Raw genomic sequence first — 452,348 nt, 5'->3', positions numbered from 1 at the left:
CAGCCGCGCCGCCCGCACCCGCGGCAGGTCCGCGTGCACGTCGTCCTCGTGAAACCCCTCGAAGCTGGCGATCACCGCCCGCTCCTCGCACGTGTGCAGCCACTCGGCGCGCAGCTGCAGCTGCTCGGCCGTCCAGCTCGGGCAGTACGCCTTCATCTGCTCGCCCGTCATCCCCTGGCGCGCCTGCGCCATCGAGTCCACGTACCACGGCAGCTTCGACGGATACGCCCGCCGGCCCGGCCCCGACACCGGCGGATCCACCATCGCCAACCGCGCCAGCCCCGCCTCGCCCGTGCGCGCCGCACGGATCCCGATGCGCGCGCCCATCGAATGGCCCACCACGCTGTAGCGCGACAGCCCCAGCGCGCGCGCAAACGCCAGCAGGTCCTCGGCCTGCGCATCCAGGCCATAGTCCAGCTGCGGCCCCGACTGCGACAGCCCCCGCCCGCGCACATCCAGGATGTAGGTGTCGAACTGCTCGCCAAAACGCTCGCCCACGAACCCCCAGGTCACCGCCGGGCTGGTGATCCCCGGCACGATGATCACCGGATCGCGACCGGCCCGCTCGCCCCCATAGCGCAGGTAGTGCTGCCGGATCCCGTTGGCCTGCACGTTGCCGCCATACCGAAAATTGCTCATCGCTCGCTCCTCCCCCGGCTCAGTACGCGCCCGACAGCAGCGCGCCCGCACCGGGCACCACCGCCTCCAGACCCAGCGCCTTGAGCATCGCGTACGTCGTGGCCACCGCCGCCGTCACCACCGGCTTGCCCGTCTGCGCCTCCACCTTCGCAATCGCCCCCAGCGACGGCATCTGCACGCACGCCGACAGCACGATCACGTCCGCCTCGCGGTAATCCAGCCCCGCCACGATCTCCGGCAGCCGCCCCGCATCATGGCGTCCCACCTCCAGGTTGTCCGCAATCTCCAGCGCCCGGTAATCCACCACCTCGTAGCCCTCGTTCCCGATGTAGTCCACCACCAGCTCGGTCAGCGGCTTCATGTACGGCGCCACCACCGCGATCTTCTTCGCCCCCATCACCTTCAACCCATCGACCAGCGCCCCCGCGCTGGTGATCACCGGCGCCTCGCCCCCATTGGCCGCCGTGTGCGCCGTCAGCCGCGCCTGCGACTGGCGGTGATACCCCCGGCCCATCGCCATGATCGCCACCAGGCACGCATAGCCCAGCACGTCCACCCGCGCATCGCTCAGCTCCACCGCGCACCGATCCGACTCCGCGTCCATCGCCGCCAGCTCCTCCTTGACCACCTTCTTCATCCGCATCCGGCTCGAATGAAAGGTGAAACGCTCACCACGAATCTACTGGCGCGCCAGCAGCATCGCCGGAATCTCCGTCTCCATCGTCGTATTCGAACTCGGCACGATCTGGCCAATGCGGTAGGTCTTCTGCATCACTCGTTTCTCCAAGACAGGGGCGTCACAGTTTGAACAGGCGCGCGGCGTTGCCGTAGCAGACCAGCTCGCGCGTCGCCGCATCCAACGGCGCGGATTCGATGAACTCGACCGCCAGCGCGGTCGACTCGTACGGATAATCGATCGAGAACATCACGGCCTCGGCGCCCATCTCGGCGATCGCGCCGACCAGCGTCGGGTGGGAACAGACGCCCGAAGTCGTGATCAGGATATTGGAGCCGATGTACTCGGACGGCGCGCGCTGCAGCTTGACGCCATACGGGTAGGCGGCGAAACGGCTGTCGAAGCGCCAGCGCTGGAACGGCAGGCCTTCGCCCATGTGTCCCAGGATGATCTTCAGCTTCGGGAAACGGTCGAACACGCCGCCGAACAGCAGCCGCAGCGCGTGCGTGCCGGTTTCCACGCCCCAGCCCCAGGTCGCGCCGGCCAGTTCCGGATGGCCCTTGTAGGCATGCGGCAGCACGTAGGCGTCGAACGGATGCAGGTACAGCGGCACGTCCAGCTCCTGCATCTGCTCCCAGAATGCATCGTAGGCGGGGTTGTCGTAATACACGCCGTTGGTGTGGCCATTGACCAGCGAGCCCTTGAAGCCCAGCTCGCGCACCGCGCGCGTCAGTTCGGCGGCGGCGGTCTTGGGATCGTGCATGGGCAGGGCCGCGAATCCGCCGAAGCGGTCCGGATGCCGGGCAATGCGTTCGGCCAGGAAATCGTTGTTCTCGCGCGCGCGGCGCAAGGCCACGGCGGCGTCGGGCTCGCCCTGCACGCCCGGGCCTGTCTGCGACAGGATCGCATAGTCGATGCCGGCGGCGTCCATTTCGGCCAGGCGCCCCGCGCCGAAGTCGGTCAGGCGCGCGCCCAGTTCGGCGGCAAAGCCCGGATCGAGATGCTGTACGAATGCCTTGGAGTAATCGCCAAAGCCGACCGCCGTGAAATGCTCCTCGAAGGCGATCTTGCGCACTTTTGTCATACGTCTGCTCCCTGGATGGTGAGTCGGGTGAAGGCGCGGTTTCCAGGCCGTCCTTTTTAATCAGCATACTGACTATATGGAATCAAGTCCGCACCGCCAGGCTTTGCGATCGAGGCATGCGCGCCGTCTCGCGGGACGCGCCGAAACCCTTGCCATGCGGGACTTTACGCGCCCGGCCAGCGGCCCGCGGCATCCGGCCGCCCACGGCGGCACTTATATCAGTACACTGATTTTATAGTCAGCATACTGACAATTAAAAGAAAAATCTACGCCTCCTAGGGGCAACCCTGAGCCGGCCCCGCAACACCCGGGCCAGCGCCGCTCAGGCGCGATCGCCCGCCAGGTCCCCTGGCGTATCCACGTCCGCCGCCACGCCCGGGTCATCCACCTCGACCGCGGCGACGCGGTGGCGCCGCAGCAACTCCCGCGCGCCGACGTCGCCGCGCAGCGCCGCCAGCTCGCCCCACAGCGACCGCCCGAACGCCACCGGATGGCCGCGCCGCCCCTGGTGAACCGGCACCGTTATGCCATCGGCACACGCCGCCGCGCGCACGGCCGACAGCGTATCGCGCCGCACCCATGGCATATCGGCCAGCGCCACCAGGCAGACATCGGCCCGCTCCGGCATATCCGGAACCTGCCCGGCCAGCAGGAAGCGGGCCGCCGCCGCCAGGCTGGCACCCATGCCCTCGCGGGCCTGCTCGCTCTCCAGCACATGGCAGCCCTGCCCGCGCAGCAATGCGGCCAGGACGGCGCTTTCCGGCCTGACCACCGCCACCACGGCGTCGGTCGCCTCGCGCAAGGCCGCCGCGGCGCGCACCGCCACGGCCGTGCCGTCGGCCAGCCTGGCCAGGAGTTTGTCCTGCCCTCCGGAGGCGGCGGCGAACCGTCGGCCCTGGCCGCCCGCGAGCAAAATGCCCACGCAGGGCGCGGGCGGACCAGCCTGGGGAGAACCATGATCGACGCGTGGCATAGTATTCAGTATAGTGAGTAAATTCCAGGCGCAGGCCGGCGCGTTGCTGGCCGCGCCGCCCGTCCGCGAGTAGAGTAGCCCCATGAACGCCCTGGATCTGGATGTATTGCAGCACGCCCGCGACTGGCTTGCCAGCGGCCGGCGCGTGCACCTTGTCACCGTCGTGCAGACCTGGGGGTCGGCGCCGCGCCAGGCGGGCGCCATGCTGGCGGTGCGCGACGACGGCCAGGTCGTGGGTTCGGTGTCGGGCGGCTGCATCGAAGACGACCTGATCGCGCGGGCGCGCGCCGGCACCCTGCCCGAGCGCGCCGAACGCCTGACCTACGGCGTCACGCGCGACGAAGCCACCCGCTTCGGCCTGCCCTGCGGCGGCACGCTGCGCCTGGTGGCCGAGCCGCTGGCGCCGCGCGATGCCTGGCTGGACGAAGTGCTGCAGGCGATTGCCGAACACCGCCTGGTGCGCCGCACGATCGACCTGCACACCGGCGCGGCCGCGCTGGAAGCCGCCGCGCCGGCCGAAGGGCCGGATTTCGACGGCCGCATGTTCCGTGCCGTGTACGGCCCGCACTGGCGCCTGCTCATCATCGGCGCCAACCAGACCGCGCAGGTGCGGGCCGACATTGCCGCCACCCTGGATTTCCAGGTGATCGTGTGCGACCCGCGCGAGGAATTCCACGCAGCCTGGCATGCGCCGCACGCCACGCTGGTCACCACCATGCCGGATGACACCGTGCTGGAGATCGGCACCGACGAACGCACCGCCATCGTGGCGCTGACCCACGATCCCAAGCTGGACGACATGGTGCTGCTCGAGGCGTTGAAGTCGCGCGCGTTCTATGTGGGCGCGCTGGGATCGCGCGCCAACCAGGAAAAGCGGCGGGAAAGGCTGCGCCTGTTCGACCTGGGCGACGAGGACATCGCCCGGCTGCGCGGGCCGGTCGGGCTGCCCATCGCCAGCCGTACGCCAGCCGAGATCGCCGTGGCGGTGGCCGCCGAACTGGTCTGGGTGCGCAATACCCTGGGCGATCGCGAACCGTCCGGCGCGCCATTGCCGGCGGCGTTGGCGCCGGCGCGCTGAAGCCCGGCTACATGGCCTTGAGCGCCGTGCGGCTGTACTGATTGTTGGCGTCGACCAGCGTCGACAGCAGCTTCATGAAGATTTCGCGGTTGCGCGGCGACAGGGGCTCGAGCAGCCGTTGCTGCGCGCGCGCCATGCCGCCTTGCAGCAGCCCCATGATGCGCAGGCCTTCCTGCGTGATCACGGCCTGGCGCGAACGCTTGTCGTTGGGGTTGACGCGGCGCTCGACCAGCCCGCGCTCCTGCAGCCGCTTGATGACGTCGGCGGTGGTGGTGCGGTCCAGCCCCAGCTCCATGCCGATCGCGGTCTGGTCCAGCCAGGGGCTCAGCGACAGGGCCGTCAGCACGCCATACTGCACCGGCGTGACGTTCTGCGTCTTGCACTCTTCGTAGAACAGCGCGTAGTGGATCTGGTTCAGGCGCCGCACGAGGTACCCGGGACGCGACCACAGCACCTGCTTGGCAGGATCGAACACGGTACTGTCCGTCAGGGAGGACGTTGTGCGCTTCTTTCTCGTTGCTTGCTTGTCTGGTTCTGGCATGGGAGAGAAAGGCCTTACGCCAAATTTAGTGAGTACACTGAATAGTACGCCACCGCGCCGGCAGCGGCCGCGCGCGCCGCTATTTGCGCCAGAACAGCGGCGTGAACAGCACCAGCACCGTCAGCAATTCGAGACGCCCGATCAGCATCGCGAACGTGCATACCCAGGTCTGGAAATCATTCAGTACCGAGAAATTGCCCATCGGCCCCAGCGGCCCCAGCCCCGGTCCGGTATTGTTGATCATGGCCATGACGGCAGAAAAGGCCGTGATCAGGTCCAGCCCTGACAGCAGCAACAGGCTGCTCAGCACGCCCACCGACAGGCCGTACACCAGCATGAAGGCGAGCACCGACGCCATGACGCGCTGGTCCACCACGCGCGAGCCGATGCGCACCGGGCTGACCGCGTGGGGATGCAGCATGGTGACCAGCTCGTTGCGCGCCTGCTTGACCAGCAGGATGATGCGGATCATCTTGATGCCGCCGCCGGTCGAGCCGGCCGAGGTCACGAACGCCGACAGCAACAGCATGGTCAGCGGCGCGAACAGCGGCCAGGACGCGTAGTCCACATTGGCGTAGCCGGTCGTGGTGGCCACCGAAATGGTGTTGAACATGCCATAGCGCAACGCCTCCCAGGGGTCTCCGTATACGCCCTTGATATAGAGGAATACGGAGATCACCAGGCCCGCGCCCAGCATGATCGTGAGGTACGGAATGGTCTGCGGGCACACCACGTAGGCACGCCAGTTGCGCTGGCGCAGCGCGTTGAAGTGGGTGGCGAAGTTGATGCCCGAGATGGTCATGAATACGATGGCCACCAGCTCGACCGACAGCGAGTCGAAATGCGCGAAGCCATCGTCATAAGTCGAGAACCCCCCCAGCCCCATGGTCGTGGCCATATGGCACCAGGCGTCGAACCACGACAGGCCGACGGCCCGATAGGCCAGCAGGCATACCATGGAGAAACCGAAATACACGGCGTACAGCGCCTTGGCGGTGCTGGCGATGCGCGGCGTGAGCCGCTCGTCCTTCATGGGCCCGGGCGTCTCGGCCCGCACCACCTGGTGTCCGCCCACGCCCAGCAAGGGCAGGATGGCCACCGCCAGCACCAGGATGCCCATGCCGCCGATCCAGATCAGCGTGGCGCGCCACAGGTTGATCGAGGCCGGCAGGGCGTCGAGCCCGCTGAGCACCGTGGCGCCGGTGGTGGTCAGGCCGGACATGGCCTCGAAATAGGCATCGGTGAACGACAGCGGTATGCCCACGTCGTCGTAGTAGAGCAGCAGCGGGATGGCCGCCAGCGCGGGCAGCGCGGCCCATACGGTGGACACCAGCAGGAAACCGTCGCGCGCGTGCAGTTCGCTGCGGCCGCGGCGGGTCGCCAGCCAGGTGCCCGCGCCGATGCCCAGCGCCAGCAGGAAACCTTCGAGAAAGGCGGTGAAGCCGGCGTCCTGGCCGATGTAGGCGACCGCCAGCGGAATCACCATGGTGAGCGCGAACACCACCATGGTCAGGCCCAGCACGTAAAAGGTCGCCAGCAAACGCTTCATGAATACCGCTCGACGTCATGGCCCGGCGCCCGAGCGCGGCCGCGTGGTTCAGAAAAAGGAGGCCGACACCTGGAACAGTTTCTCGACGCGCGGCATCTGCCGGCGCGAGGGCACGAAAACGATGACATGGTCGTCCGACTGGATTTCGGTGTCGGCGTCGGGAACGATGATCTCGTCGCCACGCACCAGCACGCCGATGCTGGCGCCCTTGGGCAGCCCGATCTTGCCCACCGCGCGGCCGACCACCCGCGAGGTGGACCGATCGCCATGGGCGACAGCCTCCAGGGCCTCGGCCACGCCCTGGCGCAGCCGGTGCACCGCCACCACGTCGCCGCGCCGCACATGCCGCAGCAGCTCGCTCATGGTGGCCTGCGACGGCGAAACCGCCACGTCGATATGGCTGCCCTGCATGAGTTCGCCATACGCCTGCCGGTTGATCAGGGCGATGACCTTGCGCGCGCCCAGCCGCTTGGCCAGCAGCGAGGACATGATGTTGTCCTCGTCGTCGCTGGTCAGGGCCAGCCAGGTGTCCATGTCCTCGATATTCTCGCGCTCGAGCAGCGCTTCGTCGGTGCCATTGCCATGCAGCACCAGTACGTTGTCGGGCAGTTCGGCGGCCAGGTATTCGCAGCGCTTGGCATCGTGCTCGATGATGCGCACGCTGTAGCCTTCCTCGGCCAGCTGGCGCGCCAGCCGCAGGCCGATGTTGCCGCCGCCCGCGATCATGACCCGGTGCACGGTCTTCTCGGCCTCGCGCAGCTGGCGCACGGCGCGCCGCGCGTGCCGGGTGTCGACGGCCAGCACGACCTCGTCGCCCGGCGCCACCACCGTGCCCGTCCCGGCATGCAGCGGGCGTCCGTCGCGCAGCACGTCGACGATGCGGGCCGTGACGTCCGGCCAGACCTCGCGCAGTTCGTCGACCGGGTGATGCGCCATGGGGCTGCCGTGGCCCACCCGGACCGTGATGACGCTGACGCGCCCGCCGGCGAATTCGACCACCTGCAGCGCCTCGGGAAACTCGATCAGGCTGTGCAGGTAGGTGGTGACGCTGCGCTCGGGGCTGATGAGCGCGTCGATGGCGAAACCCTCGTCGCTCATCAGCTCGGGATGGTCGGCGAACTCGGGCATGCGGATGCGGGCGATGCGGCGCGGCACGTTGAAGACTTCGCGCGCGATCTTGCACGCCACCAGGTTGGCCGCGTCGGAAGCCGCACAGGCGATGAACAGGTCGGTGTCGTCGGCGCCGGCCGACTCCAGCACCGATACCTGGATGCCGTCGCCCTGCACCACGCGCAGGTCGAAGCGATCCTGCAGGTAGCGCAACTGGCCGACGTCGGTGTCGATGACCGTGATGTCGTTCTGCTCGGACACCAGGTTTTCGGCCACGCTGGTGCCAACGCGCCCCGCCCCCATGATGAGGATCTTCATGTGCCTCGCTTGCGCGCGGATTCGATGCCCAGCTGCTTGAGCTTGCGGTACAGGTGGGTGCGCTCCAGGCCGGTGCGTTCGGAGACGCGCGTCATGCTGTGATTCTCGCGCACCAGGTGGTATTCGAAGTAGATGCGCTCGAATTCGTCGCGCGCCTCGCGCAGCGGCTGGTCGAGCGAGATGCTGCCTAGCTGGCCGTTGGAGGCGGCCGGCGCCTCGACCGGAGCCTGGAATGGCTGCGGCGGGTCGAGCTCGTCCTCGAGCGCGACGGCCACCGGCGTCGCGGCGGCATGCGCCAGCGGCGGCGCGGCGCGCGGCGCGCGTCCGCGCGCCAGGCCGGCCTCGATGGTCTTGAGCAGGCGCTGCAGCGTAATGGGCTTTTCGAGAAAGTCCATGGCGCCGATGCGGGTCGCCTCGACGGCCGTGTCGATGGTGGCGTGGCCGCTCATCATGATGACCGGCATGTCCAGCAAGCCCTGCGACGCCCACTCCTTGAGCAGACTGACGCCGTCGGTATCTGGCATCCAGATGTCGAGCAGGACCAGGTCCGGGCGCATGCGCAAGCGCGCGGCGCGAGCCTGCGCCGCGTTCTCGGCCAGTTCGACCGTGTGCCCCTCGTCGTATAGGATCTCGGACAGCAGCTCGCGAATGCCAACTTCGTCGTCGACCACCAGAATTCTGGCCATAACCTCTCACCTATTGCGTAGCCGCATTATCCTTTTCTTGCGCGGTCGCGTCCATAGTATCGGACGGCAAAGCCAGGCGGGTCAACAATATGGAGATCCGCGCGCCCCCTTCCTTGCGATTGGCGAGATCGATGCGGCCGCCATGTTCTTCAATGATCTTGCGCACAATGGCTAATCCTAACCCAGTCCCGTGCGCCTTGGTCGTCACGTAGGGCTCGAAGGCGCGCTGCATGACCTGCGGCGGAAAGCCCGGCCCGGTATCGGCCACGGTGAAACGCACCGCGCGCTGCTGCGCGCCGTCGGGCTGCTCGCTTTGCACGATCTGCGTGGTGACCTTCACGCGCCCCTCGCCGCCCTGCTCAGCGACCGCGTCGCGGGCGTTGGACAGCAGGTTGTGGATGACCTGGCGCAGCTGGGTCGGGTCGCCCTCGATGTCCGGCAGGCCAGGCGCCAGCTCGACGTCCAGGTTGAGCACGCGCGCCGCGCCGCGGCCGCCGCCGTCGCCCGGATCCCACCCATACAGCGACAGCACGTCGGCCACCAGCGCATTGAGGTCGATACGCTGCATGACAGCCGGCGGCATGCGGGCGTACTCGCGGAAGTCGTCGACCATCTGCTTGAGCGAGCCCACCTGGTTGACGATGGTGTTGGTGGAGCGGATCAGCATCTGCGCGTCGGCCGGCTGCAGCCGGTCGGCCAGCTTCATGGCCAGGCGCTCGGCCGACAGCTGGATCGGCGTGAGCGGGTTCTTGATTTCGTGGGCCAGCCGGCGCGCCACCTCGCCCCAGGCCACGGTACGGTTGGCCGAAATGACCTCGGTGATGTCGTCGAACACCACCAGGTAGCCGTTGCCGCGGCCGTCCACGCGCAAGTGGGTGCCGCGCGCCAGCAGCGTCACCGGCTGCCCGCCGGTTTCGTCCAGCCCCGGGGTGATCTCGAACTGCTGCTGCCAGTGCAGGCGTTCCGAGCCCACCGCCGCGTGGGCCGCGAAGGCCTGGCGCACCACCTGGGCGAACTCCAGCATGCCATCCACGGTTTCCAGCGACCGGCCGATGACCGAGCGCAGGTCGGCCTGCAGAATGGTCTGGGCGCCCTGGTTGACCGTGGTGACGCGGAACCCTTCGTCGAAGGCGATCACCCCGGACGACAGGTTGGACAGCACGCTTTCCAGGTAGACGTTGGAGCGCTCCAGCTGGCGCCGGTTGCTTTCCACCATCTGGCGCGCCTCCTCGAGCTGGCGCGTCATGGCGTTGAACGAGCGGGTCAGTTGCCCGACTTCGTCGCGTTCGGGCGGCTCGGGCAGCGGCCGGAAATCGCCCACGCCCACCGCCTGGGTACCGCCGGCCAGCCGCAGCAGGGGCCGCACCAGCCGCTTGGACAGCGACAGCGCCACCGCGATGGCGGCGAACACCGCCAGCAGCAGGGCCAGGGTCAGGGTGATGCCGTACAGCTTGCGCAGGCCCAGCCGCGACAGCGCCAGCTCCTGGTAGTCGCGAAAGCCCTGCTGCACCCGGTTGGCGTTATGGGCGATCTGGTCTGGCACGGCATGCATCAATTGCAGCCAGCGCGGCTCGGCCGAGCCGCCCAGGATGCCGTCGAAGCGCGCCGGCGCCGACAGCGGGATCACCACGCGCAGGTGCAGGCCGCCCTCGGCGCCCGGAATCGCCGGGTCGTCGGCCTCGGCGGCCGAGTAGCCGCGCGCCAGCCGCAGCTGGTTCAGCAAGGTGGCGGGCAGGCTGGGCGGCAGCAGCTGCCCATAGGTATTGGTGGAGAAGGCCAGTATCCGCCCGCTGCCGGTGAATACGGTGGCCTCCTGCGCCCCGTTGGCCTCGCGCAGCCGCGTCAGCGCCAGCGGAATGTCGTTATCGGACATGTTGTTCAACTCGGCCGCCATGGCGCGGGCGCGCACATCCATGTCGGCCAGCTGCGAGTCGAGCGCGGCGCGGCCCAGATTCAGGCCCGACTCCAGCGCGCTGTCGACGCGGACGTTGAACCACGACTCGATCGAGCGCGACATGAACTGCACCGACAGGATGTAGATCAGCGCGCCCGGCACCACCCCGATCAGGGCGAAGGCCAGCGCAAAACGGGCCGTCAGGCGGGCGCCGAACTGGCGCCGGCGGATCTGGCGCGCCAGCCGCACGGTCAGCGCCACCACCCAGACGAACAGCGCGAAGGCGAAAATACCGTTGAGAATCAGCAGGGTGTCGTAATAGCGCGCAAAGCGTGACGCATTGCCGGTGGACCAGGCCAGCAGGCCCAGCAGGGCCAGGCCGCTGACGCCGCCGACCACCAGGGCAAGGCGTAGAAACATTCTCATGAGGGGTCCCGCGCGGGCTCGGCCAGGGCGAAGGAGAACTCCGCCCACGGCGTGGCCGGCGACCACGAGCTGCTGTTGAGGGCGTTGACCTGCAACGGCCGCGCCAGTTGGGAGGTATCCAGGCGCACGCGCAGCTGGCCGCCATAACGCACGCCGGGGTCGAACTCGGACGCATCGGCCACTTCCCAGTTGCGGATATGGCGCACCAGGTCCATGGCGTCGTCCAGCGAGGCGACCGGCAGCGAGAGTTCGCCCGCGCCGGCCCGCCACTGGCGGGTCAGCGCGTTGTAGGCGATGCGCCAGGTAATGCTTTTGTCGACCAGCGTGTGATCGAACCACCACCAGCGCGACCGGGTGATCTGCAGGTCGGCGGTGAAATAGAGCGGCACGCCACGCTGCGCCGCGTCACGCAGCTGGTCGTTGAGCTCGAAATGGATGTCGGCGCTCAGCTCCAGCTTGCCGTCGCGCACCAGCGGCTCGATGCGCTGGACGTGCGGATCGGCGGCATGGGCAAGCCCGCTCGTAATCGGCGAGAACGAGCCAAATACCAGCAACAACGCGACAAATAGGCGAAGAATCATCGACATACGGCAAATGCGCAGCAGCATGACCCTATTCTTGGCGATTCAGGTCCGCTTGGCAAACAAGGCATAGAAAAAACCGTCGTGTTGCGCCTGCGGTGTTGCATCGATGGCAACAGGCAGCAGTTGCCCGGGCGCGTCCAGGGGCGCGGCGTCGGCATGGCGGCGCGCGAAGGCCTCGGTCTGCTCGCGCCCTTCGGCTGGAAACACCGAGCAGGTCACGTAAAGCAGGCGCCCGCCCGGGGCGACCGTGCGCCACAGGGCGTCGGCGATGCGCGCCTGCAGGGCGGCGGTGCGCGGCACGTCCTCGGCGCGGCGCAGCCAGCGGATGTCCGGGTGGCGGCGCACGATGCCCGACGCAGTGCACGGCACGTCGGCCAGCACCGCATCGAAGGGCCGGCCGTCCCACCAGGCGTCCAGGTCGCTGGCGTCGGCGGCCGCCAGCCGCACCCGCGGCGTGCGCAGGCCCAGGCGTTCCAGGTTCTGGTCCACCCGCTCCAGGCGTTGCGCGTCCGCGTCCAGGGCCAGCAGGTCGATATCGGCCAGTTCCAGCAGGTGGGCGGTCTTGCCGCCCGGCGCGGCGCAGGCGTCCAGCACCCGCATGCCGTCGGCCGGCGCCAGCAACGGCGCGGCCAGTTGCGCGCCGGCATCCTGCACCGACCACCAGCCCGCGTCATAGCCCGGCAATTGCGGCACCGGGCGCGGCTCGGCCAGCACCAGGCCGGCATCGCCCACCGGCGCGGCGGCCACGCCGGCCTGCGCCAGCGCCTGGCGCACCTGCTCCACCGTGGCGCGGCGGCGGTTGACCCGCAGGGTCAGCGGCGCGGGCACATTGGCCCCGGCCAGGATGCCGCGCCATTGCTCCGGATAGGCGCGCTCCAGCAGCTCCACCCACCAGCTCGGGTGGTTCCAGCGCGCCGCGGGACGCTCGGCCACGCTGTCCTGCAAGGCTTCCCGCTCGCGCAGGAAGCGCCGCAGGCTGGCGTTGAGCAGGCCCTTGTAGGCGGCCAGCTTGCGCTGGCCGGCCGCCGCCGTCACCGCCTGGTCGACCACCGTATGCGGCGCATACTGCGGCGCGCCGGGCTGCGCCGCGGCGCCGGGCGCGGCGCGCAGCAGGCTCAGCGCCACCCGCAGGAGCGCGTCGAACAAGGGTCCGGGCGAGCGCCGCACCAGCGTTTCGGCCACGGCGTCGGCCCAGCCCAGCTGCCGCATGGCGTGGAAACTGATCGCCTGCACGGCCGGCCGCAGCGCCGGCGGCGTCTCGGCCAGCGCATCGGTCAGCGAGCGTCCCTTGCGCACCGCCTGCACGGCGGCGGCGGCGCCCAGCAGCACGGCCGACAGGGGCGGGGCCAGGACGGAGGAATCGACAGGGGAAGGCATATGAAACGTTTCTGACGGCAGGACCGATATGGTAGCCGGACACTGGACGCGACCGGCGGCCGGCGTCACACTGCACGCTTGCCCGGCCATGCCGCGCGGAGTCCGCCATGACGCTTGCCACCCTCGCCCTGTTTGTCCTCGCCTCCGGCCTGATCATCGTCACGCCCGGCCCGACCGTGCTGCTGGCGCTCAGCAACGGCTCGCGCCACGGGGTGCGGCGGGCCTGCTGGGGCATGGCCGGCGCGGTGCTGGCCGACCTGGTGCTGGTGGCCGCCGTCGCCGGCGGCCTGGGCATGCTGCTGGCGGCGTCCGAACCGGCCTTCCAGGCCCTCAAATGGATCGGCGCCGGCTATCTGGCCTATCTGGGCTGGCGGCTGCTGCGCAGCGACGCCGCCCTGGTGCTTCCCGCGCTGGCGGCGGGCGGCGGCGACAGCGGCGCCGGCGCGCTGTTCTCGCGCAGTTTCCTGGTCGCCCTGACCAACCCCAAGGCGCTGCTGTTCATGTCGGCTTTCCTGCCGCAGTTCATCGACCCGGCCGCGGCGCTGGCGCCGCAGTACGGCGCGCTGGCGCTGGTGCTGGCCGTGCTGAACCTGGCCGCCATGCTGGGCTATGCCGCGCTGGGCGCGCGCCTGGTCAGGGTATTGCGCACCGGCGGCCTGCGCTGGATCAACCGCCTGTGCGGCGGCATGCTGGTGCTGCTGGCGGGCACGGTGGCGCTGTACCGGCGCGCCGGCTGAGCCGCAACGCCCGGCGCGGCGCGCGCTTGGGCCGCGCCCGTCCCGTCAGGACAGGGCGAGAAAACCCGAGCCCAGCGCCGCCTGGGCCAGGCTGCCGGCCACGATGCGCGACGACGGCGACGATTCGGAAATCCGCAGGCCGCTGACGCGCGCGTGGAAATCGCCGAACTCGCCCCGCGCGAGCAATTCGTGGACGTTGGCCGTCGCATCGGGATCGATCAGCATCTCGACCCGCGTACGGTCAAAGCCGATGCCGGCCAGCGCGATCGTGCCCGTCAGGTTGGCGTTCTTGGGAAACCGGGCCACGGCCTCGCGCGCCGAGCCGGCAAACGCCAGCCCGCGCTCGGGCAGGGGCCCGCTCACATAGCGCTGCAGCGCCACCGGCGGCATGGTGCCCCGGTACAGGACTTCCGCCACGCCCACGTGCCGGGCGGCGGCCAGGCCGTCGATGCCCACCATGGCGCCGCTGGGGATGCGGATGCGCGCGCCGGCAGCGGCCGCGGCCTCGAGCAACGCGCCGCGCAGCGCGTCATCGGCCAGGGCGCCGACCGAGGCCGGCACCAGGTCCACCCCGGCGGCCAGGATGGCCTGGGCGTATTGCGCCAGCGCGGCCTGGCCCGCGCATTCGACCACCACCTCCGGCCGTTGCGCCAGCAACGCCTCCCAGCTGCCGTGGCAGGGCAGCGCGCCGCGTGCGCGTCCCGGGTCGCGCACCAAGCAGCCCACGATCTCCACTGGCCGGGGCTGGCGGGCCAGATGGCCGGCCATCGCATTGGCCAGCACGCCGCATCCCACGATGCCCACGCGCAACGGTGTATTCATAGTCGATTCCCCTCGCTGGATGGCCGCCGGCGCCGCGCCGCGGCCCATACGCAAAATTAGTATACGATAATATTCAATAGTATAATCTTAGCCACACAGACGGGCAGCCGCCCGCGCATGAACAGGAGTGGAAATGACCGCCAGAGTCGGTAGAGTTGATCATCCGGTCGTAGCCGTGCACGACCTGGACCAGACCAGCCAGCAATACAGGAAGCTGGGGTTCGTCGTGCCGCCCAGCGGCAAGCACCAGGAATGGGGCACCGAGAACCTGTGCATCATGTTCCCCGGCGACTACCTCGAAATCCGCGGCATCGGCGACCCGAACAAATTCCTGGCGGGCGTGGACAAATTCCTCGCCAAGGGCGAAGGCCTCTACAGCGTGGCGTTCAACGCGGCATCGGCCCAGGAAAGCTACCAGGCCGGTCTCGCGGCCGGCCTGGAGATCGAACCGCCGCGCCACCTGAACCGCAAGCTGGTGCTGGAAGACCGTACGCTGGACCTGCACTTCGAGACGGTCATGCTGGGGCACGACCTGTATCCCGGCCTGACGCACGCCAATCTGTGCCAGCACCTCACGGCCGACACGCTGCGCCAGCCCGGCTGGACCGATCACCCCAACGGCGTGGTGGCGTTCGGGCGCCTGGTGGGCGTGGTGTCCGATTTCGACGCGGCCGCGGCCGCCTACACCCGGCTGATCGGGGCCGAGAACGTCACGCGCGGGGACGACCATATCCTGCTCGACTTCGGCGCAGGCGCCGACATCGAGCTGATCGGCCCGGCCGAGGCGCAACGCCGCGGCGATGCCCAGCCCCAGCTCGGCGACGCCTACCTGGCCTCGGCCACCTTGCTGGTCAAGGATGCGGCCACCACGGCCGCGCTGTTCGAAGCCGGCGGCGTGCGCTTTACCCGCCAGCCCGGCGGCGAGCTGAAGGTCGACCCCGCCGACGCCAGCGGCGCGCACCTGTATTTCAAGCAGGCCTGAAACCGCATCCGGCGCCCGGTCCAGGCCGGGCGCTAGGTGTGATGTCTCAATAGGTTGTTCATCCAGGCCGGACCTGGGATGCTGTGGTTACCACGCCATCGCAACTCAGGGCAGGACACTGGATGAACAACCATAAGCATGCGCGATTGACCCGCCTAGGTCGAGCCCTTCTTGTTAACAGGGTGATGCAACAGAACTGGACGATGAGGCAGGCCAGCCAGGCGGCAGGGGTGAGCCTGCGCACCGGTTACAAGTGGCTTGCCCGCTTCCGAAGCGAAGGTCTGGACGGCCTGCTTGACCGCAGTTCTCGCCCGCACCGCAGCCCGAAGGCCTGTGCGCCCGAGCAGGTTGAGCACTTCGCCCAGCAGCGCCGCCAGCGTCTGCCGCTGTGGCGCATCGCGCGTGAAGCCGGCCGCAGCCTGGCCACCGTGGCGCGGTATATGGAACGCATCGGCCTGAGTCGACTCGCCTCGCTGGAGCCGCCGGCGCCGGTGCGCCGCTATGAACGCGCCAGCCCAGGCGAGCTGCTGCACATCGACACCAAGCGGCTGGGCCGCATCCGGGGCGTGGGCCATCGCATCACCGGCGATCGGGCCCAGAACCGCAACCGCGGCATTGGCTGGGACGCTGTGCACCTGGCCATCGATGACTTCTCGCGCGTGTCCTTTGCTCGCATCCTCGACGATGAGGGCGGCGATCAGTGCGCTGAGTTCCTGCACCAAGCCACCGCCTACTACGCCAGTCTGGGCGTGCGCATCGACCGCGTGATGACCGACAACGGCAGCGGCTACGTCTCCAGGACCTTTCGGGCGGTGTGCGTGGAGCTGGGAATCCGTCACATCCGCACCCGCCCCTACACCCCCAAGACCAACGGCAAGGCCGAGCGCCTCGTGCAGACCTGCTTACGGGAGTGGGCATACGCCAGGCCCTACACGAGCTCAGCCGAACGACAGGCTGCCTTGCAGCCCTTCATTGACCGCTACAACTGGTGTCGGCCACACTCCGCTCTCGGACATCAGCCACCCATCACGCGTATCCCAGATGTGAATAACCTATTGAGAATCGACAGCTAGGCCTTGCGGAAATACGCCTGGACTTCGCGCTGGGTGTGCTCGATGTGCTTGCGCAGCAGCGCCACGGCGCGCGCGGCATTGCCTTCCTCGCAGGCCGCGAGGATCTTCAGGTGCTCCTGGTGCGAGCGGTCATGGCCCGCGGCCTCGGTCACGCGCAGCCGCATCAGCTTGCCCATGTGGTCGCGCACCGACCGGATCATGGCCAGCAGGCGCGGCCGGTTGGCCGGCGCATACAGGCAATCGTGGAATTGCGCGTTCAGCTCGCTCCATTCGGACGCGTTCTCGTGCCTGCTGTAGGCATCGAGCAGGCGGCGCGCCTGCGCCAGATCGGACGGCGCCATGTTGGGCACCGCCAGCTCCAGCGCCCGGCATTCGATGGCCAGGCGCAGGTCCAGCATCTCGACATAATCGGCCGCGGTCAGTACCGCCACCGTCGCCCCGGCGTTGGGCGTGAAGACCACCAGGCCCTCCGACTGCAGGCGCACCAGGGCTTCGCGGACCGGAATCTTGCTGATGCCCAGATCGGCCGCCACCTCGTCCTGGCGGATCGGCGCGCCCTCGGCCAGGCTGCCTTCGAGAATGCGCTTGCGCAGCTCGCCATACGCGCGCTCGGTGGCTGTACCGGCGACTTTTCTCTGAGCGGTTTCGGGCATGGGGGCAACCAGGTTCATGACGAAAGGGATTCTAACAACAGCCCGCCTGGCCGGCGGCGGCCCCGGCCGCCATCGGCCAGGCGCCGCCGACCTGTCGATCGCTCAATTCCCGCTCAGGCTGGCATTGCCGATCAACGTCTTCTGGGCAGCCAGGTCGGACTGCACGAAAGCCGTGAACTCGTCCACCGTATTGGCCTGGAACGCATCGGCGCCCAGGTCCGTCATGCGGGCCTGGACGCGCGCATCGGCCATCACCTTGTTGACCGCCTGGTTCAGCCCGGCCACCGCCTGCGCGGGCGTGCCCGCCGCGACGAACAACCCCAGCCAGGTGCCGTGCGAATAGCCCGGCACGCCGGCCTGCGCCACCGTAGGCACGTCCGGCAGGGCGCCGATACGCTTGTCGCCCGACACCGCCAGGGCATGGAAACGGCCGCCGTTGACATGCGGAATGGCAGACGCCGCGCCGGAGAACATCGACTCCACGTGTCCGGCCATGACATCGGTTTCGGCCAGGCTGCTGCCCTTGTACGGCACGTGCAGCATCTGCACCTGGGCCTGGCGCATCAGCAACGCCATGGACAGATGGTTGCTCGATCCGACGCCACCCGAGCCATAGGTCAGCTTGCCGTCGGCCTTGCGCGCGCCGTCGAGCAGCTCGGCCAGCGAACGGTACTTGCTGTTGGCCGAGACCACCAGCACGTTGAGCAGGCTGGTCACGCGCGCCACCGGCGCGAAATCCTGGATGGAATACGAGAGCTCGGGCGAGATCAGCGTGTTGGTGATCAGGCCGGGCGGCGACAGCAGCACCGTGGCGCCGTCCTTGGCCGAGCGCGCCACCGCGGTGGCGCCGATCGCGCCGTTGGCGCCGGCCCGGTTCTCGACGATGACCGATCGATTGAGCGACTGTCCCAGTTGCTCGGCCAGGATCCGCGCGATCACGTCGGTGTAGCCGCCCGCGGAAAAGCCCACGATCAGCCGGATCGGCCGCTTGTCCGCGCCGGATTCGTCGGCATGCACCGTTCCGCCGGCCAGCAGGCAGCCGGCCAGCGCCGCCGCCAGCAGCGTGCGGCGCCTGTTTTCCCTTGCATATCCTTTCATTTTTATTACCCCCGGTACTGCGTTGAAGAAGTGTCATGCGCAGGGCCGCGCGTGCGCGCGGCTGCCCCGACTACATCGCCAGCCTGTCCTGCAGGCGCTTGTAGCGGGTCGCGGCGGCGACCCCCAGATGACGGAACCCGTGCAGGCGCACCGACCGCAGATCGCTCACCGGCACCGACAGCGATTCGGCCGGCGCGCCCAGTACCCGCTCGGCCAGCTCGATGCCCAGCGCGGTCGAAATGGCGATGCCGCGGCCGTTGCACCCCAGCGAAACGTGCATGCCCGCGGCGGGCTCGTGCACGTGCGGCAGGTGATCGGTGGTGACCGCGAAGTAGCCGCTCCAGTGGTACTCCCAATCCAGCTTGCCCAGGTGCGCGAACAGCTCCGCGCCCGCGCGATGCAGGAACGGCACGATGCGTGCGTGCTCCAGGCCCGCGGTCGCGCCAGCGCCCCCCATCACCAGGCGGCCGTCCGGAGACAGCCGGAAGGAGGTCAGCAGCTGGCGCGTATCGCTGGATACGTGCCCCTGCGGCAGGATCTCGCGGCGCATCGCCTCGGGCAGCACGCGCGTGGTGACCTGCGCCGTGCGTACCGGCACGATGGACGTGCGCAGGCCGGGCACCAGCCGGTCGGCATAGCCGCCGGTGGCCACGATCACGCTGGGCGCCCTGGCCTCGCCGGCCTGGCAGCGCGCCAGCCATTGCCCGGCTTCGCGGCGCAACGCCTCGGCACGCGCGCCGCCGAAGATCGTCGCGCCCAGCGACAGGGCCACGCGCGCCAGGCCACGCGCGTAGGCCAGGGGCTGCACATGGCCGCCACGCGGATCCAGCCAGCCCAGCCGATAGCGCGGCGTGCCCAGCAGGCGCGCCAGTTCGTCGGCCTGCAACAGGCGCGTGGCCACGCCACGTTCGCCCCAGGCCTGGCAACGGCGCTCGACCGCGCGCAGGCCGCTGCCGGTGAACGCGGGCTGGATCCAGCCCTTGTTGCCGGCGGCGCAATCGATGCCGAATTCGTCGATCAGCCTGAATACGACGCCCGGCGCCTCGCTGCCGAAGCGCACCAGCCGGCGGCCGGCCTCGCCCGGGTAGAGCGTCTCGATTACCTCGGGGTCCTGCTTCAGGCCGGCGATCACCTGCCCGTTGTTGCGCCCGGACGCCCCCCAGCCGGGCTCGGCCGCATCCAGCACGATCACCCGCCTGCCTTCGCGGCACAGGCGTATGGCGGCCGACAGGCCGGTGAACCCGGCGCCGATGATCAGCACGTCGGCAACATGGCGCCCGTCCAGGGACGGGAGCGCCGGCGCCGCCGGCGCGGTGGCCGCCCACAATGAATCGGGCAACCGCAAGGGTTCGCCCAGCAGTCGGTCGGGATTCATCGCGCCTGCGCCCCCGCCACCGCGCCGCAAGGGCGGGTTTGCCGTAGCGCGGTGCGCCGGGCGGTCCATCCGTATTTCGTCTTGCTGTCAGCCATGATGCCCGAGTGGTCCGTGCGCAGCGCCTTACGCAACGCGCAGCGCCCTGTATCCGTATCTCTATACATACGCATACGTGAATCTTATATCGTATACGAATATCGACGCTGCTGGTGAAATCCCTAGGCCGGTACGATATCATGATATGTATATTATTTAATATAATCGTATACGAATATAGCGGCCGGGCGGCCTTGCCCGGCGGCCCTTCATGGATCCTGCACATGCCCACCGTACGCGTCGAACTCTCCCCCGGCCGCAGCGCCGAACAAAAAACCCGCTATATGCAGGAAGTCACGCGCCTGACGGTGGAGATCCTCAAGTGCCCGGTCGAAAGCGTGGATGTCATCTTCATCGAAATCCCGCCGACCGAATGGGCCCACGGCGGAAAGTTCTACGCTCAGCCCCCGGCTTGAGCATCGGCGCGGCCCGCCCCGGGATGCCGCGGCCGCGGCCGCGCCGCGCCACGGTAAAATCGACGGTTTTCGACCGTGGCGCAGGCGCGCCCATCGAGGTTTTCCCATGTCTTCCCCCAAAGTCGGCTTCGTCAGCCTCGGCTGTCCCAAGGCCCTGGTCGATTCCGAACGCATCCTGACCCAGCTTCGCACCGAAGGCTACGAGGTCACGCCCGAATACAACGACGCCGATGTCGTGGTGGTCAACACCTGTGGCTTCATCGACAGCGCCAAGGCCGAATCGCTCGAAGCGATCGGCGAGGCCATCGCCGAGAACGGCAAGGTCATCGTGACCGGCTGCATGGGCGTGGAAGAATCCGTCATCCGGCAGGTGCACCCCAGCGTGCTGGCCGTGACCGGACCGCAGCAGTACGAGGAAGTGGTGCGCGCGGTGCACGGCGTGGCGCCGCCCCGCCAGGACCACAACCCATACCTGGACCTGGTCCCGCCGCAAGGCGTCAAGCTGACGCCGCGCCATTATGCCTACCTGAAGATTTCCGAAGGCTGCAACCATCGCTGCAGCTTCTGCATCATTCCGTCCATGCGCGGCGACCTGGTGAGCCGGCCGGTGGGCGACGTGCTCAGCGAGGCCGAGCGGCTGGTGCGGGCCGGCGTCAAGGAACTGCTGGTCATCTCGCAGGACACCAGCGCCTATGGCGTGGACATCAAGTACCGCAGCGGCTTCTGGAATGGGCGGCCGGTCAAGACGCGCATGACCGAGCTGTGCGCCGCGCTGTCCGAGCTCGGCGTGTGGACCCGCCTGCATTACGTCTATCCGTATCCGCACGTGGACGAAGTAATCGGCCTGATGGCCGACGGCAAGGTGCTGCCCTATCTGGACATCCCGTTCCAGCATGCCAGCCCGCGCATTCTGCGCGCCATGAAGCGCCCGGCGTTCGAGGACAAGACGCTGGCGCGCATCAAGCGCTGGCGCGAAGAGTGCCCCGACCTGACGCTGCGCTCGACCTTCATCGTGGGCTTTCCGGGCGAGACCGAGGAAGACTTCCAGTACCTGCTGGACTGGATGAGCGAAGCCCAGCTCGACCGCGTCGGCTGTTTCCAGTACTCGCCGGTCGAAGGCGCGCCGGCCAACACGCTCGACAATCCCGTGCCGGACGAGGTCAAGCAGGAGCGCTGGGAGCGCTTCATGGAACACCAGCAAGCCATCTCCACCGCGCGCCTGAGCACGCGGGTAGGCCGGGAGATCGACGTGCTGATCGACAGCGTGGACGAAGAAGGCGCGGTCGGCCGCTCCAGCGCCGACGCGCCGGAGATCGACGGCTGCGTCTACGTCGACAGCGAGCAGCCGCTGAAGGCCGGCGACATGGTGCGGGTGCGCGTCACCGACTCCGACGAGTACGACCTCTGGGGCGAGCGGATCGCCTGATCGAAAGCACAGGTGCCTGTCCCTGTCGGGACAGGCACCGAATCAACACGGTGCCTCCTTCATGGCGGGATCACAGAAGGTCCGACAGGTCGTCGGCGTGCTCCTCTTCCATGGCGAGGATGTCCTCCAGCAGCCGGCGCGTGGTCGGATCGGCCTCGCCGACATAGTCGACCATCTGGCGATAGCTGTCGATGGCGATGCGTTCGGCGATGAGGTTCTCCTTGATCATGTCCTTGAGATCCTTGCCTTCCACATATTCGGCGTGGCTGCGTTCGAGCAGGCCGACCGGCGAGAGATCGGGCTCGCCGCCGAGCTGCACGATGCGTTCGGCCAGACGGTCGGCGTGCCCCTGTTCCTCGGCGGCATGCTCGGCGAATTCGGCGGCGACCGGCTCGGCGCTCAAGCCGCGCGCCATGAAGGCGTGGCGCTTGTAGCGCAGCCAACAGACCACTTCGGTGGCCAGGGCTTCGTTGAGCAGGCGCAGCACGGTCGCGCGGTCGGCGCGGTATCCCTCGGTCACGGCGCCGGACTCGATGTCGCGGCGGGCCTTGGCCCGGATGGCCTTCACATCGACGGCGAACGCGCGGTGTGGCTGGGTGGCTGACTGTTCCATATCGCTGACTCCCAAAATAGAAGACAAAACGACGCTGTATGTTCAAGCGCCCCTCTCGATCCAGTGTACAGACCTGGGCGCGCCGCGCTGTGTCAAGACATTGCCCATGGCCGTCCGCGGCAGACCTCGTCCCAGTTTGCGTAAACTAGGGCCTGGCCCGCGCTCGCGATGCAACTGGTAACGAGCGCATGGACTCTTGAACGAGTTATGAAAATTCAGAACATCTGTGTGTACTGCGGCTCGAACAGCGGCCGCCAACCCGAGTACATCGAGCACGCGCAAGGCTTCGCACGCGAGCTGGTCAAGCGCGGCCTGGGACTGGTGTACGGCGGCGCCAGCGTCGGCATCATGGGCGCGGTGGCCGATACCGTGATGGCCGAAGGCGGCCGGGTCATCGGCATCATTCCCGAGGCGCTGATGAAGAAGGAGCTGGCGCACCGCGGCCTGACCGAACTGCATGTGGTGCAGTCGATGCACGAGCGCAAGACGCTGATGGCGCAGAAGGCCGACGGTTTCGTCGCCCTGCCCGGCGGCGCGGGCACGCTGGAAGAGATCTTCGAAATCTGGACCTGGGCGCAATTGGGCATGCACCAGAAGCCATGCGGCCTGCTCAATATCGCCGGCTATTACGACCTGCTGGGTCAGTTCCTGAATCACACGGTAGATGAAGCCTTCATGCGCCCGCAACATCGCGCCATGCTCGCCATCGACCACGACCCGGCAGCCCTGTTGGACCACTTCGCCAGCTACGTCGCGCCCACGGTTTCCAAGTGGATCGCGCCGGACGAACACTGACCCGCGATGACCCACGCCATGCCGACCCAACCCGCCGCTCCACGCACCACGGCCTGCCTGCTGCGCGACTACTTCCGCGCCAAGGACGAAAACCGGCCGTTGTACATGGCCCGCGCCTTCGCGCCCGACGCCGTGCTGAAAATGGCGCTGCGCACACAGGCCATCGCCTTTCCGCCCGAGTCGCACGGATTGGCGGCCATCGCCGACACGCTGTCGCGCAAGTTCGGCCAGACCTACGACAACGTCTACACCTTCTACCTGGCGCATCCGGGCGAGCACGCCGTGCTGCCCGAGTTCTCGTGCGACTGGATGGTGGGCATGACGGACAAGGCCAGCGGCGAGGTCCGCGTCGGGTGCGGCAGCTATGACTGGGTGTTCCAGGCCGAGCCGCACCTGGTCAAGCGGCTGACCATCACCATCGAATCGATGCTGACGCTGCCCGCCGATACGGCCGGCCCCGTGTTCGGCTGGCTGACCGCGCTGCCCTACCCGTGGACCGACGCGCAGCGCGTGGTGGCCAGCGCGCCGCCCATCGAGAGCCTGGCGCCGATCATGTACTGGCTGCGCCGCGACGTGCGCCGCGCCGATCCCACCGGCGGCATGGCATGAAATACCGGCTGGCCGCGTTCGATTTCGATGGCACGCTGGCCGATACCCTGCCCTGGTTCGAATCCGTCATGGACGGGGTGGCCGACAAGTACGGCTTCCGCAAGGCCAGCGCCGCCGACAAGGCGCAACTGCGCCACCGCAGCACGCGCGAGATCATGGCGTTCCTGGAAGTGCCGGTCTGGAAGCTGCCGGCCATCATGGCCCATGTGCGCCAGCTGATGCGCGAGATCGATCCGGCGGTGCGCATGTTCGCCGGCGTGCCGGCCGCGCTCGCGCAACTGAAGGCGGCCGGCCTGCGCCTGGCCGTGTGCAGCTCGAACTCGCTCGACAACGTGCGCCGCGTGCTGGGCCCGCAGACCGGCGCGCTGATCGACGACTACGAATGCGGCGCCGACCTGTTCGGCAAGCCCGCCAAGCTGGCGCGCCTGATGGCCCGCCATGGCGTGGAGCGGACCCGCTGCATCCTGATCGGCGACGAAATGCGCGACATCGACGCCGCGCGCAAGGCCGGCGTGATGGCGGGCTCGGTGGCCTGGGGCTACAACCACGTCGACGCGCTGCGCGCCCGTGCTCCCGACGAAATCTTCGAGCAGGTGACCGATCTGGCCGCCGTGCTCGCGCCCGGCTTTCCCTCCTTCCCACCGACGCCATGAGCTCCGATCCCACGTATCGCATCACCGACCTCGACACCCTGCAGGCCCGGTACGGCACGCCGGCCCCGAACTCGCTGACCAAGGAAGTCGATTACCTGCACCCCCATTACCGCGCCTTCGTCGAAGCGGCGCCGTTCGTGGTGCTGGCCACCAGCGGCCCGCAGGGGCTGGACGCCTCGCCGCGCGGCGACGGCCCGGGTTTCGTCGTCATCGAGGACGACCGCACGCTGCTGCTGCCGGATCGACGCGGCAACAACCGCATCGACAGCCTGCGCAACATCGTGGCCGATCCGCGCGTGGCGCTGCTGTTCCTGGTGCCGGGGGTGGGCGAGACGCTGCGCGTGAACGGGCAGGCCGAGATCAGCGTCGAACCGGCGCTGCTGGCGCGCTTCGCGGTCGACGGCAAGCCGCCGCGCAGCGTGCTGCGCGTGCGCGTGGAAACGGTGTTCTTCCAGTGTTCGCGCGCCATCGTGCGGTCGGCGCTGTGGAACCCCGACGCCCGCGTGGACCGCGCCAGCCTGCCCAGCGCCGGCCAGATCCTGGGCGCGCTGAGCGCCGGGACGCTCGACGGCGAACGCTACGACCGCGAGCTGCCCGAGCGCGTGCGCGCGACGCTGTACTAGCAGGCTGGCGGCGGCGGCCGCCTCAGGGCTGCCAGCCGCGCACGAAGACGTCCACCGGCTGGCGCTTGCCGCCGGCCTTCTGCAATTCCAGCAGACGCAACACACCCTGCCCGGTGGCGATATCGATGCCTTGCGCATCGGCGCGCAACACGGCCCCGGGCGGGCCGCCGGCAGCCTGCTCCAGCGCCTGGGCGCGCCACACCTTGACCGGATCGTCCAGGCCGGGCAGGCGGATGGTCGCGCCCGGCACGGGGTTGAAAGCGCGCACACGGCGCGCCAGCACAGCGGCCGGCAGGCTGCAGTCGAGCGCCGCCTCGGCCTTGTCCAGCTTGGCCGCGTAGGTCACGCCGGCGTCGGGCTGGCGGCGCGGCGCCAGCCCGCCCTGGCCCAGCGCGGCCAGCGCGTCGACGATGGCCTGCCCGCCGGCAAGGGCCAGTTCGTCGTGCAATTGCGCGGCGGTCTGCTGCGCGCCGATGGGCACGGCGCGCTCCAGCAGCATGTCGCCGGTGTCCAGTCCCGCGTCCATCTGCATGATGGTCACGCCGGTCTCGGCGTCGCCCGCCTCGATGGCGCGCTGGATGGGCGCCGCGCCACGCCAGCGCGGCAGCAGGCTGGCGTGGATGTTCAGGCAGCCCAGGCGCGGCAGGTCCAGCGTCCATTGCGGCAGGATCAGGCCGTAGGCGGCCACCACCATGACATCCGGCGCCACGCGCTCCAGCTGCGCGCGCGCGGCGGCCGCCTCGTCCGGATAGCGGCCGTCGAGCCGCAGGCTGCGCGGCTGGGCGACCCCGATGCCGGCGGCCAGGGCCGCCTGCTTGACCGGACTGGGCGTCAATTTCAGGCCGCGGCCAGCCGGCCGGTCGGGCTGGGTCAGCACCAGCGGCACGTCGTGGCCGGCGGCAAGCAGCGCATCGAGCGCGATACGGGCGAATTCGGGAGTGCCGGCGAAAACAAGGCGCATGGGACGGTCGGAAACGGGTCAGGGCGCGGCGCGCGCGCCGCGGACATCAAGAACGGGCGCGCCGCCTAGGCGCGCTCGGCCTCGCGCTCGGCCTTCTTGAGCTTGGTCTTGATGCGGTTCTGCTTGAGGTTGGACAGGTATTCGACGAACACCTTGCCATCGAGATGGTCGATTTCGTGCTGCACGCACACGGCCAGCAGGCCGTCGGCCTCGAACTCGTAGGGCTGGCCTTGCTGGTCCAGCGCCTTGCAGCGGATGCGCGCGGCGCGCTCGACCTCGTCGTAGATGCCGGGCACCGACAGACAGCCTTCCTCGTAGGTCTGGCGTTCGTCGCTCTTCCAGGTGATCTCGGGGTTGATCAGCACGCGCAGGTCGTTGCCCTCTTCCGAGACGTCGATCACCACGACGCGCTCGTGCACGTCGACCTGGGTGGCCGCCAGCCCGACGCCCGGCGCATCGTACATGGTGTCGGCCATGTCGCGAACCAGCTGCCGGATGCGGTCGTCCACTACCGCGACCGGCTTGGCCGTCTTGTGCAGGCGCGGGTCGGGATAACGAAGGATGGAAAGCAAAGCCATGAGGGATCAAGCGCCAAAGTCTATGTATGCAGACTCATATCATAATTCATTAGACACTTGATTTCTAATAGGTTTCTCCTAAGTCCGGGATATGCCGGGCTTCAGGTCACCGCGGCGCGCTCGCGGTATTGGGGACGGTCCCAGGCGCGGGTGTCCAGCACCTCCCTGAGGATCTCGACGGCATCCCAGATATCGGCGTGGCTCAGGTACAGGGGCGTGAGCCCGAAGCGCAGCAGCTCAGGTTCGCGGTAATCGCCGATGACCCCGCGCGCGATCAGCGCCTGCATCACCGCGTAGCCCTGCGGATGCAGGAAGCTGACATGGCTGCCGCGGCGCGCACGCTCGCGCGGCGTCGCCAGGGTCAGGGGATGATCGGCGCAGCGGCTTTCCACCAGCGCGATGAACAGGTCGCCCAGCGCCAGGGACTTGGCGCGCACCTGCGCGATATCGGCCCGCAGGGCGATATCCAGGCCGCATTCGGCGGTGGCCAGCGAGACAATCGGCTGGGTGCCGCACAGATAGCGGCGTATGCCTTGCGCGGGCACGTAGGTGTCGGCCATTTCGAACGGCTGGCGGTGCCCCCACCAGCCCGACAGTGGCTGCCAGAAGTCGTCGCGATGGCGCGGCGCGACCCAGATGAAGGCCGGCGAGCCCGGGCCGCCATTGAGGTACTTGTAGGTGCAGCCCACGGCAAAGTCCGCGCCATCGGCATCCAGCGCCACGGGCACGGCGCCGGCCGCGTGCGCCAGGTCCCAGATGATGAGCGCGCCGCGCGCATGCGCCTGCCGCGAGACGGCGGCCATATCGTGCATGGCGCCGGTGCGGTAGTTCACGTGCGAGAGCAGCACCACGGCGACGTCGTCGTCCAGCGCCTGCTCCAGCGACAGCCCGGCGTCGACCAGGCGCAGTTCGTAGCCCTGCCGCAGCAGGTCTATCATGCCCTGGATCATGTACAGGTCGGTCGGGAAGTTGTCGCGCTCGGACACGATCACCTTGCGCTGCGGCGCGGCGCGCTGCGCCAGCCGCAAGGCGGCGGCCAGCGCCTTGAAAATGTTCAGCGAGGTGCTGTCGGTCATGACGACCTCGTCCTGTCCGGCGCCGATCAGCCCGGCCAGCTTGTTGCCCAGCCGCGCCGGCAGCTCGAACCAGCCTGCGGTGTTCCAGCTGCGGATCAGGCCCTGCCCCCATTCCTGGCCGATGACCTGCGCGGCGCGCGCCGCCGCCCCCCTGGGCAGCGCGCCCAGCGAATTGCCGTCCAGGTAGATCAGGCCGGCAGGCAGTTCGAACTCGTCCTTGAAGGCGGCCAGCGGATCGCGGCGGTCGGCCTCCAGGCAGGCCTGGCGCGTCGTCATTGCTTCTTCCCGATACTTGAAATATCAAATATGGTAGCAGCGGGCGGCCCGGGTTTGATTGCAAAATCACCATGACAGCGAGGCCGATTTGCACGAATATGCGAACCAATTCGAACAGCACGAAATAAAATTGCCCATGCAACTGGACGCCATCGATCGCCGCATCCTCGACATCCTGCAAACCGAAGGCCGCCTGAGCAACCAGGACCTGGCCGACCGGGTCGCGCTGTCGCCGTCGGCCTGTCTGCGGCGCGTGCGCGCCCTGGAAGACGGCGGCGTCATACAGGGCTACCGGGCGGTACTGGACCCGCGCTGCCTGGGCCTGGACTTCGAGGCCATCGTGCACGTATCGCTGGATCAATCCCAGGCTGGCTGGCACGAGGCCTTCGTCGCGCGCCTGGCCGGGCTGCAGGAAGTGCGCCAGGCCAGCATCGTGACCGGCTCGTCGAACTATGTGCTGCAGGTGCGCACGCGCGACCTGGCGGCGTTCTCGGCCTTCGTGGTGGACAAGCTCAACGGCATCGCCGGCGTGCGCGAGATCCACTCGCACATCGTCATGCGCAAGGTGAAGGATTGCGGCGGCGTGTTGCCCGTGGACCCGGCCGGCCTGGCCGGGCCATAGCGGCTCGGCAGCAGCCGAGCGTGGCGGCAAAGTCGCGCATCCGTCCGCGCACGCCGCGCCCGCATGCGACACTACGGCCGTCCGATTTCTTTCTCACGCCATGCCGCTCACGCACACCCGCGCCGAACTCTCCGCCTGGCTGCGCCTGTCGCAGGAACCCGGCGTCGGTCCCGCCGCCGCCTATGCGCTGCTGGCCGCGCTGGGCATGCCCGAGCAGATCTACGCCCAAGGCAGCGCCACGCTGGCGCGCCACGTGCCGCAGGACGTCGCGCGCCAGCTGCGCGCGCCGCTGTCCGACGAGGCCGCGGCGCTGATCGAACAAACGCTGCAATGGGCCGAGCAACCCGGCCACCACATCCTGACCCTGGCCGACCCCGCCTATCCGCAACAGCTGCTGACCATCGCCGACCCGCCCATCCTGCTGTACGTCAACGGCGACCCCGCCTGCCTGCGCCGGCCCGCCATGGCGGTGGTGGGCGCGCGCAACGCCACGCCCGGCGGGCAGGACAACGCACGCGCCTTCGCGCGCCACCTGGCCGGCCAGGGCTGGTGCATCGTCAGCGGCCTGGCCCTGGGCATCGACGCGGCGGCCCATGAAGGCGCGCTGCTGGCCGGCGCGCAGGGCGCCGGCACGGTGGCCGTGATGGGCACCGGCATCGACCGCATCTACCCCGCCGCGCACCGCGACCTGGCGCATCGCATCGTCCAGCACGGCGCGCTGGTCAGCGAACTGCCCCTGGGCACGGGCGCCCAGCGCCACCATTTTCCGCGCCGCAACCGCCTGGTGGCGGGCCTGGCGCGCGGCGTCCTGGTGGTCGAGGCGGCGCGCCAGAGCGGCTCGCTCATCACCGCGCGGCTGGCCGGCGAAAACGGCCGCGAAGTGTTCGCCATCCCCGGCTCCATCCACTCGCCCCTGTCGCGCGGCTGCCATGCCCTGATCCGCCAGGGCGCCAAGCTGGTCGAAACCGCGCAGGACATCGCCGACGAGCTGGGCGGCGCGGGCCCGGCCGCCTCGGCGCGGACCGCCCCGCCGGACCGGCCGGCGCCGCCCCACCCCCTGCTCGATGCGCTGGGCTTCGATCCCCTGCACCTGGATGCGCTGCAAGCCCGCACCGGCATGGACGCCGCCAGCCTGAACGCCCAGCTGCTGGAGCTGGAACTCGATGGCCGCGTCGCGCGCGTCGAGGGCGGCCGGTTCCAGCGCCTGCGCTAAGGCCGCTGCCAGCAAGCGGGGCGGCGCCCGCCGCGCGGAACGTACTAATATTGTTCGTTGATCGCGAATCACGGCCGCCCGCGCGGGCGGCCGACCCATCCACAGGAACAGCCATGTCCCAGCCCAGCCGCGTCAAGATCGTCGAAGTCTCGCCCCGCGACGGCTTGCAGAACGAGAAGGAATTCATCGCCACCGACATCAAGGTGGAACTGGTCGACCGCCTGAGCGCAGCCGGCTTCCAGAATGTCGAAGCCGCGTCGTTCGTATCGCCCAAGTGGGTGCCGCAAATGGCCGACGGCGCCGAGGTGATGGCGCGCATCGCGCGCCGGCCGGGCACGATTTATTCGGTGCTGACGCCCAACATGAAAGGGCTGGAAGGCGCCCTGGCCGCCCGCGCCGACGAAATCGTGATTTTCGGCGCGGCCAGCGAGGCGTTTTCGCAGAAGAACATCAACTGCTCGATCGCCGAATCCATCGCGCGCTTCGAGCCGGTGGCCGCCGCCGCCAGGCAGGCCGGCGTGCGGGTGCGCGGCAGCATCAGCTGCGCGCTGGGCTGTCCCTACCAGGGCGAGGTGCCGATCGAGGCCGTGGTGGATGTGGCCCGGCGCTTCCTGGCGCTGGGCTGCGACGAAATCGACGTCGCCGACACCATAGGCGTGGGCACGCCGCGCCGGGTGCGCGAGGTCATGGACGCCGTCACGCGCGTGGTCGACCCGGCGCGCGTCTCGGGCCATTTCCACGACACCTACGGCCAGGCGCTGGCCAATATCCTGGCGGCCCTGGAGACCGGCATCGCCATCTTCCACGCCTCGGCATCGGGCCTGGGCGGATGCCCCTACGCCAAGGGCGCGACCGGCAACGTCGCCACCGAGGACGTGCTATACATGCTGCGCGGCCTGGATATCGAGACGGGCATCGATTTCGACGCCGTGGTCGATATCGGCCAGTGGATTTCGGGCCACCTGCAGCGCAAGGGCTCCAGCCGCGCCGGCAACGCCGTGGCGGCCAAGCGCGCGGCCTGAGCCAGGAACCAGCCCGCGTAGAATGCACGACCCGCAGGAGCTCCCGCGCCAGGCCCCGCGCCGGGGCCCCGCGGCAACGACGCCAGGGCGCCCATACGCCCTCCTCATGCTACGCGGCCTCGCCGCATCGCCCGTTCCATTCATGAACAATCTATTCGCCGCACCGACCCCGGAAGAACACGCCGCCTTGCTGCAGGAAATCGGCCCTTTGCCGCTGTCCGGCCAGGCCTGGCCCGATTGGGTGCGCATCCTGGCCTGGATCGTGCTGGCCGTGATCGGCGTGCAGATCGTGACGACCGCCATCGGCCTGCCTCCCGGCCAGGTCAACCCCGTACTGGCCGGCACCATCATCCTGTGCTTCCTCGGCCTGGCGCTGGTGTCGTGGCACATGCAGATTTCGGTCACCCGCATCGACGAATCGGGCCTGCGGCAGACCTGGATCACCCGCCGCGAAGTCGCCTGGCAGGACATCCAGTTCGCCAAGTTCGTGCCCTTGCTGTTTTCCAAGCGGCTGGTCGTCTTCACGCGCCACGGCCGCCCCATCGTGTTCCAGGGCGGCACCCGCGACCTGCAGGTCGCGTTCGCCAAGATTTCGCTGCTGTACCGCCGCAAGCGCTGAGACGGCGGCCCGCCACGGGCCGCCGGGCGCTGCGTCAGCGAATCGGCAGTGCGTACATCAGGCCGCCCTGGATCCATTGCGCGTTCAGGCCGCGCTGGATCTTCAACGGGCTGCCCTGGCCGACGTTGCGCTCGAAGCTCTCGCCGTAGTTGCCGACCTGCTTGATGATGTTGTAGGCCCACTTTTCATCCAGGCCCAGGTTGGCGCCGGCGCCCGGCGTCACGCCCAGGATGCGGCGCACGTTGGGGTTTTCGCTCTTGAGCTGCTCGTCCACGTTGGCCGTGGTCACGCCGTACTCCTCGGCCTCGATCATGGCCGACAGCGACCAGCGCACGATATTGAGCCACGCGTCGTCGCCCTGGCGCACGAAAGGCCCCAGGGGCTCTTTCGAAATGATCTCCGGCAGCACGACGTAGTCATCGGGCTTCTCGAGCCGCGAAATGCGGATCGACGCCAGTCCCGACGCATCCGTGCTGAACACGTCGCAGCGCCCCGAGGCAAAGGCATTGACCACTTCGTTGAAGGTTTCGATCACCACCGGCTTGTAGCTGACCTGGTTGGCGCGCGCCCAGTCGGCCAGCGTGTTCTCGTTGGACGTGCCCGTCTGCAGACAGATGGTGGCGCCGTTGAGCTCCTTCGCGCTCTTGACGCCCAGCGACTTGGGCACCATGAAGCCCTGGCCGTCGTAGAAGTTGATGCCGGCGTGGATGATGCCCAGCGCGGTGTCGCGTTGCTGCGTCACCGTCGTGTTGCGGGTCAGCACGTCCACTTCGCCCGATTGCAGGGCGGTGAAGCGCTGCTGCGAGTTCAGCGGCACGACCTTGATCTTGCTGGCGTCGCCGAACACCGCCGCGGCGACGGCACGGCACAGGTCGACGTCCAGGCCGCGCCAGGTGCCTTGCTTGTCGGGCGCCGAGAACCCGGCGAAACCGGTTGTGGTGCCGCACACGACCGTGCCGCGTTTTTTCACCACATCCAGCGTGGCGCCCTGCGCGCCGGCCACCATGCCGGCCAAGAGCGCGGCCGCGGCCAATCCTTGTGCGATCTTCATGTTCCTGCCCTCCGTTGCGTTGCGGCGCTCCCGGCGCCGACCAAACCCGCAAGATTACCCAGCCCGCCAGGCACCGGCAAATAACCGGGCGTTCGAACCATATGCCGGCGGCCTCAGGCCGCCAGCGAAATCGACACCGGCGCGTTGGCCTCGCAGGCCTGCAGCGCGCGGCCCAGGCGCACGATGCCCTGCGCGATCTGCGCCTCGTTCATGGTGGCGAACGACATGCGCAAGGCATTGACATCGGCCTGGGCCGGGTCGGCGTAGAACGCCTTGCCCGGCACATAGACGACTTCGTGTTCGATAGCGTAGGGCAGCAGGCGCGTCGCGTCGATAGCGCCGTTCAGGCGCGCCCAGAAGAACATGCCTCCCTCGGGCTTGCGAAACACGACCCGCTCGCCCAGCTCGCGCTCCAGCGCCGCGGCCATGGCGTCGCAGCGCGCGCCGTAGGCGGCGCGAATGCGCGGCACATGTTGCGCATAGCGGCCGTCGGCCAGGTACTGGGCCACCATTTCCTGGGTCCAGGCCGAGCAGGCCATATCGTCGGCCGCCTTGGCCCCGACCACGCGGCGGCGCACCTCGGCCGGCGCCACCACCCAGCCGATGCGCAACGCCGGCGCCATGGTCTTGGACATGCTGGAGATATACACGGCCCAATGGCGCGCCTGCCCCTCGGCCAGCGCCGCGATGGGCGGCACCGTCTCGCCGGCGAAGCGCAGTTCGCCATAAGGGTCGTCCTCGACGATCAGGAACCGATGCCTGACCGCCAGCTCCAGCAGCCTGAGGCGGCGTTCGCGGCTGATGGTGGCCCCGCATGGATTGGAAAACGAGGCCACGACGCAGACCATCTTGGGACGCACCCGCGCGGCCAGCGCATCAAGCGCATCGAGATCGATGCCGCTCGGCCCGGACGGCACGGTATGCACCGCGGCGCCGGTGTAGCGCAGCGCCTGTACCGAATTGGGAAAGGCCGGCGTCTCGATGACCGCGGCGTCGCCCGGCTGCAGCATCACCCGGGCAAGCAGCGCCAGCGCCTGCTGCGACCCGCCCGTGATCGCCAGTTCGGTGTCGGCGTCGCAGTGCAGGCCGCGCGCCGCGCTCAGGCGCGCCAGCTCGTGCCGCAGGCTGGCCTGTCCGTCGATGTTCGAGTACTGCAGGCAGGCGCCCAGGCGTTCGAGCACCTGGCGCGAAGCCGCGGCCAGCCCCTCGACATCGAACAGCTCCTGGGCCGGGTAGCCTCCCGCCAGCGAAATGGTGCCCGGCCGCATGGCATAGGGCATGAGCGAGCGGATCGGCGAGGCGGGCGGATGCTGGAAAGGCGCGGCAAACGCGTAATCGGGCGCGGCGAGGGGCATGGGAGGCGAACGCGAAAAGAGTACGGCAGGCGGCGGGGCGCGCTGGAACGTTGAAATCTGAACAGATGCCCGACGATTCTAAGAGGGGGACACAGCAGGGTCAACGCGCGCCGGCCCGGATGCGGCATCGGCGCAACCCGTTCGGCGCGGCCCCGCGGCGCCGGCCGCGGCCAGGCCCTAAACTATGGGTGCTATGGGTGACATGGCCGCGCAACGCCGCGGCGCATACGAGAGATACCGCATGACAGAAGTAGATTCGATGCCGCACCGGCTGGCTGCCATCCAGGCCCGCATCAAGGCCGCCTGTGAACGCAGCGCACGTCCGCCCGAAAGCGTGGCGCTGCTGCCGGTAAGCAAGACCTTTCCCGTCGAGGCAATCCGGCACGCCGCGGCGCTGGGCCTGCGGCGTTTCGGCGAGAACAAGACCCAGGAAATCCGCCACAAGGCGCCGGAGCTGGCCGACCTGGACCTGCAGTGGGTCATGATCGGACACCTGCAGACCAACAAGGCCAAGGACGTGGCGCGCGATGTCGCCGAAGTCCAGTCGCTGGACCGGCTGGAACTGGCCGACGCGCTGCAGCGCCGCCTGGAAATGGAGGCGCGCTCGCTCGACGTGCTGGTACAGGTGAAGACCTCGCCCGAACTCAGCAAATATGGACTGGCGCCCGAACTGCTGCCTGGCTTCCTGCGCACCCTGGTCAGCGACTTCCCGGCCTTGCGCGTGCAGGGCCTGATGACCATGGCCGTCAACGACGAGGATCCGCAGGCCGTGCGCGCGTGCTTCCGCCTGTTGCGCGAACTGCGCGACCGCGCGCGCGACAGCGTGCCCGGCGTGGCGCTGGACCGCCTGTCCATGGGCATGAGCGGCGACTTCGAAATCGCCATCGAGGAAGGCTCCACCGAAATCCGCATCGGCAGCGCCCTGTTCGGCGCGCGCCCGGCCAGCGCGCCATAGGGGTGCCTGTCCCGGCGGGGACAGGCACCCTTGCCGCAGGTGTCGCTCCCCATGCGGAGACAGGCGCCGAAGGCACTGCGCGAGGCATAATAGCTCCCGTAACAATGGCGCGCCGTCCGGCGCGCCCATTCCCATATCCCGCACTCGAGGAGACAACATGCACAAGCATGCAAAGCGCCTGCTGGCGCTGGCCGCGCTGACCTTTGCCGCCGGCGCCGCGGCACAGAACTGGCCCAGCCAGCCGCTGCGCTGGATCGTGCCCTACCCGGCCGGCGGGGGCACCGACGTGGTGGCCCGCACCGTCGCCGGCAGCCTGGAAAAGCCGCTGGGCCAGACCATCGTGGTCGAGAACCGCCCCGGCGCGGCCACCATCATCGGCGCCACCGCCATTGCGCAAGCCGATCCGGCCGGCTATGTCGTCGGCACGGCCGACTCCGGCACGCTGGCCTTCAACCCCTCGCTGTACGCCAAGCTGTCGTACGACCCGGCCAAGTTCACGTATATCGGCGGCATCGCCCGGTTCCCGCTGATGCTGGCGGTGAACGTGAACTCGCCGTACAAATCGGTGGAAGACGTGCTGCAGGCGGCCCGCAAGGAGCCCGCCAAGCTGACCGCCGCCTCGGCCGGCGCCGGTTCGCCGCACCATCTGGCGCTGGAGCTTTTCAAGCAGCGCGCCAACGTGGACGTACTGCACGTGCCCTACAAGGGCGCCGCGCCGGCCATCCAGGACTTGCTGGGCGGGCAGGTGGACATGATGTTCATCGATCTGGCCGCGGGCCTGCCCAATATCAAGGCTGGCAAGCTGCGCGTGCTGGGCACGGCCACGCCCGAGCGCCTGGCCGTGCTGCCGGACGCGCCCACCATGGCCGAACAGGGCGTGGCCGATTTCACCGCCTACGCCTGGCAGGGGCTGGTCGGGCCGGCCGGCATGCCCGAGGCAGCCGTCAAGAAGCTGGGCGGCGAACTCGAGCAAAGCCTGAAATCGCCCGCCGTGTCACAAAAGCTGCTGGACATGGGCGTCATGCCCATGCCGATGACGCCGCAGGACTTCAAGGCCTACGCCGAGAAGGAGCGCGCCGCCTGGGCCGATGTCATCAAGAAGGCGAATATCCGCCTGGAATGAACGGTACGCGGGGCGGACGGCCTGCGGGCCGCCGCCCCGTACCGCATCAGTGCTTCATGTGGCCGTGATCGTGGCCGGCCATGCCGGGGTTGTGGCCCAAGGGCTTGACCTTGAACTTCACCGCCACCTCGCCGGCCTGCTCGAACTTCAGCGTGGCCGGCACTTCGCCGCCTTCGGCGAAGGGCGCCTTCAGCTTCAGGAACATGACGTGATAGCCGCCCGGCGCCAGCCTGGCCTTGCCGTCGGCCGGCACGGCCACGCCGTCGACCTGGCGCATCTGCGCCACGCCGTTCTCGGTGACGACGTTGTGCAATTCGACCCGCTCAGCGGCCGGCGAGCTGACCGAGACCAGGCGGTCGGCAGCCTTGGCGTCGTTCTCGATCTCCATATAGCCCGCGCCGTTGGCCTGGCCGGGAGCCGAGGCGCGCACCCAGAGGTCATCGACCTCGACCTGACCCACCTTGAAATCGGCCGCCCAGGCGGTGGTGGCCACACTCAGCCCCAATACTGCGCCCACGCCCCATTTGCGGATGTTCATTGCTTGTCCTCCTGATACGCGTTCGCCGCGCTGCGGCGAACCGGGTTAGCGCCACGCGAGGTGGCCACATCGATGCCGCCGACCGTGGCCGGCGCCTAGCGCCGCCGCACCAGGGCGCGGGCGGCCGCCAGGACCGCGTCGGTCAAGGCTTCCATCGCCTGCGAGTTTACCCGCCAATGCTGCCAGTACAGCGGCACGTCCTCCCAGGCGCGGGCGCGCAGCGGCACCAGCTGCCCGGCATCGAGCTCGGCCTGCACCAGCGGCAGCGGGTTCATGGTCCAGCCCAGCCCGCCCAGCGTGGCCTGCACAAAGGCCCGCGACGACGGCAGCCACCACACCGGCGGCTCCCAGGCGGCGCGGCCGATGATGCGGTGCGCGTAGCGCGCCTGCAGGGCGTCCTTGCGGTTGAACACCAGCACCGGCGCGCTGGCCAGCGTGCGGGCGCTAACGCCCTGGGCGAAGTAGCGCTGGTGAAACGTCGGCGTGCAGCAGGCCACGTAGCGCATGCTGCCCAGGGCATGGATGCGGCAGCCCTGCACCGGATCGGCCAGGGTCGTCACCGCGCCCAGCACCGCGCCCTTGCGCAACAGGGCGGCGGTATGGTCCTGGTCCTCCGATTGCAGGTCCAGCGTGGCGCGCGAGCGCGCCGCGAACCGCACGGCCGCGTCGACGAACCAGGTCTCCAGGCTGTCGTGGTTGACCGCCACCGGAATGCTGGCATGCGGCACTTCGTCCTCGGCCACGCCCAGGCGGTTCAGCGCGTCGTGCTCCAGAAGCGCGGCCTGCTCGGCCAGCTGCACCAGCACCTGGCCGTCGTCGGTGGCCCGCGCTGGAACCGTGCGCTGCACCAGCAGGCGTCCCATGCGGTCCTCCAGCGCCTTGACCCGCTGCGAAACGGCCGAGGGAGTGACGGACAGCGCGGCCGCGGCGCGCTCGAAACTGCCTTCGCGCACCACCGCGGCCAGCGCGCGCAGATTGCCGTGATCGAGTTTCATGAAATTAGAAATACTTAATATGGTTAAAGGAAATTAGCTGTATTTCAGCATCACGGCAAGCGAGAATGGCATTCGGCGGCCCGATGCAGGCCGCCGGTTCGCACCACAATAAAAACCGCTGTCGCCGCCATGTTCACTTTGTCCGTACCCGCCTATGTCACCGCCTGGGCCAGTGGCGCCGCCACCGGCCTGGGGCTGTTTGCCGTCGTCGGCGCGCAAAGCGCCTTCATCCTGCGCCAGGGGCTGATGCGCGCGCACCTGCTGAGCATCCTGGCCGTGTGCGCCCTGATCGACGCTGTCTTCATCTTCGGCAGCGTCTGGGGGCTGCAGACGCTCACAGGCTGGTTCCCCTGGCTGACCCAGGCCATCCTGTGGTTCGGCGTGGCCTTCCTGGCCTGGTATGCGCTGCAATCCGCGCGCCGCGCGCTGCGCTCGGACGGCGGGCTGGAAGTCGCCCGCCAGGCCATTCCCTCGCGCGGCGCCGCGCTGCTGGGCGCGATCGGCTTCTCCTTGCTCAATCCTCACTTCTGGCTGGACATGATGGTGGTGGGGTCGCTGGCGCACGGCTTCGCCGATGCCCGGCTGGCGTTCGCCGCCGGCGCGCTGACCGCCAGCGTGGTCTGGCTGGCGGTCCTGGGAGTGGGGTCGCGCCTGTTCGCGCCGCTGTTTTCCAGCCCGCGCGCCTGGCGCGTGCTCGACGGCCTGATCGCCGCCGTCATGGCCCTGCTGGCGGCTCGCCTGGCCTTGGGCGGGCTGGCCGGCTAGGCCGGCTCAGCCGGCGTCGTCCAGGGCACCGGCGGTATCGGTGTCCGCGCCGTAGCCTTTCAGGCCATCGAGGTCCAGCACCCGCACGGCGCCATATTCCACCTGCAGCAGCCCGGCCTCTTCCAGCTTGCGCAAGGCCTGGTTGGCGCGCTGGCGCGACACCCGGGCCAGGTAGCCGACCTCCTCCTGGGTGATGGTCAGCCGCATGCCCATGCCGGGATACAGCAGCAGATTGAACAGCTCGGCCAGGCAACGCGCCACGCGCGCATCCGGATCCAGCAGGCGGTCGTATTCCGCCTTGCCGATGAACTGCGCGACCCGCTCGTTCAGCTGGTGCAGCAGGTAGCGATTGAAGGGAATGCTGGTATCCAGCAGCCAGTCGAACGTGCCCGCCGGCAGGCGCGCCACCACCGAATCGCGCAGCGCCACCACGTCGTACTTGCGCACCTCGCGCTTGAGCAGCGAGCCTTCGCCGATCCACCCGCCGGCGGGCACGCCGGTCAGCGACGCGACCTTGCCCTCGGCATTGCCCACCGACACCTTCACCAGGCCGGACAGCACGCCGATCCAGACCTGTGCGAGTTCGCCTTTCCGCTCTATGATCGTGCCAGCCTGTACTTGCTGCACCGCGATGTCGCGCTCGACGCGCAGCTTCTGGGCGGCGTCGAGTACGCGGAACCACGCCGCGGCCAGGTACAGGGAATCGGCTAGCTGCATCGGGAATACCCTAAAAATCCCTTGAATGTCGCGATGGTGACAGTTGGTGGCAACCCAACCTTATACCTTAAGTCCTGCCGTAAATCTAAAACGAACTGGTCTGGCGCCTCAATAGCGGCCGCTGCATGCCGCCATCATCCCGGGCGCCCGAACCGGAGGAGACATCGTGGCGCAATCATTGCCCGCATCGGCAACGGTGCCGGCGGCCGCGCAGACTTTCCCTGCGCTGCTGCTCGAACACGCCAGCGTACGCGGGTCGCGGCCCGCGATCCGCGAAAAAGACCTGGGTATCTGGCAAACCCTTACGTGGTCCGAAGTCGCCGCTAGCGTGCGCCTGACCGCGCACGGCCTGGCCGCGCTGGGTATCGGTCCGGGCATGCACGTGGCCGTCATCGGCGAGAACCGTCCACGCCTGTACATCGCGATGATGGCCACGCAGGCGCTGGGCGCGATTCCCGTGCCGCTCTACCAGGACGCCGTCGCCCAGGAAATGGTCTACGTGCTGCAGGACGCCGAAGTCAGCGTGGTCGTGGTCGAAGACCAGGAACAGGCCGACAAGATGCTCGAGGTACGCGAGCAGTGCCCGGCGCTGGCGCATGTGGTCTACGACGACCCGCGCGGCATGCGCCACTACAGCGATCCGCTGCTGCGGTCGTTCGAGCAGCTGGAAGACACCGGCCGCGCGCATGCCGCCAGCCACCCCGGCTTTTTCGAGCAGGCGGTCGCGGCGGTGCGCCCGCACGACGCCGGCGCCATGTTCTACACCTCGGGCACCACGGGCAAGCCCAAGGGCGTCGTGCTCACGCACCACGCGCTGATCGACCGCGCGCGCGCCGTCGCCGAGATGGAGAACCTGACCGACCAGGAGGACGTGCTGGCCTATCTGCCGCCGGCCTGGATCGGCCAGAACATGTTCTCCTACACGCAGTTGCTGGTGTCGGGCTTCACCGTCAACCATCCCGAATCGCCCGAGACGGTGTCGATCGACATGCGCGATATCGGCCCCACCTATTATTTCGCTCCGCCGCGCGTGCTGGAAGGCCTGCTGACCCATGTCATGATCCGCATGGAAGACGCCGGCTACATCAAGCGCAAGCTGTTCCACGCCTGCATGAACCTGGCGCGGCGCGTCGGCACCCGCATCCTCGACGGCCAGCCGGTCGGCCTGTGGGACCGCCTGCGCTACCGCCTGGGCGACGCGCTGATCTACGGACCGCTGCGCAACGCGCTGGGCATGAGCCGCGTACGCGTGGCCTACACGGCGGGCGAGGCCATCGGCCCGGACCTGTTCGTGTTCTACCGCTCGATCGGCATCAACCTGAAGCAACTCTATGGCTCGACCGAGACCTCGGTGTTCGTGTGCGTGCAGCCCGACGGCCACGTGCGCGACGACACGGTGGGCCCGCCGGTCGAGGGCGTGGACATCCGGGTCGCGGACAACGGCGAGATCCTGGTCAAGAGCCCGGGCCTGTTCAAGGAGTACTACCGCAACCCCGAGGCCACCGCCGAAGCGCGCGACGACGACGGCTGGTTCCACACGGGCGATGCCGGCTACCTGGACAGCGACGGCCAGCTCAAGATCATCGACCGCGCCAAGGACGTGGGCAAGCTGGCCGACGGCAGCCTGTTCGCGCCCAAGTACATCGAGAACAAGCTGAAGTTCTTCCCCTACATCAAGGAGGCGGTGGCCTTCGGCAACGGGCGCGACGACGTGTGCGCCTTCATCAACATCGACCTCGAGGCGGTGGGCAACTGGGCCGAGCGTCGCGGGCTGCCGTACGCGGGCTATACCGACCTGGCCGGCAAGGACGAGGTCTACGCCTTGCTGCAGGACTGCGTGGAGAAGGTCAACGCCGACCTGGCGGGCGACGCGCGCCTGGCGGCCTCGCAGGTCGGCCGCTTCCTGATCCTGCGCAAGGAGCTGGACCCCGACGACGACGAACTGACCCGCACCCGCAAGGTGCGACGCGCCTTCATCGGCCAGAAGTACGGCGTGCTAGTCGATGCGCTATACGGCGGCAAGGATACGCAGTTCATCGAAACCGAGGTGAAGTTCGAGGACGGCCGCGTGGGCCGCATCTCGGCCGACCTGAAGATCCGCGCCGCGCGCACTTTTCCCGCCATCACCGCCAAGGCCGCCTGAACCATGAGCAACCAGACCCGCGCGCAGCGCATTGGCGACGTCATGCTGGACATGCAGAACATCTCGTTGTCGTTCGGCGGGGTCAAGGCGCTGACGGACATCTCGTTCAATGTGCGCGAGCACGAAATCCGCGCCATCATCGGCCCCAACGGCGCGGGCAAGAGTTCGATGCTCAACGTCATCAACGGCGTCTACACGCCGCAGAACGGCGCCATCATGCTGCGCGGCGAGCACTTCTCGCGGATGAGCCCGCGCCGCGCGGCCGAGATGGGCATCGCCCGCACCTTCCAGAACCTGGCCCTGTTCAAGGGCATGAGCGTGCTGGACAACATCATGACCGGCCGCAACCTGCGCATGAAGTCCGGCCTGCTGGCGCAGGCGCTGCGGCTGGGGCCGGCCGAGCGCGAGGAGATCGCCCACCGCGAGTACGTCGAGAACATCATCGACTTCCTGGAAATCCAGGCCTATCGCAAGGTGCCGGTCGGACGCCTGCCGTACGGCCTGCAAAAGCGGGTCGACCTGGGCCGCGCGCTGGCCATGGAACCGCGCCTGCTGCTGCTGGACGAACCCATGGCGGGCATGAACATCGAGGAAAAGCAGGACATGAGCCGCTTCATCCTCGATGTCAACGACGAGTTCGGCACCACCATCGTGCTGATCGAACACGACATGGGCGTGGTGATGGATATCTCGGACCGCGTCGTCGTCCTCGACTACGGCAAGAAGATCGGCGACGGCTCGCCCGACGAGGTCCGCTCCAACGAAGACGTCATCCGCGCCTATCTCGGCGTGGCGCACTGAGGCGACAGACATGGGATTCTTCCTCGAAACATTGTTCGGCGGCCTGATGAGCGGCATGCTGTACGCGCTGATCGGCCTGGGCTTCGTGCTGATCTTCAAGGCCTCGGGCGTGTTCAACTTCGCCCAGGGCGCCATGGTGCTGGTGGCCGCGCTGTCGATGGCGCGGTTCTCCGAATGGATTCCGCAGTGGCTGGGCTTCGAGAACATGCTGCTGGCCAACGTGCTGGCCTTCATCGTCAGCGCGCTGGTCATGTTCGTGCTGGCGGTCGCGGTCGAGCGCTTCGTGCTGCGCCACCTGGTCAACCAGGAAGCCACCACGCTGCTGATGGCCACGCTGGGCATCAGCTACTTTCTCGACGGCCTGGGGCAGATCGCCTTCGGCAGCTCGGTCTACTCGATCAACGTCGGCATGCCCAAGGATCCGGCCATCATCCTCGAAACGATGTTCGAGGGCGGCCTGCTGATCAACCTGGAAGGCCTGACCGCCGCCGTGGTGGCGGCCCTGCTGGTGGCCGCGCTGGCGCTGTTCTTCCAGTACACCTCGACCGGCCGCGCCCTGCGCGCGGTGGCCGACGACCACCAGGCGGCCCAGTCCATCGGCATCCCGCTCAACCGCATCTGGGTCATTGTCTGGAGCGTGGCGGGCCTGGTCGCGCTGGTGGCCGGCATCATCTGGGGTTCGAAGTTCGGCGTGCAGTTCACCCTGTCGACCGCCGCGCTGCGCGCGCTGCCGGTGGTGATCCTGGGCGGGCTGACCTCGGTGCCCGGCGCCATCCTGGGCGGCCTGATCATCGGGGTGGGCGAGAAGATGTCGGAGGTGTACCTGGGGTCGCTCGTGGGCGGCGGCATCGAAATCTGGTTCGCCTATGTGTTGGCGCTGGTGTTCCTGCTGTTCCGTCCGCAAGGGCTGTTCGGCGAGAAGATCATCGACCGGGTCTGAGGAAAAATTCATGTTCTATCGCGAAAACGGCCAGTTCAAGACCAGCTATCGCGCCGACCAGCAGATCTTTCCGATCCGCCAGGACCGCATCTTCATCGCCCTGCTGATGGCGGTGATATTCGTCGTCGTTCCCCTGACCGCCAGCGACTATCTGCTGCGCGCCATCCTGATCCCGTTCCTGCTCCTGGCGCTGGCGGCGGTGGGGCTGAACATCCTGGTGGGCTACTGCGGCCAGATCTCGCTGGGCACCGGCGCCTTCATGGCGGTGGGCGCCTACGCGGCCTGGAACTTCGGCGTGCGCTTTCCCGGCATGCCGCTGGTGGCGCAGATCCTGCTGGGCGGCTGCTTCGCCACGCTGGTGGGCGTCATCTTCGGCATTCCCAGCCTGCGCATCCGCGGCCTGTACTTGGCGGTGGCCACGCTGGCCGCGCAGTTCTTCGTCGACTGGGCGTTCCTGCGCATTCCATTCTTCACCAACTATTCGTCCTCGGGCAGCGTATCGGTGCCGCCCATGACGTTCTTCGGCCTGCCGGTGCAATCGGCGCTGGAGAAGTACCTGCTGGTGCTGGGCTTCGTGGTCGTGTTCACACTGCTGGCCAAGAACCTGGTGCGCGGCGCCATCGGCCGCCAGTGGATGGCGATCCGCGACATGGACGTCGCCGCGGCAGTGATCGGCATCCGGCCCATGTACGCCAAGCTGTCGGCGTTCGCGGTCAGCTCGTTCATCGTGGGCGTGGCCGGCGCGCTGTGGGGCTACGTCCACCTCGGCTCGTGGGAGCCGCTGGCCTTCGACCTGGCGCGGTCGTTCCAGCTGCTGTTCATGGTCATCATCGGCGGCCTGGGCTCGATCCTGGGCAGCTTCTTCGGCGCCGCCTTCATCGTGCTGGTGCCGGTGGCCCTGACCAATGTCCCGCACCTGCTGGGTCTGTCGCTGTCGGTCGACACGGCCGCGCACATCGAGCACATGGTGTTCGGCGCGTTGATCGTGTTCTTCCTCATCGCCGAGCCGCACGGATTGGCGCGGCTGTGGAGCATCGCCAAGGAGAAGCTGCGCATCTGGCCGTTCCCGCATTGAATCTGGTTCAGCGTGCGGCCCGGCGGCAAAAGCGCCGGACCGCGCTTCCCGAATACCCGGCTAAAGACCGGGCCAACCCCGGTGTTCAGACAAGGCACCACGCAGGAGGTAATTGGAGATGAAGCGTCTTAACCTGAGATTGACGGCGGCCGTGATCGCCGCAGCCGGCGCGCTGGGCGCCATCGCCGCGCCCGCCATGGCGGCCGAGGAACAATTCGTGCCGCTGCTGGTGTACCGCACCGGGTCGTTCGCCCCGCTGGGCATTCCATGGGCCGACGGCAAGCTGGATTACCTGAAGCTGATCAACGAGCGCGACGGCGGCATCAACGGCGTGAAGATCACGTACGAAGAGTGCGAGACCGCGCCACCGACCGCGGCGTGGAATGCTACGAGCGCCTGAAGACGCGCGGCACCGGCGCCTCGGGCTTCGATACCCAATCCACCGGCATCACCTTCGCGGTCAGCGACAAGGCCATGGTGGACAAGGTGCCGGTTGAGACCATGGGCTACGGGCTGTCGCAATCGGTCGACGGCAGCGTCTTCCAGTGGAACTTCCCGCTGCTGGGCACCTACTGGACCGCCGCCGACGTGATGGTCCAGGACATCGCCAAGAAAGAAGGCGGCATGGACAAGCTCAAGGGAAAGAAGATCGCCCTGGTCTACCACGACTCGCCCTATGGCAAGGAGCCGATCCCACTGCTGCAGAAGCGCGCCGCCAAGGAAGGCTTCGAACTGCTGCTCTATCCGGTCACCGCTCCCGGCGTCGAGCAGAAATCGACCTGGCTGCAGGTCCGCCAGCAGCGCCCCAATTACGTGCTGCTGTGGAGCGCCGGCATCATGACGCCGACCGCCATCCGCGAAGCCCAGGCCAGCGGCTATGCACGCGACAAGATCTACGCCATCTGGTGGGCCGGTTCGGAAGGCGACGTCAAGGACCTGGGCGACGTGGCCAAGGGCTACAACGCCGTCACCATCCACAATAGCGCGGCCACCGGCAAGGTCTACGAGGACCTGAAAAAGTACGTCTACGACAAGGGCCAGGGCTCGGACAAGTCCGGCAACACGACCCTGGGCACCATCGCCCACACGCGCGGCATGATGATCTCCATGCTGCAGGTCGAGGCGATCCGCGCCGCCCAGGAAAAGTACGGCAAGGGCAAGGCGCTCACGCCGGAGCAGGTGCGCTGGGGCTTCGAGAACCTGAACCTGACGCAGGAACGCCTCGACCAGCTCGGCTTCGGCGAGATCATGCGTCCGGTCAAGACCTCGTGCGCCAACCACATGGGCGACGACTGGGCGCGCATCGTGCAATGGGACGGCAGCAAGTTCAAGGTGGTGTCCGATTGGTACCAGTCGGACAAGTCCGTCCTCGACCCCATGGTCAAGGAAGCCGCGGCGAAGTACGCCAAGGAGAAGAACGTCACCCCGCGCAACTGCGCAGGCTGATGTGAACTGGCCGCCGGCGCCCGTGCGCCGGCGGCCGCCAGACCCCAAGCAGGAACCTGCCATGACCGCTGCCAACAACGCCCCCGCCGACAAAGTGCTGCTCGATGTGAACGGCATCGAGGTGATCTACAACCATGTCATCCTGGTGCTGAAGGGGGTTTCCCTGCGCGTGCCCGAAGGGCGCATCGTCGCGCTGCTGGGCGCCAACGGCGCGGGCAAGACCACCACGCTGCGCGCGGTGTCCAACCTGCTCAAGGGCGAACGCGGCGACGTCACCAAGGGCTACATCCAGTACCGCGATGAACGCATCGAACGGCTCTCTCCGGCCGAGCTGGTCAAGCGCGGCGTGGTCCAGGTCATGGAAGGCCGCCACTGCTTCGCCCACCTGACCATCGAGGAAAACCTGCTGACCGGCGCCTACACGCGCAAGCTGGGCCGCGGCGACATCGACGCGGCGCTGGAACGCGTCTACCAATATTTTCCGCGTCTCAAGCAGCGCCGCACCAGCCAGGCGGGCTACACCTCGGGCGGCGAACAGCAGATGACGGCCATCGGCCGCGCATTGATGGCCAGCCCCACCATGATCCTGCTCGACGAGCCGTCCATGGGGCTGGCGCCGCAGATCGTCGAGGAGATCTTCGAGATCGTGCGCGACCTCAACCAGCGCGAACGCGTCAGCTTCCTGCTGGCCGAACAGAACACCAACATCGCGCTGCGCTATGCCGACTACGGCTACATCCTGGAAAACGGCCGCGTGATGATGGACGGCGCCGCCGCCGAGCTGGCGCAGAACGAGGATGTCAAGGAGTTCTACCTGGGCATATCCAGCGGCGAGCGCAAGAGCTTTCGCGAACAGAAATTCTACCGGCGCCGCAAGCGCTGGCTGGCGTAATCCCCGCCCGGCCATGCGAGCGCCGGGCCGCAACAACCGCTGTCCCGCACACGAGAGGGTGCGCACCCATGTCCGAGTTTTTCGACGTACTGGAAACCCGCCAACCGGCGCAACGCGAGCGCGACCTGATGCAGGCGTTGCCAGCCGCCATCGAGCGCGCCATGGCCCGGGCGCCGGCCATCGCCGGGCAATTGCGCGGCATCGACCCGCGCAGCGTGGACAATCGCGCCGCGCTGGCCGCCCTGCCGGTGCTGCGCAAGCACGAACTGCTGGAGCGCCAGCAGCACAGCCGCGACGGCGCCGGCCCGGCGGGCCCGGCCAAGGCCTTCGGCGGCTTCTCGACCGTGGGCTGGGGCCAGGCGCTGCGCGTGTTCGCCTCGCCCGGCCCGATCTACGAGCCCGAAGGCAACCGCGCCGACTACTGGCGTTTCGCGCGCGCTCTCTACGCGGCCGGCTTTCGCGCCGGCGAGCTGGCCTACAACTGTTTTTCCTACCATTTCACGCCGGCCGGCTCGATGATGGAAACCGCCGCCCATGCCGTGGGCTGCACCGTATTTCCCGGCGGCACGGGCCAGACCGAACAGCAGGTGCGCGCCATCCACGACCTCGCGCCCAGCGGCTATACCGGCACGCCCAGCTTCCTCAAACTGATTCTTGAAAAGGCGGACGAACTCGGCATCCGGCTGGATTCGCTGCGCCGCGCGCTGGTATCGGGCGAGGCGTTCCCGCCCTCCTTGCGCGACTGGCTGGCCGCGCGCGGCATCGAAGGCTACCAGGCCTACGGCAGCGCCGACCTGGGCATGATCGCCTTCGAGACGCCCGCGCGCGAAGGCCTGGTGGTGGGCGAAGACATCATCCTGGAAATCGTGCGTCCCGGCACCGGCGAGCCCGTGCCCGATGGCGAAGTGGGCGAAGTCGTGGTCACGACGCTGAACCCCGACTATCCCCTGGTGCGCTTCGGCACCGGCGACCTGTCGGCCATCATGCCCGGCCAGTCGCCCTGCGGACACACCAACATCCGCATACGCGGCTGGCTGGGCCGCGCCGACCAGACCACCAAGGTGCGCGGCATGTTCGTGCATCCCTCGCAAGTGGCCGACGTGCTGCGCCGCCATCCGGAAATCGTGCGCGCGCGGCTGGTCGTCAGCGGCGCCACCGGCGCCGACCACATGGTGCTGCACGTGCAGGCGCGCGAGCGCTCGCCGGAACTGGCCGGCCGCATCGCCGATTCGGTGCGCGAAGTCACCAAGCTGCGCGCCGACGTGCAATGGGCCGATGAGGGCGCGCTGCCCAACGACGGCAAGGTCATCGACGACGTACGCTCATACGAATGAGCCGCCGCGCGGCGGCTAGGCGCCGCGGCGCTGCAGCGCCCCATGCAGCGCCATGCCGGCCGCCATGGCCGCCACGAACAGCCAGGCCTGGCCGTAGCCCGCGCCGGCATTGAGCAGCGCCGGCCCCGGACACAGTCCGGCCAGCCCCCAGCCCACGCCGAACAGCGCGCTGCCGCCCAGCAGGCGCCGGTCGATGCCCTTGGCCGCCGGCCATTGCATGGGCTCGCCGTCGAAGGCGCGCCTGGCGGCGCGCCAGCACGAACGCGGGCGCGGCCACGCCGATGGCGCCCGCCATGACCAGGCCCAGCGACGGATCCCAGGCGCCGGCCAGGTCCAGGAAACCCAGCACCTTGGCCGGGTCGGCCATGCCCGAAACCAGCAGGCCCAGGCCGAAGATCAATCCGGCGGCAAAGCTGTAGGCGTTGCCCATCTCAGGCTCCCATGAGGTGCCGCAGCACGAACACCGTGGCAAAGCCCGTGGCCATGAAGGCCAGCACCGCCACCAGCGAACGCCGCGATCCGCGCGCCAGCCCGCATACCCCGTGGCCGCTGGTGCAGCCCGAGCCATAGCGCGTGCCCACCCCGACCAGCAACCCGGCCAGGACCAGCTGCAACGCGCCTGCCTCGATACGCACGGCCGGCATGGGTTCGAACACCCGATACAGCCACGGCGCGGCCAGCAGCCCGGCCAGGAACCACATCCGCCATGCCGCGCCCGCGCGCGGCGGCAGCAGCCCGGCCAGGATGCCGCTGATGCCCGCGATGCGCCCCGCGCCCAGCATCAGCCAGGCCGCCGCCGCGCCGATCAGCATGCCGCCGCCCAGCGATGACCATGGCGTGAACGCCGCCCAATCGATCGTCATGATTGCTCCCTCGAGGCCTTGCCGCAGTACAGCGACGACAAGGTCTTCATCACCTGGCCGACCTCGAAGCTGGCCAGCTGGTAGTACACATATTTGCCGGCGCGGCGCGTGTCCACCAACCCCTCGTCGCGCAGCACGCCCAGTTGCTGCGACAGCGTGGGCTGGCGGATGCCGGTCAGCGTTTCGAGCTCGCCCACGTTGCGCTCGGCCGCCACCAGCTGGCACAACAGCAGCAGGCGGTCCTCGTTGGCCAGGGCCTTGAGCAGTGCGCAGGCCTGCGCCGCGGAGGCGCGCAGCGCGGATATCTCGCAATCGGTCAGCGTATCGTCCATGGGATGTCAGGAATGCAGGGTCTCGATCATTATATTGAAAAATATAATATCAAATAATAAGATGATGCCTGATACCCTTCCACCGCTGTTTCGGGAGCGCCGCATGTCCGCACATATCCAGCCCTTCTTCGACCCCGCCACCGCCACCTTCAGCTACGTGCTCTACGAGGCGCCGGGCGGCGCGTGCGCGGTCATCGATCCGGTGCTGGACTTCGACCCGAAATCGGGCCGCACCACGACCGCGTCGGCCGACCGCATCGCCGATTTCGTGCGCCAGTATGCGTTGCGCACGCAATGGCTGCTGGAAACCCACGCCCACGCCGACCACCTGTCGGCGGCCGCCTACCTGCAGCGCCAGCTGGGCGGCGTCATCGGCATCGGCGGCCATATCCGCGACGTGCAAGTGGTGTTCAGCAAGCTGTACAACCTCGACGGTTTCGCCTGCGACGGATCGCAATTCGGCCACCTGTTCGAACCCGACGAGACCTTCGCCATCGGCGCGCTGCGCGTGCGCGCCCTGCACGTGCCCGGCCACACGCCGGCCGACCTGGCCTACCTGATCGACGACGGCGACAGCCTGTCGGCCTTCGTGGGCGACACGCTGTTCATGCCCGACGTGGGCACGGCCCGGTGCGACTTCCCCGGCGGCGACGCCCGCACCCTGTACCACTCGATCCGCACCCTGCTGGCGCTGCCGCCGGACACCCGGTTGTATATGTGCCACGACTACCCGCCGGCCGGCCGCGCGGCGGCCTGGCAGACAACGGTGGCGGCGCAGCGCGCCGGCAACATCCATGTGCGCGACGGCATCTCCGAAAGCGAATTCGTCGCCATGCGCACCGCCCGCGACGCTACCCTAGACATGCCCACGCTCATCCTGCCGGCGCTGCAGGTCAACATCCGCGCCGGCGAACTGCCGGCGCCCGAGGCCAACGGCACGCGCTACCTGAGGATCCCCCTGGACGCGCTGTAGCCGCGCCGCCGGCTTGCGTAACGGCGGGATATCCCGCACCATCGGACGGTCGCCATCCACGCACTGCGCCATGTTCATCGAAGCGGAAGCCGATCCCAGCCTGTCGAAAGCGCAGTACAAGGCGCGCGAAGCGCGCCTGCGCACGGCCCTGCTCAAGGCCCAGTACGAACGCCTGCAGCGCGCCGAGCAGTCGCTGCTGATCGTAGTGACCGGCATCGACGGCGCCGGCAAGGGCGACACGATCAACATGCTCAACGAATGGATGGACCCGCGCCACATCCACACGATGGCGTTCGGCCTGCCCGACGCCGAGGAGCTCGCGCGGCCGCCCATGTGGCGCTACTGGAACGAGTTGCCGGCCAAGGGCCGCACCGGCATCGTGTTCGGCTCGTGGTACGTGCCGCTGCTGCTGGAGGCCGTGCGCAAGAAACCCGACACCGCCCGGCTGGAGGCGCATGCCGCGCAGATCCGCCGCTTCGAGGCCATGCTGGCCGCCGAAGGGGTGCAGATCGTCAAGCTGTGGTACCACCTGTCGGCCCAGGCACAGGCCGAGCGCACCGAGCGGCTGCTGGCCAACCCCGAGACGGCCTGGCAGGTCACGCCCGCCGACCGCAAGGTGCGGAAAAAATACGGCCGCCTGCGCAACGCCGGGCAGGTGGCCATGGCCTATACCGATGCCGCGCACGCGCCATGGCGGGTCATTCCCAGCGCCGACGACGAGATGCGCGCGGTGCGCACCGCCGAAGCGGTGCTGGCCGCCATGCGCCGGCGCGCCACGCCGCGCAGCGTGCGCGCCTTCGGCGCGCCCAGCCCGGCGGTGCACCTGGTCGACCGCCTGGGCGCACTGGACTACGACGCGAAGGAAGACAAGGACGACTACGAAGCCGAACTGGGCCTGCTGCAGGGCCGGCTGGCGCGCGCCGTGCGCCGCGACGATTTCCGCGAGCGCTCGCTGGTACTGGTGTTCGAAGGCCAGGACGCCGCCGGCAAGGGCGGGGCCATCCGCCGCGTCACGCGCGCGCTCGACGCCCGTCAATACGACATCACGCCGGTGGCGGCGCCGGCGCGCCACGAACTGGCGCGCCCCTACCTGTGGCGCTTCTGGCGGCGCATTCCCCGGCAGGGCCGCATCGCGATCTTCGATCGCTCGTGGTACGGCCGGGTGCTGGTCGAGCGGGTGGAGAACATCACCGCGCCGACCGACTGGCGGCGCGCCTATGGCGAAATCCTCGACTTCGAGCGCCAGCTGGTCGGGCACGGCGCCATCGTGCTGAAATTCTGGCTGGCCATCACCCCCGCCGTGCAGCTCGAACGCTTCCGCGAACGCGAGAAATCGCCCTACAAGAATTTCAAGATCACGCCCGACGACTGGCGCAACCGCAAGCAATGGCAGGCCTACGCCGACGCCGCCAACGAAATGCTGTGCCGCACCGACATGCGCGAGGCGCCCTGGCACCTGGTGTCGTCCAACGACAAGCGCTATGCGCGGCTGCAGGTGCTACGCCACATCGTCGAGACCCTCGAAGACCAACTCTGATTTCCTCCAACCCCTTCTAGCCGACGCTTGCCATGACCCCTACCGAGATCCGCCCCCTGTCCGCCGCCGACCACGAAGCCTGGCTGCCCCTCTGGAAAGGCTACCAGGAGTTCTACAAGGTGCAGCTTGCCGACGCCGCCACCGCGCAGACGTGGCAGCGCTTCCTGGACCCCGCCGAGCCCATGCACGCCGCGCTGGCCTGGCGCGACGGCAAGGCCATCGGCATGGTGCACTGGATTTTCCACCGCTCGTGCTGGACCACCGGCGACTACTGTTATCTGCAGGACCTATTCGTCGCCCCCGACGTGCGCAGCAGCGGCGCCGGCCGGGCGCTGATCGAACACGTCTACGCCGACGCGCGGGCCCAGGGCGCGGCGCGCGTGTACTGGCTGACGCACGAGACCAACACCGACGCCATGCACCTGTACGACCACATCGCCGACCGCTCGGGCTTCCTGCAGTACCGCAAGGTGCTGGCTTGAGCACGCGCCACCCCGATTGTCCGCTGTGCCAGCAGGACGGCGGCGCGCTGCTGTGGCGCGGATCGCACCTGCGCGTGATCGAGGTCGACGACCCCGACTACCCGGGTTTCACCCGCGTGGTCTGGAACGCCCACATCGCCGAAATGACCAGCCTGTCGACGCACGGGCGCGAACTGCTGATGCGCGCGGTATGGGCGGTGGAACAGGCCCAGCGCGACGTGCTGCATCCGGACAAGGTCAACCTGGCGGCGCTGGGCAACGTGGTGCCGCACCTGCATTGGCACGTGATCCCGCGCTGGCGCGACGACCGCCATTTCCCCGACGCCATCTGGGCCGCGCCGCGCGTCGCCCCGGGCGCGGAGCCGCAAGCCTGGCGCGCCGCACGCGCGGACACCGCGGCCTTGCTGCCCCGCTACCGCAATCGGGTGGTCGAAGCCATGAACGCGCTGCTCTGGCACTGAACGGCCCGCTCAGCGCCAGGCTGGCCGGCCGCGCTGCGCCAGCCAGCGGCAATAGGCGGCCTCCACGCGGGCGGCCTGCCGCTCGGGCGAGAAGTCGCGCTCGTCCCTGACCATGCGGCTGCCGGCCCGCCCCATCGCGCGGCGCAACGCCGGATCGACCAGCAGGCGCTCCAGCGCCTGGGCCAGCGCCGCCGGGTCGGACGGCGGCACCAGCAAGCCGGTCGCGCCATGGCGCACGACTTCGGGCACGCCGCCCACGTTGCCGGCGATCACCGGCAGGCCCGCGGCGGCGGCCTCGACCATGGCCAACCCCAGGGCCTCGCTGCGGGTCGGCAGGGCGAACACATCGAAAGCCGCCAGCACATTGGGGATGTCGTCGCGATGCCCCGTCAGGTGCACGCGCGCGCCCAGCCCCAGGCGCTGCGCGCGCTCGCGCAGCAGGGCGCCGATGCCGCCCGGCTCGCCGACCAGCACCAGGTGCGCAGCGGCATGCCGGCCTGCGAGTGCCACAAACGCATCGAGCAGATCGTCCAGCCCCTTGTCCGCCCGCATGACGGCGACGCAGCCAATGACCTGCGCCGCCGCCGCAATGCCGAGTTCGGCGCGCAGGCTGGAGGCCGGCGGCGCCGGGGCCAGCGTCGCCGGGGACGCGATGGCCTCGACGTGCGCGGCGCGGGCGCCCGCGCGCAGGATCTGGCCGCGCACATGGTCGCTGACCGCGATGACGCGGTGCGGCAGCCAGGTATACGTATAGAGCGACCCCACCGGCTTGGCCAGGTGGCGGGTGCGCACGATCAGCGGCGCACCGGCCATCCGCCCCGCCCAGGCAGCCAGCACCGTATCGCGGCGGCTATGCGTGTTGACGACATCGAAGCGCCCGCGCACCAGCTCGCGCAGGCGCCAGACCGCGCGCACCCCGGCCGCCACGCCGTCCATGGCCAGCTCGTGCACGGGAAAGCCCGCCGCGCGCAGCCGCCGCGCCAGCGGCGCGCCCGGCTGGCAGGCCGCCTCCAGATGATGGCCGCGCGCGCGCATGGCCAGCATTTCCCGGTAGATGCTGGTTTCCTGGCCGCCGGCGCCGGTCGCCGCCTCCGTGTGCAGGATGCGCAAGGCCGGTACGGCCGGTTCAGAGCGCTGCGTCATGGAGGGTGTTCCAGTGCAAACCCTGCTGGTGCAGCCAGGCCGCGAGATAGCGCAGCTCGGCCGCCGTCAGGGCGCGCGCTCGCGGTCCGGCATGGGCCGGCTCGGCAGCCCGCAGGGCGTCGCCCTGCCAGATCCGCAGCACGCCGTGCCAGACGCTCACCCGCGCCTGCCCGCGGGCCAGCCGGCGCAACGCCAGCGACGGACGCAACAGGCGCAATTGGTAGCCGCCCCTGCCGGGCGCACGCAGATGCGGCCCGGTATCGACCAGCCGTGGCGCCGCCGCCCCATCCGGCCAAAAGAAAAGCGCCCGGATGGGCGCCAATGTGCCTGCCATGCATGATCTCCGTGCCCGGCCGCCCGGCCTGTCGGGCGGCGACCATGGACAGCTTAGGCAACGCCCCCGCGCCCCTGGACGCCGCAGCCCTGATTCCGCATATTCGTACGCATCTTGCAGGCAAAATCTGGCGAACACTCGGAAACGTTCAGCTTAAATTCAGCTTTCTGACAAAACCATTGCCGAGAACAGTGCCCACGACTCCTACCCGCGCTCCATCCCTCCTGCAGGCTTTCCTGCGCTCCGAAGCCCTGGGCGGCTATGTGCTGATGATCGCCGCCGTCCTGGCCCTGATCGTGGCCAATTCGCCGCTGGCGCCAGCCTATTTCCAGTTGCTGGGCACCAAGCTGGGCTATGCATCGGAAGCCTTCACCCTCAAGGAGTCGGTGCTGCACTGGATCAACGACGGCCTGATGGCGGTGTTCTTCCTGCTGGTCGGCCTGGAAATCAAGCGCGAGATGCTCGACGGCCAGTTGCGGGGCGTGTCGCGCATCGTGCTGCCCGGCGTGGCGGCGGCCGGCGGCATGCTGATGCCGGCCCTCGTCTATCTCCTGGTCAACCAGGGCGACCCGGCGGGGCTGCGCGGCTGGGCCATCCCGGCGGCCACCGATATCGCCTTCGCGCTCGGCATCCTGGCGCTGCTGGGCAGCCGCGTTCCCACGTCGCTGAAGATCTTCCTGACCGCCCTGGCCATTCTCGATGACCTGGGCGCCATCGCCATCATCGCGGTGTTCTATACCGCCGAGCTCAATACCTCCGCGCTAGCCGCGGCCGGCGGCTTGCTGGCGGCGCTGTGCGTGCTGAACCGCCTGCGCGTGCTGCGCCTGGCGCCCTATCTGCTGGTGGGCGCGCTGCTGTGGTATTTCGTCCTGAAATCCGGCGTGCACGCCACGCTGGCCGGGGTGGCGCTGGCGCTGGCCATTCCGCTGCGCCGCCAGGATCCGCGCCAGCCGGGCGCCGAGCATTCGCCCCTGCATGCGCTGGAGCACGCCCTGCACCGTCCCGTGGCCCTGCTGATCGTTCCTGTTTTCGGATTCGCCAACGCCGGCGTATCGTTCGACGGCATGGGCATCGACAGCCTGACCGCGCCCATCCCGCTGGGCATCGCACTGGGCCTGTTCCTGGGCAAGCAGCTGGGCGTGTTCGGCTTTGCCTGGCTGGCCATCCGGACCGGGCTGGCCAGCATGCCGCGCCATGCCTCGTTCGCGCAGCTCTATGGCGTCGCGCTGCTGTGCGGCATCGGTTTCACCATGAGCCTGTTCATCGGCGCGCTGGCCTTCGACGACGCGGCCACCATCGACGCCACCAAGATCGGCGTGCTGACCGGCTCGCTGGTGTCGGCCGTGCTGGGCTACGCGCTGCTGCGCGTGCTGCCGCCGGCCGACTGAGCCCGCCTCAGCCGGCCGGCTCCAGCAATTGGCGCGCCTTCTCGCGCGCCTGCGCCAGCGTGGCCACCGCGCAGAACGGCAGGCCGAAGGCGCGGGTCATTTTCTCGGCCTGCGCCTGGGTGCGCGCCAGCCCGGACGGGTCGGGCTTGACCGCGATGAACCCCTTGCAGCACTCGCGCAGGCGCGCCATGTTGCCGGTCTGCCACTGGACCATGGCCTTGCGATCGTCATGGGCGATCTCGACATCCAGGTCGGGCACGATCATCACGAACTGCGCGGCATTGCCGGCCAGCCGCTCCATCTCGGCGATCCAACGGGCGGCAAAGCCGGGCTCGCCGGCGCGATGGCGCGCCACCACCAGCGGAAACCCGGTCACGTCGTGATAGCGGAAGTCTGCCTGATTCATTCGAACACTCCTTTCGGGCCGGACACCAGCGCGCTGCATGTCCGGCAACGCCCGTACAGGCCCAGGTTGTAGGTTTCCAGCACGAAGCCGTGGCGGCGCGCCACCCGCGCCGCCTGGCGGGCAATCGCCGGATCGGCGGATTCGACCACCCGGCCGCAGCGGGTGCAGACCAGGTGGTCATGGCGGCCCTTGCCGGCCAGTTCGAACAGGCTGCCGTGCGGATCGAGTTGCAGCCGGCTGAGTACGCCGGCCTGGGCAAGCTGGCCGAGCACCCGGTAGACGGTAGCCAGGCCAAGGGGCGTGCGCTCGGCAGCCAGCGTGCGATACACCTCGGCCGCGCTCAAGTGGCGGTCCGGATGGCGGTTGAACACCTCCAGCACCTGCAGGCGCGGCAGGGTGGCCTTGATGCCGGCGCTGCGCAGATCCTTGCCCACCATGCCAATCATCCTCGTCTGAAAGGGCCAAGCCCCAATGATGAGAATGATGTACATTTAGATTGAGCTTGGCTTGCGAAAACCCGTCAACCTGTTTCTCAAACCTGCCAATCCATGCTTGAGCAAGGCCCCCCCACCGTCAATCCGGCCCATCTGCTGACCGCCTTCAGCATCGAGCGGGCGCGCCAGGCGCGCGGGATTTCGGTGCCCGCGCACAGCCACGCCGAAGGCATGCTGGTCCTGGTGCAGACCGGCCTGGCGCTGGTGCAGGGCAACACGGAAATGCTGACCATGGCGCCTGGCAACATCGGCTGGGTGCCGCCGGGCATCATGCACGAGGCGCACTGGTTCGGCCACGCCCGCGGCACCTTCCTCTATGTGCGCGCCGACGCGTGCGCGCGGCTGCCGGGACACACCAGCGCCTGGCCGCTGCGGCCGCTGGTCGACGCGCTGATCGACCGCCTGGCCGGGCCGGCCGGCGCGGCGCTGTCGCCCGCCTACGGCGAGCGGTTGTTCGACATCCTGCTGACCGAACTGGGCCTGTGCGAGCAGAGCGCCCACACCCTGCCGATGCCCCGCGAACGCCGCCTGCGCGAACTGGCCGTGCGGCTGCTGGCCAGCCCCGATGACGGCAGCAGCATCGAGGCATGGGCCGAACGCCTGAACATGTCGGCCCGCACGCTGATGCGGCGCTTTCGCGGCGAAACCGGCATTACGCTGGGCCAATGGCGGCAGAAGGTACGGCTGCTGCGCGCGCTGGAATTGCTGGCCGGCGGCAAGCCGGTCACCGACGTGGCGCTGGCCGTCGGCTACGACAGCCCAAGCGCCTTCATCGGCAGTTTTCGCGCCACTTACGGCGTCACGCCCAGCCAATACTTCGCGCGCAACGCCTGACCCGGCTACGTATGCGGCGCGCCGCAGCAGCCCGGCGCCGCATCGGGCGGCGCTTGCCCGCCGGACGCCTCGTAGCGCCCGGTGGCCGCCACCTGGCCGGCGGCGCCATAACGATCGTGATGGCGCACCCAGTCCGTCAGGTCGTGGCGCGGCCCGGTCTCGTTGCGCCCCTTGGGCGTGAGATCGAGCAGCATGTAGGCGCCCAGCACCTCCTCCGCCCCACGGCCATAGGCCGAATAGGTGTGGAAAACCTCGCCGACCGCATCGCGGTAGAACACGCTCAGGCCCGACAGCTCGTCGATCGGCAGCTCGGTCTCGGCATAGTTGTACTGCCCGCGCCCGCGCGCCATGTCCTGCGGCGTGAACGACACGTGGTAATCGAAGTTGAAATCGTCGCCATACGACGACACCCACTCGAAACCCCAGCCCATGCGGCGCTTGAATGCCTCGATCTCGGCCAGCGGCGCGCGCGACACCGCCACATAGCCGACGTCATGGTGCCGCAAATGCAGCAAGGCGCCTTCGACATGATCCACCTCGAACGAACAGCCAACGCAGCCCTCGCCCCATCCCGGGCCCAGCATGAAATGCTTGACGATCAGCTGGCTGCGTCCGTCGAACAGATCGGCCAGGGTGCGCCGGCCGCGCGCGGTCTCGAACGCGTACGGCTTGTCCACCCGCACCCACGGCAAGGCGCGCCGCTGCGCGGCCAGTTCATCGCGCAGCCGCGTCTGCGCCTTCTCGCGCTCCAGCAGCGCGCGGCGCCGCTCGAGCCAGGCCTGCCGCGATACCACTTCATGACCTTCCATCGATGTCTGCATAGCCGCCTCCTTGCGACCGGTCCGCAACCCGTCATTGCGGTATAACTCTCGAAGTCCTGAATTACAACTAACAAATTGCAAATCAGGACTTAACTGAAGGAAGTACGGCAACGGCCATAATGCAGGCTTTGCCGGCCAGCCCGGCGCGAGAGACTTCCATGCTGGGAATACTGGCCGCCCTGACCGACGAAATCCGGGCGCTGCTCGACGAAATGGGGCCGGGCGCCGTCACGCGGCGCATCGGCATGCGCGACTACCATGTGGGCGAATTGCGCGGCCAACCCTGCGTGCTGGTGCTCACCCGCGTGGGCAAGGTGACCGCGGCCGCCACCACGGCCACGCTGCTGCGCGAGTTTCCCGTCGACGCCGTGGTATTCACCGGCCTGGCCGGCGGGCTGCACGACTCGGTGCGCGTGGGCGATATCGTCATCGGCACGGCCCTCATCCAGCACGACCTGGACGCCCGCCCGCTCTTTCCCCAATACGAGGTGCCGCTGCTGGAGCGTTCGCATTTCGCCACCGATGCCGGCCTGACCGAACGGCTGCATCGATGCGCCACGGGATTCCTGGCCGGCCATGCGGCGGGCCGCGCGGTGCCGCCCAGCGTGCATCGCGGCCTGATCGCCACCGGCGACTGCTTCGTCAACCGTGCCGATACGCTGCGCGGCCTGAAGGCGGCGCTGCCCGACGCGCTGTGCGTCGAAATGGAAGGCGCCGCGGTGGCGCAGGTCTGCCATGAATTCGGCGTGCCCTGCGCCGTCATGCGCACCGTCTCGGACCGCGCCGACGGCAGCGCCATGGTGGACTTCCAGGGCTTTCTGCGCGAAGTGGCCAGCGTCTATTCGGCCGGCGTGCTGCGCGGGTTCCTCGATATGCCGCGCGGGGCGCGGGATTGAACGGCGCCTGTCCCAGCGGGGACAGGCGCTACCTGCGTTGCACGGGGTATGCTTGGACGCTTTACCAACCCTCCCCCCTACCGCCGCAATGACCGATTTTCCGTTCGACGCCGTGCTGTTCGATTGTGATGGCGTACTGGTCGACTCCGAACCCATCACCAACCGCGTGCTGTGCCAGATGCTGGGCGAGCTGGGCTGGGAACTCAGTCCGGAAGAAACGATGCGGATCTTCACCGGCAAGGCGGTACGCGACGAGCTGCCCCTGATCGAAGCGCGTACCGGCACGCGCCTGACGGACGAATGGTTCCGGGAGTTCCGCCAGCGCCGCAACGATGCGCTGGACCGCGAACTGGTCGAGATCCCCGGCGCGCCGCAGGCCGTGCGCGCCTTGCACGCCGCCCTGGATGGCCGCGTTGCCGTGGCCTCGGGCGCGGACCGCCTCAAGGTGGAAATGCAGCTGGCCAAGGTTGGACTGGCCGACTGTTTCACTGGCCGCGTGTTCAGCGGCCAGGAACTGCCGCGCAGCAAACCGTTTCCCGACGTCTACCTCACGGCGGCGCAGGCGCTGGACGTGGCGCCATCGCGCTGCGCGATCGTCGAGGATTCCGTCATCGGCGCCACCGCCGGCGTGGCCGCGGGCGCGACCGTGTTCGGCTACAGCCCGCCCGGCCAGGCAGGCCACAGCGACGCGCAGGCCTTGCTCGCGACCGGCGTGGCCCATGTGCTGACCGACATGGCCGAACTGCCATCCGTGCTGGCCGCCTGGCGCGCCGCCGGCTAGCCGGAACGCCAACCGGCCTGTGCCACAATCGCGTCCATGCCGAACGACAACCGCCTCGCCCCCGCCGCGCTCGCCGCCCAGGCCGCCGCCCTGCCCGCCGCCTGGCGCCACGTCCTGGAACAACCCGCCGTGGCGCGCGCCTTCGCATCCGTTCTCGGACACGTCGAACAACGCCTGGCCGAGGGCGCCGTGGTCTACCCGGCCACGCCCTTTCGCGCCCTGGACCAGCTCGCCCCGGCGGACGTGCGCGTCGTGATCCTGGGCCAGGACCCTTACCACGGGCCCGGCCAGGCCCAGGGCCTGGCCTTTTCGGTGCCGGACGACTGCAAGTGCCCACCCAGCCTGCGCAACATCTTCAACGAGATCGCGGTGGACTATCCGCGCCCGACGCGCCATGACCTGTCGGCCTGGACGCGCCAGGGCGTGCTGCTGCTCAATACCTCGCTGACGGTGGAAGACGGCCAGCCCGGCTCGCATGCCAAGCGCGGCTGGGAAACCGTCACCGACGCCCTGATCGCCGAGGTGGCACGCGACCCGTCCCCCAAAGTCTTCCTGCTATGGGGCGCGCATGCGCAAGCCAAGCAGGCGCTGGTGCCGGCCGACGCCGGGCACCTGGTGCTAGCGGCCAACCACCCGTCGCCCCTGTCGGCGCGCCGCCCCCCGGTGCCCTTTGTCGGTTGCGGCCATTTCCGCCAGACCAATGCGTGGCTGCAACAACGCGGCCAGAAACCGGTAGATTGGTCGGGTGAGCAAAATAATGCTTCCCGTCAAGGGGAATTCGCGTTATGATCCCTGCACTGCACAAACCAGATTCGGCATACACGCGCTTTTGATGCGCATTCGACGCAGTCTTTCCGGCACGGCTACACGCTGCCGGCCCATGCCGAAGCTCATCGCTTCCTGACCTCTTTCCTTTCGCCCCGCGCTTGAAGTTGCAAGCGCAATCCGCGCACGGTTGATTCGGTCGGCACGATGCTCCATCAACCGCTGCCCGGACCGACACCTTTTCCCTTGTTCGGCCTGGCGCATGCATATGCGCCGCTATATGCGGCAAGGAAAAGCTATGTCTTTCGAAGACTTGGGCTTGGCGCCCACTATTCTCTCGGCCCTGAGCGAGGCCGGTTTCACCGAACCCACTTCGGTGCAGGCCGCTGCCATTCCCCAGGCCATGGCCGGCGCCGACCTGATGGTCTCTTCGCAAACCGGTAGCGGCAAGACCGCCGCGTTCATGCTGCCGGCGCTCAACCGCATCGCCCACCAGCCCGGCAACAAGGGCGTCGGCGTGCAAGTGCTGGTGCTGACCCCGACGCGCGAACTGGCGCTGCAGGTCGCCGACGCCACGGCGTCGTATGGCCGCAACCTGCCCGGCCTGCGCACCGCCACCGTGGTGGGCGGCATGCCCTATGGCGCGCAGCTCAAGGCGCTGTCGCGCCGCGTCGACGTGCTGGTGGCCACCCCGGGCCGCCTGATCGACCACCTGAAAGCCGGCCGCGTCAAACTGAATACCGTGCACACCCTGGTGCTGGACGAAGCCGACCGCATGCTGGACATGGGCTTCATCGAAGATATCGAAACCATCATCGAGCGCCTGCCGAAAGAGCGCCAGACCCTGCTGTTCTCGGCCACCCTGGACGGCAGCGTGGCGCGCCTGGCCGAGCGCATGATGCGCGAGCCGCAGCGCATCGAAATCGCCGGCCATCGCCAGAAGCACGCCAACATCACGCAAAGCCTGCTGTACGCCGACGACGCCGCGCACAAGATGCGCCTGCTGGACCACGTGCTGCGCGACGCGCGCCTGGACCAGGCCATCGTGTTCACGGCCACCAAGCGTGGCGCCGACGACCTGGCAGACCGCCTGGCCGACCAGGGCTTTGCCGCCGCGGCGCTGCATGGCGACATGAACCAGCGCCAGCGCACCCGTACGCTGGGCCAGCTTCAGCGCGGCCAGCTGCGCGTGCTGGTGGCGACCGACGTGGCCGCGCGCGGCATCGACGTGCAAGGCATCAGCCACGCCGTCAACTTCGACCTGCCCCTGCAGGCCGAGGATTACGTGCACCGCATCGGCCGCACCGGCCGTGCCGGCCGCGACGGCCAGGCCTTCACGCTGGCCACGCACGCCGAACGCCACAAAGTGCGCCGCATCGAGCACTACATCGGCCAGTCGATCAACGCCGAAGTCATCGCCGGCCTGGAGCCGCAGCGCACCCCGCGCCCGAACACGGGCGGCCCGCGCCGCGGCGGCAAGCCGATGGGCGGCAAGCGTCCCGGCGGCTACGGCGCGCCGCGCGAGTTCGGCGATCGGCCCCAGCGCCCATATGGCGACCGTCCGCAACGCGACTTCGGCGATCGGCCCCAACGCGACGCCAGCGACCGCCCGCAGCGCAGCTTCGGCGATCGGCCCCAGCGCCCTTACGGCGACCGTCCGCAACGCGATTTCGGCGACCGTCCCCAGCGCCCCTACGGCGACCGTCCGCAGCGCGACTTCGGCGATCGTCCTCAGCGCAGCTTTGGTGATCGCCCCCAGCGCGACATCGGTGACCGTCCGCAACGCGACTTCGGCGACCGCCCGCAGCGCAGCTTCGGCGACCGTCCCCAGCGCGAAGGCGGCTGGCATGGCGCCCCGCGTGAAGGCCGTTCGTTCGACAAGCGCCCCGGCGGCCCCGCCAAGCGCTTTGCCAAGCCGGCCGCGCCCCGCCGCGGCTAAGGCCTGAACCAACCGGACCATGCGGCGCGGGCCTGCCCGCGCCGCTGCGCTCCACCGGGCGTTTTCCCTTCATGGGAAAATAGCAGCCATGCAACGCCCTGCTTCCTCTTCGCTTCCCCCTCTCGACCCTGCCGCCAGCGCGCATAGCGCGAGCGTGGCCCGGCACCTGCGTGCGGCCATCGCCGCTGCCGGCGGCTGGCTGCCGTTCTCGCAATGGATGTCGGCCGCGCTGTACGCGCCCGGGCTGGGTTATTACACCGCGGGCGCCACCAAGCTGGCCTCGCCCGCCGATGCGCAAGGCCCGGCCCTGCCGGCCGGCGACTTCGTCACCGCCCCCGAACTGACTCCGCTGTTCGCCGCCACCGTGGCGCGCCAGATCGCGCAGGTCCTGCGCGCAACCGACACCGCCAGCGTGCTCGAATTCGGCGCGGGCACCGGCGCGCTGGCCGAAGGCGTGCTGCGCGCGCTCGCTGGCCTGGACTGCCCGGCGCGCTACCTGATCGTGGAAGTCTCGGCCGATCTGCGGCAACGACAGCAGTCCCGCCTGGCGCCATTCGGCGATCGGGTGCAATGGCTGGACCAGCTGCCCGATGCATTCGCCGGCTGCGTGCTCGGCAACGAAGTGCTCGACGCCATGCCGGCCACGCTGTTTCGCTGGAGCGAGACCGGCGTGGTGCAAGAGCGTGGCGTCACCGTGGACGCCAACGGCGAATTCGCCTGGCAGGATCGCGACGCCGACGCCCCCCTCGCGCAAGCCGTGGCGCAACGCATGCCGCCGCTGCCCGGCTACGTATCGGAAATCAACCTGCAAGCCGAGGCCTGGGTCCGCAGCATGGGCCTGTGGCTGCAACGCGGCGCGGCGCTGCTGCTGGACTACGGATTTCCGCGCAGCGAGTACTACCATCCGCAACGCGCCGGCGGCACGCTGATGTGCCACCTTCGCCACCATGCCCACGCGGACCCATTCGCCGCGCCCGGCCTGCAGGACATCACCAGCCACGTCGATTTCACTGCCATGGCCGATGCCGCGCTGGCCGGCGGCCTGCAGGTGCTGGGCTACCTGTCGCAGGCGCGCTTCCTGGTAAACGCCGGCCTGCTCGACGCGCTTTCGCAGCTGGATCCGGCCGATGCGCGCGCCTACGCGCAAGCCGTGGCGCCGGTGCAGAAACTGCTGTCCGAAGCGGAAATGGGCGAACTGTTCAAGGTGCTGGCCGTGGGCCGCGACATGCCCGAACCCTTGCTGGGCTTTGCCCGCGGCGACCGGCGCGGCACCCTGTAGCGCCGGCGCAATCCCTACGCGCCGCCCAGCGCCTGCAAGCGCGCCTGGCGCAGCGCCGGCTTGATGCGCGCCGGATCGCCGGCGCATTGCCGCGCGATCGCGCCGGCGTCGATGGCGCGCACGGCCTGCACGCGCGCGCGCCAGGCGGACAGGTCCACCGGCGCCACGATCGCCGCCGCCTGCAGCAGCGCGTCGAAACGCTCGGGCTTGCGCAAGGCGTCGCAGCGCTCGATCAGGTCCAGTTGCGCGGCGGTCGACGCGCTGGCGGCCAGCGCGTCGACCGCCAGCGGCAGCAGGCGAGCCTGATCCATGCATTCGACCGGCGCGCGCAGCCGGCGGCCCAGCGCGTCGCGCTCGGGCGTATGGCGGCACAGCAAGGCATAGCGGCCGGCCAGCGGCAGGCCCGCGGCCGCGGCGCGATCGATCTCGGCGCGCACCGCCGCGTCGTCGTGCAATTCGGGCATCACGCGCGCCAGCGCGCCGGCCCGGGCCAGCACATCCAGCATGCGCGACGGCGCCTGCGCCATCAACCCGCGCGACACTTCTTTCCAGACCCGCTCGGGCACCAGCGCATCGGCCTCGCCGGCCTCGACCATGCGGCGGCACAGCTGCATGGTTTCCGGCGCGATGCTGAAGTCGCCAAAGCGCGCGGCAAAACGGCCCAGACGCAGGATGCGCACCGGGTCCTCGGCGAAGGCCTCGCCCACGTGGCGCAGCACGCGGGCCCGTACATCGGCCACGCCATCGAGCGGGTCGACCAGTTCGCCCTGCGGCGTGCGGGCGATCGCATTGACCGTCAGGTCGCGCCGCTGCAGGTCCTGCTCCAGCGTAACGTCGGCGCCGGTGTAGAAGGTGAACCCCTTGTAGCCGCGTCCCGACTTGCGTTCGGTGCGCGCCAGCGCGTATTCCTCTTTCGTGCGAGGATGCAGGAACACGGGGAAATCGCCGCCCACCGGGATGAAGCCGCGCCGCGCCATGTCCTCGGGCGTGGCGCCCACCACGACCCAGTCGCGATCGCCGGCCGGCAGGCCAAGCAGGCCGTCGCGCACCGCGCCGCCGACGATGTAGACCTGCAGTCCGGCAACGCCCGGATCGTCGGTCCTGCTCATCGCTGGTTGGTGGCCAGGGCCGCCTGCGGCGGCACGATGCTGCCCAGGCGCTCTTTCAGCGATTGCGGTTGTCCGCTGAACATGGCGGCGTAGTACACGGCGTTGGACATGACGTTCTTGACGTACAGGCGCGTCTCGTTGAACGGAATGGTTTCGGCGAAGATGGCGCCTTCGACCGGGTGGCCGAACGAGGCGCGCCAATTGCGCGGACGGCCCGGCCCGGCGTTGTAGCCGGCGCTGGCCAATACCTGGGAACCATCCAGCCCCTGCAGCACGATGTTCAGGTACTGCGTGCCGAGCTCGGTATTGACGTCGAAATCGTTGACCGAGCCAGGCCGGAAATCGCTCATGCCGATCTTGCCCGCCACCCATTTGGCGGTGGCCGGCATCAGCTGCATCAAGCCGGACGCGCCCGCGTGCGAGCGCGCATCCATGATGAAGCGCGATTCCTGGCGGATCAGGCCATACACCCAGGCCGGGTCCAGGTCGATGGCGCGCGCCTTGGCGCTGACCCGGCCTTCGAAGGGCGCGATGAAGCGCTGGCTGAAATCGAACTGCTCGGCGGTGCGCTCGGAGGTATTGACCACGCGGTCGTAGATGCCCTCGGCGCGCGCCAGCTCGGCGGCGGCGAACAGCTGGCGGTCGGACATGCCGCGCAGCGAGAAATTCCACTCCGGCACGGCTTCGGCGCGCCAGCCCAGGCGGAACAGGTAGATCGCGCGGCGCAGGCCGGGATGCGCGCGGGCCTCGGCGATCTCGGCATCGGTGACCGGCGCGGGCGCCGGCGGCACGGTGATGCGGCGGCCCAGTTCCTCGGCGGCCAGCTGGCCATAGAAATTGAACTGGTCGGCGATGCTGGCATAGGCCTGGCTGGCCTGCTGGTCGCGGCCCAGCGCGGCCTGGCCGCGGGCCTTCCAGTACACCCACACGGGCTCGGCCTGCTGCGACGGCGGCATGCCCTCGATGGCCTCGATGACCCATTTCCAGTCGATGCGCGGCTGGCGCAAGGCCGAGCGCACTTTCCAGGCATGGCTGTACTCGGTCATGCGCACCGCGCCCGCTTCGCGGTACCACTCGTAGGCGCGCGGATCCTGGTTGAGCACCGCCACCAGCGCGTACTGGCTGCGCACCCAGGCCAGGTTCTGCCTGGGCAGGTGGCGCGACCATTCGCGCCGCAGGTACGAGTCCGCCACGCTCACATCCGGCTTGTTCAGGCGGGCCAGGGCCAGCGTGACCAGCTCCTTCTCGTTGCGCCCGACCGGCGACTTGTCCTGGCGGACCAGCCACTTCATCGGGTTTTTCATCATCTGGTCGTAGCTCTTCTGGTCTTTCGGCTCGAAGATGTATTGCGCCAGCTTGCGCGCATCGGACAGCTTGCCGGCCTCGATGGCGTCGCGCAGCTGCGGCTGGATCTCGTCCCAGCCCAGCACCCCGTCGGCCACCAGTTGGTCGTACAGGGCCCAACAGGCCGTGCCCGGCGCGAACGCCGCCACGGCCTCGGCGGCGCTGGCGCGCTGCCCGGTCATGTGGCGCGCGTCGAGCCCGGCGCAGGCGATCTGCGCATTGCCCTGCTTGACCGGCCCCAGGCGGCGCACGGTTTCGAAGTCTCCGGCGCGCGCCGCCGCCTGGATCCAGTCGCCGCGCAGGCGGTCCTCCAGGTAGCTGCCGGCATGCGCGGCCAGGAACCGCTGCAGTTCCGCGTCCGGCCGGCGGCCGCCGGGCGGACTCCAGAGCTGGTAGCGCAGCAGCCAGTACTCCGGGTACATGCCCAGCGGATCCGTCCTGGCTTGCGGCGCCAGCGCGCCGAGCACGGACCACTGCTTGCGCTGGGACGCTTCGCGCGCGGCCACCACGGCCTGCTGGGCGGGAGTCTGCGGCGCCGGCGGCAAGCCGGCCAGCACCGCCGGCGGCACCGCGATGGGCCGCCTGGCCTGTTCGGCATCGGGCGCGGCCTGCATCGACACCGCGGCAGGCGCGGTGCTGGCCGCGGCGCGTTGCTGCGCGTCCACCGGCGCACAAGCCGCCGTGAAAAGCGCCAGCACCGGCAGCCAGCCACGCATGCCGTCGGCCGCGTCACGGAGCGCCAATTTCTGATACCGTCTTGCTTCAAGCACTCGTTTCATCGCCAGGCCCGCATGCACACTCAAAATACCGCCAAGAATACCGCAGCCGCGCTGCGCGCGCGATTGCGGCAGTCCCGGGCCGAGCTGACCAGCAGCCAGCGCAGCCGCGGGGCGCTGTTGATGCGCGGACGTCTGTTCACCTGGCTCAACCTGGCCTGCGAACAGGCCGCCGCCCAGGGCCGCCCCCTTTCCCGCGTGGCCGCCTTCTGGCCCATGGAAGACGAACCCGACCTGCTGCCCCTGCTGGAGCAATGGGTCGAATCCGGCATCGCCGTCTGCCTGCCCGCCGTCCAGGAGCGCGACGCCCCGCTGGTGTTTCGGGACTGGACGCCCGACAGCGCCATGCGCACCGGCGCGTATGGCATCCAGGAGCCCGCAGCCGGCCCGGCGGTGGTGCCGGACGTGGTGCTGGTGCCGACGCTGGGCTACACCCTGGACGCCGCTCGCCTGGGTTACGGCGGCGGCTACTACGACCGCACGCTGGCCGCCTGGCAGGCCGCCGACGCGTCGCCGACCACCATCGGCATCGCCTGGTCGGAAGGGCTGCTGCCGGATGACTACCAGGCTGCCGCGCACGACATCGCCCTGGACGCCATTCTCACGCCCGACGGCTGGGTGCCGGGCGCTCCCCTGGTGGCCAGCGGCGCCGCGGCCGGCCACCGCAGCGCCGGCAGCCGTTTCCTGCTGCGCTGAACACGCCAACCCGGGCGGCCCGTCCTCCCGGGGTTTTCCCTAGGGTCGATGTACCCCCGTCTCCGACGCCGGCCGCGGCCAGGGTCGGGGCCAGGCCGGCGGAAATATCGCAATTCATTGATTCATAAGCAGTTCTTGGCCGGCCATGGCGCAAAACAGCCCCTGCGGCGGCGCGCCACGCGCGCCACATAAATCAAACGAATATGGCGAATAAATAAATAGAATTTTTCTTATGTGCAGTGGTGGCCGTATAACAACGGCGGCCACCGGGCAATCGTGCCGGCCATCCGCCAGTCATACGAGAGAAACATGCAGGGGAATCACCAAACGGCCACCCATCAGCCGGTGCGCGCGTCCATCGCCGCATTCGTCGGCACCATGATCGAGTGGTACGACTTCTATATCTACGCCACGGCAGCCGCCCTGGTATTCGGCAAACTGTTCTTCCCATCGGTCGACGGCTTCTACGGCACCCTGGCCGCGTTCGGCACCTTCGCCGTGGGCTTCCTGGCGCGTCCGCTGGGCGGCGCGGTATTCGGCCATATCGGCGACCGCATCGGCCGCAAGAAGTCGCTGGTCATCACGCTGCTGCTGATGGGCACGGTCACGGTGCTGATCGGCCTGCTGCCCACCTACGCCTCCATCGGCATCTGGGCCCCGATCCTGCTGGTGGCGCTGCGCTTCATCCAGGGGATTGCCGTGGGCGGCGAGTGGGGCGGCGCCGTCCTGATGGCCGGCGAGCATTCGCCCGACCGCAGCAAGCGCACCTTCTTCGCCTCGTTCGCGCAGCTGGGCAGCCCGGCCGGCCTGATCCTGTCGATGCTGATGTTCAAGCTGGTGACCTCGCTGGACGACGCCGCCTTCATGGACTGGGGCTGGCGCGTGCCGTTCCTGTTCAGCGCCGCGCTGCTGGTGGTGGGCTTCGCGATCCGCCTGAGCGTGAACGAGTCGCCCGACTTCCTGGCCGAGCAGGCCGAGAAGGCGCGCCTGAAAGACGCCGCCGCGAAGCAGGCCGCCGACAAGGCGCCCATCGTGGAAGTGCTGCGCGGCGCCTCCGGCCTGCTGGCCCTGGCCGTGGGCGCCAACGTGCTGGGCATCGCCGGCTTCTACTTCACCAACACGTTCATGCTGGCCTACACCACGCAGTACGTGGGGCTGAGCCGCGGCGTCATCCTCGACTGCCTGCTGGTGGTGTCGGTGATGCAATTCATCATCACGCCGCTGTCGGCCTACATCGCCACCCGCATCGGCAGCCGGCGCTTCCTGCTGATCACCTCGTTCCTGTCGATCTTCACGCCGTACGTGATGTTCAACATGGTCGACCAGGGCACGTTGACCAGCCTGACGCTGGGCGTGGGCCTGGCCGTGGTCTGCCTGGGCGCCTACTATGCGGTGATTGCCGGCTACGTGAGCGACAGCTTCCCCACCCGCATCCGCTATACCGGCATTTCCATGGCCTACCAATTGTCGGGCGCCATCTTCGGCGGCCTGACGCCCATCCTGGGCACCATCCTGGCCGAGAAATTCCAGGGCCACTGGTGGCCGCTGGCCCTGCTGTTCAGCGGCATCTCGCTGCTGTCGATGATTTCGGTAATCTTCCTGGCCAACCATCGCACCGATGCGGTGACGGCCCCGTTGCGGAGCGCATGACATGAAAGCCTTCTACCATCCCGACCAGAAGCTGCACCACCCGCAAACCTATTTCTCGCGCGGCAAGATGCGCACGCCCCAGGAAGTGCCGGCGCGCCTGGACGCCCTGGCCGAGGCCGCGCGCAAGCTGAAGTTCGACGTGCGCGAACCGGCCGACGCCGGGGCCGGCGCGATCGGCGCGGTCCATTCGCTGGACTACCTGCGCTTTCTGCGGGAGGCGCATGCACGCTGGAAACAGTTGCCCGATGACTGGGGCGACGAAGTGGTGTCGAACGTCTTCGTGCGCGAGCCCAACGCCCTGCGCGGCGTGCTGGCGCAGGCGGCCCGCTACCTGGCCGACGGCAGCTGCCCGGTCGGCCCGCATACCTGGCAGTCGGCCTACTGGGCGGCGCAATGCGCCATCTCCGGCGCGCAGACCCTGCTCGACGGCGAGCGCCATGCCTACGCGCTGTGCCGCCCGCCCGGCCACCATGCGCGGCGCGACGCCGCCGGCGGCTTCTGCTATCTCAACAACGCCGCCATCGCCGCGCAGATGCTCACGCAGCGCTACAAGCGCGTGGCCATCCTCGATACCGACATGCACCATGGCCAGGGTATCCAGGAAATCTTCTACGAGCGCAGCGACGTGCTGTACGTGTCCATCCATGGCGATCCGGAGAACTTCTATCCGGTGGTGGCAGGCTTCGAGAACGAGCGCGGCGCGGGCGAAGGCTATGGCTACAACGTCAACCTGCCCATGCCGCACGGCTCGCCCGAGCCGGTGTTCTTCGACCGCCTGCAGCAGGCGCAGCAGGGCCATCGAACTGTTCCAGCCCGACGCCCTGGTGCTGTCGCTGGGCTTCGATATGTTCGAGAAAGACCCGCAAGCCATGGTGGCGGTCAGCGCCAATGGCTTCGAGCGCCTGGGCCAGGCGATCGGCGCCTTCAAGCTGCCGACGCTGATCGTGCAGGAAGGCGGCTACTATATCGAGGGCCTGGAGGACAACGCCGAGCGCTTCTTCGCGGGCCTGGCCAAGGCCTGAGGTCCCGCCTGTCGATCCGGAAAAGGCGGCCGCGGCCGCCTTTTTTCATGCCTGCCCCAAACCATGTCCGCCAGCCCTGCTCCCAAGAAATCCGCCGCGGCGCTCGCTCCCGAGCGCCTGGACTGGAACCTGTTGCGCACCTTCATGTTCGTGGTGCAGGAACGCGGCGTCGGCCGCGCCGCGACCGCGCTGCACCTCAGCCAGCCCGCCGTCAGCCAGGCGCTCAAGCGACTGGAGCAGGCGGTGGGCGGGGTGCTGCTCTACCGCCGCAGCGGCGAGTTCCGCCTCACCAACCTGGGCGAGGAAATCTATCGCCTGGCGCGCGAGATGTACGGCATGGTGGCGCGCGTCGAGGAAGCCGCCACCCAGGACGAGGACGATATCGCGGGCACCTTGCGGCTGCTGGTGATGAGCAAGATCCAGAGCACGGCCTACGACGATTTCCTGGCGCACTTCCACCGCCGCTATCCCAAGGTGGAGTTCTACGTCGACGTCATGCAAAGCGCCGCCATTCTCGACGCGCTGGCCAAGCGGGTGCCGGCGCTGGGACTGTGCCTGTGCCGCAAGGCCATCGACACGCTGGAACGGCGCCTGTTCCTGCGCCATCGCTACGTGGTGGTGTGCGGCCGCCACCATCCCTTCTTCTCGCGCCGCAACGTGCGCGTCGAGGACCTGATGGACCAGAACTTCGTCTGCTTCGCCAGCGACCAGCTGGGCGACACGCTCTCGCCGCTGACGATCTTCCGCGACCAGCAGGGCTTCACCGGCCGTATCGTGGGCACCTCGCCCTATCTCGAGGAAATCCGCCGCATGGTCGTGGCCGGCGTGGGGCTCAGCTTCCTGCCCGAACACCTGATCCGCCAGGACGTGCTGGCCGGCGAACTGCGCCGCCTGCCGCCCGAGCACAACGTGGCCGAGATCGAGGTATTCCTGGCCTGGCACCGGCAGCGCAAGCTGAGCGCCGCCGAACAGGCCTTTCTGGCCGCGTTCGAGCGCTTCCTGCACCGCACCCCGCTGGAGATGCGGGCGTGCTGAGCCCGTCCTCTCAGGGCAATCCCCATCGGCCAGCGCCAAGCGCGCCCAAGGGCGCGCCGGGCGCTAGGCGTTGAGCGCCTTCCAGATGCCGAGCGTGGCTTCGGCGTGGTTGAGCGTGTAGAAATGCACGCCGGGCGCGCCGTTTTCCAGCAGGGTCTGGCACAGCTCGGACACGACGTCCAGGCCGAAGGCGCGGATCGAGGCCTTGTCGTCCCCGTATTCGGCCAGGCGCAGGCGGATCCAGCGCGGGATTTCGGCCCCGCACATCTCCGAGAAACGCACCAGCTGGGTGTGGTTGGTGATGGGCATGATGCCCGGCACGATGGGTATGGCCACACCCTTGGCCTGCGCGCGCTCGACGAAATCGAAATACGCGTCGGGGTTGAAGAAGTACTGCGTGATGGCCGCGTCGGCGCCAGCCTGCACCTTGTTGACGAAATGCGCCAGATCGGCCGACGGACTTTCGGCTTGCGGATGCATCTCGGGGTAGGCGGCCACCTCGATATGGAACCAGTCGCCGGTTTCCTGGCGGATGAAGGCCACCAGATCGCTGGCGTAGCGCAGTTCGCCCGCGTCGCCGCCCATGCCCGAAGGCAGGTCGCCCCGCAGCGCGACAAGCCGACGCACGCCCTGCTCGCGGTAGGCCGCCAGGATGTCGCGCAGCTGGTCGCGCGTGGCGCCGATGCAGGACAGGTGCGGCGCCGCGTCGCAGCCGAGATTGCGCAGCGTGCGCACGGTGTCGGCCGTACCGGCGCGCGTGGAACCGCCCGCGCCGAAGGTGACGCTGACGTAGCGCGGCTGGATCGCCAGCATCTGCTTGGCCGCGCGCACCAGGCGCTCCTGGGCGGCGATGTCGCGCGGCGGGAAAAACTCCAGGCTGAAAGCGGGAGCAGTGGATTGGGTCATCAGGGGATCAGTTTGGTCAGCAGGCCGGCGATGATGCTGTACAGGATCGCTCCCGCCACGGCCCACCAGAACCCGTTGACCTGGAAGCCGCGCAGCACGGAGCCGGCGAACCAGAACAACAGGGCGTTGAGAATGATCAGAAACAGGCCGAGCGTGACTATGGTGATGGGCAGCGTCAGCAGGACCAGCACCGGCTTGACCAGCATGTTCAGCAAGCCGAGCACCAGCGCCGCCACCAGCGCGGAGCCGAAGCTGGCCACCGTGATGCCGGGCAGCAGATAGGCCACCGCCAGCAGCGCGACCGCATTGAGGATCCAGACCAGAATCAGAGCCATGTTCGATCTCCTTGGTATGAGACGGGCAGCGCCACGATGGCGCGGCCCCGCCCCTATTGTGCTACATCAATCAATAGCGATAGTGGCCCGGCTTGAAGGGCCCTTCGACCGGCACGCCGATGTAGTCGGCCTGCTGTTTGCTCAGCGTCGACAGCTTGGCGCCCAGTTTCTTCAGATGCAGGCGCGCCACCTTCTCGTCCAGGTGCTTGGGCAGCACGTAGACCTGGCCCGTGGTGTAGGCCTCGTTGCGCGTGAACAGCTCGATCTGCGCGATGGTCTGGTTGGCGAACGACGAAGACATCACGAAGGACGGGTGGCCGGTGGCGCAACCCAGGTTCACCAGGCGGCCCTTGGCCAGCAGGATGATGCGCTTGCCGTCGGGGAAGATCACGTGATCGACCTGCGGCTTGATCTCTTCCCACTGGCAGTTTTCCAGCCCGGCGACGTCGATCTCGTTGTCGAAGTGGCCGATGTTGCACACGATGGCCTGGTCCTTCATGGCTTCCATGTGCTGGCGCGTGATGACGTGGTAGTTGCCGGTGGCGGTCACGAAGATATCGGCGTGCGCGGCGGCCTCTTCCATGGTGACGACCTTGAAGCCTTCCATCGCGGCCTGCAGGGCGCAGATCGGATCGATCTCGGTCACCCACACTTGCGCGCGCAGCGCGGCCAGCGCCTGGGCGCAGCCCTTGCCCACGTCGCCATAGCCGGCCACCACCGCGATCTTGCCGGCCACCATCACGTCGGTGGCGCGCTTGATGCCGTCGACCAGCGACTCGCGGCAACCGTACAGGTTGTCGAACTTCGACTTGGTGACCGAGTCATTGACGTTGATGGCGGCGAAGGCCAGCTCGCCCTTTTGCGACATCTGGTACAGGCGATGCACGCCGGTGGTGGTTTCCTCGGTCACGCCCTTGATCTGGGCCAGGCGGGTCGAATACCACTTCGGATCGCGCGCCAGGGTTTCCTTGATGGCCGCGAACAGCACGCGCTCTTCCTCGCTGCCGGGCTTGGCCAGCACCGAGATGTCCTGCTCGGCGCGCGCGCCCAGGTGCAGCAGCAGGGTGGCATCGCCGCCGTCGTCCAGGATCATGTTGGCGTGGCGGCCTTCGGGCCATTCGAAGATCTTGTGGGTGTACTGCCAGTACTCCTCGAGGGTTTCGCCCTTGATGGCGAACACCGGCGTGCCGGTGGCGGCAATGGCCGCGGCGGCGTGGTCCTGGGTCGAGAAGATATTGCACGAGGCCCAGCGCACTTCGGCGCCCAGCGCCACCAGCGTTTCGATCAGCACGCCGGTCTGGATCGTCATGTGCAGGCTGCCGGCAATGCGCGCGCCCTTGAGCGGCTGGCTGGCGGCGTACTCGTCGCGAATCGCCATCAGGCCGGGCATCTCGGTCTCGGCAATGGCCAGCTCGCGGCGGCCCCAGCCGGCCAGCGCCATATCGGCGACGATATAGTCGGCAACGGATTTATCGGTTACAGCATTCATGGTGTGGCTCCACGTGAAAGTCGAACGGCGCGCAATGAAGCCGGACAACGCGTAGCGCCATGATCCGCACGGCGCGTACTCGCCTTTCCCGCTTCATGCGACAAAGGTGAGCGCCGTTGCTGCGGCGCCGCGCGATGCGCGGCGCGTGAACAAGGATTTCCTGAGCCTGGCGACCGGCATGCCGTGGACACGGCCCGGGTCGTCGCAGCGCTCCTCAGGGATAGGCGGCATTGTACCGGCTCGCCGTGGCCCCGCAAACGGTGACGCATGCAAGGCGCGTCATATGCGCTGGGCGGCCGGCGGCAAGGCCAGCGGCGCCTCGACCAGCGGCGTGAACGCCGCCAGCAGGTCGCGCGCCACCGCGTCCCAGGTACGCGTCAGCGCGTGCGCCCGCACCTCGTCGCGATCCAGCGCCAGCGCGGCGCGGCAGGCCTGCGCCAGGTCGTCGTCGAGAAAGCCGGTGGCGCCCTGCTGCACCACGGCCAGCGGCGCTTCGCTGCGAAAGGCCGCCACCGGCGTGCCGCAAGCCATGGCCTCCAGCATCACCAGGCCGAACGTGTCGGTCAGGCTGGGAAAGACGAACACATCGGCGGCGTTGTAGTAGGCCACCAGGCGGTCATCGGCCTGCGGGCCGGCGAAATGCGCGGCCGGGAACTTCCTGCGCAGGCGGGCTTCGTCGGGGCCGCCGCCCACGATCACCTTGCTGCCCGGCAGCGCCAGCGACAGGAAGGCATCCAGGTTCTTCTCGCGCGCCACGCGGCCCACGCAGAGAAACAGCGGGCGCGGCAGTTCGGGCAGGAAATCGCGCGGCCCGGGCGCGAAGCGGCGCGCGTCGACCCCCCGCGACCATACCTGCAGATTGCCCAGGCCGCGCCGCGCCACGATGTCGCGCACGGTGGGCGTAGGTACCAGGACCCGCTGCGACGGCCGGTGGAACCAGCGCAGGTAGCGCCACGGCAGGCCGGCCGGAATGCCCATGCGCGCCTGCAGGTAGTCGGGAAACATCGTGTGGAACGAAGTGGTGAAGCGCCAGCCGCGGCGCAGCGCCATGCGGCGCGCGGCCAGGCCCAGCGGCCCTTCCGTGGCGATGTGCAGCGCATCGGGCACGACATCGCCCAGCACGCGGCGCAACTGGCGCCCCGGCTGCAGGCACAGGCGCAGGTCCGGCTCGGACGGCGCCGGCACGGTACGGCTGCCCTGCGGGCTGACCACGATCAACTCGTGCCCCCAATCCTGCAGCAGGCCTTGCATGGTGGTCCAGGTACGGACCACGCCGTTGACTTGCGGATGCCAGGCATCCGTGACGAGGACGATGCGCATGGTGCGGGACGGCAGGTGGACAATGCCGCGATTTAGCCCGCGCGATGTGACATGGCCAAGACAGGCCGCCGTGCGCCCCTCAGTTATTGCGGCGCGGATACCCCTGGGCCTGGATGCGTACCCAGACCTCGCGCTTTTCCTCTTCGCTCATGAACACCCAGTTGGCGACTTCCATCGCCGTGCGGCCGCAGCCGCGGCAGATATCGTCGAACAGGGTGGAGCAGACCGCCACGCAGGGCGAGTCGGTAGCGGTGAAAACCCGCGCCGGCCGGTCGGGCGTCTCGTCGGACTCGACCCGTGGCGCGACGGGAAAAGAAGCATCGGTCATGGGCAACAGCTTAGCATCGGGACCCCGTCCCGGTTCCGATATCCCTGCCGCCGGCGCGGCCAAGCGAAACGCCCCGCCAGGCGGGGCGTTTCGCGACACGGGAGAACGGCTCAGGCGCCTTGCTTGAGCGCGGCGGCCTTGTCGGTGGCTTCCCAGGAGAACTCCGGCTCCGAGCGGCCGAAGTGCCCGTAGGCAGCGGTCTTGGTGTAGATGGGGCGCAGCAGGTCCAGCATGTTGACGATGCCCTTGGGGCGCAGGTCGAAGTGCTCGCGCACCAGCTTGGCGATCTGCTCGTCGGGAATCACGCCGGTGCCTTCGGTGTACACCGTGATGTTGATCGGCTCGGCCACGCCGATGGCGTAGCTGACCTGCACCTGGCACTGGCGCGCCAGGCCCGCGGCCACCACGTTCTTGGCCACGTAGCGGGCGGCGTAGGCGGCCGAGCGGTCGACCTTGGACGGATCCTTGCCCGAGAACGCGCCGCCGCCGTGCGGGCACGCGCCGCCGTAGGTGTCGACGATGATCTTGCGGCCGGTCAGGCCGCAATCGCCCTGCGGGCCGCCGATGACGAAGCGGCCGGTGGGGTTGACCAGGAATTTGGTCTTCGGCGTGATCAGGCCCTCGGGAAAGCTGGGCTTGATGATGTCCTCGATCACCGCCTCGCGAATCGAGGCCTGCGAAATCTCGGGCGAGTGCTGGGTGGACAGGACCACGGTGTCGACCTCGGCCGGGCGGCCGTCGACGTAGCGGAACGTCACCTGCGACTTGGCGTCGGGACGCAGCCAGGGCAGGCGGCCGTCCTTGCGCAATTCGCTCTGGCGCTGCACCAGGCGGTGCGCATACCAGATCGGCGCCGGCATCAGGTCGGGGGTCTCGTCGCATGCATAGCCGAACATCAGGCCCTGGTCGCCGGCGCCCTGGTTCAGATAGTCTTCCGAACTGCGGTCCACGCCCTGGGCGATATCGGGCGACTGCTTGTCGTAGGCGACCAGCACCGCGCAACCCTTGTAGTCGATGCCGTACTCGGTGTTGTCATAGCCGATGTGGCGGATCGTGTCGCGGGCGACCTGGATGTAGTCGACGTTGGCGGTGGTGGTGATCTCGCCGGCCAGCACCACCAGGCCGGTGTTGCACAGCGTTTCGGCGGCTACGCGGGCGTTGGGGTCCTGCGTAAAGATGGCGTCGAGGATCGCGTCCGAAATCTGGTCGGCGACCTTGTCGGGATGCCCTTCAGAGACGGATTCGGAGGTGAACAGAAAATCGTTGTTGGCCACAGATACTTCCTCACGTACCGGCCTGAAGCCGGCGCATAGGTTACGAGGCGCGCTGCACCCCGGGATCGCTATGTACGGAAGATCTGGGCGCGACGCTTTAGCGGATTTTGCGCGGACTTGGCGCACCAGCGCCACCCCCGCTGTCGCCCCGCAAGTTGTCGGTTAACTCGGCGACCCGAGCATTTTAGGCGAAAATGCGCACTTTATGCTTGGCGAGTCCTTCTATACAAATAGCGGACACTCCAGGCCAACGCCCAACGTACCGCCCTTTCATTCGCATCGATGCTCGTCACCCTGTTACGTATGGCCGCGGCCCTGCCGCTGCCGTTCCTGCATGCGGCCGGCCGGCTGCTGGGACGGCTGGCGTATGCCTTTCCCGGCAAATACCGCGACCGCCTGCGGGCCAATGCCGCCCAGGCCGGCTATCCCCAGCCCGCCTTCGCCCGGCGCGCCGCCGGCGAAATCGGGGCCATGATCCTGGAAATGCCCAAGGTGTGGTTTCGCAACGAACAAAGCCTGGGAAAAGTGGTGTCGGATGACTACGCCATCGTCGAGGCGGCGCGCGCCGAGGGGCGCGGCATCCTGTTCCTGACGCCGCACCTGGGCTGCTTCGAAATCACCGCGCGCTACCTGGCGCGCCAGATGCCCATGACGGTGATGTTCCGCCCGCCGCGCAAGGCCGCGCTGGCGCCGGTACTGGAGACGGCGCGCAACACCTCGGCGGTCAACGCCGTGCCCGCCACCATGCAGGGCGTGCGCGAATTCGTGCGCACCTTGCGGCGCGGCGAGTCGGTGGGCATGCTGCCCGACCAGGCGCCGGGCGTGGGCGACGGCGTCTGGGCGCCGTTCTTCGGCCGCATGGCCTACACCATGACGCTGCCCGGCAAGCTGGCGAGCCAGACCGGCGTGGCCGTCATCCTGACCGCCGGCGAACGCCTGCCGGGCGGGCGCGACTGGCGCATCCACTATGCCCGCGTGCCCGAGCCGCTGCCCGACGGCCCGCAGGAGCAGGCCGCCCTGATCAACAGCGCCATGGAGTCGCTGATCCGGCGCTTCCCCGAGCAATACCTGTGGGGATACAACCGCTACAAAGTCCCGCGCGGCGCGCCGCCGGCGCCCGACAGCGCGCGGCAGGAACCCGAACAATGAGCCAATTCAAGACCCGCGCGCTGACCGCCATGCTGCGCGGCTTCGCACGCATGCGCCCGGCCACGCGCCAACGGGCCGGCGCCCTGGTGGGCTGGCTGAGCTACCGGCTGGCGCGCTCGCGCGTGCGCATCGTGCGGCGCAACCTGGAGCTGTGCTTTCCCGGCCAGCCCGAAGCCGTGCGCGAACGCTGGACGCGCGAGCATTTCCGCGCCCTGGGCCAGTCCATCGTCGACCGCGGCGTGCTGTGGTACGGCTCGCCCGAGGCCGTGCGCGAGATGGTCACCCAGACCGGCGCCGAACGCATCAATGCCCTGATCGCGGCAGGCCGCCCCGTCATCCTGCTCGCGCCCCATTTCGTGGCGCTGGACGCGGCGGCCACGCGCCTGACCATGGAGGTGCCCAGCGGCGCCACCATGTACACGCCGCAAAGCGATCCCGCGGTCGACGCCATCGTCCGGGCCGGCCGGGCGCGCTTCAACGAAGTATTCCTGGTCAGCCGCAAGGACGGCGTACGCGACCTGGTGCGCCACCTGCGCGAACCGCGGCCGGTCTACTACCTGCCCGACATGGATTTCGGACGCGCCGGATCGGTCTTCGTGCCTTTTTTCGGTGTGCCCGCCGCGACCCTGCTGGCCACCGCCCAGTTGGCGCGCAAATGGAATGCCGCGGTGCTGCCGATTCTCGACTTCTGGGATCCGCGCACCGGGCGCTATCACGTGGAAGTCCTGCCGGAACTGCCCGACTTCCCGGGCGACGGTTCGCTGGAAGACGCCACGGCGCGCCTGAACCGCGAGCTGGAGTCCTGGGTGCTGCGCTGCCCCAGCCAGTATTACTGGGTACACCGCCGCTTCAAGACGCGCCCGCTGGGCGAGCCCAAGCTGTACTGAAACGGCGGCCATCCCGGGCGTCCAGGGGCTTTCCGCGTCGGAATGGGTGATAATCCATGCATGATGTGGAACTTCACCAAAATGCACGGCGCGGGCAACGACTTCGTCGTGCTCGATGGCGTCCGTCAAGACATAGCGATGACGCCCGAGCGCGCCCGCGCGCTGGCCGACCGCCATTTCGGCATCGGCGCCGACCAGATCCTGCTGGTCGAACCCGCCACGCAGGCCGACGCCGATTTCCGCTACCGCATTTTCAACGCCGACGGCAGCGAAGTCGAACACTGCGGCAACGGCGCGCGCTGTTTCGTGCGTTTCGTGCACGAGCAAGGCCTGTCGGCGCGCAATCCGCTGCGCGCCGAGATCGTGACCGGCGTCATCGTGCTGGACGAGGGCGAAGACGAGCAGGTCACGGTCGACATGGGCAGCACCCGCTTCGACCCGCCGTCCCTGCCGTTCGACTCCACCGGCCTGAGCGCCCAGACGCAGGGCCAGGATACGGTCTGGAACCTGGAGATCGACGCGCCGGCCGGCCTGCCGCGCAGCGTGGCGATCTCGACCGTGGCCATTTCCAACCCGCACGCCGTGCAGGTGGTCGACGATGTCGACGCCGCGCCGGTCGGTGTGATCGGCCCGCTGGTCGAATCGCACCCGCGCTTCGCGCGCCGCGTCAACGTCGGCTTCATGCAGGTCGTCGACCGCCACCAGATCCGTCTGCGCGTCTACGAACGCGGCGCCGGCGAAACGCTGGCCTGCGGCACCGGCGCCTGTGCGGCCGTCGCCGCGGGCGTGCGGCGCGGCCTGCTCGATTCGCCGGTGCGCGTACACACGCGCGGCGGCATGCTTACCGTGGACTGGAACGGCGAGCGCCTGCGCATGACCGGTCCGGCCATTTCCGTTTTCAGCGGCCAGGTCGATATCGACCGCCTGGTGTTCACCAGCGGCCTGCACCGTTAGCCAGCGAGTACGAGATCAGCGTCCCCATGACTGCGCACACCCCTACCGAACCCCTGAACGCCCACGCTGTTGCCGAATTCCTGCAACACAACCCCGACTTCTTCATCGAACACGCCGACGTGTTCGCCACGCTGCAGATTCCCAACCCGCACGGCTCGCGCGCCATTTCGTTGGGCGAGCGCCAGATCCAGACGCTGCGCGAACGCACCCGCGAACTCGAATGGCGCCTGAGTGAACTGATCCGCAACGCCAACAGCAACGAAACCATCGGCGACCACCTGTCGCAGTGGTGCTGCCGCATGCTGGCCGAGGCCGATGCGCAGCACGTCCCGGGAGAAATCGCCCTGGGCCTGGCCGAGCAGTTCGACCTCAACCACGTGGCGCTACGCCTGTGGCGCCTGGAAGGCCTGCCGGAAAGCGGCTACGGCGAACCCGTCTCCGACGATGTGCGCACGTTCGCCGACAGCCTGAAGACGCCTTATTGCGGCACCGACACCGAATTCGAAGCGGTGAGCTGGCTGGACGCCAAGCCCAAGTCGCTGGCGCTGGTGGCGCTGCGTCCGGACGCCGAGGCGCCGACCTTCGGCCTGCTCGTATTGGGTTCGGACGATGCCGCGCGCTTTGCCCCCGACATGGGCACCGCCTTCCTGGAGGCCATCGGCAAGCTGGCCTCGGCCGCGCTGCGGCGCCTGGGTACGCCACCGCTGGCCGCCGCCTGACTCTTGCGCACCGCATGAGCGCCGCCCCCGCCGCCAGCCCCCTGCCCCAGCCCATGGCGGACTGGCTGCGGCACCTGCAGGCGCACCGCCGCTATTCGGCGCACACGCTGGACGGCTATACGCGCGACTTGCGGCAACTGGCGCAACTGGCCGCCGCGGCCGGGCTGCCGCTGGAGCGCGTGGCCAACGGCCATATCCGCCACTTCGTCGCCCGCCTGCATGCGCAAGGCCTGGGCCCGCGCAGCCTGGCGCGCGCGCTGGCGGCGTGGCGCGGCTTCTATCAATGGTGGGCCCCGGCCGCCGGCCTGCCCGGCAATCCGGCCACCGGCGTGCGCGCCCCCAAGGCGCCGCGCGGCCTGCCCAAGGCGCTCTCGGTCGAACAGACCCAGGTGCTGCTGGACCACGCCCCCGCGCGCCTGGCCACCGAGCCGGCCGCGCTGCGCGACCACGCCATGTTCGAGCTGCTGTATTCCAGCGGCCTGCGGCTGGCCGAACTGGTCAGCCTGGACCTGCGCTACGAGCGCACGCCCGAGTACGAATCCCGCAGCTGGCTCAACCGCGACGACGCCGAGGTCATCGTCGTCGGCAAGGGCGGCAAGCGGCGCTCGGTGCCGGTCGGGCAGAGCGCGCTGGCCGCGCTGGACAAATGGTTGCAGGCGCGCCCGCAACTGGCTGCCGCCGGCGCCGGTGCGCAGGATGCGGCGGCGCTGTTCGTCGGTACCCGCGGCCGGCGCATCGCGCCGCGCGTGGTGCAGCTGCAGCTGGCGCGCCTGGCCCAGGCGGCCGGACTGCCGGCGCATGTGCATCCCCACGTGCTGCGCCACAACTTCGCCAGCCACGTCCTGCAATCGGCCCAGGACTTGCGCGCGGTCCAGGAAATGCTGGGCCATGCCAACATATCGACCACCCAGGTCTACACGCGGCTGGATTTCCAGCACCTGGCGCGCGCCTACGACCAGGCGCACCCGCGCGCCGACCGCAAGACCTCGCGCTGAACCCGGCTGTGGTCAGTACGTCAGCCGCACACCCAGCAACACGCTGCGCCCGGGCAGCGGCGCCACGGTCGAAATGAACGACGCATGGTTGAACGCCAGCTTGTTCAGCAGGTTGTTGCCGCGCAGGTAGATCTCGTAGGCGGTGCGGTCCAGCTTGCCGCGATAGCGGATGGTGGCGTTGACCATGTCGTAGCCCGGCGTGGACGACTCGTAGGCCGCAATATCGTCCTGGCGATAGACATGGAAGTACTCGACGCCCCCCGCCCAGTTCTGCCATTGCGCATCGGCGCGCACGCCCAGGCGCGCGGCCGGGATACGCGGCAGGTTGCCGCCGCCGCCCGTGAGCCGTCCGCGGACATAATCGCCAAACACGGCCGCCGAGAACACCTTGCCGAAGCGGTGCCGGATTTCGCCCTCGACGCCGGTGAACTCGGCGTCGCGCTGCGTGTACTCGATGAGGCGGAAGTCTTCGTAGCGGTCCAGCGTATTGGCGTAGATATAGTTCTTCACCCGGTTGTGAAAGGCGCTGACGCTGAAGGTGGTGTCGCCGCTGTGCTTGCGCAGCGTCAGGTCGACGTTGCGCGAGGTTTCCCGATCCAGTCCGGGGTCGCCGATCTCGTAGGTGTTGGTGGCCAGGTGCACGCCGTCGGCATACAGCTCCTGGGCCGAGGGCAGACGCTGCGAGCGCGACACCGACAGGGCCAGCGAGTACTGCGGTGCGAAGTCCCAGATGGCGGCCGCCGACAGCGACGTGCCGGCGGTACGGGACGCCGGCGCGCCGCCCTGCGGCGAGACGCGCTGCCAGTCCTGGCGCGCGCCCAGTTCGACGCGCCAGTCGGCCCAGCGATACTCTTCCAGAAGGAACAGCCCATGGGCGCGCGTCTTGCTGCGCGGCAGGAACGCCTCTTCGCCCGTGGCGCGGAAGTCGCTGTACGACGTCTGCACGCCTACCACGCCATGCCAGCCGTACAGCGGCCGGTGCGTCAGCTCCAGGCGTGCGTCATAGCCGCGATTCTGGAAGCGCGTGCCCAGCTGCCCGCCTTCGATCTCGTCATGGCGATAATCGGTCAGCCCGCCGCGAAAGCGGATTTTCTCGAACCCGGCGAACGGGTCGGTGTATTCGGCGCGCAGGTCGGTACGGTTGCTGCGCAGCTTCACATACGGCACGTCGCCCGCGCCGTGCTCGTGCCCATGATCGTGTTCCGCCTCGCCCTCCTCGTGCTCGTCGTGGCCGTGGTCGTCATGACCGCCGCAGTGCAGGTGCGAACCGTGCGGATGGCAGCCCTCGTACTCGTGGTTGTGGCCGGGCAGGCCGTACTTGCTTTCGAGATGGGTGAATGCCACGCCGACGTAGCCGCGCGGCGTGATCCATGACATGCCGACCGTGCCCTGGCCCGATTCGCTGTACGAGCCGGCCAGCTTGCCGTCGGGCCAGTCGGGCACGCGATAGTCGCTGCTGCGGCGCTTCAGGCCCTCGACCCGGACCGCGAAATTGCCGCTGCCGGCGGTGATGCCAATGGCGCCGGCGCGCTCCTTCGTGCCGGTGGCGCCGCGCAGTTCAGCCTCGGCCTCGATGCCCTGCTGCGGCACGGCGGTGGGGATCTTGCGATCCAGCACATTCACCACCCCGCCGATCGCGCCGCCGCCATAAAGCAGCGTGGCCGGCCCGCGCAGGACCTCGATCTTGTCGGCCAGCAGCGGCTCGGTGGTGACGGCATGGTCCGGCGAAATGGCCGAGGCGTCCATCAGCTCGGACCCATCGGACAGCACCTTGACGCGCGGCGCCGTCTGGCCGCGGATGACCGGCCGGCTCGCCCCGCCGCCGAACGTATCGGCATGCACGCCCGGCAGCCCATCGAGCGTATCGCCCAGGGTTCCCTGGCGGCGCAGCAGCAGTTGATCGCCTTCCAGCACCGCCGCTGGCGCCGTCATGCTGTCGAGATCGCCGGCCAGCGGGCTGGCCGAAACCGTGATCGGCGCCAGCGTGGCCGCCTCGGGGGTACCGTCCGCGCTTGCCTGCGCGTGCGCGCCTTGCCAAGCCAATGCCAGCGCCAGGGCGGCGCTCAGCGGATGCCGTTCGAATCGCATGTTCCCTTCCCTACAAAACGATGTGCCATTCTCATTAAATGAAACGATATAACATACCAATTAAATCCGGCACCCGGGCGTGCAAAATTCGTCCCGGTGCCGCCGGCCTTAGCGCAAGGCCACCAATTGCCCTCCCAGCAACGACAGCCCGAGCAGCAGCACCGCCACGGCCGCCAAGGCCTCGATGGCCTGGCGCAGCATCGCGGCGCGGCGGGTCGACAGGCGCGCGCCCAGCCGGGTCGCGGCATCGCGCGCGCCCGCCGCCAGCGCCACCAGCATGGCCACCGTCAAGCCCGTGCCCAGCCCCATGGCCAGGGTGGCCACCACGCCCGCCAGGAAAAAGCCCTGCGCCAGCGCGAACACCAGCACGATCAGCGCACCGCTGCACGGCCGCAACCCCACCGCCAGAATCGCGGCCCACGCCTTGCGGGCGCTCAGCGGACCGGCCGCCTGCCGCGCCGACGGCGCGTGCGCGTGCCCGCAAGCGCAGCCTGGCGCGTGGTGATGCGCGTGATGGTCATGGCCGTGGCCACCCTTGCTCCCCCACCACGGCCGCAACGCCTTCTGCCAGACCAGCCACGCGCCCAGCAGGCTTACCACGGCGTACGCGGCGGTTTCCAGCCATTGCGTCGCACGGTTCATCGCCGCGGCCGTGGCCCCCAGGGCCACCGCCAGCACCGTAACCAGCGCCACGGCCACCAGCGCCTGCGCCAGCGCCGACAACAGGGCGAGCCAGGCGCCGTTGCGCGCCGTCTGGCGATTGGCCAGCACGTACGACGCAATCACCGCCTTGCCGTGGCCGGGACCCAGCGCATGGAAGACGCCATACGCGAACGACAGGCCGATCAGCATCCAGGCCGCGCCGCCCTCGGCCTGCCAGGCCCGCACCGCGCCGGTCAACTGCCGGTAGAAATGCGCCTGCCACATCGCGACCTGCCCGAACCAGCCGGCCAGCCAGCCGGGCGCGCCCGTGGCCTCGGGCACCCCGAACGGATGCCCCCCTTGCGCGGCGGCCGGCAGCGCCGCCAGGCAACCCAATACCAGCACGACCAGCGCGCCTGCTCGAACTACGGACATGTCACCTCGATACGATGCGTCAAACCCTTGGTGATGGCGAACAGCTCTTCCGGCAACGCCTCGGGGTCGGCGGGGATGGCCGCCAGTTGCTGCATGGTGGCCCAATCCAGCGGACGCGGCGGCCGGTAAGCCTGGCTGCATCCGGCGGGCGCGCCGTGCAACGCGGTCGCGCCCGCCTCGTCGAAGGCATAGGCCACGAAATAAGTGGGATCGTAGATATCGACCGCCGTCGCCCCGCGCGCTGGCGCCGGCGCCGCCAACGGCAGCGTGAAGGCCAGCGTCAGCCGGCCATCCTCGAAGCTGACGGCGGCATCGCGCGGCGGACCGAACGGCAGGGTGCGCGCGCCCTGGGTGACCCGCGTGAAATAGTGCGACACCGGCTCGCCCAGCGCCTTCATCCAGTCCTCGGCCATGGTCCGCAGCACGTCGGGCGGCAGCCCGCCGCCGGGCTTGCTGGACAGGCCCTGGGTGGCGTAGGCGCCGAACATGTCGTCGAAGCGCCATACCTGGCGCACCGCCGCGATGCGGCCGGCGGCATCGAACTCCACCACGGCCCGGGCGTCGATCCACATATGCGGATGCGCACCGGCGCCGGCCGCCCACAGCGCGCCCAGCGCCGTCAGGGCCGCAAGGCGGCGGCGAGTTGCTGCGCGTTCCATTCGAACATTCCCAGGTAGGTACCGGCCGGCTTGCCGGGCTGGGCCAGCGCATCGGAATACAGGGTGCCCCCCAGCCGGGCCTGCGTTTCGCGCACCAGCTGCTGCGCCAGCCGCGGGTTGGCGATGTTTTCGACGAATACCGCCGGCACGCGTTCGCGGCGCACCTGCTCGATGATGCGCGCCATGTCGGCGGCCGACGGCTCGGCGTCGGTGGACACGCCAGCCAGCGCAACGAAGCGCACGCCGTAGGCCTGGCCGAAGTAGCCGAAGGCGTCGTGCGAACTGACGACCTTGCGGCGCGCCGGCTCGATGGCCTCGAAAAGCTGCCGCACGCGCTGGTCCAGCGCCTCGATGCGCGCCACGTAGGCATCGGCGCGCTGCCGGTAGGCCTGCGCATGCGCGGGGTCGGCCTCGGCAAAGGCGCGCGCGATATTGCGCGCATAAGTCGCGCCATTGGCCAGGTCCTGCCACGCGTGCGGGTCAAGGTCGCCATGATGATGATGGCCATGATCATGATCATGATCGTGATCGCCATGCTCCTCGTGGGCGTCATCGAGCCGGCGCGGCTCGATGCCCTCGGAGGCCACGACGGTGCGGCCCGCGAAGCCGGCGGCCTTCTGCAGGCGCGGCAGCCAGGCTTCGAAATCCAGTCCATTGACCACCAGTACCTGCGCGGCAGCCAGCTTGCGGGCGTCGGCCGGGGTCGGCTCGTATTCGTGCGCGTCGCCATCGGGGCCTACCAGGCTCTGCACGGCCACGTCCGGACCTCCCACCTGGGCGGCGATATCGGCGAGGATGGAAAAGCTGGCGACGACCTGCAAGGGCTGGGCCGCGGCGACGAGCGGGGCCAGCAGGACAGCGGCCGCCAACGCCAGGATGCGCGATTTCATGGAAGATCTCCTTCGGGTTGCCATGGCCGCGCGCGGCGCGCGCGCCGGGCCGCGACCAGCAGCCCGCCGTGCGGCCCGCACGCGACCGAAAACAGGTAGAACGCGCCGGCGGCCAGGATGATGGCGGGCGAGGCCGGCACATTGGCGTGGAACGAAACCAGCAGGCCGACGGCGCTGGCCGCGCAGGCCGAAACGGCGGCCAGGGCGATCTGCCCGGGCGCCGACCCGGCCCAGAACCGGGCGGCGGCGGCCGGCAGCATCATCAGGCCCACCACCATCAGCGTGCCCAATACCTGGAACCCGGCCACCAGGTTCAGCACCACCAGGCCCATGAACAGCATGTGCACCCAGGCCCCGCGCCCGCCGGCCGCGCGCAGGAAACCCGGATCCAGGCACTCGGCCACCAGCAGCCGGTACGCCAGCGCCAGGATGCACAGGGTGGCGCTGGCCACGGCCGTCACCAGCAGCAAGGCCGCGTCGTCCAGGCCCAGCACCGTACCGAACAGCACGTGCAGCAAATCCATGTTGGAGCCACGCAGCGAAACCAGCAGTACACCCAGCCCCAGCGATATCAAATAGAAGGACGCGAAACTGGCGTCCTCCCGCAGCGGCGTCAGGCGCGCCACCAGGCCCGCCAGCAAGGCCACGGCCAGCCCGGTGACGAGGCCGCCGATCATCATCGCGCCTAGCGACAGGCCCGACAGCAGGTAGCCGGCGGCCACGCCGGGCAGGATGGCATGCGCCATCGCATCGCCCATCAGGCTCATGCGGCGCAGCACCAGGAACACGCCCAGCGGCGCCGCGCCCGCCGACAGCGCCACCGCGCCGGCCAGGGCGCGGCGCATGAAGCCATAGTCGGCGAACGGGCCGGCCAGCCATTCAGCCAGTGTCATGCCGCCTCCCGCATGGCCAGCCCGCGGGCACGCGCCAGGTTGGCATCGCCCAGCGCCTGGCCGGTCTCGCCCCAGGCCACCTGCCGCCCCGCCAACAGCAGGGTGCGCGGGAAATGCCGCCGCACCATGTCGAGGTCGTGCAGCACGGCGATGACGGTGCGGCCTTCGGCATGCTGCTCGCGCAGCAAGTCCAGCAGGACGTCCGTGGTCGCCGCGTCGATCGCGCTGAAAGGCTCGTCCAGCAGCAACAGGGGCGCGTCCTGCAACAGCAGGCGCGCGAACAGCGCCCGCTGCATCTGGCCGCCCGACAGGGCGCCGAGCGACTGTCCAGCCAGATCCTGCAGGCCGACGCGGCGCAGCGCGGCGTGCACGCGCGCCGTCTCGGCGGCATCGAAACGCCGCCACGCGCCGACGCGGCCCCAGGCGCCCAGGGCCACCATGTCGGCAACCGTGATGGGAAAGCCGCGCTCCAGTTCGCTGGCCTGCGGCAGCCAGGCCAGCCGGCGCCGCAGGTCCGCCTCGCACTCGAGCGCGCCGGCCAACGGCCGCAAGACGCCCGCCAGCCCCTTGAGCAAGGTCGACTTGCCCGCCCCGTTGGGGCCGACGATGGCGGTCATGGAGCCCCGGGAAAACTCGCCGGTCAGGCCGTGCACGGCCGGGCGGCCGTGCCAGCCGAAGGCCGCGCCCCGCAAGGCGATGCACGGCGCGGTCATGGCCATGCCCCCAGGGCCCAGAGGGTCAGGCCCCAGAGCCCGGCGGCGGCCAGCGCCGCGGCCGCCAGCCGCGCGCCGGCCCCGGCGCGCAGCACCGAATGCGGCGGACGCGGCCCACGGCGCAGCGGGGTGTAGAAGCGGGAAAAACGGAACAGGGACACGGGCAGGGCGCAGTGGGTTCGGGCCGGGCGGCGCAAAAGTCATTATGTTATATCATAACAATCAATGCGGCACGCCATGGCGCGGCCGATTGCGCGGCACGCCGTTGGCGGATTTCTGATACCTTCAAACGCATTGCGGCCCGAATTGGCCACTTACTACGCCTTTTGACCGTTATGTCCGCCTCTCGCCCTACCCGCGCCGATACCGTCGGCGCCCAGCTCGATCTGGCCGAATCCCTCTGTACGCAGCGCGGCCGGCGGCTGACGCCCATCCGCCGCAAAGTGCTGGAGCTGCTGCTGGTCCATGGCCGCAGCCTCAAGGCGTACGAGCTGCTCGAGGCGATGCGCGCCGAACATCCCGGCGCGGCGCCGCCCACGGTCTATCGCGCGCTCGATTTCCTGATGGACGAAGGCCTGATCCACCGCCTGGACGCGGTCAACGCATGGAGCGCCTGCCACGACGCGGCCGGCGAACCGCACGACCTGCTGGTGGTATGTACCGGGTGCGGCGCGGTGGCCGAAATCAGCGATCCCGACATGAGCCGGCAATTGGCCGAGCGCGTGGCCCGCACCGGCTTCGCACTGGCGACGCACGAAACCGAAATCCGCGCCCTGTGCCCGCAGTGCCAGCAGAACCGCCCGGCGCAGGCGCACGGCCACACGCATTCGCATCACTGAAAACACGGCGCCGACAAGTAACAATTCCCGCCGTCGCTCCGCCCCCTCTTGAAGATGGAAATCCCGCCCCCATCTTCTTTCATTGCATCGATAAGCGATGCCCGCGCAGCGGCGCGCCAGGCCTGATTTTCGGCCCTCGCGCCAGGGTTGCTCCGGGGTTTGCCCCTGGCCCCCGTCTGTGCTGTAATCCTGCGTCCGGCCGCGAATGGCGGCCCCTCGCAGCCCCAACATCCGAGCCGCGGCCTGCGCGACTCGACCTTTGCTTTCGCTTCGCCCATGAACACCGCGCGCAGTCTGGACAAAATGGTTCCCGTCACGATCCTCACCGGCTTTCTCGGCGCGGGCAAGACCACCCTGCTCAAGCGCATCCTGACCGAATACCACGGCCGGCGCGTGGCGGTGATCGAAAACGAATTCGGGCCCGAGAGCATCGACAACGACCTGCTGGTGCAGGATCGCGACGAAGAAATCATCGAGCTGTCCAACGGCTGTGTCTGCTGCACCGTGCGCGGCGACCTGATGCGCACGCTGTCGGACCTGCGCGCCAGGCGCGAAGCGGGCGAACTGTCGTTCGAGCGCGTCATCATCGAGACCACCGGCATGGCCAACCCCGGCCCGGTGTGCCAGACCTTCTTCATGGACGACGATATCGCCGAGTACTACCGCCTGGACGCGGTGGTGACGGTGGTCGACGCCAAGCATGGCATGGCGACCCTGGACGCCCAGGACGAAGCCCAGAAGCAGGTGGGCTTCGCCGACCGCATCCTGGTTTCCAAGAAAGACCTGGTCAACGACGTCGACTACGCAGCGCTGCACCAGCGCCTGGTGCGCATCAACCCGCGCGCGCCCATCACGCCGGTGCATTTCGGCGAAGCCGACCTCAAGTCCATCATCGACATCAGCGGCTTCAACCTGAACTCGATCCTGGACATCGACCCGGCCTTCCTGGCCGACGAGCACCCCGACGCCGCCCACGACCATCATGACCACGACCATGGCCACAGCCATGAGCACGATCATGATCACGAAGGCGAGTGCGGGGCCCATTGCAACCATCACCACCATCATCACCACGCCCACCACGATGACGAAATCGGCGCGTTCGTGTTTCGCTCGAACAAGCCCTTCGATCCAGCCCGGCTGGAAGAATTCCTGGGCGGCGTGGTGCAGGTCTATGGTCCCGACCTGCTGCGCTACAAGGGCATCCTGTACATGAAGGGCATCAACCGCCGCATGTTGTTCCAGGGTGTGCACATGATGATGGGCGCCGAACCCGGCAAAGCATGGACCGCGGCCGAAAAGCCATCCACCAAGATGGTGTTCATCGGCCGCAAGCTGCCCCAGGAGATTTTCACCCGGGGTCTTGAGCAGTGCCTGGTCGGATAACGCACCTCTGATCGAAGCGTATGCGAAACCCAGAGTAAAAAACCGTACTGCGAGGACAAGCTAGCGCAAGTACAACGGTTATACGGCCAGCCAGGCGCGAATATTCGGGCCGCGCCCGGATCGATTCATAGTGGAGTGTTTACATGGCTACGAAGGCAGCAACGAAAAAATCAAGCAAGTCGACGAGCGATACGGCGATTGATCTGCCCAGCGAACAGGAATTGCTGGCCATGCCCGAGGCCGACTACATGAACGATCGCCAATTGGCGTTCTTCAAGGAACGGCTCAAACAACTCGAACAGGACATCCTGGCCAACGCGGGCGAAACCACCGAACACCTGCGCGAAACGCAGTTCGTCCCGGATCCGGCCGACCGCGCCACCATCGAGGAAGAGCATGCGCTGGAACTGCGCACGCGCGACCGCGAGCGCAAGCTGCTGAAGAAGGTGCAGCAGGCGATCGCACGCATCGACAGCGGCGAATACGGCTGGTGCGAGGAAACCGGCGAACCCATCGGCGTTCCGCGCCTGCTGGCACGCCCCACGGCCACCCTGTCGCTGGAAGCGCAGGAACGCCGTGAAATGCGCCAGAAGCTGTACGGCGACTGAGGCTCCAAACCCGTCCCGTATTCTTCGGTCACCAGCCGAACGCATTACCAGGGCTATGCTCCACGGCATAGCCCTTTTGTTTTCGGACCAGGCCGGCTTGAAATCGGTCTCGCCACCCCCATCTGAACCGTTCAAAGGAAGGAACGAATGGAACAATTTCACGCCACCACCATCGTGTGCGTACGGCGCGGCAACCATGTCGCGCTGGGCGGCGATGGCCAGGTCACGCTGGGCAATATCGTCATCAAGGGTACGGCCCGCAAGATCCGCCGCCTGTACCACGACAAAGTGCTGGCCGGTTTCGCCGGCGCCACCGCCGATGCCTTCACGCTGCAGGAACGTTTCGAAGCCAAGCTGGAAAAACACCAGGGCCACCTGATGCGCGCCGCCGTCGAACTGACGCGCGACTGGCGCACCGACCGCGTGCTGCGCCGCCTGGAAGCCATGCTGATCGTGGCCGACACCGAACATACGCTGGTGCTCACCGGCAACGGCGACGTGCTGGAACCCGAACACGGGCTGGCGGCCATCGGCTCGGGCGGGGCATACGCCCAATCGGCCGCGCTGGCGCTGCTGCGCAATACCGAACTGCCGCCCGAAGCCATCGTCAAGCAGTCGCTGGAGATCGCCGGCGACCTGTGCATCTACACGAACCAGAATCACGTGATCGAAACGCTAGGCGCGTAGCTGTCACGAAGGACCGACCCCATGTCCGCAAATCACATGACCCCCGACGAGATCGTCGCCGAACTCGACAAATTCATCATTGGCCAGAATCGCGCCAAGCGCGCGGTCGCGGTGGCGCTGCGCAACCGCTGGCGGCGCCAGCAGGTCGCCGAGCCGCTGCGCCATGAGATCCACCCCAAGAACATCCTGATGATCGGGCCGACCGGGGTGGGCAAGACCGAAATCGCCCGCCGCCTGGCCAAGCTGGCCAATGCGCCGTTCATCAAGATCGAAGCGACCAAGTTCACCGAGGTGGGCTATGTGGGCCGCGACGTCGACACCATCATCCGCGACCTGACCGAGTACTCGATCAAGCAGACACGCGAGCTGGAAATGCGCCGCGTGCGCAGCCATGCCGAAGACGCGGCCGAAGACCGCATCCTCGACGCGCTGGTGCCGCCGCCGCGCGCGGCGCCTCCGGCGAGCCCGAGCGCGGCGAGGACAACAGCGCGCGCCAGACTTTCCGCAAACGCCTGCGCGAGGGCAAGATCGACGACCTGGAGATCGAGATCGAGATCGCCCAGCCCATGCCGCAGATGGACGTCATGACGCCGCCCGGCATGGAAGAAATGGCCGAGCAGTTGCGCGGCATGTTCGCCGGCCTGGCGCGCGACAAGAAGAAATCCAAGAAGATCAAGGTCAGGGAAGCCTTCAAGCTGATCGTCGAGGAAGAAGCCGCCAAGCGCGTCAACGAAGACGATCTGCGCGCGGCCGCGATCACCAACGTCGAACAGAACGGCATCGTGTTCCTGGACGAAATCGACAAGATCGCCGCACGCCAGGAGACGGGCGGCGCCGACGTGTCGCGCCAGGGCGTGCAGCGCGATCTGCTGCCGCTGGTCGAAGGCACCACGGTCAATACCCGCTACGGCATGGTGCGTACCGACCATATTCTGTTCATCGCCTCGGGCGCCTTCCATCTGGCCCGCCCCTCGGACCTCATCCCTGAACTGCAGGGACGCTTCCCCATCCGGGTCGAACTGGATTCGCTGAGCGCCGAAGACTTCGTCAGCATCCTGTCCGAGACGGACGCTTCGCTGATCAAGCAATACACCGCCCTGCTCGGCACCGAGGATGTGAAGCTGGAATTCACCGACGACGGCATCCGCCGGCTGGCCGAACTGGCATTCTCGGTCAACGAGCGCACCGAGAACATTGGCGCGCGACGCCTGTACACGGTGATGGAAAAACTGCTGGAAGAGCTGTCGTTCGATGCCAGCGCCAACTCGGGCGAAGTGATCACCATCGACGCCGCCTACGTCGACCTGCAACTGGCCGAGACGGCCGGCAGCCAGGACCTGGCCCGCTACGTGCTGTAGCGCGGCCGCCGCGGCGCCCGCCTGGGCGCCGCGGCCTTTCCCTTACTTGGATATGGCCGTGACGACGTAGCGGCCGTCCTTGCGCGTGGCAGTAAAGCGCACTTTGTCGCCCGGCTTGATGCCGGCCAGCAGCGCAGGATCTATCTGACAGACCAGCGTCATGGCCGGCAGGTCCAGCGCGCTGATCGCGTCGTGCTTGATCGACACCTTGTCGGCGGCGGCATCGACGCGCCGCACCTCGCCGGTCGCGTCGGCCTGCTGCGCAAATGCCAGCGGAGTGGCCAGCGATACCACGGCCATGGCCGTGGCAACGGCCATCCGGGACGAGTATTTGCGGGAAAAAGCCATGTATTCCTCCAAAGTCGCGCGGGGCCGCGATTGCCGGCCCTGCACGCGCATCATCGCCAGGATACCGCGCCGACGCGGGCACGCCAGGGGCAAATCGCAACAATCCTGACATTTCTGCGCGGCCCAGGCCCATGCGAGGCGGCGCGCTTACCGATCGACGCATGCTGTGCCAGTCGGTTCCCGGCACGTAAGCATACGCGCCGCTTGCCAGCGGCTTCCCATGATTCCGGCCATGCAGGCCGTGATCGCCTGGAAGTCCAACACCCTCCAATGGGCCGCCGCACGCCCGCCGCCGGTGGAACTGGACGCCGCGGCCCTGCCGGGTTGAATCCGGCGCTTCCGTGCCCTGTGTCCGCCGCCCCAGCGGCGGGCACGATGCTAGGATAGCGGCCTGACATTTTCCACCTCCAGGATTTCCCGCCATGGCCAACCGCTTGTCCGTAATTGCCACCCGTACCGGAGACGACGGCAGCACCGGCCTGGGCGACGGCTCGCGTGTCGGCAAGGACACCGCCCGCATCGCGGCGCTGGGCGATGTCGACGAGCTCAACAGCGTGCTCGGCCTGCTGCGGGCCGAAACCCTGCCCGCCGAGATGGACGCCGACCTGTCGACCATCCAGCACGACCTGTTCGACATGGGCGCCGAGCTGTGCATCCCGGGCCACATCGCGCTGGCCGACGAGCAGGTCGCCCACCTGGATGCGCGGCTGTCGCACTACAACGCCGGCCTGGCGCCGCTGCGCGAGTTCATCCTGCCCGGCGGCTCGCGCGCCGCGGCGCTGTGCCATCTGGGCCGCACCGTGGCCCGCCGCGCCGAGCGCAGCGTGGTGGCGCTGGCGCGCGCCGAAGTGGTCAACGCGCCGGTCCGCCAGTACCTCAACCGCCTGTCCGACCTGCTGTTCGTCCTGGCGCGCCACGTCAACCAGGCGCAGGGCGCACGCGACGTGTACTGGGCCAGCCGCCACGCCCGGCCGGCCGACTAGCCCCACGGCCGGCATGCCGGCCGTAAAATCGGCGCATGAGCATTCTCGTCACCGGCGGCGCCGGCTTCATCGGTTCGAATTTCGTGCTGGGCTGGCTGGCCAGCGGCGATGAGCCGGTGATCAACCTGGACCTGCTGACCTACGCCGGCAACGCGGCCAACCTGGCCGCACTGCGCGATGACCCGCGCCATCTGCTGGTGCATGGCGACATCGCCGACGCGCCGCTGGTGCGCCGGCTGCTGCGCGAACACCGGCCCCGCGCCATCGTCAATTTCGCCGCCGAATCGCATGTCGACCGCGCCATCCGGGCCCCCGACGCCTTCGTGCAGACCAACGTCGTGGGCACTTTCGCCCTGCTGGAGGCCGCGCGCGCCTATTGCGCCGAACAGGACGACGCTGCGGCGGCGGCCTTCCGCTTCCTGCATGTGTCCACCGACGAGGTGTACGGATCGCTGGCGCCCCAGGCCGCCCCCTTCACCGAAACCCATCCCTACCAGCCGAACAACCCCTATTCGGCCAGCAAGGCGGCCAGCGACCACATGGTGCGCTCGTACCGCCACACCTACGGGCTGCCCGCCATCACCACGCACTGCTGCAACAATTATGGCCCGCGCCAGTTCCCCGAGAAGCTGATCCCGCTGGTGATCCACCATGCGCTGGCCGGCCGCGCGCTGCCCCTGTATGGCGACGGCATGCACGTGCGCGACTGGCTCTACGTGGCCGACCATTGCGCGGCCCTGGAATGCGTGCTGCGCGACGGCCAGCCGGGACGGACCTACAACATCGGCGCGCATTGCGAGCGCACCAACCTGGAAGTCGTGCACGCGGTCTGTGCCCTGCTGGACCAATGGCGCGCCCGCCCGGACGGCCAACCGCATGCCAGCGGCATCGCCTTCATTCCCGAACGGCCCGGCCACGACAGGCGCTACGCGATCGACGCCGGCAAGATACAGCGCGAACTCGGCTGGCGGGCCGCGACCTCGTTCGAGGCTGGCCTGCGCGAGACGGTACGCTGGTACCTGAACCATCCGCAGTGGGTGGCGGACATCGCCAGCGGCGCATACCGCCACTGGCTCGATACGCATTACGACACATGAATATCCTGCTACTGGGCCGCACCGGACAGATCGGCGACGCGTTGCTGGCTCACCCGCTGGCATGGGCGCGGCTGGCCGCGCTGGAGCGCCGCCAGGCCGACCTGCGCGACCTGGGCCGGCTGGCCGCCGTGCTCGATGCCTACGCGCCGCGCATACTGATCAATGCCGCCGCCTATACCGAAGTCGACCGTGCCGAGGCCGAGCCGGAGCTGGCGCTGCGCATCAATGCCCAGGCGGTGGCGGTCATGGCAGACTACGCGCGCCGCAACAACGCCTTGCTGGTTCACTATTCCACCGACTACGTATTCGACGGCAAGCGCGCCCGCGCCTACCGGGAAACCGACGCCGCACATCCGCTGAACGCCTACGGCCGCTCCAAGCTGGCTGGCGAGCAAGCCATCGCGGCCAGCGGCTGCCCGCACCTGATACTGCGCACCAGCTGGGTCTACGCCAGCCATGGCGCCAATTTCGTCAAGACCATCCTGCGCCTGGCGCGCACCCGCGCCGAGCTGTCCGTGGTCGCCGACCAGCACGGCGCCCCGACCTGGGCGGGCCGTATCGCCGCCGTCACCTGGCAGGCGATCGATGCGCACCGGCGCCGCCGCCTGCCCGACGGCCTGTGGCACCTGAGCGCGGGCGGCCATGTCAGCTGGCACGGGCTGGCCTGCCACATCGTGGCGCGGGCCCGGCGCGCCGGGCTGGCGCTGAGCCTGGACCCGGCGCACATCCGGCCCGTCACGACGGCGCAATATCCGCTGCCGGCGCCACGCCCGGCCAATTCGCGGCTGGACTGCGGCGCGCTGCGCGATGCCCTGGAGCCCGAGCTGCCCGACTGGCAAGTCGACCTGGATGCGGTCGTGGATGCCCTGGCCGCGCGGGCGCATACCCTGTAGCGCCGCGCCCGGCGCCAGGATTACAGTAAACCCGCCAGGCAAGAATTCGGAGGCGTCATGAAACTCACCCCCTTGGCCATCGCGGACGTCGTGCTGATCGAACCCCAAGTGTTCGGCGACGAGCGCGGCTGCTTCTTCGAGAGCTTCAACCAGGACCGCCTGGACGCGCAACTGGGGCGCCGCATCCGCTTCGTGCAGGACAATCACTCATGCTCGCGCGCGGGGGTGCTGCGCGGCCTGCACTACCAGATCCTGCATCCGCAGGCCAAGCTGGTGCGCGTGGTGGCGGGCGAAGCCTATGACGTGGCGGTGGACCTGCGCCGCGGCTCGCCCACCTTCGGGCGCTGGACCGGCGCCTACCTGTCGGCGCGCAACCGGCACCAGCTGTGGATTCCGGAAGGGTTTGCGCACGGCTTCCTGGCGTTGTCCGACGATACCGAGTGCCTGTACAAGGCCACCGACTACTACGCGCCCGAACATGAGCGCTGCGTGCGCTGGGACGACCCGCAACTCAAGGTGGACTGGCCGCTGCAGGGCCAAGCGCCCATCCTGTCGGTGAAAGACCGCCAGGGCGTGGCGCTGGCGCGGGCCGATACCTATGCGTAGCGGCCCGCGCGTGTTCAGTTGACGCCGGCGGCGTGCGCCTGCTGGTCGGCGTGGTACGACGAGCGCACCATGGCGCCCACGGCCGCATGCGTAAAGCCCATGGCGTAGGCCTCGCGCTCGAACATCGCGAAGGTGTCCGGATGCACGTAGCGCAGCACCGGCAGATGGTGCTCCGACGGCTGGAGATACTGGCCGATGGTCAGCATGTCGACGTTGTGCTCGCGCATGTCCCGCATGACCTGCAGGATTTCCTCGTCCGTCTCGCCCAGGCCCAGCATCAGGCCCGACTTGGTGGGCACCTCGGGGTGCAGCTTCTTGAACTCGACCAGCAGCTTGAGCGAATGCGCGTAGTCCGAGCCCGGGCGTGCCTGCTTGTACAAGCGCGGCACGGTTTCCAGGTTGTGGTTCATGACGTCCGGCGGGCCGCTGTTGAGGATGTGCAGCGCACGGTCCAGGCGGCCGCGGAAGTCGGGCACCAGCACTTCGATGCGGGTATCGGGCGAATACTCGCGCACCTTGGCGATGCATTCGACGAAGTGGGCGGCGCCACCGTCGCGCAGGTCGTCGCGGTCGACCGAGGTGATGACCACGTAGGACAGCTTGAGCGCGGCGATGGTGCGCGCCAGGTTTTCGGGCTCTTGCGTGTCCAGCGGATCGGGACGGCCGTGGCCCACATCACAGAACGGGCAACGGCGCGTGCACTTGTCGCCCATGATCATGAAGGTGGCCGTGCCCTTGCCGAAGCATTCGCCGATGTTCGGGCAGGATGCCTCTTCGCACACCGTATGCAGGTTGTGCTCGCGCAGGATGCGCTTGATGTCGTAGAAGCGCGACCCCGGGGCGGCGGCGCGCACGCGGATCCATTCCGGCTTCTTCAGCTTCTCGGCCGCGACCACCTTGATCGGAATGCGCGCGGTCTTGGCCTGCGATTTCTGCTTCTGGGTGGGATCGTAGGCGGCCGGCGCGGCGGCCTGCGAGTCGTTCGAGGGAACGGGGGACTCGACGAGCGTGGACATTGAGCACCTTCACAACCGGAACGCCAGGCGCGGTCCGGTTCGAGACAAAAAAGCCATTCTACTATCCCGGCACGCCCGCCAGCGCCGCGGCGCGCTGCTGCACCGCATGGCCATGGGCGCGCGCCAGCTGCGCGGCCAGCAATTCGCCGGCCCGCTCCACGCTGGTGCGCACGCCGCAGGCAGCCAGATCGACCGTGCGCAGGCCTTCGTAGCCACAGGGGTTGATACCGAGAAACGGCGACAGATCCATATCGATGTTCAGCGCCAGTCCATGATAGGCGTAGCCATTGCGCACCTTCACGCCCAGGGCGGCGATCTTGGCCAGTTCGCCGCCGGGCTGGGGCACATAGATGCCGGGCGCGCCCGGCTTGCGACAGGCCTGCTCCAGGCCCAGCTCGCGCAGCGTGGCCAGGGTCGCCTGTTCGAGCATGTCGACGTACTCGCGCACGTACAGCCCGGCGCGGCGCAGGTCGAACAAGGTGTAGGCGAGTACCTGGCCCGGGCCGTGATAGGTGACCTGGCCGCCGCGGTCGCAGTGCACGACCGGGATGAGCCCGGGATTGAGCAGGTGTTCGGGCCGCCCGGCCTGGCCCAGGGTATAGACCGGGGCATGCTCGCACAGCCAGATTTCATCGGCGGTGCCGGGACCGCGCGCGGCGGTGAACGCCTTCATGGCGTCCCAGACCGAACCGTAGTCGGCCGGGCGCGCAAGCCACTTGATCATGACAGGGCTACAGGACGATCGACACCATGGGGTGGCCGTGCAGGGCGCGGTACAGCGAATCGAGCTGTTCGCGCGAGGTCGCACGCACCGTGAAGGTCAGCCCCATGTAGTTGCCGCCCTTGCTGGGCCGCATCTCGACCGATGCCGGATCGAAAGCCGGGTCGAACTGCAGCACGACTTCAGTGAGGGTCTGGGCGAATTCCGGATGCTGCTTGCCCATTACCTTGATGGGGAAGTCGCTCGGATACTCGATCAGGGACTCTTCCGGGGGAATATTGTGCATCTGCGTCTGCCTGGGTGGCGGCGTCGCGAGGGACGCGAAACGCGGGCGGCGCCAGGGCCGCCCGCCTGCCGGCCGCTACAGGGCGGCGATACGCGCATCATAACCCGCGCGCAACTGCTCATAAACGGGGCCGGGCTTGCCCGCGCCCACCGCCTTGCCGTCCAGGCGCACGATGGGCAGCACTTCCTTGGTGGCCGAGGTCAGCATCAATTCGTCGGCGGCGAGCACTTCCTCGCGCGAGATCCGCCGTGCCTCGAACGGCAGGCCGGCCGCCTCGGCCAGCTCGCCCATCAGGCCGTAGCGGATGCCTTCCAGGATCAGGTTGTTCTTGGGCGGGGCCAGCAGCTTGCCGCCGGAAACCATCCAGATATTGGTCGACGAGCCCTCGGTCAGCCAGCCATCGCGAAACTGCACCACTTCATCCACGCCGGCGTCCACCGCCTGCTGCTTGGCCAGCACGTTGCCCAGCAGCGAAACCGACTTGATCTCGCAATGCAGCCAGCGCTCGTCGTCGATGGCAATCGCGCTCAGGCCCTGGGTGCGCTGCGCGGCCCCCGGCGGACTGAAGGCCGCGGCCATGCCGAACACCGTGGGCGTGATCGGCTCGGTGGGAAAGGCGTGATCGCGCTTGCAGACGCCGCGCGTGACCTGCAGGTAGATGATGCAGGTGGGCTGGGCCGAGCGGGCGATCAACCCGGCGATCACCGACTCCCATCCCGCGCGGTCCATCGGCGCGGCGATGCGCAGCGCCGCCAGGCTGCGATCCAGGCGATTCAGGTGTTCGGTCATGCGGAACACCTTGCCGTCATAGACCGGCACGACTTCATAGATACCATCGCCGAAGATGAAACCGCGGTCGAGCACGGAAATCTTGGCTTCGTCGAGGCGCGTGAATTCGCCGTTGAGATATACCTGGCTGTCGCCCGGCATGCCCGGAATCATGGGGAGCTCCTTGGAGAGGATAGGGGCGGGCATGGCAGCCCGCCGGTGCCGCCGCGCCGCCTGCGGCGCGGCTTTCATCGTTACTGGAACCAGCGCTTCACGGTGTCGGCCATGCGGCCGAAGAAGCCGGCGCGCTCGACGTCTTCCTGGACCACCAGCGGTTCGACGCGCAAGGTCTTGCCATCGAGCGTGAGCTGCAGCGTGCCGACCTGCTGTCCCTTGGTCAGCGGCGCCACCAGCGGGTCGGTGCGCTGCGCGACCGGCTTGATCTCGGCCGCCTTGCCGCGCGGCACCGCCAGCCACACCGGGTTGGGCGGACCCAGCTTGACGTTCTCGACCTTGCCTTCCCAGACCCGCGCGTCCAGCCCGGGCTGGCTCTGGTCGTACAGCTTGACCGTATCGAAGTTCTGGAAGCTCCAGTTGAGCAGCTTGAGGCTTTCCTCGGCGCGCGTGGCTTCGCTGTCGGCGCCCACCAGCACGGTCAGGATACGGCGGTCGCCGCGCATGGCGGTCGAAACCAGGCAGTAGCCGGCCGAATCGGTGTGCCCCGTCTTCATGCCGTCGACCGACGGATCGGCCCACAACAGGCGGTTGCGGTTGGGCTGGGTGATCTTGTTGTACGTGTAGCTTTTCTGCTTGTAGTAGTGGTAGTAGTCCGGGTAATCCGAGAGCAGGTGCACCGCCAGCGTGGCCAGGTCGCGCGCCGTGGTGACGTGCTGCGGATCGGGCAGGCCGGTGGAGTTCATGAAGTGCGTATTGCGCATGCCCAGGCGCTGCGCCTCCTGGTTCATCAGGGCCGCAAAGGCGCTTTCGCTGCCGCCGACGGCTTCGGCCAGCGCGACCGATGCGTCATTGCCCGACTGGACGATCATGCCCTGGTTCAGTTCGTCGACCGTCACCGGCTTGCGCGGCTCGATGAACATGCGCGAACCGCCGGTGCGCCATGCGTGCTCGGAGACCGGGACCTGCTGCTCCAGGGTCAGGCGCTTTTCCTGCAGCGCGTTGAACACCACATAGGCAGTCATGATCTTGGTCAGCGAGGCCGGCTCGACCTTCATGTCGGCGTTGGAGGCTGCCAGCACCTGGCCGCTGTTGACATCCACGGTGATCCACGCCTTGGCGGCGATGGTCGGCACCGGCACGGCCGCCAGGTCTCCCACGGCGCCTACCGCGCCGCCCGCCGCGGGCGCGGCGGCGGCGACAGGCGTGGCGGGCGCCGCCTGCTGCTGGGCCCCGGCCGGCGCCGCAGCGGCCAGCATGGCAGCCAGCACGGCGCTGGCCAATACGCGACGGGAAAGAACGACGGGGGCAATAGCAGTATCAGGCAAGGTCTTCATCGGCTAGGAGTTCAGGTAGGGCCCGCCAGGGCAGGTAGAGGCCCACAATTATAGGCAGCGTATCCGACACGTCCCTGACGAGAACGTTCCGTTGCGCTTACAAACATGCAACGTGATGCAACGCGGGCCGGGTCAATCCAGCGCAATGCGAAGGCGGTCCTGCACCAGTTGCCGCAACACCAGCAGCTTGCCGTGGAAAAAGTGCGAGGCCCCCGGCACGACCACCACCGGCAGGGAGCGCGGCCTCGCCCATTCCAGGGCTTCGGCCAGCGGCACCACGTCGTCCGCTTCGCCATGCACCAGCAAGGTATCGGCCGGCACCTCGGTGGCCGAACGCTCGAAACGGTTGACCGCCGGCCCCATCAGCATCAGCGCGCGCGGCAGCGACGGATCGCCGGCCGCGGCCAGGGCCGCATAGGTCTGCGCGGCGACCGCGGTGCCGAACGAGAAGCCGCCCAGCACCCATGGCGACGCGGCGAACTCCGGGTAGCGTTCGCGCACCTGCGCCACCAGCGCCAGCATGTCCTCGGTCTCGCCGATCGACTTGTCGAACTCGCCGGCCGACTCGCCCACGCCGCGGAAATTCGGCCGCACCGCGGCCAGCCCGTGCTGCACGCAGGCGCGCGCCACGGTGGTGACCACCTTGTTGTCGCGCGCGCCGCCTTGCAGCGAGTGCGGGTGCAACACCAGCGCCCAGCCGCGCGGCGCATGGGCGGGCCAATCGATGGCGCAGTCGATGTTGCCGGCGGCGCCAGTGAATACTTGGGTTTCGGTACGTGCGGACATGACGGAACTAAGTGGAACAAAAGGCCATGTTAACTGCCGGCGCGCACGCCGGCGGCCGCGACGCGGCCGGCCAGCCAGCCGGCCAGCTCGTCGGCCGCGGCATCGGTGGCCTGGCGCAAGGCCTGCACGCCGCCGGCGGCATCCTGGGTGGCGGCCGGCGCTTCGCGCGCGATCCGCACCTGGCCGACCACCTGGCGATCCTGCAGCAACACGGCCTGCATCGCCACATGGCCGACGCTGGCCTGCCCGTCGGCGGCGAAGACTTGCTCGAAACGCGTCAGCGTGACCTGCACCTGCGCCAGGCCCGCGCCCATGCCGGCGCCCAGCACCGGCCCCTGGTGCGACAGGCGCTCGACCAGGCGCTGGCGCACCAGCTCGGCCGGCGCGCTCGCCCAGCGCGAGCGTGCGTAGGCATGCGGGCTGGCGCTGTCGCCCACCCGCCAGATCACGCCGGTATCGGACAGATACGGCACCGCCTCGAACGCCAGCACAATCGGCTGACGCGCCGGCAAGGCGGGCGTGGCCGCCACGTCGGCGCCCAGGTCGAACAGCGCCGGCGGCGCGGCCATGCGGCCGGCGCCGCAGCCGGCCAGCAGCAGGGCCGACAACACGATGATGGCCTTCTTCATATCCATTTACCTCCCGAATCCGGCAAAACCCGGCTCGCCCGGCCCGGGCACGGTGGGCGGCGGGCCGAACAGCAACGATTGGGGCGTATCGCCCACGCGCCGCAATGTCGTCGTGGCGCTGCGGGCCGCCGAATCGATGCTGCTGGCCATACCGGAGACCGCCGGCAGGGTCTGCGCATCGAGGCGGGCGGCCGCCCAGGCAATATCGCGCATGCTGCGCGTGGCCATGGCCAGCGGCCCATCGGGCGCATCCAGCCGCGCCAGCGCCTGCCGGGCCGCCTGCGCCAGGCCGGCGATCTCCTGGGCCGCCTGGCCGGTGTTGCGCGACATCGCCTGCAGCGAATCGACCAGCGGCGGCACCTGCGCCAGCGCCGGCCGCAGCTCGGTCGCCGCCTGGCGCAGGTCGGTGGTGATGGCGGCGATGTTCTGCAGCGTGGCCGTCGTGGCCTGCACATTCTCATTGCTGAGCAGGCGCTCGAGCCGCGCGGACACCTGCTCGACGTTGTGCAGGATCTCGCCGCCGCGCTGCTCGAAGCGCTGGAAAAACCCCGGCCGCAGCGGGATGGTGGCCGGCATGGCGGCGCTGGACGCCAGCCGGCGGGTCGAGGTGCCGTCGTCGCGCAGCTCGATATTGCCCAGCCCCGTCACGCCCTGCACGCCCAGCTCGGCCCAGGTGGACTCGGTAATCGGGGTATCGGGCGCCACGCCGATGCTGATGCGCACCTGGGCCGGCTTGTCGGGGTTGAAGCCCAGCGACTGCACCTTGCCCACCGGCACGCCCTGGTAGCGCACGGTGGACTGGGCCGACAGCCCGCTGACCGAGGTAGCCGAGACGATGACATAAGGCTTGAGGGCGGCGCGATCGCGCCCGACCCATATGGCCACCAGCGCGGCGGCAACCAGCAACGCCAGCGTGAACAGCCCCGCCAGCAGGGCATGACTACGGTTTTCCATTGCCCGTTTCCTTAGGTGCAAGATCTCCCAGCGCGCGGCGGCCGCGCTCGCCCAGAAAGAAACTGCGGATGAAAGGATGATCGACCTTGAGCACTTCCCGCACGGTATCGCAGACGATCACACGCTTGTCGGCCAACACGGCCACGCGCGTGGCCAGCGCCAGCAAGGTATCGAGATCGTGGGTCACCATGACCACCGTGAATCCCAGCTGGCGATGCAGGCTGCGCACCAGGTCGACGAATTCGTCCGAGCGCAGGGGGTCCAGGCCCGCCGTCGGCTCGTCGAGAAACAGCAGTTCGGGGTCGAGCGACAGGGCGCGCGCCAGCGCCACCCGCTTGACCATGCCGCCGGACAGGTCGGCCGGCCGCTTGTCGGCGTCCTTGGACGTCAGGCCCACCATCGCCAGCCGGCACATCACCACGTCGCACACCAGGTCTTCCGGCACGGTGCGCAGCTCGCGCAGCGGCAGGGCCACATTGTCGAACACCGACAGCGACGAAAACAGCGAGCCGGCCTGGAACAACATGCCCCAGCGGTGCGACAGGCGCCGCCGCTCGGCCGGCTCAAGCTCCTGGACCCGGCGGCCCAGCACCTCGATGGTGCCGGCGGCCGGCCGCTCCAGGCCGATGATCTGGCGCAGCAACACCGTCTTGCCCGTGCCCGAGCCGCCCACCAGCGCCAGGATCTCGCCCGGGTAGACCGACAGGTCCAGATTGTCGTGCACGACATGGTCGCCGAACGCCGTGCGCAAGCCGCGTACCGCGATGACCGGCGCCACGGCCAGGTCGGTCGCGCTGAACAGGTTTTGCTGTGCCACGCTGCCCATCAGATGCCTATCGAGCTGAAAATGACGGCGTACAGGGCGTCGACCAGGATGACGCCCGTGATCGAGGTCACCACCGACGTGGTGGTGCCGCGCCCCAGGCTTTCGGTATTGGGCTGGATGCACAGGCCGAAATGGCAGGCCACCAGCGCGATCAGGATGCCGAACGACACGCCCTTGAACATGCCGATCCAGTAATTGGTCAGCGAAATGGCGTCCGGCAGCGAGGTCAGGAACCATTGCGCCGAAACGCCCAGCTGCATCTGCGCCGCCAGCATCCCGCCCAGCAGGGCCATGGCATCGGTCCAGACCACCAGCAGCGGCATGGTGATCGCCAGGGCGATCACGCGCGGCAGGATCAGGCGCTGGCCATGCGAAATGCCCATCACCAGCATGGCGTCCAGTTCCTGCGTCACCCGCATCACGCCGATCTGGGCCGTGATGGCCGAGCCGGATCGACCCGCCACCAGGATGGCCGCCAGCACCGGCCCCAGCTCGCGCACGATGGAAACGCCCAGCAAACGGACGATGAAGCGGTCGGCGCCGAACATCTGCAGCTGCTGCGCCGACAGATAGGACAGCACGACGCCGATCAGGAAACCGACCAGGGCGGTAATGCCCAGCGCCTGCGCGCCGGTGCGGTAGACCTGCGCCGAAATCTCGCGCCACGGCCCGCGCGACGGGCGGCGCAGGAAGGCGCCCAGGTCCAGCACCAGTTGGCCGAACATGATGATCAATGCGCGGCCATTGCGGCCGGCGTCGAATACGGCGTCGCCGATCGCGCGCAGCCAGCCCCAGCGGTCCGCCGGCGCCGGCGCGGGAAGCGCCTCGCCGCGGTTGCGCTGCAGCGTCTGGAACACCTCGCGCTGTCCGTCGGACCAGCGCACCCGCTCGGGCAACTGTTGCCCCCAGGCGCCCCACAGCAGGTGGGCCCCGATGGTGTCCAGCCGCTCGACCCCGCGCAAGTCCCAGCGCTGGTCGGGGTCGACGCGGGCCAGCGCGGCGCGGCGGCGCTCCACTTCGCCCGGAGCAGCCAGCGCCTGCATGGACCAGTCGCCCGACACATGGCAGACGCCATGGTCCAGCGTCAACGGCAATGTGGCGGCGCCGGCGGTACTCGGCAAACTAGGCATAGGCAATCGCGGAAATGCACGGATACACAGAAATTCGAACGATCGTAACGAATGATATACGTCCCGCCCCCGCAATGGGTGCCATTACAATCGCGCCCATGTCAGCCGAAGTCCGTTCCCTCTCGCTGCCCGAGCCCGCTGCGCTGGCCCGGGCCATCGCCGCTCGCCTGCCTGCATTCCGGGATATCTCCTGGGTCGGAAGCACCGGCTCGACCAACGCCGACCTGCTGGCGCGCGCACGCGCCGGCGGCGGGGCGCGGCCCTGCCTGCTCGGCGCGCACCTGCAGGAAAGCGGACGCGGCCGCGCCGGCCGCCCCTGGCAAAACCGGGTGGGCGCGGCCCTGATGTTCTCGTGCGCCTTCGACGTGGACCTGCCGCCGTCGCAACTGCCCGCGCTGTCGCCGCTGGCCGGCATGGCTGCCTGCGAAGCGCTGCGCCAACTGGTCGGCCAACCCGCCGGCCTGCTGGTGAAGTGGCCCAACGACGTACAGTGGCACGACGCGAAGCTGGCCGGCGTGCTGGTCGAATCGGTCCGCAACCCGGCCGGCACGGGCCATGCCGTCGTCATCGGCATGGGCCTGAACCTGCATGGCGGCGATGCGCTGTCGCAGGCGCTGCAGCGTTCCGTGGCCGACTGGAATGACGTCGCCGGCCCCGGCGAAAAAGGTCCGGACGCGGCGGCCGACCTGGTCGCCACCGTGGCGCGGGCCTGGCAAGGCGCCGCGCATACGCTGCAGCAGGAGGGCTTTGGCGCCTTCGGCGCGCGCTTCGCCCGGGTCGATGCCCTGGCCGGGCGCCCGGTCAACGTGATCGATCGCGGCGAAATCCTCTACACCGGCGCGGCCAGCGGCGTGGACGATCATGGCCGCTTGCTGGTGCAGGCTGCCGATGGAATGCGGCCCGTCTCCGTCGGCGAAATTTCGATCCGGCCCCAAGCATGATTATCCTCATCGACTCCGGCAACAGCCGCCTCAAAGTCGGCTGGTTTGACCCGGATGCGCCGCAGGCGGCGCGCGAGCCCGCCCCCGTCGCCTTCGACAATCTCGACCTGGACGCGCTGGGCCGCTGGCTGGCCGCCTTGCCCAGGCGCCCGCAACGGGCGCTGGGCGTGAACGTCGCCGGGCTTGCCCGCGGCCAAGCCATTGCCGCCACGCTGCGCGCGGGCGGTTGCGACATCCGGTGGCTGCGGGCCCAGCCCCTGGTCATGGGGCTGCGCAACGGCTATCGCAATCCCGACCAACTGGGCGCCGACCGCTGGGCGTGCATGGTGGGCGTGCTGGCGCGCCAGCCGTCCGTGCACCCGCCGCTGCTGGTGGCCAGTTTCGGCACGGCCACCACGCTGGACACCATCGGGCCCGACAATGTCTTTCCCGGCGGGCTGATCCTGCCCGGCCCCGCCATGATGCGCGGCGCGCTGGCCCACGGCACCGCCCACCTGCCCCTGGCCGACGGCCTGGTGGCCGACTACCCCATCGACACCCATCAGGCCATCGCCAGCGGCATCGCCGCCGCCCAGGCCGGCGCGATCGTGCGGCAATGGCTGGCCGGCCGCCAACGCTACGGCCAGGCGCCGGAGATCTATGTCGCCGGCGGCGGGTGGCCCGAAGTGCGGCAGGAAGCCGAGCGCCTGCTGGCGGTCACCGGCGCCGCCTTCGGCGCCACGCCGCGGCCCACCTACCTCGACAGCCCCGTGCTCGACGGCCTGGCGGCGCTCGCCGCGCACGGCGCGCCAACGGCCTGCCCCCCCACACCCGGCGGATTTCCCATGCGCATCCTGTTCCTCCTGATCGTCGCGGCCAACCTGTGGGTCTATGCGCTGGGCCAGGGCTGGCTGGGCCTGCGTCCCGCCGACGAAGGGCGCGACGCCGCTCGCCTGAACCAGGAAATGAAGGCCGACCAGGTCAAGGTGCTGCGGCCCTGACCGGTTCGAGCCCCTCCCGCCCCCATTGAGGGCTCTCCAACAGCGCCAGGCCTGGCGCTCGCCAGAACTCGGCCGCAGCCCCTGTCTATAATTCTTCGAGAAATTTCCCTATCGCACGGTGATTGGACGGAGTATTTCCTGATCCAACGGGCAGGGGACGGGCAAAATCAATGAAAATCAAGCAGCTGGTTACCCAAACCCTACTGGTCTGTACCGTATCGGCGGTGACCAGTACGGCCGTTATCTATCTGTCGAAGAAAATCGATGCCCGCCGCCAGACCGCTGCCCAGATCGTCGACGCCAGGGAGCGCGCGCTGCTGCACGAATTTGCCAGCAAGGTCACGAATTTCGAGGAATTTCGCTTCGGATACGGACCAGGCCGCCTCTCCTCTCCCTGTCTGGACAAGGCGGTCGAACAAATCCGCGACGCCGGCGGCGACGTACGCGGCGCGTTTGCCGAGTGCAAATCCAGTTTTGCCGCCAAACTCCCGGTCGCGCGCAAAGGCATGAGCGAAGGAGATCTGCTGGCCGCGTTCATCGCCGTCGTCGTCAACCGGCTGGCGCCATACGGTTCGTCCACGGCCTCCACGCCAGCGGAAATCCTGGCCGCCAAGACGCTGAACTGTTCCCAGCACAGCATCATGACCGCCGCGCTGATAGCCCGGTACGTTCCCGACGCCGAAGTCATCGAGAAGGTCGGCCTCGATGGCGGACATATCGGCAATCATGCCTTGGTGTACTACCAAAGCAAGACGGCCCGGATGGTCCTCGACGGCACGTCCGCGATGATCACGTTCGCCAGCATCGACGACATCCTGGCCGGCAAGCTGGTCAGTACTTACGATATCTACGACTTCTTCCAATCGACCGACGAAAGCCTGGAAATCTTCCGCCGGAATGTCCGCGGCGCGTACCGGCTGGGAGCCGTACGGCCCGAACACGTGATTTACCGGGAATCGGTCCCCCTGATGGCCAAGCCGGCGCCATTGCAGGCGAATCCGTCATAGCGCCACAAGGCCGCGCTACGCCAGGTCACCGCGGCGCCAGCCAATCCTCCAGCGCGTCCAGCGTGCGCCGCGTGGCGCCGGCATGCGCGGCGGTCCAGGCGCGCGCGGCCTCGCTCATGGCCTGCCGGCGTGCCGGCTCGGCCAGCAGCTGCAGCGCCCAATCGAGCGCGGTGCGCGCGTCGGGCGCACGCAGCGCCGCCCCCGCCGCAATGGCGTCCCGGGCGGCATCCTTGAAATTGAACGTATGCGGGCCGACGATGACCGGCGTGCCGGCCGCGCAGGCTTCGATCAGGTTCTGCCCGCCCAGCCTGGCGAAGCTGCCCCCCACGATGGCAACATCGGCGGCCGCGTAGTAGAACGGCATCTCGCCCAGGGTATCGCCCAGCAGTACGTCGATATGCGGTCCGGGCTCGCCCGAGCCGGCCGAGCGCCGCGCATAGGCCAGGCCGGCCGCCTGCAACTGGGCGGCCGCCTCGTCGAAACGCTGGGGATGGCGAGGAATCAGCAGGATCAGCGGCCGCGGCGTGGCGGCGCGATGCGCCTGCACGGCGCCGATCGCCTCGATGAACATGGCATCCTCGCCCTCGCGCGTGCTCGCCAGCGCAATCACGGGCCGGCCCGTCGCCCCGGCCCAGGCGTGTCCGACCCGCAATTGCGCCTCGGGCAGCGCCACGTCGAACTTCAGGCTGCCGGTCACCGTGTAGGCATTCGCACCAGCCTGGCACAGGCGCGCGCCATCCTCGTCGGTCTGCGCCAGCACCCGCCCCAGGCCCGCCAGGGCCTCACGCAGCGCCTGGCCCAGCCAGCCGGCCTGGCGCAGCGACGAAGCGGAAAAGCGCGCGCTGACCAGCGCCATCGGCACCCCCTGCGCGCGCGCCGCCGCCAGCAGATTGGGCCAGACTTCCCGCTCTATCAGCAAACCGCAGCGGGGCGCATGGCGCGCCAGGAAGCGCCGCGTCGCGCCAGGAAAATCGTAGGGCAGCCAGGCTTGCTGCAATTGCCCGCGTCCGATCGCCGCGCCGAACAGGCGCTCGCCCTCGGCCCGGCCGGTGGCGGTGGTATGGGTCAACAGGACGGGCAGGCCACGCTCCAGCAGGGCCTGGACCAGCGGCTGCGCCGCGCGCGTCTCGCCCAGGCTGACCGCATGCACCCAGACCGGCGCGGCCAGCGGCGCGGGCGCGCGCGCGCCGGCGCGACCGAAGCGGGCCGGCGCGAACAACTCCCACTGGCCGCCCGCGCGCCGCGCGCGGCGCCACATCCATAGCCAGATCAACGGCGCCAGGCCCCGCAACGCCAGGGTATAGACGCCGCGGCCCATGTCAGGCCGCCGCCAGGGCCTGCTCGACCGAGGCCAGCACGGCCTCGCGCGATGGCGAGGCGCCACGGTCGCCCAGGCTGGCCGTATAGCTGGGCCCCACCAGCGGCGTACGCACCGGCGTCGAGGCACGATAGATGCCGATGGTCGGACGGCCCAGCGCCGCCGACAGATGCGTCAGGCCGCTGTCCAGCCCCACCATCAGGCGGGCGCCGGCCAGCACCTGCGCCACCGACGTCAAATCCATGCGCGGCAGCACTTCCACGCCCTCCATGCCGGCAACCAGCACGCGGGCGCGCTCGGCCTCCTGCTCGTTGCCGGCCAGCAGGCGCAGGGCGCAGCCGGCATCCTGCAGCCGCCGGAATACGGCGCGCCAATCGTCCTCGGGCCACAGTTTGTCGTCGCGGCTGGCCGACGGCATGATCACCGCATAACCCCGGTCGGCCGCCAGGTGCAGCATGCGGCGGCCCGGATCGGCCGGCGCATCGTCGGCCTGCGCGGCCCGGCCGAATGCCTGCAATCCGAAGTCGGGCGATCCCGCGTAGTTGTAGCCAAAGGTCAACGCGGCCAGCTTGCGCTGGCGCACCACGGCCGGCTGCCAGAACTCCACCCGGTGCCGGACGTTGTAAAACAGCGACGCCAACGGTTCGCGCGCGGAGCGCCAGTCCAGGCCGTGGCGCACCCCGCGGGTCTGCCGCACCAGCCAGGCCGATTTCAGCAGCCCCTGCATATCCAGCACGACATCGTAGGACACCGAGCGCAGGCGCTCGGCCAGCGCGCGGCGTTCCTGGCGCACCGGCTCGGACCACCAGGCCTTGCGCCAGCGCCGGTGTGCCACCTTGATCACCTCATTGACCGCCGGATGCCATCTCGGGATATCGGCAAAAGCCTCTTCCGCAACCCAGTCAATCTGGGTATCGGGAACGTATCGGGCGATATCGGAAATAGCAGGCAGCATATGCACCAAATCGCCAAGCGACGAGGTGCGAACGATGAGAATACGATTTGGCATCAATAACCAACGAGATTTGTCAGGAAAATCCCTACGGGATTCGCGGTATTATTGCCGCTTATTTTCGCCCGCTGCTGTCCGGGGCGGCATAAGAAGAATTTCGGCAATTTACCTCAATCCCTCGGCGTTCATGAGCTCACTTCCCATCACCGATCGAAAAATCCGTTTCGGCTTAGTTGGTTGCGGCCGCATTTCCAAGAACCATATCGGCGCGATCGCGCAGCACGGCGACCGCGCCGAGCTGGTCGAAATCTGCGATACCAACCCCGAGGCGCTGCAGGCTGCCGAGGCGGCCACCGGGGCGCGGCCGTTCTCCTCGCTCAGCGACATGCTGGCGCAAGGCAATGCCGACGCGCTGGTGCTGGCCACCCCGTCCGGCCTGCACCCCTGGCAAGCCATCGAAGTGGCCCAGGCCGGTCGCCACGTGGTCAGCGAGAAGCCCATGGCTACCCGCTGGGAAGACGGCAAGCGCATGGTCAAGGCCTGTGACGAAGCCGGGGTGCGCCTGTTCGTGGTCAAGCAGAACCGCCGCAACGCCACCCTGCAACTGGTCAAGAAGGCCATCGAGCAGGGCCGCTTCGGCCGTATCTACATGGTGACGGTCAACGTCTTCTGGACCCGGCCGCAGGAGTATTACGACGCCGCCCGCTGGCGCGGCAAGTGGGAATGGGACGGCGGCGCATTCATGAACCAGGCCAGCCACTACGTGGACCTGCTGGACTGGCTGGTCGGCCCGGTCGAAAGCGTCTACGCCTACACGGCCACGCTGGCGCGCCGCATCGAAGCCGAGGACACCGGCGTGGCGGCGCTGCGCTGGCGCCACGGCGCGATGGGCTCGATCAACGTCACCATGCTGACCTATCCGCAGAACCTGGAAGGCTCCATCACCATTCTCGGTGAAAAGGGGACGGTTCGCGTGGGCGGCGTTGCGGTCAACCGCATCGACGAATGGAAGTTTGCCGAACCGCATCCGGATGACGACAAGATCCGCGAAGCCAATTACGAAACCACGTCGGTCTACGGTTTCGGGCACCCGCTGTACTACGACAATGTCATCAATTGCCTGCGCGGCGACTGCGAACCCGAAACCGACGGCCGCGAAGGCCTGCAATCGCTGGCCCTGCTGACCGCCATCTACCGCTCCGCGCGCGACGGCGTGCGCATCCCCCTGCCGCTGGACTGACGCATGACCACCATCCATCCGACCGCCATTGTCGATGAAGGCGCCCGCATCGGCGCCAACAGCCGCATCTGGCACTGGGTCCACATCTGCGGCGGCGCCGAGATCGGCGCAGGCTGCTCGCTGGGGCAGAACGTCTTCGTCGGCAACCGTGTGCGGATCGGCGACCGCGTGAAAATCCAGAACAACGTGTCGGTGTACGACAACGTTTTCCTGGAGGACGACGTGTTCTGCGGTCCGAGCATGGTGTTCACCAACGTCTACAACCCGCGCGCGGCCATCGAACGCAAGAACGAATACCGCGACACGCTGGTGCGCCAGGGCGCCACGCTGGGCGCCAACTGCACCATCGTCTGCGGCGCGACAGTGGGCCGCTACGCCTTTGTCGGCGCCGGCGCGGTCGTCAACAAGGACGTCCCCGATTTCGCACTGGTGGTCGGTGTGCCGGCGCGCCAGATCGGCTGGATGAGCCGCCACGGCGAACAGCTCGACCTGCCCCTGGCCGGCAACGGCCAGGCGCGCTGCCCCCATACGGGCGACCTTTATATCCTGGAAAACGGCGTCTGCCGACTGGGCGAGTGAGACATGCAATTCATTGACCTGAAAACCCAATACCAAGCGCTGCGCGACACCATCAACCCGCGCATCCAGGCCGTGCTGGACCACGGCCAGTTCATCATGGGCCCGGAAGTCAAGGAACTGGAGGCCGCCTTGTGCGCCTACACCGGCGCCAAGCACTGCATCACCGTGGCCTCGGGCACCGAGGCGCTGCTGATCTCGCTGATGGCGCTGGGCGTGAAGGCCGGCGACGAAGTCATCACCACCTCGTTCACCTTCGTGGCCACCGCTGAAGTCATCGCGCTGCTGGGCGCCAAGCCCGTGTTCGTCGACGTCGAACCGGATACCTGCAACATCAAGGTGTCCGAGATCGAAGCGAAGATCACCCCGCGCACCAAGGCCATCATCCCGGTGTCGCTGTACGGCCAATGCGGCGACATGGACGAAGTCAACGCCGTCGCGGCCAGGCACGGCCTGCCGGTCATCGAAGACGCCGCGCAGAGCTTCGGCGCCACCTACAAGGGCCGCAAGAGCTGCAACCTGTCGACCATCGGCTGCACCAGCTTCTTCCCGAGCAAGCCGCTGGGCTGCTACGGCGACGGCGGCGCGCTGTTCACCAACGACGACGAGCTGGCGCAAGCCATGCGCGAAATCCGCGTGCACGGCCAATCGGGCCGCTACTACCACACCCGCATCGGCGTGGGCGGCCGCATGGACACGCTGCAATGCGCCGTGGTGCTGGGCAAGCTGGAGCGTTTCGATTGGGAAATCGCCCAACGCATCAAGATCGGCGCGCGCTACCAGCAACTGCTGGCCGATTTGCCCGGCGGCGCATGTACCGTAACCGTGCGCCCCGACCGCGACAGCGTCTGGGCCCAGTTCACCGTCATGGTGCCCAACCGCGAAGCCGTCATCGCCCAGCTGAAGGAGGCCGGCATTCCCACCGCCGTGCACTATCCGCGCCCCATCCACGCGCAGCCGGCCTATGAGCAATACGCCGAGGGCGCCGGCGCCACGCCGGTTTCCGACGACCTGGCCGCGCGCGTCATGAGCCTGCCGATGCACCCGGATCTGGACGAAGCCACCCAGGACAAGATCGTCGCCGCGTTGCGCCAGGCCCTGAACTGATTTCGTCATGCCGAAGAAGATACTGACCGTACTGGGCGCTCGCCCGCAATTCATCAAGGCGAGCGTCGTCTCCGCCGCCATTGCCCAGCACCCGGAACTGACGGAAGTCGTGGTCCACACGGGCCAGCATTTCGACGCCAACATGTCCGACGTCTTCTTCGACGAACTGGGCATGCAGACGCCCACCCACCAGCTCGACATCCACGGCGGCGGCCACGGCGACATGACCGGCCGCATGCTGGTCGCGCTCGAACAGGTGATGCAGGCGGAAAAGCCGGACGTGGTGCTGGTCTACGGCGACACCAATTCGACCCTGGCCGGCGCGCTGGCGGCGGTCAAGCTGCATATTCCGGTCGCCCACGTGGAGGCCGGCCTGCGTTCGTTCAACCTGCGCATGCCCGAGGAAGTGAACCGCATCCTGACCGACCGCATTTCGCGCTGGCTGTTCACGCCTACCGACAGCGCCACGCGCCACCTGGCCGCCGAAGGCCAGTCGGGCGAGAAGGTCGTGCAGGTCGGCGATGTCATGTACGACGTCGCGCTGCACCACGGCGCGCGGGTCACCGCCGAAGGCCGGGCCCTGGCGGCCCATGGCCTGAAGCCGGGCGGCTATGTGCTGGCCACGATCCATCGCGCGGAAAATACCGACGACGCGCAACGCCTGACGACCATCGTGCGCGCGCTGCAGGCGTTGGCCGCCGAGCGCCAGGTCGTCTGGCCGCTGCACCCGCGCACGCGGGGCATCCTGGCCCGCCTGGGACTGCTCGACGAGCTGGCGTCCACCGTCACCTTGCTCGAACCGGTCGGCTACCTGGACATGGTGCAGCTGGAGAAATACGCCGCCCTCATCGCCACCGACTCCGGCGGCGTGCAGAAGGAAGCGTTTTTCCATCGCATCCCCTGCGTCACGCTGCGCGACGAAACCGAATGGACCGAGCTGGTCGACGCCGGCTGGAATCGCCTGGCGCCGCCGGTGTCCAGCGCCGTTGTCGCGCAAGCCGTCCAGGACGCGTTGCGCGAACAGCCGCGCGACGTGCAGCCCTACGGCGACGGCCAGGCCGCACGGCGCATCGTGGACGCCCTGGCCGCCCACTGATCCACCGTAGTACACGCACCGCCATGAACATCCTGCTGATCAACCATTACGCAGGCTCGCCCCGCTATGGCATGGAGTTCCGGCCGTATTACTTCGGCCGCGAATGGATCGGGCATGGGCATCAGGTAAAAGTGGCGGCCAGCACGATCTCGCACATCCGGGCGCGCGCCCCCCAGGCAGGCGGCCGGCTGACGCGCGAGAACGTCGATGGCATCGAGTATCTCTGGTATGCCACGTTGCCGTACCAAGGCAACGGCGCGCGCCGCCTGCTCAATATGCTGCAGTTCAGCGCGCGCCTGTATGGGCTGCGCCGCGACCTTGGCGGCTGGCGGCCGGATATCGTCATTGCCTCGTCCACGCATCCCTACGACGTCCTGCCCGCGGCACGCCTGGCCCGCCAGACCGGCGCCCGCCTGGTGTTCGAAGTGCACGACCTGTGGCCGCTGACGCCCAGGCTGCTGGGCGGCTTCAAGGCCTGGCATCCGATGATCGCGTCGATGCAATACGCGGAAGACTACGCGTACCGGCACGCCGACCTGACCGTTTCCATGCTGCCATGCGCCCTGCCCTACATGCGCGAGCGCGGGCTGGACCCGCGGCGGTATGCGCACGTGCCCAACGGCGTGCCGGTAACGGAATACAGTTCGCCCGACTTCGATAACCCCGACTATCTGCGGGTACGCGCGCAGATCCGCCAATTGCGCGAACAATGCGATTTCGTGCTTGCCTACGCCGGCACGCACGGCCACGCCAATGCGCTGGACATGCTGTTGCAGGCGATGGCGCGGCTGCGCGACCAACCCATCGGCCTCTTGCTGCTGGGCGATGGCCCCGACAAACCGGAGCTCAAGCGCCTGGCCGGCCAGCTCGGCCTGCGCCACATCGCCTTCGCCGATCCGGTGCCTCGCCCCGCCGTGCAGGCCGTGATGGCCGACATCGACGCGGCCTATATCGGCCTGAGGCGCAGCCCGCTGTTCCAGTTCGGCGTCAGCCCCAACAAGCTGTTCGACTACATGCTGTCGGCCTGCCCGGTAGTGCAATCGATCGAAAGCGGCAACGATATCGTGGCCGACGCCCGTTGCGGCGTGTCCGTGCCGGCGGAAGATCCGGCCGCCCTGGCCGCGGCCCTGCACGGCCTGCGCGCCCTGCCCGCCGCCGAGCGCCAGGCCATGGGCCGGCGCGGCCGTGACTACGTACTCGCCCGCCACGACTACCCGGTGCTGGCGCAGCAATTCCTCGACGCCGTGCAATCTGTCACGCCACGGCGCGCAGCCTCGCGCTAATCTGCGAGAATTGGCCGGTGCCGCCGGCGGCGCGCCTCTCACTTCTACAGCGATCCAGCACCATGAGCGACTTCCTGCCCTTTGCCCTGCCCGATATCGGCGAGGCCGAAATCCAAGCGGTCACCGAATCCATGCGTTCGGGCTGGCTGACCACCGGCCCCAACGCCCGCGAGTTCGAACGCGAATTCGCGGCCTACATGGGCGCCGACGTGGAGGCCGTGGCCGTCAATTCGGCCACCGCCGGCCTGCACCTGGCCCTGGAAGCCATAGGGGTCGGCCCGGGCGACGAAGTCATCACCACCACCCACACATTCACCGCCAGCGCCGAAGTCGCCCGCTACCTGGGCGCCGAACCGGTCCTGGTCGATATCGACCCGGCCACGCTGTGCATCTCGCCCGCCGCCATCGAACGCGCCATCACGCCGCGCACCCGCGCAATCGTGCCGGTGCACTACGGCGGCCTGTCCTGCGACATGGACAGCATCCTGGAGATCGCCCGCAAGCACGGCCTGAAAGTCATCGAGGACGCCGCCCACGCGCTGCCCGCCTCCTGGCAAGGCCGGCGTATCGGCAGCCTGGAAAGCGACCTGACCGTCTACAGCTTTTACGCCACCAAGACGCTGGCCACCGGCGAAGGGGGCATGGTGGTCACGCGCGACCCCGCCCTCGCCAAGCGCTGCCGTGTCATGCGGCTGCATGGCATCGACCGCGACGCCTTCGATCGCTTCACCTCGAAGAAGCCGGCGTGGTACTACGAAATCGTCGCCCCCGGCTTCAAGTACAACATGACCGACACGGCCGCCGCGATGGGCCGCGTCCAGTTGCAACGCGTGCAGCAAATGCGCGACCGGCGCGCACAGATCGCCGCGGCCTATGACCAGGCCTTCGCCGATCTGCCGCTGACACTGCCCCCCAGCCCTGGCCGCACGCCGGGCGTCGAACGCGCGGCCCACCGCGACGACGACGAGCATTCCTGGCACCTGTACGCCATCCGCATCCATCCGCAGGCGCCGCTCAAGCGCGACGACTTCATCGTGCGCATGACCGAGAACGGCATCGGCTGCAGCGTGCACTACGTGCCGTTGCACCTGCAGCCCTATTGGCGCGACCGATATGGCCTGACGCCTGACATGTACCCCCATTCCCAGGCCGCATTCGAAGGCATGGCCAGCCTGCCGATCTACTCGCGCATGACCGATGCCGATGTACAGCGCGTCATCGCATCGGTACGGCAACTGCTGCACCCATGATCAAACGGCTGTTTGACGTCGTTTGCTCGGGGCTGGGGCTGCTGGCGCTACTGCCGCTGCTCGCCCTGATCGCCATCGCCATCAAGCTGGACAGCCCGGGACCGGTGTTTTTCCGCCAGGAACGCGTCGGCAAGGGCGGCGTGCCATTTCGCATCCACAAGCTGCGCAGCATGAGCGTGCGGCAGGACCCGCAGGCGGGGCAGATCACGGTGGGCGCCGACCCTCGCATAACCCGTGTCGGGAAATGGATCCGCAAGTGGAAACTGGACGAGCTGGTCCAATTGATCGACGTCTTTACCGGCAGCATGAGCCTGGTCGGCCCGCGCCCCGAAGTGCCCCGCTATGTGGTCCTGTATCCGGACGCGTTGCGCAACCTGATCCTTTCGGTGCGCCCCGGAATCACCGATCCCGCGTCGATACGCTTTCGCAACGAAAACGAGATCCTGGGACAATCGAGCGACCCCGAACGTACATACCGCGAAATCATTCTTCCGGAAAAATTGCGTATCCAGGCCGAATATGTCCAAACACGGACATTTTTGGGTGACCTGAAAATCATTGCCCATACCCTGCTGGCCGTTGCCAGATAATCGGAAACTATTTGATACTCTTACTCCACGGGTAAGACACGCCGCTCATTGGAGATTGTGTTAATTTGACTCGCACTCAATGGCGCGCCCCGGCAGTGTCGCGCCTTTGCGCACCAATGCCGCGGCTTTCCCGCCATCCGACTGTCCCCAGGATGCGCCCGGTCGCGCGCATCCGCGATGGTTCGATGATTTATCTTGCTAAGTAACGTACCCTCTCGCCAGTCGCCAGACTTCGCGCAACGCACGCCTGCCAGGGTAGCCTTGCTGGGACCGGCACGTAGCATCCATACCATCCGCTGGGCAAACGGATTGGCCCTGCGCGGCCTGCAGGTACACCTGCTTTCGCTGGAAACGCCCGATCTCTCGCTGTACGACGAGCGCATCGTCCAGTATCGACTTCCCTGGCGCGCTCCGCTGGGTTACTTCCTGGCCGCGCCTCGCCTGCGGGCACTGCTCAAACGCATCGACCCGGATCTGCTCAACGTTCACTATGCGACCGGCTACGGCCTGTTGGCGCGCCGCGCCCGTTTCTCCCCCGTCCTGCTGTCAGCGTGGGGCAGCGACATTTACGAGTTTCCGAACTCCAGTACCTGGCACAAGGCATTGCTGCAGCGCAATCTCGACCATGCGACGGCCCTGGCGGCCACCAGCCACGCCATGCAGCGCGAAATGCGCGGCCTGACGCGGCGCCCGATCTTCGTTACGCCGTTCGGCATCGACGAAGCGCTGTCCCAACCGGCCCAATCCGTCCAGGCGCCGGCCGCGGACGGCCCCATCGTCATAGGCACGGTCAAGGCGCTGGAAACCCACTACGGCATCGACACGCTGATCCAGGCCTTTGCGCTGCTCAGGCAGGCCCTGGCAGCCAGCCAGCCCGGGATGGCCGAGCGCCTGGTGTTGCGCATCTATGGCGCGGGAAGCCAGCTCCAGCGCCTGCGCGCGCAGGCCCAGGCCGCCCATATCGCGAACCAGGTGGAATTCAAGGGACGCATCCCGCACGCCGAGGTGCCCGAAGCCTTGCGCGCCCTGGACGTGTACGTGGCCTTGAGCCGCATGGACAGCTTCGGCGTCGCCATCCTGGAAGCCTGCTCGTGCGCCCTGCCGGTCGTGGTGTCCAATGCCGATGGCCCGGCCGAGGTCGTGGTCGACGGCAAGACGGGCTACATCGTGGCGCGTGAAGACGCCCATGCCGCGGCCGACAGGCTGCAGGAGCTGGTCCTGAACCCGGAGTTGCGTCAACGCCTGGGTGCCGCCGGGCGGGCCCGCGTGCTCAGCGAATACACCTGGAGCAAAAGCCTGGATATGATGCTGGACGCCTACACCGAAACAGCCAGGCTTTATCGTGCGACCCAGCCCGCCTCCGTATGATGACCCTGCTACCCCTGCTGGTCATCGCCAGCTATTCGATCATCCATCTGCTCGAGTATCTGAGCTACTACGCGCGCGTCGCGGGGCGCATGGCGGGCAAGCCCGTCACCGGCTATGCCATCCAGAACGCCACCACCACGGTCACCCGCTTCTTCTACCTGGCCCTGATGCCGCTGCTGGGCTTCCTGGTCGACAAGCAGGTCCCGACCTCGCTCTATCTCCAGATGGGGCTGGCAGCCATGTTTGGCGCGGCGCTGCTGTCCCTGCTGGGTTACTGGCTGCGCTACTCCTGGATCGCGCTGCTCACCAATGCCGTGCGCAAGCGCGCGGGGCAGCCGCCACTGCGCGTTGAAGAAATCCGGACCGCCCTGGAGGCGCCGGCCAGCCTGCCGAAAAAACGCATCGCCCTGCTGGCCGCAATCGTTTTCCTTTGCTATTGCCTGGGCGTATTACTTTCATACTTTTTCGCGCTGGTGTTTCACGAGTATCGAAGTACGATTTCGCAACTGTCAGGATTGATCAACGGCGTTGCGACCGTCCTGCTCACATTTGTCCTGGAGCCCCGCATTGCCGGCATCGTGGACGCGCGTCCGACCCACGACGTCTATCATGCGATCCAGGCCATGCTGAATGGCCGGTTGATCGCAATCGGTTTGCTGGCGCCCGCTCTTTTCTTCGAAGTTTGCATTGGCTTTGTCTAGCGCGCCGACCCGAGCCCTGGCTTGGCCGAACATATCCACGCCACTGGCCTTGTGCGCCGTCGCACTGGGTTTTTCCGGCTCTTCCATCTATGTGCTGGACCCGCTGCGGCCCTTTCATTTCGGCGCCGCGCTGATCCTGGCTCTGATCGCGCTGGACCGGCAATGGCGCCGTGCTGTCCTGGATAGTGCCCTGACCCGCTGGCTGGCAGCGACCGCGGCGGTCCTGCTGATCCAGTTGCTGTGGGTAGAGCATACGGACCGTTATCTGCGTTTTCTGGCCTTCCTGCTGACAGGCGTCTGCTACACCGTGCTGGCCGACGCGCTGGTCCGCCGCCGCGTGGATTTTGCCGAAGGCTTGTACCCCATTGTCCTCTACTGGCTGATCACAGCCGCCATGCCGATCTACGACGCCTGGACCGGCTCGGGCCGCTTCCGGATGAGCTACCCCCTGACCGGCGGCGTCTGGTACAACATCAATGACATGGCCACGGCCCTGGTCTTCGCCAATCTCATCTGGCTCCTGATCAAGCGCAAGCTGTCGTTCCCCCTGTACCTCACCTGTTGGTTCTATGCCCTGGCCATGAACCGCCGCACCATCTTGCTGGCCGCAAGCGTGCTGGGGCTGCTGTATCTGCTGGGCTACGCGCGGCGCCTGAAGCACGGCAACCGGGCGCTGCTGGCCGGCGCGCTGCTTGCGACCTCGGCCGCCGCCCTGGTGCTGCATCATGGCAACTTCCAGTTCGGCACCCTCCCGTCCCTGGCGCCCCGGGCCCAGGTCGGGGCTGGCGCCGTACTGACGCCGGCATCCACCGCGGCCGCCGACGAGACCATCCAATCCGCGCAGGCCGGCGAGGATATGCCTCCCGTGGACGAGATCGGAGTGATTGCCAATAACGGCGACCACTCGACCGCTTATCGGGTCCAGCTATTGCTGGACATGTATGCGCAGATCCGCGACATGCCCTGGTGGCAATGGGCATTCGGCCTGGGGCTGGGACAATTGAACCTGATGTGGCCGGCGACGGACGCCCAATGGGCATCGCCGCATTTCTTTTGGCTCGAAATGTTCTTTCATCTGGGCTTGCTGTGGGTGGCATTCCTCGGCTGGCTGTTGGTGCGCTCGGACAGTACCGGACGCATCTGCCTGATAACCGCGGCGATCGCCGGCATGGCCCCGAGTTCCATGATTTATCTGCAGCCCTTCTGGTTTCTGGTCGGCGTATGCGTGGCCGTCTTGCCACAGAAAAATGGCGCCCCGTCCCGTCCAGCCGCATTTCCGCAGCACGCCAGTCAGTAAAATCCGCAAACTGCTTGCCTACCCTTTTTCGCATCGTCCGTCGCAGTCATGACTCTCCCCTATGCCATCCGGCGCCTCTTCGTCGACTTGCCGCGACCGTTCAAGCAGATGCTGGCGATCGTGCTGGATGCCGTAATCCTGCTGGGCGCTTTCCACCTGGCGCTATGGCTGCGTTTCGAGCTGTTCTTCCTGACCGACCAGTATCTGTTCCTGTCCCTGCTGGCCTGCGCGGGCGGCATTGCGGCCCTGGCGGCGTTCGGCGTCTACCTCTATATCCTGCGCTACATGAGCGAGCGGGTGCTGGCCGCCATCCTGGGGGGAATAGTGGTATCGGTCATGGTCGTGACCGCCGGGAACACCTTCCTGCAGCTGGCTACCATCTCGCGCGGCGTACTGGTCCTGTATGCCGCGCTCGCCCTGGTGGGCCTGATCGGCGTACGGCTGATTGCCCGCAAACTGCTGTTCCCCGCCGACCATCACATGGCCGATCCGCGCACGCCGGTGCTGATCTACGGCGCGGGCGGGGCCGGGTCGCAACTGGCCATGGCGCTGCGCGCGGGGCCGCATTACCGTCCCGTCGCCATGCTCGACGACGACAAGCGTAAACACCGCCTGGTCGTCAACGGCCTGCGGGTCTACCCGCCCGAGCAACTGCCCAAGCTGATCGACCGCCACAACATCCGGCAGCTGCTGATCGCGATGCCTTCGGCGCCGCCCAAGCAGATCCGCAGCATCGTCGAAGCCGCCGAACCATACCGCCTGCGCATCCGACTGGTGCCGAGCATGCGCGAACTCATCGACCCCACCAATGGCGTGCGCCTGCGTGACGTGCAGGTGGAGGATCTGCTCGGACGCGATCCGGTCGCGCCCATCGATACGCTGTTGGGCCGCTGCGTCACCGACCGGGTCGTCATGGTCACGGGCGCCGGCGGCTCCATTGGTTCCGAACTGTGCCGCCAGATCCTGGCCTTGCGCCCCCGCAAGCTGGTGCTCTTCGAGATCGCCGAACCGGCGCTCTACGCCATCGAGCAGGATCTGCGCCAGCGCATCGGCGAGCGCAACATCGAAATTGCCGGCGTGCTGGGGTCGGTGCGCGACGCCGCCCACTGCCTGGCCCAGTTGCAGGAGCACGGCGTACAGACCATTTATCACGCCGCCGCGTACAAGCACGTGCCCATCGTCGAGCACAATGTCTCCGAGGGCATACGCACCAATGCCTTCGGCACGCTCAACATGGCCGAGACCGCCATCCAGGCGGGCGTGCTCGATTTCGTCCTGATCTCCACCGACAAGGCCGTGCGCCCCACCAATGTCATGGGCGCCTCCAAGCGCCTGGCCGAGCTGATCCTGCAGGCGCACGCGCAGATCCAGGACAAGACCCGCTTCTCGATGGTGCGCTTTGGCAACGTGCTGGGCAGCTCCGGCAGCGTCGTTCCGCTGTTCCGGCGCCAGATCCTCGAAGGCGGGCCGATCACGCTCACGCATCCCGAGATCACGCGCTACTTCATGACCATACCCGAAGCCGCGCAACTGGTACTGCAGGCCGGTGCCATGGGCGAATCCGGCTCGGTCTTCGTGCTGGACATGGGCGAACCGGTATTGATCCGCGAACTGGCCGAGCGCATGGTGCGCCTGTACGGACTGACGGTAAAGAACTCGGACCAGCCGGATGGCGATATCGAAATTCGCATCACGGGACTGCGGCCCGGGGAAAAACTGTACGAAGAACTGCTGATCGGGGAAGACTCCCGTGAAACCCTGCATCCCCGCATCATGCGCGCCACGGAATACAGCCTTCCGTACGAAACCCTCATGGAGCAATTGCGCATGCTCGATCGTTCGCTGCAAATGTGCAGCCCGCGGCAAGCGGCGGAATTGCTGGGCCAGATCGTACGGGAATATGCGTCGGTGACGTACGCCTAGCCAGCCCGCGCAAGGTTCTAGAACTCGCCGATCAGGTCGGCCAGCGTCCGGTGGTTGGCGCTGGTATTGAAATAGGCCAGTTGGGTTTCGCGGGCCGCCTCGCGCATCGCCTGGTAGCGCGACGGATCATCCAGCAGGCTCAGCATCTCGCGCGCAACGGCATTCACATCGGGTTGCTCGGGCAACGTCATGCCGCCCCCATGGCGCAGCATTTCAGGTATGCCCCCCACGCCCGTGGCCATGACGGGAATGCCGAACGCCATCGCCTCCATGATCGAAACCGGCTGCCCCTCGGACTGGCTCAGATTCACGAAGAAGCTGACCGGCCGGGTGGCGTACCAGCGGCGGATATGCTCGTTGGGGGCCTCGCCGGCAAACTGCACCGACAGATTGGGGGGGCCTGCAAAATCCACGGGCAAGCCCGCCTCTTCGCGCCGGCAGCCGAAATGCATCCAGACCACCTTGACTGAAGGCCGAGCGCAGGCCACCGCCGCCGCCAACTGGCCGATCAAGGGCAGGCGTTTGTTCGGCGTGGGGTACGAGCAGGACACCAGCACGATGCGGTCCGCTTCCGGGCCGGGGTTCTCGTCCGATTCGTGCGCGACGCCCAGCGGAGAAACCACCGTGCGACCCACCGAGGCCGGGTAGCGCTGCTCCAGATAGGCACGCGCCTCCTCGGACAGCACCACGACCCGGTCCAGCCGCGGCAGCGTCATTTCACGATAGGGAATATATCCCTCGTTATTGGGACGGTCCTCGTACAAGTCGTAGCCATGCGCGCGGGTCAGCCGCCGCGCGTGCGTTCCCGGCATCAGCGATATGCCGGTCGACTCCCCTTTGAACCAGTATGTGTACAGCACGTCGTAGTCGCGCAATGCCGACTGCATGCGCAGCGTGTTGGTCGCCCGCACGCTTTCCTTGAAGAAATGCCCCAGATAACGCAGCCGGCCGCGTCCCAGGCACTGCCAGGCTTCGCGCCAGAAATAACCGCGAAACATCATCCACAAAACGGTAGCGGGCAATTGCCAAGGGCGGTACAGATGCGCAAGCTGGCGTTCCACCGCGACCCCGTCGGGCAAATCCGGATCGACCTCGGTCACCTCGCGCACGGGGACGAGCGTCACCTGGTGGCCATACGCCAGCAGCGCCTTGAGTTCGGGCAGGATGAACGACCGCTCCCGCGCGTAGATGTCGGGGTACCCATTGGTAATCAGCGCAATGCGTCTAACCGGCATGCTGGCGGACTCGCTCAAAGAAATCTAACCGCGCGCACTCCTTGCCCGAGAAACCAAGCCGGGACTCGATGTCCCCGCGATCGGGCAATCTGCCTCGCCATTGCGTCACGAAATTGCGGATGTTCTCAATATTCCGATCAATATTGTCTTCGGCATTACCTATATTCAACCAATAGGCAGCGCCGTCGAGATCCGGATCATCATAACCGCCCACGACCGGAATTCCATACGCCAGGTATTCACGCGTCTTCAACGGCGCGGCCTGCGCCATGCCCTTGCGGTGCAAGGCCAGGGTGCCCAGCGCCACATCGGTGGCGGCATAGCGGGCCGCCAGGTCGGCATCGAACAATGCGCCATGGCAATATAGATTGGGCGGGCCCGCCAGTTTCAAACCGGGTACCACCACGTCGAAATCATATTCAGGCATGAGCGCCGCCATGCGCGCCACCTTGTCCGCACCCAACCACGGCTGCCCGAGAGAACCGACCAACAGAAGCCGCGCGCGCGCATTATCCGGCGCAGCGCGCGGCACCGCCTTCGCAAAGTCGTAGCCATTACCGATGACAATACCTTCGGCCTGCGTCGCCGGCACCGTGGCGAGCAACTCTGGCGTGACCGCGACAATACCCCGGGCCTGCCGCGGGAAATACCTGGACGAGGTAATTTCCAGCAAATATTTGAGTTTCGAGCTGGAACGATATTCGTTCCTTGCGATGGAGTTGTATTCGATTATCAGCGGCGCGGCCCGCAACGCGCGCAGTGCCCCCGGCCACCACAGCATTTGCCGGGCGTAAATCACGTCAGGCCGCCAGGCCTCGAGGGCGGCGCCTATACGCGCGCCGGACAACATTGCCGCCACCATGGGGCCGCCAGGACGGCGCTGGCAAAGAAACTCGACCTCATTGAGGGCCGGGAAAGCCGGCGCACGCAGCACGAAATTCCGCACCTGATTTCCAGCCGCTCGCCAGAAATTCCCCTGGGCAAGTATTTTTTTACCAACGCCCGTCCGGGTGTCCGGCAATTCGAAGGTTAGATACGCAATTCTCATGTCACCGAGCCAGAAAAGCCCGGCCATGATAGCATTGCTCACTCAATCTACAGGCCTGTTTCCCACTCCATGGCCGCAATCTTCCTTTCGACGTCCTGAAATTATGTGCGGTGTATTGGGCGCATGGTGGCGACACCACGACGAACACGAAGACGCGCGCTTTGCCGCCGGACTACGGAAGCTGGCCCACAGAGGGCCCGACGATCGCGGCAGCGAGCACTTCGCCGCGCCGCACGGACGCTTGTCGCTGGGACATACCCGGTTGGCGGTCATCGACCTGAGCGCGGCCGGCCACCAGCCCATGCATGCCGACGCCGATCGCCTGGCCGTCGTGTTCAACGGTGAAATCTACAATTACCGGGAACTGCGATCCGAACTGCGGCAAATCGACGCGATCTTCCGCGGCGACAGCGATACGGAGGTATTGCTGGCTGCCTGGCAGCATTGGGGCGTCGCCGCGCTGCGCCGCTTCAAGGGCATGTTCGCCTTCGCGCTGTACGATCGCCGGCAACAGACGCTGACCCTGGCGCGGGATGCCTTCGGCATCAAGCCGATGTACTACCATGCGGCCCCGGAACGCCTGCTGTTCGGCTCGGAATTGCCGGCCGTCCAGGCCCTGCTGCCGCACCCTCCGCGCCTGAACTGGCAGCGCGCCTATGATTACCTGGCCTACGGGCAGTACGACCAGCCGCCAGACACCTTCATTGCCGGCATCCGGCAGCTGCCGGCCGGCCACCTGTTGACGCTGGACCTGCGCACGGGCCGGGCGGGCGAGCCTATGGCATGGGATGACCCGGCATCGCAGGAATGCCGGCCCATCGGGTTCCAGGAGGCGGCCGAGGAACTGCGCGCCCGCTTCCTGGACAACGTCCGCCTGCACCTGCGCAGCGACGTCCCGATCGGCGCCGCCCTGTCCGGCGGCATCGATTCCTCGGCCATCGTATGCGCCATGCGCTGGCTGGAACCCGACCTGCCCATCCAGACATTCAGTTTCATCTCCGACGATGCGCACCGCTCGGAAGAGCGCTGGGTCGACCTGGTGAACCAACATTGCGGCGCCACCGGCCACAAGATACATATCGCCCCGCACGAACTCCTGGACGACCTGGACGACCTCATCCGCGTGCAGGGCGAACCCGTGGGCAGCACCAGCATCTACGCCCAGTACCGGGTTTTCAAGCTGGCACGCGAACATGGCGTCGTCGTGACCCTGGATGGCCAAGGCGCGGACGAACTGCTGGGCGGCTACGGCGGATACCCGACCGAGCGCCTCGCCAGCCTGCTTGAAACCAGCCGCCTTGGCGCCGCCGCCAGGCTGCTGAGGCAGCAAGGCCGCGGCGCGCCCGCCCGGCTGTTGCAGGCCGCCGCGCTGGCCGCCGGCGGCCGCCACCTGGCCAACCTGCGGCATGCCACGGGCCGGCAGCACGCCCCTGCCTGGCTGGATGCGCAGGTCTTGCGCGACCAGGGCGTGACCATGCGCGAGCCCGCCCATGCCTGGGCGGCCGCCACGCCCCTGCGCGGACGCCGCCTCGTCAACGAACTGGCGCACGCGCTGTATCACCGCGGCCTGGGCGCCCTGTTGCGGCACGGCGACAGGAACTCCATGCGGTTCTCCGTCGAAAGCCGCGTGCCCTTCCTGACCCAGGATCTTGCGGAGTTCGCCCTGAGCCTTCCGGAACGCTACCTCGTCTCCGACTCGGGTCAAACCAAGCACATTTTTCGCAAGGCCATGCGTGGGATTGTTCCGGATTTGATCCTGGATAGGGATGATAAAATCGGCTTCGCGACCCCTGAGCAACAGTGGATGCAGGCTACAGCGCCTCAGATGCGTCAATGGCTGGTGGACGCCGCGGACATTCCATTTCTGCGCAACGCCGAAGTCACCGCGCAGTTCGACGCCATGATCGCCGGCGCGACGCCGTTTTCCTGGCAGGCGTGGCGCTGGGTGAATTTCCAGCGGTGGATGCAGCACGCGACGGTTCTGCCATAACGCATACACGACTCCACAGCGACGGGCGCGCCGACCGGCGGTCGGTACTTTCACATCGATACGGACGACCAGCACGTGGCAGCGCTCAGGCCTGCACACACCGACAAGGCAGAGGATTTCGCTGTCGAATCCATGCATGAGTTCGCCGAACGCAGCGAAATAGGAAGAGGCATGAAACTGCCAGAACTTACCCAATCGAGCCGATCGGCCATTGTTGTAGCGACAATTGTCGCCTCAGGACTGCTGTTATTGGGTCTACTGACCGCACCGGCCTTGGAGGCGCAAGACAACCGTTCGAACCAGGATTCTGCAAGGGCGAGCAGCCGTGCCATAAAAACACTGGCTGTCGATACGGCAAAGCTGAGCTGTTTGACGCCAGCACTGATCCAGCAAATCAAATCCGACCTTCCCAACATCGCCGATGCCTACAATGAGTGCCGTGCAGAAATCACCGAGCGCACCAAGGATATGCAGCTCGATGACTTGGGCCATCGGGTGGTTTTTGCCACGATCGCTACAAACGCCTCGGCACCTTTTGGCAGCTTCTCCGCCTATAAGCTACCCGACCTGCTGGCCGCGCCTTCCCTGACATCGGACAATTATCTGTTGTTGCTGGGAAACTACCTTGATGCGCTACACGTGACCCCCAAGCGCAGTCAGATGCGCATGCTTGGTTTTGACGGCGGGGCCACCGGCAATTATGCGCAAGGCATGATCACCATTTCAGGGACCAGTCTGCTGCTAGACCCCACCATTGGCATGGTGGTCAAAATCGGCTTCGATGATTTGCTAAGCAGCCGACGCGCTGCGGCGCGGAATTTCGTGATTGCCTATATGCACGACGACCCGGGCATCACTGCCGTCATGAAGAGAATTTCCAATTCTGTCTATAATGGCCTGTATAAGCCATCCGACTTACTGTATTATTTTTTTAGCCCTGAATATTTCATGGCGTTCAACGGCATTATTCCTGCCGGCCAGCTAAAGAACGTTCACCCGCCGCTCTTGCGCTTCCCTACTCCCGGTGCGACATCCCTGGCAAGAACACAAGCCCAGAACCAGCAGGCAGCCCCAAAGCCGGCGGCGACGGAAAATTGAGCAACTCACATTGACCGTCATGCTTGCATTCTTCTTGCATGCGCAAGCGTAGCTGGGAATGAAGCAAGCGTATATTTTAGCCTCCGAGAGCCAACGTTACCGCTCTCCATACTGTTTTCGCCATGATTCGCAAGAGCTACATCATCGGTTTGCTGTTGACACTGCTACTCGGCTCCGGTCTTGGCGGCTATGCTCTCCAACGCGCCACATCTGCAACGCCCGCTGCAACCAATGCGACTGCAAAGCCAGCCGCCGAACCTGCCACCCGCGAAGTTGAAAAATCCAACGAAAGTCCGCCCCCTGCCGGACTTGCTACGCCTTCAGGATACGACGGCGGTCAGCTCCCTTGTATGCAGAAAGAATCAATGGAGCGCTACGCTTGCCTGGTCAGGACGGCAGGCGAAGGCGCGGCGAACGTTACTCCAGGGGGCAAAGGGGAGGCGGCCGGTGCATCTCCCTTGACGCAGATGTTCATGGTGACCGAAGCGATGAACCTCATTCGCACGTTAGCCAGTAGTGCGCGCTACAGCTGGAATCAAAGCACGCTAGGAGCGGGCTTCATAAAGCCCAATATGGCGCAACAGGAAATTTGCCTGGATGGTGGCTTTGGAATTTGCGGTAACCATCAATACCTGTTTCTTGAACTCATGCACCGATTGGGCTTGGAGGCCAGGTCAGTAGGTTTCTGGTACATAGATCCCAATGCCAATAGCCGAGCCAGCCACGCAGCTGCAGAGGTGTTGGTCGACAAGAAATGGCGCTATGTGGATATCACCTGGGGATCGCTATGGCTCGCGCAGCGGAATGACCTACTGTCAGCCATGTCATTGGACGAAGTCCTGGCCGGGAAAGGCCACCGCTTTACTGGAACGACGGATGTCTGGTATATCGCACAACGGATGGCCAAGTACGATCCATTCATTTACCTAAAGGGGCGTGACCTGCAGGTCACGCGCGACGGTGGCGGCCTGCTCCAAATAAAACTGGCTGACCAAGCGGAGAAGTTTGCGCACATGCCCAATTATGTTGGCACCGTGCCGGAACGCGCCACGATGGAAATGCAGATTTCATCGAACCACAAGCACACCGAACTGCAGGTGAACATTTCCGGCATGGCGGGTTGTAAACAGTCGCGCCTGCAGATAGGCGATGAGGAGTTCGATATTCGCCCCGGCACCATACTAACCAATACGTTCCAGCAACAGGATCGCATTTCGGTCCAAGGCTCAGATCCACACTGTTATGTTGTGCTTTCGTCGATTGAGCCAATACGGTCGGCAAAGCGCGCCAGCGCCCCGAACTAGATCGACCGCGACGAGGGCCCCATGACATCTGCTCTATGTGGGGAGACAGGCCGCAGTGCTATGCAGCCCCCCCCCCCGGATCTGGGGTGATCGGCACAACGTTGCGACAACGGCAGTTTAGCCGCCCCGCTATCTTCAACAGGCATGGGACGGACTTCTCGGCCAACGGATCGTCCGCCCTCCAGCCGTCTTGCACCAGCCCGCGGGCACATGCCCCGACCCACGCCCTGCTTGAACGCAAAGCTGACTGCTTGTTCCCGCACCCATTTCTGCACGGCATGATCCCGTGTCGTATCAGGCAACCATGCTGACTTGATCAGGGTCGGGAACAGGCCGGGCCGGGGAACTTCCAGTCCGCCGTCTTATTTGCCGTACGTGGCCAACGCCGAATCGTGTTTCCGCATGATCTGCTCGATCACGGCCAGATTGGCCTTGGTCCACTCAATCGTCTTGCGCAGCCCATCGTCGATCGATACGTCGGCAGAAAACCCCAGCTCGCGGCGCGCCTTCTCCGGGCTGCCGAAACGCTTGCCCGAGTTGTCCCACGGGCGCTTCGGCAGGCGGTCCAGCTCCGTATTGTTCCCGGTGATCTCGTTGATCTTGGTAGCCAGATCAGCAATGCTGGTTTCCTTGCCACTGGCGATGTTATAGACACCGCCCGGCGTGCCATCCGCCGCGCAGGCGATCAGGCCGTTGGCCACGTCCTCGACGAAAATGAAGTCGCGCGTGGCCACGCCGCCATTCTCCAGCGGCAAGGGCATCCCCTTGAGCGCCTTGTAGATGAAGGTCGGCGTGACGTTGCGCCACACCGTGGCGGGCGTGCCGCGCCAGCGGCCCGCGCCCAGGATTTCCCCCGGACCGTACACGTTCTGGAAGCGCGCGCGCACCGTCGGCAGCTGATGTTGCTTGTGATAATAGACGGAGTAGAACTCGCCGAATATCTTCGACATCGAATACGGGCTGTCGTTATTGTGCAGCGACACGATGTCGGTTTCTTCGGTTGCCTTGGCGTCGTCGAAGGTCTTCTCCGCGATCGAGCAACCCGCGGCGGAATACACCACTTTCTTCAAGCGCTTGAAATGCTTCAAGCGCTCATACAGCTTCAGGGTCGTCAGCGTGTTGTTCTCATGATCGGCGAGCGGATCATGGATGGAGCTCTGATTGCCGTGATAAGTCGCGAGGTGGAACACGTAGTCGTATTCATCCTGCAGCGACGCCAGCAAGGCGTCGTCCGTGATGGACGTCTCGGAGAAGCGCACGGCGGGGTGATCCGGCACATTGATCTTCTCGGCCGACAGCAAATTGTCGACGACATGCACCTGGTTCACGCCCAGCTCGAGCAGGCGTTTGACCAGATTGCTTCCAACGAAGCCGGCGCCGCCGACGACCATGACGTTGGTATTGGCTAATTTCGATGCATTCATGATTACTGGCAACTCTTCAGGTCTTGGGCGCGGACAGGTGGCTGAAAATGTCCGTCACACCATATTTGTCGTACCAGGCCAGTTGCCCGGTAATCGTGTCCTTGAAATCGACCTTGGCCTTCCAGCCGAATTCCGTCTCGGTCTTCGAGGGATCCAGGACCACGCTGGGCACATCGTCCGCCCCCGGAGCAACGACAGGCACGGGTTCGGCCAACGTGGCGCCAACATAGTCGAGCACGACGTCAAACACCTCTTTGATCGAATGCCCTTCGCCGGTCGACACGTTGAAGACCCCGGTCGGCCGTCCTTCCTGCAGACTCAGGTCGGCAATCGCCAGGAAATCCGACATATCGAGGAAGTCGCGCACCGTATCGCTGCAGAAACACTTCTGCCCCGCCTTCAGGCGCTTGTAGAAGGTCGGGATCGGGCCAATGGCAAGACGCGGCCCGGTGACGTTGGCCAGGCGCAGCGACACCACGGGCACGTCGCTCATCATCAGGAACGCTTCACCCGCCGTCTTGGAAATGCCGTAGCTGGTAAAGGGGGCCGTCGGGCTGTCGATCGGAATCGGTACCGTCGCCGGGCGTCCGTAGCACAGCGCGGTCTGGAAATTCAACAGGCGCTTCACGCCGGCCTTCGATGCCGCCTTGGCCACGTTGATCGAGCCCTGCACATTGGTCGCGGCGTCCTCGGCCCAGTCGTCGGGATCCTTGTACGCGGCCGCGCTGTGCACGACATGCGTCGGCTTGAACGAATCGAACGCGCGTTCGAGCAAGCCGGCGTCCGTGACCGAGCCTTCGATGACGCTCAATCCGGCCACGGGTGGCAGAACCTCCCGCTTGCCGGTCGCGAAGTTGTCGATGACCAGGATTTCGTGGCCCTGCGGCAACCAGTGCTCGATCAGGTTCGAGCCCAGGCAACCCGCGCCTCCGGTGATCAGAATACGCATGGGATCACTTGTTCTCGTTGATCTTCAAATGGGTGTAGCCACCCGAAACACCATACTCGCGAAAATACGCCACGGCAGCGGCGACGGTCTCTTTGAGCGGCGTGAACTCGATCTTGCCGAAGTCCTGGATGGTGCGCGACGGATCCAGCAGGATCGACGGCGCATCGTCCGGCCCCAGCTCGCGGATCTCGGGTTCCGGATAGGACGGCAGAGCCATGGCCTCGACGACGGCGTCGTACAGTTCCTTGATGGCGACGTCGGTGCCCGACGAGAAATGATAGGCGCCGTGCCCGACGCCGTCGACGGCACGCACCGTCGCGCGGGCCAGGTCCTTGACGAAGACGAAATCACGGCGGGCCTTGGTCACGAAGCACTTCTTGCCTTCGGACAGGCGCTGGAAGAAGATCGGCAGCGGGCCGCTGACGTTGCGCGGACCGACCACGTTGGCCAGGCGGAAAGTCACGAAATCCAGGCCCGAATACTCCAGATAATCCTCGTTCGCCGACTTGGAGATCGCATAGCTGCTGTTGGCCGGGTTGCGCGGATGATCCAGGCGCACCGGCTGCTGGATCGGCTTGACGCCGTAGCACAGGGCGGTCTGGAAATACACGAAGCGGCCGACATTGTTCTTCTTCGCCGCTTGAACGACGTTCGAACCGCCGACGCAATTGGTCAGCGTATCGTTGTACCAATCGTCGGGATCCTTGTACGACGCGGCGGTATGCACGACCGCGTCAGGCTGCAGGTCGCCGATCAGCTGGTTGACCAGGGCGTGGTCGGCAATCGACCCTTCGACGAACGTGAGATTGGGATGGTCCTTGAGGTGCTCGCGACGGCCGGTGGCGAAATTATCGATCCCAACCACCTTGTCGCCACGCTCGAGCAGGAGCTCCGCGATGTGCGAGCCGATCTGGCCGCAAATACCCGTAATAAATACTTTCTTCATGACTGTGCCTCAATGCTTGATTTGTTGCCTAGATTGTTTGCCTGTGTACATCATGGAACTGCTGTTGCCAAAGTTCCAGGCTCAGGAATGCCCAGATATTGCGACTGAACAGCCCCTCTTGCTCCATCATTTTCTCGATATCGAAACCGGGGGCCAAATAGGCGCGGCTGCGCGCATTCTGGCTCCGGAACGTGTCAAGAATGAACTCGCGCGCTTTGCCGCCTTTGCGCATCCAGACTTGCAGCGGAACGGGGAATCCCATCTTGTCCTTGCGCTCACGGATCGCCTGGGGAAGCATATCCTGGAAAGCGACGCGCAGCAGGCGCTTCAATTCGCCGTTCTGGAATTTCACATTGGCGGGCACCGTCGCGACCAATTCGATCAGCTTGTGATCAAGGAACGGCACGCGCGACTCGATGCCGTGCGCCATGCTCATCCGGTCTTCTACCTGCAGCAAGGCTGGCAGCAGCGTCTTGAAATCGAAATGGGTGATCGAATCGAAGTATGATTCCTTGCCGACATTCTTGCCCCAGAATATCTGCTTGAAATCATCGAACGAGGATGCGATACCCTCGAACATCCCCCAGTTGACGACGTTTCCGAAGGTATTGGAGCGGTTGATCAGACGATAATAGCGCTTGTCCCGTGAATCAAAAATCCCCTCAGCCATGAACTCCTGAATCAGGGGCTTGTAATTGCGCAGCGTACGGAGATTTGGAATGATGGATTCATAGGTGACGATGTAATTGCCGTCGTGCATGGTGCCGTCCAAGGCACCCTTGATGCATTGTTCCCAGTATGCGATCAGATACCGGGCGTAACCCCCGAACATCTCGTCGCTGCCCTGTCCGCCCAATACCACCTTGACATGATCCTTGGCCAGGCGCGACACAGCGTATTGGGGGAACGAACCAGGCCCGGCCACCGGCTGGTCAAGGTGATAAATTACCTTCGCGATATCGTTGACGAAATCGTCTTCGGTGATATCCACCTGATGCAACAGGATATCGTGCTCGTCCGCCAGGGCCTGCGCATAACGAGACTCGTCGAAGGCGTCGCCCAGAGCGAATTTCCCCGTAAATCCCTGGAAACGGGAGCTCCTACGCCCATGACGCGCCATCGCCGCGACCAGGCTCGAATCGACACCACCACTGATATAGGCGCCAACCTCGACGTCGCTGCGCATGTGCATATCGACCGAATGCTGCAGCTTCTCTCGCACCTGTTCGACGAAATACTTTTCGGTATGATCCCAGTCGAGATCGTATTGCACTTCCCAGTATTGCCGCTGTTTCAGTTCCAGGTCGCGCCCAACATAGCCGCAGTGTGCCGGTTTGAGCTGGCGCACACCAGCAAATAGCGTCTTCTCACCCAGGCAGAACTGAAAGGCAAAATAGTCATGCAGCGCATTGGCATCAGTCTCGACGCGATTCAGGAACGGCGTCAGCGCTTTGACCTCCGATCCAAAATAGAACCCGCCCTGGACACAGGCATAGTAGAAAGGTTTGATACCGAAGCGATCGCGCGCCACGAACATCTCACCGCGCTTCGCATCCCAGATCGCGAAGGCGAACATACCCTCCAGACGATCCACGCAGCGTTCGCCCCACTTCTCGTACGCACGCAGAATGACTTCAGTATCCGAGGTCGTCTCGAAACTGTCCTCACCAAGCTCTCGACGCAATTCTATATAGTTATAGATTTCGCCGTTATACGTTATGACGTTACCCGAATTGCCGCGCATGGGTTGCGCGCCCGACACCAGGTCGATAATGGACAGACGCACATGTGCCAAGCCCAATCGCCCCTGCGGGTCTATCCATGTGCCATGCCCGTCGGGGCCTCGATGCTGCTGGCGTGCTATACCTACTTGAAGCTGTTGTTCGATCGCACTGACCGACTTCCCCTGGTGCCAAAGAGCGCCGAATATTCCGCACATATATTGTCAATAAGGCTGATTGTCTGAAAATAGCTTGCTAGCCCTTTCAGGCCACGGCAGGCACGAGTGTAGCAAGTCGTCCGATCCTGTAAGGCAGCGGCTAGCCGCGAAACCTGGCGATCAATTTCAACAGCATTGGCTTCAACGCCGACTTGGCCGGCGTCGGTAGCATCCCCCACAAGCGGGACAGGGTGCGCTTCCAGACCGGGCGAGGATCGACACCAGCGCCAACCCCGTCCCCAATACCGGCCACATTGATACTGAACGACTCATGCTTTCCTGGCAGGGCCGACAGAGATGCCAACGCAGTGTACAGCGGCGCGCTTACCGCCTCCCAGTGGAAATGCTGCCGGAAGTATCGCCGGCCACACTCGCCCTCGCGCTGTCTCAATTGGGCGTCGACAGCGTAATGGTCGACGACGCGCACCAGTTCGTCACCGTGCGCAAAATCCACAACGCTTCCACATCCCGCCAGGGAAATCTCCTGCGCCACGAATTCCAACCTATTGGCCAATATGGGCAAGCCCGCCGCCATATACTGCGACAGCTTGTTTGGACTGCAATATTTGCTGTTCAACGTAGTCGGCTCGTACGGCACCAGCCCGACATCCGCCTGCGCCGCTGCCGCGACCAATGCGTTTTCGGCAACAGCCTCGGGAAAGAATATCCGGGTACCCAGCAAGCCAGTCCGCTCGGCCAACCGCTCCAGTTCGCGCTTATAGGGCCGGTCCGGTCCGCGCAATTGCAGGATCGCACTCGGATGGGTACGGCCCCACGCCTCGATGAGCAACGCCAGTCCCCTGCCGGGCATGAAGTTCCCCTGAAACAGAAACACGCACTCGTCCCTTGGTGCATGCTGCGGCGCCGGCTCCGTGGCGGCCTGGAGTGGCTCGCAGTTGGGCACCGCCTCGAAGGAATGGCCATAAAAATTCGACATGTGCGCGGCCAGTTGAGGCGACACCGAAATCGACTTGTCCACTTCCGACAGCAGGCGACGCTCGAGGCGCTGCCACAATGCAACCTCCCAAGGCGCCGTGGCAGGTCCCAGTGAAGTAGGCCAGAACTCGTGCGCGTCGTACAGGACCGGGATCCCATACAGCCGCTTGAGCACGACAGCGGCGATCAAGGAGTCGAAATCCGCAGCGACTATTGCCGAGTATCCGGACGCATTCATTGCGGCAGCAACAAGCGCCTGGCTCGTACGGCGCAAATAACTGCACATCCAGTTGAACTCATAGGCCCGCTCAGCGGTCACACCGCCGTCCACCAGCACGTTCAACTGGGCTTGCGACATCTGCTCCAGCATCCGCAAGCGGCAAAGGACATCCAATCCGGCCCCCTGCTCATCCTGCATCAATGCCAACCGCTCCCAGTCGGCGCCAGTGCCCCTGGGCTGCGTGATTTCCAACCCGCCCTGCGCGCGTTGGCGGACAAGGGGAGCGGCGATATCGTCCGCCATCCCCATCACATGCACACGAATGCCGGCAGGCGCGAAATCGGCAACCCAGCCTATCCGTGGGTCGGCGGCGGGCAGATGCGCGCACAGCAACAACACGTTGTCGCGCCCGTCAGCCGGCACGCGCCGAGTAGGCGCCGCGCGGTTCGGCTTGCGCTCCAACGCCTCGGCCACAGCCTGATCCAACTCCCCGATGAAATGCTTCATCGAATAGATCGGATTGGCGATGATTTCGTCATAGACACGATCGACGATTTCACCCCGCAGCCGTGGATCGAGCACATACTCGCACACCTGCTGGAAATTACCGAGATCCTTGCGCAGCGGCACGAAATGCTTCCAGGGCTGGAAAATGTCGGAATAGCGGCCTTCGTACATGACCTGCAATGTACGGGCAGCGCCCGCCTCGAAGTGGCGCGGCGATATCTGGTTGTAGTAGACGTTTCCTTCGTAGGGCTCCAGCTGCTGCAGAACCCATTCACTGTACTTGTGTTCGTCCGTGAAATCGCTGCGACGCTGCTCCAACTCGCCGCACAATTTCTCGACCGCACCATCGAAGTCGAAGATGCTGGCTCCTGATTCAACACCCAGCGTGCTCTTCGATCTAGCGAGGAAGCGAAACCAGTCTTCGCCCATGAGCCGGTCTTCCCAGCGACTCGAAATATCCGTTTTCAGGCCGGTGCCTTGCGCGGCATGCAAGACCTCGTCGCCGATCCGGCGCTTGTCGTATGCCAGCCGGCCAAAATACAGCGGCTGCAACGAGCCACGATAAGAAATATCGATGTCGCGTTCAACTCCAGTCGTCGTCCGGGCACGCAGCTTCGGCGTCACGTATCCGGTATACATCTGCCGAAAAACGACCCGGTCGCCAACCACGTCGGGAGGATATACCTTGGCACGTTCCTGCGCGTCCACACAGGTGAATACCAGATCGAAAGCGCGGCTGCCGATGAACTCGGCCACCGCAAGGGTGCGATATTGCTCATCCTGCTTGAAGATTATCTTCACCCCCTCATACTGACTCAATGCCGGAACAAATTGGCGATCTATCGACTCGAGGTTGGCAGGATTGTAGGAAATCGTGTTGTGAATAATGACGCCATCATAGGCCGCCAGACGATATCCTTCACCGCGCGTCAGGGCGGAGGCGGCGCCAAAGAGATTCAGGATATCGACGTGGAAGGCCGAATACGCCTTGACGTACCCGATGTTGTCGAGAACGGTTTCGATCCCATTTGGATCGTAGTAGCAGACGAGCAGCAAACGTTCCACGCGTCTCATCGAGCCATCCTCCCGCGTGGCGCGCCATCGAGTTCACCCTGGCCTTCGCACATGCTCAGCGCCCCATCAAGCGGGTTTTAGCGGCACGTACGCCACGTACGACCTGGCGACGGAAGGCCGCCGGCATCGGGATGCGATGCCATACCCTCCTTGCCAATGCAATGCTGCGACGGTAAGCCGCCCCGGCATATCGCCGCGGCTGTGCGCGTAAATATGCGCGCCGGGCCGCCTTGCGTTCGGCAAGCATGATTTGCGCCCAATTCCCCATGGCGGTGGACATATGTCCAGCCAGTTGCTCGCGCTGCAGGGTACCTGACAGAATGGAAGTGGACAGGCACCAGCCGGACGTGCCGGACGGCATGATCACATGGGCAGCGCCGTGCCGATCTGTAGCCAGTACCGGCGCCGCATAAATGCGCGCGCGCGGCCCGCACAGCCACCGTTGCTCGATATCCGCGTCCACCCCTTCCACGAAGCTGCGGTACGAGTATCTCCCGCTGGCAACGATGTCCTCATAGGCCCGCTCCGTCATCCTTTCCAGGAAATCCAGGTCCTGCAGACGCGCAAAGACTTCATCGATATTGGCGTAGTCCTGGCTCAGCGCAATATAGTGCACGCCGGGCGTCAGCGCGCCAGAGTATTCCCCTTCGAACAGCACCAATGCCGTTCGCAAACGAATCGCCTCGAATATCTTGGGCGAAATCTGGTTCATGCGGATATTCCGTTCCAGCGGCTCGAGCAACTCGTTATAGAGTTCCGCGAATGGCAGCTCGGGATTCTGCGCGAGACGCCGTTCTATCTCGCTGCGCACATTGCCATCAAAATCAAAGACGTTGGATCCGCTTTCCGTACCCAGCGTTGCGCGCGCCGAACCCAGGAAGCGATACCAGTCCGTACCGTAGATCCGCTTTGTATCGTCGACCTCGATATCGACCGGCAACCCGCGCTCTTGCGCCAGTGCCTTCACGTCCACACCTATCCGATACTTTTGCCATCCCAGGCTGCCATAGAAATATGGCAACATTCGGCCGCGATATGCCACCAGGATCTCGCGCTCACGCAGAGGAAGCAGGTACTGACCCAGCGATGGATCCTCGGGCACGTAGCCGGTCAGGGTAGACAGGAACTCGGTCCAGTGGAAGTCGCTGGCAGGGTAGACATATTCGCGGCCTGCCGGCGGCACGCAGGTATAGACAATGTCGAAAGCCAGGCGCTTGATCCAAGCCTTCGCCGTATTGGTCGTATCGTATTCATCCTGGATGAAGAGGACCTTCAGCCCGGTGAAGCGCCGGATTCGCAGCGCCATGGGCTCGGGCAAATAGTCCTTCAACGACAAACGAACGGCATAATGCATGATGACCACGTCGAAAACCGACAGGTCGATCTCCGCCGCCAGGCGCCGATCCTGCTCGGGCGACTGTCGAGTCACCGGGAGATAAAATATGTTGTGGCGGGAATACTTCTGAAAAGCACCAAGGTGCTCTTCGACGGTTCCAATATGCGTCCAACGATCGTCGTACAACACCAGAACGTTCAGGCGGTGATCGAGAGGCCGCCGCAACAATGCCAGGTAGGCGTCCTCCACCATTGCGCCAAGCGCCGCGCCATGGCTTGCCGCATCCAGCAACGAGGAGCCGGGCTTGTGATCGGCACCGGCCTCCGCCCGCCCTTCCGCCAACGAACTATGCAGCGCCGCCACCCACGCCTGCGCCTGCAACTGGCACTCACCCTCGGCCCTATCCAGGACTGGCAGCCCGGCCGCTTCATATAGGGCCTGTGCAGCCCTCCGACGCGACGTCCAACGAGCGTCCATGTTGAAAGGCAGGATGCCAGCCATGGCATCCGCACACTGGGCACCCAAATCCGCAGCGCTCGGCGTTGGCGTATGTGACACATTGCCATGCGCAGCCAATCCCCGCCAGGCCGGCAGTTGATCATCGGCGGCGCCGCAAAAAACGAATTTCCAGTCGGGTAGCAGATGCACCAATTGATGCAAGAGTTCATAGTCGAGCGCTTCGTCGATCGGGCCATGATAAAGAACCGATCTCGACGGTACTGCCTCTTGCGGTACGCTCAGATATTGACCGAAATTCGACCCGTAGGCATCCGCCAATACCTCGATACGACCCGCATACTCCCCATACCGGCGATAGGTGGCCGCTACGTGCTCATCGGTCGCGACAAGCAGATGCACATAACGGGGCATGGCCTGGCGGAACAAGGTCGCCGCCTCACGAAGCGCGACCGTCGCGCCAGCACCTACCGCAACGCCTCCTCCGCTCGCGCGGTAGACCGTCATCGCGTTGGGCCAGCAATCCAACAGCTCCAGATAAGCGCGACAATCTTCCAGCCAGAACAAGGGGCGCCGGATAGAGTGCTCATGCAAGGCTTCAGTCAACCGATCGACCGCTTCGTGCGTCGGCTGAGCAGTCATGGCAACGACCTCTATGCCGCCAGACATTCGTAGCGGCCCGGTTGGCGTAACCGAGCCTGGTTCCACGACCACCACCGGCAACTGCCCGGCGAAATGCCGCGCTCTGACGTACCGCGGATCCAGCGGGTCCTCCCGCCAGGGCTGATCCGTAAGGATGATGACCGCATCGAAATGCCGGGCCAGACCAGATGCGCTGGCCTCCGTATATCTGGCTACCGTCACAACGCCCCCTCGAAATTGCCCTTTACGCGACGGAATGCCTTCATGCCGCTATAGAAAATAACCAACGAAATCCCGAACACATAGGCCAATCCCCACGCAGACGGGCTGGCATGATGAATCAACGGCTGCCGATAACCTTCAACGATGATATAGAGCGGATTGAACTCGGATACCCGGCGCACCACTTGCGGCATCATGTCCAGTGCGTAGAAGACTGGTGTCGCAAACATCAGGACCGTCAGCACGCTGGGCAACACGAAACTGATATCCCGCACGAAAACGGTGATCGCCGACAACCACAGTGCAATGGCCGCGATGAAGAAAAACTGCAACAGGATAACCAGTGGAATCCAGGCAACATGCCAACTCGGCATCGAGCCATCCGCGACCAGCAAAATCGTCAGAAACACGAGGCTGACCGTCAATGGCACGACACCCGTCGCCACGGCCGCCAACGGCAGAATTTCCGTCTTGAAAGCGAGATTCTTGACCAAGCCGGATGCTGAAACGACGGACATGGTTCCTGCCATCAGTGCCTCGGACAAGGCGATCCAGGGACCGTAACCGCTGATCAGCCAAGTCACATACGCCAGTGTTGTATCCGCGCCCGGCAGTTTCGCCTTGTAGACGAAACCAAATACAAAGGTGAAGATGCCAAGCATGCACAGCGGATTGGCGATCGCCCATACGCTGCCCAACCTCGAACCGAGGTACTTGTCGCGCACGTTAAGCACAAAGAAGTTGTATATCAGGCCGATATCGCGCCGTTCCAGACCAAATATTCTCATGACCAGCTAGGATAAAAGTGATGCAGTCGCTTCCGACGGATATAGCAACATGGGCACACCACCGGTAGGCGGTTGCCGTACAAAAACCTCGAAAATCATGCTGCGAGACGCCACAAGCGCCTGGCCAAGCTCGGCGGCGATCTCCAGCCGATATACCCCCTGCCCCAGTACGAGTGGCCGCATGGCGAACTGAACGCGCGCCACGCCTGCCTCCGTGTACTTATCCAGCGCAATGCGCCGTTGCGTGACGACCAGTCCGTCCAGGCGCGTCACCGACATGACGAGCTGGGCCTCTTCACAGCCAGTGGGGACCTGGATTTTAGTACGTATCAACGCATCCTCCCCGGCCTCGAGAAGCACCCTTTGGGTCGCCGTATCGCCTTGCAGCACGTACAGTGCATCGACGTCCCAGCCGTCCAGCGAGAACCGGGTGCTGGCCTCGTCCCGGAACCGCTCCAGCAGCTTGGCTTCGTCCTCGCTTCGCACCGCGTCGATATAGGCCTTGCATACCTGGTCGGGCAGGCCATCCATGACGATTTTCCCCTGATCAATCCAGAGGCAGCGATTGCACATCGACTGAATGGAAGCCATCGAGTGAGACACCAGGATGACGATCCGCCCCTTGGCGCAAATCTCCTGGATCTTGCGGGTCGCCTTGGCGGAAAACTTGGCATCGCCCGCAGACAGTGCCTCATCGATAATCAGGATCTCCGGCTCCAGGCACGAAATCATCGCAAATGCCAGGCGCGATTTCATCCCGGTGGAATACGTCCGCACCGGCATGTCGATGAACTCACCCAACTCCGCGAATTCGATGATTTCATCGATTACCGCGTCGATTTCCACACGACTCTTACCCTGCACCTCGCCGTCGATGTAGATATTCTCGCGCCCGCTGGCATGCTCGCGCAGCCCCAACCCCAAGGTCATGATGGCGGTTACCCTGCCATGCACGTCTATCTTGCCCGCCGTCGGGGCCGACAATCCGGCGACCATATGCAACAGCGTGGACTTCCCTGCGCCATTGCGGCCTACGATACCAAGCCGTTCTCCGTTGCGGATCGTCAGGCTGATGCCATCGACAGCAATCTTCTCGCCAGGCCCCGTATTCGCCGAGGATTGGGCGGATACCAGGGCATCGGAGAGGCCAGATTTCCCGATGGCGTAATGCTTGCGTACATCCGATACCTGGATCCAAAGGTCGGAGTCAGTCATCGATCCACCCGCTTATTTCCATTGGCAAGATCGTTGTTCCTTGTTCCAGCGTGCCGGAAACTTCGAGCACGTATCCATTCCCAGTAGTCCAGCCCCGTGCGTCGCAAATTACAGCTTCATCCTCTGCTCGAGTTTTTTCTTTTATCAGACCCACGGTCAGCGAGTACTCGCCCGGCGCGAGGGGCAACGCCGGAACCTTCAGTTGCACCCGCCGACGGCCATTGCCGCTTCCGATCGGCCGTTGCCCCAGCAGCATAATGTCCCAGCCGATACCGATACGCATCAGTTCCACTGAATAGGTAAAAACCAGCGGAATATCCTCTTCCGACTCGATATCAAACTCGAACACGGCGTCTTCGCCCGCCACTGCATGCCAAGTCGCCCTGTCGCTGTCGCAGAATCGCGCCAAGGCACCATCCGGCACGGGCAAGTCCAGATACTTGACGACGGCGGCGTCGGTTCGGCCTGACGCCACGATGGAGCCGCGCTCAAGAATGTGGGACTGCTGACACAGCTTAAGGGTCGATACCCAGTCATGGGTAACTAATATTCCCGATGCACCATTGAGCAGTAGATTGCGCATGCGGATCCAGCACTTGGCCTGGAAATGCTCGTCTCCGACCGACAGCAACTCGTCGATCAGATAGATTTCGTGTCGCATGGCGGTTGCCGTTGAAAAATACAAACGCGCAGCCATACCCGCCGAATAAGTCAGGATCTTGCGGTCGAAATCGGCGCCCAGCTCTGAAAACTCCGCGATGTCGGCCAGCAAGTCGCCGCGATCCTTGCGCGGCGCTCCCATTACCGTCAGATAGCGCGTGGCATACTCGCGGCCCGACAACTCTCGGTTGCCGAATCCGCCCATCTCGAACAGGCCGCATACCTGGCCACGCACGTCGACAGTGCCGCTGGTGGGTTGATATACACCGCCCAGTACCCGCAGCAGCGTGCTCTTCCCAGCGCCGTTGCGACCAAGAATGCCCACGATCTTCCCGCGGGGAACCTCCAGCGACACGTCCCTGAGCGCAGCAAACACCTCGCCCCGTACAGGCAGAGCACAGAACATGCGCCAGATGTTCTGCTCACCGCTGATAACAAAGGACTTGCTCACACCGTGGCAACTGAGCGCTATTTCCTCATCGCGACGGATAGCGATGCTCATGGCGCCCTCGACGCGTCGTAACCCTGGTCGCGCAACAACCGGCGGTAGACCCTGTCCATGCGTCGCCCCGCCGCATCGGTGGAATGCCACTTCAACGCAAAGGCACGGCTGCGTCGCCCGATCTCGGCACGCTTTTCCGGATTCTCGATGAGGTCCTTGACTACATCGTAGACCGTCTCAGGCGTCGCGTTGACGACCGGCAATTCGTCTACATACTCCGGAATCTCGGCGCGCATGCTTTCCAGCCACTCCGGCCGCAAGAAACAGACTAAAGGCTTGCCAAGCATCAAGGCTTCACGTCCGTTGGCTCCAAAAAAACCAAATGACAACATATCAAGAAAGATATCGGCCTGGACTTGATAAAAACGAACGTCACGGTTGGGCACGTCTGTCACCGAAAGCAATTCAATCGGGTAGCCTTCACTTCGCAAACGATCGATCAACGGCAGATACACGTGCGTGGATTTTATGTTAACCCCACTGTCATCGGTTCGATCCTTAAGGTTGCCTACCGCATGATATAGACAGATCGTCCCCTGTGGATATTCTTTCTTGAAACGTACCGGCACTTCCAAATCCGGATGCAGAAGATCAGGATCTATGCAGTAAAACTCCGGCTCCTCATGAACCCGCGGATCATCGTTGTAGTCTGCATGGTTCCCCCCAATTAGACACTGATAGTCCGCCATCTGATTTCGATACTTCCCCCAACTCAAATTCTTTTCATCGCTACAAACATCAGGTCGGGTACGCCATACACAAATGGAACACACCGACGCCGGCGGCCATTGACTGAATGTCGTCTGCGATACACCGTCGAGGCACCCGCTATTTGAATAAACAATCTTCTTGCCCAGATATCTGAGCGCTTCAATTTCGAAGTTACGATGAAATTTCTCGGATATGGACAACTGAAACGGAAAACCAAAAACCATTCCGCCAATATTTGAAAAATGGAATATATCGTATTTCCACAGCGCTTTCAGATAGAAATCCAGCTGCTCCTGATAGCCTTCTTCACCATGTTTGGTAAAACGAAAGTCCTCGCCATGATAGTAAATCTGGGAACCTTCATGCATATCCCAGTTGAGCACATCAGCACGCCAGCCCAGCCTCCGCAACGCATGCGAGCAATTCCATGCGTGATAGTACGACTGCCCTACGTAGAGTACCGCTTTGCGCGGCAGGAATTTTCGCCGAAATCGAAAGAGCGGCCCAAATACGTATTTCACCAGAAATACATAGTTCTTCTTGAAGAAATCTTTCTCAATAAAATTCTTTACAAACTCAAGCACAGCACGCTCACTTACGGTTCAATAATTCAATTACGCCACGACGGCCGCAGTGCATGAGAGCGTCCACGATTGATAGGCCTGGCTGAAAAGGAGCATCATTCGCTTGCGTATAGATTGGGTGACAAAAATTCTGGTATATCAATTGAATCCCGTGCCGCGGAAACTTTTCGTCCTCTTGATATCCTTGAGCACCCCCGCCACACAAATAACGAACGGCACCAACTGCTTTCGTGATATCAATCAAGAGATCAGTGGCGTTATTCTGCAAATTGAACTGCGAACTACGAACCAGTTTACTACTTTCGATTTCAAGATAATCACATAAAGCGGCAATGGCATGCGAGTTGTAATCCGACAGGAAGTCGCTGTCATTCATGATTATCGGCTCGATAAACGGATAGACCTCTCTGAAGTATGCTGCCCTCCCATAGCTTGCCGTGATAGTGCTACACAGTTTTTCGCGCCATTCCCGCTCGACCGGGCTGAAACGTATTTCGCGAATCTGACGCACACCGCTATACGACCTGTCCACCGGAGCAGTTACCCACTTGGGGCCCTGGCCGATCATCATCTGCACTCGATTGGTCCAGTTTCCACCTGTTTTCTGATACTGGACATCGTCAAGCAGCACGAATATGTCGGCGCGGACGATTTTGTCAAAATAGCCGAGCCATGGAAAGAAGTTCGGCTGATGTATTGCGCAAATGCGCGCATCGCTCCGGCTCATCGCACCTCCTCCAGCCAGGCACACAGCCGGCGCCGCAGTGCGGGGATGTCCCGAAGCGCTACATACTCCCGGACATGCAAGCGCTCTCCGCCCGCATGCTCCACATAGCCTCCTCCAAGCGGATCTACCTGAGCGCGCACCCAATTGAACAGCTCCCGGTCGCTCATTCCGTACGGGTCCAGGCGTGGCGATTCCGCCGTCAGGCGGCTGTTCTTCGTTGCCTCCCGCTGCGCCTGGGGCGTGCGCGGCAATCTGCCGTCAAGCAAGGCCGCCATATTCCGCTCGATGAGTCGACCCGTTGCTTGACGCAACCGCTTCGACAGCGTGACCCAGGTATCGGCATCGCTGATTCCGATCCGCTCCTGAGCGACGATATCCCCCGTGTCCAGGCCGTCGTCCAGATAATGCAGCGTGACGCCGGTTTCGGCTTCATCATGGATCAGGGCCCATTGCACCGGGTTGGGCCCACGGTTACGCGGCAGCAGCGCAGCATGAATATTCAGCGCGTCGTAGTCGACCAGGCTCAGAACGTCCGGCCGCAGAATCATCGAGTATGAGTGCACGAGGATGCGGGTGGGCGCCGTCTGCGCAAGTTGCTGTACGAAACCGGCATAGGTCGGAGCATCATGTCGCGGCTGGATCAGCAAGGAGCATCCCATTTCGTCCGCCAGCGCGCTCAGGGACTCTATATATTGCGGACGGATGCCGGCGGCGACCAGGGCGCATACGGGCGCCAGGGTGCCGATGGCTGGCCACAGCTCGGCCGCGCCCACGTTGTCGACGAACAAAGCCAGCCTTGGCTTCGAAACCTGCGTCGTCATCTGTATTTACTCCCTGAACTGCCTAGGCGAGCCGAGCACGCATGCTCTTTATATGGTTCACCGGCTGGTCCCAGTGACCCGCCGAGTCGGCGATTCGCGCCAGACGACACAATCCGCCGCCCCCGCAAGCCACATCGACGCTGCCGTCCGGGTTCCGGCCAGCCACCTGGCCCGGCACCGCCAGGTATGCTCCGCCGTCTATCCACTGGGCCTCATCGACGCGATAGGCATTGGACTCGAAATAAAAGAACGCACCGGCATAAGGATGACCGCTGGCATTGATGTGACGCACAACATCGATGGCAGGCTTGGTCCAATCGATACGTCCGTCCGACGGCTGGCGCGGATAGCATCGCAATGCCGGCCTGCCATCGTCGCATTGGCGATACAGCACATAGCTCGGATCATGCCGCAGCCTTTCCAGCGCCGCGACGAACAACGGCGGCGTCGCCTGCTCCATCCACTGCGCCACCGTACCGATCGTGGTGTGATGATCCACATCCAGCATCGCCTTAGCGATCACATCGCCACTGTCCAGTTCGTCAGCCACCATGTAGTGCACGCATAGACCTATTGCGGGTTCGCCCTGGATCAACGCCCATGCCTGGCAGGCATTGCCGCGATACCTGGGCAAATCGCCACCGTGTGCGTTGAGAATTCCGCGTGGGAAGCTATCGATCGCAGCATGACCGATGACCGTGGGGAAGTTGTAGCTCACGGCGATCTCCGCCCCCAGGCCTGCCAATGCCGCCACCATTTCCGGCCCATAGCGATTCGACACATGACACGGTACGCCCTTGCGCGCAGCAAGCGACCGAAAATCATCGACATCGGCCCGGTATTCGGGCGCGGGGGCTGCCGTCAACACGCCTGCCAGTTCGTGTCCGGCATCGACCAGCATCTCGATCGTGCGCAGCAGGATTTCATGCCGGCCAATGGCAACGAACTTCATCGGGCACCCACCAATATTTTTTCCAGGAACGTACGCACGCCTTGCCCGCCATGCCTCATGGCCGGCAAGGCTGCGCTGTCCCGATGCACCGGCCGGCTGGCCTCGTAGCGCTCCAGTGTTTCAGTATTGAGATAGACGTGAATCGGGTGGAAGTCCAGGACATTCAAGCCATCAGGGTCATACCAATAGAACGCGTCCCCCTCCAGCGGCCAGCCCGCGAGACAGGCAATATCATCCTCCCAGCAATGGGGGACCCGCACGGTCGTTCCGTCCCAATGTCGCCAAGGCCTCAAGGGAATGCCTGCATCCCAGGGAATCAGGGCGTTGCATTCGTGGCCCAGACCGCGATCGGCGAACAACGCCAAAAGGCGCGTGCTTTGCGTCAGCGAATGGGATCGCACGGAACGACAGCCTGGCGCGAGCGCCAACGCGGCATCCAGCACTTGCTCCGCGCTCTGCGCGGAACCGGCGGACAGCAGGTTGTTGAAATTGGGATGTATCCCCAGCTCGAACCCTGGATGACGCTCGATACGTTCAAGCAGCGCCGTCTGGTGCGTCGCGAACCATGTCGCCGGCACACCAGCCCGCTCGATCAGTTCGAGAGTGTCGAGCAAGACAAAATCCTCGGCCCAGTCGATATCGAACGAAAGAAACACCTTCCCGCGCCATGTTTCGGGAGACCCAGGGTCGATGTCGGAGATCCGTGCGAACTTCATGTGGACTTTCCGATGTTGTCGCGGCCGAAGCAGGCCAGGTCCTCATCGTACTTGCGCATGGTCGCTGCCGCACGCCCCTCGGCGCACCTGGCGATGCGGTCGCGTGGACTCATCGGCTCATCTACCCACCAACCGGGATGCGTCAGGACTTGCAGGCTGTGATCGGCCGCCTGTTCCAGTACATCGGCGAGTCGCCGATGGCGCCAGTAGCCATTGGAATCGGAACAATAGCCCACCTGGTCCCTGAAGAATTCCGAATAGGTATTGAGCAAGCCTGCATAGCGGACCTCGCGCTGCTGCAGCATCCATGCATCGGGATTGTGAAACGAGAAAACGTCGATTCGCTGGCCGAAAACACGTTCGAGCAACCTGGCCTCCATGGCCAGCATGTCCTCTAGTTGCGCAACCGACGAGATGCCGTAATAGCCGCAATCGAAATGCAAACCGATGCGATGCCCCAGGGCGAGGATCCGCTCCACCTTCCGGGAAACGTCGCGCTCCAGCAGGTTGTAGAAATCGCTGTGCAGCAACAGGAAGTAAGTACTGGAGACCTGCTCCTGCGCCTCTATTTCCGCAAGCGCGCTGGCGGCATGTACGGAGAAATCCAGGTCATGGCGCCACAGTACGAAACGCTCTTGCGGATCGAACGTATCGTAGGACCGGAAAACATAGGAAGCTCGCGCCGTGCGCAGCAAGCTGCGGTACGCCTCACGGGTGAAATCGCTGTAGTGGTATTTCAGGGCGCTATCCGTTTCCACCGCCGCTCCTTCCCGAGTGCCTGTCATGACTGAGACCGAAACCGCCGATGCGACGATCGCCGCAGCGCGACCATGACGCTCTGGCCGCCATCATCCTCGGCTTCCTCGATCTCGATTGCGCCCTTTCCGGTTGCCACGACCACTTGGCCGCCAGGCAAGCACAGGATCTGGCCCGGCGCGCCGTACACGGCCGCAGCCCGGTACTCGCCGGCTCGCCAGATCCGTACCAGGCGTCCATCCAACCAAGTGGACGCACCCGGATAGGGGCGACTGACCGCCCGCACCAGCCGCGCTATCCCGGCAGCCGGCGCAGCCCAGTCGATGACGCCATCTTCGGGCGAACGCTGGGCACCATAACTGGCAACACCATCCTGTACAGCGGGGACAAGCGAACCGTCCAAAATGCCGCTTATGCAACGCTCGACCAGGACGACACTCGCCGCATTGCAACGTGCCACCAACTCGCCGATATAGTCGTTCGGTCCGACGTCAATGGCTTCCTGACCATAGACCGGCCCATCGTCAACACCATCTCCCAACGCAAACAGGGTCACTGCCGTTCGCTCGAATCCCGCCAGGATCGCCCAGTTCAACGGCGCACCACCACGCAGTTCCGGCAAGCGCGAAGCGTGCAGGCCCACTGCCCCCAGGCGAAACAGGTCGCGCAGGCGGCTCGGCAACATGTGATACCAGCCGGCGACCACGCAGAGATCAGCCGGATTGTTCCGGAAATGCTCCACCGACTTGTCGACGCCAGCATATTCGATTGCCGGGATCGCGTGCGCCACGCACCACTGAGCCACGTCGGCCTGGCGCGAAATGGCGACGGGCTTGTCGCTATACGAGATCTCGAACGGCCTGGGAACATGCGTGATCGATGCAATCGCGTGACCTGCGCGCAGGATGGCCTCCGCTACGGCGACCGTAATGTCGGTGCTCCCGAACAACGCTATTCGTCCCATACCTTGACTCCTACCCGCTCACCAGATCGGCTTCGTTCGAATACGCCAGGCGCTGGACGACCAGATTGCGTTGATTTCCAGGATTGTGGCATTCGCTATAACTCACGGTGCTGTACTCGGGAAAATCCGCAATCAGAATGTCTGCCGCATCCATGCATCTACGCTCAGCAAAGACCAGATGAGCAGACGGCGATTCCGTATGCCGCCAAGATGTTCATTGACGAGTTCACGCACCGTCGCCGCATCCATGATTTCATACAGAGGGGAATGGCCATCAAGCAATTTGCGCCTGACGAACTCCAGGCTTTCCCCCTTGAACCAGCTGGCGTCCGGCGCCGAAAACCCCTGCTTCTCCGCCTTGGAAATGTCGGCCGGCAAGCGATGATTCATGACCTCGCGCAGGATGGTCTTGCCGTCCCGGTTCTTTTCAAAAAACTTCCTTACCTTGTTGCCGGTTTCGTTCTCGTTGATCTTGACGACTTCGGCCAGATTGTTCAGCTTCAGGCGAATCGGACATCGCATCGCGAACTCCACCAAGTCGTTGTCAAGGAAGGGCACGCGCGTTTCCAGGCCGTGCGCCATGCTCAGCTTGTCTTCGACGACCAGCAGGCCATGCAGGAAGGTTTTCGCCTCGAAATACAGCGAATGATTGATGTAATCCTCGGGCCGATACAGCTGGTCAGCATGGTGCCGGAACACATTGCGAAAAATATCGCGCGTCCATACATGTTCGACTTCGCCGGCAATCGGAGCGAACACACGCTTCAATTCACTGTTTGGCAGCAACCGCTGCCAAAAGTTGTAGTATTTGTCGACGTAATGCTCGAAATCGTCATTAACGACTGCGCGATAGTAGCGCCAGGGATAGCCTGCGAAAAGCTCATCTCCGCCCGCGCCGGACAGCACTACCTTGACGAATCTGGATGCCAGCTTGGCGGCGAAGAAATTGGGATAACTTTGACCGACCCGCGGCTCTTCCAGATGGCAGGCGACATGCGGCAGGATACGCTCCATATCGCCGGCCTTCAGGACCATTTCATAATGCTCCGTCTTGAAGCAATATGACATGTACTCGGCTTTGCTGCGCTCGTCGAAGCCCAGTTCGATACCAGAGGCGGAGTTCAGGTCAAAGCCACAGGTAAAGGTCTTTATGTAGGGATGTTCAGCGGCCGCCACGGCGGCAATGGAGCCCGAATCCATGCCGCCGCTCAGGTAGCTCCCAAGCTCGACATCCGTGACGAGCTGCCGCTTCACGGCCTGGACAAACAGCCGATCCAACTCCTCGCGATATTCCTGGTCTGTGGCGGCGACGTCCGGCTCCCGGAAACAAAAATCCCAATACTGGGTGAGGGAAATCGACGCGCAACGATCCGGCTCTACGATCGCGTAATGGCCGGCTGGCAATATCTGAATATCCTCCAACAACACCTTGCTGGTAAAGATATTCTGGAACGTAAAATATTCAAGCAGCGCGGCCTTGTCCAGCTTGCGGCGAAATCCCGGCAAAGCCAGTATGGCTTTTTGCTCTGAACCGAACGCCAGCGTCCCACCCTGCTCGGCGTAATACAGTGGTTTGATCCCGTAGCGATCGCGCGCCAGTATCAACCGCCGCTCATGGCAATCCCACAGCGCAAACGCGAACATGCCATTGAAGCGCTTCAGCGCTTTCAAGCCCCAGGCAATGACGGCATACAGCAGGACTTCGCTGTCGGTACGCGACTTGAACCGATATCCTGCGGTTTCAAGCTCGGCCCGCAACTCGCGAAAGTTGTAGATCTCGCCGTTGTAGCTCAGTACATAGCGCGAATCGGCCGAAATCATGGGCTGATGGCCGGCCGGCGAAAGGTCAATGATCGCCAGTCTCCGGTGGCCGAGGCCGACATTGCCGTCAATCCAATGGCCTTCTCCATCCGGCCCGCGATGCGCGATGGCATCGGTCATGCCCTGCAGTACCGCGGGGTCGACCGCGGCACCGTCTAGATGGATCAAACCGGCAACGCCACACATAGTTATCCAATCGTCAGAGCGTTCAAATGCTTCATCGTGTCCGAAGACGGCCCCGGCGCCCTGACGGTATGGACCGCGTCTTCAGCGGCAGCCGGTGAAAATGCCGTACCCACCAGGGAATCAGCCGCCGAATGCCCGAATCGCCGCCACCACATAACGATAGTCATCCTCCGTCATGCGGTTGTGCAGGGGGATTGCCATTGTGCAATCGTTGCAATCCCGCGCGGCGGGAAAATCCTCGGGGCGATAGCCGTATTGTTCCCGGTAGTAGCCCAGCATGTGCACCGCGTGGGTGCCCGGCCGCGTCGCGATGCCCTGCTCCTGCAGTCGTTGCATCATGTCGTTGCGCGGCATGGGCGCATGCGCCGGATCCACCCACGTCACGAACGACTGCCAACCATGTCGCGCGCCGGCCGGCTCCGCCGGCAGGCGCAGCCACTTCAGATCACCCAGTTGTTCTCGATAGAACTGCGCCCAGCGGGCGCGCTCGTCGATGAAACCGTCCAGCTTGGCGAGTTGGACCTGGCCCACAGCCCCCTGGAGATCGGTCATCCGGTAGTTGTAGCCCAGCAGATCGAAATCCGCCAGGATCCACGGGCGCGGGCCGTGGTGCCGCTGCTCTTCGGAAATGCTGGCGCCATGATTGCGCATCTGGTTCATACGCTCGGCCAGCTCGGGGTCATTCGTGGTGACCATGCCCCCCTCGCCGGTCGTGACCGATTTGCGCGGGTGGAACGAGAAGACCCCCACCTCTCCCAGGCTGCCGGCCGGCCGGCCATTCCAGCTGGCGCCAGCGGCACAGGCGGCATCTTCGACGATGGCCACCGACGCCGGCAACGCCGCCCGCAAGGCGTCGATGTCGGCGCACAGGCCGAACAGGTGCACCGCAATCACCGCACGCGTGCGTGGAGTGACCTTGCCCGCCACCTGGGCGATGTCGATGTTGAAGGTTTCCCGGTCGACGTCTACCAACACCGGCGTGCCGCCGCAATACAGTATCGCGTTGGCCGTGGCGACCCAGGTGAACGAGGGCACGATGACCTCGTCGCCTGGCCCGATGCCCAATCCGGCCAACGCCAGATGCAGGCCCGTCGTGCAAGAGGTCACGGCCAGCGCATGGGCGACCTCGTGCCGTTGCGCGAATGCCTTCTCGAAAGCCGCCACCTTGGGGCCCTGCGTCAGCCACCCGCTCATCAGGGGTTCGCGTACCGCCTGCCACTCCTCTTCGCCCGTCATGGGCAAAGAGATTGCAATGCTGCGTTTCGCCGCGGCGCCGCTCACGACTGCGCTCCATTCTTGGCACGCCAGTCGATCAGTTTCTGCAGCCCTTCGGTCAAGGCATACTGGTACGTGAAGCCCAGGTCGCGGCTGGCCTTGACGGGGCAACCGATGCGGTTCTGTACCATGCGGCGCGCATCGTCTTCGCTATAGGGACGATACTGGACCTGCAAGCCGGAATCCTTCATGTCGAGAATTGTGTCGCACAGTTCCTTGATCGACGTCTGTACGCCGGTGCCGACGTTATAGAACTGGTCGGTCGCCTCGGACGTCAGTGCCAGCACGTTGCAGCGAGCAACGTCTTCGACGTAGACGAAATCATAGGCCTGGGTGCCGTCGCCATTGATAACCGGCGCCTCGTTGGCGTCGATCTTGTTGAGCATGATGGGAATCACGCCGGTGTATGCCGCTGTCTGATCCTGGTGCGGACCATACACGTTCATGTAGCGCAACCCCACATAGCTCAGGCCATAGCGGTCGTGAAAGGCGTGGCACATGGCCTCGCCGGCGATCTTGCTGGCGCCATAGAAATTGCGGTTGTTGAACGGATGCTCCTCGGTCATCGGCACCTCCACCGCGTCGCCGTAGACGGAGGCGGAGGACGAGTACACCAGTCGCTTCACGTTGTTGCGCACACACGCTTCGAGCACATTGAAGGTGCCCTCGATGTTGACGTGGAATGCCGTGCGCGGGAAATCCTTGCAGTGCAGCAACCACATCGCGGCCAGGTGGACGACGCCGTCCATGCCTTGCATCGCGTCGTTGAGCAAATCGATATCGCGGATGTCGCCGCCATTGGGGTAAATGCGGCAGCGAGGGTCGCTGAGATATTCGTCGATATTGCTCTGCTTGCCGCGCGCAAAGTTGTCATAAATAACGACTTCCGCCACCGGATGCTTGAGCAGTTCTGCCACGACGAAGCTGCCGATAAACCCGGCCCCGCCAATGACCAGGATTTTTGCGCCCTCGAGCTTCATATAGATATGCCTTTGATTGCCAAAGAAGAATCGTAGATTTTACCCACACCCCTGATTTGCCCTTTGGCGCCACGCACTTAAGTTTCTCCATCCGTAAGCGGTCGCCGGACGTTCAAGGCCGGCGGATTGTATACAGCAACGTTTTATTACCTGATAACAATACTCAATACATACTTAATGGCGTTTCCGGCGCTGGCCGCCCTGTCCGGAACGCGTGACAACACTCTGCAACGAGCAGACAATATCCTTACAAAGCCGGATAAGGAGACTGCCATGCGCATTGCCGATGCCCAATGGATTCCTTCCACCCCGCACCAGACCTGGGATGCGTTGCAGGACCCGGACGTATTGCAAAAATGCCTGCCAGGCTGCATCAAGGTGGAGCGGCGCACGCCCACCGAGTACGAACTGGTGGTGCGCGCCAAGGTGGCCGGCCTGGAGACTGATTACCAGGGCGAGATCCTGCTTTGCGATCTGGATCCTCCCCATTCCTGTACCGTTGCCTTTGAAGGCAAGGGGCTGGCCAGCGGCCTGGCTATCGGTACCGCCCAGGTCAACCTGAGCCCCAAGGACGACGGGACGCGCCTGAGCTATACGGTGGCGGCCATGGCCGGCGGCAAGCTGGCCGAGCTGGGCGAATCGACCATCATGAAGGCCGGCAACAAGATCGTGGAGAAGTTCTTCGCCGCGTTCATCGACCATATGGCCGGCCAGCCCCGCCTGGCGCCGCCACCGCCGCCGCCGGAGCCCGAACCGCGCGGCCTGACCAATTCGCGCTGGTCCTGGGCGGTTGCGCTGTGCGTGGTGCTGGTGATTCTGGGATACCACACCTTCTTCAAATAGGTAGCAAGAATCGGTGTTTTCCCTAGGTTGGCGGTGCTATGCTTGAGAGCATGAGCGCACCGCCTACCCAAGACCCAGAAATTACGACGACAACTCAAGAATCCCTCCATTCTCGGCGCGATTTGTTACGAGCGATGGCGGGCGTGTCCGCCACCGTGGTGCTGGTGGCGTTCGACTCGACCATTGTCACGACCACGCTGCCACGCGTGGCGGCCGCGCTCAACGGGATGGCGTTGTACGCGTGGGTCGGCACGGCCTATCTGCTGGCGACCGCCGCCTCGATCCTGATTTTCGGCCGGCTGGGCGATATGTACGGCCGCAAACCCCTGATGCTGGTGTCGGTGTCGCTGGTGGCGCTGGGCTCGATCGCCTGCGGCCTGGCGCAGAGCATGCCGCAGCTGATCGCGTTCCGGACCCTGCAGGGCATAGGCGGGGGCATGATGATCGCGACGGCATTCGCCGCCCCGGCGGACCTGTTTCCCGACGCCGGCCAGCGGGTGCGCTGGATGGCGCTGGTGTCGGCGACGTTCGCGATGGCCAGCGGGATAGGCCCCGTGCTGGGCGGCGCGGCCACCCAGGCGCTGGGCTGGCGCGCTATTTCCCCCGCATCCGGCCGGCGCAGACGGCCAGCCGCCGCATCGACTGGGTGGGCGGCCTGTTGCTGATCGTGGTGGTGGGCGCACCGCTGGCGGCCATCGAACTGGCTTTCGCGCCTGGCGATGGCGCCCATCCGCGCGTGGCGCTGGCGGTAGCCGGAATCGCCGCGGTGGCGCTGCTGGTGCCTATCGAGCGCCGCGTACGTTCCCCTATTTTCCCCCTGCGCGTGCTGGCCGGCCTCGAACCCCGGCTGCTGAACCTGGCCGCGGTGGCGGTGGGCGCGACGATGTTCATCCTGATTTTCTACAGTCCGCTGCTGCTGCAGCACGAGCTGGATTACTCGCCGAGCGAGGCGGGACTGCTGCTGACGCCGCTGGTGGCGGCGATTTCGTTCGGCAGCATCATCAATGGCCGCCTGTTTCCCAGGCAGACCGAGCCGCAGCGCCTGATGGTGTTCGGCAGCTGCCTGCTGGCGGCCGGTTCCGCCATGATGCTGGCCGTGAGCGCCGGGACGTCGGCCTGGTGGATCGTGGCGGCATTCTTCGTCAATGGCACGGCGCTGGGATTCCTGCTGCCGAACCTGACGCTGTTCATGCAGATGCTCAGCGAACGGCGTGACGTGGGGGTGGCCTCGGCGCTGGTGCAGACCACCCGCGCCATGGGCAGCGCGGCCGGCACGGCTTTGGTGGGTATCGCGATTTCGCACAGCTCGGTGCTCGATGGGGTGCGTGCCGGCCTGATTCTCTGTGTGCTGCTGTCGCTGTTTAGCGCCGTGGTGGCGCACCGCGTGAAAATGAAGAACGTCGCGGCCACGCCCGCCGCCTGACCTGGAACTGAGCTCATGCCGCGTCGTGATCTGGTGGACTTGCTGGCGCTGGCCGCCGTATGGGGCGGATCGTTCCTGTTCATGCGCGTGGCGGTGCCGGAGTTCGGACCCGCCGCCCTGATGGAGCTGCGCGTGGGGCTGGCCGCGCTGTTCCTGCTGCCGCTGGTCCTGTGGCGCGGCAAGCCGGCGTTGATCGCGCGGCACTGGAAGGCGATATTGGTGGTGGGCACGTTGAATTCGGCGCTGCCCTTCCTGCTGTATGCCTATGCGGCCCAGTCGCTGGGCGCGGGCTTTCTGTCGGTGGCCAATGCGGTCACGCCGGTGTGGGGCGCGGTGATCGGCTGGCTGTGGCTGGGGGACCGCCTGCCGCGCATGCGCGCCCTGGGCCTGCTGATCAGCATGTCAGGCATTGTCGTACTGGTATGGGACAAGCTGGATTTCCATGACGGTGGCACGGGGCCGGCCGTGCTGGCCGCCATCAGTGCGCCGGTGTTCTACGGCATGGCGGCCAACTGGACCAAGCGCTATCTCGGCCACGTGGACGCGCTGACCAATGCAACGGGCAGCATGGTAGCCGCCTCGCTGGTACTGGCGCCCCTGGCGATCATCCACTGGCCCGAACAGGCGGTGTCGTTCGAGGCGTGGCGCGCCACGGTGCTGCTGGCGATCGTCTGCACCGGCGCGGCCTATATCGTGTTCTTCCGCCTGATCGCCCGTGTCGGCCCGACGGCCGCGGTCAGCGTGACATTCCTGGTGCCGGTGTTCGGCGTGCTGTGGGGCGTGTGGTTCCTGGACGAAGCGGTGACGCCGCGCATCCTGGCCGGCGCCGGCGTGATCCTGGCCGGCACCGCGCTGGCGCTGGGCCTGGTGGGCGCCCGGCGCGCCGCGGCGGCCAATTAGTCAGTACCGCCCCGCGCGCCCGGTCAACGCCACGCCGATGCGCAGCATGGTGTAGGCCGCGACGTCGATACATCGCCGCAGCCAGCCGCGCCGCTGGTAGTCCAGGGGCCGGATGAACTGGCCGCCCAGGGCGATGGCGCGCTCCAGGCGTTCCTGCAGGTCCCAGGCGAAGGGCTGGTCGTCGACGACCACGTTCGCTTCGCGGGCCAGCAGCAGGCTGAAGGGGTCGAGATTGGACGAGCCGACGGTAGCCATGTTGTCGATGACGGCGACCTTGGCGTGCAGGTAGCCCGGCATGTATTCGTAGATCTCGATGCCGCCGCGCAGCAGCCGGTCGTACAGCGCGCGCGTGGCGAAGTACTGCATGCGGTATTCGGGCTTGCCCTGCAGCAGCAGCCGCACGCGCACGCCACGCGCGGCGGCCTGCATGAGGCTCTTGCGGAATTGATGCCCGGGGAAGAAATAGGCGTTGGCGATCAGGATGTCGCGGCGCGCATGCTGGATGCCATAAAGGTAGGCTTGCTCGAAGGTCTGCCGAAAGCGCAGGTTGTCGCGCAGCAGCAATGCCGCGCGCAGCTTGCCGGCCGGCGAGGCGTCGGCGTGCACCGGCTTGAACAGGCGCATGCGGTGCCAGTCCCCTGGGTGGCGGTGCAGGCGGGCCCAGTTCAACCGTACCCACAACAGGTCCTGGGCATAGAGTATGTGCGGCACCAGGGGGCCCTGCACCGCTACGGCGAAGTCGAAGCGCGGCGCGGGGATGTCGTCGCCGGGGTCGAGGTCGTCGTAGTCGTCGACGATATTGATGCCGCCGACGAACGCCAGTTCGGCGTCGACCACGGCCACCTTGCGGTGCAGGCGGCGCAAGCGGCTGCGCGAGAACGCCAGGTGGCCCAGCCAGCGGGGCTCGGGCCGGAAGATGCGGCACTGGCCGCCGGCCTGGGTGATGCGCAGGCGTATCGCCTCGGCCGTGCCGGCGCTGCCGAAACCGTCGAGCACCACGCGCACCTTGACGCCGCGGCGGGCAGCGCTCTCCAGGCATTCGAGCACCTGCCGCCCGGTGCGGTCGAGCAGGAAGATGTAGGTCTCCAGATGCACCGACAGGCGCGCCGCGTCGATGGCCTCGCATAGCGCGGGAAAGAAATCGCCGCCGTTTTGCAGCAGGCGGATGGCATTGCCATCGGTCCAGTGCAACCTGACGATCTGGCCCTTCACGGCAATTCGAGCTCGGCCAGCAGCGGCGAATGATCCGACAGGCGCGCCCACTCGCGCCCGCGCAGGACGCGGGCGCTGCGCACCGCGAAGCCGCGTTGGTAGATGCGATCCAGGCGGAACCACGGGAACACCGCCGGGAAAGTCCGCGGCGGCGGCAGGGGACAATAGGCGCCGCCCATGCCCAGCTGGTTGTTGCGTTCGAGCACCGCCACGCTGTTGGGCACGCCGCGCAGTACGTTGCCCAAGCGCCTGACCGAGTCGCGCAGACGCGGCAGGTCGCCGCCGTGCGAGCGCGGCGCGTGCGAAAACACTTCGTACAGGCCCAGCTGCTGCACGAACATCGGCGCCAGGCGGTCGCCCCAATCGTTGAAGTCGCCCGCGATCAGCAGCGGCGCGCCGTCCGGGACCGATTGCCGGATGCGGTCGGTCAGGGCCTGGATCTGGCGGCCACGACTGCCGGCGAACAAGCCCAGGTGCACGACGAAGCAGTGCACCTCGGTGCCGCCGACGTCGATGCGCGCGTGCAGCAGGCCGCGTTGCTCCAGACGATGGTCGGAGATGTCCTGGTTCTCGTGATCGAGGATGTCAAAGCGCGACAGCAAGGCATTGCCGTGATCGGTGCCGGTACGGATGGCATTGCGGCCATAGGCCGCCTGCAGGCGCAGTGCGGCGGCCAGCGATTCGTGCTGGGCGTGCAGGACCGAGGATACCTCGTTGCGTCCCTGGACCTCCTGCAGGAAGACCAGGTCCGGACGCAGGCCATACAGGCCCAGGCGCAGATCGTTGAGGGACTCGCGCCGGCCCAGGGCCGAGCGGCCTTTGTGGATGTTGTAGCTGACTACGCGAATAAGCGACATAGGAGGTATGGCGCGTTATCGAAACGGGCAAAGCCACGCCGTTGCCCGGCCTGCCCGATTCCGGCCGCTGGCGGCGCCGCCGCCCATGGCGTCGGCGCTTCGCCAGCTTACTTCATTTCACTTCGACGTTGCGCAAGCGGATATGCAGCTCGCGCAATTGCTTCTCGTCGACTTCCGACGGCGCGCCGGTCAACAGGCACTGCGCACGCTGGGTCTTGGGGAAGGCGATCACGTCGCGGATGGATTCGGCGCCGGCCATCATGGTGATGATGCGGTCCAGGCCGAACGCGATGCCGCCATGCGGCGGCGCGCCATACTGCAGCGCGTCCAGCAGGAAACCGAACTTCTCGCGCGCCTCCTCGGCGTCGATCTTGAGAGCGCGGAATACCTTGCTCTGCACTTCCTCGCGGTGGATACGCACCGAGCCGCCGCCGATTTCCCAGCCGTTGAGCACCATGTCGTAGGCCTTGGCGACGGCCTTGCCCGGATCGCTTTCGAGGAAGTCCTCGTGACCGTCCTTCGGGCTGGTGAATGGGTGGTGCGCGGCGGTATAGCGGTTTTCCTCCTCGTCGTACTCGAACATGGGGAAGTCGACGACCCACAACGGCTTCCAGCCGCCGCTGAACAGGCCGGCCTTCTTGCCGAATTCGCTGTGGCCGATCTTCACGCGCAGCGCGCCGATGGCGTCGTTGACCACCTTGGCGCGATCCGCGCCGAAGAAGATGATGTCGCCGTTCTGCGCGCCGGTGCGCTTGACCAGTTCGGCCAGCGCGGCATCGTGCAGGTTCTTGACGATGGGCGACTGCAGGCCCTCGCGGCCCTTGGCCACGTCGTTGACCTTGATGTAGGCCAGGCCCTTGGCGCCGTAGATGCCGACGAATTGCGTGTAGGCGTCGATCTCGCTGCGCGACATCTCGCCGCCGCCCTGCACGCGCAGCGCCACGACGCGGCTGCCCGCGGTGGTGGCGGCCGAGGCGAACACCTTGAAATCCACGTCGCGCATGACGTCGGTCATGTCGGTGAATTCCAGGTTGACGCGCAGGTCGGGCTTGTCCGAGCCATAGCGCTGCATGGCCTCCGTCCAGCTCATGATGGGGAACGGCGTGGGCAGGTCCACGTCCTGCACCACCTTGAATACATGGCGGATCATGCCTTCGAAGATTTCACGGATCTCGACTTCGTTCAGGAACGAAGTCTCGCAATCGATCTGGGTGAATTCGGGCTGGCGGTCGGCGCGCAGGTCTTCGTCGCGGAAGCACTTGGTGATCTGGTAGTAACGGTCGAAACCCGAGACCATCAGCATCTGCTTGAACAGCTGCGGCGATTGCGGCAAGGCAAAGAAATAGCCGGCGTTGACCCGCGACGGCACCAGGTAGTCGCGCGCGCCTTCGGGCGTGCTCTTGGTCAGCATCGGCGTTTCGATGTCGATGAAGCCGAGCTGGTCGAGGTATTTGCGCACTTCGATCGAGACGCGGTAGCGCAGCATCAGGTTGTGCTGCATCTGCGGGCGGCGCAGGTCCAGCACGCGATGGGTCAGCCGGGTGGTTTCCGACAGATTGTCGTCATCCAGCTGGAACGGCGGCGTCACCGACGCGTTGAGGATCTCGACCTGCTGGCACAGCACTTCGACCTCGCCCGAGGCCAGTTCGGCGTTGGCCGTGCCTTCGGGGCGCAGGCGCACCAGGCCGGTGATGCTGATGCAGAACTCGTTGCGCAGGCGCTCGGCCGTGCCGAAGGCCTCGGCGTTGTCGGGGTCGAACACGATTTGCGCCAGGCCCGTGCGATCGCGCAGGTCGATGAAGATGACCCCGCCGTGGTCGCGGCGGCGGTTCACCCAGCCGTACAGGGTGACAGTCTGGCCGAGATGGTCACGGCAAACCTGGCCGGTGTAGCAGGTACGCATGCGGGATAACTCCGTGTATAGGCTGTGTAAGCGTAAAAGGTTACGGTTCGGCGCCCGGCGCCAGGGGCGCACCAGGCGTCGTGGGCGGGGATACGGGCCGGCGATCCGCCGGCGCCACGACCCCCATGGAAACGATGTACTTCAGGGCCGCGTCGACGCTCATCTGCAGATCGATGACCTGGTCGCGCGGCATCATCAGGAAAAAGCCGGACGTCGGGTTGGGCGTGGTGGGCACGTAGACGCTGAGGTGTTCGCCGGGAAGGTACGAGGCCACCTCGCCGCTGGGCGTGCCGGTCAGGAAGGCGATGGTCCACGAGCCGGCGCGCGGGTACTGGATCAGCACGGCCTGGCGAAACGCCCGGCCATTGGGCGCCAGCACGGTATCGCTGACCTGCTTGACCGAGTTGTAGATCGAGCGCACCAGCGGAATGCGCCCCAGGATGCGCTCCCAGTGCTCCAGCAGGCTGCGCCCGAGCAGGTTGGCGGCAAACACGCCCGTCAGCAGCACCACGGTGATGACGAGGACGAAGCGGAACCCGGGGATATCCACGCCAAACAACGACTGCGATGACAAGAAGCCGGGAACGAACCCCTCCAGCGTCGCGACGAGCAGGCCCAGCACCCATACCGTGATGGCCAGGGGCACCCAGATCAGCAAGCCGGTGATGAAGTACTTCTTGAACACGCGCATGACGCTGTGCCGCAATCAGGTGGAGGTGGCTGCCGGCGCCGCGGGTGCGGGCGTGGCGGGCGCGCTGCCGGCATCGCCGCCGCTGGCTGCCGGCGCGGCGGATTGGCCAGCGGCCGGTTTGCCCGCTCCGTTGTTGTTGCGAAAATCGGTGACGTACCAGCCCGAGCCCTTGAGCTGGAAGCCGGCGGCCGTCACCTGCTTGGAATACGTGCTTTGGCCGCAGGCGGGACAGTCCGCCAGCGGCGCATCGGAGATCTTTTGCAGCACGTCCTCGGCATGGCCGCACGCGCTGCATTTCATTTATATGCATAAATGGGCATTTAACGAAAACTCCCAGGCGAACCGGCGCGTGGAATTCCACCTCTGTGCCTGGCCGGGAAGGTCCGGGCGGCACGGCGGCTGGGCCGGCGAAATACGGGAAAGTCTTGAATTTTAGCGGTTTTTCAAGGAAAGGCCGCCGGGCCGCCTGGCGGCGGCGCGGCCCTGCCCTGTCTCATACCGGCAACATGAACATGGCAGCGGCCACCAGCGTCGGTACCAGCGCCGCGATGAACAGACGCCCGGACGATATGCTGCCGTCCGGGAAGTACTTCCCGAGGATGGCGAAACCGGCCGGATTGGGCGCGTTGGCGATCACCGTCAGGCCGCCGCCGGTGACCGCGCCGGCCACGAGCATGTAGCGCCAGGCCTCGCTGGTTCCTTCGACCAACGAGCCCAGGTAAGTCAGCGCGGCATTGTCGGTGATGGCCGTCAGCGCGGTCGCGCCCCAGAACAGCACCGTGGGTTCCAGCCCGCCCAGCAGATCCTGCAACCACCATTTTTGCAAGCCGCCCAGCACGACCAGGCCGGCCAGGAAGAAACCGACCATCAGGCCTTCCCTGATCATCAGCCGGCTCTGATGCCGCTGGTAGGCGTGCGCGAAACCGATGAACATCATCAGCATGCCCAGGAACACAGCGGGATGATGCGCGGTGAGGACGATCCCCACCAGGAAGGCCAGATGCATCAGCGTCACCGGCGCCGGCACGGGCGGCCGCTTCTCGGCCGCGTCGTCGGACGCATTGACGCCGGCGCCGGTGCCCACCGCGCCCTCCAGCAGGGCCTGGCGGCACAGCATGGTCAGCACGGCGGCGTTCAGGCAGACCGCGACGGCGGCGCGCCAGCCGAAATGGGTCGCCATGTAGGCAGTATCCCAGCCGAAGGTCGCGGCCACCATCAGCACCGGAGGCGCCGCGTAGGAGGTCAGCACGCCGCCGATGGACACGTTGACGAACAGCACGCCCAGCGTCATGTACTTGAAGCCGGCGCGGCCGCTGCAGCGGAAGTAGCCGTCGCGCAGCAGGATGGCGGCCAGCGTCATGGCCGCCGGCTCGGTGATGAACGAGCCGCCCAGCGGCACGATCGACATGACGATGAAGAAGGTGGCCAGCTCGCGCCGTACCGGCACCATGGCAGCCAGCAGCCGCACCAGGCTGCCCACCAGCTCCAGGATGGGCCGGCTGGACGCCACCACCATGATCGCGAAGACGAACAGCGGCTCGGTGAAGTTGCGCGTATCCATGTACTGGACTGCGCGATCGGTGCCGGCCATCAGCGCCATACAGGCGATCAGTACGAACGCCCATACGCCAAAGACGGCCTCGACCTCGGAAAGCAGGTGCCATACGCCGGCATGCGGCCCGTTGCGGTGAGCCAGACGGGCAAAGAAGGGAACGGAAAACGTGTGTAGTACCGCCACGCTGAACAACAGCGTGGCCACGATTTCAATAGCGTGGGGCATGGGGCTCTGTCGAAGGCGCTGCGCGGGGCGCCAGGCCTCGGCATGCTGCACGTGTTAAACAAGTGTCGGAATATAACGCAGCCACGCGCCGCGGCGAACCCGTGAATACACCCGATGCGGCGGCCTTCATGTTTGCCGGCGGGCTTCGCGCAGCAGCTGGGCGCCTTTTTCCGCGATCATGATGGTCGGCGAGTTGGTATTGCCCGAGGTGATGGTCGGCATGATGGATGCGTCGATCACCCGCAGGCCCTGCAGGCCATGCACGCGCAACGCGGCATCCACCACCGCCTGCGCGTCGTCGCCCATTCTGCAGGTTCCCACTGGATGGAAAATGGTCGTGCCGATCTCGCCGGCCAGCCGCTGCAGGTCTTCCTCGCTCTGCCATTGCGCGCCGGGCTTGTACTCTTGCGGCTGGTAGCGCGCCAGCGCGGGCTGAGCCACGATGCGCCGGGTCAGGCGGATGCTGTCGGCGGCGACTTTGCGGTCGGCCTCGGTGGAAAGATAGTTGCAGAGGATCTCGGGATGCTCGCCCGGATCGGGCGAGACGATACGCACGTGGCCCCGGCTGGTCGGACGCAGATTGCACACCGACGCGGTGAAGGCGGGAAAATCATGCAACGGGTCGCCGAACTTCTCCAGCGACAGTGGCTGGACGTGGTACTCGAGATTGGCGCGCGACTGCTCGGGGCCCGAGCGGGCGAACGCACCCAGCTGCGACGGCGCCATGCTGAGCGGGCCGCGCCGCTGCACGGCGTATTGCAGGCCCATCCATGCCTTGCCCCACAGGGTTCCCGCCACCCCGTTCAAGGTGCGAGCGCCCTGCACCCGGTAGATCAGGCGCAGCTGCAGGTGGTCCTGCAGGTTTGCGCCCACGCCGGGCAGGTCATGCAGCACGGGCACCCCGCGCGCCTGCAGCAGCGCCGCCGGCCCCACGCCGGATACCTGCAGCAACTGCGCCGACCCGATGGCGCCGGCGGCCAGTACCACCTCGCCGCGCGCCTGGGCATACTGTTCGCCGCCGCCCTCGGCCAGGAAGCGCACCCCTACCGCGCGGCGGTTCTGGAACACCACGCGCGCCACCCGCGCGCCGGTCAGGACCTTCAGGTTGCCGCGGTCCATGGCCGGCCGCAGAAAACCCTTGGCGGTGTTCCAGCGCACGCCGCTGCGCTGGTTGACCTCGAAATAGTCGCAACCCTCGTTGTCGCCCTGGTTGAAGTCGTCGATCGAGGCGATGCCGGCCTGCGCGGCCGCCGCACGGAACGCGTCGAGCAACTTCCACGACAGGCGCTGCCGCTCGACCCGCCATTCGCCCCCCGCGCCATGAAACGCGCTGGCGCCGCCATGGTGGTCCTCGCTGGCCTTGAACAGCGGCAGCACGTCGTCCCACCCCCAGCCCGGGTTGCCCTGCGCCGCCCAGCCGTCGTAGTCGGCGCGCTGGCCGCGCATGTAGATCATGCCGTTGATGGAGGAGCTGCCGCCCAGCACGCGGCCGCGCGGGTAGCCCAGGCTGTGCCCGTTCAGGCCCGGATCGGCCTGGGTGCGATAGCACCAGTCGGTGCGCGGGTTGCCGATGCAATACAGGTAGCCGACCGGGATGTGGATCCAGTGCCAGGAATCGGCGCCGCCGGCTTCCAGCAACAGCACGCGCACGGATGGATCGGCCGACAGGCGCTTGGCCAGCACGCAGCCGGCCGAGCCGGCGCCCACGATGATGTAGTCGAACTCCATGCCGGTATCGACGGCGGTGGCGCACATGGATTTGTCTCCTTGAGGCCGCATTCGGTGTGCGGCGCTGCGCCGTATTGTGGTCCGGCATGGCACCCTTGCCAAGCGCGCCGCGCCGCAATTCCCAACTACCGGCAAGATGTCGCGGTCCATGCGTCCAGCCCGCCGCGGCGCCCCTCGTCCATGCAATGCGGAGCGCTTCCCTGGCGGGCGACCGAACCGAAAGCGTCCATGCGCGGAAAAAAATGGAACCTTTCGTGATGACAGGAACTCCATTAAATTCAGGTTTCTGTCAGCAACGCGCCAGCGGGTCCGCTGCACGGAGGATTCGGCGGGCGCCCCTACCCGGGAGAATCCCATGCGCACCCTCGTCGCCCCCACGCATGCACCAAAAAGGCGCATGCTGCTTGCCTTGCTTGCCACGCCCGCGCTGGCGTTGGCCCAGCCGGCCTGGACCCAGCAACCGCCACCGGTAAAGCTGGATGTGCCCTATGTGCCCACCCCCGACGACGCGGTGGCGCGGATGCTGGAGATGGCCGATGTGACAGCGCAGGACACGGTCATCGACCTCGGATCGGGTGATGGGCGCATCGCCATCGCCGCGGTGCGCGACCGGGGCGCGCGCAGCGCCATGGGCGTGGACATCGACCCCGAGCGCATCGCCGAAGCGCGCGCCAACGCCAGGAAGGCCGGGCTGGCCGACCGCGTGACGTTCGTGCAGCAGGACTTGTTCGACACCGACATCTCCAAGGCCACGGTGCTGACGATGTACCTGCTGCCGGACGTGAACCTGAAACTGCGCCCGCGCATACTCAATTCGCTGGCGCCGGGAACCCGTGTGGTTTCGCACGCCTTCACAATGGGCGAATGGGACAGCGATCGCTACGAGCTGGTCGATGGCCGCTCCCTGTATCTGTGGGTCGTACCCGCGCACGCGGCGGGAGACTGGCAGGTCGAAGACCCGGCCGGCCCCTTTACCCTCAGCGTGCGGCAGGATTTCCAGAAAGTGACCGCCAGCGCGCAGCGCCAGGGCGAGCGGCTGGGCGTGGCCGAGGCCGCCCTGCGCGGCACCGACCTGCGCTTCACGGTGGACGCCGGGTCCGGGCCGCGCACCTACGTGGGCCGCATACAGGGAGACCGTATGACAGCCGTGCAAGCCCCGGGCAACGAATCCGGCTGGCGCGCCACGCGTCGCGCGCCATGACGCGCGCCGCCGAGAGCGGCATGGCCCAGGCCCGCGGCCTGTCGGTGCTGGACGCGGTAGCCGTGCTGGTGGGCGTGGTCATCGGCATCGGTATCTTCGGCTTCCCGCCGCTGGTTGCCCAGCATGCGCAGTCCGAGAGCGTCTACCTGGCGCTCTGGCTGGGCGGCGCGGCGGTCATGCTGATGGGAGCCCTGTGCTATGCCGAGCTGGGCTCGGCCTATCCCGGCGCCGGCGGCGAATACCTCTACCTGCGCCACGCGTGGGGGCCGCGCGTAGCCTTGCTGTTCGCGTGGGCGCGCTGCACGGTCATCCAGACCGGCGCGATCGCCGTGGTGGCGTTCATCTATGGCGAATACGCCCAGGAGCTGGCGCCGCTGGGCACGCACGGCGTGGCCCTGCACGCCGCCATCGCCGTCATTGCCCTGACGCTGCTCAATATCATGGGCACCCAGCCCAGCAAGCGCATACAGCTCGTCTTCACCGTCCTGACGCTGGCAGCGCTGGCGGCAGTGGTGGCCACCGGCCTGTCCGCGCCCCCCGCCCCGCCGGCGCCGGTCGAGCCGCTGGCCGGCAGCACGCTGGGCCTGCTGGGCATGGGGCTGGTGTTCGTGCTGCTGACCTATGGCGGCTGGAACGAAGCCGCCTACCTCAGCGGCGAACTGCGCGAGGCCCGGCGCAACATGGCCAAGGTGCTGCTGATCGGCACCGCCGTGGTCGCCGGCGCCTATCTGCTGACCAATCTGGCGCTGCTGCAGATCTTCGGCCTGCAAGGCCTGCGCGAGACGCGGGCGGTGGCCGCCACGCTGATGGCGCTGGCCGCGGGTCCGTATGCGGCGATCGTGCTGAGCCTGCTGGTCTGCGTCACGGCGCTGTCGACCATCAACGGCACCATCCTGACGGGCGCGCGCGTCTATAGCGCGCTGGGGCAGGACGTACCGCGCCTGCGGCCGCTGGCCGGCTGGAGCATGCGCGGCCAGACCCCGACCTCGGCGCTGCTGGCGCAAGGCGCCATCACGCTGGTGCTGCTGGGCTATGGCGCCTACGCGCACGATGGCGTGCAGACGCTGGTGGCCTACACGGCGCCGGTGTTCTGGCTGTTCATGCTGCTGGTGGCCGCCTCGGTCTGGCGGCTGCGCCGCCTCGACCCGCACCGGCCGCGGCCATTTCGCGTGCCGCTCTACCCGCTGCCGCCGCTGCTGCTGGGCCTGACCTGTGCCGGACTGGTCTGGTCCAGCGCCCGTTATGCGGGCGTCGGCGCCCTGCTGGGCCTGGCCGTGCTGGCGGCGGGCTTGCCCGCGCTGCGGCTGCTGCGCGCGGCGCCGCGGTCCGCGTGACGAACGCTATGCCTGCTCGGCCTGCTGCTGCTTCATCTGCATCAGCAGGCTGTGCAGCATCTCGGTGGACAGGCCATGCAGCACCAGCCGGTAGCCCGCGCGCAACGTCGACATCGGCACCAGCGGGTGCTTGTTGTTGACCAGTATCAGGTGCTGCGGCGCGCCCAGCAGCTGCGCGGCATAAATGCCGATCGTCTCGTCGAGCTGCAGCGAATTCGCGGCGCGCCAGAAATCGTTGTCGGTCAGCATGAGCTGATACAACGGCGTGAACAGCTCGATGGCGCTTTGCAGGTCCAGGAAATTGCGTCGCCGTTGCGGCATGTCCTCCAGCCGCAGGCCTGGGTCGCGGATCATCGAATAATCGACCTGCTCGGGCGCGTGCATGGTCTGGCCGGCATCGCGCAGCGCCTGGTTCAGGCGGATCACGAAATTGAACAGATTGAGGTCATGCTTGACGAACAGTTCGTCGCGCAGGTCGGCGATGCGGGCTGGCTCCAGCGGCGTGGTCTCGACCTGCACCGGCGCATTGCGCGCGATGAACGCCAGGATTTGCGCCCCCAGGTGGAAATGCCGCAGGATGAGCCAGTTGGCCTGCGGCGAGACGAAGTGCTCCAGCCCCCACGCCAGGATGCGATGCAACAGGCGCGAATGCGACCAGCGGCGCGGCAGGAAGGTCTTGACCACCTGGATCAGGATGATGAAGGCGCGCGCCAGCGGCCGCAGGAAGGGCAGCAGGTACTGGCGCGAAGCGCTGCTGGAGTCGGCCAGCCAGGCCTGCTTGACCGGATCGGGCAGCAGCGTGCTGCGATCCAGGTACAGCGCGCGCCAGGGGTCGGGGTCGGCCGGATCGTGCGGCTGGCTCAGGCAATCGGGTTCGGGGCGGCTCATGCGGTGCGCTCCTCCATGACATGCTGGAATTGCATCAGGTATAGCGCGGCGGTGCGGCGCGCGGTGTCGACGATCTGCTGGCGGGCGCGGCCGCTGTCGTCGCAATCGAGCGCCAGCTCCACGGCCAGCAGCCAGCGCGCCAGGTGATTCTCGTCGTTGTGGCCGTGGTACTCGAGAAAGCGAAACGCATCGGGCGGCAATGCCAGGGCAGCCTTCAGCAACGGCAGCAGCGCCGGCACGATGCGCTGCCCGGTGCCTTCTATGACGTAGATGGCGCCCAGCAGGCCGATGGGGTCGCGCGTGGCGGCCAGCGCATGCAGATAGGCATTGAGCGCCTCGCCGCCGGAATTGCGGCGCAGGGCGTCGATGTCCTCGACGGCGCCGCCGGCGTTGCGGTAGTCCTGGAACAGGATCTTGAAATCGTCCTGTTCTTCGCCGGCGTGCGTGCCGATCAGCGCGGCCAGCGGCTGGTAGGTCTCCGAGAGCGAGGCGGCCGCTTCGCGCATCCACTTGCTGCCCTCGCGCACCTGCGGCACCCAGTTTTCCATCCAGTTCAGGTAATCGGACGCCGCGAAGCGCCCCTGGCGCAGGTGCCGGATCACCGGCGTGCGCCACACGCGCGAACGATAGTCGTGCCAGATGGCGGCCAGCTCGCCCAGCAGCGGCTCCAGCCCCTGCGGCGCATGGGCCGGGTCGTGCGGCGGCGCGATGAAATCGGCCTCGCCGGCCGGCGCGGCGGCCGGCACGGCGCGCGCGCGCGCCGGCTGCGCGGTCTCGTCGGGCCCTTCGGCCTGCAGCAGCATGTAGGCGGCCATGAAGCGGCCCGATTCGGGGATATAGCAGAAGATCTGTTCGCCAGGCTGCACGGTACGCGTCTGCAGGAACTCCGCCAGCATGATGAGAATGGAAGCCGCGCCGGTGTTGCCGCGCCACGCCAGGTTGCTGAACCAGCGCTCGCGCGCGATGGCCAGGCCGGCCTTGTCCATCAGGCCCTCGACCACCGGGATGAACTTCTCGGACGAGTAATGGCACAGGAAATGGCTGACCTGGCGCGGATCGACCCAGCCGTCATGCACCAGCTTGGCGTATTCGTGGATGCCGATATCGAACAGGTGCGGCAGCAGGCGGATATCCTGGCGCAGCAGCAGCGCGCCGGCCGCCTCGGCCTCGGACCACGAGCCATAGTCCAGATGCGCCTGCCCGCCGGCGGACTGTCCCAGTTGCATGCACACCGGATAGTCGCCCGAGAACGAGCGCTGGTGTATCCATTTGAGGCGCAGCCGCACGCCGTTGGCGGCGCCGGCCAACGGCTGGGACGCATCGCCCAGCAGCATGGCGCCCGCGCCATCGGACAGCATCCAGCGCAGGAAATGCGCGTCGAAGTCGGCGTCGTAGCCCGGCGCCGCGAAGCGCGAACGCTTGAACAGGCGCGAAGGCAGCTCGCTGGCCACCGCCAGCGCGCGCCGGTGCGCGCCCAGCTCGATACCCTGCGCAGCCGCCTGGATGGCGCCCACGCCGGCCGCGCAGATGCCGTGCACGGACAGGGTCTCGAGCGGCGCGGCGGACAGTTCGCCCTGGATCATGTTGGCGAATCCGGGCATGAGCGTATCGCCGCCCGACGAGCCGCTGGCCAGCAGCGAGACCTGCGACAGGTCGGCGTCGCCGCGCGCCAGGCAGGCCTGGATGGCCTGCGCGGCCAGCTGCGCATTGCTCCAGCGCGTGCGGCCCTCCGGGTCGATCGCGTAGTAGCGCTGCCTGATGCCGTTCTCGGCCAGGATGCGGTTCTTGATGCGGCCGGAAATACGGTTCAGCGGCGCGATGTACTGGTCCATCGCATCGTTATCGACCGGCTCGCCGGGCAGGAAATAACCGGCGCTGTGCAGATAGACGCGATCAAAGGCAACGGGCATGACGGATTCTGGTGTGTGGCAAAGGAAATGGGCGGCTAGGGCCGCATCAGCGTATGCGTGCGGCAGCGCCGCGAGAACAGTCCGAGCACGAACACGCGCGCCATGTACCGCGCCAGCCCGCGCTCGTTCAGGTGGGATGGCACGCGGTCACGGTAATGCTGCCAGTGCAGCGCGCGCAACTCGGACCAATGCGCGCGCGGGTTTTCATGGTGGGCCGTGTGCAGGCCAATGTTGAACAGCAACGGGTTGACCCAGCCCTCGAAATTGCGTGCGTAGCTCAGCGCCGCGTGACGCCCCGGCCCCCCGTCGGCGTGGGCGTGCTGCAGGTAGTTGGTGGCCAGCAGCCAATGCAGGCCATGCAGCTGCGGCACGATCACCAGCCAGAAGGCCTTGCCCGGGTCGAGCGCCAGCAGTCCGCCCCACAGCCCCAGCCATGCCGCATATTGGCGCAAGCAATAGCGCCACACGCCCGGCCGGCGGGATCGCAGCCGGCGCAGCGAGGCAAGAAACAGCGGATACAGCACGACGACGGCCTGCAAGGGGTGCAGCAGGTAGCCGGCCAGATGATTGGTGTCGCCGCCGAAACGATAGGTGCGCGCGACATCCCGCGGACCGTGCTTGTAACGGTGGTGGTTGGCATTGTGCGCGGCATGAAAGACAAAGGTCGGATGGCCCTGCAGCAGGGTCAGCCAGAAGTCCGTCAGGCGGTTGAGCCAGCGCGGGCGCCACATGCGCCGGTGCGCATGGTTGTGGTGGATGACGCCCACCCCCAGGGTCAGGAACAGCATCGGCGCGTACAGCGCCCAATGCCAGCCGTGCACCCATTGCCAGGCGGCCAGCGCCGGCAGCGCGGCCAGATACAGAATGCTCTGCCAGTCGCGCCGGTGGCGCAGCCATTCAGCGGGCCGAACCAACCGCGCCCCGCTTGCGATAAGCGGCCAGTTGGCCCTGCGCGGCGTCGGCGCCCAGGCGCGTGCCGAACAGTCTGTCCATGAAGGTGAACTGGAAACCGAAGTTGCCCTGGTAGCAGGCATGGTGCAGGTGATGCCTGCGGCTGGCCGCGAACCAGTGCGCGTACGAAACACCGGGGAAGAAATCGTAGTTGGCGTGGCCCACGCAATTGAAGAACAGGCTGAACAGCGGCACCGACAGCAGCGACCAGAAGCTGAAATCATGTACCACCATGGGCAGCAGGATGACGTTGCCCAGCATCAGCGCTTCGATCGGATGGAAGCTGTAGGTCGAGAACGGCGTGGTCACCACCGAGCGGTGGTGCGGCAGGTGAAAGCGCCTCAGCAACCGGGTATGCAGCAGGCGGTGGTTGATCCAGAAATGCACGTCGTTCCAGATCACCAGCACGAGGATTTCGGCGACGATGCGCCATGGGCCGGCGTCGTCGTCGAGCCGCGCCCAGCCCAGTTGCACCAGGCCCCACGGAAACACCATGCCAAGGCCGAAAATCAGGACGGACAGGCCGGACTGGAGGAATTCGCGCCGCCACTGCCCGGGACCCAGCGGCCGCGGATCGAGCGGCCGGCCCACGCCCAGGGCGGGCAGCACGCGTCGGGTCAGCAGCCATGTGGCCGCGCCGAACAACAGGTAGATGCCACCGAAGAAAACCAGGCCATACCCCATGACCTGCCAGACGGATAAGGCCGCGAATGCTTGCCCCATGGCGATGCTTGTTATTGTGGGAATGCCGGATCATAAGCAATTGCCGGGCGGGGCAGCGGAAAAAATATTGCAAAACGATTCAAAGCATTCTGAATCTATTCCTGCGCGGACAGGCAGGCCCGGGCCGGTGCATCGGCCCGGGCCTGCGTCATCCAGAGGCGCGCCGTCACAAGGTGGAGATCACCTTGATGTAAAGACGCGCCACGCCGCCAAACCGCGTATCCGTGAATTCGATCCAGAACTTGTAGTCGTTCGAACGCTCTACTTCGGTAAGTTCCTTACGCAGCTTGGCCTTGGCCGAGTCCGGCACGTAGAAATGCAAGGCCCGCGCATCGCCGCCCACCCCGGGCGCGTTGCCCCACTTCAGTGTGATGGCCTCGCGCACCAGCCGGCCGGCACGGTCCTCGGTCTTGTAGGGCTTGAGCGCAACGCGCAGCTCGGCCGTGGGAATCTGCTGGTTCGTGATGCGCAGCAGCGGCTCATTGTCCGTACCGCCTCGCGTGGTCAACGGCACGAAGTACCTCGACTGGCTGAAGTCCTTCGCCGACAATTGGCGCGGCTGCCAGGCGTCGGTGTAGGCGTAGGTCTTCAGCGGCGACCGGTTTGCGCTCGCGTCGGTGGCCTGTGCGGTCACGGCGCCGCTGCCCACGTCGCCCGCCGACGTCGCGCGATAGCCGCCCTTGGAATCCGCGGTGACCGTATCCGAAGCGCCGCCCGGGAACACGACATGGACCCGCGCGCCGGCCTCGGTAACCCCCGACACCGTAATGCGGCCATTGCCGGGGTCGGTAGTCACCATGGCGATCGTCAACGACGGCGGCACCGTGTCGGCAACCGTATTGCTGAACTGCCGGCTCACGGACGGGCTGGCGTTGCCCGCGGCGTCGGTCGCGATGACGGAAATATTGCCGCGTGCCGTCACATCGCGCGCCGAATGCACCGTATACGCCCCCGAACGGTCCGCGGTGGCCCGCGCCACCTGCCCGTCGGGGAAGGTAACGCTGACCGTGGCGCCAGGCTCGGTCGCGCCCGACACCGTCGCCACGCCGGTCCCCGCCTGCTCGGTCACCGCGCGTATCGTCACGGCCGGCGCCGTCTTGTCGACCTGGTCGGTGAACTCGGCGCTGGCGGCGGCGCGATTGCCCGCGGCATCGCTGGCCGACACGGCAATCCTTCCGGATCGCGCCACATCGGCCGGAGACGCCAGTTGATAACGGCCCTGCCCATCGGCGCGCGCCTGCGCCGTCTGGCCATCCGGGAAGGTCGCGCTGACCATCAGATTGGGCTCGGTCTTGCCCGACACGTTCACAACGCCCGTCCGGGCTTGCTCCACCGCCGCCTCGATCGTCAGCGGCGGAGCGGTCCGGTCGACCGCGTCCTGATAGGGCACGTCCCGGGGCGCACTCGCGTTGCCATGCGCATCGGTCGCGATCACCCGCACCGTGCCGCTTCGCAGCACATCGCCCGGCGACACCGCGCGGTACCGGCCCGCCGAATCGGCGGTCACGGTCTGCAGCGACTCGCCGGGGATCGCCACCTGCACGCGCGCGCCCGGCTCGGTGACGCCGGTGACGGTCACCCGCCCGGAGTCCGAGGCCACGCTCAAGACCGGCGTATCGAGAACCGGCGGCGTCCGATCGACCGTGTCCGCGTAGGCGGCGCGCACCGGCGCCGCCGCATTGCCCGCCGCGTCGGTCGCGACAACCGTCACGTTGCCGCCGATCATGTCGGCGCGCGAGGTCGCCGTGTAGGTGCCGTCGGCCTTGGCGGTAACGGTGACCGTCTCGCCATCGGGAAACGTCACCCGCACCGACGCGCCAGGCTCGGTGCGGCCGCTGACCGTCAAGCGCCCACTGTCGGCCGCCTCGCTCAACGCAAGCGTGGGCGCGGCCGGCGCGGTCCTGTCCACGGCATCGGCAAACACCGTCCGCGCCGGCGCGCTCTGGTTGCCCGACGCGTCGGCCGCAACCACCGTGATCTCGCCCGCCACCATATCGGCGGCGGACGTCACGCTATAGGCGCCGTCCGAGCCCGCCGTCACCGTCTGCGCTTCGCCATTCGGAAAGACCACCCGCACCGCAGCGCCCGGCTCGGCCTGCCCGGTGACGGTCGCGCGGCCGCTGGCCGCGTCCTCGCGCACCGTCAGCGACGGCGACGCCGGCGCCGTCTTGTCGACCTGATCCTGGTACCGCAAATGCGCCGGCGCACTCGCGTTGCCGTGCGCATCGGTCGCCGTCACCCGCACCGTGCCGCTTTGCAGCACGTCGCCCGCCGACACGACGCTGTACCGACCCGCCGCGTCGGCGGTCACGATGCGCGGCGCCTCGCCGGGAATTTCCACCTGTACTCGGGCGCCCGGTTCGGTCATGCCGGTCACGCTTACCCGCCCCGTATCGGCGGCGGTGCTCACACTGGGCGTTCCCAGCGTGGGCGCGGTCCGGTCCACGCTGTCGATGTAGCGCTGGCGGGTCGGCGCGCCGGTGTTGCCCGCCCGGTCGGCGGCCACCGCCGTGATCGCGCCGTCCGGCATATCTGCGGCGGATGTCGCGCTGTAAGCGCCGGACGTGTCGGCGACCACGGTAACGCGTGTCTGGTCCGGCCACGTGATTTCGACGATCGCGCCCGGTTCGGCCTTGCCCGACGCGGTCACCCGCCCCGTGGCCGTGTCGGTGGCCAGCTGTAGCGTGGGTGCGCGCGGCGCCGTCTTGTCGACCTGGTCGGTGAACTCGGCGCTGGCGGCGGCGCGATTGCCCGCGGCATCGCTGGCCGACACGGCAATCCTTCCGGATCGCGCCACGTCGGCCGGAGACGCCAGCTGATAACGGCCCTGCCCATCGGCGCGCGCCTGCGCCGTCTGGCCATCCGGGAAGGTCACGCTGACCATCAGATTGGGCTCGGTCTTGCCCGACACGTTCACAACGCCCGTCCGGGCCTGCTCCACCGCCGCGTCGATCGTCAGCGGCGGAGCGGTCCGGTCGACCGCGTCCTGATAGGGCACGTCCCGGGGCGCACTCGCGTTGCCATGCGCATCGGTCGCGATCACCCGCACCGTGCCGCTTCGCAGCACATCGCCCGGCGACACCACGCGGTACCGGCCCGCCGAATCGGCGGTCACGGTCTGCAGCGACTCGCCGGGGATCGCCACCTGCACGCGCGCGCCCGGCTCGGTGACGCCGGTGACGGTCACCCGCCCGGAGTCCGAGGCCACGTTCAAGACCGGCGTATCGAGAACCGGCGGCGTCCGATCGACCGTGTCCGCGTAGGCGGCGCGCACCGGCGCCGCCGCATTGCCCGCCGTGTCGGTCGCGACAACCGTCACGTTGCCGCCGATCATGTCGGCGCGCGAGGTCACCGTGTAGGTGCCGTCGGCCTTGGCGGTAACGGTGACCGTCTCGCCATCGGGAAACGTCACCCGCACCGACGCGCCAGGCTCGGTGCGGCCGCTGACCGTCAAGCGCCCACTGTCGGCCGCCTCGCTCAACGCAAGCGTGGGCGCGGCCGGCGCGGTCCTGTCCACGGCATCGGCAAACACCGTCCGCGCCGGCGCGCTCTGGTTGCCCGACGCGTCGGCCGCAACCACCGTGATCTCGCCCGCCACCATATCGGCGGCGGACGTCACGCTATAGGCGCCGTCCGAGCCCGCCGTCACCGTCTGCGCTTCGCCATTCGGAAAGACCACCCGCACCGCAGCGCCCGGCTCGGCCTGCCCGGTGACGGTCGCGCGGCCGCTGGCCGCGTCCTCGCGCACCGTCAGCGACGGCGACGCCGGCGCCGTCTTGTCGACCTGATCCTGGTACCGCAAATGCGCCGGCGCACTCGCGTTGCCGTGCGCATCGGTCGCCGTCACCCGCACCGTGCCGCTTTGCAGCACGTCGCCCGCCGACACGACGCTGTACCGACCCGCCGCGTCGGCGGTCACGATGCGCGGCGCCTCGCCGGGAATTTCCACCTGTACTCGGGCGCCCGGTTCGGTCATGCCGGTCACGCTTACCCGCCCCGTATCGGCGGCGGTGCTCACACTGGGCGTTCCCAGCGTGGGCGCGGTCCGGTCCACGCTGTCGATGTAGCGCTGGCGGGTCGGCGCGCCGGTGTTGCCCGCCCGGTCGGCGGCCACCGCCGTGATCGCGCCGTCCGGCATATCTGCGGCGGATGTCGCGCTGTAAGCGCCGGACGTGTCGGCGACCACGGTAACGCGTGTCTGGTCCGGCCACGTGATTTCGACGATCGCGCCCGGTTCGGCCTTGCCCGACGCGGTCACCCGCCCCGTGGCCGTGTCGGTGGCCAGCTGTAGCGTGGGTGCGCGCGGCGCCGTCTTGTCGACCTGGTCGGTGAACTCGGCGCTGGCGGCGGCGCGATTGCCCGCGGCATCGCTGGCCGACACGGCAATCCTTCCGGATCGCGCCACATCGGCCGGAGACGCCAGTTGATAACGGCCCTGCCCATCGGCGCGCGCCTGCGCCGTCTGGCCATCCGGGAAGGTCGCGCTGACCATCAGATTGGGCTCGGTCTTGCCCGACACGTTCACAACGCCCGTCCGGGCTTGCTCCACCGCCGCCTCGATCGTCAGCGGCGGAGCGGTCCGGTCGACCGCGTCCTGATAGGGCACGTCCCGGGGCGCACTCGCGTTGCCATGCGCATCGGTCGCGATCACCCGCACCGTGCCGCTTCGCAGCACATCGCCCGGCGACACCGCGCGGTACCGGCCCGCCGAATCGGCGGTCACGGTCTGCAGCGACTCGCCGGGGATCGCCACCTGCACGCGCGCGCCCGGCTCGGTGACGCCGGTGACGGTCACCCGCCCGGAGTCCGAGGCCACGCTCAAGACCGGCGTATCGAGAACCGGCGGCGTCCGATCGACCGTGTCCGCGTAGGCGGCGCGCACCGGCGCCGCCGCATTGCCCGCCGCGTCGGTCGCGACAACCGTCACGTTGCCGCCGATCATGTCGGCGCGCGAGGTCGCCGTGTAGGTGCCGTCGGCCTTGGCGGTAACGGTGACCGTCTCGCCATCGGGAAACGTCACCCGCACCGACGCGCCAGGCTCGGTGCGGCCGCTGACCGTCAAGCGCCCACTGTCGGCCGCCTCGCTCAACGCAAGCGTGGGCGCGGCCGGCGCGGTCCTGTCCACGGCATCGGCAAACACCGTCCGCGCCGGCGCGCTCTGGTTGCCCGACGCGTCGGCCGCAACCACCGTGATCTCGCCCGCCACCATATCGGCGGCGGACGTCACGCTATAGGCGCCGTCCGAGCCCGCCGTCACCGTCTGCGCTTCGCCATTCGGAAAGACCACCCGCACCGCAGCGCCCGGCTCGGCCTGCCCGGTGACGGTCGCGCGGCCGCTGGCCGCATCCTCGCGCACCGTCAGCGACGGCGACGCCGGCGCCGTCTTGTCCAGCGTATCGGTGTACATCACCTGCTGCGCAGGCGTCCGGTTGCCGTCCGCATCGCCCGCGCTCACCACGATCGGCCCGGACACCATGTCGGTATCGGACGTGGCGGCATAGCCGCCATCATTCTGCGCCCGCACCGTCTTGCTGCTGCCATCGGGGAATTGCACCGTCACCAGCGCGCCGGCTTCGGTCCGGCCCATCACGGTGACCCGCCCGGTCTGCGCATCGGTGGCGTGACGCACCGTCGGCGTCATCGGCGCGGTTCGGTCGACGGGATCGGCATAGTGCGCCCGGACCGGCGCGGCGCGATTGCCGGCCTGATCGGCCACCACCACCACGACATCGCCCTGCGCCGCGTCGCCGGCGGACGTAACGCGAAAGCCGCCATCCGCATCGAGCCGGACGGTCTGCGTCGTGCCGTCGGGCCAGGTGACCGTCACGCTGCCGCCCGGCTCGGCCTGGCCGCTGACGGTCAAGCGTCCCGTCGCGACATCGGTATCGAGCGCGATCTGGACCGGCTCCGGCGCCGTCCTGTCGACCGTGTCCTGATAGGCCTGCTGCGCCTGAGTACTGTTGCCGGCCGCGTCGGCGGCCTGCACCACGATCACGCCGGCCGGCAAGTCGCCATCCGAGCGCACGCGGTAAGCGCCGTTGGCGTCGGCGCGCACCGTTTTGCGGCCGCCGCCGGGAAACCGGATCGTGACCTGCGCGTCCGGTTCGCTGCGACCCGTGACCGTGACGCGTCCGGTAGCCTCATCCGTGGCCACCCCTGCAATGCTCAGGACCGGGGCGGTCTTGTCGACCGTATCGGTATAGGCATAGGTAACCTCCTGGCTGGTATCGCCGTAACGGTCGGTGGCACGCGCCCGTATCAGTCCGCTCGTCATATCGCCGGCCGAGCTTGCCTCGAAGCCGCCCGCCGCATTGGCGCGCACGCTCGTCGCCGTCCCGTCGGGCAGCCAGAGCTGCACGTCGGCCAAGGGCTCGGTGACGCCGTACACGGTAATGCGCCCGGTGGCCGGGTCGGTGCGAACCTCGGCAATGCGCAGCGCCAGGACGATTTTCTTGCGCCGCGTATCGAGCACGATGCGGTTCTCGCGCCGGACGAAATCCTGCAGGCGTGCGCCCCTGTCGAATGGCGGGGCCGTGTCCTGCGCGCCGCGGCGCAATTGCCGCGACAAGGGCTCGCCCAGATTCAGCCGCACGCCCAGCTGGACGCTAGTCTGTCGTTCGCCCGATTGCAGGCGCGCCTGCTCGACACCTACACCGATCAAGGGCACCGGCCGATACTCGATGCCGTACTTGAAGCCGCTGGGATTGCGGCGATAGCGGCCGTCGTCGAAGTAATCCACCTGCGCTCCCCGCCAGCGGAAATACTGGGCGTTGAGAGCCAACCCCTGCACCGCTTCGGGACGCGCCGTAAAGCCGACATCCCAGCCCGCCGCGGGACGTTCCTCGCGCCGTTCGGCGCGCTTGGCGGCCTTCCAGCCAGACAGCGGCGCATAGACGTTGCCATAAAGGGTGAACTGCGCCGCGACGGCTTCGGCGCCCAGCGAGCCGCGCAGATGCCGCTTGCCCACTTCGTAATCGAGAAAGGCGTTGCCGCCGAGGATCAACGACGACCCAGCGGCGCTGCGCGCGACCACGCCCGCGTTGACGGTTGGACGATGATTCTGGTTATGCCCTCCCAGTTGCAGCAGCAGCGCGCGGTCCTGGTCGAGATGCAAGGCATCGATGGTGCGCACGTCCACGGCGACATCGCGCCCAGAAAAATCGTAGCTTACGTTGCCCTCCAAGCGCCGCAGCCATGGCAATCCGGTTTCATTGGCCCACTGCACCCCTTGCTGGACCAGCACATTGGCCTGCGCCTGCGCCTGGCTGCGCAGGAACTGGCCGTCCAGGCTTGCGCGCCCATCCTGGCGCGCGCCCCCGGCCTCGCGCGCTTGCGCCAGCGCCTGAATCGTCTGGGCCACCCGCGTTTCGACCGCCCCGGGCTGCGCAACAGCGTTGGAAGCCGCGTCGGCGACCTGGGTGGCGGAGAACGTCGGCGCGCCTTGTCCATATGCCACCGGTGCGGCCGCCTGCATTGCCAGCACGGCGCTCATGCCCGCCGCTCCGGCGCGATGGCGCCTGTACCAGTGGCGGCGCCCCCTTGCCGGAAGATGCGCCCGCGTCAGTTTTGGGATCAAGTTCATGTCCATACGCCGTTCTCGCGTCGAGGCATGCCAAGCGCAGGCGCAAAACGTCCCTGCCGGTGCGCAAGCGCTACCGGGTGCGTGGCAATATCAGAAGGAATTCAACGGTCGGGGGCTGCACGCTGAGCGGCGTGCTTGCGGCGTGCGAAAACGGTACCGCGCCTAACCGAACCGAATCTCGGTGCAAGAATCTTCCTACGTGCGGCGAAACGTGAGTAGCAGGACGTGCGTATTGTCGTGTAGGAAATTTCCCTTTTCGCGCGACCTGTCCCGCACGGGTGCGGTGCGATGGGGTATGAAACCCCTGCGACGGCGGCCATGCGGCCGCCGCCTTCAAGCGAGGTATGCGCCCGCTACGCGCCAGGCGCGAAGGCCCGGTCGAGCACGTCGAGTTCGGCCTGCAGCCGCCTGGTCAAGGCCTCCGCGGCCGGTAGCATCGGCGCGCGCATCTCGTTGCGCAAGCGCCCCTGGCTGGCCAGCAGCGCCTTCAGCGGCGCCGGATTGGGTTCGGCGAACAACAGCCGGATCACGGGCGCCAGCGCCAGGAACAGGCGCTGCGCCTGGCCCAGTTGCTGCGCGCGCACCGCGCGGTGCATCGCCACGAACAGGTCCGGCCGTACATGGGCGGCGGCAGCGATCATGCCGGTGCCGCCCAGGCACAGCGTGCCCAGCCCCTGCAGGTCTTCGCCCGCCAGGACCGCCACGCCGCCGTGGGCGATCAAGGCCAGCGTCTTGTCCACCGAGCCGCCGCAATCCTTGACGGCGGCGATGTTCGGATGCTCGGCCAGCGCCAGCAAGGTGGCGGTGTCCAGCTGTGCGCCGGTGCGATACGGAATGTCGTACAGGATGAGCGGCGCGGCCGAGGCGTCGGCCAGTGCGCAGAAATAGGCTTGCGCGCCAGCCTGGCTGGGCCGTACGTAATACGGCGCGGGCGCCAGTACGCCGGCCAGCGGCCGCTCGCCCAGCCGCGCCAGGCGCCGCAGGACATGGCCCTGGTGATTGCCGGCCAGGCCCATGGCCACGGGCAGCGCGCCAGCCTCCTCCAGCACGGCGTCGAGCACCGCGAGCTGTTCGGCCTCGTCCAGCGCGGCTGCCTCCCCGGTGCTGCCACAGGCAACCAAGCCATCGACGCCGGCGGCTTTGTAGTCGCGCACCAGCCTGCGCAAGGCAGGCAGGTCGACGGCGCCGTCGGCGAACGGCGTCACGAGCGGAATCCAGATATCCTGGAACGGAGATTGAGCGGGATATTGCATGGGCACTCCTGAGGTGCAAGGTTGACCGTTGTCGACCGTTCAGGTGTGCGTGGATCAGGGAGGGGCTGCGCGCATGGCCGCGCGCCGCCGGGCTTGCCGCTGTTCCGTCGCCCATCTGACGGAACAGCAAGCTCCGGTCAGATGAGCGGCTGTTTTTTGGCTTTCAGCACCACGCACGCCGATGCCGCACCGAAGGTACAGGCAATGGCAACGCGGACGCGGGGCTGGAACATGGGCAATATGTGAATCAACAGTAGGCGCAATCTACCCAGCGCCGGCCAGGCTTGTCAATCGGCGGACCCCAGGCTGTGCAGGAAAACCTCGCACAAGGCTTCCATGCCGGCGCGGTCCTCGTCGTCGAAACGGCCGGGCAGCGGACTGTCGACGTCCCAGACGCCCAGCAGGCTCCCCTTGTGCAGCAGCGGCACCACGATCTCCGCGCGCGATGCGGCATCGCAGGCGATGTGGCCGGGGAAAGCATGGACGTCCGGCACGACCTGGGTGCGCCGCTGGCTGGCGGCAGCGCCGCACACGCCGCGCGACAGGGCAATGCGCACGCAGGCCGGCTTGCCCTGGAACGGTCCCAGCACCAGTTCCTGGCCATCATGGAAATAAAAGCCCGCCCAATTGATGTCCGGCAGCGCCTGGTACACCAGGGCGCTGAAGTTGGCGGCGTTGGCGATGCGGTCGTGCTCGCCGGCCAGCAAGGCGCGCGCCTGCGCGGCCAGTTCGGCATAGAAGACGGGCTTGGATACGGTGGAGATAGGGGTGGCGTCAAACATGTGTGTATTTGTAACTGTACTGGCGGGAATCGAACCAACTGATTTTAGAAGGCCACAATAGGGGCCGGGGCGACAGCGCGGCGTTGTGGGACAATCAGCTTTTGCAGCATGTTTCTTACCCTATTTCAAGACCATTCCATGGACAAGCCTTTCGAACCCGAGTGTTCCTTTTCGGAACGCGCCAAGCAGCTCACCAGCTCCGCTATCCGTGAAATCCTCAAGGTCACTGAACGACCCGAAGTCATTTCGTTCGCCGGCGGCCTGCCGGCGCCCGGCGGCTTTCCGGTAGAAGTGGTACAGGCTGCATTCGACAAGGTCTTGGCCACCAATGGCCGCGCCGCCCTGCAATACGGCCCCACCGAAGGTTATGCGCCCCTGCGCCAATGGGTGGCCGACGACCTGAATGCCGTGGGCGCCAACGTCACGGCCGACCAGATCCTCATCGTGTCGGGCTCGCAGCAGGCGCTCGACCTGCTGGGCAAGGTGCTGATCGACAAGGACAGCCCCATCCTGGTCGAGGATCCCAGCTACCTGGGCGCGCTGCAGTCGTTCAGCCTGTACCAGCCGAAGTACGTGCCGATCCCCACCGACGACGGCGGCCTGGTCCCCGAGGCGATCACGGCCGAACTGGCCGAGGGCGCGCGCTTCCTGTACGCGCTGCCGAACTTCCAGAATCCCACCGGCCGCACGCTCAACCTGGAGCGCCGCAAGGCCCTGGTGCGACAGGCCGCACAGTTCGGCGTACCCATCATCGAGGACGATCCCTACGGCGAGCTACGCTACGCCGGGGAACCGCAACCCGGCCTGCTGGCCCTGGCCGGCGAATGCGGCGCCACCGTCATCCGGCTGGGCACGTTCTCCAAGGTGCTGGCGCCCGGCCTGCGCCTGGGCTACATCGCCGCGCCGCGCAACATCATCAACAAGCTGGTGCAGGCCAAGCAGGCCACCGACCTGCACACGCCCACGCTCACGCAGATGGCGGTCTACGAAGTCGTCAAGACCGGCTTCCTGGCCGAGCACCTGCCGCGCGTGCGCGAGATCTACCGCGTGCAGGGCCGCTGCATGCTCGAAGCCATCGAGCGCGAATTCCCTGCATCGGTCAGCTGGACCAAGCCCGAGGGCGGCATGTTCATCTGGGTCACGCTGCCCGAGCACATCGACAGCACCAAGCTGCTGGCGCAGGCGGTCGAGCAGAACGTGGCCTTCGTGCCGGGCGGCCCCTTCTACGCAGGCACGCCGCGGCAGAATACGCTGCGCCTGAGCTTCGCCACGGTGCCGGAAGCCAAGATCCGCGAAGGCATCGCCATCCTGGGCAAACTGCTCAAGGCAGCGATCTGACCTGAGTCACCGTCCCGGGACGGCCGGCGCAAGCCGGCCGTTTTGTTTATGCTTGCAGTTTCACCATCCGTCCGTTTCGTCAGCCCGTGAGCGCATCGCAGCAACAATCCGTCGACCTCAACGACATCGTGTTTACCGATTGGGTGGAGCGCTGGCTGCCCAGGCCATGGCGCCCCTATGCGCGCCTGTGCCGGCTGGACCGCCCCATCGGCACATGGCTGACGCTGCTGCCGTGCATCGCCGCGCTGGTGCAGGCCGCCGGCGGCCTGCCCGACCTGCGCCGGCTCCTGATCTTCTCGCTGGGCGCCCTGCTCATGCGCGGCATCGGCTGCACCGTCAACGACATGTGGGACCGCGACATCGACAAGCACGTCGAGCGCACGCGCTTCCGGCCGCTGACCAGCGGCCAGCTCAGCATGCGCCAGGCGGTGGCGTTCCTGATCGGCCAGTTGCTGGTCTGCGCCTCGCTGCTGTTCTTCATCAACGACATGAGCCGCTGGCTGGCCGTGGCCGTGCTGCCCTTCGTGTTCATCTATCCGTTCTGCAAGCGCGTCACCTACTGGCCGCAGGTCGTGCTGGGCATCTGCTTCAACTGGGGCATGCTGATGGCCTGGTCCGACACGCAGGACCACCTGCCGCTGGCGGCCATCGCCATGTGGCTGGGGGCCGTGCTGTGGCAGGTCGGCTACGACAGCATCTACGCCTATGTGGACGTGCGCGATGACCGCAGCCTGGGCCTGCATTCCACCGCCACGCGCTTCGGCGAGCAGGGCAAGCTGTGGATCGGCGGCTTCTATGCCGCCACGCTGGCGCTATGGACCTGGGGCGGCTACGCCATGGGCCTGGGCTGGGGTTATTTCGCCGGTATCGGCGCCGTGGCCATTCACCTGGCCTGGCAGCTGCGCGAGTTCGACCTGCAGCGTCCCGAGCGCAACTTCAAGCTGTTCCGCGCCAACCTCTGGACCGGCGTGCTGCTGATCGCGGCGGCGCTGGCCGGCACCCTGCCGTACTGACCCTTCCCTCGCGGTACCTGGCCCGCCCGGCCCTCCCCGGGCGGCGCGCTCGCGCCCGCAAGACGCGTTCCCAATTCCCCACTGGTGGGATCTTGCGGGCAAATCCTGAGAATTAGCGGCTCCAGTGGAATAATGTTTTCCAGGAATCAGGGTTTATCCGGAGTGTCCTGAAGCGCAGAATGCAGTCATCGGGATGCAACAAACGACTGACGACGGATAGGCCGCCTCAGGTCACTCCCGCAGATCAGACGGATGGAGGAATACCATGAAGACCCTTGCTACCGCAGTAATGCTTTCGATGACCATGGCCACCGGCGCGCAGGCCGCCGACCTCGGCGCCGAACCCACCCGCGCCCAGGTGCAGGCCGAGCTGGTCCAGGCCAAGGCCAACGGCCAATACACGTTTGGCGAGCAGGACTACCCCGCCGCCATCACGCAGGGCAGCGCGCTGTCGGCCGCCGAAGTCCGCGACGACCTGGCGCAGGCCAAGGCCGCCGGCGAAGTCACCTTCGGCAACCTCGACTACCCGCCCCAGGCTTCGAACGTCAACAGCAGCATGACGCGCGCCCAGGTGCAGGCCGACCTGGCCCAGGCCAAGAACGATGGCGTGGTGACCTTCGGCAACCTGGACTACCCGCCGCAACACGGCTGATCCCCCCGGCGCCCCCCCTCGCCGCAGCCGTAAGTGCCGGCGCCCGCCCTGTACAGAGGGACGGGCGCCGTTTTTTTTGCCTCTGCCATGCAGGCGTCGGAACGGTGGAAAATTTCGACGATTTGATTGATTATTTCCATCAAAACGACGTTTTCACCGCTACATATCGACAGCAGCGCTCGTTAGCATGGTTGCATGCCCGCAACCCTCGCCCGGGAGCCCGCCATGGTACGACCGCCCTACCCCATCGCCATCCTCGGCGCCGGCAAGATCGGCGCCGCCATCGCCTTGCTGCTGCAACGCGGTGGCGACTACGACATCCTGGTTGCGGACCAGGACCCGGCGCGCCTGCAGGCGGTCGCCAGGCTGGGGTGCCGGACGGCGCAGGTACGCGATGACGATGCGCTGCAACAGGCCGTCTCGGGCCGCTACGCGGTACTCAACGCCTTGCCGTTTCATCGCGCCCGCGCCGCCGCGGCCGCATGCGTACGCGCCGGGGCGCATTATTTCGACCTGACCGAAGACGTCGCCAGCACCCACGCGATCCGCGAACTGGCCGCCTCGGCCGGCACGATGCTGATGCCGCAATGCGGGCTGGCGCCGGGCTTCATCGGCGTGGTGGGCAGCGACCTGTCCCGGCGCTTCGACCGCTTGCTCGATCTGCGCATGCGCGTGGGCGCGCTGCCGCGCTTTCCTTCCAATGCGCTGCGCTACAACCTGACCTGGAGCACCGAGGGCCTGATCAACGAATACTGCAATGCCTGCGAGGCGATCGTCGACGGCGCGCTGGTTGCCGTGCCGCCCATGGAGGGCTACGAAACCTTCACGCTCGACGGCATCGAGTACGAGGCGTTCAACACCTCCGGCGGGCTGGGCACGTTGCCGCAGACGCTGCTGGGCAAGGCGCGCAACGTCGACTACAAGTCGATCCGCTATCCCGGACACTGCGCCATCATGAAGCTGCTGCTCAATGACCTGCGGCTGCGCGAACGGCGCGACCTGCTGCAGGAAATCCTGGAAAGCGCCATCCCCTCGACCGACCAGGACGTGATCGTGATCCTGGCCTCGGCCAGCGGCTATCGCCAGCAGCGGCTGGTGCAGGAATCGTTCTCGGCGCGCATCTACGGCGCCACGGTGGACGGCCAGACGCTCAGCGCGATCCAGCTCTCCACCGCGGCCGACGTCTGCACCATGCTTGACCTGGCGGTCCACGGCCACTTGCCGCAACGTGGCTTCATCGGCCAGGAACAAGTACCCCTGGCAGCCCTGCTGGAGAACCGTTACGGCCGCATCTACGCCGGCCAGCCGCTGCCGGCGCGGGAGGCGCCGCAGGCGTTGTTGCCCGGGTCCTAGACCCAACCCTCCAGGCGCAACGTCGCGCGCACCAGGCGCTGCTCTTCCTGTTCGATCTCGGCCAGGCTCTGGCGCACGCTGTCCACATGGGCGCGGGCGGCCTGGTGCGCCTGCTCGGGCTCGCGCGCCAGCACGGCAAGGAACAGGCGCTCGTGCTGCTGGTCGATGTGGCGCTTGTGCGGCTCGCGGTGGTAGAGATTGTTGACGCAGGCGAACACCGAACCCAGCAGCAGATCCGTCAGGGATTGCAGCGTATGCACCAGCACCGCATTGTGCGAGGCCTGGCAGATGGCCAGGTGGAAAGCGTGGTCCAGGTGCGCATGGGTGGCGCTGTCGGTCTCGCGGCCGTGCGCGGCAAGCATTTCGTCATAGCGGCGGCGGATCATGATGAAGTCGGCGTCCGTGCCGCGGATCGCCGCCAGCCGGGCTGATTCGCTTTCGAGCAGCGCGCGCACCTCCAGCAGGTCGTACAACGTGCGCGGCTGCGAATTGAACAGGTGCACCAGCGGGCCCGCATCCACCTGCGAGATCTGCGCCACGTACGAACCCTTGCCCTGGGCGGTATGGATGATCTGGCGCGCCCACAGCACCCTGAGCCCTTCGCGCAGCGCCGTGCGCGATACACCCAGCTTTTCGGTCAGCCGGCGCTCGGACGGCAGGGCCTGACCAGCCTTGAGCACGCCATCGAGGATCAGCCGCTCGATACGCTCGGCCACGACTTCGGCGATCTGTTTGCGCGCCCCGTCGACGCCTGGTTCCATGACTTGCCCCACTGGTATGACCACGATATCCGCTGCTACTGACTCTACTCGAACCGGCATTCTATGTGATTGAAAACCAGATATAAATATTTATCTCGTCGCCATGTGCATTCGCACAAACTAGTATGACCAGTACTTATTGCTATGGACAAGACCGGCTCGCCCGGCCGATGATGATGGTTCCGATTTCCCAATCCCGGCCGGGCCCCTGGCTCCGGCCCTTTTTCACGACGCGAGACCCGCATGACTGAACGCATCCCGCATCATGGCCTGCAAGTGGCGGCCTCCCTGCACCGTTTCATCGAAGACGAGGCGTTGTCCGGCAGCGGCCTGGCGCCCGACGAGTTCTGGGCCGGCTTCGCCGCCCTGGTGCGCGACCTCGCGCCGCGCAACCGCGAACTGCTGGCCGAGCGCGACCGCCTGCAGGGCGAAATCGACGCCTGGCACCGCGCCCATCCCGGCCCCGTGCGCGACAGCGCCGGGTATCAGGCGCTGCTCGAACGCATCGGCTACCTGCAGCCCCAGCCAGCACAGGTGACCGCCAGTACCCGCGACGTGGACAGCGAGATCGCCAGCCAGGCCGGCCCGCAGCTGGTGGTTCCCGTCTCCAACGCGCGCTATGCGCTGAACGCGGCCAACGCCCGCTGGGGCAGCCTGTACGACGCGCTCTATGGCACCGACGCGATCCCGCCGGTGGCCGGCGATGACGGCAAGGGCTACAACCCGGCGCGCGGCGAAGCCGTGATCGCCCGCGCGCGCGCCTTCCTGGACGAGGCGGCGCCGCTGGCCCAGGGTTCGCACGCCGACGCCACCGCCTACGCCATCGAGGGTGGCAAGCTGGCGGTCACGCTGGGCGCCGGCCAGCGCACGGGCCTGCGCAACCCCGCGCAACTGGCCGGCTATCAGGGCGACGCCTCGCAACCGGCCGCCGTGCTGCTGGCCAACAACGGCCTGCACTTCGAAATCCAGATCGACCGCCAGCACCAGATCGGCGCCACCGATGCCGCCGGCGTCAAGGACGTGCTGCTCGAGGCCGCCCTGACCACCATCATGGATTGCGAAGACTCCGTGGCGGCCGTCGATGCCGACGACAAGGTACTGATCTACCGCAACTGGCTCGGGCTCATGAAGGGCGACCTGAGCGAATCGGTCACCAAGGGCGGCAAGACCTTCACCCGCCGCCTGAACGCCGACCGCCAGTACCACAAGCCCGACGGCGGCACCCTGACGCTGCACGGCCGCTCGTTGATGTTCGTGCGCAACGTCGGCCACCTGATGACCAACCCGGCCATCCTCGACGAGCAGGGCAATGAAGTGCCGGAAGGCATCCTCGATGCGGTGATCACCAGCCTGGCCGCCCTGCCCGACCGCGCCAACCGGCTCAACTCGCGCACCGGCTCGATCTACATCGTCAAGCCCAAGATGCACGGACCGGCCGAGGCCGCCTTCGCCAACGAGTTGTTCGACCGCGTCGAGGACCTGCTCAAGCTGCCGCGCCACACCATCAAGATGGGCATCATGGACGAAGAGCGGCGCACCAGCGTCAACCTGAAGGCCTGCATCGCGGCCGCGGCGGCGCGCGTGGCTTTCATCAACACCGGGTTCCTGGACCGCACCGGCGACGAAATGCATACCGGCATGGAAGCCGGCCCGATGCTGCGCAAGGGCGATATGAAATCCAGCGCCTGGATCACCGCCTACGAGCGCAACAACGTGCTGGTCGGGCTGGACTGCGGCCTGCGCGGGCGCGCCCAGATCGGCAAGGGCATGTGGGCCATGCCCGACATGATGGCGGCCATGCTCGAACAGAAGATCGGCCACCCCAAGGCGGGCGCCAACACGGCCTGGGTGCCCTCGCCCACGGCCGCGACCCTGCACGCCATGCACTATCACCAGGTCGACGTCGCGGCCGTGCAGCAGGCACTGGAGCAGACCCGCTACGACAGCGTGCGCGACGAGCTGCTGGCCGGCCTGCTGACCGTCCCGGTAGGCGATCCGGCCGCCTGGTCGGCCGATGACATCCAGCGCGAGCTCGACAACAACGCCCAGGGCATCCTGGGCTACGTGGTGCGCTGGATCGACCAGGGCGTGGGATGCTCGAAGGTGCCCGACATCAACAACGTCGGCCTCATGGAAGACCGCGCCACCCTGCGCATCTCCAGCCAGCACATCGCCAACTGGCTGCGCCACGGCATCGTCGACCGCGCACAGGTCAACGCCACGTTCGAACGCATGGCCAAGGTCGTCGACCAGCAAAACGCCGGCGATCCCAACTACCTGCCCATGGCCGGCCACTTCGACACCTCGTTCGCCTACCGCGCGGCGTGCGCGTTGGTCTTCGAGGGCCTGACCCAGCCCAACGGCTACACCGAGCCCCTGCTGCACGAGTACCGGCAAGCCTTCAAGGCGGCCCAGCGCTGACGCCGCCAGGCGCCCGCCTGCCGGCGGGCGCCTGCTTGCCGGGCCGCCATTTTTCGCACGATCGTGCTAAATTGGCTGGCATGAGCATCCCCAAGAGCGAACTCACCTTTGCGGCCATCGTGGACGCGGCGCTGGACATGGCCGCGGCGCAGGGCATGGAAAGCCTGACGCTTGGCGAAGTCGCCAAGCGGCTGGGTATCAGCAAGAGCGGCGTGTTCTCGCGGGTCGGCTCGCGCGAGGCGCTGCTGCACGCCGTCCTGCAGGAGTACGACCGGCGCTTCCTGGGCGCGGTGTTCGCGCCCGCCATGGCCGCGCCGCGCGGCCTGCCGCGCCTGGATGCCATGGTCGGCCACTGGATCGAACGCGCCGCCAATGTCGAAGCGCTGACCGGCTGCATCTACGTGGCCGGCGCCTTCGAGTACGACGATGTCGACAACCCGATGCGCGGGCGCGTGCAAGCCAATGTGCGCGGCTGGCGCGCCGCGCTGGGGCGTACCGTGCGGCAAGCGATCGACGAAGGCCATTTGCGCCCAGACACCGATCCGGAACAACTGGTGTTCGAGATCTACAGCCTGATGGTCGGCCTGATGCATGACGCGCGCTTCCTGCGCGACCCGCGAGCGCATGAGCGCGTACGGCAAGCCTACGCGCGCCTGATCGCCACTTACCGCAACACCTGAACGCAGTCATGGCCCGGCGCCGGGCGCCGGTTTTTTTCGATCAAATTCGCACGATCGTGCGAAAAGAGGGAATCATGAAAATGATCGCAATCGGCGCCGGCGTCATGTTGCTGGCGGGGCTGGTGCGAGCCTGCCAGGGCTGGCGCCGCCTGCTGCGCCAGCTGCCCGACCGCAACGAGGACATGACGCTGTTCTGACGCCGCGACGAGGTGTGCCTGCCCCCGAACGGGAACTGACATCCGCGACAGGGTGTGCCTGTCCCCGCTGGGACAGGCACACTGCGCTACGCCATGAACGCTAGCCTGCCAGGACGGTATCTGCCCCCCCGGCAGGTTACTTTTCCAGCCCTGCCTTGCGGGCCTGGTAGGCGATCGTGCTCAGCGCGCCGATGCGGCGCAGCGGCTCGGGAGGCAGCCAGTTCGGTTTCTCGAAACTGGCCAGGTCATCCAGCATGGCGCTGCGATGCCCCGCCACCTGTTCTCCCAGCAGCTTGCCGTAGATCGTGCCCTTGATGACACCGGCGCCATTGCAGCCGACCGACGCATACAGGCCGGGCTGGATGGCGCCCACGAACGATGCGCCGTTGCCCGTCAGGCCGGTCGATCCGCTCCAGACGTATTCGAAATCGTGCGCGGCCAGGTCCGGGTAGCGGCGTACGAACGAATCGCGCAACAGCTGTTCCATGCGCTCCAGCGGTTGCTCGGCCTCGTACGAATAGGCGCTGCGCACCATGAAGCGGCCGCCGCTGATGCGCCGCAAGGTCGTGCCCAGGCGATTGGCCGGAATCACGCCCCACTGGTCGCGCTCGCCCAGCAGCGCCTGCTGCGCGGGGCTGAGCACCGGCGTGACGCCCGCGTACGTGAAGATGGTGACCAGCCGGCTGCGCAGGAAGCCCAGCCTGCGGGCAAAGGCATTGTTGGCCAGGATCACGTTGTCGGCGGTGAACTCGCCGCCGCGCGTACGCACCTTGTACGGCCCGCTGCCGTCGATGGACAGCACGGGGTTGTCCTCCATCAGCCAGACGTTCTCCGGCAGGCTGTCGGCCAGCCCCCGTATCAGCGCGGCCGGCTGCACGAAGACGTTGTTCATGGAGTGATACCCGAACCGGTAATAGCGCGTGCCCAACTGCGCCTGCAGGGCATCGCGGTCCAGCTCGGAGAACGCCACGCCCCATTGGCCGTACTGTTGCAGCGCGCCGCGCAGGCTCTGCTCGCCGTCGGCGGTGGCCGCGGCGTGATACTTGCCGGCCAGATCCCAGCCACAGTCGAAGCCGCCCTGCCCGGAAAGCTGCGCCAGCCAGTCCAGTCCCGACTGGAGCATGGCGATCTGCTTGCGCGCCACTTCCAGCGGACTGTGATGCCCGCTCATGCGGGTGTTGTGCGGCAGGTTGATCAGGAAGCCCGAGTTGCGGCCCGCCGAGCCCTCCCCGGCGACGGTGGCGTCCACCACCAGCACCTGGTCCTGCGGCTGCAGCTCGGCCAGGCGGCGCGCCGCCGCCAGCCCGGTGTAGCCGGCGCCGATGACCAGGCTCTTGAAATGCCGTCGCGCCGGCGCCGCGGTGCGCGGGGTGCGCTTGGGCAGCATGGCGTTCCAGCCGGAACCACTTTGATACTGAGGGAAAGTCCGCGATGACCCTGATGGGGAAGACATGATGAGTTCGATGTTGCGGTTGAGGAATTACTGGTCGGCGCGCGCCTGCAGGCTGCGCATCACTTCGTTCTGCACGATGTCCCAGATCTGCGACTTCAGTTCGATGTAGCGCGGCGAAAGCTGTACATCGGCATTGCGCGGATACGGCAAGTCGTTGGGCATGTCGCAGGCCACGCGGCCCGGGCGCGCGCTCATGATGACCATGCGGCTCGACAGCAGCAGCGCCTCGTCGATCGAGTGGGTGATGAAGACGATGGTCTTGCCGCTTTGCTCGTAGATGCGCGTCAGCTCTTCCTGCAGCACCTGGCGCGTCATGGCGTCGAGCGCGGCGAACGGTTCATCGAGCAGGATCACGTCCGGATCGTTGGCCAGCACGCGCGCGATCGACACGCGCTGGCGCATGCCGCCCGACAACGCCTTGGGATAGGCGTTCTCGAATCCCTTCAGGCCGACCATCTCGATGAACTGCTGCGCGGTTTCGCGTCGGGTGGCCGCCGCCACGCCCTTCATCTTCAGGCCGAACGCGACGTTCTCGGCCACGGTCAGCCAGGGAAACAGCGCGTACTGCTGGAACACCATGCCGCAGTGCGGATCGACGTCGACCACTTCGCGGCCATTGACCACGATGCGTCCGGCGGTGGGACGCTCGAACCCCGTGATCAGGTTGAGCAGCGTCGATTTCCCGCAACCTGAAGCGCCCAGCACGACCAGGAATTCGCCGCGCGGAATCTTCAGGTCCACGCCCTGCAGCGCCTGGAACGACCCGAACGACTTGGAAATACCTTCGATGGAAATCATGGGATCGTTTACCGCGACCATGCCAGCACCCTGTTTTCAATGATTCGGAACACTACGTCGGTAACCAGCACGGTCACGCTGATCAGCGCCATGCCCAGCACCACCGTATCGGTCTGGAAGAACTCCTTGCCGTTCATGATGAGAAAGCCCAGGCCTTCCTTGGCGGCCACCAGCTCGGCGGAGATCACGCAGGTCCACGACAGGCCGAGGATCACCTTGAAGCCGCTGAAGATCTGCGGCAGGCTGGCCGGCAGGATGACCGAGCGCATGACCTGCGGGCCGCTGGCGCCGAGGTTGCGCGCGGCGCGGATCAGCAGCGGATCGATATTGCGCGTGGCTTCGATCACATACAGCAGCGCCGGCGCGAACGTGCCCATGAACACGATGCTGTACTTCTGCGTTTCGGTGATGCCGAACCACAGCAGCGAGAGGGGAATCCAGCTCATCGAGGGCAAGGGACGCAGAAACGACAGGATGGGATCGAAAGCCGCCCGCGCGCGTTGCGACGTGCCCAGGAAAATCCCCAGCGGTATGGCCAGCGCGGTAGCGGCGGCAAAGCCCACCATGACGCGCCGCGCGGACGCCACGATGTGGTCCAGCAGCGAGCCCTGCTCCCACATATTGCCCATGCGCGCGAACACGTCCGAGGGCGGCGGCAGGAACAGCGCATCCACCCATTGCAGGCGGCACACGGCTTCCCAGAACAACAACAGCACGATCACGGACACGCTGCTGATCAGCAGCAGATCCGGACGGCGCTGGCGATTTTGTGCATTCATCGTTCAAATCCAGGCAAAGAACCGGCGGGCAGCCTCGCCCGCCGGCAGGACAATCGTGTCGGCTTACAGGTACGCCGCGTCGACCCACTCGCGCACCGGCGGCGCCTTGTCGATCTGGTCGTAGCGCACCATCATTTCGGCCAGCTTCTGCAGGCCGTCGATGTACTTGCTGCCCGGCGCCAGCAGCGCGCCCTGCTCGGCGGCCGTGTACCAGTCGGCGCCCTTGACCATCTCCAGCTGATCGGCCGCCGACAGCTTGGTCAGCTCGGTCAGCGCCGCCACCGTGGCGTCGGGCTGCGTCTTGAGCTGCTCATTGGCGCGGAAGTACGCTTTCAGGAAGCGCTTGACGGCCTCGGGGTTCTTGTCCAGGAAGGCGCGCCGCGCCACCAGCACGTCGGGGCCCGGGGTTACGCCATACTCCTTGTAGAGCGAGAAGCTGGTGTCATCGACCAGCACCTTGGCGTCCGGCATGGCGCGGATGGCGTTGAACTGGGGAGTCCAGGCCGCGGCCGCGTCGATCTGGCCGGACTGGAATGCCGCCGGCAGTTCCGGTGCCGGCACGTTGAGCACCGTCACGTCCTTGCCTGCCTTCAGGCCTGCCTGGTCCAGCAGGTTGAGGACCAGCAGGTGGGCGCTGGAAGCGAACGTCACGCCGACCTTCTTGCCCTTGAGGTCCTCCAGGCGCGCGACCTGGCTGCGCACGATCAGGCCCTCGACGCGGCCGAAGTTCTCGGGCACGCCGATGATGGCGAAGTGGCACGAGCCGCGCGACATTACGGCCAGCGCGGCCGGCGCGGCGGTCACCGCCATGTCGATGTTGCCCGACAGCAGGGCGCTGACGCGCGCCGAGGTGGTGCCGAACGACTCCCAGCCCACTTCCAGGTTCTCGGCCTTGAAATAGCCGGCCTGGATCGCCAGCCAGGCCGGGTAGTGGCCCAGCCAGGCCGAGCCGCCATAGCGCACGGCTTCGGCCTTCGCGGCCCAACTGCGGCCGGCTACCGGCAGCGCCAGGGCGGCGGCGCTGATCGCCATGCCCTTGATGAATTGTCGGCGAGTCTCCTGCATGCTCAATCTCCTTGTAGTAGGTGTTTCAACAAAGCCGCATCTGCCGCCCCAGCCAGGGCAGCTGCGTCGTCACTTGCGGGAAAATTTCGGTCTCCAGCGCCTGGCGGCTGAGCTGCCAGAACATGTCGGCCATCTCCTGGTACTCCTCGAGGCGCGACACCTGGTGCAGCGTGCGGGCCAGGCTGGGCCCGGGCAGCGGCAGCACGACGACCTGGTCCAGCCAGGAACGCCCCTGCAGCAGGCACAGCGGCGTCATCAGCGCCCAGCCCAGGTTGGCGGCAATCATGGCCATCACCACGTCGCTGGTGTCGATTTCCAGGAACGGCGGCGCGGTCACGCCGCAACGCCGCAGATGGCGTTCGATCATGGCGCCGAAATGCGACCGGCCGCTGAAGCGGATGAACGGCGCGGCCTGCGCCATCTGGCGCAGGTCCAGCGGCGCGAACTCGTCGGCGCGCACCGCCGGCGCCACCACCACGAACGGCTCGTTGAGGATAGGCCGGCGCACCAAGCCATCGACATCCTCGAGCGCATCCGTCGTAACGATGATGTCGACCTGCCGGTTCAGCAACGCCTGGGCGTGGCCGTAGGCCAGCCCCGACCAGACCAGCACCTGGCTGGCGCTTTGCGTCAGCCGCTTGACGATGGCCGGGCCGGTGGTCGCGGCGAACGAATCGATCATCCCGATGCGGATCGCCGGGCGGTTCATCAAGTCGGCTTCGCGCACCTGCGCGATCAGGCGGTCGATATCGTCGACGATCTGGCGCGACTGGCGCTGCAGCGCGACGCCGGCAGGCGTGAGCCGATAGGGGCGGCGGGTACGGTCGAGCACCCGCATGCCCAGGATGCTTTCGATCTGGGTAACCGTCTGCGATACGGCAGATTGCGTGATGTTCAACGCCTGCGCCGCGGCCGACAGGCTGTCGGCCGCTGCCACCGCGGCAAAAATGCGCAGCATGCGTACATCGAGGCTGGAATCGTTCTTGAGCGCGCCCATACTGTCTCCTGTAAGCAATACTAAGAAAACGGAGATTTTTAGGCGAAAACTAAGAACTTGTTAAGCAATTCTTATAGTAAGTATTAGCGTGCAGGCGGCAAGCGGCCGGCCTTGCGGCCAGACGCGCCCCGCTGCGGGGCCACTTGCATGGGATTGTCCCTAGCGCGGCGGCCTGGCGCCGTCGCCGGGCAAGGGCTGCCCGGCCTGGCGCGCCAACCGGTCGCCCAGCCGCGCCAGCTTGCGCACCATGTCCTCGTACTTGCGCAGCAGGCGCCGGCGATTCAACGTCTTGCTCCATGCGTACAGCGGCAGCAGCTGCTTGGGCCCGAAGCCGTCGACCAGGAACAGGCCATCCTGTCCGGTCGCGTTGCGGCCGACCACGATATTGCGGGCGCTGACGTCGTTGAAGATCACATGCGCCTCGATCAACGCCAGGAAAAACGCCCGCAACTGCTCGCGCAGCTGCGGCCCGAACCCCTGGGTCGACACGACCTGCACCAAGGTGGGCGCGGCCTTGCCCTCGGCATCGACGATCTTCTCCACCACCAGGCCCAGTCCCGCAGAGGTCAGCGCCAGGCCGGCAATCCGCGCCAGCAGCGTATTGCCGTCGGCCTGGCGCAACTGCACCGTCGTCGAGATGTACTCGACCAGTTCGGTGATGAACACGCGGTGCGCATCCTCGCGGTGGAATTTCTTGTGCCAGGGACGGCGCCGCCCCGGCTCATTGATGCGCGCGCGATTGACGATCTTGATCAGCAGCGCGGCGTTGCCCGGATGGTGGTAGACGTCGCGTTCGCTGCCGGTGGCAAGCAGCGTCGCGCCCAGCAAGTCGACTACGGCGAACGGCGGCCAGTCCGTGGCCGCCGGCACGACATCCATCACCGGCAGGACGGCAGGCATGCGGTCGCGCGGCGTCTGCGGCGCGATATCCTGCGGCAGCGCCTGCACGGCGGCCAGGCGGGAAGTTGGTATGGACATGTGCGATCAGGATTGCCGCGCCGATCGGGATGCAGCGGTGGGCGCATCGCGCCGCTCGGCGAGCCACTTACGATAAACCAGCTCGGTACGTTCGGCCAGGCGGGCCAGCGAGAACTTGCCTTCGTCGCGCACCATGCGCTCGCCGGCGCCGCCCATGCGCGCGCGCAAGGATGCATCGTCGATCAGGCTGCGCAGCGCCCCCTGCAGGGCAGCCGCGTCGTCGGGAGGAACCAGCAGCCCCGTCTCGCCGTTGCGCAACATCTCGCTGACGCCGCCGACATCCACGCCGACCACCGGCAAGCCGCACGCCGCGGCCTCGACAAAGACCGTGCCCGACGCCTCCTTGCGCGTGGGCAGCGCGAATATGTCGCTGCCTGCCAGCACGTTGGGCACGTCATCGCGAAAGCCCAGCATGTGAATGCGCTCGCCCAATCCGAGCTCGGCGATCAGCGCCTGCAATTGCTCGAACAGCGGCGAACCATTGCCCACCAGCACCAGATGCACCTGCGGACGGCTGGCCATCAACGGACGCAGCGCCTCGATCAGTTCGCGATGCCCCTTGGTGGCCCGCATGATCGCCACGCACGCCACCACCACGGCGTCGGCCGGCAAGCCCAGCTCGTCGCGCAGCGTCGAGCGCAGGCCCGGCGGGGGCAGGTTGATGGGCGAGTAGATGGTTTCGATATGCGCGGGCGACACGCCACGCTCGATCAGGTAGCGGCGCACATGATCGCTGACCGTGCTGACGCGGTGCGGTATCCACGTGTACGACAGCATCGAGTTGACGCGATTGCTCAGATGGCGCGTGCGCACCACCAGCGGCGTGCCCGCCAGGCGCGCGCCGGCGCCCGCCAGCAGGGTATCGATGCGGCTGTGCGTATTGAGCACGTCGAAGCCGCCCTCGCGCAGGATGCGCCGCACGCGCGGCACGCCGCGCACGAAATTGCGCAAGCCGCCCATGGGCACGGTGTGCACGCGGATGCCTGCGTCGCGTGCGCGCTCTATCAACCTGGCCTGGGGCCGGCAAATGAGTTCGACATGATGGCCGCGCTCGCGCATGGCCAGGGCTTCTTTGAGGATCCGCTGCTCTTGCCCGCCAAAGCCTATCGCGGCCTCAGCGTGCGCGAAGCGCAGTGGGTGCGGTTGGGACATTCTGAGAGTAGCAGTGTGAATGTAGTACATAGACACACTGCCAGCAGGAAAGATCCCGGCAACCTTAACGTGCTACCTACGCATCGCGCAAATCACATAACGACGCATTCAGAGAGGTTTTTTATTATCGCCGGCGGCCCGCTGCATGCGGCTCAATCGAGCAGCTGGATATGCATGGCCTTCACCGCCGCGCCATAGCGCTCGTAGTCCTGGCGCCACGCCTGCTCCAGCTGCTGCGGCGTGCCGCCCAGCCCGATAAGTCCCTGGGCAGCCAGCTTCTCCCTGACCTGCGGCGACTGTATTGCGCTGGCGATACCGGCGGCGATCTTCTCGCGCAACGCCAGGGGCGTGCGTGCGTCGGCGGCGACCGCCAGCACCTTCACCCGGCCGCTCTTGACGAAAGGCAGCACGGCCGGCAACTGCGCGAACATCATGTCGATCTGCCCACCCGCCACGTCGGTCAGCGCCGCCGGCACGCTGTTGTAAGGAATGTGCTGCAAGGACAGGCCCGCTCGCATGGCAAACATTTCGGCCGCGATATGGGCCTGGCTTCCGACCCCCGGCGACGAATAGGTCAGGTATCCGGGCTTGGCGGCGGCGCGCGCCACCAGGGCCTGCACGTCGCCGACTTCCAACGCATTGGAGACCAGCAGGACATTGGGCACCGCCCCGACCTGGCTGACCGGCGCCAGGTCCTTGCGCACATCGAACGGCCGCTTCCTGTACAAGTGCGGATTGACCGCCAGGTCGGACACCGGCACCGACACCAGCGTGTAGCCATCGGGCTCGGCCTGCACGGTGGCCATGATGCCTATCGTGCCCACGCCGCCGGGCTTGTTCTCGACGATGACGGGCTGCTTCCAGATGGCCGACAGTTTCTCGGCCATGATGTGGGCCAGCACATCGGCGGCGCCGCCCGCCCCATAGGGCACGATCAGCCGCACCGGCCGCTGCGGATAGGCCGCGACCGCGTCGCCCGCCTGGGCTGCGCCACACGTTACCGCCAGCGCCAGCGCGGCGCCCCACTGCATCAGCTTCTTCATTTCATTCCCCTTGTTGTCTTGACCGGCCCGGCGGGCCGCTACATGCAGTCCGGGCAGAACAACGGCGGGCACATGGCCTGCGCCGTGCGCCGCAACGGATCCCAATCCTGCAGGTCGCGCCAGACGTTGTCGGCAAACTGCTGCGCCTCGGCGCGCAGCGCGCCCAGGTCCACGCCGACAATACGCCCCTGCTCCATGCGTACCTGCCCGTTGGTCACCACCAGCTCCACGTCATCGCCCACGCCGCACTCGACCAGGCTGCGGATGGGGTCCCAGATCGGCCCATAGCGCAGCACGTCCTGGCGGCCCACGTTGATGGCGATCACATCGGCGCGCGCGCCCGGCTCCAGCCGGCCGATATCCGTGCGTCCCAGCGAGCGCGCGCCCCCCAGGGTCGCGGCCTCGAACACTTCGGCCGCGCTCGCCGCGGTCAGGTCATGGCTCATGACCTTGCCGTGATAGGACGCGGTCCGCATGTTCATGACCATGTCGCGCGGATAGGTGTCGCTGCCTATGGTCAGGTTGACGCCCGCCTCGCGATACTTCTTCCACGAGTCGAGCACGCGCGCGCGGCGCACGATGTTGATCGGGCAATGCGAGATGGAGACGCGATGCTCGCCCATCAGGGCCAGGTCGCGTCCGCCCGAATAGTTCAGGCGCGGGCTATCGGAAATCAGATTGGCGTGGCCGATGTTCAGCCGCGGCCCCAGCATGCCGACGCTGTGCAGCAATTCGATCGGCGTCATGCGATGCTCGCGCACCGTTTCGTAGAACTCGATGACGTTGTAGCCCGCATGCGTGGCCATCGGCACGCCCAGTTCCTGCGCGGCCTGCACGGTACGGCGCAGGATGTCGACGCTGCAGTTCTCGACCTCGCGCGGCACCAGGATGCCGTTGACCAGGTCGTTGCCGGCCGCCTGGACGCGCTTGATGAACGCAACCGCCTCCTCGAACAGATGATCGCCGCCGTCCGGATACGGAACGCGCCGCAGGCGGCCCTGGTCGTCGGCGGCCCATCGCCCGCTGTCGTAGCCGGCCCCCAGATAGCCGCGCACGCCCAGCCGCTCGCATTCGCGCCACAACGCTTCCTGCACCATCACGTGGCCGCCCAGTTCGACGAACGTCGTCACGCCATTGCGCAGCAGTTCGGCCACGGTGAACGCGGCATGCAGGGCAATGCCGGGATCGACCGCGGCCTCCTCGCGGCTCAGGTAGTTGGGATAACCCTTGATCCGCGTCCCGTCGCGCGCGATCGTGACGTCCATGTACGGCTGGCCGAACAGGTCCGGGCGTCCGCCATCGGCCAGCAGCTTGTGCAAGGCGCGATGGCCGGAATGCACATGGGTGTCGATGAACCCGGGCGCCACCAGGCAGCCGCGCGCATCGATCACGCGGTCGGCCACGCCGTCGAACTCCGTACCCACGTGCACGATGCGCTCGCCTTCGTAGACGACGCTGGCGTCGCGCAGCATGCGGTGGTTGCCGTCGGCGAACCCGAGCACCCATTCGCCCTTTATCTGTGTCAGCATCCGATACTCCCCTTGTTGACCATTGCCGCCCGTCGGGCAATTGATCAGTATGCTGATTAGTATCGGAAACCCTGTCAACGCACGGCGCGTGGCCTGCACCGGATCGGGGCGCCGCGACAAGTGCGTGCATCACCCGGCCATTTCCACGGATAATGGCGCCAAACCAGGGTTTGGGGCGCGCCGCGCAGGCGCGGCGAGCGGCCCGGCCCGGGCTTATTCCGGTTTCGAATAGTGCATTATTCGGCCCCCCGCGCGGGGCCCTACGCCGACGAGCCAGCCATGATCGCCAAGCATCTGGACCTGAATCTGCTGATGATCTTCGACGCGATCCTCGCCGAGGGCCACGTCACGCGCGCGGCGGAACGCCTGGCGATGAGCCAGTCGGCCGTCAGCAAGGGCCTGGCCCAGCTCAGGCAGGCGTTCGGCGACCCGCTGTTCCTGCGCGCCAGCCGCGGCGTGGTGCCCACGCACAGGGCGCTGGAGATCGCCGACCAGGTGCGCCAGGCCATCGCAGCGCTCAACAGCCTGGCCGGCCCCGTGACCGAATTCGACGCGCGCAGCGCGCACGCGCATTTCAATATCGGCGCCACCGACTACGTGTCGTTCGTCCTGTTGCCGGGGTTGATGCGCCGCCTGCAGGAGACCGCGCCGCACGTCTCGCTAACGCTGCATGACATGGAATCCATGATGCCGGAGGAAATGCTGCTGGCCGGCAAGGTCGACCTCGTCATCTCCAGCGTCGCCAGCGTCAACTTCCCCATCTACCGCCAGGAGCTGTTCCGCGATCACTACGTGTGCCTGTGCCGCGCCGGCCATCCCGCGCTGGCCGACCCGGTGCCGATCGAGCAATTCGTCTCCAGCCGCCACCTGGCCATGCCGCGCCAGAACGGCGCGCGCGAGCGCGTATTGCAGGACACCCTGCAACGCCTGGGCGTCACGCGCGACGTGGCGGTGCAGGTGCCCCATATGCTGGCCATCCCCGCCACGCTCACCGCCACCGACCTGGTGGCGACCATGGCCTGCCGGGTGGCGCGCGAATTCGCCGCGCGACATCCCTTGCAGGTCCTGGCCCACCCGCTGCCCCTGCCTGATTTCCCGGTATCCCAGCTCTGGCACGACCGCACCCGCCGCAGCCCCTCGCACCAATGGCTGCGCGACACCGTCTACGACCTGGCCCGCGTCAACGCCTGTCCCGCGCCCCAAGACGGCGCGCCGGGCTAGAACTCGCCTTCCGCCAGCTCGTAGCTGACGCTGAAAAAACGCGAATCCAGCCAGTTGGTGGTGAACTGCACGGGCTCGCCGGCATGCGAGAAAACGTACTGCACCCGCACCAGCGGCGCGGTGCCCAGCGCCTCGGCAACCGCCGTGCGCTGGGCGCGGGCATGCGACTCGGCGCCGATATTGATGCGCGCATGGTCGACCTTGAAGCCGATTTTCTGCTCGACGATGGGATAGACGAACAACGGCCCATTGCGCGCCGCGGCGTCGAAATCCTGCAGGCTCAGGCGCTGCCCGATATGCGCGGGAAAGTAGATATCGCTGAAACCGATGTTCTGCGCCTGGTCCGCGTGCACCAATTGCAGGCGATACAGCTGCGCCCCCGGCGCCTGGCCCAGCGTGGCGGCGGCTTCGTCGTGCCGCGCCGGCCCGAAGCCGGTGACGCGCGTCTGGTGGATGACCGCCGGGCTGAGGATATCGGACAGGCGGCGCAGATGGCGCTCGACCGGCACCACCGGACTGCGGCTGATGACGCGCGCCGGCTTGGCGCGCTGCTTGCGGATATAGCCGCGCTTTTCCAGCAGGTCCAGCGCCTGCCGCACGGTAAAGCGGCTGGCCGAATAGTGCGCCGATATCAGCCGTTCTATCGGGAGGTCTTTGCCGACCGCGGCCGTATCCGCCTCGATCGACCGGACCAGGCCCTGGTAGATGGTCCAGTACAGCAGGTTGGGCGTATCGGCTGAAGCGGCTGCCTCCACCTCGGGCAGGGACAACACATCAACGGAAGCAGACATAGGCGGTTATCTGGAGTGGCTCAGGGCCGGGGCCGGTGAAGTCGAAAGCCTGATTATTGCGCAGCCGCCAGGGACGCGGCCACCGGACTGAGCACGCGCGAGACATCCTGCACGAAATCCTGGGCCTGGCTCGCCGGCATCGGCGCGAACGGCACCAACCCCAGCTGCACGACGCGCTCGCGAAAAGCGCGATCGGCCAGCACGTCCTGCAGCGCCTGGCTCAAGCGCGCAACCACCTCCGGCGGGGTGCTGGCGCGCACATCGATGGCATTCCAACCGTCGAACAATACCTCTTCGAAGGTCCGATAGCCCAGTTCGCCCAGCGTCGGCACCGCCGACATCGCCTCGATGCGGCCCCGGCCGATGACCGCGACCGGCACCACCTTGCGATCGTCGATGTGCTGCCGCAGCGCGGTGTAGCTGTCCACCACCACGTCGACGCGGCCCGCCAGCAGATCGACGTGCATGGGCGCGCTGCCGCGATACTGGATTTCGTTCACCTTGCCGCCCAGCGCCTGCATCAGCACGTGCTCGGTCAGGTGCGGCGCGGTGCCGATGCCCGGCACGGCCCATGCCGTCTTGCCCGGATTGGCCGCGATGTAAGCCTTGAGCCGCGCGAAGTCGGGCAGCCCGGCCGCCACCGAGGTCACCATCACCGTCGGTACGCGCGACACCAGCGCCACCGCCGTGAAATCCCTGATGGGATCATAGGCCAGCGCCGGCTGCAGGGCGCGCGCCACCGTCTTGCTGGAAATCGCCAGCAGCAGCGTATGACCGTCGGCCGGCTTGTCCAGCACATACGACGAGCCCACGATGCCGCCCCCGCCGCCCTTGTTCTCGATCACGATGGACTGCCCCAGGCGCTTGCCCAGGGCATCGGCCAGCACGCGCGCAATCGCGTCGGTCGACCCGCCCGGCGGCGAAGGCACGACCAGGGTCACCGGGCGGCTGGGGTAGTCGGCCAGCGCCGGCGCCGCCCCCAGGGCCAGCCCCAACGCGGCGGCACAGGCCTGGCGGACGACGGCGCCGGCGATACGGGGCCAGCGAACCATCGATGCAAGCGTCTTCATAGCGGTCTCCTGCGCGGTCGCGGCGCTGCTATCGCCGCGGCGACGATTCGGCGTGGTACTGCTGCGCGCGGGCCGCGCAGCCGGCCTTGATGAAGCCCTGGTCGGAGCCTACCCACAGGATCCGCGCGCCCAGCGACTGCAGCATCAACGAGTCTTCCAGTGTCGGTACAAAGGCGCCAACCGGAATGCCGCAGCGCTCGCCCAGGTCGATCAGCCCCTTGATGCAATCGAGCAGGCGCGCGTTGCGGTAGTCGGGCACGCAATCCATCCCCATGGCGATGGAAAGGTCGCTCGCGCCCACGTAGATCGCGCCCAGCCCCTCCGTACGCATGATCTGCTCGGCCTGGCGCACGCCCTCCTCGTTCTCTATCATCGCGATGGGCAGCAGGCGGTCGCGGGTCTGCGCGTAATAATCCTGGATGCTCTGGCGCTGTATGACCTGGCCCAGGTACGGACCGAAACTGCGGTCTCCCAGCGGCGCGTAGTAGCAGGCGGAAATGAACTGCCGGCAAGCCTCGGCGCTGTTGATCATGGGCGCCACCACGGCATCCACGCCGCCATCGAGCACCTTGGTGATCGCCGCCGGATCATTGGCCGCCACGCGCACCACCGGCGCGCATCCCTGGGCGCGCACCGCGCGCGCCAGGTCGTTGACTTCGTGCAGCCCGATGGCGGAATGCTGCAGATCTATCATCACCGCGTCGAATCCCGCGCTGGCCACCATCTCGGCCGCATAGGTATCCGGCAGGCTGTTGCCGATCATGGTGATTGCCTGTCCCTGGCGCAGGCGCGCTTTCAAGGTCGTCATGGCTGGCTCCTGTCGCGGTCAGCGGATAAGCGAATCGATCGCGGCCCGGCCCAGCCCGACACGCTCGTAATGCGCGCGAGCCTGCTCCAGGCGCAGCAAGACATCGGTAATGCCGGTGACGTCGCCGCGTTCGTCCAGCAACAGGAAGCCCCCTTCGTTGACGGTGAACAGCTCCACGGTTTCCTCGCCGATCACCTCGAAGGTGTGGCTGTCGCCCGGCACTTCCAGCAGGTACGAGCCGGGCCGGTGCTCCCAGTCACGCTCGCGATAATGCCAGCGCCCCCGCAGCGTACAGCCGACCACCCGCCCCAGATGGTAGTGCGTCGGCAGCTGCGCGCCCGGCGCCACGCGAAAGACGCTGTGCCACGCGCCGTTGCGCACATCGAATGCCATCGGGTAGAACCAGGCGCCGGGCGCCAGCGGCACCCAGCAGCGCTCATCGTCGCGGTCCAGCGCCCGGATCAGCTCCGGCGCCTCGTTGCGGGCCGCCAGCCCCGTGCCTCCCGCTATGCCATGCCCCATCGTGTTCTCCTCCAAGTGGTTCGTCTCTTGTTATATCCGGATATCCGGATATCTGGATATAGACTAATCCGCGTCATCCGCGCCGGTCAATGCCGGGTAAACCCGGGCGGCCCGCCAGGCGGCCCGCCCGCCGCTCCTAGAATTTCAGACTGGCAGTCAGGCCATAGGTCCGCGGGTCGCCCGCCTTCACGTAGTCGGACGACTGGTACAGCCAGTAGCGCTTGTTGGCCACGTTGTTGATGCCGGCGGTGAAGGTCGCCTCGTAGCCGTGGATCTGCGTGTCGTAGGTGGCGCCGATATTGACGATGGCGTAGTCGTCCACCTGCACCCGGTTGCTGGCGCCCAGCATCGTGTTGCCGGTGTACTTCACATCGGCGCGCAGCTTCAGCCCCGGCACCTGCGGCACCGAGTACGCCAGTTGCGCGGCCGCCACGAACTTCGGCGCTCCCGCCACGCGGTTGCCGGTGAAATCCGAGCCTTTCTTGTATTCCGAATCCAGCAACATCAGGCTGCCTCCCACGTTCCAGTCGCGGGCGATACGCGTGGAGGCGCCCAGCTCCAACCCCTGATAGAGCGTCTTGCCGTCCTGCACCAGCTCGTTGGCGGCATTCGCGTATTCCGCCTTCTTCTCGATGCGAAACAGCGCCGCCGTGGCGGCCCAGCCGTCCTGTTCGGTCTTGATGCCCAGCTCGTACTGCTTGCTCTTCAACGGATCGAGCAATGCGCCGAAGTTGGCGTACGTGGCGCCCACCGACGAGCCCGGCTCCAAGGATTCGATGTAGCTGGCATAGGCCATGGTGCGCGGCGTCAGCTTGTACATCAGGGCAAAGGTCGGCGTCAGCACGCCGTTCTTGTCGTAGCGCGATGTTCGCGCGCCCGTGGCATCGAATCCTTGCTGCGCATAATTCGTATAGCGCAGCCCGCCCAGCACCGACCAGCCGCCGGTCAGGTCGACCGTGTCGCTGGCGAACAGCGCCTTCTGCGTGATCTCGGCCGCGCGGTACAGGTGCAGCTGGCCTTCGCTGTAGTACGTGTTGGTATTGCGCGCGCGCAGGTTGCCCGTGCCCTGCAATTGATAGACCCCGTTGGCGCTGTAGTCGTTCTTCTGCTTCTGCCACGACGCGCCGGCCACCACGTGGTGCTTCAAGGGACCGGTAGCGAACTTGCCCTCCAGCATGGCCTGCCACTGGTTGTAGCCATAGGCCTCGCCATAGTCCGAGCGGTAATCGTCATAGTCGCCCGCCTGGTCGCGCAGGAACAGCACCGACTCGTTGCGGCGGGTACGCGTGGAGCTGTAGCTGTAATTGGTGCTCAGCGTCCATTCGTCCGCCAATTGGTACTTCAAGCCGGTCGAGTAATAGCGGAACGCATTGTCCGCATACGGTCCCTGCCCGACCAGCCTGTCATTGTCGTTGCGCACCGGCGATGGCAACTCGCTGCCGGCCATGGTGCCCGCATAGATCGTGGGCTCCTGCCCGATGGCCTTGCGGTCCTGGTAGATGGACTGGAAGTCCCAGGTCAACCGGTCGCTCAGGCGCGCATCCAGCGCCAGCGACACCGAATCGCGGTACAGCGATCCACCGTTGTAGGTATTGCCCTCCTCGTGCGTGGCATTCAGCCGATAGCCAAACGCGCCGCTCTCGCCCACCCTGCCGCCCAGGTCCACGTGCTCGCGCAGCAGCCCCTTGGACACGTAGCCCAGCTCGACGCTGCGCACCGCTTCGTCGGTCGGCTTCTTGGTGACATAGTTGACCAGGCCGCCCGGCGAGCCGAAACCGTACATGAAGCCCGACGCCCCCTTGAGCAGGTCGATCTGCTCGAAGTGCTCGAACGGCAGCGTCGTGACGTAGCTCAGGAACGGCCGGCCATCGATGCGGTACGAATTCTGCCAATCCAGCGGCAGGCCGCGCACCGTCAGGTAGCTGGCCCACGCGCCATAGGACGCGCTGTTGTCCGTCACCGAGGCATCCAGCGCGAACACGTCTCCCAGCTTGTTGACCTGGCGCTCCTCCATGTCGCGGGCAGTCACCACCGTGGTGGAAAAAGGCGTCTCCAGCTGGGTGCGCCGTCCCAGCGCGCCGGTATCGACCGGCGCCTCCAGATGCTCCAGCGTGTCGTCCACCGGCGCGGCGTTGACCGTGACGGCCGGCATTTGCGCCACGCCTTGCGTATCCGGGACACCCGCCGCAGCGGACTGGGCGCGCGCGCCGGCGGCAACGGCGCCCAGGGCAAGCATGAAGAGCGCGGGCACGAAGGCGGGCTGCGCCTGCCGGCGCGCAGGGCGCGTACGGCGGGAAGTAGGACGAGGCACGAAATTTCCCCAGTATGGCCAAGAAAAACTCGTATTTTATTATGAATGCGACTTGTTCGCAATATTATTATTGATTACACAGATCTCCGGATGCCCCGTCGCGCCCTGCTCCAGGCGAAAAAAAGGTTCATCGCGCAATAGCGTGGAGGGGTTTGGCAAGTTTTCGTATTCTTGACGGCAGGTATTTGCCATCAGGAGTGCAGGGAGATGCTGGATCGCAAGTTGCTGGAGTCGCTGGGAGGCTGGCAGGGCTATGGCGTCGAACGCGTGGAATGGCCCGAAGACCCAGGGCGCACGCTGTCGATCTATTTGAAGCCAACGGCCAAGGTGATGCTGTGCGAGCAGTGCGGCGCGCGGTGTCGCCAGGTGCATGAGACCACGGTTCGACGGGTGCGAGATCTGCCGTTATTCGAGTATCGGGTCGTTCTGCACGTGCCGCGCCGACGCTTGTGGTGTGAGCAATGCGGCGGCCCGCGCCTGGAGCGGCTTGCCTGGCTGGGGCGATATCAACGGGTGACGGATCGGCTGGCGCAGGCCTGCAGCCAATTGCTGCAATCGAGCAACGTGCAGGCGGTGGCGAGGTTCTTCGAACTGGGTTGGCATACCGTCAAGACGCTGGACAAGGCTCGGCTGCGTGCGTCGGTGCGCGAACCGGATTGGTCCAAGATCGAGTATTTGGCGATGGACGAGTTTGCCCTGCACAAAGGGCATCGCTACGCGACAGTGGTGGTCGATCCGATCGGCAGGCAGGTGCTGTGGATTGGCCCAGGACGCTCACGCGAGACGGCCCGGGCGTTCTTCGAACAATTGCCGCCTGGGGCCGCCCAACGCATCAAGGCCGTTGCCATCGACATGACCACCGCCTACGAGTTGGAGATCCAGGCCCACAGCCCACAGGCGGAGATCGTCTATGACTTGTTCCATGTCGTGGCCAAGTATGGACGAGAGGTCATTGATCGGGTGCGCGTGGATCAGGCCAATCAACTACGCCAGGATCGTCCCGCACGCAGGATCATCAAATCGAGTCGCTGGCTGCTGCTGCGCAACCGTGACAACCTGGATCGGCAGCAGGCCGTCCGGCTCGACGAATTGCTGCAAGCCAACCAGCCGCTGCTGACGGTCTATGTCCTGCGTGACGAACTCAAACGGCTCTGGTTCTACCAAAGACCTGCCTGGGCAAGACAAGCCTGGAACCACTGGTACGAGCAGGCCGAGCAAAGCGGAATAGCCGCCTTGAACACCTTCGCTCAGCGCTTGAAAGGCTATCTGCACGGCATCCTGGCCAGATGCCGACATCCCCTGAACACCAGCATTGTCGAGGGCATCAACAACACTATCAAGGTCATCAAGCGGCGCGCTTACGGCTACCGCGACCAGGAATACTTCTTCCTCAAAATCCGTGCCGCCTTCCCCGGCAATGCGCGATGAACCAAAAAAAACCCTGCCTGGGCAGGGTTTTCGCATCCAGCGATTGGCTGCAAGCGCCTCAGAACGGAATATCGTCGTCCATGTCGGCCAGGTTGGCGGCCGGCGCGGCCTGCGGCGCGGGGCGCTGCGGGGCGGCCGCCGGGCGCTGGGCCGGGGCGCGCTGCTGGCGCGGTGCGTCGTCGTAGCCACCGCCGTAACCGCCGCCGCTATCGCGCCCGCCCAGCATCTGCATCTGGTCGGCCACGATTTCGGTGCTGTAGCGGTCGGCGCCGGTGTCCTTGTCTTGCCATTTGCGGGTCTTCAGGCGGCCCTCGATGTAGACCGAACGCCCCTTCTTCAGGTATTCGCCCGCGATTTCGGCCAGGCGGTTGTACATGACCACGCGGTGCCATTCGGTTTCCTCGCGGCGCTCGCCGCTGGCCTTGTCCTTCCATTGCGAGGTCGTGGCGATCGACACGTTGCAGATGGCCGCCCCATCCGGGCTGTAACGCACTTCCGGGTCGCGACCCAGATTGCCGACGAGAATGACTTTGTTGACGGATGCCATGCCGATGCCCCTCTGTTGCCCGCCCGCGCCGCCGCGTGGAACGTCGCGGCGCCGGCTGCGCATACGAAACTGTGTTTAAGACCGGCTTCATGAAACACGCCGGTCGGTGACCGGCGCATACTGGGTGAAGCCCTGTGATGACCGACATTATCGACGATAACGCATGGCCGCGCCAACCGCCGGCGGCGCAGAATTATCCACCACGCTGTAACATTTTCCGGGGCCGAACGGATCAGCGCAGCGGCCGCAGCGCCCAGGTCACGGCCAGCCACAGGGCCGCCAGCGCGGCGGCGGCGATGTACACGGCGTCGGCCCCGCCGCTGGCCGCCAGCCAGCCGCCCAGCGCGCCGCCGGCGAACAGGCCGGCGGCCTGCGCGGTGTTGTAGAAGCCCAGGGCCAGGCCCTTGTACTGCGCCGGCGCAACGCGCGACACCAGCGAAGGCTGCAGGGCTTCGAGGATGTTGAAGGCCACGAAGAAACCGGTCAGCGCCAGGGCCAGGGCGTAGAAACCGTGAGCGGCCAGCGGCAGCAAGGCGCAGACCACGATCAGGCCCGCCACGGCGGCGCGCAGCGCCGCCCGGTGGGCGCGCCGCTTCTCGGCCACGAACACGGCGGGCACCATCAGCACGAAGGAAACCAGGATGACCGGCAGGTAGACGCGCCACAGGTCGCGCGCGTCCAGCCCGCCCAGGCGCGCCAGCAGCGACGGCGTAACCACGAACAGGGCGACCTGGATCAGGTGCAGCACGAACACGCCGAAATTGAGCCGCAGCAGGTCGGCGTGCAGCAGGACGGCGCGGGCACTGGCGCCCTGCATGGTGCGCGCCTCGGTGCGCGGCACTACCGGCACCATCCAGCGGGCCACCGCCAGGCTGGCCAGGCCCAGGCAGGCAATGGTCCAGAACAGTCCCGACAGCCCCCACCACCCCACCAGCACCGGCGCGGCAACCAGCGACACGGCGAACGACAGGCCGATCAAGCCGCCCACCATGGCCATGGCCCGGGTGCGCACCTCGTCGCGGGTGGCGTCGGCCAGCCAGGCCGTGACGGCCGCCGAAATGGCGCCCGCGCCCTGGATGGCGCGGCCCAGCGTGATCCAGTAGACATCGTCGGCCAGCGCGCAGACCACGCTGCCGATGATGAACAGCACCAGGCCGGCGACCACCACCGGACGGCGCCCCCAGCGATCGGAAGCCAGGCCGAAAGGGATCTGCATGAAGGCCTGGGTCAGGCCGTACATGCCCAGCGCCAGGCCGACGCGCGCAGGGTCGTTGCCGCCGGGCAGGTCGCGCGCAGCCACCGCGAAGACCGGCAGCAGCAGAAACAGGCCCAGCATCCGGCATGCGAACAGGCCGGCCAAGGCCACGCTGGCGCGGCGCTCGGAGCGGGTCAGTTGCAGTTTCTGGTCGGCCGGCATGCAGGCATAGGAAATGAGAAGGGTGACGGAAACGGCCTGGGGCCGGGCGCGCCGGCCGCCCCTCGCGCATGCCGGACAGACTATGGACCAGCGAACGGGGGACGATTCGGCGCGCTATAGTACCAAGTTGGCCTTTGAAACTGCTTAAACGCCCAATGGACGCGATTCGCATTCGGGGTGCGCGCACCCACAATCTCAAGAACGTCTCGCTGGACCTGCCGCGCCACCAGTTGGTCGTGGTGACGGGCCTGTCCGGTTCGGGCAAGTCGTCGCTGGCGTTCGACACGCTGTATGCGGAAGGCCAGCGTCGCTACGTGGAAAGCCTGTCGGCATACGCGCGCCAGTTCCTCCAGCTGATGGACAAGCCCGATGTCGACCTGATCGAAGGCCTGTCGCCGGCGATCTCCATCGAGCAGAAGTCGGCGGGCCACAATCCGCGCTCGACCGTGGGCACCATCACCGAGATCCACGACTACCTGCGCCTGCTGTACGCACGGGTGGGCACGCCCTACTGCCCCGACCACGGGCTGCCGCTGCAGGCGCAAAGCGTCGGCCAGATGGTCGACGCCGTGCTGGCCTGGCCGGCCGAGGCGCGCCTGGCCGTGCTGGCGCCCATTGCGCGGGCCCGCAAGGGCAGCTTCGAGGACGAACTGGCCAGCCTGCAGGCGCAGGGCTTCGTGCGACTGCGGGTCGATGGCCAGCTGCAGGAAATCGAGCAGCTGCCCGCGCTGAAGAAAACCGAGAAACACGACCTGGACGTGGTCATCGACCGCCTGCGCATCCGCCCCGAAAGCCAGCAGCGCCTGGCCGAGAGTTTCGAGACCGCGCTGCAGCTGGCCGAAGGCCGCGCCATCGCGCTGGACATGGACAGCGGCCGCGAACAGGTGTTCTCCAGCCGTTACGCCTGCCCGATCTGCAGCCACAGCCTGGCCGAGCTGGAGCCGCGGCTGTTCAGCTTCAACAATCCCATGGGCGCCTGTCCCGGTTGCGACGGCATCGGCCAGGTAGGCTTTTTCGACCCCAAGCGCGTGGTGGCCTTCCCGGAGCTGAGCCTGGCCGCCGGCGCGATCCGCGGCTGGGACCGCCGCAACTCCTTCACCCACTCCCTGCTGACCAGCCTGGCCACCCATTACGAATTCGACATCGATACCCCGTTCGAGGAGCTGCCGGCCGAAGTGCGCGAGAAGGTACTGCACGGCTCGGGCGAGGAAGAGATCGCCTTCTTCTATGTCAATGAAAAGGGCCGCAGCACGGTCAAGCGCCACCCGTTCGAAGGCGTGATCCCGAACCTGGAGCGCCGCTGGCGCGAAACCGACTCGGCCACGGTGCGCGAGGAGCTGGGCAAGTACCGCAACATCAAGACCTGCCCGGACTGCGGCGGCTCGCGCCTGCGTCCCGAGGCGCGCAACGTGCTGATCGGCAGCGAGCCGCGCGAGGGCGAACGCCATGGCCAGGCGATCTTCGAGGTCGAGAGCATGCCGCTGTCGGTGTGCCTGGACTGGTTCCGCCAGCTGCAGCTGACCGGCGCCAAGCAGGAGATCGCGCAGCGCATCGTGCGCGAGATCGAGGCCCGTCTCAGCTTCCTGAACAATGTCGGCCTGAACTACCTGTCGCTGGATCGCAGCGCCGATACGATCTCGGGCGGCGAAGCCCAGCGCATCCGGCTGGCCAGCCAGATCGGCTCGGGCCTGACCGGCGTCATGTATGTGCTGGACGAGCCATCCATCGGCCTGCACCAGCGCGACAACGACCGGCTGATCGGCACCCTGCAGCACCTGCGCGACCTGGGCAACAGCGTCATCGTGGTCGAGCACGACGAGGACATGATCCGCTGCGCCGATTGGGTGGTCGACATGGGCCCGGGCGCCGGCGAGCACGGCGGCCAGGTGGTGGCGCAGGGCACGCCGGAGGCGGTGCAGACCGACCAGCAATCGCTCACCGGCCAGTACCTGAGCGGCGCGCGCGCCATCGAGATCCCGGCGCGCCGGCCGGTCGCCGACGACCAGCCCTGGCTGCACCTGTCCGGGGCCACCGGCAACAACCTCAAATCGGTCGATCTGCGCATCCCGGCGGCGCGCCTGGTGTGCGTCACCGGCGTCTCGGGCTCGGGCAAATCCACCCTGGTCAACGATACGCTGGCGGTGGCGCTGGCGCGCCAGCTCAACCATGCGCAAGGCGAGCCGGCGCCCTATGCCGGCCTGGCCGGGCTGGAGCACTTCGACAAGACCATCAGCGTGGACCAAAGCCCGATCGGACGCACGCCGCGCAGCAACCCCGCCACGTACACCGGGCTGTTCACGCCCATCCGGGAACTGTTCGCCGGCGTGCCCGAAGCGCGCGCGCGCGGCTACGACCCGGGCCGTTTCAGCTTCAACGTCAAGGGCGGACGCTGCGAAGCCTGCCAGGGCGATGGCGTGGTCAAGGTCGAGATGCATTTCCTGCCGGACATGTACGTGCCGTGCGACGTCTGCCACGGCAAGCGCTACAACCGCGAGACGCTGGAAATCCGCTACCGCGGCCGCAACATCAGCGAAGTACTGGACCTGACGGTCGAACAGGCGCTGGAATATTTCGAATCGGTGCCCGCCATTGCGCGCAAGCTGCACACGCTGATCGATGTGGGCCTGTCGTACATCCGGCTGGGGCAAAGCGCTACCACGCTGTCCGGCGGCGAGGCGCAACGGGTCAAGCTGTCGCTGGAACTGTCGCGCCGCAGCACGGGCCGCACCCTGTACATCCTGGACGAGCCGACCACCGGCCTGCACTTCCATGACATCGAGCTCTTGCTCAAGGTCCTCAACCAACTGGTCGACAGCGGCAATACGGTACTGATCATCGAGCACAACCTCGACGTCATCAAGACCGCCGACTGGCTGGTGGATATGGGGCCGGAAGGCGGCGACGGCGGCGGACGCGTGGTCGCGCAGGGCACGCCCGAGCAGGTGGCGGCCAGCCCCGACAGCCACACCGGCCACTACCTGGGGCGGGTATTGCGCAACGGCAAACGGCGCTAGACTAGGGCGGCACGGACGCGAACCGCCCGCCCCCCTATCTTGCCGCCAGGCCGCCATGTATACCCTGCTGATCGCCAACAAGAACTACTCGTCCTGGTCCCTGCGCGCCTGGCTGGCGCTGCGCCAGGCCGGCATTCCGTTTGAAGAGCAGAAGCTGGGCCTGCTGACCGAGGCCTTCACGCAACGGCTGCAAGCCATAACGCCGGCCGGCCTGGTGCCGGTGTTGCTCGACGGCGATTTCGCGGTCTGGGATTCACTGGCCATCTGCGAGTACGTGGCCGAACGCCATCCCGACGCGCAGCTGTGGCCGGCCGACCGGCGCGCGCGCGCGCCCGCGCGCGGTCGCTCGCGGCGCAGATGCACAGCGGGTTTAGCGCCTTGCGCCAGACCATGCCCATGAATATCGAGGCCCGGCTGCCGGGCATCGACCTGAGCGCGGCGCAGGCCGATATTTCGCGTGTGCAGGCCATCTGGCACGACACGCGCGCCGAATTCGGCCAGTCGGGCCCGTTCCTGTTCGGTCGTTTCTCGATTGCCGACGCGTTCTACGCCCCCGTGGTCTCGCGCTTCCAGACCTACGGCGTGGCCGCCGCCGGCGCGGTGCGCGACTACATGGAGGCCGTGCAGGCCCTGCCGGCCATGCAGGCCTGGACCCGCGACGCGCTGGCCGAAGCCACCTTCGTCGCCGACGACGAACCGTACCGCACGCACCGCTGAGCCGCGCTACGCGGACGAAAAAATCCGCCGGCCCCGTTGCCGTCAGCAGATGCCCCTGGACTGCCGCGGAGCCGGCGAATAAAAGCACGGCGAAGTGCTGGCCCTATCCTAGCCCGGCGAGCCCTCGGCCCGCACCCCCCATTTGGGGTAGGCCGCATGGGCGAGGCAGCCCCTCAGCCCATTTCGAACAGCCGCCGATGCTCGCGGATCGCGTAGCGATCGGTCATGCCGGCGATGTAATCCGAGATGGCGCGCGCCTGGTCCTGCGGCTGCTCGCGCCGGTAGTCCGGCGGCAACAGGCGCGGATCGCCCAGGAAGGCCTGGAACAGCTCACGCACGATGCGCTGGACCTTGGTGGTCATGCGCACCACGCGGTAGTGGCGGTACAGGTTGTCGAACAGGAATTTCTTCAGCTCGTCGGCCTCGCGCCGCACCGCCGCCGAGAACCCCGCCAGCGGCGGCGCCCGGCGCACGTCGTCGGCGCTGGCCGGCGCATGGTCGCGGATGCGCGCCAGCGAGGTAGCGGTCAGGTCGACGATGAGCGTATTGATCATGCGCCGGATCGTCTCCGAGGTAGCGCGGCGCGGCGCCAATTGGGGATAACGGCGCGCCACCTCGGCGTAGTGGCGCGCGAAAATGCCCACCTCCTGCAGCTGCTCCAGGGTGATCAGCCCGGAGCGCAGCCCGTCGTCGACGTCATGATTGTTGTAGGCCACCTCGTCGGCCAGATTGGCCAGCTGGGCCTCCAGCGACGGCTGGGTGCGGTCGAGAAAGCGCTCGCCCACCGCCCCCAGCTGGCGCGCATGCGTGGCCGAGCAATGCTTCAGGATGCCTTCGCGGGTCTCGAAGCACAGGTTCAGGCCGTTGAACTCGGCGTAGCGCTCTTCCAGTTCGTCGACCACGCGCAGGCTCTGCAGATTGTGCTCGAAGCCGCCCGCCTGCGGCGCCAGCTCGCGCATGCAGGCGTTGAGCTCGTCCTGCCCGGCATGGCCGAACGGCGTGTGCCCCAGATCATGCGCCAGCGCGATGGCCTCGGTGAGATCCTCCGAAACCCGCAGGCTGCGCGCCAGCGTGCGCGCGATCTGGGCCACTTCCAGGCTGTGGGTCAGGCGGGTGCGGAACAGGTCGCCTTCGTGGTTGACGAAGACCTGGGTCTTGTATTCCAGGCGCCGGAACGCATTGGAATGGATGATGCGATCCCGGTCGCGCTGGAACTCGGTGCGGTTCTCTGGCGGCGGCTCGCTGTGCCTGCGCCCGCGCGTTTTTGACGGGTCGGATGCATAAGAAGCCAATTCGTTCATAAGCACTACCGTCCCGTCCTTGTTCATCGCGTGGTTCGTTCCAGCGCGGTCCGCACGTCCGCCTCCGGCGCCGCCCGGCTCAAGGCCTGGCCTATGCGCGGCATCAGCACGAAACGGATCTCGCCGCCTTCGGTCTTCTTGTCCACCTGCATCAGCGCCAGCCAGCGCTCGGCGCCCAGGTCCGGCGCCACCGTGGGGCAGCCGATCTCGCGCACCAGATCGCGCACCCGCTGCACATCGGCGGCGGGAAAGCCCGCTGCCAGGGTGGACAGCTCGGCCGCCTGCACCATGCCGCAGCCCACGGCCTCGCCGTGCAGCCACTCGCCGTAACCCAGGCCGGACTCGATCGCATGGCCGAAGGTATGCCCCAGGTTGAGAATGGCGCGCAGGCCGGACTCGCGCTCATCCTGCCCCACCACCTGCGCCTTGAGCTCGCACGAGCGCCGGATCGCATAGGCCAGCGCCCTGGGCTCCAGCGCGCGCAAGGCGCCGACGTTGTCCTCGCACCACTGCCAGAAACCGGCATCCAGGATCAGGCCGTACTTGATCACCTCGGCCAGTCCCGCGGACACTTCCCGCGCCGGCAGCGTGCCCAGCACCTCGGTATCGATCTCCACCGCCACCGGCTGGTAGAAGGCGCCGATCATGTTCTTGCCCAGCGGGTGGTTGACCGCGGTCTTGCCGCCCACCGACGAATCCACCTGCGCCAGCAAGGTGGTCGGCACCTGCACGAAGCGGATCCCGCGCATGTATACGGCGGCCGCGAAACCCGTCATGTCGCCGATCACCCCTCCGCCCAGCGCCACCAGCACGGCGCGCCGGTCCAGGCGGTTTTCCAGCAGGGCGTCGAAAATCAGGTTCAGGGTCTGCCAATCCTTGTGCGCCTCGCCATCGGGCAACTCGATGCGCAGCACCCGCTTGCCGGTGCGCGCCAGGGCCGCCTCGACGCGCGCGCCGTACAGGCCCGCCACGGTCGGGTTGGTGACCACGGCGATGGCCGTCGCGTCGGCCGGAATCGACGCGTCCAGCGCATCCAGGCGTCCGGGGCCGATATGGATGGGATAACTGCCACCGGGCGTGGCGACCTCGACAACGTCCATTATTTCTTCTCGTAGGCTTGCAGCTTGGGCAGCAGGGACTTCACCAGCGTGGCGATGGGCATGCTGCCGGTATCGATGACCAGATCGGCCACCTCGTTATACAGCGGTTCGCGCGCCACCATCAGCTCGCGCAGGGTAGCGCGCGGATCGGCGGTGGCCAGCAAGGGGCGGTTGCGATCGCGGCTGGTGCGCCGGAACAGCTCTTCCACGCTGGCGCGCAGGTAGATCACGATGCCGCGCTCGCGCAGGGCCTGCCGGTTCTCCGCGGCCAGCACCGCGCCCCCGCCGGTGGCAAGAATTATCTGCCGGCGTTGGGTACACTCTTGCAATGCGGCAGCTTCCCGCCGGCGAAACCCGGCTTCGCCTTCGATTTCGAAGATGACCGGAACCCGCACGCCGCAACGCGCCTCCAACTCATGGTCGAGATCGATGAATTCGCGCCTCAGCGCACGCGCCAGGCCTCGCCCTATGGTGGTCTTGCCGGCGCCCATCATCCCCACCAGAAAGATCGGCAGGTCGTGCGGCAGGAACGCCGCCGGCTCGTCACCGGCGCAGGCTACAGGGTGGGCGGCCTCCTGGTCGCCCGGTTGCGGGTCGTTGGCGGACGCCGCGCATAAATTAGCGGAAGCATTCATGCCGGCATTATCCCATCGCTGTCAGTTGCCCGCTTACCACACTGAACGATTCTGTTACAGAAACTGCCATGGCCCCAATTGGGACAATGGGAGATAACCGTACAATCGCCGCGATGAGCAAGCGCCAGAATTCAACCAAGCAGGACAAGCCCGCCAAGAGCGGTTCAGCGATTTTGCGGTTCTTCCTGAAGGCCGGCATCTTCTTTGGCGGCCTGGCCCTGTGCGGCGTACTGCTGGCCGGCATGGCCCTGGCGCTGGCCTGGCCCAACCTGCCCGATCTGCACGCCATGACCGACTATCGGCCGCGCGTGCCGCTGCGCGTCTATACGGCCGACCGGGTGCTGATCGGCGAATTCGGCGAAGAGCGCCGCAACGTGCTGCGCTTCAACGAAATCCCCGATGTCATGAAGTCGGCGGTGCTGGCCGCCGAGGACGATCGTTTCTACCAGCACGGCGGGATCGACTGGATGGGCGTCATCCGCGCCGGCCTGACCAACCTGATCAGCATGTCGAAGTCGCAAGGCGCGAGCACCATCACCATGCAGGTGGCGCGCAACTTCTACCTGTCGTCCGAGAAGACCTATTCGCGCAAGTTCTACGAACTGCTGCTCACCTTCAAGATCGAATCGCAGCTCACCAAGGACCAGATCCTCGAGCTGTACATGAACCAGATCTACCTGGGCCATCGCGCCTACGGCTTCGCCGCCGCCTCGCGCACCTATTTCGGCAAGCCGCTGTCGCAGGTCACGCCGTCCGAGGCCGCCATGCTGGCCGGCATTCCCAAGGCGCCGTCGCGCTTCAACCCGATTTCCAACCGCCCGCGCGCCGAACTGCGCCAGCGCTATGTGCTGGGCCGCATGTATTCGCTGGGCTACCTGACCGAGCCCGAATACAAGGAAGCGATGGCGCAGCCCATCGTGATCAAGTCGGCCGAAGGCACGCCGGCCGGCGGCTACGCCATCCATGGCGAATACGTCGCCGAACTGGCGCGCCAGCTGCTCTACAACGTGTACCAGGACAACCTGTATTCGCGCGGCATCAACATCTACACCACCGTCCAGTCGAAGGACCAGGAATCGGCCTATCGCGCGGTGCGCGACGGCGTGCTCGAATACACGCGGCGCGCACCCTACCCCGGCCCCGAGGAACAGCTGGACATGCCGGCCGGCGTCGAGAACGACCCGCAGGCGCTGGACGAATTCCTCGATGGCGTGTTCGACAAGTTCTCCGACAGCGGCGACCTGCTGACCGCCGTCGTGCTGTCGGCCAGCCCCACCGAGATCAAGCTGGTGCGCAGCTCGCGCGAAGTCATCTCCATCACCGACAAGAAGGCGCTGGGCGTGGTGGCGCGGGCGCTGACGGACAAGGCCAAGCCCGAGATGCGCCTGAAGCGCGGCTCGGTCGTCTACATCCACAAATACAACGACAACTGGGAAGTCATCAACATGCCGGCGGTGCAGGCCGCGTTCGTGGCGCTGTCGCCGCAGGACGGCGCCATCCGCGCCATGGTCGGCGGCTTCGACTTCTACCGCGGCAACTTCAACCGCGTGACGCAGGCATGGCGCCAGCCCGGCTCGAACATCAAGCCGTTCATCTATGCCGCCTCGCTCGAGCGCGGCCTGACGCCGGCCACCCAGATCTCCGACCAGCCGTTCGAACTGTCCGCGGCGCAGACCGGCTCCAAGGCCTGGCATCCGAAGAACTACGGCAACCAGTACGAGCCCATGCTGACCATGCGCCAGGGCCTGTACAAGTCGAAGAACATGGTGTCCATCCGCATCCTGCAGGCCATCGGGCCGCAGTACGCCCAGGACTACCTCACCCGCTTCGGTTTCGACAAGGCGCGCCAGCCCGCCGTGCTGCCGCTGGCGCTGGGCGCCGGCTCGGTCACGCCCTTGCAGCTGGCCGGCGCCTATGCGGTGTTCGCCAACGGCGGCTACCGCATCACGCCCTACCTGATCGATCGCGTCACCGACAGCTCCGGCAAGGTCCTGATGCAATCGCGTCCGGTCATCGCCGGCGATGCGGCCGCGCGCGCCATCGACGCGCGCACCGCCTTCGTCATGGACGATATGCTGCGTGGCGTGGCCACCAGCGGCACCGCCGCCCGCGCCCGCGCCACGCTCAAGCGCAGCGACGTCGCCGGCAAGACCGGCACCACCAACGAATCGGTCGACGCCTGGTTCTCGGGCTATACGCCCAGCCTGGTGGCCACCGCATGGCTGGGCTTCGACCAGCCCAAATCGCTGGGCTCGCGCGAGACCGGCGGCGGCGTGGCCATGCCGATCTGGCTCGACTACATGAAGGATGCGCTCAAGGGCGTGCCCGAAGAGAAGCAGCGGCCGCGTCCCGATGGCCTGCTGGTGGAGAACGGCGAGCTCTATTTCAGCGAGTTCCCGCCCGGCCAGGCGGTGGCGCGCCTGGGCTTGCCCCAGGCCGGCGACGCGCTGGGCGACTTCCTGAACGGGCTGACCGGCGGCAACGACAATTCGATCCGCGTGGCGCCCGGTGTGGGCACGCAAGGGTCGCAGCCCTGGAGCCAGAACATCCCGTTCTGACCCGTTGGCGGCCGGGCCGGGACGCAAGCGTCCCGGCCCGGCTTACACTGATGCAGTCAGAGGCGCACCGAAACCGGCACGCCGGCGGCCTCGGAACAGATCTGCGACAAGGCATCGGGCAGGCGCGGACCCCCACGGGTATCGTTCCAGTGCTGGCCATCGTAGCGATAGTGGAAACCACCGCTGCGCGCGGCGACCCACAGCTCCTGCATGGCGGCCTGCGCATTGACGACGACCTGGGTGCCGTCTTCGAACACCAGCGTCAGCACATTGCCGCTGCGGGTGGCTTCGATATCGACATCCAGGCCTGCGGCCCAATCGTCCGCCTGGCTTTCGATACTGTCGAGCACCTGGTCGACCAACGCAAGAAATTCGGTTTCCGTCATAATCCAACCTGCAACAATTATGGAGTTCCCTGTGTTCCATTCGGCACATAACCGTCTGGCTCTACGCATTGTAGCCACGCTGGCCCTCGGCGGGCTGCTTGCCGCCTGCGGCTACAAGGGTCCCCTGTATCTGCCGCCGCCCGAGCCCGGCCAGCCCGCGCCCACGGGGCAGCAAACGCCGCCCCCCTCCATCCCCCCTGCTCCGTCCCTGCCATGACCGCCGTTTCCGTCCAGCCCGACCTGGCTGGCTCGCCCCATTTCCGCTACCAGAACGGCGTGCTGCACGCCGAAGACGTGCCGCTCGACAGCCTGGCCGCCCAGTTGGGCACGCCGCTGTACGTCTATTCCCGCGCCGCGCTGCGCTCGGCCTGGGAGACCTATCGTGACGCCATCGGCGAGCGCCCGGTGCTGGTGTGCTTCGGCATGAAGGCCAACTCCAACCTGGCCGTGCTGAAGGAATTCGCACGCCTGGGCGCCGGCTTCGACATCGTGTCCGGCGGCGAGCTGGCGCGCGTGCTGGCCGTGGGCGGCGACCCCGCCAAGGTCGTGTTCTCCGGCGTGGGCAAGCAGGCCTGGGAAATGCGCGCCGCGCTCGAAGCCGACGTGAAGTGCTTCAACGTCGAGTCCGAGGCCGAACTCGAGCGCCTGTCCGACGTCGCCGTCTCCATGGGCCGGCGCGCGCGCGTATCGCTGCGCGTCAACCCCGACGTCGACGCCCAGACCCATCCCTACATCTCGACGGGCCTGAAGGAAAACAAGTTCGGCATCGCCATCGAGTCCGCGCCGGCGGCATACCGGCTGGCGGCTCGCCTGCCCGGCGTCGAAGTGGTTGGCGTCGATTGCCATATCGGCTCGCAGCTCACCGACATCAGCCCGTACTTCGACGCACTGGAAAAGCTGCTGGACCTGATCGAGCAGCTGGCCGAGAACGGCATCGCCATCAAGCACCTGGACCTCGGCGGCGGCCTGGGCATCCGCTACACGGACGAAATCCCGCCCTCGCCCAAGGCCTTGCTCGACCGGGTGTTCGAGCGCATCAACGCGCGCGGCCTGGGGCACCTGCATATCGTGCTGGAACCCGGCCGCTCGCTGGTCGGCAATGCCGGCGTGCTGCTGACCACGGTGCAATACCTCAAGCACGCCGAGGCGCGCAACTTCGCCATTGTCGACGCGGCCATGAACGACCTGCTGCGCCCGGCCCTGTACGAGGCCTACCACGGCGTGCAGCCGGTCACGCCGCGGGCCGACAAGCGGATCGAGTACGACGTCGTCGGGCCGGTCTGCGAAAGCGCCGACTGGCTGGCGCGCGGCCGCGCCCTGGCGATCCAGGCCGGCGACGTGCTGGCGGTGGAGTCGGCCGGCGCCTACAGCATGGTCATGGCCAGCAACTACAACACCCGGGTGCGCGCGGCCGAAGTCATGGTCGACGGCAACCGCCACTACATCGTGCGCCAGCGCGAAACGCTGGAGTCGCTGTACCAGGGCGAGTCCACGCTGCCCTGACGCACCCGCAAGGCCTGCCAAAGACAATGCCCCGCATCTGCGGGGCATTGTCTTTGAAGGGCGGCGCGGCTCAGAGCTCGCCGTACGAGTGCAGGCCCGACAGGAACATGTTCACGCCCAGGAAGGCGAAACCGGTGATCAGCAGGCCCACCAGGGACCAATACGCCGCCATGGTGCCGCGCAGGCCCTTGATCAGGCGCATATGGAGCCAGGCGGCGTAGTTCAGCCACACGATCAGCGCCCAGGTTTCCTTGGGGTCCCACTGCCAGTAGGCGCCCCAGGCGTCGGCGGCCCACAGCGCCCCCAGCACGGTTGCCACGGTGAAGAACGCGAACCCGATCGCGATGGCCCGATACATGATGTCGTCGAGCACTTCGAGCGACGGCAATGCCTGCGCGATGCGCGCGCGGGCCAGCAGAATGCCGCCCACGATCACCACGCCCGCGCCGCAATAGATCATCCAGGTGGCGGACAGGCCCTCGGTGCGGAAGACGATGGGCTCGACGCACAGGGCCACGCCCAGCACGAACAGCGGCGCCAGCTTCAGCCACGACGTGGTCTGGCCATGCTGCTTGACGAGGTAGGCGAAGCCCACCATGGCCGCCAGCGAGAACGTGCCGTAGCCGATGAAGTTGGCAGGCACGTGCAGCTTCATCCACCAGCTCTTGAGCGCCGGCACCAAGGGCTGGATCTGGCCGGCGTCGCGCGTGAACGAGTACCACAGCAGGAAGATCGTGGCCGACGTGATGACCAGCAGGACGAACCCGCCCAGCGCCCGCGTGGCGTACTTGCGCTCGTAGTAAAGGTAGAAAAGCGCCGTGATCAGCGCGAACAGCACGAACACTTCATACAGGTTGCTGACCGGGATATGGCCCAGGTCGGGCCCCATCAGGTGGCCTTCGCGCCAGCGCACCAGCAGGCCGGTCGTGCCGGCGAAGACCGCGCCCCACGTCAGTGCCGTGCCCAGCCAGGCTGCCGTCGGGCTCAGGATCCCGATCCAGTAGCACAGCATCGCCAGCACGAACAGCGCGCTCATCCACAGAATGGCCGATTGCGACGACAGCAGGTATTTGAGGAAGAACACCTGCTCGGCGCGCGCCAGGTCGTTCTGGTACAGCAGGAGCGCCAGCCCGGCGGCCAGCGCACAGGCGATCATCAGGTGGCGCAGCGGCCGCCACAGCCACCCCAGCCAGGCCAGCGCCGGCACGGTGCCACAGAGGATCAGCTTCTCGTAGTAATCCATGGCGCCGCTGAAGCGGGTCAGGGCAAAGCCCGCCCCCGCCGCCAGCAGCAGGAAGAACGCGATATCGGTCCAGTCGGGCCGGCCGCGCTGCGCGCGCCCGTCGCCCGTCGGGGAAAAACCGCTCGTCCAGGCCGCGGCGGAATTGCTGGTGGTGGAAGACATGAAAACCCCTTACGGCTTGCTCTGTCGCAATAATGCCTCGCGCAGGCGATCGAACTCTTGATTGAAGTCCAGTGTACGCTTCTGCGAGGTCATGGCTGCCTCGATGCTGCTGCCGGCGCCATCGGCGGCGGGCTTGACCCACACCCATACCCGCCTGTCGCGAATATAGAACATGGCGAAAATGCCCAGGATAAGCAGTACGCAGCCCAGATACACGGCATTCTTGCCGGGCGTGCGGGCCACCTGGAAAACGCTGCCCTGGCGCTCCTGGAAGTCGGTCAGGCTGAACATGACCGGCGCCGGATAGAACGCCAGGTCCGACAGCGCCGCCACCGCCACGCGCGACCATTGCGCCGCCTCGTCGGCCTGCGGGCCGCTTTGCGGCAGTGCCGGCAGGCCGGCCCGGGCGCGGGCGATATCGCGCAGCTCCGCCACGCTGGCGCCCACCAGGCGCACCACGATGCCCGCGGCGCGCTCCAGGTCGTCGGGCGCCGTATTGGCCTGCAGGAAGTCCGCAATGGCCTGCAGGCCGCCTTCGGCGAAGGTGGCCAGGGCCCGCTGCGCCGCGGTCTCCAGGGGCTGGCGATCGGTGCCGCTGGGCGCGTTGCGCTCGGCGAAGCGACGGGCCGCCTCCTGGCGCGCCGCCGGATCGGCCAGCGCCGCGCGCAGGCGCATGAATTCGGCCAGCGAACCCTGGTCATCGGCCGGAATGCGCAGGTACTGGAAATCGTCGGCCGGGTTGTTGCGCACCGCGCTCAGGAATACCGGCACGCCGTCGAGCACGACCGGCAGCATGTAATTCTGGAACTCGTGCGCCTGGCCCGCGTCGTCGATCAGCTTGTAGTCGATGCGCGGCCCCACATTGCGCAGGTTTTCGTTCTTCTTGCCCGCGGCGCTGCCGGCCACCGACGCCACGTGCTCGCGCAGGCTGAGATTCTGCGCGCCCGGCTGCCCGCCCGAGAAATCCTCGACGTTGATCACGCGCAGAGCGGTGAACTCGATTTTCATGCTTTTGGGCTGGTCGCCGATACGTGCGCCGATCTCCGACGTCTGGCCCACCACGCCGTCCACCTTGAACGGCGTATCGCCCGCGCCCACCAGCGGATAGCCGGTCAGGCTGACCGAACTGCCGCCGTCATCGAAACTGCTCTGATAGACGGTCACGCCCTTGTAGCGCAGCGGCTCATTGACCTCGATGGTCTGATCGAACATCTCGCCGGTCTCCGGGTCCGTGACCTCGACCAGGCTGAGGAAGCGGCTGGGCATGCCGGTAGAGTAGTAATCGACCGTGAACTTCTTCAGCCGCAGCGAGAACGGCAGCGGCTGCACCAGCGACCGGTCGTTGACCGCGATGGTGGCCAGGCTCGCGTTGCTGCCCTCCGGAACCCAGAGATTGGCCCGGTAGCTGGGATTGTTGACCGACAGCAGGGCGCTGTCCGGAATGTCCGCGCGCGCCATTTCGCCGTTGATGGCGATCGGCTGCTTGCCGTCGAACAATACCTGCAGCCGCACCGGCGCCTCGCTGTCGAGCAGGCCGCCGATGCAGATGATGACCATCGCCGAGTGCGCGAAGATGTAGCCCAGGCGGTTGGCGCTGCCTTTCTTGGCCGCCAGCATGATGCCGTCGCCATCGCGGCGCTCGCGCACGGCGTAGCCGAACTGGCCCAGCAGGCCGGTCACGCCCTGTGCCGTCTCGCTGACCGGCTGCGCCACCTCGGTCTGGAGGCGGTGCGGGAAGGCCCGCAGGCTGCTGGCGCGCACGTGCTCGCGGAACGAGCGCGCCTCCCGCAGCATCTTGGGGGTATTGCGGATCAGGCACACCGAGGTGGACACCACCAGGAACGTCATGATCAGCAGGAACCACCAGCTGTTGTAGACGTGCCAGATGGAGAACTTGTCGAACACCTCGAACCAGAACGGCCCGAACTGGTCCACGTACACATTGCTGGGACGGTTCTGGGCCAGTACCGTCCCCACGATGCTGGCGATGCAGATGAACATCAGCAGGCTGACGGCGAAACGCATCGAGCCCAGCAGTTCGAAGACGTCGCCAGCCAGGCTGCGCAAGGTATGGCGGGAGGAGGGGGCTGTGGAAGTGGCGTTCATGAAAAAAGGGGGCCGCGCAATCGGCTTCCCCCCTCATAGACAACGGGCTCGGCAAACTTGTTCCGGCGCCCGGTTAAATTCTGGCTCGGCACCTGGCCGCGCCCGTCTCGGGCCCGGTCAGCGCAAGCCCGCGGCGTAATCGGCGACAGCCTTGATATCGGCGTCGGACATACGGTCCGCGATGTCGTGCATGGGCACGCTATTGCCACGCTCGCCGCTGCGGAACAGCTTGAGCTGTTCTTCGATGTACGACGAAAACTGTCCCGACAGGCGGGGATACTGGCCCGGAATGCCCGCGCCGGTGGCGCCGTGACAGGCCGCACAGGCCGGCACGTTGCGATCGGCCAGACCGCCGCGCCAGATCTTCTGGCCCAATTCGACCAGGTTTTCGTGGCCAGCGGTAGCCGGCTCCTTGAGCGGCGGCTGCGACAGATACAGGGCGACGTTCTGCATGTCCTGCGCCGTCAGGGGCTGGGCCATGGCGGTCATGGGCGTGGGATTGCCTCCCGGCCCCATGCGCAGCGGCAGCTTCTCGCCTTCCTTGACCTTGAATTCCGTCAGCTGCTTGACCAGGTATTCGTGCGGCTGGGCCGCCAGGTTCGGGTTGGCCGGTATGGTGCTGCTGCCTGCCGCGCCGTGACAGGACGCACAGGCGATGACGCCACGCGACGCATCGCCCTGATCGTACAGCTGGGCGCCCTTGGCGGCGTCCGGCTTGGCCGGGCCCGCAGCGCCATCGGCGGCGAAACTCATGGAGTGAACCGATGCACCCAGCACCAGTCCGCTTGCTACCAACATCCGGGACAGCACACGCTTCATGAAATCCTCGACGATCGGACTCGATCAAGGCGCCTAAAGCGCCCTCCCATGCCTGCCCGCGCGGCTGCGAGAGTGGACGAAAACGTCTCCGCCCCATCCAGCCCTGGCATCGACGCCGGCCAGCGTCCTCGAACGCAAAAAAGCCAGCCCCGCGCGCGGAGACTAATGTTGCAAACGCCGGATTATACAATAGGGATCGAAACCAACCGTATCGGACTCCACCGTGTCCCTCCTACATCGCGCCTCTTTTTACATTTCGGCAGCCCGTCTGGACCAGTTGCCGCCTGCCGGCGCGCCCGAAGTCTGCTTCGTCGGCCGCTCCAACGCCGGCAAATCCTCGGCCATCAACGTGCTGTGCAACCAGCGGCGCCTGGCGTTTTCGAGCAAGACGCCCGGCCGCACGCGGCTGATCAACATGTTCGGCCTGCCCGATCCCCTCGCACCCGGCGAACAGCTGGGCTTCCTGGTCGACCTGCCCGGCTATGGCTATGCCTCGGTCGCCCATCGCGAGAAGGAAAAATGGGCCGACATCCTGGGCGGCTATTTGCGCGACCGGGCATCGCTGGCCGGCATCGTCCTGCTCATCGACATTCGCCGCGGCGTCACCGACCTCGATCGCCGCCTGACCAATTTCATCGCGCCCACCGGCAGGCCAGTGCTGGCCTTGCTGACCAAGGCAGACAAGCTGCCATACGGGCAACGCATGCGCACGGTATTCGCCGTGCGCAAGGACCTGGCCGATATCGGCGCCCTGCATATGGTGCCGTTTTCATCGACCGAACGCATCGGCCTCGAAGAGGCCGGCGCCCACATCGAGAACTGGATCTCTCCCAAGGTAGTGCCATGAAACCGCAGATCATTTCCGCCGCATTCCCGGTATCCCGCCCCCGCCGCCTGCGCCGCGACGATTTCACGCGCCGCCTGGTACGCGAGAACACGCTCACCGCCAACGATCTGATTTACCCGGTCTTCGTGACCGAAGGCAAAGGCATACAGCAGGCCGTGCCCTCGCTGCCCGGCGTGGTGCGCTACTCGCTCGACACGCTGCTGCCCGTGGCCGAGCAATGCGTCAAGCTGGGCATCCCGGTGCTGTCGCTGTTTCCGGCCATCGAGCCGGCCCTCAAGACGCCCGACGGCATCGAGGCGGCCAATCCCGAAGGCCTGATCCCGCGCGTGGTGGGCGAGCTGAAAAAGCGCTTTCCCGAACTCGGCGTGCTCACCGACGTCGCCCTCGACCCGTATACCAGCCACGGGCAGGATGGCGTGATCGACCCCGCCGGCTACGTGCTGAACGAGCCCACCGTCGAAATCCTCATCAAGCAGGCCCTGGTGCAGGCCGCCGCCGGTGTGGACATCGTCGCGCCCAGCGACATGATGGACGGCCGCATCGGCGCGATACGCCAGGCGCTGGAAGACCAGCAGCATATCCACACCCGCATCATGGCCTATTCGGCCAAGTACGCCAGCGCCTTCTACGGCCCGTTCCGCGACGCGGTCGGCTCGGCCAGCAACCTGGGCAAGTCCGACAAAATGGCTTACCAGATGGACCCGGGCAACATCGACGAAGCGCTGCGCGAAGTCGCCGCCGACCTGCAGGAAGGCGCGGACATGGTGATGGTCAAGCCCGGCATGCCCTACCTGGACGTGGTGCGCCGGGTCAAGGACGCGTTCCGCGTGCCGACCTTCGCCTACCAGGTCAGCGGCGAATACGCCATGATCAAGGCCGCCGCCGCCAATGGCTGGCTCGACCACGACAAGGTCATGATGGAGGCCTTGCTCGGCTTCAAGCGTGCCGGCGCCGACGGCGTGCTGACCTACTTCGCCCTCGAGGCCGCCACGCTGCTGCAGCAGCAGCGCTAGGCTCGCCTGGCCCGGGCCGGCCGCGCATCCGCCTGCCCCGCCGCCGGGGCGGGCGCGGTGCGCAGGCCCAGCCAGGTACCCGACAGCACGCAGGCCAGTCCGGCGAAGTGCAGCGCCGTAATGCGTTCGCCCAGGAACACCGCGGCGGCCAGCAGCCCGAAGATGGGCAGCCAGTTCACGAACATGGCGGCCCGGCTCATGCCCAGGCGGGCAATGCCGGCATTCCACAGCAGATTGGACACCCCCGACGCAATGACGCTGGAAAACAGCACCACCAGCCATGGCCAGGGCTCGAGCGTCCACGACGACGCCAGGTAGGTAGCGGGCGAGAACGCCGCATGGGCGCTGAGCGTGACCGCGCCTACCAGGTACATGTACCAGAGGATGGTCAGGGGATCGAGGGCGCGGGATACGCGCTGGATGATCAGGCCGCCGATGACGAACACGATCACCGCGCACAGGGCCAGCACGTCGCCCCGGCCAACGCTGGCCAGCACGCCGTCGCCGCCGGCCACCACCAGGGCCACGCCGCCCAGCCCCAGCGCCGCGCCCCCGATGCGCGAGGCGGTCAGGCGCTCGCGGTAGAAAAAAGCCGCCAGCACCACCGAGAACAAGGGGCTGGTCGCCATGATCAACGTCGCATTGGCTGCCGGCGTCAGGCGCAGGGCGTTCACCAGCAGGATCTGGTGCGCGTACACCACCAGCAGCCCGGCGCAGGCCAGCCAGCCGAACTGCCGCAACGAAAGGCGCGGCACGCCATGCAGGCGCCACAGCAGGATCGCCGACACCGCCACGAAGGCCACCACGATGCGCACCGCGGCCACTACCTGCACGTCCATGTGGAACGTCAGGTATTTCACGGCGACGAGATTGACGCCCCAGGCGGCCATGACCAGCAGCAACTGCAGATACACACGGCCGACATTGGCCGGGGACGCGATGGCGGTGGACACGTAATGGGATGAAGGGTGGGAGGCTACCGGATCCCGCCGGCGCGGCTGGTATGGGCAACATCGTACCAGCCTCTCGCCCACGCCATCGCCTCGGGCGCGCCCGAGGCGATACGAAGCAACGTCAGGAGCCTGCTTGCGCCGGGCCCGGCGCGCCGGACCTGTCCGCCACCTGCTCCAGCACGCCGGCAAAGCGCCGCGCGTCCTGGAAACCCACGACCCGGATGTCTTCGATCAGCTTGCCGCCGGGTTCGAAGAACATGATGCCTGGCGGGCCGAACAGGCGGAAGCGCTTGAGCAAGGCGCGGTCATCGGCATTGTTCTTGGTGACGTCAGCCTGCACCAGCAGCATCTGCGACATGCGTGCGGCCACCGTGGGATCGCTGAAGGTGAAGTGCTCCATCTCGCGGCACGACACGCACCAGTCGGCATAGAAATCCAGCATGACGGGCTGCGTGCTCCGGGCCAGCAAGGCATCGAGTTCGGCGTTGCTGCGCACGCGCACGAAACGCGTCTTGTCCACGGCCGCCGGCCCGGCGGCGGCAACGGCCCCGCCCGCCGGCGCGCGCGCCGCCAGGTGCGACAGCGGCGCCAGCACATCGCGTCCGCCGCTCAGGGCGCCGATCAGCCAGGCCGCGCCGGCCAGCGCCAGCAGCAGGCCCAGCCCCTTGGCGAACATGCGCGGCGCGCCCGAACCCGCCGGCAGCGCATCGAAGGCGCGCAACATCACCGCGCCCACCACCGCCAGGAACGACCAGCCCAGCATCTGCACCCAGGTGGGCACCACCGGGATCAGCATCCACCAAGCCGTGCCCAGCAAAAGCATCCCGAACACCCGCTTGACGCTTTCCATCCAGGGGCCGGTACGGGGCAACAGCGTGCCCGCCGACGCGCCCACCAGCAGCAGCGGAATGCCCATGCCCCAGGCCATCGCGAACAGGGCCGCGCCGCCCAGGATCACGTCCCCGGTCTGCGAGATGTACAGCAACGCGCCCGCCAGCGGCGCGGCCACGCAAGGGCCGACGATCAATGCCGACAGCGCCCCCATGACCAGGGCGCCCGTTACACGGCCACCCGGGATCCGGTTGGAACGCTCGCTCAGGCGGGCCTGCAGGCCCGCCGGCATCTGGAAGGTGAAGGCGCCGAACATCGCCAGCGCCAGGACGGCCAGCAGGATGGCGAACAGCGACAGGATCCACGGCGTCTGCAGCCACGCCGCCAGGCCAGCGCCGCTCAGGCCGGCCGCCACGCCCAGCGCGGTATAGACGACCGACATGCCGAACACATAGGCGGCGGCCAGCCCCAGGCCGCGCCAGCGGCTTGGGCGCTGCGCCTGCGCGCCGCCCAGCACGATGGACGAGAGGATCGGCACCATCGGCAATACGCAGGGCGTAAACGCCAGCAGCATGCCCAGCAGCAGGAACACGCCGGCCGTCTTCAGCCACCCGCCGCCGCCGATGAAGTCCGCAAGCCGCGTATCGCCGGCTTCCAGCAAGCTGTCGAACGTGCCGCCGCCTTGCGGCGCGGACGCCGTACCCGCCGCGAGCGCATAGCCACCCGCCACGGGCGTCAGCTGCACCGTATTGTCCATCGGCGGGTAGCACAGGCCGGCGTCGGCGCAGCCCTGGCTGGTGACTGTCAGGGTGAACGGCTGCCCGTTGCCCTGCGACAACGGCACGCGCACCGCCACGGTACCGTAAAAGACCTCCATATCCTTATCAAAGGTAGGGTCATACTTCACCTTGCCCTGTGGATAGGCCGCCTCGCCCAGCGTCACCGCCTGCGCCGGGCTGGCCGACAGGCCGAAACGCTCGCGGTACATGTAGTACTCGGGCGCGATCCGGTAATTCAGGACCAGCGTAGCCGGGTCGGCCATGGCGGCGCTGAACACGAAAGCCTGCTCGGGCGGCAGGAAGTCGTCTTCGGTCAGGGCGGCTGCGGGGCGGGCGAACAACACCAGCGCCAGGGCCAGCATCCACGCCAGCCAGCGTCCCGCGGCCGCGGCGCGGCCTGTTGCGCTCGCGCCGTGCCCGGTGGCCGACGCGTGTCCGTACTGCATCATTCCTTCCTCTCTATTGCGAGTCGACGCCGCTGCTTTGCTCGCGTACCCAGTCCAGATAGGACGCGATACCGCCGATGACCGGCAAAACGATGATTTCCGGCACTTCGTAGGGGTGCAGTTGTGCCAGCGTCTGCACCACCGCCTGGTGCCGGGCGTATGTGGTCTTGATCCACAGAGGAATCTCGTCGGCGCCCTCTACCTCGCCTTTCCACCTGTACACAGACAGGACCGGGGCGCCAAGGTTCACACAGGCGGCCAGGCCGTCCTCGACCAGCACATGGGCCATGCGCTTGGCCAGCAGCATGTCTGGCGCATTGCTGATCACCAGCACGACGTCGTCATCTCGCAACATGGCGGCTCCTGGGAATGGGCATTGAGGGATACTGTGGGTATTTTATCGATAACGATCGGCGGGTATGTTCCTGCGCCGCGCCCGACCAACAAGGAGACTGCCAGACATGTCGCACGATTGCCTGTTCTGCCGCATTTCCCGCGAGGAGATCCCGGCCCACGTCATCCACCAGGACAGCCGCCTGCTCGCGTTCCTGGACATCCATCCCGTGCGGCCGGGCCATGTTCTGATCATTCCCCGCCAGCACTACCCGTATTTCGAGGACATGCCTGCCGATCTCGCCGGACATATCCTGAATCTGGGCCAGCGTCTGGCCCGCCACATGAAGCGCCTGTATTCGGTCGAACGGGTCGGTTTCGCCTTCACCGGCATCCACGTGGCGCATGCCCATGCCCACCTGATTCCGATGCACCATCCGCAGGACGTCACGTCCACTCAGTACATCGAACAGAAAGACCTGACCTTCGTCATGCCGCCGCAGTCACCGCCCGAACAGCTCGCGTCGGTGGCGCAGGATCTGCGCGCCGCCTTGACCAAGGCCTGAAGGCCCCTCGCCCTGCCGCAATCGGCGCCGTTGGCCGCCGCGGCCGGGCCGGCGCAAGACCTGCGCGCGCCGCAAAAAGCAAGGGCGGGTCCGAAGACCCGCCCTTGCCGCTTTCCGCGCTGCCGGATTCACTCGGCGTCGCTGTCCGCTTCGGATACATCCACTTCCGGACGGTCAACCAGCTCCATGAAAGCCATGGGCGCGTTGTCGCCTTGACGGAAGCCCATCTTCAGCACGCGGGTATAGCCGCCGTTGCGGTTCGCGTAGCGCGGACCGATTTCGGCGAACAGCTTGACCACCGCGTCGCGATCGCGCAGACGGGCAAACGCCAGACGCTTGTTCGCGAGGGTGGGCTCCTTGCCCAGCGTGATCAGGGGTTCGATGACGCGGCGCAGTTCTTTCGCCTTCGGCAGCGTGGTCTTGATCGCTTCGTGCGTGATCAGCGAAACGGCCATGTTGCGGAACATGGCAAGACGGTGACTGCTGGTGCGGTTGAGCTTACGCAAGCCATTACCGTGACGCATGATATTTCCTTTGAATCTAAGGACGGCGTTTCCGCCATCGGGTTATCCGGCTCTTCTATCGGTCTGTGACAGGCCGCGGTCCGGTGGAAAAAGTATGCACCTTCCGATGCATGAAAACATCGCGGCGGGCGCATGGCGCGCCCACCGCGCTTGACTGCTTACGGGCGCTCGAGGCCCAGCGGGGGCCAGTTTTCCAGCTTCATGCCAAGGGTCAGGCCGCGTGCGGCCAGCACTTCCTTGATCTCGTTGAGCGACTTGCGGCCCAGGTTCGGGGTCTTGAGCAGTTCGTTCTCGGTACGCTGGATCAGGTCGCCGATGTAGTAGATGTTCTCGGCCTTCAGGCAGTTGGCCGAACGCACCGTCAGTTCCAGATCGTCGACCGGGCGCAGCAGCACCGGATCGATCTGCGGCGTACCGCGCACCGGCGGCTCGTACGCATCGCCCGCGCCTTCCAGCGCCGCGAACACCGAGATCTGGTCCATCAGGATGCGGGCAGCCTGGCGCACCGCTTCCTCGGGCGAGATCACGCCGTTGGTTTCGATGTCCAGCACCAGCTTGTCCAGGTCGGTACGCTGCTCGACGCGAGCGCTTTCGACGGCATAGCTGACACGGCGCACGGGGCTGAACGAAGCGTCCAGCACGATGCGGCCGATCGTGTGCGTGCGATCTTCCGACAGCGCGCGCACGTTGCCCGGCACATAGCCGCGGCCCTTCTCGACCTTGACCTGCATTTCGATCTTGCCGGCGTCGGTCAGATTGCAGATCAGGTGATCCGGATTGATGATCTCGACGTCGTGCGGCAGCTCGATATCGCTGGCCACCACGGCGCCGGCGCCATTCTTGCGCAGCACCAGGGTCACTTCGTCGCGGTTGTGCAGCTTGAACACCACGCCCTTGAGGTTCAGCAGGATGTCGACGACATCTTCGCGAACACCGGCAATGGTCGAATATTCGTGCACCACGCCGGTCATCTGCACTTCGGTCGGCGCGTAGCCGGTCATCGACGACAGCAGGATGCGGCGCAGGGCGTTGCCCAGCGTATGGCCGTAGCCGCGCTCGAACGGCTCCATCACGATCTTGGCGTGATGCGCCCCGACCGGTTCGACTTCGATGGAACGCGGCTTCAGAAAACCTTGAGTGGACATGTACTGTTTTCCTTTTCAATACCCTCGGCTCGTTACACCGATAAGGCTGATGGAATTAAGTGAAACTACGCATAAACCGCGGCCCGAAAGCGGCCGCCGTTTCTACCGCAAAGCCCGCCCCGCCAAAATGGCGAAAGCGGGCTGGCGCGGGTGAGGCAAACGGTTCGCACAGCCACCACAGCACCGCCATCCCGAGGGCGGCGGCGCGCGGCGATCAACGCGAGTACAGTTCGACGACCATCGACTCGTTGACGTCGCGGGCGACGTCAGCGCGATCGGGGGCCGACTTGAACGTACCGGTCATCTTGCTGGCGTCGACTTCCACCCACTGGGGCAGGCCGATGCTGGCAGCCAGATCCAGCGATTCGCGGATGCGGCCTTGCTTCTTGGCCTTCTCGCGAATCGAGATCACGTCGCCGGCCTTGACCAGCATCGACGCGATGTCGGCGGTGTGGCCGTTCAGCTCGATGGCGCGGTGGCTCACCAGCTGACGGGCTTCCGCGCGCGTCGAGCCGAAGCCCATGCGGTAGACGACGTTGTCCAGGCGCGATTCGAGCAGCTGGATCAGCGTTTCGCCGGTGTTGCCACGACGGCGCTCGGCTTCAACGAAGTACTTGCGGAACTGCTTTTCCAGAACGCCGTACATGCGCTTGAGCTTCTGCTTCTCGCGCAGCTGCAGACCGTAGTCCGAAGTACGGGCACCCGAGGTGCGGCCATGCTGGCCCGGCTTGGAATCCAGCTTGCACTTGGAATCCAGCGAGCGGCGCGCGCTCTTCAGGAACAGGTCGGTACCCTCGCGGCGCGAGAGCTTGCATTTGGGTCCAATATAACGTGCCATGTGGATTCCCTTTAGATACGACGACGCTTCGGCGGACGGCAGCCGTTGTGCGGAACGGGCGTGATGTCGGCGATGCTCGAAATCTTGATGCCCAGCGCATTGAGCGCGCGCACCGACGATTCGCGGCCGGGGCCGGGGCCCTTGATACGCACTTCGAGGGTCTTGATGCCATATTCCATGGCAACGCGACCAGCCGTCTCAGCGGCGACCTGCGCGGCGAACGGCGTCGACTTGCGCGAGCCCTTGAAGCCTGCGCCACCCGACGTCGCCCACGACAGGGCATTGCCCTGGCGGTCGGTGATGGTGATGATGGTGTTGTTGAACGAAGCGTGAACGTGCGCGATGCCGTCCGAGACGTTCTTCTTGACCTTTTTGCGTACGCGCGAAGCGCCGCTGGTGGAAGCTTTCGCCATAATCTAGATCCTCGATTATTTCTTCAGGGACGCAGCAGCACGACGCGGGCCCTTGCGGGTGCGGGCGTTGGTGCGGGTGCGCTGGCCGCGCACGGGCAGGCCACGCTTGTGGCGCATGCCGCGGTAGGTTCCCAGGTCGATCAAACGCTTGATCGAGAGCTGAACTTCACGACGCAGGTCGCCTTCAACCGCGAACACGCCAATGTGTTCACGGATGCGCTCCAGCTCGGCGTCGGTCAGATCCTTGACCTTTTTGGTAACGGGCACACCAGCAGCTTCGCAGATCTTGCGGGCGCGCGTACGACCGATGCCAAAAATGGCGGTCAGGCCGATCTCGGCGTGCTGTTGCGGCGGAATGTTAATGCCAGCAATACGGGCCATGACTGTTCCTTGAATAAATCCGTTGCGTACCGCTATCTGGGTTAGCCTTGACGCTGCTTGTGACGCGGGTCGGTGCAGATGACACGCACCACGCCGTGACGTTTGATAACTTTGCAGTTGCGGCAGATCCGCTTAACCGATGCCATTACTTTCATGGTTGACTCCTAATTTTCCGTAATCCGGTCCGCTTCACTTGGAGCGGAAAACAATTCTGGCTCGCGTGAGGTCATAGGGCGTGAGCTCCACTGTGACCTTGTCGCCGGGCAGAATCCGGATGTAATGCATACGCATCTTGCCGGAAATATGGCCCAACACCACGTGGCCGTTTTCGAGCTTGACGCGGAAGGTCGCGTTGGGGAGGTTCTCAAGAACCTCTCCTTGCATCTGGATGACGTCGTCCTTAGACATTCTCTTTGCTTACCGCATCGGCAAACCCGAGCCCTTGAAGTTCGCCTTCTTGAGCAGCGAGTCGTATTGGTGAGACATCATGTAGGCCTGTACTTGCGCCATGAAATCCATCGTCACCACGACAATAATCAACAGGGACGTACCACCGAAGTAGAACGGCACATTCCAACGCATCACCAGGAATTCCGGCAGCAAGCACACCAGCGTGATGTAAATCGCACCAGCCAGCGTCAAGCGCATCAGAATCTTGTCAATGTAACGCGCGGTCTGCTCGCCCGGACGGATGCCCGGAACGAAAGCGCCGCTCTTCTTCAGGTTGTCTGCAGTTTCGCGGCTGTTGAACACCAGGGCCGTGTAGAAAAAGCAGAAGAAAATGATCGCGACCGAATACAGCGTGATGTACAGCGGTTGACGAGGCTCGAGCGCGGCAGCAAGGTCATGCAGCCAGGCCATGCGTTCACCGCTCGAGAACCAGCTGGTGATCGTGGCCGGGAACAGAATGATCGACGACGCGAAGATCGGCGGAATCACCCCGGCCATGTTCAGCTTGAGCGGCAGATGCGAGCTCTGGCCCCCATACACCTTGTTGCCCACCTGGCACTTGGCATAGTTCACCGTGATCTTGCGCTGTCCGCGTTCCACGAACACCACGAAGGCGGTAACCAGCACGACCAGGGCCACGATGAACAGCGCCGACAGCACCGACATCGAGTTCGTCCGCACCAGGTCCAGCAGCCCCGCCAGCGCCGAGGGCAAGCCCGCGACGATACCGGCGAAGATCAGGATCGAGATGCCATTGCCCAGCCCGCGCTCGGTGATCTGCTCGCCCAGCCACATGACGAACATGGTGCCGGTAACCAACGTGACCACTGTCGTGAAGCGGAACAACATGCCCGGATCGATGACCAGCCCCGGCTGGGACTCCAGCGCCACCGAAATGCCCACCGCCTGCACCAGCGCCAGCACGACCGTGCCGTAGCGGGTGTACTGGGTAATCTTCCGACGGCCGGCCTCGCCCTCTTTCTTGAGCGCTTCCAGCGACGGCACCACCACCGACATCAACTGCATGATGATGGATGCCGAAATGTACGGCATGATCCCCAGGGCGAAGATGGAAAAACGCGACAGCGCTCCACCCGAGAACATGTTGAACAGGCCCAGGATCCCACCCTCGTGCTGGCGGAACAGGTCCGCCAACGCGTCCGGGTTGATGCCCGGCACGGGGATGTGGGTACCGAGGCGGTAAACCACCAAGGCGAGCACCAGGAACACGAGACGGCGTTTCAGATCGCCGTACCGTGCACCGGTTTTGCCCAGAGCCTGCGCTTTAGCCACTCGTCACCTCGCGTTCAAGCAAGCGAGCCGCCCGCGGCTTCGATGGCGGCGCGAGCGCCGGCCGTCGCGGTAATGCCGCGAAGCACCACCTTGCGCGAGAGTTCACCCGACTTGATGACCTTGGCGTAACGCACGCTTTGGCCAACCACACCGGCTGCCTTGAGCGCCTGGACGTCGATTTCCTCGGCTTCCATCAATTGCAGCTCGGACGGGCGCACTTCAGCGTACAGGTGCTGACCCAGCGGCGTGAAGCCGCGCTTGGGCAAGCGACGCTGCAACGGCATCTGGCCGCCTTCGAAGCCAACCTTGTGGAAGCCGCCCGAACGCGACTTCTGGCCCTTGTGGCCACGGCCGGCGGTCTTGCCCAGGCCCGAGCCGATGCCACGGCCGACGCGGCGCTTGGCGTGCTTGCTGCCCTCGGCGGGCTTCAGCGTATTGAGTTGAATATCCGACATCGTGATTCCTTAGGCTTCCGAGACGGAGACGAGGTAACCCACCTTGTGGATCATCCCGCGCACCTCGGGCGTGTCGACCAGCACGCGGCTGCTGTTGATACGGCGCAGGCCCAGGCCGCGAATGGTGTCGCGGTGGGATTGCTTGGTGCCGATCACGGAGCGCACGAGCGTAACTTTGATCTGCTTCTGAGCCATGATTTACCCCAGGATCTCTTCGACGGACTTGCCGCGCTTGGCAGCAACTTCCGCCGGGGTCAGGGAAGCACGCAGACCATTCAACGTGGCGCGAACCAGGTTGTAGGGGTTGCTCGAGCCCAGGCTCTTGGCAACCACGTTACGCACACCCATCACTTCGAAAATAGCGCGCATCGGACCGCCGGCAATCACGCCGGTACCTTCAGCGGCCGGCGAAATCAGCACCGTCGAGGCGCCGTGCTTGCCCACCACGGTATGGTGCAGCGTGCCGTTCTTCAGGGCGACCTTGAACATGCCGCGGCGGGCCTGTTCCATTGCCTTCTGAACCGACACCGGCACTTCACGCGCCTTGCCCTTGCCCATGCCGATACGGCCATCGCCATCGCCCACCACGGACAACGCGGCAAAGCTCATGGTGCGACCACCCTTGACCACTTTGCTCACGCGGTTGACCGCGATCATCTTCTCGCGCAGACCGTCGTCGTTCTCTTTTTCCGCGGCGTGCTTGCCTTGTACTTTAGTAGCCATTTGACAGATCCTCGCTTAGAACTTCAGGCCGGCTTCGCGCGCGGCTTCGGCCAACGCTTTCACGCGGCCATGGTAACGAAAACCCGAGCGATCGAAGGCAACCAGCTCGATGCCGGCGGCCTTGGCCTTCTCGGCAACACGCTTGCCCACCAGCGCGGCGGCGGTGGCGTTGCCACCCTTGCCAGCGCCGCCCAGCTGCGCGCGAACTTCGGCTTCCAGCGTCGAGGCGCTGACCAGCACGCGATCGCCTTCCGGCGAAATGATGTTGGCGTAGATGTGCAGGTTCGAGCGGAAAACCGACAGGCGATGCACTCGCAGCTGCGCAATCTTCCGGCGGGTCGGAACCGCACGACGCAAACGGGAAACTTTTTTGTCCATGATTCGTCCTTGCGTGCGCCGTTATTTCTTCTTGGTTTCTTTGATGACGACGCGTTCGTCCGCGTAGCGCACACCCTTGCCCTTATAGGGCTCAGGTTCACGGTACTTGCGAATTTCAGCGGCCACCTGACCGACGACTTGCTTGTTCGGGCCCTTGATGACGATTTCCGTCTGGGTGGGGCATTCGGCCTTGACGCCGGCGGGCAGCTGGTGCACGACATCGTGCGAAAAACCCAGCTGCAGCTTGACCGCGTCGCCTTGAATCTGGGCGCGGTAACCCACGCCGACCAGGTTCAGCTTGCGTTCGAAGCCCTTGCTCACGCCGGTCACCATGTTGGCGACCAGGGCGCGCAAGGTGCCCGACATCGCGTTGGCATGGCGGCTGTCGTTGGCAACGACAAAGGTCAGCTTGCCGTCTTCCTGGGCGACGTTGACGTCGCCAGTCAGCGATTGCACCAAGGTGCCCAGCGGGCCCTTGACGGTAATCTGGTCCGGCTGGATGCTGGCTTCAACACCCTTGGGCAGTTCTACCGGGTATTTAGCGATACGTGACATTCGACTCTCCTTAGGCCACGTAGCACAGGACTTCGCCGCCCACGCCATTGGCGCGAGCCTTGCGGTCGGTCATCACGCCGCGCGAGGTCGAAACGATAGCCACGCCCAGGCCGTTCATGACCTGAGGAATGCTGGTGCGGCCCTTGTAGATACGCAGACCGGGGCGCGAGACGCGTTCGATGCGCTCGATGACCGGACGGCCGGCGTAGTACTTCAGGGTGATCTCGAGCTCAGGCTTGGCCTGGGTGCCCTTGACCGAATAGCCATCGATGTAGCCTTCGTCTTTCAGCACGGTGGCAATGGCCACTTTCAGCTTCGAGGCGGGCATGGTCACCGTGGTTTTGTCAACTTGCTGCGCATTGCGAATGCGAGTCAGCATATCGGCGATGGGATCGCTCATGCTCATATTCGTTCTCCTACCAGCTGGCCTTGGTCATGCCGGGAACTTCGCCCTTCATCGCCATTTCACGCAATTTGTGGCGGGTCAGGCCGAACTTGCGGAACACGCCGCGCGGACGACCGGTAACCACGCAACGATTGCGTTGGCGAGTGGGGTTGGCATTGCGCGGCAGCTGTTGCAGCTTGAGCCGAGCTTGGTAACGTTCTTCGTCGGTCTTCGACTGGTCGTCGATGATCGCCTTCAATTCGGCGCGCTTGGCGGCATACTTGTCAGCCAGCTTGGCGCGCTTGATATCACGATTGATGAGGGAGAGTTTAGCCACGTCATCAGCCCCTTAGTTACGGAACGGGAAGCTGAAGGCCGTCAACAGCGCCTTGGCTTCGTCGTCAGTCTTGGCGGTGGTGGTGATGCTGATGTTCAGCCCACGCAGCGCGTCGATCTTGTCGTATTCGATTTCGGGGAAGATGATTTGCTCTTTCACCCCGATGTTGTAGTTGCCACGGCCGTCGAACGCACGACCCGAGATGCCGCGGAAGTCACGCACGCGCGGCAGCGCGACCGCAACCAGGCGATCCAGGAATTCGTACATGCGCTGACCACGCAGCGTGACCATGCAACCGATCGGATAGTTTTCGCGGATCTTGAACCCGGCAATAGCCTTGCGGGTCTTGGTCACCACGGGCTTCTGGCCGGAGATCTTGGTCAGGTCGGAAACAGCGTGCTCGATGACCTTCTTGTCGGCGACCGCTTCCGAGACACCCATGTTCAGGGTGATCTTGGTGATGCGGGGCACTTCCATCACGCACTTGTAGCCGAACTTGGCCTGCAGGTCGGCAACGACCTTGCTCTTGTAAAACTCTTGCAAACGAGACATGTCTGTCGCCCCTTACGCCTTGGCGCCGACCACGGCGCCATTGGAACGGAACACGCGAACCTTGCGACCGTCCACTTCCTGCACGCCGACGCGGTCGCCCTTGCCGGTGGCCGGGTTGAACAGCGCCACGTTCGAAACGTGGATGGGCATGGTCTTTTCGACGATGCCGCCAGGATTGTTGGCCATCGGGTTGGCCTTGACGTGCTTCTTCACGACGTTCACGCCTTCGACCAGCACATGGTCGGCGTCAACGCGGGCCAGCACGGTGCCGCGACGCTTCTTGTCGCGGCCGGTCAGGACGATGACTTCGTCGCCTTTACGGATGTTGTTCATCGCGGGCTCCTTACAGCACTTCCGGGGCCAGCGACACGATCTTCATGAACCGCTCGGTACGCAGTTCACGCGTAACGGGTCCGAAGATGCGGGTGCCGATCGGCTCCAGCTTGGCATTGAGCAACACGGCGGCATTGCCACCGAAACGGATCAGCGAACCGTCTTTGCGGCGCACGCCCTTGGCGGTACGCACCACCACAGCGTTGTAGATTTCGCCTTTCTTGACGCGTCCGCGCGGAGCCGCATCTTTGACGCTCACCTTGATGATGTCGCCGATACCGGCATAACGGCGCTTGGAGCCACCGAGCACCTTGATGCACATGACAGCACGCGCACCAGTGTTGTCGGCCACGTCCAGCGTGGTCTGCATTTGGATCATGATTTTTCCTGTTCCAACTTAACTGAAAACACGCCCTTCCCAGGTTCGCATTTCCTGCCAGTTTTGGTCCCGTCAGGTCCGTGCGCAGCCTGCTGGCAACGAACGACCCTGGGTTGAAATCCTGCGGAAATTTCCCTCTTGCCAGCTGATCTGGCCGCCGAACCAGGAGCCTGCAAACACCGGTTGCCCGATACCCTGCCCGCTCCGCGCTTCTGCCGCCTGCCTGTCGCTTGGCCCTGCCTGGCTATGCCAGGCCCGAAGGCTCATTCCACCCAGGTCGTTTCGTTTAACCCAAGCCTAGAACCCCGGAAAGTCCAACCAAAACCGGCCCAATCGAACCAACAATTTGGGAAAGCTGGTAATTCTACCCCGCCAAACGAATCTATGCAAGGCCCTTGCACATTTGCCCCGCACTGTCGGCTCAATCCAACGCCCACGGCCGCGGCAGGCGGCGCACTGATGTGGCCCTGTTTTGGTCCATGGCACCGGCGCTCCCAGGCATCTGCGGCACGATCAGGGCCAGATGCAGGCGCAGCACGCCATTGTACGGGCCACGCTGCAAGGGGATGCGCGTGCCGGGTTCGAGAATGGAGACGAGAACGCCGTGGGCAATCCGGAAATGCGCAGCAGGGCCTGCGCGGTCCGGGGACAGCGTGCCAGGTTGCAGGCCGAGCGCATCCCATACCCCACGAACACGAAGGTCTTCCACTGATGGTCGTTGGTGATCATGCCCACGTCCGGCGAGATTTCGTGAAATGCGGGCAACCGCTCGCGCGCGCCGGCATCATTGGCTCCCTGGTCCCGGCTCCTAGTGGCCCCCCCCCGCGACGAGGCAAGCTGGTTTAGACCGGCAAAAAACACCACCACCCCATAAATTCGCGAGGACTGACAAGCATGTATGAACAGTTGGCACTGTATATCGATGGCGAGTTCCTGACGGGCGACGGCAGGCGCACGCAGGACGTCGTCAATCCGGCCACGCTCGAGGTGCTTGGCCAGTTGCCGCACGCCTCCGAAGCCGACCTGGACCGCGCCCTGGCCGCCGCGCAACGCGCCTTCGAAACCTGGAAGCGCACCTCGCCCATGGAACGCGCGGCCATCCTGCGCAAGGTCGGCCAGCTCTCGCGCGACCGCGCCCAGGAAATCGGCCGCAACATGACGCTGGACCAGGGCAAGCCCTTGGCCGAAGCAGTGGGCGAAGTGGCTTCCTGCTCCGAGCACGCCGACTGGCATGCCGAAGAATGCCGCCGCATCTACGGCCGCGTGATCCCGCCGCGCAATCCGGATGTCCGCCAGTTCGTGGTGCGCGAGCCCATCGGCGTATGCGCCGCGTTCACGCCCTGGAACTTCCCGTACAACCAGGCCATCCGCAAGATCGCCGCCGCGCTGGGCGCCGGCTGCACGGTGGTGCTCAAGGGGCCGGAAGATTCCCCCAGCGCCGTAATGGCGATCGCCCGCATGTTCCACGAAGCCGGCCTGCCCAAGGGCTGCCTGAACATCGTCTGGGGCGAACCGGCCAAGATCTCCGACTACCTGATCCGCTCGCCCATCGTGCGCAAGGTGTCGTTCACGGGTTCCGTGCCTGTCGGCAAGCAACTGGCCGCCCTGGCCGGCGCGCACATGAAGCGCGTCACCATGGAGCTCGGCGGCCATTCGCCGGTGCTGGTGTTCGACGATGCCGACGTCGACCGGGCCGCCGAAATGCTGGAGCGCTTCAAGGTCCGCAACGCCGGCCAGGTATGCGTGTCGCCCACCCGCTTCTATGTGCAGAACGGCGCCTACGAGCAGTTCCTGGCCCGCTTTACCGAGGTGCTCAAGAACATCAAGGTCGGCGACGGCCTGGAGAAAGGCACCGACATGGGTCCGCTGGCGCACGAACGCCGCGTTCCCGCCATGAGCACCTTCGTCGACGATGCGCTCAAGCACGGCGGCAAGGTGGTGCTTGGCGGCGACGCGCCGGACCGCAAGGGCTACTTCTTCAGCCCGACCGTGGTCACCGAGCTGCCCGACAACGCCATGCTGATGACCGAAGAGCCCTTCGGCCCGCTGGCGCCTGTGGTGCGCTTCACCGACACCGACGAAGTGCTGCGACGCGCCAACAGCCTGCCGTTCGGCCTGTCTTCGTATGTGTTCACCAACTCGCTGAAGACGGCAACCAAGGTCTCCAATGCCCTGGAGGCCGGCATGGTCAACATCAATCACTTCGGCAGCGCGCTGGCCGAGACGCCCTTCGGCGGCATCAAGGACAGCGGCATCGGCAGCGAAGGCGGCCTGGAAACCTTCGACGGCTACCTGGTCACGAAGTACATCACGCACATCTGATCCCGGCTTCCGGGCTCAGGCCAACCCCGCCGCGATCCGGCGGGGTTTTTCATGGCCGGCCAGCCGGCGCAACCGGGGAAAAGACCATGTCCTGCCAACATCTGCCTGCATCGCACTACGCGCGGTGCGCCGGACGCGAGCTGCACTATGTCGAATGGGGCCGCCGCGATGCGCCACCGCTGGTCATGTAGCACGGGCTGGCGCGCACCGGCCGTGACTTCGACGACCTGGCACAGGCCCTGGCCGACCGGTACCGCATCATCTGCCCCGATACGATAGGCCGGGGCCTGTCGCAATGGAGCCCCCGGCCGGCGCAGGAGTACTGCCTGGATTTCTATGCCACGCTGGCGTGCGAGCTGCTCGACCGGCTGGGCCTGTCCGGGGTGCGCTGGATCGGCACTTCGATGGGAGGCGCCATCGGCATGCACGGCGCCGCCACCGCGCTGCGCGGACGCATCACGCACCTGGTGCTCAACGATATCGGCCCCACGCTTCCCGCGCCGGCCATCGAGCGCATCCTGGCCTACGCGGGCGCACCGCCCGCGTTCGACACCGTCGGTGAACTGGAAGCATGGCTGTGTTCGGCCTATCGGCCCTACGGGTGGTTAAGCGATGCGCAATGGCGCCGCATGGCGGAAACCTCGATACGCCGCTTGCCCGACGGACGGGTCACCACGCACTACGATCCGGCCATCGTCGGCCAGTTTCGCCATCACCCCACCGACTACGAGCGCTGGTCCGAATACGACTCGCTGCGCATACCCGTATTGCTGCTGCGCGGCGCCGACTCCGACCTGCTGTTGCCGGAGGTCGCGCACGCCATGACGCAGCGCGGGCCACGCGCCCGGCGTATCGATTTTCCTGACTGCGGCCACGCCCCGGCGCTCAACGTCACGGCGCAGATACAGGCGATCGCCGATTTTCTCGCGGCACCCGCCGCGCTCGCCTGACGCGCATCAGCGTTCTGGCGTATGGCGAGGAGCCTGCCCCGGCGGGGACAGGCTCCCGGCCGCCCCATTTGCCGCGGCAATGCTCGATGAACAAAAAACGGCAAGAGCCAGGCTCTTGCCGTTTCATGCCGGAGCGGCTCGCCGCTCCGGTATCCTGCGTGCAACTTAGATGACGCGCGCCGCTTCGACCAGACGCACCACACGCCACGCTTTGGAGCGCGAGATGGGGCGGCCTTCCGCGATTTCGACGGTATCGCCTTCGTTGTATTGGTTCGACTCGTCATGCGCCTTGTACTTGGCCGAACGCATGATGATCTTGCCAAAGATGGGGTGCTTGACGCGGCGTTCGACCAGAACGACGACCGTCTTGTCCATCTTGTTGCTGACAACCTTGCCGACCAGCGTACGCTGGCGCTTGGCAACCTGAGTGTTTTGAGTTTCGCTCATATTATTTCCCTGCCTTCTCGGTCAGCAAGGTACGCACGCGCGCGATGTCGCGGCGCACGTTGCGCAGCTGGCTGGTATTGGCAAGCTGCTGCGTGGCCTTCTGCATACGCAGACCGAATTGTGCCTTCAGCAGGCTCTCGAGCTCTTTGCCGAGCTCGGCGGCGTCTTTGGAACGGAGTTCGCTGGCTTTCATTTAGTACTCCTTAAGCACCGATATGACGCGCGACGAACGTGGTCGAGATCGGCAGCTTGGCAGCGGCCAGGCGGAACGCCTCGCGCGCCAGTTCTTCACTGACCCCTTCCATTTCGTAGAGCACCTTGCCCGGCTGGATCTCGGCGACCCAGTACTCGGGGTTGCCCTTGCCGTTACCCATACGGACTTCGGCCGGCTTTTGCGAGATCGGCTTGTCCGGGAAAATACGGATCCAGATACGGCCGCCACGCTTGATGTGACGGTTGATGGCGCGACGAGCGGCTTCGATCTGACGCGCGGTCAGGCGGCCACGGCCGGTGGCCTTCAGGCCGAACTCGCCGAACGAAACGTGCGTGCCGCGCGAAGCCAGGCCCGTGTTACGGCCTTTCTGCTCTTTGCGGTACTTCCTGCGAGAGGGTTGCAGCATGGTTATTCTCCTTCAGGCGCCGGAGCCGCGTCCGCCTTGCGGGGACCACGGCCACGACCACCCGGACGACCGGTACGGGCACCGTCCGGACGATCGCCACGCGGGGCGCGGCGCGGACGACGCTCTTCTTCACGCGGGGTGGCGGCTTCGGGAGGCAGCTCGCCATTGGCCAGCATATCGCCCTTGTAGACCCACACCTTGATGCCAATCACACCATAGGTGGTGTGGGCTTCCGAGGTGCCGTAGTCGATGTTCGCCTTCAGCGTGTGAAGCGGTACACGGCCTTCGCGGTACCATTCGGTGCGCGCGATTTCGATGCCGTTCAGACGGCCCGAGCTCATGATCTTGATGCCTTGAGCACCCAGGCGCATGGCGTTCTGCATGGCGCGCTTCATCGCGCGGCGGAACATGATGCGCTTTTCGAGCTGCTGCGAGATCGAGTCGGCGATCAGCTGGGCGTCGGTTTCCGGCTTGCGGATTTCCTCGATGTTGACGTGCACGGGCACGCCCATCAGACGCTGCAGATCGGCCTTCAGGTTCTCGATGTCCTCGCCGCGCTTGCCGATCACCACACCCGGACGGGCCGAGTAAACGGTGATGCGGGCGTTCTTGGCGGGACGCTCGATGATGACGCGACCGACGGAAGCGCTCTTCAGCTTCTTCTTCAGGTACTCGCGAACGCGGATGTCTTCGGCCAGCATGGTGCCGAAAGCCTTGTCGTCGGCGAACCAACGCGAGGTCCAATTACGGGTGACCGCGAGACGGAACCCAGTGGGGTGAATTTTCTGACCCATCGTGACTCCTTAAGCTCCGACCTTGACCGTGATATGGCAGGTCTGCTTCTCGATACGGTTACCGCGGCCCTTGGCGCGAGCCGAGAAACGCTTCATCGATTGAGCCTTGTCCACAAAAATGGTGGTGACCTTCAACTCGTCGATATCGGCGCCGTCGTTGTGCTCGGCGTTGGCGATAGCCGACTCGACAGCCTTCTTCAGGATGACGGCGGCCTTCTTGGGCGAGAAGGTGAGGATGTTCAGGGCTTGAGCCACCGACTTGCCGCGGATCAGGTCCGCAACCAGACGGGTCTTCTGAGCCGAGATGTGAACACCACGGATAATGGCAGTAGTTTCCATCGCTTACCTCTTCGACTTCTTGTCCGCGGCGTGACCCTTGAACGTACGGGTCAGCGCGAACTCGCCCAGCTTGTGACCGACCATGTTCTCGTTGATGTAAACGGGAACGTGCTGGCGGCCGTTGTGGACGGCAATCGTCAGGCCGATGAATTCCGGCAGGACCGTGGAACGACGCGACCAGGTTTTGATCGGCTTCTTGTCTTTGCCCGCGACAGCCGCATCCACCTTTTTGATCAGGTGCGCGTCGACAAACGGGCCTTTCTTGATCGAACGTGACATAGTGTTCGCCTCTTACTTGCGCTTGCGCCGTTGGACGATCATATTGTTCGTCCGCTTGTTGCGGCGGGTCTTGAAACCCTTCGCCGGAGTACCCCACGGGCTCACCGGTTCGCGAGCTTCGCCGGTACGGCCTTCACCACCACCGTGCGGGTGATCGATCGGGTTCATGGCAACGCCACGAACCGTCGGACGAACACCACGCCAGCGCATGGCGCCGGCCTTGCCAATCTGGCGCAGGCTATGTTCTTCGTTGCCGACTTCGCCAATGGTGGCGCGGCATTGGATGTGCACGCGGCGCACTTCGCCGGAGCGCAGGCGCACCTGGGCGTACGTGCCTTCACGGGCCATCAGGACGGCGGAAGCGCCGGCCGAACGGGCCATCTGGGCACCCTTGCCAGGGATCATTTCGATGCAGTGGATCGTCGTGCCCACCGGAATGTTGCGGATCGGCAGGGTGTTGCCGGCGCGGATCGGGGCTTCGATGCCCGAGATCAGCGTGGCGCCCACTTCCAGGCCGCGCGGCGCGATGATGTAGCGACGCTCGCCGTCGGCATAGCACAGCAGTGCGATATGCGCGGTACGGTTGGGGTCGTATTCCAGGCGCTCGACCTTGGCCGGGATGCCATCCTTGTTGCGACGGAAGTCGACAACGCGGTAGTGCTGCTTGTGACCGCCGCCACGATGGCGAACCGTGATGTGGCCGTTGTTGTTACGGCCCGAACCACGGGTCTTCTTCTCGAGCAGCGCAGCGTGAGGCGCACCCTTGTGCAGCTTCGGGCTGACGACCTTCACCATGCCACGGCGGCCAGCCGAGGTCGGTTTGACTTTAACGAGGGCCATTTACTTCACCTCCGCAAAGTCGATTTCCTGGCCGTCCTTGAGCGCGACGTAGGCCTTGCGCTCATTGCGGCGGCGACCAACGAAGCGGCCAAAGCGCTTGACTTTGCCCTTACGGTTGAGGACCTGCACGGATTCGACCTGCACCTTGAACAGCAGTTCGACGGCAGCCTTGATTTCCGGCTTGGTAGCGTCAGCCACGACACGGAAAGCGACTTGCTGATTTTTCTCGGCAACGAAGGTGGCCTTTTCGGTCACGATCGGCGCCAGAATGACTTGCATCAAGCGTTCGGCATTCATCCCAGCATCTCCTCGAGTTGCGCGATGGCCGGCTTGGTGATCAGCACTTTCTTGTAGTGGATCAGCGACAACGGATCGGCATAGCGGGGCTCAACCACGGCAACGTGCGGCAGGTTGCGGGTGGCGAGATAAACATTCTCATCGACGTTGTCGGTGATGATCAGGACCGAATCCAGGCCCAGGCTCTTCAGCTTGGCGGCAGCCAGCTTGGTCTTGGGCGATTCGAGCGTGAACGTATCGACGACGGCGACGCGGTCTTCACGGGCCAACTGCGACAGAATCGAGCGGATCCCGGCGCGGTACATCTTCTTGTTGACCTTCTGGCTGAAGTTTTCTTCAGGCGAGTTCGGGAACGCGCGACCACCCCCACGCCACAGCGGCGACGAGGTCATACCGGCGCGAGCGCGGCCGGTACCCTTCTGGCGCCAGGGCTTCTTGGTGGAGTGCTTGACTTCGGCGCGGTCCTTCTGAGCGCGGTTGCCGCTGCGGGCATTGGCCTGGAAGGCCACCACGATCTGGTGAACCAGCGCTTCGTTGAAGTCGCGACCGAAGATGGTGTCGGGTGCGCTGAACGTAGCGGCCTGACCTTGGTCATTCAGGAGCTTGAGATCCATTTACTTACGCCCCCTTCTTGGCCGGCGCCTTGACAGCCGGACGCACGATGACATCACCGCCGGCGTGGCCCGGGACAGCGCCCTTGACCATCAGCAGGCCGCGTTCGGCATCGACGCGAACCACGTCGAGGTTTTGAACGGTGCGGGTGACATCACCCATATGGCCGGACATGCGCTTGCCGGGGAAAATGCGACCCGGGTCCTGTGCCTGGCCGATCGAGCCAGGAACGCGGTGCGAGCGCGAGTTACCGTGCGAGGCGCGCTGCGAACCGAAGTTGTGGCGCTTGATCGTACCGGCGAAACCCTTACCGATGCTCGTGCCCGTCACGTCAACCTGCTGGCCGGCTTCGAACACGGATTCCACGGCGATGACCGCACCAGCCGCGAATTCGGCGGCGCGAGCGGGGTCGAGGCGGAATTCCTTCAGGATGCTACCGGCTTCCGCGCCAGCCTTGGCGTAGTGACCGGCTTGCGGCTTGACCACGCGCGTGGCGCGGCGGGTGCCATAAGTCACTTGGATGGCGGCGTAGCCGTCGGATTCCAGGGACTTGACTTGGGTCACACGGTTGTTCGACACGTCCAGCACCGTCACAGGGATGGACTCGCCATCCTCCGTGAAAATACGGGTCATGCCGACCTTGCGACCCACCAGACCCAGCCGATGGGCGGCGGGCGTGGGCGTCGAATTCGACATTGTTTTCTCCATTCCCGACTGCGATTGGTCGGGGCTAATCAGGCGCAGGGTAACGGCCAGCGCCCTACAGGACTAAGTAAACGCCGCATCAAACCCCGGCTGGCCGACAAGCCAGCTGGCGGCCTATTGCGCGCGCCCATAGTTTCTCTCGCCACAAAATGGCAAGTCTCGCATATTAGCATGCTTTTTCCTGGCAACACAAGCACTTAGCCAAACAGGCCCGTGCCGCAGGCAAACTGTGGCGCCGACGCCGCGACGGAGCTGTCGCGCCAAAGCAAAATGGCCGCACTCCCGGGGGAATGCGGCCATTTTTCACGAGCTGCGCCACAGGGGCGCCAACCCGCACACGTCTTACTGCAACGCGATCTCGACGTCGACGCCAGCCGGCAGGTCCAGACGCATCAGCGCGTCAACGGTCTTGTCGGTGGGATCCACGATGTCCATCAAGCGCTGATGGGTATGGATCTCGAACTGGTCGCGCGACGTCTTGTTGACGTGGGGCGAACGCAGCACGTCGTAACGACGGATACGCGTGGGCAGCGGAACCGGACCGCGCACGACAGCGCCGGTACGCTTGGCGGTGTCGACAATCTCCGCTGCGGACTGATCGATCAGCTTGTAATCGAAAGCCTTCAGACGGATGCGGATCTTTTGGTTTTTCATGGCGTTTCCTAAAGAACGAAAAGCGAAGGCGGCGACTACCGCCCTCGCTGGTTGGGTACTGCTTTACTTGATGATCTTAGCGACGACGCCGGCGCCGACGGTACGACCGCCTTCACGGATGGCGAAACGCAGACCTTCTTCCATGGCGATCGGGGCCAGCAGCTTGACGGTCATCGACACGTTGTCGCCCGGCAGCACCATTTCTTTGTCCGCCGGCAGGTCGATCGTGCCGGTCACGTCCGTCGTGCGGAAGTAGAACTGCGGACGATAGCCGTTGAAGAACGGCGTGTGACGGCCGCCCTCTTCCTTGGACAGAATGTACACCTCGGCCGTGAAGTCCGTGTGCGGGTTGATCGAACCCGGCTTGGCCAGCACCTGGCCACGCTCGACGTCTTCACGCTTGGTGCCGCGCAGCAAGATACCCACGTTGTCGCCCGCCTGGCCCTGGTCCAGCAGCTTGCGGAACATCTCCACGCCCGTGCAGGTCGTCTTCACCGTCGGCTTGATACCCACGATTTCGATTTCCTCGCCAACCTTCACCACGCCGCGCTCGATACGGCCAGTCACCACCGTGCCACGGCCCGAGATCGAGAACACGTCTTCCACCGGCATCAGGAACGCACCGTCGACCGCGCGCTCCGGCGTCGGAATGTACGTGTCCAGCGCTTGCGCCAGCGACAGAATCGCCTGCTCGCCCAGTTCGCCCTTGTCGCCTTCCAGCGCCAGCTTGGCCGAACCCTTCACGATCGGCGTGTCATCGCCCGGGAAATCGTACTTGCTCAGCAGTTCGCGGACTTCCATCTCCACCAGCTCGAGCAGCTCCGCGTCATCAACCATGTCCGCCTTGTTCAGGAACACGATGATGTACGGCACGCCAACCTGGCGCGACAGCAAAATGTGCTCGCGCGTCTGCGGCATCGGGCCGTCTGCGGCCGACACCACCAGGATCGCGCCGTCCATCTGCGCAGCACCCGTGATCATGTTCTTCACGTAGTCAGCGTGACCCGGGCAATCAACGTGCGCGTAGTGACGCGTCTCCGTCTCGTACTCAACGTGCGAGGTGTTGATCGTGATCCCACGCGCCTTCTCTTCCGGCGCCGCGTCAATCTGGTCGTAGCCGCGAGCCTCGCCGCCGAACTTGTTCGACAGCACCGTCGTGATCGCCGCCGTCAACGTCGTTTTGCCGTGGTCAACGTGACCAATCGTACCCACGTTCACGTGCGGCTTGGTACGTTCAAACTTGCCTTTTGCCATGATTTCTATCCTTTGACTTTCAAGGAAACTTGGTTGTTGTGCCGCGCTTCCAACCTGAAAGCGCGGCGACGGTTACTTACTTGCCCCGAGCGGCGATGACTTCGTCAGCGACGTTCTTGGGCGCTTCGGCGTAATGCTTGAATTCCATCGTGTAGGTGGCGCGACCTTGCGTGAGCGAACGCAGGTTGGTGGCGTACCCGAACATCTCGGCCAGGGGAACCTCGGCCTTGATGGTCTTGCCGCCGCCGACAATGTCGTCCATGCCCTGCACCATACCGCGGCGGGACGACAGGTCGCCCATCACGGTACCGGCGTAGTCTTCCGGCGTTTCCACTTCCACAGCCATCATCGGCTCCAGCAGGACCGGGCTGGCGCGACGCATGCCTTCCTTGAAGGCCATCGAAGCAGCCATCTTGAACGCGTTTTCGTTCGAGTCCACATCGTGGTACGAACCGAAGAACAGCGTCGCCTTCACGTCCACGACCGGGTAGCCGGCCAGGATGCCTGCGGGCAGCGTTTCCTGGATGCCCTTGTCGACCGCCGGGATGTACTCGCGCGGCACCACGCCGCCCTTGATGGCGTCCACGAATTCGTAGCCGCCGCCCGGGGGCAGGGGTTCCAGCTTGAGCACCACGTGGCCGTACTGGCCGCGGCCGCCCGACTGCTTGACGAACTTGCCTTCCACTTCGTCGCAGTTCTTGCGGATGGTTTCGCGGTAGGCCACCTGCGGCTTGCCGACGTTGGCTTCCACGCCGAATTCACGACGCATGCGATCGACCAGGATTTCCAGGTGCAGTTCGCCCATACCGGAAATGATGGTCTGGCCGGATTCTTCGTCGCTGCGCACGCGGAACGACGGATCTTCCTGCGCCAGGCGCGACAGCGCCAGGCCCATCTTTTCCTGGTCGGCCTTCGACTTGGGTTCGACGGCCTGCGAAATCACGGGCTCGGGGAACTCCATGCGCTCGAGCAGGATGTGCGAATCGATATCGCACAGCGTCTCGCCGGTGGTGACGTCCTTCAGGCCCACCACGGCGGCGATGTCGCCGGCCAGCACTTCCTTGATCTCTTCGCGGTTGTTCGCATGCATCTGCAGCAAACGACCGATACGCTCTTTCTTGCCCTTGATGGGGTTGTAGACGGTATCGCCCGACTTCAGCACGCCCGAATACACGCGCACGAAGGTCAGCTGACCCACGAACGGATCGCTCATCAGCTTGAACGCCAGCGCGGAGAACTTCTCGGCATCGTCGGCGCTGCGCTTGATGGGATTGCCATCGTCGTCCTGGCCGTCGACCGGGGGAATGTCCGCCGGCGAAGGCAGATAGTCGATCACGGCGTCGAGCATGCGCTGCACGCCCTTGTTCTTGAACGCGGTGCCGCACAGCATCGGCTGGATTTCACCAGCGATGGTGCGCTGGCGCAGCGCGACGTTGATGTCGTCTTCGTCCAGCGAACCGGTCTCGAGGTACTTGTTCATCAGTTCCTCGGACGACTCGGCGGCGGCTTCCACCAGCTTCTCGCGCCACTCGTTGGCCGTGCCTTCCAGCTCGGCCGGAATGTCGCCGTATTCGAACTTGGTGCCCTGGCTGGCCTCGTCCCAGATGATCGCTTTCATCTTGACCAGGTCGACCACGCCGGTGAACGAGTCTTCGGCGCCGATCGGGATCACGATGGGCACGGGGTTGGCGCGCAGGCGCGTCTTCAGCTGGTCATAGACCTTGAAGAAGTTGGCGCCGGTGCGGTCCATCTTGTTGACGAAGGCCAGGCGGGGCACGCCATACTTGTTGGCCTGGCGCCACACGGTTTCGGACTGCGGCTGCACGCCGCCCACCGCGCAGTACACCATGCAGGCACCGTCCAGGACGCGCATGGAACGCTCCACCTCGATGGTGAAGTCCACGTGTCCCGGGGTGTCGATGATGTTGATGCGGTATTCGGGATAGTTGCCGGCCATGCCACGCCAAAACGCCGTCGTAGCAGCCGACGTAATGGTGATGCCACGCTCTTGCTCTTGCTCCATCCAGTCCATGGTGGCCGAGCCGTCATGGGTTTCGCCAAGTTTGTGGTTGACGCCGGTGTAGAACAGGATGCGTTCGGTGGTGGTGGTTTTCCCTGCATCGATGTGCGCAGAGATACCAATGTTGCGATAGCGCTCGATCGGGGTTTTGCGGGCCATGGTAGGTAGTCCTTAATTTACCAGCGGAAATGGCTGAAGGCCTTGTTGGCCTCGGCCATCTTGTGCGTGTCTTCGCGTTTCTTCATCGCGGCGCCACGACCTTCGGAGGCGTCGATGAGTTCTCCAGCCAAACGCAGATCCATCGATTTCTCGCCACGCTTCTTGGCGGCTTCACGGAGCCAACGCATAGCCAGGGCCAGGCGGCGCACGGGGCGCACTTCAACCGGCACCTGATAGTTGGCACCGCCCACGCGGCGGCTCTTCACTTCGACGATCGGCTTGATGTTGTTGATGGCCAGGTTGAAGACTTCGATGGCATCCTTGCCGGTCTTGACCTGAACTTGCTCGAGGGCACCGTAGATGATGCGCTCGGCGACTGCCTTCTTGCCGTCCAGCATCACAACGTTCATGAATTTGGCGAGTTCGACGCTGCCGAACTTGGGATCGGGCAGAATCTCGCGCTTGGGTACTTCGCGACGACGGGGCATTTTTGCTTCCTTGTGTCTGTTCAGTTGAACCGCGTCTCGTGACACGGCCATGGCCGCCTAGAAGGACGACCCCTTACATGCTGCGCTGGCTTCGCAATGTGAAGGACGCAGCTGCACTTTCCGGGCCGCGGACATCCGCAACCTGGGGTACTGCATATAGAGCTTAGGCCTTCTTCGGACGCTTGGCGCCGTACTTCGAACGAGCCTGTTTGCGATCCTTGACGCCTTGCAGGTCGAGGGAGCCGCGCACGATGTGATAACGCACACCGGGCAAGTCCTTGACACGACCGCCACGCACCAGAACCACCGAGTGCTCCTGCAGGTTGTGGCCTTCACCGCCGATGTACGAAATGACTTCGTAACCGTTGGTCAGACGCACCTTGGCAACCTTACGCAGCGCGGAGTTCGGCTTCTTGGGGGTGGTGGTGTAGACGCGAGTGCAAACGCCGCGACGCTGCGGGCAGTTCTCGAGCGCGGGGCTCTTGCTCTTGATGATGCTGACTTCGCGCGGCTTGCGCACGAGCTGGCTAATGGTAGGCATGACCTTTGAAATCCCTTTTACGTACCACTGGTAAGTACTTACGTACTCGCACCCTCCCAGCATTCGGCGGCCAGTCTGGCCCCAAGCGAGGGGGAGGCAGTTCACGCAAAACCGCCTCAAACGTTCGTTTACGTAAAAGAGCGGGTCTTGCAGACAAATAATGCGTACAACACTGCGTGGCCAGGCCGGCGGTGCCTTACAACGATCGATGCATCCAGGATAGAGGGCTCGTGACGCACCCCGGCCCGAAATACCTGCAACATGCTTCCGGGAGCTGGCGCAAGCCTTTGCCGACCCTCATGGGTTGGCTGGCTTCAGACCAATCGGTGTATGGGCATTACCGGCTTGAACCTGCCATGCCGAAATTGCACGCAGATAAAGCAGTAAGCCCTTCAGCTTAACTTAGTTATCCATGCCTGTCAAAGGCAAGCAGTCGAATTTTGCATTGCCGCAAGGTGGCGGCAACGTATGTGGCCCAGGCGCGACGCGCGGCATCGTGGGAAACCCCTGCTGCCGGTCGGACGCTGCGCCGGGCTTCAGGATGTTATGATTTTCTATACCCTAGGGGGGTATGCTATGTCACACCTGTCAGACCACAAAGACGAACTTCTCAAACGTACCCAGCGGATCGCTGGCCAGGTGCAGGCCATCCAGCGCTCGCTGGAAACCGAGGCCGATTGCGAAAGCATCCTGCACCTGGTGGCCGCCACCCGCGGCGCGCTCAACGGCCTGCTCGACGAAATCCTCGAGGCCCATGCCCGTGAACACGTGGCGCACCCTGACCTGACGCCGGATGCACGCAGCAAAGGCCTGGAGGCGCTGGTCAGCGCCATCCGCCGCTATTCGAAGTAAAGATCATGGACAGCCTGCCCCCTTCCCCGCCCGGCCGGCACGGCCATTCGTTCCTGGGCCCCGCGCACGACGAAAATGCCAAGAGGACACGCTGGGTCGTCCTGTTGACGCTGGCCATGATGGTCGGCGAAATCGTCGCCGGCTACCTCACGGGCTCGATGGCATTGTTGGCGGACGGCTTTCACATGGCAACGCACGCGGGCGCCCTGGGAATTGCCGCCATTGCCTATGCCTACGCGAAGCGCAACGCCGACAACCGGGCTTTCAGCTTCGGCACCGGCAAAGTGGGAGAACTTGCCGGTTTTGCATCCGCGCTCATGCTGGCCATGGTGTCGCTGGCCATCGGGGTCGAATCGGCCATCAGGCTGGTGCAGCCGACCGACGTGGCGTTCGGCGAAGCCACGCTCATCGCCGTGGTCGGCCTGGGCGTCAATCTCGTGAGCGCGCTGCTTCTGGGCGGCGGTCATGCCGGCCATGTCCACGCCGAGCACCATCATCCCGGGCATGCCCGCCACCCGCATGGGCATGACAACAACCTGAGGTCCGCGTATGTCCATGTTCTCGCGGATGCGCTGACTTCCGTCCTGGCCATCGTCGCGCTGCTGGCAGGCCGCTATCTCGGCTGGATCTGGCTCGACCCCGTGATCGGAATGGTCGGAGCCGTCGTTATTGCGCGCTGGGCCTGGACCTTGATGCGCGACACGGGCGCCATCCTGCTGGACAAGGCGGACCGGCACCTGGAAGCGGAGGTCCGTGGCGCGATCGAAACCGCGGGCGACGCCACGATCGCCGACCTTCATATCTGGCAGATCGGCCCGCAAGCCCATGCCGCAATCGTGAGCGTCGTGGCTGCCCGGGGAGTCACGGCCAGCCAGATACGGGAACGCGTGTCGTCGATCCACGAAGTCAGGCACCTGACGGTGGAGCTGGTGCCGGCATAGCGGCCGGCCTGGCACGAGGCCCTTCAGCGCTAGGAGTTGGCGAACAGGTAGCCGCTGCCGTAGACCGTTCGGATGGGAAGCACCAGGCCCGCCAGCTCGGCCTTGCGGCGCAGCCGGCTGACGATGACGTCGATGCTGCGCTCGCCGGTGGAACGCACCGCCGGACCGTCGACAGCCAGCTCGCTGGCCAGTTCGGCGCGGCCGATGGCGCGGCCGGCCGCGCCCAGCAGCAGGCGGACGATCTGCCGCTCGTTGGCCGACAGCGACAGCTCTTCCCCGCCGGGGGCCACGAGCGTCCAGTCCTGGTCGCGCAGCTCCCAGCCCTCGTCGGTACCGCGTTGCGCGACGGCCTCTTCGTCTTCCTGCCAAGCGGGCAGGCGCCGCGCCAGGGCAAGCAGCACGCATGCCAGCTCGCGCTCGTCGGCCGGCAGGGGCACGCAGGCATCCGCACCGCTTTGCAGGCAGCGCAGACGGGCGTCCAGGGTCAGATTGCCGCCAATGACGATGATGCCCAGCTCCGGCGAGCCACGCAGGCGCGCCACCAGGGCGTAGCCCAGCTCGCCCAGCTCGGAAAGGTCCATCACGACCGCGTCGTAGGTATCCTCACTCAACAGCCCAAACAGCTCCAGGGGCGTGGAACAGCCCTTGGCCGAGATCCCGGCCAGCAGCATTGCGGCAATGATGCGGTCGCGATCGGCGTCGTCGGGCGTCATGATCAACGTGCTCAATTGCTTCATAACGAATCCCTGCCAGTCCGCGGGTTCGCGGCCGGCTTTCAGGCGCTCAAAAGGGAAAGCGCGCGCCTGTACGCATTTGAGACAGTGTGGCGCGGTGTTGCGCAACAGAGCCAGTCAACATTTGTCAACTTTGCAATGTTTGACACTTATGCTCATTGGGGACGATGTAACAAGAGCCCCGGGTTATCATGCGTTTGGTTAGGGTTCCATACACTTTTGGATGACGCCTACGCCAATGTGCGAACAGTAAGTTTCTGGGACGCCAGATGCGCTCGCGACGAATTGGCGAACGCGCGGTTCGCCGCACCGGATCCCGACCTTGTCCGTAACCTGCTCGCAGACTGCCGTGCGAGCATCGCTCCGTGTCACAACGAATGAAAATTGCGTCGCTCGAAGACGATCTGGACCAGGCGCAGCATATCCAGCAGGTGCTCTCCGCGGCCGGATACACATGTACCAGCTATCCGCGCAGCCTCGACCTGCTGGCGGCGCTGCGCGTCCAGGCGTTCGACCTCATCCTGCTCGACTGGCAGTTGCCCGACATGAATGGCGACGAAGTCGTGCGCCGGCTGCGCACGAGCTACGGTTTTGCCGTGCCTATCATTTTCCTGACCAGCCGGGACCAGGAAAGCGACCTGGTGCAAGGCCTGCAGGCAGGCGCCGACGACTACATCGTAAAGCCCATGCGACCCGCCGAATTGCTGGCGCGCGTGGCGGCCCTGTTGCGCCGCAGCCAGGACGCCCTGCCCGACTATCTGCCGTTCTCGGTCGCCGGCTATCGCATCGATCCCAACGAGCGCTCCATCGCCCTCGACGGGCAGGTCGTACCGTTGCCGCCCAAGGAATTCGAACTCGCGCAGTTGTTTTTTCGCAACATCGGGCGCCTGCTCTCGCGCGATGTGCTTGCGGAAAGCGTGTGGAACCGGGAGATCCCGGCGACCTCGCGCACCCTTGATACGCATTTGTCGAATATTCGCCAGAAGTTGCAGTTGCGCCCCCAGAATGGGGTGCGCTTGTCTTCGTCCTATGCCCTGGGCTATCGGCTGGAATTGGTCAGCGACCCGCAGCCGCAGGCCGACGACGCCAAAGACGACTAATCCAAGGAGAGAAGTTCATGATTCGGCCGTTCGCGCTAGCGTTCATGCTGGTGTGCGCCCTTGTGGCCAGCGCCGCGGTACAAGCCCAGCCCGCGGGTAGCCTGGGAGAGAATTTTCTTTACCGAGTGCGTTCTGGCGACACGCTTATAGCGTTAGCAAGCACTTACACCGGCAATGAATCCAACTGGTCGGTCCTGCAGACGCTGAACCGGGTGGACGACCCCCAGCGCCTGCCGATCGCCCTCGAGCTGCGCATTCCGCTGGCCATGATCCCGGTGCAGGCGGCAGGCGCCGAGGTGGTCCACGTCAGCGGCAGCGCCACCGCCGACGGCCAGGCCCTGCGGGTCGGCATGCAGATCGTCGAGGGCAGCACCATCAGGACCGCGTCCGGCAGCTTCGTTACCCTGAAACTGTCCGACGGCAGCCAGGTGACGATTCCCGAGAACGGCACGGTGGCCGCCAACCGCCTGCGCCAATTCCAGCGCGTGCCGCTTACCGATTCGATCTTCCAGGTACAGCAAGGCGAGCTCGAATCGCGCGTGGCCCCGGGCGGCCAGGGCGTTGGCCGCTTCGAGATCCGTACGCCGGTGGCGGTCACCGGCGTGCGCGGCACCCGCTTTCGCGTCAAGAGCAGCCCGCAGGGTGCCAGCAGCGAAGTCCTGGAAGGCAGCGTACGCCTGCAGCCGCACGCCCCTGACGCCGCGCCGGCCACGCCGGTAGCGGTGTCCTCGGGCTACGGCGCCAATGTCGGCAGCGACGGCGCGTTCTCGGGCGTGCAGGCCCTGCTGCCCGCCCCCCAACTGCAAGCCCCGGCGCGCGCCGCCTCGGGCGGCTGGACGGTGCCGTTTGCGCCCGTATCCGGCGCTTCCGCCTATATAGTGAGGGTTTCGCGCGACGCGGAGGGCATGCACGTGGTGACGTCCGGCCGGTTCGATACCAACGATGTACGGTTCCGCGCGCCCGGCGCCGGAACCTACTACGTGGCGGTTCGCGCCGTGGATGCCTCCGGTTTGAACGGGCGCGAAGCCGTGCAGCCTTTCGAAGGCGCCAACGTGCTGTCCACGCCCTATGGCCTGTCCGTAGCCACCGGCACCGGCGATCTGGTGCTGCTCAGCGAATTCTAAGGTGCGCCGCCGCCGCCCCCTGCCCGACTCCCCCGCCCGGCGCTGGCTGGCGGCGCGCACCGGCATCATGCTGACGATGGTGCTGGTGACGGTTGCGGGACTGCTGGGCGCCCTGGGCGGCATGGGCCGCATCGACCTGACGCTGTACGACCGAGCCGTATCGCTGTCCGGCCGGCCAGCCAGCCCGGAAATCCTGATCGTCATGATCGACGACGACAGTATCGCCACGCTGGGGCGCTGGCCCTGGAGCAGGACGGTGCACGCGGCCCTGCTGGACAAGCTGGGCGAGGCCCGCGCGGTGGGCCTGGATATCATCTTTGCCGAACCCGACCGCGCCGAACCCGCGGTCGACGCCCAACTGGCCGAGGCCATCCGCCGCAACGGCAAGGTGGTGCTGCCGGTGGTGCTCAACCGCCTGCCGCGCGCGACGGGCCACGAGCCGCCGCTCGAGTCGCTGGCGCAGGCCGCCGCCGCACTGGGCTTCATCAATGTCGAGCTCAATACCGACGGCGTGCTGCGGCGCTCGATCTGGACAGCCCAGGTCGGCACCGCGCTATGGCCGCATTTCTCGCTGTCGCTGATGAGCGTGGGCGGCGAGGCGCAACAGGCCCTGCAGTTTGCCACCGCGCAACTGGCGGCCGGCCAGACCCGCATCCCATACGCCGGCCCCCCCGGCCATTTGCGCACGGTGTCGTATATCAGCGTGCTGCAGGGCAACGGGCCTGACCGATGCGTTCCCCACGCCCGTCTCGCACCAGGCCAATGGCATGGCGGGCGTGGAGATCATCGGCAACATGCTGCAGGCGGCGCGCCAGAATATTTCCTATACCGTCGCCAGCCCCTGGCATAACGCCTTGGCCGCTGCGCTGCCCGTCCTGCTGCTGTGCCTGGGCCTGCGGGTGCTCTCGCCCAAGGCGGCGCTGGTGCTCAACGGCGCCATATTGCTGGCCGTATTGCCGGCCACCTATCTGGCCCTGCGCTTTGGCCAGGTGTGGTTTCCGCCGACGGCCACGATGCTGGTGCTGGCGCTGTGCTATCCGATCTGGAGCTGGCGCAGCCAGGAAGCCGTGCTGCGCTACATGGACAATGAACTCAAGCGGCTGCAGCGCGAGTATCCGCCGGTGCTCAACGAAGGCCGTACCCACACGCTGCTGGTCAACCGTTCGCTGGAAGACCGCCTGGGCAAATTGCGCGAAGCGCTGGCGCGCGTGCGCAACCTGCGGCGCTTCCTGACCGATGGCCTGGACGGCATGCCCGACGCGACGCTGGTGTTCGACCCGCGCGGCCGGCTGCAGTTTCGCAACCGCGCGGCGATCCAGTATTTTCGCAGCCTGGGGTTGCGCGCGCCGCGCCATGGCCAGCTGGCCGCCGATCTGTTCCAGCGCGCCATCACCGACGAACGCAACCGCCAGACCTTGACCGAGGCCCTGCGGCATACGCCGCCCGATGCGCAGGATTCGCCATGGAACGTGGACATGGAGGTCCGTGACCAGGCCGGACGCGACCTGATCCTGAAGTGCGCGCCCATTCGCACCGACGAAGGCGCTTTCGCCGGCACCGTGGCCACCCTGACGGATATCACCGTCATACGACAGGCCGAGCGCAAGCGTGAAGAGACGCTGCACTTCATTTCGCACGACATGCGCGCGCCGCAGAATTCGATACTTGCCCTGGTGGCCATGAACCAGGACTCGCTCAATGGCGTGCAGCAGAGCGACGCGCTCGCCCGCATCGCCATGCTGGCCAACCACACATTGCGGCTGGTCGACGATTTCGTCCACCTGACACGCGCGGAATCGATGAAGATCGCACCGACGGAGCTGGATCTGAGCGAGTTGCTGCGCGAGGCGACCGACGATTTCTGGGCGCCGGCGCGCGCGCGCGGCATCCGCATCGAGATCGCCGAACCCCTGCCCATCGCCCTGGTGCGCGGCGACGACACCTTGCTGCAGCGGGCCCTGAGCAACCTGCTGGACAACGCCATCAAATTCAGTCCGTCCGATGGCCGTATCCGCTGCACGGTCGTGCGTGACGCCGATGACTGGGTCGCATCGATCCAGGACGACGGACCTGGCATCGCTCCCCAGGACCAGCTGCAGATTTTCCAGCCCTTTACGCGCGTCAACACCGCCGGCTCGAACGAAGTGGGCGGCGCTGGCCTGGGGCTTGCATTCGTGCGCACCGTCGCCGAACGGCTGGGCGGCCGGGCCGAGGTCATCAGCCCGCCATCGGGCACAGGGCCCGCCGGCTCTACCTTCGTGCTGCGCCTGCCGGCCAGCCCACCCCCTGGCTGAGAGCCATCCGGACGCTCACTGGAACACGTGCGTGATGCGAGCCGGCTGGCCCGCCTTGACCTCGAGCGTGGCCCGATACGGCGGCAGGTCGGCATTGCGCACGACGACCGAGTAGCGTCCCGGCGCCAGGCGCAATTCCTTCATGGGCGGGCTGACACCACGCCGCACGCCATTGATCCAGATCTCGCCCCACGGCTGCACGTTGATGCGTACCGTCACGCGGGCAGCGGCCGGTGCCGGCGTCGCGGCGGCCTCGGACTCGGCCTGCGCGTCTGTTGCAGCGCCCTCCGGCGCAACATCGGGCGCGGGAGCGGCGTCCGGACCAGCCTGCGCCTGCGCCGGCGGCGCAGATGTATCGGCGCTGCCGGCGTCGCCGCCCTGCGGCGGCGCGGCGCCGGCGGCCGGCCGCTCAGCCTCGCGGGAGTCTGATGGCGTGGCAGTGGCGCCGGGCGTCGTCACGCGTTCGGAACTCGTGATCACGCCGCTGGGCGTGCCGGTCAGGCGCTGCCACCAATAGACAGCCACGCCCAGCGCCGCCAACGCCAGCAAGATCGCGAACAGAATGCTGCGCACCGCCGGACGCTGCCGTACCGGCTCTTCGTCGCGCACCTCGTCGCGTGGCGGCGGTTCGCTGGGCAGGGGCGCCATGGCCTCGGCGGGCGGCTCCGGCTCGGGGAACTTGAGCGAGTCGACAAAGGCCTCGAGCGTGTGCGGCCGCGCCTGCGGCCGCACGGCCAGGCCGGCATCGATGGCGCGCAGGAAATCGTTGTCATACTTGGGCAGATCGCGCTGCGCGAGCGGCTGATAGCCGTCGTTGACCGAGCGCTCCGGCGCCGCAGGCGGGCGGCGGCCGGTAATGAGCGAATGCGCCACGGCGCTCAATGCGTAGATGTCGGTCCAAGGACCGCGCGGCCAGGCAGGATCCTCCACATAAAGCTCAAATGGCGCGTATCCCGGCGCGGGCAGCGCGGCTTCGCCCTGGGCCGCCCCATTGAGCGCCAGCAGATGCGCGCGCCCGCTTTCATCCAGCCCCACCGAATCGACGGTGATGTCGCCGCAGATATGTCCCTGCTCATGCACGCTGGCCAGCTGCGGCACCAGCTCGCCCAGCAGGCGCTTGATGCGGGCTTGCGGCACGCCTCCGGCAGCGGTGGCCGCAATAGCGCTCAACGGGCGATGCGCGAGAGGCGCGGCGCCTGCAAAAGGACTGCGGGGATGCTGGGAAGCGGCGGAAAGAGGCATAGTTCTATAACAAAAGCAAAAAACGGCAGCGATAACCGGATATTGTGCTTGTGATGCTGAAAGCGCGGCTATCCTTACGTTTCGACAAACATGTTGTCGTCTCGACGCACTTCGTAGGGCACACCCATCCTTGCGGGCCGCCTTATGGATATTATCCAGGCTACTTGGCCGGATTTTACGAATATGCCCGCGGCGCAAGGATATACCAACTTCGAACCCCGTTTCCTGCCCTCGTCCATCATGCCCATAATCCTCCGCCCTTTCCTGTCCAGTCTTTCCCTGGCCGTGCTCGCGCTAAGCGGCTGCGCCAACCTGTCCCAGCCCGCTGCCGAGGCCCCCACCACCCCCGCCGCGCTGCAGGCCCTGGCCGAAGTGCGTACGGAATATGGCGCAGGCCATTATGGCGAGGTCATCCGCCGCGTCGCGCGCTCCGATGAACTGGCGGCCGCGCCGAAAGCAGTGCGTATCGAAGCGTTCAAGCTGCAGGCATTCAGCTACTGCGTGAGCAATTACACCCAGCTGTGCGAAGACGCATTCGTGCGCATACTGCACCTGGACTCCAGTTTCACGCTGGCGCCCAACGAAGCCGGACATCCCGCCTGGGGCCCGGTCTTTCGGGCCGCGCAATCGAAAGCCGGCACCTGACCGCAATCGCAGCAGCGTCAAGCAAAAGGCCGCTGATATGCATCAGCGGCCTTTTTTTGGCTGTCGGGCCACGCCCCTCGCGGGGCGCGCCTTCCAGTCAGTACGGCATCACTCGGCCGAGTCGTCCGACGGCGTATCGGCGGCCGGAGCCTCCGGTTCGCCGCCGACCGTAACCGGCGCATCCTCGAACGGGTTGGCCAGCTGCCGGGCGGCTTCGCGCTCGGCGGCTTCCAGCGCTTCCTTGTCCTTGCGGGCAATGTGATACGCCAGGCCAGTACCAGCCGGGATGAGACGGCCGACGATCACGTTTTCCTTCAGCCCGCGCAGGTCGTCGCGCTTGCCCATGATCGCCGCTTCGGTCAGCACGCGGGTCGTTTCCTGGAACGACGCCGCCGAGATGAACGAATCGGTCGACAGCGAGGCCTTGGTAATACCCAGCAGCACGTTGTCGTACGAAGCCGGACGCTTGTCCTCGGCGACCACGCGATCGTTCTCGTTGAGCAGTTCCGAACGCTCGACCTGCTCGCCCGGGATGAACTCGGTGTCACCCGGATCGACGATGTTCACGCGGCGCAGCATCTGGCGGACGATCACTTCAATGTGCTTGTCGTTGATCTTCACGCCCTGCAGACGGTAGACGTCCTGCACTTCGTCGACGATGTAGGTCGCCAGCTTCTCGATGCCCTGCAGGCGCAGGATGTCGTGCGGATCGGCCGGGCCGTCGACGATCATTTCGCCCTTGTTCACCACCTGGCCGTCGTGCACCAGAACCTGCTTTTCCTTCAGGATCAGGAACTCGTGGCTGACGCCTTCCAGGTCGGTGATGACCAGGCGCTGCTTGCCCTTGGTGTCCTTGCCGAACGATACCGTACCCGTGACTTCGGCCAGCATGCCGGCATCCTTGGGCGAACGGGCTTCGAACAGCTCGGCCACGCGCGGCAGACCGCCGGTGATGTCGCGGGTCTTCTGCGATTCCTGCGGAATACGCGCCAGGACCTCGCCCACGGCAACCTGCTGGCCGTCGCGCACGGTGATCAGCGCACCCACCGGGAACGAGATGTTCACCGAGTGATCGGTGCCGGCGATCTTGACGTCTTCACCGTTCTCGTTGACCAGCTTGATCTGCGGACGCATGACGATCTTGCCGCCGCGCGTCTTGGGCGTGATCACGACCAGCGTCGACAGGCCGGTGACTTCGTCGACCTGCTTGGCAACGGTAACGCCTTCTTCGATGTTCTCGAAGCGCACCGCGCCGCTGTACTCGGACACGATCGGACGGGTCAGCGGATCCCAGCTGGCCAGACGGGTGCCGGCCTTGACCGCTTCGCCGTCGCCAACCAGGACGGTGGCGCCATAAGGGATCTTGTGGCGCTCGCGCTCGCGGCCGTTGTCGTCGAAGATGGCCAGTTCGCCGGAACGCGAAATCGCCACACGCTCGCCCTTGGCGTTGGTGACATAGCGCATCGTGCTGGCGAAGCCGACCGTGCCGTTGGACTTGGTTTCCACGGCGCTGGCCAGGGCCGAACGCGAGGCGGCGCCACCGATGTGGAACGTCCGCATGGTGAGCTGCGTGCCCGGTTCGCCGATCGATTGCGCGGCGATGACGCCGACGGCCTCGCCCACGTTGACGTGCGAACCGCGGCCCAGATCGCGGCCATAGCAATGCGCGCACAGGCCGTGACGCGTTTCGCACGTCAGCGGCGTGCGGACCTTGACTTCGTCCACGCCCAGGCGGTCGATCAGGTCGACCAGGTCTTCGTCGAGCAGGGTGCCAGCCGCGATGGCCGTTTCCTGCGTGTCGGGGTTGACGACGTCGATCGCGGCCACGCGGCCGAGAATACGGTCGCGCAGCGGTTCGATGACTTCACCGCCCTCGACCAGGGCCTTCATCGCGTAGCCATGGCTGGTGCCGCAATCGTCTTCGGTGATCACCAGATCCTGGGTCACGTCGACCAGGCGGCGCGTCAGGTAGCCCGAGTTCGCGGTCTTCAGCGCGGTATCGGCCAAGCCCTTGCGCGCGCCGTGCGTCGAGATGAAGTACTGCAGTACGTTCAGGCCTTCGCGGAAGTTGGCGGTAATCGGGGTCTCGATGATCGAGCCGTCCGGCTTGGCCATCAGGCCGCGCATGCCGGCCAGCTGGCGAATCTGGGCGGCCGAACCACGGGCGCCCGAGTCGGCCATCATGTAGATCGAGTTGAACGATTCCTGGCGCACTTCCTCGCCATGACGGTTGACGACCGGCTCGGTGGCCAGTTGCTCCATCATCGCCTTGCCGACCTTGTCGCCGGCCTTGCCCCAGATATCGACCACGTTGTTGTAGCGCTCTTGCGAGGTCACCAGACCCGACGAGTATTGCTTGTCGATTTCCTTGACCTCGCGGCTGGCCTCGGCCAGGATGCCTTCCTTGGCCTTCGGGATCAGCATGTCTTCCATGGCGATCGAGATGCCGCCGCGCGTGGCCAGGCGGAAGCCCGACTGCATCAGCTTGTCGGCAAAAATCACCGTGTCGCGCAGGCCGCAACGGCGGAACGACTGGTTGATCAGGCGCGAGATCTCTTTCTTCTTCAGGGCCTTGTTCAGCACCGTGAAGGGCAGGCCCTTGGGCAGGATCTCGGACAGCAGCGCACGGCCGACCGTCGTTTCATGGCGGTGCTTGACCGGCTGCCACTCGCCCTGCTCGTCGCGCTCGTACTCGGTCAGGCGTACGGTGATGCGGGTCTGCAGTTCGACTTCGCCGTTGTCATAGGCGCGCTGCACTTCCGACACGTCGGCAAAGAAAATGCCTTCGCCCTTGCCGTTGATGCGTTCGCGGGTCGTGTAGTACAGGCCCAGCACGATATCCTGCGACGGCACGATGGACGGCTCGCCGTTAGCCGGGAACAATACGTTGTTCGAGGCCAGCATCAGCGTACGCGCTTCGAGCTGCGCTTCGAGCGACAGCGGCACGTGCACGGCCATCTGGTCGCCGTCGAAGTCGGCGTTGAAGGCGGCGCAGACCAGCGGGTGCAGCTGGATGGCCTTGCCTTCGATCAGCACCGGCTCGAACGCCTGGATGCCCAGGCGGTGCAGCGTCGGCGCACGGTTGAGCATGACCGGGTGCTCGCGGATCACCTCTTCGAGGATGTCCCACACCACCGGTTCCTGGCTCTCGACCAGCTTCTTGGCAGCCTTGATGGTCGTGGCCAGGCCCATCATCTCCAGGCGATTGAAGATGAACGGCTTGAACAGCTCGAGCGCCATCAGCTTGGGCAGGCCGCACTGGTGCAGCTTGAGCTGCGGGCCCACCACGATGACCGAACGGCCCGAGTAGTCGACGCGCTTGCCCAGCAGGTTCTGGCGGAAACGACCGCTCTTGCCCTTGATCATGTCGGCCAGCGACTTGAGCTGGCGCTTGTTGGCGCCGGTCATGGCCTTGCCGCGGCGGCCGTTGTCGAGCAGCGAGTCGACGGCTTCCTGCAGCATGCGCTTTTCGTTGCGCAGAATGATCTCGGGCGCCTTCAGTTCGAGCAGGCGCTTGAGGCGGTTGTTGCGGTTGATGACGCGGCGGTACAGGTCGTTCAGGTCGGAGGTCGCGAAGCGGCCGCCGTCCAGCGGCACCAGCGGACGCAGGTCCGGCGGCAGCACGGGCAGCACTTCCATGACCATCCATTCGGCCTTGATGCCGGACTTCTGGAAGCCTTCCAGCACCTTCAGGCGCTTGGAGATCTTCTTGATCTTGGCTTCCGAGCTGGTGGCCTTGAGCTCGCCGCGCAGCGTCTCGACTTCGCGATCGATGTCGATGGTGCGCAGCAGTTCGCGCACGGCCTCGGCGCCCATCAGGGCACGGAAGTCGTCGCCGTACTCTTCGGTCTTGGCCAGGAAGTCGTCATCGGACATAATCTGGCCGCGCTTGAGCGGCGTCATGCCGGGCTCGATCACGCACCAGGCTTCGAAGTACAGCACGCGCTCGATGTCGCGCAGCGTCATGTCGAGCACCATGCCCAGGCGCGACGGCAGGCTCTTGAGGAACCAGATGTGCGCAACCGGGCTGGCCAGTTCGATATGGCCCATGCGCTCGCGGCGCACCTTGGCGACGGTGACTTCCACGCCGCACTTTTCGCAGATCACGCCACGATGCTTCAGGCGCTTGTACTTGCCACACAAGCATTCGTAGTCCTTGATGGGACCGAAGATCTTGGCGCAGAACAGGCCGTCACGCTCGGGCTTGAACGTACGGTAGTTGATCGTCTCGGGCTTGCGAACTTCGCCGAAAGACCACGAACGGATCTTCTCGGGTGAGGCGATGCCGATCTTGATGGCATCGAACTGCTCGTCTTGCGAGACTTGCTTGAAGAGGTCGAGTAGCGCTTTCATCAGTTACGCTCCAAATCCATGTCCAGGGCCAGCGAGCGAATTTCCTTGACCAGCACGTTGAACGATTCCGGCATGCCGGCATCGATGACGTGGTCGCCCTTGACGATGTTTTCGTAAACCTTCGTGCGGCCGGTGATGTCGTCGGACTTCACCGTCAGCATTTCCTGCAGGGTGTAGGAGGCACCGTAGGCTTCCAGCGCCCACACTTCCATTTCCCCGAAACGCTGGCCGCCGAACTGCGCCTTGCCGCCCAACGGCTGCTGGGTAACCAGCGAGTACGGGCCGGTGGAACGCGCGTGCATCTTGTCGTCCACCAAGTGGTGCAGTTTCAGGTAGTGCATGTAGCCGATCGTGACCGGACGCTCGAACTGCTCGCCGGTACGGCCGTCATACAGCCATGCCTGCGAACGCGACGCCGTCAGGCGCATGCGCGCGGCGACGTCGTCGGGATAGGCCAGTTCCAGCATCTTGCCGATTTCTTCTTCGGTCGCACCGTCGAACACCGGCGTGGCAAACGGCACACCCTTCTTCAGGTTGTTGGCCAGTTCCAGCACTTCCTCGTCGGTCAGGCTGTCGATATGCGCGCTGCTGCCCGTGGTGTTGTACACCTTCTCCAGGTAGCCGCGTACGCTCTTGGCCTGCGCCGTGCGCTCGTCGCGCAGCATGTCGGCGATGCGGTAGCCCACGCCCTTGGCGGCCCAGCCCAGATGGACTTCCAGCACCTGGCCGACGTTCATCCGCGAGGGCACGCCCAGCGGGTTCAGAACGATGTCGGCGGGAGTGCCGTCGGCCATGTGGGGCATGTCCTCGACTGGCGTAATGCGCGAAACCACGCCCTTGTTGCCGTGACGGCCGGCCATCTTGTCGCCCGGCTGCAGGCGGCGCTTGACGGCCAGGTAGACCTTGATCATCTTCAGCACGCCCGGCGGCAGTTCGTCGCCCTGCGTCAGCTTCTTGCGCTTCTCTTCGAAGGCCAGGTCGAACTGGTGGCGCTTCTGCTCGAGCGATTCCTTGGCCTGCTCCAGCACGACAGCGTGCTGTTCGTCGGCCAGGCGGATGTCGAACCACTGCCAGCGATCCAGGTCGGCCAGGTAGGCCTTGGTCAAGGTGGCGCCCTTGGCCAGCTTGCGCGGGCCGCCATTGACGGCCTTGCCGACCAGCATCTTCTCGATACGGTCGAACTGGTCGTTTTCGACGATGCGCAGCTGGTCGTTGAGGTCCTGGCGATAACGGCGCAGTTCATCGTCGATGATGGACTGGGCGCGCTTGTCGCGCACGATGCCTTCGCGCGTGAACACCTGGACGTCGATCACCGTGCCGGTCATGCCCGAGGACACGCGCAGCGAGGTGTCCTTAACGTCGGACGCCTTTTCGCCGAAGATGGCGCGCAGCAGCTTTTCTTCCGGCGTGAGCTGGGTTTCGCCCTTCGGCGTTACCTTGCCCACCAGCACGTCGTCGGCGCTGACTTCCGCGCCAATGTAGACGATGCCGGAGTCATCCAGGCGGTTGAGCTGCGTTTCAGCCAGGTTGCTGATGTCGCGCGTGATTTCCTCGGGTCCCAGCTTCGTATCGCGAGCGACCACGGTCAGCTCTTCGATGTGGATCGAGGTGTAGCGATCGTCGGCCACGACGCGTTCGGAGATCAGGATCGAGTCTTCGAAGTTGTAGCCGTTCCAGGGCATGAACGCGATCAGCATGTTCTGGCCCAGCGCGAGTTCACCGAGGTCGGTGGACGCGCCGTCGGCCAGCACGTCACCCTTGGCGACCTTGTCGCCGCGGGCCACGATGGGACGCTGGTTGATGTTCGTGTTCTGGTTGGAACGCGTGTACTTGATCAGGTTGTAGATGTCCACGCCCACTTCGCCAGCGACGTTCTCTTCGTCGTTGACGCGGATCACGACGCGGTCGGCGTCGACGTGGTCAACCACGCCGCCACGCAGCGCCTGCACGGTCGTGCCCGAGTCGACCGCAACGGTGCGCTCGACGCCGGTGCCGACCAGCGGCTTTTCCGGACGCAGGCAAGGCACGGCCTGGCGCTGCATGTTGGCGCCCATCAGTGCACGGTTGGCGTCGTCGTGCTCGAGGAACGGGATCAGCGACGCCGCGACCGACACGATCTGCGACGGCGCCACGTCCATGTAGTGCACGTTGCCCGGCGCGGTCAGCATGGTTTCGCCCGCTTCGCGGCAAGCCACCAGGTCGTCGACGAAACGGCCTTCGTCATCGAGCGCGGCGTTGGCCTGCGCGATCACGTAGTGGCTTTCCTCGATGGCCGACAGGTAGTCGATCTGGTCGCTGACCTTGCCGTCGATGATCTTGCGATACGGGGTTTCCAGGAAGCCGTACTCGTTCAGGCGCGCGTACAGCGCCATCGAGTTGATCAGGCCGATGTTCGGGCCTTCCGGCGTTTCGATCGGGCAGACGCGGCCGTAGTGGGTCGGGTGCACGTCGCGCACTTCAAAGCCGGCGCGTTCGCGCGTCAGGCCGCCCGGGCCCAGTGCGGAAACGCGACGCTTGTGCGTGATTTCCGACAGCGGGTTGGTCTGGTCCATGAACTGCGACAGCTGGCTCGAACCGAAGAACTCCTTGATGGCGGCCGAGATCGGCTTGGAGTTGATCAGGTCGTGCGGCATCAGGTTTTCGGTCTCGGCCTGGCCCAGACGCTCCTTGACGGCGCGCTCGACACGCACCAGGCCAGCGCGGAACTGGTTCTCGGCCAGTTCGCCGACACAACGCACGCGGCGGTTGCCCAGGTGATCGATGTCATCGATCTGGCCACGGCCGTTGCGCAGCTCGACCAGCACCTTGATGGTTTCGAGGATGTCCTCGTTGGTCAGCGTCATCGGACCGGTGCTGTCGTCGCCGCGACCCAGGCGGCTGTTGACCTTCATGCGGCCCACGCGCGACAGGTCGTACGTCTCTTCGCTGTAGAACAGACGCTGGAACAGCGCTTCCACCGCTTCTTCGGCGGGCGGTTCGCCAGGACGCATCATGCGGTAGATCGCCACGCGCGCGGCCATCTGGTCGGCGGTTTCGTCGGCGCGCAGCGTCTGCGAAATGTAGGGACCGCGATCCAGGTCGTTGGTGTACAGCGTCTGGATGTCGCGCACGTTGGCGGCGCGCATCGCGTTGAGCACGCTTTCGGTGATCTCGTCGTTGGCATGCGCCACGACTTCGCCGGTGTCGGGATCGACGATGTTCTTGGCCAGCACGCGGCCGTACAGGAAATCCTCGGGCACCGACACGCGCTGGATGCCGCCGGCAGCCAGGTCGCGCAGGTGCTTGGCGTTGATACGCTTGTCCTTCTCGACGATCACCTTGCCGTCGCGGTCGGCGATGTCAAAGCGCGCCATCTCGCCCTTCCAGCGTTCGGCGACGAATTCCATCATGCCGCCTTCGCTCTTGAGTTCGAAGTTGTCGAAATCGAAGAAGTGCGCGAGGATCGATTCGGGCGTCATGCCGATGGCCTTCAGCAGGATCGTCACCGGCATCTTGCGGCGACGGTCCACGCGGAAGAACAGCACGTCCTTGGGATCGAATTCGAAGTCCAGCCACGAGCCGCGGTAGGGAATCACGCGGGCCGAAAACAGCAGCTTGCCCGAGCTGTGCGTCTTGCCGCGGTCGTGCTCGAAGAACACGCCCGGCGAACGATGCAGCTGCGAGACGATGACGCGCTCGGTGCCGTTGATGACGAACGAGCCGGTGCCGGTCATGAGCGGAATTTCGCCCATGTAGACTTCCTGCTCCTTGACTTCCTTGATGGTCGGCTTGCTGACTTCGCGGTCCAGCAGCACCAGGCGCACCTTGGCGCGCAGCGGCGACGCATAGGTCAGGCCGCGCTGCTGACATTCCTTGACATCAAACACCGGCTCGCCCAGCGCATAGCTGACGAACTCCAAGCGCGCCATTCCGTTATGGCTGACAATCGGAAAAATCGACGAGAACGCCGCCTGCAGACCTTCATTGACGCGATCCGAGGTCGCGGTGTCGGCTTGCAGGAAAGTTAGGTAGGATTGAAGCTGTGTCGCCAACAGGAAGGGAACGTTTTGAACGTCCTCACGTTTGGCAAAGCTTTTGCGGATGCGCTTTTTTTCGGTGTACGAGTAAGGCATGAGCACTCCGACTCGAGGTTGCATGGACCGTAAACCACGGCCCCAGGTGATACGACTCCAGGAAACCCTGCTGAACTCGACCCATCAGTAGGGGTTTCCTGGAAACGCAAAAACCCGGGGACGGCTAAGAGCGCTGTCCCCGGGCGTCGACGCGAGGTCTTACTTGACTTCGACCTTGGCGCCAGCTTCTTCCAGCTTCTTCTTGGCGGCTTCGGCGTCAGCCTTGGGCAACGCTTCCTTGACGGGCTTCGGAGCGCCGTCAACCAGGTCCTTGGCTTCCTTCAGACCCAGACCGGTCAGCTCGCGCACGGCCTTGATGACGCTGACCTTGTTCGCGCCGGCTTCCAGCAGCACAACGGTGAACTCGGTCTGCTCTTCAGCAGCAGCGGCGCCAGCGCCACCAGCGGCCGGGGCGGCCACGGCCACGGCGGCGGCAGCAGCCGACACGCCAAACTTTTCTTCCATTTCCTTGATCAGCTCGGACAGCTCGAGCACGGACATGCCAGCGATGGCGTCAAGGATTTCAGCTTTGCTAAGTGCCATTTTGTTTAGAACTCCAAAATTGGGTAATGCCAGGGTTGGGTGTCGCTTTGTCGTTCAGCGAATTCCGGACGCGGAGCCTGATCAGGCCGCCGCTTTCTGATCGCGCACGGCAGCGAGGCCGCGGGCGAACTTGGTCGGAACTTCGTTGAGCGTACGCACGAATTGCGCGATCGGGGCTTGCATGGTGCCCAGCAGTTTCGAGAGCAACTCCTCGCGGGAGGGCATCGTGGCCAGGGCCTTGACGCCATCCTGGGTCAGCAGGCTGTTGGGCAGCGAGCCCGCCTTGATGACCAGCTTGTCGTTGCTTTTTGCGAAACCAGCGAGAACCTTGGCCGCGGCGACCGGATCAGCGCTGATACCATAGATCAGCGGACCGGTGAGTTGCTCGGACAGCGGCTCGAAAGCCGTGCCAGCAACCGCACGACGGACCAGCGTGTTCTTCAGAACACGCAGGTAAACGCCCGATTCACGCGCAGTTTTGCGCAGTACGGTGACAGAGGCGACGTCCAGACCACGGTACTCGGCGATAACAATCGATTGCGCCTTGGCCACTTGTGCCGAGACTTCCTCGATTACCACCGCTTTCTCTTGGCGATTGAGACTCACGGTTTGAACACTCCATCAAAAGACGCTTGGGGCGCTAGCCTTGCGCGTCAACCGAATGCGGCGCCTGGTTGAGTTCTTCGGGTAAAGAAATCTTCCTGGGGACGCCGTCTACGCTGGATCCGAACTGAACCAGCTTCGGGATTAAGCATTCGCCAAACAACCGGCTAGCGCTCCAGCGGTCTTTGACAGCTGCATCCGGACAAGTCCGGATGCGGCCCAAAGTTCTATGTGCCAGCGGCCTGTTAGTTGGCCGACAGCGAAGCAATTTCCACGCGAGCACCGCCGCCCATCGTGGACGAAACGGCCAGCTTGCGCAGGTAAATACCCTTGGCAGCGGCGGGACGAGCCTTTTGCAGGGCGTCGACCAGGGCGGCCAGGTTGTTTTGCAGTTGTTCCACGCCGAACGAGGCGCGGCCGATGGTGGCGTGAATGATGCCAGCCTTGTCGGTACGGTATTGGATCTGACCGGCCTTGGCGTTCTTCACGGCGGTGGCCACGTCGGGCGTCACGGTACCGACCTTGGGGTTCGGCATCAGGCCACGGGGACCCAGCACCTGGCCCAGGGCACCCACGACACGCATCGTGTCGGGCGAGGCGATGACCACGTCGAAGTCCATCTGGCCAGCCTTGATCTGCTCGGCCAGGTCGTCCAGGCCGACGATGTCGGCGCCGGCGGCACGGGCGGCGTCAGCCTTTTCGCCTTGGGCGAACACGGCAACGCGAACCGTCTTGCCGGTACCGGCGGGCAGCACGACCGAACCACGGACCAGTTGGTCCGACTTCTTGGGGTCGATGCCCAGCTGGACGGCCACATCGATGGATTCATCGAACTTGGCGGTGGCGGTTTCCTTGACCAGATTCAGGGCTTCGCCGACCGGGTACAGCTTGGTACGGTCGATTTTCTGCGCAATGGCGGCGGCGCGCTTGGACAATTTAGCCATGATTAAACCCCCTCAACCGTGATGCCCATGCTGCGGGCGCTGCCAGCGATCGTACGGACGGCGGCGTCCAGATCGGCCGCGGTCAGGTCGGGCTGCTTGGTCTTGGCGATTTCTTCAGCCTGGGCGCGCGTCAGCGTGCCGACCTTGTCGGTATGCGGCTTGGCCGAACCCTTTTGCACGCCGGACGCCTTCTTGATGAGGACCGTCGCGGGCGGGGTCTTCATGATGAAGGTGAAGCTCTTGTCCGCGAAGGCGGTGATCACCACCGGAATCGGCAGACCGGGCTCCATGCCCTGGGTCTTGGCGTTGAACGCCTTGCAGAATTCCATGATGTTCAGGCCGCGCTGACCCAGCGCCGGGCCAATCGGGGGGGAGGGGTTTGCCTTACCAGCCGGCACTTGCAGCTTGATAAAGCCGACGATCTTCTTCGCCATGCTTTGCTCCTTGCGGGTTATAGCGCCCTGCGGCTATGCGCAGAGCTCCCCGGGGTTTGAAAATCAGGTCTTTTCGACCTGGCTGAAATCGAGTTCGACGGGCGTCGCGCGACCAAAAATGGTGACCGACACACGCACCTTGCTCTTTTCGTAGTTGACTTCTTCGACGTTGCCGTTGAAGTCAGCAAGCGGACCTTCCTTGACGCGCACCATCTCGCCCACTTCGAACAGAATCTTGGGCCGGGGCTTTTCGACACCCTCTTCCATCTGGTTGAGGATTTTCTCGACTTCCCGTTCGGAAATCGGCGTCGGACGGTTGCCCAAACCACCCAGGAAACCAGTGACACGATTGGTGTTCTTCACCAAATGCCACGTTTCGTCGGTCAGATCCATTTCGACCAGGACATAACCGGGGAAAATGCGGCGTTCGGTGATCGACTTCTGTCCGCCCTTGACCTCGACGACTTCTTCGGAGGGAACAAGAATGCGGCCAAAAGACGTCTGCAGCTCCGCGCGCTCGATGCGCTCGTTCAGAGCCTTTTGTACGCTTTTCTCCATGCCGGAATACACATGGACGACATACCAACGTTTACTCATGCGCCGTCCTTATTTCCAGCCCAGCAACAGGCCGTAGAGAACCCACTCGATGCCTTTATCGAGCACCCACATCAGAAGACCCATCACCGCGACGAAGGCGAAGACGATACCGGTCATCTGGATCGTCTCTTTGCGCGTGGGCCACGAGACTCGCTTGACTTCGTTGTACGACTCGCCGGCAAAGCTGAGGGTACGGCGGCCGGGTTCGCTGAACCACGCAAGCAACGCCGCGACGACCAGGCCGCCGACAAACACGCCGATACGCGCCACCATGGGCTGCGCGTCGAGCATGGAAAACCCAACGATGCCAGCAATAACGACGAGAACCGCCAACCCGAGCTTGATCCGGTCAGCGGTACTGGTAACGGTTTCTATGCTGGTATTAGACATTTTGCGACACGAGCCCGCCGTGAATGCGCAACTCGCGATACTCTCCGGCGGGTGGCAGGGGCAGTAGGAATCGAACCTACAACCTTCGGTTTTGGAGACCGACGCTCTGCCAATTGAGCTATACCCCTAAAACTTTCAAGCTACGCGTGGCACCTTGCGGAACCATACATAGTACTACTTTTCCAGCAAACATGGATAGAGGGCCATCCGGCCCCTCTATCCATGGGAAAACCGCGCCTTACTTGATGATCTTAGCGACGACGCCGGCGCCGACGGTACGACCGCCTTCACGGATGGCGAAACGCAGACCTTCTTCCATGGCGATCGGGGCCAGCAGCTTGACGGTCATCGACACGTTGTCGCCCGGCAGCACCATTTCCTTGTCCGCCGGCAGGTCGATCGTGCCGGTCACGTCCGTCGTGCGGAAGTAGAACTGCGGACGATAGCCGTTGAAGAACGGCGTGTGACGGCCGCCCTCTTCCTTGGACAGAATGTACACCTCGGCCGTGAAGTCCGTGTGCGGGTTGATCGAACCCGGCTTGGCCAGCACCTGGCCACGCTCGACGTCTTCACGCTTGGTGCCGCGCAGCAAGATACCCACGTTGTCGCCCGCCTGGCCCTGGTCCAGCAGCTTGCGGAACATCTCCACGCCCGTGCAGGTCGTCTTCACCGTCGGCTTGATACCCACGATTTCGATTTCCTCGCCAACCTTCACCACGCCGCGCTCGATACGGCCAGTCACCACCGTGCCACGGCCCGAGATCGAGAACACGTCTTCCACCGGCATCAGGAACGCACCGTCGACCGCGCGCTCCGGCGTCGGAATGTACGTGTCCAGCGCTTGCGCCAGCGACAGAATCGCCTGCTCGCCCAGTTCGCCCTTGTCGCCTTCCAGCGCCAGCTTGGCCGAACCCTTCACGATCGGCGTGTCATCGCCCGGGAAATCGTACTTGCTCAGCAGTTCGCGGACTTCCATCTCCACCAGCTCGAGCAGCTCCGCGTCATCAACCATGTCCGCCTTGTTCAGGAACACGATGATGTACGGCACGCCAACCTGGCGCGACAGCAAAATGTGCTCGCGCGTCTGCGGCATCGGGCCGTCTGCGGCCGACACCACCAGGATCGCGCCGTCCATCTGCGCAGCACCCGTGATCATGTTCTTCACGTAGTCAGCGTGACCCGGGCAATCAACGTGCGCGTAGTGACGCGTCTCCGTCTCGTACTCAACGTGCGAGGTGTTGATCGTGATCCCACGCGCCTTCTCTTCCGGCGCCGCGTCAATCTGGTCGTAGCCGCGAGCCTCGCCGCCGAACTTGTTCGACAGCACCGTCGTGATCGCCGCCGTCAACGTCGTTTTGCCGTGGTCAACGTGACCAATCGTACCCACGTTCACGTGCGGCTTGGTACGTTCAAACTTGCCTTTTGCCATGGCTGACTCCTGACCTGGATTGAAGCTTCTGACTTGAAGAAGAACTTAGAATTCGATGGTGCCCATGACGCGGATCGAACGCGTGACCTCTCCCTTACCAAGGGAGTGCTCTACCACTGAGCCACATGGGCAAATCTTGGAGCGGGTGAAGGGAATCGAACCCTCGTCGTAAGCTTGGAAGGCTTCTGCTCTACCATTGAGCTACACCCGCAGGCCACCCTTTCACCTTGCATCTCCTCCATATTCCCGCAGCGGCAAGCCAGGACACCTGGCCTTACGTTGCAAAATCCAGGCCGAACCGCACCTGGATTTCGTCTTGCTGAGCCTGGAACTGGTACGGGCGCGCTGCTCTCGCAAAGCGCCGATCCTGGCGTCATACTGGACCGGAACATGGGTCTCTGGTGGAGGAGGTTGGATTCGAACCAACGTAGGCGCAAGGCCAACAGATTTACAGTCTGCCCCCTTTAACCACTCGGGCACTCCTCCAGCGGAGAATTTGAGATTATGAACACATTCAAATTGAATGTCAAATTAAGGTGTTGAAACGGGATCGGCGGCCCAGCCGCCGACAGGGGCGCCAACGCGCCGCCCGGTTTCAGCGGCTGTCGACCAACGCCTGCAGGCGCGCGGTATCGCGGGTCTGGCACAGGCCCAGGGTAAGCAGCACGCGGGCCTTCTGGGGGCTGAGGTCGCCGGCGGCAATGAAGCCGCAGGCGTCGTCGTCGATCTCGATATTGCGCCCCACCCTGCCCGAGCCGGTGCGCGACGCCCGCACCACCGCAACGCCCCGCGCGCAGGCCCGCTGCAGGGCCTGCAGGGCCGCGTCGGTGGCGTTGCCGTCGCCCACGCCGGCCAGCACGATGCCCTGGGCTCGCCCGGCCATGAAATCGATGAGCTCGCCGTCGAGATCGACACAGGCATGCACGATGTCGACCCGCGGCCAGGCCTGCTGCGGCAGTTCGTCCGGCCTGAGCAGCGCGTCGGCGGCCTGGCGCTCGGCGCGGGCGTGAAACACCGGCCGGCCGCCCTGCATGACGCCGGCCCGGCCTGCATTGGGCGAAGCGAACGCGGCGATGCCAGAGGCGGCCGTTTTCTGCACATGACGGGCCAGATGGATATCCTCGTTCATCACGACCAGCGGCCCGCGGCCGCGTGCGGCCGGATGGCAGGCCAACGCCACCGCGTTGTATAGATTGACCGGCCCGTCGGCGCTCAACGCGGTGGCCGGGCGCATGGCGCCCAGCAGCACCACCGGTTTATCCACAGGCAATACCAGGCTGAGGAAATAAGCGGTCTCTTCCAGCGTATCGGTGCCATGGGTAATGACGATGCCGTCGGTCGCCGGATCGTCGCACAGCGCGGCGGCGCGCAGCGCGAGCTGCCGCCAGACGGCATGGCTCATGTTCTGGCTGCCGACGTTGGCGATCTGCTCGGCGCCGATGCGCGCCAGGCCGGCCAGTTGAGGCACGGCCGCCAGCAACTGCCCGACGCCGTACGAGCCGGCGCGGTAAGCGCCGCTGGCCGCGTCGGTTTGCGCGCCGGCAATGGTGCCGCCGGTCGCCAGGACAGCAATCCGCGGCAGCCGGGCCTCAGGCATCCACTACCCCGGACAGGCCCTGGCGCTCCAGCAGCGAGTTCAGATGTTCCCAGCCATGGAAATCGATCACGATCTGGCCTTTTTCACGCGCCCCGACCTTCAGCGCAACGCGCGTGCCGAGATGATCCGACAGCGCTTCCTCGAGCCGCGTGACATCGCGCGAAGCGCCATTGCCCTTCTTGCGCGGCGCGGCGTCGACATCCTTTTGCGCCCGCGCGACCAGCTTCTCGGCCTCGCGTACCGACAGGCGCTTGGCGATGACCTGGTTGGCCAACTGGATCTGCGTGGCGGCATCGACCGCCAGCAAGGCGCGGGCATGGCCCATGTCGACATCGCCCGCCAGCAGCATGGTCTGCACCGGCGCGGCCAGGTTGAGCAGGCGCAGCAGGTTGCTGGTGGCCGAACGCGAGCGGCCGATGGCCTGGGCGGCCTGCTCGTGCGTCAGGCCGAACTCGTCGAGCAGGCGGCGAACGCCGTGCGCCTCTTCGAGCGGATTGAGGTCTTCGCGCTGGATGTTCTCGATCAGCGCCATGACCGCGGCGTTCTCGTCGGCGACTTCGCGCACCAGCACCGGCACTTCTTTCAGGCCGGCCAGTTGCGCCGCGCGAAAGCGCCGTTCGCCGGCGATGATTTCGTACTGGCCGGGCGCGTCGGCGCCCAGCGCACGCACCAGGATGGGCTGCATGATGCCCTGGGTGCGGATGGACTCGGCCAGTTCGTTGAGCGCGCCTTCGTCCATGCGCGTGCGCGGCTGATATTTGCCGGCGCGCATCTTGGACACAGGCAGGGTCGCCGGCGGTCCCTCCGGCGCGGCCGCGGGGGCCTTGCCGATGTTGTCGATGGCGGGCACGTCCGCGCCCAGCAAGGCATCCAGTCCTCGACCCAAGCCCTTGGGCTTCTTGGTAGCCATAGCGAATAAATCCTCTTCCCTTCAGCAGTTGACCGTTGACCGCTCAAACGGGCGTTGCTTCGGACATTGAACGATACCAATACGTGTAGCGATCCACGAAGCCGAAACGCGCATACAAGGCTCGGGCGGCCGTGTTCTGCGGCTCGACCTGCAGGTACGCCTGGCGCGCGCCGGCGTGGCTGGCCTGCTCCAGCAAATACTTCAGCACCGCCGCGCCGCAACCCTGGCGGCGCCGCTGCGGCGCGGTAACGATATCGAACAGCCCGACCAGCTCGGCATCGAATGCCGCCAGCCCTGCCGCGATACATTCGCCGCTGGCGTCGCGCACCAGCAGCGGCAAGTTTTCCAGCGGCGCCGCCTGCAGGCGCGCCGCGTGTTCGGCCGTGGCCGCATCGTCGTGGCCACGCAGGCGCCCTGCTTCCTGTGCGAACCGCCCGGGGGTTGTCCGTTCGAACACCAGCCCGGACGGCGCTTGCGCCGTGAACGGCACGACGGGCGCCGCCATGACGCAGGTACGGTCGAACGCGACGAACCCGCGCTCATGCAGCTGTGCATCCAGGGAAAAATCGGGGCCGATGGAGGTCAACCGCACGATCAGCGGCACCCCGTGGCCCGCATACCATCGGGTACAGTACGCCAGCCGCTCATCGAGCGGACGTGTGGATAACCCGAGTACATTGACGCAGCGCGCGCGCTTGGCCCGCGAAGGCGCCCAACGCACCAGCCATCCTTCGTAGAGCATCTGCTCGCGAACCGTGGTGGCATTGAGCGCCGCCTCTTCCAGGCGCGCCAGCTCCCCTCCCGCTGCGGGAGCGGGGTGGGCGGCCAGAACAGCAAGCACAGCTGGCATCGAGGTTCAATCCAGCTCTTTGACGCGTTCTATCATTTCCGCGCCAAATGCAATATAGGCCTGCGCGCCGCGCGACGCGCGGTCATACACCACGCCCGGCATGCCATAGCTGGGCGCCTCGGCCAACCGCACATTGCGTGGCACCACCGTGGTGAAGACCTTGTCGCCGAAGTGGGATTCGAGCTGGGCCGACACCTGCTGCTGCAAGGTCATGCGCGGGTCGAACATCACGCGCAACAAACCGATGACACGGAGTTCGTTGTTGATATTGCGATGCACGCGCTTGATGGTGTTTACCAGGTCGGACAGGCCTTCGAGCGCAAAGTACTCGCACTGCATCGGAATGATGACGCCGTGCGCGGCAGCCAGCCCGTTAAGGGTAAGCAGCGACAGCGTGGGCGGGCAATCGATCAGCACGAAATCGTATTCGCCGGCGATCTTGTCGATGGCGGCCTTGAGCTGGCGCTCGCGCTCGTCCATCTGCACCAGGTCGATCTCGGCGCCGGACAGTTCGCGGTTGGCCGGCAATACGTCGTAGCCGCCGGACTCCGAACGCACGCGCGTCTGTTCGATACCGGCCTCGCCGATGAGCACCTGGTACAGGTTGGATTCGAGCGTACTCTTGTCGATGCCGCTGCCCATGGTGGCGTTGCCCTGCGGATCGAGATCGACCAGCAGCACCCGCTGCTTGTGCGTAGCCAGGCCAGCCGCAAGGTTGATGGCGGTGGTGGTCTTGCCGACGCCGCCCTTCTGGTTGGCGATGCAGAACACGCGGGCGGACTTGCTGGGCGGTATGTTTTTCATATGTTTCCTTGACTGCGTCGCATCCATATCAGGCAGCGTTGCGCGTCGAGTGCCGGCACCACCAACGGTTCGATCCGTTCGACCGTCCAGTGGCCGTGTTGCTGTAACGCCTGGATTTCGTCATCGGGCACCTTGCCCTTCATGGCGACGAGGGTACCACCCTCGCGCACGTGGCGGCCGGCCAGCTTCGCGAAGTCCTGTAACGAAGCGAACGCACGCGATATCACCACGTCGCATTGCGCCGGTTCGAGCTGTTCGATACGGGTATGCGCGGCCTGCAGATTGGGCAGTCCGAGCGCGCCGGCCATCTGCCGCACGAATGCGGTTTTCTTCTCGACTGCGTCCACGCATGTGACGTCCCAATGGGCGCGCATGATGGCCAGCACCACGCCGGGCAGGCCGCCGCCGGAGCCGACGTCGAACAGCTTGACGCGCGCGCCGGACCCGGCGGCGGGCAGGCCACGCTCCAGCGGCGCCACGACCGACAGACTGTCGAACAGGTGCTGCACGAGCATCTGCCCCGGGTCCCGGATGGCAGTCAGGTTGTACGTGCGGTTCCAGCGCTGCATTTGCTCGATATAGCGCAGCAGCTTCTGCTGCTGGCCGGCGTCGGCCGGCAATCGCAGCGCATCGCAGGCCTGGGCCAGCCGCTGCGCGGGGCCGCCGGGGATATCGGGAACGGCGCTCATGCCGCTTGCTTGCGCGAGCCGTAATGCAGGCGCTTGAGATGGATCAGCAACAGGGAAATGGCAGCCGGCGTCACCCCGGAGACGCGCGCGGCCTGCCCTATGGTCTCGGGCCGATGCGTCTTCAGCTTCTGGCGTACCTCGAACGACAGGCTGGTGACGGCGTCGTAATCGATATCCGCAGGGATGGGCTGCTGCTCGTGCGAGAGGTGTTTCTGCACTTCGTCTTGCTGGCGCGCGATATAGCCGGCGTACTTGACCTGGGTTTCGACCTGCTCGGCCAGCACGTCATCCTCGAGCACGCCAGGACCAGCCAGCAACTCGCCCTCGTCGGTACGGGCCTGCATCAACGCCTCGTAGGAAACATTGGGACGTTTCAACAGATCTGATAGTGAGTACTCACGCTCAATTGCCTTGCCCAGCAGGGCTTCGGCGGCATGCGCCGGCAGGACGCGCGGGTTCACCCACGTGGATTTGAGCCGTTCGACTTCCTGGGCCACGGCATCGCGTTTGCGGCTGAAAGCATCCCAGCGCACGTCGTCCACCAGCCCGAGCCGGCGGCCGATTTCGGTCAGGCGCAGATCGGCGTTGTCTTCGCGCAGGCTGAGCCGATATTCGGCACGGGACGTGAACATCCGATAAGGCTCGGTCACGCCGCGCGTAACCAGGTCATCGACCAGGACGCCGAGATAGGCTTCATCGCGACGCGGCACCCAAGGTTCTTTCCCCTGGGCCTGCAAGGCGGCATTGGCGCCGGCCAGCAGGCCTTGGGCCGCCGCCTCTTCATAGCCGGTCGTGCCGTTGATCTGGCCGGCGAAGAACAGCCCGGAAATCGCCTTGGTCTCCAGCGTGGACTTCAGGGCGCGCGGGTCGAAGTAATCGTACTCGATGGCATAGCCCGGGCGCAGGATGTGCGCGTTCTCGAGTCCGGGCAGGGAGTGGATCAACTCGTACTGCACATCGAAAGGCAGGCTGGTGGAAACACCGTTCGGATAGATCTCATGGGTATTCAGGCCTTCCGGTTCCAGGAATACCTGGTGCGATGCCTTGTCCGCAAAACGATGGATCTTGTCCTCGATGGATGGGCAGTAACGAGGCCCCACTCCTTCGATGACCCCACTGTACATGGGCGAACGGTCCAGACCGCCACGGATGATTTCGTGCGTGCGGGCATTGGTATGCGTGATCCAGCAAGGCAGCTGGCGCGGGTGCATGGAGGCCTTGCCCAGGAACGAGAACACCGGCACGGGATCAAGATCACCGGGCTGCTCTTCCAACACACTGTAGTTGATGCTGCGTCCGTCGATGCGCGGCGGCGTGCCGGTCTTCAGGCGGCCTTGCGGAAGTTGCAGCTCCTTGAGCCGCTGGCCCAGGGAATTGGCGGGGGGATCCCCTGCCCGCCCTCCGGAATAGTTCTGCAGCCCCACGTGAATCAAACCGTTGAGGAAGGTCCCAGCCGTCAGCACCACGGTACGGGCACGAAAACGCAACCCGATCTGCGTAACGGCGCCCACCACCTGGTCGCCCTGCACCATCAGATCGTCCACCGCCTGCTGGAACAGCCAGAGGTTGGGCTGGTTCTCGAGCCGTGCACGCATGGCGTTTCGGTACAGCACCCGGTCGGCTTGGACACGCGTGGCACGTACCGCTGGCCCCTTGGAGCTGTTGAGAATACGGAATTGGATACCTGCCTCGTCGGTGGCGATAGCCATCGCGCCGCCCAACGCATCGACTTCCTTGACCAAATGACCCTTGCCTATCCCCCCGATGGAAGGATTGCAGGACATTTGGCCCAGGGTCTCGATATTGTGGGTAAGCAGCAATGTCTGTGCGCCGGCGCGGGCTGCAGCCAGGGCTGCCTCCGTACCGGCGTGACCGCCACCAACGACGATCACATCAAATTCGCGGGGAAAATCCATGATGGGGAGAGATGAAAGAGCGTTCCGTGGCCATTATAGTGGCACCTCGTTGGGCGTTTCACGTGAAACATCGTAAGCCCTGTAATCCGTACGATCTATGCGGCTTATGCGCCACGGCCTCTGCCCAAAACGCCAGGCCTAGCAATGTTTCACGTGAAACATGCGGCGCCTGTTCCGACCCTCAATAATGCGATTACATGTTCCACGTGAAACAATACTCCTTGATTCGGCATTGAGGCAGACTCACTCAAGCCGTCAGCGTGATGTTTCACGTGAAACAACGGCAACATGAACTGTCTGCCACGCGGTTCCGGGCAGCCAAAAACAACGAAGTTTTTACCCCTACCCTACCCCTAGGCCAAAACAAGCGCAGTTTTGTCGTCAAACGACCATGTCGGAATGATCAGAAGCAAGCCGGCTTTCCCGGCTGCCACGATTTGGATAATCCCGATCAGGTCAGTACCGCACTCCTCCGTACACTGCGCTCGCCAACGCCTGTCCCTTCTCCGCTGCACGCGCACGGCCGGCTACGCCCAACATTCGATCTCCAGGCTCGATCCGCATCCCGTTTCGTGTGCCGGCAGAATATCCGGGCTGCGCGGGCCCCCGCGCACGGGACAAGATCTCGAAACGCAGGGCCAATGGGATGGCTCGTCCAGGAAATCTCGCGGGCGTCGTCAACACGCCGCATGCCCGTTGCTGGGCTCAAGGATTTCTCCGACTTGCGGAATGTCCTGGACTCGTTGAGCGGGCGGCCCGGCAAATCCGATATACGCGCAAGCGGCATGCCCACCACGAAGCATGTAATCAAAGCAGGTGGCTACGGGCCATGGCATCGAATGGCAATTTTCGTTTCACGTGAAACATCGCGACTCAATACTGCCAGCACCGGGAAGCCGAAATATAAGACCGGTGTCTCGTTCTGGTCCGTCGAGCCGCATCGATCACGCAGGGAAAACGTTACCATCCAACGGCTTAATACTTTCGGCTAGGACCCGCCTGAGACTGGCAACACCAAGGCAACATTCATACGTGGACGCGGAAATTTGTGCGGTCTGCATCACCATCTTATCCACCGCCCCCTGTGGACAACCCGATCGCCCGGCGGGACATCGGGATACGCGTGCCGTTGCCGCATCAATGCCCTCCGTCGAATCCGCCCGTGTTGGTTGATGACCGCCTCGAGACTGGCGTCGATGCCGGCACTGGCGAAGAACAACCATGGCGCCGGTACACAACCGTGCTGAATTGGGGATCAATCCCCAGAAGTATCCACAGATTTTTCGATCAGGAATCCTCCTGGAATATGTCTCGATACGGGCAAGAAAATTGGGGATATCTTTGTGAACAAATCGGGCCCGACCCGTAATGGAGGTGGGCCCGAGGTCGCCAAACCGTGACGTCCGGATCTGCGCCGGAAACCCCAGCATGCATATCTGATCGCGTAACACCGTGGATTTACAGGAGATTTTCCCTGGCAAGCGTAGATCAACGAAAGAAGCTGCCCGGGGCGACTCGCACCATCGTCCCACCCGTGGCGCGAAATAACGATGTCATTCGCTGTGTAAAACTCCAGCACCATGTCCGGCGTCGGCGCGCGCAAACCTGTCCGACCCAGGTGCCGGGTGGAGGCTTATCCACAAAGTTATCCAAGCCCGTAGTGATGTTAGTAAGCACTAACTGTATGCCGTGCGGCGATGGCAGAAGCAACAACGCCCCAGAAGCTATGTTCCTGGGGCGTTGTAACCAGGCACTTGGGCCTGGTATGCGGGAAAAACGGGATTTCCCGATTCAGAGCGGGCGAATTTCGGCCGCTTGAGGTCCTTTCGGACCATCCTTCACTTCGAACTCGACTTCCTGACCTTCGTTCAGGCTGCGATAACCGCGGCCTTGAATCGCCGAGAAATGTGCGAATACGTCAGTACCGCCGCTGTCCGGAGTGATGAATCCATAACCCTTGTCGGCGTTGAACCACTTGACCTTGCCCTTTTGAGCCATTTTTTATAGCGTCCTGATATCGAAAAAAAGAAATGCAAGTGAATCAAGGACGCTGACCAACTGACCAACCGGCGGGCACACGCACCCGCTTCAACGTTGCGTTTGTGGCTTGCCATCTACAACAGTAACCGGGTTTGCGCACTGCTTGAATCAACTGCAGGATCAGCATACTCATCGCCTCCGAGGCGAACAAATAGTTGTTTACCCCTATGTGGCTTTTTTTTCACTTGTCTCACAAGTAACCGAGGCCGCCATGGCGACCGCGTAAAAGACCGCGGCCACCGGTCCATCGGCAAGCCCCGCACGCGGGCGCCGGCGGGGCGCCGAAGAACGCGATGAGTTAGTGGGATACTTACGAGAAACGCATTCCCATTGCTTGTCCACATTCCTACCATTGCCATGATCCGATCCAAGCTGCCCGATGTCGGCACCACGATTTTCACTGTCATGAGCCGGCTCGCCATCGAGCACAAGGCCATCAACCTGGGCCAGGGCTTCCCGGATTTCGATCCCGACCCCGAACTGTGCGCCCTGGTCGGCAAGGCCATGGCTGCCGGGCACAACCAGTATCCCTACATGCCTGGCGTGGCGCCATTGCGCGAGGCTATCGCCGCCAAGGTCAAGACCCTCTACGGCCATGCCTACGACCCGGAAACCGAAATCACCGTAACCAGCGGCGCCACGGAAGCGTTGATGGCCACCGTATTGGCGGCCGTAGGCCCTGGCGACGAAGTCGTGGTGATCGAACCCTGCTACGACTCGTACCTGCCGGCGATACGCCTGGCCGGCGGCACCGCCGTGCCCGTGCCCTTGCGCGCCCCCACCCGCGACGATCCGTACTACCGCATCGACTGGCAGCGCGTACGCGACGCCATCGGCGCGCGCACGCGGCTGCTCATGCTGAATTTCCCGCACAACCCGACCGGCGCAGTGCTCGACGAAAGCGACCTGGACGCCCTGGAATCCATCGTGCGCGAAACGGGCGTGCTGTTGTTGTCCGATGAGGTGTACGAACACATCGTGTTCGACGGCAAGCCGCACGCCAGCCTGTCGCGCCGCCCTTTGCTGGCCGAACATGCGTTTGTCATCGCGTCATTTGGCAAGACGTATCACACCACTGGCTGGAAAGTCGGCTATTGCTGCGCGCCGCGCCAGCTCAGCGCCGAGCTGCGCAAGGTCCACCAGTTCATGGTGTTCACCGTGTCCTCGCCGATGCAATTCGCGTTGGCCGAGTACATGGCCAACCCCAAGCCCTACCTGGACCTGCCTGCGTTCTACCAGGCCAAGCGGGATCGCCTCGCGGCCGGCCTGGCCAACACGCGTTTTCGCCCCCTGCCCAGCCCCGGCACATTCTTCATGCTGGCCGACTACAGCGAGATCACCAAGCACGCCGAAGCCGATTTCGCGCGCCATCTCACCATCGACCATGGCGTAACCGTGATCCCGGTATCGGCGTTCTACCAGAATCCCGCCGCGCCCGAATCCAACCACCATCTGGTGCGCTTTTGTTTCGCCAAGCAGGACGCTACGCTGGACGCCGCCATCGAGCGTCTGGCCCACGTCTGAACGCGCCAGGACGCCGCTTGCGCCCAAGAAAAATGCCGCGGTGCGAACCGCGGCATTTTTCAATCGGCCGATCGACTACGACTGAGCGGCTTGCCTGCGGCGCGCGCTCAGGCGGCGCATCAATTGCGGAACGATCACCACTACGGCAGCCGCGATCCACAGGCCTATCGATACCGGGCTCGAATACAGCACCACGGGATCGCCATTGGTGATGGACAGCGCCCGGCGCAGGTTCTGCTCCATCATGTCGCCCAGCACCACGCCCAGCACCAGCGGCGCCATCGGTACGCCGAACTTGCGCAGGAAGTAGCCCAGCGCGCCAATGGCCACCACCATCAGCAGGTCGAACGTGCCGGCATTGATCGCATAGACGCCGATGTAGCTGATGCACAGGATGCCGGGCACCATCATCCACGCCGGCACGGCCAGCACCTTCGAGAACACTCGCACCATCGGCACGTTCATGATGAACAGCAGGACGTTGGCGATGAACAGCGAGGCAATCAGGCCCCACACCAGTTCGGGCTTGCTGTCGAACAGCACCGGACCGGGCGTGATGTTGTAGAGCGTCAACGCGCCCATCATCACGGCGGTGGTGCCCGAGCCTGGCACGCCCAGCGTCAGCATGGGCACGAAAGAACCGATTGCCGACGCGGTGGCGGCCGATTCGGGCGCCACCAGGCCGCGCATATCGCCCTTGCCGAACTTGGCGTCGGGATCCTTGCTCTCGATGATGCGCTTTTCCTGCGAATAGGCAACGGCCGCCGCCACGCTGGCGCCAGCTCCGGGCAGCACGCCCACGCCGAAGCCCACCAGCGAACTGCGCACCACGCTCCACCACGTGAACGACAATTCTTTAAGGTTGAACAGTTTCCGGCCGCTCGGCTTGACCTCGATACTGTGTCCGGCCACGACCTTCTCCAGCATCTCCAGCATCTCGCTGACGGCGAACAGCGCGATCACCACGACAACGAAATCTATGCCGTCGGACAGGTGCACCGAATCAAAGATATAGCGGTATACGCCCGAGTTCGAATCGACCCCGACCACCGAAATGCCCAACCCTATCATCGCCGCCAGCACGCCCTTGACGGGTTGCTTGCCGAGCAGGCTGGTCAGGCAGCAAAAGGCGAACACCATCAGCACGAAGTATTCGGCCGGCCCGAAGGCAAGCGCCCATTTGGCCAGCAGCGGCGCCAGCAGGATGATGCCGGTCACCGACACGATGGCGCCGAAAAAGGCGGACCACGCCGACAGCGACAACGCCACGTTGGCCAGGCCCTGGCGCGCCAGCGGATAACCATCCAGCGTGGTCATGATGGCGCTGGCCTCGCCCGGCACGTTGAGCAGGATCGAGGTGATGCGGCCGCCATATTCGGCGCCCACGTACACCGCCGCAAGCAGGATGAGCGCCGTTTCGGGCGGCAGGTTCATCGCGAATGCGATCGGGATCAGCATGGCCACGCCGTTGATCGGGCCAAGCCCGGGCAACACGCCCACCATGGTTCCGAAGAACGAACCGATGGCCGCGACCAGTACGTTGGTCAGCGAGAAGGCAACGCCGAAACCGATGGCAAGATGATCGAGAATGCCGCTCATAGCAGACCCTCCAGCAACCCGGCCGGCAACACCACGTCCAGGACTTTGTCGAACAACAGGAAGAACAGCACGCCCATGATCAGGCCGCCGATGGCGCACTTGATCCAGTTGCCGCCGAACAGGCGGCCGACCGCGACGGTCATCAGCGCCGTGGCGATGACAAACCCCAGCCACTGGAACAGGAACGCATAGGCGGCCGCATACGCGACCATCAGGGCGATGCGCGCGTTGGCGCCGGCGGAGTTGGTCTCGACCTGGTGGCCGCCCTTGTAGGCCAGGCGCAGGCCGCACAGGCCGATGATGAGTGCGACAAGCATCGGAAATGCGCGCGGCCCTACAGGTTCGTAGGCAAACGGCGCTTCGATGTCCCAGCCCGCCCATGTCATGAAGGCGGCCAGGATCAGGGCGAATACGCCCAACATTCGATCATTCATGATCCCGTATCCAATTCGAGAACACGGCGCGGACCGCCCCGATTGCGTGCGCACCGTTGGGAAGATGCGCGGCGGCGGCGCATGCCGCCGGCCGCGCGATCGGTTTACTTCTTGATGAGGCCGAAGCTGTCGGCCAGCTCGGCGTAGTTCTTGACCTGCTGCTTGACGTAGTCGTCCAGGTCCTTGCCGGTCTTGCTGAACGGGAACAGCCCCTGCTGTTCACGCAGCTTGGCGTATTCGGGCGAAGTCATCGTCTTGTCGAACGCGTCGACCCAAAACTGGTAGTCCTTGTCGGAGACCTTGGGACCGACGTAGAAACCGCGGATGATCGGCCATACGATGTCGTAGCCCTGCTCCTTGGCCGTCGGCACGTTGTTCAGCTTGCCCGGCAGGCGCTCGCTGTTGAAGACCGCCAGCACACGGATCGGCGCGCCGCCTTCGAGCATGGTGAAAGCCTCGGCGGCGTCGCCCATGTAGGCCTGGATGTGGCCGCCGCGCAGCGCGGTCACCGCCTCGCCGCCACCTTCGAACGCGACGAAACGCATTTTCTTGAAATCAACGCCGGCCGCCTTGGCCGTCAGCGCCGCTTTCATCCAGTCCTGGCTGCCCACGGTGCCGCCGGCGCCCAGCACGATCTTGGTGGGATCCTGCTTGAAGGCCTCCATCAGGCCCTTGAGGTCGGTATAGGGCGAATCGTTGCGGACCACGGCCACGCCATAATCGGCGCCGATACCGGCCAGCCAACGCACGTCGTCGACCGAATACTTGCCGAACTTGCCTTGCGCCAGATTGAGCAGCGAACCACCGGAAAAGGCAACGATGGTGCCGGCCTCGCCCGGGTGCTGGGCCACGATGTTGTTGTAGGCCACGGCGCCAATGCCACCAGGCATGTAGACGATGCGCATGGGCGCCTTGAGCGCGCCCGATTGCTTCAGGCCTTCGGTAGCCAGCCGGCAGGTCAGGTCGAAGCCGCCGCCGGGCTGGGCCGGGGCAATGCACTCGGGCCGACGCGGCTCGTCGCTGGCCGCATGGGCGGCGTTGCCAATGAACAGGGCGCACAGGCCAGCCAGGGCGGCAGCAGTCGCGCGGAATTTCGCCAGGGTATGCATCGATGCGGTCTCCGAGATCGTTGTTGGCATGTCGTGCGGACATGGATGGCCATGGAACGATCGCGCAGATCGCAGGCCAACGGATGAGCACCGTACCCAACTCTGCCTTTCCGGAACCTTTCAGATCACCACAATTTCGTGCGGCAGCGCAGCATTTCCCTTGAAACCTAGGGAAAACACCAGTGCCGCGCGCAAACCCGGCTGCGGCTGGCGGTTTTCCAGCACCAGCTGGCCGCCGTGGATTTCGATGATGGTCCGCACAATGGCCAGCCCCAGGCCCGCCCCCGACTTGTTCTTGCCGGCTGCGCCCCGGCGGAACCGTACGCTGGCGCGCGCAATGTCCTCGGCCGACATGCCGGGCCCGTTGTCTTCCACTACCAGCCAGGCATGGCCACCCTCGGCATGGACCTTGACCGTGACTTCGCTGCCGCGCGCCGTATACCGGATGGCGTTGTCGACCAGGTTGCTCAGCGCCTCGCGCAACAGCCACTCGACAGCCTGTACCCGGACCGGCGCGGCCTGCACATCCAGCCCCAGGTCCAGTTGCCTGGCCCGGGCAGCCGGCAACAAGGCCCGGATGACGCCGTCGGCCAGCTCGGCCAGGTCGACCGTTTCCAGCGGCAGGCCGCCCTCGGCCAGCGAGGCGTCCTTGGCGCGCGCCAGCGCGAGCATCTGGTTGGTGGTGCGTACCGCCCTGTCCAGGCCGTCCTGCATCGCCAGGAGGGCTGTACGGACCTCCTGGGGGTCTGTTTCACGCAAGGCATAGGCCGTCTGGGTCCGCAATACCGACAGCGGCGTGCGCAATTGATGCGACGCGTCGTCGAGGAACTGCCGCTGCACCCTCGCCAAGGCCGTAAATCGGGCCATGTGGAGGTTTACGGCGTGGATGAGGGGCTGGACCTCCCCTGGCATCTCCGACGCGCTCACGGGGCTTAGATCGTCCGCAGAACGGCTTGCAACTTCCTCGCGCAACCGTTCGAGCGGCCGCAGCGCCATGAAAACGCTCCAGATGACCACCAACACGCTGATCATCACCACCGCGAGGTCGCGTTCCACCGAGCGCACCAGCGCCCGATGCAGGAAGTCCTGCCGGGTCTCCAGGCTTTCGGCGACCTGGACGATTATACGTCCCCCTTTATCGTTGTAAAGCGGCGGATCCATCGGCCGCGCCAGCGCCGCCACCCGTACCGGCTGGCCCAGGTACTCAGCGTAGAAAAACTGCGGCTGGCCGGAGACCAGCGGCTGCGGCGGCAGCGGCAACTGGGGGTTGCCGATCTCGGCCAGGCCGTCTTCGGTCGCCACCCGGTAGTAGACGTTGCCGTTGGCGGTCAGTTCGAAGAACTCCAGCATCAGGTAGGGCTGTTCGAGCGACAGTCCCCCGCTGGCTGTGGATATGTTGTGGTCGATGGATCGCAGCGCTCCGGAAAGCGAGCGGTCGTAGGCGATGTCGACCTGGTTGCGCAGTTGCTGGTTGGACAGCCACAAGGCTCCGGTCATGACGAAAACCAGCGCGGGAATCAGCCACCACAGCAACACCGTCTTCAGCGTGCGATGGCGGGTTTTTTCCTGCCTACGGGTTGTCAACAGCGTTCTCCAGGCAATAGCCCATGCCGCGCATGGTGACGATCTGTACGCCGGTGTCGGCCAGCTTCTTGCGCAGCCGATGGACCAGGACCTCGATGGCCTCCAGGTTGACATCGCTGTCGCTGGACTGGATGCGATCGAGGATCTGTTGCTTGTTCAACGGTTCGCCGCTGCGCTGGATCAGGGCGCGCAGCACCGCATGTTCCCGGGGCGAAAGCGCCAGCGGCTGCCCTTTGACGGTGAATCGCTGTGACGCGGTATCCAGTGCCAGGTCGCCCAGCGTCAGGCGGGGATGTTCCCGTCCGCGGCTGCGGCGGATCAGTGCGGTCAGGCGGGCTTCGAGCTCCTCCAGCACGAAAGGCTTGGGCAGGAAGTCGTCGGCGCCCTGGTGCAGGGTACCCACTCTTTCGGCCAGCGAATCGCGCGCGGTCAGGACTAGGACTGGCGTACGGTCGTCGCGGGCGCGGATGCGGGTCAACAGGGTATGGCCGTCCATGCCGGGCAGGCCGAGGTCCAGGATGATGGCATCGAACTCTTCCACGGCCAGGCGGCGTTCGGCCAGCAGGCCGTCATCGGCCCATTCGACCACGAACCCGGCATGGCGGGCAAGGCTGCGCGATAGCCAGCGGGCGAGTTCGGCTTCGTCTTCGATCAACAGAATGCGCATGGCTGGATTTTGCAGCGCGAACGGCTGGTGGCTGGCATGTTTGATGTTTTTCCTTATAGTGTTCTTTATATAAAGACTAATGATTAATAAGGGCTGTGGATAACTACCTTAACCCTGAAAAGGGATTTTATTTCATACGCTTGCGAAGCTTTTAGGCTGTGCACTAGGTCTGTTTGGCTGGAGAGCCGAAGTTGGACAACATTTCGGACCATGGCCGAAAAGCAAGCTTGTTCAACCCGGGTCCACATACTGTGCACAAGCTTGCCTCCCAGTGGTTATCCACAGGGCGCCATGGCCTGGATCCGGGGGATGTCCGGCCCGAAATACGGTTTCCCAACCCCGTTTTCCAGCCTGCTGGCAGGTCCGTACAGCGTAAATCAGCGGCGCGGCAAGCGCGCGCGGGCCTCGCCCGATGATGGCGTCTCCTGGACGCCGTGATCAAAAATTGAGCAGGAAATCCGGTCTCGGACGGCGCCTTCCATGCTTCGGCCAGGCATGAAGCAAGCGGGAGCTGGCCAACCCATACTGCGGTTCGCGCGACATCAACCCGAGGCAGCATGACCCGACACTCGACCCCCTTCGCCGGACGCCAGGTGCTGGCGGCAAGTTTCGTCATGGCCATCTACGGCTGGGGAATGGGCTTCTATGGGCCGCCAGTATTCCTGCATGCCGTCGTCGAACGCACCGGCTGGCCGCTGCAATGGGTGGCGGGCATGGTCACGCTGCACTTCGTGGCGGGGGCGCTGGCCGTGGCCAACCTGCGGCGGCTGTACCGCCTTGCCGGCATTCCCATGGTCACGTTCTGCGGGGCGCTGGGAAGCGCGCTGGGCACATTCGGCTGGGCCGTGGCGGCCACGCCGTGGCAATTGGCCATTGCCGCGTTGGTGAGCGGCGCCAGCTGGGCGGCGCTGGGGGCTGCGGCGATCAACGCCCTGATCGAACCGTGGTTCGTGGTCCGGCGGCCCGCCGCGCTGGGCATGGCGTACAACGGCGCGAGCGTAGGCGGCATTGTCTTCTCCCCATTGTGGGCGCTGCTGATCCAGGCCTGGGGGTTCGCCTGGGCCGCGGGCGTGGTGGGCGCGTCCATGGTGCTGGTGATCGCCGTGCTGGCCAGCCTGGTCTTTACGCGCACGCCGGCCAATACGGGGCAGGCGCCGGACGGCGAGGCGGTCGCGCCCCGCCCGGCCGCAAACCCGGCGCCGCCCGCCAGGCCTGCGGGCCGCCTGCGCGAGGATCGGCGCTTCGTCACCCTGGCCGCGGCCATGTCGCTGGGTCTGTTCGCCCAGATGGGCCTGGTCGCGCACCTGTACTCGCTGCTCGTTCCTACCTTGGGTCCGGGCACGGCCGGGCTGGCAATGGGCGCGGCAACCGGCTGCGCGATAGCAGGCCGCACGATCGTGGGCCGCATCGCCGGCGCGGGGTCCGATCGCCGCCTGCTGGCGTCGCATGCCTATGCCATCCAGGCGCTGGGGGCCTTGCTTCTGCTGGCGGCCGGCGACACGCCGGCCCTGGTCTGGCTGGGCCTGCTGCTGTTCGGCTCGGGTATCGGCAACGCCACCTCGCTGCCGCCGCTGATCGCGCAAAACGAGTTCGATCCGGCCAGCGTGCGGCGCGTGGTGCCGCTCATCGTCGCCTTGTCGCAAGCCGCCTACGCGTTCGCACCGGCGGTCTTCGGGATGTTGCGCGGCGTCTCGGACGCGGCGTCGGCGCCATGGCTGTTCGTGGCCGCGGCGGCGCTGCAGGCCGCGGCCATCGCCTGCCTGTTGGCCGGGCGGGCTACTTGCCGATGCAGAAACTCGAAAAGATCTCGCCCAGCAAGTCGTCGCTGGTGAATTTGCCGGTGATGCCGGTCAGGGCTTCGTGCGCCAGGCGCAGCTCTTCGGCGAACAGGTCCAGCACGCGGTCGTCCTCGCGGGCGTGTTCGGTGGCGATCTCGAGATGCTGCGCGGCCTGTTGCAGCGCATGCAGATGGCGTTCGCGCGCCAGCCATGGCGATTCGGCGCCGGGGTTCCAGCCGGCCAGTTGCAGCAGGCGCTGGCGCAATGCGTCCAGGCCGATGCCGCCGCGCGCGGAGATGGCCAGGCTGTCGGGCTGGCCCTGGAACGCCGCGTCGAGCAGATCGACTTTGTTGAAGACGTTTAGCACCGGCGTGCGCGCGGGCAGGCGCCTGACGATTTGCGCGTCGAGGTGATCGGGCGGCTGGGTGACGTCCTGCAGGTGCAGGATGAGGTCGGCGCGCTCGATCTCTTTCCAGGTGCGTTCGATGCCTATGCTTTCGACGGCGTCGTCGGTGTCGCGCAAGCCGGCGGTGTCGACGATGTGCAGCGGTACGCCATCGATGTGGATCTCCTGCACGACCTTGTCGCGCGTGGTGCCCGCGATGGGCGTGACGATGGCGATGTCGTCGCCGGCCAGGGCGTTGAGCAGGCTGGATTTGCCCACATTGGGTTTGCCGGCCAGCACGACGTGCAGGCCTTCGCGCAGGATCACGCCCTGGCGCGCCTGGGCAATGAGCGTGTCGAGGTCGTGCGTGAGCGCCTGCAGCGTGGGCCGCGCCTGGTATTTCTCGAGGAAGTCGATTTCTTCTTCGGGAAAGTCCAGGGTGGCTTCCACCAGCATGCGCAGGTGGATGATGCGGTCGGACAGGTCGTTGACGCGCTGCGAGAACTCGCCCGACAGCGACGCCATGGCGCCGCGCGCGGCGGCTTCCGAGGAGGCGTCGATGAGGTCGGCCACGGCCTCGGCCTGAGCCAGGTCGAGGCGCTCGTTGAGAAAGGCGCGGCGGGTGAACTCGCCGGGTTCGGCCGGACGCAGTCCGAGGTCGTGGCCCGCCTGCAGGCAGCGCGCCAGGATGCGGCGCAGCACGGCGGGGCCGCCATGTCCCTGCAGCTCCAGTACGTCTTCGCCGGTATAGGAGTGCGGAGCACGGAAGTAGATGGCGAGCCCTTCGTCGATCACCTCGCCGTCGGCGGCGCGAAACGGCAGGTAGTGCGCGTGGCGCGGCGTCAGCGGACGCCCGAACAGCCGTTGTGCAAGTTCGGCGAGATCGGGCCCGGATATGCGCACCACGCCGATGCCCCCGCGGCCGGGGGCCGTGGCGATTGCAGCAATGGGGGCGTACAGGGACATGGCAAGCATCTGTGTAAAGGTAAGGACAATAAGGGAATATAACTGTTGCGCCGCCCGATGTTTGCTGGTTAACGTGGGCCGTTGGTCCTGAACCCGAACATCCATGGGAGAGCAAGATGATTTCTCGGCTTTCACGTGTAGTGACCTGCGGCTCGGTAATCGTGGCGTTGGCGTTGGGCGGGGCAAGCGCCGCGCTGGCCCGCGATCTGGTGGTGGCGTTGAAGACGGAGCCCAGTTCGATGGATCCGCAGTACCACGCGCTGACTCCCAATACCCAGATTTCCCAGACCATCTTCGATCCCATCGTGCGCGTGGACGAGCAGCTCAAGCCGCAGCCCACGCTGGCCGAGTCGTGGACCGTCGATGGCAAGGTGTGGATGTTCAAGCTGCGCCCGGATGTGAAGTTCTCCGATGGCACGCCGTTCACGGCGGAGGACGTGGTCTTCACCTATGACCGCATTCCCAAGGTTCCCAACAGTCCGTCGCCGTTCACGCTGTACCTGGGGGCGGTGGCCAAGACCGAGGCGGTCGATCCGCTGACGGTGCGTATCACCACCAAGGATGTGACGCCCCTGCTGCTGGTGAACCTGGCGCAATTGCCCATCATGTCGAAGAAGGCCGCTTCGGGCCCGGCGCCGGAAGGCAAGACAACGACGGAGCTCAACAGCGGCAATGGACTGATCGGCACCGGACCGTACAAGTTCGTGTCGTGGAAGCGCGGCGCCGAATTCGTGCTGGCGCGCAACGAAAACTATTGGGGCAAGCCGCCCGCCTGGGACAAGGTGACCTACCGGCCCATGACCAATGCGGCGGCGCGCGTGGCGGCCTTGCTGGCCGGGGACGTCGACATGATCGAGGATCCGCCCACCGATGACCTGCCCAAGTTGAAGGCCGACAAGAAACTGTACGTCGAGGAAACGCCGTCGGTGCGCGTGGTGTATCTGGCGCTGGACCAGTATGCCGAGCCCAGTCCGGGCGTACAGGGCACGGACAAGAATCCGATGAAGGACAAGCGGGTGCGCGAAGCGTTGTCGCTGGCCTTGAACCGCGACGCGATCGTCGATCGCGTGATGGGCGGCGTGGCCAAACCGGCCGGCAATCTGCTGCCTTATCCGATGTTCGGTTCTTCCAAGGAGCATTCGCAGGCGCCCAAGGCCGATGTGGAAAAGGCCAAGGCCTTGTTGAAGGAAGCAGGCTATCCCAATGGCTTTTCCATCACGCTGGGTTCGCCGTCCGGCCGCTATGTCAACGACGCCAAGGTGGCGCAGGCCATCGCGTCGATGTGGACGCGTATCGGCGTGAAGACCAGCGTGGATTCGATGGCGCCGCCGGTGTTCTTCAAGAACCGCGACAGCTATGCGTTCAGCGCCTATCTGGCGGGCTGGTCGGTGACCAGCGGCGAGATGTCCAACGCCCTGACCTCGCTGCTGGTTACGCGCAACCCCGAGGCTGGCCTGGGTACCACGAACCGCAGCCGCTATTCGAACCCGGCGATGGACGAGCTGGTCAAGCAGGCTTCATCGACCATGGATGACGCCAAACGCGCCGAGTTGCTGCAAAAGGCCAGCAATCTGGCCATGGACGACTACGCCATGCTGCCTGTGCATTTCGAGCTGTCGGTGTGGGCCATGAAGAACGACATCCGCTATACCGGGCGTCCCGACCAGACCACGCTGGTGCAGTACGCCACGGTGAAGAAATAGGCGAGACGCGGAGCCGCGCGTGCTGGCAACCATCATACGCAGGCTGCTGCAGACAGTCGTGGTCATGCTGGTGATGTCGGCGCTGGTGTTTGCCGGCATCTACATGGTGGGCGACCCCGTGTCGATGCTGGCCAGCCCGGAAGCCACCGAAGCGCAGCGCTCGGCCATCCGCGTGTCGCTGGGGCTGGACCAGCCCCTGTGGAAGCAGTACCTGATCTTCATGGGCCAGGCGGTGCGCGGCGACTTCGGCAACAGCTTCCTGACCGGCGAACCGGCCATGCGGCTCATCCTGGAACGCATGCCGGCCACGCTGGAGCTGGCTTGCGTGGCCATGCTGCTGTCGGTGCTGATCGGCGTGCCGCTGGGCATACGCGCGGGCCTCAAGCCCAAGGCGCCGGCCTCGCGCGTCATCATGACGGGTTCGGTGCTGGGGTTTTCGCTGCCGAATTTCTGGGTCGGCCTGATGCTGATCATGATATTCGCGGTGACACTGGGCTGGTTGCCGGCCAGCGGACGAGGCCAGACCGTCAGCGTGGCAGGCCTGTCGCTCAGCGTCCTGACGCTGGATGGCTGGGCCAGCCTGATTCTGCCGGCGGCCACCATTGCGCTGGCGAAATGCGCCATGATCATCCGCGTGACGCGCGCGGCCACGCGCGAGAGCCTGCCGCAGGATTACATCAAGTTCGCGCGCGCCAAGGGCCTGCCGGAAAAGCGTGTGCTGGGCGTGCATTTGCTGAAGAACATCCTGATTCCCATCGTGACGGTCGCCGGCCTGGAGTTCGGCCAGGTGGTGGCGTTCGCGGTGGTGACGGAAACCGTTTTCTCGTGGCCGGGCATGGGCAAGCTGCTGATCGATTCCATCATCAACCTGGATCGCCCCGTGGTGGTGGCTTACCTGCTGCTGATCGTGTTCTTCCTGGTCATGCTCAATCTCGTCGTGGACATCATCTATACGGTGCTGGATCCGCGCGTACGCCTGGATAGCCGCCAATGACCGTGCCTGTCCAACTTTCCCCCGTCCCGGCGCCAGTTGGCGAAGAGGCGCCGCTGCGGCGCTTCCTGAGCGATTTCTGCGCCAGCAAGCTGGCACTGCTGGGCCTGGCGCTGTTGCTGGTCGTGGTGGGGGCGGCGGTGTTCGCGCCGTGGATCGCGCCGCAGAATCCCTACGATATCGGCGGGCTGGATATCCTCGATTCGAAACTGCCGCCAGGCAGCGAGGCCGGCGACGGCAGCATGCGCTACTGGCTGGGTACCGATGGCCTGGCGCGCGATGTGCTGTCGGCCATCATCTATGGCATGCGCACCAGCCTGATCGTTGGCACGGTGTCGGTGCTGGCGGCGTTCGCCATCGGCGCCACCGTGGGCCTGATCGCGGCGTACTTCGGCGGCCGCATCGACGCGCTGCTGATGCGCATCGTGGATATCCAGCTTTCGTTCCCGGCCATTCTGGTGGCGCTGATCCTGCTGGCCATCCTGGGCAAGGGCGTGGACAAGGTGATCATTGCGCTGGTGGTGGTGCAATGGGCCTATTTCGCGCGCGCCGCGCGCGGCGCCGCGCTGGTCGAACGCGGCAAGGAATGCGTCGAGGCGGCGCGCTGCCTGTCGCTGGGCTGGGGGCGCGTGTTGCTGCGCCATGTGCTGCCCAATTGCATGCCGCCTCTCATCGTCATCGCCACGATCGACCTGGCGCATGCGATCGCGCTGGAGGCCACGCTGTCGTTCCTGGGCGTCGGCGTGCCGGTGACCGAGCCGTCGCTGGGCATGCTGATCGCCAACGGTTTCGAATACCTGCTGTCCGGCCATTACTGGATCTCGTTCTTTCCGGGTATCGCGCTGGCGATTGCCATCATCGCCATCAACCTGGTGGGCGACCATCTGCGCGATGTCCTGAATCCTCGCAATGCGGGCTGAGGCCCGCCACGAACAAGAGCCCACGCATGCAAGCAAGCCTGTCCAGCCCGCCCGAATCGGCCACCCGGCCGGTATTGGAGGTCAAGGGCCTGAAAACGCAGTTCGCCACGCGCGCCGGCGTGGTCAAGGCTGTGGACGGAGTGGACATGTATTTGCGCCACGGCGAGATACTGGGCCTGGTGGGCGAGTCGGGTTCGGGCAAGAGCATCACCGGATTCTCGCTGATCGGCTTGCTGGACGAGCCAGGACGGGTGGTGGAAGGCGAGATCAGGTTCGACGGAGAGGACCTGCGCCAGGCGGCGCCGGCACGCTGGCGCGCGCTGCGTGGCGATGCCATGGCCATGATCTTCCAGGACCCGATGATGACGCTCAATCCGGTACTGCGGGTGGATACGCAGATGGTCGAGACGGTGCTGGCGCACCGGCGCGTCAGCCGTGGCGAAGCCTACCAGCGCGCCCTGCAAGTGTTGACCATGGTCGGGATACCCGCGCCGCGCGAGCGCCTGCGCGCCTATCCGCACCAGCTGTCGGGCGGCATGCGCCAGCGGGTGGCGATCGCCATTGCTTTGCTCAATTCGCCGCGCCTGATCATCGCCGACGAACCAACCACCGCCCTGGATGTGACCATACAGGGCCAGATCCTCTACGAGATGCGCAAGCTGTGCGAGGAAACCGGCACGGCCTTGATATGGATCACGCATGACCTGGCCGTGGTGGCCGGACTGGCCGATCGCGTGGCGGTGATGTATGCCGGGCGCATTGTCGAGACGGGCAGCGCCGCCGATGTGATCGAGCACGCGATGCATCCGTACACGCACGGCCTGATCGCGTCGATTCCCACGCCGGATACGCGCGGCAAGCCGCTGGACCAGATACCGGGAATGACCCCATCGCTGTTGAACCTGCCCGCCGGCTGTGCGTTTCGCACGCGCTGTCCGCGTGCTTCGCAGGCCTGCCTGCAGGCGCCGGAACCGGTCGAGGTGCGTCCGGCGCACTGGGTACGTTGCTGGCACGCGGGAGAGGCATGATGGACGCGCCGGTGCTTGCCTTGCGGAACCTGGAGATGCGCTTCGTGCAATCGGTCGATCTTGCCGGACGCATCGCCAACCTGTTTGGCGCCGGGTTGCGCACGCAGGTGGTGCACGCGGTGGCGGACGTCGATCTGGATGTGGCCCCCGGCGAGGTCCTGGGCATTGTCGGCGAGTCCGGCTGCGGAAAATCCACGCTGGGCCGCATGGCCGCCGGCATCCTGCGGCCTTCCGGCGGCACGATCGCATGGCGCGGCGCGCCGGTGGCGCAGATGGGGGCCTCGCAGCGCCGCGTCTACGAGCTGGGTGTGCAGATGATCTTCCAGGATTCGTATGCGTCGCTCAATCCGCGCATGCGCGTGAGGGACATCATCGGGGAGGCGCCCGTGGCCCATGGCATGGTGCTTTCCCGCGACAAGGCCGAATACGTGGCCGGCCTGATGCGCCAGGTGGGCCTGGACCCGGCCTATGCGCAGCGCTATCCGCACCAGTTCTCGGGCGGACAGCGCCAGCGCATCGGTATCGCCCGCGCATTGGCGCTCAAGCCCGCGGTCATCGTCTGCGACGAGGCCGTGGCGGCGCTGGATGTTTCCATCCAGGCACAGGTGATCAACCTGTTCGCGCAACTGCGCCAAGATCTGGGGCTGACGTATCTGTTCATCAGCCACAACCTGAGCGTGGTCAGCCATATATCGGACCGGGTGGCCATCATGTACCTGGGGCGTGTCGTCGAGCTGGCGCCGACCATCCAGGTGTTCGAGCATGCCAACCATCCGTACACGCAGGCCTTGCTGGCCGAGTTGCCCACGCTGCGGGTGCAACGGCGCCAGTACCGGCCCATCAAGGGTGAACTGCCGTCGCCGCTGGCGCCGCCGCCTGGCTGTGCGTTCCATCCGCGCTGCCCGCATGCCATGCCGCGCTGCAGCGTGGAACGGCCCTTGCTGCGCGAGATCGCGCCGGGCCATACCAGCGCCTGCCACCTCAATGACATTGCCGCGGCGCAGCAGGCCTGAGCGCGCCGCGCGCTGTGCTAAAAGAAACGGAAACGTCCAACTGTCCGGATCCTTGCCATGAAGACCATCGAAGCCATCGAACGCGCGCACGCCGACCTCACCGCGTTGCGCCGCGATATCCATGCCCACCCCGAGTTGGCGTTCAACGAGACGCGCACGTCTGCCCTGGTGTCGGAAAAATTGCGCGAATGGGGGCTGGAGGTGCATACGGGGCTGGGCAAGACCGGCGTGGTCGGCGTGCTGCGCGCGGGTTCGGGCGGCAAGCGCATCGGGCTGCGCGCGGACATGGACGCCTTGCCGATGCCCGAGCACAACCGCTTCGCGCATCGCTCCACCATCGAGGGCCGCATGCACGGTTGCGGCCATGACGGCCACACGGCCATGCTGCTGGGCGCGGCGCAGTACCTGGCCGCGCATCGCGATTTCGACGGCACGGTGCATTTCATCTTCCAGCCGGCCGAGGAAGGCGGCAACGCCGGGGCCCGCGCCATGATGGAGGGCGGCCTGTTCGATCGCTTTCCGTGCGACGCCGTGTTCGGCATGCACAACATGCCCGGCATGCCGGCCAACACATTCGGCTTCCGCGCCGGGCCGGCCATGGCGTCGAGCAATCGCTGGGACATCGTCATCAACGGCGTGGGAGGCCATGCCGCGCAGCCGCATCGCTCCATCGATCCTATCGTGATCGCGGCCGAAATGGTGCAGTCCCTGCAGACCGTCATTTCGCGCAGCAAGGATCCGCTGGATTCCGCGGTACTGTCGATCACGCAGATCCATGCCGGCGACGCCTACAACGTGATTCCCGGCAGCGCGGTGTTGCGCGGTACGGTACGTACCTATACGGTGGCGGCGCTCGACCGCATCGAGGAAGACATGCGGCGCATCGCCACGACGCTGCCGCAGGTGTATGGCGCAACCGGCGACCTGGATTTCGTGCGCGCCTATCCGCCGCTGGTGAACTGGGAGGCGGAGACCGCTTTCGCCGCGCAGGTGGCCGAGCAGTCCTTCGGCAGCGGCCAGGTGGACCGCGATATTCCGCCGTTCATGGGCGCCGAGGATTTTTCCTTCTTCCTGGAAAAGGTGCCGGGCTGCTATCTGTTCCTGGGCAACGGCGATGGCGATCATCGGCTGGAAACCTACCACGGCATGGGGCCGTGCCAGCTGCATAACTCCAACTACGACTTCAACGATGCACTGTTGCCGGTGGGCGCCAGCTACTGGGTCAAGCTGGTGCAGGCCTATCTGCCGAGCGCCTGATGCGGCGGGTTATATGCATATGGCCGGCAATGGCATATGACACCAGGCTTTGTGCAAAGGCCGATTAAATCGTTGGTATAGGGCTTGCGCGTTTTCATAATGGATCGCTCCTGAACAAGGAGCGGTTCCATGTCCCATGCCAACGCACTGCGCCAGCCTTCCATCGCTTTCCCTCCCGACGTGCTCGCGCACGGCCCGTCCCAGGACTTCACGGTCCGGCCGTTGAACGACGCGCTGGGCGCGGAGATCGTCGGCATCGACCTGGCGCGTGCGCTGAGTGTCGCCGATTTTGCCCGCGTGCGCCGTGCGCACCTGGATCATCACCTGGTGGTGTTTCGCGACCAGCGCATCACGCCCCGGCAGCACATCGATTTCAGCCGCCGCTTCGGCCGCCTGATGATCCATGTGCTGCATCAGTTCCACCTTGCGCATAACCCGGAAATCCTGGTGGTGTCCAACATCGTCGAGAACGGCGCGCCGGTCGGCCTGGGCGACGCCGGCAAATACTGGCATTCGGATATCTCGTATAAGCCGCTGCCCAGCCTGGGTTCGCTGCTGCATGCGCAGGAACTGCCCGCCATCGGCGGCGATACGCTGTTTGCCAATATGCATCGCGCCTACGAAACGCTGCCGCGCGCATTGCGCGAGGCGGTCGATGGCCGGCGCGCGGTGCATTCCTATCTGGCCAAGTACGGCCAGCTGCAGAAGGAAGGAAACTGGCGCCCGACGTTGAGCGCGGCCCAGCTGGCGCAGGTGCAGGAGGTGGCGCACCCGGTCGTGCGCACGCATCCGGAAACCGGCCGGCGCGCGCTGTTCGTCAGCGAGGGCTTCACGACGCGCATCGAAGGCGTGGCTGCGGACGAGAGCCGGCAGATCCTGGACGAGCTGTTCGCGCACAGCACCCGCTCCGAGCACATCTATCGCCATCAGTGGCGCGACCACGATCTGGTGTTCTGGGATAACCGTTCGCTGATCCACCTGGCCGCCGGTTGTCCGCCCGAGCTGCGTCGCAAGCTGTACCGCACCACGATCGAAGGCGACGCGCCGTTCTGACGCGCGTCTGCCGCACCCACCCGACATCAGCCAGGAATTCCTCATGCGATCCCACGAAACCGTTCGCCAACGCCTTGCCCGCTATGTATCCGCGTCCTTGCTTGGAGCCTTCATCGCCGTCCTGGCGCTGGCCTCGCCCACGCCTGCGCTGGCCGAGGGCCGCATCCGCATCGCCGAACAATACGGCATCGTTTATCTGCTGCTCAATGTGGCGCGCGACCAGCAACTGATAGAAAAGCACGGCAGGCAGGCCGGCGTGGACATCGATGTGCAATGGACGCGCCTGTCGGGCGGCGCTGCCGTCAACGACGCCCTGCTTTCGGGCGCCATCGATATCGCCGGCGCCGGCGTGGGGCCGCTGTTGACGATCTGGGACCGTACCCTGGGACGCCAGAACGTGCGAGGCGTGGCGTCGCTGGGCAACTTTCCCTATTACCTGGTCAGCAACAACCCGCGTGTGAAGACGATTGCCGACTTCACCGACAAGGACCGCATCGCGCTGCCCGCCGTTGGCGTTTCGGTGCAGGCACGCGTGTTGCAGCTTGCGTCGGCCAAGCTGTGGGGCGACGAACACTACAACAGGCTGGATGCCATTTCGGTGGCCTTACCGCATCCGGATGCCGCCGCGGCGATCATCTCCGGCGGCACCGAGATCACCGGCCATTTCGGCAATCCGCCGTTCCAGGAGCAAGAGCTGGCCGGCAATGCCAATGCGCGCATCGTGCTGAAATCCTATGACGTGCTGGGCGGGCCGGGCTCATCGACGGTGTTGTTCGCCACCGAGAAATTCCGCCGCGAAAATCCCAAGACCTATGCGGCGTTCCAGGCCGCATTGCAGGAGGCCGCGCAGTTCGCAAGCGCACACCCCGAACAGGCGGCCGACATCTACATCAGGCTGGCCGGCGCCAAGATCGACCGCGACTTCCTGATCCGCATCATCAGCAATCCCGAGGTGCAGTTCAAGGTGGCGCCACAGAACACGTATGCGCTGGCGGTATTCATGCACAAGGTGGGCGCGATCAAGAACAAGCCGCAAAGCTGGCGCGATTACTTCTTCGACGACGCGGCCACCGCGCAGGGAAGCTAAGATGGGCGCGCATCGTTTCGATTCCTCGGCCGAACCGCTGCTGCGCGCCGACGGCGTGACGCTGGAGTACAAGACGCCACGGCGCCGCGTGCGCGCCACGCATCGCGTCAGCTTCGACGTGCTGCCGGCCGATCGCTTCATCCTGTTGGGGCCGTCGGGCTGCGGAAAATCCACCCTGCTCAAGGCCGCGGCCGGTTTTCTGGCGCCAAGCGAGGGACAGTTCCTGCTCGACGGACGGCCGATAGACGCGCCGGGACCGGACCGGGTGGTGGTGTTCCAGGAGTTCGACCAGCTGCCGCCCTGGAAGACGGTGCGGGAAAACGTGGCGTTCGGCCTGGTGGCGGCGCGCCGCCTGCCGCGTGCGCAGGCGCTGGAGCGCGCCACGCACTATCTGGAGAAGGTCGGCCTGGGCGCGTTCGCCGATGCCTATCCGCATACCTTGTCGGGCGGCATGAAGCAGCGGGTGGCGATCGCGCGGGCCCTGGCGATGCAGCCGCGCATTCTGCTGATGGACGAGCCATTCGCCGCGCTCGACGCCTTGACGCGCCGGCGCATGCAGGAAGAGCTGCTGGGCTTGTGGGAGGACGCATCGTTCACGCTGCTGTTCGTCACCCATTCGATCGAAGAAGCGCTGGTGCTGGGCAACCGCATCCTGTTGCTGTCGCCGCATCCAGGGCGCGTGCGGGCGGAATTGAACGCGCAGCAGTTCGGACTGCACAGCATGGGTTCGGCCGCCTTCCAGGCTGCTGCCGCCCGCATCCACGGCCTGCTGTTCGACGTCGAGCCGCAAGCCGTGCCGCAACGGGCCGCCGCATGACGAACGCTACCCTGCCCTTGGCCATTGCGCGGCCCGAATACGAACAATCGTTGGCGCCCTTGCCGGCCGATATCGCGATACAGGCACCGTTGCCATGGCACGAACGCCTGCTGGGCCATGCGTGGCTGCGCAAAGTGCTGATCCTGCTCTTGCTGGCCCTGGCATGGGAAGCCATGGCGCGCTATACCGACAACGATCTGCTGTTGCCAGGCGCATGGCAGACTGCCCGGGCATTCTTCCAGGAGCTGGGCTCCGGACAATTGCCGGCGCGCGCCGCGCTCTCGTTTTCCGTGCTGTTCAAGGGCTATGCGGCCGGCGTGGCGCTGGCCTTCGTATTGACCACGCTGGCGGTATCGACGCGCTTTGGCCGCGATCTGCTCTCCACGCTGACGGCGATGTTCAATCCGCTGCCGGCCATTGCCTTGCTGCCGCTGGCCATGCTGTGGTTCGGCCTGGGCCAGGGCAGCCTGGTTTTCGTATTGATTCATTCCGTGCTGTGGGCAATGGCTGTGAATATGTACTCGGGCTTCCTGACGGTGTCGGAAACCCTGCGCATGGCGGGGCGCAACTACGGACTGACGGGCTTGCGCTATGTGCTGGGGATCCTGGTGCCGGCCGCGCTGCCTTCGATCCTGTCGGGCCTGCGCATTGCCTGGGCCTTTGCCTGGCGCACGTTGATCGCCGCCGAGCTGGTGTTCGGCGCGTCCAGCGGCAAAGGCGGGCTGGGCTGGTACATCTTCCAGAATCGCAACGAGTTATACACAGATCGCGTTTTCGCCGGCCTGGCCGCCGTGGTGCTGATCGGCCTGGCTGTGGAAAACCTGGTGTTCGACACGCTGGAGCGCGTGACGGTGCGCCGCTGGGGCATGCAGCGCTGAATGCCGCCGGCGGCCGGCCCGTTGCGGGCGCGGCCGCCTTGTGTCGCGGCGTCTACGCGGTTTACTTCAGGCCCAGGGCCTTGGCCACGCCCGCGGCATAGGCCGGGTCGGCACGGCGGAAGTGCTCGAGCTGGCGGCGCTGGATTTCCTCGGGCACGCCGGCCATGTGGCGGCCGATGTTGCCGAACAGCTGCTGTTTCTGGTCGTCGTTCATGAGACGGAACAGCGCGCCCGGCTGCGAGTAGTAGTCCTCGTCGACCCGATGGTTCCAGCGGTCGGCGGCCTGTCCGTCCAGCGCCAGCGGCGGTTCGGCTGCGTGCTTGGCTTCGCGCCATTCGCCGAAACTGTTGGGTTCGTAGTTCAGCGTGGCGCCGCCATTGCCGTCGACCCGGCCCATCCCGTCGCGATGGAAGCTGTGGAACGGGCAGCGCGGCGCATTGACGGGAATCTGATGGTGGTTGATGCCCAGGCGGTAGCGATGGGTGTCGCCGTACGAGAACAGGCGACCCTGCAGCATCTTGTCGGGCGAAAAGCCGATGCCCGGCACCACATTGGCCGGCGTGAACGCGGCCTGTTCGACTTCGGCGAAATAGTTCTCGGGGTTCTTGTTCAGTTCCAGCACGCCCACTTCGATCAAGGGGTAGTCGGCATGCGGCCACACCTTGGTCAGGTCGAACGGGTTGATGTGATAGGTGGCGGCCTCGGCTTCGGGCATTACCTGCACCTTGAGCGTCCAGCGCGGGAACTGGCCCTGCTCGATGTTCTGGAACAGGTCGCGCTGCGCGCTTTCGCGATCGCGGCCGACCAGCTCGGCGGCTTCGCCGTCCGTATAACAGGCGATGCCTTGCTGCGACTTGAAGTGGAACTTGACGTAGAAACGCTCGCCGGCGTCGTTGACGAAGCTGTAGGTATGCGAGCCGAAGCCGTGCTGCTGGCGATAGTTCTGCGGCAGTCCGCGATCGCTCATCAGGATGGTGACCTGGTGCAGCGATTCCGGGTTGAGCGACCAGAAGTCCCAGGCGGCGGTGGCGTTGCGCAGGTTGGTCTTGGGGTCGCGCTTCTGGGTATGGATGAAGTCGGGGAACTTGAGCGGATCGCGAATGAAGAACACGGGCGTGTTGTTGCCGACCAGGTCCCAGTTGCCTTCGTCGGTATAGAACTTGATGGCGAAGCCACGCACGTCACGTTCGGCGTCGGCCGCGCCGCGCTCGCCGGCCACGGTCGAAAAGCGCAGGAACAACGGCGTCTGCTTGCCGACTTCGGCGAAGATCCTGGCGCGCGTGTAGCGGGAAATGTCATGCGTGACCGTGAAGGTGCCATAGGCGCCCGAGCCTTTGGCGTGCACCACGCGCTCGGGAATGCGTTCACGGTCGAAGTGGGCCAGTTTCTCCAGGAACCAGACGTCCTGCAGCAGGGCGGGGCCGCGCGGCCCCGCCGTCATGGTGTTGTTGTTGTCGGCAACCGGCGCACCGGCGGCGGTAGTGAGGGTCTTGTTGGTCATTGCGTTCATCCTTCTCGGGGTACGGCACGCTAGGCCACGACGCGAACCCGCGGGTTCGCCCTGAAAACGCGCGCCACACGGTGGCGGCACGGCGCTTGCTCATCATAGGTGAGCTGACCGCCGTTAGGAAATTGATTACTTGATCCAGCGCAATAAATAAAAGCTAACTACGAGGGACGGTCCCCCTTCTTGCAACGCAACCGTCACATTCCCAGGACGAAAAAAAACGGCGCCCCGCAGGGCGCCGTTTCGTGGCTGGCTCGATCAGCGGTTGGCCGCTGCCGCGGCCTGGCGCTCCAGGTTGCGGGTGATGGTCCATTGCTGGGCGATCGACAGCGTGTTGTTGACACACCAGTACAGCACCAGGCCGGCCGGGAAGAAGAACATCATCCCGCCGAACACCAGCGGCATGATCATCATGACCTTGGCCTGCACGGGATCGGGCGGCGTGGGGTTGAGCTTGATCTGCAGGAACATGGTGGCCATCATGATGGCCGGCAGGATGAAGAACGGATCGCGCACGGAAAGGTCGTGCACCCAGAGGATCCACGGCGCGCCGCGCATCTCGACGCTGGCCAGCAGCACCCAGTACAGCGCGATGAACACCGGAATCTGCACCACCATGGGCAGGCAGCCGCCCAGCGGGTTGATCTTCTCGGTGCGGTACATCTCCATCATCGCCTGGTTCAGCTTCTGGCGATCGTCACCGTACTTCTCTTTCAGGGCCTGCAGGCGCGGGGCGACCTGCTTCATGCGGGCCATCGAGCGATAGCTTGCCGCGGCCAGCGGGAAGAACACCGCCTTGATGATGACCGTCAGGGCGACGATGGTCCAGCCCCAGTTGCCGAGCAGGCCGTGCAGCCAGGTCATGAGGGTGAACAGGGGCTTGGCGATGATGGTCAGCCAGCCGTAGTCGACCACCAGTTCCAGGCCCGGCGCAACCGCGGCCATGGCCTTCTGGTCCTGCGGGCCGACCCACAGGTGCGCGTCGACGTTGGCGCTGGAACCCGGGGCGATCGTGCCCACGGCTTCGATGGTGCGGGCCGCGTACAGGTTCTGCTGCACCTGCAGCAGTTCGTTGGTGCGCTGCTTGCCCTGGGCCGGGATCCAGGCCGTGGCGAAGTAGTGCTGCACGATGCCGATCCAGCCGTTGTCGGCCTGCTTGATGTACGTGCCCTTCTTCTTCTCGATGTCCGAGAAGGTGACCTTTTGGAACTTGTCCTGCTCGGAGTACACCGCGACGCCGGTGAACGTGTGATAGAAGCTGGAGGTGCCGGCCGGGTCGGTGCCGTCGCGCTCGAGCTGCAGATACAGGGCCGGACTGAGCGGCGCGCCGCCGGTATTGGCCATGGCGTGGCGCACGTCCACGTCGTAGCGGCCGCGATGCAGCGTGTATGTCTTGGTGACCTTCAGGCCGCCGGATTCCGCCTCGAACACCACATCCAGCGTGTCGCCGGTCAGCGAGCGCTCGCTGGACACCAGATGGAACGGCGTCTGGTGGGTGGGGAAGGATTCGCCTTGCGGCGCGCCGACCACGCCGGTCTGGGCCACATAGACCAGGTCGGCGGAGCGGTCCATCAGCACCGTGGGCTTGTCGCTCTGGCTGCTCGACGGGTACTTCAGCAGCTCGGCGCGGATCAGTTGCGCGCCGTTGGAGTCGAAAGTCAGGCGCAGCACGTCGGTGGTGATTACCACCTGCTCGGATTTGGCGGCCGCGGGCGCCGCAGCGCCCGGCACCGATGCCGCGGCGGGGGCGGCGGCCGGCGAGCTCGGGATCGACGCGGTGGACGAAGCCGCCGTGCCGTTCGCATCGGCCTTGGGCTGCTGCGTGGCGGCCGCTTCGGGGGCCGGCCCGCCAAAAAGCGACGGCTTGCCGTTATGGATTTGCCAGTTGTTCCAGAGGAGCAACAGCGAAAAAGAGAAAATCATCCAGAGGACGGTTCGTCGGATATCCATGGTGCCTGAGGAGTTGTAAGCGGTCCAGCAAAGCCCACGAGTGTAGCGTCAATCGGGTTCGGTGCGGTGGCGATGCGCGCAGCAGGCCTGCGCGCCGGCGCCGTGGCCGGGTGGTACGGGGTCGTATCCGCCCGGCGACCACGGGTGGCAGCGGCCGATACGGCGCGCCGCCAACCATAGACCGCGCCATGCGCCATGACGTTCAATGGCTTCGATGGCGTAGGCTGAGCAAGTCGGGGTGAAGCGGCACTGCCGGCCCACCCAGGGGCTGAGGAAGTACCGGTAAAACCGGATCGGGGCGATAAGCAGTCTCCTGATCATCGCGCTATCCGTGTGAAGTGAGCATCTACTTCGGCGCGCGCCGAGCGTTTCAGGGCCGTGAGGCTTGCCGGTGTCAGCTTGCTGTGCAGCCGCACCACGTAATCCTGGGCCGGCAGGGCAAGCCGGCGAGCCCGGAACGCTTCGCGGATGACCCGCTTCAAGGTATTGCGCGTCACGGCGCGGGCGGCAAAACGCTTGGCGATCACCAGGCCCAGGCGCGCGCGCGCCGGCTGGTCATCAGCAGGGGCACAGGGCGAGGCGCTGACAATAAAGAAAGCCCCTCGGGCCAGTCGCCGGCCTTTGAGGGCGGCGGCAAACTCGGAGGGGCGATGCAATCGCGCCTCCGCAGGGAGCGTGGCGCGCGGCATGGGTGACGTGACGGAGACTGGCGACGGGGCCGGCGGCGATGCTCCTGTTACAGGCAATCCGCCGATTCCGGGCAATCGTCCGTTGTCCGCCTGGATTAGACGGCCAGACGCTTGCGGCCCTTGGCGCGGCGGGCATTCAGAATGGCGCGGCCGGCACGGGTCTTCATGCGCACGCGAAAGCCGTGGGTGCGTTTGCGGCGGGTAACGGAAGGTTGGTAGGTGCGTTTCATGGACGATCCACAAAAAGAACAAAAGTCAGAAGGGACCTGCCCGACGGGGTTCCTGGCCAAGATCCGCGGCGGGTATCTGGATGGCTGCCTGCTGGCGCGCATGCTTGGGCAGCGCGGCAGGCAATCCAACAGACGGGGCCGAGGCGGCCGCACGGTTGGCGCCACTGGCTCGCCCCAGAGCATACACAATGAGGCGGCTTGCAAGTAGCGGCCAAGGCGTGGGCCTGGCTTCTCTTGGCTTCTTCTGGAACCTTCTGACAGACAGAATTCGGAAAAGCCCATCATTTCAGCAAGTTTTCTCTGTCTTGTCAAACAGTTAGGGGGGACCGAGCATTGCCGCGGTTTCCCGGCCTGTGGATAACCTACCCCCAGGCAGGGTAGAATCGAGGTTTGAACAAGAGCGACATGAAAGAATTCTGGCAGACCTGCGTCAGTCGTCTTGAGCAGGAACTCCCCCCCCAACAAATCAGCGCGTGGATCCGACCGCTGGTCCCGCTTGCGTATGACGAAGCGCAAGCGGTTCTGCGCGTGGCCGCGCCCAACCGCTTCAAGCTGGATTGGGTGCGGAAGAACTTTTCCCATCAGATCGAGGCGCTGGCCGCCGAGTGGTACCAGCGCCCGGTGCAGGTGACGTTCGAGCTGCCCGGCACCAGCTCCGCGCCACGCATACCGATGGCCGTGCCGCGCCCGGTGGCGGTCTCGGTGCCGGCCGTCGTTGCTGCGGTGCAGCAAGCATCGGAGCCTGCTCCGCCGGCGCCGGCAAGCGCCGACGCCGCGAACATCGTTTACGAGCGGTCGCGCCTGAACACGGATCTCACCTTCGAGAATTTCGTGACCGGCAAGGCCAACCAGCTGGCGCGCGCCGCGGCGCTGCAGGTGGCGGAGAATCCCGGCACGTCCTACAACCCGCTGTTCCTGTACGGCGGCGTGGGGCTGGGCAAGACCCACCTGATCCACGCCATCGGCAATGCCATGGTGGCCGCGGGGACCGGCGTGCGGGTGCGCTACGTGCATGCGGACCAATACGTCTCTGACGTGGTCAAGGCCTACCAGCGCAAGGCGTTCGACGATTTCAAGCGCTACTACCATTCGCTCGATCTGCTGCTGATCGACGATATCCAGTTCTTTTCCGGCAAGAATCGCACGCAGGAGGAGTTCTTCTATGCGTTCGAGGCGATGGTGGCGCAGCGCAAGCAGATCATCATCACCAGCGATACGTACCCGAAGGAGCTCTCGGGTATCGACAGCCGGTTGATTTCGCGGTTCGACTCCGGGCTGACCGTGGCCATCGAGCCGCCCGAACTCGAGATGCGCGTGGCGATCCTGCTGCGCAAGGCCGAGTCCGAAGGCGTGCCGATGCCCGAGGAAGTGGCGTTCTTCATCGCCAAGCACCTGCGCAGCAACGTACGCGAGCTGGAAGGCGCCTTGCGCAAGGTGCTGGCCTACGCGCGTTTCCATGGCCGCGACGTGCTGACGGTGGATGTCTGCAAGGAGGCCCTGAAGGACCTGCTTTCGGTGTCCAACGGCCAGATCACGGTCGAGAACATCCAGAAGACGGTTGCCGATTTCTACAAGATCAAGGTGGCCGACATGTACTCGAAACGCCGGCCGGCCAATATCGCCCTGCCGCGCCAGGTGGCGATGTACCTGGCCAAGGAGTTGACTCAGAAGAGCTTGCCGGAGATCGGCGACCTGTTCGGTGGACGAGACCACACCACCGTCCTGCACGCTGTGCGCAAGATCTCCGATGCCCGCGCCAAACAAGCCGAGCTTAACCATACCCTGCACGTGTTGGAACAAACTCTAAAAGGATGACCATGCAACTCGTACAAACCACACGCGATGCATTGCTGAAACCGCTGTCGACTGTGGCGGGCATCGTCGAAAGACGCCATACCCTGCCCATCCTGGCGAACATCCTGATGCGCAAAGAGGGCAACAAGGTGGCTTTCATCGCCACCGACCTCGAGGTCCAGATCACCACGCATGCCGACTTCGGCGTCGGCCCGGAGAACGAGTCCACCACGGTGGCGGCGCGCAAGCTGCTCGACATCCTGAAGGCCCTGCCGGACACCGGCGAGGTCAAGCTGGGCCTGGCCAGCAACAAGCTGTCGGTGCAGTCGGCCAAGAGCCGCTTCGCATTGCAGACGCTGGCGGCCAGCGAGTTCCCGACCGTGGCCCAGCCCGAACAGTGGGACGTGTCGTTGAGCATGCCGCAGCGCATGCTGCGCCACCTGTTCAACATGGTGCACTTCGCCATGGCCCAGCAGGATATCCGCTACTACCTCAATGGCATGCTGCTGGTGTTCGAGCCGGGCCGTGTGCGCGCCGTGGCCACCGACGGCCACCGCCTGGCGCACTGCGCCACCGAGGCCGACGGCATCGCCGAGCGCCATGAGGTCATCGTGCCGCGCAAGACGGTGCTGGAAATGCAGCGCCTGCTCGAGGACTCCGACGAGCCGGTGGCGCTGGACGTGGCGCCGGGCCAGATCCGTTTCCGTTTCGGCGACGTCGAGCTGGTGTCCAAGCTGGTCGAAGGCAAGTTTCCGGATTTCACGCGCGTGATTCCCACCAACTACACGCGCCAGTTCTCGGTCAGCCGCGAAGCCCTGCAAGGCAGCCTGCAGCGCGCCGCCATCCTGACCACCGACAAGTTCAAGGGCGTGCGCCTGCAGCTGGCGCAGCACCAGATGAAGATTTCGTCCTCCAACGCCGAGCAGGAAGAGGCGCAGGAAGAAATCGATATCGACTACAGCTTCGAGCCGCTGGACGTGGGCTTCAACGTCAGCTACCTGCTGGACGTGCTGAGCAACATCAAGGCCGAGAACGTGCAGTGGTCCGTCATGCCCGACGCCAACGCGTCGGCGCTCATCACCCTGTCCGACGACGAGCAGTTCAAATACGTCGTCATGCCCATGCGGATCTGATCCGCGACACAGATGGGTTTGTGCCGTTTGCGCGCGCTTGCGCGCGCGAACGGTGTGGCCGTGAGGCTGTTTTTTAAGGCGTTAAAGAATCGACATGTCAGATCAACAGAACACCACTCCCGAGAACACCGGCTATGGCGCCGATTCGATCAAGATGCTCAAGGGGCTGGAGGCCGTGCGCAAGCGCCCAGGCATGTACATCGGCGATACCTCCGATGGCACGGGCTTGCACCACATGGTGTTCGAAGTGGTCGACAACGCGATCGACGAGGCGCTGGCGGGCCATTGCGACGACATCGTCGTCACCATCCATACCGACAACTCGATCTCCGTCACCGACAACGGCCGCGGCATCCCGACCGACATCCACAAGGATGACGAGTTCGGCCGCAGCGCCGCCGAAATCGTGATGACCGAGCTGCACGCGGGCGGCAAGTTCGACCAGAACTCGTACAAGGTGTCGGGCGGCCTGCACGGCGTGGGCGTATCCTGCGTGAACGCCCTGTCCGAGTGGCTGCGCCTGACGATCCGCCGCAACGGCCAGGTGCATCAGATGGAATTCCGCCAGGGGCAGCGCGTCGCGCCCCTGACGGCGACCGGCCCGACCGACAAGCGCGGCACGGAAGTGCGTTTCCTGGCCGATCCGGCCATCTTCACCAACATCGAGTACCACTACGAGATTCTCTCGAAGCGCCTGCGCGAGCTGTCGTTCCTGAACAATGGCGTGAAGGTCCGCCTGGTCGACCAGCGCCAGGGCAAGGAGGAGAACTTTGCGTTCTCCGGCGGCGTGAAAGGGTTTGTCGAGTACATCAACCGCAGCAAGTCGGTGCTGCATCCCAACGTGTTCGCGGTCAGCGCCGAATCGTCGGCCGGCGGCGTGCTGGTGGGCGTGGAAGTGGCCATGCAGTGGAACGACAGCTACAGCGAAAGCGTGCTGTGTTTCACCAACAACATTCCGCAGCGCGACGGCGGCACGCACCTGACGGGCCTGCGCGCGGCCATGACGCGCGTGCTCAACAAGTACATCGCCGACAACGAGCTGGCCAAGAAGGCCAAGGTCGAGACTACCGGCGACGACATGCGCGAAGGCCTGGCCTGCGTGCTGTCGGTGAAGGTGCCCGAGCCCAAGTTCAGCAGCCAGACCAAGGACAAGCTGGTCTCCAGCGAAGTGCGTCCGGCCGTCGAGGACGCGGTGGCGCGCACGCTGGAAACCTGGCTGCTGGAGCACCCCAACGACGCCAAGGCGCTGTGCGGCAAGATCGTCGAGGCCGCGCGTGCGCGCGAGGCGGCGCGCAAGGCGCGCGAGATGACGCGCCGCAAGAGCGTGCTGGAAGGCGCCGGCCTGCCCGGCAAGCTGGCCGACTGTCAGGAAAAGGACCCGGCGCTGTGCGAGCTGTACATCGTCGAGGGCGATTCGGCAGGCGGTTCGGCCAAGCAGGGCCGCGACCGCAAGTTCCAGGCCATCCTGCCCCTGCGCGGCAAGGTGCTCAACGTCGAGAAGGCGCGTTTTGACCGCCTCATCGCCAGCGAGCAGATCGCCACGCTGATCACGGCCCTGGGCACCAGCATCGGCCCCGATTTCAATATCGACAAGCTGCGCTACCACCGCCTGATCATCATGACCGACGCGGACGTGGACGGCGCGCACATCCGCACGCTGCTGCTGACGCTGCTGTATCGCCAGATGCCCGAGCTGGTGGCGCGCGGCCACGTCTATATCGCGCAGCCGCCGCTGTACAAGGTCAAGGTCGGCCGCGACGAGCGCTACCTGAAGGATGACCAGGAAGAAGCGCAATTCATGCTGCAACTGGCGCTCAAGGACGCCGAGCTGATTCCCAGCCAGGGCGCCGCCCCGATCCGTGGCGAGGCGCTCAACGAACTGGCGCGCCAGTACGTGCTGGCCGACGCGGTCATTTCCCGCCTGTCGCGCGTGTTCGACGTGGCCGCGCTGTCGGCGCTGGCCGAAGGCGTCGAGATCGACCTCGAGGACGCCGAACGCACCAAGGCATCGGCGCAGCGCCTGTCCGACGCGTTGCACGCGGCCAGCCCCGCCAATGGCGTGGAAGTGGTGGCCGAGTACGACGACGTGGCCGAAAAGCACCGCCTGGCGGTGCGCCGCATGCACCACGGCAACGTGCGTGTCAGCGTGCTGGATGCGGACTTCGTGCGCGACGCCGACTACGCGGTGCTGGCCAAGTCGGCCAAGACGTTCCTGGGCCTGGTCGGCGCCGGCGCCATCGTGGCGCGTGGCGAAGGCGACAAGCGCAAGGAACAGTTCGTGTCCGATTTCCGCGAGGCCATGCAATGGTTGCGCGGCGAAGCCGAGCGCGGCCTGAGCAAGCAGCGCTACAAGGGCCTGGGCGAAATGAACCCGGAGCAGTTGTGGGAAACCACGATGGACCCGAAGGTGCGCCGCCTGCTGCGGGTGCAGATCGAAGATGCCATCGCGGCGGACGAGGTCTTCACCACGCTGATGGGCGACGACGTCGAGCCGCGCCGCGCGTTCATCGAAACGCATGCGCTGTCGGCGGGCAACATCGACGCCTGACGCGCTTCTTGCCGTCGTACGCAAAGAGGCTGCCGTGAGGCAGCCTCTTTTGCTTGGGGGCGTGGCAGGTGCGGCCGCAGCGGACGTTGGCCGATACGCGTGCGCGGCCGCGCGCTTCAGGCGCCGCAGATGGCGTAGGCGGCCTTGAGCATCTGCGGCACGATTTCCGCTACCAGGCGCGCGCGCGGATATTCGTCGGCCGCCGCCGTGACGCTGATGGCCGCCAGCGGCTGGCGCCGTTCGTCGCGCAGCAGGGTGGCCACGCCCATCTGGTTGAGCAGCACCTGGTCCTGCGTGATGGCGTAGCCGTCCTCGCGGGCCTGGCGGATCTCGGCCAGCAGCGCCTGGGGGTCGGTCTGCGTGCGCGGCGTGTAGGGCTGCGGCGCGGCGCGTGCCAGCAGGTCGCGCACGCTGGCATCGTCGCGCTGCGACAGCAGCATGCGGCCCGCGCTGTTGCTCCAGGCCGGTATGCGCCGGCCCGGCAACATCTCCACCAGCGTCAACTGGCGGCTCGGCAGCCGCAGCAGGTAGATCATGTCGTCGCCGCTCAGCACGCTCATGTTGACCGCCAGCCCGCAATGCTCGCGCAAGGCGACCAGATGCGGCGCGGCCAGCGATACCAGGTGGTCGCTGCGCAGGAAGTAATAGCTCAGTTCCACCACCTTGGGACCGAGCCGATAGCGGCGCGATTGCGGATCCTTGGCCAGGTAGCCCAGCGCTTCCCAGGTGTGGGTAAAGCGCTGCGCGGCGCTTTTGCCCATGCCGGTGAGCTGCACGATGTCGGTGAGGCTGAGCGAGTCGCGCGCGGCATCGAAAGCCTCCAGCACGCGCATGCCTTTTTCCACGGAAGCGACATACAGGGGGTGGTCGGCACGCTCGGCAAGCAAAGCGGCGGCGGCAGCGGGCATGGGCGTTTCCAGAGGCGCGGCTACTTGTTTACCCGCATTGTGCACAGGCAGGCAGCCGCCGTATAAATACGTATATTCAGTACTTTGTATTGTATAGCAATACTTGAGCGGAGCAAACCATGGGCTGGGAATCGATTTGCGCAATGACCGCGCTGCAACTGCGGGCCGAACTGGCGGCCGGCCATCTGAGCGCGCGCGAGATCCTGCAGGCGCATCTAGAGGCCATCGAACATTGGAACCCCACGGTCAACGCCATTGTCACGCTGGATGTCGAAGGCGCGCGGCGAGCCGCTGGGGTTGCTGCACGGCCTGCCCGTGGCGCACAAGGACAGTTTCCTGACCGCCGGCATGCGGACGACCCATGGTTCGCCCGTATTCGCCGATTTCGTGCCCGAGCGCAGCAGCCTGGTGGTGACGCGCCAGCAGGCCGCCGGCGCCATTACGCTGGGCAAGACCAACCTGCCGGAGTTCGGCGCCGGTTCGCAAACTTTCAACGCGGTGTTCGGCCCCACCCGCAACCCCTATGACCCGGCCATGACGGCCGGCGGCAGCAGCGGCGGCGCGGCCGCCGCGCTGGCGTGCCGCATGGTGCCCCTGGCCGATGGCACCGATATGGGCGGGTCGCTGCGCAATCCGGCCAGCTTCTGCAATGTGGTGGGCCTGCGTCCTTCGCCGGGCCGGGTGCCGATGTGGCCGACGGCCGCGCCGTACAACACCCTGAGCGTGGCTGGTCCGATGGCGCGCACCGTGGCCGACGCCGCCCTTATGCTGGCGGCGCTGGCCGGCCCCGACACGCGCGTGGCGTACGCACCGGACTGGGGCGGCCTGCCGGTCGATCCGGCCGTCGGCCGCGTGCTGCAGGCGCAACTGCCGCGCTGGGAAGAGCTGGGTTGCCGGGTCGACCAGGCATGTCCGGACTTCGGCCAGGCGGATTCGTCGTTCCATGCCTTGCGCGGCCTGGCCTTTGCCATCAATCAAGGCGAGACCGTGCGGCGGCATCGCGACCGCGTCAAGGACACCGTGATCTGGAACACGGAACTGGGCCTGAACCAGAGCGGCGCCGTGCTGGCGCAGGCCGAGCGCGACCGCGCGCAGCTGTTCGAGCGCATGCACGACTTCATGCAGCAGTACGAATTCCTGATCGGGCCGGTCAGCCAGGTGCCGCCTTTCTCCGCCGACCAGGCGTACATCCAGCGCATCGGCGACGTGGAGATGCGCAACTACATCGACTGGATGCGTTCGGGCTACTACCTGTCGTTGACCGGTCATCCGGCGATTTCGGTGCCCTGCGGGTTCACCGAGACGGGCCTGCCGATTGGGATACAGATCGTGGGCCGCTATCGCGACGAACGCGGCGTACTGCAACTGGCGCACGCGTTCGAGCAACTGACCCAGTGCTGGCGCCAGGCGCCGGCGCTGCGCGCGCCGGCCGCCTGAGGCCGCGCAATTTTTTCATTCGGAAAGGGAAGCAGCAGATGTTCAAAGCAAGCCTGAAAGCGCTGGCGCTGTGCGCGCTGGCCGTATTGCCCATGGCCGCGCCGGCGGCGCAAGCGGACTGGCCGGCCAAGCCGGTGACCCTGGTGGTGCCGTTCCCGCCGGGCGGCTCGACCGACGTGATCGGCCGTTACTTCGGCGCACGCCTGGGCGAGCTGCTGGGCCAGTCCATCGTGGTGGAGAACCGGCCGGGCGCCAACACGGGCATCGGCGCGACCGCGGTGGCGCGCGCGCCGGCCGACGGCTATACCTTCATGATCAGCGGCGCGCCGACGTACACGACCAATTCCCTGCTGTACGCCAACCTGAACTACGACCCGATCAAGAGCTACGAGTATGTCGCCATCGCGGCGAGCGCGCCGTTCGTGATCCTGACCAACCCGCAGACCGGCATCGCCACGGTGCAGGACATCGTGCGCAAGTCGGCCAGCCAGCCGCTCAGCTTCGGTTCGTTCGGCACGGCCTCCACGCCGCACCTGGCCGGCGAGTATCTGGCGCAGCACGGCGGCGCCAAGCTGCTGCACGTGCCGTACCGGGGCAGCGCGCCGGCCATGACCGATTTGATCGGCAACCAGATCCCGCTTTCGATCGACACGCTGGTGGCGGCCTTGCCGCAGATCCGCGCCGGCAAGGTGCGCGCGGTGGCGCTGACCAGCAGCGCGCGCTCGCCCTTGCTGCCCGAACTGCCCACCGTCGCCGAAAGCGGCGTGGCGCCTTATGACTTCCAGACCTGGTTTGGCATCGTCGCGCCGCATGGCACGCCGCAGGCGGTGGTACAACGCATGGCGCAGGCGCTGCAGACCATGCTGGCCGAGCCGGGTACCCAGGCCAGGATGCGCGAGCTGGGCTTCGAGCCGGAATATGTGGACGCGGCGGGCTTTCGCGCCCGCGTCGAGCAGGAAATGGCCCGCAATGCGGGCGTGATCAAGGCGGCCGGCATTCGCATCGAATAGCCGTGGCGTGGCGCTACAGCTGCGCGAAGTGCTTGTAGCGCTTTTCTTCGAAGCTGCGCTCGCTGGCCAGCTCGCGCACTTGCGCGGCCGGCGGCCCGCGACGCAGCCATTCCAGCATGTGGTCGACCTGGTCGGCGGTGCCCTGCACCACCGCCTCGACCGTGCCGTCGGGCAGGTTCTGCACCCATCCGGTCACACCCAGCATGTGGGCCCGGCGCACGGCGGCGTGGCGGTAGCCCACGCCTTGCACCTTGCCTTTGACGATGACGTGTACGGTTTCCATGTGGGCGTCAGACATGTCGGATCCTTGTGCTTCGTATAACGGCCGCGCCGTGGCGCGATACGTGGATTATCGGATGAATCCTGCAGGCGTGCGCGAGGGGCGGCGTATACTGGCTCTCGCCGCGCGAAGGCCGGCCATCGCCGTGCCGCTTTCCTGACCTTCATCGACCATGACCCAGAACCTTTCTACGATCACCTGCATCGAAGATCTGCGCGTCATCGCGCAAAAGCGCGTGCCGCGCATGTTCTACGACTACGCCGATTCAGGCGCCTGGACGGAAAGCACCTATCGCGCCAACGAAAGCGACTTCCAGCGCATCAAGCTGCGCCAGCGCGTCGCCGTCGATATGGAAGGCCGTTCGCTGCGCACCACCATGGCGGGCAGCGACGCCGTGATGCCGGTGGCCATCGCGCCCACCGGCCTGACCGGCATGCAGCACGCCGACGGCGAGATCCTGGCCGCGCGCGCCGCCGCCGAGTTCGGCGTGCCGTTCACCTTGTCGACCATGAGCATCTGCTCGATCGAGGACGTCGCCCAGGGCAGCGGCAAGCCCTTCTGGTTCCAGCTCTACGTCATGCGCGACCGCGAGTTCGTCGGCGACCTGATCGATCGGGCCAAGGCGGCGGGGTGCTCGGCGCTGGTGCTGACGCTGGACCTGCAGATCCTCGGCCAGCGCCACAAGGACATCAAGAACGGCTTGTCCGCGCCGCCCAAGCCGACGCTGCGCAACCTGATCGACCTGGCGTTCAAGCCGCGCTGGTGCCTGGGCATGCTGGGCACGCGGCGACGCACCTTCGGCAACATCGTCGGCCACGCCAAGGGCGTGACCGACCTGTCGTCGCTGTCGTCCTGGACGGCCGAGCAGTTCGACCCGCGCCTGAGCTGGGACGATGTCGAATGGATCAAGCGGCGCTGGGGCGGCAAGCTGATCCTCAAGGGCATCCTGGATGCCGAGGACGCCCGTCTCGCGGCCGAGAGCGGTGCCGACGCCCTGATCGTCAGCAACCATGGCGGCCGCCAGCTCGATGGCGCGATTTCCTCCATCAACGCCCTGCCGGCCATCGCGGAGGCGGTCGGCTCGCGTATCGAAGTGTGGATGGACGGCGGCATCCGCTCCGGCCAGGATGTGCTCAAGGCGGTGGCGCTGGGCGCGCGCGGCACCATGATCGGGCGGGCATTCCTCTATGGCCTGGGCGCCTACGGCCAGGCCGGCGTGACGCGGGCGCTCGAGATCCTCTACAAGGAAATGGACGTCACCATGGCGCTGTGCGGCCACAAGCACATCAGCCAGATAGACCGCGGCATCCTGATGCCGGGTACCTATCCGCAGTAAGCCGGCCGGCGCGGGCGCTTCGCCGTCCGCGCAAAACCGCAAAATCTGCAAAGCGGGCCTGGCTACATTGCGTTCACTGGAGATCGCATGAAGCCCAAGACCCGTCTTTACTACGCCGAGCGCCTCGAGCCCGTGCTGGCCTGGCTGGCGGCGCGCCCTGATGCCGACGCCGACCTGCACCGGCTGGCCGAGCTGGCCTGCCTGTCGCCCTATCACTTCCACCGCGTATACCGCGCCCTGATGGGCGAGACCGTGCACGCCACCGTGCAACGGATGCGGCTGGCGCGGGCATCGGTGGCGCTGGCGCAGGGCAAGGGTTCGCTGCGGCAGGTGGCGGATCGGGCCGGCTATGCATCGGAAGCCGCGTTCAGCCGGGCGTTCAGCGCGCAGTACGGCCTGCCGCCCGGCCGCTATCGTGCGAAACGCTCCAGCCCTTTCAACCCCGAGGAGCTGCGCATGTACCCCCTGACGATGGAAGACTTTCCCGGCCTGTCCCTGGCCACCCTGGCGCACCAGGGCGACTACCAGGAGATAGGCAATACGTTCGACCGCCTGGCGCTGCTGGCTGCCACCCAGGACCTGGTGCGTGACGGCATGCAGCCGCCGCCACGCTACATCGGCGTGTACTACGATGATCCCGCCCAGGTGGCGCGCGACGCGTTGCGCTCGCGCGCCGGTGTATCGCTGCCGCCGGGCACGGCGGCGCCGGCGCCGTTCGAACCGCTGGATACCCCGGCGATGCGTTGCGCCGTACTCGAGTACACCGGTCCGTACAGCGAGATCGAGGCGCCCTACAACTGGCTGTTCTCGCAATGGCTGCCGGCCAGCGGCCAGGAGCCGGGCGATTTTCCCATGTTCGAGGAATACCTCAACGATCCCAAGACGACGCCCGCGGCCCAGCTGAAGACGCGCATCTATCTGCCCCTGGCCTAGCGTTGCAGGCCCGCCCGGGCCGGCCCGGTTACTATGGCCGTAGTCCGGACCGGGCGCGATGCGCCCGGTCCGGAAGGCTGTGGGAACCTATTCGTGATTCTGCTGGAAAAGACTTTCGACCGTACCCTGGATGCGTGGTTGCACACCTACCACGACCCGGCCTGGCGCGGTGCGACGGTGCACGGCTGGCTGTTCGAAGGACCGCAGGCGCGCCGTGCCGCCGAAGCGCGGCTGGCGCAGGCCGGCGTGCGGGCGCGGTTTCGCAGCGCGTACAAGCCGCTGCTGCACTATTTCCTGGAAGAGGCGGACCGCGAGGGGCTGGTGGCCGTGCACGTGCGCTACCCGGTGCATCCGCTGGCGCAGCCCAACCGCTTCACGCTGGAGGCCTATCCGCTGGCGGCGCTGCTGGCGGGCGTGGACCTGCGGTTCGAGGCGGGTTCCGATGCCCTGCACTACGATGTGACGCTGCGCTATGCCGATGGACGCGAGCACTACGAATGCGTCCATGCGCCCAACCAGCCGGCGCCCGGCGCCGATGGCGTGGACGGGCTCTCGCCGTGCGGCTGGCTGCGCGTGTGCGATGCCGCGGGCGAGCCGCGGCTGGACGCGGCGCAGAACACCGAGTTCCAGGCTGCGTTGCGCACCATCGTCGACACGGTCCGCGCGCATGCCTGGGGCATGCGCGAGCCGTACTTCGAGCGCCTGGAGATCCGGGTGGATATTCCGGGCATGGAATTCGACCCGGGTGTCGATGAAGAGCTCCTCAGCACGTACGAGGCCATGCACGAGGATATCTACTTCTCGCTGCTGGAGTTTTTCCAGGGTTACGCCAACCGGCCGTCCGGCGATCGCGGCCTGCAGCCCGGGCAGATCATTCCGCTGGTACGGCGCACCGATGGCCTGGCGCGCGTGCGCATGTCGATCGAGCCGTTCGAGCCGCTCGAACCGGTCGGGCCGGCCGCGCTTGCCGGGCCGTTGGCGCAGACGACGGCGCCGCTGGACGCGGGCCAGATCGCCGGCCAGATGGCGCAGCTGGGTGGCGTGCCTTTCCAGGCGGTATCGCGCCAGGGCCGCCCCGTGCTGGGCGCCTATGTCGCGGGGCCGGGGCCGGCCGTGTTCATTTCGGGGGCGCAGCATGCCAACGAAAGCTCGGGCGTGGTCGGGGCGCTGCGCGCGGCGCAAGCGCTGGTCGCGGGCGGCCAGGCACATTTCGCCCTGATCGCCGCCGAGAACCCCGACGGCTACGCGCTGCACGCACGCCTGCGCGCCGAGCACCCGCGCCACATGCATCATGCGTCGCGCTACAGCGCGCTGGGCGACGACATTGCCTATCGCGAACGCGCGCCGTTCTTCGAGCGCGAGGGACGCCATCAGGCGCGCGCCATCAGCGGCGCGCAGCTGCACATCAATCTGCATGGCTATCCGGCGCATGAGTGGACTCGGCCGCTGTCGGGCTACCTGCCGCGCCACTTCGAGCTGTGGACCATCCCCAGGGGGTTCTTCCTGGTGCTGCGGCACCACCCCGGCCGCGCCGTGCAGGCCCGCCTGCTGATGGAGGGCGTGACGGCGCGGTTGGCGCAACGCCTGCCGGCGCTGGTCGAATTCAATGCACGCCAGCTGGCGCTGTTTCGCGTTCACGCACAGGACCCGGGCCTTGCGCTCATGAACGGAATCGGAGTGCAGATTGCCGAATCGACCCAGGAAGACCTGCCCCTGACCCTGATCTCCGAGTTCCCGGACCAGACTGTCTACGGCGAGCGCTATGTGTTCGCCCACACGGTGCAGATGGAAACCGTGCTGGCCGCTACCGAACTGTACCGGGCCGGCGTATAGCCGCGTCCAAGGATCGCTTGATGAACATACGCGAACGCAATTACGGCGACGATTTCGTGCTCGCCGACATATGGCTGCGCTCGGTGCGCGCCACCCATACGTTCCTGAGCGAGGCGCAGATCCAGGCCATGTATCCGCAGGTGCTCAAGAGCTACCTGCCGTCGGTGCGGGTGTGGGTGTGCGAGGATGGCCAGGGCGGCATCGCCGGCTTCATGGGCATGAGCGGCAACAAGATCGAAATGCTGTTCGTCGACGCCGACAAGCGCGGGCGCGGCGCCGGCCGCCGCCTGCTGAACTTCGCGCGGTCGCTGCACGACAGCCTGCGCGTCGATGTGAACGAGCAGAACGCGCAGGCCGTGGGGTTTTACCTGCACTCCGGTTTCGTGGAAACCGGCCGCTCGGACACCGATGACGCCGGGCAGCCCTTTCCCATCATCCATATGCGGCTGGACGGCTAGAGGGCGCGAGACACGCTGTTGCGCGGATGGGCCGGGGGCGCGGTGGCCGCGTCGCGCCGACGGCACTAGAATTCCTTATCGATGATTTCCGGCGGCGCCCGGTCAACGCGGCGCGCGCTTCGCATGCAAGATATCCACACCCTGCTGTTGCAGTATGGCGACTGGCTGGTGTTTGCCAATGTATTGATCGAACAGGCAGGCCTGCCGATTCCGGCCTATCCGCTGCTGATCGCCGCCGGCGCGCTGTCTGGCGGCCTCGGCGCGTGGTTGCTGGCCTGGCTGGCCGCCACCCTGGCCTGCGTGCTGGCCGACAGTGCCTGGTATCTGGCCGGGCGGCGCTATGGCGGCCGCTTGCTGGGCATGGTGTGCAAGGTTTCGCTGTCGCAGGACTCGTGCATCCGCCAGACCCAGCGGCTGTACCTGCGGGTGGGCGTGCGCGCCTTGCTGGTATCCAAGTTCCTGCCCGGCGCGGGAGCGCTGTCCACGGTGATGGCGGGCCTGACCGGTACGCCCTACCGGCGTTTCGTTGCCTATGACCTGGCCGGTTCGCTGCTGTGGACGGGCTCGGGGCTGCTGCTGGGCGCGCTGTTCCACGAGCTGGTGGGCGACGTGCTGGACCTGCTGGATCGCTACGGCGGGATGGGGCTGGCCCTGCTGGGCGCGCTGCTGGCGCTCTATATCGTGGTGCTGGGCTTGCGCCGCTGGGTGCTGGTGCGCAGCCTGCGCGTCATTCCGCGCATCACCATCGACGAGCTGGTGCGCTGGCGCGCCGATGGCCGCACCCCCGTGGTGGTCGATGTACGGCCCGAGGCGCAGCGCGACGAACAGCGCATTCCGGGCGCCATCGCCATGGACCTGCGCGCGCCGCTGCAGGACCTGCAGTTCGACCCGGAGGCAGGCGACATCGTGGTCTATTGCGCCTGCCCCAACGAAGTGTCGGCGGCCCAGTTGGCCAAGAAGCTGCGCGCCGCCGGCTATCGCAACACCTTCGCATTGCGCGGCGGGTACGAGGCCTGGCGGCGCCACGCGGGGAACTGCCCTGGCGACGAACAGGCCGGGTCATAATCGAAGTTTCGCGCGCGCAAGGCGCGCCGCAATTCGGAGACAGAGCATGCGCATTCTGGTGTTGGGCGCCGGCGGTACCGGTGGATATTTCGGCGGGCGGGCCGCGCAGGCCGGGGCGGACGTGACGTTCCTGGTTCGCGAGGCGCGCGCGGCCCGGCTGCGCGAGCAGGGCCTGCGGATCAAGAGCCCGCGCGGCGATGCGACGCTTGCGCCGCGCCTGGTCACGGCGGCCACGCCGTCCGACGGCTACGACGTGGTGGTGCTGAGCTGCAAGGCCTATGACCTGGACAGCGCCATCGAGGCCATCCGGCCTGCCATGGGTGAGCACACGGCAGTGCTGCCCATCATGAACGGGGTCTTGCAGTATGACGTGCTGGAGCGCGAATTCGGCGCGCATCGCGTGCTTGGCGGGCTGTGCCAGATCAACGCCTCGCTGGGCCCCGAGGGCGAAATCGTGCACATGGGCCAGAATGCCAGCCTGGTGTTCGGCGAACGCGCCGGCCAGGCCGACAGCGCGCGCTGCGTGGCGCTGCGGCAGGCGCTGGCCGACGCGGCGTTCGACTGCCGGCTGAGCGAGGACATCCACCAGGACGTCTGGGAGAAGTTCGTCTTCCTGACCTCGCTGGCTGCCGCCACCTGCCTGATGCGCGCCACCGTGGGCCAGATCTGTTCGACCGGCGACGGAGTCGACTTCATGCGCGCGCTGCTGCGCGAGTCGCAGCAGGTCGCGGCGGCATCCGGCCATCCGGTGCGGCCCGCCGCCGATGCGTCGGCGCTCAAGGTGCTGACCGACCCGGCCCAGCCCATGACGGCGTCGATGTTCCGCGACCTGCGCCAGGGCCGGCCCGTGGAAGCCGACCATATCGTGGGCGACATGGCGCGCCGCGGCAGCCTGCTGGGCGTGGATACGCCCAACCTGCGGGTGGCCTGCATCCATCTGCAGGCGTATCAGGCGCAACGCGCCATTGATGCGTAGATTGCAATAGTCTGTCCGGCCACAGGGGATAGGCGGCCGGCGGCGGCGGGACTAGCATGAAAGCTCCAGGGCAAGGCGCAAACGGTGCGCCGCCCGCTTGCGGAGCAAACAACATGAAGATCGCCCTCATAGGCATTACCGGCCGCGTCGGCTCGCGGCTGGCCGACGAACTCCTGCGGCGCGGCCACCACGTGACCGGCATTGCCCGCGATCCGGCCTCGGTACGGCCGCAGCCGAACCTGACGGCCAGGCAGGGCGACGCTGCCGTGCCCGAGGACCTGGCGCCCATCCTGGCCGGCCATGACGCCGTGATCAGCGCCGCGCGCTTCGTGTCGCTGGACGCCAAGCCGCTGCTGGCGGCGATCCGCCAGGCCGGCGTGCCGCGCCTGCTGGTGGTGGGCGGGGCCGGCAGCCTGCAGGTGGCGCCGGGCGTGGCGTTGATCGATACGCCGGAGTTTCCCGACGCATACAAGCCCGAGGCCCGCGCGGGCGTGGTGTTCCTGGACACGCTGCGGCGCGAACAGGAGGTGGAATGGACCTTCCTGTCGCCTTCGGCGCTGTTCGAGCCTGGCGAGCGCACGGGCGAGTTTCGCCTCGGCGCAGATCTGTTGCTGGCCGACGACGAGGGCAAGAGCTGGATTTTGATGGAAGACTACGCGATTGCGCTGGTCGACGAGCTGGAGACGCCGCGCCATGCGCGCCGCCGGTTCACGGTCGGTTATTGAGCCAGCGGCGCCGGGCGTGGCGGACCATGCCCGGCCGGGGCCTTTCTCGGTAAACTGGATGTTCGTTTACCCCCGGCCCATGATGCGAAAAACACTTCATACCCTTGCCCTGAGCATGGCGACCGTGGCGTGCCTGATGTCGGCCGCGCCCGCCTACTCGCAGTCCACCCAGGAAAACAAGGACCTGGTGCTGGCATTTTTTCGCATGATGTTCCAGGACCGCAACGTCGAGGAGGCGGCGCGCCGCTACCTGAGCCCCGCCTACGTGCAGCACAATCCGTACATGGCCGACGGCGTGTCGCCGCTGGTCGATTTCTTCCTGCCGTATTTCGAGCAGAACCCCGAGGCCAGCGTCGAGATCAAGCGCGTCATCGCCGAAGGCGAGCTGGTCGTGGTCCACAATCTGTGGAAGGAATCCCCGGGCGACCGCGGCCAGGCCGTCGTCGACATCTTTCGCGTGCAAAACGGCAAGATCGTGGAGCATTGGGATGTCAGCCAGGAGATCCCCGAGAACCCGGCCAACAAGAACGGCATGTTCTGAGCGGCCATGACGATGGCCTCGCGCGGGCGAGGCCGCGGCGGACAGGGGAGACCGATCATGCGGCGCGTATACCTGGCAGGCTTCGATGTGTTTCGCGCCGATGCGCTGGCGCACGGCGAACGGCTCAAGGCGCTGTGCCGCGAGTACGGCTTCGAAGGCTGCTATCCGCTGGACAACCAGGCGCCCGGGAGCCTGGCCGGCCGTGCGCTGGCCGAATGGATCCTGCGGCAGAACCTGGCGCTGATCGACCGGGCGGACCTGGTCATGGCGAACCTGAATCCGTTTCGTGGCCACGAGCCGGACTCCGGCACCGCGTTCGAGGTGGGCTACGCGGTGGCGCTGGGCAAACCGGTATGGGCCTATACGGCACAGGCGGCCAGCCTGGTCGAGCAGCTTGGCGCAAGACGCGCGCCGCACGACCCGTCGCGTCACGTGGACGCGCAGGGCTACACGGTCGAGGACTTCGGCCTGAATCTCAATCTGATGCTGGCGTGCACCGCCCGCGTGGTGGCCGGCGACGCTGTGCAGTGCCTGGCCGCCATGGCGGCGCAGGCACGTGCGTCGACGTCTTGACGGCTCGCGCGCCTCAGGCGGCGACGGCCAGTTCGGCCGGCGCGCCGGTGGCGCCACGCGCTTGCAGATGCGCCGCCAGTTCGTCGATGGCCAGGGCGACCAGGCCTTCTTTGGCGGCGTAGCGCTCGAGCGACGCGCCGCGCATCATCGTGCCGTCGGCATTCATCAGTTCGCACAGCACGCCGGCCGGGCGCAGGCCCGCCAGGGCCGCCAGGTCCACCGAGCCTTCGGTGTGGCCGCGCCGCGTCAGCACACCGCCTGGCTGCGCGCGCAGCGGGAATACGTGTCCGGGGCTGACCACGTCGCCGCTGCGCGCGCCCGGCGCGATGGCGGCGCGGATGGTGGTGACGCGATCGACCGCCGACACGCCGGTGGTCACGCCTTCGCGTGCCTCGATGGACACCGTAAAGGCCGTCGAGTACCGGCTGCGGTTGCTGTCGACCATGGGCGGCAGCTCCAGGCGGTCGAGGGTTTCGCCCGGCAGGCACAGGCACACGATGCCGCTGCCGTCGCGGATCAGTTGCGCCATGACGGGCACGGTCAGCTTGTCGGCCGCGACGATCAGGTCGGCTTCGTTCTCGCGATCGAAATCGTCCATCAGGATGACGGGGCGGCCGATGCGCAGGTGCTGCAGGGCGCGCTCCAGGCGCGTGGCGAACGGCTGGGCGAACAGGGGGGAAACAGGGGTGGGAACGACGTTGGACATTGAAACGCTCTCGCAAAAAAGGAAATGGCGAAAAACGTTTCAGGGCTAAATCGACAGCCAAACGCAATACCGCGCAGGCGCGTAAGCGCCCGTCTGGCGGGAAAGTGCCGGCACATCTTCTCTCATCCGGACTATGACCGTCGGCCCTGGCATCTCACCAGGTCTGCTGACCCCTGCGCTGTTGCCAACGCAGGGCGCTCGCGGGCTCGCCACATTGCGTGGCATACCGCCGGTGGGGAATTGCACCCCGCCCTGAAGACGTACTGCTTGGGGACGGACGGTGCTTTGCGGCGCCGCCGGCCCTGTACCGCATTGCTGCGGCCGGCCCATTGTACGCCGATTGCGATGCGGCGCCCGACAGACCCTGTCGGCCTTAGGCCTTTTCGGCGCTCCTGGCCTTGGTCTTTTTCTTCTCGGGCAGGGCCAGCATGGTGCCGCGGCACGGCGTCGTGCCGCACAGGCAGCGGTAGCCTTCTTTCAGCTTCCTGGTGATCCTGCCGTCGAGCACCAGGCCATAGTCGTAGAACAGCTCTTCGCCGCGCGCGATATCGCGCAGCGCCACGATATAGACGCGCTTGCCGTGGCGGTCTTCCTGCGCTTCGCAGTTGGGGTCGCACGAGTGGTTGATCCAGCGCGCGTCGTTGCCTTCGTCGCCGCCGTCGATGACGCGGCCGGAACTCAGCGAGAAGAAGAAGGTATGGAACGGATCGTCCGGATTGGTGGGGTGCCGGCGATCGGCTTCTGCGGCGCTGATGCGCTTGCCGCCGTATTCGATGATGCGGGTGCCGGCCGGGATCTTGCGCGTCGCGAAGACGCCGTTGCCGTGCAGCCTGGAGCGGCGCACGGAGTGCCAGGGTTTGATGATCTCGGTCATAGGATGCAAAAGGCGTGGGCGGGCAAGCGGGCCATTATATCGACGGCGCCGCGCGCTTCACAGGCTATAGTTGTGGTTGCCGAAGTTCCGTTGTAGCCAGATTGTCATGATTGTCCGTCCGCGCCCTACCGCCTGGGGCCTGCTGTTCATTTTGCGCGGCTCCGTCATTCCGCACATTGCCGCCAAGGTTGCCGTCATCGTTGCGTTGTCCTGTGTCGTTGCGTGGCTGCACGCGCGCCAGTGGTTCGCGCCCGGCCACCTCAATGCCGTGCCCTTTTCGCTGTTCGGCCTGGCCCTGTCGGTGTTCCTGGGTTTTCGCAACAACGTCTGCTACGACCGCTGGTGGGAGGCCCGCAAGCAATGGGCCGAATTGAGCGCGCAGTGCCGCAGCCTCGCGCGCGAGACTGCGGCCGTGTTGTCCGGCGCGGCCGACGCGCCGCGCCAGGCGCGTATCGTGCGCCGCCTGATCGGCTTCAATCATGCGCTGGTCGCGCGCCTGCGCGGCGGCGATCCCTTGACCGCCGCGCGCCCCTGGCTGCCGGACGACGAAAGCATGGCGCTGGCCGGCCACCGCAACGTGCCCGATGCCATCCTGCGCGCCGTGACCGGCGACCTGCACGAAGGCGGGCCGCAGCGCCGCTATGGCGAGGTGGTGTACCAGGGGTTGCAGCAACGCGTGCTGGCCTGCGCGCAAGTGCAGGCGGCCTGCGAGCGCATCAAGACCACGCCCACGCCGTTCGCGTATTCGCTGCTGCTGCATCGGACGGCCTGGCTGTTCTGCCTGCTGCTGCCGTTCGGTCTGGTGGGCACGCTGGGGCCGCTGACACCGTTGGCGGTGGCGTTCGTCGCCTACACGTTCTTCGGCCTGGATGCCTTGGGCGATGAGCTGGAGGAGCCGTTCGGCCTGGCCGAGAACGACCTGCCGCTGGCCGCGCTGGCGCGCGATCTCGAAATCGACCTGCTCGAGGGCCTGGGTGCCCATCCCCTGCCCGCGCCCTTGTTGCCGCGCGGCTATGTGCTGACCTGAACGGCCAGGCGCGGCGTCATGCCTGCTCGGGCGGCGGCGTGAGCGGCAGCCGGGTTTCCTTCAGGCTGCGCAGCACGAAGCAGGACTTGCTGTGCCGGATGCCCGGAATGCGATAGAGACGTTCGCGCAGCAGCCGCTCGTAATCGCGCGTATCGCGTACCGCGATGCGTATGTAGTAATCGTAATCGCCCGAGACCAGGAAGGCTTCCAGCACTTCGGGGATCTGCGCCAGCGCGCGCCCGAACTCGTAGAGCGTTTCCTCGCTGTGGCTTTCCAGCGTGACATGCACGATGACGGTATCGGTAAAGCCGATGCTGGCGGGGTCGATGTCGACCGTATAGCCGCGTATGATGCCGGCGCCTTCCATGCGCTTGATGCGATTCCAGCACGGGGTGGACGACAAGCCGACCGCCGCGCCGATATCGTTGAGGCTGGCGCGCGCGTTGTCCTGCAGGGCCTTCAAAATCGCCAGATCGAACTTGTCCAGTTTCATTTTCTAAATCGGATGATAAACATGGGCTAATTTGCTGCGATTTGGGGTATTTGTTGGAAAAGAAGATAAATATTCTTCCTAGAACCCCATAAGATGGTCAGCATGAACGACCGTCTGCATACCTCCACGCTTTCCGCCCTTCAGCAAGCCGAACACGCGGCCGCCGTCAATGGCGCGAAGATTCTCCTGCACACCCTGATCGAGCGTGGCGTCGACACGGTGTTCGGCTATCCGGGCGGCGCCGTGTTGCCGCTATACGACGCTTTGTACGCCGAGCCGCGCTTGCGGCATGTGCTGGTGCGCCATGAACAGGCCGCGGTGCACGCGGCGGAAGGCTACGCGCGCACCACCGGCAGGCCGGGCGTGGTGTTCGTCACCTCGGGGCCGGGCATGGCCAACACCACTTCGGGTTTGCTGGACGCCATGTGCGATTCGGTGCCGGTGCTGTGCATCAGCGGCCAGGTCTCGACCGCGGCGATCGGCACCGACGCGTTCCAGGAATGCGACGCCATCGGCATTTCGCGGTCGGTCACCAAGTGGAATACGCAGATTCGCGCGGTCCAGGACGTGGCCGAGGTGGTGGGCCGCGCCTTCGACCTGACGCGCCAGGGACGTCCCGGTCCGGTGCTGGTGGATTTTCCGAAAGACATCCAGCTGGCCAGCCCGGCGGACGCGCTGCAGGGCGAGGCCGATCCGGCGCGCAGGCAGTTGGCGGCGCTGCGCGCACGGCGCCAGGGCGGCAAGGCCGCCACACGGGTGCCGCAGGGTGCGGTACGGCGCGCCGCGGCGCTGCTGGCGCAGGCGCGCCGGCCGGTTTTCTACGGCGGCGGCGGTCTGGTCAATTCGGGGCCACAGGCTTGCGCCGCGTTCACCGAGCTGGTGCGCCAGAGCGGCGCGCCCTGCACGCTGACCCTGATGGGACTGGGCGCGTTTCCCGCCTCGGATCCGCAGTTCGTGGGCATGCTGGGCATGCACGGCACTCTGGAGGCCAACCTGGCCATGCACAACGCCGATCTGGTCGTGTGCATCGGCGCGCGCTTCGACGATCGCATTACCGGCAAGCTGTCCGAGTTCTGTCCGCATGCGCGCAAGATCCACATCGACATCGATCCGGCGTCGATCAACAAGGTCGTGCGCGTGGACGTCGCCCTGGTGGGCGACTGCCTGCCGCTGGTGCAGGCGCTGCGCGACGAACTGGCGGCAAGCCCGCTGCCGGCGCAGCGGCTGGGGCCCTGGTGGCAGCGTATCGACACCTGGCGCGCCCGGGACTGCCTGGCGTACACGCCGGCGGCCGACGAGATCCTGCCGCAGCATCTCATGCACCGCCTGGGCGCGGCGCTGGACGGACGCGACGCCATCGTGTCGACCGATGTGGGCCAGCACCAGATGTGGGCCGCGCAGTACCTGCGCTTCGACCGTCCCAACCGCTGGCTGACCTCGGGCGGCGCGGGCACCATGGGCTACGGCGTGCCGGCGGCGATCGGCGCGCAGATCGCGCATCCCGGCAAGACCGTGGTGTGCGTCAGCGGCGACGCGTCGGTGCTGATGAACATCCAGGAGTTGTCCACCGCCATGCAGCATGACGTGCCGGTCAAGATCGTGCTGTGCAACAACGGCTACATGGGCATGGTGCGCCAGTGGCAGGAGTTGATCCATGGCGGGCGCTACAGCCACAGCTACAACGCGTCGCTACCGGATTTCGTGGCGCTGGCGCGCGCCTTCGGCTGGGGCGCGGCGCGCGTGGAGCGGCCGCAGGACCTGGACGCCGCGCTGGCGGCCTGCCTCGAACACCCTGGTCCCTACTTCCTCGACGTGGCGGTGGCCGAGCAGGAGAACTGCTTTCCCATGATGCCGGCCGGCCATGGCCACCATCGCATGATGCTGGCCGAAGGCCAGTGGTACGAGGAGCCGCCCTTGCCGGAGTCTCCGGGCCCGCAGGCATGATCCCGGGCGCCTGTCCCCCACGGGGACAGATACCGTCTTGGCGGGCAGCTAGCGTAGATGGCGTATGACGGGGTGCCTGTCCCGGCGGGGACAGGCACCCGGAGTCTCGCGGGGACAGGCGCCCCGGCAGGTCGGCGCGCGCCTACACGCAGCGGCCGCCATCCACCTCCAGGCAGGCGCCGGTGATGAAGGCGGCTTCGTCGCTGGCCAGGTACAGGCAGGCGTTGGCGATGTCCTGCGGCGTGGAGAAGCGGCCCAGCGGGATGGTGGCGAGAAAGCGCTTGCGGTTCTCGGGCGTGTCGGGCACGCCCATGAAGTCCGCCAGCAGGCCGGTGGCGCCGATCACGGGGTTGACGCAATTGACGCGGATGTTGTCCGGCCCCAGCTCGGCGGCCATCGATTTGCTGGTGGTGACCACCGCGCCCTTGCTGCCGTTGTACCAGGTGAGCCCCGGACGCGGACGTATCGCGGCCGTGGAGGCGATATTGATGAACGAGCCGCCGCCATGGGCGCGGAAGTGCGGCACCATGTGCCTGGCGGTCAGGTAGATGCTCTTGACGTTGATCGCGTAGATGCGGTCGAACTCGTCTTCCTCGACCTCCAGCATGGGCCGGTTGCGGTGCGTGGTGCCGGCGTTGTTGACGACGATGTCCAGGCCGCCGAATGCCTTCAGCGTGGCGGCCAGCAGGTTGGCCACCGCGGCGTTGTCCGAGACGTCGGCGCGCACGAAGACGGCCTGGCCGCCGGCTGCGTTGATCGCCGCCGCCACGCGCTGGCCGCCGGCTTCGTTGATATCGGCGACCACCACCTTGGCGCCTTCGCGCGCGAAGGTCGCGGCGATGCCTTCGCCAAAGCCCGAGCCCGCGCCGGTGACGATGGCCGTTTTGCCATTCAATCGCATCCTGTGTCTCCTCGTTGTCGGTATGGGTCAGTCGTGCTTGATCGAGATGGTCTTGAGCACCGTGAAGCCGTAGAGCGCCTCGAAGCCCTTCTCGCGTCCATGGCCGCTGGCCTTCACGCCGCCGAAGGGCAGTTCGATGCCGCCGCCCGCGCCGTAGTTGTTGATGAAGACCTGGCCGCTGCGCACTTTGCGCGCGATGCGCAGCTGGCGGCCGCCGTCGCGGGTCCATACGCTGGCCGCCAGGCCATACTCGGTGGCGTTGGCGATGCGCACCGCGTCGGCCTCGTCGTCGAACGGAATGGCCGCCAGCACGGGACCGAAGACTTCTTCCTGCGCCAGCGGGTGGTCCACCGGCACGTCGCGCAGCAGCGTGGGCGCCTGGTAGTAGCCCTCGGCCGGCGCCTCGGGGACGATGCGGCCTTGCGCCACCGTGGCGATGCCATCGCCGCGCGCCAGGTCCAGGAAGCCGCGCACGCGCTCCTGCTGGGTTTTGCGGATCAGCGGGCCGCAATCCAGGTCGCTTTGCGCGGGGCCGGCGCGCAGGGCCGCGAAGGCCGCGCCCAGGCGCTCCAGCACGCGCTCGTAGGCGCCGCGCTCGACCAGCAGGCGGCTGCCGGCCGAGCAGGTCTGGCCGGCGTTCTGCACGATGGCGTTGACGGCCACCGGCACCAGGGCGTCGAGATCGGCGTCGGCGAAGACGATCTGCGGCGATTTGCCGCCCAGCTCCAGCGTGACCGGGACATGGCGCTCGGCCGCAGTCTGGGTGACCAGCACGCCCACGCGCGGCGAGCCGGTGAACGAGATGTGGTCGATGCCCGGGTGGCGCGTCAGGGCGTCGCCGGCCTCATGGCCATAGCCGGTGACGATATTGAGCGCGCCAGCGGGAAAGCCGGTTTCGGCGGCCAGTTCGGCCACGCGCAGCAGCGACAGGCAGGCATCCTCGGCGGGCTTGACCACGCAGGCGTTGCCGGCCGCCAGCGCGGCCCCGACGCTGCGGCCGAAGATCTGCAGGGGGTAGTTCCAGGGCACCACGTGGCCGGTGACGCCGTGCGGCTCGCGCAGCGTCAGTACGGTGTAGCCCTGCTGGTAGGGGATGGTCTCGCCGTGCAGCTTGTCGGCCGCGCCGCCGTAGTATTCGAAATAGCGGGCGATGGCGAGGACGTCGGCGCGGGCCTGCTTGAGCGGCTTGCCGCAATCGCGCGATTCCAGCGCGGTCAGTTCATCGCGGTGCTCCAGCACCTTGAGCGAGAGCGCCAGCATGAGCCGGCCGCGCTCGGCGGCGCTGAGGCGGCCCCAGGCGCCCTCGTAGGCGCGCCGCGCGGCCTGCACCGCGAGGTCGATGTCGGCGGCGTTGCCGCGCGCGATGCTGTCGAACTCCTGTCCGGTGGACGGGTCGATGACCGGAATGCGTTCGCCCGACGATCCGGGTACGGAGGCGTTGTCGATAAAGTGCTGCTTCATGCTGTACCACCTCTGAAGAATGTTGGGGAAGTCCTGCACGGAAGCGGTGCGCAGCCTCGCGGGTCGGACAGGATCAGAACTGGACCGACAGCCCTCCGTCGACCACCAGCACGTGACCGTTGACATACGAGGCCGCCGGCGATGCCAGGAAGACGGCCGCGCCGGCGATCTCTTCGGGATCGCCCCAGCGGCCGGTAGGGTTGCGCGCCGCCATGGCCGCGCCTGCCTGCGGATCGTTGGCCATCGCCGCGTTGGTCTCGGTGGCGAACGCGCCGGGCGCGATGGCGTTGCTGGTGATGCCGTGGCGGCCGAACTCCACGGCCAGGGCGCGCATCATGCCGGTCAGGCCCTGCTTGGCGGCCGGATAGACGGCGTCGTTGGCGCGCGCCAGTTCGCCCGCCACCGAGGTGATCGCGATGAGGCGGCCATAGCGCTGGCGCACCATGTGTTGGGCCGCCAGCCGCGCCAGCAGGATGCCGGCGACCAGGTTGGTGTCCATCATGGCGCGGATTTCGGCCGGGCTGGTCTCGGCCAGCGGCTTGCGGTTGCGAGCCCCGACATTGTTGACCAGGATGTCGAGCCGGCCGTGTTCGGCGTCGATGCGTGCGAAGGCCTGCTCCGTGGCCTGCTCGTCGGATACGTCGAACGGCAGCGCGCTGGCGCGCAGGCCCTGCTGGCACAGGTCCGACACGGCGGCCTCGACGGCGTGCGCGTCGCGGCCGTTGAGCAGTACATGGGCGCCGCTGCCGGCCAGTGCCTGCGCGATGCGCAGCCCCAGGCCGCGCGCCGAGCCGGTGACCAGGGCCACCTGGCCGGACAGGGCGAAGCGTTGCAGATACGGTAGGGAGATCATGTCTACGGACGGTCAGTCACGGAATTCCGGGGCCCAGTGCAATAGTCTACGCTCGAGCCACGTTACACAGTACACCAGGACGATACCGACGACGGAGAGCAGCGTTACGGCCGCGAACATGTCGGTGGCGTTCAGCGTGGCCAGCGCGGTGATCATCAGGTAGCCCATGCCGGTGGTCGAGCCGACGAATTCGGCCAGCACCACGCCGATGAGCGCGAAGCTGATGGCGTTGGGCAGCGCCGCGAAGGTCCAGGCCGCGGCGGTCGGGATGCGCACGCGCCACAGGATCTGGCGCGGCGAGCCGCCCAGGGTGCGGCAGAAGTCCACCAGCTCGCGTTCGACGCTGCGGCCGCCCTTGTAGGTATTGAAGAACACCAGGAAAAACACCACGAACCACGAAGTCACGACCTTGGAGGCCATGCCCAGCCCGAAGAACATCGTGATCAGCGGAACGAAGGCGATGCGCGGCATCGAATTGAAGGCCACGATGAACGGGTTGAACACATCGGCCAGCATGCGGCTGCGCGACAGCGCCAGGCCGACCACGAAGCCGCTGCCCACGCCAACCGCCAGGCCGAGCAGCGTGGCCTGCAGCGTCAGCCACAGGTGCGGCCAGACCGATCGCGGTCCGGGTTGCATCCATTGCCACAGGCGCTGCGCCACGCGCGAGGGCTGGCTGATGAAGAAGGGATCGAAGATCGTGTTCTGCACGAACCAGGGAACGCGCGTCAGGCCTTCCCAGGCGCCCAGGATGAGCGCCAGGATGAGCAGCTGCCATGCCGTGACGCGCAGGCGGCGCCGCGCGCCGTGTTCGCGGTCTTGCCGCAGGCCATCGCGCAGCGCGTCCGGGAGCGGGGAGTCGGAGGACATCGGCGGGCTCAGGCGGCGTTGCGGAACTGCTGGCCCAGGACGGCCCACAGGCTGCGCATATGCGCGGTGAACTGCGGCGTGTCGCGCAGCGTGAAGACGTCGCGCGGGTGGGCGATGGCGATGCGCTCGTCGAGCAGCACGCGGCTGGGCGGGCCCGACAGGACGACGACCCGGTCGGCCAGCGTGATCGCCTCGTCCAGGTCGTGCGTGACCATGACGATGGTCTGGCCCAGCTTGCGCCAGATCTCGCCCAGCTCGCGATGCAGATGGGTCTTGGTGTGGGTGTCGAGCGCGCCGAAGGGTTCGTCCAGCAACAGGATGCGCGGCTCGACGGCCAGGCTCATCAGCAGCGCCACGCGGCGGCGCATGCCGCCGGACAACTGGTGCGGATAGGCGTTGGCAAAACCGCTCAGGTGTCCCAGTTCCAGCAGTTCGTCCACGCGCCGGGCGATGCGCGCGCTGTCCACGCCCTGGAACCGCAGGCCCAGCGCCACGTTCTTGCGCACATTGAACCAGGGCAGCAGGGTGTCTTTCTGGAAGATGTAGCCCAGCGCCGGCGGAACCTGGCCGGCCACCGGCGCGCCGGCGACGCGGACCGTGCCGGTGGTGGGCGGCAGGAAGCCCGCGATCATGTTCAGCAGCGTGCTCTTGCCGCAGCCGGACGGGCCGACGATGGCGACGAACTCGCCGTCGTCGATGCGCAGGCTGACCTCGCCTACGGCGTGTACGGTGGCATTGCGGGCCTGGTAGACCTTGCCGACGTGCTCGAGCTCGATCATCACAGGCCCCGGGCCTTGCGCACGAATCGCATGTCCACGCAGGCGCTGTACGGCACCTTCTTCAGCTCCTCGTTGGAGAACTGGCGGCCGTCGCCCATGATGGCGGTCATGCGCGCGTAGGCATCCTCGGTGATGATGTTGTCGCGCAGGAAGACCGTTTGCTGGTACAGCCCAATGGTCTTCTCGATGGCCGGCCGCGCGTAGGCGTTGAGGTAGTCGTCGTAGATCAGATCGGTGACGGCGGCGGCGCTGTTGGCGCTGATGAAATCCTGCGCCTTGACCAGGGCGCCGACGAAGGCCTGCACCACTTCCGGGCGTTTCTGGATGGTGTCCTGCAGCGTCAGCGCGGCGATGCCGGGCACGTCGCCACCCATGAACTCCTGCCACGAGGCTTCCGTGGTGGCGTCGAAGATGGGCATGCCCCAGCCTTCCTGGACGGCCTGTTCCATCATCGACAGCGTCGCCATCGAGGCGGATACCGAACCGGTCTTCAGCGCGCCCAGCATGGTGGCCAGGTCGCCCAGCGGGCGGATATCGACCTTGTCGGCCACGCCGGCCTTCTGCATCAGGTACAGCGCCATCAGCCAGGTGCTCGATTGCGGCTGCGTCGCGCCCACGCGCTTGCCGGCCAGGTCGGCAAGCGTGCGGATCTTGCCGCTTTCGTAGTCGGCCCGGCGCACGATGATGTTGGCGTAGGTCAGCTTGCGGTCGAACCCGAATACCAGGGCGGCCGGCTTGCCGGCCAGCGTCAGCGCCGGCGCGGCGGTGGCCGCGGTGGCGCCGAACACGATCTGCCCGGCGGCCAGCAATTGGTTGGTGCGCGGACCGCTTTGCGAGTTCAGGTATTCCACCTCCAGCCCGTCCGCGGCGAAATAGCCCTGCTTCAGCGCCACGTATCCCGCGGCGAAGAACGGATCGATGCTGCCCTGGCCGTAGGCAACGCGGCCCAGCGCCGGCTGCGCCCAGGACAGGCGCGAGCCCGCCAGGCCCACGGCCATCAGGGCGCCGCTGCCGGCCAGGAAGCGCCGCCGCGTGGCGCCGCGGGGGGAACGGAGTGCAGTCATGTCATCCTCGAATGGGGGAGGCGGTTTTGCCAGTGGATTGCGGCAACGATAACGCAACTGGCCGCGTCGGTCGCGTGGACCGCGCGGCGCGGGTACGGGCAGGATGCGGCGCGTCATCGCGCGGGGTGCGCGATGACGCGGGGCCGTGCGCTCAGGCAGCCGATTTCTTGGCGGTCTTCCTGGCGGCGGTCTTGGTGGCCGCCTTCTTGGGGGCGGCTTTCTTGACGGCCTTCTTGGCCGCGGTCTTGGCAGGCGCCTTGGCCGCCGTCTTGGTGGCGGTCTTGCCTGCCGCCTTCTTGGCCGCCGCGCCGGGGCGGCCAGGCTTGTCGCCGCGCGGCTCGAATTCGAAGCCTACCTTGCCGTCGGGTTGGCGCACCAGGAAGGCCTTGAACTTGCGGTTGGTCCGGCTGGAGACGAAGCCGTCGAGCAAGTCGGTGCGGCCGGCGGTCAACAGCTTTTCCATCTGCTCGCGCGAGATCTCCTGTTGCAGGATCACCTTGCCCGAGCGGAAGTCGCAGCTTTTCTGCGGGCCGACCGATTTCTCGCACACGTAGCTCATGCCGTGCTCGAAGACGCGCGCGCTGCATTTCGGGCAGGCGCCCACGGACGTGTGGCCGGAGAAGTCGACGGCTTCGTTGTCTTCCTCGTCGTTCTGGCCGAAGTCGAACTCCAGCTTGTACTCGCCGCTGATGCGCAGGATGGCGGCGAACGGGCGGCCCATCTTGCTGATGAACCCCTGCAGCGGGCCGATCTCGCGCTTGGCCAGCAATTCTTCGACCTCGGGCAGTTCGAAGGTGCGCCCGCCCGGATGCTTGCCGATCGAGAAATCGCACTGGGTGCAGGCGAAGCGGCGATAGTTTTCCTTGACCACGCCGCCGCACTTGGGACAAGGCGTTTGCAGCGTGGCGTAATCGCCCGGCACGGTGTCGCGTTCGTACTCCTTGGCGCGCTTGACGATGACCTGGGTCATCTGGGCAATCTCGCGCATGAAGGCAGCGCGGTCCAGCGCGCCCTGCTCGATCTGCTTGAGCTTGTGCTCCCACTCGCCGGTGAGTTCGGGCGAGGTGAGTTCGGAGACGTCCAGCCCCGAAAGCAGCGTCATCAGCTGGCGCGCCTTGGCCGTGGGGACCAGGTCGCGCCCGTCGCGGCGCAGGTACGCCTCGTTGAGCAGGCCTTCGATGATGGCCGCGCGGGTGGCCGGCGTACCCAGGCCGCGCTCGGACATGGCCTCGCGCAGCTCTTCGTCGTCGACCAGCTTGCCGGCGCCTTCCATCGCCGACAGCAGCGTGGCTTCGTTGTAGCGCGCCGGCGGCTTGGTCGCCAGGCCGACCGCTTCGACGTCCTCGGCGCGCACGGTCTCGCCGTCGGCCACCGGCACCAGGTTGGCGTCCTCGCCCTGGGCCTCCTTGCCGTAGACGGCCAGCCAGCCGGGGGTGACCAGCACTTTGCCCTCGGTCTTGAAACGGTGGCCCTGCACTTCGGTCAGGCGCGTGGTGACGCGGTACTCGGCGGCCGGGAAGAACACCGCCAGGAAGCGCTTGAGCACCAGGTCGTACAGCTTGCCTTCGGCTTCGCTCAGGTCGCGCGGCACCTGCAGCGTGGGGATGATGGCGAAGTGATCGGACACCTTCTTGTTGTCGAAGATGCGCCGGTTGGGCTTGACCCAGTTTTGCGCGAGTACCGTATCGGCATGGCGCGACAGCGCGCCGACGGCGTTGGAGTCGCCCTGCGCCAGGACCTGCATGGTCTGGCGCACGGTGTTGATGTAGTCCTCGGGCAGATAGCGCGAATCGGTACGCGGGTAGGTCAGCGCCTTGTGCCGCTCGTACAGCGTCTGCGCCAGCGCCAGGGTGGTCTTGGCCGAGAAGCCGAAGCGGCCGTTGGCCTCGCGCTGCAGCGAGGTGAGGTCGTACAGCGCCGGCGACATCTGCGTCGAGGGCTTGGATTCCTCGGTGACGCTGCCGCTCTGGGCGCGGCAGGCCGCCACCACGCTTTGCGCGGCGGCCAGCGACCACAGGCGCGACTCGCGCTTTTCCGGATCGCGCTCGTCTTTCTTGAATGCGGGGTCGATCCAGCGGCCTTCGTACAGGCCGGCGGCCGCCACGAAGGTGGCGTGCACTTCCCAGTAGTCGCGCGAGACGAACGAACGGATGCGGTTTTCGCGTTCATTGACGATGGCCAGCGTGGGCGTCTGCACCCGGCCGACCGGCGTCTTGAAAAAGCCGCCGTCCTTGCTGTTGAAGGCGGTCATGGCGCGCGTGCCGTTGATCCCCACCAGCCAGTCGGCCTCGGCGCGCGAGCGCGCGGCGGCCTCCAGCGGCTTGAGCTGTTCGTCGTCGCGCAGGTTGGCGAAGGCGTCGCGGATCGCCTGCTGCGTCATCGATTGCAGCCACAGGCGCTGGATCGGCTTTTTCACGCCGGCGAACTGGACGATGTAGCGGAAGATCAGTTCGCCTTCGCGCCCGGCGTCGCAGGCGTTGATGATGGCGTCGACATCCTTGCGCTTGGCCAGCCGTACCAGCAGCTTGAGGCGCTCGGCCGATTTCTTGTCGGTCGGTCCCAGTTCGAAGGCGGGCGGGATCACCGGCAGGTGCGTGAAGCTCCATTTGCCCTTGACCGGGTCGTTGGGCGCCACCAGACTGAGCAAATGTCCGATACTGGAAGCCAGCACGTAACGATCGCTTTCAAAATAGTCGCCCTCGCGCGCAAAGCCTCCCAAGGCGCGTGATATATCCAGGGCCACCGAGGGTTTCTCGGCAATAATCAACGTTTTGTTCATGTGTATCCAGTGGCGGCAGTCCCGCCGCAGTTAGCGCGGATGATAAGAGCGGAGAATCGGGGCATGCAAGTCGATACTCACCAACAGGCGGGTTCGGAGCTGTACGCATGGCGTCAGTTCCTGGGGCGCGCGACCCTGTGGCTCGGGGTCGTGCTGCTGGGCAGCGCGGTGGTTTGCTGGGTGGCGGCCAACTGGCCGGCCATGACCAAGATCCAGCGATTCGCGGGGGCGCAGGGCTTGCTGGCGCTGTCGGCCGTGATCGCCGCCTGGGTGGCCTGGCGCCTGCGAGAGGCCGCCGGGGTACGCCGCCATGGCGTCGGCGCATTGCTGGTGCTGGCAGGCCTGTTCCTGGGGGCGTTGCTGGCCTTGCTGGGTCAAACTTACCAGACTGGCGCCGATACCTGGGAACTGTTCGCCTGGTGGGCGCTGTTGCTGCTGCCATGGGCGCTGGCCGGCGCCAGCCAGGCACTCTGGCTGCTTTGGGCGCTGATACTCAATGTAGCCGTGGCGCTCTGGCTAGGTGAGCGCTTACTATCATGGTGGTGGTCGCTGTCCGGGGCGGGATTTCCCGCGCTGGTGCTGGCGGCGCTGAACCTGGCCATGCTGGCCTGCTGGGAATGGGTGGCGCATCACCGCCACGTCAGCACGCGGGTCGGCCCGCGCGTACTGGCGCTGCTGGCGCAAGGCGTGCTGGTGGCGGCCCTGCTGTTCGATTTCGGCGCCCTGGCCGACCTGGCCTCGGCCACCGGAATCGCCTGGATCGCCACGACGCTGGGCATGGGTTTCTACTATCAGCAGGTGCGGCGCGACCTGGTCATCCTGGCCTTGCTGGCGGCGGCCATGATCTGCGTATCGCTGCGGGTGGTCGGCGCCTGGCTGCTGGAACTGGAGCCGGGCGTGTGGGCGGCGCTGCCGCTGGCCGGGCTGCTGATGGCCGAGGCGGTCTGGGCGGTGCGTTGGCTGCGCCGGCTGGGCGAGCAGTCCACCCGGGCCGCGGTCGACGCCGAGCCCGCGGGCGCCTCGGCCGGCAATGCGCTCGACCCGACCGAAGCCGGCGCTCCGGTGCTGGAGCTGGCGCCGGAGGACGCCCGCGGCGCGGCCGAGACGCCCTGGTACGTGCATGGCCTGCTGGGACTGAGCGCCTGGCTGGCCACCTGGCTGCTGCTGCTGTTCGTGGCCGCGTCGGGCATCGTCGCCAGCAAGGAAGGGGCGCTGGTGGCCGGCCTGGGCCTGTGTATCGTGGCGGTGGCGGTGCTGCGCACCGACTCGGGCCCGTTCTGGCGCCAGTGCGCCACGGCGATGGGCTTTGCGGGCCAGATCCTGGTGATGGTGGGGCTATGGGACAGCGCCTCGTTCGCCAGCGCGTGCTTCTTCATTCTGGCCCTGGGCGCGGTGGTCTATGCCCTCACGCCGGATCTCCTGCTGCGCTTTCTGAGCGGCTGGATGATCGCCCTGGCCGGCGCCGGGCTGATCTGGTGCGGGCTCACCCCCGGCATGGGCGACAAGCAACTGCTGGGCCTGCTGCTGGAGTTCGACGCGCTGCGCGCCGCATTCGTATGGCTGCCCGTGGCCGTGGTCGGCGCCTGGGGCGCGGCGGTCGCGTTCAGCCTGGGCCATCGATGGTCGCGCATCCGGCCGCAGCAGCTCGACCCGCTGGGCTGGGCGCTGGCGCTGGCGGTGCAATCGATGGTGTGGCTGGCGGGCGGCGTGACGGCCATGCAGTTGCGGGCCCTCTGGGCGCTGCACCCCTCCACCGCCGTGTTGACGGTCGCCGGCGCCCTGCTGCCCGTGGCGGTCGCGCTGTCGGTGCTGTGGCCGCGCCGCCGCCAGCTGACCGCCGGCATGCTCTGGGGCGTTCCGCTGGCCTTGCTGGTACTGGCGCTGTTCTGGTTGCCCAGCCCGGGCGTGGCCTTCGCGCTGGCCTGGCTGCTGCTGGGTTTCGGCCTGCACAAGCCGCGCCTGACCATGCTGGGCGTGATCAGCCTGCTGGCCTACCTGATGATCTACTACTACCAGTTGCAGATCCCGCTGCTGGACAAGGCGTTGTGGCTGGCCGGCGGCGCCCTGCTGCTGTTCCTGTGCCGGCTGCTGGTGTGGCTGGTGCCGCAATGGATGCGCACTGCTGCCCCGGCGACGCGCGCGCCCATGGGGCCGCCGTCGCGCGCCCTGCGCTGGCGGGTGGCCCTGGTGCTGGCCGGGCTGGCCGTGACCCTGGCCGTCGTCAACGGCAACATCTGGCAGCGCGAAGCCTTGCTGGCCAAGGGCCGGGTGGCGATCCTGGAGCTGGCCCCGGTCGATCCGCGTTCGCTCATGCAGGGCGACTACATGGCGCTGCGATTTGCCGCGGGCGAGGATATCGAACGCTGGCGCAACGACAGGCCGGCCGATGGGCAGGACGCCGCCGCGTTCGCCCACATCGATGGCTACGTCGTACTGGCTCCCGACGAGCGCGGCGTGGCGCGCCCGGTGCGCATCCAGGAGCAGGCCGCGCCGCGCGACGGCAATGAGATCGTGCTGCGTTATCGCCTGCGCGCCAGTGGCGTGCGCCTGGTGACCAACGCCTATTTCTTTCCGGAAGGCGAGCAGCAGCGCTACCAGCGCGCGCGCTACGGCGAGATGCGCGTGGACGACGGCGGGACCGGCCTGCTGGTGCGCATGCTGGGCGAGGATCTCAATCCGCTTTAGGGCTGGCTGGCACGGCGGCGTGGCGCATGCCGAAACGTTGCGCCCATTGCGCGGCGGCCGCCTGCAGGAATGCCTCGGGCGTGGCTGCCGCCAGGGGCGCGAAGCCCAGGCCGCTCCAGGCTTGCTGCAGCATGCGCAGCGGCTGGCTGCAATCGAGCGCCGGCGCGCCATTCTGCTTCGATAGTTTCAGGCCCGTGGCCGGGTCGACGATCAGAGGCACATGCATGACGCGCGGCGGGGCCAGGCCCAGCAATCGTCCCAGCACGCGCTGGCGTGCGGTCGAGCCCAGCAGGTCGGCGCCGCGCACCACGTCGGTGACGCCCTGGTCGGCATCGTCCACCACCACCGCCAATTGGTAGGCCCACAGGCCGTCGGCGCGGCGCAGGGCGAAATCGCCGACCGCGGCCGCCACGTCCTGTTGCTGTGGCCCCAGCCAGCGATCGACGAAGGTCTCGACGCCGGGCGGCACGCGCACCCGCCAGGCACGCGCCTGGCGGCTCGCGGGCAGGCCCTCGCGGCACGTGCCGGGATACGGGCGTTCGCCATCGACGTCAGCCGTGCCGCGCAGCGCCGAGTCGGCGATCTCGCGCCGCGTGCAGCCGCAGCCGTAGATCAGGCCGCGCGCGGCCAGGGCGTCGAATGCCTGCTGGTAAGCCGCGCCGCGCCGCGACTGCCACATGATCTCGCCGTCCCAATGCAAGTGCAGGGCCCGCAGCTGATCCATGATGACGCCGGCCGCGCCAGGCACGGTGCGCGGCGTGTCGACGTCCTCGATGCGCAGGCGCCACAGGCCATGATGGGCGCGGGCGTCCAGCCAGCTGGCCAGCGCCGCGACCAGCGAGCCGGCATGCAGCGGCCCGCTGGGGCTGGGGGCGAAGCGGCCGATGTAATTCACGCGGTTCCGGAAATCAATGCGATGGCGCGCCAGCACGGGCCGGCGCGCCATGTCTGGCGCGGCCGCATCAATGCAGCCGGCGGGAGCCTTCGTCGTCGAGCAATTCTTCGAGGACCAGGTTGTCGATCTCGGCTTCCTGGCTCCAGAGCACCATCAGGGCGATGATTTTGATCTTGGACAGGGAGATCGGCGTTTCGGGCGAAGCCAGCGCGCGGTCGATGACGATTTCGCGCAGCGGCGCCGGCAGTACGCCGGCCGATTCGAGGAAGGTGATGAAGCCGATCGACTCGGTACCCAACTGCTGGTATTCGGCGTCGGTGTAGATGCGGATGCCGGTGGCCGGCGCGTGGGCAAGCTCGACGCAGCGTTCGGTGGTTTCGGCCAGTCCGTACAGCCAGCCCAGCGCGTCGTCGATGTCTTCATGCTCGAAGCCGGCGGCGGCCAGCCGCTTTGCCAGCACGTCGGCGGCAGGACAGGCTTGCGGCGTGTAGTAATTCTCGAACAGATAAACCAGGATATCGAACATATGGCGCTTCAAGGTGCCCGTTGCACAGTCGGCCCGCAAATCGGCAGACCAGCAAACGTGATTTTACTTTACGCTGAATTGTCACCCTGGGCAACTCGCCGCCCGCACGACACCTTAAGGACGAGTTGCGGTGCATTTCGGCGCCGTACGCGCCAGACCGCTGCAAGTTGGCCGCAACTGCGCGCGGCTCTGTAAAAGGGGACGGTGCGCTGCGCGCGGTCTTCACGTTTTCACTGATGTTGCGCGAGGAGCACGCCGCAAGCCGCGCGCAGGCATTCCTAGAAGCGCTGGGCGATGCTCAGCTTGATGTTGCGGCCCGTGCCCGATACCGCTTCGCCCAGGTAGGGATGGATAAGGCCGGTTGAAGAGGTTGTCGGCGGCCAGGCGCACGTCCAGGCCTTTGACATGCCGGGGTTGCCAGCTTGCGAACAGGCCGTGCAGCGCGTAGCCGGCGGTCTTGGGCAAGGCCCAGTAGCCGGCCAGCGGGTCGCCGTCGGTCGGCGAGCGGTCCTGGCGGCGCACGAATTCGCCGCGCCATCCCAGGACCATGTCCAGGCGCGGCAGTTTCACGCCCAGCATCGCGCGCGCCGAGACCGGCGGGATCTCGGCGATCCAGGTGCGCGGTCCCCATGGATCGCGCGGCGAGGCGTCGCGGTGCCCGCGCATGGCCGAAAGCGACAGGCTGGCGAACATCGCCGGGCTGTCGTAGTAAGTCTCCAGTTCCAGCCCTTCGATGGTGTAGCCGGGCAGGTTGCGGTAGTTGGACAAGGGCTTGGGGCAGTCCGAGGCGGCGCCGCCCTCGGCCTGCCCGCGGCATGCCACGCCACGGCGCTGGAAGATCTCGTGCTTGCCGCGATTGCGAAACAGTGTGGTCCGTATCTGCACGCTGTCGCCGCGCGCCGCGATATCGTTGAAATCCAGTACGGCGCCGGCGCGCAGGCCCACGATGCGCTCGGGCCGCAGCGCCCGGCTGCTGCCCGACACATTGGACTTCGCATATTGCACTTCGTACTGCTCGTCGATGACGGGTGCGCGCCAGGTGCGGCTGGCGTCGGCGAACAGCGCCACGCTTCGCGCCGCCTTCCAGACCACGCCCAGGTGCGGGGTCCAGCCCGCGTACGAGACGCGGCGGTAGTCATGCCCGGCCACGGGGGCGGGGTTGTTGTAGCGGGGCGTGTCGTTCGGCCTGCCGGTATTGGCGACATGGTTGTACCGCACGCCGGGCGTGACGGTAAGGCCGCCGACGGTGACGGCGTCCTGCAGGTACAGGCTGCGCACGGTCTGCGTGCCCGAAGGCATGTAGTGCGGCTGGAAGTACCCGTGGTTGTAATCGGGCTTGCCGCGGCCGGGCGGGTAGTACATGAGCGTGTCGCGGCGATGCCGGTGCCAGCGCAGGCCCGCCAGCAGGACATGCTCGGCCGTGCCCAGGGCCACGTGGCTTTCGTTGCTGAGATCGAACCGGTCGTCGCGGTAGTCGACCCAGCTCTTGTTGCCCAGCGTGCCGAGAAAGGCCGACTGCGACGCCCGGGACGAGCGCCGGTCGCGCTGCCGGGTGTCCGAGCGGGCATAGGCCAGCGTGAGGTTCACCCAGGGATGGGCCGATGGGGCGATGTTCCATTTCGCGCTGTAGTTCTGGTCGAGCTGGTCGCGATGGACCAGCTTGCGCCGCCATGCTTCGGTCAGGCCGTAGCGGTCGATATCGGCCTGCGAAGGTGCGGGAAGATCGTCGCGCTTGGCCGCGAAGGGTTGCCAACCCGCCGCATTCGAACGCATGGCCGACAGGGTGATGGTCTGGGCGTCGTCCGGATAGAGGTTGACCTTGGCGAGCAGCGAGCGCTGGTTGTTGCGCGAGTATGCGAAGCGGGTGCCGTCGGGGCGGCGCAGGTCGCCGCCGTCGCGGCGGTTGGCATACAGCAGGCCGTCGGCCCCGTCGGCGCGGGTGCGGCCGTACAGCGCCACGCTGTAGATGTCCTGGCCGTCGTTCGAATGGCGGCCGTACTTGGCCAGCGCGCCGAAGCGCGCGCCCGGCGGCAACAGGTCGGCCGCATCCTTGGTATCGATCTTGACGGTGCCGCCGAACCCGCCATTGCCGTCGACCAGGTTGTGCGGCCCCTTGTCGACCTCGATGCGCCGGATCAGTTCGGGTTCGATGAAGACCGAGCCCTGGCGGTACTTCTCGAAACCCTTGGGCGCGCCATCGAGGACGATTTTCACGTCTTCGGTATCGCCCATGCCCCAGATGTTCAGGCTTTGCCCGCCGGGGCGCGGCGAGCCGGCCATCGAGATGCCCGGCAGCTGATCGACCAGGGAGGCGAAGTTGTCGGCCTGCGCGCGCTCGATCTCCGGCAGGCGCAGCACGGACCGGGCCGCCGCGACGCTGTCGCCTATGACCTCTTGCGCGGGCAGGGTGACGACGGTTTGTGCCGGCGCGGGCGCGCCGTATGCGCCGGCAGCGCAACCAAGCGACAGGCCGGCAAGCGCGAGCGGTGCGCGCCAAGGTGCGGGGGGACGCGGGGAAGACATGACAGGAATCGCAGGCAGGTGGAAATCCGCTCGATTCTAGGCATGGATAATAATGGTTCTCAGTACACAAGTCCTCGATGCGGCGTTGCGCGGTCCGCATTTGTGGCAGGAAAGCGCGCGGCCGCGTCCAGAATGCACAACCCACCTTGCGGTGGGTTGTGCATTGCGTCGGCGCCCGGAGGGACGCGGCCTGGGGTCAGGCTGCCTTGGCGCCGTTCTCCAGCTTGAGCTGCGCGAGCTGGCGCAGGAATACCGGAATGCAGATGGCCAGGCCGACCAGCCCGCTGGTCAGGCCGGGCAGGATGGTCAACAGGGCGCCCAGCGTGCACACCCAGCGCTCCCAGCTTTTCATCTCGACCAGCATGTAGCGCGAGAAGGCGGCCGACAGCAGCACCAGGCCGACCATGCAGCCCACCAGGGTGGTGAAGAAGTCGTACCAGGTGAAGCCCTGCACCGAGATCAGCAGCGATGGCGAGAACACGAACACGAAGGGCACGATCAGCTTGGTGATGCCCAGGCGGAATGCCGTGTTGCCGGTCTTGAACGGATCGCTGCCCGCCATGCCCGCCGCCGCGTAGGCCGCCAGCGCCACAGGCGGCGTGATGTCGGCCAGGATGCCGAAATAGAACACGAAGAAGTGCGCCGCGATCGGTTGCACGCCCAGTTGCACCAGCGTGGGGGCGGCCACGGCCACCATGATGATGTAGTTGGCCGTGGTGGGAATGCCGCAGCCCATCAGGATGCACACGATGCCGGTCATGACCAGCGCGGCGATCAGCGTCAGGGTCTGCGTGTTGGCGACCACGTCGGGGATGATCGTGCCGACGCCGCCCGCGATGGCCTGGGCGGCCGAGATCACGATGTACGAGATCTTGAAGCCTACACCGGTCAGCGTGACCACACCGATCACCAGGCCCACGGTGCCCGCTGCCGCACCCACCGCCAGCGCGTACTTGGCGCCGGTCTCGAAGGCTTCGTAGAGGTCGCGCAGGCGCAGCCGCTGCATGGGGTTGAGCAGGCCCACCACGATGCAGCCCGTGATGCCGGCAAACGCCGCCAGGTACGGCGTGCGGCCGCTGGCCAGCACGCCGATCAGCATGATCAGGGGCAGCAGCGTCGGCCAGCGCTTCTTGAACGAAGCCTTGAGGGCCGGCATTTCTTCCTCGGTCAGGCCGCGCAGGCCCTCGCGCTTGGCCTCGAAATGCACCTGCATGAACATGCCGAAGAAGTACAGGAAGGCCGGGAAGATGCCCGCGATGGCGATCTGCTGGTACGGGATGCCCAGGAATTCGATCATCAGGAAGGCGGCCGCGCCCATGATGGGCGGCGTGATCTGTCCGCCCGTGCTGGAGGCCGCCTCCACGCCGGCGGCGAAATGGCGCGGATAGCCGATGCGGATCATCGCAGGGATGGTGAGCGAGCCGACCGTCACCGCGTTGGCCACCGACGAGCCCGACAGCATGCCGAACATGGCCGAGCCGAATACCGAGACCTTGGCCGGGCCGCCCGCGTAGCGGCCGGCAATGGTGGAGGCCACGTCCAGGAACAGCTGGCCCAGGCCGATGCGGGTGGCCAGCACGCCGAATAGCACGAAGTGGAACACGTAGGTCGCCACCACGCCCACCGCCACGCCATAGATGCCCTGGCTGGTGAGGTACATGTGGTTGACGATCTGCGGCCAGTTGTTGCCGGCATGCTGCAGCAGGCCCGGGAAGTAGGGGCCGAAGGCCGCATAGGCCAGGAACACCATGGCGATGATGGGCAGGGGCCAGCCCATGGCGCGGCGCGTGCCTTCAAGCAGGCCGACGATCAGGATGGTGCCCATGGCCACGTCCATCGGCAGCGGATTGCCGACGCGGAACGCCAGGTCTTCGAAGATGTACGGGATGTACAGGACGCTGAGCGCCAGCACGATGGCGATGGCCCAGTCGTACAGCGGCACGCCGCCCGGGCGCAGCAGCGTCGATTTCGGCTCGCGCTGGTAGTGCGCCTTGCTGAAGCCGAACACCAGGAAGATGAGGCTGAGCACGAAGGCCAGGTGCACGCCGCGGTGCGTGGCTTCGCGCAGCAGGCCGAAACCGGCCGTGTAGTAGTGGAAGATGGACAGCGTGACCAGCAGGATCGATACGATCCAGGTGGCTGTTTTATCCAGCGGCCGGAAACGGATTTCCGAGTCGTACTTTTCCGTTAGCTGCTGGGTTTTATCGTGATCTATTTGCATAAGCTGCAACTTCTATAGGGTATTGCGCGACCAGGGCTGCCCTGAGGCAGCCCTGGCGGAAAGGCAGCGCGATTGGCGCATTGGAGTCGGGACGCGTGATGCAGGCACGGCGCGTCCAGTTCATTACTTCAGCAGGCCGACTTCTTTGTAGTACTTCTCGGCGCCCGCGTGGAAGGGGATGCCGGCGCCCTTGACGGCGTTTTCCTTGGTGATCAGCTTGCCCTTGGCATGGCCATTGTCCAGCGTCTTGCGGGTGGCGTCGCTGTAGAGCGCCTTGACGATGTCATAGACGGTCTGCTCGGGCAGCTTGGCCGAGGTGACCAGTTGCGCGTTGACCGAGATGGTCTTGACCTCGCCCACGTTCTGGTAGGTGTTGGCGGCGATGGTGTCGGGCGTGAAGAACTCCTGCTGGCTGCGCAGCTTGTCGATTTCCGGGCCGACGATGGGCACCAGCTCGATGCCGGCGCCGCTGGAGGCCAGTTCGGAAATCGCGCCGGCCGGCGCGCCGCCCACGAAGAAGAACGCGTCCAGGCCGCCATCCTTCAACTTGTCGCCGGCCTGGTTGGGCTTGAGGTATTCGGCCTTGATGTCCTTGTCGGTCATGCCGAAGGCGCCGAGGATCAGGCGCACGTCGACCAGCGTGCCCGAGCCGGGTTCGTCCATCGAGACGCGCTTGCCGCGCAGGTCGGCCACCGTCTTGATGCCGGAGCCCTTGCGCGCCACCAGGTGAATGCTTTCGGGATACAGCGTGGCGATCAGGCGCAGGTCCTGGGCCTTGGGCTTGCCGTCGAAGGTGCCGGTGCCGCTGTAAGCCCAATAGGCCACGTCGGATTGCGTGAAGCCCGCTTCGAGCGAGCCGCCCAGGATGCCGTTGATGTTGGCAACCGAACCGTTGGACGCGACGGCGGTGGCGATCAGCTTGCCGGGCTGGGAGATCGAGTTGGCGATCATGCCGCCGACGGGATAGTACGTGCCGGCGGTGCCGCCGGTGCCGATACGGAAGAACTGTTGCGCGTTGGCCGAGGTAGCGGCGCCGGCGACAGCCAAGGCGAGGGTCAGGGTTTTGATCCAGCTTTTCATAGACATGAGGGCTTCTCCAGTGAAAAAGGGCGAGCCTTGCGGTACAACCCTTTATAGGTTCGGGATTTTGTCATGCACAAAAGCGTTAGCCAATATCCGGAGGGGTATCGTTTACCTGGGGGTAAACCCGGCCTCGGGTTATGGCTACCCCTGCCCAGGTTATGACTTGCCGTGCGCGGCGCAGCCGTCGAAACGAATACGAACAAGGAAACTCGCTGTGAATGCTTCCGTGGCTCCAATACTGCCGCCGGCCGCCCGCGCCGGGCAGGCCCTGCGCGATGTCGATACGCCCAGCCTGGCGCTGGATCTTGCGGCGTTCGAGCGCAATCTGCGCGTCATGCAGGATTGGGCCGAGCGCCATGGCGTGGCGCTGCGGCCCCACGCCAAGGCGCACAAGTGCCCGGAGGTGGCCTTGCGCCAGCTTGCGCTGGGCGCGCGCGGCATCTGCTGCCAGAAGGTGAGCGAGGCGCTGCCGTTCGTCGCGGCTGGCGTGCGCGATATCCACATCAGCAACGAGGTGGTCGGCCTCGCGAAGCTGGCCTTGCTGGGCGAGCTGGCGCGCCAGGCCGACATCAGCGTATGCGTGGACCATCCCGACAACCTGGAGGCGCTGGCGCAAGCCATGGAGCGCGCGGGGGCGCGGATGACGGTGCTGGTCGAGGTGGACGTGGGCCAGGGACGCTGCGGGGTGACCGACCCGCAGGTGGTGCTGGCGCTGGCGCGGCGCGCCGACGCGGCGGCGGGCTTGCGCTTTGGCGGCCTGCAGGCGTATCACGGCTCGGTGCAGCACATGCGTACGCAGGCCGATCGCGCCGCGGTCTGTGCCGAGGTGGCGCGCGCCGCGGCGGCGCATGCCGGCCGACGCCCTGCGCGCCGCCGGCCTCGCGTGTCCGACCATCACGGGCTCGGGCACGGGCAGCGCGCAGTTCGATGCCGCCAGCGGCGTATTCACGGAGTTGCAGGCGGGCTCATACCCGTTCATGGACGCCGACTATGGCGACAACGAATGGGCCGAGACGCTGCGCTTCGAACCAAGCCTGTATGTATTGAGCACGGTGATGAGCACGCCGGCTGCCGGCCGCGTCGTGCTCGATGCGGGGCTGAAGTCCAGCACCGCGGAATGCGGCCCGCCGCGGGTGGCGGGCCGTGCCGGCCTGACTTATCTCGCCGCCAACGACGAGCACGGCGTGGCGCGGGTGGAGCCCGGCGCGTCCGCGCCGGCGCTGGGCGAGATGGTGCGGCTGGTGCCGTCGCACGTGGATCCAACCTTCAATCTGCACGACAGCCTGGTGGTGTTTCGTGACGATGTCGTGGTCGACCTCTGGCCGATCGCCGCACGCGGCCTGAGCCGTTAGGCACAGGCCGCGCCGCTTCCGGTCAGTCGACCTGCGCGCCCGAGCGGCGTACCGCGTCGCCCCATTTCTGGACTTCGGCGGCGATGAACTGGCTGGTCGCCTGCGGGGTGGTCGGCATGGGTTCGGCGCCGCGCTCGCGCAGGAACCTGGCGAGTTCGGCGCTGCCCAGCGCCTGGCCGATATGGCGGCTGAGCAGCTCGGTGACGGCCGGCGGCGTGCCCGCCGGGGCCAGCACGGCGGCCCATCCGATGGCTTCGAAGCCCGGATAGCCCGATTCGGCCACCGTCGGCACGTCGGGCAGCTGCGCCAGCCGGCTGGCGGTGGTGACCGCCAGCGGCACGGCCTTGCCGGTCTTGATGTGCGGCAGGCCGGCGGTGACCGAATCCACCATCAACGGCACCTGGTGGCCCAGGAAATCGGCCTGCGCCGGGCCGCTGCCCTTGTACGGGATATGGCGGATGTCGATGTCCGCGGCGGCCTTGAACATCTCGGCCGACAGGTGCTGGGTGCCGCCGATGCCGGCGCTGGCGTAGGCCAGTTCGCCGGGATGCGCGCGGGCTTGCGTCACCAGTTTCTGCAGGCTGTCGATGCCCGAGGCGGGCGTGGCCAGGAATACCAGCGGCACGGAGAACACGCCCGAGACTGGCGCGAAGTCCTTGGTGAGGCTGTAGTTGATGTTCTTGTACAGCGTCTGGTTGACCGCTGCGGCGCTGCCGGCAACGACCAGGGTGTAGCCATCCGGGGTGGCGCGGGCGGCCTCGCCCATGCCGATATTGCTGCCGGCGCCGGCGCGGTTCTCGACCACGATGGGCTGTTTGAGGTCGGCGCCCAGTTTCTCGGCCAGCGCGCGGGCGAAGATGTCGGTGGCCTGGCCGGGCGGGAACGGCACGAGCATGCGGATCGGACGCTCGGGATAGTCGGCGTGGGCGGCGAAGCTGGCGGCGGCCAGGGCAAGACCGGCGCACAGGCCGGCGAAAACGCGATTCATGTTGACTGCTCGAAAGACGGTTGAACGGGGCGGGCGCAAGGGTCGGAGCCCGCCGGCCGGCATGCGGGGCGGGCCTTTTGGGCCGTCCCGAAGCCGAGGAAGGGGTTGCCGTCACGATAGCATTGTCCGGTCGGTGCTAAATTTCGGGTTTCGCCCTCCCTTCTTCCCTGTTTTTTCTTACCAGCAGGAACCGCCATGGAATTCAGCCAGTTCAAAGTCAACGCCCTCATGGAGATCACCGCCTGCCCGGACCTGGTGTTCGTGCGAGGTCAGGGTTCCTGGCTGGAGGACCATGCCGGCAAGCGATATCTCGATTTCGTGCAAGGCTGGGCCGTCAACACGCTGGGCCATTGCGCGCCCGAGATGAAGCGCGCGCTGGCCGAGCAGGCCGACAAGCTGATGAACCCGTCGCCGGCGTTCTACAACCTGCCGTCGATCGAACTGGCGCAGCGCCTGACCTCGGCATCGTGTTTCGACCGCGTGTTCTTCGCCAACAGCGGCGCGGAGGCCAACGAAGGCGCCATCAAGCTGGCGCGCAAATGGGGGCGCGTGAACCGTAACGGTGCCTACAAGATCATCACCATGAACCACGGTTTCCATGGCCGCACGCTGGCCACCATGTCGGCCTCGGGCAAGCCGGGCTGGGACACGATGTTCGCGCCGCAGGTGGAGGGCTTTCCCAAGGCCGAGATCAATGATCTCGACTCGGTGCGCGCCCTGATCGACGCGCAGACGGTGGCCGTGATGCTCGAGCCCGTGCAGGGCGAGGCCGGCGTGATTCCGGCCACGCGCGAGTTCATGCAGGGCCTGCGCAAGCTGGCCGACGAGCACGGCATCCTGTTCATCGTCGACGAAGTGCAGACCGGCATGGGCCGCACCGGCTCGCTGTTCGCGTACCAGCAATTCGACGTGATCCCCGACATCATGACGCTGGCCAAGGGCATCGGCGGCGGCATTCCGCTGGCCGCCCTGCTGGCGCGCGAGGAGGTCTGCGTGTTCGCGCACGGCGACCAGGGCGGCACCTACAACGGCAACCCCTTGTGCGCGGCGGTCGGCGTGGCGGTGTTCGACACCATCACCGCGCCGGGCTTCATGGAGGCGGCGCAGGCGCGCACGCGCCAGTTGTCCGAAGGCCTGCTGGCGCTGTCGGCCAAGCGCGGCCTGCGCGGCGAGCGCGGCATGGGTCTGCTGCGCGCCCTGGTGCTGGACCGCGACGACGCCCCGGCCATCGTCGAGGCCGCGCGCATGCTGGCGCCGGAGGGCCTGCTGCTGAACGCGCCGCGCGGCAATCTGCTGCGCTTCATGCCGGCGCTGAACGTGACCGAAGCCGACATGGCCCGCATGCTCGAGCAGCTCGACGGCGTGATCGCCGCCGTGCGCAAGTAAGGACGGGACCGGCATGGCGATGCAGGACTTCCGTCCCGGCGTCTACCGCCACTACAAGGGCGATCATTACCTGGCCCTGGGGCTGGCGCGCGCCGACGAAACGGACGAGGTGGTGGTGGTGTACACCCGGCTGTACGCGCGCGCCGGCCTGCCGATGAGCACGCGCCTGCTGCGCATCTGGAACGAGACCGTGGACACCGGCGCCGGCCCGCAGCCGCGCTTTGCCTACGTGGGCCACGTCACGCCGGAGCAAGGCTGACCCGACGCCGGGCCGCGCCCGGCGTCATTCACTTCACTTCACTTCGATCAGCGCGGCGCCTTCGCCGACCTGGTCGCCCACGGCATAGAACAGGCCGGCGACTTCGCCGGCGGCCGGCGCCGTGATGGTGTGCTCCATTTTCATGGCCTCCATCACCAGCAGCGCCTGGCCCTTCTCGACCTTATCGCCCACGGCGACCGCGATCGAGATGATCTTGCCGGGCATGGGTGCGGTCAGGCCGCCGCCATGGCCCTCGGCATCGTCCTGGGCATGCGCCAGGGCATCGTACAGGTCCAGGATATGGGTGGCGCCGTCGTGGAACACATAGGCCTTGCCGGCATGCAGGACCACGGTGCCGGCGCTTTCCCGGCCATCCAGCGTGATGCGCAGGCCGTAGCTGAGCTGGGGGTTGGCGCTGGGCTGGGCACGCCAGGAGAAGGCCTGGCCGGCCGCGGGCGCGGCGCCGATGCGCCATTGCCCGCCCTCGCGCGTGATCTCGATGTCGCGCCGTTCGCCGTTGTCGACCCAGCACAGGGTCTGCCGGTAGCGGCCGCCCAGCCGCCAGCCGTCGCGCGCGTCCCAGGGGTCGGCCGCCTTGCCGACCTCGCCTTGCGGCTGGGCCAGGCCCTGGCGCACCAGCACGGCGGCGCTGGCCAGGGCCAGCACGTCGGCGCCGGCCGGTTGCGGTTCGGGCAGCAGCGTGGCGCGGCGGCGTTCGATCAGGCCGGTATCGAGGTCGGCCGTGGCGAAGGCCTCGTCGCGCATCAGGCGGCCCAGGAAGGCGGCGTTTGTCTGCACGCCGACGGCCTGGGTGTGCGCCAGCGCCTGGATCATGCGCGCGCGCGCCTGCTCGCGGTCGGCGCCATGGACGATCAGCTTGGCGATCATGGGGTCGTAATAGGGCGTGATCGTGTCGCCCATGCGCACGCCGCCGTCGACGCGCACCTCGCCGTTGGCGAAGGCCGTGTGCGCGGGCAGGCCCAGGTAGGCCAGCGTGCCGATCGACGGCAGGAAGCCCTTTTCCGGGTTCTCGGCGTAGATGCGCGCCTCGATGGCGTGGCCGTCCAGGCGCAGTTCGTCCTGGGCGGCCGGCAGCGGCTGGCCGGCGGCCACGCGCAATTGCCATTCGACCAGGTCATGGCCGGTGATCATTTCGGTGACCGGGTGCTCCACCTGCAGCCGTGTATTCATTTCCATGAAGTAGAAGCGGCCGTCGGGTTCGGCGATGAACTCGACGGTGCCCGCGCCTACGTAGCCCACCGCGCGCGCCGCCGCCACCGCCGCCTCGCCCATGGCGCGGCGGCGTTCCGGCGTCATGCCCGGCGCGGGCGCTTCCTCGATGACTTTCTGGTGGCGCCGCTGCACGGAACAGTCGCGTTCGAACAGGTAGACGCAATTGCCGTGGCTGTCGGCGAACACCTGGATTTCGATGTGGCGAGGCTTCTGCAGGTAGCGCTCGATGAGCACGCGGTCATCGCCGAAGCTGGCGCTGGCTTCACGCTGGCACGAGGCCAGCGCGTCGGCGAAGGCGGCGCTCTCCTCGACCACGCGCATGCCCTTGCCGCCGCCGCCGGCGCTGGCCTTGATCAGTACCGGGTAGCCGATGGCGTCGGCCTGCTGCCGGAGGAACTGCGGATCCTGGTCCTCGCCATGGTAGCCGGGCACCAGCGGCACGCCGGCGCGCTCCATCAGCGCCTTGGCGGCCGATTTGCTGCCCATGGCGGCGATCGCGCCGGCCGGCGGGCCGACGAACACCATGCCGGCCTGCGCCACGGCTTCGGCAAAGCCTTCGTTTTCGGACAGGAAGCCGTAGCCGGGGTGGATGGCTTGCGCGCCGGTGTCGCGCGCGGCCTGCAGGATGGCATCGGCGCGCAGGTAGCTGGCGCGCGGCTCGGCGCCGCCGATATGCACGGCGACATCGCAGGCGGCCACATGGCGCGCGTTGGCGTCGGCATCCGAATAGACGGCGACGGTGCGAAGGCCCATGCGGCGGGCGGTGGCGGCGACGCGGCAGGCGATTTCGCCGCGGTTGGCAATCAGCAGGGTGGAGAACACGATGGCTCCTTGGTGGCGCGGCGCCGTGGCGTGGCGCCGCGGCGGATTACATGCGGAAAACGCCGAAGCGCGTGTCTTCGATCGGCGCGTTCAGGGCCGCCGACAGCGCCAGGCCCAGCACGCGGCGGGTATCGGCCGGCGCGATGATGCCGTCGTCCCAAAGCCGCGCGGTGGCATAGTAGGGATGGCCCTCGCGCTCGTACTGCTCGCGGATCGGCTGCTTGAAGGCGTCTTCCTCGGCGCCGCTCCATTGCGCGCCGCGCGCCTCGATGCCGTCGCGCTTGACGGTGGCCAGCACGCTGGCGGCCTGTTCGCCGCCCATCACGGATATGCGCGCGTTGGGCCACATGAACAGCATGCGCGGTGAATAGGCGCGCCCGCACATGCCGTAGTTGCCGGCCCCGAACGAGCCGCCGATGAGTATCGTGAACTTGGGAACGGCGGCGGTGGCCACGGCGGTCACCATCTTGGCGCCGTGGCGCGCGATGCCTTCGTTTTCGTACTTGCGGCCCACCATGAAGCCGGTGATGTTCTGCAGGAAGACCAGGGGGATCTTGCGCTGCGCGCACAGCTCGATGAAGTGCGCGCCCTTTTGCGCCGATTCCGAGAACAGAATGCCGTTGTTGGCGACGATGCCCACCGGCATGCCATGGATATGGGCAAAGCCGGTGACCAGGGTGGTGCCGTAGCGCGCCTTGAATTCGTCGAATTCCGAGCCGTCGACGATGCGCGCGATGACTTCGCGCACGTCGTAGGGCTTGCGCGTGTCGGCCGGAATGATGCCGTTGAGTTCGCTGGCGTCGTAGCGCGGTTCGCGCACCGGCGCCAGCGCCAGCGCAGCCGGCTTGGCGCGGTTCAGGCGGGCCACGGCGTTGCGCGCCAGCTGCAGCGCGTGCATGTCGTTGGCGGCGAGGTGATCGACCACGCCGGACAGGCGCGTGTGCACGTCGCCGCCGCCGAGGTCTTCGGCGCTGACCTCCTCGCCCGTGGCCGCTTTCACCAGGGGCGGTCCGCCCAGGAAAATGGTGCCCTGGTCGCGCACGATGATGGATTCGTCGCACATGGCGGGCACGTACGCGCCGCCGGCGGTGCACGATCCCATCACCACCGCGATCTGCGCGATGCCCTGCGACGACATGACGGCCTGGTTGTAGAAGATGCGGCCGAAGTGATCGCGGTCGGGGAACACCTCGTCCTGGCGCGGCAGGTTGGCGCCGCCCGAATCGACCAGGTAGACGCACGGCAGCCGGTTCTGCGCGGCGATCTCCTGGGCGCGCAAATGCTTCTTGACCGTCATCGGGTAGTACGTGCCGCCCTTGACGGTGGCGTCGTTGCACACGATGACGCATTCGGTGCCGGCGATGCGGCCGACGCCCGTGATCATGCCGGCGCCTGGCGCTTCGTCGCCATACATGCCGTGCGCGGCCATGGGCGAGAGCTCCAGGAACGGGCTGCCCGGGTCGACCAGTTGTTCGACGCGTTCGCGCGGCAGCAATTTGCCGCGTCCCACGTGCTTGGCGCGCGCGGTTTCGCTGCCGCCTTGCGCCGTCCGGGCCAGCTTCTGGTTCAGGTCGTCGAGCTGCGCCTGCATGGCGCGCGCATTGTCGGCGTAGTCCTGCGACCGCGTATCGATGCGGGATTCGATGATAGGCATGGGCGTACCCGTGGGGCGTTGATGGAGGCGGCGGATTCTTGCCGTGGGCGAGGCCGCGGCCCCGCCGGCCTGCCGGCGAACCGGCAGGCCCGGGGGCGGTTTACAGCATTTCGATGGCCATCGCGACGGCTTCGCCGCCGCCGATGCACAGCGTGGCCACGCCGCGCTTGCCGCCGGTCTTGCGCAGCGCGCCGACCAGCGTGGCCATCAGGCGCGCACCCGATGCGCCGATGGGATGGCCCAGCGCGGTCGCGCCGCCATGCACGTTGACCTTGTCGTGCGGCAGGTCGAAGTCCTTCATGGCCGCCATGGTGACCACGGCGAAGGCTTCGTTGATCTCGTACAGATCCACGTCGCTGGCTTGCCAGCCGGTTTTCTTGAACAGGTTCTTCAGCGCGCCGACCGGGGCGGTGGTGAACCAGTTCGGCTCCTGCGCATGCTGGGCATGGGCGACGATGCGGGCCAGCGGCTTGACGCCCAGTTTCTCGGCGGTGGAGGCGCGCATCAGCACCATGGCCGCGGCGCCGTCGGAGATCGACGACGAGTTGGCGGCGGTGACGGTGCCATCCTTCTTGAAAGCCGGCTTGAGCGTCGGGATCTTCTCGGGCATGGCCTTGGTGGGCGCCTCGTCGGTATCGATCACCGTATCGCCCTTGCGGCCGGCCACGGTTACCGGCGTGATCTCCCACTTGAAGCTGCCATCCTCGCTGGCGGCGCGCGCGCGGCGCAGCGATTCGAGCGAGAAGGCGTCCTGCTGCTCGCGCGTGAAGCTGTACTTGGTGGCGCAGTCCTCGGCGAATACGCCCATCGCCTTGCCGCGGTCATAGGCGTCTTCCAGGCCGTCCAGGGCCATGTGGTCGTACACCGTGTTGTGGCCGTAGCGGTAGCCCTGGCGGCCCTTGAGCAGCAGGTAGGGCGCGTTGCTCATGCTTTCCTGGCCGCCGGCGACCACGACGTCGACCGAGCCCGCGGTCAGCAGGTCGTGGCCGAACATGGCGGCCTTCAGGCCCGAGCCGCACACCTTGTGGATCGTGGTGCAGCCCACGCCCAGCGGCAGGCCGGCGCCGAGCGCGGCCTGGCGGGCGGGCGCCTGGCCCTGGCCGGCCTGCAGCACGTTGCCCATGATGACTTCATCGACCTGTTCGGGCTTGATGCCGGCGCGCTCGATGGCCGCCTTGATGGCGGCCGAGCCCAGCTCGTGGGCGGCCAGGCCGGACAGGCTGCCCAGCATGCCGCCCATGGGCGTGCGGGCGACGGAAACGATAACAATGGGATCGGACATGACTTGCTCCTAGAAATCGGGACAGGGTGTGGCGCTATGCGGCCGCGCGCGGAGGTGGCGCGGCCTGGGGGTGCAACCGCCTGTCGGTATCGTAAGGGAAAAACTCTTCAATCCGGCCTTGCGCCACGCGCGCGCGGCAGGCCTGCCACCACTGGGGCGCCAGCAGATCGGCGTGATGTCGCAGGAAGGCCTGGCGCACGCGCGGATCGCCCAGCAGGAAGCGGCCGAACTCCTCGGGAAAGACATCATTGGGGCCCACCGCGTACCAAGGTTCGCTGGAAAGCTCGGCTTCTTCGTTGGGCGCCGGCGGAATGGCGCGGAAATTCATCTCCGTCATGCGCTGGATTTCGTCGTAGTCGTAGAACACGACCCGGCCCAGGCGGGTGACGCCGAAGTTCTTGTACAGCATGTCGCCCGGGAAGATATTGGCCGTGGCGAGCTGGCGGATGGCGTCGCCGTACTCGCGCACGGCGACCTCGAGCAGCGGGTCGCTGGCGTGGCGCAGGTAGAGGTTCAGCGGCATCATGCGCCGCTCGATGTAGACATGCCGGATCACCACCGTATCGCCGTTTTCCTCGATCAGGCTGGGGACCAGCCGGCGCAGTTCTTCCAGCAACCGGGGGGCGAAGCGGCTGCGCGGCAGTGCGACCTGAGAATATTCCCAGGTATCGGCCATGCGTCCGACGCGATCGTGCAGCTTGACCATCTGATACTTGCGCCGCACCGTGGCGTGGTCCATGCCGTCCTTGTCGATGCGGTCCTTGATCAGCTTGAAGACGTACGGATAGGACGGCAACGTGAACACGCACATCACCATGCCGCGGATGCCCGGGGCGATGTCGAAGGCGTCGCGCGAATGCGTCAGGTGGTGCAGGAAGTCGCGGTAGAACAGGGTCTTGCCCTGCTTCTGCAGGCCAAGCATGGTGTAGAGCTCGGCCTTGGGCTTGCGCGGCAGCAGGCTGGCCAGGAAATTGACCACGGCTGCCGGCGTTTCCATGTCCACCAGGAAATACGCCCGCGTGAAGCTGAACAGCGTACTGAGGTCGTCGGTGCCCAGCAGCAGCGCATCCAGGCACACCTGCCCGGCCGGGTTGCGGCGCAGGGCGACAGCGAACGGGTAGACCGTGCCCTGGTTGATGAGGCGGCCGACGATGTAGGCGCCGGTATTGCGGAAGAACAGCGAGCCCAGCACCTGGATCTGGCAGTCCGAGGCCAGCCGCGGGCCGGCGTCGCGCGGCAGGTCGGCGTACGGCACGGCCAGGCCGAAGTCCGCGACCATGCGGATCAGGCTCTTGTGCAGGCCTTCGGCCACCGGATAGTAGACCCGGTACGACGGGATGCGGCTGTCCAGGTAATCGGTCGCGATGGCTGGCCGCACGAACAGGAAATCGTTGTGGAAGTAGTCGCGGTGCAGGATGCGGCACGAGACCGAATTGAAGAACGTCTCGGCGCATTCGGGCTGGCGATGGTCGGCCAGCAGCCCCACGAACTCCTGCTTGACCGCCTGCCAGAACGCCGTCTGCGCTTCGCTCAGCGCCGCGCTGCCATTGGCGCGCGAGCCATCGGCCGTGCGCGCGTCGGAGCCGCGCAGCGCGCTGTCGAGTTGCGTGGCGCATTCGCGCACGCGCATGTCGTAGTACTCGATGCGTTCGCGCGACAGGCGTTGCATGCCATGCCAGTCGCCCGATTCGAACAGCGACTTGGCGCGCTGCGCGCTGTAGCGAAACAGCGCATAGTGGCGATCGAAGCCGGCCAGGATCAGGTGCGCGACATCCAGCGGAGCGGGTCCCGCGACCGGCGCCGGTTCGATGCGTTGGACATCGCCGCTGTAGATCATGGCTGGCTCGTGCTATTGCTTGCGGGCATGGCGGTCGGTCATGCGGTTTCCGCGTAGAGTTCCCGGCCGATCAGCATGCGGCGGATCTCGCTGGTGCCGGCGCCGATCTCGTACAGCTTGGCGTCGCGCCACATGCGTCCGACCGGATATTCATTGATATAGCCGTTGCCGCCCAGGATCTGCACGCCCTCGCCGGCCATCCAGGTGGCCTTCTCGGCCGTGTACAGGATCAGGGCCGCGCAGTCCTTGCGCACCTGGCGCACGTGGCCGGCGCCGAGCTGGTCGAGGTTGCGGCCGACCGCGTAGCAGAAGGCGCGGCTGGCCTGCAGCACGCTGTACATGTCGGCGATCTTGCCCTGGATGAGCTGGAACTCGCCGATGGCCTGGCCGAATTGCTTGCGGTCGTGGATATAGGGCACCACCACGTCCATCACGCCCTGCATGATGCCCAGCGGCCCGCCCGACAGCACGGCGCGTTCGTAGTCCAGCCCGCTCATCAGCACGCGCACGCCGCCATTGACCTGGCCCAGGACGTTTTCTTCCGGCACCTCGCAGTCTTCGAACACCAGCTCGCCGGTGTGGCTGCCGCGCATGCCCAGCTTGTCCAGCTTCTGCGCCACGGAGAAACCCTTGAAGCCCTTTTCGACCAGGAAGGCGGTGATGCCGCGCTGGTGCGCTTCGGGATCGGTCTTGGCGTAGACCACCAGCGTATCGGCGTCGGGGCCGTTGGTGATCCACATCTTGGTGCCGTTGAGCACGTAGCGGTCGCCCTTCCTGTCGGCGCGCAGGCGCATGCTGACCACATCGGACCCCGTGCCCGGCTCGCTCATGGCCAGCGCGTCCACGTGTTCGCCGCTGACCAGCTTGGGCAGGTAGCGGGCCTTCTGGGCCTCGCTGCCGTTGCGGAAAATCTGGTTGACGCACAGGTTGGAGTGCGCGCCGTAGGACAGCGCCACCGAGGCGCTGGCGCGCGAGATTTCCTCCATGACCACCATGTGGGCCAGATAGCCCAGCCCGGTTCCGCCGTATTCGTCGCTGACCGTCATGCCCAGCACGCCCAGGTCGCCGAATTTGCGCCACAGGTCCATGGGGAACTGATCGCTGCGGTCGATCTCGGCCGCGCGGGGCGCGATCTCGGCGTTGGCGAAAGTGCGCACCGCGTCGCGCAGCATATCCAGGTCTTCGCCCAGATTGAAATTAAGACCGGGAATGTCCATGGGTGTCTCCGTGATAGTGAGCACTTACGCCTTTAGCGGGGCCGGGTGCACCCCGGATCGGGATTGCAGCTAGCCACATCATGCGCCGCCGCGTGGGCCCGGGCAATGATGCAGCGCAAATATTACGTTTACGTAAACGTAAAGTTGAGTCGGGTTTTCCCTAGCAATTTCATGTGCGGGCACCGCCATGGGCGCGGCCGTGCGGACTTACTGTTTCTGCGCCAGCAGGCGCTGGCATTGCAATTCCTGCTGGGAGATTTCGGCCAGGGTATCTTCGATGTCGCGCTGCTGCTGCTCCAGGGTGGCGCGGTGCTGGGCGAGTATGGTCAGGTAGTGGCGCAGTTGCGGGGCGGTGTCGCCCGGGCCATCGTACATGTCGATCAGGCTGCGGATCTCCGACAGCAACAGGCCCAGCCGCTTGCCGCGCAGGGCCAGCTTCAGGCGCGCGCGGTCGCGCGTGCTGTAGACGCGGTTGCGGCCATCGCGCAAAGGGCTGACGATGCCCTGGTCTTCGTAGAAACGAATCGTGCGTGGCGTAATGTCGAACTCGCGTGCGAGTTCGGAGATGGTCCAGGTAGACATGAGCGTTTGGCAGTTTACGTAAACGTAAATTATGATGAGTTGAAGCAGGCGTCAAGCCAATACAGGGAGAGGCAATGAATCCGAACGAGCAGAAACTGCAGTATCCGTGGGACCAGACACAACCCGAGCCCGGCGTGGCCCTCGTGGTGGCCGAAGGGGTGAAGTGGATACGGATGCCGCTGCCGTTCGCCCTGGACCACATCAACCTGTGGCTGCTGCGTGACGAGATCGACGGCCGCCAGGGCTGGACCATTGTCGATTGCGGCATCGCGCGCGACGAAGTGAAGACGATCTGGGAGCAGGTGTTCGAGAACGAACTGGAAGGCCTGCCGGTGCTGCGCGTGCTGGTGACCCACATGCACCCCGACCACATCGGGCTGGCGCACTGGCTGTGCGAGCGCTGGAATGCGCCGCTGTGGATCAGCATGACCGATTTCATGGTGGCCAGCCTGTGGTCGCGGCGTACCGATGGCGGCGCCTCGGGCGGCCAGGCCGCGGTCGAGCACTTTGCCCGCCACGGGCTGACCGACACGGATGCGCAGGAGCAGATCCGCCAGCGCGCCGGCTATTACCCCAACCTGGTGCCCGCCGTGCCGTCGCGCTACACGCGCCTGCTGCATGGCGACGAGGTCGCCATCGGCGGACACCCCTGGCGCGTCATCGTGGGTTATGGGCATGCGCCCGAGCATGTGTCCCTGTTCAGCCCCGCGCACAAGGTGCTGATCTCGGGCGACATGGTGCTGCCGCGCATTTCGACCAACGTCAGCGTGTTCGACCACGAGCCGGACGCCAATCCGCTGCCGCTGTACTTGCGCTCGCTCGATCGCTACGACGATCTGCCGGCCGATACCGTGGTGCTGCCTTCGCATGGCCGTCCGTTCGTCGGGCTGCACGAACGCATCGCCCAGCAGCACGCGCACCACGACGAGCGCCTGGCTGAAGTCCTGCAGGCCTGTGCGACGCCGCAGTCGACGGCCGATATCGTCCCGGTACTGTTCAAGCGCAAGCTGGACCTGCATCAGCTGACCTTCGCCATGGGCGAGGCACTGGCGCACCTGCACGCGCTGTATTTCGAAGGCAAGCTCAAGCGCCGCACCGATGCCGACGGCATCGTGCGTTTCCAGGCGGCGTAGCGGGCGCGCCTGCTGCGGGCAGGCTAGCGGCTGGCGGTTGCCAGCCGCAGCGCCAGGCCGATGAATACCAGCCCGGCCAGGCGGTTGAGCCAGCGCTGGGCGCGCGCCGAGCGCTGCAGCAAGCGGCCGAAGCCGCCCGAGAACACGGCGATCGCGCCGAACACCAGCAGCGTGGCCAGCATGAAGACCGCACCCAGCTCGACGATCTGCCAGCCCATGGGCCCAGCCTCGGGCCGCGTGAACTGGGGCAGGAACGCGAAGAAGAACAACAGCACCTTGGGATTGGCGAGGTTCATGATGATGCCGCGCCGGTACAGCGCGCCGCGCGCCAGCGGCTCGGGCCGCTGTCCGCCGCCGCCGCCCGCGGGCGCGCGCAATACCTGCCAGGCGAGGTAGGCCAGGTAGGCGGCCCCTGCCAGCTTCAGCGCCGTGAAGGCGGCCGGCGAGGCGGCGAATACGGCGGCCAGCCCGACCGCCACCGCGGCGGTGTGGCCCAGCAGGCCGGTGCATAGCCCCAGCACGACGAACAGCCCCGCGGCCCGGCCCCAGATGGCCGATTGCATCAGCACGAACAGATTGTCCGGGCCGGGCGTCAGCGCCAGCAGGACGGCGATGCCGAAAAACGCGGTCAAGGTGTCGAAAGGCAGCATGGTGGCGGCTCGAGGGCAAGCGCCCGCCCGTGGCGGGCCGTCACTGGCATCATACGGGCAAACCCGCTGCCGCATGAGCTGATTGCCCGCGGTAATGACGGGGTGCGGTACGCTTCGCATTCAAAGGCCGGCCGCCGCCGCCCTCGTCCCGCCCGCTACTTGCCTACCCGAACATGACCGACGAATCCCGCCACATCGACACCCTGCTCCAGCACCTGGGCACCGCGCCCTTCGACCCCGATACCGGCGCCGCCCCGGTCAACCTGCCGTCGATGCGCGCCAGCACGGTGCGCTTTCGTGACCTGGCCGCGCTGGAACAGGCGCAGCGCCGCAAGGCCGGCGGCGACCGGGCCGTGACCTATGGCCGGATGGGCATGGATACGCATGCGGCGCTGGAACACGTGTTCAAGGAGCTGGAAGCCGGCACGCACTGCTACCTGGCGTCTTCGGGCATGGGCGCCGTCACGATGGCGTTTCTGTCGCTGCTGTCGGCCGGCGAGCATGCGCTGGTGGCCGATTGCGTCTATGGCCCGGTCTACGAACTGGACAACGCGGTGCTCAAGCGCATGGGTATCGAGCTGACCTTCTTCGCGCCCGGCGACGACCTGCAGGCGCTGGTGCGTCCCAACACCCGCCTGCTGTATGTCGAGTCGCCGGGGTCGCTGCTGTTCCAGATGCTGGATCTGCTCGCGCTGGCCGAGTTCGCGCGCCGCAACCAGCTGGTGCTGGCCACCGACAACACCTGGGGCTCGGGCTACATCTATCGCCCGCTGGAACTGGGCGCGCAGGTTTCGGTGATCGCCGGCACCAAGTACGTGGGCGGCCACTCCGACCTGATGCTGGGCGCGGTGGTTACCAATGACGAGGCCGTGGCGCAGCGCCTGAACCGCACGCAGTACGCCATGGGCTACTCGGTCAGCGCCGACGATGCCTGGCTGGCGTTGCGCGGCGTGCGTACGCTGCCGATACGCATGGCCCAGCACGCGCGCCACGCCCAGCGCGTGTGCGAGTTCCTGCAGGGCCGTCCCGAGGTCGCGCGCATCTACCATCCGGCCTGGCCTCAGGACCCCGGCCACGCGCTGTGGCTGCGCGACTGCTCCGGCTCCAACGGCATGCTGGCGGTCGAGCTGCGCCTGTCGCAGCCCGCGGCGCGCGTGTTCGTCGAGTCGCTGCAGCTGTTCGGCATCGGCTTCTCGTGGGGCGGCTTCGAAAGCCTGGTGCAGCTGGTCACGCCCGGGGAGCTGGCCCGCCACTACTATTGGCAGGGCGGCGGCAATGCGCTGGTGCGGCTGCATATCGGGCTGGAGTCGCCCGAGGATGTCATTGCCGACCTGACCCAGGCGCTGGCGCGCGCAGCCTCGGCCTGAGAACGGCGCGGCCCCATCAACGACAAAGCCTCCGCATGGACGGAGGCTTTGTGGCGTCGGGGGCGGCCGGGGCCGCCCTGCCTACTTGCGGGACTGGACGATGAGCTGGTCCACCACCTTCAGGGCGCCGGCGTAGTCGTTGCCGGCCAGCACGGGCGAAGTCATGTAGCGGCCGCCCACGGCAAAAGCCGGGGTGCCATCGATATGGGCGGCCTCGGCCAGCTGGGAGGCGCGCTGCACCTGCGTCTGCACGCTGAACGAATCGAATACCGAATCGAACTTGGCGCGGTCCACGCCCTGGCTGGCGGCCCATTCGCCCATGGCTTTCTTGTCGAACAGGCGCTTGCGCTCGGTGTGGATGGCGGTAAAGACCTTGGGGTGCAGGTCGGGGCGCTCGAGCGCCTGCAGCGTGTAGTAGAGCTGTTGCAGCGGCTTCATGCCGGCGTTGAAGGCGATGGGCACCTGCTTGAGCACCACGTCCTGGGGCGCGGTCTTGGCCCAGTCCTCGACCATGGGTTCGATGGCGGCGCAGTGCGGGCAGGTGTAGGCGAAGAACTCCAGGACTTCGATCTTGCCCGGGGTGTCGGACGGCATCGGCGGGTTGATGTTCACGTACTGCTGCGCGCCCTGGGCCTGGGTGGCGGGCGCGAACAGGGTCGTCGCGGCCAGGGCGGCGGCGGCCAGGAGACGGGTAAACGTGGTCGACTGCATCTCGAATTCCTGAGTTAAAGCGTTACAGACTGCGGATGCCGCGGGGAAGTTCCATGGCGATTCATTGTCGCACCACCGCGGATTTGATGTCGTTCTCGCCCAGCCTGCTGCGGGCGCGATTCATGTCGTCCAGGCGTCCGAATGGACCGACGCGCACCCGGTTGACCTGTACGCCGTTGACTTCGGCGCGCTGCATGACCACCGGCAATCCCAGCAGGATGATGCGCGCCCGCAGGGCTTCGGCGTCTTCGAGCACCCGATAGGCGCCGGCCTGCAGGAAATAGGTGCCGGATGCCGGCGCGGCCGGCGTTGCGCTGGCCGCGGGGGCGGCCGGCTTGGCGGACTTGGCCGCCGGGGCGGGCGTGGCGGCGGGGGCGGGAGCGCGGTCCAGGTTGGGCAGGGTGGCGATCAGCGCACCCAGGTCGTCCGGTTGCCTGGACGGCGCGCCGGGCGTTACGCCAGGCAGCGGCGACGGCGCGGTGGCGGTCGGTCCGGTGGGCGGCGTGCCGGCTGCCCCGTCCCGTCCGTACAACCCCTGGTTGGGGTCGGGCGCGTTGCGCGGATCGGGCAGCTTGCCTTGGTCGGGCTGGCGGGTGGCCCGGTCGACGAACGGCATGGGCGCCTTGGTCACGTAGAACGCGACAGCGGCGGCGACGATCAGGCCGATCAGCAGGCCGGCCAGCACACCGTACATGGTGCTGCCGCGCTCCTTGGAGCGCCGGGTCGATTTACGCTTGGTGGCCATGTGCGGGGGTTACATCCGGTCCGGGGCCGAGACGCCCAGCAGGGCCAGGCCGTTGGCCAGCACCTGGCGCGTGGTCGCGGCCAGCCGCAGGCGCGCCAGCTTCAGGGCTGGTTCGTCGACCAGCACCCGTTCGGCGTTGTACCAGGCGTGGAAGTCGGAGGCGCAATCGCGCAGCCAGAACGCCACGTGGTGCGGCGCCAGCTCTTGCGCGGCCAGCGCCACCACCTGGGGAAACTCGGCCAGGCGCTGCAGCAGCGCGTATTCGGACGGCGCGGTCAGCAGCGCCGTGTCGGCCTGCGCGATCTCTGCAGCGCTCGCGCCCGAATTGCCGATCATGGTGCAGATGCGGGCGTGCGCGTACTGGATGTAGTAGACCGGATTCTCGTCGCTCTTGGACAGGGCCAGGTCGATGTCGAACACGAACTCCGTATCGGCGCGGCGCTGGATCAGGAAATAGCGCACCGCGTCGCGGCCGACCCAGTCGATCAGGTCGCGCATGGTGACGTAGCTGCCGGCGCGCTTGGAAATCTTGACCTCCTCGCCGCCGCGCATCACCTTGACCATCTTGTGCAGCACGTAGGCCGGGAAATCCTTGGGGATGCCGGCTTCCAGCCCCTGCAGGCCGGCGCGCACGCGCGCCACGGTGCCGTGGTGGTCGCTGCCCTGGATATTGACCGCGTGGTGAAAGCCGCGCTCCCACTTGACCTTGTGATAGGCCACGTCGGGCACGAAGTAGGTATAGCCGCCCTCGCTCTTGCGCATCACGCGGTCTTTGTCGTCGCCGGTGCCCAGCTCGGTGGTGCGCAGCCACAGCGCGCCGCCTTCCTCGTAGGTGTGGCCCTTGGCGACCAGCGTGTCGACCGTTTCCTGGACGCGGCCCGAGGCGTACAGGCTGCTTTCCAGGAAGTAGTTGTCGAAGGCCAGGCCGAAAGCCTGCAGGTCCAGGTCCTGCTCGCGGCGCAGGTAAGCGACGGCGAAGGCGCGGATATCGTCCAGGCTGTCGAGATCGCCGGTGGCCGTGACCGGCTGTCCGTCGGAGGCCTGCACCGACTTGCGCGCCGCGAAATCGCGCGCGATTTCGACGATGTAGTCGCCCTTGTAGCCGTCGGTGGGGTAGTCCGGCGCGTCCGGCGCGATGCCGCGGCCGCGCGCCTGCACGCTGATGGCCAGGTTGTCGATCTGGTTGCCGGCATCGTTGTAGTAGAACTCGCGAGTGACGTCCCAGCCGCTGGCGTCATACAGGCGGCAGATGGCATCGCCCAGCGCTGCCTGGCGGGCATGGCCGACGTGCAGCGGGCCGGTCGGGTTGGCCGAGACGAACTCGACCAGTACTTTCTCGCCATTGCGCGGCGCGCGGCCGTAGGCGTCGGCCTGGCTGGCCACTGCCTGTACCACCGCCTGCCGGGCAGCTGGGGTGAGGCGGAAATTGATGAAGCCCGGGCCGGCGATCTCGGCATCCTGGATCAGTTCGCGCGCCTGCGGCTGCGCCATCAGCGCATCGACGATGCCCTGGGCCAGCTCGCGCGGGTTGCGGCGCGCCGGCTTGGCCAGCTGCATGGCCACGTTGGTGGCGATATCGCCGTGCGCCGCGACCTTGGGGCGCTCGAGCTGGACTTGGGCTTGCGCCTCGGGCAGGCATTGCGCGACGGCGGCCTGGATCAGGGAAATCAGTTGTTTTTGTTGCTCGAGGAGCATGGGCAATCGGCAGAATGGTAAGTGGCGGCGGCAGGTCTGGCGCGCCGCGGGGCGGGCGGACCCGCCGGGCGGCCGCCCTGGCGTCTGGCGGAGGTGTCCGCGCAAGCGGGACGGTCGGCGACGCGGGACGTACCGGCAGTCATGACGGTCATGGAAGATGCCTAGATCATAGCTGAATTGGGCTGCAATCCGGCCGTCCGGGACCGCATCGGGGTGTCGGGCCGTGCAGTTGGCAGTCCGCGCAGCTTGCGGTAGTGTATGAAATTATCCGTATGGGAGTCCGCAACATGCTCATTACATTCCATTCCAAGGTCGCGGCCGAGGTTCTCATGCGCACCGACGATGCTGCGCCCCTGCTGCGCGCCGCCGGCAAGAGCTTTCGCGACGCTATTCCGGAGCGCGGCGTGTTCACCGCGGACCAGCTGCAATCGGCCATCACCGGGCTGGAGCGCGCCATTGCCGCCGCCGATCGCAGCCCGCCCGACGATGACGAGCCTCATCCCGACAAGGAGCCGGTGCATCCGATCGAGCTCGCCGTGGGCCTGCACCAGCGCGCCTTTCCGCTGCTGGACATGATGAGGAAGACTGCCGCGGCCGGGGCCGACCTGACCTGGGAAGTCTCGCGCGGCTGGTAGCGCAATGTCGCAAGCCTGACATTTTCCGCGCGGGTTCTTGCGCATACTGTGCGCAGGGATGCCCCCGCGCCACCACCAGGAGATCCGTCGATGCGCAGCGAAGTGACCGTTGTTTTCGATGCCCGCCGCACCGTCGACCTGAGCGTCGACGTCGAACCCTCGGTGCAGGCGGCCGCCGCCGCGCGCGACTGGTTCGACAGTGCCTGGGAAATGCTCGGCTGCGAGCCGCTGCGCCCCAGCGGCAAGGTGCTGTTGCTGGACAAGATCCTGGGCGTGGCCGATGCGCTGGGCTACGACACCCTGTCGGGCGACGCCAAGGAAAGCCGCGAGTTCGCCGAACAGGCCGCGCTGGCCCTGGGCAAGGCCCGCATCGTGGTGGATCTGCCCGGGCTGATTGTAGGCCATTAACCATACCCGGGAGCCTGTCCCCGCAGGGGGACTGGCTCCCGCAAACTTTGGGGAGCCTGTGTCCGCAGGGGGACTGGCTCCCGCAAACTTTGGGGAGCCTGTGTCCGCAGGGGGACTGGCTCCCGCAAACTTTGGGGAGCCTGTGTCCGCAGGGGGACTGGCTCCCGCAAACTTGGGGAGCCTGTGTCCGCAGGGGGACAGGCACCCATGCTCCATCCGGGGACAGGCACCCGTCCTCCTTCAGCGTATCCCCGCGCGCATGAACGATTGCACGAACTGGCGCTGGAACAGCAGGAAGCCGACCAGCAGCGGCGCGGCCGACAGCAGCGTGGCGGCGGTGATGACCGACCAGTCGATGCCCTGGTCGGTCGACGAGAACACCTGCAGGCCGACGGTGAGCGGGCGCGATTCGACCGAGTTGGTGATGATCAGCGGCCACAGGAAGTTGTTCCAGTGGTGGCTGACCGATACCAGGCCGTAGGCCACGTAGATGGGACGCGCCAGCGGCACATAGACTTTCATGAGCACTTGCCAGGGGCTGGCGCCCTCGACCCGCGCCGCTTCCTCCAGTTCGCGCGGCACGGTCTTGAAGGTCTGGCGCAGCAGGAAGATGCCGAAGGCCGAGGCGAAGTACGGCAAGCCGACCGCGAACACCGTATCGCGCACCCCCAGCAGGCTCATCGAGCGGTAGTTCTCCACCAGCAGCACGTCCGGCATCACCATCAGCTGCAGCAGCACCAGCATGAACACGAAGTCGCGGCCGCGGAACTCGAAGCGCGCGAAGGCGTAGCCCGCCAACGTGGACAGCACCAGCTGCGCGGCCAGCACCATGGTGACCAGCAGGAAGGTGTTGAGAAAATAGCGCGGAAACGGCGCGGCGTTCCAGGCGCGCGCGAAGTTCTCCAGCGTCAGCGGGGCCAGCAGGTCGAAGCGCGTGGCGTAGGCCGGCGGATGAAACGCCGCCCAGGCCGCGTAGGCCAGCGGCAGTATCCACAGCAGGCCCAGCAGCCAGGCCCCGAGCGTATCCAGCGTGCGGTTCATTGATAGTGTGTCCTGCGGTCCAGCCAGCGGAACTTGATGAGCGCGGTGGCCGCCAGCACGGCAAGCAGCACCACGGTCAGCGTGGCCGCGTAGGCGGTGTCCCAGAAGCTGAAACCGACCTGATAGATGTAGAACAGCAGCAGCGTGCTGGCGTTATCGGGGCCGCCGCGTGTCATGACCACGACGTGGTCGACCAGCCGGAACGCATTGATCAGGGCGTTGACCAGCACGAACAGCGTCGTGGGCATCAGCAGCGGCCACAGCACGCGCCGGAAATACTGCCAGCGCGAGGCGCCTTCGAGCATGGCGGCCTCGCGCAGCGAGGGCGACACCGTCTGCAGGGCGGCCAGGTAGAAGATCATGAAAAAGCCCGACTCCTTCCACACGGTCACCATCATCAACGCCGGCAAGGCGGTGTCGCGGCTGCCCAGCCAGTTGGGGCCGGCCAGGCCGAACCACTGCATGACTTGCGCAATCAGTCCGTACTGCGGCGTGTAGAAGAACAGCCAGATATTGGCCACCGCCACCATGGGCAGCACGGTGGGGGTGAAGTACGCCATGCGCAGGAAGCCGCGACCGTGCAGCTTGCCGTTGACCCACAGCGCCATGGCCAGCGCGATGGCGATCGAGGTCGGGATCGTACCCAGCGCGAACCACAGGTTGTTCCACAGCGACTGCCAGAACACCGGGTCGTCGCGCAGCAGCGCGTAGTTCTCCAGCCCCACGAAGCGCGCCGGCCGGCTGCCCTTGGGAGTGGAGAAGAAGCTGTGCCACAGCGTGGCCAGCGCCGGGTAGTGGGTGAAGGCGGCCAGCAGGACGACGGCTGGCAGCAACAGCAGCCAGCCGTACACCGCTTGCGTCGTGCGGCTCATGCGCTGCGCATCACTTGTACGAGCGCAGCACGCGATCGGCTTCGCGCTGCGCGTCCGTCAGGGCCTGCTGCGGCGTCTTGGAGCCGGTCAGCGCGGCCTGCAGCGCATCGTTGAGCACCTTGGTCACGCGCTGGTTCTCGTGGGTGGAGAACTCGGCCACGCTGACCTCCAGTTGGTCGCGCGCCACCGTGGCTGCCGGCACTTCCTGGGCGTACTTCTTCATGCGCTCGGTCTGCCAGGCGGCGGGCGTCACCGCCACGTAACCGGTGGCGATGCTCCAGTCGGTGGCGCGCTCGGGCGTGGTGGCCCATTGGGCGAACTTCAGCGCGGCCTGCTGCTGCGCCGGCGTGCCGCTCTTGAAGATGTAGAAGTTGCCGCCGCCGGTGGGGCTGCCGCCGCGTTTTTTCTTGGGCATCATCGCCACGCCGAACGGGAAGTCGGCGTTCTTGCGGATGTTGGTGAGATTGCCCGTGGTGGTCCAGACGATGGCGGCTTTCTTCTCGAGGAAGTCCTTGGGCGTGGTGCCCCAGTCGATGGTGCCCTTGGGCATGACGCCGTGCTTGACCGACAGATCCTGCCAGAACTGCGCCGCCTCGACCACGGCCGGCTTGTCCAGGTACACCTGGCTGCCTTCCTCGTTCATGAGGATGGCGTCGTTGGGCGTGGTCAGCGCCTGGAACAGCCAATAGGCGAAGGCGCCGCCCGACGGGATCTTGACCCCCCACTGCGAGACGTTGCCGTTGGCGTCCTTCTTGGTCAGCTTCTTGCCGTACTCGACCAGTTCGTCCCAGGTGGCCGGCGCGCGCTCGGGATCCAGGCCGGCTTCCTTGAACAGGTCCTTGTTGTAGTACATGACGATGGTCGAGCGCTGGAACGGCACGCCCCACACGTGGCCGCCGGTGCGGCTGTTCTGCATGACGGCGTCGTAGAAGCCGCCCAGCCATTTCTTGTCGGCATCGCTCTTGGCCAGGCCGTCGACGGGCACGATGGCGTCTTCGTCGATCAGCGTGAACATGTCGGTCGACAGCAGCACGGCCAGCTGCGGCGGCGTGCCGCCCTTCAACGCGGTCAGCGCCTTGGCGATCGAATCCTGGTAGGTGCCGGCGTAGATCGGCTTGATGCGGATATCGGGATTTTCCTTGTGGAAATCCGCCACCATGTCGTCGACGATCTTGGTGATGGGGCCGCCCACGGCCACCGGATAGTAGAACTCGACTTCGACGGGCTGTTGCGCCTGCGCCGGCAGCGCCAGGAAGGCACCGGCCAGGCCGGCGGCGAGGGTTTTGAGAACAATGCGTCGCATGGGGGCTTTCCTAAAAAATCGGCGCGCTGTGCGTCCGGTGGTTCACAGAACCGCCGCGTCGGCGGCGAAGAAATGCTGTCGTTCGTCGGGCCAGGCCAGGCAGACCGTCGTGCCCGGCGCGCTGCGCAGGTGGCCATTGACCCGCACCGCCACGCCGCCGCACGAACCCAGGCGGCATACCGCCACCGAATCGGCGCCGAAATATTCCACGCTTTCGATGACGGCCGGCATGCCGTCGGCATCGATGCGGATGTGTTCGGGCCGCAGGCCCAGCGTGGCGGCGCCGGCCGGCGCGTTCGCCAGGGCCGGCCCCTGGGTGCCGGCGACGACGGGCCGGCTGTCGTGCGTGTCCAGGGCGATCAGGTTCATGGGGGGCGTACCGATGAAGCGCGCCGCGAATTCGGTGGCCGGCCGCGCGTACAGGCCATCCGGCGTATCGAGCTGCTCGATGCGCCCGCCGCGCATCAGCACCACCTGGTCGGCCATGCTCATGGCCTCGGTCTGGTCGTGGGTGACGTAGACCATGGTGATGCCAAGCTCCTGCTGCAGCGCGCGGATTTCGCGCCGCATGTCATGGCGCAGCTGTGCGTCCAGGTTCGACAGGGGCTCGTCCATCAGGCATACCGGCGCCTCCGAGATTACCGCGCGCCCCAGCGCCACGCGCTGCTGCTGGCCGCCCGACAACTGGGCCGGCTTGCGGTCCAGCAAGGCTTGCAGGCCCAGCAGCCCGGCCACGCGCGCAAGCCGCCGTTCGTAGTCGCGCGCGGGCTCCTTGCGCACCTTCAGGCCGAACAGGATGTTCTCGCGCACGCTCAGGTGCGGGAACAATGCGTACGACTGGAACACCATCGAGATGCGCCGCTTGGCTGGCGGCAGGTCGGTGACGTCACGGTCGCCGATGCGGATCCGGCCGGAGGTGGGCGTATCCAGCCCGGCGATCATGCGCAGCGTGGTCGACTTGCCGCACCCCGAGGGACCGAGCAGAACCGTGAAGCTGCCGGCCGGCGCCGTGAAGCTGACGCCGGAGATCGCCGCGGCTTCGCCGTATTGCTTGGTAAGGTCGTCCAGAACGAGATGAGACATGCCATTTCTTGTTTGTTGCGCGGAAGCTCAATTCTGGCCGCAAATGAAATCCTTTTCATTCTGCGGTGCAAACATGACGCCGCCATGTCAGCGGCGGCGCTTGTTTCACTCGTCGATCAGTTCCCCGCCCTCGTGGAACGGATACGGCCCCGGATAGCTCTCGATATAGGCATGGTGCGTCACGAGCGCGCCATCGCGCCATTCGTGCAGGTGAAAGCCGGGCGGTTCCATGACGAACGCCGACGGGCCGTCGGGCCGCAGATCCAGCGCGACCTGGTGGGCCGGGCTGGGGCAGGTGGAAGCGATCGTGCCGCCGAAACGCTGGAAAATGGTGCGGTGCAAATGGCCGCACATGATGCGTTCGACGTTGGAATGGCGTGCGACCAGGGCCTCCAGCTCGGGCGCGCCGGCCAGCAGGCCGATGGCATCCATGTGGGCGATGCCGGTGCGAAACGGCGGATGATGCATCACGATGACGGTCGGACGGCCGGGTTGTTCGGCCAGCCGTTGCGCCAGCCATTGCAGGCGGCGTTCGCACAATGCGCCGTGGCTTTGCTGCGGCACCACCGTGTCGAGCACGATGAAGCGCAGCGGCTGGTCCTCGATGGTGTATTGCACGAACTCGCCGGCCTCGCGCAAGTAAGGGTGATCGGCGAAGGTGGCGGCAAGCTGGACGCGGTCGTCATGATTGCCGGGCAGTACATGGTAAGGCGCGCGCAGCGCGTCGAGCATCTGCTTGAGGTGCGTGTATTCCTGCGGGCGCCCGAAGTCGGTCAGGTCGCCGCTGACGATGACCAGGTCCGGCGCCGGCTCCAGGCGGTTGAGCGCCGCCACGGCCGGCGGCAGGTAGCGGTCGGTCTCGACCACGCGATAGGCCTTCTGGCCCGGCATGCGGATGTGCAGGTCGCTGATTTGGGCGATAAGCATGGCGTTCGATGTTCCAGGAAATTCAATGGGCCGCCAGCACCACGCTGACGGACTGGCCGGTCTGATAGGTGCTGTCGGGCGCCGCGATGGCGGCGAACTGCTGGCCGTCGTCGAGGCCGATTTCGTAGCGTACCGAGCCGCCCAGGAAGAAGCGGGCCAGCACGCGAGCGTGCAGCGCTCCGTCGCACGGCGCCTGCAGGCGGGCGTGATGCGGGCGGAATGCCAGCGGTTCGTCGCCGGCAACCAGCAGGCCGTCGCGCGTGGCCGCGCGGACGCGGCACAGCGTGCCCAGGAACTCGCCGACGAAGTCGGTGGCGGGCTCGCGGTACAGCGTTTCGGCATGGCCGATCTGTTCCAGCCGGCCCGCCGACATGACCGCGATGCGATCGCCCAGCATCATGGCCTCGTCCTGGTCATGCGTGACGATGATGGTGGTGATGTCCAGGCCGCGCAGCATCTGCGCCAGTTCGACGCGCAGGTGCTCGCGCAGCTTGGCATCCAGCGCGGTCAGGGGTTCGTCCAGCAGCAGCACGCGCGGCTCGATGGCCAGCGCGCGCGCCAGCGCCACGCGCTGGCGCTGGCCGCCGGAAAGCTGCGAGATGCGGCGTCCGGCCAGGGCCTGCAGCTGTACCAGTTCCAGCATCTGCCGCACGCGCGCCGTGCGCGCCGCCTCGGCCATGCCGCGTACGCGCAGGCCATAGCCGACGTTGTCGGCCACCGTCATGTTGGGAAACAGCGCATAGCTCTGGAACACCACGCCAACTCCCCGCGCTTCCGGGGCGAGCGCGGTGACGTCTTCGTCGCCATAGAGGATGCGGGTGCCGGCGTCGGGCTGCTCCAGGCCGCAGATCAGCCGCAGCAGCGTGGTCTTGCCACAGCCCGAGGGCCCCAGCAGTGCGAGAATCTCGCCGCCCGGAATGTGCAGGTCCAGCGCCTGCAGCGCGCGCGAGCCGTCCGGCCAGGTCTTGGCGCAGTTTTCCAGCGTGATCGATACAGAGGCGCTCATGTTGCGGTCTTCTCGTTGGTAATGGGAGCATTGGCGGCATGGCGTTCGCCGCGGTCGGCCAGCCATTGCAGGCCGACCAGCAGCGGCATCAGCATCAGCAGGAACACCAGGGTATAAGCCGAGGCGATCTCCAGCCGCATGGACGCATAGCTGTCGGCCAGGCCGACCGGCAGCGTCTTGGTCAACGGCGTGTGCAACAGCCAGGTGAGATTGAATTCGCCGATCGACAGCGTCAGCACGGTCAGCGCGCCGGTCACGATACCCGGCGCCGCGTTGGGCACGACCACGGTCAGGAAGCGGCGCAGCCGCGACGCGCCGAGCGTGGCGGCTGCCTCGTCCAGCGTGGCGAGATCGGCGCCGGCCATGCTGGCGCGGGTGGCCCGCACCATGAAGGGCAGCGTGAAAAGCACGTGGCCGATCACGATGAACCAGATGCTGCCGCGCAGGCCGCTGACCGTGCCCCAGGACACGATCAGCGCCAGCGCCGAGGCCAGCCCCGGCACGGCCACCGGCAGGGTCAGCAGTTCCTCGAGCGCGCGCGCCATCCGGCCGTGGTGCAGCGTCAGGACCCAGGCCGCCGGCACCCCGGTCAGCGTACAGACCAACAGGGTCAGCAGCGCCACGGCGAACGAGCGCCAGATCGTATCGGCGTACAGATCCCAGACTTCGATCACCCAGCGCAGGGTCAGGCCGCTTTCCAGGCCCACGAAGTAGTTGCGCGTCAGGCCGGCCAGCACGGACAGCACCACCGGGCCGATCAGGAACGCGGCCACCGCCAGCGTGACGGTCAGGCCCAGGCGGGCGTCGGTCTTGGAATACATCGCGGACATGCCGGCCTCCCTCAAGCGCCCGCGCCGGCGCGCGCGCCGGCCAGGCTGTGCGCGGCATACAGCACCGCCCAGGTTGCCAGGCCCAGCACGATGGACAGCGCCGCCGCCACCGGAATATTGGCGTAGTTGGTGAATTCGTTATAGATCGTCAAAGGCAGCACGTCGATCTGCGTGGCCAGCGTGAACGCCGTGCCGAAGGCCCCCATGCTGGTGGCGAAGCTCATGGCGCCGGCGCCCAGCAGCGCGGGCGTGAGCGCGGGCAGCTCGATATCGACGAAGCGGCGCCACGGCCGCGCGCCCAGCGTGCGGGCCGCCTCCAGCAGGCTGACGTCGATCTGCTGCGCCGCCGCGGAAATCATGCCGATGGTGCGCGGCAGCGAAAAATACAGGTAGCCCAGGAACAGCCCGCCCATGCCGTAGGCGAACACCATGGGCTCGCCGGTCATCCATTCGGTCAGCGAGCCGATGACGCCCTGGCGGCCGGCCAGCAGGATGATCAGGAAACCCACCACCACGCCGGGAAACGCCAGCGGGAACATCAGCAGCGCGACCAGCGCGCGGCGTCCGGGGAACTCGCGGTGCCAGGCCAGGAAGCGGCCGATCGGCAGCGACAGCAACAGCGTGGCCAGCGTGGCGACCAGCGACAGCGCCACGGTATTGAACAGGCTGCGCCAGTACTGCGGGCTGGTGACCACGATGTAATACGCCGAGTGGCCTTCCTCGACGGTGGCGCCGGTCAGCGCCAGGCTGGCCATGGGCCGCAGCCAGAAGGCCAGGAACAGCGCCGCGGCCGGCGCAGCGAACAACAGCCATCCGCGGCGCTGCATATCAATTCACCTCTTTGGCGTAGCGTTCGGAGAAGCCGCGCTGGGCCGCCGACATCTTCACGTAGTCCACCGTACCGGCGCGCGCGTATTCGCTGGCGGGCAGGAACTTCTTCTGCGCCTCGGCCGAGATCGCCTCGGCACGGACCGGGCGCAGGAAGGCATTGGCCCAGATGGCCTGTCCGCGTTCGGACAGCGTGAAATCCAGCACCTTGCGGCCGTTGTCCGCATGCGGCGCGTTGGCCACCAGGCTCATCACGTACGGCACGGCGATGGTTCCTTCGGCCGGGATGACGAAGTCGACGTTGGCCTCGTCCTTGTACTTGGCGCGATAGGCGTTGAAGTCATAGTCGATCAGGATCGGGATTTCGCCCGACAGCACGCGCGCATAGGCGGTCTGCTTGGGCACGATGGGCCGGTTGGCGCGCATCTTCTTGAACCAGTCGATGGCGGGATCGAAGTTGTCCAGCGTGCCGCCCAGCGCGCGGTTCAGCGCCACGGCGCCGACATAGCCGACGAAGGCCGAGGCCGGATCCAGGTAGCCCACCATGCCGCGGTACTCGGGCTTTTGCAGGTCGGCCCACGACTTGGGCACCGGCTTGCCGCGCAAGGCGTCGACATTGACCATGAAGCCCAGTGTGCCGGAGTGGATGGCGAACCATTTGCCGTCGGGATCCTTCATGCCGTCGGGGATTGCGTCCCAATGCGCCGGCTTGTAGCTTTGCACCAGCCCGTCCTTGTCGGCCTGGATGCCGAACGTGACGCCGTAGTACACCACGTCGGCCACCGGGTTGGCCTTTTCGGCGGCGATCGACGCCAATGCCTGCCCCGAGTTCTTGTTGTCGCCGGGCACCGTAATGCCGGTGGCCTCCTTGATGGCCTTGAGCTGGGTGGCCCAGTCGGCCCATTCGGGCGGACAGTTGTAGCAGATGGCGTTCTGCGCCTGGGCGGCGCCGGCGCCGATCGCCAACGCCAGCAGCGTGCCGCGCAACGCGGCCTGGATGATGCGTTTCATGGTGAGGGTTCCTCTTCGGGGCGTGGGGCGGCGGCGACGGTGCCGCCAGGGAAGATGCGATAGGGCAGGCGCGCCGATTCGATCGGCACGCCCTGTTCCATGTGGGCCAGCAGGCGGGCGCACGCGGCCGCGCCGATGTCGCGGCTCGGTTGCGCGACGGTGCACAGCGTGGGCACCATCAATGCGCCGATCGCCACGCCGTCGAAGCCGCACACCGAGATGTCGCGCGGCACGCGCAGGCCCAGTTCGACCAGATGCGCGATGACGGCCGTGGCCAGCAGATCGTTGGAGCAGAACAGCGCGGTAGGGGCATGGGCGGCCTGCACGGCCTGCTGCAGGGTGGACAGGTTCGAGGCGGTGTGCGTGGGCATGGCCAGGTGCGCCACAGGTTCCAGCCCCAGCGTGCGGGCCGCGGCGCGCGCGCCTTCGAGGCGGCGCCGCGCCCGGTCCGAGGCGGCCAGCGGCCCGGTCACCAGCGCGATGCGGCGGTGTCCCAGATCGGCCAGGCGTTGCACCATGTCGCGCGCGGCGGCGCGGTTGTCGACCGACACAAAAGGGTGCGACCCCGATTCGTTATAGGCCAGCACATGCGGCACCTGCGCCTGTTCGAGGGCTTGCAGCGTGGCATTGCGGGCAGGGTTGCCGACGGTCAGGATCAGGTCGTCGATCTGGTGGTCGATCAGCGCCTGCACGGCGTCGGCCTCGATCGCGGGCTGGTAGTTGGTCGTCGCCATCATGACGCTGTAGCCGGCGCGGCGTGCATACTGTTCGGCGCCCTCGAAGCAATCGGCGAATACCGGGTTGGTCAGCGTGGGCAGCAGCAGGCCGATGGTGCGCGAGCGGCCGGCGCGCAGGCTGCGGCCCACGCGGTTGGGCCGAAAGCCGCTGCGTTGCGCGACCGCTTCGATATGCGCGAGCGTATCGGGCTTGAGCAGCGCGGGCTGGTTGAAGGCGCGCGATACTGTGGCGGGAGATACGCCCGCCTTGCGGGCGATCTCGATGATAGATGGTCGGCCTGGCGGCTTGCGGCTCACAGCGTGCCTCGCGAGGAATTGTCACGATGAAAACGATTTCATTCTAGGCATGCAGCATGACAACGATGTGTCACGGCGCCACCTTAGTCGAAATTTCCCAAAGCGCCAACGACATTGCATCGTGCAGTGCCGCAAGTTTTGCGCCATGCGCCGGGTTGCTTCTACACTCGAAGCGCGGCGCGCGCGTTCCGAAAACAAATATTGCGGCGTCGCGCATATTGCAATCCGAGTCGTGCATAAAGACATCATTGGGGAATGGGGAAAGCGATGAACCTGAATCGCATCAGCGCGTCCGAGGCCGCGCGCCTGCTGAATCGGCGCGACCTGACGGCCGAGCAATTGGCGCGGGCCTGTCTGGCTCGTATCGAGCAGCGCGAGCCGGAGGTCCAGGCCTGGACCGCGCTGCGTCCGGACGCCGTGCTGGCCGCCGCGCGCGAACTCGACCGTGGCCCGATACGCGGCGTGCTGCACGGCCTGCCGCTGGGCGTGAAGGATATGTTCGACACAGCCGATCTGCCCACCGCCTATGGGTCCGGCATCTACCAATCGCATCAGCCGCGCGCCGACGCCGCCGCGGTCGCGCTGTGCCGCGACGCGGGCGCGTTGGTGCTGGGCAAGACCGCCACCACCGAGTTCGCCACCTACCACCCCGGCCCCACGCGCAATCCGCGCAACACGGCCTATACGCCGGGCGGCTCGTCCAGCGGGTCGGCCGCGGCCGTGGCCGGCGACATGGTGCCGCTGGCGCTGGGCACGCAAACTGCCGGCTCGGTGATACGGCCGGCCGCGTACTGCGGCGTGGTGGGCTACAAGCCCAGTTTCGGACGCATTTCGCGCGCCGGCCTGAAATCGCTGGCCGAAACGCTCGATACCGTCGGCATGTTCGCGCGCAGCGTCGACGACGTGGCCTTGCTGGCCTCGGTCTTGATGCGCGATGCGCGGCTGCGCGAATTGCGCTATGACGGCACCCCGCGCGTGGCCATGTTCCGCAGCCCGCAATGGCGCCATACCCTGCCCGAAACGCGTGCAGCGTTCGAGCGCGCCGCGCGCGCGCTTTCGCAGGCGGGCGCCGTCGTGGAGGAGCTGGCGCCGCTGCATAGCGATGTGATGGCCTACGAGGCCGCGCAGGCGCTGGCTTTCGAACGCATCCACTACCCATCGCAACTGAGCACCAAGCTGGCGGCGATGCTGGAGGCCGGCGCCGCGCTGACCGCCGAGCAATACCTGGCCCACCTGGCGCAGGCGGGGCAGGCGCGCGCGAAAGTGGCCGAATGGCTGCAGCGCTACGACGTGCTGCTGGCGCCCAGCGCTACCGGCGAGGCGCCGTTCTACGACCAGGGCACCGGCGATCCGCTGTTCTGCCGGGCCTGGACCTTGTTCGGCGTACCGTGCGTGCACCTGCCGTTCGCGCAAGGGCCGCAAGGCTTGCCGGTGGGGCTGCAGGTCGTGGGAGGGTTTCGCGACGACCAGCGCCTGCTGGCGATCGCGCGCTGGATGAATGGCGTGCTGGCGGCGGATTGACGCTGCCGGGGTAGCGGGTGCCGGTCCCCGCACGGGGAGCGACTCCTGCGGCAAGGGTGCCTGTCCCCGCCGGGACAGGCACACTGCTGTACGCCATGCGGCAGGAGTGCCTGTCCCGGCGGGGACGGGCACCCGAGGGGTTACGCGGCGACGGCTTCGGTTTCGGTGGCTTGCGTGGCGGCGACGTGATGGCGGTTGACGGCGCCCAGCACAGCCTTGAAGGAGGCAGTGACGATGTCGCGGTCGATGCCTACGCCGAAGCCGGTGGGCGAATCGCCAACGCGCACTTCCACGTAGCAGGCGGCGCGGGTGTCGGTGCCGGTGCCGATGGCGTGCTCGTGGTAGTCCATGATGCGCACAGGCACGTCCAGCGCCGCCACGAAGGCCGAGATCGCGCCGTCGCCGCTACCCTTCACGATGCGGCGCTCGCCGTTGAAGCTGAGTTCGGCCTCGATGCTGAAGTGCTTGCCCTCGCCGGCCGACGGATCGCCGTCGATACGGTGGCGGACCAGCTGCCAGGGCTGCTGCTGCGCCAGGTATTCGCTGTCGAAGATCGTGTAGACGTCGTCCGAGGATACCTCGCGGCCGGTTTCGTCGGTAACGCGCTGGATGGCGCGGCTGAATTCGATCTGCAGGCGGCGCGGCAAGACCAGGCCGTGCTCCTGTTCGAGCAGGTAGGACACCCCGCCCTTGCCCGATTGGCTGTTGACGCGGATGACGGCGTCATAGCTGCGGCCCAGGTCGGCAGGGTCGATCGGCAGGTAAGGCACTTCCCAGGGAGCGTCGGCCTGCTGTTGCGCGAAGCCCTTCTTGATGGCGTCCTGGTGCGAGCCGGAGAATGCCGTGAAGACCAGGTCGCCCGCGTACGGATGGCGCGGATGGACCGGCAACTGGTTGCAGTACTCGGCGCAGCGGCGCACTTCGTCGATGTCGGAGAAGTCCAGGCCGGGGTGCACGCCCTGCGTATAGAGGTTGAGCGCCAGCGTGACCAGGTCGACGTTGCCGGTGCGCTCGCCGCTGCCGAACAGGCAGCCCTCGATGCGGTCGGCGCCGGCCATCACGGCGAATTCGGCGGCCGCCACGGCGGTGCCGCGGTCATTGTGCGGGTGCACGCTCAACACGATGCTGTCGCGGCGCGCGAGGTTCTTGTGCATCCACTCGATCTGGTCGGCGTACATGTTGGGCGAAGTCGCCTCGATGGTGGCCGGCAGGTTGAGCACCATCTTGCGCTGGGGCGTGGCGTACCATTCGTCGGCCACCGCGTTGGAGACGTCGAGCGCGAATTCGGGCTCGGTGGTGCTGAAGACTTCGGGCGAGTACTCGTAGCGCCATTGCGTTTGCGGGTACTTCGCCATGTACTGCTTGACCATGCGCGTGCCGGTGACCGCGATGTTCTTGATTTCGTCGCGGCTCATGTTGAACACGATCTTGCGGAAAGCCGGAGCGCAGGCGTTGTACAGGTGGATCATGGCCTGCCTGGCGCCGGCGGCGGCCTCGACGGTGCGGCTGATGAGATCTTCGCGCGACTGGGTCAGGACGATGATGGTGACGTCGTCCGGGATGCGCTTTTCATCGATCAGCTTGCGCACGAAGTCGAAGTCGGTTTGCGACGCCGAAGGGAAGCCCACTTCGATTTCCTTGAAGCCGATCTTCACCAGCTGCTCGAAAAAACGCACCTTGCGTTCGACGCTCATGGGCTCGATCAGCGACTGGTTGCCGTCGCGCAAGTCGGTGCTCATCCAGATGGGCGGCTGGGTGATGCGGCGGCTGGGCCAGGTGCGCTCGGCGAAGTCGCGCGCAAAGGGTTGGAACGGTACGTATTTGGTGGCGGGGTTGGCGAGCATCATCAGTACACCTCGATCGGTTTCTTGTGAATCCCGTAGAGCCAGCGGTAATGGCGTCGGCCATGGTGACGGCCGCGCATGGGGCTGGCCCACTGCATTGCGTTGGTCGTTTCGCGGGCAGTTTGGCCGTAAATCGGCCAGATTCAGTTTAATAAAACGGGGGAAAACGCGTGTGGCGAGCGTACGGCTGCCGAGCTACCACGGGGCACTAGGCCCGGCAACCGATCGGTAGGCGTAGTAGCGATAGGGCGGTGGGGGACACCGCGAGGCGCAGGCCGGCCACGGCCGCATTGGAGCGGTCGTAGGCAATCGCGAGGAAGGTGCGTTGGGCGGCCATAACCTATAGTCAAACACATTTCCCGGCGCAGCGCAAATGTAAACGGCGCGCCAGGGCGCGCCGTCAGGCCGGTCCGGGATGCGCCCAGGCGCTCAGCGCGCCGGCCCGATATGCGGCTCGGCGAGCCTGGGCTCGACCGCGCGCGGTTCGGTAATCCGCGGCTCGGCATGGCGCGCCGCGCCGGGGCGCTCGTCGGGGCCCGGCCGGTGCGCCGGCGCATCCAGGATGCCGGATTGCTCGCGCACCAGCGCGATCTTGCCGATGCGGTTATGCCGCAGTTCGGTGTGGGCGCGTTGCGAATCGCCCACGGTGAGCGGTTCTTCGCGCTCGCCCCACACCCAGCGCAGCACGTCCAGGACCTCCGGCGAGAGCCGCGGCGCCAGGTCGGACAGCACGTCGGTGGGGACCACGGCGGCGCGGCCAGCGGCGATGCTGGATCCCAGCCAGGCGCGTATGGAGAAAAACACGATCAGCGACCAGATCGCCACCACGCCCCACCAGAAGTAGGGGTTGACGCGGGTCAGCATGTCGACGGTCTGCTGGCCCAGGGCATGCATGCCCTCGAACGACAGCGACTTGCCGAAGGCCAGCAGCCAGGCGGCCACGAGCAGCCAGATGACGGCGGCGATGGCGACCACCACGATCCGGAATATCAGGCGGGGGAGCGCCAGTTTCAACAAGGCCTGGCCGATCAGGCGGCCGTCCTGGCGGATGCGTTCGGGCGAAGTGGGATTCATCATGCAAAATATTGTACCTATGACTCGTCCCGCGCTAGAACTTCGTCCTGGTCAACATTTGACGTTGACCCCTCAACTGCAACAGTCGATCCGGCTGTTGCAGCTGTCGTCGCTGGAGCTGGAGGCCGAACTGTCGCAGGCGCTGGCCGAGAATCCGTTGCTGGAACGCGACGAAGATCCGGCGCGCGAGGAGCAGGCCGACCCCGAGCGCGAGGCCTCGGTCGAGGCCGACGAGGCGCCGGATACCGAACTGCGCCTGGACGAGATGCCCGGTTCGGGCGGCGTTCTTCCCGACGACGACAGCGACCTGCCGCAGGCGGCGCGCCCGGATACCCTGCGCGAACACCTGCTGGGGCAGCTGGCGCTGACGCGCGCCGCGCCGCGCGGTGCGGCGCTGTGCGGTCTGCTGATCGACGAACTGGACGAGAACGGCTACCTGGATTCGCCCCTGGAAGAGATCCTGACCTGGCTGCCGGCCGAGGCGCAGGCCGACCTGGACGAGCTGCGCGCGGCGCTGGCATTGCTGCAGTCGTTCGATCCGGCAGGCATCGGCGCGCGCGACATGGCCGAATGCCTGCAACTGCAGTTGCGCCAGCCCGATCCGGCGCGCCTGCCCGAGGCGGCCGATGCCGAGGTGCTGGCCTGTGCGCGGCGCATCTGCGCGCAGCATCTGCCCTTGCTGGCCACCGGCAACGTGGCCCGCGTGCGCGAGGCCGTGCAATGCGACGAGGCGGTCGTGCGCGCCGCGCATGCGCTGATCCTGCGCCTGGAACCGCGGCCGGGCCGCGCCTGGACGGTGCCGGCGGCCGATTACGCCATTCCCGACGTGATCGTGCGCCGTACCCGCCAGGGCTGGCAGGCGGTGCTCAACAGCGCCGTCGTGCCGCGGCTGCATGTCAATGCCGTCTATGCGCAAGTGCTGGGCGGCCAGCGCCAGGGCGGCAACGCCGGCCTGCAGGCGCAGCTGCAACAGGCGCGCTGGATGATACGCAACGTGGAGCAGCGCTTCGACACCATCCTGCGCGTGGCGCAGGCGATCGTGGCGCATCAGCAGGCGTTCTTCACCCAGGGGCCGGCGGCCATGCGGCCGCTGATCCTCAAGGACATCGCCGGCGAACTGGATCTGCACGAATCGACCATTTCGCGCGCGACGACGCAGAAGTACATGCTCACACCGTTCGGTACGCTGGAGCTCAAGCGCTTCTTTGGCGCGGGCGTGTCCACCGATGGCGGAGACGCCACCTCGGCCACCGCGGTGCAGGCGGTGATCCGCCAGATGGTGGCCGACGAGGATCGCGCCAAGCCCTTGTCGGACAGCCAGATCATGCAGCGCCTGGCCGACCAGGGCATCGTCATTGCCCGCCGCACGGTGGCCAAGTACCGCGAGGCGCTGCGGATTGCGCCAGCGACGCTGCGCAAGGCCCACGCCGCGGGTCGTTAGGACGCCTCCTAATTTGCCCCTGATTTCAGGTAGTTAGCTGCGGGATTCGTTGCAAATTTGCCGCTCGGAGCAGCTTGCGCGTGACAGAATAATTGCCGATAATTGTTCTCATGTACATTTGCATATGTAATGCCGTTACCGAACGCCAAGTCCGCGCCTGCGTGGACGCGGGCGCGGCTACGCTGGGCGATCTCCAGTTCGAACTGGGCGTGGCCACGTGCTGCGGCTGCTGCGCGGCAACCGCCACCGAGTACCTGCCCGGCGGGCGGGCCTCGAGCGTGTGCGAAGTGCGGTCGGTCGCCGTTCCGGTCAACCCGCCCGCGGCGCTCGAGCCCGTAGGCACGCCCCAACCGGCGGCCAACGGCTTTCCGATTCCCCTCGTCGCCGTCGCCTGAGCGACGCGGCGCCTTGCGCCAGCCGGCTCATGCCGCCTGGCGCAATTTATCGTCCCCACAGAAGTCCATGATCAGGCGGGCCAGTTCGTGCACCGCCCGCGAGCCCGTATCGCTCATGCACAGCGCCAGCTCGCTGGGCGCCGGGCGCGGCAGCAAGGCGTCGCAGCGCGCCATCGCGGGTGTCTGACAGCGCTGCTCCAGCAAGGCCACGCCCAATCCGCCCTCCACCGCCGCCTGCAGCCCTGACAGGTTGGGACTTTCGTATGCGATGCGCCAGCGCCGGCCGGCGCTCTCCAGCGCATGGATGGCGCGGTTGCGGTACTGGCAGCCCTGCGGGAACGCGACCAGGGCAATCGGGTCGGGCAGCGTGGCGGGGCCGCCGGCCGCGCACAGCCAGTGCAGGCGCTCGGGCCACGCCGCCCGGCTCGGGCCGGCGCCGGGCTCGCGCTTGAGCAGGACCAGGTCCAGTTCGCCGCGGGCCTGGGCCCGGTGCAGGTTGGCGCTGAGATCGCAGCGCATCGACAGCCGTACCTGCGGATGCCGGCGGGCGAAGTCGGCCACCATGTGCGTCAGCCGGGTGACCGCCAGGTCGTCGGGCAGGCCCAGCCGCACGACCTCCAGCCGCCGCTCGCCGCTGACCACCTCGCGGATTTCGTTGGAAAGCGCCAGCATGCGCCGCGCATAGCCCAGCAGCCGCTCGCCGTCCTCGGTCAGCCGCACGCCGCGCCCTTCGCGGATGAACAGCGCACATCCCAGCGCGTCTTCCAGCTTGCGGATCTGCTGGCTGACGGTCGATTGGGTGCGGTGCACGCGTTCGCCCGCACGGGTGAAGCCGCCGGCGTCGACGACGGAAACAAAGCTGTGCAGCAGGTCCAGGTCCACGGCGGTTCGCTCCGGAAAATGCATCGGTTTTTCAAATACTTTTTATCCAAATAAAGAATTTGTCAATGGATCGGGCCGCTCGCAGAATGCAGGCTAGGGTCGCCGCTGGCGGCCGGCAACGGGAAGCCATCATGAAGACCACATCGGCCGCGGCAGCGGCAGGCGCCTGGCGCGGCGCGCCGGACCGCGCGGCCACGCCCTGGGGCGCCATCGCCGTGTTCTGCCTCTTGTGGAGTTCGGCCTTTGCCGCGGCCAAGATCGCCGTGCACGATGGCCCGCCACTGGTGTTGCTGAGCGCGCGCTTCCTGCTTGCCGGCGTGCTGCTGCTGGCGGTGGCGCGCCTGGGCGCGGGATGGCGCCCGCCCGCGCCGCGCGAGCTGGCCGTGCTGGCACTGCTGGGCGTGCTCAACAATGCGCTCTACCTGGGGTTGAGCTGGACGGGCTTGACCACCGTGTCATCGGCCTTCATGGCGGTGCTGATCAGCACCAATCCCTTGTTGATCGGCATTCTGGCCGGACCGGTGCTGGGCGAGCGGCTTGGCTGGCGCAAGCTGGCGGGCCTGTGCCTGGGGCTGCTGGGCGTGGCGCTGGTGTTGCGTTCGCGCCTGTCCGGCATGCACGAAGACCTGCACGGCGCCCTGCTGGCCGGCGGCGCGCTGCTCGCGCTGGTCGCCGGAACGCTGCTGTACAAGCGCATGGCGCCAGCCGCCGGCCTGTGGACGGCAACCGGCGTGCAGTCGCTGGCAGGCGGGCTGGCGCTGCTGCCAGTGGCGCTGAGCCTGGAAAGCGTGGCGGACGTGCGCCTGACGGCGGGCCTGGTCGGCAGCATGGCCTACATGGTCGTGGCGGTGTCGATGGGCGGTTACTACCTGTGGTTCCTGATCCTCGGCCGCGCCAGCGCTACGTCGGCCAGCGCCCTGCATTTCCTGATGCCACCCCTGGGCCTGCTGTTCGGCTGGGCCTTGCTGGGCGAGCCGGTCTCGCGCCTGGACCTGCTGGGTATCGTGCCGATTGCGCTGGGGATCTGGCTTGCGACACGGCGCGGGCGGGCCCCGGGCTGATTTGTGGCCGCGCGCCAACGGCGCGCGCGAGCGATCGTGCGCCATGCGCGGGCACCGCATTCGGGCGGGCCCGCGGCGCGCGCCACGGCGCAATTCGCGGCGCGCATGGCGCCGCAAGCCGCATCAGGCATGGCGCATGCATGCGGCCTGTCGAATACGCATACTCATTCTCATTGTCTTGACGCTTTCAGATTGCGCTTGCATCGCTGTTCATCAAATGCGCTCTTGGGCTAGCAGTCAAGGCGCAAGCGATGGTAGTCTGCCGGGGTTGCGTATGTGCTGGGCGCATGCGCGTCACTGCGCGCCAGCTTTACGCGCCTGTCTGCCAGGAGTACATCATGAAAGGCGATAAAACCGTCATCCAGTTCCTCAACAAGCAACTCACCAACGAACTGACGGCAATCAACCAATATTTCCTGCATGCCCGCATGCTGCGCCACTGGGGCTTCAACAAACTGGGCAAGCATGAATACGAAGAGTCCATCGGCGAGATGAAGCACGCCGACCGTCTCATCGAACGCATTTTCATGCTCGATGGCCTGCCCAACCTGCAAGACCTGCACAAGCTGCTGATCGGCGAGGACGTGCCGGAACTGCTGGCCTGTGACCTGAAGCTGGAACAGGCCGCGCAGGCGACCGTCAAGGAAGCCATCGCGCACTGTGAATCGGTGCGCGACTATGTGTCGCGCGATCTGTTCCAGGACATCCTGGACGACACCGAAGAGCATATCGATTACCTCGAAACGCAAATCGGCCTGGTCGACCAGGTGGGGCTGCAGAACTACCTGCAAAGCCAGATGGAAGTCGACGGCTGAGGCATCGTGGCCGCTTCGGCGGCCATGGCATGAAAAAGGGCGCACCATGCGGTGCGCCCTTTGCATTGCGGCTGGGTGCGGTCAGTCGGGACGGCGCGGGCACTCGGCCATGGTGCCCCATGCGCGGTTGGGCGCACAGTACTTGTTGCGTGCCGCCCAGGAGCAACTGGGGCGCTCGAAAAAGCCCTGCGTGGCGCAGTGGGCCAGTTCGCGGCGCAGCGCGTCCTGCCAGTTGCCGCCGCCGGCGCGGTTGGTTTGCGGCGCGACCTGCGCGACCGCCGCGGGATTCTGCTGCATGCCGGACGCGGGGATGGCTTCCTGCGGCACGATCGGCGCCTGGCCGCCCAGCGCCTGCAAGTCCAGCGTGGTGATGTCGGAGTTGCCCGAAGGCAGCGGCACATCGGAATTGGCGGCGATCTCGCGCGCGCGGTCCATGGTGATGCTGTCGCGGGAGATCTGTACCGCCGGGTCGCCGGTGGTGTCGAACAGCGAGACGGTGTTCACCGCCCAGTCGCGGCTGGCGGGTTGGTCCGGCACGCCCAGCGTGCCGTCGACGCGCGGCTGGGGAGGCTGCGCGACATACGGCCGGCCATTGGCGTCGAGGACGGGTTGCTGCGATGTGTCGCCTTCCTGGCCAGGCGCGGGCGCGGCCTGCGGGGCATGCGCCACCAGCCAGTCACCCAGTTGAATACCGCCCCAGGCGGCTGCGCCCAGGGCGACCAGAAGCGTTGCGATCAATAAACGCCAAGACATTGCTACCCTCATCTGCCGTGCGGTCTCCGACCCGGCTTACGCCTTGTCTCCGAAGACTTTGCCGCCATGCTCGCGCAAGGCGTGGAATTTCACATTCGGATACAGGTCTTCGGCCACGCGCAATTGCGCGGGCGAAGTGATAAGGAACGCCGCCGCATCTACCACATCATAGGCGATATGGGCTGCATTGGCATCCATGAACTTGCGCAGCGCGCGCGGGTCGTCGGAGGTGATCCAGCGCGCGCTGGTGTAGCGCGAAGGCATCATCCGGGCGTCCACGCCGTACTCGGTCTTGAGCCGGTGCGCGACCACTTCGAACTGCAGCTGGCCCACCGCGCCCAGCAGCAGCGCGCCGCCGGCGGCCTCGGGGCGGAACACCTGGATGGCGCCCTCCTCGCCCAGCTGCGTCAGGCCCACGCGCAATTGCTTGGTACGCAATGGATCTTTGACTTCCACCGCCTGGAACAGTTCCGGGGCGAAGAACGGCAGTCCGGTAAAGCGCAGGCTCTCGCCTTCGGTCAGCACGTCGCCCAGCTGCAGCACGCCGTGGTTGGGAATGCCGATGACGTCGCTGGCATAGGCTTCGTCGAGCAGCTCGCGGCGCTGTGACAGGAACGACACCACGTTGTTGGGCCGCATTTCCTTGCCGGTGCGCGCGACCTTCAGGCGCATGCCGCGTTCGAAGCGGCCCGAGCTCACGCGCACGAAGGCGACCCGGTCGCGGTGCGCCGGATCCATGTTGGCCTGCACCTTGAAGACCACGCCGGTGAACTTGGGTTCGTCGGGGCGGACTTCGCGCTCCAGCGCCTGGCGCGGGCCGGGGGCCGGCGCCTGGTCGACCAGCGCGTCCAGGACTTCCTGCACGCCGAAGTTGTTGATGGCCGAACCGAAGAACACGGGCGTTTGCTTGCCGGCCAGGAAGGCCTCGCGGTCGAACGCCGGCGCGGCTTCGTTGATCAGCTCGATCTCGCCGCTGGCCTGCGCGAAGGCGGCGCCGAAGCGGCGCGGGATCTCGGGGTTGTCCAGGCCGTCGATGAATTCGTCGTCCTCGCCGCGGCGCTCCTGCCCGGCGCGGAAAATGCGCATGCGGTTGCGCCGGATGTCGAACACGCCGCCAAACGCCTTGCCCATGCCCACCGGCCACGAGAACGGCACGGTGTCCATGCCGAGGTGGCCTTCGATTTCCGACAGCAGCTCGAGCGGCTCGCGGACTTCGCGGTCGAGTTTGTTGATGAAGGTGATGATGGGCGTGTTGCGCGCGCGGCAGACCTGCAGCAGGCGGATCGTCTGCGGTTCGACGCCATTGGCGGCGTCGATGACCATCAGCGCGGCGTCCACCGCCGTCAGCACCCGGTAGGTGTCTTCCGAGAAGTCCTGGTGGCCCGGGGTGTCGAGCAGGTTGATGACGCAGTCGCGGTACTCCATCTGCATGACCGACGATGCCACCGAGATGCCGCGCTGCTTTTCGATTTCCATCCAGTCCGACGACGCATGGCGCGAGGCCTTGCGCGCCTTCACGCTGCCGGCGATCTGGATCGCTCCTGCGAACAGCAGCAGTTTTTCGGTCAGCGTCGTTTTACCGGCGTCCGGGTGGGAAATGATGGCGAAGGTGCGTCGCCGCGCGACTTCTTGGGGAATGTTCATGGCGGGTGGATTGTACTGGCGCGCCGCGGGCGCGCCAGCGGGGTGTCTTTACGAGTGGCGACGGAATGTAGCTAGGAATACGCCGGCCAGGATGAACAGCGAACCGAAGACGCGGTTCATCCAGCGGATGTGGTGCGCCTTGCGCAACATCCGCAGCACCTTGGCGGCCAGCAGCGTATACACGCCCATGGCCACCAGGTCGGTGAAGGCCAGCGTGCCGGCCAGCGCCAGGTATTGCTGGGTCAGCGGCTGCGCGGGGTCGACGAACTGCGGCACGACCGCCAGCAGGAACACCGTGCCCTTGGGGTTCATGGTGTTGATCAGGAAGCCGCGGCCCACCAGTTCGCGAATCGAGGCGCGATGCGGATCGCCGGCATCGACCGTCACCGGCGCGGCGTCGGTGCGGATCTGGCGCATGCCCAGGTAGATCAGGTAGACCACGCCGGCGTACTTGACGAGGGTGAAGGCCAGCTCGGAGGTGGCCAGCACCGCGCCCAGCCCGACGGCGACGATCAGGAACTGGAACAGGATGCCGAGGATCAGCCCGGCCGTGTTCCAGTAGCCGCGCGCGAACCCGTACTTCAGGCCCGAGGACATGGCCGAAATGGCGCCCGCCCCGGGCGAGAATGAGATCGCCCATGATGCGACGAAAAAGGTCAACCACGTCGAGAGCGTCATGCGCTGGCTCCTGTCGATGCCGCGTGAGCGGGATTACTTGCCCAGCAACACGCCGCGCGTGCCGTTGCCGACGGGCCGGTCGCGCGCCGGGGCCGGCGCGCGGGCCGCACCCGTTTCGCCGGGGGCACGCCCCTGGGGGCGGCCAGCGTCGTTGCGCTTGGCGTCGGCGCGCGGACCGGCGGCGTTGCGCGGCGCGCTGCCTTGCGGATGGGCGCCCGTGGCGCGGCGCTGGCCGTCGCGCGCCTGGGGGGCGCGGTTGTCGCCGCCGGCGCGTTGGCCGCGATCGCCGCCACGGTCACCGCGGCGGCCGCGGCCGCGATCGTCGTCGCGCATTTCGCGCTCGCGATCGGCGCGGTCCTCGGCGGTCGGGCCGCCGGCAGGCGGCGTCCAGCCGTCGACGGCGCGGCGTTCGATGGGCTTCTTGATCAGGCGTTCGATGGCCTTGAGCAGCTTGATCTCGCTATCGTCCACCAGCGAGACCGCCGCGCCGGTGGCGCCGGCACGGCCGGTGCGGCCGATGCGGTGCACGTAGTCCTCGGGGACGTTGGGCAGTTCGAAGTTGACCACTTGCGGCAGTTGGTCGATGTCCAGGCCGCGCGCGGCGATGTCGGTGGCAACCAGCACGGCCACGCTGCCGTCCTTGAAGCCCGACAGGGCGCGGGTACGCGCCGACTGGCTCTTGTTGCCATGGATGGCGGCCGCGCTCAGGCCGTCCTTGACCAGCTTCTCGGCCAGCCGGTTGGCGCCGTGCTTGGTGCGGGTGAACACCAGTACCTGGTGCCAGCCGCTTTCGCGGATCAGGTGGCTGACGAGGTCGCGCTTGTGGTGCTGTTCGACCAGGTGCACCGTCTGGGTGACCAGTTCGGTGGCGGTGTTGCGCGGCGTGACCGAGACTTCGCCCGGATCGTTGAGCACGCCGCGCGCCAGCGAGCGGATTTCGTCCGAGAAGGTGGCGGAGAACAGCAGGTTCTGGCGTTGCTTGGGCAGCAGCGCCAGTACCTTGCGGATGTCGCGGATGAAGCCCATGTCCAGCATGCGGTCGGCTTCGTCCAGCACCAGGATTTCCACGCCGGAGAGGTCGACCGTTTTCTGGCCGGCATGGTCGAGCAGGCGGCCGGGCGTGGCCACCAGGATGTCGAGCGGCTTTTTCAGGGCGCTGATCTGCGGATTGATGTTGACGCCGCCGAACATCACCATGGAGCTCAGGCTGGCGTACTTGCCGTAGGTCTGCACCGATTCGGCCACCTGGGCGGTGAGCTCGCGGGTGGGGGTGAGGATCAGGCAGCGCGGGCGGCCAGGCTTGCGCGCGGCGGGCTTGGTCTGCATCAGCCGGTGCAGGATGGGCAGGGTGAACCCCGCGGTCTTGCCGGTGCCGGTTTGCGCGGCGGCCAGCAGGTCGCCGCCTTGCAGCACCAGCGGGATGGCTTGCGCCTGGATGGGGGTGGGCGCCGTATAGCCGGTATCGGCGATCGCACGCAACAGGGAATCGGCCAGCCCGAGGTCGGCAAAGGAAATAGAGGTAGTCAAAACAACTCCAGCGGCAGCCTGTCGCTCAAAGTTGAGAGACTCCAATCCAGGCGGACGAATGTGAGGAGATACAGGAAACCCGTTTTCACGGGCATGGCGGTGAAAGCGCCAGCAGACGTGTGCCGATTGGCTATGCACACGGAGAATGATTGTATCCCATGCCGGCCCCGGGAGGCGCCCTGTTTGGCCATAACCTGTAACAGCTCGGCCGCGTCCAGTCATAGGCAAGCCGGCTCCGACCTGTTGTAATGCCGGCGATCCATTGTTACAGGAAGACATGCCATGACGATTACCCGTTGGCTGGGCGCCGGCCTGCTGGCGCTGCTGACCACGTTGCTGTCGGGCTGCGGATACAACGCCATCCAGGCCGCCGACGAGCAGGTCAAGGCGTCCTGGTCGCAGGTGCTCAACCAGTACCAGCGCCGCGCCGACCTGGTGCCGCGGCTGGTCAAGGTGGTGGATGCCTACATGACGCACGAACGCCAGGTGCTGGTCGAAGTGACCGAGGCGCGCGCCAAGGTGGGCCGCGTGCAGCTGACGGCCGACCAGCTCGACGATCCGGCCGCGGTGCAGCGCTTCCAGCAGGCGCAGGGCGAGCTGTCCTCGGCCCTGTCGCGGCTGCTGGTGGTGACCGAGAACTACCCGCAGCTCAAGGCCGAGGGCCTGTTCCGCGATCTGCAGACCGAGCTGGCCGGCACCGAGAATCGGCTGGCGGTCGAACGCGAGCGCTATGTGCGCTCGGTGCAGGCCTATAACGTGCTGGTGCGGCAGTTCCCCGAAGTGATCACGGCCAAGGTCTTCGGCTATGCGCCCAAGGCCAATTTCGGCGTGGACAACGAGGCCGAGATTACCCGCGCGCCGAAGGTGAAGTTCAGCAACGAGGGCGGCAGTGCCCCACGTCCGGCCCAGTAACGCCTGGCGCTTCCTGCGGACGCTGTGGCTGGGCGCGTGGCTGGCGGGCTGGGCGCTGCTGGCGCAGGCGCAGCAGCTGGCGCCGGTGCCGGAGTTCGGCGCCCGCGTCGTCGACCAATCGGGCGTACTGGACGCGGCGCAGCGCCAACGGCTGGAGGCCCAGCTGGCGGCGCTGGAACAGCGCAAGGGCGCGCAGGTGGCGGTGCTGATCGTGCCGAGCACTGCCCCGGAAACCATCGAGCAGTACGCCACGCGCGCCTTCGAGAAGTGGAAGATAGGCCGCGACAAAGTGGATGACGGCGTGCTGTTGCTGATGGCCAGCGACGACCGCGCGCTGCGCATCGAGGTGGGCTACGGTCTGGAGGGCGCGATTCCGGACTCCGCGGCCGGCCGCATCATCAATGAATACATCGTGCCGCGCCTGCGCGCCGGCGACTGGCCCGGCGCGGTGCAGGCCGGCGTCACGGCGCTCGAGCGGCGCATCGAAGGCGAGGAGTTGCCGCCGCCCGCCGCCAGCGGGCGCGACGAGGGCTCGCGGCTGGCCGGCATACGCGGCTGGCTGGGCGAGAACGGCATCGCGGCGCTGGTGGTGCTGCTCATCCTGCCGGGGCCGATCGCGGCGGCGCTGGCCGGCGTGGGCGTGGCGATCTACATGCAGAGCATTTCCGCCGGCCTGGCTATGGCGCTGCTGGTGCTGGGCATCAAGGTCATCATCAAGGCCTTGCCCAGCGGCGGTGGAGGTGGAGGTGGCGGAGGCGGCGGCAGCGGCGGGGGCGGTTTCGGCGGCTGGCGCGGCGGTTCGCGCGGCGGGTCGGGCAGCGGGTCGGGCAGCGGGTCGGGCAGCGGGTCGGGCAGCGGCGGCTTCGGCGGCTTTCGTGGCGGGGGCGGCGGGCGCAGCGGCGGAGGCGGCGCCTCGGGCCGCTGGTAGGCCGGCCTACCCGGCCGACGGCACCGGCTGCAGCGACTGCAGCCGCGGCATCAGGCTGAGCAGGTGCCGGGTGTAATCGTGCTCCGGATGCGTGAACAGGGTCTCGGTGGCCGCCGTTTCCAGCAGTTGGCCGTGCAGCATGACGCCGACCCGGTCGCACATCTGGCGGATGACCGGCAAGTCATGGCTGATGAAAAGCATGGTCAGGCCCAGCTGTTCCTGCAGATCCTTGAGCAGATTCAGAATCTGCGCCTGGATCGACACGTCCAGCGCCGAGGTCGGTTCGTCGCAGATCAGGAAGCGCGGCCGGGTGGCCAGCGCGCGCGCGATGCAGATGCGCTGGCGCTGGCCGCCGGAGAATTCGTGCGGATAGCGCTGCGCGGCGGATGCGCCCAGGCCGACCACGTCGAGCAGGTCGGCCACCACGCGGCGGGTCTGCGCCTCGCCTTCAGCCAGGCGGTGAAAGCGGATCGGCTCGGCCACGATTTCCTGCACCCGCATGCGCGGGTTGAGCGACGAATAGGGATCCTGGAACACCATCTGGATCTGGCGCCTGAACGCGTTCATCCGCTTCTCGTCCTTCAGGCCGGTCAGGTCGACGCCGTTAAAGAGCACGCGCCCGTTCGTGGGCGTGTACAGGCCGGCGATCAGGCGGGCCACGGTGGATTTGCCCGAACCCGACTCCCCCACCAGCCCGAACACTTCGCCCTCGTTGATCGACAGGTTGACCTGCTTGACCGCGTCCAGCGTGCGCCGGTTGCGCGCCAGGAAGGCGTTGCGCAGCACGAAGCGCATGCCCAGGTCTTCCACTTCCACCAGCGGCCCTGCGGCGCGCCGGGCGAACTCGCGCCGCTGGCCCAGCCAGTGGGTGGCGATGTCCAGTTCCACGGTCGGGCGCTTGACGTCCTCGATATAGGTCACCACGGGGAAGCGCCGCAGCTTGACGTCGGGGCGCGGCACGGCGGAGATCAGGCTGCGCGTGTAGGGGTGGTCCGGGTTGCCGAGTATCTTGGCGGTGGGCCCCTGTTCGACCAGCTTGCCGCGGTACAGTACGGCCACGCGGTCGGTGACGTCGGCGATCACGCCCATGTCGTGCGTGATGATGATCATCCCGACCTGTTTCTCCCTGCACAGCTTGCGCAACAGGTCGAGGATCTGCGCCTGGATCGACACGTCCAGCGCGGTGGTCGGCTCGTCGGCGATGATGACTTCCGGCCCGCACGACAGCGCCAGGGCGATCACCACCCGTTGCCGCATGCCGCCCGAGAATTGGTGCGGATACTGCTTGACCCGCAGTTCCGGCTCGTCGATGCCGACCTGGCGCAGCAGTTCGACGGCGCGCTGGCGCGCTTGTTCGTGGTTCAGGTCCAGGTGCACCTGCATGGTTTCCACCAGCTGGCTTTCCACCGTCTGCAAGGGGTCGAGCGAAGTCAGCGGATCCTGGAAGATCATGCCGATGCGGCGGCCGCGCACCTTGCGCTGCTCGGCGTTGCTCAAGGTGTCGATGCGGCGTCCTTCCAGCAGGACCTCGCCGCCAGCCAGCCGGCCGGGCGCCTCCAGCAGGCCGATGACGGCGTTGCCGATGGTCGATTTGCCGGCGCCGGACTCGCCCACCACGCCGAGGATCTCGCCCTTCTCCAGCGACAGCGAAACGCCGTCGACGGCCACCAGCGTGCCGCGCCGGCTCGGGAATTCGATGCGTATGCTGTCGATGTCCAACAATGCCATGAGCGTCTCAGCGCAGCTTGGGGTTGAGGGCGTCGCGCAGCCAGTCGCCCAGCAGGTTGACCGACAGCACCAGCGCCACCAGCGCGATGCCCGGGAAGATCGAAATCCACCACATGCCCGAGAACAGGTAGCTGTTGCCGATGCGTATCAGCGTGCCCAGCGACGGCGCGGTGGGCGGCACGCCCACGCCGAGAAACGACAGCGTGGCTTCGGTAATGATGGCGATGGCCAGGTGGATGGTGGCGATCACCAGCACCGGGCCCATGACGTTGGGCAGGATGTGGCGGCGCAGGATGGTGAAGGGGCCGATGCCGATCAGGCGCGCGGCCTGCACGTATTCCTTGTTGCGTTCGACCAGTGTCGAGCCGCGCACCGTGCGCGCGTACTGCACCCAGCCCGAAATGCCGATCGCGAAGATCAGGACGTACAGCGCCAGCTTGTCGTGCATGTCACGCGGCAGCAGGCCGCGCGCCACGCCGTCGATCAGCAGCGCCACCAGGATGGCGGGAAACGAGAGCTGCACGTCGGCGATGCGCATGATGATGCTGTCGACCCGTCCGCCCGCATAGCCGCTGATCAGCCCGAGCGTGACGCCCAGGACCATGGCGAACAGCACCGAGGCAAAGCCCACCAGCAGCGAGACGCGCGAGCCATACAGGATGGCCGACAGGATATCGCGGCCCTGGTCGTCGGTGCCCAGCACGAAGGCGCTGTTGCCGTCGGCTTCCCAGGCCGGCGGCGTGTTGGCGTCCATGATGTTCAGCGACGCCAGGTCAAACGGATTGTGCGGCGCCACGAGGGGGGCGGCCAGCGCGCCCAGCACGATGATCAGCGTGACGACGGCCGAGATGATGGCCCCGGGCGAGCGCTTGAAGCTGTGCCAGAGATCGCTGTCGCTGGCGCGGGCGAAATAGGGAGCGAGACGGGCAATCATGGCGCGTCCTTCATTTGCTTTGCACGCGCAGGCGCGGATCGACGGCGAAATAAAGCATGTCGACGATCAGATTGATGACGACGAAGAAAAAGGCGATCAGCACCAGGTAGGCGGCCATGACCGGGATGTCCACCATGCTGATGGCCTGGATGAACAGCAGGCCCATGCCCGGCCACTGGAAGACCGTTTCGGTGATGATGGCGAAAGCGATGATGGAACCCAGCTGCAGGCCGGTGATCGTGATCACCGGCACCAGCGTGTTCTTCAGCGCGTGGCGGAAGTTGATCAATCGTTCGGGCAGGCCACGGGCGCGCGCGAACTTGATGAAGTCGGTGCGCAGCACCTCCAGCATTTCGGCGCGCACCAGGTGCATGATGAGCGTCATCTGGAACAGCGCCAGCGTGATGGCCGGCATGATCAGCGCCGCCAGCCCCGAGCGCGTGAGCAGCCCGGTGGACCACCATCCAAGCGAGATGACCTCGCCGCGCCCGAAGCTGGGCAGCCAGCGCAATTGCACGCCGAACACCAGTATCAGCAGGATGCCGATCAGGAACGTGGGCAGCGAGATGCCTGCCAGCGAGAGCGCCATGAACGTCTTGGACAGCACGCCGTGGCGCCGCAGCGCCGTATAGATGCCCATGGGAATGCCGAAGACCAGCGCCATCAGGGCCGAGACGAACGACAGTTCGAGCGTGGCGGGCAGGCGTTCTTCCAGCAGTTCCGCGACCGGGCGGGGCTGGCGATACGAAATGCCGAAATCGCCTTGCACGGCGTTGCCGACAAAGCGCGCGAACTGCACCACGAACGGATCGTCCAGCCCCAGGTCGACGCGCAGCTGCGCGCGCTGCTGCGGCGTGGTGTCCTGCCCGACCATGCTGGCGATCGGATCGCCCACATAGCGGAACATCGAAAAGGCGATCAATGCCACGGTCAGCATGACCAGCAGCGACTGAAAAAGTCGTCGCGCTATGAAAGCAAGCATATCGGGTGCCCTGGTTTGGCGTGTACGGCGCGGGTCGCCCATGGCGCGGGCCGCGATGGCCCGCGCCGGTCCTCACGTTACGGCATCACGACGTTGCGCAGGTCCAGCACGTCGTCGGCGCGCTGGATCAGTTTGATGTTGTCCTTGACGCCCCAGGACATCGGCTGCTGGTGCAGCGGCAGGTAGCCGTACTCCTTGCGCACGATCTCGAAGGCTTCCTTGATCATGGCGTTGCGCTTGGCCTGGTCCGTCTCCACGCCGATCTGCGCGGTCAGCTCGTCGACCTTCTTGTTGCAATAGCCGCCCAGGTTGAATTGCCCCGCGGCGGTCTTGGCGTCGCGGCAGGCCGCCAGGTTGAGCAGCGCATTGTGCGCGTCGATCGAGCTCGGCGTCCAGCCGAGCATGTACATGCTGGTCTGGTTGCCCGCCTGCAGCAGGATCTTGCCGAAGTACTTCGACTTGGTCTGCGCCAGCAGATTGATCTTGATGCCCACGCGCGCCAGCATGCCGGCCACCGCCTGGCAGACCTTCTCGTCGTTGACGTAGCGGTCGTTGGGGCAATCCAGCGTCACCGTGAAGCCCTTGGGATAGCCGGCCTCGGCCAGCAGCTTCTTGGCGCGCTCGACGTCCGGCTTGATGGGCGCGCCGAACGAGTCGTCGTAGCCGTTGATGGCGGTGGCGATCAGCGAGCCCAGCGGCTTGGCCGCGCCGCGCATGATCTTGTCGTTGATGGCCTTGGTATCGACCGCCAGCACCACAGCCTCGCGTACCCGGGCGTCCTTGAACGGATTCTTGCCCTTGACGTCCGAGAACAGCAGTTCGTCGCGCGCCTGGTCCATGCCGATGAAAATGGCGCGCGCCTCGGGCGCGGTCAGCGGCCTGACGCCCGGCGCGTCGTCCAGGCGCTTCCAGTCCTGCACGGGCACCGGCTGCACCAGGTCCATCTCGCCCGATATCAGGGCCGCCACGCGGGTGGCTTCCTGCGAGATCGGCTGGAAGACCACCTCGTCGATATTGGTCTTGATGTTCTTGTCCCAATACCCGTCGAAGCGCTTGAGCACCGTCTTCACATCGGGCTGGCGTTCGGTGACCATGAAGGGGCCGGTGCCGTTGGTGTGCAGGTTGGCGTAGTTGCCCTGGTTGTCGCCCTTGACGTTGGTCGCCTCGGTGGTCTTGTTCTTTTCCGACCACGACTTGCTCATGATGTACAGGAACACCCATTCGCGCGGCAGGATGGGGTTGGGCGTGGCCGTGATGACTTCGATGGTGTGGTCGTCGATCTTGCGGATCTCGGAGGCCTTGGCGCCGTAGCCCTTCATGTCGGAGCCCGGCGTCAGGCTGCGCTTCCACGAGAAGATCACATCGTCGGCCGTGAACGGCGAGCCGTCGTGGAACTTGACGCCCTTGCGCAGCTTGAACACCCATTTGGTCGGCTCGGTGTTCTCCCAGCTTTCGGCCAGCAGCGGCACCAGCTTCAGTTCGCCGTCGTAGCCGGCCAGCGTCTCGTAGATATTGCCCTGGAAGCCGAGCGTGAAGGTTTCGTTCAGCGCCATCGGGTCCATCGACGTCGCGTCGCCCTGGTACGACCAGCGGAAAGTCTTGGCGTTCGCCGTGGCCGACAGGCCGGCCGCGGCGATGGCCAGCGCCAGTGCCGTGTGCTTGATGAATGGAGAAATACGCATAGCCCTCGTGCTCCGTGTGCGGCGCGCGGTGTGCGCCGGAAGTGACAGGGCCCCGGTCGTTGGATAAGGCGGCCGGGGTAAGGCGTACTGCTTAGTGAGGCGAAAGGCGGTGGGAAGATTGCGGCGCGGCGCGATGGACGCCGGTGCGCAAAGCAAGCAGGCACATCAGAATGCGGGACTTCGGCTTCACGATGGACCAGCTCCCAGGGGGTGTCGATGCAGCGGCCGCCTTACGCGGCGTAGTCGAATCTTATAGACGCCATCGTTTAAGCGTCAATCTTTTTGGATTGGGGTTATCACCCGGTAGCGCGCCGGCGTGGCGCGGCGGGCGGGATCAGGCGTCGTCGGCTTGCGCCAGTTGCCGCGCGAGCTGCGCGACGACGCGCTTGCGGCGTTCGTCTTCCTGGTAGCGATCGCCCAGCGCGGACCATTCCGGCCGGCTGCGCGCTTCTTTCAGGCCGTCGGGCAGCGGGCCGCTTTGCCAGGCGCGGTCGTCGGGCCGCTGCAGCTGCACCGGCGTGCGCGCCGCGTGTCCGCGCCGCTCCAGGGCATGGATCAGCTGGCGCTGGCGCAACGCCAGCAGGCGCACGATGGGATCGTCGACGCTGAGTTCGCGATAGCCGCGCAGCTTGCCCGCCACGCGCTTGCCCAGCCGTTCCACGCCCTGCCACAGGCCGCCGGCGGCCGCGCCGATCAGCATGCCGGTGCCCAGGCTCAGGCCGGCGCTGAGCAGATCGACCGCGGCGCCGGCCATGGCGCCGGCGGCCATGCCTACGCCAAGCTGAACGCCCATGTCCTTGAGCGCCTGCGGGTGGAACAGGTCCATGCCCCAGCGTTCGCCTTGCAGCGGCAGCTCGGCGCCGTCGTAATCGTCGCGATGGAAGTTGTACAGCGCCAGCAAGGCGTCGACGCAGGCCTGCTCGCGCCGCCGGACCTGCTCGCGCAGCGTGGCGGCCGCTTCCTGCAGCGCGGCCTCGTCGCCCGGGCTGGACACGTGCAGCGCCGCGACGTCGACCAGCAGGTCGGCGACCAGGATGCAGGCGGCCTGGCGGCGTTGCTCGCGCTGCTGCGCCAGGGCCTGGGCCAGGCGTTGCAGCATCGCCGCGTGGCGGTCCAGCAGCGCCGCCAGCCGCGCATAGAGTTGCGCTTCGCCATCCAGCGGCGGCGCGACCGTGTCGAACTCCAGCACCGCGTGCAGGCCCAGGCGGGCCATGGCTTCGCGCCACTGATCGGCGCGGTGTTCGGGCGCGTTGACGAAATTCAGCACCGGCAACAGCGGCCGCGCGCACGATGCCAGGATGGCAAGCTCGTCGCGATGCTTGCCCAGCACCGGGTCGCGCGCGTCGATGACATACAGGCCGGCGTCGCATTCGAGCAGTTTGCGCAGCACGCGCGCCTCCTGCTCGAAACGCCGGTGCGCTTCGGGCGATTCGAGAAAGCGGCGTACGCGCGCCGGTCCGTCGAGCCGCTCGCCGGGCGCCTGCAGACGCTCCAGGTATTCCAGCAAGGCGATGCTGTCTTCCATGCCGGGCGTGTCGAACCATTCGATCGCGGCCGCATTGTCGATGGCCAGGCGCGCGCCTTCGACGTGGCGTGTCGTACCGGGCTGATCCGCCACTTCGCCGAAATCGGGGTTGCGCGTCAGCGTGCGCAACAGCGAGGTCTTGCCGGTGTTGGTGTGGCCGACGACGGCGATGCGCAGCGCGGCTTCAGTCATGCGCGGCCTCCAGCCATCGCAAGGGATGGTCGGCGTCGCGCAGGATGGCCGCCTCGGGCAGGCCGGCATCGAGCAGGCGCGCCTGCCACAACGAACCGCGTCCCTGCCCGGCGCCGGCCGCGCCGGCCTGCAGCAGCCATACGCGTGTCTGCGCCGCCTTGTCGGAGAGTTCGGCCAGCAGGGCCAGTGTGCCGCGGTCCGGCGTCTGGCGCGCGTCGCAGGCGATCAGCAGGCGCGAGGCGGCGCTGCGCGCCAGCGCGTCGAGCAAGGCGCTGCGCTGTTTGCGGGTGTCCAGATTGCCGGCGTCGAATACGTTGGCAGGCAGGCCGGCCGGCGGCCATGGCTGGTCGGGCGCCAGCTCCAGGGCGGCCAGCACCGGCCGGTTGGCCAGGTCGGGCAGCACCTGCGCGGCGACCATGCGCGGTGCATGCAGGGGATCGGCCGGCCGGTCGATGCCGGTCGATGCGGCCGGCGGAAGCAGGCGGTCGCGCAGGACGGCATAGCCGGGCAGGCTGGTGTCCAGGCGCAGCCCGCGCAGGGCGCGCGCGGCCATGGCCAGGCAGTACAGCGCGGCGAGCAGGCGCGGCGCGATGCCATAGCAGACCAGGGCGCCCAGCAGCCAGATCGACCATTGCACCTGCGCGGTGGCGGGCAGGACCTGCGCTCCGTCGCTGGCGCGCACCAGCGCGGCATCGGGCAGCGCGAACCCCAACTGGCCCGGCAGCCAGCCCAGCGCCTGGGTCAGGGTCACGAAGGTCTCGGGCTGCAGCAGGGTGGTGGCCCACACGAAGCGGTAGCTGGCGGTCGAGAGCACGATCAGCAAGGTGGCCAGCGCCGCGCACAAGGCGGCCAGCCACAGGATGTGGCTGACCGCGCCCAGCAGCCAGCGCAGGGCGCCGGCGCGCGCCAGCAGATCGAGCAGCGCCTGCGGGATCAGGGCCGCGTCGGGACCGCGCGCCAGCTTGCGCGTGGCCCACAGCCAGATGCCGCCCAGCCCCGCCGCGCGGGGGCGCAACGCGAAGCTGGCCAGCCACAGGACGAAGGTCAGCGCATGCAGGCCCAGCAGCGCACCCAGCGCCCACAGCACGTTGACCGGTCGCGCGCCCGAGCCCAGCGCGCCCAGCGCGGCGCCGACGCCGGCCAGCAGGGCGGCGACGGCCAGCACCACGAACGTCAGCGCGGCGCCCTGGCGCCAGTGGACCAGCAGGTCCTGCAAGCCTTCGCGGCGGCCCAGCGCCTGGGCCCGCGCCAGGATGCGCAGCGTGAAATCGGGCGCCAGCTGGCGCGCCTGGCGCACGGCGTCGGCGTCTTCGAGGGGGCCCCAGTGTTCTTCGCGCAGGCGGACGGTCTCGGCCAGCCAGACGGCCGACCGGTGCGTGCTACCCGTTGCCGGCGGCATCATTGGCGGCGGGGCCCAGCCATTGATCGAGTTTGCCGCGCGCCTGCGCCTTGACATCGTCGGTGATGGCAAAGGCGACCGTGGCCAGCGCGGCGGTCATGACGCCGAGGTCGTCGGTGTACCCCACCAGCGGCGCCAGGTCGGGGATGGCGTCCAGCGGCAGCACGAAGTAGCCCAGCGCGCCGTATATGACGCGGCGCGCCCACTTGGGGGTGGCGGGGTTTTGCACGGCGAAGTACAGCCACAGCGCCTTTTCGAGCGCCTGGCGGCCCGCGCCGGCGGCATGGCCGCGCAGTTTGCGCCAGAAGCGCCGGTCGGAATAGGCGTGTTCGTAAGCAGAGGTGGCAATAGGCATGTCGTCTCCCGGACAGGGTGGGCGCGGCGGGCCGCGCCTACGGGCGATGTCTGCATTTTAGACTGCCTCGCGGGCGAGGGGTTCAATGGGCCCGCGCGCCGGCCCGGTACTGGCCCGGCGTAGCGGCCGTGGCCTGGCGGAACACCCTGCTCAAGTGGCTGGCGCTGCCGAACCCGCTGGCCTGCGCCACCGCGTCCAGCCCCGCCTGGCCGGGCGCGCGCAGCAGGGCCTGGGCCCGCGCCAGCCGCCGGGCCTGCACCCAGAGGTGGGGCGGAACCCCGAACGAAACATGGAACATGCGGGCGAAATGGTAGGTGGACAGGGCGGCCTGGGCGGCCAGCCGCTCCAGCGTCAGCGGCTCGTGCAGATGGGCCTCGATGTAGTCGCGCATCCGCCGCCGCACCACCGGCGCCAGCCCGCCGCGCGCGGGCATGCCGGGGCGTCGCCCGGTGCCCTGGACCAGCAGATGGTGCAGCACGGTCTCGGAGGCGGCGCTGGCGGCCAGGCGTTGCGACGGATCGGTCCAATCGGCGTCCAGCAGGATGTGGCAGGCCTGGCCCAGCGCCGGATCCTGGATATAGGTGCGGTCGCGCAATGCCAGCTCGCGCGGCTCGCAGTCCAGCCGCCAGACGGCTTCGCGCGCCAGCCGCTGCGGCGCGATGTACAGGTGCAGGAAGCGCACGGTGTCGTTCATGTTCCAGCGCGAGCGGTGCTCGGATGGCAGGACGCAGAACTTGCCCGCGCCGCCATAGCCGTCGTTGCCGACCCGGAACGATTTTTCGCCGCCATGCAGGTAGAGCGACAAGGTGTGATGGCCGGGATGGTCGTAGTCGACGACTTCGTGGCCGGCACGGCGCCATTGGGCCGCCGCCACGCCGTCGCCCAGCGTGGCGGCGCGCTCCAGCCGCGCCGTGCCGGCGCCTGCCAGGGTGCGAAAGACCGAAAATCCGGCCGGATCGGATGCGGCGAGACTCATGCGCCCTATGCTACGCCATTGTCCGGGCGCCGGCGCGCGCTCCCGGGCAAAGAAGCGCAAGATCCGGCAATCGCGCCGGCCGCGCCTGGCGCATACTTGCGGGCGCCGTCCGCTTCGGCGGCGCCCTGTCCTGCCCACTATCGTGAACCTGACCCTGTACCTGCTCACCGTGCTCATCTGGGGCACGACCTGGATCGCCATCAAGCTGCAGCTTGGCGTGGTGGCCATCCCCGTTTCCATCTTCTACCGCTTCGCGCTGGCCGCGCTGATCATGATGGCGGCGCTGGCGCTGCTGCGCAAATTGCAGAAGCTGGACCTGCGCGGCCACCTGCTGTGCCTGGGCCAGGGACTGTTCCTGTTCTGCCTGAACTTCCTGTGCTTTTACGCGGCCACGCAATGGATTCCCAGCGGCCTGGTCTCGGTGGTGTTCTCCGCGGCCACGATCTGGAATGCGGTGAACGCGCGCCTGTGGTTCGGCACGCCCATCGCGCCACGCGTCATGCTGGGCGGTGCCTGCGGCCTGGCCGGCCTGCTGCTGCTGTTCTGGCCCGAACTGGCCAGCCACGCCGCCGAGGCCGGCACGCTCAAGGGGCTGGGGCTGGCCCTGCTGGGCACGCTGTGCTTTTCCACCGGCAACATGCTGTCGGCCGCCCAGCAGCGCGCCGGCATCCGGCCGCTGACCGGCAACGCCTACAGCATGACCTATGGCGCGCTGATCCTGCTGGCGGGCACGCTGGCGGCCGGCGTGCCGTTCGCGTTCGACCCCTCGCCCACCTATGTGGGCGCCCTGCTGTTCCTGGCCGTGCCGGGCTCCATCGTCGGTTTCACCGCGTACCTGACCCTGGTCGGGCGCATGGGGCCGGCGCGTGCGGCCTATTGCACGGTGCTGTTTCCGGTGGTGGCGCTGACCATTTCCACGTTCGTCGAGGGTTATCGCTGGACGCCGCAGGCGCTGGCGGGCCTGGCGCTGGTCATGCTGGGCAACGTGCTGGTGTTCGCGCGCTGGCGCGCCCGGACTGCCAGGGCGGCCTGACAAGGGCATCGGGCGCCGGCGTCCGGGCAGGCAGCAAAAAGCCCGGTTCGCATGAACCGGGCTTTCTGGAATCTGGCTCCCCGAGCTGGGCTCGAACCAGCGACCTGCGGATTAACAGTCCGTCGCTCTACCGACTGAGCTATCGGGGAAAAGGTAGAGGGGCGCAATTATGCACGAAAATCGCAATGCGTGCAGGCGGCAGGCGTCATGGCGCCGGGAGGCCATCCCGGTACCAGATGTCGACGACCCGCCGCCGGGCCCCCTGCCCGGCTCGGCGCTCCACCACCACGACGATATCGATCACGGATTCGACCAGCGCGCGTAGCGTCGAGTAGGGAAGCATCTGGCAATTCGGGTGTTGCATGCACATCAGCGTCAGCCGCTGCAGCGCCATATCGGCGCTGGCGGCATGGCAGGTGCTGATGCCGCCGCTGTGTCCGGACGCGCATGCCTGGAGGAAGTCGAAGGCTTCTCCCCCGCGCAGCTCCGCCAGCAGGATGCGCGTGGGCGCCATGCGCAGCGCCGCGCGCAACAGCTCGGTGGCCGATACGGCGGCCGTCCTGCCTTCCGTCGGAGTGCCGTACAACAGGTGTACGTGATTGGTTGCCGGATCCAGCCGCAACTCGCGCACGTCCTCGATCGTGACGATGCGTTCGCGGGGCGGAATCTCCCCGCTCAACGCGTTCATCAATGTGGTCTTGCCCGAACCGGTCTGGCCGGCGACGAGTATGGCCTTGCCCGCCTGCACGGCCAGCCGCAGGAAGTCGTCCCATGCGCCGCGCCTCCACGGGTCGAGCAAGGGGTCTGGCCGCGCTTGGCTGGCGCCCGGGACGCCTGGCAGGTCGAGCGTATCGCGCAACAGTTCCGATAGTGGCCAGATGCGCCGGGCGGGCTTGCGGATGGTCAGCGACAGCGTGCCCGGTTCGCAGGCTGGAGGGACGACGATCTGCACCCGTTCGCCGCCAGGCAGGGACGCCGCCAGCAAGGGACGCTCCGGGCAAATGTCGCGGTCGCAGAACCGGGCCGTCGCGGTAGCCAGGGCGTGCAGATGATCAAGCGTGAGCGCGCCCGACTCCTGGCGGTTCCAGCCGTTGCGGTCTTCATACCAGAGCTGCCCCGGACGGTTCACGCAGATTTCCGCTATATCCTGCCGGCTCAGCCACGGATGCAGCGCTTGGAGGTGGAAGTCGACCGATGCCTGTCGATCCGGCGCGGCATCATTCATTCGTCCCCCTGAGTATGGAGAAGTCCAATGGACGGGCGACCAGGATGCCGATCTGGTCGCCGTGGTTCTTGTAGAGCGTGGGCGGGATGTTGATCGTGTTGTTCAGGGCGCTGGCGGCCAGCGAATTCATCGTTCCCGCGGCGGTAAGGTTCACGTTCACGCCGTGGCGCGCATCGGTGGCGCGCGCCAGCATGTACGAGGTGGCATCGCCCAATACGCTCAGCAGCAGGGCGCCGCCGAAACGCTGCGCGAATTTGTCGTCCACCACGCCGGGCAGCCCCGCGGCGCCGGTTCCGTCCACGGCCGGCGATGCCAGCTCTATCGTGAGCCCGGACGGCATGAAAAGCCGGCTCCATGCGACGTAGATGCGTTGCGAGCCCTGCGCCAGGTCGGCGCGGTATTCGCCCACCACTGTCGTGCCACGCGGCACCAGGACGCGCTTGCCGCTGGCGCTGTAGACATCCCGCGATACGATGCAGGTCGTCAGCCCCGGGACGTTGGTGACGATCCGGGTCTGCAGGATGCAATCGATAAACGTGCCGGGCAGCAGCCGGTAATCGCGGCCCCCGGAGCGGGTTGCGCGGCTGACGCTCCTGCCGATGAGGGTGGCCGCATCCGCGGACACGCCGTCTTCCGCCATGCCCGCCCGCTCGGTTTGTCCAAGGCGCGCGGCCGTGGCGACCATCATGGCCGGGCCGGACTTGAGCGCCGCGCTGTCGCGCCGGGGCGCCGGTTCATCGTAGTCGTACGGCGCGCGGATTGGCGGGGGCGGGACGGGTGGCGCCGGCCGCGGCTGCGGCAGGATCGGGTTGGGAGCCGCCGGCATGTCCGGAAGCGGCGCCGGTTCGGGTTCGCGTGGGTGGACCGTGAACATGCGCCCCGGCGGCAGGGCTTGCCCCGCCGGCGCGACGGTCTGCGTCGCGGCGTGCGGCGGCGCGGCGCGGCTGCGCCATATCCCCGTTGCCAGCAGGCATGACAGGGCCACGGCGACAAGGGCGAACATCCAGCGCAGCGGACGCCGATGCGCATGCTCGGCATTGGCGAAAACAGGGATTTCGGGGTCCGGCGGCCAAGCGTGCGCTTCGCCGCCATCGGGACTAGAGGGCCGGTTCAGCATGGCATTCGAAGGCTGGGGACGCGGACGCATCGCCGTTCTGGTTGACGATCCGGATGACGCTGGCGCCGGACCGCAGCATCAGGACCGGCGCTACCCGGTGTATGACCAGTGATTGGTTGTCGATATGCAGATTGACCAGGGTTTCCGTTCCGTCCGGCGCTACCGCGAATACGGCCGGAAACGGCTGACCCGGTCTGAACGTGAGCCAGGTATGCCGGCCGTCGTCGTACGCAGCGATGGGTGCGATGCCGTCCGACCCGTTGCCCACCTGCATGGCGTAGCGCCGGTTCAATGCGCCGGCGGGAACAGCCGGGCCGACGGGGCTGGCGCGGGATGCCGCCTGCGGCGCGGCCGGGTAGCGGAATTGCAGGCGATAGGCCATGCGCGAACGCTGCAACGCCTGCGGTGTCGCCGCGTCCGCGCTGGCCAGCACCAGGTCGAAGTCGTAGAGCCGGCGGTCGGTTTTGACGAGCAGATTGGTGTTCCACAATCCCGGCTCCGGCGCCTGCGCGGGCGAGCCCTGCGCGGGGAAGGATTTGGCCTTGATATACAGCACATTGCCTTCCGGGCTGAATTGCCAGCCGTCGGCGAACCCCGCGGCGACGTCGATGATCTTCTCCTGCTCGTCGAATACGATCCGGGTGACGTAGCCGTTCCAGGCGCGCACCAGCACCACCTCCTCCGGGTGGTACGGCACGGTCTGTATGCGGGCGTCCTGTTCTCCTGGCGTGGGTATCCGGAACGCATGCGCCGAAAGCGCCGTGGCCGCCAGGCCGGCCGCCATCATCCGTGCCGCCATCATGGCTGTCCAGCCTCCGCGTCGACGCGATAGCTGGTGACGGCAAAGCCCAGCGGATTGAGCCAGCGCTGGGCCTGGGTCAGCGCGCGCGGCTGATCGTAGGCGAATGCCACGGTCGCTACCCATATCGAGGATTCGGCGGCGCCCTGCCCGTCCGCGTCGCGCCGTGTCCGGACAAAGCGCACCGTGCCGACGCCCTTGCCATGGTCGATGGCGCTGAGAATTTTCACGGCCAGGGTCGTGCCAGCGCCGTACTTGCGGTCCGGCGCATCGGGCGCCTCGTAGCTGGTTTCGTAATCGTGCCTGACGGCGGGCGCGGACAGCAGGCGCACGTAGTCGTAATCGTGCTGGATCGTGTGCCAATCGTAGCGCTCGCGCGCCGCGACATAGCGCGTCAGCCAGTACTGGTTCATCAAGGTGTCCGGGGTGAAATCTCGGGGTTCGAATTGCGTGACGACCGAGGCCGCGCCGCTGCTCTTTTCGACCTCGATCAGGTAAGGAATGGTGGTCTTGAGCGGAAGCATCGTCGCGATGGCGATCAATGACAGCGCGGTCACGGCGAGCGCCGCCCACGCCACCGTCCATGCACGGCGTTCCGACTGCGCCAGCCGGTACAGGCGGGACGCTTCCCAGTCCACCGCGGCCTCGGCATGCCCGCGGCCATGCGTCTGGTCAGGCGTCAAGGGGCGCGGGTCTGGCATGACGATCCTTGCTCCGGGGCGGCGGTGTTGATGGGAATCAGGGGCTTGCCATCGGGATACGGCAAGCCGGGCGGCCCGTTCGGGGCGCAGGCGCCGAGCGTGACGGGGGCGATGGCCAGGATGGCCCATCGCAATAATCTGGCGTTGGAATGTGCGTGGATCATGGCAGGTTGGGTTTGCGGGGAAGAACCCGTCGGTCCGGCGCCGGCGCGGGCCGGTCGTCGCGTCGCACCCTGGGCGGCGGCCTTCTCGCGCCGCCCAGGGCGTACTGCCTATAGGCGTGCGCCGGGAAGGATGGGGCCGGGCGGGCCGGCGCCGGCGCCGGCGTGGCCGAGGCTGCGTACGTACCGGCCTGGTGCGGTCCCGCGGCGGCGGCCGCCGCGGCCGGACGGGGGGCGTACTGGCGCGCGGCGGCTTGCCGATGAGCCTGCGCGAGCCCGGGATGGGCCGCGTTAGGCCACAGGCGGCGCCGCAGGCCCGCGTTGACGCTGCTGGCCAGCGGGACCAGGGTCAGCAGCATGAGTGTCGCCGTGGCGCATAGCGTTGCCGCCAGCATGGTCGAGCGCAGCGGGTCGGTGGCAAACCGCTGCGGCAGGCCGGCCGGCAAGGCGCCAGCCAGTACATCGGACAGTAGGCCGACGGCCGGCGTGCCCAGTGCCATGAAGACGAGCGCGCGGACCAGCGCGCCGAGCCAGGCGTTGGTCCAGCGCTGCAGCGCGGGAAACAGCAGCAGCACGAGAAAGAGCGGCCCCAACGACAGCAGCAGCGTGACTATCAGGCCCGGCACGATCAGCAGGGACGCCGCCAGGCAAAGCCAGCCTCCCGCGCTGGTGGCCACGATCATGGCGCAGAGCAGCCAGTTGACGGCGCTGCCCGGGTTGGCGTCGTTGGCGGCCTGGCCGGCCAGTTGCGCGACCCAGGCCTGGGCCTGGGCGGCGAACTGGTCCAGTTGCGCGAGTCCGCCGCGCCCCGCCGCGCCGTCCGGCGCTGTCCAGGGCCCGCTCAGCCAGCCCGCGACGTCCTGGACGCCTGCCACCACGGTGGACAGGTAGTGGTCGGGAGACAGTGCCAGCGAGGTCACGACCGCAACCAGCAGGGCGTGCCGGATATGCCATTCGAACGGGCGGTCGCGTCGCGCCAGCAGTGCATAGCCAGTCAACAGTACCAGCAGCGTCATCATGGAATAGACCAGCGGCTGGAGCTGGCGCGTCAGCCGTACGATCGCGGCCTCCATCCGCCGCGGCGCCGCATTGCGCAGCGCACCAGCCAAATCGGAGAAGGCGGCATCCACGCTGGTCATGGCGGCGGCCTGCCACTGCTGCAGCGCCTGGGCGCGCTCGGCGTTGACGCAATCCGGCTCACCGCGCCGGTGGCCGGGGTCGTCGCGGCAGGCGGTGAGCAGGACGTCTCGTCGCGCCTGGTCGGCGCGCAGCGCCCGTACCCGATTGTCGCCGCCAGCCCGGGTGGGGTCGTCCACGGAGGCCTGGGCGGCCTGCCCGGCGAGCAGGCATGCAAGCGTGCAGGACAGCAGGATTCGTGACAGGCCGGCCATGCTGGTTTCACCTGAGGCCGGCGCTGGCTTCGCGTCGAAGCCGATGGAATACCGCGATCCAGTCGTTTGGGTCGCGCTCCCGCGTCAGTGCCAGCGCTTGCTCGAAACAGCGCAGGTTCCTGGCGTTGCCGGACAGGATGGCCAATTCGTCATCCATGCCGGAGAGGTCGAGTTGTGCGACGACTGCCTGCCTGCCCTGTTTGACGAGAAAAAGATGGCTGTCCTCCGCCATGGAGCGGATCAACTGGTACTCGGTTTCGGTGCATTTGAAACCATCCAGGTATTCGGCGCGATCGGCCCTGGGGTTGGGCAGATAGATCTCGGTTGCGCATTGCTGTACCAGCGATGCGGCGACCCTCGCGCCGAGCAGGCTGCTTGGCATTTGCGTGGAGAAGACGCCCAGCCCGTTCTTCTTGCGTATGGTCAGCTGCTGGTCGCCTGCGAACTCGGCGAAGGCCGGGTCGTCGATCCACTTCCAGGCTTCGTCCATGAGATAGACGAAGCGCCGTCCATCCATGGCCTCGTTCATCCGATGCAACAGGTACATCGAGATCGGTGTGCGCGTCTCGGCATTGTCCAGGAACGCGGTGCCGTCGATGCCGTAGTTGCCCGGCCGCGAAAAATCGAGGCAATCATTCGGATTGTCGAAGACCCACCACAGCATTCCCGTGCCACCGGCGCCGTCGTCGCGGCACCAGCGCCCCAGGCGTCTGACCAGTTCCCGCTGCTCGGACGTGGCCTGGGTGATGTTTTGCAGCAGCGTGGACATTCGCCGCAGCGACGCCGGCATGCGCAGCACCGTGCGCACAGCGGTGGCTAGCGTCGCGTGCTGCGCCGACGTCAGCGGCGAGTCATGAGCGCGCGCGAGCATCGCCAGAAGCGAGTCCAGGAACATGACATTGCGGTCGGTGCATGGCAGCTGCAAGGGGTTGAAGCCGGTCGGTTCGCCGTCGCGTATCCGCAAGTACTGGCCATCGAGGGCGCGGATGCAGATTTCCGCGCCCCGGTCCTTGTCGAAGAAAATCGTCGTCAGGCCATCGGCATCCGCGGATCGGAATTTCTGCAGCTGGCAAAGCAGGAAATTGAGCAGCACGGTCTTGCCGCTGCCGGACTGGCCGATGATGCGCGTGTTGCCCAGCATCATCTGGCCGCGGCAATCCTCGTCGAGCCCGGAGTGATGGAAATTGAAGTAGAACGGTTGGCCGGAAGGCGTGGACAGCAGGCTCAGGGCCGGGCCCCAGGGGTTGCCATCGCGCTTGCCGCCGTAGAAATTATGAAAGCTGCACAGTCCGGCGAAGTTTCTGCTGGTCAACATGGCCTTGCGCGGCCGGTATGCCCAGTTGGCAGGCAATTGCGCATAGAAGGCGGCATCCAGGGCCAACGTCACCGGCGTGGCGAGAAAGCCGCGCTCCTGGATGCGCGTCATGGCCGAACTGACATCGCGCCGCAGTTGCCGGGGGTCGGCGCCGAGGATCATCATCGAGAAGTGATACTCGCCGATCACGAAATCGCCATTGACCAGGGCGTCTTCGGCATGCGCGAGGTCGTCGATCTGCGAGTACGCGGCGTCCTGCACGTTGGCCAGCTGGGCGCGCTGCCGCTGCAGGTAGGCCAGCGCCTGTCGCTTGCCGACCGCGCTGAACGAATGCGTGATCACATATTCGTAATCCTCGTACAGCAAGGCATTCAGCATCCCTGGTTCGGTGTGCGTGCCGTATTCCTTGAAATCGATGAACTGCGCGTAGCGGCGGCAGGTCGGAGAACGCAACTCCATCATTTCGGCGCCGGCAAGGATCCGGCTCGAACCGAGATACGCGTCCACCGGCCCGGCCGGCACACGTACCGGCTGCCAGTGGCCGGTGAGCAGGAATTCGAGCAGGGTCAGCGTCCGGGAGTATCGCCGGCCGGCGCTGTCCGTCTCGCAGCCCAGCACGGTGATGGCCTGCTCGTGGTTCTCGCCATGGCTGCGCAGCGTCGTTTCGATCAGGGATCCGATTTCGTCCATGCGTCGTACATGGGCCAGCAGTTGCCGGCGGACCTCGGCCTGGCCGTGATGCGCACGCTTGCCGAGCGCGGCGTGGCCAGGCCGATATACCAGGGTGAGGTAGAACTCATTCGTCATTGCCTGCCGCGCGTTCAGCCGGGCGTTGTACGAGGCGTCGAGCGCGCGGCAGAACGGATTTTCGTACCGCGCATCCAACCCGGCCTGCGTCTTGCGCCGGATGCAATGGATCCAAAGTGCGACCTGCTCGCACGAGATGGCGCGCCACAGGCCGTTGAGCTGTTCATGGCGCTGCGAAACCAGCTCTGGCTCGGCGCTTTCGAAGGCGATCCCCTGTACGCGCCAGGTGCGGACCAGGTCCGCGCCATGGGTGATCAGCGTCGTGTCCGTCAGGTGGCTGCTGTAGGGGATGAACGCAGCGATGGCGCGCTCGTTGCGCGCAATGGCCGCAAATGCGGTCTGGCCGCCGCGCCGGTTCATGGCTTGCGCAGGCGCCGGCGGCGCTCGGCGTAACGCAGCGGCGCATAGACGGTACTTTGCCAGAACGCATGCGTGCGGTCCCGGCTCAGCCAACGCATGCGCAGGTAAAGCCAGATCAGGCGGAACTGCTGGTCATCGCGCCGGATCATGATCCGCATCGCCAGCAATGCCACGGGAAACAAGGCCAGAAAGGCGATGCTGAACCAGATGCCCAGCAGGGCAATGGTGCCGCTGCACACGGCCAGCGGCGTGGCGGGTACGCCCATCAGCATCGCGGGCCGGGTGCAGCCCTTGAAAAGCGGATCACGCATGTTCGATACGTCCAGGATTCAGGTCAGCAGATAACGAGCGATTTCGGCCGATGCGCCGATCAGCAGTCCCGCCAGCACCACTCGCACCACGTCCAGCACATCGGCGTGCCGGAACAGCAGCTTGTAGCCCGCCCAGATTATGGCGATGGTCACCGTGGCCACTGACGCGCCGCGCAGTACGACCACGATGCTCGCCATGAAGTGGTTGACGCGCTGCAGCCCGCCGCCGGCCTGGGCGAGGTCGGGCAGCGTGGCGGACAACAGGGTGCAGGCTGCCATGAAGGCCAGGCGCGGTAGCGATGCTCTCAAGTCTTTCAAGGGATTCATTCGCGGTATCCGTCAAGGAAAAACATGGGCAGGCGAACAGATCCGAGCCGGCGGCTCAGCATATCGACGCTGCCGGGTTGCAGAGGGAAATGCCGGTGAGGGCATAGGTCTGGAATGTGGCGTCCTCGTAGTCGTAATACTGCTCTTCCTTGCTGACGTGGACGCGTACGGCAAGGCCGGACATATAGATCATGTACAGCAGGCGCCGCAGCACGTCGTACATGTCTCTGTACCTGCCTTCATACGGGCTGGCGCAGGCGCCGATGACCGATTGCCCGTCCCTGACGAATACCGCGCACAGCCTGCTGTTGGTGCTGGCGAGCAGGCGCGTGGCCGTGACCTTGCTGTAGTAGTGATCCGCAGCCGGTTGCCCGGTCTTGTACATGGTCGTGATGCAGAAAGTTTCGCGATAAATGAACCCCGCGCCTGGCGGCGCGTCCTTGATGATGCCGCCGTACGCCTGGCCCAGGTACGTACCGTCATAGAGACCGTATATGGACCAGCCGGGCGTTATCTGGCGCAAATACGTCTGCAATTCGGCGTTGCCGCGCAGTTCGGCCACGGTCAAGGCGCGGGTTCCGTTCGGGCAGCGTCCATAGGCGCCGCCCTGTTGGGTGAACAGTGCCTTCGGCGGGATGACGATGCCTGGCGCAACGGCCTGGGCCGTGCGCATGCCCAGCAGGGCGAGCACCAGGATGGGCAGAATGTGATGAAGCAGCTTCTTGTTGTTGATCAGCATGTTGCGGTGTTCCCGGAATGGAACCAGGGCGGAAGATCGTCTCAAGCGGATTGCGCGGAAACGTCGAAACCTCCGGAAGAGTTCATTCGCAATATCCGTTGAGCGGGCAGATCTGCAGTTCGAGCAGATCGCCGGGAGTGCCCGGATACGGCGAGTCTTCCACCGTCAGCGCGATCCGGCTCTTGAGCGCATACGCGGATATGGCAAAGCCAAGCATGGTGTCGAACCACGTGTCGTGCTCGTGTCCCGCGTCGGACAGGCACGCCCGGACCAGGCTTCTGCCCGGCATGAAGGCGGTCAGGCAGAACTCCTGATTCTTGCCCTTCAGTTTCAAGGCCAGCTCCTGGACAGTGAAGTTCTTGTACAGATGGGTCGGCAGGCCGGCGACGTCGGCCGGGCTGTATATGCCGAGCACGGACAACAGGATGGATGCGATGGTATGCATGGGGTTCGCCTTCAGGGGCAATCCTGCTTGCCGCTGCATTCGACCATCCGGATCAGTTCGAGCGCGGGCTTGCCTTCGAAAGTGAGTTGCTTGGGACCCAGGAACATGCGCAGCGGCCGTTGTTGCATGAAGACGGCGCGCAACATGACTTCCATGGGACTGCTGCCGGGACGCTTGAGATCCTTGCCGAAGCAGAACGGCACGTGCGCGTCCGGGCTGCTGGCCGCGGCGCCCAGCTTGGCGGCGATGCCGCAGACCAGCATGCGCGTCGGGGTGACTTCATACGGCTTCATGGCTACGCTGGTGACCACCATATTGGTCTTCACCAGCACATAAGGAACGTCGGCCAGGGCGGGGGAAAGATGCGTCATCGCGCCGGATGCCAGCAACCACGCCAGGGCGCGCACGCGCGACCGCCGGGCGCCGCCCTGTCCCGGGGCGGTGGTTCGAGTGGGGAAGCGTCTCAGCATAAGGATGATCCAGGATTGCAGATGGAGATGCCGGTAAGGGCGTAAGTCTCGAACGTTGCGTCCTCATAGTCGTAATACTGTTCTTCCTTGCTGACATGGACGCGTACGGAGATGCCGGCCACGTAGATCAGGTAAAGCATTTTCCGCAGCCGGCTGTACATGCTTCAGTACTTGCCGTCATACGGGCTGGTGCAGGCGCCAATGACCGGTTGCCCGCTTCTGACGAAGACCGCGCATAGCCTGCTGTTGGTGCTGGAGAGCAGGCGAGTGGCGGTGACGTTGCTGTAGTAGTGATCCGTTGCGGGTTGACCCGTGTTGCGCGTGGTCATGATGCAGAACGTCGTTTTCAGGTCGAATGCGCCGCCGGGTGTTCCGTCCTTGATCTCGCCGCCATATTCGCCGCCGAGATAGGTGCCATCGTAAAGCGCAAATATTGACCAGCCGCGCGTCACATGACGCAGGTACTCCTGCAGATCGCCGCTGCCGCGCAATTCCGCCACGGTCAGGGCACGGGTCTTGTTCGCGCAGCGTCCATAGGGGCCGCCGTGCTGGGTAATCTGTTCCTGCGGCGGAATGACGATGCCTGGCGTGGAGGCCCGGGCCACGTGACATCCGAGGAAGGCCAACGGCAGAACGGACAGGAGATGGCAGAGCGTCTTGCGGCTGATCGGCATGCTGTTGAATTACCGGAGTTGGGCGGGGCTGGGCCAGGTCTAGAACGAATACGCGATGCTTTCGTAGTACACGAGAACCATCGCCTCGCCGGTGCGCTCGGACCAGGCTGCCATGGCCTCGGGGCTTTCGGCCTGCCGCGCCATGCAAGCGCCCGTCACCGGCGCCATGCGCACCAATGTGCCGACGATCGACGCGGTGGACCTTCGCGATGTATAGGGGTTGGTATTGGCGCGAGTCTGCTGGCTGACGTAGCGAAGGTTCGGATATTCCGTGGTCGTGGTCTCGCCGGTGATGCCGTTGTGATAGACGCGCGTTACCGTGCGGATGTTCTCGGGCGGAATGCGCCGGTGCGCCAGATATTCGCTCTGGTAGGTGGCCAGCGCGCCGGCGAGGATACGGCCGGCATTGTCGCCATAAGTGTCGACGTATTCGAAGTACGAGCTGGCGGCGCCGTAGAAATTGTTGTCGGCGCGGATTTCGTAGATGTAGCCGATGAAGTGGCCGGTGCCCCTGCCGGCGCGTTCGGCCTCGACCGCTTCCTGCATGCGATGTTCGAGATAGACCTCGGTATAGCGCCGGCTGCTGCTGGTGGAGACGAAAGCGCTGTTGCTGCTGCCGACCTGGCAGGAACGTCCGGTCAGGTGTTCAAGCACATTGTCGTTGTTTCCCCACGCCGTGAATCCGTTCTGGAAAACGTCCTCCGGCGGGCGGGAGTCATAGCGGTATACCGTGGCGGGCGGATCGTCGGCCCATGCCGGCGAAGTCATGGGCGCCGTGACGGCAAGAATCGCCAGCCACGTCAGCCAGCCTGTTCTTGCGGTTTGGCGAATTGCCCGAGTGCAACGCATTCCGTCTTCCCCTCTGCGTTTCTGTGGCGCCTATTTTGCGGATCACACCATGGCAGGGGGGTCGGCACGGTCCGGACGGCGACCGGTACCATCGTGCGACTTTGCGCCGAAGGGGCGTTTGCGCCGTGTTGGATTACAGTAGCGGGATGTGCGGAAGGATTGAGGGCTTTGTGCGACGCATCCGCGCGCATCCGCGCGCATACGCGTTGGCGGTTGCCAACACGTATGCGGGATGGTGCCGGCCGGACGGGGATGGCGCGTTGGAGGGCTGCGCTGCTACTTCAGCTTGGCGCCGGTTTCGCGCACGACGCCGGCCCAGCGCTGGATCTCGTCTGCGATGAAGCCGCGGGTCTGATCCGGCGTGGCGATGACCGGCGTGGCGCCTTGGGCGGCAAAGGCCTCGACGACCGCCTTGGACTGCAGCGCCTCGTTGATGTGGCGGTTGAGCAGGACGATTATCTTGGGGTCGGTTCCCTTGGGAGCCATGACGGCGAACCAGGGCGAGGCGACGAATTCGGGATATCCCAGCTCCGCCATGGTGGGTACGGCCGGGAAATGCGTCGAGCGATCCGACGACAGGATGGCCAGCGCGCGCAGGCTGCCGGAACGGATGTGCTCCAGCACCGCGGGCATGTTCTCGATATCGGCCGCCACGACGCCGCCCAGCAGGTCCACCACCGCGGGGCCCGATCCCTTGTAGGGAATCATGTTGATGGCGGCGCCGGTACGCAGTTGGAACAGTTCGGTCAGCAGGTGCGCCTGCGAACCCAGCGCGTTGAGCGCGAACGTGACTTCGCCCGGCCTGGCCTTGCATTGGGCGATGAGGGCATCCAGGCTGTCCAGCTTGAGCTTGGGGTTGGTGACCAGCACCAGGGGCACGTCGCCCACCATCGACACCGGCACGAGGTCCTCGAGCACCTTGTACGGGATGCTGGGCATCAGGCTCAGGCCCACCGCCAGCGGCGCCGACGACGACAGCAACAGGGTGTACCCGTTGGCGGCCGACTTCGCCGTGGCGTCGGTGCCGATCACGCCGCCGGCGCCGGCACGGTTCTGCACCACGACGGGTTGGCCCAGCGAATCCTGCAGCGTGCGGGCCAGCACGCGCGCCATCACGTCGGTGCTGCCGCCGGGCGGGAACGGCACGATCATCTGGATTGGCCGGGCGGGATAGGTGTCGGCCGAGACAGGCGCCGCGATGCCCGCCGTGGCGATGAAAATGCCGATCACGGCGAGCAGCCTGGTCATGTTCATGGAAGTCTCCTCGGGTCGTCGCCTGCGCGAATTTTTATATGGCCATGAGCCTTGTGGTCCGGTGCCGGTCCGCGCCGCATTGCGCGCCGTCGACCGCCTGCATCCGGTCGAAATCAGTATCTGGCATTGACCGTGCGTCCGCAACGGCGGGCAGCGGATAGGCGTCTATCTTTCTCATACTGAAATCTTGGCGCCGGCAAGGATTTGGTATGCGAACGCTAGCCGGACGCCGTCTTGACACCGTCCGGCGGCAATCGTGAACATGGCTGCTCACTGCCAGGAGCCATGCATGGGAACGCCCGTTCGCTATATCGACAAGACCCGCGATTACTACTTGTCCCAGGGATACGAAAAACCATATCAGTGGGCGCAGTACGACGACGTGCCGTTCACCCCGCTGGGCAAGCCGCTGTCCGAATGCCGTGTCACGCTGATTTCGACCAGCGAGATCTCCATCGTCGGAGACACGCACCCCGAGGACGAAACCCGCATGGGCATCGTCGGGGGCACGTACACCATCCCGTCCAGCCTGCCGGCAAGCCAGCTCTACAGCCCGTCGCGCAGTTTCGACCAGGCCGCCACCACCCTGGAGGACGTGGACGCCTTCTTCCCCACCACGCACCTGCATGCGGCCGCGCAGGCCGGGCGCATCGGCGGGGTGACGGAACGGTTCCATGGCGTGTTCAACGCCTACAGCCAGCGCCGCACGCGCGAGCGCGACGCGCCGCTTGTGCTCGAGCGCTGCAAGGAGGATGGCGCGGACGTGGCCATCCTGGTGCCGGTCTGCCCGGTCTGCCACCAGACCATCAGCCTGGTCAGCCGCCATCTCGAGGCCAACGGCATTCCGACCGTCATCCTGGCCGCGGCGCGCGATATCGTCGAGCATGTCGGCGTCGCGCGTGTCGTGCATACCGATTTCCCGCTGGGCAATCCGTGCGGCGAGCCCGGCAACGCCGCGCAGCAGCGCGAGATCCTCGAATACGGCTTCCAGCTGCTCGAACGCGCTTTCCTGCCGCGTACCACCGTGCAATCGCCCATGCGCTGGTCGGCCGGCGAGGCCTGGAAGGACCTGGTCTTCACGCCGCAGCAGCCGTGGAAGAGCGGTGAAACCGAACAGGACTGGCTGCGCAAGAAAGAGCTCTACAAGAAACTCAAACAGGAAGGCAAGGTATGAACATGGCCCACGACATCGTTGTCTACGCCACGCCGTTTTGCGCGCCATGCGAACGGCTCAAGAAATTCCTGCAGGACAAGCAGGTGCCGTTCAGGTCGGTCGACCTGATGATGGATGAAGAGGCCGCCGAGAAGCTGGAGGACCTTGGCATCCGGTCCTCGCCGGTGCTGGAGGTGGACGGCCGCTATTATCACGGCGGCCAGTTGCAGCCCGACACCTTGGCCGCGCTGCTGGGCCTGCCATGAAAGGGCCGCTCGATGGCGTGAGAATCGTCGACCTGACGACGGTGCTGATGGGGCCGTTCGCGACCCAGATGCTCGGCGACATGGGCGCCGACGTCATCAAGATCGAGGCGCCGCACGGCGACGTGTCGCGCCAGATATGGCCCTATCGCCATCCCGGCATGGGCCATATGTTCATGAACGTCAACCGCAACAAGCGCTCGGTGGTGCTCGACCTCAAGCACGCCGAGGCGCGCAAGGCCCTGTTCGCGCTGCTGGCCGGGGCCGACGCGCTGATCTACAACATCCGGCCGCGCGCCATGGCGCGCATCGGGCTGTCGTACGACGAGGTGGCGCGGCACAACCCCCGCCTGCTTTACGTGGGCGCGTTCGGCTACAGCCAGCGCGGGCCCTATGCCGCCAAGCCCGCCTACGAAGACTTGATCCAGGGCACGGTGGGCCTGCCGCATCTGTTCCAGCGCCAGGGCTCGCAGTGGCCCCACTACGCGCCGATCAATCTGGCCGACCGCACCGTGGGCCTGCAGATCGTCAATGCCGTGTGCGCGGGCCTGTTCTGCCGCGAGCGCACCGGCCAGGGGCAGCGCATCGATGTGCCGATGTTCGAGGCCATGCTCGCGCTGGTCATGGGCGAGCACCTGGGCGGCGCCGGTTTCGAGCCGCCGGTCGACGGGCTGGGGTACAACCGCATCCTCACGGCGGATCGCCGGCCGTTCGCGACCCGAGACGGCCACATCTGCGTGCTCATCTACAACGACAAGCAATGGCAGGGGTTCTGCCGGCTGATCGGACGGCCGGAACTGGCCGCCGATCCGCGCTACGCGACCGCCGCGAGCCGCAGCCAGCAATATTCCGAGATCAACGGCCTGCTCGCGTCGGAGTTCGCGCAGCGCGATACGCAGGATTGGATAGCGGCGTTCGAGGCGGCCGATATTCCGGTGCAGAAGATGAACGATCTGCAGGACATCCTGGACGATCCGCATCTGAACGCCATTGATTATTTCCAGGAACACCCGCATCCCACCGAAGGCACGATACGCACGACCGCGCCGCCGGTCGAATGGTCGGGCACGCCCGGCGGGTATCGCCGCCACGCGCCGCGGCTGGGCGAGCACACGCTCGAGGTATTGCGCGAAGCCGGCATCGGCCAGGGCGATATCGATGCGCTGCTTGCCAGTGGCGCCGCGCGGTGCGCCGTGTCCGGCTGAGCGCCGGCCCGGGTGCCTGTCCCCGCGCGGACAGGCACCGGTTTTCCTGCGGGGACAGGCGCCGTCCCGACTTCAGTCGAAACTCATGTTGCGCTGGCGCGTGAACGCCAGCCATTTCTCGTAGTCGCCGCGCTCGAAATCGCGTAGCGCCTGCGGGCTGCTTGCCACCACTTCGACACTGAGCTTGCTCAGTTTCTGCTCGATCTCCGGATCCCGCAGCACGGCCACGAAGGCCTGGTTCAGCCGCTTGATCTCGGCGGCCGGCGTTGCCGCCGGCACGTAGATGCCGACCCAGGAATAGGCCTCGAAGCCCGGGAACCCCGATTCCTGCAGCGTGGGTACGTCCGGCAATTCGGGCAGGCGCTTGGCGCCTGTCACGGCCAGCGGCTTGATACGCCCTTCCTGGATAAAGTTGCGCAGGGCGCCATAGGAAAAGAAGCCGTAGGCCACCTCTCCGCTGCGGATCGCGGTGGTGGCCGGGCCGCCGCCGGCGTACGGGACGTGGACGATATCGACCCCTGCGGTGGCGTTCAGCAACTCGGCGTGCAGGCGGTTCGAGCTGCCCACGCCGATCGAGGCGAAGTTGTACTTGCCGGGGTTGCGCCTGGCCAGTTCCAGCAGGCCTTGCAGGTTGTCGACCGGCAGGCCGCCCCACGCGCCCATGATGAGCGGCATGCGCACCATCAGGGTCACCGGGGCAAAGTCGCGGAAGATGTCGTATGGCAGGTCCTTCATCGCGATCGAATTGATCGTATGCGAGTCCCACGACAGGAACAGCGTATGGCCATCCGGCTCGGACTTGGCCACGTAGCTGGTTGCCACGACACCGCCGGCGCCGGGGCGATTGCTGATGACCACGGTCTGGCCCAGCGCCTCCGACAGGCGCGGCTGGATCAGGCGCGCGATGAGGTCGGTGACGCCGCCCGGGGCGAACGGGATCACAAGCTGGACGGCGCGGCCCTGGGGATTCGCGGGCGCGGCCGTGGAGGCGGTGCACGACAGGCCCAGCGCGGCGGCCAGCCCCAGGTGCGCGGTCGTTGCATAGATCTTCTGGAGGATCCTGGACATGCTTTTCTCCCTTGTGTTGGAATCAGGTTCCGTCGCGCGGCGATCCCTTGAGGACGCGCCGCAGGCGCAGTGCTTCGTAGGTGTCGCCGTCCATGCCCAGGTCCCGCAGGATTGCCTGGGTGTCGGCGCCGTGCGCGGGCGCGGGCGCGCACGGCATGGCCGGAATCGCGGAAAACGCCACGGGCAGGCCGACGACCTCGATCTCGCCAAGGTCGGGATGCGCCATGGGTCGCAGCGCGGCCAGCTGCGCCGCCTGCGGATCGGCCAGCGCCTGGGCGACCGAGTTGACGGGGGCCGCCGGCACGCCGGCCTGCCGACAGCGCTCCAGGGCGTCTTCCAGCGGCAACGAGGCGAAGCAACCGTCGAGCAGTTTCAACAGCTCGCGCCGGTGCGCGACGCGATCGATGTTGCGCAGGAAGCGCGGATCGTCGGCCAGGTCCGGCTGTCCGATGGCGGTGGCCAGCCGACGCCACAGGCGGTCGTTGCCGGCGGCCACGAAAATCCAGCGATGGTCGTGGCACAGAAAGCACTGGTAAGGGACCAGCGAAGGATGGGCCGAGCCCATGGGGGCGGGCTTCTGGCCGCACAGCAGGTAGTTCTGCGCCTGGAAGTTGAGCAAGCCCACGGCGGAGTCGAACAGCGAGGCGTCCAGCCGCTGGCCGACGCCGCTGGTCTGCCGCATCAGGATGGCATTGCTCACCGCGAAGCCGGCCAGGGTGCCGGTGAAGATGTCCAGGGCGGAGACGCCGCACCTGACCGGCGGGCGGCCGGGTTCGCCGGTGATCGACATGACGCCGCTGAACGCCTGCATCAAGGCCTCGTAGCCCGCCTCGTCGGCGCGCGGACCTTGCCGGCCGAAGGCCGCGATCGAGCAATAGACGAGGCGCGGGTTGCGCGCCGCCAGGGTGTCGTAGCCCAGGCCCAGCCGCTCCATGGCGCCGGTGCCGAAGTTCTCGATCAGCACGTCCGCCGTGTCGATGAGGGCGGCGACGATGTCGCGGCCTTCCGGCGCCTTCAGGTCGACCGCGATCGAGCGCTTGTTGCGGTTGTTGGCCACGTATACCGGAGAATGCCCTTCGCGCTGGGGCGCCCAGTGCCGCGATTCGTCGCCGCCCTCGACGTCCTCGACCTTGATCACGTCGGCGCCCATGTCGCCCAGCAGCGCGCCGCACACGGGGCCGGCCAGCACCCGGGACAGGTCGATGACGCGGATTCCCGCCAGCGGCAGCCTGGCGCCGTTCATGCCAGGCCGCCGCGCAGGGCGCCATGCGCGGACACGACGCCCGTGGCCGCGGGAAACGTCCTGGAGGTGCCCTTGGACAGGCTGTACATGCGGCGATCGTGGCAATGCTCCACGCTCATGCCATACAGGTGCAGGCTGCCGTGCGGGCCGTCTTCGCCGAGCGCGATCGAATGGATGTCTTCCGGCATCAGGGCCACGGCCGTGCCTGCGACGATGTCGAGCTCGCCGCTGACTTCGAGGCGCGCCTGGTCCGGATCCGAGCCGTCGTCGAGGCGCCGGTACAGCTTGTTGTGCTCGCGGCCATACATGCCCGCTATGACCGCCCAGGTGCGATGATCGTGCGGCGGCGCGAAACCGCCCGCGGCCGGGGCGACGACATAAAGGGCATAGCGATGGTCCGGATCCTCGGCCAGGCAATACATGCTGGAGTTGCCGCCTTCGATCGGCGGAAACTCCTCGATGGGAAACAGGTCGCGCTCGGCCGCCAGGGCCAGCAGTTCGTCGCGGATGCGCGCCAGGCCCGCGCGCGTGATTGCCGGTTCGGCGATCTTGCGCACGCGCGCCAGCATGGCGCGGATCCTGCCGTTGCGCGCCGCCAGCAAGGCGTCGCGCGCGGTGCGGGTGCCGGGTTGCGTGGTCATGGGGCCTCCTGGTCTTGTTCCATGTCGGCTGCCGGCGGCCGGGGCACCCGGTACGCCGTGTACAGCGGGAGCGTGGGAATCGCTTGCCGCGTCAGGGCCTGTTCCCACTCGAGGTAATCGCGCATGGCCTGCAGGCCGGCGTCATACGGTTGCACGACGACGTCGGCGGCTTGCGTGACGCCGCCGCCAGGCCCGCTCGCCAGCGGCAAGCCTTGCGCCTGCCAGGCTGTTACGCCACCGGCCAGCACGGCCGCGTCGAAGCCGGCCAGCCGGGCATTCAGCGCGGCGGACCTGGCCAGCGACTCGTCGTGCGCCATGAGCACGACGGCGCGCTCGTCCTGCCGTTTGGCGCGGGCGGCGAGCCACGCTTCCAGGCCGCCGAACGGCACCCATTCGGCCGCGTCGGGGCGGCCGGCGAGAAAGCGGGCCTGCGTATCGACGTAGACGCGCTGCATGCGCGCGCCCGCTTCGTGCACGTCGTGCGCCGGGCACGGCCGTGCCGCCATCGCGTCGGCATGGTCGGCAGGCCGTGGCCGGCCGCGCCCGTGGCCCAGGGCGTATCCGGCGGCGTTCCAGGCCGGCAGCCCGCCTGCCAGGACGGCCACGCGGGGCAGGCCCATGGCGCGTAGCCAGTATCCGGCCAGCGCGGCGCGCGCTTCGTCGTCATCGACCAGCACGACCTGGGCTGCCCGTACCGGCAGGAATTCATCGGTGCGTTGCACGGCCAGGCCTCCGGGCAGCGCGATCGCGCCGGGCAGGTGCCCGGCCCGGTATTCGGCGACCTGGCGTATGTCCAGCACGTAGAGATTGGTGCGTCCCGCGTCGCGCTCGTCGAGCCAGCGCGCCAGCATCGCGGCCTCGACGCTGGCGACCCCGGCCGCGCGCGCCAGGGCCTGCGTGCGGCGAGCGCCGTCGCGCCGGCTTGCGGCGCTTGCCGCCAGGCTGCCGGAACCCGGACCGCGCTCCAGGGCCAGGCCGGCCAGGCGCCAGCCCATGGTGCCATTCTCCAGCGCATAGGCGTCCTGCACGCCCAGCAGGCGCAGGCTCTCGCAGGCGATGATGCTGCGGGTGCGTCCCGAGCAGTGCACCACTACCGGCTGGCCTGCGCGGCGCAGGTCGTCGGCGTGCCAGGCCAGGTCGCTGCCGAATGCGCCGGCCGCGCCCGGAATGCGTGCGCGGCCGTATTCCTCGGGAGAGCGGATATCGCAGATCCGATGCGCGCTGCCGGTTTCGCGCCAGGCCTGCAGGGTCGCGATCGGCAGGGCCGGCGTGGCCGCATGCGCATGGACCGTTTCGCCGAACCATTTGTTTGGCACATTGCTGCCGCGGCATGGCGCTTCGCTTTGGGCCAACCATGTCCGCAGGCCGCCATCGAGCACGCGCACGCCGGTGTAGCCAAAGCGGGCCAGCGTCTGCGCGGCCAGCCGCGCGCGCGGGTCGGGCCCGCCCTCGTCGTACAGCACGATGAGCGTGGACCTGCGCGGCACCAGGCTGGCGATGCGCGCCGCCAGCATGCGGCGCGGCAGGAAGGTTGCGCCGAAGATGTGGCCTTGGTGCGCCTGCGCGCTTTCGCGCACATCGAACAAGGCGTATTCGTCGGAGGTTGCGCGCAAGTCCCGCAGCTCGGAAACAGTGGACAGTTCCATGCAGGCAGTATCTGTGATCGAACCGGCGATCACAACGCGATTGCCATGCCGCGCGCCTAAGGTTCACATACTGAAAGCTAGTGGCGCGTGTGGCGCGGACTCAATCTTCCAGCGCGCGCCGGATGGCGTCGACCATGTCGAGCAGGCGCGGTCCCACCACGTCGATGAGATGCAGGCCCAGCTCCTCGGCCTGCCTGTTCTTCACGCGCACGGCGCAGTTGAACACCAGCAGCTCCTGGCTTTCCGGCACACGCATGGGCGCCGCGACCGCCCAGGTGCCGCGGTCGTAGTCGCCGCGTGACAGGCAGAAGCCGTATGCGGCGTAATCGGCGCGGCTGTGTTCGAGTTCTTCGGCCTGTTCTGCCATCAGCTCGGGATGGTAGATGCGCAATTGGTTCATCAGCCGTTCGCGCTCGGAGGGCTGCGAGGCCGCCAGATAGGCGCGGCCCATGGCGGACACGAGCATCGGGAAAGTTTGTCCGATATCAGGTTTGACGTCCAAGGCATTGCGGGCCCTGGCCGTCTCCAGGTACACCATGCTCAACCGCTCGCGCGCGCCCAGCGACACCCAGCCGTGGGCGTACTCGGCCAGCTCGCGCATCGGTACCCGCGCAACCTGGCGCACATTGACGTTGGCCAGCAAGGGGTGGGCCAGCGAAAGCACGGCATTGCCCAATTCGTACTTGCCGTACTTGCCCAGATGGCGGTGATGCTTGAGGTACCCCATGAGCGTCAGGGTATAGGTCAGGCGCGATACGGTCGGGCTGGGAATCCCTGTCCGGGCGGAGATTTCCTTGTTGGTCAGAAACGGTTGTCGGACGTCGAAACAGGCCAGCACCAGCAAGCCTCGTTGCAGCGTCGTCGCGAACTGCCGGTCCGTGGTTTCCATTGCGTCAATGAGCTGGTCCATGTCATCCGGCCTCCTTCGCTACCGACGACCTGTCGGCCCTGGGCCAAGCATAGCCCCCCCCCCCCCCCTCATCCGGCCGGCGCTTGCTGCGCTGCGATCGTTCGCTATGCGAAATCTTCGCTCCGGCGGCGCCGTTGCGCAGGGCGCTCCGAGTGTACTTGAGCCGCGCCTGCGCGGGCGCTCGGCCCGGGTTTTCCCGCCTCGCGGCCGGCGTGCATTTCGCCATGCAAGCGCTAGGCGCGCGCCGGCCTGCGCGGCCGTTTCGCGTACCTATAATCGCCGGCGTTGAACACACCGCCGGAGGCTGGTTCGTGAATCCACCCAAGCATGCCAAAGTCCTGATCCTGGGCTCCGGCCCGGCGGGATATACCGCCGCCATCTATGCCGCCCGCGCCAATCTCGCGCCGCTCGTGGTCACCGGCCTGGCGCAAGGCGGACAGTTGATGACCACCACCGACGTCGACAACTGGCCGGCCGATCCCGACGGCGTCCAGGGCCCGGACTTGATGCAGCGCTTCCTGCGGCACGCGCAGCGCTTCGATGCCGGCGTCGTGTCGGATGCCATACATACGGTCAGGCTGGACCGGCGCCCGTTCGCGCTGACGGGCGACCAGGGCGCCTATACCTGCGACGCCCTGGTCATTGCCACCGGCGCCTCTGCGAAGTACCTGGGCCTGTCTTCCGAGCGCGCGTTCATGGGCAAGGGCGTGTCGGGCTGCGCCACCTGCGACGGCTTTTTCTATCGCAATCGGGATGTATTGGTCGTCGGCGGCGGCAACACCGCCGTCGAGGAAGCGCTGTATCTCTCGAACATCTGCCGCACCGTGACCGTGGTGCACCGCCGCGACCGGTTCCGGGCAGAGCCCATCCTCGTCGATCGCCTCCAGGCCAGGGCGGCGCTGGGCAAGGTGAAGTTCGAGTACTTCCACGAACTCGACGAGGTGCTGGGCGATGCGTCCGGCGTGACGGGCGCGCGCCTGCGCGACAACCGCGACGGGACCGCCAGGGACGTCGCGGCCAAGGGCGTTTTCATCGCCATCGGCCACGCGCCCGACACCGGCCTGTTCGAGGGCCAGCTGGCGCTGCGCAACGGCTATATCGTCACGCGCGGCGGCTTGTCCGGCCTGGCGACGATGACCTCGATACCGGGCGTGTTCGCGGCGGGCGATGTCCAGGATCAGATCTATCGCCAGGCCGTCACCAGCGCCGGCACGGGCTGCATGGCGGCGCTGGATGCGCAGCGCTGGCTGGAAGGGGCCGCCTAGCTGCGTCAGCGCGCCGGACCAGCGGCCAGCGTCCTGAGCAGGTCCAGCGCGGCCGTGGCCAGGCGGTCGGCCGGACGCGCCAGCGGCGTGGCGAGCACCAGCGAGTTGCGGATGGGCTGCGGGCCGATCGGCGCGATCTGGATGTCGCTGCGGCAGGCATAGGCCGCCACGGCGCCTTCCGGCAGCACGGTGTAGCCCATGCCTTGCACGACCAGCGGGATCAGGGTCTGCGCGGCGCCGACCTCGACGACGGGGTGCAGCGCCAGGCCGTGCGGGCGCAGCACCGCGTCCAGCAGCACCCGCAGGGCATTGGGTTCGGCGGGCATGATCAACGGCAGCTCGGCCAGCGTGCTCAGGTCCACGTAGGCGGGCAGCGGCGGCGCGTCGACCGGCCCGACCAGCAACAGGGTTTCCTGGCGCAGCGTTTCGCAGGCCAGCTGCGGCGACGCCTGTGGATCGAACAGCAGGGCGGCGTCGAGCCGCCCGTCGAGCAGCCACTCGCGCAGGTGGATGCTCAGGCCTTCCTGGATCGAGAGCGACGCGCGCGGGAACTGCTCGCGAAAGGCTCGCACCAGCGGCACGGTCAGCCAACGCGCGATGCGCGGCGGCAGGCCCAGGGTCACCCGCCCGGTCGGGCTGGCCTGCAGGTCGCGCAGTTCATCGCGCGTGCGCCGCGCCAGGTCGAGCAGCGCACGCGCGTTGGGCATGAGCGCCAGCCCGGCCGCGGTGGGTATGACCCCGCGCCCGGTCCGCTCCAGCAGGCGTTGCGCCAGGTCCTCTTCCAGCAGGCTGACCTGCCGGCTCAGGGTCGGCTGGGTCAGGCCCAGCTTGGCCGCCGCGCGGCTGAAACTGCCGGCTTCGCCGACGTGCACGAAATAGTTCAGTTGCTGGAGATCCATGGCGCGCTGGGGGAAAGATATACGAAACAAGCATAGCTGATATAGAGCTTCATGCTCTTATCGTTTGGCGTCGGGCTGGGCAGAATACGTCCATCACAGCACGATTTGCCACCCAGCCATGAGCGCCCATCCCGTCCCGCATGCACCCGCCGCGCCTGTTTGCCTGGCGCCGCGGCCCGCCGTCCCGCCGACGGCGGTAACGGTTCCGCCGGGCGCCTGGGATTGCCACGCGCACGTGCTGGGGCCGGCCGACCTGTATCCCATGCAGGCCGAGCGCAGTTACACACCGCCGGACAGCTCGGCCGCGCAGTACGCGGCGCTTCTGGATACGCTGGGGCTGCGCCGCGGCGTCCTGGTGCAGCCCAGCGTCTACGGCACCGATAACCGCCTCCTGGCGCAGGCCGTGGCCCGGCCCGAGTGGCGCGGCATCGCGGTCCTGGATCCGGCGGCGGATACGCGCCAGGTGGCCGCGCTGCATGCCGCCGGCGTGCGCGGCTTTCGCCTCAACCTGCTGTTTCCTGGCGGCCCCGGGCTGGATGCGCTGGAGCGCAGCGCCGCCTTGGTCGCGCCTTTCGGCTGGCACGCACAGTTGCTGGTCGACGTGCGCATCCTGCCCGGGATCGAGCATCGGCTCGCCCGCCTGCCCGTGCCGGTGGTGTTCGACCACCTGGGACATTTCCCGTACGAGCTGGGCACAGACTGGCCCGGGTTTCACGCGCTGTTGCGGCGCGTGGCCGCGGGCAGGACGTACGTCAAGCTGTCGGGTTCGTACCGGCTGTCGGCGCGGGCGTCGCACATCGCCGACGTCGCGCCCATCGCCCAGGCGCTGGTGCGCGAGGCGCCGCAGCGCCTGGTGTGGGGCAGCGACTGGCCGCATGTCGGCCGATTCCAGGACATGCCGGCCACCCACGCGCTGCTCGACGCCCTGGCGCTGTGGTGCCCGGACCCGGCCGCCCGGCGCGCGATCCTGGTCGATACCCCTACCCAACTCTATTCCTGAACCTACGGAGATCCGTCAATGCGCAGTCGATCCGCACGCTTCTACAGCGACGGCCTGAAACTCGCGGGCACCCTGTTCGTGCCCGATGACTACGAACCCGGGCAGAAGCGGCCAGCCGTGCTGATCTGCCACGGCCGCTTCGCGATCAAGGAATGGGTGCCGTCGCGCTGGACGCCCCATTTCCTCGCCGCGGGCTACGTCTGCATGGTGTTCGACTATCGCAACCTGGGCGAGAGCGAAGGCACGCCGGGGCGCATCATTCCCGATGAGGAGGTGCGCGACGCGCGGCACGCCTTGACCTATCTGCAGTGCCAGCCCGAGGTCGATCCCGCGCGCATCGGCGCGCTGGGCTGGGGGCTGGGCGGCGGCGTGGCCGTCAGCGCGGCGGCGCACGACGCCCGCATCAAGGCGGTGGTCTGCGCCATCGGCGTGGCCAATGGAGGGCGCTACGGCCGGGTCGGCATGAGCGACGCAGCCTGGGCCGCGCGCCAGGAGCAGATCGCCGCCGACCGGCGCGAGCGCGTGTTGACGGGCCGGTCCGCGCGGCTGCCGCGCACCGAGATCCTCGGCCGCCCCGATGCGCAGCGCGCCGAGCGACACGAGCGCCAGAACTGGATAGACAGCCTGGTTGCGGCGGTCGGCCCCGAGCGCGCCGCCGACCCGGCCAAGCTGGGCATCCCGGACGAGATCACGCTGGAGTCCATGGAAGCGCTGTACGATTTCGCGCCCGACGCCGTCGTGGACCGCATCGCGCCACGCCCGCTGCTTATCGTGCACGCCCGCGACGACCATGAATTTCCGTTCGAGCATGCGGCCGACATGTACGAGCGCGCCGCGCAACCGAAGCAGCTCATTGCCGTCGAGGATGCCGGCCATCTCGACTGGATCGACCCGGCTCATCCGAGCCAGCAGGTGTACGTGCCGCAAGTCGTCGCCTGGATGCAGGCGCAATTGCCGATCGACGCCTGAGCCGCCATTCCGATCAAACCAGGCAAGGGGAAACACATGAAAAAACTGGGCAGGCTGTTATTGCTTTCGGCCACGGCCGCGCTGCTGGCCGCGCCAGCCGCGCGGGGCCAGGCCGTCGACTATCCGCAACGGCCGATCACGCTGATCGTGCCCTTCGAAGTGGGCGGACCGACCGACATCCTCGGGCGCATCGTCGCCGAGACGCTGAGCGCGAAGATCGGCCAGACCGTCATCGTGGAGAACAAGGGCGGGGCCGGCGGCGCGATCGGCTCCGAAGCGATCGCCAAGGCCGCGCCCGACGGCTACACCATCGGGTTGGCGACCATCTCGACCCACGTGGTCAATCCGTCGTGCAACAAGCATCTCCGGTACGATCCGCTGCGCAGCTTCACGCCGGTTGCGTTGCTGGGCAGCATGCCGAACATCCTGGTGGTGCGGCAAGGCTTCGGCACCCCCGACTTCGCCGCATTCCGCGAACGGCTCAAGAAAGATTCCGAGCAGTACAACCTGGGCACCGCCGGGCCCTGCTCGTTCGGCCACGTCATGCTCGAACACCTCAACCAGGAACTGGGCAGCCGGATCGCGCACGTGCCGTACCGCGGCTCGGGGCCGGCCGCCTCCGACCTGCTGGGCGGTTCGCTGGACATGATGATGGACATCTATCCCCTGCTGGGCCCGCATATCGCCGCCGGCAAGCTGACGGCGCTGGCGGTGGCGTGGCCGAGCCGGCTGTCGCGGCTGCCCGACACGCCGACGTTCGACGAGCTGGGCCTGCCCGACCTGAGCACGACATCCTGGTATGGCCTGGTGGCCCCGGCCGGACTGCCCGCCGACCGCCTGGCGGTGCTGTCGCGGAAAATCGGCGAAAGCCTGCAGGATCCGGGGCTGCGGCGCCGTTTCGAGGAAGCGTACATCCACGCGGCGCCGCAGGAATCGCCGCAGGCATTCAAGGATTTTCTCGCCGCGCAGTTCAGCAAGGAATCCGCCTTCATCCAGTCGCGCAACATGGGCGCGAACTGACGGCGGCGCAAGGCGATATGATGGTGCCGTCTTCGCTTTCGTAGAGGTGGCACCCATGATGCGATTGATGCGCGCGCCCGACCTCATGCTGGGGCAGCATTGGGTCAACCTGTTGCGGCAGGCGGGCATTGCCTGCCGCCTGACCGGCCTGTACCTGCAAGGGGGGGCGGGAGAGATCCCGGTGGACCAGTGCGGCCCGGACCTGTGGCTGGAAGACGAGCGCGACAGGGAAGTCGCGATGCGCCTCATCGAGGGGCCGGCCGAGGCGGGCATGCGCGCGCCCTGGCATTGCGACGGCTGCGGCGAATGGCTGGAGGCGCAATTCACGACTTGCTGGCAGTGCGGCGCGATGCGTCCGGCGCAGGTGTAAAGCCCGCGATTCTGGGCGTTTCCGCGGGGATGCTGGCCGGATGGCCGGTGGTGGTGCCGGTGAAAGGAATCGAACCCTCGACCTTCTCATTACAAGTGAGCTGCTCTACCAACTGAGCTACACCGGCATGGACGCAAGCGGCGCATGGCCGCTTGCGAGGGACTGCATTGTAGTGAAACTTCGCGCCGCAGTCTTTCGGACAGGCTACTTGACGATGGTCAGATGCGGCCGCTTGGGTTCGTCGCCGTCGCCATCGTCGCCAGCTGGCGAGGCGGCGGCATCGCCGGCCTCGGCCGACTCGGGCGGCGGGGTGGCGGCGTCCGCGTGCTCGGGCGCTTCGTAGGCTTGCACCTCGAAGCCTATGCCGGCGCCGGTTTCGCGCGCGTAGATGGCGCTGACGGCGCCCACCGGCACGTAGACGTTTTCGGTGACGCCGCTGAAGCGGGCCTGGAATTCGATGAATTCGTTGCCCAGCGACAGCTTGTTGGTGGCCAGCGTGCCGACGTTCAGGGTGATCTGTCCATCGCGCACATGGGCGACGGGCACCATGGTGTGCTCGTCGACCTGCACGGTGATGTACGGCGTGTAGCCGTTGTCCGTGCACCACTCGTGCAGTGCGCGGATCAGGTACGGTTTGGTCGAAGTTTCGCCCATGGACTTCCTTTAGCGGCGCATGACTTTTTCGGAAGGCGTCAGCGCTTCGATATAGGCCGGGCGCGAGAAGATGCGTTCGGCGTACTTCTGCAGGGGCGCGGCGTTCTTGGGCAGTTCGATGCCGTAGTGGTCCAGGCGCCACAGCAGCGGGGCCACGGCCACGTCGAGCATCGAGAATTCATCGCCCAGCATGTACTTGTTCTTCAGCAGCATCGGGGCCAGCTGCGCGAGACGGTCGCGGATGCTCTGGCGGGCCTGCACCATCTTCTTGTCGTCCGGCTTGGCGCTGCGGTCTTCCAGGGCGCAGACGTGCACGAACAACTCTTTCTCGAAGTTGTACAGGAACAGGCGGGTGCGCGCGCGCATGACCGGGTCGGCCGGCATCAGCTGCGGGTGCGGGAAGCGCTCGTCGATGTACTCGTTGATGATGTTGGACTCGTACAGCACCAGGTCGCGTTCGACCAGAATGGGCACTTGACCGTACGGGTTCATGACCGAAATGTCTTCGGGTTTGTTGTACAGGTCGATGTCGCGGATTTCGAAATCCATTCCCTTCTCGAACAGCACGAAACGGCAGCGTTGCGAGAACGGGCAGGTGGTTCCGGAATAGAGCACCATCATGGCGATAAGTCCTTGTATGAAAAGCGAAAGGCCAGCGCCGCCAAATTAGCAGGCGCTGGCCCCGATTGCCAGGCGGGATAGGCGTACAGCCCTATCGGTACATGCCGAACCTTACCGGGAAACTCAGCGCGGGTTCGGACCTGGCGGGGCAATGCGGGTTAGCGCACGTGTTTCCAGTAAGCGGCGTTAAGGCGCCAGGCCACCACCAGGAACAAGCCCAGGAACAGCAGAACCCAGACGCCAAGCTGCTTGCGGTACAGCTGGACCGGTTCGGCCATCCAGGACATGAACGCGGTCAGGTCGGCCACGTTCTGGTCGTAGGCGGCGGATTGGGCCGGATTGACAGCTTTGAATCGGGTCTCCAGCGAGCCGTGGCCGCGGTAATCGGCCAGGGGTTCGGTCTTGGCGGTTGCGTAGCCCTGCGCATCATAAACCGTGGTGACGCGCTCCCAGTTCCTGGTGCCGTCGGCGGCTTCGACCTGGTGCACGGCAACCGTGGTCAGCTCGCGCGGGCCCTGGCGATCCCAGAGCGCATGCGGCATGCCCACGTTGGGGAACGCCAGGTTGTTCCAGCCGGTGGCCTTGGAGGTGTCGCGGTAGAACGTACGCAGGTAGGTGTACAGGTAGTCGGCGCCGCTGGGGCCGGCGTTGACCGACTTGGCGCGCGCGATCACCGAGAGGTCGGGCGGCGTGGTGCCGAACCACTTCTTGGCGTCCTGCGGCGTCATGGCGATCTTCATCAGGTCGCCGACCTTGTCGCCGGTGAACAGCAGGCTGTCCTGGATCTGCTGGTCGGTCAGGCCGATGTCCTGCAGCTTGTTGTACCGCATCGACTGCGCGCTGTGGCAGTTCAGGCAGTAGTTGACGAACAGCTTGGCGCCGTTTTGCAGCGAGGCGACGTCGTTGATGCGATCGGGCGCCTTCTCCAGGGGGAAGCCGCCTTCGGCAGCCAGGGTGGCGGTGCACGTGAGCATCAACGCGACGGCACCAATCAGCTTTTTGATCATGGTCATTCCGTTATGGATAGTTGGCTCAGTGGGCATGGAACGTCACGCGGTCGGGGACGGGCTTGAACGTGCCAAGCCGGCTCCAGACGGGCATGAGGAAGAAGAAGCCCAGATAGATCAGCGTGCCGATCTGCGAGGTCAGGTTGAACGCATCGCTAGGCGGTTGCGTACCCAGATAGCCCAACACCAGGAAGTTGACGATGAAAATGCCGTACAGCCACTTGTGCCAGGTCGGCCGGTAGCGGATCGACTTGACCGGGAAGTGGTCCAGCCAGGGCAGGAAGAACAGGATCACGACCGCGCCGCCCATGGCCACCACGCCCCAGAACTTGGCGTCGATGGTGCGCAGCAGGACCGCGACCACCACCAGGATGACCGGCGCCACGATGCGCATGGCGCCCTTGGCGCGCAGCAGCAGCGCGATGGCGCCCAGGATGGCCGCGCCGGCCAGCACCCAGGTGAACACGTCGGTGGTGGCGCGCAGCATCGAGTAGAACGGCGTGAAATACCATACCGGGGCGATGTGCGGCGGCGTCTTGAGCGGATCGGCCGGGAGGAAGTTGTTGTATTCCAGGAAGTACCCGCCCATCTCGGGGCCGAAGAACACGATGGCCGCGAAGATGATCAGGAAGCCCGCCACGCCCATGATGTCGTGCACCGTGTAGAACGGGTGGAACGGGATGCCGTCCTTGGGGCGGCCGTACTTGTCCTTGGGGCCCTTCTTGATCTCGACGCCGTCGGGGTTGTTCGAGCCGACCTCGTGCAGCGCCACCAGGTGGGCGGCCACCAGGCCGATCAGCACCAGCGGGATGGCGATGACGTGGAACGAGAAGAAGCGGTTCAGGGTGGCGTCGGACACGACGTAGTCGCCGCGGATCCAGATCGACAGTTCCGGGCCGATGAACGGGATGGCCGAGAACAGGTTCACGATCACCTGGGCGCCCCAGTACGACATCTGGCCCCAGGGCAGCAGATAGCCGAAGAAGGCCTCGCCCATCAGACAGAGGAAGATGGCCACGCCGAAGATCCACACCAGCTCGCGCGGCTTGCGGTACGAGCCGTAGAACAGGCCGCGCAGCATGTGCAGGTAGACCACCACGAAGAACATCGAGGCGCCGGTGGAGTGCATGTAGCGCACCAGCCAGCCCCACGGGACTTCGCGCATGATGTATTCAACCGACTGGAACGCGCGTTCGGCATCGGGCTTGTAATGCATGACCAGGAAAATGCCGGTCACGATCTGGATCACCAGCACCAGCAGTGCCAGGGAGCCAAAGAAATACCAGAAATTGAAATTCTTCGGGGCGTAGTACTCGGACAGATGCGCCTTCCAGGTGGAGGTCACCGGGAAGCGCTGGTCCAGCCAGCCCAACAAGCCTGTCGTCTCGACGGTTTTCTCGCCAGCCATGAAACGGCTCCTTCTCTTTATACGTGGCGTATTCTGCGTAGGTCAGGATAAGGCGACGCGGGCGTCAGGCCTTGTTGTCTTCGTCGACACCGACAATGATGCGGGTGTCGCTCAGGTACTGGTACGGCGGAACTTCCAGATTGTCCGGCGCGGGCTTGTCCTTGTAGACGCGGCCGGCCATGTCGAACGTGGAACCGTGGCAGGGGCACAGGAAGCCGCCTTGCCAGTTGCCGGGCATGCCTGCCCCGCCACCCGTTTCGAAATGCGCCGTGGGCGAACAGCCCAGGTGCGTGCAGATGCCGACACAGACAAAGAGCTCGGGTTTGCGCGAGCGGTACTCGTTCTTGGCGTAGGCCGGCGTGAAGCCGGGACGCTCGGAATTGGGGTCGGCCATCAGGCCGTCCTGCGACTTGATGCCCTTGAGCTGGTCATCGGTCCGGCGAATGATCCAGACCGGCTTGCCGCGCCACTCGACGGTGCGCATCTGGCCCGGCGCCAGGTCGCCCACGTCGACTTCGACCGGCGCGCCTGCGGCGCGGGCTTTCTCGGACGGTGCAAAGGTACTCACGAACGGCACTGCGGTCGCGACGCCGGCAACGCCGCCCACGGCACAGGCCGTTGTTACCCAAAAACGGCGCGATGGGTCAGGTGGCAGGTTGGGGTCAACTGCGCCATCATCATCGTGCACCAGCGTATCCTGACTCATCTTTCTATCCTTGTTGATGCGCCCTTTCTACATGTAGGATCGGGCTTGCAGCATCCGGTTTTGTGGGAACATGTAACAACATAGCAACCGCGTATTATAGCGCCTGCCTAATGCCGGGCATGTTACTTAAGGAGTACGCATGAGCAAAGCCACGGGTTTTATCAAAGAATTTCGCGATTTCGCGGTCAAGGGCAATGCGATCGATCTGGCCGTCGGTGTGATCATCGGCGCGGCGTTCGGCAAGATTGTCGACTCGCTGGTCAAGGATGTGGTGATGCCCCTGGTCAACTTCATCCTGGGTGGCTCGGTCGATTTCTCCAACAAATTCCTGGTGCTGTCGATGCCCGACGGCTATACCGGCCCGATGATGTACGCCGACCTGACCAAGGCCGGCGCCAACGTCCTGGCCTGGGGCAACTTCATTACCATCATCATCAACTTCGTCCTGCTGGCGTTCGTGATCTTCTGGATGGTCAAGGCCATCTATTCCGCCCGCCGCAAGGAAGAGGCCGCGCCGGAAGCGCCCGCCGCGCCGCCGGAAGATGTCACCGTGCTGCGTGAGATCCGCGACCTGCTCAAGGACAAGCAGGGGTCGTGACGGCATGCGCGGCGGGACGGCCATTCAGACCGGGTTGTCGATATCGATGAATTCGACCCGGATGCCGAACTGTCGCGCCACGGCTTCGCCCAGCGCTTGCACGCCATAGCGTTCGGTGGCGTGGTGCCCTGCTCCCACGAACGCCACGCCCGTCTCGCGCGCCAGGTGCACGGTGGATTCGGACGCCTCGCCGGTGATGTACGCATCGGCGCCGGCGTCCACGGCATCGGCCAGCATGCCCTGCGCGCCGCCGGTGCACCAGGCCACCCGCCGTACAGGGCGGTCCGGCTCGCCCACCACCAGCGGCGTGCGGCCCAGCCGCTCGGCCACGCGCTGCTGCAGTTGCGCCACGGTCTGCACGCCGGGCGCGCTGCCCAGCCACACCAGGTTGTCGGCGCCACAGGTGCGCGGCGCGCCGTCCGGGCCGGTTTCGGCCTGCAGGCCCAGCACGCGCGCCAGCTGGGCGTTGTTGCCCCATTGCGGGTGGGCATCCAGCGGCAGGTGATAGGCCAGCAGGTTCAGTTCGTGGCCCAGCGCCAGCGCCAGGCGGGTGCGGCGCGGGCCGAGCACGCGGCGGTCCTCGTTGCGCCAGAACCAGCCGTGGTGCACCAGCACCGCGTCGGCGCCGCGCTCGATCGCCGCGCGCAAAAGCGCCTCGGAGGCCGTCACGCCGGTGATAATGTGCGCGATCTCGGCCTTGCCTTCGACCTGCAGCCCGTTGGGACAATAGTCCTTGAATCGCGCCGCTTGCAGCGCGCCGTCCAGCCAGTCGGCCAGCTCGCGGATATGGATCGTTTTCATTACTCGCCCTATCGAAAATCATGCGCCGTCTTTGGCTGATATTTGCTCAGGCCGTGACAGTCAGTCTGGCCATTTTATTCGTCGTCACCACCCTGCGCCCCGATTGGCTGCGGCTGTCGGGTCCGGCGCCGGCCACGCGCGCGCCCGCGGCGGCCGCGTCCGGCCAGGCAGGGGCGTCGTATGCCGACGCGGTGGCGCGCGCCGCGCCGGCGGTGGTCAACGTATACACCACCAAGCATGTCAACGTGCCGCTGGTGCCGCTGCCCGACGATCCCGTGCTGCGCCAGCTGTTCGGCCAGGTGCCCGGCCTGAGCCGCCGCGAGGCGTCCACCAGCCTGGGCTCGGGGGTGATCGTCAGCGCCGAGGGCTATGTGCTGACCAACTATCACGTCGTCGAAGCCGCCGACGCCATCGAGGTGGCCCTGGCCGACGGGCGCCAGGCGGCGGCCAAGGTGGTGGGCGCGGATCCGGAGACCGACCTGGCGGTGCTCAAGCTGGCGGGCAAGCTGGGCGAGCTGCCGGTCGCGACCTTTGCCGACAAGCGCGCGCCGCGGGTGGGCGACGTGGTGCTGGCCATCGGCAACCCGTTCGGCGTGGGCCAGACCACTACGCAGGGCATCGTGTCGGCGCTGGGGCGCAATGGCCTGGGTATCAATACCTATGAGAATTTCATCCAGACCGACGCGGCGATCAATCCCGGCAATTCGGGCGGCGCGCTGATCGACGCCCATGGCGACCTGGTCGGCATCAATACGGCCATTTACTCCGAGACCGGCGGCTCGCTGGGCATAGGCTTCGCCATCCCGGTCGACAGCGCGCGCCGCGTGATGGAAGACATCGTGCGCACGGGCGCCGTGCGGCGCGGCTGGTTCGGCATCGAGCCGCAGGACATGACGCCCGAACTGGCGCGGGCCTTCCAGCTGCCGCGCGAGGCGCGCGGCGTGATTATCGCGGGCGTCATGCGCGACGGGCCGGCGGGCAAGGCCGGCATGCGGGTGGGCGACATCGTGCAGGCGCTCAACGGCGCGCCGGTGATCGACACGCGTGGCCTGCTGGGCCAGATTGCGTCGCTGCAGCCCGGCCAGCAGGCGGTGGCCAGCGTGCTGCGCGCCGGCAAGCCGGTGGAGCTGAAGGTGACGGTAGGCGTGCGTCCCAGCCGGCCACGCTGAGCCGGGCCGGCTAGCCGCGGTCCGTGCCGGCCGCCGCCAGCCGCACGACGGCCAGCACATGGCGGCGCGCGGGACGCGGCAGCCGCGCCCACAGCGATTGCAGCTCGGCCAGGCTGCCGTCGGGGGCGGCCGGCGCGGGCCCGGGCGCGGCGCTGGTGCCGAGCATGCCGTCGCTGAGCCAGGGTACGGTGGTGTGCAGCGCGCGCGCCAGCCGCTCCAGCGTGGCGCGGGTGGGCGCATAGGCGTCGCCGCGGGCCAGGATGCGGTGAATGGTGGATTGCGGCACGCCGGAAATGCGCGCCAATTGGTTCTGGCTGGAAATTCCGCGCCATCGCATCAAGGCGCGCAGACGGTCTGCTTGGCTCATGCCGGCAATGTAGGCATGCCGGGCGGCCGCGGCAAGCGTGAAACCGTCTACTTTTTCACGAGCACGGCCGGTCCGTCTCAGTGCCGCTCGGTCAGGGCCTGGTCGTCTTCGGATTCTTCCTCGCCGCGGCGTCTGGGCGTGACCAGGCGCGCGCACAGCAGGCCTACCTCGTACAGCAGGCACAGCGGCACGGCCAGCATGAACTGGCTGACCACGTCGGGCGGGGTGACCACGGCCGCGATGACGAAGGCGCCCACCACGACGTAGCCGCGCGCGGCGCGCAGCTTGGCCACTTCGACGATGCCGGTCTTGACCAGCAGCACCACGGCCACCGGAACCTCGAACGTGATGCCGAAGGCCATGAACATCGTCATGACGAAGCTGAGATAGGCCTCGATGTCGGGCGCCGGCGTGATCGACTGCGGCGCGAACGTGGCGATGAAGTGAAAGACCGTGCGGAACACGAAGAAATAGCAGAACGCCATGCCGATGATGAACAGCAGCGTGCTGGAGAGGATCAGCGGCAGCGCCAGGCGCTTCTCGTGCTTGTACAGGCCGGGGGCGACGAAGGCCCAGGCCTGGTACAGCACCACCGGCAGGGCCACCACGAAGGCGGCCATCATGGTGACCTTGACGGGCACCATGAACGGCGTGATGACGCCGGTGGCGATCATGCGGGTGCCTTCGGGCAGCGAAGCCAGCATGGGCTGGGCCAGCACGTCGTAGATGGCCGAGGCGCCGGGATACAGGAACAGCACGATGAATACGGCGACCACGGCGCCAGCGGCCTTGAGCAGGCGGCTGCGCAGTTCGACCAGGTGCGAGATGAAGCTGTCCTGCTGCTGGTCGGGATTGTCGTTGGAGGCGTCCTGGCTCACGTTGCGCTACCGGTAGGCGGGGTCTTGTCGGCGGGCGTGGCCGCCGCGGGAGGCGCGATGCTGCGCGTGTCGGTGTCGGTGTCGGTGTCGCTGGCGACGGCGGGCGCGGGTTCGGCCGGGGCGTCGGCGCCGTTGACGGCCTTGGAGGCGTCGCGGGCGGTGTCGTCGAGCTCCGCGCGCAGCGCCTGGGTGCTGTCGCGCAGCGTATCCTCGGTCTCGCGCAAGGAAGTCTGCATCGACCGCGCGGTCTCGTCCATTTCGTCCTTGAACTTGCGCAGTTCGTCGAGTTCGATCTCGCGCCGGATATCGGACTTCACGTCATTGACATAGCGCTGCGCCCGGCCCAGGAGATGGCCGATGGTGCGCGCCACCTTGGGCAGGCGTTCGGGGCCGATGACGACCAGCGCAATGACGCCGATCACCATCAGCTCTGTGAAGCTGACATCAAACATGCGGCTGCCGCTTGTAAGAACTGGAACGATAGGAAAGGACCGGCGCCGTCATGGGCCGGTCCCGGGCCGGGACTAGGAGTTGCTTTTCTCTTTGGCCTGCACGTCGATGGTGTCGTCGGACACGCGTTGCTGCGTGACCTGATCGGCCGGCTTGTCGGCGCTGGCGTCCTTCATGCCTTCCTTGAAGCCCTTGACGGCGCTTCCCAGGTCCGAGCCGACGTTGCGCAGTTTCTTGGTGCCGAACACCAGCGCGATGATGACCAGGACAATCAACCAATGCCAGATACTGAAGCTACCCATGACGGTTCTCCGAAATTATGCGGCGGGAGCCACGCGGCCTTTCCAGGGACGCGGACCACCCAGAATATGGAAATGCAGATGCGGTACTTCCTGGCCGCCTTCGGCCCCGGAATTGGCCATCAGGCGAAAGCCCCCGTCGGGGCCGGGGTTGCAGCCGTTGCCGGCCGCCAGGCGCGACGCCAGTACAGTCATTCTACCCAACCAGTCGGCGTCGCCCTCGGCGATGTCCTGCAGCGACACGACGTGGCGGCGCGGGATCAGCAGCAGGTGCACCGGCGCGGCCGGGTTGATGTCGTGGAAGGCGACGAATTCGTCATCCTCGAACACTTTCTTGGCCGGGATTTCGCCGCGGGCGATCTTGCAGAAGATACAGTTGTCGCTCATGTCAGGTTCCGTGCTCAGTCTCGCGGCCGCCGGGCCTTTTCCTCGAGGCCGGACAATCCCTCGCGGCGCGCCAGCTCGGCCAGTACGTCCTCGGGTCGCAGATTGTAATGGGTCAAGGCTACCAGACAGTGGAACCAGAGATCAGCGGTTTCACTAATGATGCGGTCGGGCTGGCCGTCCTTGGCCGCCATGACCAGCTCGGTGGCTTCTTCGCCGATCTTCTTCAGGAAGGCGTCGGGCGCCTTGGACAGCAGCTTCGCGACGTAGGACGACTGCGGATCGCCGCCGGCCTCGGGGCGGCGCGTGGCCAGGGTATCGGCGATGCGCGACAGGATGTCGTCGCCGGCGGTCGGGGTGGTCATTTGTAGATCAGCTCCGGGTCTTTCAGCACCGGGTCGATGGTGATCCACTCGGCCTGGCTGGCGGTCCCTTCGAGGCGGCGGTAGAAGCAGCTGGCGCGCCCGGTGTGGCAGGCGATGCCGCCGTTCTGGTGAACCTTCAGCAGGATGACGTCGCCGTCGCAGTCCAGCCGCAGTTCGTGCACGTCCTGGGCATGGCCGGACTCTTCGCCCTTGCGCCACAGGCGCTGGCGCGAGCGCGACCAGTACACGGCGCGCCCGGTGGCGGCCGTCTCGGCCAGCGCTTCGCGGTTCATCCAGGCGACCATCAGGATCTGGCCGGTTTCGGCATCCTGGGCGATGGCCGGGATCAGGCCGTTCTCGTCGAAGACGACCTCGGCCATCCAGGTGGGTTCGGTATTCATGTCAGTCTCACGGCAATGCCGCGCTCGGCCATGTACTGCTTGCACTCGCGCACGGTGTGTTGGCCGAAGTGGAAGATGCTGGCGGCCAGCACGGCGCTGGCGCGGCCGGTGGTCACGCCATCGGCCAGGTGCTGCAGGTTGCCCACGCCGCCCGAGGCGATGACGGGCACGGGTACGGCATCGGAGACGGCGCGGGTGAGCTCCAGGTCGAAGCCCGATTTGGTGCCGTCGCGGTCCATGCTGGTCAGCAGGATTTCGCCGGCGCCATAGGCGGCCATGCGGCGCGCCCAGGCCACGGCGTCCAGCCCGGTGGCCTTGCGGCCGCCGTGCGTGAAGACTTCCCAGCGGGCCGGTTCGCCCTCGGCCGAGCTGCGGCGCGCGTCGATGGCGACCACGATGCATTGCGAGCCATGGTAGTCGGCCGCCGCGCGCACCAGCTCGGGGTTGGCGACCGCCGCGCTGTTGATGCTGATCTTGTCGGCGCCGGCATTGAGCAGGCGCTGTACATCGGAGACCTGGCGCACGCCGCCGCCCACCGTCAGGGGAATGAAGACCTGCGAGGCCACCTGCTCGATGATGGGCAGGATGAGGTCGTGCCCGTCGCTGGTGGCGGTGATGTCGAGGAAGGTGAGCTCGTCGGCGCCCTGCTCGTTGTAGCGGCGCGCGATCTCGACCGGATCGCCGGCATCGGTGAGGTTGACGAAGTTCACGCCCTTGACGACGCGGCCGGCGGTCACGTCGAGGCAGGGGATGATGCGGCGCGTCAGCGTGCTGGCGCCGGCGGCGGCAATGCGGCTGGCATTCATTTGGCGAGTTCGTCGGCGCGGGCCTGGGCAGCCTGGAAGTCGAGCGCGCCTTCGTAGATGCTGCGGCCCAGGATGGCGCCTTCCACGCCGTCGTCCTCGACCGCGCACAGGGCTTCGATATCGGACAGGCCGGCAATGCCGCCGGAGGCGAACACCGGGATGCGCACGTGCTGCGCCAGCCGCACCGTGGCGTCGACGTTCACGCCCGAGAGCATGCCGTCGCGGCCGATGTCGGTGTAGATGATGGCTTCACAGCCATAGTCCTCGAACTTCTTGGCCAGGTCGAGCACGTCGTGGCGCGTCAGCTTGCTCCAGCCGTCGGTGGCGACCTTGCCGTCGCGGGCGTCCAGGCCGACGATGATCTGGCCGGGAAACGCGCCGCAGGCGTCCTGCAGGAACCCCGGGTTCTTGACCGCGGCCGTGCCGATGATCACGTACGAGATGCCGGCGTCCAGGTAGCGCTCGATGGTGTCCAGGTCGCGGATGCCACCGCCGATCTGCACCGGGATGTCGTCGCCGACGGCCTGCAGGATGGCCTTGATCGGCGCTTCGTTCTTGGGCTTGCCCGCGACGGCGCCGTTCAGGTCGACCAGGTGCAGCCGGCGGGCGCCCAGGTCGAGCCAGTGGCTTGCCATGGCGGCGGGGTCTTCGGAGAACACCGTAGCATCGTCCAGGTCACCCTGGCGCAGGCGCACACAGCGCCCGTCTTTGAGATCGATGGCGGGGATCAGCAGCATGGTGGATAGCGAGCGTTGAAAAAGTCGTTGGAAATATCGGCCCAAGGCCGTCGCGACAGGCGTTTACGGTTGCCAGTCTACAAAATTGCGGTACAGGCGCAAACCGTGCTCGGCGCTCTTCTCGGGGTGGAACTGCACCGCGAAAATGTTAGCGGCCGCCACGGCGCAGGTAAAGGCGACCCCGTAATCGGTGACGCCGGTGGTCAGGGCCGGATCGGATGGAGCCGCATAATAACTGTGCACGAAATAGAAATGCGTGCCGTCCGGGATGCCCTCCCACAATGCATGGGAGCGCGTTTGCCGCACTTGGTTCCAGCCCATGTGCGGGACTTTCAGGCGTTCCCGCGCGGCAGCGGGGGGCGCCGCGGCGGCTTGGTCGGCGGCGACCGGGTCGGCGAACTGCGGGCCGGCGAAGCGGCGCACCTCGCCCGGGAAGATGCCCAGGCACGGCGTATCGCCTTCCTCGCTGCGCTCGAACAGCATCTGCTCGCCCACGCACACGCCCATCAGCGGCTTGCTGGCGGCGGCGCGCTCGACCGCGGCGCGCAGGCCGGATTCGTTCAGCGTGCGCATGCAGTCGGGCATGGCGCCCTGGCCGGGGAAGACGACGCGGTCGGCCGCGTCGATCTGCTCGGGGCGGTTACAGATCCGGATGTCGGCGTCGGGCGCGGCATGTTGCAGCGCGCGGGCGACGGAATGGAAGTTGCCCATTCCGTAATCGACAATGGCAATGGTGCTCACGAGTGTGTCTGCCTGGTGCGGGTACGGGGCGTTACAGCACGCCCTTGGTGGACGGCACGGCATCGCCCATGCGGGGATCGACCTCCAGGGCCATGCGCAGCGCGCGGCCGAAGGCCTTGAACACCGTTTCGCATTGGTGGTGGGCGTTGAAGCCGCGCAGGTTGTCGATGTGCAGGGTCATCAGGGCGTGATTGACCAGGCCCTGGAAGAACTCCCGGGTCAGGTCCACATCGAAGTCGCCGATGCGCGCGCGCGTGAAGTCGATGTGGTACTCGAGGCCCGGACGGCCCGAGAAATCGATCACCACGCGCGACAGCGCCTCGTCCAGCGGCACGTAGGCGTGGCCGTAGCGGCGCAGGCCGGCCTTGCTGCCGACCGCCTTGGCGATGGCCATGCCCAGCGTGATGCCGACGTCCTCGACCGTGTGGTGGGCGTCGATGTGCAGGTCGCCGTCGGCCTTGATGTCCAGGTCGATCAGGCCATGGCGGGCGATCTGGTCCAGCATGTGGTCCAGGAACGGCACGCCGGTGTCGATGGTCTGCTTGCCGGTGCCATCCAGGTTGACGGCCACGCGGATGCGCGTTTCATTGGTGTTGCGGGTAATTTCAGCGGTACGCATGTTAAGCACTCAGGATGTCTTGCAGCGCTGACAGGACCGCCGCGTTCTCGGTAGGCGTGCCTACGGAGATACGCAGGCAGTCGGCCAGCAGCGGGTGAGCATTCGAGAAGTTTCTAACCAGTATTTTGCGCGTTTTCAGCGCAAGATGCACGGCGTTGCCGTCCAGCTTGCCGCAAAAGCGCGCAAGTACGAAGTTGCCGGCGCTCGGAAACACGGTGACGCCGGGCAATGCGGCCAGGCCGTCGGCCAGCGGCTGGCGGTCGGCGTGCAGGCGGTCGGCCTGCGCGTCGAGTACCGGCTTGTGGCGCAATACTGCCGCCAGCACCGCCTGGCTGAGCACGTCCATGTTGTAGGGGGGACGCACTTTGTCGAATTCGGCGATCCACGCCGGATGGCCGGCCAGGTAGCCGAAACGCAGGCCGGCCAGGCCGATCTTGGATACGGTGCGCATCACGACGGCGTTGGGCTCGTCCATGATGCGCGGCATCCAGGTGTGCCCCGCGAACGGCTGGTAGGCCTCGTCCAGCACCACCAGGCCGGGGGCGGCGTCCAGGATGGCGCGCACCGCCGCGTCGGGCCACAGGCCGCCGGTGGGATTGTTGGGCAGCGCCAGGAACACGACCTTGGGCTGGTGCGCCTCGATGGCGGCCAGGGTGGCCGGCAGGTCCAGCTCCAGCCCGGCGGTCAGCGGCACGCCGACGAAACGGGCGTGCGACAGGCGCGCCGCCATGTCGAAATACACGAAAGAAGGCCAGGGCGACAGCACCGTGTCGCCGGGCTCGCAACAGGCCTGGATGATCAGGTGGATGAGTTCGTCCGAGCCGTTGCCGAACAGCAGGCCTGCCTGGGCCGGTACCTCGAACGCCTGGCGCACCTGGGCCTGCAGCGCCGGGTTGGCGGCGGCCGGATAGCGGTTGAGCGGCGTCTCGCGGGCGGCCCGGGCGATATCGTCGCGCACCTCGGCGGGCAGCTCGTACGGGCATTCCATCGCGTCCAGCTTGATACAGCCGGCGGCATCGGCCACCGGATAAGCGGTCAGCGCCCGGATGTCGGCCCGCACGGCGCGGGCGATGCGCTCGGGCGCCGCGACGCCGGTCATGGCTGGTCGAGCCGGTACTGGGCGCTGGCGGCGTGGGCCTGCAGGCCTTCGCCCAGGGCCAGTTCGGCGGCGATGCGCCCCAGCGTCTGGGCGCCCTCGCGCGAGACCTGGATCAGGCTGGAGCGCTTCTGGAAGTCGTACACGCCCAGCGGCGACGAGAAGCGCGCCGTGCGCGAGGTCGGCAGGACGTGGTTGGGGCCGGCGCAGTAGTCGCCCAGCGCCTCCGAGCTGTAGCGGCCCATGAAGATCGCGCCCGCGTGGCGGATCAGGGCGGTCCAGCGCTGCGGCTGCTCGGTGGAGATCTCCAGGTGTTCGGGGGCGATGTCGTTGGCGATGGCGCAGGCCTCTTCGAGGTCGCGCACCAGGATGAGCGCGCCGCGGTTGGCCAGGCTGACGCGCAGGATGTCGGCGCGCGGCATGCCCGGCAGCAGGCGTTCGATGGCGGCCTCGACCTCGGCCAGGAAGGCGGCGTCGGGACAGAGCAGGATGGACTGGGCCAGTTCGTCGTGCTCGGCCTGCGAGAACAGGTCCATGGCGATCCAGTCGGCCGGCGTCTTGCCGTCGCAGATCACCAGGATTTCGCTCGGGCCGGCGATCATGTCGATGCCGACGGTGCCGAAGACGCGCCGCTTGGCGGCGGCGACATAGGCGTTGCCCGGGCCGACGATCTTGTCGACCGCCGGCACCGTGGCGGTGCCGTAGGCCAGCGCGCCGACGGCCTGGGCGCCGCCGATGGCGAAGGCGCGGTCCACGCCGGCGATGGCGGCGGCGGCCAGCACGATGGGGTTGCGCACGCCGTCCGGCGTGGGCGTGACCATGATCAGCTCGGGCACGCCGGCAACCTTGGCCGGAATGGCGTTCATCAGCACCGACGACGGATAGGCGGCCTTGCCGCCGGGCACGTACAGGCCGACGCGGTCCAGCGCCGTGATCTGCTGGCCCAGCATGGTGCCGTCGGCCTCGGTGTAGGTCCAGGTCTCGCCGCGCTGGCGCTCGTGATAGGCGCGCACGCGCGCGGCGGCGGCTTCCAGCGCCTGGCGCTGGGCGGCCGGCAGCGAATCCAGCGCCGCATGCCAATCGGCCTGGGGGATTTCCAGGGCCGTGGCGTCGTCGACGGCCAGGCGGTCGAAGCGCTGGGTGTATTCGAGCAGCGCGGCGTCGCCGCGGCGGCGCACGTCGGCCAGGATGCCGGCGGCGGCCTGGTCGATGGATTCGTCCTGCTCGGCCTCGAAGGCCAGCAATTGGGACAGGGCGGTTTTGAACCCGGGATCGCGGGAGTCGAGACGATTGATCAAGGCCATGGCGTCATGGTACTGCAAGGAAGGCCGCCCGCCGGCGCGGGCGGCGGGGTTCAGGCGATGCGTTCGCTGGCGCGCCGGAAGGCGTCGATGAGCGGCTGCAGGCGCGCGCCGCGCGTCTTGAGCGCGGCCTGGTTGACGATCAGGCGCGAGGAGATCGGCATGACGTCCTCGACCGCCGCCAGGCCGTTGGCGCGCAGCGTGCCGCCGGTCGAGACCAGGTCGACGATGGCGTCGGCCAGGCCGACCAGCGGGGCCAGCTCCATCGAGCCATACAGCTTGATGATGTCGACGTGCACGCCCTTGGCGGCGAAGTGCTCGCGCGCCGACTGCACGTACTTGGTGGCCACGCGCAGGCGCGCGCCCTGGTGCACGGCCGCCTGGTAGTCGAAGTCCTGGCGCACCGCCACGCACAGGCGGCATTTGGCGATGTTCAGGTCGATGGGCTGGTACAGGCGCCCCGATTGCTGGGCGGCGTGCTCGATCAGCACGTCCTTGCCGGCGATGCCCAGGTCGGCCGCCCCGTACTGCACGTACGTAGGCACGTCGGAGGCACGCACGATGATCAGGCGCAGGCCCGGGTCGCTGGTCGGCAGGATCAGCTTGCGCGAGCTTTCCGGGTTCTCGGGGACCTCGATGCCGGCTTCGGCCAGCAGCGGCATGGTTTCTTCGAAGATGCGGCCCTTGGACAGGGCCAGCGTCAGGGGGGCGGCGGCGGGGCTCATGCCGTTTCCTTGCCAGTTACGCGTTGAATGCTCGCGCCCAGGGCGCGCAGTTTGACTTCCATCCGATCGTAACCGCGATCGAGATGGTAGATGCGGTCGACCAGGGTCTCGCCCTCGGCGGCCAGGCCGGCGATCACCAGGCTGGCCGAGGCGCGCAGGTCGGTGGCCATGACGGTGGCGCCGGACAGCCGGGCGACCCCGCGCACGACGGCGGTATGGCCGTCGATGTCGATGTCGGCGCCCAGGCGGCACAGCTCCTGCACATGCATGTAGCGGTTCTCGAAGATGTTCTCGACGATGACGGCGGTGCCGTCGGCGACCGTGTCCAGCGCCATCAGCTGGGCCTGCATGTCGGTGGCGAAACCGGGATACTCGTGCGTGCGCGCGCCGACGGCGCAGGGGCGGCCGTGCATGGCGCCGCGGATCCAGTCCGGCCCGGTTTCGATGGTCAGGCCGGCCTCGACCAGCTTGTCCAGCGTGGCGCCCATGGTGTCGGGCGCGGCGCCGCGCAGCGTGATGTCGCCGCCTGCCGCGCCTACCGCGCACAGGAAGGTGCCGGCCTCGATGCGGTCGGCAATGACGTCGTGGCGCGCGCCGTGCAGCCGCGCGACGCCATCGACGACGATGCGGTCGGTGCCGTGGCCCTGGATGCGCGCGCCCATCTTGATGAGCAGCTCGGCCAGGTCGACCACTTCGGGTTCGCGCGCGGCATTTTCCAGCACGGTCTGGCCTTCGGCCAGCACCGCCGCCATCAGCAGGTTCTCGGTGCCGGTGACGGTGACCATGTCGGTGCGGATCGAGGCGCCCTTCAGGCGCGTGGCGCGCGCCACCACGAAGCCGTGCTCGATCTCGATCTCGGCGCCCAGCGCCGCCAGCCCCTTGATGTGCTGGTCGACCGGCCGCTGGCCGATCGCGCAGCCGCCCGGCAGGCTGACGCGGGCCTGGCCGAAGCGGGCCAGCAGCGGGCCCAGCACCAGGATCGAGGCGCGCATGGTCTTGACCAGCTCGTACGGCGCTTCCAGGTTGTCGACCTGGTCGGCCTGCAGGGTGACGGTGCCGTCGCCGGCGCGTTCGGCGCGCACGCCCATGCGGCCCAGCAGGCGCAGCGTGGTCGAGGTGTCGTTCAGTTGCGGCACATTGCCCAGCACGAGCGGCTCGGCGGTGAGCAGGCTGGCGCACAGGATGGGCAGGGCCGCGTTCTTGGCGCCCGAGACGGTGACTTCCCCACGCAGGGGCGAGCCGCCGGTGATGCGCAGTTTGTCCATCAGCTTCCTGCCTTGGCGTACTCGGCGGGGGTCAGCGTGCGCATCGACAGCGCATGGATCTCCGCCTTCATGCGATCGCCCAGCGCGGCGTAGACCAGCTGGTGGCGCGCGATCAGGCGCTTGCCCTCGAAGGCGGCGCTGACGATCACCGCGTCGAAGTGCGAGCCGTCGCCCTGCACGTCGAGGTGTTCGCACGGGAGTCCGTCGGCAATGTACTGGCGGACCTGCTCGGGGGTGGGAAGCATGGACATCAGTTCCTGAGTTTGTAGCCGCTGCCCAGCAGGCGCAGCGCGTAGAGCGACAACACGACGAAGACGCCGGCCACGACCGCCAGGCTATGCCATGGCGACACATCGGACACCGAGAAGAAGCCGTAACGGAAGCCGTCGATCGTGTAGAAAATGGGGTTCCAGTGCGACACCGCCTGCCAGAACGGCGGCAGGGTGTGAATGGAATAGAACACGCCGGACAGGAAGGTGGCGGGCATGATCAGGAAGTTCTGAAAGGCGGCGAGCTGGTCGAATTTCTCGGACCACAGCCCGGCGATCAGGCCCAGCACGCCCATGATGCCGCAGGCCAGCATCGCGAACAGCAGCACCCAGGCCAGGTTCTGCGGCGGCAGCGGGATGAAGAACAGCGCCACGATCCACACGCACAGCTCGACCGCCATGCCGCGAACCACCGCCGCCAGCACGTAGGCGGCGAAAATCTCGCGGTGAGACAGCGGCGGCAGCAGCATGAACACCAGGTTGCCGGTGACGCGGCTCTGGATCAGCGACGAGGACGGGTTGGCGAAGGCGTTCTGCAGCATGCTCATCATCATGAGGCCGGGGATCAGGAACGCGGTGTACGGCACGCTGCCATAGACCACCAGGCGTCCTTCCAGCACATGGGCGAACACCAGCAGGTACAGCAAGGCGGTAATGACCGGCGCGGCGATGGTCTGGAAGCTGACTTTCCAGAAACGCAGCAGCTCCTTGCGCAGCAGGGTCGGAAAGCCCGAGCCGGCGTCCAGGCGCGGCTGTACCAGGGGGCGGCTGGCGGCGGAGGTATCGGACTGGCTCACGATGCGGCCTCTTCCGGGTTCAGGGC

Annotated in this window: 422 protein-coding genes, 6 tRNA genes, 16 pseudogenes and 2 riboswitches (2 of these 446 running past the window's edge); of the genes and pseudogenes, 155 read left to right on the top strand and 289 right to left on the bottom strand. The window is 66.7% G+C overall.

Features of this window, described 5'->3' with window-relative positions:
• The 4 genes and pseudogenes from LK409_RS21750 to LK409_RS21735 all read right to left on the bottom strand — a co-directional run.
• Window positions 1-639, bottom strand: partial view of an alpha/beta fold hydrolase gene (locus LK409_RS21750; protein ID WP_003807374.1) — the 5' portion only. The gene continues 183 nt to the left of window position 1, outside the view; the window shows 639 of its 822 coding nt (coding positions 1-639); the start codon lies at window positions 637-639; its stop codon lies beyond the left edge, outside the window.
• 19 nt (window positions 640-658) lie between these two features.
• A pseudogene (locus tag LK409_RS21745) lies at window positions 659-1,411 on the bottom strand (maleate cis-trans isomerase family protein).
• 25 nt (window positions 1,412-1,436) lie between these two features.
• A complete protein-coding gene (locus tag LK409_RS21740) occupies window positions 1,437-2,399 on the bottom strand; it encodes an amidohydrolase family protein (RefSeq protein ID WP_010927378.1) in 963 nt (320 codons plus the stop codon).
• A gap of 322 nt (window positions 2,400-2,721) precedes the next feature.
• Window positions 2,722-3,372 (bottom strand): nucleotidyltransferase family protein, encoded by a 651-nt coding sequence (locus tag LK409_RS21735; RefSeq protein ID WP_010925749.1) that lies wholly within the window; start codon window positions 3,370-3,372, stop codon window positions 2,722-2,724.
• Between the two features lie 82 nt (window positions 3,373-3,454).
• Between LK409_RS21735 and LK409_RS21730 the strand changes: the two genes are divergently transcribed.
• Entirely contained in the window at window positions 3,455-4,450 is a 996-nt protein-coding gene (locus tag LK409_RS21730; protein WP_010927377.1) for an XdhC family protein, read from the top strand.
• Between the two features lie 7 nt (window positions 4,451-4,457).
• Here the strand turns inward: LK409_RS21730 and LK409_RS21725 are convergent, their stop codons facing one another.
• From LK409_RS21725 to rsmB, 7 genes are all read right to left on the bottom strand, one after another.
• On the bottom strand, window positions 4,458-4,925 hold the full coding sequence (locus tag LK409_RS21725) for a MarR family winged helix-turn-helix transcriptional regulator (RefSeq protein WP_370448380.1): 468 nt from the start codon (window positions 4,923-4,925) through the stop codon (window positions 4,458-4,460).
• A gap of 145 nt (window positions 4,926-5,070) precedes the next feature.
• Window positions 5,071-6,540 carry a TrkH family potassium uptake protein gene (locus LK409_RS21720; RefSeq protein WP_003807338.1) on the bottom strand — a complete coding sequence of 490 codons (1,470 nt, stop codon included), beginning with the start codon at window positions 6,538-6,540 and terminating at the stop codon, window positions 5,071-5,073.
• Between the two features lie 48 nt (window positions 6,541-6,588).
• Window positions 6,589-7,968 (bottom strand): Trk system potassium transporter TrkA, encoded by a 1,380-nt coding sequence (gene trkA / locus LK409_RS21715; protein ID WP_003807336.1) that lies wholly within the window; start codon window positions 7,966-7,968, stop codon window positions 6,589-6,591.
• Complete coding sequence (gene plrR / locus LK409_RS21710) at window positions 7,965-8,654, bottom strand: two-component system response regulator PlrR (RefSeq protein WP_003807335.1); 690 nt, start codon at window positions 8,652-8,654, stop codon at window positions 7,965-7,967. Before plrR ends, trkA begins: the two co-directional genes overlap by 4 nt.
• 10 nt (window positions 8,655-8,664) lie before the next feature.
• Window positions 8,665-10,974 (bottom strand): two-component system sensor histidine kinase PlrS, encoded by a 2,310-nt coding sequence (gene plrS, locus LK409_RS21705; protein WP_010927376.1) that lies wholly within the window; start codon window positions 10,972-10,974, stop codon window positions 8,665-8,667.
• Window positions 10,971-11,582 (bottom strand): DUF4390 domain-containing protein, encoded by a 612-nt coding sequence (locus LK409_RS21700; RefSeq protein ID WP_010927375.1) that lies wholly within the window; start codon window positions 11,580-11,582, stop codon window positions 10,971-10,973. The genes plrS and LK409_RS21700 overlap by 4 nt, the downstream gene beginning before the upstream one ends.
• Window positions 11,583-11,600: 18 nt before the next feature.
• Window positions 11,601-12,935: a 16S rRNA (cytosine(967)-C(5))-methyltransferase RsmB gene (rsmB, locus tag LK409_RS21695; RefSeq protein ID WP_033457590.1), complete on the bottom strand. Its 1,335-nt coding sequence runs from the start codon at window positions 12,933-12,935 to the stop codon at window positions 11,601-11,603.
• A gap of 107 nt (window positions 12,936-13,042) precedes the next feature.
• Here rsmB and LK409_RS21690 point away from each other — a divergent pair, with 107 nt between their 5' ends.
• Window positions 13,043-13,672: a LysE family translocator gene (locus tag LK409_RS21690; protein WP_003807327.1), complete on the top strand. Its 630-nt coding sequence runs from the start codon at window positions 13,043-13,045 to the stop codon at window positions 13,670-13,672.
• A 45-nt stretch (window positions 13,673-13,717) separates the two neighbouring features.
• Here LK409_RS21690 and LK409_RS21685 read toward each other — a convergent pair whose 3' ends face one another.
• Window positions 13,718-14,494, bottom strand: a complete 777-nt coding sequence (locus LK409_RS21685) for an aspartate dehydrogenase (protein ID WP_003818490.1) — start codon at window positions 14,492-14,494, stop codon at window positions 13,718-13,720.
• 133 nt (window positions 14,495-14,627) lie between these two features.
• Between LK409_RS21685 and LK409_RS21680 the strand changes: the two genes are divergently transcribed.
• Window positions 14,628-15,476, top strand: a complete 849-nt coding sequence (locus LK409_RS21680) for a VOC family protein (RefSeq protein ID WP_041937079.1) — start codon at window positions 14,628-14,630, stop codon at window positions 15,474-15,476.
• Window positions 15,477-15,598: 122 nt separating this feature from the next.
• Window positions 15,599-16,549: an IS481 family transposase gene (locus LK409_RS21675; protein ID WP_010927371.1), complete on the top strand. Its 951-nt coding sequence runs from the start codon at window positions 15,599-15,601 to the stop codon at window positions 16,547-16,549.
• Here the strand turns inward: LK409_RS21675 and LK409_RS21670 are convergent.
• The 3 genes from LK409_RS21670 to LK409_RS21660 all read right to left on the bottom strand — a co-directional run bounded on the left by LK409_RS21670 (window position 16,546) and on the right by LK409_RS21660 (window position 19,675).
• Complete coding sequence (locus tag LK409_RS21670; RefSeq protein ID WP_003807322.1) at window positions 16,546-17,220, bottom strand: GntR family transcriptional regulator; 675 nt, start codon at window positions 17,218-17,220, stop codon at window positions 16,546-16,548. The genes LK409_RS21675 and LK409_RS21670 overlap by 4 nt on opposite strands.
• An 84-nt stretch (window positions 17,221-17,304) precedes the next feature.
• Window positions 17,305-18,300 (bottom strand): tripartite tricarboxylate transporter substrate binding protein, encoded by a 996-nt coding sequence (locus LK409_RS21665; protein ID WP_010927370.1) that lies wholly within the window; start codon window positions 18,298-18,300, stop codon window positions 17,305-17,307.
• 70 nt (window positions 18,301-18,370) lie between these two features.
• Window positions 18,371-19,675 carry an NAD(P)/FAD-dependent oxidoreductase gene (locus LK409_RS21660; protein WP_059565495.1) on the bottom strand — a complete coding sequence of 435 codons (1,305 nt, stop codon included), beginning with the start codon at window positions 19,673-19,675 and terminating at the stop codon, window positions 18,371-18,373.
• Window positions 19,676-19,995: 320 nt separating this feature from the next.
• Here LK409_RS21660 and LK409_RS21655 point away from each other — a divergent pair, with 320 nt between their 5' ends.
• Window positions 19,996-20,187, top strand: a complete 192-nt coding sequence (locus tag LK409_RS21655; protein WP_003807315.1) for a 4-oxalocrotonate tautomerase — start codon at window positions 19,996-19,998, stop codon at window positions 20,185-20,187.
• 106 nt (window positions 20,188-20,293) lie between these two features.
• Window positions 20,294-21,613, top strand: coding sequence for a 30S ribosomal protein S12 methylthiotransferase RimO (gene rimO / locus LK409_RS21650; RefSeq protein ID WP_003807313.1), 1,320 nt, complete (start codon window positions 20,294-20,296; stop codon window positions 21,611-21,613).
• A gap of 70 nt (window positions 21,614-21,683) precedes the next feature.
• Here the strand turns inward: rimO and LK409_RS21645 are convergent, their stop codons facing one another.
• Window positions 21,684-22,253, bottom strand: coding sequence for a ferritin-like domain-containing protein (locus LK409_RS21645; RefSeq protein WP_003807311.1), 570 nt, complete (start codon window positions 22,251-22,253; stop codon window positions 21,684-21,686).
• 180 nt (window positions 22,254-22,433) lie between these two features.
• Here LK409_RS21645 and LK409_RS21640 point away from each other — a divergent pair, with 180 nt between their 5' ends.
• From LK409_RS21640 to LK409_RS21625, 4 genes are read left to right on the top strand one after another with little or no spacing between them, the layout of a single operon-like run.
• Window positions 22,434-23,021, top strand: coding sequence for an LOG family protein (locus tag LK409_RS21640; protein WP_041937078.1), 588 nt, complete (start codon window positions 22,434-22,436; stop codon window positions 23,019-23,021).
• Between the two features lie 6 nt (window positions 23,022-23,027).
• Window positions 23,028-23,630 carry a hypothetical protein gene (locus tag LK409_RS21635; protein WP_003807307.1) on the top strand — a complete coding sequence of 201 codons (603 nt, stop codon included), beginning with the start codon at window positions 23,028-23,030 and terminating at the stop codon, window positions 23,628-23,630.
• The gene (locus LK409_RS21630; RefSeq protein WP_003807305.1) at window positions 23,627-24,283 is read left to right on the top strand and encodes an HAD hydrolase-like protein; all 657 of its coding nucleotides are present in this window, start codon (window positions 23,627-23,629) and stop codon (window positions 24,281-24,283) included. Before LK409_RS21635 ends, LK409_RS21630 begins: the two co-directional genes overlap by 4 nt.
• The gene (locus LK409_RS21625; RefSeq protein WP_010927367.1) at window positions 24,280-24,906 is read left to right on the top strand and encodes a pyridoxamine 5'-phosphate oxidase family protein; all 627 of its coding nucleotides are present in this window, start codon (window positions 24,280-24,282) and stop codon (window positions 24,904-24,906) included. Before LK409_RS21630 ends, LK409_RS21625 begins: the two co-directional genes overlap by 4 nt.
• 22 nt (window positions 24,907-24,928) lie before the next feature.
• Here the strand turns inward: LK409_RS21625 and fmt are convergent, their stop codons facing one another.
• From fmt to kynU, 3 genes are all read right to left on the bottom strand, one after another.
• Window positions 24,929-25,867, bottom strand: a complete 939-nt coding sequence (gene fmt / locus LK409_RS21620; RefSeq protein ID WP_010927366.1) for a methionyl-tRNA formyltransferase — start codon at window positions 25,865-25,867, stop codon at window positions 24,929-24,931.
• 65 nt (window positions 25,868-25,932) lie between these two features.
• Window positions 25,933-26,445: a peptide deformylase gene (gene def / locus LK409_RS21615; RefSeq protein ID WP_003807300.1), complete on the bottom strand. Its 513-nt coding sequence runs from the start codon at window positions 26,443-26,445 to the stop codon at window positions 25,933-25,935.
• A 101-nt stretch (window positions 26,446-26,546) separates the two neighbouring features.
• Window positions 26,547-27,797 (bottom strand): kynureninase, encoded by a 1,251-nt coding sequence (kynU, locus tag LK409_RS21610; protein WP_010927365.1) that lies wholly within the window; start codon window positions 27,795-27,797, stop codon window positions 26,547-26,549.
• Window positions 27,798-27,933: 136 nt separating this feature from the next.
• Between kynU and LK409_RS21605 the strand changes: the two genes are divergently transcribed.
• The 4 genes from LK409_RS21605 to LK409_RS21590 all read left to right on the top strand — a co-directional run bounded on the left by LK409_RS21605 (window position 27,934) and on the right by LK409_RS21590 (window position 31,273).
• A complete protein-coding gene (locus tag LK409_RS21605) occupies window positions 27,934-28,419 on the top strand; it encodes an Lrp/AsnC family transcriptional regulator (RefSeq protein WP_033450634.1) in 486 nt (161 codons plus the stop codon).
• A 100-nt stretch (window positions 28,420-28,519) separates the two neighbouring features.
• The gene (gene dprA, locus LK409_RS21600) at window positions 28,520-29,632 is read left to right on the top strand and encodes a DNA-processing protein DprA (RefSeq protein WP_003807293.1); all 1,113 of its coding nucleotides are present in this window, start codon (window positions 28,520-28,522) and stop codon (window positions 29,630-29,632) included.
• Between the two features lie 113 nt (window positions 29,633-29,745).
• Complete coding sequence (locus LK409_RS21595) at window positions 29,746-30,654, top strand: hydroxymethylglutaryl-CoA lyase (protein ID WP_010927363.1); 909 nt, start codon at window positions 29,746-29,748, stop codon at window positions 30,652-30,654.
• A gap of 142 nt (window positions 30,655-30,796) precedes the next feature.
• Window positions 30,797-31,273, top strand: coding sequence for a membrane protein (locus LK409_RS21590; RefSeq protein ID WP_003807289.1), 477 nt, complete (start codon window positions 30,797-30,799; stop codon window positions 31,271-31,273).
• A gap of 34 nt (window positions 31,274-31,307) precedes the next feature.
• On the opposite strand, the gene LK409_RS21585 is transcribed toward LK409_RS21590, so the two are convergent.
• Window positions 31,308-32,324, bottom strand: a complete 1,017-nt coding sequence (locus tag LK409_RS21585) for an amino acid ABC transporter substrate-binding protein (RefSeq protein ID WP_010927362.1) — start codon at window positions 32,322-32,324, stop codon at window positions 31,308-31,310.
• Between the two features lie 113 nt (window positions 32,325-32,437).
• Window positions 32,438-33,679 carry an aminotransferase-like domain-containing protein gene (locus tag LK409_RS21580; RefSeq protein WP_010927361.1) on the bottom strand — a complete coding sequence of 414 codons (1,242 nt, stop codon included), beginning with the start codon at window positions 33,677-33,679 and terminating at the stop codon, window positions 32,438-32,440.
• 202 nt (window positions 33,680-33,881) lie between these two features.
• Here LK409_RS21580 and LK409_RS21575 point away from each other — a divergent pair, with 202 nt between their 5' ends.
• Both LK409_RS21575 and LK409_RS21570 read left to right on the top strand, forming a co-directional pair.
• Window positions 33,882-34,634 (top strand): YggS family pyridoxal phosphate-dependent enzyme, encoded by a 753-nt coding sequence (locus LK409_RS21575; RefSeq protein WP_076879786.1) that lies wholly within the window; start codon window positions 33,882-33,884, stop codon window positions 34,632-34,634.
• 157 nt (window positions 34,635-34,791) lie between these two features.
• The gene (locus LK409_RS21570; RefSeq protein ID WP_003807281.1) at window positions 34,792-35,757 is read left to right on the top strand and encodes a Bug family tripartite tricarboxylate transporter substrate binding protein; all 966 of its coding nucleotides are present in this window, start codon (window positions 34,792-34,794) and stop codon (window positions 35,755-35,757) included.
• Window positions 35,758-35,803: 46 nt separating this feature from the next.
• Here the strand turns inward: LK409_RS21570 and LK409_RS21565 are convergent, their stop codons facing one another.
• Complete coding sequence (locus LK409_RS21565; protein ID WP_003807278.1) at window positions 35,804-36,295, bottom strand: copper chaperone PCu(A)C; 492 nt, start codon at window positions 36,293-36,295, stop codon at window positions 35,804-35,806.
• A 95-nt stretch (window positions 36,296-36,390) separates the two neighbouring features.
• The gene (locus tag LK409_RS21560; RefSeq protein WP_003807275.1) at window positions 36,391-37,290 is read right to left on the bottom strand and encodes a LysR family transcriptional regulator ArgP; all 900 of its coding nucleotides are present in this window, start codon (window positions 37,288-37,290) and stop codon (window positions 36,391-36,393) included.
• 129 nt (window positions 37,291-37,419) lie between these two features.
• Between LK409_RS21560 and LK409_RS21555 the strand changes: the two genes are divergently transcribed.
• Window positions 37,420-38,055: a LysE/ArgO family amino acid transporter gene (locus tag LK409_RS21555; RefSeq protein ID WP_003807274.1), complete on the top strand. Its 636-nt coding sequence runs from the start codon at window positions 37,420-37,422 to the stop codon at window positions 38,053-38,055.
• 6 nt (window positions 38,056-38,061) lie between these two features.
• Here LK409_RS21555 and LK409_RS21550 read toward each other — a convergent pair whose 3' ends face one another.
• Window positions 38,062-38,772 carry a Crp/Fnr family transcriptional regulator gene (locus LK409_RS21550; protein WP_010927359.1) on the bottom strand — a complete coding sequence of 237 codons (711 nt, stop codon included), beginning with the start codon at window positions 38,770-38,772 and terminating at the stop codon, window positions 38,062-38,064.
• A 166-nt stretch (window positions 38,773-38,938) separates the two neighbouring features.
• Here LK409_RS21550 and LK409_RS21545 point away from each other — a divergent pair, with 166 nt between their 5' ends.
• The 7 genes and pseudogenes from LK409_RS21545 to LK409_RS21515 all read left to right on the top strand — a co-directional run bounded on the left by LK409_RS21545 (window position 38,939) and on the right by LK409_RS21515 (window position 47,403).
• Window positions 38,939-40,915 carry an AMP-dependent synthetase/ligase gene (locus tag LK409_RS21545; protein ID WP_010927358.1) on the top strand — a complete coding sequence of 659 codons (1,977 nt, stop codon included), beginning with the start codon at window positions 38,939-38,941 and terminating at the stop codon, window positions 40,913-40,915.
• Between the two features lie 3 nt (window positions 40,916-40,918).
• Window positions 40,919-41,716, top strand: a complete 798-nt coding sequence (locus LK409_RS21540) for an ABC transporter ATP-binding protein (protein WP_003807268.1) — start codon at window positions 40,919-40,921, stop codon at window positions 41,714-41,716.
• Window positions 41,717-41,726: 10 nt separating this feature from the next.
• Window positions 41,727-42,656: a branched-chain amino acid ABC transporter permease gene (locus tag LK409_RS21535; protein ID WP_010927357.1), complete on the top strand. Its 930-nt coding sequence runs from the start codon at window positions 41,727-41,729 to the stop codon at window positions 42,654-42,656.
• A gap of 10 nt (window positions 42,657-42,666) precedes the next feature.
• A complete protein-coding gene (locus LK409_RS21530; RefSeq protein ID WP_010927356.1) occupies window positions 42,667-43,731 on the top strand; it encodes a branched-chain amino acid ABC transporter permease in 1,065 nt (354 codons plus the stop codon).
• 118 nt (window positions 43,732-43,849) lie between these two features.
• A pseudogene (locus tag LK409_RS21525) lies at window positions 43,850-45,177 on the top strand (ABC transporter substrate-binding protein).
• A 61-nt stretch (window positions 45,178-45,238) separates the two neighbouring features.
• Window positions 45,239-46,069, top strand: a complete 831-nt coding sequence (locus LK409_RS21520) for an ABC transporter ATP-binding protein (RefSeq protein ID WP_010927355.1) — start codon at window positions 45,239-45,241, stop codon at window positions 46,067-46,069.
• Window positions 46,070-46,137: 68 nt separating this feature from the next.
• Entirely contained in the window at window positions 46,138-47,403 is a 1,266-nt protein-coding gene (locus LK409_RS21515; RefSeq protein WP_010927354.1) for a phenylacetate--CoA ligase family protein, read from the top strand.
• A 15-nt stretch (window positions 47,404-47,418) separates the two neighbouring features.
• Here LK409_RS21515 and LK409_RS21510 read toward each other — a convergent pair.
• From LK409_RS21510 to LK409_RS21500, 3 genes and pseudogenes are all read right to left on the bottom strand, one after another.
• Window positions 47,419-47,833, bottom strand: a pseudogene (locus tag LK409_RS21510) (DUF6691 family protein).
• A 1-nt stretch (window position 47,834) separates the two neighbouring features.
• Complete coding sequence (locus LK409_RS21505; protein WP_010927353.1) at window positions 47,835-48,266, bottom strand: YeeE/YedE family protein; 432 nt, start codon at window positions 48,264-48,266, stop codon at window positions 47,835-47,837.
• The gene (locus LK409_RS21500; RefSeq protein ID WP_003807250.1) at window positions 48,263-48,598 is read right to left on the bottom strand and encodes an ArsR/SmtB family transcription factor; all 336 of its coding nucleotides are present in this window, start codon (window positions 48,596-48,598) and stop codon (window positions 48,263-48,265) included. Before LK409_RS21500 ends, LK409_RS21505 begins: the two co-directional genes overlap by 4 nt.
• A gap of 103 nt (window positions 48,599-48,701) precedes the next feature.
• On the opposite strand from LK409_RS21500, the gene LK409_RS21495 reads away from it, so the two are divergent.
• The 4 genes from LK409_RS21495 to LK409_RS21480 all read left to right on the top strand — a co-directional run bounded on the left by LK409_RS21495 (window position 48,702) and on the right by LK409_RS21480 (window position 52,051).
• The gene (locus LK409_RS21495) at window positions 48,702-49,571 is read left to right on the top strand and encodes an MBL fold metallo-hydrolase (RefSeq protein ID WP_010927352.1); all 870 of its coding nucleotides are present in this window, start codon (window positions 48,702-48,704) and stop codon (window positions 49,569-49,571) included.
• A gap of 70 nt (window positions 49,572-49,641) precedes the next feature.
• Window positions 49,642-51,108 carry a polyphosphate:AMP phosphotransferase gene (gene pap / locus LK409_RS21490; RefSeq protein ID WP_041937077.1) on the top strand — a complete coding sequence of 489 codons (1,467 nt, stop codon included), beginning with the start codon at window positions 49,642-49,644 and terminating at the stop codon, window positions 51,106-51,108.
• A 32-nt stretch (window positions 51,109-51,140) separates the two neighbouring features.
• A complete protein-coding gene (locus LK409_RS21485) occupies window positions 51,141-51,590 on the top strand; it encodes a GNAT family N-acetyltransferase (protein ID WP_003807243.1) in 450 nt (149 codons plus the stop codon).
• Window positions 51,587-52,051: an HIT family protein gene (locus LK409_RS21480; protein ID WP_010925740.1), complete on the top strand. Its 465-nt coding sequence runs from the start codon at window positions 51,587-51,589 to the stop codon at window positions 52,049-52,051. The genes LK409_RS21485 and LK409_RS21480 overlap by 4 nt, the downstream gene beginning before the upstream one ends.
• A 9-nt stretch (window positions 52,052-52,060) precedes the next feature.
• On the opposite strand, the gene LK409_RS21475 is transcribed toward LK409_RS21480, so the two are convergent.
• Together LK409_RS21475 and LK409_RS21470 are read right to left on the bottom strand one after the other, a co-directional pair.
• The gene (locus tag LK409_RS21475) at window positions 52,061-53,194 is read right to left on the bottom strand and encodes a glycosyltransferase family 4 protein (RefSeq protein WP_010927350.1); all 1,134 of its coding nucleotides are present in this window, start codon (window positions 53,192-53,194) and stop codon (window positions 52,061-52,063) included.
• Window positions 53,178-53,528, bottom strand: a complete 351-nt coding sequence (locus LK409_RS21470; protein ID WP_003807234.1) for a hypothetical protein — start codon at window positions 53,526-53,528, stop codon at window positions 53,178-53,180. Before LK409_RS21470 ends, LK409_RS21475 begins: the two co-directional genes overlap by 17 nt.
• Before the next feature lie 191 nt (window positions 53,529-53,719).
• Here LK409_RS21470 and nhaA point away from each other — a divergent pair, with 191 nt between their 5' ends.
• Entirely contained in the window at window positions 53,720-54,916 is a 1,197-nt protein-coding gene (gene nhaA, locus LK409_RS21465; protein ID WP_003807230.1) for a Na+/H+ antiporter NhaA, read from the top strand.
• 7 nt (window positions 54,917-54,923) lie between these two features.
• Here the strand turns inward: nhaA and LK409_RS21460 are convergent, their stop codons facing one another.
• Both LK409_RS21460 and LK409_RS21455 read right to left on the bottom strand, forming a co-directional pair.
• Entirely contained in the window at window positions 54,924-55,322 is a 399-nt protein-coding gene (locus tag LK409_RS21460; RefSeq protein ID WP_003807228.1) for a hypothetical protein, read from the bottom strand.
• A complete protein-coding gene (locus LK409_RS21455) occupies window positions 55,319-55,759 on the bottom strand; it encodes a Fur family transcriptional regulator (protein WP_003807227.1) in 441 nt (146 codons plus the stop codon). Before LK409_RS21455 ends, LK409_RS21460 begins: the two co-directional genes overlap by 4 nt.
• A gap of 111 nt (window positions 55,760-55,870) precedes the next feature.
• Here LK409_RS21455 and LK409_RS21450 point away from each other — a divergent pair, with 111 nt between their 5' ends.
• Entirely contained in the window at window positions 55,871-56,650 is a 780-nt protein-coding gene (locus tag LK409_RS21450) for an AraC family transcriptional regulator (RefSeq protein ID WP_010927349.1), read from the top strand.
• Window positions 56,651-56,655: 5 nt separating this feature from the next.
• Here the strand turns inward: LK409_RS21450 and LK409_RS21445 are convergent, their stop codons facing one another.
• Window positions 56,656-57,471 (bottom strand): DUF899 domain-containing protein, encoded by an 816-nt coding sequence (locus LK409_RS21445; protein ID WP_010927348.1) that lies wholly within the window; start codon window positions 57,469-57,471, stop codon window positions 56,656-56,658.
• Window positions 57,472-57,629: 158 nt separating this feature from the next.
• On the opposite strand from LK409_RS21445, the gene LK409_RS21440 reads away from it, so the two are divergent.
• From LK409_RS21440 to LK409_RS21420, 5 genes are all read left to right on the top strand, one after another.
• Window positions 57,630-58,367, top strand: coding sequence for a 5'-methylthioadenosine/adenosylhomocysteine nucleosidase (locus LK409_RS21440; RefSeq protein ID WP_010927347.1), 738 nt, complete (start codon window positions 57,630-57,632; stop codon window positions 58,365-58,367).
• Window positions 58,368-58,455: 88 nt separating this feature from the next.
• On the top strand, window positions 58,456-59,148 hold the full coding sequence (locus tag LK409_RS21435; protein WP_033448378.1) for an HAD family hydrolase: 693 nt from the start codon (window positions 58,456-58,458) through the stop codon (window positions 59,146-59,148).
• Between the two features lie 36 nt (window positions 59,149-59,184).
• On the top strand, window positions 59,185-59,937 hold the full coding sequence (locus tag LK409_RS21430; RefSeq protein WP_003807216.1) for a uracil-DNA glycosylase: 753 nt from the start codon (window positions 59,185-59,187) through the stop codon (window positions 59,935-59,937).
• Window positions 59,938-60,175: 238 nt separating this feature from the next.
• The gene (locus LK409_RS21425) at window positions 60,176-61,852 is read left to right on the top strand and encodes a DEAD/DEAH box helicase (protein WP_076879785.1); all 1,677 of its coding nucleotides are present in this window, start codon (window positions 60,176-60,178) and stop codon (window positions 61,850-61,852) included.
• A 19-nt stretch (window positions 61,853-61,871) separates the two neighbouring features.
• Window positions 61,872-63,131 carry a class I SAM-dependent methyltransferase gene (locus LK409_RS21420; RefSeq protein WP_010927345.1) on the top strand — a complete coding sequence of 420 codons (1,260 nt, stop codon included), beginning with the start codon at window positions 61,872-61,874 and terminating at the stop codon, window positions 63,129-63,131.
• A 14-nt stretch (window positions 63,132-63,145) separates the two neighbouring features.
• Here the strand turns inward: LK409_RS21420 and LK409_RS21415 are convergent, their stop codons facing one another.
• Together LK409_RS21415 and LK409_RS21410 are read right to left on the bottom strand one after the other, a co-directional pair.
• Entirely contained in the window at window positions 63,146-64,240 is a 1,095-nt protein-coding gene (locus LK409_RS21415; RefSeq protein ID WP_010927344.1) for a CCA tRNA nucleotidyltransferase, read from the bottom strand.
• On the bottom strand, window positions 64,237-66,363 hold the full coding sequence (locus LK409_RS21410; protein ID WP_010927343.1) for a lytic transglycosylase domain-containing protein: 2,127 nt from the start codon (window positions 66,361-66,363) through the stop codon (window positions 64,237-64,239). Before LK409_RS21410 ends, LK409_RS21415 begins: the two co-directional genes overlap by 4 nt.
• 12 nt (window positions 66,364-66,375) lie before the next feature.
• On the opposite strand from LK409_RS21410, the gene LK409_RS21405 reads away from it, so the two are divergent.
• The 4 genes and pseudogenes from LK409_RS21405 to LK409_RS21390 all read left to right on the top strand — a co-directional run bounded on the left by LK409_RS21405 (window position 66,376) and on the right by LK409_RS21390 (window position 70,763).
• Window positions 66,376-67,056 (top strand): 5-formyltetrahydrofolate cyclo-ligase, encoded by a 681-nt coding sequence (locus LK409_RS21405; RefSeq protein WP_010927342.1) that lies wholly within the window; start codon window positions 66,376-66,378, stop codon window positions 67,054-67,056.
• 276 nt (window positions 67,057-67,332) lie between these two features.
• On the top strand, window positions 67,333-68,706 hold the full coding sequence (locus LK409_RS21400) for an MFS transporter (protein WP_003807204.1): 1,374 nt from the start codon (window positions 67,333-67,335) through the stop codon (window positions 68,704-68,706).
• A gap of 1 nt (window position 68,707) precedes the next feature.
• A pseudogene (locus LK409_RS21395) lies at window positions 68,708-69,728 on the top strand (histone deacetylase family protein).
• Between the two features lie 63 nt (window positions 69,729-69,791).
• A complete protein-coding gene (locus tag LK409_RS21390; RefSeq protein WP_010927340.1) occupies window positions 69,792-70,763 on the top strand; it encodes a LysR family transcriptional regulator in 972 nt (323 codons plus the stop codon).
• Window positions 70,764-70,826: 63 nt separating this feature from the next.
• Here LK409_RS21390 and metF read toward each other — a convergent pair whose 3' ends face one another.
• The 6 genes from metF to metK form a co-directional block, all read right to left on the bottom strand.
• Complete coding sequence (gene metF / locus LK409_RS21385) at window positions 70,827-71,669, bottom strand: methylenetetrahydrofolate reductase [NAD(P)H] (protein ID WP_003807199.1); 843 nt, start codon at window positions 71,667-71,669, stop codon at window positions 70,827-70,829.
• Window positions 71,669-72,004, bottom strand: coding sequence for a phage holin family protein (locus tag LK409_RS21380; protein WP_003807198.1), 336 nt, complete (start codon window positions 72,002-72,004; stop codon window positions 71,669-71,671). The genes metF and LK409_RS21380 overlap by 1 nt, the downstream gene beginning before the upstream one ends.
• A gap of 70 nt (window positions 72,005-72,074) precedes the next feature.
• A complete protein-coding gene (ahcY, locus tag LK409_RS21375) occupies window positions 72,075-73,493 on the bottom strand; it encodes an adenosylhomocysteinase (protein WP_003807196.1) in 1,419 nt (472 codons plus the stop codon).
• 101 nt (window positions 73,494-73,594) lie between these two features.
• A riboswitch (S-adenosyl-L-homocysteine riboswitch) is annotated at window positions 73,595-73,715 on the bottom strand.
• Between the two features lie 57 nt (window positions 73,716-73,772).
• Window positions 73,773-74,813 carry a glycosyltransferase family 4 protein gene (locus LK409_RS21370; protein WP_010927339.1) on the bottom strand — a complete coding sequence of 347 codons (1,041 nt, stop codon included), beginning with the start codon at window positions 74,811-74,813 and terminating at the stop codon, window positions 73,773-73,775.
• Window positions 74,814-74,892: 79 nt separating this feature from the next.
• On the bottom strand, window positions 74,893-75,141 hold the full coding sequence (locus tag LK409_RS21365) for a DUF1289 domain-containing protein (RefSeq protein ID WP_003807192.1): 249 nt from the start codon (window positions 75,139-75,141) through the stop codon (window positions 74,893-74,895).
• A 110-nt stretch (window positions 75,142-75,251) separates the two neighbouring features.
• Window positions 75,252-76,415: a methionine adenosyltransferase gene (metK, locus tag LK409_RS21360; RefSeq protein WP_010925730.1), complete on the bottom strand. Its 1,164-nt coding sequence runs from the start codon at window positions 76,413-76,415 to the stop codon at window positions 75,252-75,254.
• A 282-nt stretch (window positions 76,416-76,697) separates the two neighbouring features.
• Here metK and LK409_RS21355 point away from each other — a divergent pair, with 282 nt between their 5' ends.
• The 5 genes from LK409_RS21355 to xerC are packed head-to-tail and all read left to right on the top strand — an operon-like array spanning window position 76,698 to window position 81,119.
• Window positions 76,698-77,564 (top strand): lysophospholipid acyltransferase family protein, encoded by an 867-nt coding sequence (locus LK409_RS21355; RefSeq protein ID WP_010927338.1) that lies wholly within the window; start codon window positions 76,698-76,700, stop codon window positions 77,562-77,564.
• On the top strand, window positions 77,561-78,451 hold the full coding sequence (locus tag LK409_RS21350) for a lysophospholipid acyltransferase family protein (protein WP_003807185.1): 891 nt from the start codon (window positions 77,561-77,563) through the stop codon (window positions 78,449-78,451). The genes LK409_RS21355 and LK409_RS21350 overlap by 4 nt, the downstream gene beginning before the upstream one ends.
• Before the next feature lie 42 nt (window positions 78,452-78,493).
• Window positions 78,494-79,405 (top strand): diaminopimelate epimerase, encoded by a 912-nt coding sequence (gene dapF / locus LK409_RS21345; protein WP_010927337.1) that lies wholly within the window; start codon window positions 78,494-78,496, stop codon window positions 79,403-79,405.
• 26 nt (window positions 79,406-79,431) lie between these two features.
• Window positions 79,432-80,124, top strand: coding sequence for a DUF484 family protein (locus tag LK409_RS21340; protein ID WP_003807181.1), 693 nt, complete (start codon window positions 79,432-79,434; stop codon window positions 80,122-80,124).
• Window positions 80,125-80,138: 14 nt separating this feature from the next.
• Window positions 80,139-81,119, top strand: a complete 981-nt coding sequence (xerC, locus tag LK409_RS21335) for a tyrosine recombinase XerC (protein ID WP_010927336.1) — start codon at window positions 80,139-80,141, stop codon at window positions 81,117-81,119.
• Between the two features lie 12 nt (window positions 81,120-81,131).
• Here the strand turns inward: xerC and LK409_RS21330 are convergent, their stop codons facing one another.
• Genes LK409_RS21330 through LK409_RS21300 form a run of 7 tightly spaced genes read right to left on the bottom strand, consistent with a single transcriptional unit; the run spans window position 81,132 to window position 87,600 of the window.
• Window positions 81,132-83,267, bottom strand: a complete 2,136-nt coding sequence (locus tag LK409_RS21330) for a TonB-dependent receptor domain-containing protein (protein WP_010927335.1) — start codon at window positions 83,265-83,267, stop codon at window positions 81,132-81,134.
• Window positions 83,268-83,315: 48 nt separating this feature from the next.
• Window positions 83,316-84,284: a nickel/cobalt transporter gene (locus LK409_RS21325; protein ID WP_010927334.1), complete on the bottom strand. Its 969-nt coding sequence runs from the start codon at window positions 84,282-84,284 to the stop codon at window positions 83,316-83,318.
• Window positions 84,275-84,856, bottom strand: a complete 582-nt coding sequence (locus LK409_RS21320; RefSeq protein WP_003807172.1) for a DUF1007 family protein — start codon at window positions 84,854-84,856, stop codon at window positions 84,275-84,277. The genes LK409_RS21325 and LK409_RS21320 overlap by 10 nt, the downstream gene beginning before the upstream one ends.
• A 47-nt stretch (window positions 84,857-84,903) precedes the next feature.
• Window positions 84,904-85,833, bottom strand: a complete 930-nt coding sequence (locus LK409_RS21315; protein WP_003807171.1) for a metal ABC transporter substrate-binding protein — start codon at window positions 85,831-85,833, stop codon at window positions 84,904-84,906.
• On the bottom strand, window positions 85,830-86,726 hold the full coding sequence (locus tag LK409_RS21310; protein WP_003807169.1) for a metal ABC transporter permease: 897 nt from the start codon (window positions 86,724-86,726) through the stop codon (window positions 85,830-85,832). The genes LK409_RS21315 and LK409_RS21310 overlap by 4 nt, the downstream gene beginning before the upstream one ends.
• The gene (gene aztA / locus LK409_RS21305; RefSeq protein ID WP_003807167.1) at window positions 86,723-87,445 is read right to left on the bottom strand and encodes a zinc ABC transporter ATP-binding protein AztA; all 723 of its coding nucleotides are present in this window, start codon (window positions 87,443-87,445) and stop codon (window positions 86,723-86,725) included. Before aztA ends, LK409_RS21310 begins: the two co-directional genes overlap by 4 nt.
• On the bottom strand, window positions 87,436-87,600 hold the full coding sequence (locus tag LK409_RS21300; protein WP_153566163.1) for a hypothetical protein: 165 nt from the start codon (window positions 87,598-87,600) through the stop codon (window positions 87,436-87,438). The genes aztA and LK409_RS21300 overlap by 10 nt, the downstream gene beginning before the upstream one ends.
• 174 nt (window positions 87,601-87,774) lie before the next feature.
• On the opposite strand from LK409_RS21300, the gene LK409_RS21295 reads away from it, so the two are divergent.
• The 5 genes and pseudogenes from LK409_RS21295 to hslU all read left to right on the top strand — a co-directional run bounded on the left by LK409_RS21295 (window position 87,775) and on the right by hslU (window position 92,317).
• Complete coding sequence (locus LK409_RS21295) at window positions 87,775-88,278, top strand: Fur family transcriptional regulator (RefSeq protein WP_003807166.1); 504 nt, start codon at window positions 87,775-87,777, stop codon at window positions 88,276-88,278.
• Between the two features lie 276 nt (window positions 88,279-88,554).
• Window positions 88,555-89,664, top strand: coding sequence for a CobW family GTP-binding protein (locus LK409_RS21290; protein WP_010927333.1), 1,110 nt, complete (start codon window positions 88,555-88,557; stop codon window positions 89,662-89,664).
• A gap of 143 nt (window positions 89,665-89,807) precedes the next feature.
• Complete coding sequence (dksA, locus tag LK409_RS21285; protein WP_003807164.1) at window positions 89,808-90,272, top strand: RNA polymerase-binding protein DksA; 465 nt, start codon at window positions 89,808-89,810, stop codon at window positions 90,270-90,272.
• Between the two features lie 147 nt (window positions 90,273-90,419).
• The gene (gene hslV / locus LK409_RS21280) at window positions 90,420-90,959 is read left to right on the top strand and encodes an ATP-dependent protease subunit HslV (protein WP_003807163.1); all 540 of its coding nucleotides are present in this window, start codon (window positions 90,420-90,422) and stop codon (window positions 90,957-90,959) included.
• A gap of 21 nt (window positions 90,960-90,980) precedes the next feature.
• A pseudogene (gene hslU, locus LK409_RS21275) lies at window positions 90,981-92,317 on the top strand (ATP-dependent protease ATPase subunit HslU).
• 42 nt (window positions 92,318-92,359) lie between these two features.
• On the opposite strand, the gene LK409_RS21270 reads toward hslU, so the two are convergent.
• Entirely contained in the window at window positions 92,360-92,665 is a 306-nt protein-coding gene (locus tag LK409_RS21270; RefSeq protein WP_010927331.1) for a copper-binding protein, read from the bottom strand.
• Between the two features lie 422 nt (window positions 92,666-93,087).
• On the opposite strand from LK409_RS21270, the gene LK409_RS21265 reads away from it, so the two are divergent.
• Genes LK409_RS21265 through rfbC form a run of 4 tightly spaced genes read left to right on the top strand, consistent with a single transcriptional unit; the run spans window position 93,088 to window position 96,244 of the window.
• The gene (locus LK409_RS21265; RefSeq protein ID WP_010927330.1) at window positions 93,088-93,648 is read left to right on the top strand and encodes a cob(I)yrinic acid a,c-diamide adenosyltransferase; all 561 of its coding nucleotides are present in this window, start codon (window positions 93,088-93,090) and stop codon (window positions 93,646-93,648) included.
• A gap of 35 nt (window positions 93,649-93,683) precedes the next feature.
• The gene (gene rfbB / locus LK409_RS21260; RefSeq protein WP_003807152.1) at window positions 93,684-94,745 is read left to right on the top strand and encodes a dTDP-glucose 4,6-dehydratase; all 1,062 of its coding nucleotides are present in this window, start codon (window positions 93,684-93,686) and stop codon (window positions 94,743-94,745) included.
• Window positions 94,742-95,638, top strand: coding sequence for a dTDP-4-dehydrorhamnose reductase (rfbD, locus tag LK409_RS21255; RefSeq protein ID WP_041937074.1), 897 nt, complete (start codon window positions 94,742-94,744; stop codon window positions 95,636-95,638). Before rfbB ends, rfbD begins: the two co-directional genes overlap by 4 nt.
• 57 nt (window positions 95,639-95,695) lie before the next feature.
• Window positions 95,696-96,244, top strand: coding sequence for a dTDP-4-dehydrorhamnose 3,5-epimerase (gene rfbC / locus LK409_RS21250; protein WP_003807148.1), 549 nt, complete (start codon window positions 95,696-95,698; stop codon window positions 96,242-96,244).
• Window positions 96,245-96,258: 14 nt separating this feature from the next.
• On the opposite strand, the gene lipA is transcribed toward rfbC, so the two are convergent.
• The 10 genes from lipA to LK409_RS21200 form a co-directional block, all read right to left on the bottom strand.
• On the bottom strand, window positions 96,259-97,260 hold the full coding sequence (gene lipA / locus LK409_RS21245; RefSeq protein ID WP_010927328.1) for a lipoyl synthase: 1,002 nt from the start codon (window positions 97,258-97,260) through the stop codon (window positions 96,259-96,261).
• Between the two features lie 61 nt (window positions 97,261-97,321).
• Entirely contained in the window at window positions 97,322-97,984 is a 663-nt protein-coding gene (gene lipB / locus LK409_RS21240; protein ID WP_010927327.1) for a lipoyl(octanoyl) transferase LipB, read from the bottom strand.
• Between the two features lie 7 nt (window positions 97,985-97,991).
• Window positions 97,992-98,267: a YbeD family protein gene (locus tag LK409_RS21235; RefSeq protein WP_003807142.1), complete on the bottom strand. Its 276-nt coding sequence runs from the start codon at window positions 98,265-98,267 to the stop codon at window positions 97,992-97,994.
• A gap of 75 nt (window positions 98,268-98,342) precedes the next feature.
• Window positions 98,343-99,242 (bottom strand): D-amino acid aminotransferase, encoded by a 900-nt coding sequence (locus tag LK409_RS21230; protein ID WP_169507370.1) that lies wholly within the window; start codon window positions 99,240-99,242, stop codon window positions 98,343-98,345.
• Between the two features lie 47 nt (window positions 99,243-99,289).
• A complete protein-coding gene (locus LK409_RS21225) occupies window positions 99,290-100,546 on the bottom strand; it encodes a D-alanyl-D-alanine carboxypeptidase family protein (RefSeq protein ID WP_010927325.1) in 1,257 nt (418 codons plus the stop codon).
• A 132-nt stretch (window positions 100,547-100,678) separates the two neighbouring features.
• Window positions 100,679-101,332: an alpha/beta hydrolase gene (locus LK409_RS21220; RefSeq protein WP_003807136.1), complete on the bottom strand. Its 654-nt coding sequence runs from the start codon at window positions 101,330-101,332 to the stop codon at window positions 100,679-100,681.
• A gap of 29 nt (window positions 101,333-101,361) precedes the next feature.
• Window positions 101,362-101,967, bottom strand: coding sequence for an ABC-type transport auxiliary lipoprotein family protein (locus LK409_RS21215; protein ID WP_010925722.1), 606 nt, complete (start codon window positions 101,965-101,967; stop codon window positions 101,362-101,364).
• Window positions 101,968-102,915, bottom strand: a complete 948-nt coding sequence (locus LK409_RS21210; RefSeq protein WP_003807132.1) for an MlaD family protein — start codon at window positions 102,913-102,915, stop codon at window positions 101,968-101,970.
• Complete coding sequence (locus LK409_RS21205) at window positions 102,902-103,741, bottom strand: ABC transporter ATP-binding protein (protein ID WP_010927324.1); 840 nt, start codon at window positions 103,739-103,741, stop codon at window positions 102,902-102,904. The genes LK409_RS21210 and LK409_RS21205 overlap by 14 nt, the downstream gene beginning before the upstream one ends.
• Entirely contained in the window at window positions 103,741-104,871 is a 1,131-nt protein-coding gene (locus LK409_RS21200; protein ID WP_033449702.1) for an MlaE family ABC transporter permease, read from the bottom strand. Before LK409_RS21200 ends, LK409_RS21205 begins: the two co-directional genes overlap by 1 nt.
• A 74-nt stretch (window positions 104,872-104,945) precedes the next feature.
• Between LK409_RS21200 and LK409_RS21195 the strand changes: the two genes are divergently transcribed.
• The 3 genes and pseudogenes from LK409_RS21195 to LK409_RS21185 all read left to right on the top strand — a co-directional run bounded on the left by LK409_RS21195 (window position 104,946) and on the right by LK409_RS21185 (window position 107,799).
• Window positions 104,946-105,812, top strand: coding sequence for a biotin--[acetyl-CoA-carboxylase] ligase (locus tag LK409_RS21195; protein WP_010927323.1), 867 nt, complete (start codon window positions 104,946-104,948; stop codon window positions 105,810-105,812).
• Window positions 105,809-106,609 (top strand): annotated as a pseudogene (locus tag LK409_RS21190) (type III pantothenate kinase); the annotation flags it as partial. The gene LK409_RS21195 and the pseudogene LK409_RS21190, both read left to right, overlap by 4 nt.
• Window positions 106,610-106,962: 353 nt before the next feature.
• Window positions 106,963-107,799: a hypothetical protein gene (locus tag LK409_RS21185; protein WP_010927322.1), complete on the top strand. Its 837-nt coding sequence runs from the start codon at window positions 106,963-106,965 to the stop codon at window positions 107,797-107,799.
• Window positions 107,800-107,824: 25 nt separating this feature from the next.
• Here LK409_RS21185 and LK409_RS21180 read toward each other — a convergent pair whose 3' ends face one another.
• Both LK409_RS21180 and waaC read right to left on the bottom strand, forming a co-directional pair.
• A complete protein-coding gene (locus tag LK409_RS21180; RefSeq protein WP_010927321.1) occupies window positions 107,825-109,117 on the bottom strand; it encodes a 3-deoxy-D-manno-octulosonic acid transferase in 1,293 nt (430 codons plus the stop codon).
• Between the two features lies 1 nt (window position 109,118).
• Window positions 109,119-110,126, bottom strand: coding sequence for a lipopolysaccharide heptosyltransferase I (gene waaC, locus LK409_RS21175; RefSeq protein ID WP_033447878.1), 1,008 nt, complete (start codon window positions 110,124-110,126; stop codon window positions 109,119-109,121).
• A gap of 130 nt (window positions 110,127-110,256) precedes the next feature.
• Between waaC and wlbA the strand changes: the two genes are divergently transcribed.
• The 11 genes from wlbA to wlbL all read left to right on the top strand — a co-directional run bounded on the left by wlbA (window position 110,257) and on the right by wlbL (window position 122,500).
• Window positions 110,257-111,309: an O-antigen biosynthesis protein WlbA gene (wlbA, locus tag LK409_RS21170; protein ID WP_003807115.1), complete on the top strand. Its 1,053-nt coding sequence runs from the start codon at window positions 110,257-110,259 to the stop codon at window positions 111,307-111,309.
• A gap of 3 nt (window positions 111,310-111,312) precedes the next feature.
• A complete protein-coding gene (wlbB, locus tag LK409_RS21165) occupies window positions 111,313-111,888 on the top strand; it encodes an O-antigen biosynthesis protein WlbB (protein ID WP_003807114.1) in 576 nt (191 codons plus the stop codon).
• A gap of 3 nt (window positions 111,889-111,891) precedes the next feature.
• Window positions 111,892-112,992 (top strand): O-antigen biosynthesis protein WlbC, encoded by a 1,101-nt coding sequence (gene wlbC / locus LK409_RS21160; RefSeq protein WP_003807112.1) that lies wholly within the window; start codon window positions 111,892-111,894, stop codon window positions 112,990-112,992.
• Window positions 112,993-112,999: 7 nt separating this feature from the next.
• A complete protein-coding gene (wlbD, locus tag LK409_RS21155) occupies window positions 113,000-114,088 on the top strand; it encodes an O-antigen biosynthesis protein WlbD (protein ID WP_041937072.1) in 1,089 nt (362 codons plus the stop codon).
• A gap of 23 nt (window positions 114,089-114,111) precedes the next feature.
• Window positions 114,112-115,371, top strand: coding sequence for an O-antigen biosynthesis protein WlbE (wlbE, locus tag LK409_RS21150; protein ID WP_003807109.1), 1,260 nt, complete (start codon window positions 114,112-114,114; stop codon window positions 115,369-115,371).
• A 62-nt stretch (window positions 115,372-115,433) separates the two neighbouring features.
• On the top strand, window positions 115,434-116,621 hold the full coding sequence (gene wlbF, locus LK409_RS21145) for an O-antigen biosynthesis aminotransferase WlbF (RefSeq protein ID WP_033449698.1): 1,188 nt from the start codon (window positions 115,434-115,436) through the stop codon (window positions 116,619-116,621).
• Window positions 116,618-117,211, top strand: coding sequence for an O-antigen biosynthesis protein WlbG (gene wlbG / locus LK409_RS21140; protein ID WP_003807105.1), 594 nt, complete (start codon window positions 116,618-116,620; stop codon window positions 117,209-117,211). The genes wlbF and wlbG overlap by 4 nt, the downstream gene beginning before the upstream one ends.
• Before the next feature lie 195 nt (window positions 117,212-117,406).
• On the top strand, window positions 117,407-118,579 hold the full coding sequence (wlbH, locus tag LK409_RS21135; protein ID WP_181905650.1) for an O-antigen biosynthesis protein WlbH: 1,173 nt from the start codon (window positions 117,407-117,409) through the stop codon (window positions 118,577-118,579).
• Window positions 118,576-119,280 carry an O-antigen biosynthesis protein WlbI gene (gene wlbI / locus LK409_RS21130; RefSeq protein WP_010927315.1) on the top strand — a complete coding sequence of 235 codons (705 nt, stop codon included), beginning with the start codon at window positions 118,576-118,578 and terminating at the stop codon, window positions 119,278-119,280. Before wlbH ends, wlbI begins: the two co-directional genes overlap by 4 nt.
• Window positions 119,281-119,329: 49 nt before the next feature.
• A complete protein-coding gene (locus tag LK409_RS21125) occupies window positions 119,330-120,577 on the top strand; it encodes a hypothetical protein (RefSeq protein ID WP_003807100.1) in 1,248 nt (415 codons plus the stop codon).
• Between the two features lie 48 nt (window positions 120,578-120,625).
• Complete coding sequence (wlbL, locus tag LK409_RS21120) at window positions 120,626-122,500, top strand: O-antigen biosynthesis protein WlbL (protein ID WP_010927314.1); 1,875 nt, start codon at window positions 120,626-120,628, stop codon at window positions 122,498-122,500.
• A gap of 17 nt (window positions 122,501-122,517) precedes the next feature.
• Here wlbL and LK409_RS21115 read toward each other — a convergent pair whose 3' ends face one another.
• Entirely contained in the window at window positions 122,518-123,735 is a 1,218-nt protein-coding gene (locus LK409_RS21115; protein WP_010927313.1) for a glycosyltransferase, read from the bottom strand.
• Entirely contained in the window at window positions 123,725-124,825 is a 1,101-nt protein-coding gene (locus LK409_RS21110) for a glycosyltransferase family protein (RefSeq protein ID WP_010927312.1), read from the bottom strand. Before LK409_RS21110 ends, LK409_RS21115 begins: the two co-directional genes overlap by 11 nt.
• 61 nt (window positions 124,826-124,886) lie before the next feature.
• Here LK409_RS21110 and asnB (LK409_RS21105) point away from each other — a divergent pair, with 61 nt between their 5' ends.
• From asnB (LK409_RS21105) to LK409_RS21095, 3 genes are all read left to right on the top strand, one after another.
• On the top strand, window positions 124,887-126,773 hold the full coding sequence (gene asnB / locus LK409_RS21105) for an asparagine synthase (glutamine-hydrolyzing) (protein WP_010927311.1): 1,887 nt from the start codon (window positions 124,887-124,889) through the stop codon (window positions 126,771-126,773).
• Between the two features lie 171 nt (window positions 126,774-126,944).
• Window positions 126,945-127,871, top strand: coding sequence for a hypothetical protein (locus LK409_RS21100; protein WP_226376456.1), 927 nt, complete (start codon window positions 126,945-126,947; stop codon window positions 127,869-127,871).
• A gap of 122 nt (window positions 127,872-127,993) precedes the next feature.
• The gene (locus LK409_RS21095) at window positions 127,994-129,175 is read left to right on the top strand and encodes a transglutaminase domain-containing protein (protein WP_010927309.1); all 1,182 of its coding nucleotides are present in this window, start codon (window positions 127,994-127,996) and stop codon (window positions 129,173-129,175) included.
• A gap of 362 nt (window positions 129,176-129,537) precedes the next feature.
• Here LK409_RS21095 and LK409_RS21090 read toward each other — a convergent pair whose 3' ends face one another.
• From LK409_RS21090 to LK409_RS21000, 19 genes are all read right to left on the bottom strand, one after another.
• Window positions 129,538-130,611 carry an SDR family oxidoreductase gene (locus tag LK409_RS21090; RefSeq protein WP_003807093.1) on the bottom strand — a complete coding sequence of 358 codons (1,074 nt, stop codon included), beginning with the start codon at window positions 130,609-130,611 and terminating at the stop codon, window positions 129,538-129,540.
• Window positions 130,612-130,615: 4 nt separating this feature from the next.
• Window positions 130,616-131,548 (bottom strand): NAD-dependent epimerase/dehydratase family protein, encoded by a 933-nt coding sequence (locus tag LK409_RS21085; RefSeq protein WP_003807092.1) that lies wholly within the window; start codon window positions 131,546-131,548, stop codon window positions 130,616-130,618.
• Window positions 131,549-131,552: 4 nt separating this feature from the next.
• Entirely contained in the window at window positions 131,553-132,494 is a 942-nt protein-coding gene (locus LK409_RS21080; RefSeq protein WP_003807090.1) for an NAD-dependent epimerase/dehydratase family protein, read from the bottom strand.
• Window positions 132,495-132,522: 28 nt separating this feature from the next.
• On the bottom strand, window positions 132,523-134,433 hold the full coding sequence (gene asnB / locus LK409_RS21075) for an asparagine synthase (glutamine-hydrolyzing) (protein WP_003807086.1): 1,911 nt from the start codon (window positions 134,431-134,433) through the stop codon (window positions 132,523-132,525).
• 100 nt (window positions 134,434-134,533) lie between these two features.
• Window positions 134,534-137,170 carry a glycosyltransferase gene (locus LK409_RS21070; protein WP_010927308.1) on the bottom strand — a complete coding sequence of 879 codons (2,637 nt, stop codon included), beginning with the start codon at window positions 137,168-137,170 and terminating at the stop codon, window positions 134,534-134,536.
• Between the two features lie 55 nt (window positions 137,171-137,225).
• On the bottom strand, window positions 137,226-139,604 hold the full coding sequence (locus tag LK409_RS21065; protein ID WP_226376455.1) for a glycosyltransferase family protein: 2,379 nt from the start codon (window positions 139,602-139,604) through the stop codon (window positions 137,226-137,228).
• Between the two features lie 218 nt (window positions 139,605-139,822).
• Entirely contained in the window at window positions 139,823-140,614 is a 792-nt protein-coding gene (locus tag LK409_RS21060; RefSeq protein ID WP_003807080.1) for an ABC transporter permease, read from the bottom strand.
• Window positions 140,615-140,620: 6 nt separating this feature from the next.
• Window positions 140,621-141,829: an ABC transporter ATP-binding protein gene (locus tag LK409_RS21055; RefSeq protein WP_003807078.1), complete on the bottom strand. Its 1,209-nt coding sequence runs from the start codon at window positions 141,827-141,829 to the stop codon at window positions 140,621-140,623.
• Window positions 141,822-142,991 (bottom strand): ABC transporter ATP-binding protein, encoded by a 1,170-nt coding sequence (locus LK409_RS21050; RefSeq protein WP_003807073.1) that lies wholly within the window; start codon window positions 142,989-142,991, stop codon window positions 141,822-141,824. The genes LK409_RS21055 and LK409_RS21050 overlap by 8 nt, the downstream gene beginning before the upstream one ends.
• Window positions 142,988-144,286, bottom strand: a complete 1,299-nt coding sequence (locus LK409_RS21045) for a glycosyltransferase (protein WP_010927306.1) — start codon at window positions 144,284-144,286, stop codon at window positions 142,988-142,990. Before LK409_RS21045 ends, LK409_RS21050 begins: the two co-directional genes overlap by 4 nt.
• A 7-nt stretch (window positions 144,287-144,293) precedes the next feature.
• Window positions 144,294-145,013 carry a WbqC family protein gene (locus LK409_RS21040; protein WP_010927305.1) on the bottom strand — a complete coding sequence of 240 codons (720 nt, stop codon included), beginning with the start codon at window positions 145,011-145,013 and terminating at the stop codon, window positions 144,294-144,296.
• Window positions 145,010-145,834, bottom strand: a complete 825-nt coding sequence (locus LK409_RS21035; RefSeq protein ID WP_003807066.1) for a methionyl-tRNA formyltransferase — start codon at window positions 145,832-145,834, stop codon at window positions 145,010-145,012. The genes LK409_RS21040 and LK409_RS21035 overlap by 4 nt, the downstream gene beginning before the upstream one ends.
• Window positions 145,835-145,856: 22 nt before the next feature.
• Window positions 145,857-146,786, bottom strand: a complete 930-nt coding sequence (locus LK409_RS21030) for a methionyl-tRNA formyltransferase (RefSeq protein WP_003807064.1) — start codon at window positions 146,784-146,786, stop codon at window positions 145,857-145,859.
• Complete coding sequence (locus tag LK409_RS21025; protein ID WP_003807062.1) at window positions 146,783-147,502, bottom strand: polysaccharide deacetylase WbmS family protein; 720 nt, start codon at window positions 147,500-147,502, stop codon at window positions 146,783-146,785. Before LK409_RS21025 ends, LK409_RS21030 begins: the two co-directional genes overlap by 4 nt.
• Complete coding sequence (locus tag LK409_RS21020) at window positions 147,499-148,260, bottom strand: polysaccharide deacetylase family protein (RefSeq protein ID WP_226376454.1); 762 nt, start codon at window positions 148,258-148,260, stop codon at window positions 147,499-147,501. Before LK409_RS21020 ends, LK409_RS21025 begins: the two co-directional genes overlap by 4 nt.
• 23 nt (window positions 148,261-148,283) lie before the next feature.
• Window positions 148,284-149,222, bottom strand: coding sequence for a methionyl-tRNA formyltransferase (locus tag LK409_RS21015; protein WP_003807059.1), 939 nt, complete (start codon window positions 149,220-149,222; stop codon window positions 148,284-148,286).
• A 132-nt stretch (window positions 149,223-149,354) separates the two neighbouring features.
• Entirely contained in the window at window positions 149,355-151,229 is a 1,875-nt protein-coding gene (asnB, locus tag LK409_RS21010) for an asparagine synthase (glutamine-hydrolyzing) (RefSeq protein ID WP_010927303.1), read from the bottom strand.
• A 120-nt stretch (window positions 151,230-151,349) separates the two neighbouring features.
• A complete protein-coding gene (locus LK409_RS21005) occupies window positions 151,350-152,510 on the bottom strand; it encodes a DegT/DnrJ/EryC1/StrS family aminotransferase (protein WP_010927302.1) in 1,161 nt (386 codons plus the stop codon).
• Window positions 152,507-153,484: an NAD-dependent epimerase/dehydratase family protein gene (locus LK409_RS21000; protein ID WP_003807052.1), complete on the bottom strand. Its 978-nt coding sequence runs from the start codon at window positions 153,482-153,484 to the stop codon at window positions 152,507-152,509. Before LK409_RS21000 ends, LK409_RS21005 begins: the two co-directional genes overlap by 4 nt.
• Before the next feature lie 273 nt (window positions 153,485-153,757).
• Here LK409_RS21000 and LK409_RS20995 point away from each other — a divergent pair, with 273 nt between their 5' ends.
• The 3 genes and pseudogenes from LK409_RS20995 (at window position 153,758) to LK409_RS20985 (ending at window position 156,650) form a co-directional block, all read left to right on the top strand.
• Window positions 153,758-154,327: an SRPBCC family protein gene (locus LK409_RS20995; RefSeq protein WP_010927301.1), complete on the top strand. Its 570-nt coding sequence runs from the start codon at window positions 153,758-153,760 to the stop codon at window positions 154,325-154,327.
• 50 nt (window positions 154,328-154,377) lie between these two features.
• Window positions 154,378-155,750 (top strand): annotated as a pseudogene (locus LK409_RS20990) (MFS transporter).
• Between the two features lie 15 nt (window positions 155,751-155,765).
• Window positions 155,766-156,650 (top strand): DMT family transporter, encoded by an 885-nt coding sequence (locus tag LK409_RS20985; protein WP_003807047.1) that lies wholly within the window; start codon window positions 155,766-155,768, stop codon window positions 156,648-156,650.
• Here LK409_RS20985 and clsB read toward each other — a convergent pair whose 3' ends face one another.
• From clsB to LK409_RS20950, 7 genes and pseudogenes are all read right to left on the bottom strand, one after another.
• Window positions 156,651-157,862, bottom strand: coding sequence for a cardiolipin synthase ClsB (clsB, locus tag LK409_RS20980; RefSeq protein ID WP_041937071.1), 1,212 nt, complete (start codon window positions 157,860-157,862; stop codon window positions 156,651-156,653).
• Window positions 157,859-158,719, bottom strand: coding sequence for an endonuclease/exonuclease/phosphatase family protein (locus LK409_RS20975; protein WP_003807040.1), 861 nt, complete (start codon window positions 158,717-158,719; stop codon window positions 157,859-157,861). Before LK409_RS20975 ends, clsB begins: the two co-directional genes overlap by 4 nt.
• A 112-nt stretch (window positions 158,720-158,831) precedes the next feature.
• On the bottom strand, window positions 158,832-160,622 hold the full coding sequence (gene aspS / locus LK409_RS20970; RefSeq protein ID WP_003807038.1) for an aspartate--tRNA ligase: 1,791 nt from the start codon (window positions 160,620-160,622) through the stop codon (window positions 158,832-158,834).
• A 40-nt stretch (window positions 160,623-160,662) separates the two neighbouring features.
• Window positions 160,663-161,328, bottom strand: coding sequence for a DUF502 domain-containing protein (locus LK409_RS20965; protein WP_003807035.1), 666 nt, complete (start codon window positions 161,326-161,328; stop codon window positions 160,663-160,665).
• Window positions 161,329-161,633 (bottom strand): annotated as a pseudogene (locus tag LK409_RS20960) (FmdB family zinc ribbon protein).
• 173 nt (window positions 161,634-161,806) lie between these two features.
• Complete coding sequence (locus tag LK409_RS20955) at window positions 161,807-163,093, bottom strand: putative Na+/H+ antiporter (RefSeq protein ID WP_003807020.1); 1,287 nt, start codon at window positions 163,091-163,093, stop codon at window positions 161,807-161,809.
• Between the two features lie 126 nt (window positions 163,094-163,219).
• Entirely contained in the window at window positions 163,220-164,848 is a 1,629-nt protein-coding gene (locus tag LK409_RS20950) for a GMC family oxidoreductase (protein WP_010927298.1), read from the bottom strand.
• 328 nt (window positions 164,849-165,176) lie between these two features.
• Here LK409_RS20950 and LK409_RS20945 point away from each other — a divergent pair, with 328 nt between their 5' ends.
• Together LK409_RS20945 and LK409_RS20940 are read left to right on the top strand one after the other, a co-directional pair.
• Complete coding sequence (locus tag LK409_RS20945) at window positions 165,177-166,022, top strand: methyltransferase domain-containing protein (protein ID WP_003807015.1); 846 nt, start codon at window positions 165,177-165,179, stop codon at window positions 166,020-166,022.
• Window positions 166,019-167,356 carry an APC family permease gene (locus LK409_RS20940; RefSeq protein WP_010927297.1) on the top strand — a complete coding sequence of 446 codons (1,338 nt, stop codon included), beginning with the start codon at window positions 166,019-166,021 and terminating at the stop codon, window positions 167,354-167,356. The genes LK409_RS20945 and LK409_RS20940 overlap by 4 nt, the downstream gene beginning before the upstream one ends.
• A 6-nt stretch (window positions 167,357-167,362) precedes the next feature.
• Here LK409_RS20940 and LK409_RS20935 read toward each other — a convergent pair whose 3' ends face one another.
• The 7 genes from LK409_RS20935 to LK409_RS20905 form a co-directional block, all read right to left on the bottom strand.
• Window positions 167,363-168,244, bottom strand: a complete 882-nt coding sequence (locus tag LK409_RS20935) for a DUF6999 family protein (RefSeq protein WP_010927296.1) — start codon at window positions 168,242-168,244, stop codon at window positions 167,363-167,365.
• Window positions 168,241-170,154: a beta-ketoacyl-ACP synthase III gene (locus LK409_RS20930; protein WP_010927295.1), complete on the bottom strand. Its 1,914-nt coding sequence runs from the start codon at window positions 170,152-170,154 to the stop codon at window positions 168,241-168,243. Before LK409_RS20930 ends, LK409_RS20935 begins: the two co-directional genes overlap by 4 nt.
• A 35-nt stretch (window positions 170,155-170,189) precedes the next feature.
• The gene (locus LK409_RS20925) at window positions 170,190-171,068 is read right to left on the bottom strand and encodes a fatty acid desaturase (protein WP_010927294.1); all 879 of its coding nucleotides are present in this window, start codon (window positions 171,066-171,068) and stop codon (window positions 170,190-170,192) included.
• Window positions 171,052-171,828: a sterol desaturase family protein gene (locus LK409_RS20920; protein ID WP_003807002.1), complete on the bottom strand. Its 777-nt coding sequence runs from the start codon at window positions 171,826-171,828 to the stop codon at window positions 171,052-171,054. Before LK409_RS20920 ends, LK409_RS20925 begins: the two co-directional genes overlap by 17 nt.
• A 166-nt stretch (window positions 171,829-171,994) precedes the next feature.
• The gene (locus tag LK409_RS20915; RefSeq protein WP_102967412.1) at window positions 171,995-179,416 is read right to left on the bottom strand and encodes an Ig-like domain-containing protein; all 7,422 of its coding nucleotides are present in this window, start codon (window positions 179,414-179,416) and stop codon (window positions 171,995-171,997) included.
• A 347-nt stretch (window positions 179,417-179,763) separates the two neighbouring features.
• On the bottom strand, window positions 179,764-180,663 hold the full coding sequence (dapA, locus tag LK409_RS20910) for a 4-hydroxy-tetrahydrodipicolinate synthase (RefSeq protein ID WP_010927292.1): 900 nt from the start codon (window positions 180,661-180,663) through the stop codon (window positions 179,764-179,766).
• A gap of 287 nt (window positions 180,664-180,950) precedes the next feature.
• Window positions 180,951-181,445 carry a GAF domain-containing protein gene (locus tag LK409_RS20905; protein WP_004565953.1) on the bottom strand — a complete coding sequence of 165 codons (495 nt, stop codon included), beginning with the start codon at window positions 181,443-181,445 and terminating at the stop codon, window positions 180,951-180,953.
• 138 nt (window positions 181,446-181,583) lie between these two features.
• Between LK409_RS20905 and LK409_RS20900 the strand changes: the two genes are divergently transcribed.
• The 4 genes from LK409_RS20900 (at window position 181,584) to LK409_RS20885 (ending at window position 185,801) form a co-directional block, all read left to right on the top strand.
• Window positions 181,584-182,783 (top strand): aminotransferase-like domain-containing protein, encoded by a 1,200-nt coding sequence (locus LK409_RS20900; RefSeq protein ID WP_010927291.1) that lies wholly within the window; start codon window positions 181,584-181,586, stop codon window positions 182,781-182,783.
• An 86-nt stretch (window positions 182,784-182,869) separates the two neighbouring features.
• On the top strand, window positions 182,870-183,796 hold the full coding sequence (gene ubiA, locus LK409_RS20895) for a 4-hydroxybenzoate octaprenyltransferase (RefSeq protein WP_010927290.1): 927 nt from the start codon (window positions 182,870-182,872) through the stop codon (window positions 183,794-183,796).
• Window positions 183,797-184,061: 265 nt separating this feature from the next.
• A complete protein-coding gene (locus tag LK409_RS20890; protein ID WP_010927289.1) occupies window positions 184,062-184,448 on the top strand; it encodes a DUF4148 domain-containing protein in 387 nt (128 codons plus the stop codon).
• A gap of 225 nt (window positions 184,449-184,673) precedes the next feature.
• Entirely contained in the window at window positions 184,674-185,801 is a 1,128-nt protein-coding gene (locus LK409_RS20885; protein ID WP_010927288.1) for a saccharopine dehydrogenase family protein, read from the top strand.
• Here the strand turns inward: LK409_RS20885 and glcC are convergent.
• On the bottom strand, window positions 185,798-186,562 hold the full coding sequence (glcC, locus tag LK409_RS20880) for a transcriptional regulator GlcC (RefSeq protein ID WP_010927287.1): 765 nt from the start codon (window positions 186,560-186,562) through the stop codon (window positions 185,798-185,800). The two genes, LK409_RS20885 and glcC, sit on opposite strands and share 4 nt — an antisense overlap.
• Before the next feature lie 243 nt (window positions 186,563-186,805).
• Between glcC and LK409_RS20875 the strand changes: the two genes are divergently transcribed.
• From LK409_RS20875 to LK409_RS22725, 3 genes are all read left to right on the top strand, one after another.
• Complete coding sequence (locus tag LK409_RS20875) at window positions 186,806-188,983, top strand: malate synthase G (protein WP_010925701.1); 2,178 nt, start codon at window positions 186,806-186,808, stop codon at window positions 188,981-188,983.
• 35 nt (window positions 188,984-189,018) lie between these two features.
• Window positions 189,019-189,663 carry a TetR/AcrR family transcriptional regulator gene (locus LK409_RS20870; protein ID WP_010925700.1) on the top strand — a complete coding sequence of 215 codons (645 nt, stop codon included), beginning with the start codon at window positions 189,019-189,021 and terminating at the stop codon, window positions 189,661-189,663.
• A gap of 74 nt (window positions 189,664-189,737) precedes the next feature.
• The gene (locus LK409_RS22725) at window positions 189,738-189,860 is read left to right on the top strand and encodes a hypothetical protein (protein ID WP_255032786.1); all 123 of its coding nucleotides are present in this window, start codon (window positions 189,738-189,740) and stop codon (window positions 189,858-189,860) included.
• Window positions 189,861-189,996: 136 nt separating this feature from the next.
• Here LK409_RS22725 and LK409_RS20865 read toward each other — a convergent pair whose 3' ends face one another.
• The 9 genes from LK409_RS20865 to LK409_RS20825 all read right to left on the bottom strand — a co-directional run bounded on the left by LK409_RS20865 (window position 189,997) and on the right by LK409_RS20825 (window position 199,654).
• Window positions 189,997-191,313 carry an NAD(P)/FAD-dependent oxidoreductase gene (locus tag LK409_RS20865; protein ID WP_003806979.1) on the bottom strand — a complete coding sequence of 439 codons (1,317 nt, stop codon included), beginning with the start codon at window positions 191,311-191,313 and terminating at the stop codon, window positions 189,997-189,999.
• A 27-nt stretch (window positions 191,314-191,340) separates the two neighbouring features.
• A complete protein-coding gene (locus LK409_RS20860) occupies window positions 191,341-192,132 on the bottom strand; it encodes an ABC transporter ATP-binding protein (protein WP_003806976.1) in 792 nt (263 codons plus the stop codon).
• Entirely contained in the window at window positions 192,120-192,890 is a 771-nt protein-coding gene (locus LK409_RS20855; RefSeq protein WP_003806974.1) for an ABC transporter permease, read from the bottom strand. Before LK409_RS20855 ends, LK409_RS20860 begins: the two co-directional genes overlap by 13 nt.
• Window positions 192,891-192,953: 63 nt before the next feature.
• The gene (locus LK409_RS20850) at window positions 192,954-193,955 is read right to left on the bottom strand and encodes an ABC transporter substrate-binding protein (protein ID WP_010927286.1); all 1,002 of its coding nucleotides are present in this window, start codon (window positions 193,953-193,955) and stop codon (window positions 192,954-192,956) included.
• A 25-nt stretch (window positions 193,956-193,980) separates the two neighbouring features.
• The gene (locus tag LK409_RS20845) at window positions 193,981-194,952 is read right to left on the bottom strand and encodes a LysR family transcriptional regulator (RefSeq protein WP_003806971.1); all 972 of its coding nucleotides are present in this window, start codon (window positions 194,950-194,952) and stop codon (window positions 193,981-193,983) included.
• Between the two features lie 159 nt (window positions 194,953-195,111).
• Window positions 195,112-195,930, bottom strand: a complete 819-nt coding sequence (locus LK409_RS20840; protein WP_010927285.1) for a PhoP regulatory network YrbL family protein — start codon at window positions 195,928-195,930, stop codon at window positions 195,112-195,114.
• A gap of 6 nt (window positions 195,931-195,936) precedes the next feature.
• The gene (locus LK409_RS20835; protein ID WP_010927284.1) at window positions 195,937-197,082 is read right to left on the bottom strand and encodes a glycosyltransferase family 4 protein; all 1,146 of its coding nucleotides are present in this window, start codon (window positions 197,080-197,082) and stop codon (window positions 195,937-195,939) included.
• Between the two features lie 152 nt (window positions 197,083-197,234).
• Window positions 197,235-198,125, bottom strand: coding sequence for a Bug family tripartite tricarboxylate transporter substrate binding protein (locus tag LK409_RS20830; RefSeq protein ID WP_010927283.1), 891 nt, complete (start codon window positions 198,123-198,125; stop codon window positions 197,235-197,237).
• 38 nt (window positions 198,126-198,163) lie between these two features.
• Window positions 198,164-199,654, bottom strand: a complete 1,491-nt coding sequence (locus LK409_RS20825; protein WP_010927282.1) for an amidohydrolase family protein — start codon at window positions 199,652-199,654, stop codon at window positions 198,164-198,166.
• Window positions 199,655-199,933: 279 nt separating this feature from the next.
• Here LK409_RS20825 and LK409_RS20820 point away from each other — a divergent pair, with 279 nt between their 5' ends.
• The gene (locus tag LK409_RS20820) at window positions 199,934-200,875 is read left to right on the top strand and encodes a LysR family transcriptional regulator (protein WP_003806962.1); all 942 of its coding nucleotides are present in this window, start codon (window positions 199,934-199,936) and stop codon (window positions 200,873-200,875) included.
• Here LK409_RS20820 and LK409_RS20815 read toward each other — a convergent pair.
• From LK409_RS20815 to LK409_RS20795, 5 genes are all read right to left on the bottom strand, one after another.
• The gene (locus tag LK409_RS20815) at window positions 200,872-201,666 is read right to left on the bottom strand and encodes a GntR family transcriptional regulator (RefSeq protein WP_003806961.1); all 795 of its coding nucleotides are present in this window, start codon (window positions 201,664-201,666) and stop codon (window positions 200,872-200,874) included. The genes LK409_RS20820 and LK409_RS20815 overlap by 4 nt on opposite strands.
• 53 nt (window positions 201,667-201,719) lie before the next feature.
• Complete coding sequence (locus tag LK409_RS20810) at window positions 201,720-202,736, bottom strand: tripartite tricarboxylate transporter substrate-binding protein (RefSeq protein ID WP_003806959.1); 1,017 nt, start codon at window positions 202,734-202,736, stop codon at window positions 201,720-201,722.
• Between the two features lie 28 nt (window positions 202,737-202,764).
• Window positions 202,765-203,544, bottom strand: coding sequence for an HpcH/HpaI aldolase family protein (locus LK409_RS20805; RefSeq protein ID WP_010927281.1), 780 nt, complete (start codon window positions 203,542-203,544; stop codon window positions 202,765-202,767).
• Window positions 203,545-203,562: 18 nt separating this feature from the next.
• Window positions 203,563-204,066, bottom strand: coding sequence for a 2,4'-dihydroxyacetophenone dioxygenase family protein (locus LK409_RS20800; RefSeq protein WP_003806955.1), 504 nt, complete (start codon window positions 204,064-204,066; stop codon window positions 203,563-203,565).
• A gap of 136 nt (window positions 204,067-204,202) precedes the next feature.
• Entirely contained in the window at window positions 204,203-206,377 is a 2,175-nt protein-coding gene (locus tag LK409_RS20795; RefSeq protein ID WP_076879783.1) for a TonB-dependent siderophore receptor, read from the bottom strand.
• Window positions 206,378-206,584: 207 nt separating this feature from the next.
• Here LK409_RS20795 and LK409_RS20790 point away from each other — a divergent pair, with 207 nt between their 5' ends.
• Entirely contained in the window at window positions 206,585-207,805 is a 1,221-nt protein-coding gene (locus LK409_RS20790) for an ISL3-like element IS1001 family transposase (protein WP_010927279.1), read from the top strand.
• 58 nt (window positions 207,806-207,863) lie between these two features.
• On the opposite strand, the gene ssb is transcribed toward LK409_RS20790, so the two are convergent.
• On the bottom strand, window positions 207,864-208,352 hold the full coding sequence (gene ssb / locus LK409_RS20785; protein WP_010927278.1) for a single-stranded DNA-binding protein: 489 nt from the start codon (window positions 208,350-208,352) through the stop codon (window positions 207,864-207,866).
• Between the two features lie 232 nt (window positions 208,353-208,584).
• Window positions 208,585-209,769: an MFS transporter gene (locus tag LK409_RS20780; RefSeq protein WP_010927277.1), complete on the bottom strand. Its 1,185-nt coding sequence runs from the start codon at window positions 209,767-209,769 to the stop codon at window positions 208,585-208,587.
• A 155-nt stretch (window positions 209,770-209,924) separates the two neighbouring features.
• Here LK409_RS20780 and uvrA point away from each other — a divergent pair, with 155 nt between their 5' ends.
• Together uvrA and LK409_RS20770 are read left to right on the top strand one after the other, a co-directional pair.
• Window positions 209,925-212,783, top strand: coding sequence for an excinuclease ABC subunit UvrA (gene uvrA / locus LK409_RS20775; RefSeq protein WP_010927276.1), 2,859 nt, complete (start codon window positions 209,925-209,927; stop codon window positions 212,781-212,783).
• 55 nt (window positions 212,784-212,838) lie between these two features.
• Window positions 212,839-213,500: pseudogene (locus tag LK409_RS20770) on the top strand (glutathione S-transferase family protein).
• Between the two features lie 173 nt (window positions 213,501-213,673).
• On the opposite strand, the gene LK409_RS20765 reads toward LK409_RS20770, so the two are convergent.
• From LK409_RS20765 to LK409_RS20755, 3 genes are read right to left on the bottom strand one after another with little or no spacing between them, the layout of a single operon-like run.
• On the bottom strand, window positions 213,674-214,828 hold the full coding sequence (locus tag LK409_RS20765) for a deoxyguanosinetriphosphate triphosphohydrolase (RefSeq protein ID WP_010927275.1): 1,155 nt from the start codon (window positions 214,826-214,828) through the stop codon (window positions 213,674-213,676).
• The gene (gene aroB, locus LK409_RS20760; RefSeq protein ID WP_003806948.1) at window positions 214,825-215,901 is read right to left on the bottom strand and encodes a 3-dehydroquinate synthase; all 1,077 of its coding nucleotides are present in this window, start codon (window positions 215,899-215,901) and stop codon (window positions 214,825-214,827) included. The genes LK409_RS20765 and aroB overlap by 4 nt, the downstream gene beginning before the upstream one ends.
• Complete coding sequence (locus LK409_RS20755; RefSeq protein WP_003806947.1) at window positions 215,901-216,536, bottom strand: shikimate kinase; 636 nt, start codon at window positions 216,534-216,536, stop codon at window positions 215,901-215,903. The genes aroB and LK409_RS20755 overlap by 1 nt, the downstream gene beginning before the upstream one ends.
• Window positions 216,537-216,649: 113 nt before the next feature.
• Between LK409_RS20755 and LK409_RS20750 the strand changes: the two genes are divergently transcribed.
• Window positions 216,650-219,094 (top strand): penicillin-binding protein 1A, encoded by a 2,445-nt coding sequence (locus LK409_RS20750; protein WP_003806946.1) that lies wholly within the window; start codon window positions 216,650-216,652, stop codon window positions 219,092-219,094.
• 56 nt (window positions 219,095-219,150) lie between these two features.
• Here LK409_RS20750 and cyaY read toward each other — a convergent pair whose 3' ends face one another.
• Complete coding sequence (gene cyaY, locus LK409_RS20745) at window positions 219,151-219,480, bottom strand: iron donor protein CyaY (protein WP_003806945.1); 330 nt, start codon at window positions 219,478-219,480, stop codon at window positions 219,151-219,153.
• A 19-nt stretch (window positions 219,481-219,499) separates the two neighbouring features.
• Here cyaY and lptM point away from each other — a divergent pair, with 19 nt between their 5' ends.
• A complete protein-coding gene (lptM, locus tag LK409_RS20740; RefSeq protein WP_085963109.1) occupies window positions 219,500-219,697 on the top strand; it encodes an LPS translocon maturation chaperone LptM in 198 nt (65 codons plus the stop codon).
• Window positions 219,694-220,983 carry a diaminopimelate decarboxylase gene (gene lysA, locus LK409_RS20735; protein WP_003806944.1) on the top strand — a complete coding sequence of 430 codons (1,290 nt, stop codon included), beginning with the start codon at window positions 219,694-219,696 and terminating at the stop codon, window positions 220,981-220,983. Before lptM ends, lysA begins: the two co-directional genes overlap by 4 nt.
• Window positions 220,984-221,053: 70 nt before the next feature.
• Here lysA and ccsB read toward each other — a convergent pair whose 3' ends face one another.
• The 3 genes from ccsB to LK409_RS20720 form a co-directional block, all read right to left on the bottom strand.
• The gene (gene ccsB, locus LK409_RS20730; protein WP_010927274.1) at window positions 221,054-222,388 is read right to left on the bottom strand and encodes a c-type cytochrome biogenesis protein CcsB; all 1,335 of its coding nucleotides are present in this window, start codon (window positions 222,386-222,388) and stop codon (window positions 221,054-221,056) included.
• Window positions 222,389-222,397: 9 nt separating this feature from the next.
• Window positions 222,398-224,494 carry a cytochrome c biogenesis protein ResB gene (locus tag LK409_RS20725; RefSeq protein ID WP_010927273.1) on the bottom strand — a complete coding sequence of 699 codons (2,097 nt, stop codon included), beginning with the start codon at window positions 224,492-224,494 and terminating at the stop codon, window positions 222,398-222,400.
• A gap of 117 nt (window positions 224,495-224,611) precedes the next feature.
• Window positions 224,612-225,313 carry a c-type cytochrome gene (locus LK409_RS20720; protein WP_010927272.1) on the bottom strand — a complete coding sequence of 234 codons (702 nt, stop codon included), beginning with the start codon at window positions 225,311-225,313 and terminating at the stop codon, window positions 224,612-224,614.
• A 223-nt stretch (window positions 225,314-225,536) separates the two neighbouring features.
• Here LK409_RS20720 and yihA point away from each other — a divergent pair, with 223 nt between their 5' ends.
• Window positions 225,537-226,160, top strand: coding sequence for a ribosome biogenesis GTP-binding protein YihA/YsxC (gene yihA / locus LK409_RS20715; protein WP_003806940.1), 624 nt, complete (start codon window positions 225,537-225,539; stop codon window positions 226,158-226,160).
• Window positions 226,157-227,173 (top strand): porphobilinogen synthase, encoded by a 1,017-nt coding sequence (gene hemB / locus LK409_RS20710; protein WP_003806939.1) that lies wholly within the window; start codon window positions 226,157-226,159, stop codon window positions 227,171-227,173. The genes yihA and hemB overlap by 4 nt, the downstream gene beginning before the upstream one ends.
• Here hemB and LK409_RS20705 read toward each other — a convergent pair.
• Genes LK409_RS20705 through cutA form a run of 3 tightly spaced genes read right to left on the bottom strand, consistent with a single transcriptional unit; the run spans window position 227,170 to window position 230,537 of the window.
• Window positions 227,170-228,207 carry a DMT family transporter gene (locus LK409_RS20705; RefSeq protein ID WP_010925691.1) on the bottom strand — a complete coding sequence of 346 codons (1,038 nt, stop codon included), beginning with the start codon at window positions 228,205-228,207 and terminating at the stop codon, window positions 227,170-227,172. The two genes, hemB and LK409_RS20705, sit on opposite strands and share 4 nt — an antisense overlap.
• Window positions 228,208-228,247: 40 nt before the next feature.
• Window positions 228,248-230,185: a protein-disulfide reductase DsbD gene (gene dsbD / locus LK409_RS20700; RefSeq protein WP_003806937.1), complete on the bottom strand. Its 1,938-nt coding sequence runs from the start codon at window positions 230,183-230,185 to the stop codon at window positions 228,248-228,250.
• A gap of 10 nt (window positions 230,186-230,195) precedes the next feature.
• A complete protein-coding gene (cutA, locus tag LK409_RS20695) occupies window positions 230,196-230,537 on the bottom strand; it encodes a divalent-cation tolerance protein CutA (RefSeq protein ID WP_003806936.1) in 342 nt (113 codons plus the stop codon).
• Between the two features lie 64 nt (window positions 230,538-230,601).
• On the opposite strand from cutA, the gene LK409_RS20690 reads away from it, so the two are divergent.
• A complete protein-coding gene (locus LK409_RS20690) occupies window positions 230,602-231,081 on the top strand; it encodes an HIT family protein (RefSeq protein WP_255288054.1) in 480 nt (159 codons plus the stop codon).
• 128 nt (window positions 231,082-231,209) lie between these two features.
• On the opposite strand, the gene rplQ is transcribed toward LK409_RS20690, so the two are convergent.
• From rplQ to LK409_RS20595, 19 genes and pseudogenes are all read right to left on the bottom strand, one after another.
• Window positions 231,210-231,605 carry a 50S ribosomal protein L17 gene (gene rplQ / locus LK409_RS20685; RefSeq protein ID WP_059565498.1) on the bottom strand — a complete coding sequence of 132 codons (396 nt, stop codon included), beginning with the start codon at window positions 231,603-231,605 and terminating at the stop codon, window positions 231,210-231,212.
• Window positions 231,606-231,763: 158 nt separating this feature from the next.
• Window positions 231,764-232,750 carry a DNA-directed RNA polymerase subunit alpha gene (locus tag LK409_RS20680; protein WP_003806932.1) on the bottom strand — a complete coding sequence of 329 codons (987 nt, stop codon included), beginning with the start codon at window positions 232,748-232,750 and terminating at the stop codon, window positions 231,764-231,766.
• A gap of 214 nt (window positions 232,751-232,964) precedes the next feature.
• Complete coding sequence (gene rpsD, locus LK409_RS20675; protein ID WP_003806931.1) at window positions 232,965-233,588, bottom strand: 30S ribosomal protein S4; 624 nt, start codon at window positions 233,586-233,588, stop codon at window positions 232,965-232,967.
• Between the two features lie 11 nt (window positions 233,589-233,599).
• Window positions 233,600-234,001, bottom strand: a complete 402-nt coding sequence (rpsK, locus tag LK409_RS20670; RefSeq protein ID WP_003806930.1) for a 30S ribosomal protein S11 — start codon at window positions 233,999-234,001, stop codon at window positions 233,600-233,602.
• 15 nt (window positions 234,002-234,016) lie between these two features.
• Window positions 234,017-234,382, bottom strand: a complete 366-nt coding sequence (rpsM, locus tag LK409_RS20665) for a 30S ribosomal protein S13 (protein WP_003806929.1) — start codon at window positions 234,380-234,382, stop codon at window positions 234,017-234,019.
• Between the two features lie 41 nt (window positions 234,383-234,423).
• Window positions 234,424-234,537: a 50S ribosomal protein L36 gene (rpmJ, locus tag LK409_RS20660; RefSeq protein ID WP_003806928.1), complete on the bottom strand. Its 114-nt coding sequence runs from the start codon at window positions 234,535-234,537 to the stop codon at window positions 234,424-234,426.
• A gap of 34 nt (window positions 234,538-234,571) precedes the next feature.
• Complete coding sequence (gene infA, locus LK409_RS20655) at window positions 234,572-234,790, bottom strand: translation initiation factor IF-1 (RefSeq protein WP_003806927.1); 219 nt, start codon at window positions 234,788-234,790, stop codon at window positions 234,572-234,574.
• A 9-nt stretch (window positions 234,791-234,799) separates the two neighbouring features.
• Window positions 234,800-236,125: a preprotein translocase subunit SecY gene (gene secY / locus LK409_RS20650; RefSeq protein WP_010927271.1), complete on the bottom strand. Its 1,326-nt coding sequence runs from the start codon at window positions 236,123-236,125 to the stop codon at window positions 234,800-234,802.
• A gap of 14 nt (window positions 236,126-236,139) precedes the next feature.
• On the bottom strand, window positions 236,140-236,580 hold the full coding sequence (gene rplO, locus LK409_RS20645) for a 50S ribosomal protein L15 (RefSeq protein WP_010927270.1): 441 nt from the start codon (window positions 236,578-236,580) through the stop codon (window positions 236,140-236,142).
• Between the two features lie 9 nt (window positions 236,581-236,589).
• A complete protein-coding gene (rpmD, locus tag LK409_RS20640) occupies window positions 236,590-236,775 on the bottom strand; it encodes a 50S ribosomal protein L30 (RefSeq protein WP_003806924.1) in 186 nt (61 codons plus the stop codon).
• 3 nt (window positions 236,776-236,778) lie between these two features.
• Complete coding sequence (gene rpsE, locus LK409_RS20635; protein WP_003806923.1) at window positions 236,779-237,303, bottom strand: 30S ribosomal protein S5; 525 nt, start codon at window positions 237,301-237,303, stop codon at window positions 236,779-236,781.
• A 15-nt stretch (window positions 237,304-237,318) separates the two neighbouring features.
• Window positions 237,319-237,681 carry a 50S ribosomal protein L18 gene (gene rplR, locus LK409_RS20630; protein ID WP_003806922.1) on the bottom strand — a complete coding sequence of 121 codons (363 nt, stop codon included), beginning with the start codon at window positions 237,679-237,681 and terminating at the stop codon, window positions 237,319-237,321.
• Between the two features lie 21 nt (window positions 237,682-237,702).
• The gene (rplF, locus tag LK409_RS20625; protein ID WP_003806921.1) at window positions 237,703-238,236 is read right to left on the bottom strand and encodes a 50S ribosomal protein L6; all 534 of its coding nucleotides are present in this window, start codon (window positions 238,234-238,236) and stop codon (window positions 237,703-237,705) included.
• Window positions 238,237-238,246: 10 nt separating this feature from the next.
• Window positions 238,247-238,642 carry a 30S ribosomal protein S8 gene (rpsH, locus tag LK409_RS20620; protein ID WP_003806920.1) on the bottom strand — a complete coding sequence of 132 codons (396 nt, stop codon included), beginning with the start codon at window positions 238,640-238,642 and terminating at the stop codon, window positions 238,247-238,249.
• A 10-nt stretch (window positions 238,643-238,652) separates the two neighbouring features.
• Window positions 238,653-238,958 carry a 30S ribosomal protein S14 gene (gene rpsN / locus LK409_RS20615; protein WP_003806919.1) on the bottom strand — a complete coding sequence of 102 codons (306 nt, stop codon included), beginning with the start codon at window positions 238,956-238,958 and terminating at the stop codon, window positions 238,653-238,655.
• Window positions 238,959-238,970: 12 nt separating this feature from the next.
• On the bottom strand, window positions 238,971-239,510 hold the full coding sequence (rplE, locus tag LK409_RS20610; protein ID WP_003806918.1) for a 50S ribosomal protein L5: 540 nt from the start codon (window positions 239,508-239,510) through the stop codon (window positions 238,971-238,973).
• A gap of 12 nt (window positions 239,511-239,522) precedes the next feature.
• Window positions 239,523-239,843: a 50S ribosomal protein L24 gene (rplX, locus tag LK409_RS20605; RefSeq protein WP_003806917.1), complete on the bottom strand. Its 321-nt coding sequence runs from the start codon at window positions 239,841-239,843 to the stop codon at window positions 239,523-239,525.
• Between the two features lie 10 nt (window positions 239,844-239,853).
• Entirely contained in the window at window positions 239,854-240,222 is a 369-nt protein-coding gene (gene rplN, locus LK409_RS20600) for a 50S ribosomal protein L14 (RefSeq protein ID WP_003806916.1), read from the bottom strand.
• Between the two features lie 502 nt (window positions 240,223-240,724).
• Window positions 240,725-240,996: pseudogene (locus tag LK409_RS20595) on the bottom strand (aspartyl/asparaginyl beta-hydroxylase domain-containing protein); the annotation flags it as partial.
• Window positions 240,997-241,116: 120 nt separating this feature from the next.
• Here LK409_RS20595 and LK409_RS20590 point away from each other — a divergent pair.
• Together LK409_RS20590 and LK409_RS20585 are read left to right on the top strand one after the other, a co-directional pair.
• Window positions 241,117-242,544 (top strand): NAD-dependent succinate-semialdehyde dehydrogenase, encoded by a 1,428-nt coding sequence (locus LK409_RS20590; protein ID WP_010927269.1) that lies wholly within the window; start codon window positions 241,117-241,119, stop codon window positions 242,542-242,544.
• 86 nt (window positions 242,545-242,630) lie between these two features.
• Window positions 242,631-243,494 (top strand): annotated as a pseudogene (locus LK409_RS20585) (alpha/beta fold hydrolase).
• 165 nt (window positions 243,495-243,659) lie between these two features.
• Here LK409_RS20585 and rpsQ read toward each other — a convergent pair.
• The 15 genes from rpsQ to rpsL all read right to left on the bottom strand — a co-directional run bounded on the left by rpsQ (window position 243,660) and on the right by rpsL (window position 253,543).
• On the bottom strand, window positions 243,660-243,941 hold the full coding sequence (gene rpsQ / locus LK409_RS20580; protein WP_003806913.1) for a 30S ribosomal protein S17: 282 nt from the start codon (window positions 243,939-243,941) through the stop codon (window positions 243,660-243,662).
• 1 nt (window position 243,942) lies between these two features.
• Window positions 243,943-244,134, bottom strand: coding sequence for a 50S ribosomal protein L29 (gene rpmC, locus LK409_RS20575; RefSeq protein ID WP_003806912.1), 192 nt, complete (start codon window positions 244,132-244,134; stop codon window positions 243,943-243,945).
• 10 nt (window positions 244,135-244,144) lie between these two features.
• The gene (gene rplP, locus LK409_RS20570) at window positions 244,145-244,561 is read right to left on the bottom strand and encodes a 50S ribosomal protein L16 (RefSeq protein ID WP_003806911.1); all 417 of its coding nucleotides are present in this window, start codon (window positions 244,559-244,561) and stop codon (window positions 244,145-244,147) included.
• Between the two features lie 2 nt (window positions 244,562-244,563).
• A complete protein-coding gene (gene rpsC, locus LK409_RS20565) occupies window positions 244,564-245,355 on the bottom strand; it encodes a 30S ribosomal protein S3 (RefSeq protein ID WP_003806910.1) in 792 nt (263 codons plus the stop codon).
• A 9-nt stretch (window positions 245,356-245,364) separates the two neighbouring features.
• Window positions 245,365-245,694 (bottom strand): 50S ribosomal protein L22, encoded by a 330-nt coding sequence (gene rplV, locus LK409_RS20560; RefSeq protein ID WP_010925688.1) that lies wholly within the window; start codon window positions 245,692-245,694, stop codon window positions 245,365-245,367.
• 3 nt (window positions 245,695-245,697) lie between these two features.
• Window positions 245,698-245,973, bottom strand: coding sequence for a 30S ribosomal protein S19 (gene rpsS, locus LK409_RS20555; protein WP_003806908.1), 276 nt, complete (start codon window positions 245,971-245,973; stop codon window positions 245,698-245,700).
• Window positions 245,974-245,985: 12 nt separating this feature from the next.
• Window positions 245,986-246,813 (bottom strand): 50S ribosomal protein L2, encoded by an 828-nt coding sequence (gene rplB, locus LK409_RS20550; RefSeq protein WP_003806907.1) that lies wholly within the window; start codon window positions 246,811-246,813, stop codon window positions 245,986-245,988.
• Window positions 246,814-247,110 (bottom strand): 50S ribosomal protein L23, encoded by a 297-nt coding sequence (gene rplW / locus LK409_RS20545; protein ID WP_003806906.1) that lies wholly within the window; start codon window positions 247,108-247,110, stop codon window positions 246,814-246,816.
• Entirely contained in the window at window positions 247,107-247,724 is a 618-nt protein-coding gene (gene rplD / locus LK409_RS20540) for a 50S ribosomal protein L4 (protein WP_003806905.1), read from the bottom strand. The genes rplW and rplD overlap by 4 nt, the downstream gene beginning before the upstream one ends.
• 4 nt (window positions 247,725-247,728) lie before the next feature.
• A complete protein-coding gene (rplC, locus tag LK409_RS20535; RefSeq protein WP_010925687.1) occupies window positions 247,729-248,418 on the bottom strand; it encodes a 50S ribosomal protein L3 in 690 nt (229 codons plus the stop codon).
• A gap of 351 nt (window positions 248,419-248,769) precedes the next feature.
• Window positions 248,770-249,081 (bottom strand): 30S ribosomal protein S10, encoded by a 312-nt coding sequence (gene rpsJ, locus LK409_RS20530; protein ID WP_010927268.1) that lies wholly within the window; start codon window positions 249,079-249,081, stop codon window positions 248,770-248,772.
• Between the two features lie 63 nt (window positions 249,082-249,144).
• A complete protein-coding gene (gene tuf / locus LK409_RS20525; RefSeq protein WP_003806883.1) occupies window positions 249,145-250,335 on the bottom strand; it encodes an elongation factor Tu in 1,191 nt (396 codons plus the stop codon).
• Between the two features lie 76 nt (window positions 250,336-250,411).
• On the bottom strand, window positions 250,412-252,514 hold the full coding sequence (gene fusA, locus LK409_RS20520; RefSeq protein WP_010927267.1) for an elongation factor G: 2,103 nt from the start codon (window positions 252,512-252,514) through the stop codon (window positions 250,412-250,414).
• A 17-nt stretch (window positions 252,515-252,531) separates the two neighbouring features.
• Window positions 252,532-253,002, bottom strand: coding sequence for a 30S ribosomal protein S7 (rpsG, locus tag LK409_RS20515; RefSeq protein ID WP_003806901.1), 471 nt, complete (start codon window positions 253,000-253,002; stop codon window positions 252,532-252,534).
• Window positions 253,003-253,165: 163 nt separating this feature from the next.
• Window positions 253,166-253,543 (bottom strand): 30S ribosomal protein S12, encoded by a 378-nt coding sequence (gene rpsL / locus LK409_RS20510; RefSeq protein ID WP_005017264.1) that lies wholly within the window; start codon window positions 253,541-253,543, stop codon window positions 253,166-253,168.
• 576 nt (window positions 253,544-254,119) lie between these two features.
• Between rpsL and LK409_RS20505 the strand changes: the two genes are divergently transcribed.
• Both LK409_RS20505 and dmeF read left to right on the top strand, forming a co-directional pair.
• A complete protein-coding gene (locus LK409_RS20505; protein ID WP_003806899.1) occupies window positions 254,120-254,395 on the top strand; it encodes a metal/formaldehyde-sensitive transcriptional repressor in 276 nt (91 codons plus the stop codon).
• 5 nt (window positions 254,396-254,400) lie between these two features.
• Window positions 254,401-255,336, top strand: coding sequence for a CDF family Co(II)/Ni(II) efflux transporter DmeF (gene dmeF / locus LK409_RS20500; protein ID WP_010927266.1), 936 nt, complete (start codon window positions 254,401-254,403; stop codon window positions 255,334-255,336).
• A 29-nt stretch (window positions 255,337-255,365) separates the two neighbouring features.
• Here the strand turns inward: dmeF and LK409_RS20495 are convergent, their stop codons facing one another.
• Window positions 255,366-256,178 carry a response regulator transcription factor gene (locus tag LK409_RS20495; protein WP_003806897.1) on the bottom strand — a complete coding sequence of 271 codons (813 nt, stop codon included), beginning with the start codon at window positions 256,176-256,178 and terminating at the stop codon, window positions 255,366-255,368.
• A 257-nt stretch (window positions 256,179-256,435) separates the two neighbouring features.
• Here LK409_RS20495 and LK409_RS20490 point away from each other — a divergent pair, with 257 nt between their 5' ends.
• The 3 genes and pseudogenes from LK409_RS20490 to LK409_RS20475 all read left to right on the top strand — a co-directional run bounded on the left by LK409_RS20490 (window position 256,436) and on the right by LK409_RS20475 (window position 260,588).
• Window positions 256,436-257,170 (top strand): response regulator transcription factor, encoded by a 735-nt coding sequence (locus LK409_RS20490; RefSeq protein ID WP_010927265.1) that lies wholly within the window; start codon window positions 256,436-256,438, stop codon window positions 257,168-257,170.
• Window positions 257,171-257,187: 17 nt separating this feature from the next.
• Window positions 257,188-258,294 carry a FecR domain-containing protein gene (locus LK409_RS20485; protein WP_010927264.1) on the top strand — a complete coding sequence of 369 codons (1,107 nt, stop codon included), beginning with the start codon at window positions 257,188-257,190 and terminating at the stop codon, window positions 258,292-258,294.
• A 1-nt stretch (window position 258,295) separates the two neighbouring features.
• Window positions 258,296-260,588 (top strand): annotated as a pseudogene (locus LK409_RS20475) (CHASE2 domain-containing protein).
• Window positions 260,589-260,603: 15 nt separating this feature from the next.
• Here LK409_RS20475 and LK409_RS20470 read toward each other — a convergent pair.
• Entirely contained in the window at window positions 260,604-261,830 is a 1,227-nt protein-coding gene (locus tag LK409_RS20470; protein ID WP_010927263.1) for a serine/threonine-protein kinase, read from the bottom strand.
• Between the two features lie 240 nt (window positions 261,831-262,070).
• On the opposite strand from LK409_RS20470, the gene LK409_RS20465 reads away from it, so the two are divergent.
• Window positions 262,071-262,475 carry a TssQ family T6SS-associated lipoprotein gene (locus LK409_RS20465; protein WP_010927262.1) on the top strand — a complete coding sequence of 135 codons (405 nt, stop codon included), beginning with the start codon at window positions 262,071-262,073 and terminating at the stop codon, window positions 262,473-262,475.
• A gap of 108 nt (window positions 262,476-262,583) precedes the next feature.
• Here the strand turns inward: LK409_RS20465 and rpoC are convergent, their stop codons facing one another.
• From rpoC to LK409_RS20365, 20 genes are all read right to left on the bottom strand, one after another.
• Window positions 262,584-266,828, bottom strand: coding sequence for a DNA-directed RNA polymerase subunit beta' (gene rpoC / locus LK409_RS20460; protein ID WP_003818292.1), 4,245 nt, complete (start codon window positions 266,826-266,828; stop codon window positions 262,584-262,586).
• Window positions 266,828-270,940 (bottom strand): DNA-directed RNA polymerase subunit beta, encoded by a 4,113-nt coding sequence (gene rpoB / locus LK409_RS20455; RefSeq protein ID WP_041937066.1) that lies wholly within the window; start codon window positions 270,938-270,940, stop codon window positions 266,828-266,830. The genes rpoC and rpoB overlap by 1 nt, the downstream gene beginning before the upstream one ends.
• Window positions 270,941-271,099: 159 nt before the next feature.
• The gene (rplL, locus tag LK409_RS20450; protein WP_003806889.1) at window positions 271,100-271,483 is read right to left on the bottom strand and encodes a 50S ribosomal protein L7/L12; all 384 of its coding nucleotides are present in this window, start codon (window positions 271,481-271,483) and stop codon (window positions 271,100-271,102) included.
• Between the two features lie 81 nt (window positions 271,484-271,564).
• Complete coding sequence (rplJ, locus tag LK409_RS20445; protein WP_003806888.1) at window positions 271,565-272,089, bottom strand: 50S ribosomal protein L10; 525 nt, start codon at window positions 272,087-272,089, stop codon at window positions 271,565-271,567.
• A 242-nt stretch (window positions 272,090-272,331) separates the two neighbouring features.
• Window positions 272,332-273,030, bottom strand: coding sequence for a 50S ribosomal protein L1 (gene rplA / locus LK409_RS20440; protein WP_003806887.1), 699 nt, complete (start codon window positions 273,028-273,030; stop codon window positions 272,332-272,334).
• Window positions 273,031-273,032: 2 nt separating this feature from the next.
• Window positions 273,033-273,464, bottom strand: coding sequence for a 50S ribosomal protein L11 (rplK, locus tag LK409_RS20435; protein WP_003806886.1), 432 nt, complete (start codon window positions 273,462-273,464; stop codon window positions 273,033-273,035).
• Between the two features lie 63 nt (window positions 273,465-273,527).
• On the bottom strand, window positions 273,528-274,061 hold the full coding sequence (gene nusG, locus LK409_RS20430) for a transcription termination/antitermination protein NusG (protein WP_010927260.1): 534 nt from the start codon (window positions 274,059-274,061) through the stop codon (window positions 273,528-273,530).
• A 9-nt stretch (window positions 274,062-274,070) separates the two neighbouring features.
• Window positions 274,071-274,451: a preprotein translocase subunit SecE gene (secE, locus tag LK409_RS20425; RefSeq protein ID WP_003806884.1), complete on the bottom strand. Its 381-nt coding sequence runs from the start codon at window positions 274,449-274,451 to the stop codon at window positions 274,071-274,073.
• Between the two features lie 52 nt (window positions 274,452-274,503).
• Window positions 274,504-274,579: transfer RNA gene (locus LK409_RS20420), tRNA-Trp, on the bottom strand.
• Between the two features lie 110 nt (window positions 274,580-274,689).
• A complete protein-coding gene (tuf, locus tag LK409_RS20415; RefSeq protein WP_003806883.1) occupies window positions 274,690-275,880 on the bottom strand; it encodes an elongation factor Tu in 1,191 nt (396 codons plus the stop codon).
• 56 nt (window positions 275,881-275,936) lie between these two features.
• A tRNA-Thr gene (locus tag LK409_RS20410) sits at window positions 275,937-276,011 on the bottom strand.
• A 6-nt stretch (window positions 276,012-276,017) separates the two neighbouring features.
• A tRNA-Gly gene (locus LK409_RS20405) sits at window positions 276,018-276,091 on the bottom strand.
• A gap of 188 nt (window positions 276,092-276,279) precedes the next feature.
• Window positions 276,280-276,366 (bottom strand) — tRNA-Tyr (locus tag LK409_RS20400).
• Window positions 276,367-276,475: 109 nt separating this feature from the next.
• Window positions 276,476-277,477 (bottom strand): asparaginase, encoded by a 1,002-nt coding sequence (locus LK409_RS20395; protein WP_010927259.1) that lies wholly within the window; start codon window positions 277,475-277,477, stop codon window positions 276,476-276,478.
• On the bottom strand, window positions 277,470-278,387 hold the full coding sequence (locus LK409_RS20390) for a ParB/RepB/Spo0J family partition protein (protein ID WP_003806881.1): 918 nt from the start codon (window positions 278,385-278,387) through the stop codon (window positions 277,470-277,472). The genes LK409_RS20395 and LK409_RS20390 overlap by 8 nt, the downstream gene beginning before the upstream one ends.
• Before the next feature lie 43 nt (window positions 278,388-278,430).
• Window positions 278,431-279,237, bottom strand: coding sequence for a GNAT family N-acetyltransferase (locus LK409_RS20385; RefSeq protein WP_010927258.1), 807 nt, complete (start codon window positions 279,235-279,237; stop codon window positions 278,431-278,433).
• Between the two features lie 6 nt (window positions 279,238-279,243).
• On the bottom strand, window positions 279,244-280,041 hold the full coding sequence (locus LK409_RS20380) for a ParA family protein (RefSeq protein ID WP_003806879.1): 798 nt from the start codon (window positions 280,039-280,041) through the stop codon (window positions 279,244-279,246).
• Window positions 280,038-280,730, bottom strand: coding sequence for a 16S rRNA (guanine(527)-N(7))-methyltransferase RsmG (gene rsmG, locus LK409_RS20375; protein WP_003806878.1), 693 nt, complete (start codon window positions 280,728-280,730; stop codon window positions 280,038-280,040). The genes LK409_RS20380 and rsmG overlap by 4 nt, the downstream gene beginning before the upstream one ends.
• Window positions 280,727-282,646, bottom strand: coding sequence for a tRNA uridine-5-carboxymethylaminomethyl(34) synthesis enzyme MnmG (gene mnmG, locus LK409_RS20370; protein ID WP_010927257.1), 1,920 nt, complete (start codon window positions 282,644-282,646; stop codon window positions 280,727-280,729). Before mnmG ends, rsmG begins: the two co-directional genes overlap by 4 nt.
• 1,791 nt (window positions 282,647-284,437) lie before the next feature.
• On the bottom strand, window positions 284,438-284,644 hold the full coding sequence (locus LK409_RS20365) for a cold-shock protein (protein ID WP_003816068.1): 207 nt from the start codon (window positions 284,642-284,644) through the stop codon (window positions 284,438-284,440).
• Window positions 284,645-285,043: 399 nt separating this feature from the next.
• Between LK409_RS20365 and LK409_RS20360 the strand changes: the two genes are divergently transcribed.
• Window positions 285,044-286,210, top strand: coding sequence for a pyridoxal phosphate-dependent aminotransferase (locus LK409_RS20360; RefSeq protein WP_041937331.1), 1,167 nt, complete (start codon window positions 285,044-285,046; stop codon window positions 286,208-286,210).
• Window positions 286,211-286,285: 75 nt separating this feature from the next.
• Here the strand turns inward: LK409_RS20360 and LK409_RS20355 are convergent, their stop codons facing one another.
• The 5 genes from LK409_RS20355 to LK409_RS20335 form a co-directional block, all read right to left on the bottom strand.
• Window positions 286,286-287,809: a tripartite tricarboxylate transporter permease gene (locus LK409_RS20355; RefSeq protein WP_010929567.1), complete on the bottom strand. Its 1,524-nt coding sequence runs from the start codon at window positions 287,807-287,809 to the stop codon at window positions 286,286-286,288.
• Window positions 287,806-288,243: a tripartite tricarboxylate transporter TctB family protein gene (locus LK409_RS20350; RefSeq protein WP_041937330.1), complete on the bottom strand. Its 438-nt coding sequence runs from the start codon at window positions 288,241-288,243 to the stop codon at window positions 287,806-287,808. The genes LK409_RS20355 and LK409_RS20350 overlap by 4 nt, the downstream gene beginning before the upstream one ends.
• A 104-nt stretch (window positions 288,244-288,347) precedes the next feature.
• The gene (locus LK409_RS20345; protein WP_010929565.1) at window positions 288,348-289,352 is read right to left on the bottom strand and encodes a Bug family tripartite tricarboxylate transporter substrate binding protein; all 1,005 of its coding nucleotides are present in this window, start codon (window positions 289,350-289,352) and stop codon (window positions 288,348-288,350) included.
• A gap of 120 nt (window positions 289,353-289,472) precedes the next feature.
• On the bottom strand, window positions 289,473-290,936 hold the full coding sequence (locus LK409_RS20340) for a sensor histidine kinase (protein ID WP_010929564.1): 1,464 nt from the start codon (window positions 290,934-290,936) through the stop codon (window positions 289,473-289,475).
• On the bottom strand, window positions 290,923-291,603 hold the full coding sequence (locus LK409_RS20335) for a response regulator (protein WP_003816057.1): 681 nt from the start codon (window positions 291,601-291,603) through the stop codon (window positions 290,923-290,925). Before LK409_RS20335 ends, LK409_RS20340 begins: the two co-directional genes overlap by 14 nt.
• 557 nt (window positions 291,604-292,160) lie before the next feature.
• Here LK409_RS20335 and LK409_RS20330 point away from each other — a divergent pair.
• Window positions 292,161-293,435 (top strand): MFS transporter, encoded by a 1,275-nt coding sequence (locus LK409_RS20330; RefSeq protein ID WP_003816055.1) that lies wholly within the window; start codon window positions 292,161-292,163, stop codon window positions 293,433-293,435.
• Here LK409_RS20330 and mnmE read toward each other — a convergent pair.
• Window positions 293,380-294,732, bottom strand: a complete 1,353-nt coding sequence (mnmE, locus tag LK409_RS20325; RefSeq protein ID WP_010929563.1) for a tRNA uridine-5-carboxymethylaminomethyl(34) synthesis GTPase MnmE — start codon at window positions 294,730-294,732, stop codon at window positions 293,380-293,382. The two genes, LK409_RS20330 and mnmE, sit on opposite strands and share 56 nt — an antisense overlap.
• A gap of 116 nt (window positions 294,733-294,848) precedes the next feature.
• Here mnmE and LK409_RS20320 point away from each other — a divergent pair, with 116 nt between their 5' ends.
• From LK409_RS20320 to LK409_RS20275, 10 genes are all read left to right on the top strand, one after another.
• Window positions 294,849-296,435 carry an ABC transporter substrate-binding protein gene (locus LK409_RS20320; RefSeq protein WP_010929562.1) on the top strand — a complete coding sequence of 529 codons (1,587 nt, stop codon included), beginning with the start codon at window positions 294,849-294,851 and terminating at the stop codon, window positions 296,433-296,435.
• Between the two features lie 19 nt (window positions 296,436-296,454).
• On the top strand, window positions 296,455-297,429 hold the full coding sequence (locus LK409_RS20315) for an ABC transporter permease (RefSeq protein ID WP_003816048.1): 975 nt from the start codon (window positions 296,455-296,457) through the stop codon (window positions 297,427-297,429).
• Complete coding sequence (locus tag LK409_RS20310) at window positions 297,426-298,346, top strand: ABC transporter permease (protein WP_010929561.1); 921 nt, start codon at window positions 297,426-297,428, stop codon at window positions 298,344-298,346. The genes LK409_RS20315 and LK409_RS20310 overlap by 4 nt, the downstream gene beginning before the upstream one ends.
• Before the next feature lie 26 nt (window positions 298,347-298,372).
• Complete coding sequence (locus LK409_RS20305; RefSeq protein WP_003816044.1) at window positions 298,373-299,374, top strand: ABC transporter ATP-binding protein; 1,002 nt, start codon at window positions 298,373-298,375, stop codon at window positions 299,372-299,374.
• Complete coding sequence (locus LK409_RS20300) at window positions 299,371-300,387, top strand: ABC transporter ATP-binding protein (protein WP_010929560.1); 1,017 nt, start codon at window positions 299,371-299,373, stop codon at window positions 300,385-300,387. Before LK409_RS20305 ends, LK409_RS20300 begins: the two co-directional genes overlap by 4 nt.
• Window positions 300,388-300,444: 57 nt before the next feature.
• The gene (locus LK409_RS20295) at window positions 300,445-301,644 is read left to right on the top strand and encodes a M20 aminoacylase family protein (protein ID WP_010929559.1); all 1,200 of its coding nucleotides are present in this window, start codon (window positions 300,445-300,447) and stop codon (window positions 301,642-301,644) included.
• A 129-nt stretch (window positions 301,645-301,773) separates the two neighbouring features.
• Entirely contained in the window at window positions 301,774-302,697 is a 924-nt protein-coding gene (locus LK409_RS20290) for a TauD/TfdA dioxygenase family protein (protein WP_010929558.1), read from the top strand.
• Window positions 302,698-302,740: 43 nt separating this feature from the next.
• Entirely contained in the window at window positions 302,741-303,784 is a 1,044-nt protein-coding gene (locus LK409_RS20285) for an ABC transporter substrate-binding protein (RefSeq protein WP_010929557.1), read from the top strand.
• Between the two features lies 1 nt (window position 303,785).
• Entirely contained in the window at window positions 303,786-304,601 is an 816-nt protein-coding gene (locus tag LK409_RS20280) for an ABC transporter ATP-binding protein (protein WP_003816032.1), read from the top strand.
• The gene (locus LK409_RS20275) at window positions 304,598-305,479 is read left to right on the top strand and encodes an ABC transporter permease (RefSeq protein WP_010927255.1); all 882 of its coding nucleotides are present in this window, start codon (window positions 304,598-304,600) and stop codon (window positions 305,477-305,479) included. The genes LK409_RS20280 and LK409_RS20275 overlap by 4 nt, the downstream gene beginning before the upstream one ends.
• A 61-nt stretch (window positions 305,480-305,540) precedes the next feature.
• On the opposite strand, the gene LK409_RS20270 is transcribed toward LK409_RS20275, so the two are convergent.
• The 5 genes from LK409_RS20270 to rpmH all read right to left on the bottom strand — a co-directional run bounded on the left by LK409_RS20270 (window position 305,541) and on the right by rpmH (window position 309,855).
• Window positions 305,541-306,980 carry a catalase gene (locus LK409_RS20270; protein WP_003816030.1) on the bottom strand — a complete coding sequence of 480 codons (1,440 nt, stop codon included), beginning with the start codon at window positions 306,978-306,980 and terminating at the stop codon, window positions 305,541-305,543.
• Window positions 306,981-307,244: 264 nt separating this feature from the next.
• Window positions 307,245-308,936, bottom strand: a complete 1,692-nt coding sequence (yidC, locus tag LK409_RS20265) for a membrane protein insertase YidC (RefSeq protein ID WP_010929555.1) — start codon at window positions 308,934-308,936, stop codon at window positions 307,245-307,247.
• A gap of 48 nt (window positions 308,937-308,984) precedes the next feature.
• Window positions 308,985-309,257 carry a membrane protein insertion efficiency factor YidD gene (gene yidD, locus LK409_RS20260; RefSeq protein WP_003816027.1) on the bottom strand — a complete coding sequence of 91 codons (273 nt, stop codon included), beginning with the start codon at window positions 309,255-309,257 and terminating at the stop codon, window positions 308,985-308,987.
• On the bottom strand, window positions 309,254-309,625 hold the full coding sequence (locus tag LK409_RS20255) for a ribonuclease P protein component (protein ID WP_003816026.1): 372 nt from the start codon (window positions 309,623-309,625) through the stop codon (window positions 309,254-309,256). The genes yidD and LK409_RS20255 overlap by 4 nt, the downstream gene beginning before the upstream one ends.
• A gap of 95 nt (window positions 309,626-309,720) precedes the next feature.
• Window positions 309,721-309,855 carry a 50S ribosomal protein L34 gene (gene rpmH / locus LK409_RS20250; protein ID WP_003816025.1) on the bottom strand — a complete coding sequence of 45 codons (135 nt, stop codon included), beginning with the start codon at window positions 309,853-309,855 and terminating at the stop codon, window positions 309,721-309,723.
• A 405-nt stretch (window positions 309,856-310,260) separates the two neighbouring features.
• Here rpmH and dnaA point away from each other — a divergent pair, with 405 nt between their 5' ends.
• The 3 genes from dnaA to gyrB all read left to right on the top strand — a co-directional run bounded on the left by dnaA (window position 310,261) and on the right by gyrB (window position 315,330).
• The gene (dnaA, locus tag LK409_RS20245; protein WP_010929554.1) at window positions 310,261-311,670 is read left to right on the top strand and encodes a chromosomal replication initiator protein DnaA; all 1,410 of its coding nucleotides are present in this window, start codon (window positions 310,261-310,263) and stop codon (window positions 311,668-311,670) included.
• Between the two features lie 2 nt (window positions 311,671-311,672).
• A complete protein-coding gene (gene dnaN / locus LK409_RS20240; protein WP_041937469.1) occupies window positions 311,673-312,782 on the top strand; it encodes a DNA polymerase III subunit beta in 1,110 nt (369 codons plus the stop codon).
• A gap of 94 nt (window positions 312,783-312,876) precedes the next feature.
• Complete coding sequence (gene gyrB, locus LK409_RS20235) at window positions 312,877-315,330, top strand: DNA topoisomerase (ATP-hydrolyzing) subunit B (protein WP_010929552.1); 2,454 nt, start codon at window positions 312,877-312,879, stop codon at window positions 315,328-315,330.
• Window positions 315,331-315,446: 116 nt separating this feature from the next.
• On the opposite strand, the gene LK409_RS20230 is transcribed toward gyrB, so the two are convergent.
• Window positions 315,447-316,238 (bottom strand): IclR family transcriptional regulator, encoded by a 792-nt coding sequence (locus LK409_RS20230; protein WP_010929551.1) that lies wholly within the window; start codon window positions 316,236-316,238, stop codon window positions 315,447-315,449.
• Between the two features lie 119 nt (window positions 316,239-316,357).
• Between LK409_RS20230 and LK409_RS20225 the strand changes: the two are divergent.
• Together LK409_RS20225 and LK409_RS20220 are read left to right on the top strand one after the other, a co-directional pair.
• A pseudogene (locus tag LK409_RS20225) lies at window positions 316,358-317,675 on the top strand (amidase).
• A 38-nt stretch (window positions 317,676-317,713) separates the two neighbouring features.
• Window positions 317,714-318,685, top strand: a complete 972-nt coding sequence (locus LK409_RS20220) for a Bug family tripartite tricarboxylate transporter substrate binding protein (RefSeq protein ID WP_003816017.1) — start codon at window positions 317,714-317,716, stop codon at window positions 318,683-318,685.
• Between the two features lie 13 nt (window positions 318,686-318,698).
• Here the strand turns inward: LK409_RS20220 and LK409_RS20215 are convergent, their stop codons facing one another.
• Complete coding sequence (locus tag LK409_RS20215; RefSeq protein ID WP_003816015.1) at window positions 318,699-318,983, bottom strand: acylphosphatase; 285 nt, start codon at window positions 318,981-318,983, stop codon at window positions 318,699-318,701.
• Window positions 318,984-319,137: 154 nt separating this feature from the next.
• On the opposite strand from LK409_RS20215, the gene LK409_RS20210 reads away from it, so the two are divergent.
• The 9 genes from LK409_RS20210 (at window position 319,138) to LK409_RS20170 (ending at window position 327,405) form a co-directional block, all read left to right on the top strand.
• Entirely contained in the window at window positions 319,138-320,301 is a 1,164-nt protein-coding gene (locus LK409_RS20210; RefSeq protein WP_003816013.1) for an alpha-hydroxy acid oxidase, read from the top strand.
• Between the two features lie 87 nt (window positions 320,302-320,388).
• Window positions 320,389-321,234 carry an AraC family transcriptional regulator gene (locus LK409_RS20205; protein WP_010929549.1) on the top strand — a complete coding sequence of 282 codons (846 nt, stop codon included), beginning with the start codon at window positions 320,389-320,391 and terminating at the stop codon, window positions 321,232-321,234.
• Between the two features lie 33 nt (window positions 321,235-321,267).
• Entirely contained in the window at window positions 321,268-323,067 is a 1,800-nt protein-coding gene (locus LK409_RS20200; RefSeq protein WP_010929548.1) for a M14 family metallopeptidase, read from the top strand.
• Window positions 323,068-323,087: 20 nt separating this feature from the next.
• A complete protein-coding gene (locus LK409_RS20195) occupies window positions 323,088-323,525 on the top strand; it encodes an acetyltransferase (protein WP_010929547.1) in 438 nt (145 codons plus the stop codon).
• Window positions 323,526-323,648: 123 nt separating this feature from the next.
• Window positions 323,649-324,590: a DedA family protein/thiosulfate sulfurtransferase GlpE gene (locus tag LK409_RS20190; protein WP_010929546.1), complete on the top strand. Its 942-nt coding sequence runs from the start codon at window positions 323,649-323,651 to the stop codon at window positions 324,588-324,590.
• Window positions 324,591-324,636: 46 nt separating this feature from the next.
• Window positions 324,637-325,566: a 2-dehydropantoate 2-reductase gene (gene panE / locus LK409_RS20185; protein WP_010929545.1), complete on the top strand. Its 930-nt coding sequence runs from the start codon at window positions 324,637-324,639 to the stop codon at window positions 325,564-325,566.
• A 113-nt stretch (window positions 325,567-325,679) separates the two neighbouring features.
• Window positions 325,680-326,291: an NAD(P)-dependent oxidoreductase gene (locus LK409_RS20180; RefSeq protein WP_010929544.1), complete on the top strand. Its 612-nt coding sequence runs from the start codon at window positions 325,680-325,682 to the stop codon at window positions 326,289-326,291.
• Window positions 326,292-326,307: 16 nt separating this feature from the next.
• Complete coding sequence (locus LK409_RS20175; RefSeq protein WP_010929543.1) at window positions 326,308-326,832, top strand: nuclear transport factor 2 family protein; 525 nt, start codon at window positions 326,308-326,310, stop codon at window positions 326,830-326,832.
• A 57-nt stretch (window positions 326,833-326,889) separates the two neighbouring features.
• Window positions 326,890-327,405: a nucleoside 2-deoxyribosyltransferase gene (locus LK409_RS20170; RefSeq protein WP_010927248.1), complete on the top strand. Its 516-nt coding sequence runs from the start codon at window positions 326,890-326,892 to the stop codon at window positions 327,403-327,405.
• A 13-nt stretch (window positions 327,406-327,418) separates the two neighbouring features.
• Here LK409_RS20170 and ribB read toward each other — a convergent pair whose 3' ends face one another.
• Both ribB and LK409_RS20160 read right to left on the bottom strand, forming a co-directional pair.
• Complete coding sequence (gene ribB / locus LK409_RS20165) at window positions 327,419-328,111, bottom strand: 3,4-dihydroxy-2-butanone-4-phosphate synthase (RefSeq protein ID WP_003815993.1); 693 nt, start codon at window positions 328,109-328,111, stop codon at window positions 327,419-327,421.
• Between the two features lie 110 nt (window positions 328,112-328,221).
• Window positions 328,222-328,375, bottom strand: a riboswitch (FMN riboswitch).
• Window positions 328,376-328,484: 109 nt separating this feature from the next.
• Window positions 328,485-328,985, bottom strand: a complete 501-nt coding sequence (locus tag LK409_RS20160; protein WP_041937329.1) for an SET domain-containing protein — start codon at window positions 328,983-328,985, stop codon at window positions 328,485-328,487.
• A gap of 106 nt (window positions 328,986-329,091) precedes the next feature.
• Between LK409_RS20160 and LK409_RS20155 the strand changes: the two genes are divergently transcribed.
• Window positions 329,092-330,012 carry a bestrophin family protein gene (locus LK409_RS20155; RefSeq protein WP_003815989.1) on the top strand — a complete coding sequence of 307 codons (921 nt, stop codon included), beginning with the start codon at window positions 329,092-329,094 and terminating at the stop codon, window positions 330,010-330,012.
• Between the two features lie 16 nt (window positions 330,013-330,028).
• On the opposite strand, the gene LK409_RS20150 is transcribed toward LK409_RS20155, so the two are convergent.
• Window positions 330,029-330,505 (bottom strand): Lrp/AsnC family transcriptional regulator, encoded by a 477-nt coding sequence (locus LK409_RS20150; RefSeq protein WP_003815987.1) that lies wholly within the window; start codon window positions 330,503-330,505, stop codon window positions 330,029-330,031.
• A gap of 93 nt (window positions 330,506-330,598) precedes the next feature.
• Between LK409_RS20150 and ilvB the strand changes: the two genes are divergently transcribed.
• Window positions 330,599-332,449: a biosynthetic-type acetolactate synthase large subunit gene (gene ilvB, locus LK409_RS20145; RefSeq protein ID WP_010929540.1), complete on the top strand. Its 1,851-nt coding sequence runs from the start codon at window positions 330,599-330,601 to the stop codon at window positions 332,447-332,449.
• Window positions 332,450-332,591: 142 nt separating this feature from the next.
• On the opposite strand, the gene LK409_RS20140 is transcribed toward ilvB, so the two are convergent.
• The 7 genes from LK409_RS20140 to LK409_RS20110 form a co-directional block, all read right to left on the bottom strand.
• Window positions 332,592-333,350 carry an SDR family oxidoreductase gene (locus LK409_RS20140; protein WP_003815983.1) on the bottom strand — a complete coding sequence of 253 codons (759 nt, stop codon included), beginning with the start codon at window positions 333,348-333,350 and terminating at the stop codon, window positions 332,592-332,594.
• Window positions 333,351-333,377: 27 nt separating this feature from the next.
• Complete coding sequence (locus tag LK409_RS20135) at window positions 333,378-334,811, bottom strand: aldehyde dehydrogenase family protein (protein ID WP_033448980.1); 1,434 nt, start codon at window positions 334,809-334,811, stop codon at window positions 333,378-333,380.
• A gap of 73 nt (window positions 334,812-334,884) precedes the next feature.
• Window positions 334,885-335,664 (bottom strand): SDR family oxidoreductase, encoded by a 780-nt coding sequence (locus tag LK409_RS20130; RefSeq protein WP_010929539.1) that lies wholly within the window; start codon window positions 335,662-335,664, stop codon window positions 334,885-334,887.
• A gap of 12 nt (window positions 335,665-335,676) precedes the next feature.
• A complete protein-coding gene (locus tag LK409_RS20125) occupies window positions 335,677-336,534 on the bottom strand; it encodes an ABC transporter permease (protein ID WP_003815977.1) in 858 nt (285 codons plus the stop codon).
• Between the two features lie 8 nt (window positions 336,535-336,542).
• Window positions 336,543-337,313: an ABC transporter ATP-binding protein gene (locus tag LK409_RS20120; RefSeq protein ID WP_020699616.1), complete on the bottom strand. Its 771-nt coding sequence runs from the start codon at window positions 337,311-337,313 to the stop codon at window positions 336,543-336,545.
• Complete coding sequence (locus tag LK409_RS20115; RefSeq protein ID WP_003815974.1) at window positions 337,313-338,377, bottom strand: ABC transporter substrate-binding protein; 1,065 nt, start codon at window positions 338,375-338,377, stop codon at window positions 337,313-337,315. Before LK409_RS20115 ends, LK409_RS20120 begins: the two co-directional genes overlap by 1 nt.
• A 151-nt stretch (window positions 338,378-338,528) precedes the next feature.
• Window positions 338,529-341,156, bottom strand: a complete 2,628-nt coding sequence (locus LK409_RS20110; RefSeq protein WP_010929538.1) for a DNA topoisomerase III — start codon at window positions 341,154-341,156, stop codon at window positions 338,529-338,531.
• Window positions 341,157-341,219: 63 nt separating this feature from the next.
• On the opposite strand from LK409_RS20110, the gene LK409_RS20105 reads away from it, so the two are divergent.
• The gene (locus LK409_RS20105; RefSeq protein ID WP_041937328.1) at window positions 341,220-343,841 is read left to right on the top strand and encodes a GDYXXLXY domain-containing protein; all 2,622 of its coding nucleotides are present in this window, start codon (window positions 341,220-341,222) and stop codon (window positions 343,839-343,841) included.
• On the opposite strand, the gene gluQRS is transcribed toward LK409_RS20105, so the two are convergent.
• From gluQRS to LK409_RS20080, 5 genes and pseudogenes are all read right to left on the bottom strand, one after another.
• Window positions 343,828-344,787: a tRNA glutamyl-Q(34) synthetase GluQRS gene (gene gluQRS / locus LK409_RS20100; protein ID WP_010929536.1), complete on the bottom strand. Its 960-nt coding sequence runs from the start codon at window positions 344,785-344,787 to the stop codon at window positions 343,828-343,830. The two genes, LK409_RS20105 and gluQRS, sit on opposite strands and share 14 nt — an antisense overlap.
• Before the next feature lie 16 nt (window positions 344,788-344,803).
• Window positions 344,804-345,262: a DUF494 family protein gene (locus LK409_RS20095; RefSeq protein ID WP_003815964.1), complete on the bottom strand. Its 459-nt coding sequence runs from the start codon at window positions 345,260-345,262 to the stop codon at window positions 344,804-344,806.
• A gap of 278 nt (window positions 345,263-345,540) precedes the next feature.
• Window positions 345,541-347,785: pseudogene (locus LK409_RS20090) on the bottom strand (TonB-dependent hemoglobin/transferrin/lactoferrin family receptor).
• Between the two features lie 196 nt (window positions 347,786-347,981).
• A complete protein-coding gene (locus LK409_RS20085) occupies window positions 347,982-350,006 on the bottom strand; it encodes a TRAP transporter permease (protein WP_003815961.1) in 2,025 nt (674 codons plus the stop codon).
• Window positions 350,007-350,129: 123 nt separating this feature from the next.
• A complete protein-coding gene (locus LK409_RS20080; protein WP_003815960.1) occupies window positions 350,130-351,092 on the bottom strand; it encodes a TAXI family TRAP transporter solute-binding subunit in 963 nt (320 codons plus the stop codon).
• A 331-nt stretch (window positions 351,093-351,423) separates the two neighbouring features.
• On the opposite strand from LK409_RS20080, the pseudogene LK409_RS20075 reads away from it, so the two are divergent.
• Window positions 351,424-352,441 (top strand): annotated as a pseudogene (locus LK409_RS20075) (DSD1 family PLP-dependent enzyme).
• A 22-nt stretch (window positions 352,442-352,463) separates the two neighbouring features.
• Here LK409_RS20075 and LK409_RS20070 read toward each other — a convergent pair.
• Window positions 352,464-353,429 (bottom strand): Bug family tripartite tricarboxylate transporter substrate binding protein, encoded by a 966-nt coding sequence (locus tag LK409_RS20070; protein ID WP_010927246.1) that lies wholly within the window; start codon window positions 353,427-353,429, stop codon window positions 352,464-352,466.
• Between the two features lie 195 nt (window positions 353,430-353,624).
• Here LK409_RS20070 and LK409_RS20065 point away from each other — a divergent pair, with 195 nt between their 5' ends.
• Both LK409_RS20065 and LK409_RS20060 read left to right on the top strand, forming a co-directional pair.
• Window positions 353,625-354,815 carry an acetylornithine transaminase gene (locus tag LK409_RS20065; RefSeq protein ID WP_010929533.1) on the top strand — a complete coding sequence of 397 codons (1,191 nt, stop codon included), beginning with the start codon at window positions 353,625-353,627 and terminating at the stop codon, window positions 354,813-354,815.
• A 13-nt stretch (window positions 354,816-354,828) separates the two neighbouring features.
• Window positions 354,829-355,074, top strand: a complete 246-nt coding sequence (locus LK409_RS20060; protein WP_003815955.1) for a DUF1653 domain-containing protein — start codon at window positions 354,829-354,831, stop codon at window positions 355,072-355,074.
• A gap of 33 nt (window positions 355,075-355,107) precedes the next feature.
• Here LK409_RS20060 and LK409_RS20055 read toward each other — a convergent pair whose 3' ends face one another.
• The 6 genes from LK409_RS20055 to LK409_RS20030 form a co-directional block, all read right to left on the bottom strand.
• On the bottom strand, window positions 355,108-357,129 hold the full coding sequence (locus tag LK409_RS20055) for an acetyl/propionyl/methylcrotonyl-CoA carboxylase subunit alpha (protein ID WP_010929532.1): 2,022 nt from the start codon (window positions 357,127-357,129) through the stop codon (window positions 355,108-355,110).
• A gap of 46 nt (window positions 357,130-357,175) precedes the next feature.
• On the bottom strand, window positions 357,176-358,783 hold the full coding sequence (locus LK409_RS20050; protein WP_010929531.1) for a carboxyl transferase domain-containing protein: 1,608 nt from the start codon (window positions 358,781-358,783) through the stop codon (window positions 357,176-357,178).
• Between the two features lie 100 nt (window positions 358,784-358,883).
• Window positions 358,884-360,065, bottom strand: a complete 1,182-nt coding sequence (locus tag LK409_RS20045) for an acetyl-CoA C-acetyltransferase (RefSeq protein WP_003818204.1) — start codon at window positions 360,063-360,065, stop codon at window positions 358,884-358,886.
• A 34-nt stretch (window positions 360,066-360,099) separates the two neighbouring features.
• Window positions 360,100-361,902 carry a bifunctional isocitrate dehydrogenase kinase/phosphatase gene (gene aceK / locus LK409_RS20040; protein WP_010929530.1) on the bottom strand — a complete coding sequence of 601 codons (1,803 nt, stop codon included), beginning with the start codon at window positions 361,900-361,902 and terminating at the stop codon, window positions 360,100-360,102.
• A 38-nt stretch (window positions 361,903-361,940) separates the two neighbouring features.
• The gene (locus LK409_RS20035) at window positions 361,941-363,119 is read right to left on the bottom strand and encodes an isovaleryl-CoA dehydrogenase (protein ID WP_010929529.1); all 1,179 of its coding nucleotides are present in this window, start codon (window positions 363,117-363,119) and stop codon (window positions 361,941-361,943) included.
• Between the two features lie 207 nt (window positions 363,120-363,326).
• Window positions 363,327-363,701 carry a MerR family transcriptional regulator gene (locus LK409_RS20030; RefSeq protein WP_010929528.1) on the bottom strand — a complete coding sequence of 125 codons (375 nt, stop codon included), beginning with the start codon at window positions 363,699-363,701 and terminating at the stop codon, window positions 363,327-363,329.
• A 74-nt stretch (window positions 363,702-363,775) separates the two neighbouring features.
• Between LK409_RS20030 and LK409_RS20025 the strand changes: the two genes are divergently transcribed.
• Entirely contained in the window at window positions 363,776-364,834 is a 1,059-nt protein-coding gene (locus LK409_RS20025) for an MBL fold metallo-hydrolase (RefSeq protein ID WP_003815946.1), read from the top strand.
• A 23-nt stretch (window positions 364,835-364,857) separates the two neighbouring features.
• Here the strand turns inward: LK409_RS20025 and LK409_RS20020 are convergent, their stop codons facing one another.
• Complete coding sequence (locus LK409_RS20020; protein WP_010929527.1) at window positions 364,858-365,484, bottom strand: LysE family translocator; 627 nt, start codon at window positions 365,482-365,484, stop codon at window positions 364,858-364,860.
• A 173-nt stretch (window positions 365,485-365,657) separates the two neighbouring features.
• On the opposite strand from LK409_RS20020, the gene metC reads away from it, so the two are divergent.
• Window positions 365,658-366,851 (top strand): cystathionine beta-lyase, encoded by a 1,194-nt coding sequence (gene metC, locus LK409_RS20015; RefSeq protein WP_010929526.1) that lies wholly within the window; start codon window positions 365,658-365,660, stop codon window positions 366,849-366,851.
• An 81-nt stretch (window positions 366,852-366,932) separates the two neighbouring features.
• Here the strand turns inward: metC and LK409_RS20010 are convergent, their stop codons facing one another.
• The 3 genes from LK409_RS20010 to argS form a co-directional block, all read right to left on the bottom strand.
• Window positions 366,933-367,562, bottom strand: a complete 630-nt coding sequence (locus tag LK409_RS20010) for a thiol:disulfide interchange protein DsbA/DsbL (protein ID WP_003815939.1) — start codon at window positions 367,560-367,562, stop codon at window positions 366,933-366,935.
• A 61-nt stretch (window positions 367,563-367,623) separates the two neighbouring features.
• Entirely contained in the window at window positions 367,624-368,307 is a 684-nt protein-coding gene (locus LK409_RS20005) for an SPOR domain-containing protein (protein ID WP_010927242.1), read from the bottom strand.
• Window positions 368,308-368,316: 9 nt separating this feature from the next.
• Window positions 368,317-370,002, bottom strand: a complete 1,686-nt coding sequence (argS, locus tag LK409_RS20000) for an arginine--tRNA ligase (protein WP_010929524.1) — start codon at window positions 370,000-370,002, stop codon at window positions 368,317-368,319.
• A gap of 287 nt (window positions 370,003-370,289) precedes the next feature.
• Between argS and LK409_RS19995 the strand changes: the two genes are divergently transcribed.
• Both LK409_RS19995 and LK409_RS19990 read left to right on the top strand, forming a co-directional pair.
• Window positions 370,290-370,637, top strand: coding sequence for a DUF1840 domain-containing protein (locus LK409_RS19995; RefSeq protein ID WP_003815933.1), 348 nt, complete (start codon window positions 370,290-370,292; stop codon window positions 370,635-370,637).
• A gap of 90 nt (window positions 370,638-370,727) precedes the next feature.
• A complete protein-coding gene (locus LK409_RS19990) occupies window positions 370,728-371,045 on the top strand; it encodes a hypothetical protein (protein ID WP_010929523.1) in 318 nt (105 codons plus the stop codon).
• 240 nt (window positions 371,046-371,285) lie between these two features.
• On the opposite strand, the gene LK409_RS19985 is transcribed toward LK409_RS19990, so the two are convergent.
• The 10 genes from LK409_RS19985 to LK409_RS19940 all read right to left on the bottom strand — a co-directional run bounded on the left by LK409_RS19985 (window position 371,286) and on the right by LK409_RS19940 (window position 380,980).
• Window positions 371,286-372,086, bottom strand: a complete 801-nt coding sequence (locus LK409_RS19985) for a carbohydrate ABC transporter permease (RefSeq protein ID WP_003815929.1) — start codon at window positions 372,084-372,086, stop codon at window positions 371,286-371,288.
• Window positions 372,083-372,958: a carbohydrate ABC transporter permease gene (locus LK409_RS19980; RefSeq protein ID WP_003815927.1), complete on the bottom strand. Its 876-nt coding sequence runs from the start codon at window positions 372,956-372,958 to the stop codon at window positions 372,083-372,085. The genes LK409_RS19985 and LK409_RS19980 overlap by 4 nt, the downstream gene beginning before the upstream one ends.
• Window positions 372,959-372,968: 10 nt before the next feature.
• Window positions 372,969-374,261: an ABC transporter substrate-binding protein gene (locus LK409_RS19975; RefSeq protein ID WP_010929522.1), complete on the bottom strand. Its 1,293-nt coding sequence runs from the start codon at window positions 374,259-374,261 to the stop codon at window positions 372,969-372,971.
• A 42-nt stretch (window positions 374,262-374,303) separates the two neighbouring features.
• Entirely contained in the window at window positions 374,304-375,344 is a 1,041-nt protein-coding gene (locus LK409_RS19970) for an ABC transporter ATP-binding protein (protein ID WP_010929521.1), read from the bottom strand.
• 105 nt (window positions 375,345-375,449) lie between these two features.
• A complete protein-coding gene (locus LK409_RS19965) occupies window positions 375,450-376,271 on the bottom strand; it encodes a phosphodiesterase (RefSeq protein ID WP_010929520.1) in 822 nt (273 codons plus the stop codon).
• A gap of 22 nt (window positions 376,272-376,293) precedes the next feature.
• On the bottom strand, window positions 376,294-377,277 hold the full coding sequence (locus LK409_RS19960) for an ABC transporter ATP-binding protein (protein WP_003815920.1): 984 nt from the start codon (window positions 377,275-377,277) through the stop codon (window positions 376,294-376,296).
• Window positions 377,274-378,107 carry an ABC transporter permease gene (locus LK409_RS19955; protein WP_041937327.1) on the bottom strand — a complete coding sequence of 278 codons (834 nt, stop codon included), beginning with the start codon at window positions 378,105-378,107 and terminating at the stop codon, window positions 377,274-377,276. Before LK409_RS19955 ends, LK409_RS19960 begins: the two co-directional genes overlap by 4 nt.
• Window positions 378,108-378,118: 11 nt before the next feature.
• Window positions 378,119-378,934: an ABC transporter permease gene (locus LK409_RS19950; RefSeq protein ID WP_010929518.1), complete on the bottom strand. Its 816-nt coding sequence runs from the start codon at window positions 378,932-378,934 to the stop codon at window positions 378,119-378,121.
• A 1-nt stretch (window position 378,935) separates the two neighbouring features.
• On the bottom strand, window positions 378,936-379,946 hold the full coding sequence (locus tag LK409_RS19945; protein WP_003815914.1) for an ABC transporter substrate-binding protein: 1,011 nt from the start codon (window positions 379,944-379,946) through the stop codon (window positions 378,936-378,938).
• Window positions 379,943-380,980, bottom strand: a complete 1,038-nt coding sequence (locus LK409_RS19940; RefSeq protein WP_010929517.1) for a substrate-binding domain-containing protein — start codon at window positions 380,978-380,980, stop codon at window positions 379,943-379,945. The genes LK409_RS19945 and LK409_RS19940 overlap by 4 nt, the downstream gene beginning before the upstream one ends.
• Before the next feature lie 267 nt (window positions 380,981-381,247).
• Between LK409_RS19940 and LK409_RS19935 the strand changes: the two genes are divergently transcribed.
• Window positions 381,248-382,501, top strand: coding sequence for an amidase (locus tag LK409_RS19935; RefSeq protein ID WP_076879839.1), 1,254 nt, complete (start codon window positions 381,248-381,250; stop codon window positions 382,499-382,501).
• Window positions 382,502-382,641: 140 nt separating this feature from the next.
• Here LK409_RS19935 and leuA read toward each other — a convergent pair whose 3' ends face one another.
• Both leuA and LK409_RS19925 read right to left on the bottom strand, forming a co-directional pair.
• Entirely contained in the window at window positions 382,642-384,348 is a 1,707-nt protein-coding gene (gene leuA / locus LK409_RS19930) for a 2-isopropylmalate synthase (RefSeq protein WP_010929515.1), read from the bottom strand.
• Between the two features lie 426 nt (window positions 384,349-384,774).
• Complete coding sequence (locus LK409_RS19925; protein WP_010929514.1) at window positions 384,775-385,422, bottom strand: hypothetical protein; 648 nt, start codon at window positions 385,420-385,422, stop codon at window positions 384,775-384,777.
• Window positions 385,423-385,438: 16 nt separating this feature from the next.
• Between LK409_RS19925 and rpoN the strand changes: the two genes are divergently transcribed.
• Both rpoN and LK409_RS19915 read left to right on the top strand, forming a co-directional pair.
• On the top strand, window positions 385,439-386,860 hold the full coding sequence (gene rpoN, locus LK409_RS19920; RefSeq protein WP_440588487.1) for an RNA polymerase factor sigma-54: 1,422 nt from the start codon (window positions 385,439-385,441) through the stop codon (window positions 386,858-386,860).
• A gap of 92 nt (window positions 386,861-386,952) precedes the next feature.
• Window positions 386,953-387,255, top strand: a complete 303-nt coding sequence (locus LK409_RS19915) for a (2Fe-2S)-binding protein (protein WP_003815905.1) — start codon at window positions 386,953-386,955, stop codon at window positions 387,253-387,255.
• Between the two features lie 27 nt (window positions 387,256-387,282).
• Here LK409_RS19915 and LK409_RS19910 read toward each other — a convergent pair whose 3' ends face one another.
• Window positions 387,283-388,161, bottom strand: a complete 879-nt coding sequence (locus LK409_RS19910; RefSeq protein WP_010929512.1) for a LysR substrate-binding domain-containing protein — start codon at window positions 388,159-388,161, stop codon at window positions 387,283-387,285.
• Window positions 388,162-388,268: 107 nt separating this feature from the next.
• Between LK409_RS19910 and LK409_RS19905 the strand changes: the two genes are divergently transcribed.
• Both LK409_RS19905 and bfr read left to right on the top strand, forming a co-directional pair.
• Window positions 388,269-389,198 carry a DMT family transporter gene (locus tag LK409_RS19905; RefSeq protein WP_010929511.1) on the top strand — a complete coding sequence of 310 codons (930 nt, stop codon included), beginning with the start codon at window positions 388,269-388,271 and terminating at the stop codon, window positions 389,196-389,198.
• Window positions 389,199-389,536: 338 nt separating this feature from the next.
• Complete coding sequence (gene bfr / locus LK409_RS19900) at window positions 389,537-390,013, top strand: bacterioferritin (protein WP_003815898.1); 477 nt, start codon at window positions 389,537-389,539, stop codon at window positions 390,011-390,013.
• Window positions 390,014-390,094: 81 nt separating this feature from the next.
• On the opposite strand, the gene LK409_RS19895 is transcribed toward bfr, so the two are convergent.
• From LK409_RS19895 to LK409_RS19880, 4 genes are read right to left on the bottom strand one after another with little or no spacing between them, the layout of a single operon-like run.
• A complete protein-coding gene (locus LK409_RS19895) occupies window positions 390,095-390,778 on the bottom strand; it encodes a hypothetical protein (RefSeq protein ID WP_010929510.1) in 684 nt (227 codons plus the stop codon).
• Between the two features lie 24 nt (window positions 390,779-390,802).
• Complete coding sequence (locus LK409_RS19890; protein WP_010929509.1) at window positions 390,803-392,410, bottom strand: peptide chain release factor 3; 1,608 nt, start codon at window positions 392,408-392,410, stop codon at window positions 390,803-390,805.
• 48 nt (window positions 392,411-392,458) lie between these two features.
• A complete protein-coding gene (locus tag LK409_RS19885; protein ID WP_003815892.1) occupies window positions 392,459-393,088 on the bottom strand; it encodes a LysE family transporter in 630 nt (209 codons plus the stop codon).
• Between the two features lie 33 nt (window positions 393,089-393,121).
• On the bottom strand, window positions 393,122-394,615 hold the full coding sequence (locus LK409_RS19880) for a DEAD/DEAH box helicase (RefSeq protein WP_041937324.1): 1,494 nt from the start codon (window positions 394,613-394,615) through the stop codon (window positions 393,122-393,124).
• Window positions 394,616-394,897: 282 nt separating this feature from the next.
• Between LK409_RS19880 and LK409_RS19875 the strand changes: the two genes are divergently transcribed.
• Together LK409_RS19875 and LK409_RS19870 are read left to right on the top strand one after the other, a co-directional pair.
• Window positions 394,898-395,527 carry a LemA family protein gene (locus LK409_RS19875; RefSeq protein WP_010929507.1) on the top strand — a complete coding sequence of 210 codons (630 nt, stop codon included), beginning with the start codon at window positions 394,898-394,900 and terminating at the stop codon, window positions 395,525-395,527.
• Window positions 395,505-396,455, top strand: coding sequence for a TPM domain-containing protein (locus LK409_RS19870; RefSeq protein WP_102967414.1), 951 nt, complete (start codon window positions 395,505-395,507; stop codon window positions 396,453-396,455). Before LK409_RS19875 ends, LK409_RS19870 begins: the two co-directional genes overlap by 23 nt.
• A gap of 6 nt (window positions 396,456-396,461) precedes the next feature.
• Here the strand turns inward: LK409_RS19870 and LK409_RS19865 are convergent, their stop codons facing one another.
• From LK409_RS19865 to LK409_RS19830, 8 genes are all read right to left on the bottom strand, one after another.
• Window positions 396,462-398,183, bottom strand: coding sequence for a dipeptide ABC transporter ATP-binding protein (locus LK409_RS19865; protein ID WP_003815885.1), 1,722 nt, complete (start codon window positions 398,181-398,183; stop codon window positions 396,462-396,464).
• A gap of 7 nt (window positions 398,184-398,190) precedes the next feature.
• Window positions 398,191-399,117, bottom strand: coding sequence for an ABC transporter permease (locus LK409_RS19860; protein WP_003815883.1), 927 nt, complete (start codon window positions 399,115-399,117; stop codon window positions 398,191-398,193).
• Window positions 399,118-399,127: 10 nt separating this feature from the next.
• Window positions 399,128-400,099, bottom strand: a complete 972-nt coding sequence (locus LK409_RS19855; protein WP_041937322.1) for an ABC transporter permease — start codon at window positions 400,097-400,099, stop codon at window positions 399,128-399,130.
• Between the two features lie 77 nt (window positions 400,100-400,176).
• Window positions 400,177-401,781: an ABC transporter substrate-binding protein gene (locus LK409_RS19850; protein ID WP_003815878.1), complete on the bottom strand. Its 1,605-nt coding sequence runs from the start codon at window positions 401,779-401,781 to the stop codon at window positions 400,177-400,179.
• Window positions 401,782-402,115: 334 nt separating this feature from the next.
• Window positions 402,116-403,498 (bottom strand): GTPase/DUF3482 domain-containing protein, encoded by a 1,383-nt coding sequence (locus tag LK409_RS19845; protein ID WP_010929503.1) that lies wholly within the window; start codon window positions 403,496-403,498, stop codon window positions 402,116-402,118.
• Complete coding sequence (locus LK409_RS19840; protein WP_010929502.1) at window positions 403,491-404,900, bottom strand: DUF2868 domain-containing protein; 1,410 nt, start codon at window positions 404,898-404,900, stop codon at window positions 403,491-403,493. Before LK409_RS19840 ends, LK409_RS19845 begins: the two co-directional genes overlap by 8 nt.
• On the bottom strand, window positions 404,878-405,252 hold the full coding sequence (locus LK409_RS19835; protein ID WP_003815873.1) for a YkvA family protein: 375 nt from the start codon (window positions 405,250-405,252) through the stop codon (window positions 404,878-404,880). Before LK409_RS19835 ends, LK409_RS19840 begins: the two co-directional genes overlap by 23 nt.
• 82 nt (window positions 405,253-405,334) lie before the next feature.
• Window positions 405,335-406,228, bottom strand: coding sequence for an AraC family transcriptional regulator (locus LK409_RS19830; RefSeq protein ID WP_010931657.1), 894 nt, complete (start codon window positions 406,226-406,228; stop codon window positions 405,335-405,337).
• A 142-nt stretch (window positions 406,229-406,370) separates the two neighbouring features.
• On the opposite strand from LK409_RS19830, the gene LK409_RS19825 reads away from it, so the two are divergent.
• Complete coding sequence (locus LK409_RS19825) at window positions 406,371-407,261, top strand: DMT family transporter (RefSeq protein ID WP_010931656.1); 891 nt, start codon at window positions 406,371-406,373, stop codon at window positions 407,259-407,261.
• Window positions 407,262-407,334: 73 nt separating this feature from the next.
• On the opposite strand, the gene LK409_RS19820 is transcribed toward LK409_RS19825, so the two are convergent.
• The 16 genes and pseudogenes from LK409_RS19820 to LK409_RS19745 all read right to left on the bottom strand — a co-directional run bounded on the left by LK409_RS19820 (window position 407,335) and on the right by LK409_RS19745 (window position 420,206).
• A tRNA-Asn gene (locus tag LK409_RS19820) sits at window positions 407,335-407,410 on the bottom strand.
• A gap of 56 nt (window positions 407,411-407,466) precedes the next feature.
• Complete coding sequence (gene ptlH, locus LK409_RS19815) at window positions 407,467-408,486, bottom strand: type IV secretion system protein PtlH (RefSeq protein WP_010929500.1); 1,020 nt, start codon at window positions 408,484-408,486, stop codon at window positions 407,467-407,469.
• Window positions 408,479-409,603 (bottom strand): VirB10 family type IV secretion system protein PtlG, encoded by a 1,125-nt coding sequence (ptlG, locus tag LK409_RS19810; RefSeq protein ID WP_010929499.1) that lies wholly within the window; start codon window positions 409,601-409,603, stop codon window positions 408,479-408,481. The genes ptlH and ptlG overlap by 8 nt, the downstream gene beginning before the upstream one ends.
• Window positions 409,584-410,405 carry a type IV secretion system protein PtlF gene (ptlF, locus tag LK409_RS19805; RefSeq protein WP_003815863.1) on the bottom strand — a complete coding sequence of 274 codons (822 nt, stop codon included), beginning with the start codon at window positions 410,403-410,405 and terminating at the stop codon, window positions 409,584-409,586. Before ptlF ends, ptlG begins: the two co-directional genes overlap by 20 nt.
• Complete coding sequence (gene ptlE / locus LK409_RS19800; protein ID WP_010929498.1) at window positions 410,402-411,103, bottom strand: type IV secretion system peptidoglycanase PtlE; 702 nt, start codon at window positions 411,101-411,103, stop codon at window positions 410,402-410,404. The genes ptlF and ptlE overlap by 4 nt, the downstream gene beginning before the upstream one ends.
• Complete coding sequence (gene ptlI / locus LK409_RS19795; protein ID WP_010929497.1) at window positions 411,082-411,267, bottom strand: type IV secretion system protein PtlI; 186 nt, start codon at window positions 411,265-411,267, stop codon at window positions 411,082-411,084. Before ptlI ends, ptlE begins: the two co-directional genes overlap by 22 nt.
• On the bottom strand, window positions 411,264-412,655 hold the full coding sequence (ptlD, locus tag LK409_RS19790) for a type IV secretion system protein PtlD (RefSeq protein ID WP_010929496.1): 1,392 nt from the start codon (window positions 412,653-412,655) through the stop codon (window positions 411,264-411,266). Before ptlD ends, ptlI begins: the two co-directional genes overlap by 4 nt.
• Window positions 412,656-412,662: 7 nt before the next feature.
• Entirely contained in the window at window positions 412,663-415,137 is a 2,475-nt protein-coding gene (gene ptlC / locus LK409_RS19785; protein WP_010929495.1) for a type IV secretion system protein PtlC, read from the bottom strand.
• Window positions 415,134-415,448, bottom strand: a complete 315-nt coding sequence (gene ptlB / locus LK409_RS19780; protein ID WP_010929494.1) for a type IV secretion system protein PtlB — start codon at window positions 415,446-415,448, stop codon at window positions 415,134-415,136. Before ptlB ends, ptlC begins: the two co-directional genes overlap by 4 nt.
• Window positions 415,449-415,466: 18 nt before the next feature.
• A complete protein-coding gene (gene ptlA, locus LK409_RS19775) occupies window positions 415,467-415,775 on the bottom strand; it encodes a type IV secretion system protein PtlA (RefSeq protein ID WP_010929493.1) in 309 nt (102 codons plus the stop codon).
• Between the two features lie 55 nt (window positions 415,776-415,830).
• A complete protein-coding gene (ptxC, locus tag LK409_RS19770) occupies window positions 415,831-416,514 on the bottom strand; it encodes a pertussis toxin binding subunit S3 (RefSeq protein WP_010929492.1) in 684 nt (227 codons plus the stop codon).
• Between the two features lie 82 nt (window positions 416,515-416,596).
• A complete protein-coding gene (ptxE, locus tag LK409_RS19765; protein ID WP_003815854.1) occupies window positions 416,597-416,959 on the bottom strand; it encodes a pertussis toxin binding subunit S5 in 363 nt (120 codons plus the stop codon).
• A gap of 11 nt (window positions 416,960-416,970) precedes the next feature.
• Window positions 416,971-417,429 carry a pertussis toxin binding subunit S4 gene (ptxD, locus tag LK409_RS19760; RefSeq protein WP_010929491.1) on the bottom strand — a complete coding sequence of 153 codons (459 nt, stop codon included), beginning with the start codon at window positions 417,427-417,429 and terminating at the stop codon, window positions 416,971-416,973.
• A pseudogene (ptxB, locus tag LK409_RS19755) lies at window positions 417,423-418,103 on the bottom strand (pertussis toxin binding subunit S2). The gene ptxD and the pseudogene ptxB overlap by 7 nt, the downstream one beginning before the upstream one ends.
• A 39-nt stretch (window positions 418,104-418,142) precedes the next feature.
• Window positions 418,143-418,952, bottom strand: a complete 810-nt coding sequence (gene ptxA, locus LK409_RS19750; protein WP_010929490.1) for a pertussis toxin ADP-ribosyltransferase subunit S1 — start codon at window positions 418,950-418,952, stop codon at window positions 418,143-418,145.
• Window positions 418,953-419,228: 276 nt separating this feature from the next.
• A complete protein-coding gene (locus LK409_RS19745; protein ID WP_041937321.1) occupies window positions 419,229-420,206 on the bottom strand; it encodes a Bug family tripartite tricarboxylate transporter substrate binding protein in 978 nt (325 codons plus the stop codon).
• On the opposite strand from LK409_RS19745, the gene LK409_RS19740 reads away from it, so the two are divergent.
• From LK409_RS19740 to LK409_RS19725, 4 genes are all read left to right on the top strand, one after another.
• Window positions 420,199-420,336 (top strand): hypothetical protein, encoded by a 138-nt coding sequence (locus tag LK409_RS19740; protein WP_153566181.1) that lies wholly within the window; start codon window positions 420,199-420,201, stop codon window positions 420,334-420,336. The two genes, LK409_RS19745 and LK409_RS19740, sit on opposite strands and share 8 nt — an antisense overlap.
• A 126-nt stretch (window positions 420,337-420,462) precedes the next feature.
• Window positions 420,463-421,380, top strand: coding sequence for a reductase (locus LK409_RS19735; protein WP_010929488.1), 918 nt, complete (start codon window positions 420,463-420,465; stop codon window positions 421,378-421,380).
• Window positions 421,377-421,625, top strand: a complete 249-nt coding sequence (locus LK409_RS19730; protein WP_010929487.1) for a glutaredoxin family protein — start codon at window positions 421,377-421,379, stop codon at window positions 421,623-421,625. The genes LK409_RS19735 and LK409_RS19730 overlap by 4 nt, the downstream gene beginning before the upstream one ends.
• Window positions 421,622-422,827 (top strand): CaiB/BaiF CoA transferase family protein, encoded by a 1,206-nt coding sequence (locus LK409_RS19725; protein WP_010929486.1) that lies wholly within the window; start codon window positions 421,622-421,624, stop codon window positions 422,825-422,827. Before LK409_RS19730 ends, LK409_RS19725 begins: the two co-directional genes overlap by 4 nt.
• Before the next feature lie 72 nt (window positions 422,828-422,899).
• Here LK409_RS19725 and LK409_RS19720 read toward each other — a convergent pair whose 3' ends face one another.
• From LK409_RS19720 to LK409_RS19700, 5 genes are all read right to left on the bottom strand, one after another.
• Window positions 422,900-423,895 carry a tripartite tricarboxylate transporter substrate binding protein gene (locus tag LK409_RS19720; RefSeq protein ID WP_010929485.1) on the bottom strand — a complete coding sequence of 332 codons (996 nt, stop codon included), beginning with the start codon at window positions 423,893-423,895 and terminating at the stop codon, window positions 422,900-422,902.
• 22 nt (window positions 423,896-423,917) lie between these two features.
• Window positions 423,918-425,138: a CaiB/BaiF CoA transferase family protein gene (locus tag LK409_RS19715; protein WP_003815837.1), complete on the bottom strand. Its 1,221-nt coding sequence runs from the start codon at window positions 425,136-425,138 to the stop codon at window positions 423,918-423,920.
• Window positions 425,135-425,779: a cysteine dioxygenase family protein gene (locus tag LK409_RS19710; RefSeq protein ID WP_003815835.1), complete on the bottom strand. Its 645-nt coding sequence runs from the start codon at window positions 425,777-425,779 to the stop codon at window positions 425,135-425,137. The genes LK409_RS19715 and LK409_RS19710 overlap by 4 nt, the downstream gene beginning before the upstream one ends.
• Complete coding sequence (locus tag LK409_RS19705; RefSeq protein ID WP_226376450.1) at window positions 425,776-427,425, bottom strand: rhodanese-like domain-containing protein; 1,650 nt, start codon at window positions 427,423-427,425, stop codon at window positions 425,776-425,778. The genes LK409_RS19710 and LK409_RS19705 overlap by 4 nt, the downstream gene beginning before the upstream one ends.
• A gap of 100 nt (window positions 427,426-427,525) precedes the next feature.
• The gene (locus LK409_RS19700) at window positions 427,526-428,335 is read right to left on the bottom strand and encodes an IclR family transcriptional regulator (protein ID WP_010929483.1); all 810 of its coding nucleotides are present in this window, start codon (window positions 428,333-428,335) and stop codon (window positions 427,526-427,528) included.
• Window positions 428,336-428,559: 224 nt separating this feature from the next.
• On the opposite strand from LK409_RS19700, the gene trxB reads away from it, so the two are divergent.
• Window positions 428,560-429,600, top strand: a complete 1,041-nt coding sequence (gene trxB, locus LK409_RS19695) for a thioredoxin-disulfide reductase (protein ID WP_076879865.1) — start codon at window positions 428,560-428,562, stop codon at window positions 429,598-429,600.
• 5 nt (window positions 429,601-429,605) lie between these two features.
• On the opposite strand, the gene LK409_RS19690 is transcribed toward trxB, so the two are convergent.
• Window positions 429,606-430,529 (bottom strand): LysR family transcriptional regulator, encoded by a 924-nt coding sequence (locus tag LK409_RS19690; protein ID WP_010929481.1) that lies wholly within the window; start codon window positions 430,527-430,529, stop codon window positions 429,606-429,608.
• A gap of 88 nt (window positions 430,530-430,617) precedes the next feature.
• On the opposite strand from LK409_RS19690, the gene LK409_RS19685 reads away from it, so the two are divergent.
• The 4 genes from LK409_RS19685 to LK409_RS19670 are packed head-to-tail and all read left to right on the top strand — an operon-like array spanning window position 430,618 to window position 433,858.
• Entirely contained in the window at window positions 430,618-431,499 is an 882-nt protein-coding gene (locus LK409_RS19685; protein ID WP_003815827.1) for an amidohydrolase family protein, read from the top strand.
• Window positions 431,500-431,517: 18 nt separating this feature from the next.
• Window positions 431,518-432,468 (top strand): alpha/beta hydrolase, encoded by a 951-nt coding sequence (locus LK409_RS19680; RefSeq protein ID WP_010929480.1) that lies wholly within the window; start codon window positions 431,518-431,520, stop codon window positions 432,466-432,468.
• A gap of 36 nt (window positions 432,469-432,504) precedes the next feature.
• The gene (locus tag LK409_RS19675) at window positions 432,505-433,488 is read left to right on the top strand and encodes a tripartite tricarboxylate transporter substrate binding protein BugE (protein WP_003818138.1); all 984 of its coding nucleotides are present in this window, start codon (window positions 432,505-432,507) and stop codon (window positions 433,486-433,488) included.
• A 55-nt stretch (window positions 433,489-433,543) separates the two neighbouring features.
• Window positions 433,544-433,858 (top strand): putative signal transducing protein, encoded by a 315-nt coding sequence (locus tag LK409_RS19670; protein WP_010929479.1) that lies wholly within the window; start codon window positions 433,544-433,546, stop codon window positions 433,856-433,858.
• A gap of 51 nt (window positions 433,859-433,909) precedes the next feature.
• Here LK409_RS19670 and LK409_RS19665 read toward each other — a convergent pair.
• The 6 genes from LK409_RS19665 to petA all read right to left on the bottom strand — a co-directional run bounded on the left by LK409_RS19665 (window position 433,910) and on the right by petA (window position 438,254).
• Window positions 433,910-433,985: transfer RNA gene (locus LK409_RS19665), tRNA-Thr, on the bottom strand.
• A gap of 77 nt (window positions 433,986-434,062) precedes the next feature.
• On the bottom strand, window positions 434,063-434,512 hold the full coding sequence (locus tag LK409_RS19660; protein WP_010929478.1) for a ClpXP protease specificity-enhancing factor: 450 nt from the start codon (window positions 434,510-434,512) through the stop codon (window positions 434,063-434,065).
• 9 nt (window positions 434,513-434,521) lie between these two features.
• A complete protein-coding gene (locus tag LK409_RS19655) occupies window positions 434,522-435,133 on the bottom strand; it encodes a glutathione S-transferase N-terminal domain-containing protein (RefSeq protein ID WP_003815819.1) in 612 nt (203 codons plus the stop codon).
• Window positions 435,134-435,291: 158 nt separating this feature from the next.
• The gene (locus tag LK409_RS19650) at window positions 435,292-436,146 is read right to left on the bottom strand and encodes a cytochrome c1 (protein WP_010929477.1); all 855 of its coding nucleotides are present in this window, start codon (window positions 436,144-436,146) and stop codon (window positions 435,292-435,294) included.
• Window positions 436,147-436,165: 19 nt separating this feature from the next.
• Window positions 436,166-437,548, bottom strand: a complete 1,383-nt coding sequence (locus LK409_RS19645; protein ID WP_010929476.1) for a cytochrome b — start codon at window positions 437,546-437,548, stop codon at window positions 436,166-436,168.
• 64 nt (window positions 437,549-437,612) lie between these two features.
• Window positions 437,613-438,254 carry a ubiquinol-cytochrome c reductase iron-sulfur subunit gene (gene petA, locus LK409_RS19640; RefSeq protein WP_003815815.1) on the bottom strand — a complete coding sequence of 214 codons (642 nt, stop codon included), beginning with the start codon at window positions 438,252-438,254 and terminating at the stop codon, window positions 437,613-437,615.
• A 139-nt stretch (window positions 438,255-438,393) separates the two neighbouring features.
• Between petA and mscL the strand changes: the two genes are divergently transcribed.
• Window positions 438,394-438,852, top strand: a complete 459-nt coding sequence (mscL, locus tag LK409_RS19635; RefSeq protein ID WP_010929475.1) for a large conductance mechanosensitive channel protein MscL — start codon at window positions 438,394-438,396, stop codon at window positions 438,850-438,852.
• Between the two features lie 24 nt (window positions 438,853-438,876).
• Here the strand turns inward: mscL and LK409_RS19630 are convergent, their stop codons facing one another.
• A complete protein-coding gene (locus LK409_RS19630; protein ID WP_010927226.1) occupies window positions 438,877-439,653 on the bottom strand; it encodes a Nif3-like dinuclear metal center hexameric protein in 777 nt (258 codons plus the stop codon).
• A gap of 53 nt (window positions 439,654-439,706) precedes the next feature.
• Here LK409_RS19630 and LK409_RS19625 point away from each other — a divergent pair, with 53 nt between their 5' ends.
• Window positions 439,707-440,822, top strand: coding sequence for a S1C family serine protease (locus tag LK409_RS19625; protein ID WP_003815812.1), 1,116 nt, complete (start codon window positions 439,707-439,709; stop codon window positions 440,820-440,822).
• A 10-nt stretch (window positions 440,823-440,832) separates the two neighbouring features.
• Here LK409_RS19625 and LK409_RS19620 read toward each other — a convergent pair whose 3' ends face one another.
• The 18 genes from LK409_RS19620 to LK409_RS19535 form a co-directional block, all read right to left on the bottom strand.
• The gene (locus LK409_RS19620) at window positions 440,833-441,189 is read right to left on the bottom strand and encodes a helix-turn-helix domain-containing protein (RefSeq protein WP_010929474.1); all 357 of its coding nucleotides are present in this window, start codon (window positions 441,187-441,189) and stop codon (window positions 440,833-440,835) included.
• Window positions 441,190-441,266: 77 nt separating this feature from the next.
• Window positions 441,267-442,067 (bottom strand): twin-arginine translocase subunit TatC, encoded by an 801-nt coding sequence (gene tatC, locus LK409_RS19615; RefSeq protein ID WP_003815810.1) that lies wholly within the window; start codon window positions 442,065-442,067, stop codon window positions 441,267-441,269.
• A complete protein-coding gene (gene tatB, locus LK409_RS19610; RefSeq protein ID WP_010929473.1) occupies window positions 442,064-442,519 on the bottom strand; it encodes a Sec-independent protein translocase protein TatB in 456 nt (151 codons plus the stop codon). Before tatB ends, tatC begins: the two co-directional genes overlap by 4 nt.
• A 72-nt stretch (window positions 442,520-442,591) precedes the next feature.
• Window positions 442,592-442,819: a Sec-independent protein translocase subunit TatA gene (gene tatA, locus LK409_RS19605; protein ID WP_003815808.1), complete on the bottom strand. Its 228-nt coding sequence runs from the start codon at window positions 442,817-442,819 to the stop codon at window positions 442,592-442,594.
• A gap of 15 nt (window positions 442,820-442,834) precedes the next feature.
• A complete protein-coding gene (locus LK409_RS19600) occupies window positions 442,835-443,203 on the bottom strand; it encodes a histidine triad nucleotide-binding protein (RefSeq protein ID WP_010929472.1) in 369 nt (122 codons plus the stop codon).
• 14 nt (window positions 443,204-443,217) lie between these two features.
• The gene (locus LK409_RS19595; RefSeq protein ID WP_003815805.1) at window positions 443,218-443,565 is read right to left on the bottom strand and encodes a phosphoribosyl-ATP diphosphatase; all 348 of its coding nucleotides are present in this window, start codon (window positions 443,563-443,565) and stop codon (window positions 443,218-443,220) included.
• Complete coding sequence (gene hisI / locus LK409_RS19590; protein WP_003815804.1) at window positions 443,562-443,966, bottom strand: phosphoribosyl-AMP cyclohydrolase; 405 nt, start codon at window positions 443,964-443,966, stop codon at window positions 443,562-443,564. Before hisI ends, LK409_RS19595 begins: the two co-directional genes overlap by 4 nt.
• On the bottom strand, window positions 443,963-444,772 hold the full coding sequence (hisF, locus tag LK409_RS19585; protein WP_010929471.1) for an imidazole glycerol phosphate synthase subunit HisF: 810 nt from the start codon (window positions 444,770-444,772) through the stop codon (window positions 443,963-443,965). The genes hisI and hisF overlap by 4 nt, the downstream gene beginning before the upstream one ends.
• Complete coding sequence (hisA, locus tag LK409_RS19580; RefSeq protein ID WP_010927224.1) at window positions 444,769-445,509, bottom strand: 1-(5-phosphoribosyl)-5-[(5-phosphoribosylamino)methylideneamino]imidazole-4-carboxamide isomerase; 741 nt, start codon at window positions 445,507-445,509, stop codon at window positions 444,769-444,771. Before hisA ends, hisF begins: the two co-directional genes overlap by 4 nt.
• A 63-nt stretch (window positions 445,510-445,572) precedes the next feature.
• On the bottom strand, window positions 445,573-446,250 hold the full coding sequence (gene hisH / locus LK409_RS19575; RefSeq protein WP_003815798.1) for an imidazole glycerol phosphate synthase subunit HisH: 678 nt from the start codon (window positions 446,248-446,250) through the stop codon (window positions 445,573-445,575).
• Window positions 446,251-446,281: 31 nt separating this feature from the next.
• Window positions 446,282-446,869 carry an imidazoleglycerol-phosphate dehydratase HisB gene (gene hisB, locus LK409_RS19570; protein ID WP_003815795.1) on the bottom strand — a complete coding sequence of 196 codons (588 nt, stop codon included), beginning with the start codon at window positions 446,867-446,869 and terminating at the stop codon, window positions 446,282-446,284.
• 1 nt (window position 446,870) lies between these two features.
• Window positions 446,871-447,968, bottom strand: a complete 1,098-nt coding sequence (hisC, locus tag LK409_RS19565; protein WP_010929470.1) for a histidinol-phosphate transaminase — start codon at window positions 447,966-447,968, stop codon at window positions 446,871-446,873.
• Window positions 447,965-449,269: a histidinol dehydrogenase gene (gene hisD, locus LK409_RS19560; RefSeq protein ID WP_010931641.1), complete on the bottom strand. Its 1,305-nt coding sequence runs from the start codon at window positions 449,267-449,269 to the stop codon at window positions 447,965-447,967. Before hisD ends, hisC begins: the two co-directional genes overlap by 4 nt.
• A 50-nt stretch (window positions 449,270-449,319) precedes the next feature.
• A complete protein-coding gene (hisG, locus tag LK409_RS19555) occupies window positions 449,320-449,991 on the bottom strand; it encodes an ATP phosphoribosyltransferase (RefSeq protein ID WP_003815789.1) in 672 nt (223 codons plus the stop codon).
• Window positions 449,988-451,256 (bottom strand): UDP-N-acetylglucosamine 1-carboxyvinyltransferase, encoded by a 1,269-nt coding sequence (murA, locus tag LK409_RS19550; protein WP_010929469.1) that lies wholly within the window; start codon window positions 451,254-451,256, stop codon window positions 449,988-449,990. The genes hisG and murA overlap by 4 nt, the downstream gene beginning before the upstream one ends.
• Window positions 451,256-451,501, bottom strand: a complete 246-nt coding sequence (locus LK409_RS19545) for a BolA family protein (RefSeq protein WP_023853613.1) — start codon at window positions 451,499-451,501, stop codon at window positions 451,256-451,258. Before LK409_RS19545 ends, murA begins: the two co-directional genes overlap by 1 nt.
• A gap of 5 nt (window positions 451,502-451,506) precedes the next feature.
• Complete coding sequence (locus LK409_RS19540; RefSeq protein WP_010929468.1) at window positions 451,507-452,322, bottom strand: ABC transporter permease; 816 nt, start codon at window positions 452,320-452,322, stop codon at window positions 451,507-451,509.
• A protein-coding gene (locus LK409_RS19535) for an ABC transporter ATP-binding protein (protein ID WP_033446832.1) crosses the window boundary here: on the bottom strand, window positions 452,319-452,348 show its end. 783 nt of this gene lie beyond the right edge of the window; the window shows 30 of its 813 coding nt (coding positions 784-813); its start codon lies beyond the right edge, outside the window; its stop codon occupies window positions 452,319-452,321. Before LK409_RS19535 ends, LK409_RS19540 begins: the two co-directional genes overlap by 4 nt.

Source organism: Bordetella parapertussis, assembly GCF_020735925.1.
Taxonomy (GTDB): Bacteria; Pseudomonadota; Gammaproteobacteria; order Burkholderiales; family Burkholderiaceae_B; genus Bordetella; species Bordetella pertussis.
This window is presented reverse-complemented; position numbering and strand designations above follow the sequence as displayed.

Excerpts from the sequence above, each read along its gene's own strand:
- LK409_RS19905 (WP_010929511.1), top strand. The coding sequence starts at position 388,269 with ATGAAGACCACATCGGCCGCGGCAGCGGCAGGCGCCTGGCGCGGCGCG.
- LK409_RS20380 (WP_003806879.1), bottom strand. The coding sequence starts at position 280,041 with ATGAAAAACATACCGCCCAGCAAGTCCGCCCGCGTGTTCTGCATCGCC.
- ptxA (WP_010929490.1), bottom strand. The coding sequence starts at position 418,952 with ATGCGTTGCACTCGGGCAATTCGCCAAACCGCAAGAACAGGCTGGCTG.
- LK409_RS20290 (WP_010929558.1), top strand. The coding sequence starts at position 301,774 with ATGTCCCATGCCAACGCACTGCGCCAGCCTTCCATCGCTTTCCCTCCC.
- uvrA (WP_010927276.1), top strand. The coding sequence starts at position 209,925 with ATGGACGCGATTCGCATTCGGGGTGCGCGCACCCACAATCTCAAGAAC.
- LK409_RS20295 (WP_010929559.1), top strand. The coding sequence starts at position 300,445 with ATGAAGACCATCGAAGCCATCGAACGCGCGCACGCCGACCTCACCGCG.
- LK409_RS20365 (WP_003816068.1), bottom strand. The coding sequence starts at position 284,644 with ATGGCTCAAAAGGGCAAGGTCAAGTGGTTCAACGCCGACAAGGGTTAT.
- LK409_RS21425 (WP_076879785.1), top strand. The coding sequence starts at position 60,176 with ATGCATATGCGCCGCTATATGCGGCAAGGAAAAGCTATGTCTTTCGAA.
- LK409_RS20950 (WP_010927298.1), bottom strand. The coding sequence starts at position 164,848 with ATGTGCGCCACCGCCGTCGATACCGGCATGGAGTTCGACTACATCATC.
- rpoN (WP_440588487.1), top strand. The coding sequence starts at position 385,439 with ATGACTCGTCCCGCGCTAGAACTTCGTCCTGGTCAACATTTGACGTTG.
- LK409_RS21500 (WP_003807250.1), bottom strand. The coding sequence starts at position 48,598 with ATGGACGATACGCTGACCGATTGCGAGATATCCGCGCTGCGCGCCTCC.
- LK409_RS20385 (WP_010927258.1), bottom strand. The coding sequence starts at position 279,237 with ATGCCAGCTGTGCTTGCTGTTCTGGCCGCCCACCCCGCTCCCGCAGCG.
- secE (WP_003806884.1), bottom strand. The coding sequence starts at position 274,451 with ATGTCTAATACCAGCATAGAAACCGTTACCAGTACCGCTGACCGGATC.
- LK409_RS20305 (WP_003816044.1), top strand. The coding sequence starts at position 298,373 with ATGCAAGCAAGCCTGTCCAGCCCGCCCGAATCGGCCACCCGGCCGGTA.
- LK409_RS20465 (WP_010927262.1), top strand. The coding sequence starts at position 262,071 with ATGCCCATAATCCTCCGCCCTTTCCTGTCCAGTCTTTCCCTGGCCGTG.
- LK409_RS19960 (WP_003815920.1), bottom strand. The coding sequence starts at position 377,277 with ATGAGCGCCTCTGTATCGATCACGCTGGAAAACTGCGCCAAGACCTGG.
- rplL (WP_003806889.1), bottom strand. The coding sequence starts at position 271,483 with ATGGCACTTAGCAAAGCTGAAATCCTTGACGCCATCGCTGGCATGTCC.
- LK409_RS19950 (WP_010929518.1), bottom strand. The coding sequence starts at position 378,934 with ATGCAGCGCCGCGGATGGCTGTTGTTCGCTGCGCCGGCCGCGGCGCTG.
- dnaA (WP_010929554.1), top strand. The coding sequence starts at position 310,261 with ATGAAAGAATTCTGGCAGACCTGCGTCAGTCGTCTTGAGCAGGAACTC.
- wlbD (WP_041937072.1), top strand. The coding sequence starts at position 113,000 with ATGCCGAAGAAGATACTGACCGTACTGGGCGCTCGCCCGCAATTCATC.
- LK409_RS21380 (WP_003807198.1), bottom strand. The coding sequence starts at position 72,004 with ATGGCTCTGATTCTGGTCTGGATCCTCAATGCGGTCGCGCTGCTGGCG.
- ilvB (WP_010929540.1), top strand. The coding sequence starts at position 330,599 with ATGGTCAGCATGAACGACCGTCTGCATACCTCCACGCTTTCCGCCCTT.
- LK409_RS21420 (WP_010927345.1), top strand. The coding sequence starts at position 61,872 with ATGCGGCGCGGGCCTGCCCGCGCCGCTGCGCTCCACCGGGCGTTTTCC.
- LK409_RS19945 (WP_003815914.1), bottom strand. The coding sequence starts at position 379,946 with ATGAAACGCATCATCCAGGCCGCGTTGCGCGGCACGCTGCTGGCGTTG.
- LK409_RS20105 (WP_041937328.1), top strand. The coding sequence starts at position 341,220 with ATGCAAGTCGATACTCACCAACAGGCGGGTTCGGAGCTGTACGCATGG.
- LK409_RS20930 (WP_010927295.1), bottom strand. The coding sequence starts at position 170,154 with ATGCCCGTTGCCTTTGATCGCGTCTATCTGCACAGCGCCGGTTATTTC.
- rfbD (WP_041937074.1), top strand. The coding sequence starts at position 94,742 with ATGAATATCCTGCTACTGGGCCGCACCGGACAGATCGGCGACGCGTTG.
- tuf (WP_003806883.1), bottom strand. The coding sequence starts at position 275,880 with ATGGCAAAAGGCAAGTTTGAACGTACCAAGCCGCACGTGAACGTGGGT.
- aspS (WP_003807038.1), bottom strand. The coding sequence starts at position 160,622 with ATGCGTACCTGCTACACCGGCCAGGTTTGCCGTGACCATCTCGGCCAG.
- LK409_RS21035 (WP_003807066.1), bottom strand. The coding sequence starts at position 145,834 with ATGACGACGCAGGTTTCGAAGCCAAGGCTGGCTTTGTTCGTCGACAAC.
- panE (WP_010929545.1), top strand. The coding sequence starts at position 324,637 with ATGCGCATTCTGGTGTTGGGCGCCGGCGGTACCGGTGGATATTTCGGC.
- dnaN (WP_041937469.1), top strand. The coding sequence starts at position 311,673 with ATGCAACTCGTACAAACCACACGCGATGCATTGCTGAAACCGCTGTCG.
- rpsS (WP_003806908.1), bottom strand. The coding sequence starts at position 245,973 with ATGTCACGTTCGATCAAGAAAGGCCCGTTTGTCGACGCGCACCTGATC.
- LK409_RS21460 (WP_003807228.1), bottom strand. The coding sequence starts at position 55,322 with ATGAATCAGGCAGACTTCCGCTATCACGACGTGACCGGGTTTCCGCTG.
- LK409_RS20805 (WP_010927281.1), bottom strand. The coding sequence starts at position 203,544 with ATGACGACCTTGAAAGCGCGCCTGCGCCAGGGACAGGCAATCACCATG.
- LK409_RS21730 (WP_010927377.1), top strand. The coding sequence starts at position 3,455 with ATGAACGCCCTGGATCTGGATGTATTGCAGCACGCCCGCGACTGGCTT.
- LK409_RS21430 (WP_003807216.1), top strand. The coding sequence starts at position 59,185 with ATGCCGAACGACAACCGCCTCGCCCCCGCCGCGCTCGCCGCCCAGGCC.
- rpmH (WP_003816025.1), bottom strand. The coding sequence starts at position 309,855 with ATGAAACGCACCTACCAACCTTCCGTTACCCGCCGCAAACGCACCCAC.
- LK409_RS21340 (WP_003807181.1), top strand. The coding sequence starts at position 79,432 with ATGACTGCGCACACCCCTACCGAACCCCTGAACGCCCACGCTGTTGCC.
- rpsC (WP_003806910.1), bottom strand. The coding sequence starts at position 245,355 with ATGGGTCAGAAAATTCACCCCACTGGGTTCCGTCTCGCGGTCACCCGT.
- LK409_RS20845 (WP_003806971.1), bottom strand. The coding sequence starts at position 194,952 with ATGGGCGCGCTCAAGAACGATTCCAGCCTCGATGTACGCATGCTGCGC.
- LK409_RS20070 (WP_010927246.1), bottom strand. The coding sequence starts at position 353,429 with ATGAATCGCGTTTTCGCCGGCCTGTGCGCCGGTCTTGCCCTGGCCGCC.
- rpsG (WP_003806901.1), bottom strand. The coding sequence starts at position 253,002 with ATGCCCCGTCGTCGCGAAGTACCCAAGCGCGAGATTCTGCCCGATCCC.
- LK409_RS19955 (WP_041937327.1), bottom strand. The coding sequence starts at position 378,107 with ATGTCCGCGATGTATTCCAAGACCGACGCCCGCCTGGGCCTGACCGTC.
- fmt (WP_010927366.1), bottom strand. The coding sequence starts at position 25,867 with ATGCGCCTTGTTTTCGCCGGCACTCCCGAATTCGCCCGTATCGCGCTC.
- LK409_RS20025 (WP_003815946.1), top strand. The coding sequence starts at position 363,776 with ATGAATCCGAACGAGCAGAAACTGCAGTATCCGTGGGACCAGACACAA.
- rimO (WP_003807313.1), top strand. The coding sequence starts at position 20,294 with ATGTCTTCCCCCAAAGTCGGCTTCGTCAGCCTCGGCTGTCCCAAGGCC.
- ccsB (WP_010927274.1), bottom strand. The coding sequence starts at position 222,388 with ATGTCTTCCACCACCAGCAATTCCGCCGCGGCCTGGACGAGCGGTTTT.
- wlbF (WP_033449698.1), top strand. The coding sequence starts at position 115,434 with ATGAGCGACTTCCTGCCCTTTGCCCTGCCCGATATCGGCGAGGCCGAA.
- LK409_RS20255 (WP_003816026.1), bottom strand. The coding sequence starts at position 309,625 with ATGCCGCGCGCCACGCTCCCTGCGGAGGCGCGATTGCATCGCCCCTCC.
- LK409_RS21470 (WP_003807234.1), bottom strand. The coding sequence starts at position 53,528 with ATGGCAGGCACATTGGCGCCCATCCGGGCGCTTTTCTTTTGGCCGGAT.
- LK409_RS20360 (WP_041937331.1), top strand. The coding sequence starts at position 285,044 with ATGATCCGATCCAAGCTGCCCGATGTCGGCACCACGATTTTCACTGTC.
- ssb (WP_010927278.1), bottom strand. The coding sequence starts at position 208,352 with ATGGCATCCGTCAACAAAGTCATTCTCGTCGGCAATCTGGGTCGCGAC.
- lptM (WP_085963109.1), top strand. The coding sequence starts at position 219,500 with ATGGAGTTCCCTGTGTTCCATTCGGCACATAACCGTCTGGCTCTACGC.
- LK409_RS21015 (WP_003807059.1), bottom strand. The coding sequence starts at position 149,222 with ATGGGACGAATAGCGTTGTTCGGGAGCACCGACATTACGGTCGCCGTA.
- LK409_RS20835 (WP_010927284.1), bottom strand. The coding sequence starts at position 197,082 with ATGTCCCAACCGCACCCACTGCGCTTCGCGCACGCTGAGGCCGCGATA.
- LK409_RS20590 (WP_010927269.1), top strand. The coding sequence starts at position 241,117 with ATGTATGAACAGTTGGCACTGTATATCGATGGCGAGTTCCTGACGGGC.
- wlbL (WP_010927314.1), top strand. The coding sequence starts at position 120,626 with ATGACTCTCCCCTATGCCATCCGGCGCCTCTTCGTCGACTTGCCGCGA.
- LK409_RS20905 (WP_004565953.1), bottom strand. The coding sequence starts at position 181,445 with ATGTTTGACGCCACCCCTATCTCCACCGTATCCAAGCCCGTCTTCTAT.
- LK409_RS20955 (WP_003807020.1), bottom strand. The coding sequence starts at position 163,093 with ATGCCCCACGCTATTGAAATCGTGGCCACGCTGTTGTTCAGCGTGGCG.
- LK409_RS20790 (WP_010927279.1), top strand. The coding sequence starts at position 206,585 with ATGCTGGATCGCAAGTTGCTGGAGTCGCTGGGAGGCTGGCAGGGCTAT.
- LK409_RS19885 (WP_003815892.1), bottom strand. The coding sequence starts at position 393,088 with ATGACGCTCTCGACGTGGTTGACCTTTTTCGTCGCATCATGGGCGATC.
- LK409_RS19965 (WP_010929520.1), bottom strand. The coding sequence starts at position 376,271 with ATGCTTATCGCCCAAATCAGCGACCTGCACATCCGCATGCCGGGCCAG.
- plrS (WP_010927376.1), bottom strand. The coding sequence starts at position 10,974 with ATGAGAATGTTTCTACGCCTTGCCCTGGTGGTCGGCGGCGTCAGCGGC.
- LK409_RS20050 (WP_010929531.1), bottom strand. The coding sequence starts at position 358,783 with ATGCCTATCATCGAATCCCGCATCGATACGCGGTCGCAGGACTACGCC.
- LK409_RS21415 (WP_010927344.1), bottom strand. The coding sequence starts at position 64,240 with ATGAGCAGGACCGACGATCCGGGCGTTGCCGGACTGCAGGTCTACATC.
- rplN (WP_003806916.1), bottom strand. The coding sequence starts at position 240,222 with ATGATCCAAATGCAGACCACGCTGGACGTGGCCGACAACACTGGTGCG.
- LK409_RS20010 (WP_003815939.1), bottom strand. The coding sequence starts at position 367,562 with ATGCAGTCGACCACGTTTACCCGTCTCCTGGCCGCCGCCGCCCTGGCC.
- LK409_RS20940 (WP_010927297.1), top strand. The coding sequence starts at position 166,019 with ATGACGCGCGCCGCCGAGAGCGGCATGGCCCAGGCCCGCGGCCTGTCG.
- tuf (WP_003806883.1), bottom strand. The coding sequence starts at position 250,335 with ATGGCAAAAGGCAAGTTTGAACGTACCAAGCCGCACGTGAACGTGGGT.
- LK409_RS20485 (WP_010927264.1), top strand. The coding sequence starts at position 257,188 with ATGATTCGGCCGTTCGCGCTAGCGTTCATGCTGGTGTGCGCCCTTGTG.
- LK409_RS20750 (WP_003806946.1), top strand. The coding sequence starts at position 216,650 with ATGAGCAAGCGCCAGAATTCAACCAAGCAGGACAAGCCCGCCAAGAGC.
- LK409_RS21070 (WP_010927308.1), bottom strand. The coding sequence starts at position 137,170 with ATGAGACGCGTGGAACGTTTGCTGCTCGTCTGCTACTACGATCCAAAT.
- lipB (WP_010927327.1), bottom strand. The coding sequence starts at position 97,984 with ATGATCAAGTGGCTTGCGCGCCCGGCCGACTACGGTTCGGTCTGGGAC.
- wlbC (WP_003807112.1), top strand. The coding sequence starts at position 111,892 with ATGCAATTCATTGACCTGAAAACCCAATACCAAGCGCTGCGCGACACC.
- tatB (WP_010929473.1), bottom strand. The coding sequence starts at position 442,519 with ATGTTTGATGTCAGCTTCACAGAGCTGATGGTGATCGGCGTCATTGCG.
- LK409_RS20135 (WP_033448980.1), bottom strand. The coding sequence starts at position 334,811 with ATGAAGCAGCACTTTATCGACAACGCCTCCGTACCCGGATCGTCGGGC.
- LK409_RS21065 (WP_226376455.1), bottom strand. The coding sequence starts at position 139,604 with ATGACTGCTCAGCCGACGCACGAAGCGGTCGATCGGTTGACTGAAGCC.
- rpsD (WP_003806931.1), bottom strand. The coding sequence starts at position 233,588 with ATGGCACGTTATATTGGACCCAAATGCAAGCTCTCGCGCCGCGAGGGT.
- hisC (WP_010929470.1), bottom strand. The coding sequence starts at position 447,968 with ATGACCGGCGTCGCGGCGCCCGAGCGCATCGCCCGCGCCGTGCGGGCC.
- LK409_RS20810 (WP_003806959.1), bottom strand. The coding sequence starts at position 202,736 with ATGAAGACGCTTGCATCGATGGTTCGCTGGCCCCGTATCGCCGGCGCC.
- LK409_RS19655 (WP_003815819.1), bottom strand. The coding sequence starts at position 435,133 with ATGATGGTGCTCTATTCCGGAACCACCTGCCCGTTCTCGCAACGCTGC.
- rplF (WP_003806921.1), bottom strand. The coding sequence starts at position 238,236 with ATGTCACGTATCGCTAAATACCCGGTAGAACTGCCCAAGGGTGTTGAA.
- LK409_RS20335 (WP_003816057.1), bottom strand. The coding sequence starts at position 291,603 with ATGCGCATTCTGTTGATCGAAGACGAAGCCGAACTCGCCCGCTGGCTA.
- rpsE (WP_003806923.1), bottom strand. The coding sequence starts at position 237,303 with ATGGCTACTAAAGTACAAGGCAAGCACGCCGCGGAAAAAGAGAACGAC.
- rsmB (WP_033457590.1), bottom strand. The coding sequence starts at position 12,935 with ATGCCTTCCCCTGTCGATTCCTCCGTCCTGGCCCCGCCCCTGTCGGCC.
- wlbG (WP_003807105.1), top strand. The coding sequence starts at position 116,618 with ATGATCAAACGGCTGTTTGACGTCGTTTGCTCGGGGCTGGGGCTGCTG.
- LK409_RS21290 (WP_010927333.1), top strand. The coding sequence starts at position 88,555 with ATGAACACCGCGCGCAGTCTGGACAAAATGGTTCCCGTCACGATCCTC.
- wlbA (WP_003807115.1), top strand. The coding sequence starts at position 110,257 with ATGAGCTCACTTCCCATCACCGATCGAAAAATCCGTTTCGGCTTAGTT.
- LK409_RS20755 (WP_003806947.1), bottom strand. The coding sequence starts at position 216,536 with ATGAATGCTTCCGCTAATTTATGCGCGGCGTCCGCCAACGACCCGCAA.
- LK409_RS19970 (WP_010929521.1), bottom strand. The coding sequence starts at position 375,344 with ATGTCTCATCTCGTTCTGGACGACCTTACCAAGCAATACGGCGAAGCC.
- rpmD (WP_003806924.1), bottom strand. The coding sequence starts at position 236,775 with ATGGCTCAGAAGCAGATCAAAGTTACGCTCGTGCGCTCCGTGATCGGC.
- LK409_RS21235 (WP_003807142.1), bottom strand. The coding sequence starts at position 98,267 with ATGCACAATATTCCCCCGGAAGAGTCCCTGATCGAGTATCCGAGCGAC.
- rpmJ (WP_003806928.1), bottom strand. The coding sequence starts at position 234,537 with ATGAAAGTAATGGCATCGGTTAAGCGGATCTGCCGCAACTGCAAAGTT.
- LK409_RS19840 (WP_010929502.1), bottom strand. The coding sequence starts at position 404,900 with ATGATGCCGCCGGCAACGGGTAGCACGCACCGGTCGGCCGTCTGGCTG.
- LK409_RS20720 (WP_010927272.1), bottom strand. The coding sequence starts at position 225,313 with ATGAAGCGTGTGCTGTCCCGGATGTTGGTAGCAAGCGGACTGGTGCTG.
- LK409_RS19715 (WP_003815837.1), bottom strand. The coding sequence starts at position 425,138 with ATGAACGGCGCCAGGCTGCCGCTGGCGGGAATCCGCGTCATCGACCTG.
- LK409_RS20850 (WP_010927286.1), bottom strand. The coding sequence starts at position 193,955 with ATGCAGGAGACTCGCCGACAATTCATCAAGGGCATGGCGATCAGCGCC.
- LK409_RS20935 (WP_010927296.1), bottom strand. The coding sequence starts at position 168,244 with ATGAGCCGCCCCGAACCCGATTGCCTGAGCCAGCCGCACGATCCGGCC.
- rplW (WP_003806906.1), bottom strand. The coding sequence starts at position 247,110 with ATGAATGCCGAACGCTTGATGCAAGTCATTCTGGCGCCGATCGTGACC.
- aroB (WP_003806948.1), bottom strand. The coding sequence starts at position 215,901 with ATGGACGTTGTCGAGGTCGCCACGCCCGGTGGCAGTTATCCCATCCAT.
- LK409_RS19935 (WP_076879839.1), top strand. The coding sequence starts at position 381,248 with ATGAACCTGAATCGCATCAGCGCGTCCGAGGCCGCGCGCCTGCTGAAT.
- LK409_RS19680 (WP_010929480.1), top strand. The coding sequence starts at position 431,518 with ATGCGCAGTCGATCCGCACGCTTCTACAGCGACGGCCTGAAACTCGCG.
- metC (WP_010929526.1), top strand. The coding sequence starts at position 365,658 with ATGACCGACGAATCCCGCCACATCGACACCCTGCTCCAGCACCTGGGC.
- LK409_RS19910 (WP_010929512.1), bottom strand. The coding sequence starts at position 388,161 with ATGCATTTTCCGGAGCGAACCGCCGTGGACCTGGACCTGCTGCACAGC.
- dapA (WP_010927292.1), bottom strand. The coding sequence starts at position 180,663 with ATGCAATATCCCGCTCAATCTCCGTTCCAGGATATCTGGATTCCGCTC.
- dsbD (WP_003806937.1), bottom strand. The coding sequence starts at position 230,185 with ATGATGCAGTACGGACACGCGTCGGCCACCGGGCACGGCGCGAGCGCA.
- LK409_RS19545 (WP_023853613.1), bottom strand. The coding sequence starts at position 451,501 with ATGCTTCCCACCCCCGAGCAGGTCCGCCAGTACATTGCCGACGGACTC.
- LK409_RS21485 (WP_003807243.1), top strand. The coding sequence starts at position 51,141 with ATGACCCCTACCGAGATCCGCCCCCTGTCCGCCGCCGACCACGAAGCC.
- LK409_RS20885 (WP_010927288.1), top strand. The coding sequence starts at position 184,674 with ATGGTACGACCGCCCTACCCCATCGCCATCCTCGGCGCCGGCAAGATC.
- rplK (WP_003806886.1), bottom strand. The coding sequence starts at position 273,464 with ATGGCGAAGAAGATCGTCGGCTTTATCAAGCTGCAAGTGCCGGCTGGT.
- rpsQ (WP_003806913.1), bottom strand. The coding sequence starts at position 243,941 with ATGAGCGAAACTCAAAACACTCAGGTTGCCAAGCGCCAGCGTACGCTG.
- LK409_RS19925 (WP_010929514.1), bottom strand. The coding sequence starts at position 385,422 with ATGATGAATCCCACTTCGCCCGAACGCATCCGCCAGGACGGCCGCCTG.
- LK409_RS19845 (WP_010929503.1), bottom strand. The coding sequence starts at position 403,498 with ATGACTGAAGCCGCGCTGCGCATCGCCGTCGTCGGCCACACCAACACC.
- LK409_RS20205 (WP_010929549.1), top strand. The coding sequence starts at position 320,389 with ATGAAGCCCAAGACCCGTCTTTACTACGCCGAGCGCCTCGAGCCCGTG.
- LK409_RS20190 (WP_010929546.1), top strand. The coding sequence starts at position 323,649 with ATGCAAGATATCCACACCCTGCTGTTGCAGTATGGCGACTGGCTGGTG.
- LK409_RS20110 (WP_010929538.1), bottom strand. The coding sequence starts at position 341,156 with ATGAACAAAACGTTGATTATTGCCGAGAAACCCTCGGTGGCCCTGGAT.
- wlbB (WP_003807114.1), top strand. The coding sequence starts at position 111,313 with ATGACCACCATCCATCCGACCGCCATTGTCGATGAAGGCGCCCGCATC.
- plrR (WP_003807335.1), bottom strand. The coding sequence starts at position 8,654 with ATGGCCAGAATTCTGGTGGTCGACGACGAAGTTGGCATTCGCGAGCTG.
- LK409_RS19835 (WP_003815873.1), bottom strand. The coding sequence starts at position 405,252 with ATGCCTATTGCCACCTCTGCTTACGAACACGCCTATTCCGACCGGCGC.
- hisA (WP_010927224.1), bottom strand. The coding sequence starts at position 445,509 with ATGCTGCTGATCCCCGCCATCGATCTCAAAGACGGGCGCTGTGTGCGC.
- LK409_RS20020 (WP_010929527.1), bottom strand. The coding sequence starts at position 365,484 with ATGCTGCCTTTCGACACCTTGACCGCGTTTTTCGGCATCGCCGTCCTG.
- LK409_RS21605 (WP_033450634.1), top strand. The coding sequence starts at position 27,934 with ATGCAACTGGACGCCATCGATCGCCGCATCCTCGACATCCTGCAAACC.
- LK409_RS19700 (WP_010929483.1), bottom strand. The coding sequence starts at position 428,335 with ATGGACCAGCTCATTGACGCAATGGAAACCACGGACCGGCAGTTCGCG.
- cyaY (WP_003806945.1), bottom strand. The coding sequence starts at position 219,480 with ATGACGGAAACCGAATTTCTTGCGTTGGTCGACCAGGTGCTCGACAGT.
- LK409_RS19890 (WP_010929509.1), bottom strand. The coding sequence starts at position 392,410 with ATGAACATTCCCCAAGAAGTCGCGCGGCGACGCACCTTCGCCATCATT.
- LK409_RS20875 (WP_010925701.1), top strand. The coding sequence starts at position 186,806 with ATGACTGAACGCATCCCGCATCATGGCCTGCAAGTGGCGGCCTCCCTG.
- LK409_RS20390 (WP_003806881.1), bottom strand. The coding sequence starts at position 278,387 with ATGGCTACCAAGAAGCCCAAGGGCTTGGGTCGAGGACTGGATGCCTTG.
- rpoB (WP_041937066.1), bottom strand. The coding sequence starts at position 270,940 with ATGCCTTACTCGTACACCGAAAAAAAGCGCATCCGCAAAAGCTTTGCC.
- LK409_RS19745 (WP_041937321.1), bottom strand. The coding sequence starts at position 420,206 with ATGAACATGACCAGGCTGCTCGCCGTGATCGGCATTTTCATCGCCACG.
- LK409_RS21640 (WP_041937078.1), top strand. The coding sequence starts at position 22,434 with ATGAAAATTCAGAACATCTGTGTGTACTGCGGCTCGAACAGCGGCCGC.
- LK409_RS19710 (WP_003815835.1), bottom strand. The coding sequence starts at position 425,779 with ATGACCACGCAACCCGGCACCCGCACCGCGCGCGACGCCTTGCTGGCG.
- ptlD (WP_010929496.1), bottom strand. The coding sequence starts at position 412,655 with ATGGCCGGCCTGTCACGAATCCTGCTGTCCTGCACGCTTGCATGCCTG.
- dksA (WP_003807164.1), top strand. The coding sequence starts at position 89,808 with ATGGCTACGAAGGCAGCAACGAAAAAATCAAGCAAGTCGACGAGCGAT.
- rpmC (WP_003806912.1), bottom strand. The coding sequence starts at position 244,134 with ATGAAAGCCAGCGAACTCCGTTCCAAAGACGCCGCCGAGCTCGGCAAA.
- LK409_RS19595 (WP_003815805.1), bottom strand. The coding sequence starts at position 443,565 with ATGACCACCCCGACCGCCGGCGACGACATCCTGTCGCGCATCGCCGAT.
- dmeF (WP_010927266.1), top strand. The coding sequence starts at position 254,401 with ATGGACAGCCTGCCCCCTTCCCCGCCCGGCCGGCACGGCCATTCGTTC.
- LK409_RS20170 (WP_010927248.1), top strand. The coding sequence starts at position 326,890 with ATGCGGCGCGTATACCTGGCAGGCTTCGATGTGTTTCGCGCCGATGCG.
- LK409_RS20345 (WP_010929565.1), bottom strand. The coding sequence starts at position 289,352 with ATGCATACCCTGGCGAAATTCCGCGCGACTGCTGCCGCCCTGGCTGGC.
- gyrB (WP_010929552.1), top strand. The coding sequence starts at position 312,877 with ATGTCAGATCAACAGAACACCACTCCCGAGAACACCGGCTATGGCGCC.
- dapF (WP_010927337.1), top strand. The coding sequence starts at position 78,494 with ATGGGTGATAATCCATGCATGATGTGGAACTTCACCAAAATGCACGGC.
- glcC (WP_010927287.1), bottom strand. The coding sequence starts at position 186,562 with ATGGAACCAGGCGTCGACGGGGCGCGCAAACAGATCGCCGAAGTCGTG.
- LK409_RS19705 (WP_226376450.1), bottom strand. The coding sequence starts at position 427,425 with ATGGAACTGTCCACTGTTTCCGAGCTGCGGGACTTGCGCGCAACCTCC.
- LK409_RS20350 (WP_041937330.1), bottom strand. The coding sequence starts at position 288,243 with ATGAATGATCGAATGTTGGGCGTATTCGCCCTGATCCTGGCCGCCTTC.
- wlbI (WP_010927315.1), top strand. The coding sequence starts at position 118,576 with ATGATGACCCTGCTACCCCTGCTGGTCATCGCCAGCTATTCGATCATC.
- LK409_RS20330 (WP_003816055.1), top strand. The coding sequence starts at position 292,161 with ATGACCCGACACTCGACCCCCTTCGCCGGACGCCAGGTGCTGGCGGCA.
- LK409_RS19990 (WP_010929523.1), top strand. The coding sequence starts at position 370,728 with ATGCGCAGCGAAGTGACCGTTGTTTTCGATGCCCGCCGCACCGTCGAC.
- LK409_RS20765 (WP_010927275.1), bottom strand. The coding sequence starts at position 214,828 with ATGAACAAGGACGGGACGGTAGTGCTTATGAACGAATTGGCTTCTTAT.
- LK409_RS20215 (WP_003816015.1), bottom strand. The coding sequence starts at position 318,983 with ATGTCTGACGCCCACATGGAAACCGTACACGTCATCGTCAAAGGCAAG.
- LK409_RS19980 (WP_003815927.1), bottom strand. The coding sequence starts at position 372,958 with ATGAGCCGCACGACGCAAGCGGTGTACGGCTGGCTGCTGTTGCTGCCA.
- LK409_RS21535 (WP_010927357.1), top strand. The coding sequence starts at position 41,727 with ATGGGATTCTTCCTCGAAACATTGTTCGGCGGCCTGATGAGCGGCATG.
- LK409_RS21185 (WP_010927322.1), top strand. The coding sequence starts at position 106,963 with ATGAAAATCAAGCAGCTGGTTACCCAAACCCTACTGGTCTGTACCGTA.
- LK409_RS21040 (WP_010927305.1), bottom strand. The coding sequence starts at position 145,013 with ATGAGCCGGAGCGATGCGCGCATTTGCGCAATACATCAGCCGAACTTC.
- lipA (WP_010927328.1), bottom strand. The coding sequence starts at position 97,260 with ATGTCCACGCTCGTCGAGTCCCCCGTTCCCTCGAACGACTCGCAGGCC.
- petA (WP_003815815.1), bottom strand. The coding sequence starts at position 438,254 with ATGAGTCAGGATACGCTGGTGCACGATGATGATGGCGCAGTTGACCCC.
- fusA (WP_010927267.1), bottom strand. The coding sequence starts at position 252,514 with ATGGCCCGCAAAACCCCGATCGAGCGCTATCGCAACATTGGTATCTCT.
- ptlG (WP_010929499.1), bottom strand. The coding sequence starts at position 409,603 with ATGCTGAACCGGCCCTCTAGTCCCGATGGCGGCGAAGCGCACGCTTGG.
- LK409_RS21000 (WP_003807052.1), bottom strand. The coding sequence starts at position 153,484 with ATGAAGCTCGAGGGCGCAAAAATCCTGGTCATTGGCGGGGCCGGGTTT.
- LK409_RS20005 (WP_010927242.1), bottom strand. The coding sequence starts at position 368,307 with ATGGCCACCAAGCGTAAATCGACCCGGCGCTCCAAGGAGCGCGGCAGC.
- LK409_RS19995 (WP_003815933.1), top strand. The coding sequence starts at position 370,290 with ATGCTCATTACATTCCATTCCAAGGTCGCGGCCGAGGTTCTCATGCGC.
- LK409_RS21080 (WP_003807090.1), bottom strand. The coding sequence starts at position 132,494 with ATGAAGAAAGTATTTATTACGGGTATTTGCGGCCAGATCGGCTCGCAC.
- yidD (WP_003816027.1), bottom strand. The coding sequence starts at position 309,257 with ATGATCAGGAGACTGCTTATCGCCCCGATCCGGTTTTACCGGTACTTC.
- LK409_RS20800 (WP_003806955.1), bottom strand. The coding sequence starts at position 204,066 with ATGGGGCATGGCATAGCGGGAGGCACGGGGCTGGCGGCCCGCAACGAG.
- LK409_RS19675 (WP_003818138.1), top strand. The coding sequence starts at position 432,505 with ATGAAAAAACTGGGCAGGCTGTTATTGCTTTCGGCCACGGCCGCGCTG.
- LK409_RS20915 (WP_102967412.1), bottom strand. The coding sequence starts at position 179,416 with ATGGACATGAACTTGATCCCAAAACTGACGCGGGCGCATCTTCCGGCA.
- LK409_RS21495 (WP_010927352.1), top strand. The coding sequence starts at position 48,702 with ATGTCCGCACATATCCAGCCCTTCTTCGACCCCGCCACCGCCACCTTC.
- LK409_RS19630 (WP_010927226.1), bottom strand. The coding sequence starts at position 439,653 with ATGAAAACGATCCATATCCGCGAGCTGGCCGACTGGCTGGACGGCGCG.
- ptlC (WP_010929495.1), bottom strand. The coding sequence starts at position 415,137 with ATGAACCGGCGCGGCGGCCAGACCGCATTTGCGGCCATTGCGCGCAAC.
- LK409_RS21540 (WP_003807268.1), top strand. The coding sequence starts at position 40,919 with ATGAGCAACCAGACCCGCGCGCAGCGCATTGGCGACGTCATGCTGGAC.
- asnB (WP_010927303.1), bottom strand. The coding sequence starts at position 151,229 with ATGTGTGGCGTTGCCGGTTTGATCCATCTAGACGGTGCCGCGGTCGAC.
- LK409_RS20975 (WP_003807040.1), bottom strand. The coding sequence starts at position 158,719 with ATGTCGCTTATTCGCGTAGTCAGCTACAACATCCACAAAGGCCGCTCG.
- LK409_RS20285 (WP_010929557.1), top strand. The coding sequence starts at position 302,741 with ATGCGATCCCACGAAACCGTTCGCCAACGCCTTGCCCGCTATGTATCC.
- LK409_RS20140 (WP_003815983.1), bottom strand. The coding sequence starts at position 333,350 with ATGCGATTGAATGGCAAAACGGCCATCGTCACCGGCGCGGGCTCGGGC.
- LK409_RS21355 (WP_010927338.1), top strand. The coding sequence starts at position 76,698 with ATGCTCGTCACCCTGTTACGTATGGCCGCGGCCCTGCCGCTGCCGTTC.
- rplP (WP_003806911.1), bottom strand. The coding sequence starts at position 244,561 with ATGCTGCAACCCTCTCGCAGGAAGTACCGCAAAGAGCAGAAAGGCCGT.
- LK409_RS21475 (WP_010927350.1), bottom strand. The coding sequence starts at position 53,194 with ATGACGCAGCGCTCTGAACCGGCCGTACCGGCCTTGCGCATCCTGCAC.
- hemB (WP_003806939.1), top strand. The coding sequence starts at position 226,157 with ATGAAACCGCAGATCATTTCCGCCGCATTCCCGGTATCCCGCCCCCGC.
- LK409_RS21445 (WP_010927348.1), bottom strand. The coding sequence starts at position 57,471 with ATGCAGACATCGATGGAAGGTCATGAAGTGGTATCGCGGCAGGCCTGG.
- LK409_RS21690 (WP_003807327.1), top strand. The coding sequence starts at position 13,043 with ATGACGCTTGCCACCCTCGCCCTGTTTGTCCTCGCCTCCGGCCTGATC.
- LK409_RS20780 (WP_010927277.1), bottom strand. The coding sequence starts at position 209,769 with ATGCCGGCCGACCAGAAACTGCAACTGACCCGCTCCGAGCGCCGCGCC.
- LK409_RS20840 (WP_010927285.1), bottom strand. The coding sequence starts at position 195,930 with ATGTCCATACCAACTTCCCGCCTGGCCGCCGTGCAGGCGCTGCCGCAG.
- LK409_RS21585 (WP_010927362.1), bottom strand. The coding sequence starts at position 32,324 with ATGAAGATCGCACAAGGATTGGCCGCGGCCGCGCTCTTGGCCGGCATG.
- rplX (WP_003806917.1), bottom strand. The coding sequence starts at position 239,843 with ATGAACAACATCCGTAAAGGCGACGAAGTCATCGTCCTGACCGGCCGC.
- LK409_RS20180 (WP_010929544.1), top strand. The coding sequence starts at position 325,680 with ATGAAGATCGCCCTCATAGGCATTACCGGCCGCGTCGGCTCGCGGCTG.
- LK409_RS19830 (WP_010931657.1), bottom strand. The coding sequence starts at position 406,228 with ATGAGTCTCGCCGCATCCGATCCGGCCGGATTTTCGGTCTTTCGCACC.
- LK409_RS21590 (WP_003807289.1), top strand. The coding sequence starts at position 30,797 with ATGAACAATCTATTCGCCGCACCGACCCCGGAAGAACACGCCGCCTTG.
- LK409_RS20080 (WP_003815960.1), bottom strand. The coding sequence starts at position 351,092 with ATGTCTATGAAAAGCTGGATCAAAACCCTGACCCTCGCCTTGGCTGTC.
- LK409_RS20160 (WP_041937329.1), bottom strand. The coding sequence starts at position 328,985 with ATGACCGAGATCATCAAACCCTGGCACTCCGTGCGCCGCTCCAGGCTG.
- rsmG (WP_003806878.1), bottom strand. The coding sequence starts at position 280,730 with ATGAGCGCCGTTCCCGATATCCCCGGCGGCCCCGCGCAGCGGCTGGCC.
- LK409_RS20920 (WP_003807002.1), bottom strand. The coding sequence starts at position 171,828 with ATGGGGCAAGCATTCGCGGCCTTATCCGTCTGGCAGGTCATGGGGTAT.
- LK409_RS21410 (WP_010927343.1), bottom strand. The coding sequence starts at position 66,363 with ATGAAACGAGTGCTTGAAGCAAGACGGTATCAGAAATTGGCGCTCCGT.
- LK409_RS22725 (WP_255032786.1), top strand. The coding sequence starts at position 189,738 with ATGAAAATGATCGCAATCGGCGCCGGCGTCATGTTGCTGGCGGGGCTG.
- LK409_RS21625 (WP_010927367.1), top strand. The coding sequence starts at position 24,280 with ATGAGCTCCGATCCCACGTATCGCATCACCGACCTCGACACCCTGCAG.
- wlbE (WP_003807109.1), top strand. The coding sequence starts at position 114,112 with ATGAACATCCTGCTGATCAACCATTACGCAGGCTCGCCCCGCTATGGC.
- LK409_RS20130 (WP_010929539.1), bottom strand. The coding sequence starts at position 335,664 with ATGATCTCCCTACCGTATCTGCAACGCTTCGCCCTGTCCGGCCAGGTG.
- rplR (WP_003806922.1), bottom strand. The coding sequence starts at position 237,681 with ATGGACAAAAAAGTTTCCCGTTTGCGTCGTGCGGTTCCGACCCGCCGG.
- LK409_RS20275 (WP_010927255.1), top strand. The coding sequence starts at position 304,598 with ATGACGAACGCTACCCTGCCCTTGGCCATTGCGCGGCCCGAATACGAA.
- LK409_RS20065 (WP_010929533.1), top strand. The coding sequence starts at position 353,625 with ATGGAATTCAGCCAGTTCAAAGTCAACGCCCTCATGGAGATCACCGCC.
- LK409_RS21560 (WP_003807275.1), bottom strand. The coding sequence starts at position 37,290 with ATGAAACTCGATCACGGCAATCTGCGCGCGCTGGCCGCGGTGGTGCGC.
- LK409_RS19670 (WP_010929479.1), top strand. The coding sequence starts at position 433,544 with ATGATGCGATTGATGCGCGCGCCCGACCTCATGCTGGGGCAGCATTGG.
- rfbB (WP_003807152.1), top strand. The coding sequence starts at position 93,684 with ATGAGCATTCTCGTCACCGGCGGCGCCGGCTTCATCGGTTCGAATTTC.
- LK409_RS20690 (WP_255288054.1), top strand. The coding sequence starts at position 230,602 with ATGTTCCTGCGCCGCGCCCGACCAACAAGGAGACTGCCAGACATGTCG.
- xerC (WP_010927336.1), top strand. The coding sequence starts at position 80,139 with ATGAGCGCCGCCCCCGCCGCCAGCCCCCTGCCCCAGCCCATGGCGGAC.
- rpsH (WP_003806920.1), bottom strand. The coding sequence starts at position 238,642 with ATGAGCATGAGCGATCCCATCGCCGATATGCTGACTCGCATTCGCAAT.
- LK409_RS21085 (WP_003807092.1), bottom strand. The coding sequence starts at position 131,548 with ATGCGTATTCTGATCACCGGAGGCGCGGGTTGCCTGGGCTCGAACCTG.
- LK409_RS21740 (WP_010927378.1), bottom strand. The coding sequence starts at position 2,399 with ATGACAAAAGTGCGCAAGATCGCCTTCGAGGAGCATTTCACGGCGGTC.
- LK409_RS21575 (WP_076879786.1), top strand. The coding sequence starts at position 33,882 with ATGGCCGCGCAACGCCGCGGCGCATACGAGAGATACCGCATGACAGAA.
- LK409_RS20830 (WP_010927283.1), bottom strand. The coding sequence starts at position 198,125 with ATGAAGAAGCTGATGCAGTGGGGCGCCGCGCTGGCGCTGGCGGTAACG.
- def (WP_003807300.1), bottom strand. The coding sequence starts at position 26,445 with ATGGCTTTGCTTTCCATCCTTCGTTATCCCGACCCGCGCCTGCACAAG.
- LK409_RS21670 (WP_003807322.1), bottom strand. The coding sequence starts at position 17,220 with ATGAACCTGGTTGCCCCCATGCCCGAAACCGCTCAGAGAAAAGTCGCC.
- LK409_RS20860 (WP_003806976.1), bottom strand. The coding sequence starts at position 192,132 with ATGGTCGCGGTAAACGATCCCATGATTTCCATCGAAGGTATTTCCAAG.
- asnB (WP_010927311.1), top strand. The coding sequence starts at position 124,887 with ATGTGCGGTGTATTGGGCGCATGGTGGCGACACCACGACGAACACGAA.
- hslV (WP_003807163.1), top strand. The coding sequence starts at position 90,420 with ATGGAACAATTTCACGCCACCACCATCGTGTGCGTACGGCGCGGCAAC.
- rpsK (WP_003806930.1), bottom strand. The coding sequence starts at position 234,001 with ATGGCGAAAGCTTCCACCAGCGGCGCTTCGCGCGTACGCAAAAAGGTC.
- LK409_RS20195 (WP_010929547.1), top strand. The coding sequence starts at position 323,088 with ATGAACATACGCGAACGCAATTACGGCGACGATTTCGTGCTCGCCGAC.
- LK409_RS19620 (WP_010929474.1), bottom strand. The coding sequence starts at position 441,189 with ATGAGCCAAGCAGACCGTCTGCGCGCCTTGATGCGATGGCGCGGAATT.
- LK409_RS21055 (WP_003807078.1), bottom strand. The coding sequence starts at position 141,829 with ATGACTGACTCCGACCTTTGGATCCAGGTATCGGATGTACGCAAGCAT.
- LK409_RS19740 (WP_153566181.1), top strand. The coding sequence starts at position 420,199 with ATGTTCATGGAAGTCTCCTCGGGTCGTCGCCTGCGCGAATTTTTATAT.
- ptlI (WP_010929497.1), bottom strand. The coding sequence starts at position 411,267 with ATGATCCACGCACATTCCAACGCCAGATTATTGCGATGGGCCATCCTG.
- LK409_RS21100 (WP_226376456.1), top strand. The coding sequence starts at position 126,945 with ATGAAACTGCCAGAACTTACCCAATCGAGCCGATCGGCCATTGTTGTA.
- bfr (WP_003815898.1), top strand. The coding sequence starts at position 389,537 with ATGAAAGGCGATAAAACCGTCATCCAGTTCCTCAACAAGCAACTCACC.
- LK409_RS19725 (WP_010929486.1), top strand. The coding sequence starts at position 421,622 with ATGAAAGGGCCGCTCGATGGCGTGAGAATCGTCGACCTGACGACGGTG.
- rpsL (WP_005017264.1), bottom strand. The coding sequence starts at position 253,543 with ATGCCTACCATTAGCCAGCTCGTGCGCAAGCCGCGCGAAGTCAGCATC.
- LK409_RS21295 (WP_003807166.1), top strand. The coding sequence starts at position 87,775 with ATGTCCGCCTCTCGCCCTACCCGCGCCGATACCGTCGGCGCCCAGCTC.
- murA (WP_010929469.1), bottom strand. The coding sequence starts at position 451,256 with ATGGACAAACTGCGCATCACCGGCGGCTCGCCCCTGCGTGGGGAAGTC.
- LK409_RS21180 (WP_010927321.1), bottom strand. The coding sequence starts at position 109,117 with ATGGGCCGCGGCGTCTATACCCTGGCGTTGCGGGGCCTGGCGCCGTTG.
- LK409_RS19650 (WP_010929477.1), bottom strand. The coding sequence starts at position 436,146 with ATGACCATGATCAAAAAGCTGATTGGTGCCGTCGCGTTGATGCTCACG.
- LK409_RS20900 (WP_010927291.1), top strand. The coding sequence starts at position 181,584 with ATGGACAAGCCTTTCGAACCCGAGTGTTCCTTTTCGGAACGCGCCAAG.
- LK409_RS20825 (WP_010927282.1), bottom strand. The coding sequence starts at position 199,654 with ATGCTGACACAGATAAAGGGCGAATGGGTGCTCGGGTTCGCCGACGGC.
- LK409_RS20115 (WP_003815974.1), bottom strand. The coding sequence starts at position 338,377 with ATGACTGCACTCCGTTCCCCCCGCGGCGCCACGCGGCGGCGCTTCCTG.
- LK409_RS21050 (WP_003807073.1), bottom strand. The coding sequence starts at position 142,991 with ATGAGCATCGCTATCCGTCGCGATGAGGAAATAGCGCTCAGTTGCCAC.
- rplB (WP_003806907.1), bottom strand. The coding sequence starts at position 246,813 with ATGGCCCTCGTTAAAGTCAAACCGACCTCGGCTGGCCGCCGTGGCATG.
- LK409_RS21450 (WP_010927349.1), top strand. The coding sequence starts at position 55,871 with ATGCTTGAGCAAGGCCCCCCCACCGTCAATCCGGCCCATCTGCTGACC.
- LK409_RS21735 (WP_010925749.1), bottom strand. The coding sequence starts at position 3,372 with ATGCCACGCGTCGATCATGGTTCTCCCCAGGCTGGTCCGCCCGCGCCC.
- rplA (WP_003806887.1), bottom strand. The coding sequence starts at position 273,030 with ATGGCTAAATTGTCCAAGCGCGCCGCCGCCATTGCGCAGAAAATCGAC.
- hisG (WP_003815789.1), bottom strand. The coding sequence starts at position 449,991 with ATGAGCCCCGCCGCCGCCCCCCTGACGCTGGCCCTGTCCAAGGGCCGC.
- LK409_RS21365 (WP_003807192.1), bottom strand. The coding sequence starts at position 75,141 with ATGACCGATGCTTCTTTTCCCGTCGCGCCACGGGTCGAGTCCGACGAG.
- LK409_RS21700 (WP_010927375.1), bottom strand. The coding sequence starts at position 11,582 with ATGCTGCTGCGCATTTGCCGTATGTCGATGATTCTTCGCCTATTTGTC.
- LK409_RS21315 (WP_003807171.1), bottom strand. The coding sequence starts at position 85,833 with ATGAAATCGCGCATCCTGGCGTTGGCGGCCGCTGTCCTGCTGGCCCCG.
- LK409_RS20725 (WP_010927273.1), bottom strand. The coding sequence starts at position 224,494 with ATGAACGCCACTTCCACAGCCCCCTCCTCCCGCCATACCTTGCGCAGC.
- rpoC (WP_003818292.1), bottom strand. The coding sequence starts at position 266,828 with ATGAAAGCGCTACTCGACCTCTTCAAGCAAGTCTCGCAAGACGAGCAG.
- LK409_RS20030 (WP_010929528.1), bottom strand. The coding sequence starts at position 363,701 with ATGTCTACCTGGACCATCTCCGAACTCGCACGCGAGTTCGACATTACG.
- LK409_RS20125 (WP_003815977.1), bottom strand. The coding sequence starts at position 336,534 with ATGTCCTCCGACTCCCCGCTCCCGGACGCGCTGCGCGATGGCCTGCGG.
- hisI (WP_003815804.1), bottom strand. The coding sequence starts at position 443,966 with ATGAATACCGAACCCACCTGGATGGCCGAGGTCGTCTTCGACGAGAAC.
- LK409_RS20505 (WP_003806899.1), top strand. The coding sequence starts at position 254,120 with ATGTCACACCTGTCAGACCACAAAGACGAACTTCTCAAACGTACCCAG.
- gluQRS (WP_010929536.1), bottom strand. The coding sequence starts at position 344,787 with ATGGCGCGCCGGCCCGTGCTGGCGCGCCATCGCATTGATTTCCGGAAC.
- tatA (WP_003815808.1), bottom strand. The coding sequence starts at position 442,819 with ATGGGTAGCTTCAGTATCTGGCATTGGTTGATTGTCCTGGTCATCATC.
- trxB (WP_076879865.1), top strand. The coding sequence starts at position 428,560 with ATGCAAGCGCTAGGCGCGCGCCGGCCTGCGCGGCCGTTTCGCGTACCT.
- LK409_RS20395 (WP_010927259.1), bottom strand. The coding sequence starts at position 277,477 with ATGCCTGAGGCCCGGCTGCCGCGGATTGCTGTCCTGGCGACCGGCGGC.
- LK409_RS20085 (WP_003815961.1), bottom strand. The coding sequence starts at position 350,006 with ATGCAAATAGATCACGATAAAACCCAGCAGCTAACGGAAAAGTACGAC.
- LK409_RS21570 (WP_003807281.1), top strand. The coding sequence starts at position 34,792 with ATGCACAAGCATGCAAAGCGCCTGCTGGCGCTGGCCGCGCTGACCTTT.
- LK409_RS21675 (WP_010927371.1), top strand. The coding sequence starts at position 15,599 with ATGAACAACCATAAGCATGCGCGATTGACCCGCCTAGGTCGAGCCCTT.
- hisF (WP_010929471.1), bottom strand. The coding sequence starts at position 444,772 with ATGAATGCCAGCCGCATTGCCGCCGCCGGCGCCAGCACGCTGACGCGC.
- LK409_RS19660 (WP_010929478.1), bottom strand. The coding sequence starts at position 434,512 with ATGGGCGAAACTTCGACCAAACCGTACCTGATCCGCGCACTGCACGAG.
- LK409_RS20200 (WP_010929548.1), top strand. The coding sequence starts at position 321,268 with ATGGCCGTAGTCCGGACCGGGCGCGATGCGCCCGGTCCGGAAGGCTGT.
- LK409_RS20820 (WP_003806962.1), top strand. The coding sequence starts at position 199,934 with ATGATCGCCAAGCATCTGGACCTGAATCTGCTGATGATCTTCGACGCG.
- LK409_RS20230 (WP_010929551.1), bottom strand. The coding sequence starts at position 316,238 with ATGCCCGCTGCCGCCGCCGCTTTGCTTGCCGAGCGTGCCGACCACCCC.
- LK409_RS21210 (WP_003807132.1), bottom strand. The coding sequence starts at position 102,915 with ATGGAAAACCGTAGTCATGCCCTGCTGGCGGGGCTGTTCACGCTGGCG.
- aztA (WP_003807167.1), bottom strand. The coding sequence starts at position 87,445 with ATGGCCATGACCGCGCCGTGCATCGCCTTGCGGGGCGCGGCCTTCGGC.
- LK409_RS19730 (WP_010929487.1), top strand. The coding sequence starts at position 421,377 with ATGAACATGGCCCACGACATCGTTGTCTACGCCACGCCGTTTTGCGCG.
- LK409_RS21665 (WP_010927370.1), bottom strand. The coding sequence starts at position 18,300 with ATGAAAGGATATGCAAGGGAAAACAGGCGCCGCACGCTGCTGGCGGCG.
- LK409_RS21025 (WP_003807062.1), bottom strand. The coding sequence starts at position 147,502 with ATGAAGTTCGCACGGATCTCCGACATCGACCCTGGGTCTCCCGAAACA.
- LK409_RS21310 (WP_003807169.1), bottom strand. The coding sequence starts at position 86,726 with ATGACACTGGCTGAATGGCTGGCCGGCCCGTTCGCCGACTATGGCTTC.
- LK409_RS20280 (WP_003816032.1), top strand. The coding sequence starts at position 303,786 with ATGGGCGCGCATCGTTTCGATTCCTCGGCCGAACCGCTGCTGCGCGCC.
- LK409_RS21320 (WP_003807172.1), bottom strand. The coding sequence starts at position 84,856 with ATGTGGATCGACGCCCGGGCCGTGGTGGAGTTCGATGCCGCCGGCCGC.
- ptxE (WP_003815854.1), bottom strand. The coding sequence starts at position 416,959 with ATGCATACCATCGCATCCATCCTGTTGTCCGTGCTCGGCATATACAGC.
- LK409_RS21435 (WP_033448378.1), top strand. The coding sequence starts at position 58,456 with ATGACCGATTTTCCGTTCGACGCCGTGCTGTTCGATTGTGATGGCGTA.
- LK409_RS21580 (WP_010927361.1), bottom strand. The coding sequence starts at position 33,679 with ATGCCCCTCGCCGCGCCCGATTACGCGTTTGCCGCGCCTTTCCAGCAT.
- LK409_RS21060 (WP_003807080.1), bottom strand. The coding sequence starts at position 140,614 with ATGAGAATATTTGGTCTGGAACGGCGCGATATCGGCCTGATATACAAC.
- asnB (WP_003807086.1), bottom strand. The coding sequence starts at position 134,433 with ATGTGCGGAATATTCGGCGCTCTTTGGCACCAGGGGAAGTCGGTCAGT.
- LK409_RS21720 (WP_003807338.1), bottom strand. The coding sequence starts at position 6,540 with ATGAAGCGTTTGCTGGCGACCTTTTACGTGCTGGGCCTGACCATGGTG.
- LK409_RS20985 (WP_003807047.1), top strand. The coding sequence starts at position 155,766 with ATGCCGCGTCGTGATCTGGTGGACTTGCTGGCGCTGGCCGCCGTATGG.
- LK409_RS21115 (WP_010927313.1), bottom strand. The coding sequence starts at position 123,735 with ATGCCGGTTAGACGCATTGCGCTGATTACCAATGGGTACCCCGACATC.
- hisB (WP_003815795.1), bottom strand. The coding sequence starts at position 446,869 with ATGCGTACCGCTGAAATTACCCGCAACACCAATGAAACGCGCATCCGC.
- LK409_RS20060 (WP_003815955.1), top strand. The coding sequence starts at position 354,829 with ATGGCGATGCAGGACTTCCGTCCCGGCGTCTACCGCCACTACAAGGGC.
- LK409_RS20310 (WP_010929561.1), top strand. The coding sequence starts at position 297,426 with ATGACCGTGCCTGTCCAACTTTCCCCCGTCCCGGCGCCAGTTGGCGAA.
- LK409_RS21215 (WP_010925722.1), bottom strand. The coding sequence starts at position 101,967 with ATGGATATGAAGAAGGCCATCATCGTGTTGTCGGCCCTGCTGCTGGCC.
- LK409_RS21030 (WP_003807064.1), bottom strand. The coding sequence starts at position 146,786 with ATGAAGTTCGTTGCCATTGGCCGGCATGAAATCCTGCTGCGCACGATC.
- LK409_RS20300 (WP_010929560.1), top strand. The coding sequence starts at position 299,371 with ATGATGGACGCGCCGGTGCTTGCCTTGCGGAACCTGGAGATGCGCTTC.
- ribB (WP_003815993.1), bottom strand. The coding sequence starts at position 328,111 with ATGTCCAACGTCGTTCCCACCCCTGTTTCCCCCCTGTTCGCCCAGCCG.
- ahcY (WP_003807196.1), bottom strand. The coding sequence starts at position 73,493 with ATGAATGCTGTAACCGATAAATCCGTTGCCGACTATATCGTCGCCGAT.
- LK409_RS21505 (WP_010927353.1), bottom strand. The coding sequence starts at position 48,266 with ATGACGATCGATTGGGCGGCGTTCACGCCATGGTCATCGCTGGGCGGC.
- infA (WP_003806927.1), bottom strand. The coding sequence starts at position 234,790 with ATGTCTAAGGACGACGTCATCCAGATGCAAGGAGAGGTTCTTGAGAAC.
- pap (WP_041937077.1), top strand. The coding sequence starts at position 49,642 with ATGTTCATCGAAGCGGAAGCCGATCCCAGCCTGTCGAAAGCGCAGTAC.
- rplE (WP_003806918.1), bottom strand. The coding sequence starts at position 239,510 with ATGTCTCGTTTGCAAGAGTTTTACAAGAGCAAGGTCGTTGCCGACCTG.
- LK409_RS20120 (WP_020699616.1), bottom strand. The coding sequence starts at position 337,313 with ATGATCGAGCTCGAGCACGTCGGCAAGGTCTACCAGGCCCGCAATGCC.
- LK409_RS20320 (WP_010929562.1), top strand. The coding sequence starts at position 294,849 with ATGATTTCTCGGCTTTCACGTGTAGTGACCTGCGGCTCGGTAATCGTG.
- hisD (WP_010931641.1), bottom strand. The coding sequence starts at position 449,269 with ATGGCCTTGATCAATCGTCTCGACTCCCGCGATCCCGGGTTCAAAACC.
- LK409_RS21390 (WP_010927340.1), top strand. The coding sequence starts at position 69,792 with ATGTCCGCCAGCCCTGCTCCCAAGAAATCCGCCGCGGCGCTCGCTCCC.
- LK409_RS19685 (WP_003815827.1), top strand. The coding sequence starts at position 430,618 with ATGAGCGCCCATCCCGTCCCGCATGCACCCGCCGCGCCTGTTTGCCTG.
- LK409_RS21405 (WP_010927342.1), top strand. The coding sequence starts at position 66,376 with ATGCACACTCAAAATACCGCCAAGAATACCGCAGCCGCGCTGCGCGCG.
- ptlB (WP_010929494.1), bottom strand. The coding sequence starts at position 415,448 with ATGCGTGATCCGCTTTTCAAGGGCTGCACCCGGCCCGCGATGCTGATG.
- LK409_RS19855 (WP_041937322.1), bottom strand. The coding sequence starts at position 400,099 with ATGCTTGCTTTCATAGCGCGACGACTTTTTCAGTCGCTGCTGGTCATG.
- LK409_RS21565 (WP_003807278.1), bottom strand. The coding sequence starts at position 36,295 with ATGAACATCCGCAAATGGGGCGTGGGCGCAGTATTGGGGCTGAGTGTG.
- LK409_RS21270 (WP_010927331.1), bottom strand. The coding sequence starts at position 92,665 with ATGGCTTTTTCCCGCAAATACTCGTCCCGGATGGCCGTTGCCACGGCC.
- mscL (WP_010929475.1), top strand. The coding sequence starts at position 438,394 with ATGAGCAAAGCCACGGGTTTTATCAAAGAATTTCGCGATTTCGCGGTC.
- LK409_RS19645 (WP_010929476.1), bottom strand. The coding sequence starts at position 437,548 with ATGGCTGGCGAGAAAACCGTCGAGACGACAGGCTTGTTGGGCTGGCTG.
- ptlE (WP_010929498.1), bottom strand. The coding sequence starts at position 411,103 with ATGCCAGACCCGCGCCCCTTGACGCCTGACCAGACGCATGGCCGCGGG.
- LK409_RS20155 (WP_003815989.1), top strand. The coding sequence starts at position 329,092 with ATGATTGTCCGTCCGCGCCCTACCGCCTGGGGCCTGCTGTTCATTTTG.
- LK409_RS20890 (WP_010927289.1), top strand. The coding sequence starts at position 184,062 with ATGAAGACCCTTGCTACCGCAGTAATGCTTTCGATGACCATGGCCACC.
- LK409_RS20220 (WP_003816017.1), top strand. The coding sequence starts at position 317,714 with ATGTTCAAAGCAAGCCTGAAAGCGCTGGCGCTGTGCGCGCTGGCCGTA.
- LK409_RS21095 (WP_010927309.1), top strand. The coding sequence starts at position 127,994 with ATGATTCGCAAGAGCTACATCATCGGTTTGCTGTTGACACTGCTACTC.
- LK409_RS19600 (WP_010929472.1), bottom strand. The coding sequence starts at position 443,203 with ATGAGCGACAACTGTATCTTCTGCAAGATCGCCCGCGGCGAAATCCCG.
- LK409_RS20680 (WP_003806932.1), bottom strand. The coding sequence starts at position 232,750 with ATGTCCACTCAAGGTTTTCTGAAGCCGCGTTCCATCGAAGTCGAACCG.
- ptxC (WP_010929492.1), bottom strand. The coding sequence starts at position 416,514 with ATGCTGATCAACAACAAGAAGCTGCTTCATCACATTCTGCCCATCCTG.
- LK409_RS21325 (WP_010927334.1), bottom strand. The coding sequence starts at position 84,284 with ATGTCCGTAGTTCGAGCAGGCGCGCTGGTCGTGCTGGTATTGGGTTGC.
- leuA (WP_010929515.1), bottom strand. The coding sequence starts at position 384,348 with ATGATGCTCGCCAACCCCGCCACCAAATACGTACCGTTCCAACCCTTT.
- rplQ (WP_059565498.1), bottom strand. The coding sequence starts at position 231,605 with ATGCGTCACGGTAATGGCTTGCGTAAGCTCAACCGCACCAGCAGTCAC.
- LK409_RS21230 (WP_169507370.1), bottom strand. The coding sequence starts at position 99,242 with ATGCCCGCCCCTATCCTCTCCAAGGAGCTCCCCATGATTCCGGGCATG.
- LK409_RS20470 (WP_010927263.1), bottom strand. The coding sequence starts at position 261,830 with ATGCCTCTTTCCGCCGCTTCCCAGCATCCCCGCAGTCCTTTTGCAGGC.
- ptlH (WP_010929500.1), bottom strand. The coding sequence starts at position 408,486 with ATGAATGATGCCGCGCCGGATCGACAGGCATCGGTCGACTTCCACCTC.
- LK409_RS20035 (WP_010929529.1), bottom strand. The coding sequence starts at position 363,119 with ATGGACATTCCCGGTCTTAATTTCAATCTGGGCGAAGACCTGGATATG.
- LK409_RS19720 (WP_010929485.1), bottom strand. The coding sequence starts at position 423,895 with ATGTCCAGGATCCTCCAGAAGATCTATGCAACGACCGCGCACCTGGGG.
- LK409_RS21455 (WP_003807227.1), bottom strand. The coding sequence starts at position 55,759 with ATGGTGGGCAAGGATCTGCGCAGCGCCGGCATCAAGGCCACCCTGCCG.
- LK409_RS19850 (WP_003815878.1), bottom strand. The coding sequence starts at position 401,781 with ATGCGTATTTCTCCATTCATCAAGCACACGGCACTGGCGCTGGCCATC.
- LK409_RS21550 (WP_010927359.1), bottom strand. The coding sequence starts at position 38,772 with ATGCAGCTAGCCGATTCCCTGTACCTGGCCGCGGCGTGGTTCCGCGTA.
- ptlA (WP_010929493.1), bottom strand. The coding sequence starts at position 415,775 with ATGAATCCCTTGAAAGACTTGAGAGCATCGCTACCGCGCCTGGCCTTC.
- cutA (WP_003806936.1), bottom strand. The coding sequence starts at position 230,537 with ATGTTGCGAGATGACGACGTCGTGCTGGTGATCAGCAATGCGCCAGAC.
- LK409_RS19985 (WP_003815929.1), bottom strand. The coding sequence starts at position 372,086 with ATGAACCGCACGCTGGATACGCTCGGGGCCTGGCTGCTGGGCCTGCTG.
- rplD (WP_003806905.1), bottom strand. The coding sequence starts at position 247,724 with ATGGATCTCAAGCTCCTGAATGACCAAGGTCAGGCCGCTACGTTCAGC.
- LK409_RS21225 (WP_010927325.1), bottom strand. The coding sequence starts at position 100,546 with ATGAAGACCTTGCCTGATACTGCTATTGCCCCCGTCGTTCTTTCCCGT.
- LK409_RS21555 (WP_003807274.1), top strand. The coding sequence starts at position 37,420 with ATGTTCACTTTGTCCGTACCCGCCTATGTCACCGCCTGGGCCAGTGGC.
- LK409_RS20865 (WP_003806979.1), bottom strand. The coding sequence starts at position 191,313 with ATGTCTTCCCCATCAGGGTCATCGCGGACTTTCCCTCAGTATCAAAGT.
- lysA (WP_003806944.1), top strand. The coding sequence starts at position 219,694 with ATGACCGCCGTTTCCGTCCAGCCCGACCTGGCTGGCTCGCCCCATTTC.
- LK409_RS21350 (WP_003807185.1), top strand. The coding sequence starts at position 77,561 with ATGAGCCAATTCAAGACCCGCGCGCTGACCGCCATGCTGCGCGGCTTC.
- LK409_RS21370 (WP_010927339.1), bottom strand. The coding sequence starts at position 74,813 with ATGCGCATCGTCCTCGTCACGGATGCCTGGCATCCGCAAGTCAACGGC.
- LK409_RS20095 (WP_003815964.1), bottom strand. The coding sequence starts at position 345,262 with ATGTTCGATATCCTGGTTTATCTGTTCGAGAATTACTACACGCCGCAA.
- LK409_RS21220 (WP_003807136.1), bottom strand. The coding sequence starts at position 101,332 with ATGTCCGCACGTACCGAAACCCAAGTATTCACTGGCGCCGCCGGCAAC.
- rplC (WP_010925687.1), bottom strand. The coding sequence starts at position 248,418 with ATGTCGAATTCGACGCCCACGCCCGCCGCCCATCGGCTGGGTCTGGTG.
- LK409_RS20815 (WP_003806961.1), bottom strand. The coding sequence starts at position 201,666 with ATGTCTGCTTCCGTTGATGTGTTGTCCCTGCCCGAGGTGGAGGCAGCC.
- argS (WP_010929524.1), bottom strand. The coding sequence starts at position 370,002 with ATGCTCCTCGAGCAACAAAAACAACTGATTTCCCTGATCCAGGCCGCC.
- LK409_RS21200 (WP_033449702.1), bottom strand. The coding sequence starts at position 104,871 with ATGCCTAGTTTGCCGAGTACCGCCGGCGCCGCCACATTGCCGTTGACG.
- dprA (WP_003807293.1), top strand. The coding sequence starts at position 28,520 with ATGCCGCTCACGCACACCCGCGCCGAACTCTCCGCCTGGCTGCGCCTG.
- LK409_RS21205 (WP_010927324.1), bottom strand. The coding sequence starts at position 103,741 with ATGGGCAGCGTGGCACAGCAAAACCTGTTCAGCGCGACCGACCTGGCC.
- LK409_RS21530 (WP_010927356.1), top strand. The coding sequence starts at position 42,667 with ATGTTCTATCGCGAAAACGGCCAGTTCAAGACCAGCTATCGCGCCGAC.
- waaC (WP_033447878.1), bottom strand. The coding sequence starts at position 110,126 with ATGCCAAATCGTATTCTCATCGTTCGCACCTCGTCGCTTGGCGATTTG.
- rpsJ (WP_010927268.1), bottom strand. The coding sequence starts at position 249,081 with ATGAAAAACCAAAAGATCCGCATCCGTCTGAAGGCTTTCGATTACAAG.
- LK409_RS20150 (WP_003815987.1), bottom strand. The coding sequence starts at position 330,505 with ATGAAACTGGACAAGTTCGATCTGGCGATTTTGAAGGCCCTGCAGGAC.
- rfbC (WP_003807148.1), top strand. The coding sequence starts at position 95,696 with ATGAAACTCACCCCCTTGGCCATCGCGGACGTCGTGCTGATCGAACCC.
- LK409_RS21635 (WP_003807307.1), top strand. The coding sequence starts at position 23,028 with ATGACCCACGCCATGCCGACCCAACCCGCCGCTCCACGCACCACGGCC.
- ptxD (WP_010929491.1), bottom strand. The coding sequence starts at position 417,429 with ATGCTGAGACGCTTCCCCACTCGAACCACCGCCCCGGGACAGGGCGGC.
- LK409_RS21655 (WP_003807315.1), top strand. The coding sequence starts at position 19,996 with ATGCCCACCGTACGCGTCGAACTCTCCCCCGGCCGCAGCGCCGAACAA.
- LK409_RS21660 (WP_059565495.1), bottom strand. The coding sequence starts at position 19,675 with ATGAATCCCGACCGACTGCTGGGCGAACCCTTGCGGTTGCCCGATTCA.
- aceK (WP_010929530.1), bottom strand. The coding sequence starts at position 361,902 with ATGATCTACAGCGGCGATGTCCAACGCATCGAACCGGCGCCGGTCGCG.
- yidC (WP_010929555.1), bottom strand. The coding sequence starts at position 308,936 with ATGGATATCCGACGAACCGTCCTCTGGATGATTTTCTCTTTTTCGCTG.
- LK409_RS21595 (WP_010927363.1), top strand. The coding sequence starts at position 29,746 with ATGTCCCAGCCCAGCCGCGTCAAGATCGTCGAAGTCTCGCCCCGCGAC.
- LK409_RS21680 (WP_041937079.1), top strand. The coding sequence starts at position 14,628 with ATGACCGCCAGAGTCGGTAGAGTTGATCATCCGGTCGTAGCCGTGCAC.
- nusG (WP_010927260.1), bottom strand. The coding sequence starts at position 274,061 with ATGAGTAAACGTTGGTATGTCGTCCATGTGTATTCCGGCATGGAGAAA.
- LK409_RS20855 (WP_003806974.1), bottom strand. The coding sequence starts at position 192,890 with ATGAATGCACAAAATCGCCAGCGCCGTCCGGATCTGCTGCTGATCAGC.
- LK409_RS20210 (WP_003816013.1), top strand. The coding sequence starts at position 319,138 with ATGACCCAGAACCTTTCTACGATCACCTGCATCGAAGATCTGCGCGTC.
- LK409_RS21440 (WP_010927347.1), top strand. The coding sequence starts at position 57,630 with ATGCTGGGAATACTGGCCGCCCTGACCGACGAAATCCGGGCGCTGCTC.
- LK409_RS19865 (WP_003815885.1), bottom strand. The coding sequence starts at position 398,183 with ATGGCATTGTTGGACATCGACAGCATACGCATCGAATTCCCGAGCCGG.
- LK409_RS20045 (WP_003818204.1), bottom strand. The coding sequence starts at position 360,065 with ATGTCCGATCCCATTGTTATCGTTTCCGTCGCCCGCACGCCCATGGGC.
- LK409_RS19875 (WP_010929507.1), top strand. The coding sequence starts at position 394,898 with ATGACGATTACCCGTTGGCTGGGCGCCGGCCTGCTGGCGCTGCTGACC.
- LK409_RS20945 (WP_003807015.1), top strand. The coding sequence starts at position 165,177 with ATGCGCACCCTCGTCGCCCCCACGCATGCACCAAAAAGGCGCATGCTG.
- rplV (WP_010925688.1), bottom strand. The coding sequence starts at position 245,694 with ATGGAAACTACTGCCATTATCCGTGGTGTTCACATCTCGGCTCAGAAG.
- rplO (WP_010927270.1), bottom strand. The coding sequence starts at position 236,580 with ATGTCGGATATTCAACTCAATACGCTGAAGCCCGCCGAGGGCAGCAAG.
- LK409_RS20270 (WP_003816030.1), bottom strand. The coding sequence starts at position 306,980 with ATGACCAACAAGACCCTCACTACCGCCGCCGGTGCGCCGGTTGCCGAC.
- LK409_RS21520 (WP_010927355.1), top strand. The coding sequence starts at position 45,239 with ATGACCGCTGCCAACAACGCCCCCGCCGACAAAGTGCTGCTCGATGTG.
- LK409_RS21630 (WP_003807305.1), top strand. The coding sequence starts at position 23,627 with ATGAAATACCGGCTGGCCGCGTTCGATTTCGATGGCACGCTGGCCGAT.
- metF (WP_003807199.1), bottom strand. The coding sequence starts at position 71,669 with ATGACCCAATCCACTGCTCCCGCTTTCAGCCTGGAGTTTTTCCCGCCG.
- mnmG (WP_010927257.1), bottom strand. The coding sequence starts at position 282,646 with ATGGATTTTCCCCGCGAATTTGATGTGATCGTCGTTGGTGGCGGTCAC.
- LK409_RS19975 (WP_010929522.1), bottom strand. The coding sequence starts at position 374,261 with ATGCGACGCATTGTTCTCAAAACCCTCGCCGCCGGCCTGGCCGGTGCC.
- kynU (WP_010927365.1), bottom strand. The coding sequence starts at position 27,797 with ATGACGACGCGCCAGGCCTGCCTGGAGGCCGACCGCCGCGATCCGCTG.
- LK409_RS21195 (WP_010927323.1), top strand. The coding sequence starts at position 104,946 with ATGGGTGCCATTACAATCGCGCCCATGTCAGCCGAAGTCCGTTCCCTC.
- trkA (WP_003807336.1), bottom strand. The coding sequence starts at position 7,968 with ATGAAGATCCTCATCATGGGGGCGGGGCGCGTTGGCACCAGCGTGGCC.
- LK409_RS20995 (WP_010927301.1), top strand. The coding sequence starts at position 153,758 with ATGCGCATTGCCGATGCCCAATGGATTCCTTCCACCCCGCACCAGACC.
- ptlF (WP_003815863.1), bottom strand. The coding sequence starts at position 410,405 with ATGATGGCGGCACGGATGATGGCGGCCGGCCTGGCGGCCACGGCGCTT.
- rpsM (WP_003806929.1), bottom strand. The coding sequence starts at position 234,382 with ATGGCCCGTATTGCTGGCATTAACATTCCGCCGCAACAGCACGCCGAG.
- LK409_RS21265 (WP_010927330.1), top strand. The coding sequence starts at position 93,088 with ATGGCCAACCGCTTGTCCGTAATTGCCACCCGTACCGGAGACGACGGC.
- LK409_RS19895 (WP_010929510.1), bottom strand. The coding sequence starts at position 390,778 with ATGAGGGTAGCAATGTCTTGGCGTTTATTGATCGCAACGCTTCTGGTC.
- LK409_RS21515 (WP_010927354.1), top strand. The coding sequence starts at position 46,138 with ATGTCCGAGTTTTTCGACGTACTGGAAACCCGCCAACCGGCGCAACGC.
- LK409_RS19860 (WP_003815883.1), bottom strand. The coding sequence starts at position 399,117 with ATGATTGCCCGTCTCGCTCCCTATTTCGCCCGCGCCAGCGACAGCGAT.
- LK409_RS20355 (WP_010929567.1), bottom strand. The coding sequence starts at position 287,809 with ATGAGCGGCATTCTCGATCATCTTGCCATCGGTTTCGGCGTTGCCTTC.
- LK409_RS21685 (WP_003818490.1), bottom strand. The coding sequence starts at position 14,494 with ATGAATACACCGTTGCGCGTGGGCATCGTGGGATGCGGCGTGCTGGCC.
- mnmE (WP_010929563.1), bottom strand. The coding sequence starts at position 294,732 with ATGTCCCTGTACGCCCCCATTGCTGCAATCGCCACGGCCCCCGGCCGC.